At 68.3% G+C, this 454,500-nt stretch carries 422 protein-coding genes, 6 tRNA genes, 3 rRNA genes and 1 riboswitch (2 of these 432 only partly in view); of the genes, 300 read left to right on the forward strand and 131 right to left on the reverse strand.

Features of this window, described 5'->3' with window-relative positions; all coding sequences use genetic code 11:
• Positions 1–1,581: the 3' portion of an nSTAND3 domain-containing NTPase gene (locus tag BLW44_RS06295; RefSeq protein ID WP_060926868.1), read on the forward strand. The gene continues 633 nt to the left of window position 1, outside the view; 1,581 of the gene's 2,214 nt are visible here — the last part of the coding sequence; the start codon falls outside the window, past its left edge; its stop codon occupies positions 1,579–1,581.
• Between the two features lie 51 nt (positions 1,582–1,632).
• Here the strand turns inward: BLW44_RS06295 and pgi are convergent, their stop codons facing one another.
• The gene (gene pgi / locus BLW44_RS06300) at positions 1,633–3,312 is read right to left on the reverse strand and encodes a glucose-6-phosphate isomerase (protein ID WP_060926869.1); all 1,680 of its coding nucleotides are present in this window, start codon (positions 3,310–3,312) and stop codon (positions 1,633–1,635) included.
• Positions 3,313–3,453: 141 nt separating this feature from the next.
• On the opposite strand from pgi, the gene BLW44_RS06305 reads away from it, so the two are divergent.
• Positions 3,454–3,786 carry a DUF7882 family protein gene (locus tag BLW44_RS06305; RefSeq protein ID WP_060926870.1) on the forward strand — a complete coding sequence of 111 codons (333 nt, stop codon included), beginning with the start codon at positions 3,454–3,456 and terminating at the stop codon, positions 3,784–3,786.
• 15 nt (positions 3,787–3,801) lie between these two features.
• Here BLW44_RS06305 and BLW44_RS06310 read toward each other — a convergent pair whose 3' ends face one another.
• The gene (locus tag BLW44_RS06310; RefSeq protein ID WP_060926871.1) at positions 3,802–4,413 is read right to left on the reverse strand and encodes a flavodoxin family protein; all 612 of its coding nucleotides are present in this window, start codon (positions 4,411–4,413) and stop codon (positions 3,802–3,804) included.
• A gap of 105 nt (positions 4,414–4,518) precedes the next feature.
• On the opposite strand from BLW44_RS06310, the gene BLW44_RS06315 reads away from it, so the two are divergent.
• Positions 4,519–4,722, forward strand: coding sequence for a hypothetical protein (locus tag BLW44_RS06315; protein WP_060926872.1), 204 nt, complete (start codon positions 4,519–4,521; stop codon positions 4,720–4,722).
• Here BLW44_RS06315 and BLW44_RS06320 read toward each other — a convergent pair whose 3' ends face one another.
• From BLW44_RS06320 to BLW44_RS06330, 3 genes are read right to left on the reverse strand one after another with little or no spacing between them, the layout of a single operon-like run.
• A complete protein-coding gene (locus BLW44_RS06320; protein WP_060926873.1) occupies positions 4,723–5,325 on the reverse strand; it encodes a GNAT family N-acetyltransferase in 603 nt (200 codons plus the stop codon). It abuts the gene before it with no gap.
• A 4-nt stretch (positions 5,326–5,329) separates the two neighbouring features.
• Entirely contained in the window at positions 5,330–5,800 is a 471-nt protein-coding gene (locus BLW44_RS06325) for an ImmA/IrrE family metallo-endopeptidase (protein ID WP_074731642.1), read from the reverse strand.
• 24 nt (positions 5,801–5,824) lie between these two features.
• The gene (locus BLW44_RS06330) at positions 5,825–6,202 is read right to left on the reverse strand and encodes a helix-turn-helix domain-containing protein (protein WP_245647397.1); all 378 of its coding nucleotides are present in this window, start codon (positions 6,200–6,202) and stop codon (positions 5,825–5,827) included.
• A gap of 93 nt (positions 6,203–6,295) precedes the next feature.
• Here BLW44_RS06330 and BLW44_RS06335 point away from each other — a divergent pair, with 93 nt between their 5' ends.
• Genes BLW44_RS06335 through BLW44_RS06345 form a run of 3 tightly spaced genes read left to right on the forward strand, consistent with a single transcriptional unit; the run spans position 6,296 to position 7,922 of the window.
• A complete protein-coding gene (locus BLW44_RS06335) occupies positions 6,296–6,520 on the forward strand; it encodes a helix-turn-helix domain-containing protein (protein WP_060926874.1) in 225 nt (74 codons plus the stop codon).
• Between the two features lie 39 nt (positions 6,521–6,559).
• Positions 6,560–7,489 carry an aldo/keto reductase gene (locus BLW44_RS06340; protein ID WP_060926875.1) on the forward strand — a complete coding sequence of 310 codons (930 nt, stop codon included), beginning with the start codon at positions 6,560–6,562 and terminating at the stop codon, positions 7,487–7,489.
• Positions 7,490–7,526: 37 nt separating this feature from the next.
• Positions 7,527–7,922 carry a PLDc N-terminal domain-containing protein gene (locus BLW44_RS06345; RefSeq protein ID WP_060926876.1) on the forward strand — a complete coding sequence of 132 codons (396 nt, stop codon included), beginning with the start codon at positions 7,527–7,529 and terminating at the stop codon, positions 7,920–7,922.
• On the opposite strand, the gene BLW44_RS06350 is transcribed toward BLW44_RS06345, so the two are convergent.
• From BLW44_RS06350 to BLW44_RS06360, 3 genes are read right to left on the reverse strand one after another with little or no spacing between them, the layout of a single operon-like run.
• Positions 7,919–8,860 carry an epimerase gene (locus tag BLW44_RS06350; protein WP_082724526.1) on the reverse strand — a complete coding sequence of 314 codons (942 nt, stop codon included), beginning with the start codon at positions 8,858–8,860 and terminating at the stop codon, positions 7,919–7,921. The two genes, BLW44_RS06345 and BLW44_RS06350, sit on opposite strands and share 4 nt — an antisense overlap.
• Before the next feature lie 56 nt (positions 8,861–8,916).
• The gene (locus tag BLW44_RS06355; protein WP_060926878.1) at positions 8,917–9,546 is read right to left on the reverse strand and encodes a DUF4166 domain-containing protein; all 630 of its coding nucleotides are present in this window, start codon (positions 9,544–9,546) and stop codon (positions 8,917–8,919) included.
• Between the two features lie 9 nt (positions 9,547–9,555).
• Positions 9,556–10,167: a TetR/AcrR family transcriptional regulator gene (locus tag BLW44_RS06360; RefSeq protein ID WP_060926879.1), complete on the reverse strand. Its 612-nt coding sequence runs from the start codon at positions 10,165–10,167 to the stop codon at positions 9,556–9,558.
• A 109-nt stretch (positions 10,168–10,276) separates the two neighbouring features.
• Between BLW44_RS06360 and BLW44_RS06365 the strand changes: the two genes are divergently transcribed.
• Positions 10,277–11,083, forward strand: a complete 807-nt coding sequence (locus tag BLW44_RS06365) for a sugar phosphate isomerase/epimerase family protein (RefSeq protein WP_060926880.1) — start codon at positions 10,277–10,279, stop codon at positions 11,081–11,083.
• Positions 11,083–12,222: a Gfo/Idh/MocA family protein gene (locus tag BLW44_RS06370; RefSeq protein WP_060926881.1), complete on the forward strand. Its 1,140-nt coding sequence runs from the start codon at positions 11,083–11,085 to the stop codon at positions 12,220–12,222. The genes BLW44_RS06365 and BLW44_RS06370 overlap by 1 nt, the downstream gene beginning before the upstream one ends.
• A 28-nt stretch (positions 12,223–12,250) precedes the next feature.
• On the opposite strand, the gene BLW44_RS06375 is transcribed toward BLW44_RS06370, so the two are convergent.
• Positions 12,251–13,462, reverse strand: coding sequence for an ROK family transcriptional regulator (locus tag BLW44_RS06375; RefSeq protein ID WP_060926882.1), 1,212 nt, complete (start codon positions 13,460–13,462; stop codon positions 12,251–12,253).
• A gap of 114 nt (positions 13,463–13,576) precedes the next feature.
• Between BLW44_RS06375 and BLW44_RS06380 the strand changes: the two genes are divergently transcribed.
• The 8 genes from BLW44_RS06380 to BLW44_RS06415 all read left to right on the forward strand — a co-directional run bounded on the left by BLW44_RS06380 (position 13,577) and on the right by BLW44_RS06415 (position 21,817).
• Positions 13,577–14,686, forward strand: a complete 1,110-nt coding sequence (locus tag BLW44_RS06380) for a Gfo/Idh/MocA family protein (RefSeq protein ID WP_060926883.1) — start codon at positions 13,577–13,579, stop codon at positions 14,684–14,686.
• Positions 14,683–16,191, forward strand: coding sequence for a sugar ABC transporter ATP-binding protein (locus BLW44_RS06385; RefSeq protein WP_060926901.1), 1,509 nt, complete (start codon positions 14,683–14,685; stop codon positions 16,189–16,191). The genes BLW44_RS06380 and BLW44_RS06385 overlap by 4 nt, the downstream gene beginning before the upstream one ends.
• Positions 16,188–17,270, forward strand: a complete 1,083-nt coding sequence (locus BLW44_RS06390; RefSeq protein ID WP_060926884.1) for an ABC transporter permease — start codon at positions 16,188–16,190, stop codon at positions 17,268–17,270. The genes BLW44_RS06385 and BLW44_RS06390 overlap by 4 nt, the downstream gene beginning before the upstream one ends.
• Complete coding sequence (locus tag BLW44_RS06395) at positions 17,267–18,301, forward strand: ABC transporter permease (RefSeq protein WP_060926885.1); 1,035 nt, start codon at positions 17,267–17,269, stop codon at positions 18,299–18,301. Before BLW44_RS06390 ends, BLW44_RS06395 begins: the two co-directional genes overlap by 4 nt.
• A gap of 14 nt (positions 18,302–18,315) precedes the next feature.
• Positions 18,316–19,512, forward strand: coding sequence for a substrate-binding domain-containing protein (locus BLW44_RS06400; protein WP_420811370.1), 1,197 nt, complete (start codon positions 18,316–18,318; stop codon positions 19,510–19,512).
• Between the two features lie 82 nt (positions 19,513–19,594).
• Positions 19,595–20,446: a sugar phosphate isomerase/epimerase family protein gene (locus tag BLW44_RS06405; RefSeq protein WP_060926887.1), complete on the forward strand. Its 852-nt coding sequence runs from the start codon at positions 19,595–19,597 to the stop codon at positions 20,444–20,446.
• A gap of 40 nt (positions 20,447–20,486) precedes the next feature.
• Positions 20,487–21,512 carry a sugar phosphate isomerase/epimerase family protein gene (locus BLW44_RS06410; protein WP_060926888.1) on the forward strand — a complete coding sequence of 342 codons (1,026 nt, stop codon included), beginning with the start codon at positions 20,487–20,489 and terminating at the stop codon, positions 21,510–21,512.
• A complete protein-coding gene (locus BLW44_RS06415) occupies positions 21,509–21,817 on the forward strand; it encodes a Dabb family protein (protein WP_060926889.1) in 309 nt (102 codons plus the stop codon). The genes BLW44_RS06410 and BLW44_RS06415 overlap by 4 nt, the downstream gene beginning before the upstream one ends.
• 30 nt (positions 21,818–21,847) lie before the next feature.
• On the opposite strand, the gene BLW44_RS06420 is transcribed toward BLW44_RS06415, so the two are convergent.
• The 5 genes from BLW44_RS06420 to BLW44_RS06440 are packed head-to-tail and all read right to left on the reverse strand — an operon-like array spanning position 21,848 to position 26,885.
• Positions 21,848–22,804, reverse strand: a complete 957-nt coding sequence (locus BLW44_RS06420) for an NYN domain-containing protein (protein ID WP_060926890.1) — start codon at positions 22,802–22,804, stop codon at positions 21,848–21,850.
• Positions 22,797–23,792, reverse strand: coding sequence for a Gfo/Idh/MocA family protein (locus tag BLW44_RS06425; RefSeq protein ID WP_060926891.1), 996 nt, complete (start codon positions 23,790–23,792; stop codon positions 22,797–22,799). Before BLW44_RS06425 ends, BLW44_RS06420 begins: the two co-directional genes overlap by 8 nt.
• Positions 23,793–23,830: 38 nt before the next feature.
• Positions 23,831–24,886: an LLM class flavin-dependent oxidoreductase gene (locus tag BLW44_RS06430; protein WP_060926892.1), complete on the reverse strand. Its 1,056-nt coding sequence runs from the start codon at positions 24,884–24,886 to the stop codon at positions 23,831–23,833.
• A gap of 17 nt (positions 24,887–24,903) precedes the next feature.
• On the reverse strand, positions 24,904–26,196 hold the full coding sequence (locus BLW44_RS06435; RefSeq protein ID WP_060926893.1) for an O-acetylhomoserine aminocarboxypropyltransferase/cysteine synthase family protein: 1,293 nt from the start codon (positions 26,194–26,196) through the stop codon (positions 24,904–24,906).
• Positions 26,193–26,885 (reverse strand): alpha/beta hydrolase, encoded by a 693-nt coding sequence (locus tag BLW44_RS06440; RefSeq protein ID WP_060926894.1) that lies wholly within the window; start codon positions 26,883–26,885, stop codon positions 26,193–26,195. The genes BLW44_RS06435 and BLW44_RS06440 overlap by 4 nt, the downstream gene beginning before the upstream one ends.
• Positions 26,886–27,005: 120 nt before the next feature.
• Between BLW44_RS06440 and BLW44_RS06445 the strand changes: the two genes are divergently transcribed.
• The 6 genes from BLW44_RS06445 to BLW44_RS06470 are packed head-to-tail and all read left to right on the forward strand — an operon-like array spanning position 27,006 to position 33,302.
• On the forward strand, positions 27,006–28,526 hold the full coding sequence (locus BLW44_RS06445) for an ABC transporter substrate-binding protein (RefSeq protein ID WP_060926895.1): 1,521 nt from the start codon (positions 27,006–27,008) through the stop codon (positions 28,524–28,526).
• Positions 28,527–28,532: 6 nt separating this feature from the next.
• Complete coding sequence (locus BLW44_RS17725) at positions 28,533–29,555, forward strand: ABC transporter permease (RefSeq protein WP_139305244.1); 1,023 nt, start codon at positions 28,533–28,535, stop codon at positions 29,553–29,555.
• Complete coding sequence (locus tag BLW44_RS06455) at positions 29,552–30,427, forward strand: ABC transporter permease (RefSeq protein WP_060926896.1); 876 nt, start codon at positions 29,552–29,554, stop codon at positions 30,425–30,427. Before BLW44_RS17725 ends, BLW44_RS06455 begins: the two co-directional genes overlap by 4 nt.
• Positions 30,420–31,322, forward strand: coding sequence for an ATP-binding cassette domain-containing protein (locus tag BLW44_RS06460; protein WP_082724524.1), 903 nt, complete (start codon positions 30,420–30,422; stop codon positions 31,320–31,322). The genes BLW44_RS06455 and BLW44_RS06460 overlap by 8 nt, the downstream gene beginning before the upstream one ends.
• On the forward strand, positions 31,319–32,131 hold the full coding sequence (locus BLW44_RS06465) for an ABC transporter ATP-binding protein (RefSeq protein ID WP_074731646.1): 813 nt from the start codon (positions 31,319–31,321) through the stop codon (positions 32,129–32,131). The genes BLW44_RS06460 and BLW44_RS06465 overlap by 4 nt, the downstream gene beginning before the upstream one ends.
• A 4-nt stretch (positions 32,132–32,135) precedes the next feature.
• Positions 32,136–33,302 (forward strand): LLM class flavin-dependent oxidoreductase, encoded by a 1,167-nt coding sequence (locus BLW44_RS06470; protein WP_060928535.1) that lies wholly within the window; start codon positions 32,136–32,138, stop codon positions 33,300–33,302.
• A 4-nt stretch (positions 33,303–33,306) separates the two neighbouring features.
• On the opposite strand, the gene BLW44_RS06475 is transcribed toward BLW44_RS06470, so the two are convergent.
• Together BLW44_RS06475 and hrpA are read right to left on the reverse strand one after the other, a co-directional pair.
• A complete protein-coding gene (locus tag BLW44_RS06475) occupies positions 33,307–34,251 on the reverse strand; it encodes a quinone oxidoreductase family protein (RefSeq protein WP_060928536.1) in 945 nt (314 codons plus the stop codon).
• Between the two features lie 9 nt (positions 34,252–34,260).
• Entirely contained in the window at positions 34,261–38,139 is a 3,879-nt protein-coding gene (gene hrpA, locus BLW44_RS06480) for an ATP-dependent RNA helicase HrpA (protein WP_074731648.1), read from the reverse strand.
• A 25-nt stretch (positions 38,140–38,164) separates the two neighbouring features.
• Here hrpA and BLW44_RS06485 point away from each other — a divergent pair, with 25 nt between their 5' ends.
• The 4 genes from BLW44_RS06485 to BLW44_RS06500 all read left to right on the forward strand — a co-directional run bounded on the left by BLW44_RS06485 (position 38,165) and on the right by BLW44_RS06500 (position 42,725).
• Positions 38,165–39,364, forward strand: coding sequence for a heparan-alpha-glucosaminide N-acetyltransferase domain-containing protein (locus tag BLW44_RS06485; RefSeq protein WP_245647480.1), 1,200 nt, complete (start codon positions 38,165–38,167; stop codon positions 39,362–39,364).
• Complete coding sequence (locus tag BLW44_RS06490; RefSeq protein ID WP_060928539.1) at positions 39,361–40,197, forward strand: aldo/keto reductase; 837 nt, start codon at positions 39,361–39,363, stop codon at positions 40,195–40,197. Before BLW44_RS06485 ends, BLW44_RS06490 begins: the two co-directional genes overlap by 4 nt.
• A gap of 76 nt (positions 40,198–40,273) precedes the next feature.
• Positions 40,274–40,846 (forward strand): FMN reductase, encoded by a 573-nt coding sequence (gene msuE, locus BLW44_RS06495; protein WP_060928547.1) that lies wholly within the window; start codon positions 40,274–40,276, stop codon positions 40,844–40,846.
• A 67-nt stretch (positions 40,847–40,913) separates the two neighbouring features.
• Complete coding sequence (locus tag BLW44_RS06500) at positions 40,914–42,725, forward strand: thioredoxin domain-containing protein (protein WP_060928540.1); 1,812 nt, start codon at positions 40,914–40,916, stop codon at positions 42,723–42,725.
• Between the two features lies 1 nt (position 42,726).
• On the opposite strand, the gene BLW44_RS06505 is transcribed toward BLW44_RS06500, so the two are convergent.
• Positions 42,727–42,945 (reverse strand): hypothetical protein, encoded by a 219-nt coding sequence (locus BLW44_RS06505; RefSeq protein WP_060928541.1) that lies wholly within the window; start codon positions 42,943–42,945, stop codon positions 42,727–42,729.
• Positions 42,946–43,138: 193 nt separating this feature from the next.
• Between BLW44_RS06505 and hisC the strand changes: the two genes are divergently transcribed.
• The 3 genes from hisC to BLW44_RS06520 are packed head-to-tail and all read left to right on the forward strand — an operon-like array spanning position 43,139 to position 46,100.
• Positions 43,139–44,212 (forward strand): histidinol-phosphate transaminase, encoded by a 1,074-nt coding sequence (gene hisC / locus BLW44_RS06510; protein WP_060928542.1) that lies wholly within the window; start codon positions 43,139–43,141, stop codon positions 44,210–44,212.
• A complete protein-coding gene (locus tag BLW44_RS06515) occupies positions 44,209–45,618 on the forward strand; it encodes an amino acid permease (protein WP_060928543.1) in 1,410 nt (469 codons plus the stop codon). Before hisC ends, BLW44_RS06515 begins: the two co-directional genes overlap by 4 nt.
• 2 nt (positions 45,619–45,620) lie before the next feature.
• Positions 45,621–46,100 (forward strand): Lrp/AsnC family transcriptional regulator, encoded by a 480-nt coding sequence (locus tag BLW44_RS06520; RefSeq protein ID WP_060928544.1) that lies wholly within the window; start codon positions 45,621–45,623, stop codon positions 46,098–46,100.
• A 4-nt stretch (positions 46,101–46,104) separates the two neighbouring features.
• Here BLW44_RS06520 and BLW44_RS06525 read toward each other — a convergent pair whose 3' ends face one another.
• Positions 46,105–47,658 (reverse strand): dolichyl-phosphate-mannose--protein mannosyltransferase, encoded by a 1,554-nt coding sequence (locus BLW44_RS06525; protein ID WP_060928545.1) that lies wholly within the window; start codon positions 47,656–47,658, stop codon positions 46,105–46,107.
• A 61-nt stretch (positions 47,659–47,719) separates the two neighbouring features.
• Here BLW44_RS06525 and rsmI point away from each other — a divergent pair, with 61 nt between their 5' ends.
• From rsmI to BLW44_RS06540, 3 genes are all read left to right on the forward strand, one after another.
• Positions 47,720–48,538 (forward strand): 16S rRNA (cytidine(1402)-2'-O)-methyltransferase, encoded by an 819-nt coding sequence (gene rsmI, locus BLW44_RS06530; RefSeq protein WP_060928546.1) that lies wholly within the window; start codon positions 47,720–47,722, stop codon positions 48,536–48,538.
• Positions 48,538–49,155, forward strand: coding sequence for a class I SAM-dependent methyltransferase (locus BLW44_RS06535; protein WP_060928758.1), 618 nt, complete (start codon positions 48,538–48,540; stop codon positions 49,153–49,155). Before rsmI ends, BLW44_RS06535 begins: the two co-directional genes overlap by 1 nt.
• A 179-nt stretch (positions 49,156–49,334) precedes the next feature.
• The gene (locus tag BLW44_RS06540; RefSeq protein ID WP_060928757.1) at positions 49,335–50,447 is read left to right on the forward strand and encodes a LacI family DNA-binding transcriptional regulator; all 1,113 of its coding nucleotides are present in this window, start codon (positions 49,335–49,337) and stop codon (positions 50,445–50,447) included.
• A 3-nt stretch (positions 50,448–50,450) separates the two neighbouring features.
• Here BLW44_RS06540 and BLW44_RS06545 read toward each other — a convergent pair whose 3' ends face one another.
• The gene (locus BLW44_RS06545; RefSeq protein ID WP_060928756.1) at positions 50,451–50,819 is read right to left on the reverse strand and encodes a VOC family protein; all 369 of its coding nucleotides are present in this window, start codon (positions 50,817–50,819) and stop codon (positions 50,451–50,453) included.
• A 63-nt stretch (positions 50,820–50,882) separates the two neighbouring features.
• Here BLW44_RS06545 and BLW44_RS06550 point away from each other — a divergent pair, with 63 nt between their 5' ends.
• The 9 genes from BLW44_RS06550 to BLW44_RS06590 all read left to right on the forward strand — a co-directional run bounded on the left by BLW44_RS06550 (position 50,883) and on the right by BLW44_RS06590 (position 62,018).
• Positions 50,883–51,326 carry a MarR family winged helix-turn-helix transcriptional regulator gene (locus BLW44_RS06550; protein ID WP_060928755.1) on the forward strand — a complete coding sequence of 148 codons (444 nt, stop codon included), beginning with the start codon at positions 50,883–50,885 and terminating at the stop codon, positions 51,324–51,326.
• 143 nt (positions 51,327–51,469) lie between these two features.
• Positions 51,470–53,134, forward strand: coding sequence for an ABC transporter substrate-binding protein (locus tag BLW44_RS06555; protein ID WP_245647495.1), 1,665 nt, complete (start codon positions 51,470–51,472; stop codon positions 53,132–53,134).
• On the forward strand, positions 53,131–54,111 hold the full coding sequence (locus tag BLW44_RS06560) for an ABC transporter permease (RefSeq protein ID WP_060928754.1): 981 nt from the start codon (positions 53,131–53,133) through the stop codon (positions 54,109–54,111). Before BLW44_RS06555 ends, BLW44_RS06560 begins: the two co-directional genes overlap by 4 nt.
• On the forward strand, positions 54,108–55,022 hold the full coding sequence (locus tag BLW44_RS06565) for an ABC transporter permease (RefSeq protein WP_060928753.1): 915 nt from the start codon (positions 54,108–54,110) through the stop codon (positions 55,020–55,022). The genes BLW44_RS06560 and BLW44_RS06565 overlap by 4 nt, the downstream gene beginning before the upstream one ends.
• Positions 55,019–56,746 (forward strand): ABC transporter ATP-binding protein, encoded by a 1,728-nt coding sequence (locus tag BLW44_RS06570; RefSeq protein WP_083389571.1) that lies wholly within the window; start codon positions 55,019–55,021, stop codon positions 56,744–56,746. The genes BLW44_RS06565 and BLW44_RS06570 overlap by 4 nt, the downstream gene beginning before the upstream one ends.
• 12 nt (positions 56,747–56,758) lie before the next feature.
• Complete coding sequence (locus BLW44_RS06575; RefSeq protein ID WP_060928429.1) at positions 56,759–57,928, forward strand: glycoside hydrolase family 1 protein; 1,170 nt, start codon at positions 56,759–56,761, stop codon at positions 57,926–57,928.
• Between the two features lie 45 nt (positions 57,929–57,973).
• Positions 57,974–59,515 (forward strand): molybdopterin-dependent oxidoreductase, encoded by a 1,542-nt coding sequence (locus BLW44_RS06580; RefSeq protein WP_060928428.1) that lies wholly within the window; start codon positions 57,974–57,976, stop codon positions 59,513–59,515.
• 38 nt (positions 59,516–59,553) lie between these two features.
• Positions 59,554–61,146 (forward strand): methionine--tRNA ligase, encoded by a 1,593-nt coding sequence (gene metG, locus BLW44_RS06585; protein WP_060928427.1) that lies wholly within the window; start codon positions 59,554–59,556, stop codon positions 61,144–61,146.
• A gap of 2 nt (positions 61,147–61,148) precedes the next feature.
• A complete protein-coding gene (locus BLW44_RS06590; protein WP_060928426.1) occupies positions 61,149–62,018 on the forward strand; it encodes a TatD family hydrolase in 870 nt (289 codons plus the stop codon).
• Here BLW44_RS06590 and BLW44_RS06595 read toward each other — a convergent pair.
• Complete coding sequence (locus BLW44_RS06595; RefSeq protein WP_060928425.1) at positions 62,000–63,274, reverse strand: MFS transporter; 1,275 nt, start codon at positions 63,272–63,274, stop codon at positions 62,000–62,002. The two genes, BLW44_RS06590 and BLW44_RS06595, sit on opposite strands and share 19 nt — an antisense overlap.
• Before the next feature lie 71 nt (positions 63,275–63,345).
• Here BLW44_RS06595 and rsmA point away from each other — a divergent pair, with 71 nt between their 5' ends.
• The 7 genes from rsmA (at position 63,346) to BLW44_RS06630 (ending at position 71,576) form a co-directional block, all read left to right on the forward strand.
• Entirely contained in the window at positions 63,346–64,215 is an 870-nt protein-coding gene (gene rsmA / locus BLW44_RS06600) for a 16S rRNA (adenine(1518)-N(6)/adenine(1519)-N(6))-dimethyltransferase RsmA (protein WP_060928424.1), read from the forward strand.
• 9 nt (positions 64,216–64,224) lie between these two features.
• Positions 64,225–65,292, forward strand: a complete 1,068-nt coding sequence (mgrA, locus tag BLW44_RS06605) for an L-glyceraldehyde 3-phosphate reductase (protein ID WP_060928423.1) — start codon at positions 64,225–64,227, stop codon at positions 65,290–65,292.
• A gap of 13 nt (positions 65,293–65,305) precedes the next feature.
• On the forward strand, positions 65,306–66,238 hold the full coding sequence (locus BLW44_RS06610; RefSeq protein WP_060928422.1) for a 4-(cytidine 5'-diphospho)-2-C-methyl-D-erythritol kinase: 933 nt from the start codon (positions 65,306–65,308) through the stop codon (positions 66,236–66,238).
• Between the two features lie 112 nt (positions 66,239–66,350).
• On the forward strand, positions 66,351–67,364 hold the full coding sequence (locus tag BLW44_RS06615) for a LacI family DNA-binding transcriptional regulator (RefSeq protein ID WP_060928421.1): 1,014 nt from the start codon (positions 66,351–66,353) through the stop codon (positions 67,362–67,364).
• A gap of 154 nt (positions 67,365–67,518) precedes the next feature.
• On the forward strand, positions 67,519–69,039 hold the full coding sequence (gene mmsA, locus BLW44_RS06620) for a multiple monosaccharide ABC transporter ATP-binding protein (protein ID WP_060928431.1): 1,521 nt from the start codon (positions 67,519–67,521) through the stop codon (positions 69,037–69,039).
• Entirely contained in the window at positions 69,036–70,394 is a 1,359-nt protein-coding gene (gene mmsB / locus BLW44_RS06625) for a multiple monosaccharide ABC transporter permease (RefSeq protein ID WP_060928420.1), read from the forward strand. The genes mmsA and mmsB overlap by 4 nt, the downstream gene beginning before the upstream one ends.
• A 60-nt stretch (positions 70,395–70,454) precedes the next feature.
• Positions 70,455–71,576 (forward strand): substrate-binding domain-containing protein, encoded by a 1,122-nt coding sequence (locus tag BLW44_RS06630; RefSeq protein ID WP_060928419.1) that lies wholly within the window; start codon positions 70,455–70,457, stop codon positions 71,574–71,576.
• Between the two features lie 64 nt (positions 71,577–71,640).
• On the opposite strand, the gene BLW44_RS06635 is transcribed toward BLW44_RS06630, so the two are convergent.
• The 4 genes from BLW44_RS06635 to BLW44_RS06650 all read right to left on the reverse strand — a co-directional run bounded on the left by BLW44_RS06635 (position 71,641) and on the right by BLW44_RS06650 (position 75,222).
• A complete protein-coding gene (locus tag BLW44_RS06635) occupies positions 71,641–72,375 on the reverse strand; it encodes a hypothetical protein (RefSeq protein ID WP_060928418.1) in 735 nt (244 codons plus the stop codon).
• A gap of 104 nt (positions 72,376–72,479) precedes the next feature.
• A complete protein-coding gene (locus tag BLW44_RS06640; protein ID WP_060928417.1) occupies positions 72,480–73,028 on the reverse strand; it encodes a hypothetical protein in 549 nt (182 codons plus the stop codon).
• The gene (locus tag BLW44_RS17730) at positions 73,022–73,723 is read right to left on the reverse strand and encodes a hypothetical protein (RefSeq protein WP_139305245.1); all 702 of its coding nucleotides are present in this window, start codon (positions 73,721–73,723) and stop codon (positions 73,022–73,024) included. Before BLW44_RS17730 ends, BLW44_RS06640 begins: the two co-directional genes overlap by 7 nt.
• Positions 73,724–73,839: 116 nt before the next feature.
• Entirely contained in the window at positions 73,840–75,222 is a 1,383-nt protein-coding gene (locus tag BLW44_RS06650) for an HNH endonuclease signature motif containing protein (RefSeq protein WP_074731652.1), read from the reverse strand.
• A gap of 102 nt (positions 75,223–75,324) precedes the next feature.
• Here BLW44_RS06650 and BLW44_RS06655 point away from each other — a divergent pair, with 102 nt between their 5' ends.
• From BLW44_RS06655 to BLW44_RS06680, 6 genes are all read left to right on the forward strand, one after another.
• Complete coding sequence (locus BLW44_RS06655; protein ID WP_060928686.1) at positions 75,325–76,137, forward strand: alpha/beta fold hydrolase; 813 nt, start codon at positions 75,325–75,327, stop codon at positions 76,135–76,137.
• A gap of 1 nt (position 76,138) precedes the next feature.
• Positions 76,139–77,950: an ABC-F family ATP-binding cassette domain-containing protein gene (locus BLW44_RS06660; RefSeq protein WP_060928687.1), complete on the forward strand. Its 1,812-nt coding sequence runs from the start codon at positions 76,139–76,141 to the stop codon at positions 77,948–77,950.
• A 123-nt stretch (positions 77,951–78,073) separates the two neighbouring features.
• The gene (locus BLW44_RS06665) at positions 78,074–79,918 is read left to right on the forward strand and encodes a Na+/H+ antiporter (RefSeq protein ID WP_060928688.1); all 1,845 of its coding nucleotides are present in this window, start codon (positions 78,074–78,076) and stop codon (positions 79,916–79,918) included.
• Positions 79,919–80,009: 91 nt separating this feature from the next.
• Positions 80,010–80,933 (forward strand): MetQ/NlpA family ABC transporter substrate-binding protein, encoded by a 924-nt coding sequence (locus BLW44_RS06670; protein WP_060928689.1) that lies wholly within the window; start codon positions 80,010–80,012, stop codon positions 80,931–80,933.
• 99 nt (positions 80,934–81,032) lie between these two features.
• Complete coding sequence (locus BLW44_RS06675) at positions 81,033–82,076, forward strand: methionine ABC transporter ATP-binding protein (RefSeq protein ID WP_060928690.1); 1,044 nt, start codon at positions 81,033–81,035, stop codon at positions 82,074–82,076.
• Positions 82,076–82,735, forward strand: coding sequence for a methionine ABC transporter permease (locus BLW44_RS06680; RefSeq protein WP_060928691.1), 660 nt, complete (start codon positions 82,076–82,078; stop codon positions 82,733–82,735). The genes BLW44_RS06675 and BLW44_RS06680 overlap by 1 nt, the downstream gene beginning before the upstream one ends.
• Here BLW44_RS06680 and BLW44_RS06685 read toward each other — a convergent pair.
• Together BLW44_RS06685 and BLW44_RS06690 are read right to left on the reverse strand one after the other, a co-directional pair.
• Positions 82,722–83,645, reverse strand: a complete 924-nt coding sequence (locus BLW44_RS06685; RefSeq protein WP_217632039.1) for a pseudouridine synthase — start codon at positions 83,643–83,645, stop codon at positions 82,722–82,724. The genes BLW44_RS06680 and BLW44_RS06685 overlap by 14 nt on opposite strands.
• Before the next feature lie 18 nt (positions 83,646–83,663).
• Positions 83,664–84,158: a MarR family winged helix-turn-helix transcriptional regulator gene (locus BLW44_RS06690; RefSeq protein WP_074731654.1), complete on the reverse strand. Its 495-nt coding sequence runs from the start codon at positions 84,156–84,158 to the stop codon at positions 83,664–83,666.
• A 72-nt stretch (positions 84,159–84,230) separates the two neighbouring features.
• On the opposite strand from BLW44_RS06690, the gene BLW44_RS06695 reads away from it, so the two are divergent.
• The 6 genes from BLW44_RS06695 to BLW44_RS06720 all read left to right on the forward strand — a co-directional run bounded on the left by BLW44_RS06695 (position 84,231) and on the right by BLW44_RS06720 (position 89,817).
• A tRNA-Gln gene (locus tag BLW44_RS06695) sits at positions 84,231–84,302 on the forward strand.
• 1 nt (position 84,303) lies between these two features.
• A complete protein-coding gene (gene glmU / locus BLW44_RS06700) occupies positions 84,304–85,734 on the forward strand; it encodes a bifunctional UDP-N-acetylglucosamine diphosphorylase/glucosamine-1-phosphate N-acetyltransferase GlmU (RefSeq protein ID WP_060927799.1) in 1,431 nt (476 codons plus the stop codon).
• Positions 85,735–85,741: 7 nt separating this feature from the next.
• Positions 85,742–86,776 carry a ribose-phosphate diphosphokinase gene (locus tag BLW44_RS06705; RefSeq protein ID WP_060927800.1) on the forward strand — a complete coding sequence of 345 codons (1,035 nt, stop codon included), beginning with the start codon at positions 85,742–85,744 and terminating at the stop codon, positions 86,774–86,776.
• A gap of 97 nt (positions 86,777–86,873) precedes the next feature.
• Positions 86,874–87,341 (forward strand): FMN-binding protein, encoded by a 468-nt coding sequence (locus BLW44_RS06710; protein WP_060927801.1) that lies wholly within the window; start codon positions 86,874–86,876, stop codon positions 87,339–87,341.
• Between the two features lie 16 nt (positions 87,342–87,357).
• Positions 87,358–88,215, forward strand: coding sequence for an FAD:protein FMN transferase (locus BLW44_RS06715; protein WP_060927802.1), 858 nt, complete (start codon positions 87,358–87,360; stop codon positions 88,213–88,215).
• A 27-nt stretch (positions 88,216–88,242) separates the two neighbouring features.
• Positions 88,243–89,817 (forward strand): FAD-dependent oxidoreductase, encoded by a 1,575-nt coding sequence (locus BLW44_RS06720; RefSeq protein ID WP_060927803.1) that lies wholly within the window; start codon positions 88,243–88,245, stop codon positions 89,815–89,817.
• A 610-nt stretch (positions 89,818–90,427) separates the two neighbouring features.
• Here the strand turns inward: BLW44_RS06720 and BLW44_RS06725 are convergent.
• From BLW44_RS06725 to BLW44_RS18425, 4 genes are all read right to left on the reverse strand, one after another.
• Positions 90,428–91,888: a sensor histidine kinase gene (locus tag BLW44_RS06725; RefSeq protein WP_082724593.1), complete on the reverse strand. Its 1,461-nt coding sequence runs from the start codon at positions 91,886–91,888 to the stop codon at positions 90,428–90,430.
• 26 nt (positions 91,889–91,914) lie between these two features.
• Positions 91,915–92,643: a response regulator transcription factor gene (locus tag BLW44_RS06730; RefSeq protein WP_060927805.1), complete on the reverse strand. Its 729-nt coding sequence runs from the start codon at positions 92,641–92,643 to the stop codon at positions 91,915–91,917.
• A gap of 138 nt (positions 92,644–92,781) precedes the next feature.
• Entirely contained in the window at positions 92,782–94,230 is a 1,449-nt protein-coding gene (gene gndA / locus BLW44_RS06735; RefSeq protein ID WP_060927806.1) for an NADP-dependent phosphogluconate dehydrogenase, read from the reverse strand.
• A gap of 122 nt (positions 94,231–94,352) precedes the next feature.
• Positions 94,353–94,478 (reverse strand): hypothetical protein, encoded by a 126-nt coding sequence (locus tag BLW44_RS18425; RefSeq protein ID WP_276326184.1) that lies wholly within the window; start codon positions 94,476–94,478, stop codon positions 94,353–94,355.
• 223 nt (positions 94,479–94,701) lie between these two features.
• Here BLW44_RS18425 and BLW44_RS06740 point away from each other — a divergent pair, with 223 nt between their 5' ends.
• Positions 94,702–95,310: a 50S ribosomal protein L25/general stress protein Ctc gene (locus BLW44_RS06740; protein WP_060927807.1), complete on the forward strand. Its 609-nt coding sequence runs from the start codon at positions 94,702–94,704 to the stop codon at positions 95,308–95,310.
• A 119-nt stretch (positions 95,311–95,429) separates the two neighbouring features.
• Positions 95,430–96,011 carry an aminoacyl-tRNA hydrolase gene (gene pth / locus BLW44_RS06745; RefSeq protein ID WP_060927808.1) on the forward strand — a complete coding sequence of 194 codons (582 nt, stop codon included), beginning with the start codon at positions 95,430–95,432 and terminating at the stop codon, positions 96,009–96,011.
• 30 nt (positions 96,012–96,041) lie between these two features.
• Here the strand turns inward: pth and BLW44_RS18215 are convergent, their stop codons facing one another.
• Positions 96,042–96,851: a hypothetical protein gene (locus BLW44_RS18215; protein ID WP_245647447.1), complete on the reverse strand. Its 810-nt coding sequence runs from the start codon at positions 96,849–96,851 to the stop codon at positions 96,042–96,044.
• 20 nt (positions 96,852–96,871) lie between these two features.
• Positions 96,872–97,876 carry a tryptophan--tRNA ligase gene (trpS, locus tag BLW44_RS06755; RefSeq protein WP_074731656.1) on the reverse strand — a complete coding sequence of 335 codons (1,005 nt, stop codon included), beginning with the start codon at positions 97,874–97,876 and terminating at the stop codon, positions 96,872–96,874.
• A 57-nt stretch (positions 97,877–97,933) separates the two neighbouring features.
• On the opposite strand from trpS, the gene BLW44_RS06760 reads away from it, so the two are divergent.
• Positions 97,934–98,266, forward strand: coding sequence for a hypothetical protein (locus tag BLW44_RS06760; protein WP_139305246.1), 333 nt, complete (start codon positions 97,934–97,936; stop codon positions 98,264–98,266).
• 44 nt (positions 98,267–98,310) lie between these two features.
• Here the strand turns inward: BLW44_RS06760 and BLW44_RS06765 are convergent, their stop codons facing one another.
• The 7 genes from BLW44_RS06765 to BLW44_RS06795 form a co-directional block, all read right to left on the reverse strand.
• Positions 98,311–99,153, reverse strand: coding sequence for an exodeoxyribonuclease III (locus BLW44_RS06765; protein ID WP_060927812.1), 843 nt, complete (start codon positions 99,151–99,153; stop codon positions 98,311–98,313).
• Between the two features lie 9 nt (positions 99,154–99,162).
• A complete protein-coding gene (locus tag BLW44_RS06770) occupies positions 99,163–100,371 on the reverse strand; it encodes a YihY/virulence factor BrkB family protein (protein WP_060927813.1) in 1,209 nt (402 codons plus the stop codon).
• A 77-nt stretch (positions 100,372–100,448) separates the two neighbouring features.
• Complete coding sequence (locus tag BLW44_RS06775) at positions 100,449–101,216, reverse strand: succinate dehydrogenase iron-sulfur subunit (RefSeq protein WP_060927814.1); 768 nt, start codon at positions 101,214–101,216, stop codon at positions 100,449–100,451.
• A gap of 2 nt (positions 101,217–101,218) precedes the next feature.
• Positions 101,219–103,045 (reverse strand): succinate dehydrogenase flavoprotein subunit, encoded by a 1,827-nt coding sequence (gene sdhA / locus BLW44_RS06780; RefSeq protein WP_060927815.1) that lies wholly within the window; start codon positions 103,043–103,045, stop codon positions 101,219–101,221.
• A 19-nt stretch (positions 103,046–103,064) separates the two neighbouring features.
• On the reverse strand, positions 103,065–103,508 hold the full coding sequence (locus BLW44_RS06785) for a succinate dehydrogenase hydrophobic membrane anchor subunit (protein ID WP_060927816.1): 444 nt from the start codon (positions 103,506–103,508) through the stop codon (positions 103,065–103,067).
• Positions 103,508–103,942 carry a succinate dehydrogenase, cytochrome b556 subunit gene (sdhC, locus tag BLW44_RS06790; protein ID WP_074731658.1) on the reverse strand — a complete coding sequence of 145 codons (435 nt, stop codon included), beginning with the start codon at positions 103,940–103,942 and terminating at the stop codon, positions 103,508–103,510. Before sdhC ends, BLW44_RS06785 begins: the two co-directional genes overlap by 1 nt.
• A 171-nt stretch (positions 103,943–104,113) precedes the next feature.
• Positions 104,114–105,373: an FG-GAP-like repeat-containing protein gene (locus BLW44_RS06795; protein ID WP_139305247.1), complete on the reverse strand. Its 1,260-nt coding sequence runs from the start codon at positions 105,371–105,373 to the stop codon at positions 104,114–104,116.
• Positions 105,374–105,431: 58 nt separating this feature from the next.
• On the opposite strand from BLW44_RS06795, the gene BLW44_RS06800 reads away from it, so the two are divergent.
• From BLW44_RS06800 to BLW44_RS06840, 9 genes are all read left to right on the forward strand, one after another.
• Entirely contained in the window at positions 105,432–106,547 is a 1,116-nt protein-coding gene (locus BLW44_RS06800; RefSeq protein ID WP_060927818.1) for a mannose-1-phosphate guanylyltransferase, read from the forward strand.
• Between the two features lie 147 nt (positions 106,548–106,694).
• The gene (locus tag BLW44_RS06805) at positions 106,695–107,807 is read left to right on the forward strand and encodes a BMP family lipoprotein (protein WP_060927819.1); all 1,113 of its coding nucleotides are present in this window, start codon (positions 106,695–106,697) and stop codon (positions 107,805–107,807) included.
• A gap of 161 nt (positions 107,808–107,968) precedes the next feature.
• Positions 107,969–109,483 (forward strand): ABC transporter ATP-binding protein, encoded by a 1,515-nt coding sequence (locus tag BLW44_RS06810; RefSeq protein WP_060927820.1) that lies wholly within the window; start codon positions 107,969–107,971, stop codon positions 109,481–109,483.
• On the forward strand, positions 109,480–110,799 hold the full coding sequence (locus BLW44_RS06815; RefSeq protein WP_060927821.1) for an ABC transporter permease: 1,320 nt from the start codon (positions 109,480–109,482) through the stop codon (positions 110,797–110,799). The genes BLW44_RS06810 and BLW44_RS06815 overlap by 4 nt, the downstream gene beginning before the upstream one ends.
• The gene (locus BLW44_RS06820; protein ID WP_060927822.1) at positions 110,796–112,082 is read left to right on the forward strand and encodes an ABC transporter permease; all 1,287 of its coding nucleotides are present in this window, start codon (positions 110,796–110,798) and stop codon (positions 112,080–112,082) included. The genes BLW44_RS06815 and BLW44_RS06820 overlap by 4 nt, the downstream gene beginning before the upstream one ends.
• Positions 112,083–112,089: 7 nt before the next feature.
• Positions 112,090–112,488, forward strand: a complete 399-nt coding sequence (locus tag BLW44_RS06825) for a cytidine deaminase (RefSeq protein ID WP_060927823.1) — start codon at positions 112,090–112,092, stop codon at positions 112,486–112,488.
• Positions 112,485–113,777, forward strand: coding sequence for a thymidine phosphorylase (locus BLW44_RS06830; RefSeq protein ID WP_060927824.1), 1,293 nt, complete (start codon positions 112,485–112,487; stop codon positions 113,775–113,777). The genes BLW44_RS06825 and BLW44_RS06830 overlap by 4 nt, the downstream gene beginning before the upstream one ends.
• Positions 113,778–113,828: 51 nt before the next feature.
• Positions 113,829–114,944, forward strand: coding sequence for an adenosine deaminase (locus tag BLW44_RS06835; protein WP_060927825.1), 1,116 nt, complete (start codon positions 113,829–113,831; stop codon positions 114,942–114,944).
• Positions 114,945–114,969: 25 nt separating this feature from the next.
• Positions 114,970–115,827 (forward strand): carbohydrate kinase family protein, encoded by an 858-nt coding sequence (locus BLW44_RS06840; protein WP_060927826.1) that lies wholly within the window; start codon positions 114,970–114,972, stop codon positions 115,825–115,827.
• 33 nt (positions 115,828–115,860) lie between these two features.
• Here BLW44_RS06840 and BLW44_RS06845 read toward each other — a convergent pair whose 3' ends face one another.
• The 8 genes from BLW44_RS06845 to BLW44_RS06880 all read right to left on the reverse strand — a co-directional run bounded on the left by BLW44_RS06845 (position 115,861) and on the right by BLW44_RS06880 (position 123,594).
• The gene (locus BLW44_RS06845) at positions 115,861–116,610 is read right to left on the reverse strand and encodes an alpha/beta hydrolase (protein WP_060927827.1); all 750 of its coding nucleotides are present in this window, start codon (positions 116,608–116,610) and stop codon (positions 115,861–115,863) included.
• Between the two features lie 59 nt (positions 116,611–116,669).
• Positions 116,670–117,962 (reverse strand): flavin-containing monooxygenase, encoded by a 1,293-nt coding sequence (locus BLW44_RS06850; RefSeq protein WP_060927828.1) that lies wholly within the window; start codon positions 117,960–117,962, stop codon positions 116,670–116,672.
• 88 nt (positions 117,963–118,050) lie between these two features.
• A complete protein-coding gene (locus BLW44_RS06855; protein ID WP_060927829.1) occupies positions 118,051–119,208 on the reverse strand; it encodes a mannitol-1-phosphate 5-dehydrogenase in 1,158 nt (385 codons plus the stop codon).
• Entirely contained in the window at positions 119,208–119,639 is a 432-nt protein-coding gene (locus BLW44_RS06860; RefSeq protein ID WP_060927830.1) for a PTS mannitol transporter subunit IIA, read from the reverse strand. The genes BLW44_RS06855 and BLW44_RS06860 overlap by 1 nt, the downstream gene beginning before the upstream one ends.
• 67 nt (positions 119,640–119,706) lie before the next feature.
• Complete coding sequence (locus tag BLW44_RS06865; RefSeq protein ID WP_060927161.1) at positions 119,707–121,320, reverse strand: PTS mannitol transporter subunit IIBC; 1,614 nt, start codon at positions 121,318–121,320, stop codon at positions 119,707–119,709.
• Positions 121,317–123,002 (reverse strand): phosphoenolpyruvate--protein phosphotransferase, encoded by a 1,686-nt coding sequence (gene ptsP, locus BLW44_RS06870; RefSeq protein ID WP_074731660.1) that lies wholly within the window; start codon positions 123,000–123,002, stop codon positions 121,317–121,319. The genes BLW44_RS06865 and ptsP overlap by 4 nt, the downstream gene beginning before the upstream one ends.
• 2 nt (positions 123,003–123,004) lie before the next feature.
• Positions 123,005–123,280: an HPr family phosphocarrier protein gene (locus BLW44_RS06875; protein ID WP_060927162.1), complete on the reverse strand. Its 276-nt coding sequence runs from the start codon at positions 123,278–123,280 to the stop codon at positions 123,005–123,007.
• A complete protein-coding gene (locus BLW44_RS06880; RefSeq protein WP_060927163.1) occupies positions 123,277–123,594 on the reverse strand; it encodes a PTS sugar transporter subunit IIB in 318 nt (105 codons plus the stop codon). The genes BLW44_RS06875 and BLW44_RS06880 overlap by 4 nt, the downstream gene beginning before the upstream one ends.
• A 167-nt stretch (positions 123,595–123,761) precedes the next feature.
• Here BLW44_RS06880 and BLW44_RS06885 point away from each other — a divergent pair, with 167 nt between their 5' ends.
• The gene (locus tag BLW44_RS06885) at positions 123,762–125,684 is read left to right on the forward strand and encodes a BglG family transcription antiterminator (RefSeq protein WP_060927164.1); all 1,923 of its coding nucleotides are present in this window, start codon (positions 123,762–123,764) and stop codon (positions 125,682–125,684) included.
• 33 nt (positions 125,685–125,717) lie between these two features.
• Here the strand turns inward: BLW44_RS06885 and BLW44_RS06890 are convergent, their stop codons facing one another.
• Genes BLW44_RS06890 through BLW44_RS06900 form a run of 3 tightly spaced genes read right to left on the reverse strand, consistent with a single transcriptional unit; the run spans position 125,718 to position 128,489 of the window.
• Positions 125,718–125,981 carry an HPr family phosphocarrier protein gene (locus BLW44_RS06890; RefSeq protein ID WP_060927165.1) on the reverse strand — a complete coding sequence of 88 codons (264 nt, stop codon included), beginning with the start codon at positions 125,979–125,981 and terminating at the stop codon, positions 125,718–125,720.
• A gap of 7 nt (positions 125,982–125,988) precedes the next feature.
• A complete protein-coding gene (locus BLW44_RS06895; RefSeq protein WP_060927166.1) occupies positions 125,989–127,659 on the reverse strand; it encodes a phospho-sugar mutase in 1,671 nt (556 codons plus the stop codon).
• A complete protein-coding gene (locus BLW44_RS06900; protein WP_060927167.1) occupies positions 127,656–128,489 on the reverse strand; it encodes a purine-nucleoside phosphorylase in 834 nt (277 codons plus the stop codon). Before BLW44_RS06900 ends, BLW44_RS06895 begins: the two co-directional genes overlap by 4 nt.
• Before the next feature lie 49 nt (positions 128,490–128,538).
• On the opposite strand from BLW44_RS06900, the gene BLW44_RS06905 reads away from it, so the two are divergent.
• The gene (locus BLW44_RS06905; RefSeq protein WP_174521361.1) at positions 128,539–129,993 is read left to right on the forward strand and encodes an NAD(P)H-quinone dehydrogenase; all 1,455 of its coding nucleotides are present in this window, start codon (positions 128,539–128,541) and stop codon (positions 129,991–129,993) included.
• 70 nt (positions 129,994–130,063) lie between these two features.
• Here the strand turns inward: BLW44_RS06905 and BLW44_RS06910 are convergent, their stop codons facing one another.
• The gene (locus BLW44_RS06910) at positions 130,064–131,830 is read right to left on the reverse strand and encodes an acetyl/propionyl/methylcrotonyl-CoA carboxylase subunit alpha (protein ID WP_060927168.1); all 1,767 of its coding nucleotides are present in this window, start codon (positions 131,828–131,830) and stop codon (positions 130,064–130,066) included.
• Positions 131,831–131,908: 78 nt separating this feature from the next.
• The gene (locus tag BLW44_RS06915; protein ID WP_060927208.1) at positions 131,909–132,547 is read right to left on the reverse strand and encodes a Maf family protein; all 639 of its coding nucleotides are present in this window, start codon (positions 132,545–132,547) and stop codon (positions 131,909–131,911) included.
• A gap of 23 nt (positions 132,548–132,570) precedes the next feature.
• On the opposite strand from BLW44_RS06915, the gene BLW44_RS06920 reads away from it, so the two are divergent.
• The 5 genes from BLW44_RS06920 (at position 132,571) to BLW44_RS06940 (ending at position 138,243) form a co-directional block, all read left to right on the forward strand.
• Positions 132,571–133,800: a class I SAM-dependent RNA methyltransferase gene (locus BLW44_RS06920; protein ID WP_060927169.1), complete on the forward strand. Its 1,230-nt coding sequence runs from the start codon at positions 132,571–132,573 to the stop codon at positions 133,798–133,800.
• 41 nt (positions 133,801–133,841) lie between these two features.
• A complete protein-coding gene (locus BLW44_RS06925; protein WP_060927170.1) occupies positions 133,842–134,504 on the forward strand; it encodes a response regulator transcription factor in 663 nt (220 codons plus the stop codon).
• Entirely contained in the window at positions 134,494–135,726 is a 1,233-nt protein-coding gene (locus BLW44_RS06930; protein ID WP_060927171.1) for a sensor histidine kinase, read from the forward strand. The genes BLW44_RS06925 and BLW44_RS06930 overlap by 11 nt, the downstream gene beginning before the upstream one ends.
• Positions 135,723–136,727, forward strand: a complete 1,005-nt coding sequence (locus tag BLW44_RS06935; RefSeq protein ID WP_060927209.1) for a hypothetical protein — start codon at positions 135,723–135,725, stop codon at positions 136,725–136,727. The genes BLW44_RS06930 and BLW44_RS06935 overlap by 4 nt, the downstream gene beginning before the upstream one ends.
• 286 nt (positions 136,728–137,013) lie before the next feature.
• The gene (locus BLW44_RS06940; protein WP_245647416.1) at positions 137,014–138,243 is read left to right on the forward strand and encodes an ROK family transcriptional regulator; all 1,230 of its coding nucleotides are present in this window, start codon (positions 137,014–137,016) and stop codon (positions 138,241–138,243) included.
• A 217-nt stretch (positions 138,244–138,460) separates the two neighbouring features.
• On the opposite strand, the gene BLW44_RS06945 is transcribed toward BLW44_RS06940, so the two are convergent.
• The 4 genes from BLW44_RS06945 to BLW44_RS06960 all read right to left on the reverse strand — a co-directional run bounded on the left by BLW44_RS06945 (position 138,461) and on the right by BLW44_RS06960 (position 142,166).
• Entirely contained in the window at positions 138,461–138,706 is a 246-nt protein-coding gene (locus tag BLW44_RS06945) for an acyl-CoA carboxylase subunit epsilon (protein ID WP_074731662.1), read from the reverse strand.
• Positions 138,703–140,292, reverse strand: coding sequence for an acyl-CoA carboxylase subunit beta (locus tag BLW44_RS06950; protein ID WP_420811371.1), 1,590 nt, complete (start codon positions 140,290–140,292; stop codon positions 138,703–138,705). The genes BLW44_RS06945 and BLW44_RS06950 overlap by 4 nt, the downstream gene beginning before the upstream one ends.
• A 117-nt stretch (positions 140,293–140,409) precedes the next feature.
• The gene (locus BLW44_RS06955; RefSeq protein ID WP_245647417.1) at positions 140,410–141,393 is read right to left on the reverse strand and encodes a hypothetical protein; all 984 of its coding nucleotides are present in this window, start codon (positions 141,391–141,393) and stop codon (positions 140,410–140,412) included.
• 80 nt (positions 141,394–141,473) lie between these two features.
• Complete coding sequence (locus BLW44_RS06960; protein ID WP_060927173.1) at positions 141,474–142,166, reverse strand: phosphocholine cytidylyltransferase family protein; 693 nt, start codon at positions 142,164–142,166, stop codon at positions 141,474–141,476.
• Positions 142,167–142,418: 252 nt separating this feature from the next.
• Here BLW44_RS06960 and BLW44_RS18640 point away from each other — a divergent pair, with 252 nt between their 5' ends.
• From BLW44_RS18640 to BLW44_RS06980, 3 genes are read left to right on the forward strand one after another with little or no spacing between them, the layout of a single operon-like run.
• On the forward strand, positions 142,419–144,185 hold the full coding sequence (locus BLW44_RS18640) for an ATP-binding cassette domain-containing protein (RefSeq protein WP_420811372.1): 1,767 nt from the start codon (positions 142,419–142,421) through the stop codon (positions 144,183–144,185).
• Positions 144,161–145,726 (forward strand): hypothetical protein, encoded by a 1,566-nt coding sequence (locus BLW44_RS06975; RefSeq protein ID WP_060927175.1) that lies wholly within the window; start codon positions 144,161–144,163, stop codon positions 145,724–145,726. The genes BLW44_RS18640 and BLW44_RS06975 overlap by 25 nt, the downstream gene beginning before the upstream one ends.
• 40 nt (positions 145,727–145,766) lie before the next feature.
• Positions 145,767–146,033, forward strand: a complete 267-nt coding sequence (locus BLW44_RS06980; protein WP_060927176.1) for a DUF3039 domain-containing protein — start codon at positions 145,767–145,769, stop codon at positions 146,031–146,033.
• 29 nt (positions 146,034–146,062) lie between these two features.
• On the opposite strand, the gene BLW44_RS06985 is transcribed toward BLW44_RS06980, so the two are convergent.
• Positions 146,063–147,388: a nicotinate phosphoribosyltransferase gene (locus BLW44_RS06985; RefSeq protein WP_060927177.1), complete on the reverse strand. Its 1,326-nt coding sequence runs from the start codon at positions 147,386–147,388 to the stop codon at positions 146,063–146,065.
• A 76-nt stretch (positions 147,389–147,464) separates the two neighbouring features.
• Here BLW44_RS06985 and murI point away from each other — a divergent pair, with 76 nt between their 5' ends.
• The 5 genes from murI (at position 147,465) to BLW44_RS07010 (ending at position 151,314) form a co-directional block, all read left to right on the forward strand.
• Complete coding sequence (gene murI / locus BLW44_RS06990; protein WP_060927178.1) at positions 147,465–148,298, forward strand: glutamate racemase; 834 nt, start codon at positions 147,465–147,467, stop codon at positions 148,296–148,298.
• 47 nt (positions 148,299–148,345) lie between these two features.
• Positions 148,346–149,080: a ribonuclease PH gene (gene rph, locus BLW44_RS06995; RefSeq protein ID WP_060927179.1), complete on the forward strand. Its 735-nt coding sequence runs from the start codon at positions 148,346–148,348 to the stop codon at positions 149,078–149,080.
• Positions 149,080–149,673 (forward strand): RdgB/HAM1 family non-canonical purine NTP pyrophosphatase, encoded by a 594-nt coding sequence (gene rdgB / locus BLW44_RS07000; RefSeq protein ID WP_060927180.1) that lies wholly within the window; start codon positions 149,080–149,082, stop codon positions 149,671–149,673. The genes rph and rdgB overlap by 1 nt, the downstream gene beginning before the upstream one ends.
• A gap of 62 nt (positions 149,674–149,735) precedes the next feature.
• Positions 149,736–150,311, forward strand: coding sequence for a dihydrofolate reductase family protein (locus tag BLW44_RS07005; RefSeq protein ID WP_060927181.1), 576 nt, complete (start codon positions 149,736–149,738; stop codon positions 150,309–150,311).
• A gap of 82 nt (positions 150,312–150,393) precedes the next feature.
• Positions 150,394–151,314 (forward strand): cation diffusion facilitator family transporter, encoded by a 921-nt coding sequence (locus BLW44_RS07010; protein ID WP_060927182.1) that lies wholly within the window; start codon positions 150,394–150,396, stop codon positions 151,312–151,314.
• Between the two features lie 4 nt (positions 151,315–151,318).
• On the opposite strand, the gene ligD is transcribed toward BLW44_RS07010, so the two are convergent.
• Positions 151,319–153,313 (reverse strand): non-homologous end-joining DNA ligase, encoded by a 1,995-nt coding sequence (gene ligD / locus BLW44_RS07015; RefSeq protein WP_060927183.1) that lies wholly within the window; start codon positions 153,311–153,313, stop codon positions 151,319–151,321.
• Positions 153,314–153,371: 58 nt separating this feature from the next.
• Between ligD and ku the strand changes: the two genes are divergently transcribed.
• Positions 153,372–154,226: a non-homologous end joining protein Ku gene (ku, locus tag BLW44_RS07020; RefSeq protein ID WP_060927184.1), complete on the forward strand. Its 855-nt coding sequence runs from the start codon at positions 153,372–153,374 to the stop codon at positions 154,224–154,226.
• 34 nt (positions 154,227–154,260) lie between these two features.
• On the opposite strand, the gene BLW44_RS07025 is transcribed toward ku, so the two are convergent.
• Together BLW44_RS07025 and BLW44_RS07030 are read right to left on the reverse strand one after the other, a co-directional pair.
• The gene (locus BLW44_RS07025) at positions 154,261–155,031 is read right to left on the reverse strand and encodes a DedA family protein (RefSeq protein ID WP_060927185.1); all 771 of its coding nucleotides are present in this window, start codon (positions 155,029–155,031) and stop codon (positions 154,261–154,263) included.
• A 66-nt stretch (positions 155,032–155,097) separates the two neighbouring features.
• Positions 155,098–155,179 (reverse strand) — tRNA-Leu (locus BLW44_RS07030).
• Positions 155,180–155,299: 120 nt separating this feature from the next.
• On the opposite strand from BLW44_RS07030, the gene BLW44_RS07035 reads away from it, so the two are divergent.
• The 7 genes from BLW44_RS07035 to BLW44_RS07065 are packed head-to-tail and all read left to right on the forward strand — an operon-like array spanning position 155,300 to position 159,752.
• On the forward strand, positions 155,300–156,487 hold the full coding sequence (locus tag BLW44_RS07035) for a TadA family conjugal transfer-associated ATPase (RefSeq protein WP_338061380.1): 1,188 nt from the start codon (positions 155,300–155,302) through the stop codon (positions 156,485–156,487).
• On the forward strand, positions 156,484–157,341 hold the full coding sequence (locus tag BLW44_RS07040) for a type II secretion system F family protein (RefSeq protein WP_060927186.1): 858 nt from the start codon (positions 156,484–156,486) through the stop codon (positions 157,339–157,341). Before BLW44_RS07035 ends, BLW44_RS07040 begins: the two co-directional genes overlap by 4 nt.
• Positions 157,338–158,276 (forward strand): type II secretion system F family protein, encoded by a 939-nt coding sequence (locus BLW44_RS07045; RefSeq protein WP_060927187.1) that lies wholly within the window; start codon positions 157,338–157,340, stop codon positions 158,274–158,276. Before BLW44_RS07040 ends, BLW44_RS07045 begins: the two co-directional genes overlap by 4 nt.
• A 24-nt stretch (positions 158,277–158,300) precedes the next feature.
• Entirely contained in the window at positions 158,301–158,501 is a 201-nt protein-coding gene (locus BLW44_RS07050; protein ID WP_060927188.1) for a hypothetical protein, read from the forward strand.
• Between the two features lie 12 nt (positions 158,502–158,513).
• Entirely contained in the window at positions 158,514–158,921 is a 408-nt protein-coding gene (locus BLW44_RS07055; protein ID WP_060927189.1) for a TadE/TadG family type IV pilus assembly protein, read from the forward strand.
• Positions 158,911–159,345, forward strand: coding sequence for a TadE family protein (locus tag BLW44_RS07060; RefSeq protein WP_245647418.1), 435 nt, complete (start codon positions 158,911–158,913; stop codon positions 159,343–159,345). Before BLW44_RS07055 ends, BLW44_RS07060 begins: the two co-directional genes overlap by 11 nt.
• The gene (locus tag BLW44_RS07065; protein WP_060927191.1) at positions 159,342–159,752 is read left to right on the forward strand and encodes a hypothetical protein; all 411 of its coding nucleotides are present in this window, start codon (positions 159,342–159,344) and stop codon (positions 159,750–159,752) included. The genes BLW44_RS07060 and BLW44_RS07065 overlap by 4 nt, the downstream gene beginning before the upstream one ends.
• A gap of 20 nt (positions 159,753–159,772) precedes the next feature.
• Here BLW44_RS07065 and BLW44_RS17480 read toward each other — a convergent pair whose 3' ends face one another.
• The gene (locus tag BLW44_RS17480; RefSeq protein WP_060927192.1) at positions 159,773–160,324 is read right to left on the reverse strand and encodes an NUDIX hydrolase; all 552 of its coding nucleotides are present in this window, start codon (positions 160,322–160,324) and stop codon (positions 159,773–159,775) included.
• Complete coding sequence (locus BLW44_RS07075; protein WP_060927193.1) at positions 160,321–161,553, reverse strand: MFS transporter; 1,233 nt, start codon at positions 161,551–161,553, stop codon at positions 160,321–160,323. Before BLW44_RS07075 ends, BLW44_RS17480 begins: the two co-directional genes overlap by 4 nt.
• A 108-nt stretch (positions 161,554–161,661) precedes the next feature.
• Here BLW44_RS07075 and prfB point away from each other — a divergent pair, with 108 nt between their 5' ends.
• Entirely contained in the window at positions 161,662–162,771 is a 1,110-nt protein-coding gene (gene prfB / locus BLW44_RS07080; RefSeq protein WP_060927194.1) for a peptide chain release factor 2, read from the forward strand.
• A gap of 57 nt (positions 162,772–162,828) precedes the next feature.
• Here the strand turns inward: prfB and BLW44_RS07085 are convergent, their stop codons facing one another.
• Together BLW44_RS07085 and BLW44_RS07090 are read right to left on the reverse strand one after the other, a co-directional pair.
• A complete protein-coding gene (locus tag BLW44_RS07085) occupies positions 162,829–163,875 on the reverse strand; it encodes a DUF2510 domain-containing protein (protein ID WP_060927195.1) in 1,047 nt (348 codons plus the stop codon).
• A 22-nt stretch (positions 163,876–163,897) separates the two neighbouring features.
• On the reverse strand, positions 163,898–165,394 hold the full coding sequence (locus tag BLW44_RS07090; protein ID WP_060927196.1) for a DUF2510 domain-containing protein: 1,497 nt from the start codon (positions 165,392–165,394) through the stop codon (positions 163,898–163,900).
• Between the two features lie 85 nt (positions 165,395–165,479).
• On the opposite strand from BLW44_RS07090, the gene ftsE reads away from it, so the two are divergent.
• The 3 genes from ftsE to smpB all read left to right on the forward strand — a co-directional run bounded on the left by ftsE (position 165,480) and on the right by smpB (position 168,048).
• The gene (ftsE, locus tag BLW44_RS07095; RefSeq protein WP_060927197.1) at positions 165,480–166,574 is read left to right on the forward strand and encodes a cell division ATP-binding protein FtsE; all 1,095 of its coding nucleotides are present in this window, start codon (positions 165,480–165,482) and stop codon (positions 166,572–166,574) included.
• On the forward strand, positions 166,571–167,485 hold the full coding sequence (ftsX, locus tag BLW44_RS07100; RefSeq protein ID WP_060927198.1) for a permease-like cell division protein FtsX: 915 nt from the start codon (positions 166,571–166,573) through the stop codon (positions 167,483–167,485). Before ftsE ends, ftsX begins: the two co-directional genes overlap by 4 nt.
• A gap of 86 nt (positions 167,486–167,571) precedes the next feature.
• The gene (gene smpB / locus BLW44_RS07105) at positions 167,572–168,048 is read left to right on the forward strand and encodes an SsrA-binding protein SmpB (protein WP_060927199.1); all 477 of its coding nucleotides are present in this window, start codon (positions 167,572–167,574) and stop codon (positions 168,046–168,048) included.
• Here the strand turns inward: smpB and BLW44_RS07110 are convergent, their stop codons facing one another.
• Together BLW44_RS07110 and lexA are read right to left on the reverse strand one after the other, a co-directional pair.
• Entirely contained in the window at positions 168,049–169,914 is a 1,866-nt protein-coding gene (locus BLW44_RS07110; RefSeq protein ID WP_060927200.1) for a S9 family peptidase, read from the reverse strand.
• A 106-nt stretch (positions 169,915–170,020) separates the two neighbouring features.
• On the reverse strand, positions 170,021–170,707 hold the full coding sequence (lexA, locus tag BLW44_RS07115; protein ID WP_060927201.1) for a transcriptional repressor LexA: 687 nt from the start codon (positions 170,705–170,707) through the stop codon (positions 170,021–170,023).
• Between the two features lie 282 nt (positions 170,708–170,989).
• Here lexA and BLW44_RS07120 point away from each other — a divergent pair, with 282 nt between their 5' ends.
• Genes BLW44_RS07120 through hisH form a run of 4 tightly spaced genes read left to right on the forward strand, consistent with a single transcriptional unit; the run spans position 170,990 to position 173,760 of the window.
• Positions 170,990–171,355 carry a LysM peptidoglycan-binding domain-containing protein gene (locus BLW44_RS07120; protein ID WP_060927202.1) on the forward strand — a complete coding sequence of 122 codons (366 nt, stop codon included), beginning with the start codon at positions 170,990–170,992 and terminating at the stop codon, positions 171,353–171,355.
• 58 nt (positions 171,356–171,413) lie between these two features.
• A complete protein-coding gene (locus BLW44_RS07125) occupies positions 171,414–172,508 on the forward strand; it encodes a histidinol-phosphate transaminase (RefSeq protein WP_174521362.1) in 1,095 nt (364 codons plus the stop codon).
• Positions 172,505–173,122, forward strand: a complete 618-nt coding sequence (gene hisB, locus BLW44_RS07130; protein ID WP_060927203.1) for an imidazoleglycerol-phosphate dehydratase HisB — start codon at positions 172,505–172,507, stop codon at positions 173,120–173,122. The genes BLW44_RS07125 and hisB overlap by 4 nt, the downstream gene beginning before the upstream one ends.
• The gene (gene hisH / locus BLW44_RS07135; protein ID WP_060927204.1) at positions 173,119–173,760 is read left to right on the forward strand and encodes an imidazole glycerol phosphate synthase subunit HisH; all 642 of its coding nucleotides are present in this window, start codon (positions 173,119–173,121) and stop codon (positions 173,758–173,760) included. Before hisB ends, hisH begins: the two co-directional genes overlap by 4 nt.
• 46 nt (positions 173,761–173,806) lie before the next feature.
• Here the strand turns inward: hisH and BLW44_RS07140 are convergent, their stop codons facing one another.
• Complete coding sequence (locus tag BLW44_RS07140) at positions 173,807–174,796, reverse strand: MinD/ParA family ATP-binding protein (protein WP_060927205.1); 990 nt, start codon at positions 174,794–174,796, stop codon at positions 173,807–173,809.
• Between BLW44_RS07140 and BLW44_RS07145 the strand changes: the two genes are divergently transcribed.
• From BLW44_RS07145 to BLW44_RS07165, 5 genes are all read left to right on the forward strand, one after another.
• Entirely contained in the window at positions 174,795–175,043 is a 249-nt protein-coding gene (locus tag BLW44_RS07145; RefSeq protein ID WP_074731668.1) for a hypothetical protein, read from the forward strand. The two genes, BLW44_RS07140 and BLW44_RS07145, sit on opposite strands and share 2 nt — an antisense overlap.
• A gap of 9 nt (positions 175,044–175,052) precedes the next feature.
• Positions 175,053–175,382 carry a hypothetical protein gene (locus BLW44_RS07150; protein WP_074731670.1) on the forward strand — a complete coding sequence of 110 codons (330 nt, stop codon included), beginning with the start codon at positions 175,053–175,055 and terminating at the stop codon, positions 175,380–175,382.
• Between the two features lie 238 nt (positions 175,383–175,620).
• On the forward strand, positions 175,621–176,367 hold the full coding sequence (priA, locus tag BLW44_RS07155) for a bifunctional 1-(5-phosphoribosyl)-5-((5-phosphoribosylamino)methylideneamino)imidazole-4-carboxamide isomerase/phosphoribosylanthranilate isomerase PriA (RefSeq protein WP_060927883.1): 747 nt from the start codon (positions 175,621–175,623) through the stop codon (positions 176,365–176,367).
• Positions 176,351–177,163, forward strand: coding sequence for an SseB family protein (locus tag BLW44_RS07160; protein WP_060927882.1), 813 nt, complete (start codon positions 176,351–176,353; stop codon positions 177,161–177,163). The genes priA and BLW44_RS07160 overlap by 17 nt, the downstream gene beginning before the upstream one ends.
• Before the next feature lie 27 nt (positions 177,164–177,190).
• Positions 177,191–177,592 carry a hypothetical protein gene (locus BLW44_RS07165; protein ID WP_060927881.1) on the forward strand — a complete coding sequence of 134 codons (402 nt, stop codon included), beginning with the start codon at positions 177,191–177,193 and terminating at the stop codon, positions 177,590–177,592.
• On the opposite strand, the gene BLW44_RS07170 is transcribed toward BLW44_RS07165, so the two are convergent.
• A complete protein-coding gene (locus BLW44_RS07170) occupies positions 177,589–177,987 on the reverse strand; it encodes a DUF1844 domain-containing protein (protein WP_060927880.1) in 399 nt (132 codons plus the stop codon). The genes BLW44_RS07165 and BLW44_RS07170 overlap by 4 nt on opposite strands.
• Before the next feature lie 230 nt (positions 177,988–178,217).
• Here BLW44_RS07170 and infC point away from each other — a divergent pair, with 230 nt between their 5' ends.
• From infC to argH, 24 genes are all read left to right on the forward strand, one after another.
• Entirely contained in the window at positions 178,218–178,868 is a 651-nt protein-coding gene (gene infC / locus BLW44_RS07175; RefSeq protein WP_074731673.1) for a translation initiation factor IF-3, read from the forward strand.
• A 71-nt stretch (positions 178,869–178,939) separates the two neighbouring features.
• The gene (rpmI, locus tag BLW44_RS07180; RefSeq protein ID WP_060927878.1) at positions 178,940–179,134 is read left to right on the forward strand and encodes a 50S ribosomal protein L35; all 195 of its coding nucleotides are present in this window, start codon (positions 178,940–178,942) and stop codon (positions 179,132–179,134) included.
• 33 nt (positions 179,135–179,167) lie between these two features.
• Positions 179,168–179,554 (forward strand): 50S ribosomal protein L20, encoded by a 387-nt coding sequence (rplT, locus tag BLW44_RS07185; RefSeq protein WP_060927877.1) that lies wholly within the window; start codon positions 179,168–179,170, stop codon positions 179,552–179,554.
• Positions 179,555–179,656: 102 nt separating this feature from the next.
• Positions 179,657–180,469: a TrmH family RNA methyltransferase gene (locus BLW44_RS07190; RefSeq protein WP_060927876.1), complete on the forward strand. Its 813-nt coding sequence runs from the start codon at positions 179,657–179,659 to the stop codon at positions 180,467–180,469.
• Between the two features lie 76 nt (positions 180,470–180,545).
• Positions 180,546–181,214: a response regulator transcription factor gene (locus BLW44_RS07195; RefSeq protein WP_060927875.1), complete on the forward strand. Its 669-nt coding sequence runs from the start codon at positions 180,546–180,548 to the stop codon at positions 181,212–181,214.
• Positions 181,215–181,220: 6 nt separating this feature from the next.
• Positions 181,221–182,597, forward strand: coding sequence for a sensor histidine kinase (locus BLW44_RS07200; RefSeq protein WP_060927874.1), 1,377 nt, complete (start codon positions 181,221–181,223; stop codon positions 182,595–182,597).
• Positions 182,594–183,574, forward strand: a complete 981-nt coding sequence (locus BLW44_RS07205) for a TAXI family TRAP transporter solute-binding subunit (RefSeq protein ID WP_245647453.1) — start codon at positions 182,594–182,596, stop codon at positions 183,572–183,574. Before BLW44_RS07200 ends, BLW44_RS07205 begins: the two co-directional genes overlap by 4 nt.
• Positions 183,575–183,926: 352 nt before the next feature.
• Positions 183,927–184,676, forward strand: a complete 750-nt coding sequence (locus tag BLW44_RS07210) for an amino acid ABC transporter ATP-binding protein (protein ID WP_420811373.1) — start codon at positions 183,927–183,929, stop codon at positions 184,674–184,676.
• A 44-nt stretch (positions 184,677–184,720) separates the two neighbouring features.
• Positions 184,721–185,629 carry a glutamate ABC transporter substrate-binding protein gene (locus BLW44_RS07215; RefSeq protein WP_060927873.1) on the forward strand — a complete coding sequence of 303 codons (909 nt, stop codon included), beginning with the start codon at positions 184,721–184,723 and terminating at the stop codon, positions 185,627–185,629.
• A gap of 65 nt (positions 185,630–185,694) precedes the next feature.
• Positions 185,695–186,342, forward strand: a complete 648-nt coding sequence (locus tag BLW44_RS07220; protein WP_060927872.1) for an amino acid ABC transporter permease — start codon at positions 185,695–185,697, stop codon at positions 186,340–186,342.
• Entirely contained in the window at positions 186,339–187,265 is a 927-nt protein-coding gene (locus tag BLW44_RS07225; protein ID WP_060927871.1) for an amino acid ABC transporter permease, read from the forward strand. Before BLW44_RS07220 ends, BLW44_RS07225 begins: the two co-directional genes overlap by 4 nt.
• 20 nt (positions 187,266–187,285) lie before the next feature.
• A complete protein-coding gene (locus BLW44_RS07230; RefSeq protein WP_060927870.1) occupies positions 187,286–187,918 on the forward strand; it encodes a TRADD-N-associated membrane domain-containing protein in 633 nt (210 codons plus the stop codon).
• A 74-nt stretch (positions 187,919–187,992) separates the two neighbouring features.
• On the forward strand, positions 187,993–189,033 hold the full coding sequence (pheS, locus tag BLW44_RS07235; protein ID WP_060927869.1) for a phenylalanine--tRNA ligase subunit alpha: 1,041 nt from the start codon (positions 187,993–187,995) through the stop codon (positions 189,031–189,033).
• On the forward strand, positions 189,033–191,537 hold the full coding sequence (gene pheT / locus BLW44_RS07240; RefSeq protein WP_060927868.1) for a phenylalanine--tRNA ligase subunit beta: 2,505 nt from the start codon (positions 189,033–189,035) through the stop codon (positions 191,535–191,537). The genes pheS and pheT overlap by 1 nt, the downstream gene beginning before the upstream one ends.
• A 136-nt stretch (positions 191,538–191,673) precedes the next feature.
• Positions 191,674–192,390: a ribonuclease FAU-1 family protein gene (locus tag BLW44_RS07245; RefSeq protein WP_139305248.1), complete on the forward strand. Its 717-nt coding sequence runs from the start codon at positions 191,674–191,676 to the stop codon at positions 192,388–192,390.
• A gap of 65 nt (positions 192,391–192,455) precedes the next feature.
• Complete coding sequence (locus BLW44_RS07250) at positions 192,456–193,421, forward strand: NAD-dependent epimerase/dehydratase family protein (protein WP_060927866.1); 966 nt, start codon at positions 192,456–192,458, stop codon at positions 193,419–193,421.
• Positions 193,422–193,675: 254 nt separating this feature from the next.
• A riboswitch (TPP riboswitch) is annotated at positions 193,676–193,769 on the forward strand.
• Positions 193,761–194,609, forward strand: a complete 849-nt coding sequence (gene thiM, locus BLW44_RS07255) for a hydroxyethylthiazole kinase (protein WP_060927865.1) — start codon at positions 193,761–193,763, stop codon at positions 194,607–194,609. Its footprint overlaps the riboswitch before it by 9 nt.
• A complete protein-coding gene (locus tag BLW44_RS07260; RefSeq protein WP_060927864.1) occupies positions 194,606–196,756 on the forward strand; it encodes a bifunctional hydroxymethylpyrimidine kinase/phosphomethylpyrimidine kinase in 2,151 nt (716 codons plus the stop codon). The genes thiM and BLW44_RS07260 overlap by 4 nt, the downstream gene beginning before the upstream one ends.
• Before the next feature lie 243 nt (positions 196,757–196,999).
• Positions 197,000–198,052 carry an N-acetyl-gamma-glutamyl-phosphate reductase gene (gene argC, locus BLW44_RS07265; protein WP_060927863.1) on the forward strand — a complete coding sequence of 351 codons (1,053 nt, stop codon included), beginning with the start codon at positions 197,000–197,002 and terminating at the stop codon, positions 198,050–198,052.
• Entirely contained in the window at positions 198,049–199,206 is a 1,158-nt protein-coding gene (gene argJ, locus BLW44_RS07270) for a bifunctional glutamate N-acetyltransferase/amino-acid acetyltransferase ArgJ (RefSeq protein ID WP_060927862.1), read from the forward strand. The genes argC and argJ overlap by 4 nt, the downstream gene beginning before the upstream one ends.
• Positions 199,203–200,120 (forward strand): acetylglutamate kinase, encoded by a 918-nt coding sequence (argB, locus tag BLW44_RS07275; RefSeq protein WP_060927861.1) that lies wholly within the window; start codon positions 199,203–199,205, stop codon positions 200,118–200,120. Before argJ ends, argB begins: the two co-directional genes overlap by 4 nt.
• The gene (locus tag BLW44_RS07280; RefSeq protein WP_060927860.1) at positions 200,117–201,328 is read left to right on the forward strand and encodes an acetylornithine transaminase; all 1,212 of its coding nucleotides are present in this window, start codon (positions 200,117–200,119) and stop codon (positions 201,326–201,328) included. The genes argB and BLW44_RS07280 overlap by 4 nt, the downstream gene beginning before the upstream one ends.
• Positions 201,325–202,254 carry an ornithine carbamoyltransferase gene (gene argF, locus BLW44_RS07285; RefSeq protein ID WP_060927859.1) on the forward strand — a complete coding sequence of 310 codons (930 nt, stop codon included), beginning with the start codon at positions 201,325–201,327 and terminating at the stop codon, positions 202,252–202,254. Before BLW44_RS07280 ends, argF begins: the two co-directional genes overlap by 4 nt.
• Positions 202,254–203,684, forward strand: coding sequence for an argininosuccinate lyase (gene argH / locus BLW44_RS07290; RefSeq protein WP_060927858.1), 1,431 nt, complete (start codon positions 202,254–202,256; stop codon positions 203,682–203,684). Before argF ends, argH begins: the two co-directional genes overlap by 1 nt.
• A gap of 5 nt (positions 203,685–203,689) precedes the next feature.
• Here argH and BLW44_RS07295 read toward each other — a convergent pair whose 3' ends face one another.
• On the reverse strand, positions 203,690–204,277 hold the full coding sequence (locus BLW44_RS07295) for a DUF1349 domain-containing protein (RefSeq protein WP_060927857.1): 588 nt from the start codon (positions 204,275–204,277) through the stop codon (positions 203,690–203,692).
• 59 nt (positions 204,278–204,336) lie between these two features.
• Between BLW44_RS07295 and BLW44_RS07300 the strand changes: the two genes are divergently transcribed.
• From BLW44_RS07300 to BLW44_RS07315, 4 genes are all read left to right on the forward strand, one after another.
• On the forward strand, positions 204,337–204,981 hold the full coding sequence (locus BLW44_RS07300; protein WP_060927856.1) for a SatD family protein: 645 nt from the start codon (positions 204,337–204,339) through the stop codon (positions 204,979–204,981).
• Positions 204,978–205,865: a hypothetical protein gene (locus BLW44_RS07305; RefSeq protein ID WP_060927855.1), complete on the forward strand. Its 888-nt coding sequence runs from the start codon at positions 204,978–204,980 to the stop codon at positions 205,863–205,865. Before BLW44_RS07300 ends, BLW44_RS07305 begins: the two co-directional genes overlap by 4 nt.
• A 46-nt stretch (positions 205,866–205,911) precedes the next feature.
• Positions 205,912–207,240: a tyrosine--tRNA ligase gene (gene tyrS, locus BLW44_RS07310; RefSeq protein WP_060927854.1), complete on the forward strand. Its 1,329-nt coding sequence runs from the start codon at positions 205,912–205,914 to the stop codon at positions 207,238–207,240.
• Between the two features lie 99 nt (positions 207,241–207,339).
• Positions 207,340–208,137 (forward strand): DUF4184 family protein, encoded by a 798-nt coding sequence (locus tag BLW44_RS07315; protein WP_060927853.1) that lies wholly within the window; start codon positions 207,340–207,342, stop codon positions 208,135–208,137.
• On the opposite strand, the gene BLW44_RS07320 is transcribed toward BLW44_RS07315, so the two are convergent.
• Positions 208,122–209,450, reverse strand: a complete 1,329-nt coding sequence (locus tag BLW44_RS07320) for a CoA transferase (RefSeq protein ID WP_245647452.1) — start codon at positions 209,448–209,450, stop codon at positions 208,122–208,124. The two genes, BLW44_RS07315 and BLW44_RS07320, sit on opposite strands and share 16 nt — an antisense overlap.
• A gap of 593 nt (positions 209,451–210,043) precedes the next feature.
• Here BLW44_RS07320 and BLW44_RS07325 point away from each other — a divergent pair.
• From BLW44_RS07325 to BLW44_RS07425, 21 genes are all read left to right on the forward strand, one after another.
• Positions 210,044–211,568: ribosomal RNA gene (locus BLW44_RS07325) — 16S ribosomal RNA — on the forward strand.
• Positions 211,569–211,978: 410 nt separating this feature from the next.
• Positions 211,979–215,081, forward strand: a 23S ribosomal RNA gene (locus tag BLW44_RS07330).
• Between the two features lie 105 nt (positions 215,082–215,186).
• Positions 215,187–215,303: ribosomal RNA gene (rrf, locus tag BLW44_RS07335) — 5S ribosomal RNA — on the forward strand.
• The 16S, 23S and 5S rRNA genes sit together here, the layout of an rRNA operon.
• 72 nt (positions 215,304–215,375) lie before the next feature.
• Positions 215,376–217,730, forward strand: a complete 2,355-nt coding sequence (locus BLW44_RS18220; RefSeq protein WP_254775121.1) for a hypothetical protein — start codon at positions 215,376–215,378, stop codon at positions 217,728–217,730.
• A complete protein-coding gene (locus BLW44_RS07350; protein ID WP_060927566.1) occupies positions 217,730–218,767 on the forward strand; it encodes an HAD-IIA family hydrolase in 1,038 nt (345 codons plus the stop codon). Before BLW44_RS18220 ends, BLW44_RS07350 begins: the two co-directional genes overlap by 1 nt.
• A 164-nt stretch (positions 218,768–218,931) precedes the next feature.
• Positions 218,932–219,108 carry a hypothetical protein gene (locus BLW44_RS17980; protein WP_167347478.1) on the forward strand — a complete coding sequence of 59 codons (177 nt, stop codon included), beginning with the start codon at positions 218,932–218,934 and terminating at the stop codon, positions 219,106–219,108.
• Entirely contained in the window at positions 219,105–219,902 is a 798-nt protein-coding gene (locus BLW44_RS07355) for a TlyA family RNA methyltransferase (protein ID WP_060927567.1), read from the forward strand. Before BLW44_RS17980 ends, BLW44_RS07355 begins: the two co-directional genes overlap by 4 nt.
• A complete protein-coding gene (locus tag BLW44_RS07360; protein ID WP_060927568.1) occupies positions 219,899–220,813 on the forward strand; it encodes an NAD kinase in 915 nt (304 codons plus the stop codon). The genes BLW44_RS07355 and BLW44_RS07360 overlap by 4 nt, the downstream gene beginning before the upstream one ends.
• Entirely contained in the window at positions 220,810–222,501 is a 1,692-nt protein-coding gene (gene recN / locus BLW44_RS07365) for a DNA repair protein RecN (protein WP_060927598.1), read from the forward strand. Before BLW44_RS07360 ends, recN begins: the two co-directional genes overlap by 4 nt.
• Before the next feature lie 17 nt (positions 222,502–222,518).
• Positions 222,519–224,237, forward strand: coding sequence for a CTP synthase (locus BLW44_RS07370; protein WP_060927569.1), 1,719 nt, complete (start codon positions 222,519–222,521; stop codon positions 224,235–224,237).
• A 14-nt stretch (positions 224,238–224,251) separates the two neighbouring features.
• Positions 224,252–224,851 (forward strand): NUDIX domain-containing protein, encoded by a 600-nt coding sequence (locus tag BLW44_RS07375; RefSeq protein ID WP_060927570.1) that lies wholly within the window; start codon positions 224,252–224,254, stop codon positions 224,849–224,851.
• 1 nt (position 224,852) lies between these two features.
• Positions 224,853–225,755, forward strand: a complete 903-nt coding sequence (xerD, locus tag BLW44_RS07380) for a site-specific tyrosine recombinase XerD (protein ID WP_060927571.1) — start codon at positions 224,853–224,855, stop codon at positions 225,753–225,755.
• A gap of 178 nt (positions 225,756–225,933) precedes the next feature.
• On the forward strand, positions 225,934–226,767 hold the full coding sequence (locus BLW44_RS07385) for a ParA family protein (RefSeq protein ID WP_056517281.1): 834 nt from the start codon (positions 225,934–225,936) through the stop codon (positions 226,765–226,767).
• A gap of 31 nt (positions 226,768–226,798) precedes the next feature.
• Positions 226,799–227,647 carry a segregation and condensation protein A gene (locus BLW44_RS07390; protein ID WP_060927599.1) on the forward strand — a complete coding sequence of 283 codons (849 nt, stop codon included), beginning with the start codon at positions 226,799–226,801 and terminating at the stop codon, positions 227,645–227,647.
• Positions 227,637–228,239, forward strand: a complete 603-nt coding sequence (gene scpB / locus BLW44_RS07395; protein ID WP_060927572.1) for an SMC-Scp complex subunit ScpB — start codon at positions 227,637–227,639, stop codon at positions 228,237–228,239. Before BLW44_RS07390 ends, scpB begins: the two co-directional genes overlap by 11 nt.
• A 58-nt stretch (positions 228,240–228,297) precedes the next feature.
• Positions 228,298–229,086 carry a pseudouridine synthase gene (locus BLW44_RS07400; RefSeq protein WP_060927573.1) on the forward strand — a complete coding sequence of 263 codons (789 nt, stop codon included), beginning with the start codon at positions 228,298–228,300 and terminating at the stop codon, positions 229,084–229,086.
• Entirely contained in the window at positions 229,083–230,228 is a 1,146-nt protein-coding gene (locus tag BLW44_RS07405; protein ID WP_082724573.1) for a prephenate dehydrogenase, read from the forward strand. Before BLW44_RS07400 ends, BLW44_RS07405 begins: the two co-directional genes overlap by 4 nt.
• Positions 230,221–230,895 carry a (d)CMP kinase gene (gene cmk / locus BLW44_RS07410; RefSeq protein WP_060927574.1) on the forward strand — a complete coding sequence of 225 codons (675 nt, stop codon included), beginning with the start codon at positions 230,221–230,223 and terminating at the stop codon, positions 230,893–230,895. The genes BLW44_RS07405 and cmk overlap by 8 nt, the downstream gene beginning before the upstream one ends.
• Complete coding sequence (gene der / locus BLW44_RS07415; protein WP_060927575.1) at positions 230,888–232,408, forward strand: ribosome biogenesis GTPase Der; 1,521 nt, start codon at positions 230,888–230,890, stop codon at positions 232,406–232,408. Before cmk ends, der begins: the two co-directional genes overlap by 8 nt.
• 356 nt (positions 232,409–232,764) lie before the next feature.
• Positions 232,765–233,709 carry an NUDIX domain-containing protein gene (locus tag BLW44_RS07420; RefSeq protein WP_060927576.1) on the forward strand — a complete coding sequence of 315 codons (945 nt, stop codon included), beginning with the start codon at positions 232,765–232,767 and terminating at the stop codon, positions 233,707–233,709.
• A gap of 44 nt (positions 233,710–233,753) precedes the next feature.
• A complete protein-coding gene (locus tag BLW44_RS07425; RefSeq protein WP_139305249.1) occupies positions 233,754–234,485 on the forward strand; it encodes a hypothetical protein in 732 nt (243 codons plus the stop codon).
• A 54-nt stretch (positions 234,486–234,539) separates the two neighbouring features.
• Here the strand turns inward: BLW44_RS07425 and BLW44_RS07430 are convergent, their stop codons facing one another.
• The 5 genes from BLW44_RS07430 to BLW44_RS07450 all read right to left on the reverse strand — a co-directional run bounded on the left by BLW44_RS07430 (position 234,540) and on the right by BLW44_RS07450 (position 237,618).
• Positions 234,540–235,166, reverse strand: a complete 627-nt coding sequence (locus BLW44_RS07430; protein ID WP_139305250.1) for an HNH endonuclease signature motif containing protein — start codon at positions 235,164–235,166, stop codon at positions 234,540–234,542.
• Positions 235,163–235,996, reverse strand: coding sequence for a DUF222 domain-containing protein (locus tag BLW44_RS07435; RefSeq protein ID WP_074731679.1), 834 nt, complete (start codon positions 235,994–235,996; stop codon positions 235,163–235,165). Before BLW44_RS07435 ends, BLW44_RS07430 begins: the two co-directional genes overlap by 4 nt.
• A 38-nt stretch (positions 235,997–236,034) precedes the next feature.
• Positions 236,035–236,421, reverse strand: coding sequence for an RNA-binding S4 domain-containing protein (locus tag BLW44_RS07440; protein WP_060927579.1), 387 nt, complete (start codon positions 236,419–236,421; stop codon positions 236,035–236,037).
• A 123-nt stretch (positions 236,422–236,544) separates the two neighbouring features.
• A complete protein-coding gene (locus BLW44_RS07445; protein WP_060927580.1) occupies positions 236,545–236,997 on the reverse strand; it encodes a hypothetical protein in 453 nt (150 codons plus the stop codon).
• 42 nt (positions 236,998–237,039) lie between these two features.
• Entirely contained in the window at positions 237,040–237,618 is a 579-nt protein-coding gene (locus tag BLW44_RS07450; RefSeq protein WP_060927581.1) for a GNAT family N-acetyltransferase, read from the reverse strand.
• A 118-nt stretch (positions 237,619–237,736) separates the two neighbouring features.
• Here BLW44_RS07450 and BLW44_RS07455 point away from each other — a divergent pair.
• A tRNA-Pro gene (locus tag BLW44_RS07455) sits at positions 237,737–237,813 on the forward strand.
• Between the two features lie 260 nt (positions 237,814–238,073).
• On the opposite strand, the gene BLW44_RS07460 is transcribed toward BLW44_RS07455, so the two are convergent.
• The 8 genes from BLW44_RS07460 to BLW44_RS07500 all read right to left on the reverse strand — a co-directional run bounded on the left by BLW44_RS07460 (position 238,074) and on the right by BLW44_RS07500 (position 247,945).
• Positions 238,074–240,002, reverse strand: coding sequence for a hypothetical protein (locus BLW44_RS07460; protein WP_139305251.1), 1,929 nt, complete (start codon positions 240,000–240,002; stop codon positions 238,074–238,076).
• Positions 240,003–240,538: 536 nt separating this feature from the next.
• Positions 240,539–242,035 (reverse strand): aldehyde dehydrogenase family protein, encoded by a 1,497-nt coding sequence (locus BLW44_RS07470; RefSeq protein ID WP_060927583.1) that lies wholly within the window; start codon positions 242,033–242,035, stop codon positions 240,539–240,541.
• Positions 242,036–242,105: 70 nt separating this feature from the next.
• The gene (locus BLW44_RS07475; protein ID WP_060927584.1) at positions 242,106–243,260 is read right to left on the reverse strand and encodes an iron-containing alcohol dehydrogenase; all 1,155 of its coding nucleotides are present in this window, start codon (positions 243,258–243,260) and stop codon (positions 242,106–242,108) included.
• Positions 243,261–243,290: 30 nt separating this feature from the next.
• Entirely contained in the window at positions 243,291–244,232 is a 942-nt protein-coding gene (locus BLW44_RS07480; RefSeq protein WP_060927585.1) for a 3-carboxyethylcatechol 2,3-dioxygenase, read from the reverse strand.
• Between the two features lie 14 nt (positions 244,233–244,246).
• Complete coding sequence (locus tag BLW44_RS07485) at positions 244,247–245,131, reverse strand: alpha/beta fold hydrolase (RefSeq protein WP_060927586.1); 885 nt, start codon at positions 245,129–245,131, stop codon at positions 244,247–244,249.
• Positions 245,128–246,162 carry a 4-hydroxy-2-oxovalerate aldolase gene (gene dmpG, locus BLW44_RS07490; protein ID WP_060927587.1) on the reverse strand — a complete coding sequence of 345 codons (1,035 nt, stop codon included), beginning with the start codon at positions 246,160–246,162 and terminating at the stop codon, positions 245,128–245,130. Before dmpG ends, BLW44_RS07485 begins: the two co-directional genes overlap by 4 nt.
• Entirely contained in the window at positions 246,159–247,100 is a 942-nt protein-coding gene (locus BLW44_RS07495; RefSeq protein ID WP_060927588.1) for an acetaldehyde dehydrogenase (acetylating), read from the reverse strand. Before BLW44_RS07495 ends, dmpG begins: the two co-directional genes overlap by 4 nt.
• On the reverse strand, positions 247,100–247,945 hold the full coding sequence (locus BLW44_RS07500; protein ID WP_082724574.1) for a 2-keto-4-pentenoate hydratase: 846 nt from the start codon (positions 247,943–247,945) through the stop codon (positions 247,100–247,102). The genes BLW44_RS07495 and BLW44_RS07500 overlap by 1 nt, the downstream gene beginning before the upstream one ends.
• A 140-nt stretch (positions 247,946–248,085) precedes the next feature.
• Here BLW44_RS07500 and BLW44_RS07505 point away from each other — a divergent pair, with 140 nt between their 5' ends.
• From BLW44_RS07505 to BLW44_RS07535, 8 genes are all read left to right on the forward strand, one after another.
• Positions 248,086–249,027 (forward strand): LysR family transcriptional regulator, encoded by a 942-nt coding sequence (locus BLW44_RS07505; protein ID WP_060927589.1) that lies wholly within the window; start codon positions 248,086–248,088, stop codon positions 249,025–249,027.
• A gap of 76 nt (positions 249,028–249,103) precedes the next feature.
• Positions 249,104–249,982 carry an amidohydrolase family protein gene (locus tag BLW44_RS07510; protein ID WP_060927590.1) on the forward strand — a complete coding sequence of 293 codons (879 nt, stop codon included), beginning with the start codon at positions 249,104–249,106 and terminating at the stop codon, positions 249,980–249,982.
• A 36-nt stretch (positions 249,983–250,018) separates the two neighbouring features.
• Entirely contained in the window at positions 250,019–251,758 is a 1,740-nt protein-coding gene (locus BLW44_RS07515) for an FAD-dependent monooxygenase (RefSeq protein WP_074731685.1), read from the forward strand.
• Between the two features lie 124 nt (positions 251,759–251,882).
• Entirely contained in the window at positions 251,883–252,050 is a 168-nt protein-coding gene (locus BLW44_RS17985) for a hypothetical protein (RefSeq protein WP_157519596.1), read from the forward strand.
• Between the two features lie 76 nt (positions 252,051–252,126).
• Positions 252,127–253,485: an MFS transporter gene (locus BLW44_RS07520; RefSeq protein WP_060927591.1), complete on the forward strand. Its 1,359-nt coding sequence runs from the start codon at positions 252,127–252,129 to the stop codon at positions 253,483–253,485.
• Entirely contained in the window at positions 253,482–255,203 is a 1,722-nt protein-coding gene (locus BLW44_RS07525) for an AMP-binding protein (protein ID WP_060927592.1), read from the forward strand. The genes BLW44_RS07520 and BLW44_RS07525 overlap by 4 nt, the downstream gene beginning before the upstream one ends.
• The gene (locus BLW44_RS07530) at positions 255,200–255,664 is read left to right on the forward strand and encodes a MaoC family dehydratase (RefSeq protein WP_060927593.1); all 465 of its coding nucleotides are present in this window, start codon (positions 255,200–255,202) and stop codon (positions 255,662–255,664) included. Before BLW44_RS07525 ends, BLW44_RS07530 begins: the two co-directional genes overlap by 4 nt.
• On the forward strand, positions 255,661–256,077 hold the full coding sequence (locus tag BLW44_RS07535) for a PaaI family thioesterase (RefSeq protein ID WP_060927594.1): 417 nt from the start codon (positions 255,661–255,663) through the stop codon (positions 256,075–256,077). The genes BLW44_RS07530 and BLW44_RS07535 overlap by 4 nt, the downstream gene beginning before the upstream one ends.
• Positions 256,078–256,451: 374 nt before the next feature.
• On the opposite strand, the gene BLW44_RS07540 is transcribed toward BLW44_RS07535, so the two are convergent.
• Together BLW44_RS07540 and BLW44_RS07545 are read right to left on the reverse strand one after the other, a co-directional pair.
• Positions 256,452–256,979, reverse strand: a complete 528-nt coding sequence (locus tag BLW44_RS07540) for a hypothetical protein (RefSeq protein WP_060927595.1) — start codon at positions 256,977–256,979, stop codon at positions 256,452–256,454.
• Positions 256,976–257,929, reverse strand: coding sequence for a DUF1214 domain-containing protein (locus BLW44_RS07545; protein WP_060927601.1), 954 nt, complete (start codon positions 257,927–257,929; stop codon positions 256,976–256,978). Before BLW44_RS07545 ends, BLW44_RS07540 begins: the two co-directional genes overlap by 4 nt.
• Positions 257,930–258,088: 159 nt before the next feature.
• Here BLW44_RS07545 and BLW44_RS07550 point away from each other — a divergent pair, with 159 nt between their 5' ends.
• From BLW44_RS07550 to BLW44_RS17995, 3 genes are all read left to right on the forward strand, one after another.
• Positions 258,089–259,177: an ATP-binding protein gene (locus BLW44_RS07550; RefSeq protein WP_060927596.1), complete on the forward strand. Its 1,089-nt coding sequence runs from the start codon at positions 258,089–258,091 to the stop codon at positions 259,175–259,177.
• A 180-nt stretch (positions 259,178–259,357) separates the two neighbouring features.
• Complete coding sequence (locus BLW44_RS17990) at positions 259,358–259,525, forward strand: hypothetical protein (protein WP_167347479.1); 168 nt, start codon at positions 259,358–259,360, stop codon at positions 259,523–259,525.
• Between the two features lie 94 nt (positions 259,526–259,619).
• On the forward strand, positions 259,620–259,796 hold the full coding sequence (locus BLW44_RS17995) for a hypothetical protein (RefSeq protein WP_157519598.1): 177 nt from the start codon (positions 259,620–259,622) through the stop codon (positions 259,794–259,796).
• 1 nt (position 259,797) lies between these two features.
• Here BLW44_RS17995 and BLW44_RS07555 read toward each other — a convergent pair whose 3' ends face one another.
• Both BLW44_RS07555 and BLW44_RS07560 read right to left on the reverse strand, forming a co-directional pair.
• Positions 259,798–260,073, reverse strand: a complete 276-nt coding sequence (locus BLW44_RS07555) for a hypothetical protein (protein ID WP_060927597.1) — start codon at positions 260,071–260,073, stop codon at positions 259,798–259,800.
• Positions 260,074–260,128: 55 nt separating this feature from the next.
• Positions 260,129–260,467: a hypothetical protein gene (locus BLW44_RS07560; protein ID WP_174521367.1), complete on the reverse strand. Its 339-nt coding sequence runs from the start codon at positions 260,465–260,467 to the stop codon at positions 260,129–260,131.
• Between the two features lie 301 nt (positions 260,468–260,768).
• On the opposite strand from BLW44_RS07560, the gene BLW44_RS07565 reads away from it, so the two are divergent.
• Positions 260,769–261,416 (forward strand): UdgX family uracil-DNA binding protein, encoded by a 648-nt coding sequence (locus BLW44_RS07565; RefSeq protein WP_060927471.1) that lies wholly within the window; start codon positions 260,769–260,771, stop codon positions 261,414–261,416.
• On the opposite strand, the gene BLW44_RS07570 is transcribed toward BLW44_RS07565, so the two are convergent.
• Together BLW44_RS07570 and BLW44_RS18000 are read right to left on the reverse strand one after the other, a co-directional pair.
• Positions 261,417–262,283 carry a DUF72 domain-containing protein gene (locus tag BLW44_RS07570; protein WP_060927470.1) on the reverse strand — a complete coding sequence of 289 codons (867 nt, stop codon included), beginning with the start codon at positions 262,281–262,283 and terminating at the stop codon, positions 261,417–261,419.
• 96 nt (positions 262,284–262,379) lie between these two features.
• Positions 262,380–262,610 carry a hypothetical protein gene (locus tag BLW44_RS18000; RefSeq protein WP_060927469.1) on the reverse strand — a complete coding sequence of 77 codons (231 nt, stop codon included), beginning with the start codon at positions 262,608–262,610 and terminating at the stop codon, positions 262,380–262,382.
• 403 nt (positions 262,611–263,013) lie between these two features.
• Here BLW44_RS18000 and BLW44_RS07580 point away from each other — a divergent pair, with 403 nt between their 5' ends.
• Positions 263,014–263,400, forward strand: coding sequence for a hypothetical protein (locus BLW44_RS07580; protein ID WP_060927468.1), 387 nt, complete (start codon positions 263,014–263,016; stop codon positions 263,398–263,400).
• A 3-nt stretch (positions 263,401–263,403) separates the two neighbouring features.
• Here the strand turns inward: BLW44_RS07580 and BLW44_RS07585 are convergent, their stop codons facing one another.
• From BLW44_RS07585 to BLW44_RS07595, 3 genes are read right to left on the reverse strand one after another with little or no spacing between them, the layout of a single operon-like run.
• On the reverse strand, positions 263,404–266,865 hold the full coding sequence (locus BLW44_RS07585) for an error-prone DNA polymerase (RefSeq protein WP_060927467.1): 3,462 nt from the start codon (positions 266,863–266,865) through the stop codon (positions 263,404–263,406).
• On the reverse strand, positions 266,865–268,403 hold the full coding sequence (locus tag BLW44_RS07590; RefSeq protein ID WP_060927466.1) for a DNA polymerase Y family protein: 1,539 nt from the start codon (positions 268,401–268,403) through the stop codon (positions 266,865–266,867). Before BLW44_RS07590 ends, BLW44_RS07585 begins: the two co-directional genes overlap by 1 nt.
• Complete coding sequence (locus BLW44_RS07595; RefSeq protein ID WP_060927465.1) at positions 268,400–269,194, reverse strand: hypothetical protein; 795 nt, start codon at positions 269,192–269,194, stop codon at positions 268,400–268,402. The genes BLW44_RS07590 and BLW44_RS07595 overlap by 4 nt, the downstream gene beginning before the upstream one ends.
• 133 nt (positions 269,195–269,327) lie before the next feature.
• Between BLW44_RS07595 and BLW44_RS07600 the strand changes: the two genes are divergently transcribed.
• Genes BLW44_RS07600 through BLW44_RS07620 form a run of 5 tightly spaced genes read left to right on the forward strand, consistent with a single transcriptional unit; the run spans position 269,328 to position 272,611 of the window.
• A complete protein-coding gene (locus BLW44_RS07600) occupies positions 269,328–269,798 on the forward strand; it encodes a prepilin peptidase (RefSeq protein ID WP_060927464.1) in 471 nt (156 codons plus the stop codon).
• A gap of 35 nt (positions 269,799–269,833) precedes the next feature.
• Entirely contained in the window at positions 269,834–270,046 is a 213-nt protein-coding gene (locus BLW44_RS07605) for a hypothetical protein (protein WP_060927463.1), read from the forward strand.
• Positions 270,039–270,683, forward strand: a complete 645-nt coding sequence (locus BLW44_RS07610; RefSeq protein WP_060927462.1) for a CYTH domain-containing protein — start codon at positions 270,039–270,041, stop codon at positions 270,681–270,683. Before BLW44_RS07605 ends, BLW44_RS07610 begins: the two co-directional genes overlap by 8 nt.
• Before the next feature lie 54 nt (positions 270,684–270,737).
• Entirely contained in the window at positions 270,738–271,892 is a 1,155-nt protein-coding gene (locus BLW44_RS07615) for a type III polyketide synthase (protein WP_060927461.1), read from the forward strand.
• 14 nt (positions 271,893–271,906) lie between these two features.
• On the forward strand, positions 271,907–272,611 hold the full coding sequence (locus tag BLW44_RS07620; protein WP_245647436.1) for a methyltransferase domain-containing protein: 705 nt from the start codon (positions 271,907–271,909) through the stop codon (positions 272,609–272,611).
• Positions 272,612–272,667: 56 nt separating this feature from the next.
• On the opposite strand, the gene lpdA is transcribed toward BLW44_RS07620, so the two are convergent.
• Together lpdA and BLW44_RS07630 are read right to left on the reverse strand one after the other, a co-directional pair.
• Positions 272,668–274,065 (reverse strand): dihydrolipoyl dehydrogenase, encoded by a 1,398-nt coding sequence (gene lpdA, locus BLW44_RS07625; protein ID WP_060927459.1) that lies wholly within the window; start codon positions 274,063–274,065, stop codon positions 272,668–272,670.
• A gap of 9 nt (positions 274,066–274,074) precedes the next feature.
• Positions 274,075–274,725, reverse strand: a complete 651-nt coding sequence (locus tag BLW44_RS07630) for a copper resistance CopC family protein (protein ID WP_060927458.1) — start codon at positions 274,723–274,725, stop codon at positions 274,075–274,077.
• Positions 274,726–274,824: 99 nt separating this feature from the next.
• Between BLW44_RS07630 and BLW44_RS07635 the strand changes: the two genes are divergently transcribed.
• The 3 genes from BLW44_RS07635 to BLW44_RS07645 all read left to right on the forward strand — a co-directional run bounded on the left by BLW44_RS07635 (position 274,825) and on the right by BLW44_RS07645 (position 276,641).
• Entirely contained in the window at positions 274,825–275,310 is a 486-nt protein-coding gene (locus BLW44_RS07635; RefSeq protein ID WP_139305252.1) for an FHA domain-containing protein, read from the forward strand.
• On the forward strand, positions 275,310–275,996 hold the full coding sequence (gene ftsR / locus BLW44_RS07640; protein ID WP_060927457.1) for a transcriptional regulator FtsR: 687 nt from the start codon (positions 275,310–275,312) through the stop codon (positions 275,994–275,996). Before BLW44_RS07635 ends, ftsR begins: the two co-directional genes overlap by 1 nt.
• Before the next feature lie 99 nt (positions 275,997–276,095).
• Positions 276,096–276,641, forward strand: coding sequence for a MerR family transcriptional regulator (locus tag BLW44_RS07645; RefSeq protein ID WP_060927456.1), 546 nt, complete (start codon positions 276,096–276,098; stop codon positions 276,639–276,641).
• An 82-nt stretch (positions 276,642–276,723) separates the two neighbouring features.
• Here the strand turns inward: BLW44_RS07645 and BLW44_RS07650 are convergent, their stop codons facing one another.
• Positions 276,724–277,536, reverse strand: a complete 813-nt coding sequence (locus tag BLW44_RS07650; protein ID WP_060927477.1) for a ParA family protein — start codon at positions 277,534–277,536, stop codon at positions 276,724–276,726.
• 94 nt (positions 277,537–277,630) lie between these two features.
• On the opposite strand from BLW44_RS07650, the gene BLW44_RS07655 reads away from it, so the two are divergent.
• The 3 genes from BLW44_RS07655 (at position 277,631) to def (ending at position 283,367) form a co-directional block, all read left to right on the forward strand.
• Entirely contained in the window at positions 277,631–281,038 is a 3,408-nt protein-coding gene (locus BLW44_RS07655; RefSeq protein ID WP_060927476.1) for a pyruvate carboxylase, read from the forward strand.
• Between the two features lie 638 nt (positions 281,039–281,676).
• On the forward strand, positions 281,677–282,876 hold the full coding sequence (locus BLW44_RS07660; RefSeq protein ID WP_157519592.1) for a MinD/ParA family ATP-binding protein: 1,200 nt from the start codon (positions 281,677–281,679) through the stop codon (positions 282,874–282,876).
• Positions 282,876–283,367, forward strand: a complete 492-nt coding sequence (gene def / locus BLW44_RS07665) for a peptide deformylase (protein WP_060927454.1) — start codon at positions 282,876–282,878, stop codon at positions 283,365–283,367. Before BLW44_RS07660 ends, def begins: the two co-directional genes overlap by 1 nt.
• A 57-nt stretch (positions 283,368–283,424) precedes the next feature.
• Here the strand turns inward: def and BLW44_RS07670 are convergent, their stop codons facing one another.
• Complete coding sequence (locus BLW44_RS07670; RefSeq protein ID WP_060927453.1) at positions 283,425–285,257, reverse strand: AMP-dependent synthetase/ligase; 1,833 nt, start codon at positions 285,255–285,257, stop codon at positions 283,425–283,427.
• 150 nt (positions 285,258–285,407) lie between these two features.
• Between BLW44_RS07670 and BLW44_RS07675 the strand changes: the two genes are divergently transcribed.
• Together BLW44_RS07675 and BLW44_RS07680 are read left to right on the forward strand one after the other, a co-directional pair.
• Entirely contained in the window at positions 285,408–286,106 is a 699-nt protein-coding gene (locus BLW44_RS07675; RefSeq protein ID WP_060927475.1) for a lysophospholipid acyltransferase family protein, read from the forward strand.
• Positions 286,107–286,143: 37 nt separating this feature from the next.
• On the forward strand, positions 286,144–287,484 hold the full coding sequence (locus BLW44_RS07680; protein ID WP_060927452.1) for a class II 3-deoxy-7-phosphoheptulonate synthase: 1,341 nt from the start codon (positions 286,144–286,146) through the stop codon (positions 287,482–287,484).
• A gap of 103 nt (positions 287,485–287,587) precedes the next feature.
• On the opposite strand, the gene pknB is transcribed toward BLW44_RS07680, so the two are convergent.
• Positions 287,588–289,534: a Stk1 family PASTA domain-containing Ser/Thr kinase gene (gene pknB, locus BLW44_RS07685; RefSeq protein WP_060927451.1), complete on the reverse strand. Its 1,947-nt coding sequence runs from the start codon at positions 289,532–289,534 to the stop codon at positions 287,588–287,590.
• A 79-nt stretch (positions 289,535–289,613) separates the two neighbouring features.
• On the reverse strand, positions 289,614–290,756 hold the full coding sequence (locus BLW44_RS07690; protein ID WP_060927450.1) for a LysM peptidoglycan-binding domain-containing protein: 1,143 nt from the start codon (positions 290,754–290,756) through the stop codon (positions 289,614–289,616).
• A 287-nt stretch (positions 290,757–291,043) separates the two neighbouring features.
• Between BLW44_RS07690 and BLW44_RS07695 the strand changes: the two genes are divergently transcribed.
• The gene (locus BLW44_RS07695) at positions 291,044–291,373 is read left to right on the forward strand and encodes an Rv2175c family DNA-binding protein (RefSeq protein WP_338061390.1); all 330 of its coding nucleotides are present in this window, start codon (positions 291,044–291,046) and stop codon (positions 291,371–291,373) included.
• Between the two features lie 21 nt (positions 291,374–291,394).
• Here BLW44_RS07695 and BLW44_RS07700 read toward each other — a convergent pair whose 3' ends face one another.
• Entirely contained in the window at positions 291,395–292,495 is a 1,101-nt protein-coding gene (locus BLW44_RS07700) for a polyprenyl synthetase family protein (RefSeq protein WP_060927449.1), read from the reverse strand.
• Positions 292,496–292,580: 85 nt separating this feature from the next.
• On the opposite strand from BLW44_RS07700, the gene BLW44_RS07705 reads away from it, so the two are divergent.
• The 25 genes from BLW44_RS07705 to BLW44_RS07825 all read left to right on the forward strand — a co-directional run bounded on the left by BLW44_RS07705 (position 292,581) and on the right by BLW44_RS07825 (position 319,494).
• Positions 292,581–292,952: a DUF3040 domain-containing protein gene (locus tag BLW44_RS07705; RefSeq protein ID WP_060927448.1), complete on the forward strand. Its 372-nt coding sequence runs from the start codon at positions 292,581–292,583 to the stop codon at positions 292,950–292,952.
• Positions 292,953–293,235: 283 nt separating this feature from the next.
• Complete coding sequence (mraZ, locus tag BLW44_RS07710; RefSeq protein WP_060927447.1) at positions 293,236–293,667, forward strand: division/cell wall cluster transcriptional repressor MraZ; 432 nt, start codon at positions 293,236–293,238, stop codon at positions 293,665–293,667.
• Between the two features lie 117 nt (positions 293,668–293,784).
• Complete coding sequence (gene rsmH, locus BLW44_RS07715; RefSeq protein WP_060927446.1) at positions 293,785–294,723, forward strand: 16S rRNA (cytosine(1402)-N(4))-methyltransferase RsmH; 939 nt, start codon at positions 293,785–293,787, stop codon at positions 294,721–294,723.
• The gene (gene ftsL, locus BLW44_RS07720) at positions 294,720–295,283 is read left to right on the forward strand and encodes a cell division protein FtsL (protein WP_060927445.1); all 564 of its coding nucleotides are present in this window, start codon (positions 294,720–294,722) and stop codon (positions 295,281–295,283) included. Before rsmH ends, ftsL begins: the two co-directional genes overlap by 4 nt.
• Before the next feature lie 37 nt (positions 295,284–295,320).
• The gene (locus BLW44_RS07725) at positions 295,321–297,102 is read left to right on the forward strand and encodes a peptidoglycan D,D-transpeptidase FtsI family protein (protein WP_060927444.1); all 1,782 of its coding nucleotides are present in this window, start codon (positions 295,321–295,323) and stop codon (positions 297,100–297,102) included.
• Between the two features lie 28 nt (positions 297,103–297,130).
• Positions 297,131–298,543, forward strand: a complete 1,413-nt coding sequence (locus tag BLW44_RS07730; protein WP_060927443.1) for a UDP-N-acetylmuramoyl-tripeptide--D-alanyl-D-alanine ligase — start codon at positions 297,131–297,133, stop codon at positions 298,541–298,543.
• Positions 298,540–299,652, forward strand: coding sequence for a phospho-N-acetylmuramoyl-pentapeptide-transferase (gene mraY, locus BLW44_RS07735; RefSeq protein WP_060927442.1), 1,113 nt, complete (start codon positions 298,540–298,542; stop codon positions 299,650–299,652). Before BLW44_RS07730 ends, mraY begins: the two co-directional genes overlap by 4 nt.
• Positions 299,642–301,180, forward strand: a complete 1,539-nt coding sequence (gene murD, locus BLW44_RS07740) for a UDP-N-acetylmuramoyl-L-alanine--D-glutamate ligase (RefSeq protein WP_060927441.1) — start codon at positions 299,642–299,644, stop codon at positions 301,178–301,180. The genes mraY and murD overlap by 11 nt, the downstream gene beginning before the upstream one ends.
• Entirely contained in the window at positions 301,149–302,387 is a 1,239-nt protein-coding gene (ftsW, locus tag BLW44_RS07745; RefSeq protein ID WP_060927440.1) for a putative lipid II flippase FtsW, read from the forward strand. The genes murD and ftsW overlap by 32 nt, the downstream gene beginning before the upstream one ends.
• Positions 302,384–303,460, forward strand: coding sequence for a UDP-N-acetylglucosamine--N-acetylmuramyl-(pentapeptide) pyrophosphoryl-undecaprenol N-acetylglucosamine transferase (locus BLW44_RS07750; protein WP_060927439.1), 1,077 nt, complete (start codon positions 302,384–302,386; stop codon positions 303,458–303,460). Before ftsW ends, BLW44_RS07750 begins: the two co-directional genes overlap by 4 nt.
• A gap of 62 nt (positions 303,461–303,522) precedes the next feature.
• On the forward strand, positions 303,523–304,920 hold the full coding sequence (murC, locus tag BLW44_RS07755) for a UDP-N-acetylmuramate--L-alanine ligase (RefSeq protein ID WP_060927438.1): 1,398 nt from the start codon (positions 303,523–303,525) through the stop codon (positions 304,918–304,920).
• Between the two features lie 3 nt (positions 304,921–304,923).
• On the forward strand, positions 304,924–305,904 hold the full coding sequence (locus BLW44_RS07760; protein WP_060927437.1) for a cell division protein FtsQ/DivIB: 981 nt from the start codon (positions 304,924–304,926) through the stop codon (positions 305,902–305,904).
• Between the two features lie 176 nt (positions 305,905–306,080).
• A complete protein-coding gene (ftsZ, locus tag BLW44_RS07765) occupies positions 306,081–307,229 on the forward strand; it encodes a cell division protein FtsZ (RefSeq protein WP_060927436.1) in 1,149 nt (382 codons plus the stop codon).
• The gene (locus tag BLW44_RS07770; RefSeq protein WP_174521365.1) at positions 307,226–307,927 is read left to right on the forward strand and encodes a YggS family pyridoxal phosphate-dependent enzyme; all 702 of its coding nucleotides are present in this window, start codon (positions 307,226–307,228) and stop codon (positions 307,925–307,927) included. Before ftsZ ends, BLW44_RS07770 begins: the two co-directional genes overlap by 4 nt.
• Positions 307,928–307,970: 43 nt before the next feature.
• On the forward strand, positions 307,971–308,444 hold the full coding sequence (locus BLW44_RS07775) for a cell division protein SepF (RefSeq protein ID WP_060927435.1): 474 nt from the start codon (positions 307,971–307,973) through the stop codon (positions 308,442–308,444).
• Positions 308,445–308,447: 3 nt separating this feature from the next.
• On the forward strand, positions 308,448–308,747 hold the full coding sequence (locus BLW44_RS07780) for a YggT family protein (RefSeq protein ID WP_245647433.1): 300 nt from the start codon (positions 308,448–308,450) through the stop codon (positions 308,745–308,747).
• Positions 308,748–308,901: 154 nt separating this feature from the next.
• On the forward strand, positions 308,902–309,495 hold the full coding sequence (locus BLW44_RS07785; protein WP_074731690.1) for a DivIVA domain-containing protein: 594 nt from the start codon (positions 308,902–308,904) through the stop codon (positions 309,493–309,495).
• 9 nt (positions 309,496–309,504) lie between these two features.
• Complete coding sequence (lspA, locus tag BLW44_RS07790) at positions 309,505–310,149, forward strand: signal peptidase II (RefSeq protein WP_082724505.1); 645 nt, start codon at positions 309,505–309,507, stop codon at positions 310,147–310,149.
• 2 nt (positions 310,150–310,151) lie between these two features.
• The gene (locus BLW44_RS07795; protein ID WP_060926502.1) at positions 310,152–311,072 is read left to right on the forward strand and encodes an RluA family pseudouridine synthase; all 921 of its coding nucleotides are present in this window, start codon (positions 310,152–310,154) and stop codon (positions 311,070–311,072) included.
• Between the two features lie 39 nt (positions 311,073–311,111).
• A complete protein-coding gene (locus BLW44_RS07800; RefSeq protein ID WP_060926508.1) occupies positions 311,112–311,684 on the forward strand; it encodes a GNAT family N-acetyltransferase in 573 nt (190 codons plus the stop codon).
• Positions 311,685–311,738: 54 nt separating this feature from the next.
• Entirely contained in the window at positions 311,739–315,257 is a 3,519-nt protein-coding gene (dnaE, locus tag BLW44_RS07805; protein ID WP_060926501.1) for a DNA polymerase III subunit alpha, read from the forward strand.
• Positions 315,258–315,371: 114 nt separating this feature from the next.
• The gene (locus tag BLW44_RS07810; RefSeq protein WP_074731692.1) at positions 315,372–316,673 is read left to right on the forward strand and encodes a hypothetical protein; all 1,302 of its coding nucleotides are present in this window, start codon (positions 315,372–315,374) and stop codon (positions 316,671–316,673) included.
• Entirely contained in the window at positions 316,673–317,980 is a 1,308-nt protein-coding gene (hisD, locus tag BLW44_RS07815) for a histidinol dehydrogenase (RefSeq protein WP_060926500.1), read from the forward strand. The genes BLW44_RS07810 and hisD overlap by 1 nt, the downstream gene beginning before the upstream one ends.
• Positions 317,981–317,990: 10 nt before the next feature.
• Positions 317,991–318,461, forward strand: a complete 471-nt coding sequence (gene nrdR / locus BLW44_RS07820; protein ID WP_060926499.1) for a transcriptional regulator NrdR — start codon at positions 317,991–317,993, stop codon at positions 318,459–318,461.
• Positions 318,462–318,471: 10 nt separating this feature from the next.
• Positions 318,472–319,494: a quinone-dependent dihydroorotate dehydrogenase gene (locus BLW44_RS07825; RefSeq protein WP_060926498.1), complete on the forward strand. Its 1,023-nt coding sequence runs from the start codon at positions 318,472–318,474 to the stop codon at positions 319,492–319,494.
• 76 nt (positions 319,495–319,570) lie between these two features.
• Here the strand turns inward: BLW44_RS07825 and BLW44_RS07830 are convergent, their stop codons facing one another.
• On the reverse strand, positions 319,571–320,158 hold the full coding sequence (locus tag BLW44_RS07830) for a DUF3043 domain-containing protein (protein WP_060926497.1): 588 nt from the start codon (positions 320,156–320,158) through the stop codon (positions 319,571–319,573).
• 46 nt (positions 320,159–320,204) lie between these two features.
• On the opposite strand from BLW44_RS07830, the gene BLW44_RS07835 reads away from it, so the two are divergent.
• From BLW44_RS07835 to BLW44_RS07855, 5 genes are all read left to right on the forward strand, one after another.
• Positions 320,205–321,626, forward strand: a complete 1,422-nt coding sequence (locus BLW44_RS07835; protein ID WP_060926496.1) for a dipeptidase — start codon at positions 320,205–320,207, stop codon at positions 321,624–321,626.
• Positions 321,627–321,699: 73 nt separating this feature from the next.
• On the forward strand, positions 321,700–322,065 hold the full coding sequence (gene erpA / locus BLW44_RS07840; protein ID WP_060926495.1) for an iron-sulfur cluster insertion protein ErpA: 366 nt from the start codon (positions 321,700–321,702) through the stop codon (positions 322,063–322,065).
• A 96-nt stretch (positions 322,066–322,161) separates the two neighbouring features.
• Complete coding sequence (gene ctaC / locus BLW44_RS07845; protein ID WP_060926494.1) at positions 322,162–323,064, forward strand: aa3-type cytochrome oxidase subunit II; 903 nt, start codon at positions 322,162–322,164, stop codon at positions 323,062–323,064.
• 3 nt (positions 323,065–323,067) lie between these two features.
• Positions 323,068–324,801: an aa3-type cytochrome oxidase subunit I gene (gene ctaD / locus BLW44_RS07850; protein WP_060926493.1), complete on the forward strand. Its 1,734-nt coding sequence runs from the start codon at positions 323,068–323,070 to the stop codon at positions 324,799–324,801.
• Between the two features lie 3 nt (positions 324,802–324,804).
• Positions 324,805–325,239 (forward strand): cytochrome c oxidase subunit 4, encoded by a 435-nt coding sequence (locus tag BLW44_RS07855; protein WP_060926492.1) that lies wholly within the window; start codon positions 324,805–324,807, stop codon positions 325,237–325,239.
• A 57-nt stretch (positions 325,240–325,296) separates the two neighbouring features.
• On the opposite strand, the gene BLW44_RS07860 is transcribed toward BLW44_RS07855, so the two are convergent.
• The 7 genes from BLW44_RS07860 to ctaE form a co-directional block, all read right to left on the reverse strand.
• Positions 325,297–325,716, reverse strand: a complete 420-nt coding sequence (locus BLW44_RS07860) for a rhodanese-like domain-containing protein (RefSeq protein WP_060926491.1) — start codon at positions 325,714–325,716, stop codon at positions 325,297–325,299.
• Positions 325,717–325,801: 85 nt separating this feature from the next.
• Entirely contained in the window at positions 325,802–326,308 is a 507-nt protein-coding gene (locus BLW44_RS07865) for a GNAT family N-acetyltransferase (protein WP_060926490.1), read from the reverse strand.
• Positions 326,305–326,718: a RidA family protein gene (locus BLW44_RS07870; protein ID WP_060926489.1), complete on the reverse strand. Its 414-nt coding sequence runs from the start codon at positions 326,716–326,718 to the stop codon at positions 326,305–326,307. Before BLW44_RS07870 ends, BLW44_RS07865 begins: the two co-directional genes overlap by 4 nt.
• Before the next feature lie 92 nt (positions 326,719–326,810).
• Complete coding sequence (qcrB, locus tag BLW44_RS07875; protein WP_060926488.1) at positions 326,811–328,625, reverse strand: cytochrome bc1 complex cytochrome b subunit; 1,815 nt, start codon at positions 328,623–328,625, stop codon at positions 326,811–326,813.
• Positions 328,622–329,698 (reverse strand): cytochrome bc1 complex Rieske iron-sulfur subunit, encoded by a 1,077-nt coding sequence (qcrA, locus tag BLW44_RS07880; protein WP_060926487.1) that lies wholly within the window; start codon positions 329,696–329,698, stop codon positions 328,622–328,624. Before qcrA ends, qcrB begins: the two co-directional genes overlap by 4 nt.
• A 36-nt stretch (positions 329,699–329,734) precedes the next feature.
• Positions 329,735–330,538, reverse strand: a complete 804-nt coding sequence (gene qcrC / locus BLW44_RS07885; RefSeq protein WP_060926486.1) for a cytochrome bc1 complex diheme cytochrome c subunit — start codon at positions 330,536–330,538, stop codon at positions 329,735–329,737.
• A 20-nt stretch (positions 330,539–330,558) separates the two neighbouring features.
• The gene (gene ctaE / locus BLW44_RS07890) at positions 330,559–331,212 is read right to left on the reverse strand and encodes an aa3-type cytochrome oxidase subunit III (RefSeq protein ID WP_139305253.1); all 654 of its coding nucleotides are present in this window, start codon (positions 331,210–331,212) and stop codon (positions 330,559–330,561) included.
• A gap of 192 nt (positions 331,213–331,404) precedes the next feature.
• Between ctaE and trpD the strand changes: the two genes are divergently transcribed.
• Both trpD and BLW44_RS07900 read left to right on the forward strand, forming a co-directional pair.
• Positions 331,405–332,469, forward strand: a complete 1,065-nt coding sequence (trpD, locus tag BLW44_RS07895) for an anthranilate phosphoribosyltransferase (RefSeq protein WP_060926485.1) — start codon at positions 331,405–331,407, stop codon at positions 332,467–332,469.
• Between the two features lie 8 nt (positions 332,470–332,477).
• Positions 332,478–333,464: a PHP domain-containing protein gene (locus BLW44_RS07900; RefSeq protein ID WP_060926484.1), complete on the forward strand. Its 987-nt coding sequence runs from the start codon at positions 332,478–332,480 to the stop codon at positions 333,462–333,464.
• A 1-nt stretch (position 333,465) separates the two neighbouring features.
• Here BLW44_RS07900 and BLW44_RS07905 read toward each other — a convergent pair whose 3' ends face one another.
• Positions 333,466–334,401 carry a 5'-3' exonuclease gene (locus BLW44_RS07905; protein WP_060926483.1) on the reverse strand — a complete coding sequence of 312 codons (936 nt, stop codon included), beginning with the start codon at positions 334,399–334,401 and terminating at the stop codon, positions 333,466–333,468.
• 203 nt (positions 334,402–334,604) lie between these two features.
• Between BLW44_RS07905 and rpsA the strand changes: the two genes are divergently transcribed.
• From rpsA to BLW44_RS07950, 9 genes are all read left to right on the forward strand, one after another.
• Positions 334,605–336,059, forward strand: a complete 1,455-nt coding sequence (gene rpsA, locus BLW44_RS07910; RefSeq protein WP_060926482.1) for a 30S ribosomal protein S1 — start codon at positions 334,605–334,607, stop codon at positions 336,057–336,059.
• A 134-nt stretch (positions 336,060–336,193) separates the two neighbouring features.
• The gene (locus tag BLW44_RS07915) at positions 336,194–337,048 is read left to right on the forward strand and encodes an ABC transporter ATP-binding protein (RefSeq protein ID WP_060926481.1); all 855 of its coding nucleotides are present in this window, start codon (positions 336,194–336,196) and stop codon (positions 337,046–337,048) included.
• On the forward strand, positions 337,045–338,088 hold the full coding sequence (locus tag BLW44_RS07920) for an aliphatic sulfonate ABC transporter substrate-binding protein (protein ID WP_060926480.1): 1,044 nt from the start codon (positions 337,045–337,047) through the stop codon (positions 338,086–338,088). Before BLW44_RS07915 ends, BLW44_RS07920 begins: the two co-directional genes overlap by 4 nt.
• Complete coding sequence (locus tag BLW44_RS07925; protein WP_060926479.1) at positions 338,085–338,945, forward strand: ABC transporter permease; 861 nt, start codon at positions 338,085–338,087, stop codon at positions 338,943–338,945. The genes BLW44_RS07920 and BLW44_RS07925 overlap by 4 nt, the downstream gene beginning before the upstream one ends.
• Complete coding sequence (gene acs / locus BLW44_RS07930) at positions 338,936–340,945, forward strand: acetate--CoA ligase (RefSeq protein WP_060926478.1); 2,010 nt, start codon at positions 338,936–338,938, stop codon at positions 340,943–340,945. Before BLW44_RS07925 ends, acs begins: the two co-directional genes overlap by 10 nt.
• The gene (locus BLW44_RS07935; protein ID WP_060926477.1) at positions 340,942–342,246 is read left to right on the forward strand and encodes an O-acetylhomoserine aminocarboxypropyltransferase/cysteine synthase family protein; all 1,305 of its coding nucleotides are present in this window, start codon (positions 340,942–340,944) and stop codon (positions 342,244–342,246) included. The genes acs and BLW44_RS07935 overlap by 4 nt, the downstream gene beginning before the upstream one ends.
• A complete protein-coding gene (locus BLW44_RS07940; RefSeq protein ID WP_082724503.1) occupies positions 342,243–342,827 on the forward strand; it encodes a CoA-binding protein in 585 nt (194 codons plus the stop codon). Before BLW44_RS07935 ends, BLW44_RS07940 begins: the two co-directional genes overlap by 4 nt.
• A 31-nt stretch (positions 342,828–342,858) precedes the next feature.
• Positions 342,859–343,458, forward strand: a complete 600-nt coding sequence (coaE, locus tag BLW44_RS07945; RefSeq protein ID WP_060926476.1) for a dephospho-CoA kinase — start codon at positions 342,859–342,861, stop codon at positions 343,456–343,458.
• Positions 343,434–344,678, forward strand: a complete 1,245-nt coding sequence (locus BLW44_RS07950; RefSeq protein WP_074731694.1) for an MFS transporter — start codon at positions 343,434–343,436, stop codon at positions 344,676–344,678. Before coaE ends, BLW44_RS07950 begins: the two co-directional genes overlap by 25 nt.
• Here the strand turns inward: BLW44_RS07950 and BLW44_RS07955 are convergent.
• Positions 344,675–345,295 carry a DUF4126 domain-containing protein gene (locus BLW44_RS07955; protein ID WP_060926475.1) on the reverse strand — a complete coding sequence of 207 codons (621 nt, stop codon included), beginning with the start codon at positions 345,293–345,295 and terminating at the stop codon, positions 344,675–344,677. The genes BLW44_RS07950 and BLW44_RS07955 overlap by 4 nt on opposite strands.
• A 65-nt stretch (positions 345,296–345,360) precedes the next feature.
• Here BLW44_RS07955 and uvrB point away from each other — a divergent pair, with 65 nt between their 5' ends.
• Complete coding sequence (gene uvrB / locus BLW44_RS07960) at positions 345,361–347,433, forward strand: excinuclease ABC subunit UvrB (RefSeq protein ID WP_060926474.1); 2,073 nt, start codon at positions 345,361–345,363, stop codon at positions 347,431–347,433.
• Positions 347,434–347,446: 13 nt separating this feature from the next.
• Positions 347,447–347,785: a TfoX/Sxy family protein gene (locus BLW44_RS07965; RefSeq protein WP_245647379.1), complete on the forward strand. Its 339-nt coding sequence runs from the start codon at positions 347,447–347,449 to the stop codon at positions 347,783–347,785.
• Positions 347,786–347,796: 11 nt separating this feature from the next.
• On the opposite strand, the gene BLW44_RS07970 is transcribed toward BLW44_RS07965, so the two are convergent.
• The gene (locus tag BLW44_RS07970) at positions 347,797–348,039 is read right to left on the reverse strand and encodes a hypothetical protein (protein WP_060926473.1); all 243 of its coding nucleotides are present in this window, start codon (positions 348,037–348,039) and stop codon (positions 347,797–347,799) included.
• 45 nt (positions 348,040–348,084) lie between these two features.
• Between BLW44_RS07970 and BLW44_RS07975 the strand changes: the two genes are divergently transcribed.
• The 12 genes from BLW44_RS07975 (at position 348,085) to BLW44_RS17760 (ending at position 360,723) form a co-directional block, all read left to right on the forward strand.
• The gene (locus BLW44_RS07975) at positions 348,085–348,528 is read left to right on the forward strand and encodes a MarR family winged helix-turn-helix transcriptional regulator (RefSeq protein ID WP_060926472.1); all 444 of its coding nucleotides are present in this window, start codon (positions 348,085–348,087) and stop codon (positions 348,526–348,528) included.
• A gap of 58 nt (positions 348,529–348,586) precedes the next feature.
• Positions 348,587–351,475, forward strand: a complete 2,889-nt coding sequence (gene uvrA, locus BLW44_RS07980) for an excinuclease ABC subunit UvrA (RefSeq protein WP_060926471.1) — start codon at positions 348,587–348,589, stop codon at positions 351,473–351,475.
• Positions 351,475–353,376, forward strand: a complete 1,902-nt coding sequence (gene uvrC / locus BLW44_RS07985; protein WP_060926470.1) for an excinuclease ABC subunit UvrC — start codon at positions 351,475–351,477, stop codon at positions 353,374–353,376. The genes uvrA and uvrC overlap by 1 nt, the downstream gene beginning before the upstream one ends.
• Positions 353,377–353,406: 30 nt before the next feature.
• Complete coding sequence (rapZ, locus tag BLW44_RS07990) at positions 353,407–354,279, forward strand: RNase adapter RapZ (protein ID WP_060926469.1); 873 nt, start codon at positions 353,407–353,409, stop codon at positions 354,277–354,279.
• 68 nt (positions 354,280–354,347) lie between these two features.
• A complete protein-coding gene (whiA, locus tag BLW44_RS07995) occupies positions 354,348–355,325 on the forward strand; it encodes a DNA-binding protein WhiA (protein WP_060926468.1) in 978 nt (325 codons plus the stop codon).
• 187 nt (positions 355,326–355,512) lie between these two features.
• Positions 355,513–356,139 carry a superoxide dismutase gene (locus tag BLW44_RS08000; protein WP_060926467.1) on the forward strand — a complete coding sequence of 209 codons (627 nt, stop codon included), beginning with the start codon at positions 355,513–355,515 and terminating at the stop codon, positions 356,137–356,139.
• 115 nt (positions 356,140–356,254) lie between these two features.
• On the forward strand, positions 356,255–357,265 hold the full coding sequence (gene gap, locus BLW44_RS08005; protein WP_060926466.1) for a type I glyceraldehyde-3-phosphate dehydrogenase: 1,011 nt from the start codon (positions 356,255–356,257) through the stop codon (positions 357,263–357,265).
• A gap of 9 nt (positions 357,266–357,274) precedes the next feature.
• Positions 357,275–358,489, forward strand: coding sequence for a phosphoglycerate kinase (locus tag BLW44_RS08010; RefSeq protein WP_060926465.1), 1,215 nt, complete (start codon positions 357,275–357,277; stop codon positions 358,487–358,489).
• Positions 358,480–359,271: a triose-phosphate isomerase gene (gene tpiA / locus BLW44_RS08015; RefSeq protein ID WP_060926464.1), complete on the forward strand. Its 792-nt coding sequence runs from the start codon at positions 358,480–358,482 to the stop codon at positions 359,269–359,271. The genes BLW44_RS08010 and tpiA overlap by 10 nt, the downstream gene beginning before the upstream one ends.
• Positions 359,272–359,352: 81 nt before the next feature.
• Positions 359,353–359,601: a preprotein translocase subunit SecG gene (gene secG, locus BLW44_RS08020; RefSeq protein WP_060926463.1), complete on the forward strand. Its 249-nt coding sequence runs from the start codon at positions 359,353–359,355 to the stop codon at positions 359,599–359,601.
• A complete protein-coding gene (locus tag BLW44_RS08025; protein WP_060926462.1) occupies positions 359,601–359,954 on the forward strand; it encodes an RNA polymerase-binding protein RbpA in 354 nt (117 codons plus the stop codon). Before secG ends, BLW44_RS08025 begins: the two co-directional genes overlap by 1 nt.
• A 265-nt stretch (positions 359,955–360,219) precedes the next feature.
• On the forward strand, positions 360,220–360,723 hold the full coding sequence (locus tag BLW44_RS17760) for a hypothetical protein (RefSeq protein WP_139305254.1): 504 nt from the start codon (positions 360,220–360,222) through the stop codon (positions 360,721–360,723).
• 658 nt (positions 360,724–361,381) lie between these two features.
• On the opposite strand, the gene BLW44_RS08040 is transcribed toward BLW44_RS17760, so the two are convergent.
• Positions 361,382–361,452: transfer RNA gene (locus tag BLW44_RS08040), tRNA-Gly, on the reverse strand.
• A 109-nt stretch (positions 361,453–361,561) separates the two neighbouring features.
• Here BLW44_RS08040 and BLW44_RS08045 point away from each other — a divergent pair.
• The 10 genes from BLW44_RS08045 (at position 361,562) to clpX (ending at position 370,942) form a co-directional block, all read left to right on the forward strand.
• Positions 361,562–361,635 (forward strand) — tRNA-Pro (locus tag BLW44_RS08045).
• A 62-nt stretch (positions 361,636–361,697) separates the two neighbouring features.
• Positions 361,698–363,188, forward strand: coding sequence for a trigger factor (tig, locus tag BLW44_RS08050; protein WP_060926460.1), 1,491 nt, complete (start codon positions 361,698–361,700; stop codon positions 363,186–363,188).
• A 70-nt stretch (positions 363,189–363,258) separates the two neighbouring features.
• Positions 363,259–363,765, forward strand: coding sequence for a tetratricopeptide repeat protein (locus BLW44_RS08055; protein WP_060926459.1), 507 nt, complete (start codon positions 363,259–363,261; stop codon positions 363,763–363,765).
• Positions 363,766–363,846: 81 nt separating this feature from the next.
• On the forward strand, positions 363,847–364,443 hold the full coding sequence (locus BLW44_RS08060; RefSeq protein ID WP_060926458.1) for an ATP-dependent Clp protease proteolytic subunit: 597 nt from the start codon (positions 363,847–363,849) through the stop codon (positions 364,441–364,443).
• A gap of 20 nt (positions 364,444–364,463) precedes the next feature.
• Positions 364,464–365,105, forward strand: a complete 642-nt coding sequence (locus tag BLW44_RS08065) for an ATP-dependent Clp protease proteolytic subunit (protein ID WP_060926457.1) — start codon at positions 364,464–364,466, stop codon at positions 365,103–365,105.
• Positions 365,106–365,257: 152 nt separating this feature from the next.
• Positions 365,258–366,193 carry a sugar-binding transcriptional regulator gene (locus BLW44_RS08070; protein ID WP_060926456.1) on the forward strand — a complete coding sequence of 312 codons (936 nt, stop codon included), beginning with the start codon at positions 365,258–365,260 and terminating at the stop codon, positions 366,191–366,193.
• Positions 366,190–367,191, forward strand: coding sequence for a deoxyribose-phosphate aldolase (gene deoC / locus BLW44_RS08075; protein WP_060926455.1), 1,002 nt, complete (start codon positions 366,190–366,192; stop codon positions 367,189–367,191). Before BLW44_RS08070 ends, deoC begins: the two co-directional genes overlap by 4 nt.
• Positions 367,192–367,201: 10 nt before the next feature.
• Positions 367,202–368,644 carry an aldehyde dehydrogenase family protein gene (locus tag BLW44_RS08080; RefSeq protein ID WP_060926454.1) on the forward strand — a complete coding sequence of 481 codons (1,443 nt, stop codon included), beginning with the start codon at positions 367,202–367,204 and terminating at the stop codon, positions 368,642–368,644.
• On the forward strand, positions 368,641–369,510 hold the full coding sequence (locus BLW44_RS08085; RefSeq protein WP_060926453.1) for an aldehyde dehydrogenase family protein: 870 nt from the start codon (positions 368,641–368,643) through the stop codon (positions 369,508–369,510). Before BLW44_RS08080 ends, BLW44_RS08085 begins: the two co-directional genes overlap by 4 nt.
• A gap of 163 nt (positions 369,511–369,673) precedes the next feature.
• On the forward strand, positions 369,674–370,942 hold the full coding sequence (gene clpX / locus BLW44_RS08090) for an ATP-dependent Clp protease ATP-binding subunit ClpX (protein WP_060926452.1): 1,269 nt from the start codon (positions 369,674–369,676) through the stop codon (positions 370,940–370,942).
• Between the two features lie 48 nt (positions 370,943–370,990).
• Here the strand turns inward: clpX and BLW44_RS08095 are convergent, their stop codons facing one another.
• Both BLW44_RS08095 and BLW44_RS08100 read right to left on the reverse strand, forming a co-directional pair.
• Positions 370,991–373,042 (reverse strand): M3 family metallopeptidase, encoded by a 2,052-nt coding sequence (locus BLW44_RS08095; protein WP_060926451.1) that lies wholly within the window; start codon positions 373,040–373,042, stop codon positions 370,991–370,993.
• On the reverse strand, positions 373,039–373,947 hold the full coding sequence (locus BLW44_RS08100) for a LysR family transcriptional regulator (protein WP_060926450.1): 909 nt from the start codon (positions 373,945–373,947) through the stop codon (positions 373,039–373,041). The genes BLW44_RS08095 and BLW44_RS08100 overlap by 4 nt, the downstream gene beginning before the upstream one ends.
• An 81-nt stretch (positions 373,948–374,028) precedes the next feature.
• Between BLW44_RS08100 and tdh the strand changes: the two genes are divergently transcribed.
• The 4 genes from tdh to BLW44_RS08120 all read left to right on the forward strand — a co-directional run bounded on the left by tdh (position 374,029) and on the right by BLW44_RS08120 (position 377,147).
• Complete coding sequence (gene tdh, locus BLW44_RS08105; RefSeq protein WP_060926449.1) at positions 374,029–375,072, forward strand: L-threonine 3-dehydrogenase; 1,044 nt, start codon at positions 374,029–374,031, stop codon at positions 375,070–375,072.
• A complete protein-coding gene (locus BLW44_RS08110) occupies positions 375,072–376,250 on the forward strand; it encodes a glycine C-acetyltransferase (RefSeq protein ID WP_060926448.1) in 1,179 nt (392 codons plus the stop codon). The genes tdh and BLW44_RS08110 overlap by 1 nt, the downstream gene beginning before the upstream one ends.
• A gap of 67 nt (positions 376,251–376,317) precedes the next feature.
• Positions 376,318–376,923: an ArsR/SmtB family transcription factor gene (locus BLW44_RS08115; RefSeq protein WP_060926447.1), complete on the forward strand. Its 606-nt coding sequence runs from the start codon at positions 376,318–376,320 to the stop codon at positions 376,921–376,923.
• 5 nt (positions 376,924–376,928) lie between these two features.
• Positions 376,929–377,147 carry a hypothetical protein gene (locus tag BLW44_RS08120; protein ID WP_139305255.1) on the forward strand — a complete coding sequence of 73 codons (219 nt, stop codon included), beginning with the start codon at positions 376,929–376,931 and terminating at the stop codon, positions 377,145–377,147.
• A gap of 58 nt (positions 377,148–377,205) precedes the next feature.
• Here the strand turns inward: BLW44_RS08120 and BLW44_RS08125 are convergent, their stop codons facing one another.
• Together BLW44_RS08125 and valS are read right to left on the reverse strand one after the other, a co-directional pair.
• On the reverse strand, positions 377,206–377,421 hold the full coding sequence (locus tag BLW44_RS08125) for a hypothetical protein (RefSeq protein WP_060926445.1): 216 nt from the start codon (positions 377,419–377,421) through the stop codon (positions 377,206–377,208).
• Complete coding sequence (valS, locus tag BLW44_RS08130) at positions 377,421–380,030, reverse strand: valine--tRNA ligase (protein ID WP_060926444.1); 2,610 nt, start codon at positions 380,028–380,030, stop codon at positions 377,421–377,423. Before valS ends, BLW44_RS08125 begins: the two co-directional genes overlap by 1 nt.
• A 169-nt stretch (positions 380,031–380,199) precedes the next feature.
• Here valS and BLW44_RS08135 point away from each other — a divergent pair, with 169 nt between their 5' ends.
• The 4 genes from BLW44_RS08135 (at position 380,200) to BLW44_RS08150 (ending at position 385,169) form a co-directional block, all read left to right on the forward strand.
• A complete protein-coding gene (locus tag BLW44_RS08135; RefSeq protein ID WP_060926443.1) occupies positions 380,200–381,810 on the forward strand; it encodes an ABC transporter substrate-binding protein in 1,611 nt (536 codons plus the stop codon).
• A gap of 103 nt (positions 381,811–381,913) precedes the next feature.
• Positions 381,914–382,855 carry an ABC transporter permease gene (locus tag BLW44_RS08140; protein WP_139305256.1) on the forward strand — a complete coding sequence of 314 codons (942 nt, stop codon included), beginning with the start codon at positions 381,914–381,916 and terminating at the stop codon, positions 382,853–382,855.
• Positions 382,852–383,664 (forward strand): ABC transporter permease, encoded by an 813-nt coding sequence (locus tag BLW44_RS08145; protein WP_060926442.1) that lies wholly within the window; start codon positions 382,852–382,854, stop codon positions 383,662–383,664. The genes BLW44_RS08140 and BLW44_RS08145 overlap by 4 nt, the downstream gene beginning before the upstream one ends.
• The gene (locus BLW44_RS08150; protein WP_060926441.1) at positions 383,661–385,169 is read left to right on the forward strand and encodes a dipeptide ABC transporter ATP-binding protein; all 1,509 of its coding nucleotides are present in this window, start codon (positions 383,661–383,663) and stop codon (positions 385,167–385,169) included. The genes BLW44_RS08145 and BLW44_RS08150 overlap by 4 nt, the downstream gene beginning before the upstream one ends.
• On the opposite strand, the gene BLW44_RS08155 is transcribed toward BLW44_RS08150, so the two are convergent.
• The gene (locus tag BLW44_RS08155; RefSeq protein ID WP_060926440.1) at positions 385,159–385,809 is read right to left on the reverse strand and encodes a pentapeptide repeat-containing protein; all 651 of its coding nucleotides are present in this window, start codon (positions 385,807–385,809) and stop codon (positions 385,159–385,161) included. The genes BLW44_RS08150 and BLW44_RS08155 overlap by 11 nt on opposite strands.
• A 227-nt stretch (positions 385,810–386,036) precedes the next feature.
• Here BLW44_RS08155 and BLW44_RS08160 point away from each other — a divergent pair, with 227 nt between their 5' ends.
• The 5 genes from BLW44_RS08160 (at position 386,037) to ndk (ending at position 392,852) form a co-directional block, all read left to right on the forward strand.
• Positions 386,037–386,876 carry an endonuclease domain-containing protein gene (locus BLW44_RS08160; RefSeq protein WP_060926439.1) on the forward strand — a complete coding sequence of 280 codons (840 nt, stop codon included), beginning with the start codon at positions 386,037–386,039 and terminating at the stop codon, positions 386,874–386,876.
• Positions 386,877–387,303: 427 nt separating this feature from the next.
• On the forward strand, positions 387,304–390,669 hold the full coding sequence (gene ileS, locus BLW44_RS08165; protein WP_060926438.1) for an isoleucine--tRNA ligase: 3,366 nt from the start codon (positions 387,304–387,306) through the stop codon (positions 390,667–390,669).
• Complete coding sequence (locus BLW44_RS08170) at positions 390,666–392,018, forward strand: bifunctional folylpolyglutamate synthase/dihydrofolate synthase (RefSeq protein WP_060926437.1); 1,353 nt, start codon at positions 390,666–390,668, stop codon at positions 392,016–392,018. The genes ileS and BLW44_RS08170 overlap by 4 nt, the downstream gene beginning before the upstream one ends.
• The gene (locus tag BLW44_RS08175; protein WP_245647378.1) at positions 392,015–392,434 is read left to right on the forward strand and encodes a DUF4233 domain-containing protein; all 420 of its coding nucleotides are present in this window, start codon (positions 392,015–392,017) and stop codon (positions 392,432–392,434) included. The genes BLW44_RS08170 and BLW44_RS08175 overlap by 4 nt, the downstream gene beginning before the upstream one ends.
• A 1-nt stretch (position 392,435) precedes the next feature.
• Positions 392,436–392,852 carry a nucleoside-diphosphate kinase gene (gene ndk, locus BLW44_RS08180; RefSeq protein ID WP_060926435.1) on the forward strand — a complete coding sequence of 139 codons (417 nt, stop codon included), beginning with the start codon at positions 392,436–392,438 and terminating at the stop codon, positions 392,850–392,852.
• 55 nt (positions 392,853–392,907) lie between these two features.
• Here the strand turns inward: ndk and BLW44_RS08185 are convergent, their stop codons facing one another.
• Positions 392,908–393,525 carry a vitamin K epoxide reductase family protein gene (locus BLW44_RS08185; protein WP_060926434.1) on the reverse strand — a complete coding sequence of 206 codons (618 nt, stop codon included), beginning with the start codon at positions 393,523–393,525 and terminating at the stop codon, positions 392,908–392,910.
• A 118-nt stretch (positions 393,526–393,643) separates the two neighbouring features.
• Here BLW44_RS08185 and BLW44_RS08190 point away from each other — a divergent pair, with 118 nt between their 5' ends.
• Both BLW44_RS08190 and BLW44_RS08195 read left to right on the forward strand, forming a co-directional pair.
• Positions 393,644–394,582, forward strand: coding sequence for a DUF1214 domain-containing protein (locus BLW44_RS08190; protein WP_060926433.1), 939 nt, complete (start codon positions 393,644–393,646; stop codon positions 394,580–394,582).
• Positions 394,583–394,948: 366 nt separating this feature from the next.
• Complete coding sequence (locus BLW44_RS08195; RefSeq protein ID WP_074731701.1) at positions 394,949–397,471, forward strand: Rne/Rng family ribonuclease; 2,523 nt, start codon at positions 394,949–394,951, stop codon at positions 397,469–397,471.
• Here the strand turns inward: BLW44_RS08195 and BLW44_RS08200 are convergent.
• Complete coding sequence (locus BLW44_RS08200) at positions 397,436–397,702, reverse strand: DUF4031 domain-containing protein (protein WP_060927356.1); 267 nt, start codon at positions 397,700–397,702, stop codon at positions 397,436–397,438. The genes BLW44_RS08195 and BLW44_RS08200 overlap by 36 nt on opposite strands.
• Positions 397,703–397,913: 211 nt before the next feature.
• On the opposite strand from BLW44_RS08200, the gene rplU reads away from it, so the two are divergent.
• From rplU to BLW44_RS08255, 11 genes are all read left to right on the forward strand, one after another.
• The gene (gene rplU / locus BLW44_RS08205; RefSeq protein ID WP_028501602.1) at positions 397,914–398,222 is read left to right on the forward strand and encodes a 50S ribosomal protein L21; all 309 of its coding nucleotides are present in this window, start codon (positions 397,914–397,916) and stop codon (positions 398,220–398,222) included.
• Between the two features lie 18 nt (positions 398,223–398,240).
• The gene (gene rpmA, locus BLW44_RS08210) at positions 398,241–398,498 is read left to right on the forward strand and encodes a 50S ribosomal protein L27 (protein ID WP_028501603.1); all 258 of its coding nucleotides are present in this window, start codon (positions 398,241–398,243) and stop codon (positions 398,496–398,498) included.
• A gap of 105 nt (positions 398,499–398,603) precedes the next feature.
• Positions 398,604–400,106: a GTPase ObgE gene (obgE, locus tag BLW44_RS08215; RefSeq protein WP_060927357.1), complete on the forward strand. Its 1,503-nt coding sequence runs from the start codon at positions 398,604–398,606 to the stop codon at positions 400,104–400,106.
• The gene (proB, locus tag BLW44_RS08220) at positions 400,103–400,888 is read left to right on the forward strand and encodes a glutamate 5-kinase (protein WP_060927358.1); all 786 of its coding nucleotides are present in this window, start codon (positions 400,103–400,105) and stop codon (positions 400,886–400,888) included. Before obgE ends, proB begins: the two co-directional genes overlap by 4 nt.
• Before the next feature lie 9 nt (positions 400,889–400,897).
• Positions 400,898–402,151 (forward strand): glutamate-5-semialdehyde dehydrogenase, encoded by a 1,254-nt coding sequence (locus BLW44_RS08225; RefSeq protein WP_060927359.1) that lies wholly within the window; start codon positions 400,898–400,900, stop codon positions 402,149–402,151.
• A 65-nt stretch (positions 402,152–402,216) separates the two neighbouring features.
• Positions 402,217–402,441, forward strand: coding sequence for a hypothetical protein (locus BLW44_RS08230; protein WP_060927360.1), 225 nt, complete (start codon positions 402,217–402,219; stop codon positions 402,439–402,441).
• A 6-nt stretch (positions 402,442–402,447) separates the two neighbouring features.
• Positions 402,448–403,050, forward strand: coding sequence for a nicotinate-nucleotide adenylyltransferase (gene nadD, locus BLW44_RS08235; protein WP_060927361.1), 603 nt, complete (start codon positions 402,448–402,450; stop codon positions 403,048–403,050).
• The gene (locus BLW44_RS08240; RefSeq protein WP_060927362.1) at positions 403,047–404,357 is read left to right on the forward strand and encodes a hypothetical protein; all 1,311 of its coding nucleotides are present in this window, start codon (positions 403,047–403,049) and stop codon (positions 404,355–404,357) included. The genes nadD and BLW44_RS08240 overlap by 4 nt, the downstream gene beginning before the upstream one ends.
• Positions 404,357–404,737 carry a ribosome silencing factor gene (gene rsfS, locus BLW44_RS08245; protein ID WP_060927363.1) on the forward strand — a complete coding sequence of 127 codons (381 nt, stop codon included), beginning with the start codon at positions 404,357–404,359 and terminating at the stop codon, positions 404,735–404,737. The genes BLW44_RS08240 and rsfS overlap by 1 nt, the downstream gene beginning before the upstream one ends.
• A 1-nt stretch (position 404,738) precedes the next feature.
• The gene (locus tag BLW44_RS08250) at positions 404,739–405,428 is read left to right on the forward strand and encodes an SDR family oxidoreductase (RefSeq protein ID WP_060927364.1); all 690 of its coding nucleotides are present in this window, start codon (positions 404,739–404,741) and stop codon (positions 405,426–405,428) included.
• A gap of 102 nt (positions 405,429–405,530) precedes the next feature.
• The gene (locus BLW44_RS08255) at positions 405,531–405,815 is read left to right on the forward strand and encodes a hypothetical protein (protein ID WP_060927365.1); all 285 of its coding nucleotides are present in this window, start codon (positions 405,531–405,533) and stop codon (positions 405,813–405,815) included.
• Between the two features lie 55 nt (positions 405,816–405,870).
• Here the strand turns inward: BLW44_RS08255 and BLW44_RS08260 are convergent, their stop codons facing one another.
• The 5 genes from BLW44_RS08260 to BLW44_RS08280 form a co-directional block, all read right to left on the reverse strand.
• Positions 405,871–406,050, reverse strand: a complete 180-nt coding sequence (locus BLW44_RS08260; protein ID WP_060927366.1) for a hypothetical protein — start codon at positions 406,048–406,050, stop codon at positions 405,871–405,873.
• 99 nt (positions 406,051–406,149) lie between these two features.
• Positions 406,150–407,262, reverse strand: coding sequence for an AI-2E family transporter (locus tag BLW44_RS08265; RefSeq protein ID WP_060927388.1), 1,113 nt, complete (start codon positions 407,260–407,262; stop codon positions 406,150–406,152).
• An 85-nt stretch (positions 407,263–407,347) separates the two neighbouring features.
• A complete protein-coding gene (locus tag BLW44_RS08270; protein WP_082724559.1) occupies positions 407,348–408,607 on the reverse strand; it encodes a low temperature requirement protein A in 1,260 nt (419 codons plus the stop codon).
• Positions 408,604–409,296: an SDR family NAD(P)-dependent oxidoreductase gene (locus tag BLW44_RS08275; RefSeq protein ID WP_060927367.1), complete on the reverse strand. Its 693-nt coding sequence runs from the start codon at positions 409,294–409,296 to the stop codon at positions 408,604–408,606. The genes BLW44_RS08270 and BLW44_RS08275 overlap by 4 nt, the downstream gene beginning before the upstream one ends.
• 160 nt (positions 409,297–409,456) lie before the next feature.
• Positions 409,457–412,210, reverse strand: a complete 2,754-nt coding sequence (locus tag BLW44_RS08280; protein ID WP_060927368.1) for an ATP-binding protein — start codon at positions 412,208–412,210, stop codon at positions 409,457–409,459.
• Between the two features lie 168 nt (positions 412,211–412,378).
• On the opposite strand from BLW44_RS08280, the gene BLW44_RS08285 reads away from it, so the two are divergent.
• The 5 genes from BLW44_RS08285 to BLW44_RS08305 are packed head-to-tail and all read left to right on the forward strand — an operon-like array spanning position 412,379 to position 419,044.
• The gene (locus tag BLW44_RS08285; protein WP_060927369.1) at positions 412,379–413,641 is read left to right on the forward strand and encodes an NAD(P)/FAD-dependent oxidoreductase; all 1,263 of its coding nucleotides are present in this window, start codon (positions 412,379–412,381) and stop codon (positions 413,639–413,641) included.
• Complete coding sequence (locus BLW44_RS08290) at positions 413,638–414,555, forward strand: dihydrodipicolinate synthase family protein (protein ID WP_060927370.1); 918 nt, start codon at positions 413,638–413,640, stop codon at positions 414,553–414,555. The genes BLW44_RS08285 and BLW44_RS08290 overlap by 4 nt, the downstream gene beginning before the upstream one ends.
• Positions 414,552–415,616 carry a proline racemase family protein gene (locus tag BLW44_RS08295; protein ID WP_060927371.1) on the forward strand — a complete coding sequence of 355 codons (1,065 nt, stop codon included), beginning with the start codon at positions 414,552–414,554 and terminating at the stop codon, positions 415,614–415,616. Before BLW44_RS08290 ends, BLW44_RS08295 begins: the two co-directional genes overlap by 4 nt.
• A gap of 14 nt (positions 415,617–415,630) precedes the next feature.
• On the forward strand, positions 415,631–417,097 hold the full coding sequence (locus BLW44_RS08300; RefSeq protein ID WP_060927372.1) for a gamma-aminobutyraldehyde dehydrogenase: 1,467 nt from the start codon (positions 415,631–415,633) through the stop codon (positions 417,095–417,097).
• A gap of 48 nt (positions 417,098–417,145) precedes the next feature.
• Positions 417,146–419,044: a CocE/NonD family hydrolase gene (locus BLW44_RS08305; protein WP_060927373.1), complete on the forward strand. Its 1,899-nt coding sequence runs from the start codon at positions 417,146–417,148 to the stop codon at positions 419,042–419,044.
• Here the strand turns inward: BLW44_RS08305 and BLW44_RS08310 are convergent, their stop codons facing one another.
• Positions 419,045–419,983, reverse strand: coding sequence for a LysR family transcriptional regulator (locus tag BLW44_RS08310; protein WP_074731705.1), 939 nt, complete (start codon positions 419,981–419,983; stop codon positions 419,045–419,047).
• Between the two features lie 118 nt (positions 419,984–420,101).
• Here BLW44_RS08310 and BLW44_RS08315 point away from each other — a divergent pair, with 118 nt between their 5' ends.
• The 5 genes from BLW44_RS08315 to BLW44_RS08335 all read left to right on the forward strand — a co-directional run bounded on the left by BLW44_RS08315 (position 420,102) and on the right by BLW44_RS08335 (position 426,429).
• Positions 420,102–421,052 carry a glycosylasparaginase gene (locus BLW44_RS08315; protein ID WP_082724556.1) on the forward strand — a complete coding sequence of 317 codons (951 nt, stop codon included), beginning with the start codon at positions 420,102–420,104 and terminating at the stop codon, positions 421,050–421,052.
• A complete protein-coding gene (locus BLW44_RS08320) occupies positions 421,049–422,011 on the forward strand; it encodes an ABC transporter permease (RefSeq protein ID WP_060927375.1) in 963 nt (320 codons plus the stop codon). The genes BLW44_RS08315 and BLW44_RS08320 overlap by 4 nt, the downstream gene beginning before the upstream one ends.
• Positions 422,008–422,871 carry an ABC transporter permease gene (locus tag BLW44_RS08325; protein WP_060927376.1) on the forward strand — a complete coding sequence of 288 codons (864 nt, stop codon included), beginning with the start codon at positions 422,008–422,010 and terminating at the stop codon, positions 422,869–422,871. The genes BLW44_RS08320 and BLW44_RS08325 overlap by 4 nt, the downstream gene beginning before the upstream one ends.
• Positions 422,868–424,712, forward strand: coding sequence for a dipeptide ABC transporter ATP-binding protein (locus BLW44_RS08330; RefSeq protein ID WP_060927377.1), 1,845 nt, complete (start codon positions 422,868–422,870; stop codon positions 424,710–424,712). Before BLW44_RS08325 ends, BLW44_RS08330 begins: the two co-directional genes overlap by 4 nt.
• Before the next feature lie 139 nt (positions 424,713–424,851).
• Complete coding sequence (locus BLW44_RS08335; protein WP_060927378.1) at positions 424,852–426,429, forward strand: ABC transporter substrate-binding protein; 1,578 nt, start codon at positions 424,852–424,854, stop codon at positions 426,427–426,429.
• An 80-nt stretch (positions 426,430–426,509) separates the two neighbouring features.
• Here the strand turns inward: BLW44_RS08335 and BLW44_RS08340 are convergent, their stop codons facing one another.
• From BLW44_RS08340 to BLW44_RS08360, 5 genes are all read right to left on the reverse strand, one after another.
• A complete protein-coding gene (locus BLW44_RS08340) occupies positions 426,510–427,337 on the reverse strand; it encodes an alpha/beta fold hydrolase (RefSeq protein WP_060927379.1) in 828 nt (275 codons plus the stop codon).
• 921 nt (positions 427,338–428,258) lie between these two features.
• Positions 428,259–428,804, reverse strand: a complete 546-nt coding sequence (locus BLW44_RS08345) for a hypothetical protein (RefSeq protein ID WP_060927380.1) — start codon at positions 428,802–428,804, stop codon at positions 428,259–428,261.
• Between the two features lie 282 nt (positions 428,805–429,086).
• Positions 429,087–429,572 carry a GNAT family N-acetyltransferase gene (locus BLW44_RS08350; RefSeq protein ID WP_074731708.1) on the reverse strand — a complete coding sequence of 162 codons (486 nt, stop codon included), beginning with the start codon at positions 429,570–429,572 and terminating at the stop codon, positions 429,087–429,089.
• Positions 429,569–432,910, reverse strand: coding sequence for an ATP-binding protein (locus BLW44_RS08355; RefSeq protein ID WP_060927382.1), 3,342 nt, complete (start codon positions 432,908–432,910; stop codon positions 429,569–429,571). Before BLW44_RS08355 ends, BLW44_RS08350 begins: the two co-directional genes overlap by 4 nt.
• Complete coding sequence (locus tag BLW44_RS08360) at positions 432,895–434,103, reverse strand: FAD-dependent monooxygenase (protein WP_060927383.1); 1,209 nt, start codon at positions 434,101–434,103, stop codon at positions 432,895–432,897. Before BLW44_RS08360 ends, BLW44_RS08355 begins: the two co-directional genes overlap by 16 nt.
• Before the next feature lie 66 nt (positions 434,104–434,169).
• On the opposite strand from BLW44_RS08360, the gene BLW44_RS08365 reads away from it, so the two are divergent.
• The 8 genes from BLW44_RS08365 (at position 434,170) to BLW44_RS08400 (ending at position 449,646) form a co-directional block, all read left to right on the forward strand.
• Complete coding sequence (locus BLW44_RS08365) at positions 434,170–434,805, forward strand: TetR/AcrR family transcriptional regulator (RefSeq protein WP_139305259.1); 636 nt, start codon at positions 434,170–434,172, stop codon at positions 434,803–434,805.
• Positions 434,806–434,887: 82 nt separating this feature from the next.
• A complete protein-coding gene (locus BLW44_RS08370; RefSeq protein ID WP_060927385.1) occupies positions 434,888–436,267 on the forward strand; it encodes an FAD-binding oxidoreductase in 1,380 nt (459 codons plus the stop codon).
• A 230-nt stretch (positions 436,268–436,497) separates the two neighbouring features.
• A complete protein-coding gene (locus tag BLW44_RS08375; RefSeq protein WP_060927386.1) occupies positions 436,498–437,154 on the forward strand; it encodes a hypothetical protein in 657 nt (218 codons plus the stop codon).
• Positions 437,151–438,098 (forward strand): NAD-dependent epimerase/dehydratase family protein, encoded by a 948-nt coding sequence (locus tag BLW44_RS08380; RefSeq protein WP_060927387.1) that lies wholly within the window; start codon positions 437,151–437,153, stop codon positions 438,096–438,098. The genes BLW44_RS08375 and BLW44_RS08380 overlap by 4 nt, the downstream gene beginning before the upstream one ends.
• 157 nt (positions 438,099–438,255) lie before the next feature.
• Positions 438,256–445,677, forward strand: a complete 7,422-nt coding sequence (locus tag BLW44_RS08385) for a Calx-beta domain-containing protein (RefSeq protein WP_074731710.1) — start codon at positions 438,256–438,258, stop codon at positions 445,675–445,677.
• A 152-nt stretch (positions 445,678–445,829) separates the two neighbouring features.
• Positions 445,830–447,353 carry a S1C family serine protease gene (locus tag BLW44_RS08390; protein WP_083389575.1) on the forward strand — a complete coding sequence of 508 codons (1,524 nt, stop codon included), beginning with the start codon at positions 445,830–445,832 and terminating at the stop codon, positions 447,351–447,353.
• A 25-nt stretch (positions 447,354–447,378) separates the two neighbouring features.
• Positions 447,379–448,647: an NAD(P)/FAD-dependent oxidoreductase gene (locus BLW44_RS08395; RefSeq protein ID WP_060928739.1), complete on the forward strand. Its 1,269-nt coding sequence runs from the start codon at positions 447,379–447,381 to the stop codon at positions 448,645–448,647.
• 126 nt (positions 448,648–448,773) lie between these two features.
• Positions 448,774–449,646, forward strand: coding sequence for a GNAT family N-acetyltransferase (locus tag BLW44_RS08400; protein ID WP_060928738.1), 873 nt, complete (start codon positions 448,774–448,776; stop codon positions 449,644–449,646).
• A 283-nt stretch (positions 449,647–449,929) separates the two neighbouring features.
• Here BLW44_RS08400 and BLW44_RS08405 read toward each other — a convergent pair whose 3' ends face one another.
• A complete protein-coding gene (locus tag BLW44_RS08405) occupies positions 449,930–450,142 on the reverse strand; it encodes a hypothetical protein (RefSeq protein ID WP_060928737.1) in 213 nt (70 codons plus the stop codon).
• A 57-nt stretch (positions 450,143–450,199) separates the two neighbouring features.
• On the opposite strand from BLW44_RS08405, the gene BLW44_RS18005 reads away from it, so the two are divergent.
• On the forward strand, positions 450,200–450,352 hold the full coding sequence (locus tag BLW44_RS18005; protein WP_157519666.1) for a hypothetical protein: 153 nt from the start codon (positions 450,200–450,202) through the stop codon (positions 450,350–450,352).
• A 357-nt stretch (positions 450,353–450,709) separates the two neighbouring features.
• Positions 450,710–451,171, forward strand: a complete 462-nt coding sequence (locus tag BLW44_RS08410) for a hypothetical protein (protein WP_060928736.1) — start codon at positions 450,710–450,712, stop codon at positions 451,169–451,171.
• 534 nt (positions 451,172–451,705) lie between these two features.
• Here BLW44_RS08410 and BLW44_RS08415 read toward each other — a convergent pair.
• Positions 451,706–451,778 (reverse strand) — tRNA-Ala (locus BLW44_RS08415).
• A gap of 135 nt (positions 451,779–451,913) precedes the next feature.
• On the opposite strand from BLW44_RS08415, the gene BLW44_RS08420 reads away from it, so the two are divergent.
• The 4 genes in view from BLW44_RS08420 to BLW44_RS08435 are tightly spaced (at most 60 nt apart) and all read left to right on the forward strand, a layout consistent with a single transcriptional unit that may run on beyond the window.
• Positions 451,914–452,978 carry an NAD(P)-binding domain-containing protein gene (locus tag BLW44_RS08420; protein WP_074732067.1) on the forward strand — a complete coding sequence of 355 codons (1,065 nt, stop codon included), beginning with the start codon at positions 451,914–451,916 and terminating at the stop codon, positions 452,976–452,978.
• Positions 452,979–453,038: 60 nt separating this feature from the next.
• Positions 453,039–453,830, forward strand: a complete 792-nt coding sequence (locus tag BLW44_RS08425; RefSeq protein ID WP_060926169.1) for a hypothetical protein — start codon at positions 453,039–453,041, stop codon at positions 453,828–453,830.
• Positions 453,827–454,354 (forward strand): hypothetical protein, encoded by a 528-nt coding sequence (locus tag BLW44_RS08430; RefSeq protein WP_060926168.1) that lies wholly within the window; start codon positions 453,827–453,829, stop codon positions 454,352–454,354. The genes BLW44_RS08425 and BLW44_RS08430 overlap by 4 nt, the downstream gene beginning before the upstream one ends.
• Positions 454,355–454,401: 47 nt before the next feature.
• Positions 454,402–454,500, forward strand: the beginning of a protein-coding gene (locus BLW44_RS08435) for an SDR family oxidoreductase (RefSeq protein WP_060926167.1). 558 nt of this gene lie beyond the right edge of the window; 99 of the gene's 657 nt are visible here — the first part of the coding sequence; its start codon is at positions 454,402–454,404; its stop codon lies off the right edge, out of view.

Here is a 454,500-nt window from a genome sequence, read left to right on the forward strand (position 1 = left end):
GTCGCGAGCGACTACGACGTGTTCGACGTTCGGTCCGCCACGGAAGTCGAAGAGGTTTGGCGCCCAGGGCAGAAACAGATATTCCTGTACGACGACTTTCTTGGGCAGACGAGTCTCATGGAGAAGCTGGACAGGGGCGAAGACCACGCGCTGGACATCATGGCTCGTCGCCTTTCCGAGTCAAAGACTCATAAGTTGATATTGACGACTCGTGAATATATTCTTGCATCGGCTCAGATGACCTATAGCAAGCTTCGTCAACCGCATGTCCTCAACTCGAAGATTGTAGTGGACGTAGGGTCGTATTCGGATTTCGAGAAGGGGCAAATATTATTTAATCACGTATATTACTCAATTCTCGGTGAAGCCGCGCGCGCGAGTCTGAAGAAGGGCAAGGCGTACCGGGAGATTGTATTCCACCGGAACTACAATCCTCGTCTAATCGAATCCGTTGTGAGCGCAGCGCTCGCAAGAGGTGGTGTCGCCGCTAACTCCGGCTTCGCTGAATTCATGCTTGATGCATTCGAGCATCCTGGATCGCTCTGGACGAACATATTCGCGGTTGAGCTAAACGCGCCCCAAAGAGTCTTGGCCGCTGTAGCGGGCAGTCGCTCGCGACCGACTGACCGCAAGCGGGCGGTCGATACAGCGCACCGGATCCTCGCCGCTATGGGGGAAACTCGGCGGATTTCGGATCAAGATCTCGACGTGCTTGAGGGCATCTTCATTAATATTGTGCGGGACGATGCGGGAACGGTTAGTCTAGGGCCAAAGAACCCGAGCATACGCGACTTCCTGGTCGGTGCTTTGATCACCTCAAGCGAGATTTTCAGCCGCTACCTATCGGCCGCGTCTCCGTCTGCACTCGCTGAGGTCCTCCCGCTGATATCGTCGAACGACTCGCGGACTTCGAAAGTATGGTCCGAATTGAGCCGCGAGTCACAGGTTCAGGCCATGGACGACTTGTTCCTCTCCGTTCATGAAATTCTCGCCCGAACGGAGGAAGCAGATCTCGGCGCTCGAATCGTGCGGTCTGTTGCAGAAGCTCTTCGTCAAAGGGCGCCTCAGGGGCGACCGCTCCAGATAGTCGGCGCGCTCCATGTGGCGCTGTGCAGATACGCGCCTCGCGTGGGTGACCAGGAAACCCTCACCGCGGCGTTTTGGGCGCTTGAGCCGTTCCTAAACGCTGACGAGAAGGACGCTCTGTTAGATGCGATGCGTGAGTCTTGGGAAGAGACGATGGACATCGCAGCTTTGCCCACAGTGCTCGAGTTCGAACGCGCCGTCGATGGTGAACTGGCCGAGGATATTGAGCAGTGGCTCTTGAATCAGATTGAAGATGCTCTTGAAAACTACGACCGGTACGGCTTCTCTACAGAGTACGAGATGCTCAACTCAGTTGAAGGGTACCTTGGCTACATAGAAGGCGATGTCGGGGATGTCGCCGGTCGCATCGAGGCGAAGATGGCTAGCTTATGGGAGCCAGACGAGGATGATTATCGGGAGAGCCGCTGGAACTCGAGTACGAGAGGTTCCGAAGGCGGGGCCGGTGGACTCGACGGCTTGTTCGCTTTGATTTAAGCATGAAGAAGGGGCGGATGCTGCGGCATCCGCCCCTTCTTGCTGTGCCCCCTACTTCCGGTTCTCGCGGTAGTAGGCGAGCAGCGCCCTGGTCGACGCGTCCTGCGCCTCGATGGCCGACTCGTCGCCGCCGATGGCCGGAGCGATCTGCATCGCGAGCTGCTTGCCGAGCTCCACACCCCACTGGTCGAACGAGTTGATGCCCCAGATGGTGCCCTGGGTGAACGTGATGTGCTCGTACAGCGCGATGAGCTGACCGAGCACGCGCGGGGTCAGCGCCGGCGCGAAGATCGAGGTCGTCGGGCGGTTGCCGGCGAAGGTGCGCGCGGCGACGAGCGCACCCGTCGTGCCCTCGGCCTCGACCTCCTCCGCGGTCTTCCCGAAGGCGAGCGCCTTGGTCTGGGCGAGGAAGTTCGCGAGGAACAGCTCGTGGACGTCCTGACCGCCGTCGGACAGCGGGTACGCGGGGTTGACGAAGGCGATGAAGTCCGCCGGGATCAGCCGCGTGCCCTGGTGGATGAGCTGGTAGAAGGCGTGCTGGCCGTTGGTCCCCGGCTCTCCCCAGAACACCTCGCCCGTGTCGGTGGTGACGGGGGTGCCGTCCCAGCGCACGGACTTGCCGTTGGACTCCATCGTCAGCTGCTGCAGGTACGCGGGGAACCGGCTCAGCTGCTGCGCGTAGGGGAGCACCGCGTGCGACTGCGCCCCGTGGAAGTTGCCGTACCAGACGTTGAGCAGGCCCATCAGCACGGGGACGTTGCGCTCCAGCGGCGTCGTGCGCACGTGCTCGTCGACGTCATGGAAGCCCGCGAGCAGGTCGCGGAACGCCTCCGGTCCCAGCGCGATCGCGAGCGAGAGGCCGATCGCGGAGTCGACCGAGTAGCGTCCACCCACCCAGTCCCAGAAGCCGAACGCGTTGGCGGGATCGATGCCGAAGGCTGCGACCTTGTCGAGCGCCGTCGACACGGCCACGAAATGGTGGGCGACCGCGTCGGCACGGGCGTCGTCCGCGTCGGAGATCGCTCCGGATGCCGTGAGCCCCGCCCACAGCCATTCGCGCGCGAGGCGCGCGTTGGTGAGCGTCTCGAGGGTGGTGAACGTCTTCGAGGCCACGATGAAGAGCGTGTTCTCGGGGTCGAGATCCGCCGTCTTCTGCGCGAGGTCGGTGGGGTCGATGTTCGACACGAAGCGCGCCTCGATGCCGGCATCCGCAAAGGGCTTGAGCGCCTCGTACACCATCACCGGGCCGAGATCGGATCCGCCGATGCCGATGTTCACGACGTGGGTGACCTTCTTGCCCGTGACGCCGAGCCAGTCGCCACCGCGGACCCGGTCCGCGAAGGCGCCCATCGCGTCGAGGACGCTCTGCACATCGGCATCCACGTCCTGCCCGTCGACGACGAGGGCGGGGGAGGCGCCGGCGGGCCGACGCAGCGCCGTGTGCAGCACCGCGCGGTCCTCGGAGGTGTTCAGGTGCGCCCCCTCGAGCATCGCCGCGTACCGCTCGGCGACACCGGTCTGCTCAGCGAGACGCAGGAGAGCTGCGAGGATGTCGTCGGTCACGAGGTTCTTCGACAGATCGACGTGCAGGTCGGCCAACGGAAACGAGAACCGCTCGGCGCGGCTCGCATCAGCGGCGAACCAGCCTCGGAGATCGGCACGGACGGACTCGTGCAGGGCGGTGAGCTCGGACCAGGCGGGAGTGGCTGTCGGATCAACGGGAGCGGTCATGGATCCACGCTACTGCGGTCGGCGACGCCATGGCAGCGTCATGACGTTTCGATCGATCGTGACGAGGTCGTGACCTACCGCCGCGCCGAATCATCTCGCGCGTGTACACGCGGAGGCGCGCGCGGGGGTACGGTTTCCTTCATGGGAAGACTGCGATACGACGGCACCTCGGAGCCGATCCTCATCGACGATGAGACGCTCGCTCACCTGAAGGTGATCGTCGGCACGAAGCTGCGCCGCCAGGAGAGCTTCATGATGACCTGGCATCCGCGCGAGGGCGGGGACACCGGACGGCTCACGGTGTGGATCCACCCGGCGATCCCGCTGCAGTTCCTCTTCACCTCCGCCGACCCGCAGAACATCGAGAAGCACCGCATCGAGGAGATGATGCACGCCCTCAACGCCAGCGGCGAACTCGTCATCGACGACTACGTGCAGTCCAGCGTCGTCGACGGGAGCGCGCGGAAAGGCTGAGCTACCGGGCCCGAGCTACTCCGCCGGGTACCGATCCGCCTTCAGCAATCGGGCGAGGTGTGCCGCGTTGCGAGCGGCCGTCGCCGTCGCCTGCGCGACCGCCTCCGGGGTCTCATCGAGGTCCTTGTAGTCGATGCCCTTCATCGCCTCGCCGTTCCAGTAGACCGAGGTCTGCGCCGGCACGGTGTAGCCGATGTCGTCGAGTGCCTGGAAGACGATCGCGGAGATGTGGTGCGCGCCGTCCTCGTTGCCGACGACGCCGGAGATCGCCACCTTGTCGAACAGGATCGGTCGCCCGCTGTCGTCCGTCTCGCTGAGTTCTGCATCCAGGCGCTCGAGCACACGCTGCGCGACGCTGGAGTGCTGCCCCATCCAGGTCGGGGTGACGAAGACGAGGATGTCGGCGGCGAGCACCCTCTCCCGCAGCGCCGGCCACTGGTCGTCCCCGCCCATGTTGATCTCGACGCCGGGGCTGATCACGTGGTCGACGGCCCTGACCAGGTCGCCGCTGACGCCGTGCTCCGCGAGGGCGGCGAGGATCTGGGAGCCCAGCAGGTCGGAGCTGGATTCCGCGGGAGAGGGCTTCAGCGTGCAGGAGATCGCGAGGGCGGTGAGTGGTGCGTTCATGCCTGGACGAAATCATCGATCGCGCCGATCGCACAGGGGGTTCCGTGGCTGGAGCGTCTGCGCTACGCGGTATCCTTGAGGACGGCCGCTACGACAGGAGATCCCGTGATCCTCAGCTTCATCTTCTTCATGATCCTCTTCCTCGGAGGCATCTGGCTCATGGGGCTGGCGCAGTCGCTCGAGGACTTCCAGGCGATCGTCTTCGTCGCGGGTCTGCTCATCGTCAGCCTGTCGCTGGCCTTCGTGATGCGTCAGCGCGGATCGGCCACGCGTCGCGACGACAACTGGTCGGGCAACGCCACCGAGTAGTCAGCCCCGACGGGCGAGCCGCGCTTCGAGGTTCGCCCTCACCGCTGGCCACTCCGGCTCGATGATCGAGTACTCGACGCTGTCGCGCAGTGCGCCGTTGCGATAGCGGCTCATCGCGCGCATGACGCCGTCCTGCTTCGCGCCCAGACGTTCGATGGCCGCCCTGGACTGGAAGTTGACCCACTGGGTCGTGAGCCCCACCCGGAAGACGCCGAGGTCTTCGAACGCGTGGCGGAGCAGCAGCAGCTTGGACTCGGCGTTCGTCCCGGTGCCGTGCACTGACGGGCGGTTCCACGTGTACCCGATGTGCAGCCGAGGGACCTCCTCGTCGATGTCGTAGAACGAGGTGAGGCCGAGGGTGCGGCCGTCGGCGTCGAACGCCGTGAACGGGATCATCCCGTTCGACTCGATCAGGCCGATGCGTCGATCGATCTCCGCAGCGAGCCCGTCGGGCGAGGGGATCGACGTGTACCACGCGTTCTTCCACAGGTCGCCCTCCGTCAGCGCCTCGAGGAGGCCGTCGTGATGCGACGTCTCCAGCGGTCGGAGCTCGACGAGGCGGCCGGTGAGAGTGGTCGGGCGAGGCGGGGTGCGGAACGTCATGGTGTCATTCAATCAGCGCGACGTCGACATCGCCGGAGTCGCAGACGGCGCGGTGCGCCCATTGGTCGCGCCCCATGCGCGGGTCGACGTAGGTGGCGTCGCCGACCCGACGCAGCAGCCGCTGATAGGCGGTGACGATCTCGACCGTGACGTCGAGGTCGAAGGCGAGGCTCGCCGGGTGGGCGCCGCGCATCGCCTCCGCCTCGGCGTAGGCCGTCGGGGTGATCAGCAGCCGCGCCGCCCATTCGTCGGCACGACGCTCCTGGCGGGCGCGCAGCGCGGGGTCGGCGGCCGGGCGATGACCGAGGATCGCATGCGCGAGCTCGTGCGCGAGGATGCTGCTGGTTGCACGCCGACTGAGCCCGGGCGCGACGCGGATGGTCGCTGTCGTCGGCTCGTAGCCGCCCCACGATCGCCCCGGCCGCTCGACCACGGTGAGCCCGTTCTCGTCGATGAGGCGGAGCAGCCGATCCACGGGCCCTCCTTCGAGCTCTGAGCGTCAGTCGTAGAGATCGTCCGTGTCGCGGGCGTGCGACAGAGAGGAATCGAAGGCGACCTCGGACTCATCTTCGCGGTGGCCGCGGACATCGGTGCGGCGGGGGAGCTCGGTGATGGTCGCCGTGCGTCGCCCGTCCTCGGCGGCGAGCCGCTCCTCCGCGCGTCGGAGGATGAGGTGGGGCTCGACGTCGACCACGTCGCCGACCGCGTAGACGATGGGTACCGGGATCGCTCGTTTGCCGGTGACGTAGTTGTCGAGCGCGCTGCGCGCGATGCCGATCTCGCGCGCCATGGCGGCGACGCTGCTGCCGGCGGCGCCGATCTCCGCTCGCAGCTGTCGACCGACCGCTGCGTTGAACTGCTCGCCCGGTGTCTTCACGTGAGTCACGATAGCACCGGCCCGACGCCAGGATGCCGTCATATCGCCTCGTGAGTGGAGGCGAGCAGGCGGGTGAGGCGGTAGTGTCGTCGCATGACGACACAAGCGCGCCAGGTGGTGGCAGCGGCGGTGATCTCCGCGATCGACCGCGCCGAGCGCACCCCGCAGTGGCTCGCCGCGCGATCGGGCATCGCCCCACGGGCGCTGCAGGAGATGCTGTCGGGGCGGCGCGACTTCACGATCGTCGACCTCGGCGACATCGCCGGGGCTCTCGGCATCCCCGTGTCGGAACTGGTGCCAGCGCGTCCCGCGTGCTGAACCTCGCGCCCTGGTCCCCCCGCGCACTAGCGTGGAGGGATGAAGACCGTTCCCTTCGGATCCGCCACCGCCCCCGCCGTCGTCGCCGGAATGATGCGCATCAATGACAAGGATGACGCCCAGATCCGCGAGCTCTATGACACCGCCCGCACGGCAGGCATCGACTTCTTCGATCACGCCGACATCTACGGCGGCAGCATGCACTTCTGCGAGGGACGCTTCGCGGAGGCGCTCGACCTGAGCGCCGCCGAACGCGACGAGATCGTGCTGCAGACGAAGTGCGGCATCAACCCGGCGGAGGGGACCTTCGACTTCTCGTACGAGCACATCCTCGCGCAGGTCGAGGGGTCGCTGAAGGCGCTGCGCACCGATCGCCTCGACGTCCTGCTGTTGCACCGCCCCGACGCGCTGGTCGAGCCGGAGGAGGTCGCGAGGGCGTTCGACGAGCTCGAGGCGGCCGGCAAGGTCCGCGCCTTCGGCGTCTCGAACCACACCCCGCGCCAGATCGATCTGCTGCGCACCGCGGTCACGCAGCCGCTCGTGGCGAATCAGCTCCAGCTGTCCATCACGCACGCCCCGATCCTCGCGCAGCCGGTCGCCGCCAACATGGCGGGGGAGGACCAGAGCGTCGTGCGTGACGGCGGCGGGATCGTCGAGTACTGCCGTATCAACGGCATCACGGTCCAGGCGTGGTCGCCCTTCCAGGGCGGCTTCTTCACGGGAGTCTTCCTCGGCAACCCGGAGTACGCCGCGCTCAACGAGGTGATCGACCGCCTCGCCGACTCCTACGCCGTGGAGCCGATCGCGATCGCCACCGCCTGGATCACCCGGCATCCCGCGAAGATGCAGGTGGTGCTCGGCACCACGACTCCTGAGCGCGTGCGAGATGCGGCAGCCGGTGCCGACATCGAGCTCACCCGCGCCGAGTGGTACGAGCTGTTCCGCGCGGCGGGTCACCTCCTGCCCTGACCGGGCAGGACTCCCGCTCGTCGTCTACCCTGAACACATGCCGTTCCTGTTCTCCCTCCTGGTCATCGCACTGATGGTCGGCGCACTCGTCGACATCATCCGGCGCGACGACTCCCAGGTGCGGTTCCTGCCGAAGATGGCCTGGATCATCATCGTCATCCTGCTGCCGCTGATCGGCAGCATCCTGTGGTTCGCGATCGGTCGGGAGTACTCCGAGGCCGGTCTGCGGATCCCGCGGATGCGTCCGGCGGCACGGCCGACGGCTCCTCAGCCGGACCTGCGCCCGACCACGCCGGTGGACACCAGGAGCACCGAGCAGCAGATCGCCGACCTCGACCGCGAGATCGAGGAGTGGCGGCTCCGCCAGGAGATCGAGAAGCGCCGTCGTCAGGACGGCGACTCCTCGACCGATGCGGAGCCGACCGCCGGTTAGACGGCTGCTCCGGAGAGCGCGTCCGCGCGCTCGAACGAGTCGCGCACGGCATCCTCGAGCTTCGGATAGGCGAACTCGAATCCCGCGAGTGCGAGCTTCTCGGGGATCACCCACCGGCTCTTCAGGATCAGCTCGGTCTCGGTCCGGATGCCGATGGCGCCGATCTCGAGCATCCAGCGCGGCATCGCCGGGCCGAACCCGACACCGAGCGCCTGGCGCACGATCGACATGAACTCGGCGTTGTCCGAGGGGTTCGGCGACGCGGCGTTCACCGCACCGTCCAGTGACGGAGTGGCCTCGATGAAGTCGATGATGCGGGCGATGTCCTCGATGTGCACCCAGCTGAAGCGCTGCCGCCCGCGGCGGGCTCCGAACTCGTGACCGGTGCCGGCGCTGCGGCGTGCTCGGCTGATCGGCCAGGGGCCGTCGTGCTGGGCTCCGCCGAGTCCGAGGCGCGCCATGCTCCGCAGCGGACCGAGCACGCCGCCGTCTCCGAGGACAATCGCGCTGCGCAGTGCCACCCTGCGGGTGTGCGGCAGCTCGTCGGCGAAGAGCGCGCGCTCCCAGGCCTTGGCGACCTCGACGGAGAAGCCCTTGCCGATCTCGCCGGAGGACTCCGTCATCGGCCGGTCCTCGGCGTGCCGGTAGATGGTCGCGGTCGAGGAGTTGATCCAGAGGGGCGGAGGGGCGGATGCCGCGGCGATCGCCGCGCTCAGCGACGAGGTCGTGTCCAGGCGCGAGCGGAAGATCGCCGCACGGTTGGCCGCGGTGTAGCGGCAGTTCACGCTCTTGCCCGCCAGTCCGATCACCAGCGAGGAGCCGTCGACCGCACGGTCGATCGCACGCTGATCTTCCCAGGCGATGTCGGCGCCGGTGCGAGAGATGGTGATGACCTCACGGCCGGCCGCCCGCAGCCGGGGGATCAGGTACTGCCCCATGAAACCGGTCGATCCGCCGATCACGACCGGTCCGCCGTGCGGCGTCGCGGAATCCGTCACGGGGTCTCGCTCTCGATCGCGTAGTCGAAGAAGCCGGTGTACTCGTAGACGCGGCCGAGCATCGGGGCGTCGATGGTCATGTTCACGTGATGCTGCTCCCGCTCCTCGTCCCACCGCTCGACGAGGGCGATGCGCGGACTCAGTAGACGTGGCACGGTGAGGCGGAGCGGACCCAGCCGCAGCCCGACGCGGCGGATGCCGAGCACGACCGCCCCGTCCCGCACGTCGATGTCGAAGGTGGTGACGACGGTGCGATGCGGCCCGATCTCGTTGCGCAGGATGCCGTTCGGCCCGAGCACCACGATGTCGGGCATCACCCAGGTGCGTCCAGGCAGCTCGAAGTGCCTTACGGCCACGGCTGTGCCGTCGACGGTGCGGTTCTCGATGCGGAACGGGACGTCGCGCTGCCACCCCGCGAAGGCCACACCGAGCGACTCCGCGATGCGGAACATCGGCCAGAGCCACCGATGGCGGGAGCCCGCGGTGGTGAACACGCCGGTACCCACGCCCACCTGTCCGTCGGCGATGGTGCGGAAATACCAGCCCGTCTTCGGGTGGAGCTCCGCGATGCGGTCGCCGAGTGCGCGCTCATAGGGCGAGAGGTGCGCGGGGAGGGGTGCTGTCACCCCCTCACCCTAGCGAGAGCCTGGGCGCAGCAGCCGGTCGAGCAGCGCAAGGGCCTCGTGCTGCGGGGCGGAGTCATCGAGCAGCCACTGGGTCTGCAGTCCGTCGGAGGCCGCCACCACGAGGGCGGCGACGGCGTCGGCATCCACGTCCTGCCGCATCCGCCCTGCCTCCTGCTGCTCGCGCACGGTCGCGGCGATCTCTCGCCGGAGTCGTGAGAAGCGGGTGGTGGCGAACTCGCGGGCGGCGGGGCGTCCCTCCTCCAGCGCGGTCGCGACCAGGGTCGAGTAGAGCTGCACGAGGCCGGGGACCTCGCGGTTGGTGCGGGCGGACTCGATCATCCGCTCCACCGGGCTGGCGTCGGCAGGGAGCGTGTCGGGCTGCTGCCGCTCGGGCACCGTGCTCTCCTGGTAGACCGCGACCAGCAGCTCCTCGAGAGAGCCGAAGTAGTGGGTGAGTGCGGCGTGGGTCACACCCACGGCGCTGGCGATCGAGCGCAGGCTCGTGCGGTCAGCCCCGCGTTCGGCGAAGACCTCGATCGCGCGATCCAGGATCTCCTGGCGTCTGGCGATGCCCTTCGCATATGCGCCCCGCTGGCGGGGGCGATCCGGGTCTTCGGTCATGGGACGAGCATATCGAACGAAAACTTCCGCGCGGAGGTATTCGGTGATAACGTTCTCGGACAGACGGGCGACAGTGCCCGCACGTCACCGATGACCGAAGGAGAACCCCGTGGCGATTCAGACTTCCATCCAGCTGTTCACGATCAAGGACCAGCTGGAGACCGACCTCGAGGGCTCGCTGAAGGAGGTCGCCGCGCGCGGCTTCGCGGCTGTGGAGCCGTACGACTTCGTGCGCCGTGCGCAGCCTCTCGCCGACGCGCTGAGCGCTGCCGGCCTGGTCGCTCCCTCCGGGCACGCGTTCCTCGCCTCGACGTCGTTCGTGAACCCGGACGGCAGCGGCACGACGCTCCCGGTGCCCTCGCCCGCTGAGGTGTTCGCGGCGGCCAAGGTGCTCGGCATGGGCACCGTCATCGATCCGTACACGGAGCCCGCGCGCTGGGAGTCCGTCGAGCAGATCGAGGAGACCGCCCGTCTGCTCAACGAGGCCGCCGAGATCGGCGCGACCGTCGGCGTCCGCGTCGGCTACCACAACCACGCCCACGAGCTGGAGGCCGTGTTCGACGGCGTCACCGGACTCGAGGTGCTGGCCGGCCTCCTCGACGAGCGCGTCGTGCTCGAGGTCGATCTGTACTGGGTCGCCCGCGGCGGCGTCGACCCCGTCGCGCTCCTGCAGCGCCTGGGCGACCGTGTGATCGCGGTGCACGCCAAGGACGGTACGCTCGACCCCGCACTGCTGAGCGCATACCCGCCGGCCGACCAGGTGCCGGCTGGCGAGGGCACCGTCCCGCTCGTGGAGGCCATCGCGGCCGCTCCTGCGCTGGAGCTCGCGATCGTCGAGTTCGACCACTTCGAGGGCGACCTCTGGGATGCGGTCGAGCGCAGCCGCGTCTACCTCGACGAGAAGGTGGCCGGCTGATGGCGATCGGCAGCGGACCCGTCGGTGTAGGCATCATCGGCGCGGGCAACATCAGCGACCAGTACCTGTCGAACCTCACGACCTTCCCCGACGTGCGGGTGATCGCCGTCGGCGACCTGCTCGAGGAGCGCGCGAAGGCCCAGGCCGAGAAGTACGGCGTGCCTCGGGCGGGCGGCGTCGACGTCGTGCTGAACGACCCGGACATCGACATCGTCGTGAACCTCACGATTCCCGCGGTGCACGTCGAGGTCTCGGAGGCGATCATCGCCGCGGGCAAGCACGTGTGGACCGAGAAGCCGATCGGCGTCAGCCGCGAGGAGTCCCAGCGGCTGCTCGCCACGGCTGACGCGGCCGGCCTCCGGGTCGGCGTCGCGCCGGACACGGTGCTCGGACCTGGCGTGCAGACGGCGAAGCGCGCGATCGCGCGCGGCGACATCGGTCGCCCGCTCTTCGCCCAGACGACGTTCCAGTGGCAGGGCCCGGAGATCTTCCACCCGAACCCCGCGTTCCTCTACGCCAAGGGCGCGGGCCCCCTGCTCGACATGGGGCCGTACTACGTCTCGGCTCTCGTGCACGTCTTCGGACCGGTGGCGGCCGTGGCCGCCCTCGGGCTCCAGGGCACGCCGACCCGCACGGTGCAGGTGGGCGAGCTGGCAGGGCAGGAGTTCCCGGTCGAGATCCCCTCGACGCTGAGCGTCCTGATGGACTTCGAGCAGGGCGGGCAGGCGCAGAGCCTGTACAGCACCGACTCTCCGCTGCTGCGTCAGGGTCTCGTCGAGATCACCGGCACCGAGGGCACGATCGTCATCCCCGACCCGAACACCTTCGGCGGGCCGATTACGATCACGCGTCCGCTGTCGCGTCTCTTCGTGCCGCCGGAGCCGATCGAGCAGGAGATCGTCGACGTCGAGCAGGAGGGCGTGCTCTCCGGTCGCGGCGTGGGTCTGCTCGACATGGCCAGGTCGATCGCGGCCGGTCGCCCCCATGTCGCGACGGGCGAGTTCGGATACCACGTGCTCGACACGCTGCTCTCGATCGAGGAGGCCGCCGAGTCGCGCAGCTTCGTGCAGGTCGAGAGCACGCTGAACGAGGTCGGCGCCCTGGATGCCGACTTCGATCCGTTCGCGTCGACTCTCTGACGACTGCAGTCGTGGCGGCGGAGTGCGCTCAGTGCGCCTTCGTCGCCACGTAGCGGTCGACGCTCGCCGGTGACAGCACCTCGCGGGCGACCATGATCGCCGCCCCGAGGACCGCCGCACGGTCGCCGGCCTGCGATTGCACGATCGCGAGATGCTGCGTGGCCAGCGGAATCGATCGGCGGTAGACCACCTCGCGCACCCCGGCGAGCAGGTGCTCGCCTGCACGTGCGATGCTGCCGCCGAGCACGATGATCGAGGGGTTCAGCAGGTTCACGACGGTCGCGAGGACCTCGCCCACGTCGCGGCCGGCCTGCCGCGTCGCCTCGATGGCCGCGGCGTTGCCCGCGCGCACGAGATCGACGACGTCCGCCGGGCTGTGCGCATCCTGTCCGCCGTCACGCAGCGCGGCCGCGAGGGCCGAGCCGCTGGCGAGGGCCTCTAGGTCGCGGTCGTCGCCGGGCTCTCTCGCCGAGCCCGAGCCGTGCGGTACCTGCACGTGGCCCATATCCCCGGCCGAACCCTGGGCGCCGCGCTGCAGCTGACCGCCGGCGATGATGCCCGCGCCGATGCCGGTGGAGACCTTGACGAAGATCAGGTCGTCGACGTGCGGCCAGGTCGTCGCGTGCTCGCCGAGGGCGAGGATGTTCACGTCGTTGTCGACCAGCACCGGCACGTCGAAGGTGCGCTGCACATAGCCGGGCACGTCGAAGCGGTCCCACCCCGGCATGATCGGGGGATTCGTCGGTCGTCCGGTGGTGTGCTCGACCGGACCGGGCACGCCGATCCCGACGCCGAGCAGGGGCGCTCCCGACGCCGCCGACGACTCGACCGCCGCGGAGCCGAGCAGCGCCGCCCCGTCTTCGAGGATCACGTCGAGCAGGTTCTCGGGGCCGTCGCCGATGTCGATCGTGCGGGTGCGGGAGTCGAGGATGACGCCGGCGAGGTCGGCGACAGCGACCGTGGCGTGCGTGGCACCGAGGTCGACGGCGAGCACGACTCCTGCACGGGAGTTGAAGGCGAGACGGGCGGGCGGGCGACCGCCGGTCGACACGGCTTCTCCGGCCGGGCGCAGCAGATCGGCGGCGAGGAGGGCATCCACGCGGAGGGCGACCGTGGATCGCGCGAGGCCGGTGAGGGCTGCGAGCTCCGCCTTCGTGCGTGCGGTGCCGTCGCGGAGGAGCTGGAAGATCTCGCCCGCGCCGGGGTTGGCCACAGCGGCGGGGCGGAGTGCATCGACCATTGCGTCAGTAAACCACAGCACTTGCGTTGGCTCTCGACCGACTTCCGATTCGTTACAAATAACTTTTGACAAAGATCTAGCAAAAGTCGACGAGCCTGTGTCAGACTCACCGGCATGACAACGGATGTCACTGACACCGGTCTCGGGACGATCCGAGTCGGCATCCTCGGCGGAGGATTCATGGCCCGCGTGCATCGCACTGCGGCCCGTGACGCGGGCGGCGAGCTGCGTGCCGTCGCCACCCGCTCCGCATCCGGCAGTCGCCGGGCCGCCGACGAGCTCGGAGCGATCCGTGCCGAGGTGGATGCCGAGACGCTCCTCTCGGCTGAGGACGTCGATGTCGTGCACATCTGCACCCCGAACACGACCCACGCCGATCTCGCGCTGCGCGCCCTCGACGCGGGCAAGCACGTGATCTGCGAGAAGCCGCTCGCGACCTCCGCCGCCGACGCCCGGCGTCTCGCCGACGCCGCAGAGGCAGCCGCGCGCGTGGCCGCCGTGCCCTTCGTCTACCGCTACCACCCGATGGTGCGCGAGGCACGGGCGCGCGTCGCACGCGGTGACATCGGTGATCTGCTGACTCTGGACTGCTCGTACCTGCAGGACTGGATGCTGCTGCCGAGTGACGACGACTGGCGGGTGCGCGCGGCCTCCGGCGGAGCATCCCGTGCGTTCGCCGACATCGGCTCCCACCTGTGCGACCTGGTCGAGTTCGTCATCGGCGAGCGCATCCGCTCCCTCAGCGCCCGCAGTCGCCGGGTCTTCGCCGAACGCGCGGGCCAGCCGGTCGACACCGAGGACATCGTGGCGATCCTCGTCGAGACCGACTCCGGGGCCCTCGGCACGCTGCTGATCTCGCAGATGGCGGCCGGGCGCAAGAACGCCCTCACCCTGGAGCTGCACGGCTCGAGTCAGAGTCTGCGCTTCGAGCAGGAGCGCCCGGAAGAGCTGTGGATCGGCACGCGCGATGAGTCGCGACTGCTCCTGCGCGACCCCGCCACGGCCGCACCCGATTCGGCGCGTCTGCAGCGGGTGCCCTCCGGCCACGCCATGGGGTACCAGGACGCCTTCAACGGCTTCATCGCCGACGTGTACGCGGCGATCGCGGGGGAGACCCCGGAAGGTCTGCCGACCTTCGAGGACGGATACCGGTCGGCGGTGCTGACCGAGGCGGTGCTCGCCTCGGCCGCAGCCGACGGACGATGGACGGAGGTGGCGGCATGACCGCGACGATCACGCAGCCGGTGCTCGAGGTCTCGGGCATCCGCAAGTCCTTCTTCGGCGTGGAGGTGCTCAAGGGCATCGACTTCGACGTGCGACCGGGCGAGGTGCACGGCCTCGTCGGCGAGAACGGAGCCGGCAAGTCCACCCTCATGAAGATCATCGCCGGTGTGCAGCCGGCGGACGAGGGCGCCGTGCACTATCGGGGGGACGAGGTCAGGTACGCGCATCCGCGCCAGGCGATGGATGACGGCATCGTGACGGTCTTCCAGGAGTTCACGCTGCTCCCGGAGCGCACCGTCGCCCAGAACGTGTATCTCGGGCGCGAACCCCGTCGCGGCGGCTTCGTGGATCAGAAGGCGATGATCCGTCGCACCTCGGAGCTGCTCACCGACCTCGGTGTCTCGTTCATCGACCCCCAGTCGCGGGTCGGCTCGCTGACGGTCGCCGAGCAGCAGATCGTCGAGATCGTCAAGGCGCTGTCGTTCGATGCTCAGGTGATCTCGATGGACGAGCCCACCGCCGCCCTCAGCGACCGTGAGGTCGAGCTCCTCTACGCGATCATCCGCCGGCTCACCTCCCGCGGCGTCGCGGTGATCTACGTCTCGCACCGCCTGAAGGAGATCTTCGACCTGTGCGACCGCATCACGATCCTCAAGGACGGCGCCCTCGTCTCGACGGATGAGACCGGCGCTCTGACGACCGACGAGCTCGTGCGCCGCATGGTCGGCCGTTCGATCCAGTCGTACTACCCCGACGCGGTCGAGGGCACGGTCGTGGGAGAGCCACGGCTCGAGCTCGACGGCTGCGGCAACGCCTTCGTCGACGGGGTGTCGTTGACCCTGCGCGCCGGAGAGATCGTCGGGATCGCAGGCCTTCAGGGGTCCGGTCGCACCGAGCTCGTCGAGGGGATCTTCGGGATCGACCCGTTCGTCCGCGGTGAGCTCCGGGTGGACGGCGCGCCGATCCGCATCAGCAGCGCCAGGAGCGCGGTGGCTGCCGGTCTCGCCCTTGTCTCGGAGGACCGCAAGGCGCAGGGCCTCGCGCTCGGCCAGTCGGTGCTCGACAACACCCTGCTCGTCATCCGCAGCGTGTTCAGCATGCGCACTGCGCCCGCGCGACGGGAGGTCCCCGGCGTCCTGAGCTCTCTGGAGGTCAGCTCCCGCGGCCTCGACCAGGAGGTGCGGTTCCTCTCCGGCGGCAACCAGCAGAAGGTCGTCCTGGCGAAATGGCTGCTCACTCAGCCGCAGATCGTTCTCTTCGACGAGCCCACCCGCGGCATCGACGTCGGCGCGAAGTACGCCGTCTACCAGCTGATGCGGGACCTCGCAGCTCAGGGCAAGGCGGTGCTGATGGTGTCCAGCGAACTTCCGGAGGTGATCGGGATGAGCGACCGCATCCTCGTGATGCACGACGGCGAACTCGTCGCCGAGCTTCCGGCAGGAGCTGCCGAGCACGAGATCCTCGGTGCCGCGACCGGCGCCACGATCGAGGGAGGAGCGCGATGAGGCGCATGCGGATCGACTCGACGGTCATCGTCCTCGGCATCCTGATCCTGGCGCTCATCGTCGGGGCGATCCTCGTCGGGACGGTGGGCCGGAACTTCTTCAGCGCGGGCAACATCCGCGACATCCTCACCGGTATGAGCGTGCTGGGCCTCGTCGCGATCGGCCAGACGCTCGTCGTGCTCGGCGCCTCGCTCGATCTCTCCGTCACCTACGTCATCAGCCTCTCGAGCCTGCTCGCGGCGACGATCATGAACGGCAACCCGGGCAACATCCCCGCGGCGGTCGCGGTGACCCTCCTCGTCTGCGCCGGCATCGGGCTCGTCAACGGCCTCGTCGTCACGGTGCTCAAGGTCAACGGCTTCATCGCGACCCTCGGCACAGGGCTCATCCTGCAGGGCATCCTCAACACCAACTTCGAGGGGTCAGCGGGGACGGTGCCGTGGGAGTTCCAGCTCATCGGGGCCACCGGCGTCGGGCCGGTGCCCGTCTCCACCATCATCATGGTGGCGCTGGCCGTGCTCGTCTGGTTCCTGCTGAACCGCACCCGCACCGGAGCCCACCTCTTCGCGGTCGGCGGCGATCCCGAGATCGCCCGTCTGTCGGGCGTCCGCACGCGTCCGCCGCTCATCGCCGCGCACGTGCTGTGCTCGGTCTTCGCGGGACTGGCCGGGCTCCTGCTCGCCAGCCGATTGGGCGTCGGCAGCCCGACCGTCGGGCAGCAGGGCGGGTACGCCCTCCTCTCGATCGCGGCCGTGGTGCTCGGCGGCACGCTGCTGCTGGGCGGACGCGGCTCGATCTGGGGTGCGATCGGGGGCGTGGCGATTCTCGCGGTCGTCGACAACGTGATGAGCGTCATGCAGGTCAACCCGTTCCTGAAGGATGTCGTCCGCGGCGTCGTGATCGTGGCGGCCGTGGCCGTGTACAGCCGCCGGTCGATCGTGCGGCGTCGGCCCCGCTTCGGCCTCGGCGGCACACGCACCGGAGGGGATGACGCGGCCAAGGCGGCCGCACCCGAGATGGCCGCTGCGGCATCCGAGCTCGCGGATACCTCGTCGACGCCCGAAGGAGGACGCGCATGAACGCGCTGCGCACCCTGGTGAGCCCCCGCGGGGCGGTGTTCCTGCTGCTGGTGATCCTGCTGGTCGCCGTCACGATCCTCAACCCGAGCTTCGCCGAGCCCGGCCAGTTCATGCGGTTCATCCAGCGCGTCGCACCGATCGCCATCGTCGCGATCGGCCAGTACTTCGTCATCATCGCCGGCGAGTTCGACCTGTCCCAGGGCTCGCTGATCACGGCACAGGTCATCATCGCGGGCAACCTGGTGGGCGAGGACGATTCCCGCACCGTGCCGGTGCTCCTCCTGATGATCGTCTTCGGGGTGGTGGTCGGTCTCGTCAACGGCGTCATCACCACCCTCCTCAAGGTGCCGTCGTTCATCGTCACCCTCGGAATGATGCTCGCGCTGCTCGGCGGCGTGATGTGGTGGACGGGAGGAGCTGCCACCGGCAACCCCGCCGACAGCTTCCGGGAGATCGGCCGCGGCGGCATCCGCGACGTGCCGCTGCTGGAGTTCATCCCCTGGGCGGTGTTCATCCTCCTGGGTTGGCTCGCGCTGGGCATCTGGATCACCAAGCGGCCGCTCGGCAAGCTCCTCATCGCGGTCGGCGACAACTCCACCGCGGTCGACTTCGCCGGGGCGCGCAGCGCCTGGGTCACCACCCGCGCATTCGTGATCTCGTCGCTCTCGGCCTCGCTCTCCGCGGTGCTGCTGGTCGGCTATGCCGGCGTGCACCCCTCGGTGGGACGTGGATACGAGTTCGTCGCCATCACCGCCGTCGTCCTCGGCGGCGTGGTCCTGGGCGGTGGGCGGGGTTGGATCGTCGCCGCAGCGGCCGGGGCGTTCGCCCTCGAGGCCCTGTTCATGCTGCTCAACATCGCCGGCATCCCCTCGACCCTCCGCGATGCCGTCCAGGGCGTCATCATCATCGCCGCCGTCGCCTACTCCGCCGTCGCGTTCCGTGCGCGACGCAAGCGCGGCCCCCGTGCATCCGATGTGCCAGCAGACCTTGTGACCACCAGCACCAACCACACAGAAACCAGAGGAGATTAGCAATGCGTCGATCGATGAAGATCGCCACCGCAGGGGTGGCCCTCTTCGGCCTCATCGCGCTCGCCGGGTGTACGACAGACCCGTCAGTGGCGCCGGCGGAGTCGGAGAACCCGGAGGAGTCGGCCGAGACCACGGAGTGGTTCGACCAGGAGCTCTTCGACAAGCAGATGGAAGAGCGCGGGGTCGAGCCGGAGGGCCCGGCGGACGAGCCGTACCTGCAGCACATCAACGCCGAGATGGTCGACACCTCGGAGTTCGCGAGCGAGGGGGCCAAGAAGGCCTGCTTCGCCAACGCGTCGATCTCGAACCCGTGGCGTCAGACGGGCTGGATCACGATGAACGAGCAGCTCAAGGCGCTGCAGGAGGCCGGCGCGATCAGCGAGATGGAGACCCGCGACGCGCAGGACTCCGACGACACGCAGATCGCCGACATCGACTACTTCATCGCGGAGGGCGGCTGCGACGTCTTCCTCATCTCGCCGAACAGCACCGCGGCGATGACCCCGGCCGTCGAGCGCGCGTGCGAGACCGGCAAGCCGGTGATCGTGTTCGACCGCGGTGTGAACACCGACTGCCCCGTCACGTTCATCCACCCGATCGGCGGGTTCGCCTGGGGCATCGACACCGCGGAGTTCCTCATCGACAACCTCGAGGAGGGCGACAAGGTCGTGGCGCTGCGCATCCTGCCCGGTGTCGACGTGCTCGAGCACCGCTGGGCCGCCGCGGAGAAGCTCTTCGAGGAGGCCGGCATCGAGGCGGTGGACCACTTCACCGGAGCGGACCCGGCCGAGATCAAGAGCATCATCAGCGACGAGCTCGCCAAGGGCGACGTGCAGGGGATCTGGATGGATGCCGGTGACGGCGCCGTCGCCGCCATCGAGGCGTTCGAGGACGCCGGGGCCGACTACCCGGTCATGACCGGCGAGGACGAGATGAGCTTCCTGCGCAAGTGGAAGGACACGGGTCTCACGGGTCTCGCGCCGGTGTACTCGAACTTCCAGTGGCGGACGCCTCTGCTCGCGGCGCAGATGATCTTCGCCGGCGAAGAGGTGCCGAAGGAATGGGTGCTCCCGCAGAAGCCGATCACCGAGGGAGAGCTCGACGACTACCTCGAGGCGAACGACGGGATGCCTGACGGGCACTACGCGAAGTTCGGCGGGGAGAACCTGCCCGGGTACCCGACGGTCTGGCAGGAGCGTCAGATCCCGTAACCCGCAGTGCCGCTCCCGCTCTTCCGTCCGCCCCGTGCGGATGGGAGGGTGGGAGCGCACGCGTCATCCCCGAAGGAGCAGGATGCCTCGCACGATCGCCGTCAACACGTGGGTGTGGACGTCACCGCTGACCGATGCGACCCTCGAGCCGCTGGCGCGTCGGGCGGCGGAGATGGGCTATCAGGCGCTGGAGCTCCCGCTGGAGAACGTCGGCGACTGGGACCCGGCTCGGACCCGCGACGTGCTCGACCGTCTCGGCCTCGGGGCGATCCTCGTCGGGGCCATGGGGCCTGGCCGCTCGCTGCTGGCGAGCGCCGGAGACGTGGCAGCGACGCAGGACTACCTGCGGTCATGCCTCGCGGCCGCCGCGACCCTGGGCGCCGACACCGTCGCAGGGCCCTTCTACGCCCCCACCGGGGTGACCTGGCGGATGGGCGCGGACGAGCGTGCGGACGCGGTGCGCGAGCTGCGGGAGAACCTCGCGCCTCTGGCCGCCGAGGCCGAGGACGCAGGCATCACGCTCGCCGTCGAACCCCTCAACCGCTACGAGACGAGCCTGCTCAACACGGTGGACCAGGCGCTCGACGCCCTCGCGCCGCTGCTCGGACAGGGCGTCGGGCTCGCGCTGGACACCTACCACCTCAACATCGAGGAGAAGCGGCCGGCCGATGCGATCAGGACGGCCGGGTCGGCGATCGCCCACGTCCAGGTCTGCGGGAGCGATCGAGGCGCGGTCGGCGACGACCACACCGACTGGGTCGGGATCGTGCGCGCCCTCGACGACGCCGGGTATCAGGGTCCGCTCGGACTCGAGAGCTTCACCGGCGAGAACGCGACGATCGCGGTCGCCGCCTCGGTCTGGCGACCGCTGGCCCCCAGCCAGGACGAGCTCGCCCGCCGCAGCATCCAGGCGCTGAGGGCGCTGGGCGTCTGACCCCCCGCCCGTGCGGACGAAGCGAGATGAAGGAGCGTCGATGACCACCCATCCGGTCACCCTGTTCACCGGCCAGTGGGCCGATCTGCCGTTCGAGGAGGTCGCGAGACTCGCGGCCGAGTGGGGCTACGACGGGCTGGAGGTCGCGGCGTCCGGCGATCACCTCGACCTGCGGCGGGCGGACGAGGACGACGCCTATGCGGCGTCGCGTCGGGAGATCCTCGACCGCCACGGACTCGGGCTGTTCGCGATCTCGAACCACCTCGCAGGTCAGGCGGTCTGCGATGCGCCCATCGACTTCCGTCATCAGGCGATCCTCCGGGAGTACGTCTGGGGAGACGGCGAGGCGGAGGGGGTGCGACGACGGGCGGCCGAGGACATGATGCGGGCGGCGCGAGTGGCCCGCAAGCTCGGTGTCGACACGGTCGTCGGGTTCACCGGGTCGTCGATCTGGCCGTACGTGGCGATGTTCCCGCCGGTTCCTGCCGAGGTCATCGAGGGCGGCTTCGAGGACTTCGCCGCGCGGTGGAACCCGATCCTCGACGTGTTCGACGGCGAGGGGGTGCGCTTCGCCCACGAGGTGCACCCGGGAGAGATCGCCTACGACTACTGGTCGAGCGTGCGAGCGCTCGAGGCCATCGAGCACCGGGACACGTTCGGGTTCAACTGGGACCCCTCGCACATGATGTGGCAGAACATCGACCCGGTCGGGTTCATCGTCGACTTCGCGGATCGGATCTACCACGTCGACTGCAAGGACACCCGGATGCGCCCGCACAACGGTCGGGCCGGGGTGCTGGGCTCGCATCTGCCGTGGGGCGACCCGCGCCGCGGGTGGGACTTCGTGTCCACCGGTCACGGCGACGTGCCCTGGGAGGACGCGTTCCGCGCGCTCGAGGGCATCGGCTACACAGGGCCGATCTCGATCGAGTGGGAGGATGCCGGGATGGATCGCCTGCACGGGGCTCCGGAGGCGCTCAGGTACGTGCGGTCGCTGCTCTGGCCCGCCCCCACCGCATCCTTCGATGCCGCGTTCCGCAACCAGGCCACGGAGGGCACCGCATGAGCATCCAGCACACCGTCGTCTTCCGCCTCGTCCACGACACCGGCTCCGCCGAGGAGCGCGAGTTCCTCGCCACGGGTCGAGCGGTGCTCTCGTCGATCCCCGGCGTGGAGGACTTCACGATCCGTCGCCAGGTCAGTCCGAAGAGTGACCTGGAGCACCAGTTCTCGATGGTGTTCCGCGACCGCGAGGCGTACCGCGCGTGCGACGCGCACCCCGCTCACACCGCGTTCGTCGCGGAACGCTGGGTCCCCGAAGTCGTGGCCTTCCAGGAGTTCGACTTCCAGGAGTACGACTTCGAGGACTGAGCGCCTGCTCGCCGTCGGTGCGGGGCCGCGTCAGGCCGCGGAGTCGCGCAGCTTCACGAGCCGCTCGTGCCCCGTCTCCTCGAGCTCGGCGATGTTGTCGCGCGACTTCAGGAAGTCCGAGAACGACCGGTAGCCGAGGGCCTTCTCGCTGAACGACGGGTCCATGCGGCGCATGTGCGTCTTCACCGCCGAGCTGTGCAGCCACTCGTCGGCATCCGCCTTGTCGTGGCCCAGGCGGAGTGCGCGCTGCAGCAGCTCCGTCGCCTCACCCTGCTCGGTGCCGACGCCCTGCTCGTCCGCCTTCGCGGATGCGGCGGCCTTGGTCTTGGCTTTCGCCGGCTGGCGGGTCCTGGTCTTGACGGCGGGTTCGGCGACGACCTCCGGCACCTCCACCACGGGGGCCGGAGCGCTCTTGGTGGGGCGCACGACACCGGGCAGCGAGTCGTAGGCCTCGAACTCGTCGCACGCGGCGGCGAGCGACTTCGCCGTGGAGCCGGCAACCCCGACGCCGATCACGTAGCGGCCGAGCCGCTTGCACCGCTGAGCCAGCGGCACGTAGTCGCTGTCTCCCGCCACGATCACCACGTGGGTGAGGTCGGGAAGGCGGAACATGTCTTCGACGGCATCCACGGCGAGTCGGATGTCGGCGCCGTTCTTGGCGTACGCCGCGGCCGGGAAGAGTTGCACGAGGTCGACCGCCCTGGCCACCAGCTGCGAGCGGTACTCGGCGTTTACGGGCGAGGACCAGTCCGCGTAGGCGCGGGTCAGCACCAGGGTGCCGAACGAGGCGGCGTAGTCGATGATCGCGCCGACCTCGATCATCGCGCGCGACAGGCGCTCGGTGACCTCGGGATCGGAGGGGTTCTCGGTGATGCGCTGGCGGTCCTTGCCGTAGGCGTTGCGTCCGTGGACACGGTCGTACCAGGAGATGACGATGTTGTCGAAGTCCAGGTACACCGCGACGCGCGTGTCGTGTGCCTCAGCCATTGGTTGCTCCTTCACCGGGGTACCGCACGCCGATCTGGGCGCGGATCTCGTCGAGGGTGCCCATGATCGCCACGCTCTCGGCGATGGGCAGGATGTCGCCCTCGAGGATGCCGTCGCGCACGAGCCTCTCGGCAGCCTGCGCCTGGTACTCCATGCCGCGGCCAGCGACATCGGAGGAGTACTCCTCGGCCACGGTGTCGTCTGGCAGTACGACGCGGAACGAGGTGGGGGCGTACCAGACGCGGTCGATGTCGATGCGGGCGTCGGTGCCGATGATGCTGGCCGCGTTCGGGCCGGCGGCGCGCGAGGACGACAGGGTGGTCGAGATCGCGCCGCCCTCGTGGGTCATGAGGGTGGCGACCTCGGCATCCGCTCCGGTCTCGATCAGGCGGGCGGTCGCCTGGATGGCGGTCGGTGCGCCGAGGATGTCCCACACGAACGAGATCGGGTAGATGCCCAGATCCAGCAGCGCGCCGCCGCCGAGCTCGAGGGCGTTCAGGCGGTGCGTCGGGTCGGCGGGGAGCAGCTGCGTGTGGTCGGCGCTGACCGCGCGGATCTCGCCCAGCGTTCCGGCGGCGATGATCTCGCGGATGCGCACCATGTGCGGCAGGTACCGCGTCCACATGGCCTCCATCGCCAGCAGGCCCTTCTCCGCGGCGAGCCGACGGAGGTCCTCCGCCTGGCCCTCGTTGAGGGTGAAGGCCTTCTCGACGAGGACGTGCTTGCCGGCCTCGAGCGCGAGGCGGGCGTTCTCGTGGTGCAGCGGGTGGGGCGTCGAGACGTAGATGATGTCGACATCGGGATCGGCGACGAGCGCCTCGTACGACGGATGCGCGTGGGCGATGTCGAAGCGGGCGGCGAATGCGTCGGCCGACTCCTGCGAGCGTGAGCCGACCGCGACGAGATCGAGCCCGGCGGTGCGCAGATCGGATGCGAACGCGCCGGCGATGCCGCCGGTCGCGAGGATTCCCCAACGTAGACCAGTCATGGTCTCAGCGTAGAGGGTGATGCCGACAGGCGGGACGATCAGGTCAGCGTCGCGAGCGTCCGCTGCGGCACGAGCGGAAACAGCTGCTCGGCGATGCGGTCGAGTTCCTCGTCGAGGGGCGAGGCCTGGATGAGGAGGAGGGTGATGCCGGCATCCGCATAGTCGTGGATGCGCTCGGCGACCTGCTCCGCCGTGCCCACCAGATCCGGACGGAGGCCGCGGGTGCCGACCGAGTACTCGCGCCTGGTGAGTTCGAGCGACAGCTTCGAGTTGCGCTGGAACTCCTCGAACGAGGCGTAGCCGGGCGAGTCGGGGTCGACCGTCGTGATCCGGTCGAGTTCGCGTCTGGCCTCCGCCTCGGTGTCGCGGACGATCACGTAGGCCGGCATGCCGAACTCCGCCACGGGCCGTCCGTGCAGCCGCTCGGAGCGGGCGTTCATGTCGGTCACGTTCGCCCTGACCTCGTCGAGCGTGCCGCCGTGCATGACGTAGGCATCGGCGAAGCCGGCAATCGACTCGCGCCCGGCCTCGCTCTCACCGCCGGCGAAGATCACCGGATGGCTCGACGGCTTCGGCTCGACGATCGTTCCATCGAGGGCGTAATGCGATCCTTCGAACGAGAACGGCGTGTGCTCCCACAGCCCGTTGAGCACCGAGACGAACTCCTCGGCCTGCACGTAGCGCTCGTCATGGGTCGTGAACCGGCCGCCGAACTGTCGGGCCTCCTCGGCCCACCAGGCGGCGACGACGTTGAGGGCGATGCGCCCCGGAGCGACCTGGTCGAGCGTCGAGACGGTCTTCGCGAGCACCGCGGGCAGATGGAATCCAGGGCGCACCGCCGTCATCACCCGCAGCCGCTCGGTGACGGCGAGGATGGCCGCCGACAGCGACCAGGCTTCGAGGCTCGGCGCGTCGATGCCCTTGCGGTCGTTGAGGTAGAGCTCCGGCACCAGCGTGGTGTGGAATCCGAGCCGGTCGGCCTTCACCGACACCTCGCGGATGTACTCCCAGGTGGCGGCCATACGGCCCTCATCGGTGACGTTGCGGAGGAATCCGCCGTAGACCGGGGTCCAGTAGCCGAGGTCGATTGCCATGGTGGTGATGTCTCCTGTCAGGCGAGGGCGAGTGCGCGGTCGAGGTCTGCGATCAGATCGCTCGGGTCCTCGAGCCCGGCCGACAGACGGATCGTCGTGAACGCGATCCCGGCGGCTCGGCGCTGATCGGCCGTGAGGTGCGAATGCGTCATGGACGCGGGATGGTTGACGAGGCTGCGGGCGTCGCCGATGTTCGCGACGAGTCTGATGACCTGCAGCCCGTCGATCACCCTGGCCACCCTCGCCTGCGTCTCGGAGTCGTCGGGCACGGCGAGATCGAACGAGAAGACCGAGGGTCCGCCTCGCGGCAGGTAGCGCTGGGCGAGCGGATGCCAGCGGTTGCCCTCGAGGCCGGGGTGGTGCACGGCGCTGACGGCCGGATGCTGCTGCAGGTGCCGGGCGAGAGCGAGCGCGGTCGCGGTCTGGCGCGACACCCGCAGGTCGAGCGTCTCGATGCCCTGCAGGATCTGCCAGGCGTTGAACGGCGACAGCGAGGGTCCGAGGTCGTGCACGTACTTCGACTTCACGAGGGCCGCGAACGCCTGGCCGGATCCGAAGCGGTCCCAGAGCGCGAAGTCGCCGACGCGCGTGTAGGGCTCGGTGAACTGCGGCCAGCGGCCCGGGTCCTTGCCGAAGTCGAATGTGCCCTGGTCGACGACCACCCCACCGAGTGAGGTGCCGTGGCCGCTGAGGAACTTGGTCGCCGAGTGCACCACGAAGTCCGCCCCATGCTCGCCCGGGCGCACCAGGTACGGGGTCCCGACCGTGTTGTCGATCACGAGCGGGATCCCCGCGTCGTGTGCGATGTCAGCGACGGCGCGGATGTCGAGCACCTGCGCGATCGGGTTCGCGATGGACTCCGCGAACAGCACCCGCGTCTCGGGGCGGATCGCCGCGCGCCAGGCCTCAGGGTCGTCCTGATCGACGAACGTCACCGGGATGCCGAAGTCGTCGAAGGTCTCCTGCAGCAGGTCGACGGTTCCGCCGTAGAGCTGGGTGGCCGCGACGATGTGCCCGCGGCGCCCGACGAGTGCGAGCAGGGTCACCGCGACCGCCGCCTGCCCCGAGGCGACGGCGACGGCGGCGACCCCGCCCTCGAGCGCGGCGACCCGCTCCTCGAGGACCTGCTGGGTGGGGCTGGCGTTGCGGCTGTAGAGGTTGCCGGTCGTGCGCAGGGCGAAGAGGTCGGCGGCCTCGGCGAGAGAGGCGAACTCGTAGGCGGCGGTCTGGTAGATCGGCGGGACGGCGCTGTTCTGCGGCGTTCCCGGCACATACCCCGCCTGGATCTGCCTGGTCGCGAACCCGGTCATGCGCCCACCACCGCGACGCTCTCACGGGCGCGGACGATCGGCGCGCGGGCGTCGCCGCTGCGCAGCCGCTCGAGCCACAGCACCAGGGAGGCGGCGACACTGCGGTGGGACTGGTCGTTCAGGGCGTCGTGGAGTCCGTCGACCGTCTCGACGATCTCGAGGTCGGGGACGGTGCGCAGCGCCGTGATCACCTGCGCCAGCGGCGACACGCTGTCGGCGCCGCCGTGGATCGCCAGCACCGGCACCTCGATCGCCGCGAGGTCGGCCGGCGCCGGGAGCGGCTCCGCTGCGGAGAGCGGCGCGGCCGAGGCCTCGCCGGCGAGGACCCCGAGGTGCAGCGGGCATGCCGTGCGCTGCTCATCGGCCGGCAGATCGAGCTCGGCATCCACCAGCGTGCCCGCGATCACGGCCGCATCGACCGCGGCGCCCTGCACCACCACATGGAGCACGGCGGATGCGCCGGCATCCGAGCCGACCAGGACCCGGGGGCCGTCCGTCGACTGCGCGAGCCACGCGCTCGCCGCCTCGACATCCTCCTCGAAGACGGCGACGAGGTAGCCGTCGGCGCTCAGGCGGCGGCCGAACCGCTCGTACACGCCTGCACGCTCGCCGCGCCCGGTGACGACGGCGAGCGTGCCGCGGATGCGGGCGGGCGGCGCCCAGAGCGCGGGGGAGGAGGTCGTGGTCATGGTTCCCATCCTGTTGTCGGAGTGACGAGCCCGCAGCCGACATTTCGCAGTGTTGCGCTCCGTGACCCTTCGCTTCGCGGGGATTGTGGCCCGTTCCGCGCCGCTCCTACGTTCGCTTGCATGACCTCCCGATCCCGTCTGCCCCTTCTCGCTGCCGCCACCGCCGCGACCCTCGCGCTGGCCGGCTGCGCCGGCGCATCCGCTGCTCCCTCCGACTCGTCCGATGAGACCTCGCTGACCTGGGGCTGGGCGCTGCCCACCAGCTGGGACCCGGTGACCTCGACCGCCGGGTGGGACACGCACGCCCTCGCGCTGGTCTACGACGGCCTCACCCAGCTCGACACCGAGGGAGAGGTCGTGCCCGGCCTCGCCGAGAGCTGGGAGTACAACGAGGACGGCACCGCGATCACGTTCCACCTGCGCGAGGGTGCGGAGTTCACGGACGGCACGCCGGTCACCGCCGACGCGGTGAAGCAGAGCATCGAGCGCGGGCGCGACCAGGAGAACTCGACCCTCGCCGGTCAGCTGCGCATCGTCGTCGGCATCGACGTCGACGACGAGCAGACCGTCACCGTCCATCTCGATCAGGCCGACTACCAGGTGCCGTACCTGTTCGCGGGCAAGACCGGCTTCATCGTGAACCCGGCGGCCTTCGACGACGTCACCACCCTCGCCACCCAGCCGGAGGGTTCCGGCCCGTTCGCGCTCACCGAGTACGTGCCCAACGCCCACGCCGACCTCGAGAAGAACGAGGACTACTGGAACGCCGACCACATCTTCATCGACGACTTCTCGATCGTCCCCGTCACCGACCCTGCGACCGTCGTCGCCGGGGTGAGCTCGGGGCAGTGGGACGTCGCACAGGTCCCGCCGGCCCAGGTCGAAGGTGCAGAGGCCGCGAACCTCGAGGTCGAGACGATCAGGGCCCTCACCGTGCGGGCGCTCGACGTGAACAGCACCGTCGCACCCTTCGACGACCAGCGCGTGCTGCAGGCGATCAGTCATGCCACCGACCGGCAGGCGCTCGTCGACGCCGCCTACTTCGGGCAGGGCACGCCCAACTGGCAGCCGTTCCCCGAGGGGTACGTCGCGCACAGCCCCGAGCTCGATGAGCTGTACCCCCACGACGTGGAGGCCGCCAAGGAGCTCCTCGCGGAAGCCGGTCACCCGGATGGGCTGGAGATCACCCTCTCGCTCACCGAGGACGACACGGCGCTCGCCGAGGTGCTGCAGGCGCAGTGGGCCGAGGCGGGCATCGACGTCACACTGAACGTGCTGCCATCGGCGGCGGTCGCGCAGAACTACGTGCAGCGCACGCTGCCGTTCGTGCTCGACAGCTACTCGGGGCGGCAGTCGCCTCTGCAGGGGCTCGAGGTGCTCTACGGCACCGAAGGGCTGATGAACCTCGGTCGACAGACGCCGCCCGAGCTCACCGCGGCGATCGACGCCGCACGAGCCACGCCGACCGATGCAGACGACTACGCCGAGAAGGTCCAGGATGCGGTCGAGATCGGGGTGGAGCTGCAGCCGAACACGTTCCTGTTCAGCTGGCCGCGCATCCTCGTGCACCCGGAGAAGGTGACCGGCATCCAGCACTGGCTCGACGTGCAGCGCTGGGAAGACGTCAAGGTCGAGGGCTGAGCCGACATGTCGACAGTGACCGCCGAGACGCTCGCCGCACCGGAGCGTCGTGACGAGACCGTCGCTCGCAGTGCGTGGCCCGCGCTGCGAGTGATCGGCGCGACTGTCGTCACGGCGGTCACCGTCTTCCTCCTCGCCACGTTCGCGACCTTCGCACTCGGGGCGGCGAGCGGCTCGAACCCCGCAGCCGTCGCCCTCGGCGAGGTCGCCACGCAGGCCGACGTCGACCGGCTGAACCACCAGTTCGGACTCGACCGCCCGTTCGTCGTGCGCTACATCGATTGGATCTCCGGCGCTGTCACGGGCGACCTCGGCACGTCGTGGTTCACCACGATCCCGGTCGCCGACAGCATCGCCCAGGCCTTCCCGGTGAGCCTGTCGATCGCGGCAGGGGCGACGCTGTTCGCCCTGGTCTTCGGTTTCGCGGGCGGCGTGCTCGCGGCGGTGACCCGCGGCGGCACGGTCGATCGGGTCGTGACCGCCGTCAGCACGATCGCCGCCACCGTCCCCGCCTTCGTCGCGGCGATCGGCCTGATCCTGCTCTTCTCCTATGCGATCCCGCTCTTCCCGGTCGCCGGCTACACGCCGCCGGAGCAGAATCTCGGTGCATGGCTGGTGTGCCTCGTGCTGCCCTCGGTCGCGCTCAGCCTGGATGCCGGTGCCGACATCGCGAGGCAGCTGCGGACGTCGCTCGTCGGCACCCTGGGGGAGAACTTCATCACCGGAGCGAGGGTGCACGGGCTCGGCCCCGCGCGTATCGTGTTCCGGCATGCGCTGCCCATCGCGTCGGGTCCCGCGCTCTCGGCCCTCGGCGTGCATGCCCCACGTCTGGTCGGCGGAGCGGTGATCACCGAGGTGATCTTCGGGATGCCTGGGCTCGGACAGCTCGCCAACCGCGCCGCGCTGCAGGGCGACGTGCCCGTGGTGCAGGGCGTACTGCTCGTGACCATCGCGATGATCGTGATCGTCGGAGCCGTCCTCAACATCGTGATCTCCCGCACCGGCGGGACGGAGAGGAGCGCCGCATGAGCGTCATCGCACCCTCGGCCGCCGTGCGACTGTGGCGCGCGGGCTGGAGCGTCCGGCTCGCGCTGCTCGTCCTGCTCGGAGTGGCGCTGCTCGCCGTCGCCGGCCCCGCGCTCGCTCCGCAGGACCCGCTCGCGCAGAACGCGTCGGCCGCCCTGCAGGAGCCGAGCCTCGCCCACCTCCTCGGCACCGACTACCTCGGCAGGGACGTGCTCTCGAGGCTGTTCGCGGGGGCGCCGGCCTCGCTCGTCAGCGCCGTCGCCGCCGCGCTGATCGGACTGGTGCTCGGTGCGGTCCCCGGAGCCCTCAGCGCCTTCGTGCCGCGGTTCGCCGAGTGGTTCTCGCTGCGCATCGTCGATGCGCTCCTCGCGCTGCCCTTCATCCTGTTCGCGATCGTGTTCGCCGCACTGCTGGGCAACGGGCTCATCCAGGCGACGCTCGCGATCGGCATCCTGGTGGCGCCGGGGTTCTTCCGCATCGCCCGCGCCGCCACCCTGAGGGTGCGCGACTCGCAGTACATCGACGCGGCCGGCTACCTCGGGGCATCCGCGTGGTGGATCCTGCGGCGGCACGTGCGGCGCCAGGTCGCGCCCAACCTCGTGGTGGCCTCCGTCTCGGCCCTCGGCGGCGCGCTCCTCGCGGTCGCCTCGCTCACGTTCCTCGGCATCGGAGTGCAGCCTCCGGCGCCGACCTGGGGAGGGATGCTGTCGAGCGATCTCGGTTATCTCGGACAGCGGCCCTGGGGTCCGCTCGCTCCGGCCCTCGCGATCATCGTCACGGTCGGTGCCCTCAACGTGGTCGCGGACGCGGCCAGGGACGTGCTCGGGGCGGCAGTCGTCGTGCCGGCGAAGCGGAAGGCGGTCGCGCATGTCTGACACCCGGTCGATCATCGAGGCGCCAGGCGCCCTGCCGCAGACGGCGGTCGTGCACGACAGGCCGCTGCTGCCCTCCTTCGACGAGGCCTCCCTCGCGCGCCCGGCCACGGCCGCGGTCACCGATCTCGTGATCGCCGCCGCCGACGGCACCGAGCTCGTGCACGGCGTCTCGGCGTCGGTCCGCCCAGGAGAGGCGCTGGGCATCGTCGGCGAGTCGGGAAGCGGCAAGACCCTCACCTGCCGCGCGCTGCTGGGGATCCTCCCCGCGGGCCTCGAGGTCACCGGCGGAACCGTCGAGGTCGACGGGGTCGACCTCACGGATGCGGATGAGCGCGCCTGGCGGCGAGTGCGCGGCACGCACATCGGCGCGGTCTTCCAGGACCCGGCCTCGTACCTCAATCCCGCCATCCCGGTCGGGGCGCAGCTGGAGGAGACCCTGCGGGTGACCGCCGGGCTTCCGCGTCGTCAGGCCAGGCAGCGAGCGCGTGAGCTGCTCGACGACCTCGGCATCCGCCGGGTCGACCTGGTGCTGCGGCAGCGGGTCGCGCAGCTGTCAGGGGGGATGCTCCAGCGCGTCCTCATCGCGATGGCGCTCGCGGCCGACCCCGCCGTGCTGATCGCGGACGAGGCGACGACGGCGCTCGACGTCACGGTGCAGGCGGAGCTGCTCGAACTGCTCAGCAGACTGCGCAGGGAACGAGATCTCGCGCTCATCCTGGTCTCGCACGACCTGGCCGTCGTCGCCCAGGTGTGCGAGCGCGTGCAGGTCTTCCGCGACGGGCGCGTGGTGGAGGCGGGGGCGACGACCCGCGTCCTGCGCGCTCCCGCCCATGCGTACACGCGGGAGCTGCTCAGCGCGCACGCCGCCTATGGACTCGAGAGGTTCCTCGCATGACCGCGCCCATCCTCGAACTCGACGACCTGTCGGTCGACTACGGGCGCGTGCGCGTGCTCGATCGCCTCTCACTGACGATCCGCCCCGGCGAGGTCGTCGGGGTGGTCGGCGAATCCGGGTCGGGCAAGACGACGCTCGCGAAGGCCGTGCTCCGTGCGGTCGAGGTCGCAGCCGGCTCGCGCCTCGTCGTGGACGGCCGCGATGTCACGCGCCTGCGCGGTCGGGGGCTGCGGGCGTGGCGGCGCGGCGGCGCCGTGCAGTACGTGTTCCAGGATCCGCTGCGGTCTCTGGACCCGGGAATCCGCGTCGCCGACTCGATCGTCGAGGGGCTCCGCATCGCCGGCGTCCCCGCGGCCGATGCCGCGCGGCGTCGCAGCGCGGCCCTCGAGGCCGTCGGCCTCGACGAGGAGCTGATCGCGCGTCTGCCGGCCGGTCTCTCCGGCGGGCAGCGACAGCGTGCGGCGATCGCCCGCGCACTGGTGGTCGAGCCCCGGCTGCTGCTGCTAGACGAGCCGGTCAGCGCTCTCGACGCCGCGAGCCGTGATCGGGTCGTGCAGGCGCTGATCGCACTGCGCGATGCACGCGGGGCCGACCTCGCCATGCTCGTGATCTCGCACGACATCGGCTCGCTCGCCGCTATGAGCGACCGACTCATCGTGCTCGATCACGGCCGCATCGTCGAAGACGGCCCTACCCGCCGGGTGATCTCGCGCCCGGAGCATCCGTATACCGGACTGCTCATCGATTCCGTCCCCCTCATCCATGCGCCACGGGCGAACCGCCCGTCGCCCGTCCCCGTCAGGAGCTGACGCCATGCCCATCGAATTGCTCGGAATGATCGCCACGACCGCAGGATCCGAGGCGAGAGCCGTCGACGGCCCCATCGTCGACGCGGGGTACGTGCGCGAGTTCTCCCGCGCGCACGAGGAGGCCGGTTTCGACCGCGTCCTGATCGGCTACAGCGCGAGCTCGCCGGACGGATTCGCGGTCGCCGCTGCGGCGCTGCACTCGACCGAGCGGCTGAAGGTGCTCATCGCGCACCGGCCGGGATTCGTCGCACCGACAGTCGTCGCCCGCAAGCTCGCCACCCTCGATCACCTCACCGGTGGAGGCAGGGTCGCGATCCACCACATCAGCGGAGGCAGCGAGGCCGATCAGCGCAGGGACGGCGACTTCAGCGACAAGTCCGACCGCTATCGGCGCACCGGCGAGTTCATCGAGGTGCTCCGACGAACTCTCACCTCGGACGAGCCGTTCGACTATCACGGCGACTTCTACCGGGTCGAGGGTGCGTTCTCGGCGGTGAAGCCCGCGACGGATGCGGGGATCCCGGTGTTCTTCGGCGGCCTGTCCGAGGGTGCAGTGGAGGTGGGAGCCCGCGGTGCCGACGTGTACATGCTCTTCGGCGAGCCGCTCGCCGACGTCGCGGAGAACATCCGCACGATCCGGGCCGCGGCGGCGAAGGCGGGCCGCACGGTGGAGTTCAGCCTGTCGACCCGGCCGATCATCGGGGCCACCGAAGCCGAGGCCTGGGAGAAGGCCGAGCGCATCTACGCCGAGACGGAGGCCGTGCTCGCCGGCCGTGCGTCGGGTGACACTCTGTCGTTCGCCCGACCGGCGGAGCGCGAGCAGGCTCCGGTGTCGGCCGACAGGCTGCAGCAGGCGGCCCGGCGCGGCGACGTGCACGACGAGCGGCTCTGGCTCGGGATCACCCGCCTCACCGGGCCCTCCGGCAACTCGACCGCGCCGGTCGGAACACCCGCTCAGGTGGCCGAGGCGCTGCTGAAGTACTACGACCTGGGCGTGACGCGCTTCCTCATCCGCGGGTTCGACCCGCTCGGCGATGTGCGCGACTGGGGCGCCGAGCTCGTGCCGGCGCTCCGCGAGGGAGCCCGACTCCGCGATGAGGCCCGACTCCGCGATGAAGCCCGACTCCGCGATGAAGCCGGCGCCGTGCTGAACGAGGAACGCGTGGCCTGACCCGTTACGGGACGAGGATGATCTTGCCCGAGGCGTCTCCGGACTCCACGAGCTCGTGGGCGCGCACCGCCTCGGTGAGGGGCAGCTCCGGTCCGAGCTCGATCGTGAAGTCGCCTGACGCCAGCAGCTGGACGGTCGCGGCCAGAGCCTCGGCCCGCCAGACGAGCTCCTTCTCGGTGAGAGGCTCCGGCGAGCCGCCCGAGAACGCGCGGATGCCGAACGAGGCGGCATCGGGCCCGCGGACGATGGTGGCGATTCGGTCGCGGTCGGCGACGAGTTCGAGGGAGGTCTGGATGGCCTCGTCGGTGCCGGCGCAGTCCAGCGCGACGGTGACGCCGTCGGGGGCCGCCTCGCGCACACGGTCGAGGAGACCGTCGCCGTAGGCCACGGGCGTCGCGCCCAGCTCACGCAGCTGGTCGTGGCGGGCCGGGCTCGCGGTGGCGATCACAGACGCACCCCACGCGACCGCGAACTGCACGGCGGCCTGGCCGACGGAGCCCGATCCGCCGTGCACCAGCAGCACGTCGCCCTCGGTGAGACCGAGGGAGCGCAGGGCCTGGTACGCGGTTCCGGCGGGGATGCCGATGCCGGCGCCCTCGGAAGCTGTGACCGAGTCGGGCAGCGCGACGAGCTTCTCGACCGGCACCGACAGCAGACTCGAGTAGGTGCCGACCGTGTCGCGGATGGCCACCCGGTCGCCGACCGCGAACTGCGTGACGCCTTCCGCGAGCGACTCGATCACGCCCGCGCCGTCGAAGCCCACGCCGCGCGGCTCGGTGATCGGCGGGGAGGGGCGCTTCGCTGCACGCAGCTTGGCGTCGATCGGATTCACCCCCGCCGCCTCGATGCGCACCACCGCTTCGCCGCTCAGGGCGATCGGATCGGGCGTCTCGATCAGATGCAGGACGTCAGGGGAACCGAACTCTGTGTAGACGATCGCGCGAGCCATGGATTCAGGCTACCCCCGCGAACCCAGCACCTTCATGATCCGCTGCGGCGAGACCGGCTGCGCGGTGCCCAGACGCTGCGCGAACACGCTGACCCGGTACTCCTCGAGCAGCCAGCGCGTCTCGACGAGGGCGGCGGAGGCGTCGGGAGCGAGGGGGATGGTGCCGCCCGCCTCCTCGAACGCCTTCGCCATCCGCTCGAACTCGCTCATGCGCGTGCGATCCTTGCCCGGCTCGTTGCCGAGCACCTTCAGTCGATCCAGCATCGCCTCGAGATATCGAGGGAAGTGCGCGAGACGGTCGACACCCGCCGCCGACACGAAGCCGGGGTGCAGGAGCCCTGAGAGCTGCGTGCGGATGTCGTTCAGCGGCCCGAGCAGTGCGAGCGAGTTCTGCGACTTGATGCCGCGCTCCACGGCCCTGGACTGGGTGAGGATGCGGGCGACCAGCGACACGCAGGCGAACAGCTGGTCCACGAGCGCCGCCGACACGGCATCCCGCACCCGAGCGAACTCGGCCTCGGTGCGCACGATGCCACCGGCGACCGTGCGATCGATGAGGTTCTGCACCACCGCGGCGCGGCAGTCCTCGATCAGCGCGGCGGCCGACTGATAGGGGGAGGCGGCGAGCGCCAGCTTCTCCTGGCTCGTCAGGTGCTCCTGCACGTACGACGACGGTGACGGCACGCCGAGCAGCACGAGGCGACGCACGCCGGCACGCGTGGCGACGAGGGCGGCGTCCGCTGTGGCCTCGACGCGCACTGAGGCGGTCTTGCCCTGATCGACGATCGCCGGGTACCCGCGCACCACACCGCCGGCCACGCGGGTGTCGAGCACCTCGGGCAGGTCTCCGAAGGTCCAGGCGGTGAGGCCGTCGCGTTCGATCGAGGTTGCGACAGCTGCGGGCTGCGGTCCCTTCGAGGGGCCGGGGCGGCGGGGCGGGGCGGCGATCGACCGGGCGACGCTGCTGCGGGCACGGTCGGCGAGGTCGGCCTGCAGCGCGCTGAGGTCGCGGTTCGATCCCGCGACCCTCCCGCGCTCGTCCACGGCGCGGAAGTTCATCCGCAGGTGCGCGGGCACCCGCTCGTCCTCGAAGTCCGAGGCGGAGACGAGCTGGTTCGCGAGCGGCTGGATGAGGCGGGCGAGCGCCTCTTTGAGGGTGCGGGCGGGGAGGCCGCCGTGCGACTCCGGTCCTTCTCCCGCGAGCTCTGCCCCGAACCTGTCCGCCCAGTCGGCGGCCGGCACCACGTGCCGCCGGATCGCCTTGGGCAGCGCGCGCAGCAGCCCGGTGACGAGCTCGGCGCGGAGGCCGGGCACCTGCCAGTCGAAGCCCCTGTCCTCGATCTGGACGAGCAGCGGGAGCGGAATCACGACGCTGACCCCGTCGTCCGCGGCACCCGGCTCGAAGCGGTAGGCGAGTCCGAGCACCTGGTCGCCCTGCGTCCAGCGCGTCGGGAACTCGCTCTGGTCCGCCCTGCCCTCGTCGTCGAGCAGGTCGGCCTCGCGCATCACGAGCAGTTTCGGGGTGGCGGCCAGAGCCTCGCGCCACCACTTCTCGAACGAGCGCACGTCGAAGACGTCCGACGGGATCCGCTCGTCGTAGAACCGGAACACGGCCTCGTCGCCCGCGAGGATGTCGCGACGACGCTCGCGCTCCTCGAGCTTCTCGAGGCGCTTGCGCAGTTCGGCGTTGCTGCGCCAGAACGCGCTGACCCGCTTGTCGATGCGCGTCGGATCCCACTCGCCCTCCACGAGCGCGTGCCGCACGAACATCTCGCGGGATGCGGCCCTGTCGATGCGGGCGAACTGGACGCGTCGGCGCGGGATGATCTCCACCCCGAACAGCGTCACCTTCTCGTAGGCGACGGCGGCGCCGGCATCCTTCGACCAGTGCGGCTCGGTGACCTGGCGCTTGGCGAGGTCACCGGCGAGCGCCTCGGCCCAGGCCGGATCGATCGCAGCGACCGTGCGGGCGTAGGTGCGGGAGGTCTCCACGATCTCGGCGGCCATCACGGCCTGCGGGGCCTTCTTGCGCAGCGCCGAGCCAGGGAAGATCGAGAAGCGGATGCCGCGGGCTCCCCGGTACTCGGCCATCCTCCGCTTCTTGGGATCGAGTCCCTTGCCGGTGTTCCGCTCGTCGAGGATGCCGATCTGCGACAGGAGGCCGGCCAGCAGTGCGCGGTGGATCGCGTCGGGATCGGCCGTACCCGAGCGGGAGGAGTCCTTGTCCTTCACGAGGGACCGCAGCTGACGGTGGACGTCGAACCACTCCCGCACCCGCACGTAGTTCAGGTGCTCCGACCGGCAGAGGCGGCGGAACGCGCTGGATCCGAGCTCGCGCTGCTGCTCCCTGAGGTGGTTCCACAGGTTGAGGATCGAGAGGAAGTCGCTCGTCGGGTCGGCGAAGCGCGCGTGCATCCGGTCGGCCTCGTCGCGCACGCTCTGCGGCGCCTCCTGCGACGGTCGCTCGCGCACGTCCTGGATCGACATGCCGGCCACGATCGCGAGCACGTCTCGGGTGACATCGGTGCCGCCGGGGCGCCCGGCCTCGATCAGCATGCGGGCGAAGCGAGGGTCGATCGGGATGCGCGAGATGTCGCGACCGATGCGGGTCAGGCGCGGGGTGTCCCCGCTGCCGGTGACGGCGCCGAGCTCGGTGAGCAGGTCGACCGCGGCCTTGACGCCCCGGGAGTCCGGAGGGGTGAGGAAGGGGAAGGCGGTGATGTCGCCGAAGCCGAGCGACAGCATCTGCAGGATGACGGAGGCGAGCGAGGTGCGCAGGATCTCTGGCTCGGTGAACTCCGGGCGGCTGTCGAAGTCCTCCTCGCTGTACAGGCGTATCGCGATGCCGTCGCTGGTGCGCCCCGCGCGACCCGAGCGCTGGTTCGCCGAGGCCTGCGAGATCGCCTCGATCGGCAGTCGCTGCACCTTGGAGCGGTTGCTGTAGCGCGAGACGCGCGCGGTGCCGGTGTCGATCACGTAGCGGATGCCGGGAACGGTGAGGCTGGTCTCGGCGACGTTGGTGGCCAGCACGACCCGCCGCCGTACCCCGGCGACGCGGCTCTTCTCGAACACGCGGTGCTGCTCCGCGGCCGACAGGCGGCCGTACAGCGGCAGCACCTCGGTGGGGGAGCGGTCCTTCGAGTACGCGCCGCGCACGGCATCCGCGGCGTCCCTGATCTCGGCCTCACCGGGAAGGAACACGAGCACGTCGCCCGGGTCCTCGCGGTCGAGTTCGCGGAGGGCCGCGACGATCGCGGTGACCTCGTCGGACTCCTCCGTCTCCTCCGTCTGCGCCCGGTAGCGGATCTCGACGGGGAAGGTGCGGCCGGACACCTCGATGACCGGCGCCGGCACGCCCTCCGCCGTCGCGAAGTGGCGGGCGAAGCTCTCGGGATCGATCGTCGCCGAGGTGATGATGACCTTGAGGTCGGGGCGCTCGGGCAGTATGCGCACGAGGTAGCCGAGCAGGAAGTCGACGTTGAGGGAGCGCTCGTGCGCCTCGTCGATGATGATCGTGTCGTACCGCCGCAGCAGCCGGTCGCGGTGGATCTCGTTCAGCAGGATGCCGTCGGTCATCAGCGCGATGCGCGTGTCGTCCGACACCTTGTCGGTGAAGCGCACCTTGTAGCCGACGACGCCGCCGAGCTCGACCTGCAGCTCCTCCGCGACGCGCTCCGCGATCGTCCGCGCGGCGAGACGTCGCGGCTGCGTGTGCGCGATGCGCTCACGTTTGAGGTCGAGGCAGATCTTCGGCAGCTGCGTCGTCTTGCCCGAACCCGTGGCGCCGGCGACGATGACGACCTGGTGGTCGCGGATGGCGTCGGCGATCTCGTCCCTGGCAGCGCTGACGGGCAGCTCGGGAGGATAGAAGATCACGGGGGAGGACATAGAACTCCCATCGTACGATTCATCCGTGAGCACTGTGTCGAAGGTTCCTCCCGCATCGCGGTGGCTGCACGAGTTCGGGCGCGCGCCCCGCATCCTCGGTCTCGATGTCGCCAGGGGGCTCGCGATCCTCGGCATGGCCGGCGCGCACATCGGGGAGACGGTGGCGTTCGACCCGCTCGACCTGTCCACCTGGACCGACCTCGTGCACGGTCGCTCCTCGATCCTGTTCGCCGTGCTCGCCGGGGTCTCGATCGCGCTCATGACGGGGCGCAGCTCCCTGCCCGACCCCGAGCGGATGCCGAGCCTCCGCCTGCAGCTGGTGGGACGAGGAGCCGTGATCTTCGTGATCGGGCTGGCGCTCGAGATGCTGAACACCCCGATCGCGGTGATCCTGACCCTGTACGGCCTGCTCTACGTCGCCGTCATCCCGTTCCTGCGGTGGCAGCCGTGGAAGCTGCTGATCGCAGCCGGCGTCCTCGCCCTCGCGGGGCCCGTCGTGCTTGCGCTCCTGGCGGTGCTCACGCTCAATCCGTACGGCGCGGGAGTGAGCCTGGTGCTCTACGGCTCGTACCCCATCACGGCCTGGCTCGCCTTCGTCTTCGCGGGCATGGCACTGGGACGACTGCGGGTGGAACGCCTCGAGACGGCGGCGATCACCTTCGGGGCGGGGGTCGGTCTCATGATCGTCGGCTACGGGCTCGGTCTGATCGGCGCGGTATCCGGCATCTTCAGCGCCATCGACTCGTCGTCCTTCGAGGCCGGTTCGGGATCGGCCTCCGGATGGGAGACCTATCCGCAGGCGGTCGTCGCCGCGGATCCGGGCGGCGCCGTGCTCCGCGCGATCTTCGGCGTGGATCCGCATTCCGGGGGCACGGCCGAGATCCTCGGCTCCGGCGGATTCGCGCTCGCGGTGATCGCGCTGTGCATCCTGGCGAGCGGACCGCTGCGCATCGTGCTGCTGCCGCTCGGGGCCCTCGGGTCCATGCCGCTGTCGGCATACAGTGCGCACGTGCTCTCCGTCGCCCTCGTCGGCGGGCCGGGAGGCTTCTTCTCCAGCAACGCGTTCTGGGCGGCGACGGCGATCTGTCTGCTCCTGGTCACCACCCTCTGGTCGATCCTGTGGGGGCGTGGCCCCCTGGAACGACTTGTGGGGAAGGCCGCTGCAGCCATGGCGGCGGTGCCCTCCGGCCAGCCTGTCATCACAGGTCGTAGGGTGGAGTCATGACGATTCCTGCACTCGAACTGAACGACGGCCACTCCATCCCGCAGCTCGGCTACGGGGTGTTCAAGGTGCCGGCCGACGAGACCGAGCGCGCCGTGAGCGAGGCGCTCGAGATCGGCTACCGCCACATCGACACGGCCGCCATCTACGGCAACGAAGAGGGCGTCGGCGCGGCGATCGCCGCCTCCGGCATCCCGCGTGACGAGCTGTTCGTCACGACCAAGCTCTGGAACGACCGTCACCACGGCGACGAGCCGCGCGCGGCGATCGGCGAGAGCCTCGACAAGCTCGGACTCGACGCTGTCGACCTCTACCTCGTGCACTGGCCGACCCCCGCGAAGGACGACTACGTGCACGCCTTCGCGAAGCTCATCGAGCTGCGCGATGCCGGTCTCACCCGCAGTATCGGCGTCTCGAACTTCCTGGTGCCGCACCTCGAGCGCGTCGTGAACGAGACCGGGGTGACGCCGGCCGTCAACCAGATCGAGCTGCACCCCGCCTACCAGCAGCGCGACGTCGTCGACTGGGCGACCGCGCACGGAATCCGAATCGAGTCGTGGGGCCCGCTCGGCCAGGGCAAGTACGACCTGTTCGGCACGCCGGCGGTCGCCGAGGCAGCCCAGGCCCACGGGGTCACCCCGGCCCAGGCCGTGCTGCGCTGGCACCTGCAGCGAGGCTTCATCGTGTTCCCGAAGTCGGTGCGCGCGGAGCGTCTGCGCGAGAACCTCGACGTGTTCGGGTTCGAGCTGACCGACGCCGAGGTCGCCGCGATCGATGCACTCGACCCCCAGGACGGCACCGGTCGGGTCGGATCGCACCCGGACGACGTGAACTGAGGCGTTCCGTTTCGACAGATGACGCCCCGTGTCGCACTTCGCGACACGGGGCGTCGTCGTGAGTAGCGTCGACCGCATGACAGCTCCCTACCGCGTCGTCGCCGTGTCCGGCTCGCTGCACGAACCCAGCAAGACCACGGCCCTGGTCCGTGCGATCGCCGGTGCCGTGGCCGAACGCGCCGAGGTCGAGATCGAGGTCATCGAGCTCACCGACATCGGGCCGTCGCTGGCCGGCGCCCTGCGCCGCGACCAGCTGCCGGCGCGAGTCGAGGAGAAGCTCGTCGCGATCGAGAGCGCCGATCTGCTGATCGTCGGCAGTCCCGTCTACCGCGCATCCTTCACCGGGCTCTTCAAGCACCTGTTCGACTTCGTCGGCCAGTACGAGCTCGTCGGCAAGCCGGTGCTGCTGGCGGCGACCGGGGGCGGGGAGCGGCACGCGCTCATCATCGAGCACCAGCTGCGGCCGCTCTTCTCGTTCTTCCAGGCGCTGACGCTGCCGCTCGGCGTGTACGCCAGCGACACCGACTTCGACGGCTACGTCATCGCCTCCGACGTGCTGCACGCCCGCATCTCGCTCGCGGCCGAGCGCGCTCTGCCGCTGGTCGGCTACACGGCCTCACGCCCTGCCGAGCAGCTGCTCGTCTCCTGACTTTCGCGCCTCGTCCCTGGCCCCGCTGCCCTGGCCCCGACGCGGGGGAGCGGCGTAGCGTTGTCATATGACGAACCGGCTCGCCGACACGCTCAGCCCGTATCTCCGGGCGCACGCCGACAACCCGGTCGACTGGTACCCGTGGGGTCCGGACGCCTTCGCGGAGGCGCAGCGCCGTGACGTGCCGCTGCTGATCTCGATCGGCTACTCGACCTGTCACTGGTGCCACGTCATGGCCAGGGAATCGTTCGCCGATCCCGAGACGGCGGCGCTGATCAACCGGGACTTCGTGGCGGTCAAGGTCGACAGGGAGGAGCATCCCGACGTCGACGGCGCCTACATGGCGGCGGCCTCGGCCTTCACGCAGAACCTCGGCTGGCCGCTCACCGTGTTCACCACGCCGCGGGGGCGGACGTTCTACGCCGGCACGTACTGGCCGCCGCAGGCGCGACCCCCGATGCCCGCGTTCCGTGACGTGCTCGCGGCGGTGAACGAGGCGTGGACGGTGCGCCGCGCGCAGGCCGAGGAGTCGGCGGATGCCGTCACAGACGCACTCGCGCGGGCCGCGGCCTCGACGCCGTCCGATCTGCCGGACGCCGGGGCGATCGCCGCTGCCGCTCTGTCGATCGCCGCGCGGGAGGACACGCAGTATGGCGGATTCGGGGGCGCCCCGAAGTTCCCCGTCGCGACCACCCTGGGGTTCCTGCAGTCCCCGCTGGTGCGCCGGGAGGCGCCGGATGCCGCGGCCGCTGCCGCACGGGCGCTCGCCGCGATGGCCGGGTCCGAGCTCCGCGATGCCGATGGCGGGTTCTTCCGCTACGCCACGCAGCGGGATTGGAGCGTGCCGCACTACGAGCGGATGCTGACCGACAACGCGCAGCTGCTCGCCGTCGCGCTCGACGCAGGGGATGAGCAGACCGTGCGCGGCATCGCCTCCTTCCTGCTCGACGTGCTCCGCCGCGAGGGCGGGGGATTCGGCGCCGCGCAGGATTCGGAGTCGTGGATCGAGGGCGAGCGCAGCGAGGGCGGGTACTACCGGCGCCCCGTCGCCGAGCGCGGCGGACTCGAACCGCCGGCGGTGGACGGCAAGGTGATCACGGGGTGGAACGGCCTCGCTGTCGGAGCGCTCGCCAGGGCCGGCGCGGCACTGGACGAGCCCGCCTGGATCGATGCCGCCGCTGCCGCGGCCGAGCACGTGCTGCAGGTCAACACCGACGAGCGCGGCGCTCTGGTGCGGGCGTCGCTCGACGGGGTCGCCTCGGCTGCCGTCGCGACCACCGCGGACATCGCTCTTCTGGCCGAGGGGCTGCTCGAGCTCGCGCTGGCCACGCGGGATTCCCGGTGGGCCGTCCGCGGCCGCGAGCTCTTGGACGCGGCTCTGGCCGGAGTGGACTCCGATCCGCTGCTGACCGCGCACGGCATCGCCGCGGCCCCTGACCAGACCGACGGCGACCTGCCTTCGGGTGCCGCGGCCGTTGCCTCTGCCGCGCTGACGGCCTGGCGCCTCGGCGCTGGCGAGAGGTATCTCGATGCCGCCGCGGACGGGGTGCGCGCGCACGCGACGCAGGCCGTCGGTCAGCCGTTCGCGCACGGGAGCCTGCTGCGGGTCGCGGCGGGGCTGGCCGATCCGCCGCGGCAGATCGTGGTCGTGACGGAGCGTCCGTCCGGGCCACTCGCCGCCGCAGCCAGGGCGAGCGACGCCGACGTGGTCGCGGTCGTCACTCCCGCACAGGCCCGGTTGTTCGCCGACGCGGGCTTCGAGCTGTTCGAGGGCAAGGGCGATGCGGCGACGCCGGACGGCGGCCTCGCCTACGACTGCCGCTCCTTCGTGTGCCGTCTGCCCGTCGAGGATCCGGCCCTGCTGTCGACGGAGCGCTGACTCAGCCCGCGTTGCGCGGGTGCCGGCGTGCGGTGCGCTCGTTCCCCCGCCGATAGTCGCCGGTGAGTCTCGCCATCAGCAGCTGCGGGTCCGAGCGCGCGACCTGGTCGAGGAACTCGCTCGCGCGTGCGCCGCGGAGCACCGTCGCGGTGATCCCGTGGTGACGGATCACCACGTCGTCGCCGCGCACCGCGAACTCGAATCCGGAGGGGGCGCCCATGCGCCGATCCTAGCCTTCACGGCCCCCGCGATCAGTGTGCAGTCTGCTCAGCCCTGAAGGCAATCCACCCGACGGACTGCGCGCGTTGCGCACCGGATGCTGCACCGATTGCCCAACCGCCGGCATCCGTTCTAGTGTTGCGCGACGGCAGGCCGCCCGGCCGCCACCGCATCTCAGCAAGGACGCTCAGACGATGACCCTTCCCTCCCGCCCGGGGCTCGAGGCCGTGCCCGCCTACCGCCAGGGCCGCTCGGCACCAGCCGGTGCCTCCAAGCTCTCCTCCAACGAGTCGCCGCATCCGCCCCTGCCGTCGGTCGTCGAGGCCGTGCAGCAGCGTCTCGCCACGATGCACCGCTATCCCGACATGAGCGCCGCCGCCCTGCGGGGCCGCCTTGCCGAGCGCTACGGCGTGGACCCGGCCGCGGTCACCGTGGGCGCAGGGTCGGTGGAGCTCGCCGCCCAGCTGATCCATGCGGCCGCCGGCCCGGGTGACGAGGTGATGTTCGCGTGGCGGTCGTTCGAGGCCTACCCCTCCCTCGTGCGCATCGCCGGCGCGATCCCGGTGGCGGTGCCGCTGGATGAGCACCACACGCACGATCTGGATGCCATGCTCGCCGCGATCACGCCGCGCACCCGGTTGATCTTCGTCTGCAATCCCAACAACCCGACGGGCACCGTCGTGACGGCGGAGGCTCTCGAGGCGTTCGTGGCCGCCGTGCCGCATGACGTGCTCGTCGTGATCGACGAGGCGTACGTGCACTTCGACCGCACCGGCTCGTTCGGCGCCGGTGTCGAGCTGTTCCGGCGGCATCCGCATGTCGCCGTGCTGCACACGTTCTCCAAGGCGTACGGACTCGCGGGGCTCCGCGTCGGGTACGCGCTCGCGCCGACCGAGGTCGCCGAGAACCAGCGCAAGGTCGCGGTGCCCTTCGGGGTGACCGACCTCGCGCAGGCGGCGGCCGTCGCGTCGCTCGACGCCGAGGACGAGCTGGCCACGCGCATCGACGAGGTGGTCGCGCAGCGCGAGCGTCTGCACGGGCTGCTCACCGAAGCAGGATGGCCGGCCGTCCCCTCCCAGGCGAACTTCGTCTGGGTCCCGGCGGGCGAGCGCACGGGCGCCCTCGACGCCTCCCTCCACGACGGTGGGGTGATCGCCAGGGCCTTCCCCGATGAGGGGATCCGGATCTCATCCGGTTCAATGGAGGACATCGACCGGGTGCAGTCCGCGCTCCAGATCCCGTCCGCACTGCAGGAGGCGCGCGCATGACCGAGGTTCCCACCACCACGACCACCACGAAGGGGCTGCACCCCGGCCTCACCCGTCGACAGATCTCGATGATGGGTCTGGGCGGCGCGATCGGCGCCGGGCTCTTCGTCGGATCCGGCCAGGCGATCAGCATCGCCGGACCCGCCGTGCTCATCTCGTACCTGGTCGCCGGTGGCATCGTGGTGCTGATCATGGCGATGCTCGCCGAGATGGTCGCCGCCCGTCCCAGCTCCGGCGCGTTCAGCTCGTACGCGCAGAAGGCGATGGGGCGCAGCGCCGGCAGCGCGGTCGGCTGGCTCTACTGGATCCAGCTCGTCGTCGTCATCGCGGCCGAGGCGACGGGAGCGGGCGGCATCATCTCCGCCTGGATCCCGGGGATCCCCGCCTGGGTGTGGGTGCTCATCTTCGTCGTCGCCCTCACTGCGGTGAACCTCTTCGGGGTGCGCAACTACGGACGGTTCGAGTTCTGGTTCGCGGCCATCAAGGTCGCCGCGATCATCGTCTTCCTCGTGGTCGGGGTCTGCGCCATCCTCGGACTCATCCCTGCGGTGCCCGCGTCCGGCGTCGGCAACCTGGTCGACCACGGCGGGTTCGCCCCGAACGGCCTCACCGGCATCGCCGCAGCGCTCCTCATCGTCGTGTTCGCGTTCGGCGGCACCGAGGTCGTCGCGATCGCGGCCGCGGAGTCCGACGACCCCTCGCGCAACATCCGCCGCATCGTGCGCGAGGTGCTCGTGCGCATCCTGATCTTCTACGTCGGCTCGATCTTCGTGATCGTCTCGGTGCTGCCGTGGAACGACCCTGCCGTCAAGGACGGGCCGTTCTCCGCCGTGCTCGACACGCTCCAGCTGCCCGGTGTCGGCCTCGTGATGGACCTCATCGTCGTGATCGCGCTGCTCTCGGCGATGAACGCGAACATCTACGGGGCATCCCGCATGGCCTACTCGCTCGGCGAGCGCGGCCTCGCACCCCTCGCGGCGACGCGCACGACGGCGAAGGGCGTACCGGTGGTCGCCGTCCTCGCCTCGGTCTCGTTCGGCTTCATCACCGTCGGGCTGAACTGGGCGTTCCCTGACGTGGTCCTGCCCGCACTGCTGAACGTCGTCGGGTCGACGCTGATCGTGATCTGGACCGCCACCGCGGTGTCGCAGATCATCCTGCGTCGCCGCGCCGACCGCGCAGGAGACGAGATGCCGATGCGGATGTGGGGCTTCCCCTGGCTCAGCTGGCTGTGCCTGGCGCTGCTCCTCGGGGTCGTCGCCCTCACCATGATCGACCCGGCCGCCCGGGTCCAGCTGCTGCTCACGATCGGACTGACCGCCGTGCTGCTGGTCGTCGCGCGGTTGACGCGCGACGTCTCCCGTCCCGGCGTCGCGCGGGATCGCTCCGGAGCGACCAGGGACTGAGCATGCGCATCGACCGGCTGGATGCCGAGCTCATCCGACTCCTCACCGAATCGCCGCAGCTGCCGATCCTCGAGTGCGCACGTCGACTGGGGATCGCCAGGGGCACGGCGACGAGCAGGCTCGCCCGGCTCCACGAGGGCGGGGTGATCGAGGCGATCGTGCCCCGCGTCGACCCTGCGGGGTTCGGCTACGGCGTCGTGGCGTTCTGTCTCGTCGAGATCGACCAGAAGGTCGGTCACGACGAGGTCGCCACGGCGCTGGCGGATGCGGTGCCCGAGATCGTCGACATGCACACCGTGACCGGGGCGAGCGACATGCAGCTGCGTCTCGTGGCGCGCGATGCGACCCAGCTGCAGGAGGTGCTCGACCGGGTCGCCCTGGTGCCGGGCGTCGCACGCACGGCCTCGTCGATCGCGATGCGCACCCACCTGTCGGGTCGGGTGCTGCCGCTCGTCGAGCATGTCGCGGGAGACGCGGACTGAGCGCTCAGATCCAGCCGGGCAGCCAGTTGTGCAGGAGCCAGAAGTCGTACGGCACGCTCATCCCGGTCCACAGTGGGTAGAAGAACGCCGACACCAGCACGACGACGCCCAGGAAGACTGCCACGGTGCGCTCGCCGGACTGGCGTCGATGCAGCGGGTCCTCCCGTCGACCGGCGATCTGCTGCAGCACGACCGCGAGACCGATCACGAGGAACGGCGCCATCGCCATCGTGTAGAACTGGAAGATCGTCCGCTCGGGGAACAGCAGCCACGGCACGTACGTGGCGGCGAGGCCCACCAGGGGGAACGTGAGGGCCGGACCGATCGGCCGCCGTTCGATCCAGCTGCGCACCAGGCGGTAGAGCAGGTAGACGGCCGCGGCGACACCCGCGTACCAGATGAGCGGATTGGGGATCGTCGAGATCACGGCGATGCAGTGGTCGACCCCGCAGGGTGCGGGATCGGTGCCGACCCACACCGCCGTCGGCCGCAGCAGCAGCGGCCACTCCCAGGCCGGGCTCGCATAGGGGTGGCCTTTGCTGAGTCCGACATGGAAGTTCAGGATCGCCTGGTGGTAGTTCCACAGGGCGACCAGCGGGTTCGGATCCGCCTGACGGGCGTATCCGCCTGAGGTCACCAGCCAGCCGGTCCAGCTGACGAGGTACGTGGCGAGCGCGGGGAACACGAGCAGCACGAACGACACGGGTCCCTGCAGGAACGCCGCGGCGCTGGGCCACAGGACGATCCCCGCGCGACGTCTGGCCAGCGCGTCCGTCACGACGACATAGAGCCCGAACGCCGCCAGCGCGTACAGCCCCGACCACTTCACGGCGGAGGCGGCGCCGAGCGCGACGCCCGCGGCGATCAGCCAGGGCCGCCGCCACAGCACCGGTCCCCACATCGGGTCGGGGGAGTCGGGGTCGGGGCGCTCGAGGACCGGGATCGTGCGATCGCGGTCGTACAGGATGAACAGCGCGCCCAGCAGCAGGAAGAACGTCAACGGGCCGTCGAGCAGGGCGATGCGGCTCATCACGATGCCGAGTCCGTCGATGGCGAGCAGCAGAGCGGCCACCGTCGCCACGGCGATGGAGCGGGTCAGTCGACGTGCGACCAGGTAGACCAGCAGGACGGTCGCCGTACCGAGCACCGCCACCGAGATCCTCCAGCCGACCGTGTCGTCCGGGCCGCCGATCGCCATGCCCAGCGCGATCAGCCATTTGCCCAGTGGCGGGTGGACGATGAACGAGCCCGTCTCCGAGAGCGGCAGCTGCTGGAGGGTGATGAACGCCTCGTTGGCGTTCTTGCCCCAAGTGCCCTCGTACCCCAGGGTCCACAGCGACCATGCGTCCTTGACGTAGTAGGTCTCGTCGAACGCGAGCTGGTGCGGGTGGCCGAGGTTCACCAGCCGCAGCACCGCCGCGAGCACGGTCACGAGCAGCGGTGCCACCCAGCGCAGCATCCGATGTGTTCGGGCGTCGGACAGCATCCCCTCGTACAGCTGCCCGAAGCGCGTCGACCGCTCCTCAGGGGGCGGGAGCAGAGGCAGGGGCGCGGTCACCGGTCCAGCCTAGACAACCAGGCAACCCGACCCGCCTTGGGCGTCCGCCTAAGCTGGGCGGGTGATCATCCTCGCTGCGACCCCGATCGGAAATCTCGGGGACGTCTCGCGCCGTCTCGTCGAAGTGCTGGAGAACGCCGAGGTGGTCGTCGCCGAGGACACCCGCACCACGCAGCGGCTGCTGCAGGCGCTGCAGATCGCGAACCGCCCGCGGCTGATCGCGCTGCACGACCACAACGAGAAGCAGAAGGCAGCGGAGCTCGCGGCCCTCGCCGTCGAGACCGACGTCGTCGTCGTGAGCGATGCGGGGATGCCTGCGATCAGCGACCCCGGGTACGGGCTCGTCGCCGAGGCCGTCGCCCAGGGTGTGACGGTGACGGCGATCCCCGGACCCAGCGCCGTCCTGATGGCGCTGTCGATCTCGGGGCTGCCGACCGATCGCTTCACGTTCGAGGGCTTCCTGCCGCGCAAGCCGGGGGACCGGCGTTCGACGCTGCGCGCGCTCGCCGCGGAACCGCGGACCATGGTCTTCTTCGAGTCGCCGGCGCGGCTGGCGTCGTCGCTGGCTGACATGGGTGCGGCCTTCGGAGAGGATCGGCGGATCGCCGTGTGCCGCGAGCTGACGAAGTTCTACGAGGAGGTCCGCCGGGGGACGGCCGCCGAGCTGGTCGAGTGGGCGTCCGCGGGGGTCAAGGGCGAGATCGTCGTCGTCGTCGAGGGCGCGCCCCGACGGGAGGCGTCGGCGGAGGACGCGCTGGCGCAGGTGCAGCACCTGGTGGCATCCGGTCTGCGCCTGAAGGACGCCTGCGCCGAGGTCGCCGCGGCCACGGGACTGTCTTCGCGCGACCTGTATCAGGCGGCGCTCGCGGCTCGCCGCTGATGTCGAGCCACTCCGACGACGGCATCGGCGCCGCGTACGACGCGAGGGCGGCCGAGTACATCGCGCTGGCCGGCACGATCGAGCAGCTCGACCCGCGGGATGCCGAGGTCATCGCGGCGTGGCGCGATGCCACGGACGGACAGCTGCTGGATGCCGGGTGCGGGCCGGGCCTGTGGACCGAGTTCCTCAGCCGCGGCGGACGCCAGGCTCGGGGCATCGATCTGTCGGCCGAGTTCATCGCGAACGCGCGGCAGCGGCATCCCGGCCTGCCATTCGACGTGGGCACGTTCCGCCGGCTGCCGCTCGAGGACGGCTCCGTCGGCGGCATCCTCGCGTGGTACTCGCTCATCCACACGCCGCCGGCCGATCTGCCGGAGGTCCTGCGCGAGTTCGCCCGTGTGCTCGCTCCCGGTGGCACGCTCCTGATCGGCTTCTTCGACGGTGAGCCGCGCACGCCCTTCGCCCATGCGGTCGCCCCTGCGTACTTCTGGTCCGCCGAGGCGCTCGCCGCACTCCTGGTGGACGCCGGCTTCGAGGTCGTGTCGACCGAGACCCGTGGCCGCGAACCCGGCGAGATCAGCACCCGACGGCATGGTTCCGTGGTCGCGCGCCGCTGAACTCGCCTCGCCCCCGAGCAACCCGCCTCGAACCCGAGCGCCTCGCAAGTCCGATTGCGCTTCACAAGTCCGCACTGGCGGCATCCTGACTTCGCAGGCGCACATGGACGTGTGGGGCGCACGGGCGGTGCCGCGCCGACGGGTAGCCTGGTGCACACGCAACCGGAGGAGGACCGAGCGTGAGCAAGAAGGCGACCGTCTACGACGTCGCTGAGCGCGCCGGGGTGTCGATCGCGACGGTCTCGCGAGTGCTGCGGCAGCCGGATGCGGTGCGCCCGGCCACCCGGGAGCGCGTGCTCGACTCGGTGACCGCCCTCGGCTACGTTCCCAGCGGCAGCGCCCGAGGACTCGCCGAGCGCCGCACCGGCGTGCTCGGACTCTACTTCCCCGGATTCGACGCCTCGGAGGATGCGCCCGACCTCGACGTGCTGGCAGACGGGCGGGCCGAGCGGCCGCCGTTCACGATCGAGCAGGCGTCATCGGACGCCGGTGCTCCGCATCCGACCATGCTGTTCCTCGACGAGGTGCTGCGCGGCGCCGAGCTCGAGGCCTGGAAGCAGGGCTTCGTCCTGATGATCGGCGTCGGCCGCGATGATCCCGGCCGCGAGACCGCGCGCGACATCGCGGGTCGTGTCGACGGGCTCATGGTGCTCGCCCAGAGTGTGCCGGATGACGTGCTCGCCCGCCTCGCCCGGCGGATCCCGGTCGTGGTCCTGTCCGGTCCCGCCCGCGGCGACACATACGATCACGTGACCGTCAGCAACGCGGAGGCGATGGCGGAGCTGACCCGGCTGGTGCTCGCGCAGGCGGACGAGGGAACACTGGCCTTCATCGCAGGTCCAGAGGACTCGCCGGACGGCGCGCAGCGCTGGGACGGGTTCGCTGCGGCCATCGCGGATGCCGGCGTCGCGATCGAGGATGTGACGGTGCTGCGCGGTGACTTCACCCGGGCGTCGGGGCGACGCGCCGCCGAGGAGCTGATCGAGCGCGGTGTCCCGACGGCGCTGGTCGCGGCCAACGACCAGATGGCGCTCGGGGCGATCGACGCGTTCCGCTCGGCCGGCATCCGCGTCCCGGATGATGTGCGCGTCACCGGCTTCGACGGGATCGAGGCGGGGGCGCTGTCGCGTCCGGCCCTCACCACGGTGCGTCAGCCGATGATCGACCTTGGCCGTGCGGCGGTCCAGCTCCTCGCGCGTCGCCTGGAGCGACCGGATGCCGCGCCGATGACCGTGCGACTGCCGCTGCAGATCCTCGTGCGCGAGAGCTCGCAGCGCCCCGCCGGAGACTGACGTTCAGACGCGGTCGTGCAGCGTGATGCGGTAGCTGTCGGGGTCGGCGAAGGTGAACGTGCGGCCGAACGGGCCGTCGATCGGCTCGGCGACGATCGTGTGGCCGTCGGCCGCAAGCGCGTCGTGGATCGCCTGGACGTCTGTCGCATGCAGCCAGATCGCCGCACCGATCCCCGGCTGCTCCACGGCGTCGATCTCGGTGCCGGGCGCGAGGTCGCGGAGCGCGAAGGCGATCGGTGTGGTCTCGAAGACCACGGCGTGCGGCGGGCCGGCGGGAGAGCGCACGAGTCCGAGGTACTGCTCGTAGAACGACTGGGCGGAGGGCAGATCGCGGACCTGGAGGGAGACGAAGTCGGGGCCGGTGACGGGCATGATGCTCTTTCCTGTTCGATGTCAGTTATCTGACATGCTGGGATCGTATGTCAGAATACTGACATGAGTCAAGACGGCATCGATCTGGACACGTCGCTGGGGTACCTCGTCAAGGAGGCCTCCAGCGCGCTGCGGTCGGCGATGGAGGAGGTCCTGCGTCCGCTCGGGATGACCATCACGCACTATTCCTGCCTCGAGCTGCTGGCCCAGCGGCCGGGGCTCTCCAATTCGGAGCTCGCACGGGGTGCGTTCGTCACGAGGCAGTCGATGAACGTGCTGCTGCAGGCACTGGAGCGGAACGGGTTCGTCTCCAGGCCCGCCGAGCCGCCCCTGGGCAAGGTGCTTCCGACCAGCCTCACGGCGAAGGGGCGACGGGAGCTCGCGGCCGCCACCGCCGCTGTCCGAGGAGTGGAGCGGCGGATGTTGGAGGGCATGACCCTCGCTGAGCAGGACGCCGCCCGTCGCGCGCTGCGCAGCATGGTCCGGGCCCTACGCCCCGCGCGCTGAGCGGGCGCCGGGCGTGATAACGCGGCCGAGAGGGGGTTGCGGTCGCAAAATGTATGCGCTTACAATTGCAGGAGCGGCTTCGGCCGCGGGGCGCCCCGACCCGCGGGACACCCTTCATGACACAGACGACATGAGGTGGCAGTGTGGCGAAGACGCACATGCTCCGGCGCTGGCGGAGAGCCGCGATCGTGGGACTGGCGGCAGCAGCCGTGGTCCTCAGCGGTTGCAGCATCCAGATCAGTTCGCAGCCCGATCCATCGATCGGCGACGACACGATGCTCATCAATGCGGACAAGGGGAACCCGTTCTTCACGCGAAACTTCAACCCGTACCTGACGAACACGCGTACGGCGTCGCGGTGGATCTACGAGCCGCTGATCCTGGTGAACCCGCTCGACGGAACCCAGAACCCCTGGCTCGCGACGGAGTGGTCGCAGCCGGACGCCCGCACGATCGTGATGACGATCCGCGACGACGTCGAGTGGAGCGACGGCGAGAAGCTGACGCCCGATGACGTGGCGTTCACCTTCCAGCTGCTGAAGGACAACCCCTCGCTCGACATCAAGGGCGCCTGGCAGCACCTCGAGACCGTCGAGACCGACGGGAATGACGTCATCATGCACCTGCAGACCGACGATGCCCCCTCGCTTCCGATCCTCGGCCAGACCATGATCGTGCCGGAGCATCTGTGGTCCGACGTGAAGGACCCCGGCACCTTCCGCAACGAGAACCCGGTCGGCACCGGTCCGTTCGTGCTGGGCAACTACAACGACCAGCAGTACTCGATGGACAAGAACCCCGACTACTGGCAGGCCGACAAGATCGAGATCGAGCACATCATCCTGCCGTCGACCAACTCGCAGCTCGACACCGTCACCCGCGGCTACGACTGGGCGTACTCGTTCATCTCCGACGTCGAGGGCACCTGGGGTGCGGCCAGCGAGCACAACGCCTGGTGGTTCCCGCCCGGCGGCGTGATCGCGCTGATGCCGAACCTCGAGGTCGCGCCGTTCGACGACGTGAACGTGCGCCGAGGCATCGCCCTCTCGCTCGACCGCGAGGAGATCGCCGAGACCGCGTCCGAGGGCTACATGAAGCCCGCGGGCCAGACCGGGCTCATCCTCCCCAACCAGGAGGAGTACCTGGATCCGAGCATCCCCGACCAGGGCATGATCACGCAGGACACGGATGCCGCGCTCGACGCCTTCGCCGAGGCGGGGTACACGCTCGACGGCGACCGGCTCGTGGGCGCCGACGGCGAGCAGCTCGAGTTCGCGCTGACGACGGCCAACGGGTTCTCGGACTGGACCCGCGCCGCGCAGACCGTGCAGAGCCAGCTGTCGAAGGTCGGCGTCAAGGTGACGCTCAAGCTCCCGCAGCCGGCCGGCTACCAGAGCGCCATCAGCAACGGCGACTTCGAGATGGCCATCGGCGGCATGGGCAACGGCGACGTGTACCAGGCATACAACAACCTGCTCTCCAGCCAGTTCTACGTGCCGTCCGGCGAGACGACCGCGAACAACTTCCAGCGGTACCGCTCGGATGAGGCCGACGCGCTGCTCGCCGAGTACCGCGAGACGGTCGACCCCGCCCGTCAGAGCGAGATCGTGCAGGAGCTGCAGGGCATCGTCTACGAGGAGATGCCGGTCATCGGGCTGTACTACGGCGGTATCTGGGGCCTGTTCAGCGACGCCAAGTTCACCGGCTGGCCGTCGGAGGAGGACCCGTACATGATCCCGCAGAACTACGACTCGGCGCCGCTGGGTATCTTCACCCGGCTCGAGCGCGTGAAGGAGGACGACCGATGAAGTACGTCCTGCAGAAGGTCGGCTTGTTCGTGCTCACGCTGTGGGCGGCGATCACCCTGAACTTCTTCCTTCCGCGGCTGATGCCCGGTTCGCCCGCGGATGCCGCGATCGCCAAGCTCTCGCAGAACGGCCCGGTGTCCGATGCGACGCGCGCCGCGATCGAGGCCCAGCTCGGTGTGCCGACCGGCTCGATCTGGGATCAGTACGTCGCCTACCTCGGTCAGGTCGCACGACTCGACTTCGGCGTCTCGTACACGTTCTACCCGCAGACCGTGTCGAGCATGGTCTCGACCGCGCTGCCGTACACGATCGGCCTCGTCGGCATCGTCACGATCCTCGCGTTCGTGATCGGCACCCTGATCGGCACCGCCGCCGCCTGGCGTCGCGGCACGTGGCTGGACTCGCTGCCGACGCTGACCGGCTCCTTCCTCAGCACCTTCCCCTACTTCTGGACAGCGCTGCTGCTGCTGTTCTTCTTCGGGTACGTGCTGCACTGGTTCCCGACCACGGGCGCCTATTCGGCGACGACCACGCCGGGCTTCACCTGGGACTTCATCGTCGATCTCGTGCAGCATGCGATCCTCCCGGCGGTGACGATCCTGTTGACGTCGCTCGGCGGCTGGATCATCGGTATGCGCAACGCGATGATCAACACGCTGGGTGACGACTACGTGACCTTCGCCGAGGCGAACGGCCTGCACGGTCGCACGATCGCGCTCCGCTATGCCGCACGAAACGCGATCCTGCCGAACCTCACCGGCTTCGGGCTCACGCTCGGAGGCGTGGTCGGCGGATCCATCCTCGTGGAGCAGGTGTTCGGCTATCCCGGCATCGGATATCTGCTCTTCAACGCCGTGATCGGGCAGGACTACCCGCTCATGCAGGCGCTCTTCCTGATGATCACCGTCAGCGTGCTCGTCGCCAACTTCCTCGTCGACATCCTGTACGGCGTGCTGGATCCAAGGACCCGCCGATGACCTCCACCATGAATGTCAAGGTTCCCTCCGACCGGATCGCGGCTCCCAGCCCGTGGCGCTCGTTCGCCCGGATGGTGGGCACCCTCTGGTCCAACGGCAAGGCCCGGCTGGGCCTCATCATCCTCGGTCTGTTCGTGGTGGTCGCGGTGTTCGCTCCGCTCCTCGCCCCGTACGGACCGAAGGAGAACACCTTCGAGCGCAACGCCGACGCGTCGGCCGCGCACTGGCTGGGCACCACCGCCGCAGGCGAAGACGTCCTGAGCCAGCTGATCTACGGCTCGCAGATCAGCCTCCTGGTCGGCATGGCCGCCGGCCTCCTCTCGACGATCGTCGCGGTGCTGATCGGGCTCAGCTGGGGCTATATGCGCGGTTTCCTGGGCGAGGTGGTCGGCTTCATCGTCAACCTCTTCCTCGTGATCCCCGGGCTGCCGCTCATGATCGTGATCGCCGCGTACCTGCAGAACGGCGGCATCCTGATGATCATCGCGGTGATCGTCGTCACCGGCTGGGCCTGGGGTGCGCGCGTGCTGCGCAGCCAGACGCAGTCGCTGCGAGGCAACGACTTCGTCACCTCGGCGCAGTTCTCGGGTGACAGCCGGGCGCGCATCGTGTTCCGCGAGATCCTGCCGAACATGACCTCGATCATCGCCGGAACCCTCTTCGGTGCCGCCACTGCGGCGATCCTGGCCGAAGCGGGGCTGGAGTTCCTCGGGCTCGGCGACTCGAGCATCGTCAGCTGGGGCACCATGCTCTACTGGGCGCAGAACTCCAACTCGCTGCTCACCGGGCAGTGGCTGCTGCTGTTCGCCCCCGGTCTCTGCATCGCCCTGCTCGCCCTGAGCCTGACGCTGATCAACTTCGGCGTGGATGGGATCTCCAATCCGCGCCTGCGAGAGGGGAAGGGCCGATGAGCGCCATGGAAGCGAACACCGCCGTCACGGACGATGTCCTCCTGGATGTCCAGGGCCTGTCGGTCGAGTACGCCTCGCCCGGCACCACGCCGGTCACCGCCGTCGAGGACGTCTCGTTCACGCTGCGCCGAGGCGAGTTCGTCGGTCTCGTGGGCGAGTCCGGCTCAGGCAAGTCGACCCTCGGCTTCGCGCTCACCCGCCTGCAGAAGCCGCCGGCTCGCATCAGCGGCGGGCGCATCCTGTTCGACGGTCGCGACATCCGAGAGCTCGACGCCGAGGAGCTGCGACGTCAGCGCCAGGGCGGGTTCGCGATGGTGCTGCAGTCGGGCATGAACGCGCTGAACCCGGTGCGTACGATCGGCAACCACTTCCGCGACATCTTCGCCGCGCACGGGCACGTGGCCCGCGACCATCGGGATGCGAGGGCGCGCGAGCTGATCGGCAAGGTCGGTCTCGACCCTGCAGTGCTGGCCAGGTACCCGAGCGAGCTCTCCGGCGGCATGCGCCAGCGCACCTCGATCGCGCTGGCCCTCTCGCTCGAACCGCAGCTGATGGTGTTCGATGAGCCGACCACGGCGCTCGACGTGCTCGTGCAGCACGCCGTCATGGACACCATCAAGGATCTCCAGCGCACCGAGCACTTCACCGCGATCCTCATCAGCCACGACCTGGGCATCGTGCTCGAGGCGACCGATCGGGTGATGGTGATGCACGAGGGGCGGATCGTCGAAGACGCACCGAGCCTCGACATCCTGCAGCGTCCTCAGGACGAGTACACGCGGATGCTGCTGAGCCACTACGCCGATCCACGGGCCGAGTCGATCTCGATCCCCGGGTTCGTCGACCTCGGCACCCGGCGCCGTGAGGGGCAGTCCCGTACCGACTTGACCGAGACCCTGCCGACGGTGTCGCAGCGCGACACCCGGCGGGCGGATGCTGCGATCGTCGTCGAGGGCGTGTCCAAGCGCTACCCCGCACCTCGTCGCGGCGAGCAGCCGGTCACGGCGGTCGACGACGTGTCGTTCCGACTGGAACCGGGGGAGGCGCTGGCACTCGTCGGCGCTTCGGGGTCGGGCAAGTCCACGCTCGCGAAGCTCATCACCGGAGTCGAGAAGCCGACCGAGGGCACCGTGCGCTTCGGCGACGTAGACGTCGCGACCCTGCGGCGCAAGGGACTCCGTGAGCTCCGCAAGGACGTGCAGATGGTGTTCCAGGATCCGTATGCGGCGCTGAACCCGCTGCACACAGTCGAGTACGCGCTGAGTCGGCCGATCCGCAACTACACGCCGCTGCGCGGTGACGAGGCCAGAGCCCGCGTGCTCGAGCTCCTCGAGACCGTGGGCCTGACTCCGGTCGAGCAGTTCGCCGCGAAGCTGCCGCACCAGCTCTCGGGCGGACAGCGTCAGCGCGTGGTCATCGCCAGGGCCCTGGCGAGCGATCCGCAGGTGCTGATCGCCGACGAGCCGGTGTCGATGCTCGATGTCTCGCTGCGAGCCGGCGTGCTCGCGCTGCTCGAGGACCTGCGCGAGAGGTGGGGCATCAGCATGCTCTACATCACGCACGACCTCTTGAGCGCCCGCCTCGTGACCGAGAACATCCTCGTGCTCAACAGCGGCCGCGTCGTCGAACGCGGCGAGACCTCCCAGGTCCTGCAGCATCCGGAGGACCCGTACACGGTCCAGCTCCTGGATGCCGTGCCGAATCCATCCCGAATCTCGCGATAGAGAGGAGCACTCGTGCTCACATTCCCTGACGGCTTTCTCTGGGGTGCTGCGACCGCAGCCCATCAGGTGGAGGGGAACAACACGACCAGCAACTGGTGGGCCATGGAGCATGCTCCCGGGTCTCCCATGGTGGAGCCGTCGGGCGACGCCGCCGATCACTTCCACCGGTACCCGGAGGACATGAGGCTGCTGGCGGATGCCGGCCTCAACTCCTACCGCTTCTCGATGGAGTGGGCCCGCATCGAGCCGGAGCGCGGGTTCGTCTCGCGCGCGATGCTCGATCACTACCGCCGCATGATCGACACCGCACGCGAGAACGGGCTCGACCCGACGGTGACCCTGATGCACTTCACGGTGCCGCAGTGGTTCCAGAAGGACGGGTTCTGGCGCGCGGACGACGCCGTCGATCTGTTCTCCCGCTACGTCGAGACTGTGCTCCCGATCCTGGAGGGCGTCACGTACGTCTGCACGATCAACGAGCCGAACATCGCGGCGATGCTCGCCGGGGGAGAGGAAGCCTCGAACCTCGTCGCGTACGGTCTGCCGAACCCCGACCTCGCGGTCGCCGACACGCTGCTGGACGCGCATCACCGCGCCTCCGAGATCCTGCACTCCGTCTCGGGTGTGCAGGCCGGGTGGACGATCGCGACGCAGGCCTTCCACTCCACGGGAGAGCCGGGCGCGGACGAGATGCTGGCCGAGTACGGCGATCCTCGCGACCACTGGTACCTCGACCAGTCCGCCGGTGACGACTTCGTCGGCGTGCAGGCCTACACCCGCACGTTCATCGGCCCCGAAGGGCCCCGCCCGGTCGCCGACGACGTCGAGACCACGCTGACCGGCTGGGAGTTCTTCCCCGAGGCGCTCGAGCTCGGCGTCCGCAGCGCCTGGGAGCGCAGCGGCGGGGTGCCGGTGCTCGTGACCGAGAACGGCATCGCGACCGCCGACGACACCCGGCGGATCGCGTACACGCAGGGCGCCCTCGAGGGTCTGCACCGCGCGATCTCCGACGGTATCGAGGTCAAGGCGTACCAGCACTGGAGCGCACTGGACAACTACGAGTGGGCCAGCGGATTCCGTCCGACCTTCGGGCTCATCGGCTTCGACCACGAGACGTTCGAGCGCTCGCCGAAGCCGTCGCTCGCCTGGCTCGGCGAGGTCGCACGGCGCAACGGTCTCTGAGGCGGGAGCGGCCCCGGCACCAGATGCCGGGGCTACTCTCGGTTCATGACCACTGCAGCCACGACGACCAGCGGCGACCGGCTGCGATCGGCCGCAGCCGGGCTGAGCGCGACCGTCGTCGCGGTCGGCCTGGCGGAGCTCGTGGCCGCGGTCGTCGAACCGAGCGCGAGTCCGTTCGCCGTCATCGGCGGGCAGCTCATCGACCTGGCGCCGAGCTGGGCGAAGGATGCCGCGATCGCGCTGTTCGGCACCGGCGACAAGATCGCGCTGATCACCGGCATCGCGGTCGTGCTCGTGGCCGTCGCCGCCCTCGCCGGCATCCTCGAGTCGCGGCGCGCGGGTGTCGGATCCGCGATCCTCGGCGCACTCGGTGCGCTCGCACTCGTCGCGGCCCTGATCCGTCCGGGGGCCGGCCCCTTCGCCTGGCTGCCGGGGCTCGTGGCGGGAGTCGCCGCAGTCGTCGCGCTCCGCCTGCTCATGCGCACGGTGCATCCGGTCCCGTATCTGCGCGCCGAGCACGAGGAGCGGCGCAGGTTCCTGCTCTGGACCACCGGCACCGCGGCCGTCGGAGTCGTGGCGCTGCTGGTCGGCACCGCGGCTCGCGGGGCCACCAGATCGATCGAGTCGGTGCGAGCGCTGCTGCGACTGCCGAAGCCGGTCGTGGGCGCTCCGGCCGTGCCGGTCTGCGCTGAGCTCGACATCCAGGGCCTCGCCGGAGTCGTCACCCCGAACTCCGCGTTCTACCGCATCGACACCGCGCTCATCGTGCCGCGCATCGACCCCGCAGACTGGTCGCTGCGCATCCACGGGATGGTCGAGCGCGAGGTCGTGATCACCTGGGACGAGCTCCTCGCCCTGCCGATGCAGGAGGCCCACGTGACCCTCGCCTGCGTGTCGAACCAGGTCGGCGGCGATCTGATCGGCAACGCTCTCTGGCTCGGATATCCGGTGCGCGAGCTGCTCGCGAGAGCGGGAGTCGACCCCGACGCCGACATGGTGCTGTCGACCTCGTCGGACGGCTTCACGGCCTCCACTCCGATCGAGGCGCTGACAGATGACCGCGACGCCCTGCTCGCCGTCGGGATGAACGGCGACCCGCTGCCCCTCGAGCACGGGTTCCCGGTGCGCATGGTGGTGCCGGGCCTCTACGGCTACGTGTCGGCGACGAAGTGGGTCACGCAGCTGGAGGTCACGCGCTTCGACCGCGCATCCGCCTACTGGACCGACCGCGGCTGGTCGGAGCGCGGACCGGTGAAGCTGCAGTCGCGCATCGACGTGCCCCGTCGGGGGACTCGGATCGACGCAGGGGATGCGGTGATCGCCGGCATGGCGTGGCAGCAGCACGTGGGTGTCGAGGGGGTCGAGGTGCGGATCGACGGCGGTGCATGGCGCCGTGCGGAGCTCGCCACGCCGATCTCCGTCGACACCTGGGTGCAGTGGCGTCTGGACTGGTCGGCGGAGAGTGGATCGCACACGATCGAGTGCCGCGCGCTCAGCGCCGACGGCGAGACGCAGACCTCGGATCCGGCCGACGTCGTGCCCGACGGCGCCCAGGGGTGGCACCGCGTCGAGGTGTCGGTCTCCTGAGCGTAACCACCCCCGGCATCCCACCTAGAATTGTCCCCATGCCCGCAGGCGAATCGTTCTACATCACCACGCCCATCTACTACCCCTCCGATGTGCCGCACATCGGCCACGGGTACACCTCGGTGGCTGTCGACGCGCTCGCGCGCTGGCACCGTCAGGGCGGCGATGACACGTGGATGCTGACAGGTACAGACGAGCACGGGCAGAAGATGCTGCGCGCCGCGGCGGCGAACAACGTCACCCCCCAGGAATGGGTCGACAAGCTCGTCACCGAGTCGTGGTTCCCGCTGCTGGAGACGCTCGACGTCGCCAACGACGACTTCATCCGCACCACGCAGGAACGCCACGAGAAGAACGTGCAGACGTTCTTCCAGCGTCTCTACGACCGTGGTTACATCTACGCGGGTGAGTACGAGGCGCTGTACTGCGTGGGCTGTGAGGAGTTCAAGCCCGAGTCCGAGATCGTCGACGGCACCGGGCCCTTCGAGGGTCTGAAGGTGTGTGCGATCCACTCCAAGCCGCTCGAGCTGCTGCAGGAGAAGAACTACTTCTTCAAGCTCAGCGAGTTCCAGGACCGCCTGCTCGAGCTGTACAGGACCAGGCCCGACTTCGTGCGTCCCGATTCCGCGCGCAACGAGGTTGTCTCCTTCGTGAGCCAGGGCCTCAAGGACCTCTCGATCTCGCGCTCGACGTTCGACTGGGGCATCCCGCTCCCGTGGGACGAGTCGCACGTCATCTACGTGTGGGTCGACGCCCTGCTCAACTACGCGACAGCCGTCGGCTACGGCTCCGATCAGGAGACGTTCGACCGCCGCTGGCCCGCGTATCACGTGGTGGGCAAGGACATCCTGCGCTTCCACGCCGTGATCTGGCCCGCACTGCTCATGGCTGCGGGGCTCGAGGTGCCCCAGGGTGTCTTCGCCCACGGCTGGCTGCTCGTCGGCGGCGAGAAGATGTCGAAGTCGAAGCTCACCGGCATCGCTCCGACGGAGATCACCGACGTGTTCGGCTCCGACGCGTACCGGTACTACTTCCTCTCCGCGATCGCGTTCGGGCAGGACGGCTCCTTCTCGTGGGAGGACCTGTCCGCGCGCTACCAGGCGGAGCTCGCCAACGGGTTCGGCAACCTCGCCTCGCGCACCACGGCGATGATCCAGAAGTACTTCGACGGCGTCGTGCCCGAGCCGGCCGACTACACCGAGAAGGACCTCGAGATCCAGCAGATCGTCGCGGATGCGGCGTCGAAGGCGGATGCCTCGATCGAGCAGTTCCGCATCGACGAGGCCATCTCGTCGATCTGGACGATCGTCGACGCTCTGAACGGCTACATCACGGCAAACGAGCCGTGGGCGCTGGCCAAGCAGTCGAACAGCGGAGACGAGGCTCAGCGCGGGCGCCTCGGCACCGTGCTCTACACGTGTGCCGAGGGCCTGCGGGCGCTCGCGGTGCTGCTCTCGCCGATCATGCCGCAGTCGACCGAGAAGCTCTGGGTCGCGCTCGGCGCCGCCGCGGAGCTGGGTGCTCTGCAGGACCAGCCGATCCGCGAGGCAGGGGCATGGGGCGTGCTGCGCCCCGGAAGCACAGTCACCGCTCTCGCGCCGCTGTTCCCGCGCGTGGAGCAGACCGCCTGAGCATGACGTACGTGCAGCAGCGAGGCGGCGACGGGCGCAAGGACCTCCGGTACCCGGCGACCCCCGAGCCCCTCGCCGTGCCGGTGTACGACAACCACGCGCACCTCGAGATCCTCGACGGCGATGAGCCGCTGTCGCTGACCGAACAGCTCGATCGTGCTGCCGCGGTCGGGATCGCCGGGGTGGTGCAGGCGTCGGGAGACATCGAATCGTCGCGGTGGGCGGTCGAGGCCGCGGCATCCGATCGTCGAGTGCTCGCGGCCGTCGCGATCCATCCGAACGATGCGCCCGCATACGCCGAGGAGGGCCGCCTCGATGAGGCGATCGCGATCATCGACGAGCTTGCCGCGCATCCTCGCACCCGCGCGATCGGCGAGACGGGGCTCGATTTCTTCCGCACCGAGCCGGACCGCCGGGGCCCGCAGTTCGACTCCTTCGAGGCGCACATCGCGCTCGCGAAGAAGCACGGCATCGCGATGCAGATCCACGATCGAGACGCGCATGACGCGGTGCTCGAGATGCTCGACCGCGTCGGCGCGCCGGAGCGAACCGTCTTCCACTGCTTCTCGGGTGACGACGCGATGGCGCGGATCTGCGCGGATGCCGGGTATCACCTGTCCTTCGCCGGCAACGTCACCTTCAAGAACGCGCAGAACCTCCGGGACGCGCTCGCGGTGACGCCGCTCGACCGGATCCTCGTCGAGACCGACGCGCCGTTCCTCACCCCGACGCCCCTGCGCGGACGGCCGAATGCCCCGTACCTGGTGCCGATCACGGTGCGGTTCATGGCGGCGGAACTCGGCATCGAGGTCGACGAGCTGTGCGCCCAGCTCGCCGCGAACACCCTGCGGGTCTACGGCTCGTTCGACTGAGGCTCGTTCACCGACTGATCCACCGGTGCGGCACTGACGATCTGCGAGATCGGCTTCCAGACCAGCAGCAGGGTGAGCGCCGCCCCGACGAAGGCGAACCACCACGGCCCCGTGAGGCCCCACACCTGGGCGATCACGCCGCCCAGCGCCTGGCCGATCACCATGCCGCCGAACACGCCGACCATGTTGACCGAGGCGACGCGTCCCTGCAGCTCCGCGGGCACGAGGCGCTGACGGACGGTGGTCGAGATGGTGCCCCAGATGAACGCGTAGGCGCCGAAGACGAACATGATCACCAGCGCCACCCATCCGGTGGTGGTGAGCGCGAACGCCAGATGCATCAGCACCTCGAGCGACAGCACCACGCGCATCAGGGTGGCGAACGACACATGCCGCTCGAGCCAGCCGAAGCACAGCGTCGCGAGGATGCCGCCGGCTGCCGACGCCGTCGTGAGCGCTCCGTAGCCGACCGCACCCATGTTCAGATACTCGGTGGCGTAGAGGACGAGCACGCCCCAGGGCGCCGCCCACGTGACGTTGAAGACCAGGATGATCAGCACCAGCATCCGCACCGGCGGGTTCTGCCACAGCCAGCGGAGTCCTTCGGCGATGTCGGTGTGCACGTGGGCCCGCTCGCCCTCCACCGCCGAGCGCGGTGGTACAGGGGTGCGCGCCATGCGCGAGATCAGCACGACGGCGAGCAGCACGCAGAGGACCTCGACCAGGAAGGGCCAGGCCGAACCCGCGGCGAACAGGAAGGCGCCCAGCGGCGGGCCCGCGAACTGGTTCGCGACGAGGTATCCGGCCTGCAGGCGCGCATTGCCGATGCCGAGGTCGGCCGGCTTCACCAGCATCGGCAGCAGCGTGCTCCCCGCGGTGTCGACGAACACCTCTGCCGTGCCGTACAGGAAGGCGACGGCCAGCACGATCCAGATGTTCGCGGTGCCGGTGATCAGGAACACGCACAGACCGGCGAGCACGACGGCGCGAGCCGCGTTCGCGAACATCACGAGCCGCCGGCGGTCGAAGCGGTCGGCGATCGCACCCGCGTGCAGACCGAAGAGGAGCCACGGGAGGAACTGCAGGATCGCTCCGGAGGCGACGAGGATCGGCGACGAGGTCATCGACGCGATGAGCAGGGGAGCGGCGGCGAGAGCGACGCCGTCTCCGATGTTGCTCGTCCACGATGACGCGAGCAGCCAGCGGAAATCCCTGCCCATCCGTCGAGGTGCGATCAGTTCACCGAGAGAGGGCATCACAGCAGACTAGTGGGAGGGTCGGACAGCGGCGGCGCTTCGAGGGAGGGGCCGTAGGGGACAATGGACCAATGACAGTCACCCTGCTCGGCGCCACCGAGATCCGCCGCCTCGCCACCGAGCTCGATGTCACCCCGACCAAGAAGCTCGGGCAGAACTTCGTCGTCGACGCGAACACCGTGCGCAAGATCGTCACCGCCGCCAAGGTGCAGCCGGGGGAGCGGGTCGTCGAGGTCGGGCCGGGGCTCGGATCCCTCACGCTCGCGATCCTCGAGGCGGGGGCCGCGGTGACCGCGGTCGAGATCGACCATCGCCTAGCCGCGCGCCTGCCGCAGACCGTCGCAGAGCACGGCGTCGCCGCCGACATGCTCACGGTGGTGGATGCGGATGCGCTGCGCATCACCGAGCTCCCCGGCGAGCCGACGGTGCTGGTCGCCAACCTGCCGTACAACGTCTCGGTGCCGGTGCTGCTGCACTTCCTGGAGAGTTTCTCGTACCTGCAGCGCGGGGTGGTCATGGTGCAGGCCGAGGTCGCGGAACGGCTGGCCGCGAAGCCAGGGTCGAAGATCTACGGCTCGCCGAGCGTCAAGGCGGCCTGGTACGGGGAGTGGAAGCTCTCGGGCACCGTCTCCCGCCAGGTGTTCTGGCCGGTGCCGAACGTCGACAGCCTGCTCGTCGGCTTCGACCGCTCGGTCGGCGAGCGCGGCAGCGAGGAGGAGCGTCGTCGCACCTTCCGGATCGTGGATGCCGCCTTCAACCAGCGACGCAAGATGCTGCGCCAGGCGCTGTCCGGTCTCTTCGGCAGCTCGGCCGCGGCATCCGAGGTCCTGATCGCGGCCGGCGTCGCGCCGACGGCCCGCGGCGAGGACCTCACGGTCGACGACTATCAGCGTGTTGCGCAGCAGGTCGCCTTGATCGAAGACGCCGTCGTCAGCGACTAATCTGGCACCGTGACCGACTCTCCCCGCTTCCGTCCGAACGTCCCCGAGCTGCACCGGCCGTACGCGGCCGACGAGAGCCGCTACCAGCAGTTCGAGTACCGTCAGGTCGGCACCTCAGGTCTGTACCTGCCCCCGATCTCCCTCGGACTGTGGTGGAACTTCGGCGACAACATCCCGCTCGACAACCAGCGCGCCCTGCTGCGTCACGCGTTCGATCGCGGTATCACGCACTTCGACCTGGCGAACAACTACGGACCGCCCTATGGCTCGGCCGAGAAGAACTTCGGCCGGATCTTCGCCGAGGACTTCCGCCCCTACCGCGACGAGCTGATCATCTCGTCCAAGGCCGGGTGGGACATGTGGCCGGGGCCCTACGGAGACTTCGCGAGCCGCAAGTACATCCTCGCCAGCGCCGAGCAGTCGCTGACCCGCATGGGCCTCGACTACGTCGACATCTTCTACTCGCACCGTGCGGACCCGGTGACCCCGGTCGCGGAGACGGTCGGGGCGCTCGACACGCTGGTGCGTCAGGGCAAGGCGCTGTACGTCGGCATCTCGTCGTACAGCGCGGAGCGCACGGCCGAGGCGGTCGCGGTGGCGACAGAGCTCGGGACGCCGCTCGTCATCCACCAGCCCGCGTACTCGATCCTGAACCGGTGGGTCGAAGACGGACTCACCGACACCCTCGAGCAGTCCGGTCTCGGAGCCATCGCCTTCACCCCGCTCGCCCAGGGACTGCTGACCGACAAGTACCTCGGCGACGGCACGGCGGCGCGCGCACAGAAGCGCGGCTCGCTGCCGGACGCTCCGCTGTCGGATGCCGCGGTGCAGACGCTCAGGTCGCTGAACGACATCGCCCGTGAGCGCGGCCAGTCGCTCGCGCAGCTGGCGCTGCAGTGGACGCTGCGCAATCCGGTCGTGGCCTCCGCGCTGATCGGCGCCTCGCGGCCCGAGCAGCTCGACGAGAACATCGCGGCCGTGAACGGGCCCGCCTTGACGACTGAGGAGCTGGCGCGCATCGACGAGCTCTCCGGCTCGATCGACGTCGATCTGTGGGCGACGTCCACGGAGCTGTGACGGGACCCCCGACATGACGTTCGCCACCCCCTCCGACGCCGTGCACGTGCGCGCGCCGGGCAAGATCAACGTCTACCTCGGGGTGGGCGGGCGCCATGACGACGGATACCACGCGCTGGCCACGGTCTTCCAGGCGGTGTCGCTGTACGAGGACGTGATCGCGCGGCATGCCGACGACTTCTCGATCACGGTGTCGGGTGTCGACGACCCGGATTCGGTGCCGCTGGACGACCGCAACCTGGCGATGCGTGCGGCGAAGCTGCTCGCGACCGCGGCCGAGTACGACGGGGGAGTGGCGCTCGAGATCCGCAAGAGCGTGCCGGTCGCCGGCGGCATGGGCGGCGGTTCGGCCGACGCCGCGGCCGCCCTCGTGGCCTGCGACGCGCTGTGGGGCACCGGATTCTCGACCGCGCGACTGCACGAGCTTGGCGCGCGCCTCGGCGCCGATGTCCCGTTCGCTCTGCACGGCGGCACGGCCGTCGGCACCGGGCGCGGCGACCAGCTGAACCCCGCGCTCGCCCGTGGACGATTCGACTGGCTGCTGGTGCCGAGTGACGACGGACTGTCGACCCCGCTCGTCTATGCCAGGCTCGATGCGCTGCGCGAGGCGGAGGGTGCTCTCGCCGATGAGCCTGCGGTGTCCCTCGACGTGCCGGTGCCGGTGCTGCAGGCGCTCCGCTCCGGCGACCCCGTGCTGCTCTCGGAGAGCATCTACAACGACCTCCAGGAGGCCGCTCTCTACGAGCGTCCCGAGCTGGAGACGACGATCCTGCGCGGCATCCACGCCGGTGCACTGCAGGGGATCGTGTCGGGGTCTGGGCCCACGGTCGCGCTGCTCTGTCCGAGCCCAGAGGGCGCTCAGCAGGTGCAGTCGATGCTGCGGGAGCAGGGCATCCACTCCCTGCACGTGCATGGCCCCGTCCAGGGCGCGCGCATCATCGGCTGACGCGCGCACCAGGCACGGCTGACGCGCGCCGCATGCGTGCGAGGTGCGCTTGATCCACCTTGCGTACATAATGTAGTGACGATGTGACCGTGCACATACGAGGAGGTCTGTGATGTCGACCGCCTCCGAACGCGCGCGGATGCCGAGCATCCGCGATGTCGCGCGGCTCGCCGGGGTGTCGCATCAGACGGTCTCGCGGGTGCTGAACGATCATCCGAGCATCCGCCCCGAGACCAAGGCCAAGGTCCTCGACGCGATCGCCGTCCTCGACTACCGGCCCAATCTCGCCGCCCGCGCGCTGGTCACGAGCAAGTCGAACATGCTCGGCATCCTCGCGGCGACCGTCGGTGAGTTCGGCCCCACCTCGTCGATCGTGGGCATCGAGGATGCCGCGCGCGAGGAGGGGTACTCGGTCTCGACGCTGAACCTGTCGGCCACGACGCCCGAGGCGATCGGCAGCGCGCTGCGCCAGCTCGCCCGCGAGCAGGTCGACGGCATCGTGGTGCTCGCGCCGCAGGTGCGGGCCTTCCATGTCCTGCGCGGCATGGCGGTCGAGATCCCGTTCGTCTCGCTGCAGACCGCCTCGGGGTCGGACGGGGTGAGCCTGTCGGCCGATCAGGTCGCCGGGGCGCGCACCGCGACCGAGCACCTGATCGGACTCGGGCACAGCGACATCATCCACATCGCCGGTCCCCAGGACTGGATCGAGGCGGAGTCGCGCATGCGCGGGTATCTGGATGCCCTGCGCGAGGCCGATCTGCCCACCTTCCCGCCGATCCGCGGTGACTGGACGGCCGACTTCGGATACTTCGCCGGGCAGGAGCTCGCCAGGCGCCGCGATTTCACGGCGGTGTTCGTCGCGAACGACCAGATGGCGATCGGGCTGATGCACGGATTCCGCGACGCCGGCATCCGCGTCCCCGAGGACGTGAGCGTCGTCGGCTTCGACGACATCCCCGTGGCGGCGCACGTCGCGCCGACCCTGAGCACGGTGCACCAGGACTTCCCGGAGCTCGGGCGTCGCGCCGTGCGCCTCCTGCTCGCGCAGATCCGAGGGGAGCAGGTTCCGCAGTTCGGACCCCTGCAGACCACCCTGCGCACCAGGGAATCGTCCGCGCCCCGATAGGGCCACAATTTCGCCCGTGGTCTTGACACCGCCTCGGCGAGCGTAGACTATGTAATCCAATGTGAACGGTCACATCGAAGGTGACCGCCCGTCGCGAGGAAGATCCGTGAGCACCACAGCAACGTTGCCGGTCGTGTCAGGCCCGATCCTGGAGATGCGCAGCATCACCAAGGAGTTCCCGGGCGTCAAGGCACTGTCAGACGTCTCCATCACCGTCCGCGCAGGAGAGATCCACGCGATCTGCGGGGAGAACGGCGCCGGGAAGTCGACCCTCATGAAGGTCCTCTCCGGTGTGTACCCCTACGGCACGTACGAGGGGGACATCCTCCTCTACGGCCAGGAGCAGCGCTACCGCGACATCGCGGCCAGCGAGCAGGCGGGCATCGCGATCATCCATCAGGAGCTCGCGCTGATCCCTGAGCTCTCGATCACCGAGAACATCTTCCTGGGCAACGAGATCCGCCGCTTCGGCAAGATCGACTGGCAGGCCCAGCGCCAGCGCACGGTCGAGCTGCTGGCTCGCGTCGGTCTGCGGGAGGACCCCGACGTCGCGATCAAGACGCTCGGTGTCGGCAAGCAGCAGCTGATCGAGATCGCCAAGGCGCTCAACAAGGACGTCCGGCTCCTCATCCTCGACGAGCCGACCGCCGCGCTGAACGAGAACGACTCGCAGCACCTGCTCGACCTGATCCTCGGGCTGAAGGCCAAGGGCATCGCGTCGATCATGATCAGCCACAAGCTCAACGAGATCGAGCAGATCGCCGACGAGATCACGATCATCCGCGACGGACGCACCGTCGAGACCCTCGACATCTCGCGCGGCGAGATCAACGAGGACCGGATCATCCGCGGCATGGTCGGCCGCTCGCTCGAGAGCCGCTACCCCGACCGCACCCCCGAGATCGGCGAGGTGTTCTTCGAGGTCAAGGACTGGTGGGTGCAGCACCCTACGGTGTCCGAGCGCATGGTCGTGAAGGGCTCCAACCTCAACGTCCGCCGCGGCGAGGTCGTCGGCATCGCCGGGCTCATGGGCGCAGGGCGCACCGAGTTCATGATGAGCATCTTCGGTCGCTCGTACGGCAACTTCCAGTCGGGCACGATCATCAAGGACGGTCGGGAGATCGCGATCCCCGACGTCTCGTCGGCGATCAAGCACGGACTCGCGTACGTCAGCGAGGATCGCAAGGTGCTGGGGCTCAATCTGCTCGACACCATCAAGCGGTCGGTCGTGGCGGCGAAGCTGTCGAAGATCTCGAAGCGCGGCGTCGTCGACGAGCGCGAGGAGTACTCGGTCGCCGAGCGCTACCGCAAGGCGCTGCGCATCAAGACCCCCAGCGTCGAAGAGGGCGTCGGCAAGCTCTCCGGAGGCAACCAGCAGAAGGTCGTCCTGGCGAAGTGGATGTTCACAGACCCTGACCTGCTGATCCTCGACGAGCCCACCCGCGGCATCGACGTCGGCGCCAAGTACGAGATCTACGCGATCATCAACGAACTCGCCTCGCAGGGCAAGGGCGTGATCGTCATCTCCAGTGAGCTGCCAGAGCTCCTCGGCATCTCCGACCGCATCTACACCGTCTTCGAAGGTCGGGTCACCGACTGCATCCCGGCCGACCAGGCGACACCCGAGGCTCTCATGCGCAGCATGACCTCCGCGACTCAGAAAGCATCCGCATGACCACCGACCTCACGACAACGAAGCGTGGCTTCCACTTCGGCGACATCCGCAAGATGTTCGGAAGCAACGGCACCTCGTCACTGCGCCAGTTCGGCATCCTGGGCAGTCTCATCGTCATCATCGTCCTGTTCGAGATCCTGACGCTGCTGCGCAACGGTCCGAACGGTGCGACGCTGACGTCGGGCAACCTGATCAACGTCATCAACCAGTACTCGTTCATCCTGATCCTTGCGATCGGCATGGTGATGGTGATCATCATGGGGCACATCGACCTGTCGGTCGGCTCCGTGGCCGCGTTCACCGGCATCGTGGTGGCGAAGTCGATGGCCGACTGGAACCTCCCTTGGCCGCTCGCGATCCTCCTCGGACTCGGAGTCGGCGCCCTCGTCGGTGCCTGGCAGGGCTTCTGGGTCGCCTACGTCGGGGTGCCGGCGTTCATCGTGACGCTCGCCGGCATGCTGTTCTTCCGTGGTGCGCAGCAGTGGATCGGTGACGCGCAGACCATCCCGGTGCCCAAGGGCTTCCAGGTGATCGGCACGGGATACCTGCCGGAGGTCGCCCTTCCGCTCGACTTCAACGTGCCGACGATGCTCCTCGCGCTCGTCGCGGTCGCCTGGCTGGTGTTCTGGGAGATCCGCACCCGTCGCCAGCAGCACAAGATGGGCTCCGACAGTGCACCTCTGTGGGTGAGCGTGGTCAAGGTCGTGCTGCTCTCGGTGGTCGTCCTCGCCGCGGCGTGGATGTTCGCCACCGGCCGCCCCGGCACCAGCTTCCCGGTCCCCGGCCTCATCCTGCTCGCACTGGTCATCATCTACTCCTTCCTCACCCGCAACACGGTTTTCGGCCGTCACATCTACGCCGTGGGTGGCAACCGTCAGGCCGCTCGCCTGTCGGGTGTGAAGGACCGCTGGGTCGACTTCTTCGTCATGATGAACATGTCGATGATGGCCGCACTGGCCGGCATGATCTTCGTCGCCCGTTCGCAGGCCTCCGGCCCGAACGACGGCACCGGCTGGGAGCTGGATGCCATCGCCTCGGTCTTCATCGGTGGCGCCGCCGTCGCCGGCGGCATCGGTACCGTCATCGGATCGATCATCGGTGGTCTCGTCATGGCCTTCCTCAACAACGGCCTGGCTCTGCTCGGTCAGGGATCCGATGTCGTCTCGATGATCAAGGGCCTCGTGCTGCTGCTCGCGGTCGGCATCGACGTCTGGAACAAGCAGCAGGGACGCCCGTCGCTGATCGGCCTCCTCACGCGTCGCTCCGGCCGCAGGGGAGACCCGGAGGCGACTCCGACGTTCGAACCCAACAGGACTTACCAAGCCCCACCCGTCGACAAGACGAGGGCCGAGTAAGCGGACTCTTCGCGCAGTGCTCGCACGCAGAATCCGTCACATCACACAGAAAGAGATCACATGAAGAAGATCATCGTCACAGCGACAGCGCTCGTCGCGACGGCTGCCTTCGCACTCACGGGCTGCTCCGGTGAGCGCGGCGGCGGAACCGACACGGGATCCGGCGAAGAGGCCGCAGAGGGCTTCGCCGCGGACTCCTCCATCGGCGTCGCACTGCCCGACAAGACCAGTGAGAACTGGGTCCTCGCCGGCCAGCTGTTCACGGATGGGCTGAAGGAGGCCGGTTTCAAGGCCGACGTCCAGTACGCTCCCGCGAGCAACACGGTCGCCGAGCAGCAGAACCAGATCCAGGCAATGGTGCAGAACGGCGCCAAGGTCATCATCATCGGTGCGAAGGACGGCAAGCAGCTGGCCACGCAGGTGCAGGCGGCCAAGGATGCCGGCGCCTACGTGATCGCGTACGACCGTCTGATCGAGAACACCGAGGCTGTTGACTACTACGTGGCGTTCGACAACTTCCGCGTCGGCCAGCTTCAGGGCCAGGCTCTGCTCGACGGTCTCGCCGAGCGTGCCGGTCACGACGCCCCGTACAACATCGAGCTGTTCTCCGGTTCGCCCGATGACGCCAACTCGAAGGTCTTCTTCGACGGCGCCATGGACGTGCTGCAGCCGGAGATCGACAACGGCAACCTGATCGTCGTGTCGGGTCAGACCGAGATCGCGCAGACCGCGACCGAGGGCTGGCTGCCGGAGAACGCGCAGAACCGTATGGACACGCTGCTCACCTCGTCGTACAGCGGTGACACCGTGGTCGACGGCGTGCTGTCCCCGAACGACACCCTTGCTCGCGCCATCATCACCTCGGTGCAGCAGGCCGGCAAGCCGGTTCCGGTCGTCACGGGTCAGGACTCCGAGGTCGAGTCGGTGAAGTCGATCATGGAGGGCATCCAGTACTCCACGATCAACAAGGACACCACCCTGCTCGTCGAGCAGTCGATCAAGATGGTCGGCCAGCTGCAGAAGGGCGAGGACGTCGACGTCAACGACGAGGAATCGTACGACAACGGCGCCAAGGTCGTTCCGGCGTACCTGCTCGACCCGATCATCGTCACGAAGGAGAACGCCGCTGAGGCGTACGCCAACGTGCCGAGCCTCCTCGAGATCGTGAAGTCGTACCAGTAAGCGATTCCGCTCGAACAGCGAACGAGCCGTCCGGACCTTCGGGTTCCGGGCGGCTCGTCCGCGTCTAGCAGCCGATTCCGGCCGGATCCTCCTCGCACGTGTGTGCGACGAGCGCGGTGCGGGCGTCGTAGATCCGGATCTCCTGCGGCTGACCGTCGGTCGTGAGCTGACCCGCGATGGGCTCCCACCCGCCGCCGAGGTCGATCTCCGCCGTGTAGCGGACGTCGACGTCGGCGAGAAAGGTGCCGGACGTCCGGTAGATGTGACTCGTCGCCGTGGGAGTGAACTGCGCCTGACCCAGCGCCGCCCAGGTCTGTCCGGCTTCGGCGAGGCTCGCCGAGCTGCCGTCACCGTACGTGTAGTCATAGCCCGCGGGCGTGAACCGCACGCGCAACGGCGCTCCGAACAGCGTCCCGCTCTGCACCTGGACGGATGCTGCCGCCACGAAGTTCGCCGGCATGCCTGCGATGCCCACGTTGCCCGGCTCGGTGGCAGCGAGGGCGGAGTACGGCGCGAACCGTGCGAGGTCGGTGATCGTGATGACGGGCTTCGCCGGTGCAGTCGGAGTGGATGCCGGAGGTGCCGGCTGATTCGCCCGCCGAGCACACCGTGTGGTTCCGGAGTCATCCATGCACGCGGCGAGCTCGATCGCCTCGTCGCTCGGCCCCTGCGGCTCGGTCTGCGTGCCAGGACCAGGACCGCCGCCGCTGCGCGGACCGGGGTCGGAGTTCGAGTCTGTCCCCGGCTGCTGCTGCGTCGCCGTGACCGTGAGGGAGGTGCCGTTGTTCGAGCCGCACACACCGACTCGCGCGGATCCAGATGGGCAGGTACTCGCGGCGGGAACACTCGTCACCGCTGAACCCAGCAGCATAAGCAATCCGACGCATGCGGCGGCACCTTGAATCAACATGCCGAGACATCCGCAACAGATTCATCTGCGATCAGCATCGATTCAGCGGAGCCTGTGAAGACGATGCGCTGCGCGATCTTGTCTCCCCTCTCGGGCGGGGTCACGTTCGCGCCCGACTCATCCAGCAGGACTACGGATGAGACATCGATGCAGGCGACACCGATGACTCTAGATGCGCTTCCGCCCATGTCGGCCGACTCTCCAACAAAGCTCTCAACCATCGCGGCTCCTGTCACCCGCATACCGCTCGATAACAAGAGGGTTTGGGTGTCTATGTCGCCTTCTAGCGCGAGACCCGTCAAGTACTGGTGCGGATCGGCGCCTGAGGTTCCTGCCGACCGCGCATTCAGTGCATCGTTGTATGCCCGGTACACCTCCTCAGCCGCCTCGAACGCCGCTTCCTCGCTGGCGAACGCCGGTGTCGGAGAGGGCGTCGGCGCCGGGGCAGGAGCGCACGCCAGGAGTAAGCACGCCACGAGTGCGACCAGCCCGTTGATCACGGCGATCCTGCGTCGGCACTTCGCTGATTTCTGCATCACCATCCTCCACATATCGTGTGGTCGTCCGGAGACGAGAGGCAGATCTCGCCCTGTTCTCGCGAGGGGGCGTCGGGCATCGGCGTATCAGGGGCGCCTGGCGCAGGGGCGACTGGCGTGGCCGTGCGGTACGCGGCGGGACAATGATCGATCGGATCGACCTTCTGACTGTTGAGGAGCAGTTCGCCGTCGAGCCAGATGAAGTCGACAGCGCTCGCCAAGAAGCGCGACGAGCCTTCCGCGATCAGTGACACACCGTTGCGATCGACGTAGGTGATGTCGGACATGTCGAGGCACGCCGCAGCCGAGACAGCATGATTGAAGCCCACTTCCATCACGCGGAAGTAGGCGACGACTGCCTTTCCGCCGATGACACGCTGGTTCTCGTGACCGTCGGTCCACGATTCCAAGAGACCGGCGTAGAGACCTGCACTCGTGAACTCGGCTACGGCTGTGAACGTCTCGGGGTCGGAGAGGTCAATCGCGTTCGTGGCGTCGATATAGGACTGGTAAACCTCCTCGGCGGTAGCCGGTGATCGCTCCTCTGCGGGGTTCGGCTCAGGAGAGGGGCCTGGAGCCGACGCCGGTGCGCAGCCGGTGGAAGCGCACGCCGCGATGCAGATACCGAGAACGAGGAGCTGCCGGGAACGGGCGGACGCAAAGCGGAAACGAGGAGAAGTCACCGCGCCACCGTAGGTCAAGCGAGGTAGTCCGCGGGTGAGTTATCCACAGCACGGGGCGACAGCTCAGGGTGACAGCATGAGGCGACAGCTCGAGGCGACCGAGCGTGACGAAGCGCAGCAGCACCGCGCGGCGGTCAGAATGGCGCTCGCACCCCGTCTGAGCTCGTGAATGTGACCGTGTTCGGCACGGGTGGCGCGTCGATGTAGGTGCGACCGGTCGGACTGGTCCACTCGAGGACTCCGCCCGGACCCTGAGCGACGTGCCAGGGGGAGTGGTGTTTGAGCACATGGTGGCGTCGACAGAACGACGCCAGATTCGACTCGCAGGTCTCGCCTCCGCTCGACGCCGCATGATTGTGGTCGAGATCGCACTTGCGGGCTGTCACCCCGCATCCGGGGAATCGACATCGCTGATCCCGCGCCCTCAGATGTCGGCGCAGCCGCCGACTCGGTCGGTAGCGATCGACGGCGAGGACCCGACCGTCGATGGGATGCGTCAGCACCCTGTCCCATCCCGAAGCCGCGCCGGCCAATATGCGTGCGGTCGCGGCGTCGATCGGCACCACGCCGTCGAGCTCTGCCGCAGGCGCACGCCCCGTAGTCGAGCCGTCACGGCCCTCAGACCCGGGCACCGGCCCGTCACCGGGCGCATCATCAGCGCCCCCTCCGACGTCCATCAGCGTCGTCACGGGGACCGTGACCTCGATGCGCGCGTCGATCTCGCCGAGCAGGCCGTCTTCGGTGTCATGTCCCGCGGGAGCTCCGGTCAGCACGAGATCGACGAGCAGGTCGGCGCGGATCTCATCGACGGTGCGGTCATCGGTGATGAACTCGCGACCCTCGCGCGCCGCGTCCCGCTGAGCGCGGAGGTTCTCCGTCCGCAGCGCGTGCGCCATCTGCGACAGCCGGTCGAACATGCCGTGGATGAGCGCTGCGGGCACATGGGCGTGCAGCGCCGCCATGCCGTCTTCGCCGTCGGTGATCCAGATCCGCCGCTGCGCTCGCGCCGTGCGGTGGCGCGCCGTCATCGTCGACGGGGCGAGCCGCTGCGCGACGCGCCGGGCCAGCGCGCGCAAGCGGATGGGAGACTCGGCCTCGGCCAGCCGGAGTACGACCGCCGCATACGCCGCACGATCGCTCTCCGACACGAGGTGCGCCCCGGCGTCGACGATGACGCGGGAATGCGCGGCACTGATGCGTCCGGCACCCTGCGCGGCCCACACGCTCGGGAACAGGTCGACCAGCATCCCCGCTGACATCATCCGCCGCTCGACGGTGCGGTCGCTGACGTGCTGGACGGCGGCGATCTCGGCAGCGATGGTCCGGATCGAGTGGTCGCCCTTGTCGGGATGGTCGCCCTGCTTCGCGATGTCGATCGCGAGGCGACCGGCGATCGCGAGCAGCCCGTCACGCGCTGCGGTCATGCTGCTGAGGGTGGATTCGGCAGCCTCGAGCGACGCCACGAGACCGGCGAGAGTCGCCATCTGTGTGTCGGTCGCATCGAGCAGTGCTGTCATGATTCGAGTAGATCACGGACCACCGACATTAGAAGAAAGATTCGAGGTATTCCGAAACGGATATGATCTCGAACGGGTAACGACCTGTGCGACACTGACTCGATGCTCCTTCACGCCGTCGACGTCGGAACCGGCCCCCACACCGCCGTTCTGCTGCACGGGATGATGGGCTCATCGGAGAGCTGGTGGCGCGTCATCCCGCTGCTCGTCGAACAGAGATGGCGTGTGCTCGCCCTCGATCTCCCCGGTCACGGCCTCTCGCCTCGCGACCCGCACCTGACGATCGAGCGGGCGGGGTCCTCCGTCGCGGAGACCATCAGAAGGCTCGCCCCCGAGCATCCCGTCGTCGCCGTCGGCCACTCTTACGGCGCGACCGTCCTCGCCGAGGCGGCGCGGCGATTGCAGCCTGCCCTCGCGGTCTACGTCGACGCGGGTCTCGCGCTCCCCGGCGGCCAGGATCGCGCCACACTGACGGCCCGCTATGAGCGCGACAGAGCGGCCCGCCTCTCGTCCGAATGGCTGCGGCGCTCCCGGCCCTTCTACTCCGCCCAGGATGCCGAGGTCGAAGCCAGAGCCGCCTCCCGGTTCGATCCGGCGACCATGGCGTCGATCTCCTGCGGACCCGATCACTCGTGGCTTCCCGCCGCCGGTTCCATCGTCGTCCGAGCCGACCCGAGCGACTGGGTGAGCGACGACGACGTGCGGCGGTTCGAGGCGAACGGCGTCGAGGTGCGACGCATCCCCGAAGTCGCACACACGATCTGGTACAGCCACTTCGACGAGTTCACCGCCGCGCTCCCCGAGCTGTTCGCTCCCGCACGCGAGAACCACATCAGCAGAGAACCCAGCGGCGTCCATAAGAGCAGAGCCCGACTGAGCGAGCCGTACAGCGCACCCGACTACCCTGAGAGGTGACATGGCACATCTTCTCGGGGCAGAGGCCCTTCATCTCGAATATCCGACGAGGGTCGTCTTCGACTCCGTGACCCTCGGCATCGAAGAAGGTGACCGCATCGGCATCGTCGGCCGCAACGGCGACGGCAAGTCGAGCCTGCTCGGGATGCTCGCCGGCATCAAGGAGCCGAACTCCGGACGTGTCACCGTGCGCGGCGGCACCACGATCGGCGTCCTCTCGCAGGCCGACACGCTCAGCGACGACCTGACGATCAGCGCGGCAGTCGTCGGCGACACCCCTGAGTACGAGTGGGCGGGCGACCCCCGCGTCCGCGACGTGATCGAAGGGCTGCTGAAGGACCTGCCGTGGGATGCCGAGATCGGCTCTCTCAGCGGTGGCCAGCGGCGCCGTGTGTCCCTCGCCAAGCTGCTGACCGGCGACTGGGACGTCATCGCCCTCGACGAGCCCACCAACCACCTCGACGTCGAGGCGATCACCTGGCTCGCCGGACACCTCAAGAAGCGGTGGAGCCCGAACTCCGGAGCGCTCCTGGTCGTGACGCACGACCGGTGGTTCCTCGACGAGATCTGCACCGAGACCTGGGAGGTGCACGACCGCATCGTCGAGCCCTTCGAGGGCGGGTACGCGGCCTACATCCTGCAGCGCGTGGAGCGCGACCGCATGGCGGCCGCCACCGAGGCCAAGCGCCAGAATCTGGCCAAGAAGGAGCTCGCCTGGCTTCGCCGAGGAGCGCCGGCGCGCACGGCGAAGCCCAAGTTCCGCATCGACGCGGCGAACGAGCTGATCGCCGACGTCCCCGAGATCCGCGACAAGGTGTCGCTGCAGTCGCTGGCCGTCTCGCGCCTCGGCAAGGACGTCGTCGACCTCCTGGACGTCGGGGTGACCTATCCGACCGTCGACGGCGGCACGCGGGAAGTGCTGCGCGACGTCGAGTGGCGCATCGCGCCGGGGGAGCGCACCGGCATCCTCGGTGTCAACGGCGCAGGGAAGTCGACCCTGCTCGGACTCATCTCCGGCACCGTCGATCCCACCGTGGGCCGCGTGAAGCGCGGCACGACGGTCAAGGTGAAGACGCTGACCCAGCGCCTGGACGAGCTCGAGGACCTGCGGCGCGAGCCTGTCCGCGTCGTGATCTCGCGGCTGCGCACCTCGTACACGATGGGGTCAGGATCGAAGGCGCAGGAGCTCACCCCGGGGCAGCTGCTCGAACGGCTCGGCTTCGACTCCGCGCAGCTCTCCACCCCGGTGAAGGACCTCTCCGGTGGTCAGCAGCGCCGCCTGCAGCTGCTGCTCGTGCTCCTCGACCAGCCCAACGTGCTGATCCTCGATGAGCCCACCAACGACCTCGACACCGACATGCTCGCGGCGATCGAGGACCTGCTCGACTCCTGGTCGGGCACCCTGCTGGTCGTCAGCCATGACCGCTACTTCCTCGAGCGCGTGACCGACCAGCAGTTCGCGATCCTCGACGGGCACCTGCGGCACCTGCCAGGCGGGGTCGACGAGTACCTGCGACTGCGCCAGCTGCAGACCTCGGCGCCCGGCCGGTCGCAGACGGCCGTCAACACCGAGAAGAAGGCCCCCAGCCTCGACGGCGCAGCCCTCCGCGCTGCGCAGAAGGAGGTCTCGGCTCTGGAGCGCCGCATCCAGAAGCTCACGCAGCAGGTCGACAAGGCGAAGACCGCACTGGCCGACCATGATCAGTCGGACTTCGCGGGCCTCGGCGACAAGATGAAGGCGATCAGCGATCAGCAGGCCGAGATCGAGGAGCTCGAGCTCCGCTGGTTCGAGCTGACCGAAGAGCTCGACTGACGCGAACGCTCGCGATTCTGCCGCCGCGGGAATACGGTGGCAGTCGAATGCGCTGTGCTCTGGGCGGGATTCGATCCGATCCGGGATCGCACAGCCTGATCCTGCGGTACCCGGGAGGTTCGGATGGAAGGACTCGAGGTCACCGTCCTGATCGGACTCACGATCCTCATCGGCACGCTGTTGGCGCCACGGATTCGGCTCGCGCTGCCGCTGGTGCTGGTCATCTTCGGCCTGCTGCTCGGCTTCGTCCCTGAGCTGCGTGAGATCCAGCTGCCGCCGGAGACGGTGCTTCTGCTGTTCCTGCCGGTGATGCTCTTCTGGGAGAGCCTGACCACGTCGTTGCGCTCGATCAGGCGCGACTTCCGCTACATCCTTCCGATGAGCACCCTGCTGGTCGTGGGATCCGCCTTCGCCGTCGCCGGCGTCGGAGTGCTGTTCGGGATGCCGTGGGAGACCGCCCTCATCCTCGGTGCCGCCGTGGCGCCCCCGGATGCGACGGCGGTCGCCGCCCTCGGCAGGCTGCTGCCTCGACGCATGTTCATGAAGCTCAAGGCCGAGAGCCTGACCAATGACGGCACGGCGCTCGTGCTGTACGCGATCGCGGTCTCGCTCGCCCTCGGCGGCAACATCACTCCGCTGTCGGTCACCATGTCGGTGCTCACCTCGTATGTCGGGGGCATCGCCGCCGGCGTCGTGATCGCCGCGCTCGGCTACCTGCTGATGCGGCGGACCTCGTCGACCATCGTCATCAACGTCGCCCTCCTGCTCATCCCGTTCTCCGCGTTCCTCCTCGCCGAGATCGTGCACGCATCCGGTGTGCTCGCGGTGGTCGTCGCCGGTCTCATCGTCGCGTACGTGTCGCCCCGTGTCACGACAGCATCGTCCCGACGTCAGGCGGATGCCGCCTGGCCGTTCGGCGTCTTCCTGCTCAACGGCGCGCTCTTCGTGCTGATCGGCCTCGAGGTGCAGTTCGTCGCGCACGAGATCTCGGCCGCCGCCATCGGACGCCTGGTGCTGATCACGCTCGCAGTCTGGGTGACCTTGCTCGTCGTGCGCTACCTGTTCCAGGTGATGAACGTCCCGTTCCAGCGGCGGGCGGGGACCCGACCGTCGCCGGGCCTCCGGGCACGGTCCATGGCGGTGTCGACGGTCGCCGGCATGAGAGGCGCCGTCTCCCTCGCCATCGCGCTGTCCGTGCCGGTGGCCAGCGCGACCGAGGGCGAGATCGCCGGACGTGACGAGATCGTGTTCGTGACAGCCGGTGTGATCCTGCTCAGCCTGCTCGTGCAGGGCCCGCTGCTGCCCGCCGTGGTGCGGTGGGCACGGTTCCCGGTGGACCACATCGAGGACGAGGAGTACGAACTCGCGGAGCGGACGATCTCGGGTGCGGCACTCGCGGCCCTCGACGACCTCGCCGTCGAGCACGGTGTCGGGCAGGAGATCCGCGACAAGGTGCGCGCCGAGGGCTATCAGATGCTCGAGTTCTCGAACGCCCGCGCCCTCGCACGGGAGCAGGCGATCATCGATGCCGAGGCGCAGGCCCTCGACGTGCTGCTCGACGAGCCGGACCCGCTCGGACGCGGGCAGCAGATCGGCGGGGGAGCGGACGCGGACTCCGCAGACGACGGCTCATCAGAAGGCGGCCCAGGAAGCGAGGGCCCGGATGCCGCGCAGGTGCTGCGGCAGCCGGAGATCGCCGTCATCGGGGGAGACGGGGACGGCACCGAGGGCGAGGTCAGGACCCTGCAGATGCTCGCCACCTCGGCGGACGTCGACGTGATGCAGCGCTCGCCGCTGCTGCGCCACGAGGAGCACACGCGGCTCAAGCTCGCGCTCATCGACCGCAAGCGGGAGGTGCTGCTCGGACTGCGCAGGGACGGCACGGTCGACGACCTCGTCGTGCGCCGGATCTCGGCGCGGCTCGACCTCGAACAGGTGCGTCTGCAGGGCATCGAGGAGTACGACTGAGAGCTGTGACGCTCTGTGACGCTCGATTGTCGTCGACGACGTCGCCCTGCCTAACGTATTCGAGTCCCCCAAGAGAGGAACCCGAACACTCATGTCCATCACCGCATCCCGTCGGACCACATCCGTCATCGCCGCGCTCGCCGCGGTCCCGCTCTTCGTCGCCCTCGCAGGCTGCGCCACCGCATCCTCCGACGCCGGCTCCGGCGGCTCCGGCGCCTCCGAGGACGAGACGGTCAAGATCGGCGTCGTCGGCAAGGGAGACGCACAGTGGGCTCCTTTCGTCGAGGCAGCCGCTGACGAGGGCATCACGGTCGAGCTTGTCGACTTCGGCTCGTACGAGCAGCCCAACCCGGCGCTCACCGAGGGCGAGATCGACCTCAACCAGTTCCAGCACATCGTGTACCTCGCCGAGTACAACACCGCGTCCGGGTCCGACCTGACCCCGATCGGCTCGACCGCGATCTACCCGCTCGGTCTGTACTCGCAGAAGTTCGACGACGTCGACGACATCCCCGAGGGAGAGACCGTCGCGGTTCCGGATGACGCGTCGAACCAGGCCCGCGCCCTGCTCGTGCTGCAGTCGGCCGGCCTGATCGAGCTCAAGAGCGGCGGAACCATCTTCTCCGACCTCTCCGACGTCGACACCGACAAGTCCAAGGTCAAGGTCACCGCGCTCGAGGCCGCACTGATCCCGACCTCGCTGCCGGACGTCGCCGCGGCGATCATCAACAACGACTTCGTCGAGGATGCCGGCCTGACGTTCGAGGACGCGATCGCCCAGGACGACCCGGAGGACCCGAACGCGCTGCCGTACGCGAACATCTTCGCCGCTCGCGCCGAGGACGCCGACAACGAGACGTACCTCAAGCTCGTGGAGATCTTCCAGACGAACGAGGACGTCCAGGCCGGTCTCCTCGAGTCCTCCGGCAACACCGCGGTGCCGCTGCAGACCCCGGTCGAGGATCTGGTCGCCTCGCTGAAGAAGGTTCAGGAAGACACCGAGGCCAACAAGTAAGTCGAGCCGGGGAGAACCACACCCCGTCGATGAGGGAGAATCGGGTGGCGCTTCGTGCGTCACCCGATTCTTCGTTCCCGAAGCAGACCGGAGCAGCCCATGCCGATCGTCACCCTGACGAACGTCTCCAAGTCCTATCCGCCGCGCACCCGTGACGAGTCCGAGGTCGTGGCCGTCGACGACGTCACCCTCTCGATCGAGAAGGGCGACGTGTTCGGCATCATCGGATACTCCGGTGCCGGCAAGTCGACGCTTGTGCGTCTCATCAACGCCCTCGAGCCGGCGACGAGCGGCACCATCACGGTCGACGACGTCGACATCACCGCGCTCAGGGAGAGCGAGCTGCGCAAGGTCCGCGGCGGCATCGGGATGATCTTCCAGCAGTTCAACCTGTTCGCCTCGCGCAGCGTCAAGGCCAACATCGCCTACCCGCTGAAGCTGGCCGGCTGGTCGAAGGCCGACATCGATGCGCGGGTGACTGAGCTGCTCAGCTTCGTCGGCCTCGCCGACAAAGCCAAGGCCTTCCCCGAACAGCTGTCCGGTGGGCAGAAGCAGCGCGTCGGCATCGCACGCGCGCTCGCCACGGGGCCGGCGATCCTGCTCGCCGACGAGGCGACCAGCGCACTGGACCCGCAGACCACCCACGAAGTGCTCGACCTGCTCAAGCGGGTCAACCAGGAGCAGGGCGTGACGATCGTGGTGATCACGCACGAGATGGACGTCATCCAGACCATCGCCACCAAGGTCGCGGTGATGGAGAACGGTCGGGTGATCGAGCAGGGCGACGTGTTCGACGTCTTCTCGGCGCCGCAGAACCCGGCATCCCAGCGCTTCGTCGGCACGGTCGTGAAGGGCGTGCCGACGCCGTCCGAGCGGGCGGTGCTGCGCGAGCGCCACCAGGGACGTCTCGTGACCTTCTCGTTCCGCGACGGCGACACGTCGCAGGCTCAGGTGTTCCTCGACCTCGCCGGTGCCGGGCTCGACTTCGAGCTCGTGTACGGCGGCATCAACGACATCCGCGGGCGGGCCTTCGGGCATCTGACGCTCGCGATCCGCGGTGAGGACGCGGTGATCGACCGGACCCTCGAACAGATCGGCCAGCGCGTCGAAGTGACCGAGATCGCCGAAGAGGAGGCGCGCTGATGGATCGTCTGAACGAACTGTGGCCCGATCTGTGGAAGGCCGCTCTCGAGACGCTGTACATGACGTCGTTCGCCCTCGTGCTCGGCGGCATCCTCGGCCTCGCGATCGGTGTCATCCTGTACGTCACCCGCCCCGGCGGGCTCGCCGAGAACCGCGTCATCGCGGTGATCGCGAACCTGGGCGTCAACTTCTTCCGGCCGATCCCGTTCGTGCTGTTCGTCGCGGTCGCCCAGCCGTTCGCGCGGGTGGTGGTCGGCACGGGTATCGGCACGACAGCCGGTGCGTTCATGATCGGTCTCGCCGCAGCCTTCGCGATCGGCCGCATCGTCGAGCAGCACCTCGTGTCCGTCTCGCCCGGCGTGATCGAGGCGGCGCGCGCGATGGGAGCGGGGCCAGCCCGCATCCTGTTCACCGTGGCGATCCCGGAGTCCCTCGGCCCGCTCATCCTCGGCTACACGTTCATCGTCGTGGCTCTGATCGACATGACGGCGATGGCAGGACTCATCGGCGGCGGCGGCCTCGGCGCGTTCGCCCAGATCTACGGCTTCCGGCAGTTCGAGCCCGTCGTCATGTGGACCGCGATCGTGCTGATCGTCGTCTTCGTGCACCTCGTGCAGCTGCTGGGCACGTGGCTGGCGCGCAGGATCATGCGCCGCTGAGGGGGGCCTCCTGCAGCGTGCGCGTCGTGGTGAAGACCCGCGGCGCGCCGCTGAGCGGATCGACGAAGTGCAGTTCGCGCGCGAGCAGCTGCATCGGGTGGTCGAAGTCATCCGGATGCTCGCCGGTGAGCTGCGGATAGAACGGATCGTTGAGGATGCCGAGCCCGAGCGCTGCGAGGTGCACCCGCAGCTGATGCATCTTGCCGCTGTGCGGACGCAGCAGCGTGTGCACGACGCGCTCGTCTGCGTCGATCACGTCGATGAGCGTCTCGGCGTTGGGCTCGCGTTCGTCGTCGACCTGCACCTTCAGCTCGTTGCGGAGCTTCACGATGTGGTTGCGGTACACGAGGGGGAAGCGCGACGCGTCCCAGTCGGTCGGGCGGGCCGACACCGCCTCGTAGACCTTCTGCACCTGCCGCGTCTCGAACAGCAGCTGGTACCGCCCTCTGGTGGCTGGGCGAGCCGAGAACATCAGGATCCCGGCGGTCGCCCTGTCCAGGCGGTGGATCGGCGCGAGCTCGGGATTGTCGAGCAGATTGCGCAGCCGCACCAGCGCCGAGTTCTGCAGGAACCGGCCGCCGGGGATGGTCGGCAGGAAGTGCGGCTTGTCGATGACGACCAGGTCCTCGTCCTGATGCAGGACCTCGATCTCCACCGGCATCCGGGTCTCGACGGGGGGATCCCGGTAGTACCAGATGAACTCCTCCGCGCCGAGCGGCGTGTCCCTCGCCAGCGGACGACCGTCCCGAGCCACGATCTCGCCGCGGTCGAAGCGCGACAGCAGCCCCTCAGGATCGAGGTGGAAGAAGCGCTCGATCATGTACGCGGCCACGGTCGGCCACTCGCCGCGCAGCGGCACGTGCAGGCGCGTCGCGCCGACGCCGTCGCGCACCGGAAGGGGGGAGAGCATGCCCATCCGCTCAGCCCCTCACGCGTCGAAGCTCAGGCTGAGCTTGCGCAGCAGGCCGGCCAGTCGGTCGCGGTCACCGCGCGAGAGCGCCTGCAGCAGGTCGTCCTCGACATCGACGAGGCGGGTGATGGCGGCATCGACCCGGATGCGCCCGTCGTCGGTGAGAGTGACGAGCACGCTGCGTCCGTCGGCGGGGTCCGCCTCCCGCCGCACGAACCGGCGGGTGACGAGCCGGTCGATGCGATTCGTCATGGTGCCACTGGAGACCAGGGTCTGCTGCAGCAGCTGCTTGGGCGACAGCTGGAACGGTGCGCCGGCGCGGCGCAGGGCCGAGAGCACATCCCACTCCCAGGCCTCGAGGTCGCTGCGCCGGAACACATCACGGCGGGCCCGGTCGAGCAGCCGCGTCAGCCGGTCCATCCGCGACAGCACCTCGAGAGGCGAGAAGTCGAGGTCGGGGCGCTGCGTGTTCCAGGCGCCGACGATCCGATCAACCTCATCAGCCTCTGTCATCCGTCCATTATCGCGGTTCGCACACGGGCGGACGTGGCAGACTTGACCAGCGGCTCCCTCTGGGGGTCGCGGTCCGCCGTGGTGTAATGGCAGCACGACAGCCTTTGGAGCTGTTAGGTCTAGGTTCGAGTCCTGGCGGCGGAGCATGACTGGGAACAATCTCGCCATCATCATCCTCGCCGCCGGCCAAGGCACCCGTATGCGCTCGCGCCTCCCCAAGGTGCTGCACCCGATCGGCGGACGGCCGCTCGTCGGGCACGTCCTCACGACCGCCGGTCGGCTGGAGGCATCTCACGTCGAGGTCGTGGTCAGGCACGAGCGCGACCAGGTCGTCGCCGCGCTCGAGAAGGACTACCCCGACGCGGTGTTCATCGACCAGGACGAGGTGCCAGGCACCGGTCGTGCGGTGCAGGTCGCGGTGGATGCCCTGCCGGACGACTTCGACGGCGACGTGCTCGTCCTCTCCGGTGACTGCCCGCTCGCGGACGCCGACACGCTGCGCTCGTTCCTCGATGCCCACCGTTCGGCAGAGGCGGAGGCGACGCTCATGACCGCGGTCGTCGAGGACCCGACCGGCTACGGACGCGTCATCCGCGACGCGGACGGCGGGGTGGACCGCATCGTCGAGCAGAAGGATGCCAGCGCCGATGAGGCTTCGGTGCGTGAGATCAACGCCGGCATGTACGTCTTCCGCGTCGGGACGCTGCGCAAGTACCTGCCCTCGGTCGGCGTCGATAACGCGCAGGGCGAGATGTACTTGACGGACGTGCCAGGGCTCCTCCGCCGCGACGGCAGCCGTGTCGCGGCATCCGTCGTCTCCGACGTCACCGTCACCTACGGCGTCAACGACCGGGCGCAGCTCGCCGAGGTGGGCCGACTGCTCAACCGCCGCATCGTGCGCCGCTGGCAGCTCGAGGGCGTCACCGTGATCGACCCGGCGACGACGTGGATCGACGACGACGCCACTCTCGCGCCCGACGTCACCGTCCTCCCGAACACCCACATCCTGCGGGCCACCACGATCGCCGAGGGTGCCATCATCGGCCCGGACACGACACTCGTGGACTGCGAGGTCGGGGCGGATGCCATCGTCCGCCGCACGGACGCCACTCTCGCCGTGATCGGCGCCGAGGCCACCGTCGGACCCTTCTCGTTCCTCCGCCCCGGCACCGTGCTGGGCGCCAGGGGCAAGATCGGCGCCTACGTCGAGACGAAGAACGCCGAGATCGGGGAGGGCAGCAAGGTCCCGCACCTCTCGTACGTCGGCGACGCGACCATCGGACGCGGCGTGAACCTCGGCGCGAGCACGATCACCGCGAACTACGACGACGTGAACAAGCATCGCACCGTGGTCGAGGACGAGGTGCACACCGGCTCGCACACGACCCTCGTCGCGCCCGTTAGGCTGGGAGCCGGCGCCAAGACAGGTGCCGGAGCGGTCGTCCGCAAGGACGTCCCCGCCGGATCCCTTGCCATGAGCGTCGCCCCTCAGCGCAACATCGAGGGTTGGGTCGAGAAGAACAGAGCAGGCACGGGCGCGGCAGACGCCGCAGCCCGATCCCGAGTGGCGGAGTAGGCAAACGATGGCGCGCAAGAAGAAGACCGTCGATCTGGACCGGGACAACGGCATCGCTCCGGGTCTCGTCGCCAAGACCAAGAAGCGGCTCGTCGTCGCGGGAGGCCGCTCGCACCCCGAGCTGACCGCCGCCGTCGCGAACGCACTGGGTACGGAGGTCGTGCCGACGGAGCACCGGACCTTCGCCTCCGGAGAGATCTACGCCCGGTTCGAGGTGTCGATCCGAGGCTGCGATCTGTTCCTGATCCAGACCTTCGGCGAGCCGGTCAACGAGTGGCTCATGGAGACGCTCATCATGATCGACGCGGCCAAGCGCGCCTCCGCGAAGCGCATCACGGTCGTCGCCCCGTACTATCCGTATTCGCGTCAGGACAAGAAGGGCCGTGGCCGGGAGCCGATCAGCGCCCGTCTCGTCGCCGACCTGCTGAAGACGGCCGGTGCCGACCGCGTGATGAGCGTCGACCTGCACGCCGCTCAGATCCAGGGCTTCTTCGACGGTCCCGTCGACCACCTCTTCGCGAAGCCCGTCCTGATGGACTACTTTCAGCGCACGCTCAGCCCCGAGGACCGCAAGATCCTCACCGTGGTCTCGCCCGACATGGGCCGGGTCAGGGTCGCAGACACCTGGTCGGACAGCCTCGGCGCCCCGCTCGCCATCATCCACAAGCGTCGCGACCCGAAGGTCGCGAACCAGGTCTCCGTGCACGAGATCGTGGGCACCGTCGAGGGTCGCACCTGCCTCCTGGTCGACGACATGATCGACACCGGCGGCACGATCGTGAAGGCCGCGCAGGCGCTCAAGGCGAACGGCGCGCACCGCGTGATCGTCGCTGCGACCCATGCGATCTTCAGCGACCCGGCATCCGAGCGCCTGCAGGACGCCTCGATCGACGAGGTCGTCATCACCGACACCATTCCGCTCACGGAATCCCGTCGGTGGGACAAGCTGACGATCCTGCCGATCGCTCCGCTCCTCGCACGCGCCATCCACGAGGTCTTCGAGGACGGATCCGTCACGAGCATGTTCGGCGGCGACGCGTAAGCGTTGCGTCGGACAGCCCATATATCGGACACAGCCCGCGCATAGAAGACGTCCCTACGGTCGAGACATCACATCGATCAAGGCCGGAAGGACCATCATGATCCGCACGACTGTTCCGACTTCTGTTCGCAAGGGCGCAGCCCTCGCCGGCGTCGCAGGGCTTCTCGTCCTCGCAGGGTGCTCCGGCACCGCCGACGCCGAAGACCAGTCCACCGACACCGGCACCGATTCGAGCACGGAGTCGACCGACTCCGGTGCGTCGGCCGGCGACTACACCGACGGCACCTACACTGCCGACGGCTCGTACCAGACGCCTGAGACGGTCGAGAAGATCAGCGTCACCCTCACGATCGCCGACGGGCTCGTCGAGGACGTCGAGGTGACAGGCGACCCGCAGGCTCCCGAGACCGAGCGCTACCAGGGCGAGTTCATCGACGGCATCGCCGATGAGGTCGTGGGCAAGTCGCTCGATGAGATCGAGGTCAGCCGGGTCGCAGGTTCGTCGCTCACCAGCGGCGGGTTCAACGACGCCGTCGGGTCGATCAAGGAGCAGGCCGCCGCCTGAGGCGCCTGACACGTGCATGGCGATCTGGCGTTTCGACGCGATCGGCACGGTGTGGGAGATCGAGACGGCGCGGGAGCTCGTGGCCGATGACCGCGACAGGGTCGCCGGCGAGATCGAGCGCTTCGACCGTGAGTGGTCCCGGTTCCGGGCGGATTCGTCGGTGGCCCGGGTCGGCCGCCACGGCGGGTCGCTCGTCTCCTCGGATGCCGGCGCGATGCTCGACGCCTACCGCGAGCTCTCCTCGGCGACCGCCGGTGCGGTCAACCCGCTCGTCGCGGACAGTCTGAACGCGCTCGGGTACGACGCGTCGTACTCGCTCGCCGCATCCGAACCGGTCGCGGCGCCCGACGACTGGACAGATCGGCTCCAGTGGACGGCGGGGGAGGCCGTGGCATCCGCTCCTGCCCTTCTCGACGTCGGAGCCCTCGGCAAGGGACGCCTGGTCGATCTCGTCCTCGCAGCGCTCGCGCACGTCCCCGGCGATCTCGTGGTGGATGCCGGGGGAGACCTCGCGGCACGTGGAGCGCCCGTGCGGGTGGGGCTGGAGCATCCGTACGACACACGCAAGGCGATCGGCGTCGTCGAGCTGCAGGATGCCGCCCTGTGCGCCTCGGCCGTCAACCGCAGGGCTTGGGGCGACGGTCTGCACCACGTCCTGGATGCCCGCACCGGGGTCCCGGTGCGCTCCTGGGCCGCCACCTGGGCGATCGCCCCCGACGCGATGAGAGCGGATGCCGTCGCGACCGCTCTGTTCTTCGACGGAGGTCCGGAGCTCGCAGCCTCCTGGGGCGTCGAGTGGGTGCGCATGACGACCGACGGACGCGCGGAGCGCTCACCCGGCTGTCCTGCTGAACTGTTCACCGCGCGCCCCTAGGGCGGCGAAGTAGGGAAGAGTGGAACCGTGATCACCTCCATCACCGCCCTTCGGCAGCGGGTCCTCGCGCTGCTCGGCAGTCTCTCGATGTATCGCCTGGTGCTGTTCGCGCTGCTCGCGCTCGCCGTCATCGCCATCGTGCTGTCGGCGCTCGGGGTGATCGTCTCGCCAACGCCGCTCGAGATCGTCGCCTCCTTCGTCGTGCTCTCGGTCGTCATCTCGCTCGTGGATGCCGCGGCGCAGCGCATCCTGCGGCTGCCCTGGCGCATCGAGTCGTCACTCGTCACCGCGCTGATCCTGCTGTTCGTGCTGCGTCCGGGCGTCGAGCCGGCCGCGCTGCTGGGGCTCGCCATCGCGGGGGCGATCGCGAGCCTGTCGAAGTACCTCATCGCCTGGCGCGGCCGCCATATCCTGAACCCGGCGGCATTCGGGGCCGCGGTCGTGTCGATTCTCGGCTCCTTCGGGGCACTCGAGTGGCTGGGCACCTCCTCGTCCTGGTGGGTCGGGACGCCCTCGCTCTTCCTCCCCGTCGCCGTGCTCGGCCTCGCGGTGCTCTGGCGCACCGAGAAGGTGCGGATCGTCGTCGTCTTCCTCGTGGTCGCAATCGCGGTGTCGGTGGCTCGGCAGGCGGTGCAGGCGCAGCAGTTCGACATCGATTTCGAACTCGGATCCGCTCTGTCGTTCGCCGTGTTGCAGTCGCCCTTCCTCTTCCTCGGGGCGTTCATGCTGTCGGAGCCGCTGACCCTCCCGCCGCGACGGTGGCAGCAGTTCTCGGTCGCCGCTCTCGTCGGCGTGCTCGCCGGGTGGCCGATCGCGGTCGGCTCCCTGTTCACGCTCGGGCAGGAGCGCGCGCTGCTCATCGGCAACCTGCTCGCGTTCGCCTTCGCGCTGCGCGGCTCGGTGCGCCTCGTGCTCGAGAAGCGGCGCTTCATCACGCCGACCGCACAGGAGCTGACTTTCCGGGCGAAGGGGCCGGTGAAGTTCCTCCCCGGTCAGTACCTCGAGCTCGACGTTCCGCATCGTCGAGCCGACGCCAGGGGCACCAGGCGTGAGTTCAGCATCGTCTCCGCGCCGGCAGATCTGCCGACGCTGCGCATCGCGTACAAGGACGGCGATCAGAAGCATCCGTCGAGCTACAAGCGTGCTCTCGCGGCTGCAGAACCCGGCTCCGCGCTCGCCGTCACCGGCACCTGGGGTGACTTCCTCCTGCCGCGTTCGGATACACCGGTACTCATGGTGGCGGCCGGGATCGGTGTCACGCCGTTCGTGTCGCAGCTCCGGCAACTGCAGCTCACCGGACAGCAGCGCGACGTCGTGCTCGTGTATGTGGCGTCGGACAGCTCGGAGTTGGCGTTCCGCGATGAGCTCGCCGCGACCGGTGCACGGGTGGTCGTGTTCACGCGCGATGAGCCGGAGAACCTTCCCGCGCACTGGACGTGGGCGCAGGGCGCACGACTGGATGCCGCAGGGCTCGAGCGCTATGTGCCGGATCTCGGTGAGCGGCACTCGTACATCTCCGGTCCGCCGCGCCTGATCGCCGACCTCGCTCCCGCGTTGCAGAAGGCCCGCTCGCTGACGACAGACGCCTTCGCCGGGTACTGACGCGGCGCCTTTCGGTGCCGCGGCCGGTGCAGGACGACGGCGCGAATTCAGGACGAGTTCCGTCGATCGGTCCTGAACTCGCGCGGTCGTCCTGCACTCGCGCGGTCGTCCTGCACTCAGGCGGTGGCCTCGCGCATGCAGGGCAGGTCGTCGGCAGGGCCAGGGAGGCAGCAGGCCGCGCCTCCCGCGGCATCCGGGTCGGTCGGCGGAGCCGGGATGGGGTGCGGCCATGAACGTCATAGCCGCCGGCCCTGACTCGAATGCAGGAGGACGGCTCGGAATCAGGACGGAATTTGTCCGTTCGTCCTGAACTCGCGCGGTTGTCCTGCTTTCGTGCCGAGGCCGCGCAGGGGAAGCAGGTGGCGGCCCGCGTGAAGCACCGATCGGCTTCGCCGGCGGCAGGCCGCAGCCCCGAAACGGCTTCCGGGAGTCGATCCGCGGAAGCCGGGATGGGATGCGGGCACTCAGCGTCATGGCCGCTGGCGCGAATGCAGGAGAACAGCTCGGAATCAGGACGGAATTTGTCCGTTCGTCCTGATCTCGCACGGTCGTCCTGCTCTCGCGCCGCGGCCCCGCGGCGAGCAGACCGAGGCCCCGCGGGCGGACGCGATCAGTCCGCGGAAGCGGGGCTGATCGGGATGCGGACGGCGAAGGTCGTGGCCCCCGGCTCGCTGTCGACCGTGATCTGGCCGCCGTGGCCCCCGACGATCGCCTTCACGATCGCGAGGCCCAGGCCGGTGCCACCGGTCTGACGCGCCCGCGAGCTGTCACCCCGAGCGAATCTGCCGAAGAGCTCGTCGCGGACGTCCGGGTCGATCCCGGGACCATCGTCGTGCACCCGCAGCACCGCGTCGTCGCCCTCACGGCTCACGCTGAGCGTGATCGATGTACCCGCAGGGGTGTGGGTGCGGGCATTGGCGAGGAGGTTCGCGACGACCTGATGCATCCGTCCCGCGTCGCCGATGACGACGATCGGCTCGTCAGGGACCTCGATCTTCCAGTGATGATCGGGTCCGGTCGGTCGGGCATCCGACAGCCCCTCGAGCGCGAGCTGCGTGAGGTCGACGGTGCCGTAGACCAGCTCTCGCCCCTCGTCGAGGCGAGCCAGCAGCAGCAGATCCTCCACGAGGCGGGTCATCCGCAGCGACTGGGCCTGGATGCGTTCGAGAGAGGTCGTCGTGCCCTCGATGACCGCCGGTCCCGTCTGCTGCTTGAGGGCGCGCAGCGACAGCTCGGAGTATCCGCGGATCGACGACAGCGGAGTGCGCAGCTCATGGCTCGCGTCGGCGACGAAACGCCGCATCTGCTCCTCGTTCTTCTGCCGCGCGGCCAGGGAGTCATTCACGTGGTCGAGCAGCGTGTTGAGGGAGGCGCCGACGAGCCCGGTCTCCGTGCGCGGATCCGCCTCGAACGCCGGTACGCGCTCGGTGATCTTGACCTCACCTCGATCGAGGGGCTGGTTGGCGACGCGAGTCGCCGTGGCCGCGACGGCACGCAGTGGCCGCAGCCCCACCCTGATCGTGATCGCCGTCGTCAGGGCGAGGAGGATCAGGCCGCCGATGGTGGCGAGCGCGATCACGGTGAGCAACGTCGTCAGTTGATTCTGGATCTCGGTGCGGGGGAGGCCCGTCACCACATTGGCACCGTTGGCGGCTTTCTGCGCGACCAGCATGTACGACCCGAACTCCTTGAGCGAGACCGTCCCGATCGCGCGTCCCGCGAGCGAGTCGTTGATCTGCGCGAGCTCGGCGTCGGTGAGGTCCGCCGTCGCCCCGATGTTCTGCGCCGCGTCGGTGAAGACCGCCCCGCTCGTGCCGCCCTCGACACTCGACACCGCGAACAGCAGTCCCGGCACCGGGTTGAGCCGCGGCCGGATGGTGTCGACGGTCGTGGCCTCCTCTGGATACGACCCGACCAACTGCGTGATCTGCCCGGAGTAGATCTTCAGGCGGTCCTGCAGCTGGAGCTCGAGCGTCGCCCCGAGCGTCGCGCTGGTGATCACGGCGACGATCACGAGGATGAGCGAGACGAATCCGATCACGGCTGTCATCAGCCGCGTCTGCAGGCTCATCGGCCGTCGCGTCATCCTCGCATCGCTCACTGAGGCGCCTTGATCATGTAGCCGACGCCGCGCACCGTGTGCAGCAGGGGAGTGCGGCCGGCGTCGATCTTCTTGCGGAGGTAGGAGATGTACAGTTCCACGACCGACGACTTGCCGCCGAAGTCGTAGCTCCACACGCGGTCGAGGATCTGCGCCTTCGACAGCACACGGCGCTCGTTGCGCATCAGGTAGCGGAGGAGCTCGAACTCGGTCGCCGTGAGCTCGATCTCGGTGCCGTCGCGCATGACCTCATGGCTGTCCTCGTTGAGGGTGAGGTCGGCGACGCGCAGGATCGACTGGCCGTCGTCTGCTGTCGCGTGGCCGGTACGGCGGATGATCGCGCGGAGCCGGGCGATGACCTCCTCGAGGCTGAACGGCTTCGTGACGTAGTCGTCGCCGCCCGCGGTGAGGCCCGCGACGCGGTCGCCCACGGCATCCTTCGCCGTCAGGAAGAGCACGGGGACGAGGCTGCCGGACTCGCGAAGGCGGCGCAGCACCGCCATGCCGTCGAGGTCGGGCATCATGATGTCGAGCACCAGGGCGTCCGGCTCGAACTCGCGCGCGACCTGCAGCGCCTCGAGACCCGATGATGCTGTGCGCACCTCCCAGCCCTCCATGCGGAGCGCCATCGCGAGCAGATCGGTGAGCATCTGCTCATCATCGACGGCGAGGATGCGCAGGGGAGAGCCGTCGGGGCGGCGCAGGTCGGGGAGGTCGGTGCTCATGACTCCATTCTGCGGAATCTCCTATGGGTTTTCTATGGAGACCGCTATGCGTCTGCTGGGAGACATGACGTCGACCACCCCGCGCATGACGAAGGCCCCGGCGTGGACGCCGGGGCCTTCGTCGTGCTGCGGACGCGCTCAGTGCGTGTCTTCGGCCTCGATCTCGGTGCGGTCACCGGACCACTGCGTGTGGAACGTGCCCGGCTTGTCGATGCGCTTGTAGGTGTGCGCGCCGAAGAAGTCGCGCTGGCCCTGCACGAGGGCGGCCGGCAGGCGGTCGGCGCGGATGCCGTCGTAGTACGACAGCGACGACGAGAACGCCGGGGCGGGGATGCCGGCCTGAGCAGCCGTCACGACGACTCGACGCCAGGACGCCTGGCCGCGGGTCAGCGCCTCGGCGAAGTACGGCGCTGTCATGAGGACGGGCAGTTCGGGGTTCTCGGCGTAGGCGTCCGCGATGCGGTTGAGGAACTGCGCGCGGATGATGCATCCACCGCGCCAGATCTTGCTGATCGCGCCGAGGTCGATGTTCCAGCCGTACTCGGCGGCGCCGGCGCGGATCTCGTCGAAGCCCTGCGAGTAGGCGACGATCTTCGACGCGTACAGCGCGAGACGGACGTCTTCGATGAAGGCGGCCTCATCGGTGACGACGAACTCCTCGTCGGGGCCGGGCAGGGCGCGAGCGACCTCACGCTGCTCCGGGTGCGACGACAGCGAGCGGGCGAACGTGGCCTCGGCGATGCCCGAGACCGGGACGCCGAGTGAGAGGGCCGTCTGCACGGTCCAGGCGCCGGTGCCCTTGGCGCCGGCCTGGTCGAGGATGACATCGACGAGCGGCTTGCCGGTCTCGGCATCCACCTGGCGCAGCACCTCTGCGGTGATCTCGATCAGGTAGGACTCGAGCTCGCCCTTGTTCCACTCGGCGAAGATCTCGGCGATCTCGGCGGGGGACTTGCCCGTGCCGCGGCGGATGAGGTCGTATGCCTCGGCGATGAGCTGCATGTCGGCGTACTCGATGCCGTTGTGCACCATCTTCACGAAGTGCCCGGCGCCGTCGTGCCCGACGTGCGTCACGCACGGCTCGCCCTCGGCGATCGCGGCGATGGACTTGAGGATCGGGCCGAGGGTGATCCAGGACTCGTCCGAGCCACCCGGCATGATCGAGGGGCCTGTGAGCGCGCCCTCCTCGCCGCCCGAGATTCCGGCGCCGACGAAGTTGATGCCCGTCTCGCGGACCGCCTTCTCGCGGCGGATCGTGTCGGGGAAGTAGGCGTTTCCGCCGTCGACGATGATGTCACCGGGCTCGAAGACCTCGACGAGCGAGTCGATCACGGCGTCGGTCGGGCCGCCGGCCTTGACCATGATGATCGCGGTGCGCGGCTTCTGCAGCGAGTCGGCGAACTCCCGGTAGGTCTGTGCGGGGATGAAGCCGGCCTCAGGATGCTCGGAGACGAGCGTCTCGGTCTTCTCGTAGCTGCGGTTGAAGATCGCCACCGTGTTGCCCTCGCGGCTGGCGAGGTTGCGGGCGAGGTTCGAACCCATGACGGCGAGTCCGACGACTCCGATGTTCGCTGATGCTTCGGGCACAGATGGCTCCTAGATCGAGAAGAAGGGGATGCGTCCAGATTATCGCGGCGCCGGGGGAGGCGCGCCCGTGTGTCGCCCGATGATCGGGCGAGGCCGCGCTGGACGGCCAGGAGACGCGGGGGTCAGTCCTTGCGGTAGCCCGTGCGGCCGAGCGAGAAGAGCGCGGCGAAGGTGAAGCCGGCGGCGCACACGGTCATCGCGCCGATGACCCAGAGGATCACGTGGGAGAAGAAGGCGCCGTCGAGCATGAGTGAACTCCGTGTTTCTGCAGAGGGGAATCGGTGTCCTCAGCCTATCGGCTCATCCGGTACCATGAGAGGAGTACCTCGGCGAGGGATGCTTCTGCGCGTGCGCTGGCATCCGTTATCGACGCGGCGAAGCAAGCCCGGTGGCTTTCCTCACGTGTCTGCGTTCGAGAACAATTCCAAGACCACCGCGTAGCTGTCGCTGCGTGCCCCGAAGGAGAACCCCATGTCTGAAGACACCAAGGTCAAGGCCGAGCTCCGCGAGAGCTTCGGCAAGGGCTTCGCCCGTCGTCTGCGCGCCGCAGGCAAGATCCCCGCCGTCATCTACGGTCACGGCACCGACCCCGTGCACGTCGCACTGCCGGGCCACCAGGTCTCGCTCATCATCCGCCGTGCGAACGCCCTGCTCGAGCTCGACATCGAGGGCACGCCTCAGCTCGCCCTGGTGAAGGACGTCCAGAAGGACCCCGTGCACCAGATCATCGAGCACATCGATCTCCTGGTCGTCCGCAAGGGTGAGAAGGTCACGATCGACGTTCCCGTCATCGTCACCGGCGAGTCGGCTCCCGGCACCATCGTCAACCAGGACGCGAACACTCTGTCGATCGAGGCAGAGGCCACGCACCTGCCGCAGAACGTCGAGGTCTCGGTCGAGGGACTCGAGGAGGGCGCGCACATCACGGCCGCCGACGTCACGCTCCCCAAGGGCTCGACGCTGCTGACGGACCCCGAGGTCCTCGTCGTAGCGATCTCGATCCCGGCCGAGGAGTCGCTGGGCGAGGACGAGGCCGGCGCCGACGAGGCTGCCGCCGAGGAGGAGCCCGCCGCGGAGTGATCTCCGCAGGCGCAGCTCACAGCTGACTGCATCACAGAGGGGGCGCGATCGCATCGCGCCCCCTCTGTCGTATTCTGACCCGGGCGCTGTACGCAGCCCGCATCCGAGAGGACGACGACATGGCATCCACCTGGCTCGTGGTGGGGCTCGGGAACCCCGGCCCGCGATACGAGGCGACTAGGCACAACATCGGCCAGATGGTGATCGACGAGCTCGCCGCGCGACGAGGAGAGACGTTCCGAGAGCACAAGGGAGGGGCGCGGGTCGTCGAGACCTGGCTGCGCCCCGGAGGCGACAAGCTCGTGCTCGCCAAGCCCAACACGTTCATGAATGTCTCCGGCACGCCCGTCGCTGCGCTCGCGCGGTTTTACTCGGTGCCGCCGGAGCGTGTCGTGGTCGTGCACGACGAGCTCGACATCCCGTTCGACACGGTCAAGCTCAAGATCGGCGGCGGGCACGGCGGCCACAACGGCGTGCGCGACATCGCCCGCGCCCTCACGACAGCCGAGTTCCCTCGGGTGCGCGCCGGGATCGGGAGGCCCATGGGCCGCCAGGACCCCGCGGACTGGGTGCTATCGCCGTTCGGCAAAGAAGAACGCGCCAACCTGCCGATCCTCGTCTCGGATGCGGCGGATGCGGTCGAGATGCTCGTCGACGAGGGACTGCTCGCCGCGCAGCAGAAGCACCACGCACCGCGCTGATCCGACAGCCGGCCCGGTCGGCGGAGACGGTCAGGGCAGGAAGCCTGCGGCGGTGCCCGTCGACACGGAGACGAGCAGGACCACCCAGAAGATGATCGGTCCCAGCACGGCGACGACGAGCGCGGCGATGCCGGCACCGCGAGCCTGCTTCTTGCGGATCGCGAGGATGCCGATCACGATCGCGGCGATCCCGAGCACGGTCCCGGTCCAGAAGGACAGCTCTGCCCAGAGCACCTGGTCGCGCGCGGGGGCCAGGACCGAAAGGAAGTCCCGGTCGCTCGTGTCCAGCCCGCCGGGGATGCGTCGGCCGATCTCGAAGCCGGCGACGCCCACCACGATCGGGGTGACCACTGCGGCGATGAGCGCGAGGATGAGCGCCAGCATCCCGAGCAGGCTCGACTTCTTCGGTGCGCCATCCGGCGCCCGGTACGGTCCCTCGGGTGCGGCGTATCCTCCGACGGGCACCTGGTAAGCGCCGGGAGGGGCGGCAGGGTACGCGGGAGCCCCGGTCGGGGCGGGATAGGAGGGGGATGCGTGTCCGCCGGGTGCCGGGAACGCGGGAGCAGCGGGAGCAGCCGGCGGTGCGGACTGGTAGGCGGGAGGGGCGGGCGGGGCTGCCTGGTACGCGGGAGGTGCCGCCTGATACGCGGGAGGTGCCGCCTGAGGCTCCGCCGAGTACACGGGCGGGGCAGGGGTCGTGGGCTGAGAGCCGTACTGCGGAGCGACAGGAGCCTCGGGTGCGTGGGCGGGCGGCGGTACCGGCGGCTGCCCTGCTGCGGACTCGGGTGCAGGCGGCACAGGGGGAACGGCACCGGACGGGGGCAGCTGCGGATCAGTCACGCCCCCATCCTATGGGGCGCTCAGACGCGACGCAGCAGCCCGACGCGGTCGTAGACCGCGGCGAGTGTGGCGTCGGCGACCTCGTCTGCACGGGCCGCGTTCGCGGCGAGGATGCGGTCGAGCTCGGCCGGGTCGTCGAGGAGCTCGAGCGCGCGAGCGCGGACCGGCTCGAACTCGTTCACGACGACCTCCGCGAGGCCCTTCTTGAAGTCTCCGTAGCCGCGGCGGGCGTACTCGTCCTCGATCGCGCCGATCTGGCGACCGCTGAGAGCGGCGTAGATCGTCAGCAGGTTGGAGACGCCCGGCTTCTGCTCGCGGTCGAACCGCACCGACCCTTCGTTGTCGGTGACCGCGCGCATGATCTTCTTCGCGGACTTCGCGGGATCGTCGAGCATCCAGAGAACTCCGGCGTCGCTCTCGGCGGACTTCGACATCTTCGAGGTCGGATTCTGCAGGTCGTAGATGCGCGCCGTGTCCTTCTGGATGACGGGACGCGGAACGACGAAAGTCTCGCCGAATCGGCTGTTGAACCTCTCGGCCAGGTCGCGCGTGAGCTCCACGTGCTGCTTCTGGTCGTCGCCGACGGGCACGACGTCGGTCTGGTAGAGAAGGATGTCGGCAGCCATCAGCACCGGGTAGGTGAACAGTCCGACGCTCGTCGCGTCGGCGCCGTAGCGCGCCGACTTGTCCTTGAACTGTGTCATTCGACCCGCCTCGCCGAAGCCGGTGATGGTCGACAGGATCCAGGCGAGCTCGGCGTGTGCGCGGACGTGCGACTGCACGTACAGCGTGGAGAGGGACGGCTCGATCCCCGCGGCGATGTACTGCGCCGCAGTGCGACGTGTCTTCTCGCGCAGTTCGGCCGGGTCCTGCGCGACCGTGAGCGCATGCAGGTCGACCACCGAGAAGTAGGCGTCGTAGGAGCTCTGGAGCTCTCGCCACTGCAGGAGCGCCCCGATGTAGTTGCCGATCTGGAGGGAGTCGGCGGAGGGCTGCATTCCTGAGTAGAGGCGAGGTTTCGTCACGGTATCAATCCTATGGGGGCGGTGGCGACCGCAGAGTCCGCACGCAAGACTCGCTCTATGACGAAACCGCCCGAGGTCGCCGGCCTGATGCTCGCCGGGAGCGGGCGGGTGTCGCGCATCATCGGACTCGTGCTCACGGTGATCATCGGAATCTCGTTCGCGTTCCTCGTCTGGGTCGCGTTGAGCAGCCGGTTCGGGCCGGTGTCCGCCGATCCGCATGGATACGGGCTGATCATCGGCACCGTCCTGGCACTCGGGCTCGGTCTCCTGGTGGCAGTGACCGTGCCGCTCGTGTTCTCGCCGGGACGAAGGAGCCGCGCATATCTGTGGAGCGTGCTGGGCTATCTCGTGGTGGCGGCGGGCCTGATCGCCGCGCTGCTCACCGCCTGATCGCCGCTCAGCCCATCGGGGGACCCGACGAGGGTCGACCCGCGTCAGTACGTGTAGTCGACGACGACCGGTGCGTGGTCACTCCAGCGCTGGTCGTATGCGGCCGCACGGGCCACATGGTACGCCGTCACGCGCTCGGCGAGAGCGGGAGTGGCGAGGTGGTAGTCGATCCGCCAGCCCGAGTCGTTGTCGAAGGCCTGCCCTCGCATCGACCACCACGTGTACGGACCCTCGACCTCGCCGTGGAAGGTGCGCCCGACGTCCACCCAGCCGAGGCCGGTGCCGGTGGAGCCGTCGACGCCTTCGACCGTCTGGCCGGCTGCCCCGAGGAAGCGGTCGAAGTAGCCGCGTTCGCGCGGCAGGAACCCGGCCTTCTTGCGGTTGCCGCGCCAGTTCTTGATGTCGAGTTCGCGGTGGCCGACGTTCAGGTCGCCGGTGACGAGCGCGAGGGCTCCGTCATCCTGCCCGAGCTCGGCGAGACGCGCCTCGAACGCGTCGAGGAACTTCCACTTCTCCTCCTGCTTGGGTGTGTCGGCCTCCCCGCTGTGCACGTAGGCGCTCACGACGGTGAGCGGGCGGTCGCCGATCACGAAGTCGGCCTCGATCCAGCGGCCCTTCGAATCGAAGTCGATGGCGCCGAAGTCGGTGCGCGACGCCACGGCAGGCACCCGGCTGGCGATCGCGACACCGGCGCGGCCCTTCGCGGTCGCCTCGTCGTGCACGAAGGTCCACCCTGGCAGCGCGGCCTCGAGATGCTCGTCCTGACCGCGGACCTCCTGGAGCGTGAGGATGTCGACATCCGCGGCGTCGAGCCAGGCTCCCATGCCGTTGCGAGCCGCCGCTCTGATCCCGTTGACGTTGACCGTGGCGATACGCAGATGAGGCATGTCTCCAGCCTAACGATCGCCGCCGACATCCCGAGCCGAGCGCTGCAGCTCGGCGCGGAGCCGCTGCGCGAGGGGCGAAGCGGTCTCTGGTGGCGGGGGAGCGGATGCCTCGAGCGCGGCGAGATCGTCCTCTGCGGCGCGCACGGCCCGAGCGGCCGACCACACCGCATACCAGGGTGCGGCGTCGCGAGTCTCCTGGGCGTCGCGCAGCCGGATGCGGGCAGCGGCGACGAGAGTCCGGTGCTCGGCGATCCGCCGCTCGGCCTCCGTCGGCGACAGCAGCGGAAGGTCTCGGTCCTTCGCCGTCACGGCGATCCACGACGAGGCCACCAGCATGACCACGCCGTTGACCCGGAACCACAGCAGCAGCCCGATGAAGATCGCGAAGGTGGCCAGCAGCGGGTTCGACGGCGTGTAGCTGAGCAGGAAGCCCGCACCGTACTGGAGGATCGTCATCGCTCCGCCGCCGAGCAGCGCACCCGGCCAGATCGTGCGCCAGCGGAGCGAGGTCCCGGTGAGGAAGCGCACCATCGCGGCAAGAGCTCCGGAGAGCAGGACGAACGAGACGACGACGGTGCCGAGGCGGATGCCCAGGTTCAATCCGGCAGAGCCCGCATCCCACCCGAGAAGGCTGAGCAGCCACCGCAGCACCGCGGCGCTGGCAGAGCTGAGCAGAGAGCCGGCGATCAGCGCGACGCCGAAGATCAGCGCCGCCAGCAGATCCCTCGCCTTCAGCATGACGTAGCTGCGCAGGTCAGGCGGCAGGCCGAAGATGTCCCTGGTCGCCCGACGCGAGAACGTCACCCACCCGATCGCCGTCCAGATGACGGTACCGAGAGCGATGAGTCCCGTGACGCTCAGCACTCCGGTCGTGTTGGCCGCGATCTCCTGCACCTGGGCGGGCGTGAAGACGCCTCCGGGGTCCTGGATCAGGTGGGGGACGTAGCTGTTGATGATGTCGATCAGCCCGTCGACGGCCTCCGCGCTGCCTCCGAGCCAGAGGCCGGCGATGGCGAAGGCGAGGTAGATCGCCGCGAAGATCGCGAACAGCGCCTGGTAGCTCACGCCCGCCGCGAGCAGGAATCCGTTGTGCTGCAGGAAGTGGCGCCACACGCGCACCGGGAACAGCCCGAGGGTGCGCCGGGTCAGCGCGGTCGCCCGTTCGACGGCTGCATCCAGCCGGCCGGGCTCGCTCGTCTCGTCACCGGAACCGGACATTTCCTCACCCTATCCACACAGCGAGAGCGGGCGGGCTCCTCAGGAGGAGCCCGCCCGCTCTCGACGGAGTCACCGCGTCAGGGGCGTCCGCGAAGTACGGCCTGCTTGACCTCGGCGATGGCCTTGGTGACCTCGATGCCGCGAGGGCATGCCTCGGAGCAGTTGAAGGTCGTGCGGCAGCGCCACACGCCTTCCTTGTCGTTCAGGATGTCGAGGCGCACCTCGGCGTTGTCATCGCGGGAGTCGAAGATGAAGCGGTGCGCGTTCACGATCGCCGCGGGGCCGAAGTACTGTCCGTCGGTCCAGAACACAGGGCACGAGGAGGTGCACGCGGCGCAGAGGATGCACTTGGTCGTGTCGTCGAAGATCTCGCGGTCGACGATCGACTGCACGCGCTCCTTGCCCTTCTCGGGCACCGAGTTCGCGACCAGGAACGGCTGCACGTCGCGGTACGACGCGAAGAACGGCTCCATGTCGACGATCAGGTCCTTCTCGAGCGGGAGTCCCTTGATCGCCTCGACGTAGATCGGCTTCGAGATGTCGAGGTCCTTGATCAGCGTCTTGCATGCGAGACGGTTGCGCCCGTTGATGCGCATGGCGTCGGATCCGCAGATGCCGTGGGCGCAGGATCGACGGAAGCTCAGCGAGCCGTCGACCTCCCACTTGATCTTGTGCAGGGCGTCGAGCACGCGGTCGGTCGAGTAGAGCTCGACGTCGTAGTCCACCCAGTGCGGCTCGGCGTCGATCTCGGGGTCGAACCGACGGATGTTGAAGGTGACGATGAAGGACTGGATGCCGCTCTCCTCCGTCGTGTCCGCGGGAGCTTCGGCGATGGCGTTCGACATGCTCAGTACTTCCTCTCCATCGGCGGGTAGTTCAACTCGCCCTGCTCGTTCTTGGTGAAGACGACAGGCTTCCAGTCGAGCTTGATGTGGTCGCTCGGCGTGGAGGAGTGCGGGTCGCCGGTCAGGTAGGCCATGGTGTGCTTCATGTACTTCTCGTCATCGCGAGTCGGGAAGTCGTCGCGCATGTGACCGCCGCGGCTCTCTTCACGGTTCTGCGCGGCGTAGACGACGACCTCGGCGATGTCGAGGAGGAAGCCGAGCTCGACGGCCTCGAGCAGATCGGTGTTGAACCGCTTGCCCTTGTCGTCGACGTGCACGTTCTTGTACCGCTCGCGCAGCTCGGCGATCACGCCGAGGACGTGCTCGAGGGACTCGTGCGTGCGGAAGACCTGCGCCCCCTTGTCCATCTCGTCCTGCAGCGCCTTGCGCAGCACGGCGATGCGCTCGGTGCCCTGGTTGTTGCGCAGGCCCTCCAGCATCCCGGAGACGAAGCCGGCGGGGTTCTCGGGAAGAGGGACGAACTCGGCCGTCTTGACGTACTCGACCGCGTTGCGGCCGCTGCGCTTGCCGAAGACGTTGATGTCGAGCAGCGAGTTGGTGCCCAGACGGTTCGCTCCGTGCACCGACACGCACGCGCACTCGCCGGCGGCGTACAGGCCCGGCACCACGGTGTCGTTGTCGGCGAGCACCTCGCCGTTGTTGTTGGTCGGGATGCCGCCCATGGCGTAGTGCGCGGTCGGCATCACCGGGACCGGCTCGACGACCGGGTCGACGCCCAGGTAGGTGCGCGCGAACTCCGTGATGTCGGGGAGCTTGGTCTCGAGGACCTCTGCGCCGAGGTGCGTGCAGTCCAGCAGCACGTAGTCCTTGTGCGGGCCGGCTCCTCGGCCCTCGGCCACCTCCTGGACCATGCAGCGGGCGACGATGTCACGCGGTGCCAGGTCCTTGATGGTCGGCGCGTAGCGCTCCATGAAGCGCTCACCCGAGGCGTTGCGCAGGATCGCTCCCTCGCCTCGTGCTCCCTCGGTCAGGAGGATGCCGAGACCTGCGAGGCCGGTCGGATGGAACTGGAAGAACTCCAGGTCCTCGAGGGGCAGGCCCTTGCGCCAGACGATCCCGACGCCGTCACCGGTGAGGGTGTGCGCGTTGGAGGTCGTCTTGAAGATCTTGCCGAATCCGCCGGTCGCGAAGATCACGGCCTTGGCCTGGAAGACGTGCAGCTCACCGGTGGAGAGGTCGTAGGCGACGACGCCTGACACCTGCGTCTTGCCGTCGGCATCCTTCACCGTCAGCAGGTCGAGCACGTAGAACTCGTTGAAGAAGTTGATGCCGAGCTTGACGCAGTTCTGGAAGAGCGTCTGCAGGATCATGTGACCTGTGCGGTCGGCCGCGTAGCAGGCGCGACGCACCGGGGTCTTGCCGTGCTCGGCGGTGTGACCGCCGAATCGGCGCTGGTCGATCTTGCCCTCGGGGGTGCGGTTGAACGGCAGCCCCATGTTCTCGAGGTCGATGACCGCGTCGATCGCCTCCTTGGCGAGGATCTCCGCGGCATCCTGGTCGACCAGGTAGTCGCCACCCTTGACCGTGTCGAAGGTGTGCCACTCCCAGCTGTCTTCCTCGACGTTCGCGAGGGCCGCCGCCATGCCGCCCTGCGCAGCACCGGTGTGCGAGCGCGTCGGGTAGAGCTTGGAGATCACGGCGGTCTTCGCGCCGGGTCCTGCCTCGATCGCAGCACGCATGCCGGCGCCGCCGGCGCCCACGATGACGATGTCGAACTGGTGGTAGTGCACGCCGTCGCGCACGACGGAATCCTGGGTCTCGGTAGTCACTTCTCGTATGCCTTCTCTTCTACTTGCCCAGCGTCTGGCACTGTTCCCACAGCGTGCTCGACTCGGTCACGCCGAGGCACGGGTCGAAGGTGAAGACGACCAGCGTGCCGAGGATGATGAGCAGGGCGGCAGCCAGGCCCAGGGCCCAGGTCAGCGCCTTGCGAGCGGTGTTGTTCGTGACGTAGTCGTTGACGATCGTGCGCATGCCGTTGGCGCCGTGGATCAGGGCGAGCCAGAGCATGATGACGTCCCACCACTGCCAGAACGGAGTGGCGAACTTGCCGGCGATGAACGCGAAGTCGAGGGCGTGGATGCCCTCGCCGACCATGAGGTTGATGAACAGGTGTCCGAAGATGAGCACGACGAGCACGACCCCGGAGGCGCGCATGAAGAGCCAGCCCCACTTCTCGAGGTTGAATCCGCGCCGACGACGCACGGGCGCTGAGACGGTCTGAGCGGTCATCAGTGTCCTCCTCCGAAGCCGGCGAACGCGAGCATCAGGTGTCGCGGCACGAAGCCGGCCATGATGATTCCCCACACCAGCAGTACGCCCCAGAAGAGCTGGCGCTGGTACTTGGCGCCCTTCGACCAGAAGTCCACGGCGATGATGCGGAGGCCGTTCATCGCGTGGAACACGATCCCGGCCACCAGCACGACCTCGCCGAGCGCCATGACCGGGTTCTTGTAGGTCCCGATGACGGCGTTGTACGCCTCGGGAGACACCCTGATGAGTGCCGTGTCGAGCACGTGCACCAACAGGAAGAAGAAGATGGCGACTCCGGTGATGCGGTGAAGCACCCACGACCACATGCCTTCGCGACCTCGGTAGAGGGTTCCGCGCGGCGTCTTGGAAGTGGTTTCCGAAATCGACGGTGTCAAGCGAGCGCTTGTGGACACGGTCGTCCTCCCTGGATCGATGAGACTCGGTCGCGTGCGATGCGTGTTCCAAGCATGAGCCTGCTGTCGTCAGGCACGGCCGATCGGACACCATCCTATTCCCGTGGGAGGGCAGGGGGCGACGAAGGGGAGCCTAAGTCTCTCGACGTCGAGAGGACGCGGAGCCGCCGATCAGCCGATCTGGGACATCGTGTTCCAGCCGCCGCCGATCGTCTGGCGCGCGAGGAATCCGCCGCGTGCGTTGCCGGGGTAGAGCACGAGTGTGCCGTCGGGCGTCCGAGCGACGACATCCTGCGCGCCGTCACCGGTCAGATCCCCGCCGCCGAAGACCGCGGTGAACGACTGCCAGCCTCTGCCGATCTGCACCGGCTTGCCCCATGTGCTCTTGCCGGTCGTCGGGTACAGCCACAGGGTGCCGTCCGATATCTTCCGAGCGATCACGTCGCCCCGCGAATCGCCGGTGAAGTCTCCGACGTGCGAGAGGGAGTCGTATCCGGACCACCCGCTGCCGATCTGCACGCCGTTTCCTGACAGCCAGCCGCCCTTTCCATTGCCCTTGTAGAGCTTGAGGGTGCCCGTGGCCGTGCGAGCGATGACATCCGGCAGACGGTCTCCGGAGTAGTCGATGCCACCGACGAGCTGCGTGAACCCCGACCAGCCCTTGCCGATCTGCACCGCTGCCCGCAGTCCGCCTCTGCCGTCGCCGGCGTACAGCATCAGCGCACCGGTCGTCTCCACGCGTCCGAGATCGGGGATGCCGTCGCCGGTGAAGTCGCCGAGAGTGGTGAACGGGCGGGAGCCCCATGCGGGTGCCGCCGTGAGCGGGGTGGTGAAGCCTCCGCGCGCGTTGCCGGGATAGATCTTCAGTTCGCCCGCGGTCGTGCGCGCCACGATGTCGGCGTTGCGGTCGCCCGTGAGGTCACCGGCGCCACCGCTCAGCTTCTTGACCGGTGATCCGATGCCGAATATCTGCACCCAGTAGGTGCGATAGCAGGATCCGGTCGCCACGCCGACGCCGAGCCCGGTGTACCGGCTGTCGAGGATGTTCGCCTTATGCCCGGAGGAGTTCATCCACGCCGTCATGACGGACTGCGCATCCGGCTGCCCTGCCGCGATGTTCTCGCCCGTGGCGACCCACCCGTATGCCGCGACACGCGAGCTGCGCCACTGGGAGGTGCTGTGCTCGAACGTGCAGGTGGCCGCGAGATGCCTGGCCCACTCCGCCGCCGCCGCGTCGAGCGCGGGGTCGGAGACCAGCGCCCGCACGCCCGCCTTGTAGCGCTCGGCGTTGGTGAGGGTGAAGACCTCGCCGGCGGTGCCGCTCGCGGCGGATGCGGAGGTGGGGACGAGCGCGGCGGCGGCCAACACAAGCACGAGGGCGGCGGTGGCGCGACGAAGAAGGGCAGGGCGCCGTGTGGGGGAGGGGGCCATGGGACGACCATACTGGCGGTCGGCATAGCCTGCGCAAGACCCCGTTACGCTGGGCAGCATGAGCGAGCCGATCCAGGACTTCTACGCGGTGATCCCGGCCGGAGGCATCGGCAGTAGGCTGTGGCCGCTCTCGCGGGCGGATGCTCCCAAGTTCCTGCACGACCTCACGGGGTCGGGTCATTCCCTGCTCCGTGACACCTGGGATCGCCTGGAGCCGCTCGCCGGTGCCGACCGGATCGCCGTGGTGACCGGGCGCGCGCACCGGGCAGCCGTCGAGTCGGAGCTCCCGGGCATCCCCGATCTCAACGTCTTCCTCGAGTCGGAGCCGCGTGAGTCCGCCGCGGCGATCGGGCTGGCGGCCGCGATCCTGCATCGCCGTGATCCCGACGTGATCATCGGCTCGTTCAGCGCCGACCACGTCATCCGCAGCACTCGCGTGTTCGAGTTCGCTGTCCGCGACGCCGTCGAGGTCGCGCGCGAGGGGTACATCTGCACCATCGGCATCTCGCCCACCGAACCCGCAGTCGGGTTCGGCTACATCCGCAAGGGGCCGGAGCTCGTCGTCGAGGGGGCACGCGAGGCGGCGCTGGTCGAGAGCTTCGTCGAGAAGCCCGACCTCGAGACCGCGAAGGCCTACTTCGCCGATCGCGGCTACCTGTGGAACGCGGGCATGTTCATCGCCAAGGCGAGCGTGCTCCTGGAGGAGCTGGCCGAGAACGAGCCCGCCCTGCACGCCGGACTGATCGAGCTCGCCGAGGCCTGGGACGATCGTGAACGACGCGGTCCTGCGGTCGACCGGATCTGGCCGGGGCTCAAGAAGATCGCGATCGACTACGCCGTCGCCGAGCCGGCCGCCCGCCGGGGGCGCCTCGCCGTGGTGCCGGGTCACTTCGACTGGGACGACGTCGGCGACTTCGCCTCCCTCACGAAGCTCATCAACAACGGGCGCAAGAACGACCTCGCCGTCCTCGGGCCGAAGGCCCGCGTGCTGTCGGATGCGGCAAGCGGCATCCTCGTCAGCCAGACCTCTCGCGTGATCAGCCTCATCGGGGTGAAGGACATCGTGGTCGTCGACACACCGGATGCGCTGCTGGTGACCACGGTCGAGCACGCGCAGCGGGTGAAGGGCGTCGTGGAGTCCCTGAAGCTCACCGGGCGCGGCGACGTGCTCTGATGAGCACCCACGGCCGCTCATCGGCTGTCTTGATTTCAGCTTTGTAACCATTCGTCTACGGCCAGCCCACCGGCATGCGCAAATGTCGAAACAGTAGGTAACTTTGAGCGATCCGCGAGGGCCGCGGCACCGTTCAGGAGGCATGAGTTGACCATCTCCACCACCAAGAAGCTGCTGGGCGCGACCGTCGCCGCTGGCGTCGTCTTCGCACTCGCCGGCTGCGGCCAGGCTCCCACCGAATCGGGCGGCGACGGCGGCACCGACGTCGCATCCGACTTCCTCCCCTGCCTCGTCTCCGACGCCGGCGGATGGAACGACAAGTCGTTCAACCAGTCCGCCAAGGAAGGCATGGACAAGGCAGCGGAAGAACTCGACGTCAAGCCGCTCGAGTTCGAGTCGGCGAACGACAACGACTACGCGCCCAACCTCGAGACCGCGGTCTCCGAGGGATGCTCGCTCATCGTGTCTGTCGGCTTCAAGCTGTCGGCCGCCACGGTCGAGTCCGCTCTCGCGAACCCCGAGATCGACTACGCGATCATCGACGACTACGCCGACACCGACTTCGACGGCACCACGGATGCTCCGAACATCAAGCCCCTCGTCTTCGACACCGCTCAGGCCGCCTACCTCGGCGGATACGCCGCGGCCGGATGGTCGGCGGAGTCCGGCGTGAACAAGGTCGGCACCTTCGGCGGAATGCAGATCCCGTCGGTCGCCGTGTTCATGGACGGCTTCCAGCTCGGTGTCGAGAAGTACAACGAGGACAAGTCCGCCGCCGTCCAGGTCTTCGGCTGGGACAGCGCGACGCAGAAGGGCTCGTTCACGGGCGGCTTCGATGCCAACGACACGGCCAAGCAGACCGCGCAGGGCGTCCTCGACCAGGGTGTCGACGTCATCCTCCCCGTCGGCGGACCGATCTACCAGAGCGCTGCAGCGGCCATCGCCGACAGCGGCAAGGACACGCTGCTGGTCGGCGTCGACAGCGACCTCGCGGTGGCCGACGAGACGGTGGCCGACGTCACCCTCTTCTCGATCATGAAGGCGATCGACGTCGCCGTCCAGGACGCCACGATCGCCGCCTCCAAGGGCGACTTCGACCCGGCGCCGTACGTGGGAACGCTCGAGAACGAGGGCGTGAAGCTCTCGGGCTTCGGCTCGTTCGAGGGCGACCTGCCCGACGGCCTGCTCGACGAGATCGCCGCTCTGCAGGAGCAGATCATCGCGGGCGACATCACGGTGGAGTCCCCGAACTCTCCGTGAGTCATCGATGTCCAGCACGGGGCGAGTGGTGAAAGCTGCCACTCGCCCCGTGCCGTGGACGGACGCTGACGACTGTTGGCGGCGCATCCGGGCGATCCCCGTGCGATGCGTCTGAGATCCTCCGGGCACTGCCGGAGGACTCTTCTGGATAAGGTGCAGATATGAAGCTCGAACTTCGCGGCATCACCAAGCGGTTCGGAACCCTGGTGGCCAACGACCACATCGACCTGGTCGTCGAGCCGGGGCAGATCCACGCTCTGCTCGGCGAGAACGGCGCAGGCAAGTCCACGCTGATGAACGTCCTCTACGGGCTCTATCAGGCAGACGAGGGCGAGATCCTCCTGGACGACGTCGTCCAGCGGTTCCGCGGCCCCGGGGATGCGATGAACGCGGGCATCGGCATGGTGCATCAGCACTTCATGCTCGTCCCGGTCTTCACCGTCGCCGAGAACGTCATGCTCGGTCACGAGCAGACCAAGGGCGTCGGCACCCTCGACATCGGCAAGGCCAGGGAGCACGTGCGCTCCGTCGCCGCGCGGTTCGGCTTCGACATCGACCCGGACGCGATCGTCGGCGATCTGCCGGTGGGCGTGCAGCAGCGTGTCGAGATCATCAAGGCGCTCTCGCGCGACGCGAAGGTGCTCGTCTTCGATGAACCCACCGCCGTGCTCACCCCGCAGGAGACGGATGAGCTGATGGGCATCATGCGCCAGCTCCGTGACGAGGGCACCGCGATCGTCTTCATCACCCACAAGCTTCGTGAGGTCCGCGAGGTCGCGGACACCATCACGATCGTGCGTCTCGGCCGCATCGTCGGCGAGGCGTCTCCCACCGCGACGAACGCCGAACTCGCATCCCTCATGGTGGGTCGTGCCGTCGAGCTCACCGTGCACAAGGATGCTCCGCGCCTCGGCGACGGCGGCCTCGAGGTCAAGGGGCTGCGCGTCCTGACCCCGACCGGTGCGATCGTCGTCGACGGCATCGACTTCTCCGTGCGCCCCGGCGAGGTCCTCGCCGTCGCCGGAGTGCAGGGCAACGGCCAGACCGAGCTCGTCGAGGCCATCGTCGGTCTCGCCGCCCGCGTCGAGGGATCGATCACCCTCGACGGCACCGAGCTGGTCGGCAAGAGCGTGCGTGCCATCCTCGATGCCGGCGTCGGGTTCGTCCCGGAGGACCGCACGGAGGACGGCCTCGTCGCCGGATTCTCGGTGGCGGAGAACCTGATCCTCGACCGTTCGACCGATCCGGAGTTCAGCCGGGGCGGCACGCTCCGCCGCTCGGCTCTCGAGGACTTCGCGCGAGCACGCATCAGCGAGTACGACATCCGGACGCAGGGGCCGCACACACCGGCGGGCACGCTCTCGGGCGGAAACCAGCAGAAGGTCGTGATCGCGCGCGAGATGAGCCGCGAGCTCAAGCTGCTCGTCGCCGCACAGCCCACCCGCGGCGTCGATGTCGGATCGATCGAGTTCATCCACAAGCGGATCATCGAGACGAGGGATGCCGGGATTCCCGTCGTCGTCGTCTCGACCGAGCTCGACGAGGTCGCCGCTCTCGCCGACCGCATCGCCGTGATGTACCGAGGCACGATCGTCGGGATCGTCCCCGGCGACACCCCGCGCGAGACGCTGGGACTGATGATGGCGGGCGCCGCCGAAGGAGAGGTGGCCGCATGAGCGGTACGACGCCACAGGGGAGCAGCGCTGCGGGCGAAGGCTCCGGCGACCAGCTCTCTCTGAACACGACCACGACGCAGCGTGACACGGGTGACGTGCCGCCACCCCCGCGCGGCAACGTGATCCTGAAGGAGATGCTGCGCGGCAGCGCCGTCTCCACGATCCTCGCCATCTTCCTGGCCCTCGTCGTCGGCGGCATCCTGATCGCCTTCACGAACGAAGACGTGCTGGAGGCCTCCGGCTACTTCTTCCAGCGTCCGAGCGACACGTTCGCGGCGATCTGGAACGCCGTCTACAACGGCTACGAGGCGCTCTTCCGCGGCGCGATCTTCAACGCCCGCGGGGCCGACTTCGCCGCGCAGATCCGTCCGCTGACCAACACGCTCGGATTCGCGGCACCGCTGATCGCCGCCGGCCTCGGTGTGGCGCTGGCCTTCCGTGTCGGCCTGTTCAACATCGGTGCACGCGGTCAGATGCTGATCGGCGTGGCGGTCGCCGGCCTCCTCACGTTCCAGCTGGACCTGCCGTTCTGGCTGCACATCCCGGTCACCCTCATCGCCGGCATCGCGGGCGGTGCGCTGTGGGGCGCGATCGCCGGGCTCATCAAGGCCCGCACGGGTGCGCACGAGGTGATCCTCACGATCATGCTCAACTACGTGGCGTACTACCTGCTGCTGTGGATGATCCGCACACCGGGTCTGCTGCAGAAGCCCGGTACGAATCAGGCGCTCGGCTACGCCACTCCCCAGAGCGCGCAGTTCCCCTCGCTCCTCGGACCGCAGTTCCCCCTGCTCGATCTCGGATTCGTCATCGTCATCATCGCGACCCTGTTCGTGTGGTGGCTGATCGAGCGGTCCTCCCTCGGCATGCGGATGCGCGCCGTCGGCGAGAACCCGCACGCCGCGCGCGCGGCCGGGATCAGCGTGTCCCGCGTCTACGTCTACGCCATGCTGCTCGCCGGTGGTCTCGCCGGACTCGCCGGCATGAATCAGATCCAGGGCGCCGTCACCACCGGCATCACCGAGACCATCGACGCGGGCATCGGCTTCGACGCGATCACCGTCGCACTCCTCGGGCGCAGCCGCGCCTGGGGCACGTTCGCCGCCGGCATCCTGTTCGGTGCGCTCAAGGCCGGGTCGTTCTCGATGCAGGCCCAGGACATCCCCGTCGACATCGTGCTCGTCGTGCAGTCGCTCGTCGTGCTGTTCATCGCGGCTCCTCCGCTGCTGCGCACGGTGTTCTTCCTCCCGAAGTCCGACGCCGAGAAGGCGGCCAAGGCGAGAGCCAAGGCAGCGAAGAAGGCGGTGACCGCATGACCTCCCTCGTTCAGAGCCAGGCCGCTGACGGAACGGTGCAGCTCGCGACCGTCCGTGAGCGCCACCTCAAGGGCCCGATCGTCCTCGCTGCGGCCACCGCGCTGCTGGCGCTGCTGTTCCTGCTCGTGCCGCGCAGCGGCACGAGCGCGTTCCGGCTCAGCGATCAGTCCTCCGCGTTCGCCCTCCCCGACATCGCGCTGCCGACCGGACCCACCAGCTGGGTCGTCGTCGTGCTCCTGGCCGCGCTGACCGGTCTGGCCTTCTTCCGCGCCTGGACCTACCGCAAGTCCTCGCTGTGGCTCGTGGCCGTGTTCGGCGTGCTCGCCGTGTTCGGCTTCCTGGTGTGGGCGGGCGCCGGCGGACTCGTCCCGGTCACGAGTCTGCTGTTCGGTGCCGTGTCGCTCTCCGTGCCCCTGGTCTTCGGTGCGCTCGGCGGCGTGATCGGAGAGCGGGCCGGCGTCGTCAACGTCGCGATCGAGGGTCAGCTGCTCCTCGGCGCGTTCTCGGCCGCACTGCTCTCGAGCATCACGGGCAGCCCCTTCGTCGGTCTGCTGGGCGCGATGCTCGGCGGTGTGCTGGTGGCCAGTGTGCTCGCCGCCTTCGCGATCAAGTACCTCGTGGAGCAGGTGATCGTCGGTGTCGTGCTCAACGTGCTCGTCAGCGGACTCACCGGATTCCTCTACGGCGCGCTGCTGGCTCCGAACGAGACCGCGCTCAACACGCCCGTGCGCTTCAGCCGCATCGAGATCCCGCTGCTCAGCGACTTCCCGATCATCGGGCCGGTGCTGTTCAACCAGACCTTCATCGTCTACCTGATGTTCGTCACGGTCGCCGTCGTCGCCTGGGGCCTCTACCGCACCAAGTGGGGACTGCGTCTGCGCGCCGTGGGCGAGCACCCGCAGGCGGCCGACACCGTCGGCATCAAGGTCAACTCGACTCGGTTCTGGAACGTCCTGCTGGCCGGCGCGATCGCCGGAGTGGGCGGTGCATACTTCACTCTCGTCTCGGTGCCGCAGTTCGGGAAGGACATGACAGCGGGCCTCGGCTTCATCGCCCTCGCCGCCGTCATCTTCGGGCGGTGGGATCCGATCAGGGCCACGCTTGCGGCGCTGCTCTTCGGCTTCGCGACGAACCTGCAGAACCTGCTCTCGATCCTCAAGACCCCGATCCCCGGCGAGTTCATGCTCATGCTGCCGTACGTCGTCACACTGCTCGCGGTCGCCGGGTTCGCCGGTCAGATCCGCGGGCCTGCGGCCAGCGGCAAGCCGTACATCAAGTCCTAGGAGAGACATGACCGATATCGACTGGGACGAGCTCCGTCAGGTCGCGACCGATGCGATGACCAAGGCCTACGCGCCGTACTCGCGCTACCGGGTCGGCGCCGCCGCCCTCGTGGCCGACGGCCGCATCGTGGCCGGCTGCAACGTCGAGAACGCCTCGTACGGGGTGACGCTGTGCGCGGAGTGCGCACTGGTCGGCGACCTGCACATGTCGGGCGGCGGACAGCTCGTCGCCTTCGTGTGCGTCAACAACGACGGACAGACGATCATGCCCTGCGGCCGCTGCCGTCAGCTGCTGTACGAGCACGCGATGCCCGGGATGCTGCTGGAGACCGTCTCCGGCATCCGGACGATCGATGAAGTACTGCCGGATGCGTTCGGCCCCCGAGACCTGGAGGACGCCCGATGAGCGTTGAACCCTTCGACGCCGTCGATGTGATCCGAGCCAAGCGCGACGGAGGCGTGGTGCCGGAGGCGGCGCTGCGCTGGATGGTCGACGCCTACACCCGTGGCTACGTCTCGGACGCGCAGATGGCGTCGTTCGCGATGGCCGTGTTCCAGCGCGGCATGGAGCGGGACGAGATCAGGGTGCTCACCGATGCGATGATCGCGTCGGGGGAGCGGATGAGCTTCGCCACGCTCGGCAAGAAGACCGTCGACAAGCACTCCACGGGTGGCGTCGGTGACAAGATCACGCTGCCCCTCGCGCCGCTGGTCGCCGTGTTCGGCGTGGCGGTCCCGCAGCTCTCCGGCCGCGGCCTCGGTCACACCGGAGGCACCCTCGACAAGCTGGAGTCGATCCCCGGCTGGCGCGCCGCCCTCAGCAACGAGGAGATGTTCGCGCAGATGCAGGGTGACGTGGGCGCGGTGATCTGCGCCGCGGGCTCGGGCCTCGCCCCCGCCGACAAGAAGCTCTACGCGCTGCGCGACGTCACCGGGACGGTCGAGGCCATTCCGCTGATCGCCTCGAGCATCATGTCGAAGAAGATCGCCGAGGGGACCGACGCCCTCGTCCTGGACGTCAAGTTCGGCTCAGGGGCGTTCATGCAGGACATCGACCGCGCACGCGAACTCGCGCGGACGATGGTCGCGCTCGGCACGGACTCCGGCGTCGCGACGACCGCGCTGCTGACGGACATGAACGTGCCCCTCGGCCTCGCCATCGGCAACGCGAACGAGGTGCGCGAATCCGTCGAGGTCCTCGCCGGGGGCGGGCCCTCCGACGTGCGCGAGCTGACGATCGCCCTGGCGCGCGAGATGCTGGCCCTGGCCGGGCAGCCCGACGCCGATGTCGAGGCCGCACTCGACGACGGACGGGCCATGGACAGCTGGAAGGCGATGATCCGCGCGCAGGACGGCGACCCGGATGCACCGCTGCCCACCGCACGCGAGACCCATGTCGTCACGGCGCCCGCCGACGGCGTGGTGTCGCAGCTCGACGCCCTTCCGTTCGGAATCGCGGCCTGGCGCCTCGGCGCCGGTCGGGCGCGGGCCGAGGATCCGGTGATCTTCGAGGCCGGCATCGACCTGCACGCCAAGCCCGGCGACCGGGTCGTGGCGGGTCAGCCGCTGTTCACGCTCTCCGCCGCCGACGAGGCACGCTTCCCGCGGGCACTCGAGGCGCTCGAGGGTTCGTGGGCGATCGGCGACTCCGCGCCGGACGCGGGGCCGATCGTGCGGGAGCGCATCACCGCCTGACCGGCTGACCGCTAGCCTGGACTGAGCGAATCCGCGACCGAGAGGAATTCCATGTCGATCGACGCGAACGGCGATGTCACGATCCAGGGGGCATCCCTGCGCAGCCTCCCGAAAGTGTCGCTGCACGACCACCTCGACGGCGCGGTGCGTCCCTCGACGATCATCGAGCTGGCGGATGCCATCGGCCTCGAGCTCCCCGCCTCGAAGCCCGCGGCGCTCGGCAAGTGGTTCGCGACGCAGAGCGACTCCGGCTCCCTCGTCGAGTACCTGAAGACGTTCGATCTCACGGTCGCCGTCATGCAGACGAAGGAGGGCCTGACGCGCGTCGCTCGTGAGTTCGTCCAGGACCTCGCTCGTGACGGTGTGATCTACGGCGAAGTGCGCTGGGCACCCGAGCAGCATCTCGCCGGCGGACTCAGCCTCGAGCAGACCGTCGAGGCCGTGCAGCAGGGCCTCGAAGAGGGCGAGGATGCCGCGGACCGCGCCGGGCACAGCATCCGCGTCGGCCAGCTGATCACCGCGATGCGCCACACCGATCGTTCGCGCGAGATCGCGGAGCTCGCCGTGGGCTTCCGCGGGCGCGGCGCCGTCGGCTTCGACATCGCAGGGCCCGAAGACGGCTTCCCGGCCTCGGGCCATCGTGCGGCATTCGACTTCCTCGCCGAGAACTTCTTCCCGGTGACCGTGCACGCGGGAGAGGCGGCGGGTCCCGCCTCCATCCGCTCCGCCCTCCTCGACGGTCGCGCGCTGCGCCTCGGGCACGGTGTGCGGATCGCGGAGGACCTGCAGGTCATCACTCAGGAGGGTGATGAGGTCCAGGTGCAGTTCGGCGACCTCGCCCGCTGGGTGCGCGACCGGGAGATCCCCCTCGAGCTGTCGCCGTCGTCGAACCTGCAGACCGGCGCCATCGCCGCCTGGGGCAACACGATGGCGGATCACCCGTTCGACCTGCTCTACCAGCTGGGCTTCGCCGTGACCGTGAACGTCGACAACCGCACCATGAGCGCGACCTCCCTCACGCGGGAGCTGTCGCTCCTCGTCGAGGCGTTCGAGTACGACCTCGACGACCTCGAGACGTTCCAGTTCAACGCCGCAGCGGCCGCATTCCTCCCCGTCGAGGAGCGCGAGGAACTCGTCGAGATGATCGCCGAGGGCTTCGACGTCTGAGCGCGCGACTCACGGGACCTCGAGCATGAGCGCATCCGTCTTCATCGCGGGGCCCGCCTCGTGGAACTCGATCGTGCTGGTCGACCGGCTGCCCGAGCCGGTGCCGCACATGCAGTTCGCGGAGGACAGCTGGGAGACGCTGGGCGGAACGAGCGCAGGCAAGGCCCTGAGCCTGACCGCGCTCGGTCGGTCGAGCCTCCTGTACGCCCTGAGCGCGCGGGATGAGCCGGGGACCCTGGTGCGCTCGGCGCTGGAGCGCGCAGGTGTCCGCACGCGGTGGGGCACGGCCGATGCGACCGAGCGGCACCTCAACCTGATGACCCGTCGGGGCGAGCGGGTGTCGCTGTACCTCGCGGCCCCCGCGGAGACCGATGGCGCGGACGATGAGGCCCTGACGGCGGCGATGGCGGATGCCGACGCCATCGTCCTCGACCTCGCCGCCGAGCCGCTGCGACTGCTGCCGTTGGCGCAGAACGTGGGGCGACCGATCTGGGTCGACGTGCACGACTACGACGGCATCGCCGAGTTCCACCGGCCCTTCCTCGCTGCGGCGGACGCGGTCTTCTGCAACGCCGATCGCCTCGACGATCCCGTCGCGTTCCTGCGGTCCTGCATCCGAGCCGGGGCGACCCTCGCGGTCTGCACACTCGGTGCCGACGGCGCGGTCGCCGTGGATGCGGACGGTGCCGAGCATCGGGTGGCCGCCATCCCCGTCGACGTCGTCGACACGAACGGGGCGGGCGACGCATTCCTGGCCGGAGTCCTCGACGCCCGGCTCGCGGGCTCCGACCTTCCCACCGCGCTCACCGCCGGCGCGCGATCGGCGTCATCGGTGCTGCGCACCAGGCACCTGCATCCGGTCCTCGACGAGATACTCGGCTGAGCCGCAGCCCGCCTGACACCGCCCAGCCCGGTTTCAGTCCCGCGCGAGGTCGGCGAGGAAGGGGATCAGCACCTCAGAGACCTCGGCGTGCATCTCGTCGCTCGACAGGGTCGGCTCCCCGTCGCCCGCCTGCGGTCCGTAGTCGCCGAACGACGCGTGGGATGCTCCCGCGATCTCGACCATCTCAGCGTCGGCCGGAAGCTGATCCCGCGCTGCATCGATCTTCTCCGGCGTCGACAGGCCGTCCTCGCTGCCGGAGATGCTCAGCACGGGCAGCTCGGTCGCGGACAGGTCCGTCGAGCAGTAGGAGCCGAACAGCACCAGCGCATCGGCGTCCGATGCGAGCCGGCACGCCCGTACTCCGCCGAGGGAGTGCCCGCCGACGGCCCACTCGTCGATGTCGGGTGCGGCGGAGGTGAATGCGTCGAGACCCCGCAGATCGAAGAACGCGAGGTTCAGCCAGGGGCGGGTGATCACCACGGTCACGCCGTCCTCAGCGAGGCTCTGCAGGATCGGGGCGTACGCCCACGGGTCGACCTTGGCGCCCGGCACGAAGACGAGGCCCACCTCGGACTCTCCGTCGGCCGGGGTCAGAACGACGCCCTGCTCGGTGTCCTCGACGGTGATGGCGGAGTTGTCGCGCACGCTCGCCAGTGGAGCCTTCTCGGCGGGCATGACCCCGACCTGGCTCCAGACGACGATGCCGCCGACTCCGAGGACGAGGACTGCGACGAGTCCCCAGATGATCACCTTGAGGGCACGACGGCCACGCTTCTTCTGCACGTGTCCACCCTAGGAGCAGCGCATGTGAGGTCGCCCGGTGACGCATACGCCGCTCCGCATCACCGGTGCGCGTCGAGGGCCTGCTTCTCTCGCTGCACCGCGCCGCGATAAGCGTCCTTGTTGACGTAGTACGCCATCCGGTCGAGAGCGAGGTATCGGTAGCCCGCGGTGAGGTCCGGCCACGGCTGGGCCGCGACGCGGGTGCGGAAACGGTGCGCGCGCTCGGGATCGTGCTCCACAGCATCCAGATAGGCCGCCAGCAGCTCCGCCTGCTCGTACCGACCCTGCCAGCCGATGCCGGAGGCCTCGATCATCCCCATCACGAACAGGCCGTTGAAGGAGGCGGGGAAGACGTGCAGGAACAGCCGCGGTGCGGCGCCCTGCCAGGGCAGATGCCGACGGTCCACGAACGGGTAGTCGAGGCGGTACCCGGTCGCGAGCAGCACGAGGTCGTACTCGTCGGACGTGCCGTCGCGGAACCGGACCGTCTCGCCGTCGAACCGCTCGACGTCGGCCCTGATGCGCAGATCGCCCTGACCGAGGTGGTTCAGGATCATCGTGTTCACGATCGGATGCGACTCGTAGATCCGGTGATCGGGCTTCGGGAAGCCGAATCGCACCGGGTCGCCGGTGAAGGCCTTGAGCACGCGGCTGTCGACCGCCTGCTTGAGACGCGCGGGCAGCGGGCGGCCCTGGTTGAGGGTGTCGCTCGGCCTGCCGAAGAGATAGCGAGGGACGAAGTGGTAGCCGCGGCGCACGCTCATGTCGACGGAGGCCGCGTGGTGCACGGCATCCACAGCGATGTCGCATCCGGAGTTGCCCGCGCCGATCAGCAGCACTCGACGGCCCGCGAGCTGCGCGGGTGACCGGTACCGACTCGTATGCATGAGCTCGCCGCTGAAGCTGCCCGCGAACGAGGGGATGCGCGGCTCTGCGAGCGTGCCGTTCGCGAGGACGACCCCTGCGTACCACCGGGTGTGCTCGCCGTCTGGGCCGGTGCTGGTGAGGTCCCAGCCTCCGTCTCGAGGGTCGAGGCGGGTCACCCCGGTGCGGAAGCGGAAGAGACCGGTCAGACCGAAGTGCTCGGCGTACTCCTCGAAGTACCGGCGCAGCTCTCGATGGCCCGGGTAGTCGACGGTGGAGCGCATCGGGAACTCGGTGAACTCGGTCGTCGTGCGAGACGAGATCAGATGCGCGGACTCGTACATCGTGCTGCGGGGGTTGTCGATGTCCCACAGGCCGCCGACGCCGGTCGAGGCCTCGTAGCCGTCGACGCCGATCCCGCGTCGGGTCAGCGCCCTGGCTGCGGCGAGTCCTGACGGCCCCGCGCCGATCACGGCGTATCTGTTCATGCTGCTCCTCGCACGTCGCTGTGCTCGCTTCTGCGCCCCGTGCCGATCGTATCGGCACGGGGGCGGCAGGGAGGCGAGGAGCGGACGGCTAGGCGGAGCGCAGCGCCGTCTGCCGCGATTCGACGGCGTCACGGACGGCGGGGAAGAGCGGATGCTCCGGATCCAGCCCCGTCGCGCGCTCGGTGAGGGCGAGCGCATCCTCGGTGCGCAGCAGCGACTGAAGCTCGACCGCCTGCTCGTCCTCGGCGTCCTCGAACTCCAGGGCCGCGGTGACGGCACCCACGAGGGCGATGGTCGGCAGACCGCGCTCGGCGGCCATCGCGGCCGGTCCGATGAAGCGCTCATGGCGCGAGATCTTGCGCAGCGGCTGGCGCCCCACCCGCCGCACGGTGTCGACGAGCGCGGGATTGCGGAACCGATCGAGGATCGTCGCGCGGTACTCGGCGAGGTCGGCGGGGTCGAGTCCGTGCTCGGCGACGAGGACCGCCGACGTCTCCTCGAGGGTCGCCGACACCCGCGCGGCGATGTCCGGGTCGGCCAGGGCATCGGAGATGCGCTCGATGCCGGCGCGCGCACCGAAGTACGCCGTCGCGGCGTGGCCCGTGTTGACCGTGAAGAGCTTGCGCTCGATGAACGGCGCGAGATCTTCGACGAAGTGCGCTCCGGGGATGCGGGGGAGGTCTCCGCCGAACGCTCCGGATTCGATGGCCCACTCGAAGTAGGGCTCCACCGTGACGTCGACGCCGCCGTCGGCGGGCTGCCCGGGGACGATGCGGTCGACGGCGGTGTTCGCGAACACCGCGCGGGCGAGCAGCCGCTCGGCATCCGCTCCCGCGGCCTTCTCGATCTCCTCGCGCAGGGTGTCGGTGGCGCCGATCGCGTTCTCGCAGGCCATGACCTGCAGGGGCGCGGCGTCCGGGGAGCGACGCTCCAGGCCCGCGACGATCGTCGGGGCCACGAACCGCAGCACGGTCGGACCGACGGCCGTCGTCACCACGTCTGCGGACGCGACCTCGTCGGCGACGGCATCCGGGTCGGTCTTGCTGTTGACGGCCCGGAATCCGGTGACGACATGATCGGTGCCGCCGGGGCCCGCTTCATGGACGATGTACGAATCGACGGCGTTGATCGCATCGACCAGCGCATCGGCGACATCGGAGAAGACGACCTCGTAGCCGCCCTCATGCAGCAGCAGGCCGACGAAGCCCCGACCGATGTTGCCCGCACCGAAATGGACGGCCTTCATCAGTCGTTCACCGCCGAGAGCAGCGCATAGAGATCCTCGGGAGTCTGGGCGGCGTTGAGCTTCGCGACGTCATCTTCGTCGGAGAACAGGATCGCGATCTGCGACAGGATCTCGAGGTGCTCGTCGCCGCGTCCGGCGATGCCGACCACGAACGTGGCCTGCTCGCCATCCCAGTCGACGCCGCCGTCGTAGCGGACGACCGACAGGGCGGATCCGAGGATCGCGTCCTTCGCGTCGTTCGTGCCGTGCGGAATCGCCAGACCGTTGCCCATATACGTCGAGACCGTCTGCTCGCGCTGGCGCATCGCGTCGACATACGCCGGGGTGACCGCGCCGGCGGCGACGAGGATGTCGGTCGCCTCCTGGAGGGCGGCCTCCTGCGTGCTGCCTCCGGAGTGGATGCGGACCTGGTCGAGGGAGAGAACGCTCATGGTGATTCCTTCTTTCTGAGGATGTGGAGGCGGGGCGGATGCCGGAGCACCCGCCCCGCCCGGTCTGTCACGCGTCGGAGTCGCGCTGCGCGCGCACCATCTCGACGACCTCTTCGTACTTCGGAGAGTTCATGAAGTTGTCGACGGACACGTGGATCGAGTTCGGCGACTGCGCCTGGGCGCGATCGGTCAGCTGCTGCTGCGTGATCACGAGGTCGGCGCTGCCGTCGAGGTTCGCGATGGCCTGGTTCGTGACGGTGACGCCCTCGACCCCTGCCTTCTTGAACTTGTTGCGCAGCACGCTCGCGCCCATCGCCGAGGAGCCCATCCCGGCGTCGCACGCGAACACGACGTTCGAGATGCGGCGGTCGGTGGCGACTGCGGTCGTTGCGGCTGCGCCGGAGGAGGCGCGGAGAGCATCCATCGCTGCCGAGGACTTGCCCTTGTTCGCCTCGGTCTGCGCGATCGCGTCGCCGAAGCTGTCGCCCTCGGCCTCCAGGTCGCGCTTGCGCGATGCCCGCAGGATGACACCGGTGATGAGGAACGTCACGACGGCGGCGATGATGACCGACAGGTACACGACCAGCAGGTTCGGCACGCCGGGGCCGATGGCTGCCGCGGTGACGGCGATGATGCTTCCCGGCGCTGCGGGGAATGCCAGTCCGCCGCCGAGCAGCATGTTCGTGGTGACGCCGGCGGCTCCACCCGCGATCAGGGCGAGGATGGTGGTCGGCTTGCTGAGCGCGTACGGGAAGTAGATCTCGTGGATGCCACCGAAGAACTGGATGATCGCGGCTCCCGGTGCGGATGCCTTGGCAGCACCGACACCGAAGAAGGTGAAGGCGAGCAGAAGACCGAGACCGGGGCCGGGGTTCGCCTCGATGAGGAACAGGATCGACTTGCCGGTCTCTGTCGCCTGCTCGATGCCGAGAGGGGTGAAGACGCCGTGGTTGATGGCGTTGTTGAGGAACAGCACCTTCGCGGGCTCGACGATGATCGACACGAGGGGGAGCAGGTTGAGCGCGACCAGCCAGTCGACGGCACCGCCGAGGACAGCGCTGATGCCGAGCATCACGGGTCCGAACGCGAAGAATCCGAAGATCGCCAGCAGCATTCCCAGGATGCCGGCAGAGAAGTTGTTGACCAGCATCTCGAATCCGGGGCGGATCTTGCCGTCCCACAGCCTGTCCATCTGCTTGGTGATGTAGGCCGCGAGCGGGCCCATGATCATCGCACCGAGGAACATCGGGATGTTCGTGCCGACGATGACACCCATCGTCGCGATCGTCGCGACGACACCGCCTCGCTCGCCGTAGACCATGCGCCCAGCGGTGTTGGCGATGAGGAGCGGGAGCAGGTAGGTGACCATCGGTCCCACCAGTCCGACGTAGGCGAAGATGTTGCCCCCGTCGCCTTCGGCGAGGCCCGTCATGGCTCCCTGCCATCCGACGATCGCGGAGTCGCCACCGCCGCCGATGAGCTCGGCCACCGGGTACCAGTGCCACTTGAACGGACTGTCCTCACCGAAGAACCCTGCGGGGATGAAGAGCATGGTGATGAATCCCCACGCGATGAACGCGGCGATGTTGGGCATGATCATGCCCGAGAGGAACGTGCCGAAGCGCTGCACGCCCGTTCGGAGGCCGCCTGACTTCGTGGCGGCCGGTGACGTCGTCGTCATGATGTCGTCTCTTTCTGGTGAGGGGGAAGGGGTGCCGCGGCATCGGCCACGGCGAGTCGGGCTCCGGCGGCGTCGTCCGCCGACAGGGCCCGTTCGGCGAGGGTGCGAGCCTCGTCGAGAGTGTGCTGTGCGAGGGTGTGGCGCACATCCGCCAGTGCGGAGGGCGCCATCGAGAGGCTCGTCGCGCCGAGACCGACGAGGACCACGGCGAGCATCGGATCTGCGGCGGCCTCGCCGCAGATGCCGACGGGCTTGCCCAGGCGTGCGCCGGCCGCGCCGACCTCGCGCACGAGTCGGAGCACTGCGGGGTGCCACGGGTCCTGGAATCCCGCGACGGAACCCAGCATGCGATCGGCGGCCATCGTGTACTGCGTGAGGTCGTTCGTGCCGATCGATGCGAAGTCCGCATGCGCGAGGATCCGGTCGGCGAGCAGGGCGCTGGCCGGAATCTCGACCATGACGCCGGCGGTCTTGAGGCCGTACTCCCGCGCGAGCGATGTGAAGTACTGCGTCTCCTCGACGGTTGCGACCATGGGCGCCATGACCCACAGGTCGGAGTCGGTGGCGGCATCCGCCTCGGCCAGCGCGGTCAGCTGCTCGCGCAGGATGTCCTCGCTCGCCCGCAGTGCGCGCAGCCCCCGAAGCCCGAGTGCGGGGTTCTCCTCGTGGGCGTCGTTGAGGAAGGCCAGAGGTTTGTCGGCGCCGGCGTCCAGCATCCGCACGACGACCTTCTTGCCGGGGAAGGCGGCGAGGAGCTCCTGATAGGACTCGCGCTGCTGCTGCACGGTCGGCGCCTGGGCCGACGAGAGGAACAGGAACTCCGTGCGGAACAGCCCGACGCCCTCGGCCCCACGCTCGACGGCATCCGATGCGTCTGCGGGCTTCCCCAGGTTCGCCAGCAGCGGGATCAGCGTGCCGTCGGCGAGGGCGCCGGGAGTGAGTGGTGCGGAATCCGCGGAGCGACGGGCGGCGGCGCGCTGTTCGGCGCGCTGCTTCTCGTCATCCGTCGGATCCAGGGTGACGATGCCGGCAGCGGCGTCTACGATCACGGGCTGGCCGGTGACGAGCTCCGAGGCGGCCGCGGCGCCGACGATCGCGACGATGCCCTTCTCGCGGGCGAGGATCGCCGTGTGCGAGGTCGGCCCGCCGTCGAAGGTGACCAGCGCGAGCACCTGGTCGAGGTTCAGCAGCGCGGTGTCGGCCGGAGCCAGATCGCGGGCGACGAGCACGAACGGATGCCCCGGATCCGGCACTCCCGGCGCATCCACGCCGCGGAGACGGGCGAGCACGCGCTGGGCGATGTCGTCGAGGTCGGCTGCGCGCTCGCCGAGGTACCCGCCGACCGCTTCGAGGGTCGCGCGGAAGCCGGCGAACGCGTCGTGCACCGCCCACTCGGCGGTGGCTCCGTCGTCGATGCGCGCATCGACCTCGTCCTGCAGCGTCGGATCCTCGGCGATCATCGCCTGCGCCTCGAGCACCTCCTGGGCCGAGCCGCCGGCAGTCTCGCCGCGCGCCGTGAGCTCCTGTGCGACGGCAGCGACCGCATCGCGGACTCTTGCGCGCTCGGCATCAGCCCCCTGCGTGCTCGGCGTGCTGTCCGGAGCCGGCAGTGCCTCGGTCATCCGCACGACGATGCCCTGGGCGACGCCGAGGCCGATGCCGACTCCGCGCAGCTCGCTCATGCTCAGGCGTCCTGGTCGTGATCGGTGGTGAGGAGCTCGGTGAGGGTGTCGAGGACGCCCTCGGCGCCGTCACCGTCCGCGGTGAGCGTGACGTAGTCGCCGTGCTCGATCGCGAGCGCGATCACGCCGAGGATGCTGGCCGCGTTGACCGCCTTGCCCGAGTCCTTCGCGATCGTGACGGAGATGCCGGAATCCTTCGCCGCCTGTGCGAACAGCTTCGCGGGGCGCGCGTGGAGTCCGTGCGACGAGCCGATCCGGACGGTGCGGGAGACGGTCATGATGTTCCTTTCGGGAGGGTCCCCGCCTCGGCGAGGATCGAGCGGGCCAGCGCCAGCGTGCGCGTGCCGTCGCGGTCTGCGAAGACGTCGTCGGGGAGCACCGCCACCGGGGCGGGTGCCGCCTGGCGGATCGCCTCGAGACGGTCGGCGAGGTGAGGTCCGACGAGGATCAGATCGTGATCGCCGCCCGCGACGGAATGCTCCATCCCTGCGGCGGCATCCCACTCGAGGCCGGCCTCGGAGGCCGCCCTGCGCAGTCGCTGTGCGACGAACGTGCTCGACGCACCGGCGCCGCACACCACGAGGATCTTCATCGATGCTCACCTTTCCTGAGAACAGTCTGAAAACAGACGGGGTGGTGCCGCCAACAGGTTCCTTTCCGCCCCTGCGGAACATCGGTTTCGGAGCGGCGCCACCGGAGTACTGACATCATGGAAGTCACGTCAGGACAGTGCAGTCGGCACGGAGCAGGGGGAGGATCATGTCGCGTCAGCGCCAGGACCAGCTCCTCTCGACCCTGCTCCGTCAGGGCGACTGGGCGACGGCTGCCAGCCTCGCCGATCAGCTCGGGGTCACTCCCCGCAGCATCCGCTCGTATGTCGCAGCGCTGAACTCGCGCACGCCAGGGTCGGATGCCGTCGAGTCGGGGCCCGCCGGGTACCGCGCCGGGTCAGGGGCGCGCGACGCGCTGCGCACCAGGCAGAGCGGGGAATCGGCCCCGCGCGATCGGCTGCACACGCTCGTGCGCACCCTGCTCGACGTGCCGGAGGGGGTCGACGTCTTCGAGTCGGCCGACAGGCTGCACGTGAGCGAGGCGACCCTCGAGGCCGACCTGGCGCGCGTGCGAGGACTCCTCGGCGGCACGGACCTCACGCTGGAGCGGGACCGGGAGATCGTGCGTCTGCGCGGCGACGAGGCGGCGCAGCGCCGTCTGCTCAGCCGCCTGGCCCATGACGAGATGGATGCGGCATCGTTCCATCCCGAGACGTTTCGCCGAGCTCTGTCGGGGAGCGCCGTCACCGCGCATGCGGTCGCACCGTTCAAGTCGGAACTCGTGCGGGAGTTGGGCGAGCTGGGCTACTACGTCAACGAGCTCGCGATCGCCGACGTCCTGCTGCACATCGCCATCGCGGCCGACAGGGTCGCCGCGGGGCACGCTCTCGAGGATGCGCCGCCCGGGGCGCGCGAGGAGATCCCGCGCGTCGGCGCGGTGATCGCCCGACTCGCCCAGTCGCACTTCTCGGTGGCGCTCGGCGACGGAGACAGCGGGCACCTCGCCTCCCTGGTGCTCACACGCATCGTGGCGCCGGGCGTTGACGCGGCGGGCGACGTCGCTCGCAGCGGCGTCGATCCCGCGGTGGAATCGGCCGTCCGCGCCGAGATCACCAGGGCGGCCGAGGACTTCCAGGTCGATCTCGTCGACGAGCCGTTCGTGCTCCGCCTCGCCCTGCACGTGCAGAATCTGCTGCGCCGCGCCCAGGAGCGCGCGCTGACCCGCAATCCGCTGACGCGGTCGCTGAAGACGACGTACCCGATGATCTTCGAGGTCGCCGTCTCGATCGCCAGCGGTCTGCACGACCGTCTGGGCACTCCCATCCACGATGACGAGATCGCCTACATCGCCATGCACGTCGGCGGGCGTCTCGAACGCAGCCGCAAGGCCGAGTCGATCCTCACGGCGACCATCGTGTGCCCCGGGTACTACGAGCTCCACGAACTGCTCCGCTCCAGCGTGGACCGGTCGCTGGGGTCGGCGATCGAGGTCACGAGCGTCGTCACCAACGTCGACCCGGAGTGGACCTCCTTCGACACCGATCTGGTGCTCAGCACGATCGAGCCGGGCGCGACCGGAGACCGGTTCGTTCGGATCCAGCCGTTCCTCACGGACGCCGACGTCGACCGCATCCAGCAGGCCGCAGCCCGCGTCCGCCGCGGACGACGCCTGATGCGCCTCCGTGCCGAGCTCGCGCGGTACTTCGTCGCCGACGCCTTCGTCTATCCGCTCCCGGACGAGGGGGAGGAGGCGATCATCCGGCGGCTCGGCGGTCTGCTCGTCGATGCAGGGCTGATCGGGGACGACTACGTGGAGAACACCATCGTGCGCGAGCGGATGTCGTCCACAGCCTTCACGGATGCGCTCGCCGTGCCCCACGCGCTGCAGATGACCGCGACGAGGACTGCGATCGCGGTCGGCGTCGCCGACGGATCAGCCGCCTGGGGCGAGGGAAGGGTGCAGGTGGTCGCCCTCGCCGCATTCAGCGAGAGCGACCGTGCCGCGTTCCAAACCGTGTTCGAACAGCTCGTCGAGGTCTTCAGCGAGCGCGACAGCGTGCAGCGTATCGTGCGTCGGGGCACCAGCTTCGAGGCGTTCCTCGACGAGCTCGTCGCCGTCATCGACGGCTGAGACCTGTTTCGGAGCCGGGAGTTCGCGAGCCTCTCAGCCGCGCGGAGCCAGCACGTCGGCCAGCGTGTCGAGCAGCGACTCGGCGTCGACCGACTCCCGCGTCTCGAGCACCACGGCGTCGCCGGGGGCGAGGGCGAGGTCCATCAGCGCGAGGACGCTGCTGAGGTCCACGACCGCCCCCGACGACGTGCGCAAGGTCACGGGATGGGGGTGCGCCTGCACGAGCCGCACGAGTTCTGCGACCGGTCGGGCGTGTACACCGTTATGCGCGGTGATGACGACCTGTCTCCTCGGCATCCGGCACCTAGGAGCGCTCGTCGAGCAGCGAGCGGATCGCCGCCTCGAGCTCGCCGACGATCTCGCCGGCTCTCTCAGCGGACTCGGCCTTGGCGTCGATGTACACCTTGAGCTTCGGCTCCGTGCCGCTCGGACGCACGATGATGCGGGAGCCGTCCGTCAGCCGGTAGCGCAGGACGTCGCCGGAGGGCTGTCCTTCGCCCGCCTGCAGCAGGTCCTCAGCCGAGGCGATGGCATGCCCGCCGAACTGCGTCGGAGGGAGGGTGCGCAGCGACAGCATCACTCTGCCGATCACCGAGAGGTCGTCGACGCGCACCGACACCTGGCCGCTCGCGAAGTGGCCGTAGGTGTCGCCCAGCTCGGCGAGCAGGCCCGTCAGCGACGAACCGCGATCGTGGGCCTCCGCCGCGAGACCCAAGATCGCGACGGCGGCGGAGATGCCGTCCTTGTCGCGCACCGTCTCGGGGTTCACGAGGTAACCGAGCGCCTCCTCGAATCCGAACACGATGCCGGGTGCGCGGGAGATCCACTTGAAGCCGGTGAGCGTCTCGTGGAAGTCGAGTCCGTGATGTGCGGCCACGGCGCCGAGGCCGGGGGAGGACACCAGCGAGCAGGCCAGCGACGCCCCCGGGGTGCCGGCGGCTGCACGCGCTGCGCGAGCTCCGAGCAGCAGCCCGACCTCGTTTCCGGTGAGACGACGCCAGCCGCTCTCCGCCGACGCATCGGGAACAGCCACGGCGAGACGATCGGCATCCGGGTCGTTCGCGAGGATGAAGTCCGCCTGCACACGGCGCGCGCGGGCGAACGCCAGGTCCATCGCCCCCGGCTCCTCAGGGTTGGGGAACGACACGGTGCGGAAGGTGGCGTCGGGCTGAAGCTGCTCGCCGACGACCATCGGCTGCGGATACCCCGCCGCTGCGACCACCTTCGAGACGGTCTCCCAGCCCACGCCGTGCATGGCCGTGTAGACCCAGCGGAGGTCGGAGGCGCCGGCGGGCGCCGGTGCGACGTCGGCGGTGGCCGCGATGTAGGCCTCGACGACCTCCTCGCCCGCGGTCTCGTACTGCGTGGAGCGGGGGAGCGCAGACACGTCGCCGGCGTCGGCGACCTGCTGGATGTGCGCCGCGATCTCGGCATCCGCAGGAGCCACGATCTGAGAGCCCTGGTGGGCCCCTCCGAGGTAGACCTTGTAGCCGTTGTCGTTCGGGGGGTTGTGTGACGCGGTCACCATCACGCCGGCGTCCGCGCCGAGGTGGCGCACCGCGAACGCGAGCACTGGAGTGGGCAGCAGCCGTGGCAGCAGGATCGCTCGCAGACCGGCACCCGCGAACAGCTCGGCCGAGTCGGCGGCGAAGACCCGGGAGTTGCGGCGTCCGTCGTATCCGATCACGACGGTGGGCGTGGACCCCTGCGCGCGTTCGCGCAGGTACGCCGCGAAGCCGGCTGCCGCCTGGGCCACGAGGACGCGGTTCATGCGGTTGCTCCCCGCACCCAGCGCTCCGCGCAGACCCGCGGTGCCGAAGGCGAGCCTGGTGTGGAAACGGTCGTCGAGGTCGGCGGATGCCGCCTCATCGCCGCCTGCCGCGCGAGTGATCACCGCGGCGAGCTCGTCACGGGTCTCGTGATCGGGATCCTGCCGCATCCAGGCCCGCGCCTGGGCGAGGCGCTCGTCGTTCACAGCGCCTCGACCACTCGTGCCAGCAGAGCGGAGATCACCGGCTCGGCCTCTCGACCGGCTTCGATGACCTCGGCGTGGCTGAGCGGGGTCGACTGGATGCCGGCCGCGAGGTTCGTGATGAGCGAGAAGCCGAGGATCTCCATGCCGGCCTCGCGCGCGGCGATCGCCTCGAGGGCCGTCGACATGCCGACGATGTGGCCTCCGATGTGCTTCGCCATCTGCACCTCGGCTGGCGTCTCGTAGTGCGGACCGCGGAACTGCGTGTAGACGCCCTCGTCGAGGCTGGGGTCGACGCCCCGGGCGATGTCGCGCAGGCGCTTCGAGTAGAGGTCGGTGAGGTCGATGAAGGTCGCGCCTTCGAGCGGAGAGTCGGCGGTGAGGTTGATGTGGTCGCTGATGAGAACCGGCTGTCCGGGCGTCCAGGTCTCACGGACGCCGCCTGCGCCGTTGGTGAGCACCATGATCTTGGCGCCCGTCGCCGCGGCGGTGCGGACCGAGTGCACCACGCGGCGCACACCGTGTCCCTCGTAGTAGTGGGTGCGCGCGCCGATGACGAGGACGTTCTTGCCGTCGGGGGTGCGGATGCTGCGCAGAGTGCCCACGTGCCCCTCGAGAGCGGGCTTCGAGAAGCCGGTCACCTCGGTGGCGGGAATCGTCGCTGTGGTCTCGCCGATGATGTCGGCGGCCTTGCCCCAGCCGCTGCCGAGGGTGAGGGCGATGTCGTGCTTCTCGACTCCGGTCAGGCGCGCGATGTCGGCGGCTGCCTCGGCCGCGATCTCGAACGGATTCGCGTTCGGGTCGTCGAGGGGGTTGCTGTGTGTGTCAGACATGGGTTCCACTCTAGGAAGGTGCAGGCTCCGGTGCCAGGATTGCGGAAGAATGGAGATCATGTCTTCCACCCCTTTTGAGCGCACTCAGCGCGTCGCCGTCCTCGGCGGCGGTCCCGGCGGTTACGAGGCGGCCCTCGCGGCCGCTCAGCTCGGAGCGGAGGTGACCCTCGTCGAGCGGGTGGGTGTCGGCGGGTCGGCTGTCCTCACCGACGTCGTGCCGTCCAAGAGCCTGATCGCCACTGCGGATGCCGCCGTGGCCATCTCCGAGGCCTCCGACCTCGGTGTCCAGTTCTACGCGAAGGGTGAGCACGGCAAGCCGCTGAAGCCCGAGATCGCGATCAACCTGGCGGCCGTGAACAAGCGCCTTATCGCACTCGCCGGTCAGCAGTCCGAAGACATGCGCACGACTCTGCTCGAGGCCGGAGTCCGCATCCTGTCGGGTCACGGACGGCTCGAGGGCCCCAACGCGATCATCGTCTCGACCGGTCAGGACGGCACCGACTTCGACCGGGTCGAAGCCGACACCATCATCGTGGCCGTCGGCGCCTCGCCGCGCGAGCTGGATTCGGCGAAGCCCGACGGCAAGCGCATCCTCACCTGGACGCAGCTGTACGACATGAAGGCGCTGCCCGAGCACCTCATCGTCGTCGGCTCGGGTGTGACCGGTGCCGAGTTCGCCTCGGCCTACATGAACCTGGGTGCCAAGGTCACGCTGATCTCCAGCCGCGAGCAGGTGCTCCCCGGCGAGGACCAGGACGCCGCCCACGTGCTCGAGAAGGTCTTCAAGCGCGGCGGCATGACGGTGCTCTCCAAGTCCCGCGCCGAGAAGGTCGAGGTCACGAAGGACGGCGTCACCGCGACGCTCTCCGACGGCCGTACGGTCGACGGCAGCCACTGCCTCCTCGCGGTCGGGTCGATCCCGAACACCGCCGGCATCGGGCTCGAGGACGCCGGGGTCGAGCTCGACGAGACCGGGCACGTCAGGGTCAACCGCGTCGCGCGCACCTCGGTGCCCAACGTCTACGCGGTGGGGGACTGCACGAACTTCTTCCCGCTCGCCTCGGTCGCGTCGATGCAGGGCCGCACCGCGGTCTTCCACGCGCTGGGTGACATCGTGATCCCGCTCGAGCTCATCAAGATCACCTCCAACATCTTCACCGCCCCCGAGATCGCGACGGTCGGATACTCGCAGAAGGACGTCGAGGACGGCGTGGCCGACGGTCTCGTCTACAAGCTGCCGCTGGCCGCCAACCCGCGCGCGAAGATGATGGGCATCAAGGACGGCTTCGTGAAGCTGATCGCCCGCAAGGGCTCCGGCACCGTGATCGGCGGGGTCATCGTCGCGCCGAAGGCCTCGGAGCTGATCTACCCGATCGCCGTCGCCGTCGAGCGCCGACTCACGGTCGACCAGGTCTCGCGCGTTTTCGCGGCCTACCCGTCGCTGTCGAGCAGCATCACCGACGCCAGCCGGGCGATGCATCTCGTCAACGCGAAGATCTCCTGACCCGAGGTCGCACCGACACGACGAAGGCGCCCCGCTCGTGCGGGGCGCCTTCGTCGTGTCGGTGCCAGGGTCAGCTGATCGTGAGCAGCTGGTGTCCGGCCGAGACCGTCGCACCGGCGACGGCGCCGATGTTGCCGATCGTGCCGTCCTTGTGCGCCTGCAGCGGCTGCTCCATCTTCATCGCCTCGAGGACGACGACCAGATCGCCCTTGACGACCTGCTGCCCCTCTTCGACGGCGACCTTGACGACGGTGGCCTGCATCGGCGACTTGACGGCGTCTCCCGAGGCGCCGGCGCTGACCGAGGTCGCGTGACTGCGGCGGGACGGTGGCACGGCAGCCGGGCGGCCGGTGGTGCCGGCGGCGACGGCCACGCGGTCGGGAAGACTGACCTCGAGGCGCTTGCCGCCGACCTCGACGACGACGGTGTGCCGGTTCTCGCCGGCACCAGGGGCCTCGAGCTCGCCGTCCCATGCCGGGATGTCGTTCTCGAACTCGGTCTCGATCCAGCGGGTGAAGACGCCGAACTCGCCGTTCTCGGCGGTGAACGCAGGGTCGTTGACGACCTTGCGGTGGAACGGGAGAACGGTGGGCAGACCTGCGACCTCGAACTCCTCGAGGGCGCGGCGCGAGCGCTCCAGGGCCTCGGCGCGGTCCTTGCCGGTGACGATGATCTTCGCGAGCAGCGAGTCGAACGCTCCCGAGACCGAGTCGCCGGCGGTGACGCCGGAGTCGAGTCGGATGCCGGGGCCGCCGAAGGTCTTGAAGACGTGGATCGGGCCGGGCTGCGGGAGGAACCCCCGACCGGGATCCTCGCCGTTGATGCGGAACTCGATGGAGTGCCCGGTCGGCTGCGGGTCGTCGTAGTCGATCGTGCCGCCCGCGGCGATGCGGAACTGCTCGCGCACCAGATCGATGCCGGTGACCTCTTCGGAGACGGGGTGCTCGACCTGCAGACGGGTGTTCACCTCGAGGAACGACACGGTGCCGTCGGCGCCGATGAGGAACTCGCAGGTGCCAGCTCCGACGTAGCCGACCTCCTTGAGGATCGCCTTCGAGGCGGAGTAGAGCTGGGCGTTCTGCTCATCCGTGAGGAAGGGCGCCGGGGCCTCTTCGACGAGCTTCTGGTGGCGACGCTGCAGCGAGCAGTCGCGCGTGGAGATGACGACGACGTTGCCCTCGGCATCCGCCAGGCACTGCGTCTCGACGTGACGCGGCTTGTCGAGGTACTTCTCGACGAAGCACTCGCCGCGTCCGAAGGCCGTGACGGCCTCGCGGGTCGCCGACTCGAACAGCTCTGCGACCTCGTCGAGCTCGCGCGCGACCTTGAGTCCGCGGCCGCCGCCGCCGTAGGCGGCCTTGATGGCGATGGGCAGGCCGAACTCCTTCGCGAAGGCGATGACCTCGTCGGCTCCGGAGACGGGGCCCGGCGTTCCGGGGGCGAGCGGTGCGCCCACCTTCTCGGCGACGTGGCGGGCGGTGACCTTGTCTCCGAGGGCCTCGATGGCCTCGGGGGAGGGGCCGATCCAGGTCATGCCTGCGCCGATGACGGCGCGGGCGAACTCGGCGTTCTCTGCGAGGAAGCCGTACCCGGGGTGCACGGCGTCGGCGCCGGCACGGCGGGCGACCGAGAGGATCTTCTCGATCTGCAGGTAGGTCTCGGCGCTTGTGGCTCCGCCGAGGGCATACGCCTCGTCGGCGAGGCGGGTGTGCAGAGCGTCGCGATCCTGGTCGGCGTACACGACGACCGAGGCGATCCCCGAGTCACGGGCGGCACGGATGATGCGGACGGCGATCTCGCCGCGGTTGGCGATGAGCACCTTGGCGATATCAGGCATGATTGCCAGCCTAGCGAGTGGGCTCCCGATCCATTTGACGACTCTCCACAAGAAAGAGGGAGAAACGTCGACGGGACTCTACGACCAGAGGTCGGTCCAGGTCACTCCGAGCTCGGCAGCGAGGCGGCGCACGGTCGACAGCGACATGCCGACGACGGTGGAGGGATCACCGTCGACCCGGGTGATGAACGCACCGCCGAGGCTGTCGACGGTGAAGGCCCCCGCGACGAGCAGAGGCTCGCCGGAGACCACGTACGCCTCGATCTCGGCATCGCCGATGTCGTCGGCGAACGTCACAGACGCCTGAGCCGTCGCCGTCGCCTCGACCGGGGCGATTCCCGGGGAGACGCGGAAGACCGAATGCCCCGAATGCAGGATGCCGGTGGCGCCGCGCATCTCGTGCCAGCGCCGCGTCGCCTCCTCCGGCGTGTACGGCTTGCCGTATACGCGGCCGCCCAGCGCGAACATCGAGTCGCCCCCGATCACGATCCCGTCGAAGGCGCCTTCATCGGCGAGCCGTCGGGCGACGTCGGCGGCCTTGGCGCGGGCGAGGAGCAGGACGAGCTCGTCCGGCGCGAGCTCCGAGCCCCGCTCGGCCTCGGCCGCTGCGGCGACGGCATCCTCATCCACGTCAGGGGACTGGGTCAGCGGCTCGATACCGGCCTGCCGCAGCAGCATCAGGCGGGCGGGAGAGGTGGAGGCGAGGCAGACGCGCATGTTCACCACCGTATCCTCGAAGGATGACTTCCTCCCCGAACCTGCTCGATCTGGACATCACCGGCATCGCGCACGGCGGTACCTTCATCGCCCGCCACGAAGGACGCGTCGTGTTCGTCTCCGACGCCGTCCCCGGCGAGCGCGTGCGTGCGCGCCTGACCGAGGACTCGACGGGGGAGTCGAAGAGCTTCTGGCGTGCCGAGACCGTCGAGGTCCTCGAAGCCTCGCCGCACCGACGCCCGCACATCTGGGCCGAGGCCGACGTCTCCCGTTCTCCCGAGGACCGCCCTGGCGGCGCCGACCTCGGCCACATCGACCTCGAGCACCAGCGCGCGCTCAAGCGGCAGGTGCTGACGGAGGCGCTGGACCGCTTCGCCGGTCCCGGCCTCGAGGCGCCCGAGATCGAGGCCGTCGACTCCACAGACGGAACCGGATGGCGGACCAGGGTCACGCTGCACGTCGACGACGCCGGACTCGTGGGTCCCTTCGCCGCTCGCAGCCATCGGGTGATCCCGGTGGGCACGCATCCGCTCGCTCGCCCGGCGATCGCCGAGGCAGCGCGCCGTCTCACCGGAGGCGAGGCGGGCAGCGTCGACCTGATCGAACCGGGGGACGGAGAGGTGCGGGTCGTCCGCCGGGAGCGGATGGACCAACGCCCCGCCCGTGGACAGGCGCGTCGCCCCGCGCCCGAGGTCGTCTACGAGCAGGTCGGCGACCGTCGATTCCAGGTGGATGCCGGAGGCTTCTGGCAGGTGCATCCTCGTGCCGCGTCCGTACTGGATGCCGCCGTCTACGGCGTGCTCGACGATCACGTGAACCCGGATGCGACGCACTTCGACCTCTACGGAGGCGTCGGTCTGTTCGCAGCGACCCTCGCCGATCGAGGAGCGACGGACATCGTCACCGTCGAGTCGAGCCGACGCGCCACGGCGCACGCGCAGCGGAACCTCGCTCCTCTCGACGTCACCGCCGTCACGGCGCGCGTCGACCGCTATCTCGCCGGCGTCCCGGCCAGCACGAAGGCCGGCGCTGTCGTCCTGGACCCGCCGCGCGCGGGTGCAGGGCGCGCGGTCGTCGACGCTCTCGACGCGCTGGCCCCCGAAGCCATCGCCTACGTCGCATGCGACCCCGTCGCGCTGGCACGAGACCTCGGAACCTTCCGCGGTCACGGGTGGAACGTCACCACGATGCGCGGCTTCGATCTGTTCCCGCACTCGCACCACTTCGAGGTCGTGGCGCTGCTCACACGGTGAGCGATGATCGGGTCTTCGCGCGGACTCAGTAGGCTGGGCTGATGAGCAGGGTCGCACTCATCGACGATCACGAATCCGTCCGCCTCGGTCTCGAGGCCGCGTGCGCTCGTGACGGTGCGCAGACCGTCGTCTTCTCCGGCAGCACGGTGGTCTCCTACCTCGACTGGCGTTCGGCGACCTCGTCTCCGCCGGCGGACGTCGTGGTGCTCGATCTCACCCTCGGCGACGGCACGACCGTGACCGAGAACGTCAGGTCGCTCGTGGCAGACGGCGCGAGCGTGGTCATCCACAGCGTCGCCGACCGACCCGCAGCCGTCCGCGAGGCGCTCGTCGCCGGTGCGGCAGGCGTCGTGAGCAAATCCTCGGCCCTCGACGACGTGCTCGACGCCATCCGCACGGTCGCGCAGGGCGAAGCGCTCAACAACGTCGAGTGGGCGAGCGCGGTCGACGGCGACCGCGACTTCGCCGACGCTCAGCTGTCGACCCGCGAGCGCGAGGTCCTGCGCCTGTACGCCACCGGACTGCCGCTGAAGGCCGTCGCCGAGCGACTCGGTGTCGCGTACTCGACGGCGAAGGAGAACATCACCCGAATCCGCGTCAAGTACGTCGAGGTGGGTCGCCCCGCACCGACGAAGGTCGACCTGCTGCGCCGTGCGATGGAGGACGGCATCGTGGCGGCCGACGGGGCGCCGAGTGCCCGCTGACCCGCTCAGCATCCGCGAGGCCTGGAGCAAGATCCCCTCTCCGGGCAGTGTGGAGACCGAGTTCGAGCGCTTCACGGGAAAGCGCATGGAGCGGATCCTCGCGACCGTCGTCGCGATCGGCTCCGGCATCCTCGGTGCGCAGGCGCTGATCGCGGGCATCACGACGATGGCATGGGCGGATGCCGCGCGCATCGCGATGCTGCTCGTCGTCTTCATCCCGCTCGTGGTCATGCTGGTCGCCTGCCTGATCGGCCGTGGGGTGCGCACCGCCTCCGGCGTCTTCGCGGTCGTCTACACGGCCGCGTTGGCGGCCTGGCCGACCTTCGTCGACCCGATGGTGAAGGCCGCCGATCAGCCGTGGATCTTCTTCCTCGTGAACGTCGGCGTCGTCGCGGCGATGCTGGCCTTCCCGCTCTGGCTCCAATTCGCCTGGGCGGTGTGCCTGCCCTTCGTGTACGGGTACGTCCGGCTGGTCGAGGGGGAGTTCTCCCGCGACTACTGGGTGATCACGGCGTTCGACGTGTCATTCACCCTCATCCTCGGCATCGTGATCATCTCGCTGGGCTGGATGTTCCGCTCCGTGGCGGCGGGCGTCGATGAGGCCCGTGCACGCGCAGTGGCCTCCTATGCCGCGGCCGCCGCGGCAGCCGCAGCCGAGGAGGAACGGGCCACGATGTCGGCGCTCATGCACGACAGCGTCCTCGCCGCGCTGATCGCCGCCGAACGGGCGGAGGGCGAGCGCGCCCAGGAGCTCGCCGTCGGCATGGCACGGGAGGCGCTCACCCGCCTCGCCAACACCGAGGCGGCCGTTGCCCAGGAGGGGAGCGACGAGCCGGTCGGCGCGGCGCAGATCGTGATCGAGCTCCGGCGGGCGCTCTCCGAACTCGGTGCGGATGCGATCGTCGAGGAGCGCGGCGGCATCGGCCTGATCCCCGGCCGCGCGGCCAGGGCGCTGGTCCTCGCCGCGAGGCAGGCGCTCGGCAACGCTGTGACCCACGCTCACGGTCGCGGCCTGCACATCATCGCCGAAGGGCGTGGCGACGAGGGCATCACCGTGACCATCTCCGATACGGGGCCCGGGTTCGACATCGAGGCGATCGGGGCCGATCGCCTCGGCATCCGTGCGTCGATCTTCGCCCGCATGGCGGGCGTCGCCGGTACCGCCGACATCGACTCGAGCCAGTACGGTACGACGGTGACGCTGGGGTGGGAGGCGCGGTGAATCGCACGGTACGCAGCGTCGCGACCTCGCTCGCCGTCGGCTTCGCGATGTACTTCGCGGCGCGGGGAGTGTGGTGGATCGAGCAGCCGACCGGCCCGCTGCTCATGGTGGCGGCGATCGCCCTGTACCTGGTCGTCGTGAACGTCGCGATCCTCTGGGACTCGGCCATCGACGTCCGGATGCCGCTGTGGGTCGCGCTCCTGACGCTCGTCGCGAGTGCGATGATCCCGGCGCTCGTGACGCTCTCGCTCGACCCGCTCACGCGCACGGCACCCTTCGCGACCTGGTACATCGGAGCGCTCGGTCTGATCGGCGTCGTGTGCGTCGTGCGGCGGCGTTTCGTCATCGGCTGGCTGGTCGTGCTCGTGCTCGTCGCCGCATCCTCCCTCGCGCTCGGCTTCTTCGTCGCGCTGTCCCTCGGACTCGTCGGCTCGCTCATGTGGGTCGCGGTCGCACACCTCCTGGTCATGTTCTGGGACCGTGCGGTGCGCGACACCGAGCGGCTCGCCGGGATCCAGCAGGCGGTGTCCGCGTGGCACGCCACACAGCAGGTGCGGCAGAAGGAGCGTCGGCTGCGCACCCAGTTCGCGCTGGCGGTCGCGGGACCCGTGCTCAGCAGGGCCGTCGCGACGCAGGGCATGCTGGACGACGAGGAACGACTGCAGGCACGGTTGGCCGAGGGGCGTCTGCGCGACGAGCTGCGCGGCGCGGACCTCCTCAACGATGCAGTGCGCGACGCGATCGAGGACGCCCGTCGTCGCGGGGCGGTCGTCACGGTGTTCGACGAGGGCGGGATGGACGAGGTCGACGAGGAGCGGCGTGCGCAGATCCGGGACGAACTCGCTGGGGTGCTCCGCAACGCGGATGCCGAACGCTGGATCATCCGCGCGGCGAGAGACCCTCGAACGGCCGTGACAGTCGTCGGCCGAGCGGGCGCCGGCGGACAGAGCGACGATGACGCCGTCGACGTCTGGCACGAGATTCCGCGCGACCGCGGCTGACTCCGCGAAGCAGTCGCGTCGCGCGAACCTGCCCTCGGCTCTGATCGGGGGAGGAGATCAGAGTCGAGGCGAAAGAGTGGGCGAGGGGCGGCGAATCCGCCAGCCCCTCGCCATGCGGACCAGTTACCCGAAAACCGTCCGCTGGTGGCCGGTCTGCGTCTATCTACCCTGGGACAGAGAGACCAGCCGAACGCGAAGCGTCTCCCTTAGTCTCACGGGTCTTCGCATCCTTGTCTGTAGGTATTTTGGGGGACACGGAACAGGCCGGTGTGCGAGATGATGAGGCATGGGCATGCGCCGTGGAACCAACCTCCCCCGGATGGGCGACTTCAACCAGTCGGTGATCCTCGAGGCCATCCGGCGCTCGGTCGAGGGGCTCAGTCGTATCGAGCTGGTCGAGGCGACTGGCCTCTCAGCGCAGACGGTCACCAACATCACGCGGCGGCTCCTCGACGAGGGCTTCATCATGGAGGCGGGGCGCACCATCACCGGCCCTGGCAAGCCCCGCGTCACTCTGCGCCTCGTGGCCGAGAGCCGCTACTCGGTGGGCGTGCACCTGGACCCTGCAGTCATCACCGTCGTCCTGCTCGACATGTCGGGCGCCGTCGTGGAACGGCGGACTGAGCGCACCCCCGACAAGGACCCGCGGCGGATCGTCGATCTCATGGCGCACACGATCGCCGAACTCATCGATCATGCGGGGATCGACCGTGCGCTCGTAGCCGGGGTCGGTGTCGCGGCGCCGGGCCCACTCGATGCCGAGCTCGGCGCCGTGATCAATCCGCCGAAGCTCCAGGGATGGGAGCGGGTGCCGCTGCGGTCCGTACTGGCCGAGGCCACGAGCCTGGAGGTGACCCTCGAGAAGGACGCCACGGCCGCAGCGGTCGGCGAGCTGTGGACCGGCAGTGCCAGCCACGGGTCGTTCGTCTTCGTCTACCTCGGGACGGGTCTCGGTGCCGCGGTCGTCCGCGACGGCGAGGCGATCGCCGGCAGCTCCCACAATTTCGGGGAGATCGGACACATCATCGTCGATCCGGACGGGCCTCCGTGCGCATGCGGCCTCAGAGGCTGTGTGGAGGTCGTCTGCACTCCGCAGGCGATCGTCGAGCGAGCGGAGGCCGCGGGTCTCTGGCGCGATTCACCGACAGGCGGCGCCGAGGCGGCGATAGACGAGCGGTTCACCCAGCTCTGCGCGCGGGCGGATGCCGGTGAGCAGCCGGCCCTCGACCTGGTCCGCACAGCGGCCGATCACCTCGCCGTCCTGATCGCGACGCTGACGAACATCCTCGACGTCGATCGCGTCGTGCTCGGCGGTCCCTTCTGGGAGCGCCTCTGCGGGGTCTATCTGCGCGAGCTGCCCGATCTCCTGCACGTCCGAAGCGCGACGCGGGCTGTGCGCACGCTGCCGGTGGAGGGGACCGTGGTCGGAGACGATGTCGGTGCAGTGGGTGCCGCCTGCGTGGTGTTGGATGCGGTCCTGACTCCGCGCGCCTCCGATCTGTACCTGGAGGACTGAATCCTCCTTCAGTGCATACCGGTATATCGGTAGGAGCTTCGAAGTGATAACTCCAATCGATGTACTATTGGAGCGATGCGCAGACTGGGGTGATGCTCGGGACGACGGTCCCGCATCGATCGACGGAGGGTCGGCTGCGTGGCCCGCGAGCTGGGGGGCTCCGCGGGTCTCGCAGACCTTCCGTCTTTCTGCTGCAGAGCCGGTGGGCTTTCGCTGCTCAGCCGGAGAATCGGCCCCAAGGGATGTCGCGTCGCAGCGACCGACGCAGCGGACGCTGCGTCCGCGTCCAGGCTGACACGACGGGCTCCTCGACAACGGCTTCCGCCGCCTCCTGGGCGTACGCATCGCTCACGACGGCGATGAGCGCGGCGAGCTCCTCCTCGCTGGCCGAACCGCGAGTGATCTCGATCGTCGGGGGACGCTGAGCCTCGCCCGATCCCTCCTCTGGCGCGTGCACGCTCACAGCGGGATGTTCCCGTGCTTCTTCGGCGGCAGGTCCTGACGCTTGCCGCGCAGTGCACGCAGCGCCTTCGCGATCGAGACCCGGGTGTTCGCCGGTTCGATGATGCCGTCGATCTCGCCGCGCTCGGCGGCCAGGAAGGGCGAGGTCACGCTGTACGTGTATTCGTTGGCGAGACGCGTGCGCACCGCCGCGACGTCCTCGCCGGCCTCCTCCGCCTTCTTGATCTCGTTGCGATAGAGGATGTTCACGGCGCCCTGCCCGCCCATGACGGCGATCTCGGCCGTCGGCCAGGCGAGGTTCACGTCGGCGCCGAGCTGCTTCGAGCCCATCACGATGTATGCGCCGCCGTAGGCCTTGCGCAGGATGACGGTGACGAGGGGGACGGTGGCCTCGGCGTAGGCGTAGATGAGCTTCGCGCCGCGGCGGATGACGCCGGTCCACTCCTGGTCGGTACCCGGCAGGTAGCCCGGTACGTCGACGAGCGTGACGATCGGGATCGAGAACGCGTCGCAGAAGCGCACGAACCTGCTCGCCTTCTCGCCGGCCTCGATGTTGAGCGTGCCGGCCATCTGCGACGGCTGGTTGGCGATGATGCCGACCGAGCGGCCCTCGACGCGACCGAATCCGATCACGATGTTGGGTGCGAACAGCGGCTGGACCTCGATGAAGTCCCCGGCGTCGACGACGTGCTCGATCACCGTGTGGATGTCGTACGGCTGGTTGGGGGAGTCCGGGATGATCGTGTTCAGCGAGCGATCGGCATCCGTGGTCTCCCACTCGAAGCCGCTCTCGTAGCCGGGGATCTCCGCCATGTTGTTGTCGGGCAGGAAGCCGAGGAGGGTGCGGGCGTAGTCGATCGCGTCGTCCTCGTCCTCGGCGAGGTAGTGCGCCACACCGGAGCGGGTGTTGTGCGTCAGAGCCCCACCGAGCTCCTCCATGCCGACGTCCTCGCCGGTGACCGTCTTGATCACGTCGGGGCCGGTGACGAACATCTGGCTGGTCTTGTCGACCATGATGACGAAGTCCGTCAGCGCCGGTCCGTACACGGCCCCGCCGGCGGCCGGCCCCATGATGATCGAGATCTGCGGGATCACGCCGGACGAGCGGGTGTTGAGACGGAAGATCTCGCCGTACTTGCTGAGGGCGAGCACGCCTTCCTGGATGCGGGCTCCGCCGGAGTCGAGGATGCCGATGATCGGCATGCCTCCGGAGAGAGCGAACTCCATGATCTTGATGATCTTGTCGCCCGAGACCTCGCCCAGCGAGCCGCCGAAGGTGGTGAAGTCCTGCGAGTACACGGCGACCGTGCGTCCGTGGATGGTGCCGACGCCCGTGACGACCGAGTCGCCGTACGGGCGGTTCCGGTCCATTCCGAATGCAGTGGTGCGGTGGCGCACGTACTCGTCGAACTCGACGAAGCTTCCTGGATCGACGAGCAGTTCGATGCGCTCGCGGGCGGTCATCTTGCCCTTGGCGTGCTGCTTGTCGTGCGCGACCTTCTCAGCGTCGACAACGGCTTCGTTGTAGCGAGCGCGGAGGTCTGCGATCCTGCCGGCGGTGGTCGAGAGTTCGGGCTTGTCCGTCACGGATTCCACCCTATCGTCGGCTCGGCCCGCTCCGTTGGATGCTCGCCACAACGGGTCGCCCGATCCTTTGGCGTCTCTCGTGCACGCTCAGGCAACGGGGTCGGTGCGTGTCCGTGGTCAGCGTGTCGGGTCCGGGCGATCGGCGCCGAGCTCGCCGGGGAGGTCGTGCGTGCCCGACTGCTCGAGCTCACCGGCATCCTTGCGGCGGCCCCGCCCGACGGAGGCGATCCGGCGCCCGGCCCAGCCGACGCCTCGTGCGGCGGACCCCGCAGCACCCGCGACGGCACCCCCGACGAACTGCGCGCCGTGCAGCATCCGCAGCTCCAGCTTCTCCGCCCCTTCCACCGGCTCGAGTTCGAGCGGGAAATCCAGAGGGGCGGCACCGAAGGCGTGGTGCGACGTGGTGAGGACGCGGCGTCCCAGGATGTGGTTCCCGGCACCGCCGACGGCCGCGCCGACGCCGAACGGCAGCGCCTTGCCGATGAAGGACGCGCCGCCCTTGGCGGCGAACTGCCTCACGAACATGCTCTTGAGCCGGTCGACGAGCGGACCGACGGCCGCGCGGGGGAGCGACTTCGTGACCATCTCGCCCCAGTAGGAGGAGCGTGTGCCTCCGCGTCCGGTCGCCTGTCCGGCGAGCTGGCCGACGAGTGCGACGCCCTCCTTGCCCAGCATGAGCGTCATGACGAGGGCTCGGGCTCGGTCGGGGTTCGAGACGGCGATGCCGTGCACCTCGGCCACGGACTGGGCGAACAGCGCCGTCGACTCGACGAAGCCCACGGTCTCGACACCGGAGAGGGCGAGGGTGATGCCGGTGCCGATACCCGGCACGACAGCGGTGGCGCCGACGGCGGCGCCGCCCGTGGTCACGGCGGTGAGGTAGCGACGTTCGAGGATCCGGATGATCTGCTCGGGGGAGGCATGCGGGTTGCGCAGACGGATGCTGCGGATGTGCGCGAGCACGAGAGGCCGCTGGATCGCCAGCACGCGGTCGAGGCCGCGGACCATGAACGGATGCTCGGTGGAGCCCACCGGCGGCACGCCCCTGTCCCACGGGGAGTCGTCGGGGAGCGAGTGGATCTTGTGCACCTTGGGGGCCATGGAACGATCCTAGGAAGACAGCCCGCGAAAACGCCGAAAGCCCGGCACCCTTGACGGGGCCGGGCTTTCGTGGAACGAGCTCAGACGAACAGGTTCGCCCGCTCGAGGTCTTCCGCGAAGTCGACCTCCACCGCGTAGAGGTCGGAGACGTCCATCGGCTCGAGGAGCAGGCCGTCTTCGGCGATCGCGAGCTCGAGGCCGCGCTCGAAGTAGTCCTGGTCCTCGACCCGCTGCAGCTGGCGCATGAACGCCTTCTTGTTGGCCGACGAGATGTAGTTGATGCCGACGGCCTCTCCGAGACCGCCCTTGACCGTCTTGGAGAGCTCGTTGATGAATCCCTCGGCGGTCACGGTGTACTTGACCTCTTCGTCGCTCACCTTGGAGGTGTTGACGGTGACGAACGACTGATCGCGCTCGATGTAGGCCGCAGCGCGTCCGAGGATCATCGGGTCGAAGACGACGTCGCCGTTCATCCAGAGCACGCCAGACTTGCCGGTCGCGCCGAGGGCGCGCAGCAGGCTCTTCGACGTGTTCGTCTCGTCGTAGCGCTCGTTGTGGACGTAGTTCACGTTCGGGAACGCCTCGATGATGGTCTCGGCGCGGTAGCCGACGACGGCGGTGATGCGTGCGTCCGATCCGAAGGCGGCGCGGATGTTGTCGTGCTGCTGACGCATGATCGTGCGGCCGTCGCTCAGCTCGGTGAGCGGCTTCGGCAGCGCGCGGCCCAGGCGTGAGCCCATGCCGGCGGCGAGGATGACGGTCTGAAGAGTCACGAGTGCTCCTAAAGGAAGTATGTGTTCACGGTCGGTTCACCGACCAGACACTTCGTCGTGCCGAGGGTCATGCTAGCGATACAGCCTGGGAAGCCCCGGGGCTGGTCGCCCCTGTTGCCAATTCGTGACCCAGTACACACCGAACACTCAGATTCGTCCAGATCCCTGCGACGATCGCGTGAATCCAGGTTTTCCGCGCCCAATTGTTGCGGCGACCCGAAGAATCGGAGCACCCGTTGATACCTTAGGACGGTGACTGCTGCTTCCGACGATTCCACCGATCAGGTGGCTGACGCTGCCCCCTCGACCGTGAAGAAGACGCCGGCGCGGAAGAGTCCGGCGAAGAAGACGACCGGCGGTCGGACCTCGACGAAGTCCGCTGCCGACAGGGCGGCGACGACCATCGAGGTCGTGGCGGAGCCGGCGCTGACGATCGACCGTCCCGTCGGCGGCGCCTCGACGAAGACGCCGGCGAAGAAGACCACGTCGACCGCCGCCCGCACGGCGGCCGCGAAGAACTCGGCACGCGCCTCCGGCGCTCGCTCGACCGGTGCGAAGTCCGCCGCGGCACGTACGACGGCTGCGAAGTCGACGGCCGCGAAGAGCAACCCTGCGACAGCGGCGAAGTCGTCGACTGCGGCACGCGCGACGACGCCCAAGGCGACAGCGGCGAAGAGCGCGACCGCGAAGAGCACAGCCTCCAAGACCGCCGCCGCGAAGGCGGCGGCGGAGAAGAGCGCCGCAGCGAAGTCCTCCGCTCGCACGACGGCGGCTCGCAGCGCAGCCGCCAAGACCGCTGCAGCGAAGGCAGCCGCAGCGAAGGCAGCCGCAGCGAAGGCTGCCGCAGCGGAAGCGGACGAGGCAGAAGCCGCCGCGGCGGATGCTGAAGTCGCGCAGACGTACACGCCATCCCCCGAGGCGGAGTCCGCTACGGCCGCCATCGACTCGCAACCGGCACCGGACTCATCGCTCCATGGTCCCTCCGAGTCGGACGAGGCTCCGGCCGCGAAGGTCGGCATCGCCGAGGCGGCTCCCGAGACGGCAGCTCCGCAGGAGAGGATCGCCGAGGAGCCCCCAGTAGAGGAGACCATCGCTGAGGAACGCCCCGTGGAGGAGGCTCCCGTGGAGGAGGCTCCCGTGGAGGAGACCACTGCGGACGAGGCGACCGATGAGGCCGTGCTTTCGGATCCGGACGTGGTCGGCGTCTCCGATGCAGACGTCTCCGATGAGGCGGTCGGCGACGTCGGCGCGGCATCCGCGACCGAGGCCATCCGCCTCCGGGGTCTCGTGAAGACGTTCGGCGATCACGTCGCCGTCAACGGCATCGATCTGACGGTTCCGGCGGGGTCGTTCTACGGCATCGTGGGGCCCAACGGCGCCGGCAAGACGACAACGCTCTCGATCGTCGCCGGTCTGCTCCGCGCGGACGCCGGGGAGGTCGTCATCTGCGGCATCGACCAGGCGGCCAAGCCGCTCGCCGCGAAGCGGATGATGGGGGTGCTGCCCGATCGTCTGCGGACGTTCGACCGGCTCACCGGGCGCCAGCTCCTCTACTACTACGGTCTGCTGCGCGGCCTCACGTCCGACGTGATCGAGAAGCGCGTCGGCGACCTCGCGCGTGCATTCGACCTCGGTGAGGCGCTCAACCGCGTCGTCTCGGACTACTCGGCCGGCATGACGAAGAAGATCATGCTCGCCGGGGCGATGATCCATTCGCCGCGGGTGCTCGTCCTCGATGAGCCCTTCGAGGCGGTCGACCCGGTGTCCTCCGCGGTCATCCTCGACATCCTGCGCGCGTACGTCGCGCACGGCGGCACCGTCATCCTCTCCAGCCACGGCATGGATCTGGTGGAGCGGGTGTGCTCTCGTGTGGCGATCATCGTCGGCGGAGACGTGCTCGCGGAGGGGACCATCGACGAGGTGCGCGCGGGGCAGACCCTCGAGGCCCGGTTCGTCGAGCTCTCCGGCGGCATCGGAGAGGTGGAGGGGCTCGAGTGGCTGCACACGTTCTCCGACTGAGGGCGGCGCTCCTGATCGGATCGCTCCGCGGCGAACGTCGGGTGCGCACCCTGGTCATGCTCGCTGTCGTCGTCATCCTGACCGCCCTGGTGTGCAGCGCCGTCCTGAGTCTCGATGACGCCCCGGTGGCCGTCGCCCGCACGGTCATCGTGCTCGGCAGCGCCGCACTGCTGCTCGGCTTCCTGGTGGGGCCGATCCTGGTCGGCGCGGTCGACCAGCTCGATCCGCGACGCTTCGCGGTCTTCGGCGTCGACGAGCGGCAGATGCCGTGGATCCTCGCGCTCGCGTCATTCATCAGCGTCCCGAGCCTCGCTCTCATCGCCGTCAACGTCAGCGTCTGCATCGTCGCGATCAGGCTCGGCGCCCCCTGGATGGTGGCCGTACTGACGAGCCTGGTCGGACTCCTCAGCATGGTGCTGTCCGCGCGCATCGGGATGGCCGTGAACGCGCTGCTCCTGCCGGAGCGCCGCTCCCGCGAGCTGACCGCCCTCTTCGCGCTCGCCGTCATCGTCATCGCCTTCCCGGTCGCGGTCTTCCTCGCCTCGCTGAAGTGGGACGGACAGGTGCCGGCCGCGGTCGCCGCGCTGACGGCATCGGTCGGCTTCACCCCGTTCGCAGCCTCGTCGAGGTTCCTCTTCTCCTTCGCCGCCGATGATGTCGCCGGCGCGTGGACGAGCGGCGTCATCGCCCTTCTCACGGTCATCGGCCTCTGGGCGCTGTGGACCTGGCTCGTGCGTCGACTGCTCACCACGACCGAGCGCCCGGCCGCGTCGCGGGAGCGCTCCGGCCTCGGCTGGTTCGGACTGCTGCCCTCGAACGCCTTCGGGGCGATCGCGGCACGCAGCCTCGTCTACTGGCTCCGTGATCGCCGATACATCATGAACCTCATCGTCGTGCCGATCGCCGGTGTGCTGACGGTCTTCCCGCTGCTGATCGCCGGCGTCCCGCTCGAGATCGCCGCGCTGGTGCCCGTGCCGGTGATGGCGCTGTTCTTCGGCTGGCTCCCGCACAACGACGTCGCCTACGACTCGACCGCCCTGTGGACCCATGTGGCCAGTGGCGTCCGCGGCATCCCGGACCGCCTCGGCCGACTCGTGCCCGTCATCCTGGTTGCCCTGCCCGTGCTCGCGATCGCCGTGCCGCTGACCCTGCTGTGGATCGACGACTGGCGTCTGCTGCTGCCGCTCACCGGCCTCGGCGCGAGCCTGCTGCTGTCGGCGCTGGGCTTCTCGAGCATCGTCTCGGTCATCGCGCCGTATGCGGTGTCACGCCCAGGCGACAGTCCCTTCCAGCAGCCGCAGCGGCCGACGTCGCGAGGTGCCTACGGCCCGGCCGCGGCGTTCCTCGGAGCGATTGCGGTGAGCATCCCGACGATCTGGCTGCTCGTGCTCACGATGGTCGACGGATCGCAGTTCGCGCCGGCGACGTTCTGGGCGGGCCTCGCCACGGGGATCATCGTCCTCGCGGCCGGAGTCGCCGTCGGCGGGCGCATCTTCGAGCGCGAAGGCGAGCGGCTGATGGAGTTCGTCGAGACGGCGTGACACCCGCCCGACGGGGCTCCTGCGCGGCTAGACTCTCGGCATGAGTACTCCGCTGGACAGCCCCGATCAGGGCGGCGTGACAACGCTCGATCGCGAACTGGAAGAACTTCTCCGCGAGGAGAATCTGGAGCCGGGCGACCACGAGCGCTTCTCGCACTACGTCAAGAAGGACAAGATCCTCGAGTCCGCCATCACCGGCAAGCCGGTGCGGGCGCTGTGCGGCAAGAAGTGGACGCCGGGTCGCGACCCGGAGAAGTTCCCGATCTGCCCCACCTGCAAGGAGATCTACGAATCGATGATGGGCTGAGCTAGGAGTTCAGCCCTCGTGGACTCGCGTCAGCTTGCGTCGACGTAGACGGTGGGGATCGCCGGGTCCGACTTGCTGAGCGCCAGCGCTCGCACGGGCAGCTCCTCGCGCACGCGCAGGTGGTGCTCGCGAGCGGATGCCGTGCCCTGCGGCCCCTCGAAGGAGGTGTCGATGTCGCCGCGCTCGACGAACGTCGTCTGCAGCGCTCGTCCGTCCGGGTGCTCGCTCGGGGTGTCGAGCTCCTCGAAGCCGTCCGACACGACCACCGTCTCCGTTTCGGCCACGCCGTCGACGAGCGTGCGGAAGGCGGCCTTGCGACCGCCGTGCGACGCCTTGTCGGTCGAAGCCTTGGCGACGCCGATCCAGGCGCCGTCCGGATCCTGTCGCGCGACCAGCTTGTAGACCATGCTCGCCGTGGGGTACCCGGAGCCGGTCACGACCGAGGTGCCGACGCCGTAGGAGTCGACGGGTGACGCGGCCAGAGCGGCGATCGCGTATTCGTCCAGGTCGCTGGTCACGGTGATCCTGGTGCCGGTGGCGCCGAGCTCGTCGAGCTGCGCCCGCACCTCAGCGGCCACGATCGGGAGGTCGCCCGAGTCGATGCGCACGCCTCCCAGCTCCGTTCCCGCGACGCGGATCGCGGTCTCGACGCCCGTGCGGATGTCGTAGGTGTCGACGAGGAGCGTCGTCCCGGTGCCGAGGCTGTCGATCTGCGATCGGAACGCCTCCTCCTCGCTCTCGTGCAGAAGCGTCCAGGAATGGGCGGCGGTGCCCATGGTCGGGATGCCCCAGCGCCGCCCTGCTTCGAGGTTGCTCGTCGCCCGGAACCCGGCGATATACGCGGCGCGGGCAGCGGCGACCGCTGACTGCTCGGCGGCTCGGCGGGAGCCCATCTCGGCCAGGGGGCGCTCACCGGCGGCGATGCTCATCCTGGACGCCGCCGTGGCGACAGCGGAGTCATGATTGAGGACGCTGAGCGCCAGTGTCTCCAGTACGACGGCGTCGGCGAAGCTGCCCTCGACCGTGAGGATGGGGGAGCCGGGGAAGTACAGCTCGCCTTCGCGGTAGCCACGGATGGATCCGGTGAAGCGGTAGTTCTCGAGGTAGATCAGGGACTCGGCATCCACCACGTCGTTGTCGCGAAGGAAGCGCAGCTCGTCGTCTTCGAAGCGGAACTCGCGCAGCAGTGTGAGCAGACGGCCGGTGCCGGCGACGACGCCGAAACGGCGCCCGCCGGAGAGTCGACGCGAGAACAGCTCGAACACGCTGGGGCGTGATGCGGTGCCGTCGCGCAGGGCGGCGGCGAGCATCGTGAGTTCGTAACGGTCGGTCAGCAGCGCCGTGGACGTCGTCATGCGCTTCAGCTTAGTGACGACATCCGTTCGGGTTGCTGAGCGTGACGCGGGGCGTGCGCGGGTAGGCTGAGGAGTCATGAACGACGCCCCGATCGGAATCTTCGACTCCGGTGTCGGCGGACTCACGGTGGCCAGGGCCATCAGAGCCCAGCTGCCGCGGGAATCGTTCGTCTACATCGGCGACACGGCGCATTCGCCGTACGGTCCGAAGCCGATCGCCGATGTGCGCCGCTACAGCCTCGAGGTCCTGGACACGCTGGTCGACCAGGGCGTCAAGATGCTCGTGATCGCCTGCAACACGGCATCCGCCGCCATGCTGCGCGATGCCAGGGAGCGCTATGACGTCCCGGTCGTCGAGGTCATCGGCCCTGCCGTGCGCCGCGCCGTCTCGACGACCCGCAACGGACGGGTCGGTGTGATCGGCACCGTCGGGACGATCGGGTCGCGCGCCTATCAGGACATGCTCGAGGTGAATGAGCGGCTCGAGGTCTTCACGGCCGCCTGCCCTCGCTTCGTCGAGTTCGTCGAGGGAGGCATCACGGGCACACCGGAGGTCCTCGCCACGGCCGAGGAGTACCTGGCACCGCTGCGCGACGCCGATGTCGACACCCTCGTGCTCGGCTGCACGCATTACCCGTTCCTGCGCGGCGCCATCAGCTACGTCATGGGCGAGGGCGTCACCCTCGTCTCCAGCGACGACGAGACCGCGGGCGACGTTTACCGCCAGCTCGTGCGCGGCGACCTGCTCGCCTCGCCGGACGCCACCGCGTCGTACGTCTACGAGGCGACCGGCGACTCCACGATCGAGTTCACGGCGCTCGCCAACCGTCTGATGGGCCGCGAGGTGCGCGACGTCCAGCTCGTGCAGACCGGTGTCATCACGCTTCCTGAACCGGCCCCCGGTTCCTGATCCCTCCCGCAGCATCCGCGTCACCCACCCCCACCCGAAAGAAGCCCATGACCAGCATCGTCCGTGCCGACGGCCGCTCCACCGACCAGCTCCGCGAGATCACCATCGAACGAGGCTGGAGCAGCCATGCCGAGGGATCGGCGCTGATCAGCTTCGGCGGCACCAAGGTGCTGTGCACCGCTTCGTTCACCAACGGCGTGCCGCGCTGGCTGACCGGCAAGGGCAAGGGATGGGTGACCGCCGAGTACTCGATGCTGCCCAGGGCGACGAACAGCCGCAACGACCGCGAGAGCGTGAAGGGTCGCATCGGCGGACGCACGCATGAGATCTCCCGTCTGATCGGTCGCGCACTGCGCGCTGTCGTCGACACCAAGGCCCTGGGCGAGAACACGATCGTGATCGACTGCGATGTTCTGCAGGCCGACGGCGGCACCCGCACTGCCGCGATCACCGGTGCCTACGTCGCGCTGGCGGACGCGATCGAGTGGGGCCGCGAGAAGAAGTTCATCGGCAAGAACGCAACGCCGCTGCTCGATTCGGTCGCCGCGGTCTCGGTCGGCATCATCGACGGCGAACCCATGCTCGATCTCGCATATGTCGAGGACGTCCGGGCGGAGACCGACATGAACGTCGTCGTCACCGGCCGCGGCCTGTTCGTCGAGGTACAGGGCACGGCTGAGGGTGCACCGTTCGACAAGCGCGAACTCGATGCGCTGCTCGACCTGGGAGTCGCCGGCTGCGCCGACCTCAAGGATCAGCAGCTGAAGGCTCTCGCAGGCTGATGAAGGTCGTCCTCGCCACGCACAATCCGCACAAGGTCGCGGAGTTCCAGCAGATCGTCGCGGCGACGCGTCCCGATCTCGAGGTCGTGGGCTATGACGGCCCTGAGCCGGTCGAAGACGGGATCACCTTCGCTGAGAACGCGCTGATCAAGGCGCGGGCAGCGTCGGCGCACACGGGTCTCGCAGCGCTCGCCGACGACTCCGGCATCTGCGTCGATGTGCTCGGCGGGTCGCCCGGCGTCTTCTCCGCCTACTGGGCCGGGCAGAAGAAGGATGCCGCCGCGAACCTCGAGCTGCTGCTCGACCAGCTGCGCGACATCGCGGATCCGCACCGCAGCGCGCATTTCATCTCAACCATCGCGATCGTGACCCCGGAGGGTGCCGAGCACGTGGTCGTGGGGGACTGGCCAGGACGCCTGGCGACCGAGCCGTCGGGAGTCGGCGGCTTCGGCTATGACCCGATCTTCATCCCCGACGGTCAGCCCGCCGGAGTCGAGCGCACCGTGGGGGAGTTCACCGCTGAAGAGAAGCAGGCGCAGTCGCACCGCGCCCGTGCCTTCGAGAAGCTGGCACCGCTGCTCGCGACACTCTGAGGGGTCGTTCTCTTAACCACTACGCTTGACGTACTTCATTCGTAGTGGTTACTCTGGGTGACATGATAGAACTCACCTATTACATCGGCGTGACCCTCGACGGGTTCATCGCGGGACCCGCCGACGAGGTCGACTTCTATCCGGTGACTCCCGCATTCGCCGAGATGATGGGCACCGAGCTGGCCGACATCCAGCCGGCGTTCGTCCGTGCGGATCGCGGAGGAGCCGACGAGCCGCTCACCCGTTTCGACACGGTGCTGATGGGGCGCCGCACGTATGAGCCGGCGTTGCAGATGGGCATCACCGACCCGTACTCGCAGTTGCGGACGGTGGTGTTCAGCACCACACAGGAGGATCCGGGGGAGCCGAACGTCGAGATCGTGCGGACGGACCCGGTCGCTCGGGTGAGAGAGCTCAAGGCCGAGCCCGGCCTCGGCATCTACCTCGCGGGTGGGGCGGTGCTCGCCGGTGTCCTCCTCGACGAAATCGACCGACTGATCGTCAAGAAGTACCCGGTCATCGCCGGGTCCGGCATCCCGATGGTCAGCCACTCGTTCGCTCCGACGCAGTTCAGCCTGGAGCAGGTGCGGTCGTTCGACAACGGCTGCGTCGTGCTCGAATACTCCCGCCTGCGCTGAGCCGAGGCTACTGAGAATCATCACCATTCCCGACTGGGCGGATACCGGCCGGCGACCGGGGAGGCCGGTCTAGCCTGGAGACATGCACGATCACGCGCCCGCCGCCGGCGGCATCCGCTCAGCCGGCCATCGTCGACTTCTGGCGATCTCGCTGACCCTCACCGCGACCGTCATGGTGGTGCAGATCGTCGGAGCGGCGCTCACCGGATCGCTGGCGCTGCTGGCCGATGCCGCGCACATGTTCACCGATGCCTCGGCCCTCGTGATCGCGCTGATCGCCGCGGCGGTCGCGGCGCGACCTGCGGACGACCGTCGTACATTCGGATACCAGCGTGCCGAGGTGTTCGGAGCGCTGATCAATGCGATCATCCTGATCCTGCTCGCCGGCTGGGTCGCGATCGAGGCGATCGGCCGCCTGCTGAACCCGGGCGAGACCGAGGTCGTCGGCGGGCTGATGCTCGTCGTCGCGATCGTCGGCCTCATCGCCAACGCGATCTCGATGTGGCTTCTGAGCCGTGCGCAGCGCACCAGCATCAACGTGCGAGGCGCCTACCTCGAGGTCATGGGCGATCTGATCGGCTCGGCGATGGTGATCATCGCGGCGATCGTGATCGTGACGACCGGGTGGATGCCGGCGGACGCGATCGCGTCCATGCTCATCGCCGTGCTCATCATCCCGCGAGCGATCGCGCTGCTGCGGGAGGTGTTCTCGGTGCTCTCCGAGTCGGCGCCGAAGGGGACGGCGGTGAGCGACATCCGCCAGCACCTCCTCGACTACGACGGGGTCATCGGCGTCCATGACGTGCACGTCTGGCAGCTCACGCGCGGTGCACCGGTGTTCAGCGCGCACGTCAGTGTGGATCCGGCCCTGCTCGCCGACGGTCGATCGGCGACGCTTCTCAACGACCTGCAGTCCTGCCTCGCCGATCACTTCGACGTCGCGCACTCGACGTTCCAGATCGAGCCGGCCGAGCAGTCCGACTGCGAACCGCACCACGCCTGAGGTCTCAGCTCTCGACGACGACCTCGTCGGGTGCCTTGTCGGGCCGCAGACCCCGCCACCGGGAATGACGCAGGATGCCGTCGGGCGTCCAGTTCGCGAACTCGACCTCGCCCACCAGCTCCGGCTCGACCCACAATGCGTCGGAGGCATCCGGAGCAGGGACATCCGCGAGGGGCGCCTTCTCGATGCGCAGCGGCGCGAGGCGGGACAGCAGGTCGCGGAGCATCCGGTCGGTGAAGCCCGTGCCGACGCGGCCGACGTAGCGCAGCCGGCCCGAGTCCGGCACCGCGAGCAGCAGCGAGCCGAACGTGCCCTCGCGATCTCCCTTCCCGGGACGGATGCCGACGATCACCACTTCCTGCATCCGGGTGTGCTTGAGCTTGAGCCAGGCGGGAGACCGCTGACCCGGGCGATACCGGGAACCCGGATCCTTGACGACGACGCCCTCGAGGCCGAACTCGTCACTCGTCGCGAGCGCCGCGTCGACGTCGTCGAACACCGGAGGCACCTGCACCGGGGCGTCGAGCTCGGAGATCACCTCGTCGAGCAGGGTGCGACGCTGCGAGAGCGGCATCGTCGTGAGGTCGTGGCCGTCGAGCCGCAGCAGGTCGAAGACCATGTAGATGATGGGCGTCCGCACGACCTCGCGCTCGATCTCGCGGGGGCGCTCGAGGTGCATGCGGTTCTGCAGTCTCGAGAAGCTCGGTCTGCCCTGCGCGTCGAAGGCGACGATCTCGCCATCGAGGATCGCATCGGAGACGGGGAGGAAGGGCGCCCCGTCGGCGGTGAGCTCGGGGTACCGGGCGGTGATGTCCGTGCCGCTGCGGGCATGCAGGAGCATCCGTCCGTCCGACCAGGTGCCGATCGCCCTGATGCCGTCCCACTTCACCTCGACCCACGAAGGAGTGCTCAGGCCGCGCGCGATCGCCGGGGTCCCGTTCTCGGCGAGCATCGGAGAGAGGGATGCGGCGGTGACGGATGCGGGCGAGGCGGTGCCACCTGCACCGCGGGCATGGCGGCGCGCAGGCTTGCCCCGTTCGCGCGGCTCTTCGGTCTGTGCCGTCGTCTGAACCTCGGCGGTGCCGCGACCGGTGCTGAGCGATTCCGCGGGTGCGATGCGGAGCGGCGCGATCGGATCGACGCCGGATTCCGCGCGCTCCAGCACGGTGGAGAAGTCGAGTTGAGCCAGGTCGGGGTCATCGAGCTCCTCCCACGTGCGGGGTGCCGCGACCCAGGGCTGCGCGCGGCCGCGCAGGGAGTACGGCGAGATCGTCGTCTTCTTGCCGTTGTTCTGGCTCCAGTCGAGGAAGACCTTGCCGCCGCGAGCGGCCTTCGCCATGGTGCTGGTCGCCAGGTCAGGGTGGTCGGTCTCGATGAGCCGGGCGATCTCCTTCACCACGGCCGAGATCTCAGCGCTCGTCTGCTGACCGGGAAGAGCCGCGTACAGGTGGATGCCCTTGCTGCCGCTCGTGACCGGCACAGGGTCGAGGCCGATGTCGGTGAGCAGGCCCCGAGCGATGCGGGCGACCTCCGCGCACTGGGCGAGTCCCACCCCGGGGCCGGGGTCGAGGTCGAGCACGAGACGATCCGGCTTGCCGGGAAGGCCGTCGGGTGCAAAGCGCCACTGCGGCACGTGGAGCTCGATCGCCGCGACCTGCGCGAGCCAGACGAGAGTGGGCACGTCCTCGACGAGCGGATACTCCTTGGGACCGTCGGAATGCTGGATCGGCTGCCGCGGGATCCAGTCCGGCGCTCCCGGTTCGAGCTGTTTCGTGAAGAACGCGTCGGCGGGAGCATCCGCTGTCCCCACTCCCTCGACCCAGCGTTTGCGGGTGACGGGGCGCCCGTCGAGCAGGGGAAGCAGATGCGGCGCGATCGCCGTGTAGTAGGCGATGATCTCGCCCTTGGTGGTGCCGGTCTCGGGATAGACCACCTTGTCGAGGTTCGTGATGCGCAGCCGGCGGCCGTCGATCTGCACGTTCTGCGCCTCCGGAACCATGACGCCCAGCGTAGTCAAGGACTGGCCGTGAACCGGGCGGCTGGTGTTCACTGGGGGCATGAGAACGATCTGGAAGGGCGCGCTGACCTTCGGGCTGGTGAACGTCCCGGTCAAGGTGTATTCCGCGACGGAGGACCACGACGTCCCGCTGCACCAGGTGCACGAGAAGGACGGCGGGCGCATCCGGTATCAGCGCACCTGCGAGGTGTGCGGCGAGACCGTGGCGTATGCCGACATCGACCGCGCGTACGTCGACGAAGGTCAGACGGTCGTGCTCACGAAGGACGACCTCGCGGCGCTCCCGTCGGAGAAGAGCCGCGAGATCGACGTGGTCGAGTTCGTGCCCTCCGACCAGGTCGACCTGCTGACGCTCGACAAGCCGTACTACCTCGAGCCCGACTCGAAGTCGCCGAAGGCGTACGTGCTGCTGCGCAAGACGCTCGAGCAGACCGACCGCACGGCGATCGTCCGGTTCACGCTGCGCCAGAAGACGCGGCTCGCGGCGCTGCGGGTGCGCGGCAAGGTGCTCGTGCTGCAGACGCTGCTCTGGGCCGACGAGGTGCGCGAGGCGGCGTTCCCGTCGCTGGATGAGGACGTGCGGATCTCGAAGAAGGAACTCGACCTGTCGGCATCCCTCGTCGACAGCTATTCGGCCGACTTCGACCCCGAGTCGTTCGTCGACGAGTACCAGAAGGAGCTGCGCACGCTGATCGACGCCAAGATCGACGCCGGCGACACCTTCGACGTCTCCGAGACGTTCGGCGAAGGCGAGGGCGACGCGAAGAGCGGCGAGGTCATCGACCTGATGGAGGCGCTGCGCGCCAGCGTCGCGCGCACGAAGGCCGCGCGGTCGGAGTCGTCGGACGAGAAGAAGACCACGAAGAAGGCTCCGAGCAAGAAGAAGGCCGGCTGAGGTCAGCCGGCCCTGCTCTGAGCGTGCGCGGCGGTCAGTGCTTGCCGTCGCCGTCGAGGTCGGGGGCGCGGTCGAACACCTCGGCGTCGAGCGTGAGCTCCTGCGCCTCGATCGCGTCGGTCTCGCCCTCACCGGCCGCGGCGGCCTTCTTCGCCTTGTGGCGCTCGGAGAGGTAGTGCCAGAGCGTGACGAGCGCGGTGCCGCCGACGGCGGCGAGCAGGATCAGGTCGATGTAGCTCTCGACGAACTCGGCCACCGGGGGGATGAAGCCGATGGCGTAGCCGAACATCGTGAGGCCGAAGCCCCAGAGGATCGCGCCGATCAGGTTGTACAGCGTGTAGCGGCGCCACGGCATGTGACCGACGCCGGCGGCGACCGGGGCGAAGGTGCGGACGATCGGCACGAAGCGGGCGAGGATGACGGTGATGCCGCCGAAGCGCTCGAAGAAGGCGTTCGTGCGCTCGACGTTCTTCTTGCTGAAGAGACCCGACTCCTTGCGCTCGAAGACCGCCGGGCCGCCCTTGTGGCCGATCAGATAGCCGACTTCACCGCCGACGAACGCGGAGAGTCCGATGAGCAGGGCGACGATCCAGACGTTGAGGCCGAAGACACCGTGCTCGGAGCCGGCGATCGGGTGCGACAGAAGTCCGGAGATCACCAGCAGTGTGTCGCCGGGGAGCAGGAAGCCGACGAGGAGTCCGGTCTCGGCGAAGACGATGAAGCACACCACGAGCAGCGCCCACGGGCCGGCCGATCCGATGATGGTGGCGGGGTCGAGCCAGGGGATGAGGGCGGCGTGATGCATGGAGTTCCCGTCGTAGTGCGCAGTGCGGCGGTCAAGTCGTCGGCCGCACGGCATGCGACTGATCGGTGCGGAAGGTGGGACTTGAACCCACACGCCCTAGGGCACAGGAACCTAAATCCTGCGTGTCTGCCAATTTCACCACTCCCGCGCGGTGAAAAACAGTCTACTGATCGGGGGATCGTGCATTGCTGGGGATCCGCCCGCAGCAGCGGTTCGGGGCTGTGGATAACTCCGACGGCGACGGCGGCATTCTTGCGAGGATGCTCGGGTGATCCCTCCTTCCATCGTTGTCGCCGAGCGCGTGCGGCAGCGACTCCGAGGGGAGGGGATGGATCCGACCCTGGATGCGGAGGGCGCGCGAGCCGTCGCGGTGGGGGAGGTGCGGCGGTTCAATGACGTCGCTCTCGCGCGCGGCGAGGCGATGATCGATGATGAGCCGGGGTGCGTGCGCGATGTGCTGGCGGCGGTGACGGGTTTCGGCGCGCTGCAGCCGTTGCTCGACGACCCGGAGGTCGAGGAGATCTGGCTCAACGGTCCGGCCAGCATCCATGTCGCGCGGGCCGGGGTGTCGGAACGGATCGGTCTGCAGCTGAGCGAGTCGATGCTGCGCGACCTCGTCGAGCGGATGCTGCAGTCGACGGGTCGCCGTGTCGACATCGGTCAGCCCTTCGTCGATGCGTCGCTTCCGGACGGTTCGCGGCTGCACGTGGCGATCGCGGACGTCGTGCGCGGCTCGTGGTCGGTCAACATCCGCAAGTTCCTGCCCCGGTATCGGTCGCTCGATGCGCTGGTGGGCCAGGGAGCGCTCAGTCCTGACCTTGCGGCGATGCTGCGGCGCGCGATGGAGGACGGCCGGAGCGTCATCGTCTCCGGCGCGACGCATGCGGGCAAGACCACGTTGCTCGGAGCACTGCTCGACTCGTGTTCCGAGCGTCAGCGCATCGTGACGGTCGAGGAGACCTTCGAGATCGCCGTCGAGGGTCCAGACGTCGTCTCCCTGCAGGGACGACAGGCGAGTCTCGAGGGTACCGGCGAGATCACGCTGCGGCGACTCGTCAAGGAGGCGCTCAGGATGCGTCCGGACCGGATCGTCGTGGGGGAGGTGCGCGACGCAGAGGCACTCGACCTCGTCCTGGCACTGAACACCGGAGTACCCGGGGCGGCGACCGTGCATGCCAACTCCGCAGTGGAGGCGCTCGACAAGCTCACGCTGCTCCCGCTGCTCGCCGGACGCAACATCGATCGCTCCTTCATCGTGCCTGCTCTCGCGGCTTCCATCGACCTGGTGGTGCACTGCGTCCGCGACGACGACGGCGTGCGGCGGGTCCACGAGGTCATCGCGCCGACAGGCGAGATCGATGCCGGGCAGATCGTGACCCGATCCGTGTACGAGCACAGGGTGGCGGCGACCCCCGGTCGGCGCGGCGACCTCCGGCGGATCGGGACGTCGCGATGACCGCTCTGCTGGGTGCGACGTTGGCTGCGGGGCTGCTCTTGTGCGCAGCGCCGTGGCTGTGGCCGCCGCGAGCCGAGGGGGAGGCCACCCGGCGAGCAGGGCTCCTCTCACGGATGCTGGCCGAGGCGGGACTCGCGGCTGTACGGCCGCGCGTGCTGGTCGTGGTCATGGCTGCGCTCGCGCTCGCCGCGGCATCCGTCGTCTGGCTCGCCTCCGCGATACCGGCGCTGGCCGTTCTGGCGGCCATGGCGGCGGCCGCTTCGCCCATCGTGTTTCTCCGCTCGCGGCGCGTACGTCTGCGCCGGCTGCGTCGGCAGCTCTGGCCCGACATCTGCGATCTGCTGATCGCGTCGATCCGGGTCGGACTCTCCCTTCCGGATGCGGTCGCCGGTCTCTCTGAATCCGCGCCGTCGATGATGCGGCCGGCGTTCGCGGTTTTCGCCCAGGACCTGCGTGTGACGGGCCGCTTCGAAGCGAGCCTCGACCGGCTCAAGCGCTCGCTCGCCGATCCCATAGCCGACCGCATCATCGAGACCCTGCGCATGGCTCGCCAGGTCGGCGGCACCGAACTCAGCGGAGTCCTGCGAGCGCTGTCGGTCTCGGTACGCGCGGATGCCGCGTTGCGTGGTGAGGTGGAAGCCAGACAGTCGTGGATTCGCGGGGCGGCCGTGCTCGGGTCGATCGCACCGTGGGCGATCCTCGGGCTGCTCGTGCTCCGTCCGGAGGGGGCGGTGGCGTACGGGACACCGGAGGGCGTGTTGGTGATCTGCGCGGGGGCCGGGGTCTCCCTGGTCGCCTATCGGATCATGATCCGCATCGGGCGGCTGCCCGAGCCCGGGCGGTGGTTCGGATGAACTCTGCCTCCGCAGTCGCCTTCGCGGTGCTCACCGGGGGGACGATGGGCGGCGGGCTGATCTTGTTGCTCGCTGCGCTTCCTCGATGGTCGGCCGTTCCGCTGGCACGCAGGATCGCCCCGTATCTGCGCGACGTCGTGGCGGAGGAGGATCTGCCTGCGGGCGCGCGCCCACGCCAGGGGATTCTGCCGGCGGGTGATCATCGGCTGTGGACGAGAGCTCAAGGGCTGTTCGGGCGAGCTCTCGGCGGAAGCGACGCTCTACGTCTCCGACTCGCCCAGTCCGGGTCGGCCATCGAGCAGAGCGCGTTCCGCGGTCGCCAGCTCGGATGGGTGCTCGCCGGGATCGCGGCGGGCGCCCTCGTCCTGATCGCAGCTGCCGTCTGGGGCCGCATGAGTCCACCGATCGCTCTCGCGCCGGCTCTCCTGGGCGCGGCCGCCGGCGTCGGGTACGACATGCTGCTCACCGCACTTGTGCGGTCTCGACGTCGACGACTCACCGACGAGCTTCCGACCACCCTCGAGTTCCTCGCCCTGTGCTTGTCTGCGGGGGAGGGATTCCTCGATTCGCTCCGACGTGTCGCTGCTGTCGGATCCGGCGAGATGACCTCCGAGTTCCGCCGAGTCGTTCTCGCGGCGGGTACCGGCTCGTCGCTCGCCGATGCGCTCGCCGAGATGTCCCGCCGCCTCGAGCTCCCTGGACTCACCCGAGCCATCGACCAGGTGATCGCGGCGCTGGAGCACGGAGCGCCGCTCGCCTCGGTCCTTCACGCCCAGGCAGGCGACGCCCGAGAAGACGCGAAGCGCGTCCTGATCGAGCAGGCTGGCCGGAAGGAGATCCTGATGCTCCTCCCGCTCGTGTTCCTGATCCTGCCGCTGTCCGTGCTCTTCGCGATCTACCCCGGGCTCTTCATTCTTCGACTCGGCATCGGCTGAGCGCCCACCGAAAGGACGACCGACATGAACACGACTCGAGAGCTCTGCGGAGACCTCCCGGTCCCGGAACCCGACTCGATGCTGCGCGACGAGCGAGGAGACGTACCTGGCTGGGTGCTGGTGACACTCATGACGGCCGGACTCGTGGTGCTCATCTGGGCTGTTGCAGGGCCGGCGCTGAGCACGCTGTTCGAGCAGGCCATCCAGCGCGTGTCCGGTCTCTGACCGGCCCGGACAATGGCCGTCATCCCACGTCGCGGCATCTCGGATGACCGAGGATCGAGCCCCGTCGAGTTCGTCATGGTCGGCACTCTGCTGACGCTCTTGACCCTGGGCGTCCTGCAGCTCGCGCTCGCCGTGTATGTGCGTAACGTCGTGCATGACGCCGCTGTAGAGGGGGCGTACCACGCGGCGCTCGCAGACACCGAGCTCGCCGAGGGGGCCGTCGTCACGCGACGGAGCATCACGCGCGCGGTGGGCGAGGCGTACGCGCAGGATGTGGTCGTCGGACGCGCGACGACGCTCGGACGACCGATGATCGAGGTGCGCGTGCGCACGACGCTGCCGGTCATCGGACTCCTCGGCATCCCCTTCGCGCTCGAGGTCGAGGCGCATGCGCCGGAGGAGTCCTTCGATGACGGATGACGACGGCTCGGCTGCCCTCGAATTCATCACGGTCGGGGTCATCCTGCTCGTGCCGCTCGTGTACCTCATCATCGCGCTCGGAACGATCCAGGAGCAGACCCTCGGCGTCGACGCTGCTGCCCGTCACGTCGCACGGGCGCTGGCCACGGCGCCGGACGCGAAGGTGGCCGCAGCCCAGGGTGATCGAGTGCTCGCGGACATCGCCGAGCAGTACGGCCTCGACGCCGACGTGACCGAGGTGTCGATGTCGTGCGCGCCCGTCGGGGTCGAATGCCCCTCAGCAGGTGCGGTGGTCACCATCACGGTCACCACCAGGGTCACGCTGCCGCTGATCCCGGCCCTGTTCGGAGGGGACGACGCCGCATCGGTCGGGGTCGAGGGGACCGCCGTCCAGAAGATCTCGCGCCTGTGGGGCACAGGATGACGCCTCCTGACGAGGACGGGAGCGTGATCCTGCTCACCCTGGGGTACGCGCTGCTCGCCATCGCGCTGATCCTCGTGAGCGTGTGCGCCACGGACCTCTACATCGCGCAGAAACGCCTGGATGCGCTCGCCGACGCGGCCGCGCTCGCCGGAGCCGACGGATTCACGGTCGTGGTCGAGGGGAACGCAGTGCGCGCCGACCTCACGGATGACGCCGTGCGCACGGAGGCGGAGGCGCTGCTGCGTCAGCTGCCCGGCGACGCGGTACTGGTCTCCGCGGAATCACCGGACGGGTCGTCGGCACGGGTGCGGCTCTCGGCCGACTGGCATCCGCCCCTCGTCTCCCTGTTCGTGCCTGAAGGAGTGCGACTCGACGCGACGGGCACGAGCCGCACCGCGTTGCACTGACATTCGTGCGATGACGCCTCTCAGACCGTAAGGCGATCCCGCAGCCGCCGGACCCGCCCCTCGAACCCCGTGGGCACCTGCGCCGGGAGGGCGTCGATGGGCCACCATCGCACATCCTCCGACTCCGCACTCACCACGAGTGCGGCATCCTCGTCGGCCACGACCGCCATTCCGATGTCGAGGTGTGAGGCGCAGCGACCGAAGGACGAAGACAGCGCATGATGATCGAGGTCGTACACGAGCGGTTCGGTGAGAGCAGGCACCACCACGCCGGTCTCCTCCCGCAGCTCGCGCAGAGCCGCATCCGCGATCGACGCATCGCCGGGCTCGAGATGCCCACCTGGTTGCACCCAGAACCGCCCCTTGCCGTGGAAGACGAGGAGCGTGCGGGTGAGCGACCGGTCGAACACGAGCGCCGACGCCGTCGCATGGTGCGGGCCGTCGTCGCGGGAGACCGGGCCGAGATCGTCGGCGAAGAAAGTCGAGAAGTCAGCACGGGCCGCGCGCTCACGCTCGGTGGTCACGGCGGCGCCGACGACGAGTCGGCGCACGTCCGCGCCGAGCGAGGTCACGAGGAATCCTTCGTGGTGCGCGGCACGAACCGGGGGATCCAGCGGATGAACCCGAGGGCGCCCACCAGGCCGACCACGCCCATCGTGGCCGCCGCGACCGGAAGGGAGGCGATCGCGATGATGCCGGAGACCAGCAGAGGAGCGACCGCGCCGCCGGCATCCGTCAGCGTGCGCCAGGAGCCGAGGAACGCCGCCGGCTCGCTCTTCGGGGCGACGTCGGCGCCGAGAGTGAGCAGGATGCCGCTCGACAACCCATTGCCGACGCCGAGCACCGCCGCGAACATGCCGAACCACAGCACGGCCGCATCGAGATCATGGGTGAACGACAGGGCGAGGAATCCCGCGCCCATCAGCACCATCGCGGGCATCGCCGCCCACAGCCTGCCGAAGCGGTCCATCACCTGGCCGCTCGCGTAGAACAGGGCGAAGTCGATCGCACCCGAGATGCCGACGACGAGGGCGATCGTGGAGGCATCCAGGCCCAGCGACAGGCCCCACAGCGGAAGCACGACCTGACGCGCGGACCGGACGGCCGACAGCGATGCTGCCGCGAGCCCGAGGCGGCCGAGCACACTGCGCTGCTGCCACATCGTGCGGAAGATGCCGGTGCGCTCGACCGTCGGGATCGACCCGGTCACGACCTCACCCGAGTCGTCGGAGAGAGAGGCAGTGCGCACCGCGGTGGTCGGCGGGATCGTCTTCTCGGGATCCGGGCCGAGCAGCACCAGCAGCACCATCACGACGAGGCAGCCGAGGAAGAACCAGATCGCGGCGGACTCCGACCCGAACAGCTGCAGAAGTCCGGCCGCCACGAACGGGCCGATGAAGATGCCGAGACGGAAGCTGCCGCCGAGCAGCGAGAGCGCTCTGGCACGGAACGCGATCGGCACCCGAGTGGTCATGAAGGCGTGGCGCGCGAGCCCGAAGGCGGCCGCGCAGAAGCCCAGCAGGAAGACCGACGCAGCGAGCACGGCCAACGACGGGGCGAGCACCATCCCGACGCCGGCAGCGATCGCGATCACGCCGGCGATCACCATCGTGACCCGCTCGCCGATGCGGGCTACCGCCCAGCCCGCCGGCAGGTTGCCGCACAGCTGACCGACGACCAGTGCGGAGGCCACGAGCGCCGCGAATGCGACATCCGCGCCCATCGCCGACGCGATCACCGGGATCAGCGGGATGACGGCGCCCTCGCCGAGGGAGAAGAGGACCGTGGGGAGATACACCATCGGTCCGAATCGCCTCAGGACCGTGGATGCGCTGCTCACTCGTTTCACGCTACTCCCGTTCCCGGGCCGTCGCCGTCCGCGCAGGCGGCACGGTACGCTGGAGCCGACATGCTCGAACTCGATCTCTCCGCCGACATCCAGGCCCTGCGACTCACCTACGGTGACATCCGCGAGGTGCTCGATGTCGAGACCATCCGCTCCGACATCGCCCGCCTCAGCGAGGAAGCCGGCGCGCCGGACCTCTGGGACGACCCCGAACGCGCCCAGAAGGTGACCAGCGCGCTGAGCCACCGGCAGTCGGCGCTCGCCCGGGTCGAGGGGATCGGTCGTCGGCTCGACGACCTCGAGGTGCTCGTCGACCTCGCGAACGAGATGGGTGACGAGGACTCCGCCGTCGAGGCCCGCGCCGAGCTCAACGCGCTCACCGAGATCATCAACCAGCTCGAAGTGCAGACGCTGATGGACGGCGAGTACGACGAGCGGTCCGCGATCATCACCATCCGCTCCGGTGCCGGCGGCGACGACGCCACCGACTTCGCCGAGATGCTGATGCGCATGTACCTGCGCTGGGCCGAGCGTCACAAGTACCCCGTGAAGGTGCTCGACACCTCCTACGCCGAGGGTGCGGGCATCAAGTCCGCGACCTTCGAGATCGACGCCCCCTATGCCTTCGGCACCGTGTCGGTCGAGGCCGGCACGCACCGTCTGGCCAGGATCAGCCCCTTCGGCTCGGCCGACAAGCGCCAGACCTCGTTCGCCGCGGTCGAGGTCATCCCGCTCATGGAGGAGGCGACCGAGGTCGACATCCCCGAGAGCGACATCCGCGTCGACGTCTTCCGCTCGTCCGGCCCCGGTGGCCAGTCGGTCAACACCACCGACTCCGCCGTGCGCCTCACGCACCTTCCGACCGGCATCGTCGTGTCGATGCAGAACGAGAAGTCGCAGATCCAGAACCGTGCTGCCGCGATGCGCGTGCTGCAGACCCGCCTCCTGCTGCTGCAGAAGGAGGAGGAGGCTGCGAAGAAGAAGGAGCTCGCCGGGAACATCACCGCGAGCTGGGGCGACCAGATGCGCTCGTACTTCCTCTACGGCCAGCAGCTCGTCAAGGACCTGCGCACCGGACACGAGTCCGGCAACCCGGCCGCCGTGTTCGACGGCGACCTCGACGGGTTCATCTCGGCCGGCATCCGCTGGCGCAAGCGCAAGGAAGAGGACTGAGCTCAGCGCTCTGACCTCAGCGCTCTGAGCGCGTTCCGAGTTCGCGCCTCGTTCAGCTCAGCGGGCGGCGCCCTCGAGCGTGCCGGTGATCTCCTCGTAGCTCACCGCGATGCACTGGATCGCCCGGTCGTTCCACCGATTCCACGAGGCCTCGGTCGGCACGAACCAGTAGTTGTCGAGCTCGGACTCCTCGTACGGCACCCCGATGAACGTCGCAAAGCCCGCGTCGCACTTCTCCGTGGCGAGCCTCTGGAGTTCGTCGTCACCCGGGAAATCGCCGTCCGGCGCGTCGAAGATGAGGTAGACCTCGTCGGTGTGCGGCTGGTCGCAGGGCACGATCGGGAGCTCGTAGATCTCGTCATCCCACTCGATCAGCGGCAGGCAGTGCCCGACCTCGAGGTCGCCGATCGGCACCGTCTCGGTGCCTTCGGGAAGCCCGCCGTCCGCGCCCGGATCCTCGGACTCCTCGGCGGAGGCCGACGGCGACGGAGTGGGGGAGGCGAGCCCGGTCATGCCGAGCGAGAGCAGCCCGACGCCGATCGCGAGCACCGAGCCGACGACGCCGACCGCCAGACCCGTGATGCCCGGCCACTTCGTCCCCGGAAGGAAGAGCGAGACGAGCGAGGCGACGAAGCCCGCGCCCAGCAGCACCCAGCCGACGACGGAGATCACCGGGATGCACGACAGGATGACGCCGACGACGACCACCGCGAGTCCGATGATGCCGAGGATCGACGCCCGGGTCTTCGGCTGCGCGGGAGTGAACTGACCAGGGTACGCGCCGGGCTGGCCCGACCATGGATACGGGTTCTGCGCGATCGCCGACGGGGCGTCAGCACGCGGATACGGGTCGGCGCCGGCATCCGCTGCCGGGCTCGGCGCCTGCCACACGTGCGGAGCGACGAAGGGCTGCTCGACCGGCGCGGAGGCGGCTGCGCCCTGTGCTGCCGAGGCCTGCACCGGCGCGGCAGAGGCCGGCACCGGTGCAGACTCGGCCTGCGGGGCGGGAGGGGCGGACTCGACGGTGTGCTGCGTCCACCCCGAGCCGTCCCACCAGCGTTGACGGCCCGAGCCGTCGTCGTACCACCCCGCCGGGGTCGTCATCGCTCCTGCCCGCTGTTCGGGATCAGCCGGCGGACGGCGTGATCGAGATGCGCGCGACCTCTTCGAGGAGCTCGTCGGTGAAGATGATCTCGTACGACTCGCTCTGCGCGACATCGAACGTGATGGTGCCGGTGATGGTGTCGCCGGCCGCGAGCTCCTCGGCGACGATCCCGTCGACGTAGTAGTCGTAGGTGCCCTCTGCGCCCTCGGCGGTCTCGATCGAGAAGTAGAAGGGGTTCACGTAGCTCGTGCCGGAGATGCCCTCGAAGGTGACATCGAGGATGACGTAGCCGCCGTTGGTCGACTCGATGCTCGAGCCGTCGGTGGTCGCCCACTTCGCCGAGTTGATCGTGACCTCGCTCGTGCCCGAGAGCTGCTCGATCGTCACGGGAGCACCGAGCTCGCCTTCGACGACCTCAGGGGTGTCGGTGCCGTCTTCGGTGCCACTGGACGGGGAGTCCGTCGGCAGGTCGTCGACGGCGTCGGCGACGCTCGCGACCGCGAACACGATCGCGACGATGACCGCGATGATCGTGCCAACGACGGACAGGATGAGCCCGGTGATGCCCGGCCACTTCTTGCCCTTCAGGAAGAGCGAGATCAGCGACACGATGAAGCCCGCGGCGAGCAGGATCCAGCCGAACACGAAGGTGACCGGGATGCAGGCGAGCAGCGTGCCGAGGGCGGCGAGACCGAGGCCGACGATGCCGACGATCGAGATGCCGGCCGGGGCTGCGGGTGCCGCAGCGCCGTAGGCGGGCGGGTAGCCGCCGGGCGCGCCGTAGTTCTGCCCGGCGGGAGCGTACGCCGCAGCGCCGGGGTAGCTGGGAGCGGCTGCCGGATATCCGGGAGCCGTCGGGTACGCCCCGGGCTGCGCGGGCGCTGCGCCAGGGTAGGAGGGAGCGGCGCCAGGGTAGGAGGGCGCTGCGGCGGGGTAAGAGGGGGCGGCATTCGCGTAGGGCGGCACGTCGCCGTCGAGCGGCGCCGTCGGACCGGTGCCTCCCGGGGCGACGAAGTCCTGCTGCGGGGCGGACTCGACGGCGGAGTCGGCAGGCGTGGCCGCCGGGGACTCTGAGGCCGCCCACGCGGGTGCGGCGTCGGGGGCTGCGACGTCTTCGGCGGGTGTCTGCGACGCGCTCTGCCCGACCGTGTCGTCTGCGGCATCCGTCGGTGCCGGGGTGTTCCAGGACTGGCTCTCCACCGCGGCCACGGACTGGATCGAATCGGCGGTCTCAGCCTCCGCGGCCGACCCCGTCGACGTCTCGGCCGATGCCCGGTCGTGGGTGGCATCCAGATCGTCCTCGGTGGAGGATGCTTCCGCAGCAGCATCTGCGGCGGTCGCCTCGACGGCGGACTCTGCTGCCGGGGCCTCCGCGACGGGTGCGAAGTGCTCCGTCCACTGCGTGCCGTCCCACCAGCGCTGGCGCCCGGATCCGTCGTCGTACCAGCCTGCAGGCGTCGTCATGGTGTTCCCCTCGAAGTCGTGGTCCACGCAGACGGCATGGATCGGCATCTCCATGTATATCAGTGGAGGCAGACGCTCAGGGAGTGCCCGGGGTGTCGCTCGCGGGCACACGACACGGCGCGCTTAGGCTCGAACAGCCATGATTCGGTTCGAGAACGTCACGAAACGCTACCGCGGGACCGCGAGGCCCGCGCTGTCCGGTGTCGACTTCGAAGTGCAGCGCGGGGAGTTCGTCTTCCTCGTCGGTGCCTCGGGGTCCGGCAAATCGTCCTGCCTGCGGCTCATCCTGAGGGAGGACGTGCCGACGACAGGTCGCGTCGCCGTGCTCGGACGTGATCTTCGCTCGCTCGCGAACCGCAAGGTGCCGTACTTCCGGCGCCACATCGGATCCGTCTTCCAGGACTTCCGCCTGCTCCCGTCGAAGACGGTCTACCAGAACGTGGCGTTCACGCTGCAGGTGACCGGCTCCTCCCGCGGCTTCATCCAGCAGGCGGTGCCGGAGGCTCTCGCCCTCGTCGGACTCGACGGCAAGCAGAAGCGGATGCCGCACGAGCTCTCCGGTGGAGAGCAGCAGCGCGTCGCGATCGCCAGGGCGCTCGTCAACCGCCCCCAGGTGCTGCTCGCCGACGAGCCGACCGGAAACCTCGACCCCGCCACCTCGGTCGACATCATGCAGCTGCTCGCGCGCATTAACGCCGGAGGCACGACTGTGCTCATGGCCACTCACGAGGCGGCGTTCGTCGACCAGATGCAGCGTCGGGTCATCGAGCTCCGTGACGGCGAGATGGTGCGTGACGAGGTGCACGGCGGATACGGCGACACCTCCAACATCCCTCGACTCGTGCCGGAGGAGGTGCGAGGCGCGGCGGCCGCCGCAGCCCTCACCGCGGTCCAGGAGGTGCAGCGCCAGACCTCCGACCTCTCGATCGTCCGGGCGGCCCTCGCCGAGGAGCTGAGTGCCCAGCGCAAGGCCGCAGCGGCGTCGTCCGACGCCGTGCCGACGGCATCCGAGACTCCCGAGGCGCAGGCCGCACCGCTCGAGGAGCCGGTCGTCGAGCAGCCGGTCGTCGAGCAGGTCGCTGCGCGGATGCCCGGTGAGACGACCCCCGTCGCTCCCGCCGGTCCGCGCACGCACCCGATCGTGCTTCCCGAGGTCGACGTCGCCGAACTCGGGGTGGCCGATCGACTCGGCCTCTCTGATGACGGCGCAGAGGAAGTGGGCCCGACCTCATGAGAATCGGACTCATCCTCACCGAGGTCCTCGGCGGCCTGCGGCGCAACATCTCGATGGTGATCTCCGTCGTCCTGGTGACCTTCGTCTCGCTGACCTTCGTCGGCGCAGCCATCCTCATGCAGGCGCAGATCGGCACGATGCGCGGTTACTGGACCGAGCGGGCGCAGGTCGCGGTCTACATGTGCTCGGACATCTCCGAGCAGGACACCTGTGTCGACGGCGGTGCCTCTGAGGACCAGGTGAATGCCGTCCGCGACCAGCTGGAGGGCGAGGCGCTCGCGCCGCTCATCAGCGAAGTCACCTTCGACTCGAAGGAAGACACCTACGCCAAGCTGGTCGACCAGCTGGGCGAGGACCAGGCCAGCGTGATCACGCCGGACCAGGCGTTCGAGGTGTTCTTCGTGACGATGAAGGACCCTGGGCAATCCCAGGTCATCGCGGAGGCGTTCAACGGCGTCGCCGGGGTCGAGCAGGTCCAGGACCAGCTGCAGTACCTCGAACCCCTCTTCTCGGCCCTCACCGTCGCGACGTACATCGCCGTTGGGATCGCCGTGCTCATGCTCATCGCCGCCATCCTGCTGATCGGCACGACCATCCGGCTATCCGCGTATGCGCGGCGCAAGGAGATCGGGATCATGCGTCTGGTCGGCGCCTCGAACCGCTTCATCCAAACGCCGTTCGTGCTGGAGGGCGTCTTCGCCGCATTCCTCGGGTCCGTCCTGGCGAGTGCCGCCGTGGTCGCAGGTGTGCACTTCGGTGTCGACGGCTACCTGCGAGGGCGCGTCCCGTTCATCACGACCTGGGTCTCGATGAGGGACGCCGCGATCGTGGTGCCGGTCCTGATCGGCATCGGCGTGGTGCTCGCCGCGCTCTCGGCAGGCTTCGCGATCCGTCGCTGGCTGCGCACGTGAGCCGCCCGTCGGTATAGACTGACAGGCTGTCGTGCGCCCGCCACCGGGCTCTGGAGCCACTGCACGGCACGGATCAGGAGAGAATCATGCCCAGGGAACGCGGGGAGAAGGTCATCGCGACCAATCGTCGCGCACGTCACGACTACAACATCGAGAAGTCGTACGAGGCGGGGATGGTGCTCACCGGCACCGAGGTGAAGTCGCTGCGCCAGGGGCGCGCGAATCTGAGCGACGGCTACGCGTTCGTCAAGGGCAACGAGGTGTTCCTCGACTCCGTGCACATCCCGGAGTACTCGCAGGGCCACTGGACCAACCACTCGGCCAAGCGCGTCCGCAAGCTGCTGCTGCACCGCGAGGAGATCGCGAAGCTGCAGCATGCCGTCTCGGCCGGTGGCTACACGCTGATCCCGCTCAAGCTGTACTTCTCCGACGGTCGGGCCAAGGTCGAGATCGCTCTCGCCAAGGGCAAGCGCGAGTTCGACAAGCGCCAGACGCTGCGCGAGCGTCAGGACACCCGCGAGGCCGAGCGCGCGATGCGCCTGCGCAACCGCGTCGGCGAGTGATCAGCTCTCGGTAGCGAACCCGAAGACGCGGCCGAGGAACGAGTACTCGCGCTCGAGCGCATCCACGATCGTCTCCTTCGCACGGAACCCGTGTCCCTCACCCGGGTAGAGGACGTACTCGTGATCGATCCCGCGCGCAGCCAGTGCGTCGCGGATGGCCTCCGACTGCGACGGCGGCACCACCCGGTCATCCGCTCCCTGCATCAGCAGCACCGGCACATCGATCCGGTCCGCATGGGTCAGGGGAGAGCGGTCGACGTAGAGATCCTCGGCCTCCGGCAGCGGGCCGACGAGACCGTCGATGTAATGCGCCTCGAAGTCGGGGGAGTGCGCGGTCAGCATCCGCAGGTCGGCCACGCCGTAGCGGCTGATGCCCGCCGCGAACGTGCCGCCTCGGACGAGGGCGGACAGCACCGTCCAGCCGCCGGCAGATCCGCCGCGGATCGCGATGCGGTGAGGATCCGCGAGGCCGGCCTCGGCGAGGCCGCGGGCGGCGGCGATGACATCGTCGACGTCCACGACGCCCCATGCCCCGTCGAGGCGCTCACGATAGGCGCGTCCGTAGCCGGTGGAGCCGCCGTAGTTCACGTCGAGCACGCCGATGCCCCGGCTCGTCCAGAACGCGATGGCGGCCGATGCGGCTCCCGTGACGTGCGCGGTGGGACCGCCGTGCACCCACACGATGTAGGGCGCGAGCTCGCCCTCGGGTGCCGACGTCGTCGGGTTCGCCGGGGAGTACACGAAGGCGTGCACGTCGCCGTGCGCTCCCTTCACGACCAGTGAGGAGGCTGCGGGCATCCAGTCGGGGTCGACGGGCTCGGCACCGGTGATCGCCGTGACCTCACCCGAGTCCACGTCGACGCACCACACGCCAGGCGATGTCGTCGAGCTGTTCCCGGAGAGCAGCACCCGGGTGCCTGAGACGTCGTCGACGCTGACATGTCCGTCGGCGGGGAGCTCGAGCACCCGGGCGGCACCGTCGTGATCGAGGAGGACGACCTCGTCGCGTCCTTCGGTCCGCACGGCGACGAGACGCCCGTCATCGAGCGGCCGGTACCAGCGGTTGCCCAGCACCCAGAGCCCGTATCCGGTGTCGGCGTCGACGTCGTCGTCACCCACGGGCTCCGCCGGCCCGAGCGCTCGGAGATTCTCGATGCGCTGACGGTGCAGCGTCCAGCGACGGGAGGGATCGTCGGCGTAGACGAGTTCCGTGTCATCCAGCCATTCGGGCTGCAGAGCCGCGCGGGCGGGCAGCTCGACGGCGGTCGCACCGTCCGAGAGCTTGAGGGCGGCATGTTGCCACGGCATCCGCCGTCCCGACCACTCGACCCAGGCGATGCGGGTACCGTCGGGGGAGAGGGCGGGATGCGCGTAGAACGACTCGCCCTCGACGACCACGTGCAGTCGAGAGGCGTCGTCGTGCGCCGAACCGTCGGTGGGGATCTCGATGATCGCCCGGCGGTGAGGGTCCTGCGTCAGGTCTTCCCTGACGGCGAACAGGCGGCCCTGCTGCAACCGCAGGCCGCCGTGGGCGGGGCCCGCGGGGGTCAGCGGGGCCGGTGTGCCGCCCCGCGGCATCCGATGCACGCGCTGATCTGAAGCGGCCACGAAGTAGAGAGTGCCGTCGTCGTCGGCTGTCCATGCCCCGCCGCCGTACTCGTGCACCCGCGAGCGAGCGCTCCAGGGGGCGGGAAGGATGTCGGCCCCGGTCGAGCTGCGCACGGTCAGGCGCCCGCCCTCGGAGGGGACGGATTCGCCCCACCAGATCTCCTCGCCGACGAATAGGGCGCCGTCGATCCGTGGTGCGGCGGTGGCGACAGTGGCGGGGGAGAAGGGAGAGGGCCAGGTACCGAACGGCGACGACATGCTCCGAGCCTATGGTGCCGACCGACGGCCCGCATCGGGCGGAGTGCGGACGACGGTGCCGCGCATGACGAAGGCTCCTCCTGTGCAGGAGGAGCCTTCGCGGGAGTCAGACGGCGCGCAGCACGGCCACGATCTTGCCGAGGATGACGGCTTCGTCACCCAGGATCGGCTCGAACGCGGAGTTGCGCGGCAGCAGCCACGTGTGGCCGTCACGGCGACGCAGCACCTTGACCGTGGCCTCGCCGTCGAGCATGGCCGCGACGATCTCGCCGTTCTCCGCGCTGTTCTGCGACCGGACGACGACCCAGTCGCCGTCGCAGATCGCCGCGTCGATCATCGACTCGCCCGAGACGTTGAGCATGAAGAGGTCGCCCTTGCCGACGAGCTGCCGGGGAAGGGGGAAGATCTCCTCGACCTGCTGATCGGCGGTGATCGGAACCCCGGCGGCGATACGCCCGACCAGGGGGACGAGTGCGGCGTCGCCGACAGGCGTCGCGACATCGGCGGGGTTCTCGCCGCTCGTACCGGGCAGGTCGATGAGCACCTCCATGGCACGCGTCTTGCCCGGATCGCGCCGCAGGTAGCCGCTGAGCTCGAGCTGACCGAGCTGATGGGTGACGCTCGACAGCGACTTCAGGCCGACGGCGTCGCCGATCTCGCGCATGCTGGGCGGGTAGCCGTGCCGGCTGATCGAGGTCTGGATGACCTCGAGGATCGCCATCTGCTTGGGACTCAGGCTCTTCCGGCGACGCGTTCGCGGGACGTCGGACTCGGGTGCGGAGTTCTCGCTCATGGTGCTCCTCAGGTATGCGATCCGGCGTCTCAGTTCGAATGTCGGAGGTCCGTGGTGGGGTATCCGTATCGAAACCGTATCCGAGAATCGCGCTGATGTGGAAGATCTGTTCGAGCGTGTCGGCCGAATATCGGATGTGTTTTTCGAAGAACGCTTGACAGATGTTCGAATTCGAAGATACCTTCGGAACGTAGCTTCGCATCAAAGGCTCCCGGCCGAGACGCGGATGCGAACGCTACGCCAACTTCACCGTTTCGGCGGGAGATGCAGAGGAGCCACGACATGAGCACCATCACCTTCAGCACCGCAGCAGTAGTTCTTCCGGTTCGCCCGGCGACGCGGCTCAAGCTGACGGCGCGTGGCCGCCGTGTCGTCCTCGCGATCGCGGCAGTGCCGCTCGCCGTGGGGATCGGCTTCGCCGCTCTCAGCGGCGGCAGCGCGATGGCATCGGGAGAGCAGGTGGCCACCGCGTCGTTCGCCACCGTGACGGTGATGCCGGGCGACACCCTGTGGTCGATCGCCGAGAGCATCGCACCGGCTGCCGATCCGCGCGAGGTCATCGGCGACATCACCCGCTTGAACGTCCTGCACGGCGGCGAGCTGCAGATCGGTCAGGAACTGGCCATCCCCGCGCAGTACTCCGAGTGAGGCCCCGCGCAGTCCTTCTGCGTCATGACGAGAGTCGAGTGGTCTGACGCGGCCTACCATGGGAAGGGTGACTGCATCACTGTCTGACCTCCCGCTTCGCGACGACCTTCGAGGCCTCACGCCGTATGGCGCTCCTCAGGCTCCGCTTCCGATCGCCCTGAACGTCAACGAGAACACGCATCCCGTGCCGGATGCCGTGGCGAGCGACATCCTCGACGACATCGCGGTCGCATTGCGGGATGTGAATCGGTACCCCGACCGTGAGTTCACAACGCTGCGCGAGGGATTCGCGGAGTATCTCGGACATGGACTCCAGCCCGAACAGATCTGGGCGGGCAACGGATCGAACGAGGTGCTCCAGCACATCCTCCAGGCGTTCGGGGGACCGGGGCGCACGGCGTTCAGCTTCGCACCGACGTACTCGATGTACCCGCTCATCGCCCAGGGCACGGGCGCGCGCTGGATCGCAGGCGCCCGCCAGCCCGACTACACGATCACGCCCGATGAGGCGGCCGCGCAGGTCGAGGAGCTCGACCCCGACGTCATCCTGCTGTGTTCCCCGAACAACCCCACGGGCACCCCGCTCGGTCTCGACGTGGTCGAGGCCGTCTACGAGGCGTCGCGCGGCATCGTGATCGTCGATGAGGCGTACCAGGAGTTCGCGCCGCACGAGGCGCCGTCGGCGCTGACTCTGCTCGACGGGCGACCGCGCCTCGCGGTGTCGCGCACGATGAGCAAGGCCTTCGCGTTCGCGGGAGCACGAGTGGGCTATCTTGCCGCCGACCCCGCGTTCATCGACGCTCTCCGCCTCGTGCGTCTGCCGTACCACCTGAGCGCCCTGACACAGGCGGCAGCGATCGCCGCTCTGCGCAACTCCGAGGTCATGCTGGGCATGGTCGAGGAGATCGTGGAACAGCGCGATCGCATCTCCGCCACCCTCGAGGCGCTGGGGTACACGCCCCACGAATCGTGGTCGAACTTCGTCCTGTTCGGCGGCGTCGCCGAACCGCAGCGGGTCTGGCAGCAGCTCTACGACCGAGGCGTCCTCATCCGCGATGTCGGAATCCCTGGACACCTGCGCGTCACCGCCGGCACCGAGGCGGAGACCACCGCGTTCCTCGACGCCCTCGCCTCGATAGGATCGGCTTCATGAGCAGCCCCGTCCAGACCCCGCGCACCGCCTCGCGTGTGCGCAGCACGTCGGAGTCCACCGTCGAGCTCGAACTGAACCTCGACGGCACCGGTGCGAGCCGCATCGACACGTCGGTGCCGTTCTTCGACCACATGCTCACGGCCTTCGCGAAGCACTCGCTCACCGACCTCACGGTGCGCGCCTCCGGTGACACGCAGATCGATGCGCACCACACGGTCGAGGACGTCTCGATCGTGCTCGGACAGGCCATCCTCGAGGCGCTCGGCGACAAGTCGGGCATCTCCCGCTACGGCGATGCGCTGGTGCCTCTCGACGAGGCGCTCGCGCAGGCGGTCGTCGACATCTCGGGGCGTCCCTACCTCGTGCACACCGGGGAGCCCGCAGGATTCGAGCACCACCTGATCGGCGGCCACTTCACGGGATCGCTGGTGCGTCACTCGTTCGAGGCCATCAGCTTCAACGCCGCGCTCACCGTGCACGTCCGGGTCCTCGGCGGCCGCGATCCGCACCACATCGCGGAGGCGGAGTACAAGGCGTTCGCCCGCGCGTTCCGTCAGGCCAAGGCTCTGGATCCGTCTGTGGACGGCATCCCCTCGACCAAGGGCGCACTGTGAGCAGCGCGCCTCGTGTCGCCGTCTTCGACTATGAATCCGGCAACGTCCACTCGGCGGTCAAGGCGCTCGTCGCGGCGGGTGCGGATGCGGTGCTCACCCGCGACCGCAAGGAGGCGCTCGAAGCCGACGGCCTCGTCGTGCCAGGCGTCGGCGCATTCCAGGCCGTCCGTGATGCGCTCTTCGCGCACGGCGGTGACGAGATCATCGATCGACGCCTCGCCGGAGGTCGCCCCGTGCTCGGGATCTGCGTCGGCATGCAGGTGCTCTTCGCGCACGGCGTCGAGCGCGGTCACGACACCGAGGGCCTGGCCGAGTGGCCGGGAGCCGTCACCGAGCTCAACGCTCCCGTGCTTCCGCACATGGGATGGAACACGGTCGAGCCGGGCTCCGACTCGGTGCTCTTCCGGGGTATCGAGAACGAGCGCTTCTACTTCGTGCACTCCTACGCCGCGCAGTCGTGGGAACTCGATGTGATCCCGCCGTTCCCGCAGCCGGTGCTCACCTGGTCGACGTACGGGGACCCGTTCCTCGCCGCTGTCGAGAACGGACCGCTGTCGGCCACCCAGTTCCACCCCGAGAAGTCCGGGGATGCGGGCATCCAGCTCCTCCGCAACTGGGTCGACAGTCTCCGCGGCTGACAGCGCGCGCTGACGGGCGTCGCACGCCCCCGACCGGTCCGCGCTGTCAGAACCCGCGAGCGACCGCGGCGGCAGCAGACAACCACGCCTGCTGCGTCGGCGCCGCGAGACCCCGAAGGCGCAGGTGACCGTCGACCATCTCACGGTCGAACGGGATGCTGACGACCTCACGAGCCAGCGGCTGGTAGCCCGCCACGACCTCAGCGACATCCGCGGACGACGCCTTCGGATCGGCCTGACTGACGACGACGACCGAATCGCGGGCCAGGCGGGCTGACCGCTCGTCGCGATCCTCCAGCGCCTCGAGAAGCAGTGCTCCTGCTTCGGCGTGGTCGTCGCGGGTCGTCGTGGCGACGACGATCTGGTCGGCGAGATCGATCATCCGCAGCCACATCGGGTCGGACTCGTCATTGCCGGAGTCGATGATGATCAGGCGGTAGAACTTCGCTGCCACCGCATGGATCGAGTCGACGTCCGAGGGGCTCAGCCGGTTCTCATGCGCCAGGCGGATGGGTTTCGAACGCAGGACGTCGTACTTCTCCTGCGGCTGGTGGTGCACGAAGTGCGCGAGATCGGCCGACTGGCCCTGCGCGCCGAGGAGGCGCTGCGTCTGGGGCAGGAGCTCGAGCAGGGTGCGGTCGTGGGCGCCAGCCTCGGTGCGCCAGCCGAGCGTCCCTCGGGTCTGGTTGTTGTCCCACGCGAGCACGCCGGCGCCGCCGTACTGGGCGAAGACCGCCGACAGCAGCACGGTGGCCGGGGTCTTCCCCGCGCCGCCCTTGCCGTTCACGACCGCCACGGTCCGGGGGCCGGGCCAGTGGCGACTCACCTCGTGCTCGTCATCGCGCATGGCGCGTTCGCGAGCGTTCGGGCCGATCGAGAAGCCGACCTTGTTGAGGAAACCGCGTCCGCCGCGACGGGCGGGCTCCTCGCGGCGCTCCTCCTGCAGGAACGAGCGTCGTTCGATGCCCTGCTCCCGCTGCTCGCGGCGCGAAGGCGGCGCGACCGGCGACGGAGCGAGGGGCTGCGCCGGTGACATGGATGGCGTGGCCGGGGTCGACGGCAGCGCCGGAGCCGGTGACAGAGACGGCGCGGCGGGCACGGACGGGCTCGTGGGGACGCCCGTGATCGGCACCGGAGGCGCCGCAGGGGCTGCGGGGGTCTGCTGCGCAGGCGCGACCGGCGGCGCCGGCCACGACGGAGCTGTCGGAACGCTCGGAGTGGCGGGGGAGACCGGAGATGCAGGCGCAGCGGCATCGCGCCGGACCGCGGTCGGGGCGGTCTGAGCGGTCGGCGTGGTCTGCGGGGTCGGGACGGCGGGCGCGGACGAGGTCGGGGTCGCGGCCGGTGTTACCGGTGCGGCCGCCGGTGCCGCAGTGGGAGCCGGTGCAGCAGCAGTCGCCGGTGCAGCAGCGGGAGTCGAAACGGCAGCCGCCGCAGCGGCGGCCTCCGCCCGCGTGGCGGGTGCTGCCGTCGCCGGAGTGGCCGCGGTGCTCGCCGCTCTCGGTGCCCTGGGCACCGTCATCTCGGGCACGGAGTCGTCGATGTCTGCGGACGCGGCGGCATCCGCCGGGCGCGGAGGCCGTGCCAGAGGAGCGGCATCCTCAGGGTTCAGCGGGACGTGAGCCACGATGTCCGGGTTCTCCGGCGGCATCGGGTTCCCGCGTCGCAGGGGTCCGCCTCCTCGCGGTTCCGCATCGCGCACCATGCAATATCTCCTCACCGACCGAACAGGGGTGTCATCGAGGCTACCGCCTGATGCCTGATGTTCTCTGCGGTCATCATTTTGGAGCGGGCGGATGCGCGGGCTAGTGTCGATTCTCGTGCCGACGAATCGGCCCTCCCATCTCACCTGAGGACGTCATGAACGACTTCGCGCAGTCTCCTTCGCTCACCCTGCTTCCCGCTGTCGACGTCGCCGGGGGCAAGGCGGTCCGGCTCACCCAGGGCGAGGCCGGCACCGAGACCAGCTACGGCGACCCGCTGGATGCCGCAGGGGAGTGGGTGGCGCAGGGCGCGAAGTGGATCCACCTCGTCGACCTCGACGCCGCGTTCGGTCGTGGCAGCAACGCACCGATCCTCCGCAAGGTCATCAAGCAGTTCAAGAACGTCAACGTCGAGCTCTCCGGCGGCATCCGTGACGACGCGACGCTCGAGGCCGCACTCGAGAGCGGTGCGAGCCGCATCAACCTCGGCACCGCGGCGCTGGAGAACCCGGAGTGGGCGGCCGACGTGATCGGTCGCTTCGGTGAGGCGATCGCCGTCGGACTCGACGTCCGCGGCACGACGCTCGCCGCACGGGGCTGGACGAAGGAGGGCGGCGATCTCTGGGAGGTCCTCGAGCGTCTCGAGGATGCCGGGTGCAGCCGCTACGTCGTCACCGATGTCACCAAGGACGGGACCCTCAAGGGCCCGAACCTCGAGCTCCTCCGTGAGGTCACCGCCCGCACCCCGAAGCCCGTCGTCGCCTCCGGCGGCATCTCCAACCTCGACGACATCGCGGCCCTCCGCGAGCTGGTGCCGCTCGGTGTCGAAGGTGCCATCGTCGGCAAGGCGCTCTATGCCGGCGCGTTCACGCTGGCCGAGGCTCTGGATGTCGCGGGAGACTGACGACACCGGCGCCCACGGGTCGCACGACCACGGTGTCCCGCGCAACGACGGCGACTCTGCCGGCGTGCCGTGGGAGGGCCGCAGCTTCGAGTCGAACCCGCACGCGGGTGACGACGGATCGGCCGACCCCGCTCTGCTCGATGCGCTGCTGAGGTTCCGCGCGGGCGATGGTTCGCAGGCCGAGGTGGTCGACGCGTTCCGCAGTGCCAGGGTGCTCATCCCGCTCATCGCGGAGAAGGGCGAGGAGGGCGTGGCGCCCAGCGGGCTCACCGTCGACAAGACGCAGGAGCTCTCCATCGTCACGGTCGCGGCCCCGGACGGGCGCCGTGTGCAGCCGGTCTTCTCCTCCGTCGAGGCGATGCAGCGGTGGGATGCCACGGCGCGGCCGATTCCCGTCGAGGCGACGCGCGTGGCGCTCGCGGCATCGGCCGAGGACACCGACCTCATCGTGCTCGATCCGACCTCCGACACCGAGTTCGTCATCCGTCGCCCCGCCGTGTGGGCGATCGCTCAGGGGCATCGGTGGGAGCCGAGCTTCCTCTCGCCCGAGGTCTTCCACGCGCTGCAGGAGAGCGTCGCCCATGAACTGGCCGTCATCGATGTCTCGGTCGCGGCGGGGGATCCGGACGCACGCCTGCGCGGACCCGAGCTGGTCGTCGTCCTCGAGCTCGTGGATGGACTGGAGCGAGAGGTTCTCGATGCGGTCCTCGCCCGACTCGCTCAGCGCTGGGCTGCCGATGACCGCATCGCGGTCCTCGCGGACTCGCTCACCGTGAAGCTCCGCCGCTCGCTCTGAGTGCTCGTCGCATCGTAGGGTGACCGCATGCGCCGAACAGCCGTCGTGACCATGGCCTTGACGCTCATGATCGGCCTGGCCGGCTGTGATACGTACTGTCCGGCGATCGGATGGGTCAACAGTCTGAGAGTCGACACCAGCGCGATCGATGGAGTCACCGACCTGCAGTTCTGCATCGATGAGGAATGCTCGCCGCGTGCACACGAGACGCAGCCGACGGGCTCTGTCGCGACGATGTTCTCGGCGCATCAGGACGGCGACGACTGGACGCTGAACCTCGACATGACCGCACCCGAATCCGTCGTCATCCGAGTGTTCGCCGCCGACGGCGCACTCCTGAGGGAGTCCGAGCACAGGATCGACTGGACGCCTCCGACCGGCCAGTGCGGAGGGGCGACGACGGCCCCGCCGATCGTTCTCGTGGGCTAGTTGACCGGCCCTGTCCACTTCTCGCCCGGGCCCTTGCCGATGGGGTCGGGGATGGTCGAGGCCTCGCGGAAAGCGAGCTGCAGAGACCGCAGGCCATCGCGCAGGGAGCGCGCGTGCATGTCGCTGATCTCCGGAGCGCCCGCGGTGATGAGTCCTGCGAGCGTGTTGATCAGCTTGCGGGCCTCGTCGAGGTCGAGCTGGGCGGCGGCATCCGGGTCGTCGGCGAGGCCGAGTTTGACCGCGGCGGCGCTCATCAGGTGCACGGCGGCGGTGGTGATGACCTCCACGGCCGGCACGTCCGCGATGTCCCGTGTGGCGGAGGAGGCCGCCTCCTCCTGCCGGGCCCAGCGCTCTTCGCGCTCGCGTGCGGCCTCGTCCGATGCCTGGTTCGTCACTTCGCCTTGCCTTCTGTTAGACTGTGTCGGGCTCCGGAGCGTCATGCTCCGGCACGAAAGAGGATTCACTTCCCACCCGCGCTTGCCGTTCCAGGCTACCGGGTCTTGCACTCCACCGGCTTCGTCGTCAGACGGATCCGGCAGACAGGGTGCGGAGCCGGCGTCTGAATGCCGGTGGGTGGGGACGATTCTGATTTCGCCCGGGATGCTGACAGCGTTCCGGTGGCCGAATCCCATCGTCTAAGGAGTTCCGCATCAGCGATCCCCGCACCAATGAGCGCATCCGCGTCCCCGAGGTCCGCCTCGTCGGTCCCGCGGGTGAGCAGATCGGCGTCGTCCGCATCGAGGCGGCGCTGCGCCTTGCGCAGGAAGCCGACCTCGACCTCGTCGAGGTCGCACCCAACTCGAAGCCGCCCGTAGTCAAGATCATGGACTACGGCAAGTTCAAGTACGAAGCCGCCCAGAAGGAGAAGGAAGCTCGCCGCAACCAGGCGAACACCATCCTCAAGGAGGTCCGCTTCCGCCTGAAGATCGAAGCGCACGACTACACGACGAAGCTCAAGCGCGCCGAGGGCTTCCTCAAGGCCGGCGACAAGGTGAAGGCCATGATCCTCTTCCGAGGCCGCGAGCAGTCGCGTCCGGAGCAGGGCGTCCGTCTGCTGCGCAAGTTCGCCGAGGATGTCGCGGAGCTCGGAACCGTCGAGTCGAACCCGACCATCGACGGTCGCAACATGGTCATGATCGTGGCTCCGCTCAAGAGCAAGTCCGAGGCCAAGCAGGAGCAGAACGCCGTCCGCGACGCCCAGCGCGCAGCGAACAAGCAGGCTGCCCGCGAGGCCAAGAGCGACACGGACGCTCCTGCCGCAGCCGCGGCGGAGTGACTCCGCCCCAGAACTCCCGCACCGCGGGTTGACACCGTCGCCTGAGAAGGCGCCATACGAAGGAAGAGAAGATGCCGAAGCAGAAGACCCACTCGGGTGCTAAGAAGCGCTTCAAGATCACCGGCAGCGGCAAGCTGAAGAAGCAGCAGGCCGGAATGCGCCACAACCTCGAGCACAAGTCGAGCCGTCGCACCCGTCGCCTCAACCAGGACCAGGTTCTGTCGAAGGCAGACTTCAAGGTCGCCAAGAAGCTTCTCGGCCGCTGACGCGCCCGAACGCACGAATAGGAACACAGGAAAATGGCAAGAGTCAAGCGGGCGGTAAACGCCCACAAGAAGCGTCGCGTCATCCTCGAGCGCGCCTCCGGCTACCGCGGTCAGCGTTCGCGCCTCTACCGCAAGGCCAAGGAGCAGGTCATCCACTCCCTGGTGTACTCGTACCGGGACCGTCGCAAGCGCAAGGGCGACTTCCGTCGCCTCTGGATCCAGCGCATCAACGCCGCTGCACGCCAGAACGGCATCACGTACAACCGCTTCATCCAGGGCCTCGGCCTCGCGGGTGTTACCGTCGACCGTCGTATGCTCGCTGACCTCGCGGTCAACGACGCCGCGACCTTCACGACGCTGGTCGAGACGGCGAAGAAGGCTCTGCCCTCTGACGTCAACGCCCCGAAGACGGCTGCGTAAGCAGGCTCTTCTCACAGAGGACGCTCTCCTTCGGGAGGGCGTCCTCTGTCGTTCTCCCGTCGTTTGCACGGAGGGGCGCCCGCGGTTCTCTAGACTGAGGACGTGCTGGAGAACCCCCGTTCGCCCCGAGTCCGTGCAGTCGCCAAGCTGACCAAGCGCAGTGCGCGTACCGAGACCGGTCTGTACCTGCTCGAAGGCCCTCAGGCGGTGCGCGAAGCGCTGACCTACAGCCCCGAGGCGATCGTCGAGCTGTTCTCGACGCCGACCGGCTGGGAGAAGCACCCGGACATCCGGTCGAAGGCGGCGGATGCCGACATCGAGGTCGAATACGTCACCGAGTACGTGCTGAACGCGATGGCCGACACGGTCACCCCGCAGGGTCTCGTCGCGGTCGTCAGGCAGACCCCGACCTCGGTGAAGGACATCTTCGCCGCCTCGCCTCGCCTGGTGGCCATCTGCGAAGAGGTCAGGGACCCCGGCAACCTCGGCACGATCATCAGGGCAGCGGATGCCGCGGGCGCCGACGCCGTCGTGCTCACCGGTCGCACTGTCGATCCGTACAACCCGAAGGTCGTGCGAGCGACCACCGGCTCTCTGTTCCATCTGCCGGTGTCGGTGGGCGCCGAACTCGCGGACGTCGTCGAGAAGGCTCATGCCGCAGGGCTCCGGATCCTCGCCGCGGATGTGAAGGGCGACGACCTGCTGCGTGCCCGCGCGGACGGCGTGCTCGCCGAGCCGACGGCCTGGCTCTTCGGCAACGAGGCCCGCGGCCTCGAGGACGAGGCGCTGGCACGAGCGGACCAGGTGCTCAAGTTGCCGATCTTCGGCCGCGCCGAGTCGCTGAACCTTGCGACGGCGGCGAGCGTGTGCCTGTACGAGAGCGCCTTCGCGCAGCGCGCCGCCACTGTGGCCTGACCCCCGCCGGTCCGCTCGCTGCCTGCGTGGCTGGTAGGTTTAGGCCTGCTCGAGCGGAGAAGGGGACCCAGAGTCGATGAGGATTCTGATCGTGGAGGATGACGAGCGCGTCGCCGCCGCCCTCGAAGCATTCCTGGCGCGTTCGGGCTATGCGACCGCCCGCGCAGCCGACGGGGCATCCGCTCTGGAGATGCTGGGGGCGGACACCGAAGTGGTGCTGCTCGATCTCGGGCTGCCTGACGTCGACGGCATCGACCTGTGCCGCCGCATCCGTGGCCGATCCGAGGTGCCGATCGTCATCGTGACGGCGCGCAACCAGGTCACGGAGCGCATCAAGGGACTCCGAGCCGGCGCGGATGACTTCGTCGTGAAGCCGTACGACGTGCATGAGCTCCTTGCGCGGATCGAGGCGGTCACGCGCCGCTCGCGGCCGATGCGACCGGAGTCCGAGGCGCGGGTGCAGCTGCAGGGCGGTGTCGTGGAGATCGACCTCGTGGCTCGTCAGGTCACCATCGATCGGTCGCCGGTGGAGCTCACGCGCAAGGAGTTCGACATCGTCGCCGTCCTCGCCCGGTACCCGGGAGTGGCGGTGCCCAAGGAACGCCTGATCCGCGAGGTGTGGAACACCGACTGGCGCGGCTTCGGTCACTCGCTCGAGGTGCATGTCGGCGCGATCCGCCGCAAGGCCGGGCAGCACCGGCTGATCGAGACGGTGCGCGGCGTCGGCTACCGGCTGGCGGGATAGCGGACGATGCGCCGCCGTCTCATCGTCGTCTTCCTGGTGCCTCTCGTGGCGATCCTCCTGTCGCTCGGCGGCACGGCCGCATGGAGCGCGACGCGCAGCATCCAGCAGGCCTTCTACACCGAGCAGCTCGGCGACCTGGGCTATTTCGTCACCAGCGCGCGGCAGGCACTGAGGTCGGGGAGCGCGACGGTGATCGACGCCGAGGTGAAGCGGTTCGAGGTGGTGTACGGCATCCGGGTCCTGGTCTTCGACCTGGCCGGCGGCCTCTGGGCGTCCGGGGGAGAGGGCGACGACGTGCTCGCCGAGGACGAGGCGGCGAGGGTCGACCTCGCGCTCTCCGGGCGTCGCGCCGAGGCGCCTGAGCCGGTGTTCCCCTGGATCGCCGCCGAGTCGTCGCTCGTCGAGCCCGTCTTCGACGACGGCGACGTGATCGGCGCCGTGATGGTGTCTGCAGATGTCGAGACGCCCCGTACACAGATTCTGCAGCAGATCCTGATCCTGACCCTCATCTCGATCGTGCTGATCGGTCTCGGCGTGATCCTTGTGTTCCAGCTGGCGCGGTGGGTGCTCTCGCCTGTGCGGCGGCTCGACGAGGCCATGGTGGCGATCGAGCGCGGCGAGATGGACGCCAGGGTCGCCGAGGACACCGGGCCACCTGAGCTCCGCCGCATGACACGCGTGTTCAACGGCATGGCGGACGAGATAGAGCGCGTCATGACCCGTCAGCAGGAGTTCGCCCTCAACGCCTCGCACGAGCTGCGCAACCCGCTGAACGCGCTGCTGCTGCGCGTCGAGCACCTCTCCACCGGCCTCGACGCGCGCTGGCAGGACGACATCGAGGAGACGCGGGAGGAGGGGCGCCGGATGGCTCGGATCCTCGAGACCCTGCTCGGGCTCGCGCGCGGCGGTCGTGCCGACACCACGATCTCCGCCGTCGACCTGGCCGCGCTGGCCTCACGCCGGGCGGACGCCTGGCGCGAGGTGGCGGCGCAACGAGGCGTCATCATGCGGGCGACGGCCACCGGCCCGATCCTCTGCGTGACGGACCGGACGATCGTGGAGAGCGCCCTGGACGCCGTGATCGACAACGCGGTCAAGTTCTCGCCCGCGGGAGCCGCCGTCGAGATCGACACGCACCTCGACGACGGGGAATGCCGACTCTCGGTGCGGGATCACGGCCCGGGTCTCACCAGTGAGCAGGCCGCGAACGCCGCGGATCGGTTCTGGCGCAGCGACGACAGTGGCGAGACTCCGGGCTCGGGGCTGGGCCTCGCCATCGCCACCGACCTCCTGCGGTCGATCGGGGGCGAGCTCCGCGTCGGATCGGCGGCGGGCGGCGGGCTCCAGGTGACCCTGGTGCTCCCGGACGGAGCAGAGCAGTGAGCGGCGGCGCGCGCAGCGGAGTGATGCTCCGACGGATCGTCGGCGTCGTCCTCGCCGTCACCATGCTCGGTGCGACCAGCGCCTGCAGCACCCGAGCGACCGAGTGGACGGATTCGACCTACGAGATCGCCGGTGGCGGGGCGAACGGCGTCTACTACGCCTACGGCAGCGAGCTGGCGAGCGAACTCGAAGCCGCCTTCGACGTGGAGATCAGCGCCGCGGAGACGGCCGGCTCCGTCGACAATCTGCTGCGCGTGGGATCGGGGGAGGTCCTGCTGGCCTTCGCCCAGGGCGATGCGGCAGCGGATGCCGTGGCCGGCGCCGGAGCGTTCGACGAACCGCTGCCTGTCCAGGCGATCGCGCGGCTCTACGACGAGTACCTCCATGTCGTGGTCAGGGCGGACTCGGACATCGAGGAGCTCGCCGACCTCTCGGGGCGCACCGTGTCGCTGGGCGCGGAGAACTCGGGTGTCAACGTGATCGCCGGGCGGGTGCTGGATGCCGCAGCGGTCGACGTCGCATCGATCACCGACCCTCAACTCGACCTCGGCGAGTCGATCAGCGCGCTGGAGGCCTCGGAGATCGACGGCTTCTTCTGGGTCGGCGGCATCCCCACACCGGGGATCGCCGAACTCGCGGAGACGACCCCCGTCCGGCTGCTCGCGATCGACCAGAGCTGGGTGAACGAGGTCAACGGACGCTATTCCGACGCCTACCGTTCGTCCGACTTCCCGGTCGGGCTGTACGGGCTCGATCGCTCGGAACCGACGATGGCCGTCCCCAACTACCTCGTCACGGGCGCGGATACTCCGGACGCCGTCGTCCGTGACGTCCTCACCGGCCTCTTCGACGCCCGCACCCGCATCGCTCACACCGTCCCGGCGGCGGCGCTGCTCGATCGACGGCAGGCGATCTTCACCGGCCCGGTCGAGCTTCATCCGGGAGCGATCGAGTACTACCGAGCGCAACGGGATTGAGGCCTCAAGAAACCCTCAAGATCCGCTCGGATGAGCGCGACGCTCTGCCACTCTGGTGATCGATCGCGCTCGATTCGACGGAGAATTCAGATGCCACGGAGCCCACGCCATTCATGCAGGCGCGGGCTCGGCCTCTCCTCCGGAGGATCTCGGGATCACATCCGATCGGAGGCTTGCCGTCTCGTTCTACCAGGGGAGGAACGCGGCGGCAGGGACGCCCCCACGGTTCGCGGGGGCGGACCGGGGGGCACTCCGGTGCCCGGCGCGAATCCGTCCCGTCGCGTGGTTACGAACGTGTAAATGTCGAGGTGTCCGTGTGGAGCCCCGTGTTCGACCTGGCTAGTTTGGAGAAATGATGACCTCTGGTAAGCCCCTCGTCGTGGTCGACAACGTCCAGAAGCACTATGGCGACTTCCAGGCGCTCACCGACATCGACCTCACCGTCGACGCCGGCGAGGTCGTGGTCGTGATCGGTCCGTCCGGTTCTGGCAAGTCGACCCTCTGCCGCACGATCAACCGGCTCGAGACCATCACGAGCGGCACGATCAGCATCGACGGCAAGGCGCTCCCCGCCGAGGGCAAGGGCCTCGCGAACCTCCGCGCCGACGTCGGCATGGTGTTCCAGTCGTTCAACCTGTTCGCCCACCTCACGATCCTCGAGAACGTCACGCTCGGCCCCATCAAGGTCCGCGGACTGAAGAAGGCGGATGCCGACAAGGAGGCGATGGCGCTCCTCGAGCGGGTCGGCGTGGCGCAGCAGGCGTCCAAGCTCCCGGCCCAGCTCTCCGGCGGTCAGCAGCAGCGCGTGGCGATCGCCAGGGCGCTCGCCATGCATCCCAAGGTCATGCTCTTCGACGAGCCGACCAGCGCACTCGACCCCGAGATGATCAACGAGGTGCTCGACGTCATGGTCGAGCTCGCGCACGAGGGCATGACGATGATCGTCGTCACGCACGAGATGGGCTTCGCGCGCAAGGCCGCGAACCGGGTCGTCTTCATGGCGGACGGGCGCATCGTCGAAGAGGCGACGCCCGAGGAGTTCTTCACGAACCCGAAGAGCGATCGCGCCAAGGACTTCCTCTCGAAGCTGCTCACGCACTGATCAGCTCACAGACCCTGCACACACAGCACACGAAGGAGACGCACATGCGACGCACACGGACACTGGCAGGAATCGGGATCGCGGCAGCAGCGCTGCTCGCGCTGACCGCCTGCAACAGCGGCAGCCCGTCCAGCCCCGGCGCTGGCACGGGAGGCGACGAGGGCGAGGACTCCACCTGGTTCGAGGTCGCCGACGACGTGCAGCTCGAGGGCAGCCCCACGTTCGACGCCATCAAGGAGCGCGACAAGGTCGTCGTCGGCGTCAAGGAGGACCAGCCAGGGCTCGGCTTCCTCGACGTCACGACGGACGAGCGCACCGGCTTCGACGTCGACATCGCCCGTTGGATCGCCGCTTCGCTCGGCTACGACGAGGACAAGATCGAGTTCAAGCCGATCGCCTCGGCGAACCGCGAGCAGGCGATCACCAACGGTGACATCGACTACTACGTCGGCACCTACTCGATCAACGACAAGCGCAAGGAGCTGATCGACTTCGCCGGCCCCTACTTCATCACCGGGCAGGGCCTGCTCGTCGGCTCCGACAGCGACATCAAGAGCGAGAAGGACCTGAACGCCGACACCACCGTGTGCTCGGCCACCGGATCGACGCCGATCCAGAACATCCGGGACAACTACCCCGAGGTTCCCACCAAGGAGTTCGACCTGTACTCCGCGTGCGTCGAGGCTCTGCTCTCGGGCGAGGTCCAGGCCGTCACCACCGACCAGGCCATCCTGATCGGCTACGCGGCGCAGGACCCCGACAACCTCATGGTCGTCGGCGAGCCGTTCTCCGAGGAGCGCTACGGCGTCGGCCTCACCAAGGGCGACGACGCACTGCGTGGCCACATCAACGAGCTGTTCACCGACGGTGGCGACATCTGGCAGGCGATCTTCGACAAGAACCTCGGCTCCAGCGGCATCGAGGTCGAGCAGCCCGAGGTCGACGCGTACTGATCCCACTCGGGGTGGCTCTTCCGCGGAAGAGCCACCCCGCACGGTCCTAAGAAGGGGAGGGTGGCGTGGACGTCATCTTCGGCAACACCGATCTCTGGGGACGAGCTCTCAGCAATACGCTGACCCTCTTCTTCGGCGGCGGAGTGCTCGCGCTGATTCTCGGCATCATCGTCGGCGCCATGCGCGTCGCTCCGGTGCCGATCGCCCGCGGAGTGGGGACGGTCTACGTCAACCTCATCCGCAACACGCCACTCACCCTGGTCTTCTTCTTCTTCATCTTCGGCTACCCCCAGCTGGGCCTGCCGAAGGTGAGCACGATGGTGCTCGGGATCCTCGCCATCGGCATCTACACCGCGACCTATGTGGCCGAGGTGATCCGCGCCGGCATCAACACGGTGCCCGTCGGGCAGGCTGAGGCCGCGCGAGCGATCGGACTTCCGTTCGGGCAGGTCATGTCGCTCGTCGTGCTTCCCCAGGCGTTCCGGTCCGTGGTGCCCCCGATGATGAGCGTCTTCATCGCTCTCCTCAAGAACACCACCGTCGCTGCCGGCTTCTCCGTGCTCGAGCTCGGAGCCGTGCGGTCGTACCTCAGCGAGCGCGGTGAGAACGCGCTCGTGGTGCTGCTCTGGGTCGCCCTGATCTTCGTCGCCCTGGTCATGCTCCTCAGCTGGCTCCAGCGCTATCTCGAGAACAAGTGGAGGATCGCGCGATGACTTCCGTCCTGTACGACGTCCCCGGTCCGAAGGCCATCCTGAGGAACCGTCTCATCGGCGTGGCCACCGTGGTGGTCATCCTCGCGCTGCTCGGCTTCATCGGCTACCGGTTCTGGGAGAGCGGCCAGTTCGAGGCGTCCCGGTGGTACGTGTTCTCCTTCAGTGCCGTGTGGGCGCAGATCTTCGAAGCGCTCGGCAGCACGCTGGCGGCTTTCGCCGTCGCCGCCGTCCTCAGCATCGTGCTCGGGTTCGTCCTCGCGATCGGGCGTCTCTCCGACCACGCCTGGATCCGCGTCCCGGTCACCGTGGTGACAGAGCTCTTCCGCGCCGTGCCGGTGCTCGTGTTCATGATGCTGCTCTACTACGGACTTCCCGTCATCGGCGTCAAGATGGAGCCGTACTGGGCAGTCGTCCTCGCGCTCATGGCGTACAACGGCTCCGTCCTCGCCGAGGTGATCCGCGCCGGCGTCGAGTCGCTGCCTCGCGGTCAGAAGGAGGCCGGTTACGCGATCGGTCTCCGCAAGAGCGGCGTCATGCGACTCATCCTGCTCCCGCAGGCGATCCGGGCGATGCTGCCCGTCGTCGTCGCCCAGCTCGTGGTGACGATGAAGGACACTGCGCTCGGGTTCATAATCACCTACCCTGAGCTGCTGTACTTCGCCAAGCAGCTGACCTCCCAGCAGGGACGCCCGGTGCTCCAGTCCGCGTTCGTCATCGGCGGGATCTACATCATCATGTGCCTCATCCTCTCCGGTATCGCCCGGTGGATCGAGATCCGCACGCGCCGATCCCCGAAGGTGCAGGCCATCAATGCGGCAGGCAACCCCGCAGCGGACGATGAGTCGACGATGACCCAGGTGATCGCGATGCAGAAGGGCGCAGGCAAGTTCGACGGGACGAACACAGGTTCAGGCGCGCTCTGACCCTCTGGCAGGCTGGTCGGATGCACGTCGAACCGGTCTCGCAGTATCCGCCCGCGTCGAGCCGCACGCTCGCGCAGTGGCTGGATCCGGAGCTGTCCGCCCGTCACGGCTCCGATGCGCGCACGCGACTGCGCGAGATCGCAGACGGAAGGGCGATGCGTCGGGCGATGTGGGCGGCCTTCCTCGCCCTCGGTGCGTCCGCTGTCGTCCTGGGCGCGGCGTTCCTCGTATTCGGCTGGTGGACGGCTGCGGTGGCGACTGCTTCGGCCGGCGGCGTCGTCGCGGCGGCATCCGCTCTCTTCCTGCGACGCGAGCGCCGGAGGATCCCGCGCCCGGGTGAGTCGTACACGACGCGCGGGGCCGGCACTCTGCGCGGGGGCATCGTGGCGGCATCGGGCATGTTCGCTGCAGTGAACGTCTTCTTCGTCCCCGCCATGCTGGCGGGCTCGGATCTGACGCCGATCCTGCTGATCGACGGCGGGCTGGCGCTCCTCCTCGTCTCGGGATTCGTCGTACCGGCAGCCGTCATCGGAGACGGACGTGCAGCGCTGCGACGGGACGCGAACAGGGATCCACATGTGGCCGCCGCGCTGGAACACGAGCGCACCGTGTGGGTGCCGCGCGCCGGGGTCGACATGTTCGGCCCGCTCTGAGGTCCGCCCGCGGCGGGCCTGCCGGGCTGTGACCCGCGAGGCGAGGCCCGCGGCCCCCGGTAGACTCCTATCTCGTGTCTGAGTCTCCCGAAATCACCCCGGAAGCAGTCGAAGCCGCCGTCGCGACAGCTCTCGCAGCGATCGGCGCAGCCGCCGACATCGCCGAGCTGAAGGCGGCCAGGGCTGCTCACGTCGCCGACGGCTCCCCGCTCGCCGTCCTGAACGCCTCGATGCGCCAGGTGGCGCCCGAGAACAAGGCCGCCTTCGGCAAGCTGGTCGGTCAAGGGCGTGGCCAGGTCACGAAGGCGCTCGCCGCGAAGGAAGCCGAGCTCGCCGCGGCAGAGGTCGCCGCCCGCCTCGAGTCGGAGCGCGTCGACATCACCGCCGTGCCGTCGCGCACGCGCGTCGGGGCGCGGCATCCGCTCACGCTGCTCAGCGAGCAGATCTCCGACATCTTCGTCGGGATGGGGTGGGAGATCGCCGAGGGCCCGGAGCTCGAGCACGAGTGGTTCAACTTCGACGCACTCAACTTCGATGTCGACCACCCCGCCCGGCAGGAGCAGGACACGTTCTACGTCGACCCTGCATCGCGTCACCTCGTCATGCGCACGCACACGAGCCCTGTGCAGGTGCGCTCGATGCTCGATCGCGACGTGCCGATCTACGTGCTGTGCCCCGGCCGGGTCTATCGGACCGACGAGTTCGACGCCACGCACCTCCCGGTGTTCACGCAGTTCGAGGGCCTCGTCGTCGACAAGGGCATCTCGATGGCGCACCTCAAGGGCACGCTCGACCATGTCGCACGCCAGCTCTTCGGCCCTGAGGCCAAGACGCGCTTCCGCACGAACTTCTTCCCGTTCACCGAGCCGTCGGCAGAGCTCGACCTGTGGCACCCGACCTTCAAGGGCGGTGCGCGCTGGATCGAATGGGGCGGATGCGGGATGGTCAACCCGAACGTGCTCCGCGCGGCCGGGATAGACCCCGACGTCTACAGCGGGTTCGCCTTCGGGATGGGCGTCGAGCGCGGCCTGATGTTCCGCAGCGACGTGCAGGACATGCGGGACATGGCAGAGGGCGATGTCCGTTTCAGCGAGCAGTACGGGATGGTGGTGTGATGCGCGTCCCGCTTTCGTGGTTGCGTGAGTACGTCGATCTGGCGGCGGAGGCGACTCCCGAAGAGGTCCTGGCGGCGATGGTCACCGTCGGCTTCGAAGAGGAGGACGTGCACCGCTTCGAGATCTCGGGTCCGGTCGTCGTCGGACAGGTCGTCTCGCTCGAGGCGGAGCCGCAGTCGAACGGCAAGACCATCAACTGGTGCCAGGTCGATGTGGGCGAGGCCCACGGCGGCATCCGCGGCATCGTCTGCGGCGCGCACAACTTCGTCGCCGGAGACAAGGTCGTCGTCACCCTGCCCGGTGCCGTGCTGCCGGGGCCGTTCCCGATCGCCGCGCGCAAGACCTACGGCCACGTGTCGGACGGCATGATCGCCTCGGCGCGCGAACTCGGACTCGGAGACGAGCACAACGGCATCCTCGTGCTCGCAGACCTCGGCATCGACGCCCCGGTGGGCACCGACGCCATCAGCCTGCTCGGCCTCGATGACGTCGCCGTCGAGATCAACGTCACGCCCGACCGCGGATACGCGTTCTCGCTGCGTGGTGTCGCCCGTGAGTACTCCCACGCCACGGGGGCGGCCTTCCGCGACCCCGCTGAGCGCGACTTCGCCGAGCTGCAGCCGGGCACCGGTCACACGGCGATCGTCGATGATGCGGCGCCCGTCCGCGGGCGCGTCGGCGCCAGCGAGTTCGTCACGCGCGTCGTCCGAGACGTCGACCCCGCGAAGCCGACACCGCCGTGGATGATCGCGCGGCTCTCCCTCGCGGGCATGCGCTCGCTGGGGATCCTGATCGACATCACGAACTACGTCATGCTCGAGCTGGGGCAGCCGCTGCACGGCTACGACCTCGACAAGCTCGCCGGCGGCATCACCGTGCGTCGCGCGACGCCCGGTGAGAAGATGACGACGCTCGACGGACAGGAGCGCACGCTCCACGCCGAGGATCTCCTCATCACCGACGAGTCGGGGCCCATCGGCCTCGCCGGGGTCATGGGCGGCGGCACCACCGAGATGAGTGACACCACCCGCAACGTGCTGATCGAGGCGGCCACGTTCGACCCGGTGACGATCGCCCGGACCGCGCGGCGGCACAAGCTGCCCAGCGAGGCCTCCAAGCGCTTCGAGCGCGGTGTCGACCCGCTCGTGCCGTTCGTCGCCGCCCGCCGTGCCGCTGACCTGATGGTCGAGTTCGCCGGAGGGACGCTCACCGACGAGGGCGGCGCGCTGTTCGCCGAGGTCTTCGTCGCCGACATCGAGCTGCCGAAGGGATTCGTGCAGGGACTCATCGGCGTCGACTACACCGACGAGGAGATCGTCGGCGCGCTCACGACGATCGGCGGAGAGGTCACGGCGACGGATGCCGGCTGGACCGTCATCCCGCCGACCTGGCGCCCGGACATCACCGACAAGTGGTCGCTCGCCGAAGAGGTCGCCCGCATCCACGGTCTCGACCGCATCCCCTCCGTGCTGCCTACCCCGCCGTCCGGACGCGGTCTCACCGCTCACCAGCAGGGCCGCCGTCGCGTGGCCGACGCGCTGGCTGCTGCGGGCCTCGTCGAGACCCCGTCGTTCCCCTTCACGACCGAGGCGGAGAACGATCAGCACGGATCGGCATCCGGGGCGCATCTGCCCAGCATCCGCCTGGCGAACCCGCTCGACGGCTCCGCACCGTTCCTGCGCCGCTCGCTCATCCCGGGGCTCCTGCAGATCGCGCACCGCAACATCTCGCGCGGTCTCACCGACCTCGCGCTGTTCGAGACCGGTGTTGTGTTCCTTCCCGAGCCCGGTGTCGAGTACGGCACCGATGAGGTCCCGCCGCTCGGCATCCGCCCCTCCGACGAGACGCTCGAGGCGCTGAACGCATCGATCCCGCCGCAGCACCGCCACGTCGCGGCGCTGTTCACCGGGAACGTCGTCGCACGCCAGCCGGGACGCGCCGCCGAGCCCGCCGGGCTGCCCGAAGCCCTCGATGCCGTGCGAGTGATCGCGGCGGCGGCCGGCGTCGACATCGACGTGGCGCAGGGGCAGCGTGCCGCGCTGCACCCTGGACGCACCGGCGTGCTGTCGGTCGGCGGAGTCGAGGTCGGATACGTCGGCGAAGTGCACCCGGAGGTCGCAGCGGCGGCCGATCTTCCGGGACGAGCGACCGTGCTCGAGCTCGATCTCGACGGCATCCTCACGCTCGCGAGGCCTCGGGCCGTGGCGGCATCGCTGTCGACCTACCCCGCGGCGACGCAGGACGTGTCGCTCGTCGTCCGCGCCGACGTCCCCGCAGGCGATGTGCGCGCTGCGCTGTCCGACGGGGCGGGCGCGCTTCTCGAGTCCATCCGACTCGTCGACGACTACCGCGGCGAGGGTGTTGCCGACGGACAGAAGAGCCTGACGTTCGCGCTGCGCTTCCGCGCCGACGACCGTACGCTCACCGCCGCGGAAGCCACCGAGGCGAAGCTCGCCGGAGTCGCCGTCGCCGCCGAGCGCTTCGGAGCCGTCATCCGCGACTGACGCCGGATGCGTGAACTGCATCCCGATTCGGCATGCAGTTCACGCACGGGCGAAGGCCGATCGCCGCGCGCGGGGTGTAGGCGAACCACCGCCGTGCCGTCCTGGGCCCGGCGACGCTGCGAGGTACCGTGGCGAGGTGAGCATCCTTCCCCACAGCACGCCCGCGGCGGTGCCGGATGGTGTCCGCCCGATGGGCGAGGCTCCATTCCTCCGGCCGGGTGATCAGATCTCCTGGCACTACCGCAAACCGGGCTGGCAGCCGGGTGATGCCTCGACGATCACGCCGATGCGCGTCGTCCGGGACGACGAACGCGGGTTGATCGCCTGGCTCGCACCGGGAACGCTGCAGGAGGGGCAGGGCACGCCCGCAGGTGAACGCATTCGGACGGTACCGCTCGAGCGCCGTTGGCTCGACCCGCGCACCCGGATCGTGGAGGAGTGGTGGGGCCATGGCATCCTTCGCATCGCACCGGCGGGAGCCGCCTGGTCGGTGTGGCTGTTCTGGAGCGAAGTCGACGGCACGCGGTGGGAGTTCGCGGGGTGGTACGTGAATCTCGAGAACGCGCATCTGCGGACCGACCATGACACCTACTCGTCCGATCACATCCTCGACGTGGAGATCGAGGCGGACGGCCAGGTGCACCTGAAGGATGAGGACGAGCTGATCGCCGCGATCGAGCAGGGCCGCCTCACCAGTGAGCAGGCCGCGCAGATCGAACGTCACGCCGACGCGGCGATCGCGTCGTTCCGCGCGGGGGAATGGCCCTTCGATCCGGAATGGCAGAACTGGCGCCCCGACCCGACCTGGAAGGTGCCGGTGCTCGACGGGCTCGCGGACCTGCAGAAGGACTGAGTGCCGTCTCTGCCTTGAGCGGAAGCCCCTTCCGCTCAGCCTCGGGCGCGTGGTGGCATGAGGGCATGACGAACGTACTGATCCTCGGCGGCACGGGGTGGCTGTCCGGCCGCATCGCCAGACGACTGCTCGTGAACGGAGCGACGGTGATGTGTCTCGCCCGGGGCGGGCGGCCGTCGCCGGACGGGGCGAGCCTGGTGCTCGCAGACCGGGACGACGATGACGCGTACGACGCGGTCTCCGGTCGGGAGTGGGATCACGTGATCGACGTCTCGTCGACGGCCGCCCATGTCGAGGCTGCGGTGGCGGCGCTCGGGTCTCAAGCCGCACGGTGGACGTACGTCTCGTCGATGTCGGCGTACTCCGACGACAAGACGATCGGGGCGGACGAGACGGCTGCGCTGCACGATGCGGCCGCCCCCGGCGACGAGTACGAGTACGGGCCGCAGAAGGTCGCAGCCGAGAACGCGGTGCGCTCGCTCGACGACCGGGCGCTGATCGTGCGGCCAGGGCTGATCGCGGGGGAGGGGGATCCCAGCGATCGATTCGGATACTGGGCAGCCGCCTTCCTGCGCGCCGAGGGTGGGCCGGTCCTGCTGCCGCCCACGGAGGGGCGCGACCTGCAGATCATCGACGTCGACGACCTGGTGGAGTTCATCATCACCACGGATGCGACGGGAACGGTCAACACGATCGGGGACCGGCATCCGCTTGCCGATGTCCTGAGTGTCGTGCGCGAGCACGCCGGACACGCCGGGGAGGTCGTCTCCGCCACCGAGGAATGGCTCGGCGCGAACGGCGTGGAGTACTGGGCAGGGGAGAGGTCGCTGCCCCTGTGGCTGCCCGCGGAGATGACCGGGTTCATGTCGCGATCGAACGCCCGCTACCGCGCGGCCGGCGGGGAGTTGAGGCGCCTCGAGGACACGATCGCCACGGTGATCCGCGATGAGCAGGAGCGCGGCGTCGACCGGGATCGTCGGGCCGGCCTCACTCGCACCGACGAGCTCGCACTGCTGCGGCTCCTCGCCTGACGAGCGGCCGCGCTCCCGCCCCGTCCCTCCTCGTCCCTCCTCGTCCCGATCCGTCCCTCTCCGTCCCGTCCCTGGCGTGGTCGATAACGCATCCGAAACGGGGCTGAGGGATGCGAAAGTGACCACCGCTGTCTGCGCATGCCAGGCGGGGTCGATAACGCATCCGAAACGGGGCTGAGGGATGCGAAAGTGACCACCGCTGCCCGCATAGACCGGGGAGCGAGGGCCGAGAGGGGGCGCATCGCTAGACTGCCAGCAGTGACACGGGGTGCCGCATCGGCGGCTGAGAACAGACCCGTCGAACCTGATCTAGTTCGTACTAGCGAAGGGATGTCGCCCATGAGCGATCGTCTGCGTCCAGAATCCGATCCGACCCTCGCGGCCTCAGCCGCGGAGCTCCTCTCCGCGCTGCGTGGCGCCCCGCCGCTCACGCACTGCATCACGAACAGCGTCGTCACCGGCTTCACGGCGAACGTTCTGCTGGCCCTCGGCGCCGCGCCCGCGATGGTCGACATCGTCGACGAGGCGGGACTCTTCGCCGGCGTCGCATCCGGGATGCTGATGAACCTCGGGACGCCTACCCCCGAACAGCGCGCGGCGAGCAGAGAGGCGGTCGCCGGAGCCACGGCATCCGGCACGCCCTGGGTGCTCGACCCGGTGGCGATCGGCGTGCTCCCGGTCCGGACCGCACTCGCGCAGGAACTCGCCGCCGCCCGCCCGACGGCGATCCGGGGAAACGCCTCCGAGATCCTCGCCCTGGCCGGCCAGAGTGCGGGCGGACGCGGGGTGGATGCGACCGATGCGACGGATGCGGCCGCCGATGCCGCGATCGCGCTCGCCGCCCGCCATGGTGCGGTCGTCGCGGTGTCGGGACCCGTCGACCTGATCACCGATGGACGCCGTGTCATCCGCCTCGCGAACGGCGATGAACTGCTGACCCGCGTCACCGGTGGCGGGTGCGCCCTGGGAGCTGTGATGGCCGCGTTCCTCGGTGCAGCACGGGTGGGCGGCGTCGACCCGCTCACCGCGGTGGCCGCAGCGACCCTCGTCTACACGGTCGCCGCCGAGCACGCGGCGGCTCAGGCATCCGGTCCGGGCAGCTTCGCCGTCGCATTCCTCGATGCGCTCGCCGCGATCCAGCCGCACGACCTCGCGCCCGCAGCGCGAGTCGAGGAGCGCGCGCTGTGATCGCCGACCTCTCTCTGTACCTCGTCACCGATCCCGACCTGTGCGGCGCGCGCGGCGTCGTCGAGACCGTTCGGCAGGCCGTGGACGGGGGAGTGCGCATCGTGCAGCTGCGAGACAAGGCGGCCACGGATGCCGACACGACCGCACTGCTCATCGAGCTCTCGCGCGTGATCGACGGGCGCGCGCTGCTCGTGGTGAACGATCGGCTCGATGCCGCGCTCGCCGCACGGGAGCAGGGAGCACGCGTCGATGGTGTCCATCTCGGCCAGGGAGACGCATCGGTGCTCCGCGCCAGGGAGGTGCTCGGTCCCGACGCGATCATCGGACTGACGGCGAACACCCCCGAGCACCTGCAGGGGGTGCTCGCCCTCCCGGAGGGGACCGTCGACTACCTCGGGGTCGGGGTCATCCGCCCCACGGCCACCAAGCCGGATCATCCTCCGGCACTCGGCATCGATGGATTCGAGGCGCTCGCCGCTGCCAGCCCGGTCCCCTGCGCGGCCATCGGCGGCGTGCGCATCGACGACACCGAGGCGCTTCGTGCCGCAGGGGCCGCGGGGCTCGCGGTCGTCTCCGCACTCTGCGCGGCCGATGATCCTGCAGCCACCGCACAGGAGTTCGTCCATCGATGGCGGGGAGCCGGCGCGCCGCGGGTGCTGAGCATCGCCGGCAGCGACCCGTCAGGAGGCGCAGGCATCCAAGCCGACCTCAAGTCGATCGCCGCGAACGGCGGATACGGCATGGCGGTGCTCACCGCCCTCACGGCGCAGAACACGTGTGGCGTGCGTGCGGTCCACGTCCCGCCGCCCGAGTTCCTGCGCGCTCAACTCGACGCGATCTCCGACGACATCGTCGTCGATGCGGTGAAGATCGGGATGCTCGCGGATGCCGACGTCATCCGCACCGTCGCCGACTGGCTCGACGAGGTCCGGCCGCCGATCGTCGTGCTCGATCCCGTCATGGTCGCCACCAGCGGCGACCGTCTGCTCGATCCGGATGCCGAATCCGCGCTGCTCGGGCTGCTCGGTCACGCCGATATCGTCACCCCGAATCTCGCAGAGCTCGCGGTCCTCACGGGGCAGGACGTCGATGACTGGGAGGCCGCGCTCGCCGCAGCCGATGTCCTGTCCGAGCGCTTCGGGGTCGCGGTGCTGGTGAAGGGCGGGCACCTCGACGGAGATGAGGTCCCCGACGCTCTGGTCGACTCGGCCGGCGGGCTGCGCCACGGGTATCCGGGTGCCCGGATCGCGACAGCGCACACGCACGGCACGGGATGCTCGCTCTCCTCCGCGCTCGCGACTCAGCTGGCCCGAGGGCTCACCCCCGTCGAGGCGGTGGCGGCCGCCCGTGCGTGGCTGCGGGAGTCTCTCCGAGCGGGCGGGGCGCTCCAGGTCGGACAAGGGAGGGGGCCCGTCAGCCATCTCGCCGGACTCTGGCGACGAGGTGGCCTGGACACGGCCGCGGCCGCTGAGGAGATCCGAGAGGACTGGTGGGAGCGCATCGCCTCCGTGCGAGCGGACATCGACGAGCTGCCGTTCATCACGGCGCTCGCGGACGGCACGCTCGCGCGCGACTTGTTCCTCTTCTACCTCGGCCAGGATGCGCTCTACCTCAGGGACTACGCCAGGGTGCTCGCAGAGGCCGCGCGACTGGCCCCCACCTCGCACGAGCAGGCCTTCTGGGCGCACTCGGCGCACGGGGCGATCGTCGGCGAGCTCGAACTCCACGCGTCCTGGCTCGCACCCGCGGGCGGTGGAGACGCCCGCACCTTCGCCGCGACGCCCGCCCCGGCCACCGTCGCCTACCTCGATCATCTGCGATCCGTGGCCTTCGGCGGCGACTACGACGAGTTGATCGCCGCACTGCTGCCGTGCTTCTGGCTGTACACCGACCTCGGCGGGCGCCTGCATGCGGGGGAGTTGGACGCGTTCGCGCGCGACCCGCGGCATCCGTACGCGTCGTGGCTCGAGACGTATGCCGACCCCGCCTTCGCCGCGGCCACGGAGGAGGCGATCGACCACGTCATGGCCGCAGCACACCGGACGGACGCCGCGGGGCGACAGCGGATGCTGCGCGCCTTCACCGTATCGAGCGAGCACGAGCGGGCGTTCTTCGCGGCCGCGGAATCGCCCGCACCCACCACATGACGCGCCGGATTTGCGCATGCCGCGACGAGCGCGCTATCGTCGCGGCATGCCTTCGGCCGCCACTGCCCCTCTGACGCTCGCTCCGAGCGTCATCGCCGTGCGCCGACGCCGCAGCGACCGCCGACTCTAGGCGACCCTGCGCTTCTGCCTGCTCACGCACGGCTGTCGAGTGCCGGCGTCGCCGCCCCGGTCCCGACACAGCACCCCGCGTTCGACGAGGGGTCCGACCGTTAAGGTAGAAGCATGACGTACTCCGTCGCCGTCTCCGGCGCATCCGGCTACGCGGGCGGCGAGATCCTGCGCCTTCTCGCCTCGCATCCCGACATCGAGATCCGCACCGTCACCGCCCACTCGAACGCCGGGCAGCCGCTCGTGCAGCATCGGCCGCACCTGCGCTCGCTCGCCCATCTGACTCTGCAGGACACCACGCCCGAGACGCTCGCGGGGCACGACATCGTCTTCCTCGCCCTGCCGCACGGGCAGTCGGGGCAGTACACCGATGCCCTCGGCGACACCCCGCTCGTGATCGACGCGGGAGCAGACCACCGCCTCACCTCAGCGGACTCATGGGACGCCTTCTACGGCGGAGACTTCCACGAGCCGTGGGCGTACGGCGTCCCGGAGCTGCTGGTCGGCGGTGCCAAGCAGCGCGAGACGCTCCGCAGCGCGACGCGGATCGCCGCCCCGGGCTGCAACGCGTCGACGGTGAGCCTGAGTCTCGCCCCCGGAGTCGCCGCGGGCGTGATCGATCCGGGAGACATCGTCTCGGTCCTCGCCGTCGGGCCGTCCGGCGCCGGCAAGAGCCTCAAGACCAACCTGCTCGCCAGCGAGATCCTCGGCAGCGCCAACCCGTATGCGGTCGGCGGCACGCATCGGCACATCCCCGAGATCCGCCAGGCCCTCGCCGCCGCATCGGGCACCGCGGGCGACAGCATCCGCATCTCCTTCACCCCGGTCCTCGTCCCGATGTCACGCGGCATCCTCGCCACGTCGACGGCTCCCATCGTCGGCGATGTCAGCGACGCTGAGATCCGGGACGCCTGGGAACATGCGTACGGCGACGAGACCTTCGTGCAGCTTCTCCCCGTCGGGCAGTTCCCTCGGACGGCCGACGTACTGGGCGCCAACACGGCGCTCATCGGTCTCGCCATCGATCGGTCGGCGAACCGCGTCACCGTCGTGACGGCGGTCGACAACCTCGTCAAGGGCACCGCAGGCGCTGCCATCCAGTCCATGAACCTCGCGCTGGGACTGCCAGAGTCCCGCGCCCTCTCAGTGAACGGAGTCGCGCCGTGAGCGTCACCGCACCCGCAGGATTCGAAGCCGCCGGCGTCGCGGCCGGACTCAAGACGACCGGCAAGCCGGATGTCGCCGTCGTCGTGAACCGCGGCCCCCGCAAGGTCGGCGCCGCGGTGTTCACCAGCAACCGCGCGAAGGCCAACCCGATCATCTGGTCGCAGCAGGCCGCCGCCGACCGCGTCGTCGAGGCCGTCGTGCTGAACTCCGGCGGTGCGAACTGCTTCACCGGGAGCTTCGGATTCCAGACCACGCACCAGACCGCTGAGAAGGCGGCTGAGCTGCTCGGAGTGAGTGCGGGAGACATCCTCGTCTGCTCGACCGGGTTGATCGGAGTCGGCGACGAGGTGTTCAGGGGCAAGGTCCTCTCGGGCACCGAACAGGCGATCGCGGCTCTGTCGACCGACGGCGGCCAGGTCGCCGCCGAAGCCATCATGACCACCGACAGCGTGTCGAAGACCGCCGTCGTCACCCGCGACGGCTGGACCATCGGCGGCATGGCCAAGGGCGCCGGCATGCTCGCACCGGGTCTCGCGACGATGCTGGTCGTCATCACGACCGATGCGGTCCTCGAGCCCCTCGAAGCGGATGCCGCGCTGCGCGCCGCGACCGGGAGGACCTTCGACCGCCTCGACTCGGACGGCTGCATGTCGACGAACGACCAGGTCACCCTGCTGGCGAACGGCGCATCCGGCATCGCGCCCGGCGTCGAGGAGTTCACGGCGGCACTCGCCGAGCTGAGCCAGGAGCTCGCGGTGAAGCTCCAGGGCGACGCCGAGGGAGCCAGCCACGACATCACCATCGAGGTGCAGCACGCGGCGACCGAAGCGGAAGCCGTGGAGGTGGGCCGCTCGGTCGCTCGCAACAACCTGTTCAAGGCCGCCATCTTCGGCAACGACCCCAACTGGGGCAGGGTGCTGGCGGCGATCGGCACCACGAGCGCGCAGTTCGACCCCTACGACGTCGACGTCTGGATGAACGGCGTGCGCGTGTGCAGCGAGGGCGGCCCCGATCGCCCCCGCGAGGAGGTCGACCTCACCCCTCGCGCGACCCATCTCGTGATCGACCTCAAGGTCGGCGAGGCCACAGCGACGATCCTCACCAACGACCTGACCCACGACTACGTGCACGAGAACAGCGCCTACGCCTCATGACCGACATCCAGGACACCACGCCCGACGTCGCCGCCGTCAAGGCAGCGACGCTCATCGAGTCGCTCCCGTGGCTGAAGAAGTTCCGTGACCAGATCGTCGTGGTCAAGTACGGCGGCAACGCCATGGTCTCGGACGAGCTGCAGGAGGCGTTCGCGCAGGACATCGCCTACCTCCGCTATGTGGGCGTCCTGCCGGTCGTCGTGCACGGCGGCGGCCCGCAGATCTCCGACATGCTGCAGCGTCTCGAGATCCCGAGCGAGTTCAAGGGCGGCTACCGGGTCACGAACACCGAGGCGATCAGCGTCGTCCGCATGGTCCTGACCGGTCAGGTGAACCCTCAGCTCGTGTCGAAGATCAACTCCCACGGCCCCATCGCGACCGGGCTCAGCGGTGAGGACGCCGGACTGTTCGGTGGACGCCGCCGCGGCGTCGTGATCGACGGCGAGGAGATCGACCTCGGCCGCGTCGGCGACGTCGTGGAGGTGGATCCGACCCCCGTGCTCGACCACCTCGCCGCCGGACGCGTCCCGGTCGTGTCGAGCATCGCGCCCGACCTCGATCACCCCGGTCAGTCGCTCAACGTGAACGCGGATGCCGCAGCCGCCGCCCTCGCGGTGTCGCTCAACGCCCGCAAGCTGGTGATCCTCACGGATGTGCCGGGGCTCTACGCCGACTGGCCGAATCGCGACTCGCTCGTCTCGCACCTCACCTCGGACGCTCTCATCGAGATGCTGCCGACTCTCGAGTCCGGCATGATCCCCAAGATGAAGGCGTGCCTGGATGCGATCGAGGGCGGCGTCGACGCGGCAGCCATCATCGACGGACGCGTGCCGCACTCGGTGCTCGTCGAGCTCTTCACGAGCAAGGGAATCGGAACAGAAGTGGTCTTGGGAACAGCGGGGACGAACGCATGAGCAACTGGCAGGATGACGCCGCGAACCACCTGGTCCTGAACGCGGGCCCGCGACTGGCGATGCTGACCCGCGGGGAGGGCTCCTACCTCTGGGACTCCGAGGGCAAGCGCCACCTCGACTTCCTGGCCGGCATCGCGGTGACCTCGCTCGGTCACGCGCATCCGGTCTTCGTGGAGGCCGTGTCCAGGCAGGCTGCGACCCTCGCTCATGTCTCGAACTACTTCGCGACCCCGTCGCAGCTCGCGCTCGCCGCGAGGCTGAAGCGCCTCGCGGGTGCCGGCATCGACGGCCGCGTGTTCTTCTCGAACTCCGGAGCCGAGGCGAACGAGGCGGCCTTCAAGCTCGCCCGCCTGCACGGCGGGACCGAGAAGCCCCGCATCCTCGCACTGGAGAACGGCTTCCACGGTCGCACGATGGGCTCGCTCGCACTCACGGCGAAGGCCTCGATGCGTGCCCCGTTCGAGCCGATGCCCGGCGGGGTCGAGCACATCCCCGCCACGATCGCCGCCCTCGAGGAGGCGATCGACGACACTGTCGCGGCCGTCATCGTCGAGCCGATCCAGGGCGAGGCCGGTGTCGTCGAGCTGCCGGACGGATACCTGCAGGCGGCGCGCTCGCTGACCCTGAAGCACGGAGCGCTGCTCATCGTCGACGAGATCCAGACCGGCGCCGGACGCACCGGCGCCTGGTTCGGCTTCAGTCACGAGGGCATCACACCCGATGCCATCACGCTCGCGAAGGGCATCGGCGGCGGTTTCCCGATCGGCGCCCTCGTGACCTACGGCGCGGCCAGTGCCCTGTTCACACCCGGGTCGCACGGCTCGACCTTCGGTGGAAATCCGCTGGCGACGGCCGTGGCCGACGCCGTGCTCGCGGAGATCGAGAGCGCGGGCCTCGTCGACAACGCGGCGCGTCGAGGCGAGGAACTCCGTGAGATCATCACCGGTCTGGAGTCGCCTCTCGTCACCGGCGTGCGCGGTCGAGGCCTGCTGATCGGCGTCGCGCTGAGCGCGCCGGTCGCGAACGATGTGGTCGCCGCCGCACAGGAGCGCGGGCTCATCGTGAACGCCGCCAACCCCGAGACCGTGCGCATCGCGCCCGCCCTCACCATCGGAGACGCCGAGCTCGCCGAGTTCCGTGAGCTCTTCGCCGCCTCGCTCGCCGACGTGCAGGCATCCCTCACCGAATCCGGAAAGGCCCTCGCATGACCCGCCACCTGCTGCGCGACGACGATCTGACCCCCTCCGAGCAGGCCGAGATCCTCGATCTCGCCCTCGAGCTGAAGAAGGACCGCTGGGCGAACAAGGCGCTCGCCGGGCCGCAGACCGTGGCGGTCATCTTCGACAAGTCCTCGACCCGCACCCGGGTCTCGTTCGCGGTCGGCATCGCGGACCTCGGCGGCTCGCCCCTGATCATCTCCACCGCCAACAGCCAGCTCGGCGGCAAGGAGACGCCGTCCGACACGGCGCGCGTGCTGGAGCGCCAGGTCGCCGCCATCGTCTGGCGCACCTACGCCCAGGCGGGGCTCGAGGAGATGGCCGAGGGCACCACGGTTCCCGTGGTCAACGCTCTCTCTGACGACTTCCACCCCTGCCAGCTGCTCGCCGACCTGCTCACGATCCGCGAGCACAAGGGCGACCTCAAGGGCCTGACCCTGACCTTCTTCGGCGACGGGCAGAGCAACATGGCGCACTCGTACGCGCTCGCCGGCGTCACCGCCGGGATGCATGTGCGCGTCGCCTCGCCCGCCGACTACTCGCCCCGCGCCGACGTGGTCGAGGCTGCGGATCGCCGCGCCGCCGAGACCGGGGGATCGATCACCCTCTACACCGATGCGGTCGAGGCCGCGGCCGGAGCCGACGTCGTCGTCACCGACACGTGGGTGTCGATGGGCAAGGAGGAGGAGAAGCTCGCCCGCATCCGCGATCTCGGCGGATACAAGGTGACTCCTGAGACCATGTCGATCGCCGATCCGGAGGCGATCTTCATCCACTGCCTCCCGGCCGACCGCGGATACGAGGTCGACTCCGAGGTCATCGACGGCCCGCAGAGCGTCGTCTGGGATGAGGCTGAGAACCGCCTGCACGCGCAGAAGGCCCTGCTGGTCTGGCTGCTCGACAAGAAGGACGCCTGATGGTCGACGCGAAGAACGACGGCACCAACGAGGGCGCGCTGTGGGGCGCCCGGTTCGCCACCGGCCCCTCGCCCGAGCTGGTCGCGCTGAGCCGATCGACCCACTTCGACTGGGTGCTGGCGCCGTACGACATCGCAGGATCGCACGCTCACGCGAAGGCGCTCGAGGCCGCCGGCTATCTCGAGCCCGACGAGGCGGTCAGGATGCACGAGGGGCTGGATGCCGTGGCCCGCCGCATCGCCGACGGCACTCTGCAGCCGGTGCCCTCGGACGAGGATGTGCACGGCGCGCTCGAGCAGGCGCTGATCGCCGAGCTCGGCCCTGAGCTCGGCGGGCGCCTCCGCGCCGGTCGCAGCCGCAACGACCAGATCGCGACGCTCGTGCGGATGTACCTGATCGACCATGCCCGCGTCATCGCGCGCGACCTCCTGCGCGTCATCGATGCGCTCGTGGCCCAGGCCGAGGCGCACCCGGACGCCATCCTTCCCGGTCGCACCCACTTGCAGCATGCGCAGCCGGTGCTGCTCGCTCACCACCTGCAGGCGCACGGCTGGCCGCTGGTGCGCGAGCTCGAGCGTCTCGTCGACTGGCGCCGTCGTGCCGGCGTCTCCCCGTACGGTGGGGGAGCGCTTGCCGGGTCGACCCTGGGGCTCGACCCGGCTCTGGTCGCCTCCGAGCTCGGCCTCGATCGCCCGGCGGAGAACTCGCTCGACGGCACCGCCGCCCGCGACGTCGTCGCGGAGTTCGCGTTCATCGCGGCGATGACCGGTGTCGATCTCTCCCGTCTCAGCGAGGAGATCATCCTCTGGAACACCCGCGAGTTCGGATTCGTCACACTGCACGACGGGTACTCGACGGGGTCGAGCATCATGCCGCAGAAGAAGAACCCCGACATCGCCGAGCTCGCTCGCGGCAAGTCCGGGCGTCTGATCGGCAATCTCTCCGGGCTCATGGCCACGCTCAAGGGACTCCCGCTCGCGTACAACCGCGACCTGCAGGAGGACAAGGAGCCGGTGTTCGATTCGGTGCAGACCCTCGAGGTCGTGCTGCCTGCGTTCGCCGGGATGGTCGCGACTCTGCGCTTCGACACCGAGCGGATGGCGGCGCTGGCGCCGCAGGGGTTCTCGCTGGCGACCGACGTGGCCGAGTGGCTCGTCAAGCGCCGGGTGCCGTTCCGCGATGCGCACGAGATCTCCGGAGCCCTCGTCCGCGCCTGCGAGGAGCAGGGGATCGGTCTCGAGGACGCATCCGATGATCTGCTGCTCTCGGTGTCCCCTCATCTCGTCGCCGAGGTGCGCGAGGTGCTCACGATCGAGGGATCGGTGGCCTCACGCACCGGAGCGGGCGGCACTGCTCCCGTGCGCGTCGCGGAGCAGCGCACCGAGCTGGTGGCGCGCGCACAGGCCGCGGCGCACGCGCTCGGCCTCTGACCGCGTCAGTGCAGTTCGGCGTCCGCGGCCGACCTCGTCCAGCGGGTGAATCGCACGACGAGTCCCGCGCGGGTGGGTGCGGCGAGGAACGGTCCGGCGGATGCGGCGGCATCCCCGTCGAACGGCGCGACGCGGACGAGTCGCCACTCTCCGTCGTCCGCGCGGGCACGAACGATGACGGCATCCTGCCAGCGGCTCACCCGGACCGTGATCTCGCTGCCGTGCCACTCGTCGACGTACCCCACCGACCAGTCAGAGCGGATGTCGGTGACCACTGCCCCGAGCCCGAGATGGCCGTCGGCGTACTCGACCCCCGCCTTGATCCAATGCTCCTCGTCGATCTGCACGAAGATCCCGGCCTGGTCGAACTGGCCGTCCCAGGGAGCGCGGAAGGAGACGTCCATCGCCTCGCCGACCGTCAGGGGAGCGAGCAGGGCGTGCTCGGTGTCGTGCACGAACCCGTAGGCGGTGTGACGCCAGGCGTCGCTGCTCTCGACAGCGGTGACGTCGAGGTGATCCGCGGACGTCGCTACTGCGGCGGGCTCGTGGGTCCAGGCCCCGTCGGTCCAGGAGATGATGTCTGATTCAGGCATATCTCGAGACTATAACCAAATAAGGCATAAAGCCAAGTTATTCATGATACGGTTATGACATGGTCATCGCCGTACTCGCCGACATCGTGGGCTCCCGCCAGCTCGACGATCGCACAGCGGCGCAGCGCGTCCTCGATGAGACCATCGCGCAGGTCGAGGGCGAGCTCCCTCTCGCACAGCAGCCCCTCACCCCGACGGTGGGCGACGAGCAGCAGGGCGTCTACCGCAGCCTCGAGGATGCGATGGTCTCGCTCCTGATGATCCAGCTCCGGCTGCCGGACGGCATCGCGTTCCGGTTCGGCATCGGCGTCGGAGCCGTCAGCGCGGTCGACTCCGTGCACGGCGAGCTGGCGGACGGCCCCGGCTGGTACGCCGCCCGGGCGGCCATCGAGACCGTGCACGCCAGGGAAGGTCGCGCCATACCGCGCACACGGACCTGGATTGTCGGTGCCCCGGGGCAGGATGAGGTCATGGAGAGCACGATCGCGGCATCGAACGCCTACCTCCTCGTCCGTGACGAGCTGGTCGGAGCGATGAACGAGCGCGAGCGCCGCCTGACGTACGGGCGGCTGGTCGGTCGATCCCAGCATGAGCTCGCTGCCGAAGAGGGCATCTCGCAGCCGAGCGTCTCGAAGTCGCTGCGCAATGCCGGCAGCGCGGCCCTCCTCGAAGGACTCGCCGCGCTGAGAGGATCGAACGCATGATCGTCGCCGGCTTCCTCCTCCTCGCGGTCGGCGCTGCCGATCTCGTGCGTCAGTTCGCCCCGCGCCGCTGGGTCGGCTACCTCACGGTCGCGATCATCCTCCTGCTGTTGGGCAGCGTCAGCGACGCGCTGCTGCCGATGCTGCTCGGGCTCGTCGTCGGTGCGCTCTGGGTGTGGTGCATGCCGTCCGAGAAGACCGCGCCGTTGGGCTTCTGGCCCGCAGTCCTCCTCGGGGTGCTCGCGATCGGAGCCGTCGTCTGGCTCGGTGCGCGTACCGATGCCGGACTGATCGGCGGTGTGTGGAACCTGCGCTCCCCGTTCGGGGATGTGCCGTTCGACCTCGCGCTGCTGACCCTGGGCACGGGGGTCTTCCTCCTCGAGTCCGCGAACCTCGTGGTGCGCGCGGCGCTCGACGGCGAGCACACCTGGCGACCCGCCGAGCGGGCCACCGCCGCGCCGGCCGTCGAGAGCCCTGCTGTCGAGAGCCCTGCTGTCGAGAACCCTGTTGCCGAGAGCCCTGGTGCCGAGAGCCCTGGTGCCGAGAGCCCTGGTGCCGAGACTTCTGCCGTGGAGAGCTCTCCCGTCGAGACAGCACCAGGGGACGCGACGTCAGGGGCTGCGACCCCCCGCGACCCCCGTGCCGGATTCCAGGGCGGTCGGCTGATCGGTCCGCTCGAGCGCATCCTCGTGATGATCCTGACACTCGCCGCCGCTTATCCGATCCTCGCGGCGATGCTGGCGGCCAAGGGGATCGTGCGGTTCCCGGAGATCTCGCGCGACGGAGAGACGGGGGCGCGCGCCGAGTACTTCCTCGTCGGCAGCCTCGTCAGCTGGGTGATCGGTCTGGGCGCCGCGTTCCTCGTGTGGTGGGCAGCGCACAGCTGACCTGTCGCGGACGGCGACAGGCCGCCCACGCCGGCGCGAATCGCCGATGCCGACCGCTGATAGCCTGGAGCGCGTGTCGAATCCCGCTCTGACGACCGCCCCGCCGGCGATCGACCCCACGTTCGAGAACGTGTGGGACGAACTGCTGTGGCGCGGCCTCGTCCATGTGTCCACTGACCAGGAGGCGCTGCGCGCCCTTCTCGCCGGGGACCCGATCACGTATTACTGCGGCTTCGACCCGACGGCTCCCAGCCTGCACCTCGGAAACCTGGTGCAGCTGCTGACGCTGCGGCGCATCCAGCTCGCCGGTCACAAGCCGCTCGGACTCGTCGGAGGATCGACCGGTCTGATCGGTGACCCCCGTCCCACGGCCGAGCGCACGCTCAACACGCGAGAGACGGTCGAGGAATGGGTGGGGCGCCTGCGGACGCAGGTCGAGCGCTACCTGAGCTTCGAGGGCGACAACGCCGCCCGCATCGTCAACAACCTCGACTGGACGGCGCCGCTGTCGGCGATCGACTTCCTGCGCGAGATCGGCAAGCACTACCGCGTCGGCACGATGCTGAAGAAGGATGCGGTCGCTGCGCGCCTGAACTCGGACGAGGGCATCAGCTACACCGAGTTCAGCTACCAGATCCTGCAGGGGATGGACTTCCTCGAGCTCTACCGCCAGTACGACTGTGTGCTGCAGACCGGTGGGTCGGACCAGTGGGGAAATCTGACCAGCGGTACGGATCTGATCCGTCGTGCCGAGGGGGTCTCCGCGCATGCGATCGGCACGCCGCTGATCACGAACAGCGATGGCACCAAGTTCGGCAAGAGCGAGGGCAACGCGATCTGGCTCGACGCCGACATGTGCAGCCCGTACCGGATGTACCAGTTCTGGCTGAGCACGACGGATGCCGACGTCATCGACCGGTTGAAGGTCTTCACCTTCCTCACCAGGGCCGAGATCGAGGAGTACGCGGCTTTGGTCGAGGCCGAGCCGTTCCGTCGTGCAGCGCAGAAGCGTCTCGCGCTGGAGGTCGTCGCCACGGTGCACGGCGTCGATGCCGCGGCCGCGGTGATCGCGGCATCCGAGGCGCTGTTCGGACAGGGCGACCTGACCGCGCTCGACGCGGCGACGCTGCGGACGGCCATCGAGGAGCTGCCTCACACGACTGTCGCGGCGGGAGCGCCGGTGGTCGAGGCGCTCGTGACGACCGGCCTCGTGTCCAGTCTGTCCGAAGCGCGCCGTGCGATCAGCCAGGGTGGGGTGTCGCTCGACGGAGAACGCGTCGAAGACGAGACCGCCACTGTCGCGGGCACGCTGCCCGGCGGAGTGTCTGTCCTGCGGCGCGGCAAGAAGACCCTCGCCGGGGTCTTCATCGCCTGAGCGGCGAACGACGTCCGATAGCGAAGCGGCGGCTGACCGAGGCCCACTCGGACAGCCGCCGCCACGCCTCTCGATCGCCCGGTCCGACAGGAGACACCGATGCCGTTCACCCCGAGCCACGCTCTGGTCGCTCTGCCGTTCATCCGCACTCCGCTGGTGCCGTCGGCGATCGCGATCGGAGCGATGACCCCCGACCTTCCACTGTTCGTCCGGGGCCTCGGACTCCAGTACTCGTTCACGCACACCTTCGGAAACGTCGTGTGGACGGCGCTGGTCGCATTCGTGCTCTTCCTCGTCTGGCGGGTCGTGCTGCGTCCGGCGGTCGGAGAACTCACGCCGCTCTGGATCGCGCGGCGTCTGCCCGACGGATGGAAGCGCTCAGGCGTCGCGGCCGCCGGCGAAGCGGTCGGCGTGGGTCTCGGGCGACCGGCCTATCCCGTTCTGCTCGCCGTGTCGCTGATCCTGGGCGTGCTGACGCACATCGTGTGGGATCTCTTCACGCATGAGGGGCGCTGGGGCGTCGAGATCTTCCCGGCGCTCGAGCAGATGTGGGGACCGCTGAGCGGCTACAAGTGGCTGCAGCACGGGTCGAGTGTGATCGGGCTCCTCGGCCTCGGCACCTGGGCGATCCTCCGCTGGAACCGGCAGGAACCCCGAGCCGGCGACGACCGGTTCCTCCCTGCAGCGGTGCGCATCGCCTGGTGGCTCTCGCTGCCTGCGGTGCTGGTGACTGCCTGCATCGTCGGCTACCTGGCGTACGGCCCGTTCACCGCCGAGTTCACGTATCAGCACCTGGCCTATCGGATGCTCCCGCCGGCCTGTGCGCTGTGGGGCGCGCTCACGCTGGTGCTCTGCCTCGCACTTCCCGCCTTCCGGCGGCGTCACCACGCGGGCTGATCAGAGCCCCATCGGTGCGGAGCCGCGAAAGCGAGTCCCGGCAGTGCGGGACCGGCGGTGATGAGCGTCGTCCCGTCGACATCGAAGGACGCGGTGTGCGCCGACGGATCCATCGTCTGCTCCGGCTCGGGCTCGCTCGCGCGCGGCATCCCGAGCAGTTCGGCGGCGATACGCCGGAGCGAGGTGCGGATGATCCAGGTGCCGCCTTCGCGTCGACGACGCCGGAGCAGCCCCGTGATCGCGGCGGCGAGCAGGTAGCCCGCGCTGTGGTCGAGCGCTTGCGCGGGTAGCGTGCCAGGACGATCCCCGTCGGGTGACTCGATCAGCGCGATTCCGGACTCCGCCTGCACGAGACTGTCGAATCCGGCCCGCCCTGGTGCGTCGGCACCCCAGGCGCTCAGCTGTGCGATCACGAGCCCGGGATGCCGGGCGGCGAGGGCATCGGGGGAGATGCCGAGCGTCGCCAGTGACGACGGGCGGTAGCCGAGCACGACGACGTCGGCACGGTCGAGCAGCTCCTGGAACCGGCCGGTGCGTGCATCGAGAAGGATGGAGCGCTTGCCGTGGCCGGTGTCGAGATGCTGCCAGTCGGGTTCGTCCAGGTGGGGAGGATCGACCCGCAGCACGTCCGCCCCCAGGAGGGCGAGGGTCCGGGTGCAGACCGGCCCCGCGATGACGCGAGTGAGATCAAGGACGCGGATACCGGCGAGAGGCCGACTCCCGTGGTCCTGATCCCTCGCCGCTGGGGGAGCGGCGTCCGCTCCGCCGGAGCGGATGACCTCGAGGAGCGGGGTGGCGCGCAGCCTCGCATTCGTGCGTGGGGACTCGGGGAGCACGGGGACCGCGAGCCCGCCGGTCGCGGTGATCGTCGCCACAGCCTCGGAAGTCGTCGTGCCGGCGATGACGGCTGCCACGTCGGCGGCGCCCGAGCCTGCGGCCAGATCGAGCCCGGCCAGCAATCGCGCCGCGTGGTGCGCGTAATTGCCATGCGTGCGCACCCAGCCGTCACGCGAGCGCCAGAATCCGGAGAAGGGCGACCAGACATCGGGCGCGACGCCGTCGACGGTGAGCATACGGTCGCTGCGATAGGCGGCGGCGATGCGGACGGGGTCCGGGGGAGTGCCGATGCCGGCGGCGAGACCCGCGGCGCGCACGCTCGCCCAGGCCAGATCCGAGACGGCGAGGCGAGAGGGCAGTGGCACCGCACGAGGTGACGACGCGGCGATCTCGTCGTCGTCCCAGTCGATGCCGATCTCCGTCCGCACGCGGTCGAGGAGGGCAGCGGCGGGGGAGCAGATCGGAGGCTGGCGCACGCTGCGATCGTACCCGTGCGGCGGATCCCGATGCTTTAGTGGCGCTGGACTGGGTATTCCTGATCGCGGGCCGCCTGCGACACGCCCGGGGTGCCGCCCCGATTCGCCAGATCCCTGGAATCCACGTAACTTATTACTTGTTCGCCCCACAGGGAAGCGGAGAGGCCGAGAGCTTCACCCCCCTCAAGCGGAGAACAACCTCCCACTCCTCTCACTTGTGAGATCAGGCGCGTGCGTCTAGGATGGGAGATCCACCCCATCTGCGGCTGTCACAGGCTGCGCACCGGATCCAAGATCCGCGCGGCGCGCTGATTTGACAAGCGAGACAGGGTGGCTAAGATTGAGAAGTTGCCCTTCGGGCCTGGTTGTGATGACTGGGTCGGGGGAGCGTCCGATCCTTGAGAACTCAACAGCGTGCACTTGTCAAATGCCAAATAACCTCGATTCAGCTTCGGCTGGATGAGATTCCTTTGGATCAAAGACCAACCTCCTTGTGGGGTTGGCATTCGGATGAAGTCAGCAATGAATTTGTCTCTTTGGTCAGCATCAAACTCGCTGCGTCATCGTTTTCCCGGTGTCGTATGCATTTCTTTTTTACGGAGAGTTTGATCCTGGCTCAGGATGAACGCTGGCGGCGTGCTTAACACATGCAAGTCGAACGGTGAACACGGAGCTTGCTCTGTGGGATCAGTGGCGAACGGGTGAGTAACACGTGAGCAACCTGCCCCTGACTCTGGGATAAGCGCTGGAAACGGCGTCTAATACTGGATACGAACCATGAAGGCATCTTCAGTGGTTGGAAAGATTTATTGGTTGGGGATGGGCTCGCGGCCTATCAGCTTGTTGGTGAGGTAATGGCTCACCAAGGCGTCGACGGGTAGCCGGCCTGAGAGGGTGACCGGCCACACTGGGACTGAGACACGGCCCAGACTCCTACGGGAGGCAGCAGTGGGGAATATTGCACAATGGGCGCAAGCCTGATGCAGCAACGCCGCGTGAGGGATGACGGCCTTCGGGTTGTAAACCTCTTTTAGCAGGGAAGAAGCGAAAGTGACGGTACCTGCAGAAAAAGCGCCGGCTAACTACGTGCCAGCAGCCGCGGTAATACGTAGGGCGCAAGCGTTATCCGGAATTATTGGGCGTAAAGAGCTCGTAGGCGGTTTGTCGCGTCTGCTGTGAAATCCGGAGGCTCAACCTCCGGCCTGCAGTGGGTACGGGCAGACTAGAGTGCGGTAGGGGAGATTGGAATTCCTGGTGTAGCGGTGGAATGCGCAGATATCAGGAGGAACACCGATGGCGAAGGCAGATCTCTGGGCCGTAACTGACGCTGAGGAGCGAAAGGGTGGGGAGCAAACAGGCTTAGATACCCTGGTAGTCCACCCCGTAAACGTTGGGAACTAGTTGTGGGGTCCATTCCACGGATTCCGTGACGCAGCTAACGCATTAAGTTCCCCGCCTGGGGAGTACGGCCGCAAGGCTAAAACTCAAAGGAATTGACGGGGACCCGCACAAGCGGCGGAGCATGCGGATTAATTCGATGCAACGCGAAGAACCTTACCAAGGCTTGACATATACGAGAACGGGCCAGAAATGGTCAACTCTTTGGACACTCGTAAACAGGTGGTGCATGGTTGTCGTCAGCTCGTGTCGTGAGATGTTGGGTTAAGTCCCGCAACGAGCGCAACCCTCGTTCTATGTTGCCAGCACGTAATGGTGGGAACTCATGGGATACTGCCGGGGTCAACTCGGAGGAAGGTGGGGATGACGTCAAATCATCATGCCCCTTATGTCTTGGGCTTCACGCATGCTACAATGGCCGGTACAAAGGGCTGCAATACCGCGAGGTGGAGCGAATCCCAAAAAGCCGGTCCCAGTTCGGATTGAGGTCTGCAACTCGACCTCATGAAGTCGGAGTCGCTAGTAATCGCAGATCAGCAACGCTGCGGTGAATACGTTCCCGGGTCTTGTACACACCGCCCGTCAAGTCATGAAAGTCGGTAACACCTGAAGCCGGTGGCCTAACCCTTGTGGAGGGAGCCGTCGAAGGTGGGATCGGTAATTAGGACTAAGTCGTAACAAGGTAGCCGTACCGGAAGGTGCGGCTGGATCACCTCCTTTCTAAGGAGCATCTGACTCTTCGGAGTCCAGAACCCAGTTCGAAGGCACATGTTCTTCGCTGGGAGCTCATGGGTGGAACATTTGACATGGTGCGAAGGATGAAGCTCTCGCTTAGTACACCGCTTGCGGTGGGAACGGGGAGGGTTTCGGATGTCGCACCTGCACGCTGTTGGGTCCTGAGGGACCGGATGCGAGTCTTCGGGCTTGTTTCTGTACCTCTGGGCCTCTTGTTGTTTCCCCTGTGGGGGAGGCGGGAAGGGGTACCGCCCGTACTTTGAGAACTACACAGTGGACGCGAGCATCTTGCAGCCGGCTTCGGTCGGTTGCACAAGATGATCTTAAAGATCATTAGTCAATTTCATGCCAGGCCCTTCGGGGTTTGGTGTCGATTCTGATTCAAACTCATGTGATTTCAAGTCTTTAAGAGCAAACGGTGGATGCCTTGGCATCTGGAGCCGAAGAAGGACGTAGCAATCTGCGATAAGCCTCGGGGAACTGATAAGCAAGTTTTGATCCGAGGGTGTCCGAATGGGGAAACCCCGCTGGGCGGCGTGCCGACCTAGTGACTCCCGCCTGAATATATAGGGCGGGTAGAGGGAACGTGGGGAAGTGAAACATCTCAGTACCCACAGGAAGAGAAAGCAACCGCGATTCCGTTAGTAGTGGCGAGCGAAACCGGAACAGGCTAAACCTAGCGTGTGTGATAGCCGGCAGGCGTTGCACGTTGGGGGTTGTGGGACTTTTCAGTCATCTCTGCCGAGGTGGCGGCGTTACACGATGGTATAGACGAACGGTCTTGAAAGGCCGGTCATAGAGGGTGCCAACCCCGTAGTCGAAATGCCAACCGTGGCGCGAAGAGTATCCCAAGTAGCACGGGGCCCGTGAAATCCCGTGTGAATCTGTCAGGACCACCTGATAAGCCTAAATACTCCCAGATGACCGATAGCGGACAAGTACCGTGAGGGAAAGGTGAAAAGTACCCCGGGAGGGGAGTGAAATAGTACCTGAAACCGTTTGCTTACAAACCGTTGGAGCAGCCTTAGTAGCTGTGACAGCGTGCCTTTTGAAGAATGAGCCTGCGAGTTAGCGATATGTGGCGAGGTTAACCCGTGTGGGGTAGCCGTAGCGAAAGCGAGTCTGAATAGGGCGATTCAGTCGCATGTCCTAGACCCGAAGCGAAGTGATCTATCCATGGCCAGGTTGAAGCGACGGTAAGACGTCGTGGAGGACCGAACCCACTTAGGTTGAAAACTGAGGGGATGAGCTGTGGATAGGGGTGAAAGGCCAATCAAACTTCGTGATAGCTGGTTCTCTCCGAAATGCATTTAGGTGCAGCGTTGCGTGTTTCTTGCCGGAGGTAGAGCTACTGGATGGCCGATGGGCCCTACAAGGTTACTGACGTCAGCCAAACTCCGAATGCCGGTAAGTGAGAGCGCAGCAGTGAGACTGTGGGGGATAAGCTTCATAGTCGAGAGGGAAACAACCCAGACCACCAACTAAGGTCCCAAAGCGCGTGCTAAGTGGGAAAGGATGTGGAGTTGCCTTGACAACCAGGAGGTTGGCTTAGAAGCAGCCACCCTTGAAAGAGTGCGTAATAGCTCACTGGTCAAGTGATTCCGCGCCGACAATGTAACGGGGCTCAAGCACGCCACCGAAGTTGTGGCATTGACATTATTGGTAGGCCTTCGTGGTCCAGCCGTGTTGATGGGTAGGAGAGCGTCGTGTGGCCAGCGAAGCGGCGGTGTAAACCAGCCGTGGAGGCTACACGAGTGAGAATGCAGGCATGAGTAGCGAAAGACGTGTGAGAAACACGTCCTCCGAAAGACCAAGGGTTCCAGGGTCAAGCTAATCTTCCCTGGGTAAGTCGGGACCTAAGGCGAGGCCGACAGGCGTAGTCGATGGACAACGGGTTGATATTCCCGTACCGGCGAAGAACCGCCCAAGCTAATCCAGTAGTGCTAAGTGTCTGAATCCCAGTGACTGATCCCTTCGGGGTGACGCTCTGGGCCTAGCGCACGACCCCATTCTGGTGCGGTTAGCGTATTAACAGGTGTGACGCAGGAAGGTAGCCCAGCCGGGCGATGGTTGTCCCGGTGCAAGTGCGTAGGCCGAGTCGTAGGCAAATCCGCGACTCACATAGGCTGAGACACGATGCGAATAAAAAGTGGGTGATCCTATGCTGCCAAGAAAAGCATCGACGCGAGGTTCTAGCCGCCCGTACCCCAAACCGACTCAGGTGGTCAGGTAGAGAATACCAAGGAGATCGAGAGAATCGTGGTTAAGGAACTCGGCAAAATGCCCCCGTAACTTCGGGAGAAGGGGGGCCTTCGACGTATTAGGACTTGCTCCGAAAGCGTTTGGAGGCCGCAGAGACTAGTGGGTAGCGACTGTTTACTAAAAACACAGGTCCGTGCCAAGTCGCAAGACGATGTATACGGACTGACGCCTGCCCGGTGCTGGAAGGTTAAGAGGACCGGTTAGCCGCAAGGCGAAGCTGAGAATTTAAGCCCCAGTAAACGGCGGTGGTAACTATAACCATCCTAAGGTAGCGAAATTCCTTGTCGGGTAAGTTCCGACCTGCACGAATGGCGTAACGACTTCCCAACTGTCTCAACCGCGAACTCGGCGAAATTGCATTACGAGTAAAGATGCTCGTTACGCGCAGCAGGACGGAAAGACCCCGTGACCTTTACTACAGCTTGGTATTGGTGTTCGGTGTGGCTTGTGTAGGATAGGTGGGAGACTGTGAAGCATGGACGCCAGTTCATGTGGAGTCATTGTTGAAATACCACTCTGGTCACTCTGGATATCTAACTTCGAACCGTAATCCGGTTCAGGGACAGTGCCTGGTGGGTAGTTTAACTGGGGCGGTTGCCTCCCAAAAAGTAACGGAGGCGCCCAAAGGTTCCCTCAACCTGGTTGGCAATCAGGTGTCGAGTGTAAGTGCACAAGGGAGCTTGACTGTGAGACTGACAGGTCGAGCAGGGACGAAAGTCGGGACTAGTGATCCGGCAGTGGCTTGTGGAAGCGCTGTCGCTCAACGGATAAAAGGTACCTCGGGGATAACAGGCTGATCTTGCCCAAGAGTCCATATCGACGGCATGGTTTGGCACCTCGATGTCGGCTCGTCGCATCCTGGGGCTGGAGTAGGTCCCAAGGGTTGGGCTGTTCGCCCATTAAAGCGGTACGCGAGCTGGGTTTAGAACGTCGTGAGACAGTTCGGTCCCTATCCGCTGCGCGCGTAGGAAATTTGAGAGGATCTGACCCTAGTACGAGAGGACCGGGTTGGACGAACCTCTGGTGTGTCAGTTGTTCCGCCAGGAGCACCGCTGATTAGCTACGTTCGGGATGGATAACCGCTGAAAGCATCTAAGCGGGAAGCCGGCCTCAAGATGAGATTTCCATACCTTCGGGTGAGAGGCTCCCAGCCAGACTACTGGGTTGATAGGCCAGATGTGGAAGTGCAGTAATGCATGCAGCTGACTGGTACTAATAAGCCGATGACTTGATAACACACCGTTTGTTGGTGCTACGCGTCCACTGAGTGGTTCTCGATGTACGGTCGAGAACCGCATGACAATGACTTTGTTATGTGTTTGATTGAAACATCAATAGTGTTTCGGCGGCCATAGCGTGAGGGAAACGCCCGGTTACATTCCGAACCCGGAAGCTAAGCCTCACAGCGCCGATGGTACTGCAGGGGGGACCCTGTGGGAGAGTAGGACACCGCCGGACTTCTTTTAAGCAAATGGCCACCCATCGTTGGGTGGCCATTTTGCGTTAACAACATCGAGAACAGGGAGCATCATGCCGGAAGAGGAAGAGCGCCGTCCGCGTCGCAACGACGACAATGGATCGCGCGGTCAGCGCCCCTCCGGAGGACGTCCCGATCAGAACCGCACGGGAGGGCCGCGTCGCGACGGCGGCGCACCCCGTACGGGTGGCTACAACCGTGACAACCGTGATGGTGGCGCTCCGCGTTCGGGTGGTTACAACCGCGACAACCGTGATGGTGGCGCTCCGCGCACTGGCGTCTACAACCGTGATGGTGGCGCTCCGCGCTCGGGTGGTTACAACCGTGATGGTGGCGCTCCGCGCTCGGGTGGTTACAACCGTGACAGCCGTGACGGTGGCGCTCCGCGTTCGGGTGGCTACAACCGTGACAACCGTGATGGTGCCGCACCGCGCACTGGTGGCTACAACCGTGATGGTGGTGCTCCTCGCTCGGGTGGTTACAACCGTGACAACCGTGATGGTGGTGCTCCGCGTTCGGGTGGTTACAACCGTGACAGCCGTGACGGTGGCGCTCCGCGTTCGGGTGGCTACAACCGTGACAACCGTGATGGTGCCGCACCCCGCACTGGTGGCTACAACCGTGACGGTGGCGCTCCGCGCTCGGGTGGCTACAACCGCGACAGCCGTGACGGAGGTGCTCCTCGCTCGGGTGGCTACAACCGCGACAGCCGTGACGGTGGTGCTCCGCGCTCGGGTGGCTACAACCGCGACGGTGGCGCTCCGCGCTCGGGCCGTGACAACCGTGACGGTGGCGCACCCCGCACTGGCGGGTACAACCGTGACAACCGTGACGGTGGCGCACCCCGCACTGGCGGGTACAACCGCGACAACCGCGATGGCGGCGCACCCCGCACTGGCGGGTACAACCGTGACAACCGTGACGGTGGTGCTCCGCGTTCGGGTGGGTACAACCGTGACAACCGTGACGGTGGTGCTCCGCGTTCGGGTGGGTACAACCGTGACAACCGTGACGGTGGTGCTCCGCGCACTGGTGGGTACAACCGCGACAGCCGTGACGGTGGTGCTCCGCGCTCGGGTGGCTACAACCGTGACAGCCGTGACGGTGGTGCTCCGCGCTCGGGTGGCTACAACCGTGACAGCCGTGACGGTGGTGCTCCCCGCACCGGTGGCTACAACCGTGACAGCCGTGATGGTGGCGCTCCCCGCACCGGTGGCTACAACCGCGACAACCGCGATTCCCGTGGTGGCGCTCCGGAACGTGGCTCGTCCCGCTCCTACCCGCAGCGCGGGGGAGAGGGTCGCGAGCGGCCCATTCAGGCATCCGGCGATCGCCCGCGCTTCAATGACCCGCACATCCCTGACGAGGTCACGGCACGCGATCTGCACACGTCTGCGCGTAACGAGCTGAAGACGCTCAGCAAGGAGAACGCCGAACTGGTCGCACGTCATCTCGCGATGGCATCACGTCTGATCGACGAGGATCCCGCACTGGCGCATGAGCACGCCCTCGCAGCATCCCGTCGCGCCGGCCGTATCGCCATCGTGCGCGAGACGCTGGGAATCACCGCTTACGCCACGGAGGACTTCGCACTTGCGCTGCGCGAGCTGCGTACCTACCGTCGCATCTCGGGCAAGGACGACCAGATCGCACTGATGGTCGACAGCGAGCGCGGTATCGGGCGTCCCGACCGTGCCCTGGAGACGGGTCGTGCGGTCGATCGCACAACGCTGCCGACACCGGTCCGTGTGTCCCTCGCGATCGCGATGTCCGGAGCGCGGCTCGACCAGGGCGACCTCGAACTCGCGCTCGGCGAGCTCGAGATCCCCGAGCTCGATCCGGACCGCGCTTTCGAGTGGAGCCCGGCGCTGTTCGCGGCCCGCGCTGCCGTGCTCGAGGATCTCGGACGCACCGACGAGGCCGAGTTCTGGGCACACCGTGCCGAGGTCGCCGCGGAGGCGCTCGGCGTCGACGAGGCAGGCGACGAGGAGATCATCATCGAGGACGGCCTGATCGAGGGCGAGTCCGACGATGAGACCGAGGGCGTTGAGCCGGCCGCGGATGGCAACCGTATCGAGACGCTCGACGCAGATGCCGCAGATGACGCAGACGACGCATCCGATGCCCCCGATGCCGCCGACGCAGACGACGCAGACGACGCCGACGACGCGAGCGACGCCGACGGTGCGCCGGTCGCCGCCGAGGGCGCTGAAGCGGTCGATGCTCCCGAGGACGCAATCGAGGCGGAGCCCTCGATCGAGTCCGAGCCGTCGATCGACGACGAGGTGCGCGAACTGCTGGGCGAAGACGTCTACGAGGCGGCCACCGAGGACAGCGCTGACAGCACCGACAGCACCGACAGCACCGACGGTGACCGTCGCGCTTCGGGTACGTCCGAGGAGGCGTAGTGGGGCTGTTCTCCAAGAAGGCCATGGCGTCGACTCCGCTCGACGGAGTCGACGCCGTCCTGGCCGATCTCGACGGTGTCGTATACGCGGGTCCCGGTGCCCTGCCCCACGCGGTGGAGAGCCTGAATGCGGCCGCCGTCACGGCACGGCTGGGCTACATCACGAACAACGCGTCGCGCACGGATGCCTCCGTCGCCGAGCATCTCACGAGTCTCGGTCTGGACGTCGCACCGGCGGATGTCATCACGAGCCCCCAGGCGGCCATGCGGCTGCTGGCAGACATCGTGCCGCCGCCTGCGACGCTGCTCATCGTCGGTGGCGCCGGCCTCGTCGACGAGGCGGAGAAGGCGGGATACACCGTCACCCGCAGTGCCGATGATGCTCCGGATGCCGTGGTGCAGGGTTTCGCCCCCGAAGTGGCCTGGACCGACCTCGCCGAGGCGGCGTTCGCGCTGAAGGTCCCGGAAGAAGAGGGTGGCATCCCCTGGATCGCGACCAACACCGACTGGACGATCCCTCGCGAGCGTGGCGTCGCGCCGGGCAACGGCACACTCGTCTCCGCTGTGCACACGGCCATCGGCCGACTGGCCACGGTGGCGGGCAAGCCGGAGACGCCGATCTTCGAGGAGGCGACGGAACGCTTCGGCGCTCGGAAGCCGCTCTTCATCGGCGACCGCCTCGACACCGACATCCTCGGCGCCGTGCGGGCGGGGATCGACTCGGCATTGGTGCTCACGGGCATCGACCGGCCGAAGCACGTCCTGGCGGCGCCCGAGGGCTCGCGTCCCACGTACATCCTCAGCGACCTGCGTGAGCTCCATGAGCCATACCCGACGGTCACCGTCAAGGACGGCGTGCATTCGGTCAACGGCGCGGCGGTGCGAGTATCCGGTGCCGATGTCGAGATCGTCGCCGAGGGTGACTCGCAGATCGACCTCCTCCGTGCGGGAGCGGCCGCGATCTGGGCGTCGGGTACGCCGGTTTTCGTGCTGCGCGTCCCCGAACGGCTCTACGACGACCCCTTCCACCGTCCCTGATCCCGCTCTTCCCGGATAACCCGGGGAGCGGTGAACGGGGGGTGCAGGCTGCCTCCCTGGGCAAGTGACGCCGGCTGCGCCGGACCGCGCACCACGCGATGCGAGCACGCGCGCGTGCGCCGTGGCTCCGCCGACGCGTCGGCCCCGCCGCGTACAGTAGAACCGTGAGCGAAGAGACGACGAACGCACCGACCGACGGTCTGTGGAGTCGGCTGCGCCTGATCGAGGGGCAGCCGCTCGCTGCCAGAGCAGGCGCGTACTCCGGACTGCACGACGAGCTCTCCCGCCGCCTCGACAGCGGAGCCAAGCTCGACCAGCGCGACGCGCCGGGCGCCCGATGACACGACTCGATGCCGCCCTCGCCGCGCGAGGACTCGCCCGTTCGCGCACCCATGCGGCCACACTCATCGCCGACGGACTGGTGAGCGTCGACGGGCGACCGGTCGTGAAGGCATCCACCTCCGTCGCCGACACCTCGGAGCTCAGCGTCGCGGGGGCCGATCACTACGTCGGACGAGGCGCGCACAAGCTGATCGCCGCGCTCGACGGTTTCGCCGTCCCGGTCGAGGGGCGCCTCGCCCTGGACATGGGGGCGTCCACCGGCGGCTTCACGCAGGTGCTCCGCGAACGGGGCGCGCGTCGTGTGCTGGCCGTCGACGTGGGTCATGACCAGATGGCACCGGCCGTCGCAGCCGACCCCGCCGTGGTGGTCGTCGAAGGCTTCAATGTCCGCCACATGACGCCCGAGAATCTGCAGAGCGTCACCGGTGAGGCTTCGGCCCCCGAACTCGTGGTCGGCGACCTCTCGTTCATCTCCCTCGAACTCGTGCTCCCCGCCATCGCGAGCGTCGCGGCGCCCGGCGCCGACATCATCCTGCTCGTGAAGCCTCAGTTCGAGGTGGGGCGAACCGCGGTGCGCGGCGGCCTCGTCACCGACCCGGCCACGCGCGCCGACGCCGTCGCCCGCACCGCGTGGAGCGCCTGGGACGCGGGACTCGGGATGCTCGGAATCCTCGCATCGCCGATCCTCGGCACGCACGGCAACTCGGAGTATCTCCTGCACCTCGCGCCGGGACGCGGCAGTGATCCGTCAGAATGGTCGGACCGCATCAACGCACTGGCAGGGAGACGATGAACGAGCGCAACATCCTGGTCGTCGCTCACGCCGGCCGGGACGAGACCGTGGCCGCAGCCAGACGCGTGGTCGACGAACTGCGCAGCGCCGGCGCACGCCCGGTCCTCGCCGCCGACGACAGTCTCGACCTGCAGGCCGTCGATGCGCACTTCGCCGATGTCGACGTGCTCGGCGACACCGTGCAGCAGGAGGAGCTCGAACTCGCGATCGTGCTCGGCGGCGACGGCACGATCCTCCGCGCGGCAGAGCTGGTGCGCGGCTGCGCGGCGCCGGTGCTCGGCATCAACATGGGGCACGTCGGATTCCTCGCCGAGATCGATCGCGATGACATGGATGCCGCTGTGCGCCGGGTCATCGCCCGCGACTACACGGTCGAGGAGCGGCTGGCCCTGTCCGTGCGCGTCAAGGACGTCGACGGCACCGTCGTCTACGAGACCTTCGCGCTGAACGAGGCGACCGTCGAGAAGGCCAGCCGCGAGCGCATGATCGAGATCGTCCTCGAGATCGACGGACTGCCGCTGTCGAGCTTCGGCTGCGACGGCATGGTCGTCTCCACGCCGACCGGCTCCACGGCCTACAACTTCTCGGCGGGCGGACCCGTCATCTGGCCGCGCGTCGAAGCGATCGCCGTCGTCCCGCTGTCGGCCCATGCGCTCTTCGCGAAGCCGCTCGTCGTGAGTCCGGACGCCGCAGTCGCCATCGAGATGCTCGAGGGCACCTCCGGTGCGGGCATCCTCTGGTGCGACGGTCGACGGTCACACGATCTTCCTCCCGGTGCGCGCGTCGTGGTGCGACGCTCGTCGCGCCCGGTGCGGCTCGCACGCCTGCATCCGACCGCCTTCACCAACCGCCTGGTGCGCAAGTTCCAACTGCCGGTCGCCGGGTGGCGCGGGCAGGGGGCGACGTCATGATCGAGGAGATGCGGATGCAGGGCCTCGGCGTCATCGCCGACGCCGTGCTGCCCCTCGGCGCGGGGTTCACCGCCATCACGGGTGAGACCGGCGCCGGCAAGACCATGGTGGTCACGGGACTCGGACTGCTGCTCGGCCAGCGTGCCGATTCGGGCGCGGTGCGAGCCGGTGCGAACCAGGCCTCGGTCGCCGGCGTGTGGATCGTCCCGGAGACGGGGGACGTCGCCGACATCGTCTCCGATGCCGGGGGAGAGCTGGAGCCCGCAGGCTCGGGCTCTGCCGAGCTCTACGTCTCGCGCACGCTCAGCGCCGAAGGCCGCAGCCGCGCCAGCGTCGGTGGCCGCGCTGCTCCCGCCGGCGTGCTGTCCGCCCTCGCTGAGGAGCTCGTCGTCGTGCACGGGCAGTCCGAGCAGCTCCGCCTGCGCTCCTCTGCCGCACAGCGCGACGCCCTCGACCGCTTCGGCGGGGCTCCCATCGCGTCGGCGCTGGAGGCGTACGGAGCGGCGTTCGAGCGGTGGCGTGCGCTGGACGCCGAGATCACCGACATCACCGAGAACCGTGATCGCCGTGCCGAGGAGGCGACCCGGTTGCGCGAGGCATTGGCGCTCATCGAGGCCGCCGCACCGGAGCCCGGCGAAGACGTCGCACTCGCCGCGCGTGCCGAGCGCCTCGCGAACGCCGAGGAGCTACGGCTCGCCGCCTCCCTCGCCCACGGCGCGCTGTCGAACGAAGAGGGCGAACCGGATGCCTCCGTACTCGTCGCCGAGGCCCGCCGCGCGCTCGAGCGCGTCTCGGATGCATCCCTGACCGAGGTCTCGGAGACGCTCGCCGACATCGGCTATCGCATCGCCGACGTCGCGGTGCAGCTGTCGACCTACCTCGCCGACCTCGACGAGTCCGGCCCGCATGAACTCGCAGCAGTCGAGGAGCGCCGGGCGGCGCTCGGCACGCTGATCCGTGCCCACGGCTCGCTGGATGACGCACTGAAGCTCTGGCAGACGGGTTCGACGCGGCTCGCGGAGCTCGACGACGACGATGAGCGGCTCGTGAATCTCGAAGCCGAGCGGGATGCCGCGCGCGCCGAGCTCGACGCGAAGGCCGACGCTCTCACGAGCGAGCGCACGGAGGCCGCCCGCCGGCTGGGCGTGGCCGTGAGCGAGGAGCTGCATGCGCTCGCGATGCCCGATGCCAGGCTCGAGGTCGCCGTCACTCCGGGATCCGAGAGCACGCATGGTCGGGACGACGTCGCGATCCTCCTCGCCCCGCACCCTGGTGCCGAGCCGCGCTCGGTCGGGAAGGGGGCATCCGGCGGAGAGCTCTCCCGGGTGATGCTCGCGATCGAGGTCGTCATCGCGGGCACCGACCCCGTGCCGACGTTCGTGTTCGACGAGGTCGACGCCGGCATCGGCGGCGCCGCTGCGATCGAGGTGGGCCGACGACTCGCCCGGCTCGCAGAGAAGTCGCAGGTCATCGCCGTGACGCATCTCGCGCAGGTCGCCGCGTTCGCCACCAATCATCTTTCGGTCGTCAAATCCAACGACGGCGCGGTCACCGCATCCAGTGTCCGCCGTCTGGACGGCCCCGAACGCGAGGCCGAGATGGCTCGTCTGCTCTCGGGACTCGCCGATTCGGATGCTGCTCTCACCCACGCCAGGGAACTTCTCACCCTCGGCACCTCCGGCGACTGATAGGATCGAAGCCCGTGATGAACTCTTCTTCTGCGGGGCCCAAGAACGACACGACCAAGCACATCTTTGTGACGGGTGGTGTCGTTTCGTCTTTGGGTAAGGGGCTCACTGCCGCAAGCCTCGGCAACCTCCTCACCGCCCGCGGACTCCGCGTCGTGATGCAGAAGCTCGACCCGTATCTGAACGTCGATCCGGGAACGATGAACCCGTTCCAGCACGGTGAGGTGTTCGTCACGGATGACGGAGCCGAGACCGATCTCGACATCGGCCACTACGAGCGCTTCCTCGACATCAACCTGTCCCAGGCCGCGAACGTCACGACCGGCCAGATCTACTCGCAGGTCATCGCCCGCGAACGTCGCGGCGAGTACCTCGGCGACACCGTGCAGGTCATCCCGCACATCACGGACGAGATCAAGCGCCGCATGCGTCTGCAGGCCACCGAGGACCCGCGCCCCGACGTCATCATCACCGAGGTCGGCGGAACCGTCGGTGACATCGAGTCGCAGCCGTTCCTCGAGTCCGCCCGCCAGCTGCGTCACGAGCTCGGCCGTGACAGCGTGTTCTTCGTCCACGTCTCGCTCGTGCCGTTCATGGGCGCGTCCGGCGAGCAGAAGACCAAGCCGACGCAGCACTCGGTCGCAGCTCTCCGCCAGGTCGGCATCCAGCCGGATGCGCTCGTGCTGCGCAGCGATCGCCCGGTCAGCGAGAGCAACCGCAACAAGATCGCCCTGATGTGCGATGTCGACGCCGAGGGCGTCATCAACACGGTCGACCTGCCGAGCATCTACGACATCCCCTCGACGCTCAACGACCAGGGCCTGGACTCGTACATCGTCCGCCGCCTCGGCCTCGACCGAAAGGCCGCGGAAGAGGTCGACTGGTCGCGCTGGAGCAAGGTCCTGCACGCGGTGCACAACCCCAAGCACGAGGTCACGATCGGACTCGTCGGCAAGTACATCGACCTCCCCGACGCCTACCTGTCGGTCACCGAGGCGCTCAAGGCCGGCGGTTTCGCGCAGGAGACCAAGGTCAACATCCGCTGGATCCCCTCTGACCGTTGCGAGACCCCGGAGGGTGCGCGCGAGCAGCTCGCCGCTCTCGACGGCATCTGCGTTCCCGGCGGCTTCGGGATCCGCGGCATCGAAGGCAAGCTGGGCGCACTGAAGTTCGCCCGCGAGCAGGGCATCCCGACCCTCGGACTGTGCCTGGGTCTGCAGTGCATGGTCATCGAGTACGCGCGGGATGTCGCCGGCATCGCCGACGCGTCGTCGAGCGAGTTCGACCCGGAGACCACCGAGCCCGTGATCGCGACGATGGCAGAGCAGATCGAGATCCTCGACGGCGGCGACCTGGGCGGCACGATGCGCCTGGGCCTCTACCAGGCGGCCCTGGCGGAGGGTTCGCTGGCCCGCGAGCTGTACGGCGCGGCCGAGGCATCCGAGCGTCACCGTCACCGTTACGAGGTCAACAACGCCTATCGCACGCGCCTCTCCGACGCAGGGCTGGTCTTCTCGGGCCTGAACCCCGACCTCGATCTCGTCGAGTTCGTCGAGCTGCCGCGCGATGTGCACCCGTACTACATCGCGACCCAGGCCCACCCGGAGCTGCGCTCGCGTCCGACCGACCCGCACCCGCTGTTCCGCGGCCTCGTCGGAGCCGCCATCGAGCGGCACCGTTCGAGCGAGCTGTTCGACGTCGAAGCCGATGCCGACTTCAGCGAAGCCGATGCGTGAGTACGGCGAAGCCGATGTCTGAGTCCGACGAGCGCATGCCCGAGTTCGACGACCTGCGCGACGAGCCCTTCGACCCTGAGGTGCTCAGCAGCGAGGTCGCGTTCGAGGGCGTCGTCTGGAACGTCCGCGACGACCGAGTGCGGTACGGCGACGGAGAGATCCGTCGCCAGTACGTCGCGCACACCGGCGCGGTCGCGATCCTGGCTCTCGACGACGACGGCCGTGTGCTGCTGATCCAGCAGTACCGGCATCCGATCCGCCACCGTGACTGGGAATTGCCGGCCGGCCTGCTCGACGTCGCGGGGGAGGAGCCTGTCATGGCTGCTCAGCGCGAGCTCGCGGAGGAGGCCGACCTCGTCGCCACGCACTGGGAGCCGCTCGTATCGTCCTGGACCACCCCCGGGGGCAACGACGAGGAGATCCACATCTTCCTCGCGACCGGGATCTCCGCGGCCGACTCCGCCCACGCCCGTGAGGACGAAGAAGCCGACATCCGCGTCGAATGGGTGCCCCTGGATGCCGCGGTGCGAGCGGTGCTCGAGGGACGGATGCGCAACGGCATCCTGAGCATCGGCGTCCTGGCGGCCGCGCAGAGGCTGCGCGACCGAGGCTGAGATGCAGCTCGACCGTGCGCTGGACACGTATCTGCGCCACGTCACGATCGAGCGCGGGCTCAGCGAGCACACCATCGCCGCCTACCGTCGCGATCTCGCCGCCTACCGGGAATGGCTCGCGGCCGACGGCATCACGGACACCGCCGAGGTCACCGCGGCGGTGGTCGGTCGCTTCATCGCCGATCGCGCCGGCGCGGAGCCCGCTCCGGCGGCCACGAGCCTGGCGCGGATGCAGTCCTCCGTGCGCGGGTGGCACCGCTTCCTCGCCAGGGAGGGCATCGAGGATGACGACCCCAGCGGCCGGCTGCGCCCGCCCAAAGCGCCGCAGCGCCTGCCCAAGGCGCTGACGATCGACCAGGTCGAGCGGCTGCTCGCCGCGCCCTCGGCGGAGGACCCGCTGGGCATTCGGGACCGGGCCCTGCTGGAGCTGCTGTACGCGACCGGGGCGCGAGTCTCCGAGGCGGTCGGATTGGATGTCGACGACCTCGCCCACGGCGACGTGCTGCGGCTGCGAGGCAAGGGCTCGAAGGAGCGGATCGTGCCGATCGGGTCGTTCGCCCGCTCGGCCGTCGACGCCTATCTCACCCGGGTGCGTCCGGGACTCGCGGCGAAGGGGCGAGCGTCCGCGCGGCTGTTCCTCGGAGCGCGAGGAGCACCCCTGTCGCGGCAGAGCGCGTGGCTCGTGATCCGCGCGGCCGCGGAGGGTGCGCAGATCACCAGCGAGGTCTCGCCGCACACCCTTCGCCATTCGTTCGCGACACATCTGCTGCAGGGCGGCGCCGACGTGCGCGTCGTCCAGGAGCTGCTGGGGCACGCGTCGGTGGCCACCACCCAGATCTACACGCACGTCTCGGTCGACACGCTGCGCGACATCTACGCGACCTCGCATCCGCGCGCTCGCTGAGCGCCGCAGTTCGTCCTGGCACTCAGGCACGGGGCGAAAACCCGGGATCGCCGGGCGTGAGGCGTCGATCCAGGCGGGCGATCGCTAGACTCGATCAAGCACGAAACGAGCAGGAGAATCGGTGGCTGAGAACGCGGCGAAGTCCAGGGCGAAGACGTCGAAGACCGACGACACCCCCATGGGACCCACCGGGCGTCCCTATCACGGCTTCGCGACCCCCGAACCGCTCGCCTCGCACGGGCCGGCCCGCATCATCGCGCTGTGCAACCAGAAGGGCGGGGTCGGGAAGACGACCACCTCGATCAACCTCGCCGCAGCCCTCGCCGAGTACGGCCGCAAGGTGCTGGCCGTCGACTTCGATCCGCAGGGTGCGCTGTCGGCCGGTCTCGGCATCCAGACGCACGACGTGCCGACGATCTACGACCTGCTCCTCGACACCAAGCGCGACGCCCACGACGCGATCGTGCACTCCGGAGTAGAGGGCCTCGACGTGATGCCCGCGAACATCGACCTCTCCGCTGCAGAGGTGCACCTCGTCAACGAGGTCGCAAGGGAGACGATCCTCGCGCGGGTGCTCCGTCAGGTCGCGGGCGAGTACGACGTCATCCTCATCGACTGCCAGCCGTCGCTCGGCCTCCTCACGGTCAACGCGCTCACCGCCGCCCACGGCGTGATCATCCCGCTCGAGTGCGAGTTCTTCGCCCTGCGCGGGGTCGCTCTGCTGATCGAGACCATCGACAAGGTCCGCGACCGACTCAACCCGTCGATCACGATGGACGGCCTGCTCGCCACCATGTACGACCCGCGCACGCTGCACTCGCGCGAGGTGCTGGAACGCGTGGTCGAGGCGTTCGGCGACGACGTGCTCGAGACCGTGATCGGTCGCACCGTCAAGTTCCCCGACGCATCGGTCTCCGGTGTGCCCATCACCGAGTTCGCTCCGGAGCACGCCGCCGCCCAGGCCTACCTGCGGCTGGCGCGGGAGCTGGTAGCCCGTGGCGCTGTCGCCTGACCTCGAGCCGTCAGAGACACCTGCTGCGGCCGTGCCGGCTGCTGAGACCGAGACTGCTGCCGAGCCTGAGACTGCTGCTGAGATCGAGTCCGCGGATGACGCCGGATTCCGGGTCTCGCTGTCGAACTTCGACGGCCCGTTCGATCTGCTGCTGACCCTCATCTCGAAGCACGAGATGGACATCACCGAGGTGTCGCTGAGCGCCGTCACGAATGAGTTCATCGCCTACCTCAAGGAGTTGGACGACGACGAGGAGCTCGATCAGGCGTCGGAGTTCCTCGTGGTCGCAGCGACTCTCCTCGACATGAAGGTCGCCGGCCTCCTGCCGCAGGGCGAGCTGGTGGATGCTGAGGCGGTCGCGCTGCTCGAGGCCCGAGACCTGCTGTTCGCGCGCCTCCTGCAGTACCGCGCCTTCAAGGAGGTCTCGGCCTGGTTCGCCCGGTGCCTGCAGCGTGAGGATCGGCGTCATGTGCGCGCGGTGCGCCTCGACGAGAAGCACCGCCGGAAGACGCCGGAGCTCGTCTGGTCGCTGAGCGTCGACGACTTCGCCGCTCTGGCTCTGCTGGCCTTCGCGCCGAAGGAGATCCCGCACGTCGGGCTCGACCACCTGCACGCACCGCTCGTCAGCATCCGCGAGCAGGCCGCCATCGTCGTGACGCTGCTGCGCACCGCCGAGTCGGTGAGCTTCCGCGAGCTGGTAGCTGGGGTGAGCGAGCCGGGGATCGTCGTGGCCCGCTTCATCTCCGTCCTGGAGCTGTACCGCCACGCGGCGCTCTCCTTCGAACAACTGGAACCCCTCGGCGAGCTGACGCTCCGCTGGGCAGCCGACTCCTGGTCGGACGAGACACTGGCATCCCTGGGAGCCGACTATGACCGATGACATGACAGATGTGGTTGCGGAAGAGGTCGGGCGCGAGACGCCTCTCTCCGAGCGGATCGAAGCGATCCTGCTGATCATCGACGAGCCGATCGGCCTCGTCGCTCTCGCCGCGGCGGTGGGGTCGCCGGTCGCAGCCGTACGACAGACGATCGAGACACTCGTCGACGACTACGACGGCAAGGGGCAGGGGCCGCGCCGCGGATTCGAGCTGCGCGAGGTCGGCGGCGGATGGCGGCTGTACGTCCGTGAGGACCACGACGACGTGGTCGCCGAGTTCGTCGGCGGGCAGGCGCCGGCACGACTGTCGCAGGCCGCTCTCGAGACTCTCGCCGTCATCGCGTACAAGCAGCCGGTGACGCGCAGCCAGGTGGCCTCCATCCGTGCGGTGAACGTGGACTCCGTGGTGCGCACGCTGCTCGCGCGCGGACTCATCACCGAGCTCTTCGCGGATTCCGAGACCGGCGCGATCAACTACGGCACCACCGATGCGCTGCTGCAGCACCTGGGTATCAACTCGCTCGACGAGCTGCCCCCGATCTCTCCGCTGCTCGATGACGGCGCAGACGGCTTCGATGAGGGGACCATCCGGTGAGCGCGACATGCGCGCGTCCGTCCTCTCCACACTCCAGCTTCCATGAAGGGACCATCCGATGAGCGGCTTCGAGGCACCTGAGGGCGTCCGCCTGCAGAAGGTACTGGCGGCGGCGGGCGTGGCTTCACGCCGCGTCGTCGAGCAGTACATCGTCGAAGGGCGCATCCGCGTCAACGGCGAGACCGTGACGGAACTCGGGCGTCGGGTGGATCCGGAGACCGACCTGATCGATGTCGACGGCACTGCCGTGCAGCTCGACGTCTCGAAGCGCTACGTGATCCTGAACAAGCCGACCGGTGTGGTCAGCAGCATGCGGGACGAGAACGGACGGCCCGACCTCCGCGGGTTCACCGAGGACTACGAGGAGCGCCTCTACAACGTCGGCCGACTGGATGCCGAGACGAGCGGCCTGCTGGTGCTGACAAACGACGGGGAGCTCGCGCACGTGCTCGCGCATCCGTCCTTCGGGGTCACCAAGGTCTACATCGCGAAGGTCGAGGGCGCCGTCACGGCACAGACCATCTCGAAGCTCACGAAGGGCATCGAGCTCGACGACGGACCGATCGCGGCTGACAAGGCGCGACTGCTCGACACCTCTCGCGGATCCAGCCTCGTGGAACTCACGCTGCATTCGGGCCGCAATCGCATCGTGCGCCGGATGCTCGCGGCGGTCGGTCACCCGGTCACCGAGCTCGTCCGGCGCCAGTTCGGCCCTCTCCACCTGGGAACCCTCCCGGTTGGGAAGGCCCGCGAACTGACTAAAATCGAACTGGGCGCGCTCTTGACTCTGTCGCGCCGTGATTCCGGTGTCGCCGCGGCGCCAGGCGAGCAGCAGGAGAACGAGTGACCGATACGACGAGTGCGCCTGCGGGCACTCCGAGTTCCGGCGCGCCCCGGATCGCCGCCCGTCTGTCCGGAACAGTCCGCGTCGTCGGCGCCGGCCTGCTGGGCGCGAGCATCGGGCATGCCCTGCGCGCCAAGGGGATCGACGTGGTCCTCGCCGACACCTCGCCCGCCCAGCTGCGTCTCGCGATCGACTACGGCGCCGGTCGCGCCGCGACGGAAGGCGATGCGCCAGCGCTGGTCGTCGTGGCCGTGCCGCCGGATGTCACCGCTGACGTCATCGAGGCGGAACTCGCTCGTTTCCCGGATGCCGTGGTCACCGACGTGGCGAGCGTCAAGCTCGAGCCGTTCCGCACGCTGCAGAGCCGCGGCGTCGACCTCACCCGGTACATCGGCTCGCACCCCCTCGCGGGGCGTGAACGCGGGGGAGCGATCTCGGCACGTGCCGACCTGTTCATCGGACGGCCGTGGGTCGTCTGCCGCGATGCCGAGACCACGGCATCCGATCTCTCGCTCGTCGAAGCGCTGGCGCTCGACGTCGGGGCGATGCCGCTGGAGATGACCCCGGAGGAGCACGACCGATCGGTCGCGCTGACCTCTCACGTGCCGCAGGTCGTCGCGAGCCTGCTCGCCGCACGCCTCGCCGTGGCAGATGAGGGCGCGCTGCGCCTGTCAGGGCAGGGTGTACGCGACACGACGCGCATCGCGGCATCCGCTCCCGAACTGTGGGTGCAGATCCTGGGCGCGAATGCGGAGCCGGTCGTGGAGATCCTCGATGCCCTCGCCGCCGACCTCCGCGAGGTCTCCGAGGCGCTGCGCGCACCGGAGGCGCCCGGCGCCCGGCGCGTGGTGGCCGAGACGATCAGGCAGGGCAACGACGGTGTCGAGCGGCTCCCGGGCAAGCACGGCCAGAACCAGCGGTTCGAATCGCTCGTCGTCATGGTCGACGACACGGCCGGTCAGCTCGGACGACTCTTCGGCGAACTCGGAGAGCTCGGGGTGAACGTGGAGGATCTGCGTCTCGAGCACTCGCCCGGCGCGCAGTTCGGGCTGGCTGAGATCAGCGTCGACCCTGCGGCATTGCACGGGGCGATCACCGGACTCCAGGAACGCGGATGGCGGATTGCAGGTACCACCAATGACTGACTTCATCGCGATCGACGGGCCTGCCGGTTCCGGCAAGTCGAGTGTGTCCAAGGCCGTCGCCCGCAAGCTGGGCTTCGGCTACCTCGACACCGGCTCCGCGTACCGGGCGCTGGCATGGCACGTCCTCGACCGCGGCGCCGACACGGCGGATGCCGATGCGGTGCTCGCCGCCGTCGCCGAGTTCCCCGTGCGCCTCGGCCTCGACCCCGACGACCGCACGGTCACGGTCGGAGAAGTCGACGTCACGGACGCGATCCGTGAGCCGTCGGTCTCCGGCGCCGTCAGCGGTGTCGCCCGTGTGCCCGAGGTGCGCGAGCAGGTCAACACGCTCTTCCGGTCGCTCGTCGCGGAGGCGCCCTACCCGGCCGTCGTCGTCGAGGGCCGCGACATCACCACCGTCGTTGCGCCGGATGCGCCCGTGCGCATCCTGCTCACGGCCGCACCCGAGGTGCGCGCCGCACGACGTGCCGGCGAGCTCGCCGGCGAGAACGCCGAGGCCGTCGCCGCCGCATTGCACAAGCGCGACGCATCCGACAGCGCCGTCGTCGACTTCCTGAACGCCGCGGACGGCGTCGAGGTCGTCGATTCGACGGAGCTCGATTTCACACAGACCATCGACGCCGTCCTCGCGGTGATCGAACGAATCCGAGGAGTACACCATGGCTGACGACGAATACGAAGGCGGCCCCGACCAGCTCGCCGAGAAGATGGAGTCGCTCGACGAGCAGCTCGCCGAGGCGCGCGCGGAGACGCTGCGTGCCGGACTCGCCGACTACGACCTGGACGACGAGGATGCCGCGCTCCTCGCCGGCATCACCATGGGCGAGGACGGGATCCAGTTCTACCCCGCTCTGCCGGTCGTGGCGATCGTCGGACGACCGAACGTCGGCAAGTCCGCCCTCGTGAACCGCATCCTGGGCCGCCGCGAGGCCGTCGTGGAGGACACTCCCGGCGTGACGCGCGACCGCGTGACCTACAAGGCCGAGTGGGCGGACCGCCGGTTCTCGCTCGTCGACACCGGCGGCTGGGAGCCAGACGCCCGCGGCATCGACCGCTCGGTCGCCGCTCAGGCGGAGGTCGCGATCGACCTCGCCGACGTCGTGCTGTTCGTCGTCGACGCGATGGTCGGCGCGACGTCGACCGATGAGCATGTCGTCAAGCTGCTGCGCAAGAGCGGCAAGCCCGTCTTCCTTGTCGCGAACAAGATCGACGACGCCCGCCAGGAGCCCGAGGCCGCTGCACTGTGGAACCTCGGTCTCGGCGAGCCGCACCCGGTCTCCGCGATCCACGGTCGCGGCGTCGCCGACCTGCTCGATGCGCTGCTGAAGACGCTCCCCGATGTGTCTGCTGTGGCCAAGGCCGAGATCGGCGGACCGCGTCGCGTCGCTATCCTCGGGCGTCCGAACGTCGGCAAGTCGTCGCTGCTGAACAAGGCGGCCGGCGAAGAACGCGTCGTCGTCAACGACCTCGCCGGCACCACTCGCGACCCGGTCGATGAGATCGTCGAGCTCGGCGGCAAGCTGTGGCGCCTGGTCGACACCGCCGGCATCCGTCGTCGCGTGCACATGGCGCAGGGGGCCGACTTCTACGCCTCGCTGCGCACATCGGCGGCTCTGGAGAAGGCAGAGGTCGCGGTCGTCGTGCTCGACGTCTCGGAGACCATCAGCGAGCAGGACGTGCGGATCATCGACCTCGTCCTCGAGTCCGGTCGTGCGCTCGTCCTCGCGTTCAACAAGTGGGACCGTCTCAACGACGACGACCTCGAGAACGCCGACCGTCGCCGGTACCTCGAGCGTGAGATCGAGCAGGACCTGGCGCATGTCGCCTGGGCCCCTCGGGTGAACATCTCGGCCAAGACCGGTCGCCACCTCGACAAGCTCGTCCCGGCACTCGAGACCGCCATCGAGAACTGGGATCGTCGTATCCCGACCGGCAAGTTCAACGCCTTCCTGGCCGAACTCGTCGCTGAGCACCCGCATCCGCTGCGTGGAGGCAAGCAGCCGCGCATCCTGTTCGGCACCCAGGCGTCGACCCGACCGCCGACGTTCGTGCTGTTCACGACCGGCTTCCTCGACCCGGGCTACCGCCGCTTCATCCAGCGCCGTCTGCGCGAGCTGTACGAGTTCGACGGCACGCCCATCGTCATCAACATGCGCGTGCGCGAGAAGCGCCAGCGCTGATTCTGAGCTGAGGTGGCTGTGCCCGCGCGGTGATCCGTGCGGGCACAGCCATTTCTGTCTGTGTTGGTGCTGGTGTTGGTGTTGGTGTTGGTGTTGGTGTTGGTGTTGGTGTTGGGGGTGGGGTCGGGGTTGGCGCTGGTGAGGTGTCGGTGTCGGTGTCGGTGTCGGTGTCGGTGTCGGTGGCGGGTGCGGGTGCTGGTGCCCGTGCTGGTCCCGGGCCGAGTGCGGGCGCTGGTGCTGGGGCTGGTCCCGGTCTGGGGCGCGGGTCCTGTTTCCTCCTGTTCGGGGCGGCTCCGCTGTTCCCTCGTGTGTCCCGGTCGGGTGCCGATGCCTCGAGGCTGTGACAGGCTGAGGGGGTGACTGTCGTACCTCCTGCTGCTGGTGAACCGCGTCGTCCGACGGGGCCGCGAAACCCGGGTGATGCCTGGGTGGTGGCGCCGTCGGGGGAGAAGTACTGGGGCCGTTTCGGTGCGGCCGGGCTGCTCGCCGTGGATGCGGAGCGGGGCATCCTGTTGCAGCACCGGGTGTCGTGGAGCCACTTCGGCGGCACGTGGGGTCTGCCCGGGGGCGCGCTGCACGAGGGGGAGACCGCCATCGTCGGCGCTGTGCGCGAGGCACAGGAAGAGGCTGGCGTGCCGGATGGCGCGGTGCGTCCTCGCTTCACGAGCGTCCTCGATCTGGACATCTGGTCGTACACCACGGTGATCGCTGATGTCGTGCAGCCGTTCGAACCGGTGATCAGTGACCCCGAGAGCGTGGCTCTGGCGTGGGTCGCCGTCGACGAGGTCGACTCCCTCCCGCTGCATCCCGGCTTCTGTCGGTCCTGGCCTGTGCTGCGTGATCTTCTCGATGTTCGCCCGACACTCGTCGTGGACGCCGCCAACGTAGTCGGGTCGGTGCCCGACGGCTGGTGGAAGGACCGGGCAGGCGCGGCCTCACGGCTTGCGGCGCGACTGGATGGTGTCGCCGTGCCCGCTGCCGATCTCGAGCTCGGCGGAACCGCGTGGTTCCCCGAAGTCGCGCTCGTGGTCGAGGGGCAGGCACGTGACGTCACCGTGTCCGCGCCCGATGGAGACGCCGGAGCGCTGCCTGCAGGTGGTGTGCGAGTCGTGCGCGCTGCTGCTGCCGGAGACGACGAGATCGTGGCCGAAGTGGCGCGTCGCGTCTCGGCCGGACAACAGGTCGTCGCGGTGACGAGCGATCGGGAACTTCAGGCTCGCGTCGCCTCGGCGGGGGCGACTCCGGTGCGTTCGGCCGGATGGCTGCTGGGCATCCTCGATGGCCATACCCGGGTCACTTGATGCGACGGCCGGTCCGATCTATCGCGACCGATCGCGTCGGTGACGTGGTCGGAGTCGGAGCAGCCATCGTCGGCACGATCGCCATCCATCTCGCGATCTTCGGCGGCGACCAGTACTTCCCGCTTCGCTTCCTGCTCTCTCCCGTTGACAACCCGGTCGCTTTCGGCGCGTTCTGGATCTCGCTCGTCCTGCTCGTCGTCGCCGTGGTCCGGGCTGGTCGGGCGGGTGCGTGGTCAGTGCTGACTCCGAGCAGCGCGCAGAGGGTCAAGCAGTCGAATCTGCATCCTGAGACGCAGACGGATGCGCGGTCGGCCGCATCAGCAGGGGAGCAGCCCGCTGCGCCGTCGGGGACGCAGCCCGGCGCGCAATCGGTATCCAGTCCGGACACGCCGGCGAGCGCGCACGTGCCCACGCTCCGCTTCGATATCGCCACCGGTGCGGTGACGCGGCGGGCCTTGAGGGTTGCTGCCGTCATCGCTGCGCTCAACGCGCTCTTCATGATCGTCTTCCCGATCGCGATCATCGTGGTGTTCGCGGTGATCTTCGCGATCGCCGCGGCACTGATCGGCGGCGTGTACATCGTGCTCCGCGCCGTGGCGCCGGAGCACACTCGTGTGGTCAGGCCGGGCAGCGCTCCCGCGGCTCGACCGGGCGCTGGCCAGAGTGCTCCACCGGGCGAGGGCCAGAGCGGACCACCGGGCGAGGGCCAGAGCGGACCACCGGGCGATGGGCGTGGGCACGAATCGGGAAACGAAAACAGGTCGGACCGGGGCTGACGCTCGACGGGGTCACAAGAATCCGGTCGGACGCATCCGTTCAGACGCATCCGTTCAGACGAACATCACTCGACGCTGCGGTCGGTCGGCGTAGGACCTGCCGAGCGGACTGGTCCAGGTGACGGTCCCATCGGGCAGCTGCCGGGCGGACCATCGGTGACGGTCGTCGATGTCGGGATGTTTGAGCGAGTGATGGGTTCTGCAGAAGTGGCTCAGGTTGTCGACGTGCGTCCGTCCGCCACGAGCATGGTCGTGGTTGTGGTCTATCTCGCAGCGATGCACTGGCATCCTGCACCCGGGGAAGCGGCAATGCTGGTCGCGAGCGCGCAGATACCGGCGCATCGACTCCGACGGGGTGTAGGAGTCTGTCTCGCGCACGAGGCCGGTCGGCGTGAGGAAGAGCCGAGTCCATCCGCCGTTGCAGCCGGCCAGTCGCCGGGCGACCTCGGGATCGAGCGGGCCGTGGCCGTCGAGCTCGGCGGGCCGATCGTCGGCGCCGATGAGCGTGCTGGCCGCGACCGTCACCTGGATGCGGGCCGAGACGTGCTCGAGTCCGGAGCCGTTCACTGCGCTCGGATCGGCAGCGAGCAGCAGATCGCTGAGAAGGTCTGCGCGGATCTGGTCGAACGTGCGCTGATCGCCCGCGAGGTGTTCGATGTCGGGACTCGTCGGATCGGTCATCGGGTCGACGGGCGTGGTGAACGGATCGGTGGTGAACGTGCCGTCCTCGCCGACGATGATGCCGCCATCGAAGTAGGCGTCGTAACGCGGGTCTTCGGGGAGAAGTCGTCGAGGTGGCGGGAGCCCTCCGGAGCATCCGTCGGTTCGAGGACGGGCTCGCGCTCGTCGCGAGTGCGGGCCACCTGCCGCGCCATACGCGTGAGTCGATCGTGGATGGCCACTGCCACCCACTCCGGAAGGATGGCCGTGAGCACGGCGAGTCCATCCTCGACCGACCTGACGGTGACTGAACGCTCATCGGTGGCCTTGCGCTGCTTCTCGACGACGGTCAAACCGACGAGCGCTGCAGCGGCCTTCCGCGCGCGGATCCCCGTCCGCGCGACGGTGTCCTGTTCAGCGATCACGAGAGCGGCCGTCTCATACAGGGTCATCGTGTCCGGCTCCACGCGTCCCGCCCGTACGGCGTCATCGACGATCTCGCCGGCCCGCACGATCTCACGGACGTGGCGAGCGGTGATGGCCCCCGCTTCGAACGCGGCACGCACATTCGGCATGGTCCTGTGCAGCGTTCGAGCGTCGGTGAAGCCATACTCGACGGAGCCTGTCGTCAGATGTCCGGCTGCGGAGTACTCGGCGATCATGGATCGGTAGATCGAATCGCGATGGTGAGGGCTGTCGGACACATCGGCGTCGTGGAGGGCGATCCGCTCGACAAGGAGCCCGTACGCCTCGGCCTCGAGCACGGCGATCTGCCGCCGCTTCTCGAGCCAGTCATCGAGCAGGCGGCGGCGTTCCTCTAGGTCGAGGTCGAGATCGGTGGTCCGCGGCATATCTCGAGTTTAGAACGTATGTTCGATATGTGGGAGGGTTAGTCCAGGTATATACCGTCATCCTCCGGGCGGCGGCCTCGCAGCCTGTCGATGTCCCGGCGTTCGCGCTTGGTCGGTCGGCCGGCCCCGCGGTCACGGAGGCCGAGAGCTGCCTGCGGCTCCCGCTCCGGCGTGCGATCCTCATATGCCAGTGCGGCGAGGGGTGCCCCCACCCTCTTGACGAGCAGCTGGCGCACGATGAGGATCCGATCGAAGCCGGCGATGCGCACGCGAAGCTCGTCGCCGATGCGGATGTGCTGCGCGGCCTTCACCTTGTCGCCGTTCACCCGTACATGCCCGGCGCGGCATGCAGTCGTCGCCGCGGAGCGCGTCTTGTACACGCGGATCGCCCATAGCCAGCTGTCGACACGTGCGGCGTCGGCCATCACAAGGCTCCTCTGCGCGAGTCGCTCACGGGGCCACGCCGGAACGGTCCCGGCGAGGGAGCGATGGACGGGCGGCTGCGTTGCATCCCTCCATCGTATGGCCGCAGCATTCGACAGGGCCGCTCAGGATTCGACGGTGACCTGCGTGATCTGGCCGTCGGCGCCCAGATGCACCGCCGGCCAATAGCCTTCGGGGAAGTGCTCGCCGCAGGTGTCGGAGAAGTGGAGCACGATGGTCCCGTCGTCAGATGCCTCGACCGTGTCAAGGGTCAGATCGGACGCCGCGTCCTCGAGTTCGTGCGGTTCGGGCGTGCCGGTGCTGAACGCTGAGACCACGGCATACGTCGCGAGCCGTCGCAGTGCCGGGAGCGCGGTGATGGTGTCGCGGACGTGGGGGAGGAGTGTGCTCGCGTCATCGGCGTTCGTCCCCTCGATCATGAGCTCGAGCTCGGCGCCGTCGAGCTCGATGCTGCCCGCGTACCAGTCGTGGGTGAGGATCGTGCCGTCAGACAATTCGGTCGTCGCGCGGATCAGCGTGCCGAGTTCGGGGTCGTTGATCGGGTGCTCATCGCTCATGCATCCACGCTAGTGGTCCGCACGTCGGGACAGGCGCGTCGCTCAGAGAGTGAGCGCCACGAGTGTGCGGCCGGGCTTCATCTCGGTCTGCACGTCGAATCCGGCCGAGAGGAAGGTGCTGAGCGTGCCGTGGAACAGATCATTCGTCCGCTTCTTCTCACCGTGGGTGTCGACCGGATAGCCCTCGATGATCCGCGCGCCGGATGAGCGCGCGTAGTCGACAGCTGCTCGCAGCAGCACGGCGTTGAGCCCTGATCCTCGATGCTCCCGACGGACGACGAAGCATGTCACGGCCCAGACCGACTCGTCTTCGAAAGGCTCGGCGGTCGCGGCCGCGATGATGCGCGTGCGGGGGACCCGCGCATGTTTCGCACGCGGGCCGATGCGGATCCACCCCGCCGCTTCGCCGTCGACGTACACGATCAGGCCGGGCGGAGGACCCGCCGCGATCTCATCTCGCAGCATCTCCGTGCGTTGCGGAGTCGTCGTGCCGTTCCAGTCCTTGTTGCTCAGCATCGGCCAGATGCACTGGCAGCTGGCGCCGTCGCCGCCACCGGTGAGGGCATGCTGAACGTCATCCCATCGCGTGACCGTCGCCACTTCCGTCGTGATCGTCACCATGTCTGCGACGCTACGCCGGACCTCCGACAGCCCGCAACGCCCGGCGCCCGCTCGGTTCGCGGAGCGCGGCCGGGTGGGGCTAAGATAGGGGAGTTGCCTGCGCGAGAGTGCAGATCAACGGGCTGTGGCGCAGCTTGGTAGCGCACTTGACTGGGGGTCAAGGGGTCGCAGGTTCAAATCCTGTCAGCCCGACCATTGGGCTGTTGGCATTACTGATTGCAGAACAGCTAGAGAAAAGGGAAGGGCACCTGCTTCGAGCAGGTGCCCTTCCCTTTTGTGCGTCTGTGAGATCGGATTCGAGCTCAGGTAGTCGATTCTGAGAGGCTCTGGGGACGAAAACACGAACGCGCCCGGAAACCGGGCGCGATCGATTGTCCTGGTGTAGCGGGGAGCGTGCCGGGCGTGCCGCCGGCGGGCGTCGGCAGTGAGCGGAGCTGCTCAGGTACGCATCGGTGTCAGCGCGAGCTGGTCCCGTTGGTCCGCCGATGCGGTCGTCGATGACGATGTCTGCGCGCCTCGAGGGATGCTGAGGTTGCCGTTGCCCGTGGTCTTCGTGTAGCGGTTGGCCCAGACGCGGTCACGGCGACGGATGGTGTGGACGCGCGGAGTCGTGCGCGCACGTTCGATCTCCTGGTCGCTGAAGAACGCCGCGATCTTCCGGAGGTTGTGCGCAACGACGAGGAGTGTGACGAGGATCTGTGCAGCGGCGATTCCGCGGACGCGGCGGCGGCTAGCGTCTCGATGTCCGCGTCGCCCGATGTCTTGAGCTGATCGTTCCCGGACTCGACGGCGTTGCGGGCGTGGTCGTGGAAGGTCTCCCACTCTTCGGTGCCGTAGTCGAATGCCTGCTGTGGGGCCTGCATCTCGGTGAGGTCGAACGTGGCGGAATGCTTCTTGCAGATGGTGTCGAGAAACTCTTCCTCGAGGGTCTCGGGCTCGACCTCGGGGCGGGCCTTCTTGGCCGCGCTGAGCATCATCTCGCGGAGAGGGCAGGTGACGGTCGGGCTGGGGCCGAGGGCAGGGCAGCGCAGCATCACCTTTCCATCAGGCGTCTTCGCCTTGTCTTTGACGTGCAGCTGGTACGCCTTCCGCTCTTCGATGCGGGCGCGGTGCGTTTGGACGTCGATCACGTCGCCCAGACGATCCGGTGTGGCGTTCAGGAGGGCCTTCGGCGTACTCGGGCAGTACGCGTCGCCTTCGACGAATAGGGCGCCGTGCTGACCGCCCTTAACTCCCACGCGGTCGGATCGATAGTCCGTGGATGGAGTGAAGCCGGTCTTCAGCGCGGGCTTCAGGAGTCGGAAGGGCTTGGCGTTGGCCCAGTACTGCTTGTCGGCGTCGGCGATCCCGGGCGCAAGGTCGAACATCGCTGCGGCCTCGAGGAGGTGCGCGGCTTCTTCGGCGACCTCCATGTTGGGGATGCTGAGCGATGCTGCGACGACGAGGCTCGGGAATCGCTTGGAGCCGGGCTGTTCGGCGTCGACGCGGACGGCCAGGTTCGCCACCCATCCCCAGTCGTAGTCCGCCGACTTCCCACGTTCGGGCGCGGTCTGGTCGATCTCGCCCTTCTGATTGTCGACGCGCTCAGCTTTGCCGCTCTTGACGTGCCACCCGGCGAAGGCGTCCACGGGACCTGGTGGGAGTTCGCCGAGGTTGGCGCCCTGTTCTGCTTTGACCGTGCTCGCGAGGTGCTTGCGGCTGTACCCCTTGGTGGTGGGTGTGCCGATGTAGGTCTGGTCGAAGGAAACGTCCATCTGCTTCGATGCTCGACGGATAGCCCGAGGCTGCAGCATGAAGGTCATGCGGATGAACAGGCGGGTGTACTCATCCAGGCGCGCCTTGTACTTCTCTGCACGCTCAGCGTCGTGATTGCGGAGGATCTCCTGGGTCTGGGCGTGCGTCTTGGCGGTGTACAGCTCCTGAGGGTACGGGTCCATCAGGGTCTTCATCCGGTGGAATGCGCGGATCGTGTTCGTGTACCAGCGCTTCGTCGTGGCGACGTGGGTGGCGAAGCTCGTCGGGGTCTCGGGGAGGTCGAGGAGCTCGCTCGACTTCGTGGAGAGCCTGTGCTGGAGGACGTACGCGGCTCGCCGGATGTGTAGCGGTGCCCCTTCCTGAGCAAGAAGGAGGAGGGCGGTGAGCACGGCGCGGTAGGAGATCATCGCGGGCCTGCCGCCCATGCCGTCGCGGTTCGCATCCTCCGCGGCCCAGCGGTCGAGTTGCTCGAGGATGCCGGACTGCCGGACGCGGGTTTCCGCCAAGGTCACGGTGGAGTCGTCGAACTGCTGAAGGTTGCGGCCGCGGCCGAGGACCGCACGCTCAGTGATTCCGCACTCATCGTTGTCATCGAAGGCGCGGTAGTGGTCGATGTCGACGGAGGTCATCGTGCGACCTCCGCTCCACCAGCGCATCTACCAGGACCTTTCCATCGACGAGAACCCGGGGACGCTCAAGATCGACTGCATGTGCTGGTCAAAGAGGATGCTGAACATATAGTGCGCAACACCGTGAACTCGCTCTACTCCTGCCCTCACCGACTGTTTTAGTTGGGCAAGCAGACCCGCTGACAGGATTGACTCGTCGATTGAGACCGGCAGCAGCATCCCAGCTGCCCTTCGCAGCTCATCATCAGCGAGCTGGTCAGCGTTGAGTCCATCGGGGAGAACGTTGCGCCTGAATCGGCCTGACTTTCGTTCCTATCGGGAGCCTTGTCCAGCGGGTGCCGGCTGGGCTGATTCCAGGTCAGCGTAGTACCCCTCCTCGACCTCGAGTGGGGTGCGCATGTCGAGCTCGCCGTGGCCTGAACAGGTTAGTCCGAAAACGTATCCGGCGTCAGAAATGACCGGAACAGGCTGCGCGTTCTGGCAGTGGAAACTGGCAACCGCAGACATCGGCGCAAAGCCCCGTGAGTAGCGAGTGTCTAGACAGGCCGGTTGTGCTCGGCGAGGTGGTCCATGGTGACGACAGGGCCCGTGCGAAGGATGAGCGCCTTCTTACGCAGGAATCGAAGAAGCCCGGCAGGTCCCATTCGGGAGCCGCCGAGCCCCGAGCTCTTGAAGGCGACCTTCTCGACGTCGCGCATGATGCCGATCGTCAGCGATGTGTCCTGCAGGCTGATAGCGCCGGCGTCGAGACGGCGGGCCACCGCGTCGGACTCCTCCGCCGAGCCGGAGATGACCGCCCCCGAGAGGCCGAACTCTGAGTCGTTGGCGAGGTCGACGGCCTCGTCGATGCTGTCGTAGGCCATCACAGGCATCACGGGCCCGAAAGTCTCCTCCTTCATCAACCGCATCGTGTGGTCGACGTCGACGATAACGGTGGGGCGCATGTACCGGCCGCCGCCTTGCTCGATGCTCGGCCCGCCGGTCAGCAGTCGCGCGCCGTGCTTGACCGCATCTTCGAGATGGCGATCGACGATCTCGGCTTGCCGCTCGAAGATGAAGGGTCCGACGTGACCGTGCCCGGGGTCGGGGAAGCTGAGCTCGAGCGATTCCGACTGGCGCACGAGCTCCGCGACGAAGGGCTCGTAGATCGTGCGGTCGACGTAGATCCGTTCGGTCGAGAAGCAGAGCTGGCCGGTGTTGTGCACTGAACCTTTGAGGATGGCCGCGGCCGCCGACGGGACGTCCGCCGAACCGGTGACGATGGCGGCGTCCTTGCCGCCGAGCTCGAGAAAAGCCGGGATGAAGCGCGAAGCGCAGGCCGCGGCGATGAGCCTGCCTGTCGCCACGCTCCCGGTGAAGCACAGGGCGTCGACGTTGTTGATGACGGCCTGGCCCACGTCGGCCGCTCCGGGAATGTAGGCGAACACCGCCGCGAGCTCCGGCACGGCCGCAATGGTCGCCATGACGGGCGCGATGAAGCGGGGTGTGATCTCGCTCGGCTTCACCACGACGGCGCAGCCGGCGAGGAGGGCAGGGACGGCGTCGGTCGACGATAGGAGGAAGGGGTGGTTCCAGGGGCTGATGATGCCGAGGAGGGCGTACGGGTCGAGCTGCGTGGTGTAGGTGACGTCGTTCATCACACTGGAGCGGCCCTCCAGTGTCGCGGCTTCGATGATGCCGGGTGCCTTCGCGCACCAGTCGCGGACCGAGGCTGCCACCATGTACGGCACCTCTGCCGAGACGCGCACCCGTGCCGTGTCGGTTCCCTCGGCCTCGGCGATCAGCGCCGCATCCCTCTCGATCGCGTCGGCCCACCGGAGCATGGCGGAGATGCGGCCGTCGAGACCGAGGTCGCGCCAGGCGCGCTGCGCCTCGCGGAGGCAAACGGCGAGGTCGGCCACCTCGGCGGGTGTGGGCGGAACCACCATGTAGTCGACCTCGCCGGTACGCGGGTTACGCGCCCAGAGCCCGTCGGTGCTTGGCGACTCGGTGTCGCCGGGGGCGGAGGGGCGCGTCGTTGCGGAGTTCGTCATGTCTGTCAGCCTAGGAATCGTGAATCGAGAGCACCAGCAGATAGATCGGTGCCATCCGATAGCGAGAGAGCTATCGGATGAGCGCGGCGTGTGGTGTGTACGGCCGCATTGCGGAGCGCGCGATCCGTTCGTAGTCGGCCGCGGTGGCGTCGCCCGGGGCGGTGCGGTTGAACGCGGTGCCGGCGGCGAGCACACTGAACCCATGCAGGCGACCGGGGTCGACTCCAAGCGCCCCGAGCCCCTCCGGGAGGCCGAGCCGGGAGGTGAAAAGGGCGAGCTCTTCGGCGAGGTTCTCGGGCGTGGTGCCGAGCGCCCCGGCGACGGCCGTGATCCGCTCCATCGGCACGGCCTCGGCGAGGAAGTTGACGGTGTGCGGCAGCAGCACACCAACGACGGTGCCGTGGTGCAGGCCCAGGTCGTCGAACGGCATCGAGAGTGCATGGGTGAGCCCGAGACCCTTCCAGGTCGTCATGGCTGCCTCGAGCGCGGCCATCATCACGTTCCACCGCGCGTCGCGATCATGGCCGTCGGCCACGGCCCGGGGCAGCCATCTGTGCATCCGGCGCAGCGCTTCGAGGGCGATGGCGTCGGCCGGCGGATTGACCGCGGGTGAGAGGTACGCCTCGAAGGCGTGGCTGAACGCGTCGACACCGGTCGCCGCGGTCAGTTGCGGCGGCAGCCCGTGGGTCAGCTCGGGGTCGCAGATCGCCACGCGTGGCACGAGGTTCGGGCCGATGAAGACCTCCTTTTCCCCGGTGGCGAGCGTGATGCTCGCTCCGCGCCCGATCTCGCTTCCGGTTCCGGCCGTGGTAGGGATGGCCACGATCGGCGCGATGTCGCGGGTGATCCGCGCCTCCCCGCCTGTGCGGGCGAGATAGGCCTCGAGGGGTCGGTTGTGCGTGGCGAGGAGCGCGACGGCCTTGCCACAGTCCATGGGCGATCCGCCGCCCACGGCGATCACCCCGTCGCATCCGTTCTCGCGGTACACGGCCAAAGCGGCGCGCACGGCGGACTCGGTGGGATTGCTCGGCACGTCGAGGAACGAGGGGGCCTCCTCCCACCCGTCGAGTGACTCCAGCGCCGTCGCCAGCACGCCGTTCGCCTCAAGCCCCCTGTCGGATACGACCAGGGGGCGACGGATGCCAACCCGGAGGAGCTCGTCGGGGAGCGTCCGCCGGGCGCCGTCGTCGAACTGGATGCGGCCGATGTACTGGATGAGAGCCATTCGGACTCCTTCGTCGAGCTGCGGTTCAGGCTAGTCGAGCACGGCCGTCGTTACGGAGAAGCCCGCGATGAACTCCTTGATCGGCCGGTAGAAACGGGTGTCGAGATGGTACGGGCCACTAGCGGCGAGCGCGGAGTACGCAGCGATCCAGGTGCGCACCTCGTGCGAGGAGTTGCCGGCGGTCTCGGTCATCCACCGCGGGGTCCAGTCGTCGAGCCGGTCGAGCTCGCCGCGTTCGATGATGTCGAGGAATGCTTCGTCCCATTCGGGGGCGAGTTCCATGATGTCGGCCTGGCCCGCCGCGAAGGCGTGAGCCGCCGAGATCACGCGCTGCTGCCGGTCGTTGCGCGCCTCCGGGGTCAGATGTCGGCCACCGCCGAGCAGGAACTCGCGTTGCTCGCGGGTGGCGGTCGCGATGCGGGGGACCGGCGGGTCGTGCGAGAGCCCGCCCGAGGCGAGGAAGAGAACACGTTTGTCGGTGCCCTCGAAGTGGGCACCGATGGCCTTGCCGAGCGCCCGCACCCTCGAGAGCGGTGTGAACGGCGGCGCAACCGAGTTGATGAAGACGGGGATCACCGGCTTGGCGGTAATGGAGCCGTAGAGGATCTCGAGCGGCTGCACCGCCCCGTGATCCACCTCCATCCGAAGAGAGACGGCGAGGTCGACCCCGTGGTCGAGCACCGACTCGGCCAGCTCTCGGGCGAGGTTGGTGGGCACATCGAGTGGTCCAGCCTCGCTGCCGTAGTCCCCGATGCTCACCGCTTCGTAACCGAGGCAGAACGGCGGCATCAGCTCGTAGAAGAAGCCGTTGTAGTGATCGGGCCCGAAGCTCACGACGAGCTCGGGGTCGAAGTCCGTCACGAACGCCCGGGCGGCGGCGAACGCCCCTTCGACGGCATCGGTGGTCTCTTGCCCCGGGTCGACGAGGTCGAGCAGGGGGCTGTGCGACATGGCGGCGACAGCGACCGGCATGGTGACTCCTTCGTCTAGTTCTTCGGTTCGGTGTTCCCGAGCAGGAAGCCGAGGTGCAAGCGGTTGAACGTTTCCGTGTCTTCGTACTGCGGCCAGTGACCGCAGTTCTCCATCACCGCGAGTCGCGCATTCGGGATGAGCGAGGCGATCCGGCGGCCCTCGTCGACAGGGCCGGAGGGATCCTTCGTCGTCCACAGCACCATGGTCGGGGCCTGGATGGCCCGCAGGTCATCGTCGGAGATCATGTTGCGGGCCCGGGTCTCCGGATCCTGAAGTGCCATGTTCATCTCGCACGCCATCAGCCAGTTGGGCTGCTCGAAGATCATCTGCCGGGTGCGGATGAGGTCGTGAGTTACCATCGTCGGGTCGGCCATCAACCACTCGAGCCGGGTGCGCACACGCTCCCAGCTCGGGTCGCGCGCCGCATCCATCGACAGGGTGTATAGCCGTTCCATCACTTTCGGGTTCGCCATCGTGCCGCCCATCGTGTTCAGCACGATGCGTTCGACCCGGTCGGGTTGCGTCTGCGCGAGCTTTGCCGTGACCCAGCCGCCGAGCGACTCCCCGGAGAACGACGCCCGCTCGGCGCCGATCGCGTCTAGGAAACCCGTGACCTGGGCGAGGTAGTGCGGTATCTCGAGCGGATGCTCCGGCTTCGCGCTGTACCCGTGCCCGATGAAGTCGATGGCCCACACGTCGAAATGCTCGGCATGTGCCTGCAGGTTGCGCACGTACGCCTCGGCGTGGCCAGTGATGCCGTGCAGCAACACGAGCGGCGGCTTGGAGGAGTCACCGGCGTGCAGGTAGCGCGTGCGGTAACCGCCAGCGTTGATGAACCCCTGGCTGAATTCGACCTGGTTGAGGTCGCTCCAGACGCTGGTGTATGCCTGGTCTGTCATCGTGTCCCTGCCTTCTGTGAGTCGTGTGCGGCGGCCAGGTCGAGCGCGACGTCGACGATCATGTCCTCCTGGCCGCCGATGAGATTGCGGGCCCCGACTTCCACCAGCACGTCGCGCGCGTCGAGGCCGTATGAGGTGGCCGCCCGCTCGGAGTGCCGGAGGAAGCTGGAGTACACGCCGGCGTAGCCGAGCGTGAGGGTCTCGCGGTCGACCTGAACGGGCCTGTCCTGCAGCGGTCGTACGACGTCGTCGGCGAGATCCTGCAGCGCGAAGAGGTCGGCGGCGACCTTCCGGCCCTCAAGCCGCGCCACGGCGACAAGGGGTTCGATGGGCGTGTTGCCCGCCCCCGCCCCGAGACCGGCCAGTGAGGCATCCACCCGCCAGGCTCCCTCCTCGACGGCGGCGAAAGAGTTGGCGACCGCCAGGGAGAGATTCTGATGCGCGTGGATGCCGATCTGGGTGGCTGGGTCGAGCATGTCACGGTAGGCGCGCACCCGCTCGCGCACACCACCCGTCGTGAGTCGCCCGCCGGAGTCGGTGACGTAGACGCAGTGCGCGCCGTATGACTCCATGAGACGCGCCTGCTCGGCGAGCGATGCGGGGTCGCTGAGGTGCGACATCATGAGGAAACCGGAAACATCCATACCCCAGTCACGGGCGGCGGCGATGTGCTGAGCCGATACGTCGGCCTCGGTGCAATGGGTGGCCACACGCACCGACCGCACCCCGAGATCACGGGCGCGCTCGAGGTCGTGCAGGGTTCCGATGCCGGGAAGGATGAGCGTGGTGAGCACGGCGTTCTGCACGGCTCCTGCGGCTGCCTCGAGCCACTCCCAGTCGGTGTTGCTCCCGGCGCCGTACGTGAGGCTGCTTCCGCCGAGGCCGTCGCCGTGAGACACCTCGATGGCGTCGACGCCGGCGCGATCGAGCCCGCCCGCGATCTCGGCGACCTTCGCGGGCGTGATGCGGTGGCGCAGCGCGTGCATCCCGTCGCGGAGCGTGACGTCCTGGAGGTAGAACGCGGCGGTCATGCGGTCACCTCGACCCGGGTGGCGACCATCCGTTCGGCCACCCGGAGCGCCGCGGAGGTCATGATGTCGAGATTGCCGGCATAGGCGGGCAGGTAGTGGGCCGCGCCTTCGACCTCGAGGAAGACCGTCACGCGAGTGTACTCACCGCCCCGGTGCACTTCGTCGAGGAGGCCGTCGAGCTCCGTTCCCTCGTCGCTGAACTGCACGGTCTGCTTGAGGCGGTACCCCGGCACGTACTCCGCCACCGCCGCGATCCGGTCACGTATGGCGTCGACGACGAACTCTTCCGTCTCCTCGTCCAGGCGGTTCACGATCACCTGGACCGTGTCGCGCATGATCATCGGCGGTTCGGCGGGGTTCAACACGATGATGGCCTTGCCGCGCGCCGCGCCCCCGACGGCTTGGAGGGCACTCGCGGTGGTCTCGGTGAATTCATCGATGTTGGCGCGGGTGCCCGGCCCCGCGGAGCGCGACGAGATGGAGGCGACGATCTCCGCATAATGCACCGGCACGACGGAGCTCACCGCGGCCACGACCGGGATCGTCGCCTGACCGCCACAGGTGACCATGTTCAGATCGACGGCCCCCAGGTGCTCGTCGAGGTTGACACACGGCACGACATACGGGCCGATCGCCGCGGGAGTGAGGTCGACGAGTCGCTTCCCGAAGGGCAGCAGCCGACCGGCGTTGCTGCGGTGTGCGGAGGCGCTCGTGGCGTCGAACACCACCTCGATCTCGTCGAACAGCGGATGGGCCACGAGACCCTCCACCCCGTCGGAGGTGATGGAGATGCCCAGTCGCTCGGCGCGGGCGAGGCCGTCCGAAGCCGGGTCGATGCCCACCAGCACGGCCATCTCGAGCGTCTCGCTCAGCCGCATCACCTTGAACATGAGGTCGGTGCCGATGTTGCCCGATCCGATGATCGCTACCTTCGCCATCAGATGTCCTTTCTCTTCGGAGTCGTGGGGTTCGTCAGTGCTGCGGGGTGGCTGGCCGAGGGGGTGGAGGCCGCCGTCGATTCCGCGGCCACCGACACGGTGCCGAGGGTCGTGAGTTCGGCCTCGAAAACGTCGCCCGGCGCGACCGGCACCATCGGGCCCAGTGCGCCGGAGAGTACGATCTCGCCGGCTCTGAGTGGCCGCCCGAGCACCAGGGCGGTCTCCGCTACCCACACCAGCGCCTTCAGGGGCGACCCCAGGCAGTCGACACCCGTGCCCTGCGACACGATGTCGCCGTTCCGCCGGAGTGTCATGACGACGGTGGCCGGATCGACGTCGGCGAGGGCCGTGGCCGGCGAGCCGAGCACGAACATCCCGCTCGAGGCGTTGTCGGCGATGGTGTCGACGATCGAGATGTCCCAGCCGTCGATCCTGCTGTCGACGATCTCGAGCGCGGGGGCGACGAACGCGATCGCCCGTGCGACGGCATCCGGATGCGCGTCGACGATGTCCTCCGCCAGCACGAACGCTACCTCCGCCTCGATGCGAGGCTGCAGCAGTCGCCCGAACGGGATCGTCCCCCCATCGTCGATCCGCATGTCGGCGAGAAGCACACCGAAGTCGGGACGATCGACACCGAGCTGATGCTGCACCACGGGCGAGGTAAGTCCGACCTTGCGCCCGACGCGGGGGTTGCGCTCCGTGGCGAGCCCCGATATTACGAGCTCCTGGATCACGTAGGCGTCGTCGACCGACAGCCCGGCCAGGTGGCGTACGGGAGCGCAGGGCTCTCGGTTCGCCGCAGCGGCTCGCAGCAGATCCGCGGCTTCGTGGGTGTGTACCACGATGGACTCCTTCCGTCGCGAGACGAGGTCGTCAGCGACCCAATCCACGCTACGGCGGAAGGATTGATTGATCTATGACATAGTTTTCAGACGTCCGATAGTCACTCGACTCATGGACGACATCGAAGCGAGGAGGCACCGTGGCACCCGATAACCGGATCTCACTGCAAAAGCTCGAGGTGTTCTGCAAGGTCGCCGAACTCGGCGGCGTGAGGCGCGCGGCCGAAGAGCTCTACATCTCGCAGCCTGTCGTGAGCGCTCACCTGCGCTCTCTGCAGGAGCGGATCGGTGCGCGGCTGTTCCACCCGGAAGGCCGTGGCATCGCACTCACCGAGGCGGGAGAGCGCGCACTGCTCTGGGCCGCTGAGGTGCTGCGCGGGCGGATGGAGCTCGACAAAGACCTGGCCGATCTCTCCGACGGGCTATCGGGTTTCGTGTCGATCGGCGCCAGCATCACCGTCGGCAACAGCATCCTCACACCTGCCGTCATCGCCTTCAAGACCGAGAACCCAAGCGTTTCGGTGCGCTTGGAGATCTCGGCGGTCGAGACAGCCCTCGAGCAGGTCAGACTCGGCCGCCACGACTTCGCCATCGTCGCCACCGACGCCGTGCTCGACTCCAGGGCGTTCGACTCGGAACTGGTGGCGCAACCGCCGTGGGCCGTCATCGCGTCGACCACCAACACCAAGCTCCCCGACACGGTGACGCCGGCCGCGCTGGCGAAGCTGCCGTTCGTCTGCCCGCCGGGCGGGATGGCCATCCGGCGCAGCCAGGACAACGCCCTCGCGTCGATCGGCGTGACCGACCGACGGGTCGAGATCGAGCTTGGCAGTGCGGAGTCGATCAAGCAGGCCGTGGCGGCCGATCTCGGCGTGGCGATGCTTTGGCGGCAGTCTGTACAGGTCGACATCGAGGCCGGGAGTCTGCGGGAGATCACCGTCGAGGCGCCGCCGTTGCGCGACAAGCTCTTCATCGTGCGCCGCATCGGCAACCGCCTCACCCCGGTGCAGCGCCGGATGCTCGACCGCCTGCGCGCCGTCATCGACGAGCGGCTCGGCGAGAAGCATCCGGCTATCGGTTGAGCGTCGGAAAGCTCATGGTGCCGGTCGGGCGCGCTCTTTAGCGTGGGGACGACCGACCTGCGACAGACGAGGGATCATGAGTGAACCACGAACCACCCTGCACACCATCGACACCCATCACCATGTCGGAGAGCTCTCTCTGGGCGTCGGCGACGACGGGGCGGGAGGTGACGGCACCGCCATCAGGCCCGTCGAGGTGCACGCCGAGATGCTCGACAGGTTCGGGTTCACCGCGGCCTGTGTGATCCCAGGGTTCCAGTACGACCGCACGTACGGCATCGCGAACACCCGCCGGGTGAACGATGGCATCGCGGCCTACCGTGACAGCATGCCCTCGCGGTTCCCGGTGGCACTCGGCACCCTGGAACCGCTGCACACCGTCGAGGCCTGCCGCCAGGAGGCGGACCGCCTCGTGGCGGAGCTCGACATCGACGGCCTCGCCTGGCACACCCGCTACCAGGGTGTGTTCCTCTCCGATCGGCGGATGCACGCACTGGTCGACCTCGCCACGGAGCGCGGACTGCCTTGCTACGTGCATCTGTTCGCCGAGTCGGGCATGGAGGCTCCGTGGTCGCTGCTCGACCTGGCGCGAGCGCACCCGGACGCGACGATCGTGGCCCTCGACGGATTCTCGGGATCGACCCAGACTCGGTACCTGATGGACATCGCCGAGCGGTGCCCGAACGTGCTGTTCGACACCGCTATCGCGTTCCCGCTGATGCGGCCGCTCGATGCATTCGTCGATACGTTCGGGTCGGAGCGGCTACTGTTCGGAACCGACTCGTACGCCAGGCCCGTGCCGTACAACACTCCGTCGGTGATGCACGAGCTCCGAGCTTCCACGATGCCGCAGACCGACCTCGAGAACATTCTGTGGCGCAACTTCCTGCGGCTCTTCCCACAGGCGGTAAATCGCTTGGGTTTGGCTATCGATGGCGACGCAACTATCTCATAGTGCTATCAGCCATGCCCGACGTACCGTAACTGCGTGATGACAAGCCAGAACCCTCACCCGCCCATCCGCGAGCTCGACGTCGAGTCCGCCCTATCGGTCTGGGACGTCGTCGTCGTCGGAGCCGGGCCGGTCGGGATGACCCTCGCCACCGAACTCGGTCTCCGCGGCGTGAGGACGCTCGTGGTCGAGAAGGCCACCGAGACCACGACCAACCCCCGATGCAACACCACGAACGCCCGCTCGATGGAGTACTTCCGTCGGCAGGGCAGTGCCGACCGCATCCGCCGGGCGGGTCTGCCGCTCGACCACGCCACCGACGTCGTCTACGTCACGAGCCTCGACTCCTACGAGCTCACGCGGTTCGAGTTCTCATCGAGCCAGGCGGTGCTCGACGGCACGGCGCCGGAATTCGGCGAGTGGCCGACGCCTGAGCCGCAGCACCGCATCTCCCAGATATTCCTCGAACCGCTGCTCGCCGAGCGTCTCGCCGACTTCCCCAGCGTGACTGTACTGCGCGGCTGGGAGGCGGAGTCGGCGGAGCAGGACGACGACGGCGTGTCGGTCACGATCACCGAGACGGCCACCGGAGGCCGCCGTACGGTGCGCGGCCGTTACGCCACAGGATGCGACGGGGGAGCCAGCATGATGCGGCGCGCCATCGGCGCTCGGCTCCAGGGCGACTCCGAGGCCGCCGAGCGGAGGCTCTCCATCTACTTCCGCTCCGACGAGCTGGTCGGCCTCCTGGGTGAGAACCCGGGCTGGATGTACTGGTGGTACGGCCCGGAACTGCGCGGCTCGTTCCTGCAGCTCGACGGCTCGTCGCTGTTCCTCTGTCACGCCCGCGTGCCGGAGGGCATGGAGCCCGACGACCTCGACCCTAATCGTGTGCTCGAGGCGGCCGTGGGCCGGCACATCGAACACGAGAAGCTACAGGTCATCCGATGGACGCCGCGGCGCCTCGTGGCCGACTCATTCCGCGACGGGAGGATCACCCTCGCCGGTGACGCAGCCCACCTCTGGTTGCCGCTCGGCGGGTTCGGCATGAACACCGGGATCGCCGACGCGGTGGGGCTCGGCTGGCGTCTGGCCGCGCTCGTCGCCGGCACCGGCGCAGATGCCCTCCTCGACGACTACGAGGCCGAACGACGATCGGTGGGCGAAGCCACGTCGCGTGCCGCACTGAAGATCGACCGCGACATGGCGGCGATCGGCCGCGACACCGAGCTGCACGCCGACTCGCAGCGCGGGGCCGAGCTGCGCGCCGAAGCCGGCCGGTTGATCCAGATCATCGACCGCCAGCAGTGGCACAGTCAGGGGGTGCAGTTCGGTTCGCGCTACGAGCACTCCTCGGGCATCATCGCGCCCGACGAGGCCGACGCCACCGCGATCGCCGCGATCGACAGCTACACACCCTCGGTGCGAGCCGGGTCGAGGCTGCCGCACCTGTGGCGAGCCGACGGCTCGTCGCTGTTCGACGCGCTCGGGCGCGACTGGACACTGATCACCGTCGGAGAGTCGGGGCGCGCGGGGGCGGACTTCGCCCGTGCCGCGAGCGATCTGGGTCTCGACCTCACCATGGTCGAACTGACCGAGGCGGAGGCGGCGGGGGTGATCGACGAGCCCGCCGTCTTGGTGCGTCCCGACCTCTACATCGCGTTCAGTGGCGTAGCTCCAGACCCGTCGACGAGCGCCGGCTCGGCAAAGGCGATCCTCGGCGAGCTCCTCGGAGCGACAAGATCTCTGGTGGCCGCCACGGCGGGAGCCACCCGTGGCTGACCCGTCGGGCTCGACCCGCCGCCCGACCCTGCTCGTGCGGCGAGCGACGAGCAGCGACCACAGCAAGGCGCCTCAGCTGGCACTGGTCGATCGACCACGCCGACATCGCAGAAGGTTGCCGGGCATGCCCGCCTATGAGCAGGAGCACGCGGTACGGCAACTGCTGCCAAGAACGTCGGGTGATGCATCCTTCGCCGTCGATGCTCTGCGTAGCAAGGCCGGCGTTCCCGACGTCGTGACCGAGCTGCAATTCGACGACGCCGTCCTCACTCGGGAAGTGCGCATGCTCTGACTTCCCACCTTTCTTGTTCCACCCTCACGCACTCCGTGCGCCACTATCACTCATGTAGGTCAAAGGAGATACCACAATGAGCGTCAACAAAGCGAAGATCCCGATGTACGTCGGCAAGGACGGGCGGGAGCTCCGTCGGGTCCTCACCTCGAGCTACGTCGGCAGCATGATCGAGTACTACGACTTCGTGCTCTACGCCGCAGCCTCCGGGCTCATCTTCAACCGTCTGTTCTTCAACGACCTGCCCCCGGCGGTCGCCACCATTGCGGCCTTCGCCACCCTCGCGGTCGGCTTCGTCGTACGCCCGCTCGGCGCGATCATCTTCGGTTACTTCGGCGACCGTGTCGGCCGCAAGTCGGTGCTGGTGATCACCATGACCATGATGGGTGTGGCCACCGCCCTGATGGCCGTGTTGCCCACCCGCGATCAGGCGGGTGTCATCGCTCCGATCCTGCTCATCATCCTGCGGGTGGTGCAGGGCCTCTCGGTCGGTGGCGAGTGGGGCGGTGCCGCGCTGATGGCGTTCGAGCACGCCCACCCGAAGCGGCGCGGCTTCGCGGCGGTGTTCGCCACCGCCGGTCAGCCGAGCGGTTCGCTGCTGGCCGGTGTGGTGCTGGCACTGTTCGCGCTGATGCCGGAGGAGCACTTCCTCAGCTGGGGCTGGCGCGTGCCGTTCGCCCTGAGCGCCGTGCTCGTGATCTTCGGTCTCTGGATCCGCATCCGGGTCTCCGAGTCGCCGCTGTTCCTGGAGGAGAAGCGGCGGCGCGAGCAGAGCACTGAGAAGACGCGCTCGCCTCTCATCGAGGTGCTCCACCGGCCCGGAACCTTGGTTCTGGCGTTCGTAGCCCTGCTCGCTCCCTTCCTCTCGTTCACGCTGTCGGGGGCGTTCGGCATCACCTACGGGGCCACCCACGGGCTGTCGACCTCGAGTGTGCTGTTCATCTCCTCCGCGGGGTCTCTTGTCTGCATCGTGGGTGAGCTGTTCTTCGCCTCGCTTTCCGACAGGGTGGGCCGGCGGCCGGTCATGATCGGTGGTGTCATCGCGGGCGCCCTGCTGGTTTTCCCCTTCTTCCTGCTGTTGCAGACGGGCACTGCCTGGGGAGCGCTGCTCGCGTTCGCGCTCATCAACGGCGTGGCGATCGGTGCGACGTTCGGCCCGCTGGCCGCGTTCATGGGAGAGCGGTTCAGCACGGGGTCGCGGTTCACCGGCCTGTCCCTGGGGTACCAGCTGGCGGCCACCGTCGGCGGCGGCTTCGGCCCGCTCATCCTCACCGCGCTCATCGCGAGCAACCCGGCCGACATCACGCCCATCGTGTGGTTCATCGCCGGCGTGGCAGTGCTCAGCATCGTCGCGCTGTTCTTCTCGAGAGACCGCGCGGTGGAGGCGCCCGTGGTCGACGAGACCACACCGGCCGTCGCCGAGTCCGTCGCGTGACCGCGCTGGTGGAGACCGCGCACCGCGGTCGTTTCGCCTCGGCCGACGTGGAGCTGCTCCGGCTGCCCGGCGGGGTGATCGAGCTCCGGTCCAAGCAACGGCCGACGGATGCACCGGCCACCACCTTGCACTGGCTGCACAGGTGGGCCGCCACCACCCCGTCGGCGATCCTCCTCACCGAGGTCGCCGACGGAGGGCGGCTCGCGCTCGACTACGGGTCGGCGTGGGATCGTGTGGTCCAGGCAGCCCGGGCGCTCATCGCCCGCGGCATCGGCCAGGGAGTCCGGGTCGCCGTCATCGCGCAAAATGGCATCGACGCTTTCGTGGCAGGACACGCCGTGATGCTGGCTGGAGCGGTCTGGGTGCCGATCGCGCCGCAGTACCTCCGCCCCGGTGCCGACCCCGCGCGGATCGCGAGCGTGCTTGAGATGGTCGGTCCGGCACTGGTCGTCGTGCCGGACGAATCCCTCCACGAGGCTGTGCCCGTGGGCTACAGAGTGGAGACAACCGTCGCGGGCGACGGTTCCGGGCGTTCCGCGGGCGACGCAGGGCTCCGTCTGCTCGACCGGTGCCTCGCCGATGACCCCGCCAAACTGCTGCTCACCTCCGGGTCGACCGGCACACCCAAAGCCGTCGTCTACACCCATCGGATGCTCGTGAACAACGTGCGCGCCACCGTCGACGTGTGGCCCTTCGTCGACGATCACCCGCCGGTGCTCGTCGACTGGTTGCCGTGGAATCATGCCTTCGGAGGGAACGCGAACCTCAACATGGTGCTGTTAGGCGGCGGGACCATCCACATCGATGACGCGCACGGACGGCCGGATGCGCTCCATCGCACGATCGCCGCGATCCGGGAGTTCTCACCCACCTTCCACGCCGCTGTGCCGGCCACGTTCCAAGCCCTCGTCCCGGTGCTCGAGGCGGATCGCGGGTTTCGCACCGCACTTTTCGGCCGGTGCGACGCGCTGTTCTCCGCGGGAGCGGGGATGCCCGTCGGTGCCTTCCGGCGTCTGAAGGCGCTGTCGCAGACGGTGCGGGAGTTGCCGGTGCCCGTGCTGACCGGGTGGGGGTCCACCGAGGTGGGCCCCGGCGCCACGATCGTGCACAGCGCCGACAGCGAACCGGGCTGGGTGGGCCCGCCCCTGCCCGGGGTCACCATCCGCCTGGTGCCAGTGGGCGACAAACTCGAGCTCCGCGTGCGGAGTGAGAGTGTGACACCCGGATACTGGCGCGACCCCGACCGCACGGCGGCGGTGTTCGATCACGACGGCTTCTATCGATCGGGTGATGCCGGCCGCCTCGTCGACGATTCGCGACCGGAGCTGGGACTGCGCTTCGACGGGCGGATCGCCGACGATTTCAAGCTGTCGAACGGCTCGTGGGTGAACGTAGACCGGCTCCGCTCGAGTCTGCTCGCACTCGCCGGCAACGGGGTGCGCGACGTGGTCGTCGCGGGCCCGGACAGGGCGCACCTCGTGGCCCTGTTTTGGGTGACGGAAGGTGCGACGGTCGATGTCGGGGCCGTGCTCGCGGCACACAACGCGGGCACGACGGGGCAGACCAACCTCGTCGTCGCCGGTGGGGTGCTCACGGAAGAGCTCGATGCCGAGCTCCTGTCGCCGAAAGGACTCATCAAACCAGCTGCGTTCCGGTCGGCGCACACTGCGCTGATCGACGACCTGTACCGCCAATCAACGAAGGAGAACAAAGGATGATCGCCGTCAACTCTGCACGAGAACTCACCGACAAGGTGGGCCAAGTGCTCGGCCACAGCGAGTGGCTCACGTTGCCGGCAGATCGGATCGCCGCCTTCGGCGCCGTCACCGGCGATGAGCACTGGATCCACGTCGACCGCGAGCGTGCCCGGGCTGAAGGGCCCTTCGGTGATGTGCTCGCCCACGGCTTCCTGCTGCTCGGTCTCGTCACGGGGCTCGCGAACCAGTGTTACTCGGTGGCGGACGCGGTGCGCTGGACGAACTACGGGCTCGATCGCGTGCGATTCACGGCGCCGGTGACTCCGTCGTCCGAGGTCCGGTTGGCGCTCACGCTGAAGTCGCTCGATGTCTCACAGGACGGAGCCCGTCTGGTGCTCGGCTGTGAACTCGAATTGCGGGATTCGTCGCGCCCGGCGATGGTGGCCGATTGGATCGTGCTGATCGCGGAGGGGGAGGAGTGACGAGCTTCAGCGGGATCGGGCAGAAGGGCACGTTCCTCGACCATGTGGGCGGAATCGAGGAGTCACGGGGAGCGGAAGGTTCCGTCATCCGGGTCACGGTGCGGCCCGAGCATGTGAACCCCAACGGCACGGCCCACGGTGGGCTCATCCTCACGTTGCTCGACTTCACGCTCGGCGCGGAGGTAGAGAGCTCACTTGGTGAGGGTCTGGTCGGGCACCCGATCACGATCCAGCTCTCCACCAGCATGATCGGTGCGGCGGCCCTCGGCGAGACGCTGACCGGCACCGCCCGCGTACGATCGCGCACGAAGACGATGAGCTTCGTCGAGGGCGAGATCCTCTGCGGCCAGCGCGTCATCGCCACAGCGACAGCGGTCTTCCGCAACCCCCGCGCAGCCGCCGTATCGCGATAGATCGGGCGCCTACACTTTGAGCCCGGGCCGTCGAAGGAGGACCGGCGACCGTCGGTGTTGACAACCGAAGACGTTGCGCTGGTGAACGCATGGACTCGGGATGGCCAGCTTGGGCGATGGCGGACACGACGGACAATGCTGCTGCCGCGCTAGAGGGCGATTGCCTCCGCTTGGAGTCCGCCGCTCAACGTTGACTGACAAGGGCGGAAGCTAACGTTGCAGGAAATTCGGGCACCTATCGCAGGAAAACCAAGAACGGCTCGCCACCCCGATCCGCACCACGGGTAGTTCTGCCAACAGCCCGACCATTGAGGCTCGGAATCACGCGGAAGTCGCGAGGTTCCGAGCCTCTGTCGTGTCCGGAGTCAACGCACTCAGTGCACGAATGCCTTCAACGCCACGAAGACGACCCCGAAGGAGGCTGTAGCCACGGCACCGAGAACACACGCCCGCAGTCCGCTGCCGCGACGCATGAACGCGACGAATCCGAGAAACGCGAGGATCGCGGTACCGGACCACAGAGCCACGTCGTTCGCGGCCTCATCGGGGATCAGACGGGTCGTGCCCGCGAGAAGGATCAGAGCAGGCACACCCGCCGAGCTGAGCATGCCCAGCGAGTGGCGCACCGAACGGATCAGTGCCGAGCGGATTCCGAGATGCTCCCCGCCTTCCTCGCCCAGACGAGCGACCGTCCCCGCGTAGATGTGCGCTGCCCAGAAGACCAGCACCGTCACGCCGACCGTGAGCAGTACCAGTGCGGAGGTCTCACCGTGTGCTGAGGACACCGCGATCAGGCCGCTGACGAGGATGGTTCCGTAGACCGCCGCCTCCGTCCCGAAACCGGGTCGGAGGACTCGATGCGTACGGAGAATCGGATGGTCGTCGGACGGAATGGACCTCATGACGCCGAGCCTTCGATCGAGGGAAACGTCCACGAGCCGCCGAGGACCTCGGGGCGGGGACGGTAGAGCCGCACCAGGTAGTTCCACCCGTCGCTGAGCGGGAGGGCGTTCGGGGCGGAGGCGTCGCCGCCGAAGCGGACGGTGACGCTTCCGTCCGCGTTGCGGACGCCGGTGACGCTGTTGACGCTGTACCGACCTGCGTCGTTCGGCTCGAAGTACCCCTCGGCGTTATACAACGAGACCGACCAGAATCCGTCGACGGGAACATCGCCGACCGTGAGCTCGTACCGACCGACCGGGAGTCCGGGTTCGACGTTCACGTAGAAGGCCTCCTCCTCCGGGAGACCGCCCCACCCGGAGGCGGTGCCCAGCAGATGACGGATCGGGTCGACTCTGTTCGCCGGGCCGAACGCTCGCTCGTAGTTCGGCAGCCCCTTGGCGAGAGTGAGGACGGCGTCGCGGGTCTGTGTGAACGAGTCGGCGTCGTAGTCGAGAGCGGGGAGCTCGCGGGCGCCGGCCGACGCCAGGGAGAGCTGATCCTGCAGCGCGTTGACGGTCGCCACGTCATCGGGGTCGTCGGAGTCGACGAGGATGCGCGCCGCGGCGAGGACGAAGCCCGAACCCAGCTCATCAGCGCTGAGGCGGTGTTCACCAGGCTCGTGGAGCACGCGGTTGATGTAGTGGTCCTCGCTGACGAGCATGACGGACACATACCGCCCCGCTGTGTCGGGGATCGTGATCGTCGCACCCTCGGCGACGTCGATGATCGCGGCGCTGTAGAGCGTGTCCCGATTCATCCGGATGACGGTCTGCTGGTCGATGGGAGTCGGAATCCGATAGTGGTTCCACCGGTTCGCCCCTCCGGCGGCGGCGCTGATCGCGGCGAACATGCGCAACGTCTCGATGCGTGCGAAGTTCGCGTACGTGACGACGGGGGAGGTCTCAGTCATGGTCGTGCCTCTCAGGATGTGGCGTACGAGGCAATCGTCTCGCACAGCACGGATCGAGCGCATCATCCGAGGCACTCGCAGTTCTCCCTCGATCGAGAAAAAGGTGCCACGTGCGCCGCTTTGCGGCATTCTGGTGCCACACCGCACACGGAGGACGACATGGTCACACTGCAGATCGGCGCTCACCTCGACGCTCCCGGAAGGACGGCGGGGCTCTACGCCCGTCGGTTCAATCGACACACGTTCTGGTGCGGGCAGAGCGGCAGCGGCAAGACCTACGCGTTGGGTGTCGTCCTGGAGCAGCTGCTCCTTCACACGGAACTGCCCCTGCTGATCCTCGATCCGAACGCAGACTTCGTCCGGGTGCAGGAGACCCGTGAGACCGCCGGGCCGCAGGCCGCGGAAAGGATCGCCGAGCTCGACACCAGGGTCTTCCGGTCGGGACCTGGGCGGGACAGCCCCCTTCACGTCCGATACCTGGACCTGTCGCCTGCGACGAAGGCCGCCGTACTGCAGATGGATCCGATTCGCGATGCCGAGGAGTACAACGTCCTCCTGCACAGCGACGCGGACGCACGGGACTTCGAGGCTGCGGAACTCGTGAGAGGGTTTCGCGCGAGTGGCGACCCGGCGCGAGTGCGGCTGGCGAACCGCATGGAGAACCTGCAGGTGCTCGAATGGGACCTGTGGTCGCGAGGGACCAGCTCCGTCGTCGATGCCATCGACGAGCGTCCTCGCGCGACCGTTCTCGACCTCGGCGGTTTCGACCACCCCGCCGAGCCGAAGGTCGCAGCCCTCGCTGTCCTCGAGCATCTCTGGTCCCGGCGGGAGGAACGCCGCCCCATCCTCATCGTCATCGACGAAGCCCACAACCTCTGCTCGCCCGAACCGACGACCGAGGTGGAACGCGCCCTCACCGAGCAACTCGTCCAGATCGCCGCGGAGGGCCGGAAGTTCGGCCTGTGGCTGTTCCTGTCGACACAGCGGCCCACCAAGATCCATCCGAACGTGCTGTCACAGTGCGACAACCTTGGCCTGATGCGGGTGAACGCACCCCGAGACCTCGCCGAGCTGGCGGAGGTGTTCGGCTTCGCGCCGGACGAGGCGATCCGGCGAGCCAAGTCGTTCCAGCAGGGGCAGGCGCTGTTCGCCGGCGCTTTCGTCTCGGAGCCGACGTTCGTGCAGATGGGGGAGCGCCTCACTGAGGAGGCCGGAGGAGATGTGAAGGTGCCCCTGCGCCCTGCATGATGTTCGGCGGGAGCCTCGGGCGTGACACTCGCTCACCGTCCGGACCCTGCCCCCTGATGAGTCTCGCCCCATGCTCGCGGCTGCGCCGCACCGCGCACGGCACCCCCGTCAACCCCCTGCCCCGAATCACTCCACCGCCCTAGCGTCGAACCGACCGACCGACAGGCAGAGGAGATGCAGATGAGCGATCCGCAGAACACGCAGGGAACCCCGGGCGCCGACGAAGAGGCCGACACGGCCTCGGGTGGCGCTCCCGACGAGTCGTCGTCGAAGAGCACGGACGAGATCATCGAGGACGAGACGACCGACGAAGACGGCAAGCCCCTCGAGAACCCTTCGGGCGGCTGACTCCGCCGCGCAATCCTGAAACAGACGGCCCCTGATCGACGCACGCGTCGGTCAGGGGCCGTTCTGCGAGATCAAGGCTCGCTATGGTCGAGGAGTGGACTTCGAAACGCAGGTCGGCCTGCTCATGATCTTGAATATCACCCTCGCTGTGCTCGGCGTGATCGTCGGATTGCTCCTGACGTATCTCGTCATCCGCCAGGGTGTCTTCCACGGACTTCGCGCGCACACGCGCTGGATCGACAGCGGCAAGGACTACAAGAAGATTCGCTGACTCACGCCTGCCGCACGGTGAGCATGCGCCAGCCGTCCGGCACCAGCGCCTCGAGAGAGGTCATGTCGTCCGCCTCGATCTCGCGCACCCCGTCGACTCGCTTGAAGGTGCCCGTCGCCTCCATCTTGGCCTCGCCCTTGAGCATGCGCACGGGGGCCGACACGAGATCGAAGCCCGGCTGCTTATGCTGATCGAGCTCCACGAGCACCTCCGCGAGGGTGGTGCCGATGACCTCGGCGGTACTGGACTCGACAGGGCGGATCAGGGCGTAGAGCATGATCCCAGCCTAGGTCGCGGCTGGCGCGCGGCAGCCTCCCCGCTCCGCATCGCCCTCAACCGGCGGCCGCGTGGGCGCCGGTTGCGGCAGCAGCACTGGCAGACGCGGGGGCACTGGAAGCGGGGGTGATCGGCGGCAGGTGCGGGATGCGGATCGGCGCGGTCGAGCGGCTGGGCGGATTGTGGAACCGCTGCAGATCGCTCAGGACGTCTTCTGCAGACATGTACGAGCTCGCCAGCGGCAGGTTCCGCAGCCACAGCACGTCGACCTCGACGGCGTCGACCTGGTAGATGCAGGCCACCGTCTGACGCGCATCGTGCGCCTCGTACCGGCGGTCGAGGATCAGCCACTCGGTCTCCGTGACCTTGCGGAGCTCGAATCGGGGATCGGGCATCGCGGACATCTCAACACTCCAATCAGTCCGGACCAACATCGACTGACAGAGGAGGCACCGCGTCCTGACGGGATGATGTCCGTCCGGTCGACGGGCGTCCTCTGCCCGCCAGAGTTCATCTGGCGGGCGTCCTCTGCCCGCCAGAGTTCATCTGAATTATAGGAAATCCGGTATATCGGTTCAAGTGTCCCGGGCCGTTTCAGGCACGACTCTCGCGGGGCGCGCACCGAATGAAGGGGAAGATCGGTCCGGAGCGCAAGGGTCTGTGGTCGAATCCCTTCGCCGATCTAGTCTCCCTGTCGTGACGAGACAGCAGGAGCGCCCGGGCGCCGAACGGTGGGTGCCGGAGGACGCAGGCGTGGGCGACCTCCGCGCGGCGTCGGAATCATGCCGCGGTTGCGAGCTCTGGCAGGACGCGACGCAGGTCGTGTTCTCGGCCGGGCATCCCGGCGCACGGCTGATGCTGGTCGGAGAGCAGCCGGGCGAGCACGAGGACCGCGTCGGAGAGCCGTTCGTGGGCCCGGCGGGACAGGTGCTGGAGGATGCCCTGGATGCAGCGGGCATCGGCCGTCGCGACGTCTACCTCACCAACGCCGTGAAGCACTTCCGCTTCGAGCCGCGGGGTAAGCGACGGATCCACATGAAGCCGACCACTGCTCACGTCGTGGCGTGCCACCCCTGGCTGCAGGCCGAGGTCGAGGCGGTGCGGCCCCGGCTGATCGTGGCGATGGGTGCGACCGCCGCCAGGTCGGTGCTCGGACGTCCGGTCACGATCGGCGAGGAACGCGGCGTCCTGCTGGCACCGCAGGGGCTCGCCGTCGATCAGGCGCTGGTCACCGCGCATCCGTCGAGTCTGCTGCGGATGCGGGACGCCGATGAGCGCCGAGCGGCACGCCGGGCCTTCGTGGCCGACCTCCGCGCGGCCGCGGAACTCGCCGGCGTGAGTTGATCAGCCGCCGAAGCGCTGAGCGACCGCCGCGATCAGGGCCTCGGCATCGTGCGGGGCGTGGCCGCGTGCATCGTTGTCGAAGTACACGTACACGTCTCGCGGGCGGGCGTCGGTCGCCCCCGTCCCGTCGGCCCAGGAGGCGATGAGGTCTGCCCATTCGTCGAGCTCTGCGGCGGTGTACGCGCTGTGATAGAGCATCCGGGCACCGTGGAGTCGGATGTAGGCGAGGTCGCCGGTGAGGGCATCGAAGCGCGGCCAGCGGCCGGCGGTGTCTGCGGCGACGAGCGCGACGTCGTGCTGGCGCAGCATCCTCAGAGCGTCGGGATCGTCGAAGGTCGCCGATCGTGGCTCGAGCGCGTACTGCAACGGCGCATCCTGCTCGATCTCCGTCCAGGCGCGGCCTTCCAGGCGCTCGTCGTGGCGCTTCGCGAGCTGCTGCGCCTCGCCGGTGGTGCGGGGGAGGGAGCGGAGGAAGCTCTCCAGGACGACGGGGTCGAACTTCTGCCGCTCCGGCAGCTGCCACAGGATCGGTCCGAGCTGAGACCCGAGGGCGAGCAGGCCCGAGGCGAAGAAGTTGGCCAGAGCCTGCTCGACATCCCGCAGGCGCAGCATGTGGCTGACGTATCGGGAGCCCTTGACCGCGAAGCAGAAATCCTCCGGCACCTCCGCACGCCACCGCCGATAGCTCTCCGGCCGCTGCAGCGAGTAGAACGAGCCGTTGATCTCGAGGGTGGGGAAGTGGGTTCCGATGTGCTCGAGCTCCCGGCGCTGGGGGAGCCCTTGAGGGTAGAAGTCGCCCCGCCAACTGGCGTACCTCCACCCCGAGACGCCGATCCTGACGCGTCTCGACTGCGGTGTCGCGGCCATCGCTCATCCTCGTCCGGGGCTTCGCGGTCAAGCCCCTTCTCGGTGGTCGTCGATGTGGTGATCCTGGAGGTCCACATCGACGAAAGGCACTTCATGTCAATGGGCAACGAGTCGAACGATGATCTCCTCCCCGAGGCTGACGTGCAGGAACAGCAGCGTGCCGAGCAGGAGGACGTCCTCGATCCCGAGGTTCTGATCCGCGAGGGAGCGCCCGTCGACGAGAGCGAGGCCGACCTCGCGGACGTCGCCGATCAGCAGCGCGAGGTTCCCCTCGACGATGAGCGGCGAGACGACTGATCGTCCGCGGCTCGGATGCGAGGTCCGCATCGCGCAGCTCCATGGCCGGCTCCCTTCGTCGGGATCCGACGCTAGGGTCGCGAGAGCGCACACGGACCGGGGTTGACGAGTGTCGCTCGGCTTGGTAGCCGACAGGAGCCGAGCGCAGTGGCCGACAGGAACCAGCCGGGTTGGTTGCCCTCCCGAGTATCCAAACCCCACTTTGGATCGCTCGAGAGGGCTCACCGTCCGTCCCGGACGGTAGGGGAGGCGGCGAAGACTTTCGCTGCTCTCACTCGACTGATATCCCCAGATGTTCAGCCGGTAGCCCCCGCTACTTTCAGCAGAATATCGCTTAACCGTCTTGTCCGCCATTTGGGGGACAAAGAAATCTACGAATGTTTCTTCCGAGATGGGGGCTTGTCGTGAGAACGTCCACTCATAGAGTGGGTTCATGGACAGAAAGCTCGTGCTGAACGCCCAGCTCGCCCTCCCTCGCGGACACCGCATCGAGGTGACCGAGCGTGTCGACGAGCACACCGGTGACACCGCCGTCCTCTCCCTGATCGACCTCGACACAGGGGTGCGGTACCGGCGTGCGGAGGACGCCCGTGGCGACGTCATCCGCTGGTCCGGTCGGGTCGTCGACTGCACGATCACTCTCAGCCCGAGTCTGCGCACTGTCATCACGGTCGATGCGGATGGTGACGGAGGAGCGGGGAAGGGGGCAAGAACGGCATTGCGCGGTGCGGATGCAGCGGCAGAGGCGGCGAAGGCGGAGGCCGACCGGTGGGGTGGCGGAGACCGCGAGCCCGAGCCGGAGCCCGAACGCTTCTGGTGAGATTCACCGGAAGTCCCTCGATCGATGCGTGACACCGGTGCGGAGGTCTTCGAAGCCGTCAGCGAGGATGTTCACGACGCCCTCTGCCGAGCGTTCCAGGATCCCTCGGATGATGAGTGCCGGTGAATCCCTGGCGACCCGGTGATACCTGCTCCACACCCCGGTCGAGCAGATGACGTTGATCAGTCCGCTCTCGTCCTCGAGGTTGAGGAAGGTCACCCCTGCTGCTGTCGCCGGTCGCTGACGGTGCGTCACCAGTCCAGCCACCTCGACGCGCCGACCCGTCTCATGGGTCCGCAGGTCTGCGGAGGAGAGCACTCCTCGCGCTCGGAGGGGGTCACGGAAGTGGGCCATCGGATGGTCGTCGGTCGAGACGCCCGTCGCCCAGAGGTCGGCGGAGAGTCGCTCGTAGCTGGACTGGTCGGTGAACAGGGGCGGCTGCACGGCCACCGTCGTGCCAGGGAGGAATCGCGAGCGGTCTTCGGCGGCCGCCCCTGACAGCCAGATGGCCTCCCGACGCTGCAGGCCCAGACACTCGAAGGCGCCAGCGGTCGCCAGTGCCTCGAGCTGCGCGGCCGTGGCATCCGTCCGTCTCACGAGGTCGTTCAGGTCGCGGAACGGGCCGTCCGCCTCGCGGGCCGCGACGATCCGCTCGGCCAGGGGCAGGCCGATGCCACGGACTCCGCTGAGTCCCATGCGCACGGCGTAGCCGCCATCCCGGCGATGCGCGGACGACTCGTCCGGTGCCGCCCTGTCGAAGCGGGGAACCCTGGGCTGTTCGCGATCGCTGCAGGAGTCCCTCCCCGTCGGCCTTCGCAGTGGCGCGCCTGACAGGGGCTCCAAGGTCTCGGTCGCCCCGGAGGCGTGCAGATCGGGGCGCCGTACCTCCACCCCGTGCCGGCGCGCGTCGGCGGTCAGAGTGGATGCGGAGTAGAAGCCCATCGGCTGAGAACGCAGCAGTCCGGCGAGGAAGGCAGCGGGGTAGTGCAGCTTGAGCCACGAGCTCGCGTAGACGAGCAGGGCGAACGACAGGGAGTGCGACTCGGCGAAACCGAAGTTGGAGAACGCCTGGATCTGCGCGTAGATGCGATCGGACTGCTCATCGGACAGCCCGCGCCTGCTCATGCCCGCGTAGAGCTTGTCGCGGACCTTCTCGATCTTCTCGAGGCCGCGCTTGGACCCCATGGCGCGTCGCAGCAGGTCGGCCTCATCGGCGGTGCAGTCGCCGATCGCCGTCGCCATCTGGATCAGCTGCTCCTGGAAGATGGGAATGCCGAGGGTGCGCTCGAGGATCGGCTTGAGATCGTCGTGAGGGTAGGGGATCTCGAGCAGAACAGGGGCCTCGCCCCGTGCGACCCTGGCGCGGTTCTCCTCGTCGAGGGTGTCCTTGGCCATCTTGCGGCGGACGAAGGGGTGCACGGCCCCACCCTGGATGGGGCCGGGACGGATGAGCGCGATCTGGATGGCGAGGTCGTAGAACGCGCGCGGCTGCAGCCGGGGGAGCAGGCCGATCTGGGCTCGGGACTCGACCTGGAAGACGCCGATGGAGTCAGCGCGGCAGAGCATGTCGTAGACCGCCGGCTCCTCCTTCGGGAGCGTCTCGAGCGTCCACTTCTCGCCCGTGGCGTCGAGGATGAGGTCGAAGCAGTGCTGGAGGGCGGCCAGCATGCCCAGTCCCAGCAGGTCGAACTTCACCAGGCCCATCCATGCCGCGTCGTCCTTGTCCCACTGGATGACCGTCCGGTTCTCCATGCGGGCGTGCTCGACAGGCACGACCTCGCCCACGGGTCTGGCCGTGAGCACCATCCCGCCGGAATGGATGCCGAGGTGACGGGGCGCCTTCAACAGCTCACCCGCGTAGTCGAGGACGTTCTCGGGGATGTCGTGCTCGTCGGCGACCTCGAGGCCGGCGCTCCAGCCGTCGACCTGCCTCGACCAGGCATCCTGCTGTCCAGGGGAGAACCCCAGAGCCCTGGCCATGTCGCGCACCGCGTTCTTCGGCCGGTACTGGATGACGTTCGCCACCTGTGCGGCGCGCTCTCGCCCGTACTGCTGATAGACCCACTGGATGATCTCCTCGCGGCGATCCGAGTCGAAGTCCACGTCGATGTCCGGCTCCTCCTGGCGGGTGGTCGCGAGGAAGCGCTCGAAGGGGAGCCGGTAGAGGATCGGGTCGACGGCGGTGATCCCCAGCAGATAGCAGACGGCGCTCGCCGCAGCAGAACCGCGGCCCTGGCAGAGGATGCCCCGCCGCTTCGCCTCGGCGACGATGCCGTGCACGATGAGGAAGTAGCCGGGGAAGTCCTTCTCGGCGATGACGTCGAGCTCGCGGCCGATCCTGCGGCGACCGTCGTCATCGAGGTCCGGGTACTTGGTCGGAACGGCCTCCCACACCAGGTGGCGCAGCCAGCTCATCGGCGTGTGTCCGTCGGGCACCTCCTGCTTCGGGAGGGCGGGGCGAGCGCGGCGGAGGGGGAAGGCGGAGGCCGCTGCGAGCTCGAGGCCATAGGAGATCGCACCGGGATGACGCCGGAACCGTGCCGCCATCTCGGCACCGCTGCGCAGGTGCGCGCCCCCGTGCGCCGGGAGCCAGCCGTCGAGCTCGTCCATGCTCCGCACGGCCCGTACCGCGGCGACCGCCTCGGCGAGGGCAGCCCGCTCGGGTACTGCGTAGTGCACGTTGTTCGTCGCCACCACGGGCAGCCGCATCCGCCTGGCGAGGTCGGCGAGGGCGTCATTGCGACGCGAGTCCTGCGGATCGCCGTGGTCGAAGAGCTCGACGGCCACGTGGTCCTGGCCGAAGAGATCGACCAGGCGGCGCAGGGGGGTCTGAGCATCGCCCGCCTCGAGACCGCGACGGACGCCGCCCTTGCGGCATCCGGTGAGGATGGTCCAGTGCCCCTCGGCCGTCGCCGCCAGCTCGTCGAGGTCGTAGACCGGGCGTCCTTTCTCGCCTCCCCGCAGATGGGCTGTCGTCATGGCACCGGAGAGCCGGTGGTATCCCTCGAGCCCGTCGGCGATCACGAGCAGGTGGTCGCCGATCGGGTCGGGGGATCCCCGCTGCGGTGCATCGAGGCCGAGCGAGAGCTCGGCGCCGTAGACCGTCTGCACGCCCACCTCCATCAGCTCGGCCACCTCGGCGAAGCGGGCGGCGCCGTAGAAGCCGTCGTGGTCGGTGAGCGCGAGAGCGGTGAGGCCGAGGCGCTCGGCCTCGGCCAGGAGGTCTTCCGGAGACGACGCGCCGTCGAGGAACGAGTACGACGAATGGGCGTGCAGCTCGGCGTAGGGGACGGCATCCTCCGGCCGATGCAGCGACGTCGGAGGGGTCCTCTTGCGTCGAGTGCTGACAGGGCCGGGATCGGGGCGGATGAGCGAGGGCGTTCCTCCGGTGGGATACGGGGACTCCTCGCCGCTGAGCGTGCGCTCCAGCTCGTTCCACGACAGGGGAGGGTTGTGCCAGCCCATCAGCGGTACCTCCCCTCGGCCCACCAGCGCTCGCCGGTGCAGAAGACGAGCCAGGCGCGATCGTGGTCGTCGATGATCTGCAGCCGGTGTCCCTTCTTGCCGCCGGCGGCATCCCACCGGCGTTCGTGGATGGGCCAGGGACCGGCCCAGGCGCGGACCTCGTCGCCGTCGATGCGCGTCGGAGCCGCGGAGAGGGCGCCGCGGTCGTCGACGTGGATCGTCTGCCCATCCGGTGCGAGGACCCCGATCGGTCGAGGAGGACGGAAGACCTCGGCGGGCAGCGGATCGGGCAGGCTCCCCGGCCACGGACGCTCGGGGTCGTGCGTGACCACGGCGCGTTCTCCCCACGGGGTGAGCACCTGGCGGTCGGCGAGCCAGCGCCCGCCCGAGAGCGCGGCGGTGACCACCCCCTCGTGCCCGAGCATGGTCTGCACGCGGGAGATGGCGTGATGCAGCCGCTCATCCGTGCCGGACCCGAAGAGCCCAGGCTGATGGTGGGCGGCGTCGTCGACCGCCACGGGGACGATCCGCACCAGGGCGATGCCGCCGAAGGCACGGGCCTCATCGACCGGCTTCTTGGCGTTCTCCGCGCCGAGCGCCTCGAGCTGCCAGCGCACCCGGTCGACGAGGTCGGCGGCATCGAAGCAGGTGGGATGCAGCCAGGGGCGGGAGAACACCATGCCGTCATCGTCGACCAGGTCGATACGCACCTCTGTGCACACCACCGAGGCCTCTCCGAGAGCCAGCATCACCGCATCCGCCGTCTGCCGCACCGCGAACGCGACCTGATCGGCTCCCGCCAGCGGCGGTTCGAACTCGACCGAGCGCACCAGTTCGGGGTCGGGAGGGCGTGGCACCACGGCGCGTGAATCCGACCCGCCCGCCAGGGCGTGCAGGCGTGCACCGCGCTCGCCGAAGCGATCGCGGACATCGGTCTCATCGAGGGCGGCGAACTCGCCCAGCGTCCGAACCCCGAGCCGGACGAGCAGGTCGGCGAGCTGGTCGTCTTTCAGCACCTGCACGGGGAGCGGGGCGAGGAAGTCCTCGGCCCTCCCCGGAGGGACGACGGTGCAGGGGGTGCGACCTCTCGCGGCGAGCTCGGCGGTGAAGGGGCCGTCGGCGATGCCCACGCGGACCTCGGGGAAGCCCGCCTCGCCGAGGACGTCGATCAGAGCGGCCCCGGCCTCGGCTTCGCCGCCGTGGTAGCGGGAGATGCCGCGGGCGCGCACGGCGGCGAGACCGGGACGCAGGAGGGCAGCACCAGGGGCGTGCTTCTCGATGAGCTGCAGCACGGGCAGGAAGGCCCGCTCGTCGCGAGCGGTGTCGTGCGGGAGCACGCGCAGCGACGAGATGTGGCCCTGTGCGACTCGGCGCCGTTGACCGGCGCGCACCCCGTGCTCTCTCGCCGATGCCGTGCAGGCGATGACGGTGTTCGCGTGCACGAGAGCGGTCGGCGGATGCGGCGGCGCCCCGCCGAGCGCCGCCCGCAGCGGCCAGTCGGGGAACCACAGGGCGACGACGCGGAGGGGAGCGCTCATCCGGCCACCGCCAGCGGGTACTCGCGCGCGCCGGTGCCGTCGCCGCGCAGGCCGGGCAGCGCGGTCAGCTCTGTCACGGTCTCTGCGGGGATGCTCTCGGACGGCAGCTGCTCGACAGCGCCCTGGGCGCCGGGGAGACGCACCCGCACGCTCGATGGCTGCGGACTGTGTCTCGTCCTCGCGGTCACGGTGGCCGTCGATCCCTCGATCAGCCCCCACCCCTCGCCGACGCCGAGCCAGTGCTGGTCGTGCAGGCGGATCGATCCCTCGCTCTGCGGCCACGCGCCGGAGGCGGTGGTCTCGGCGACGAGGAGGGTGCTCCCTCTGTCCCGCAGGCGAGCGCTCAACCGGGACACGTCGGCATCACGCGCCCTACTCCCCGGTTGCACGGCGATCAGGGGCACGACCTCGGCGAGGGCGGAGGTGGCCGCGAGCCAGCGGTCTCCCGGCTCGGGGACGAGAATCAGGCGAGGCAGCTCGATGCCGAACGCCGCTGCCGCCTCGACGCCCAGGGTCGGCATGCCGACGACGGCGCACCAGTGCCCCCGCTGAGAGGCGGCCGCGAGCAGGGCGAGGATGAGGCTCGGCGAGGGGGAGACGGTATAGGCGGTGCCCGTCTGCAGCCCCTGCTCGGGAAGGAGGGAGGAGAATGCCGGATCGAGGGGAAGCAGCTGATGCTCGCTGCGTCGCCGCTGCATACGGCTGATCTCCCGGCGCAGCCGAAGAACCTCTCCGGCGCGGGAGTCGCCAGCCGGAGAGAGCGCGGTCACCGCATCGAGCCCGATCCCCATGCATCCATCCTCGAAGATATGTACTAATAAATCAACTGGAGAAGATGACGCTAGTTCGAACCTCCGACATCGGCGGCAGGGGTTATCCACACGCCCCGCATCCTCGCCCTCCGGCTTCTCCTACCCTTCGGTGATGGACATCCGCTCCCTGCTCGTGGTGGCCGTGCATCTGGTGCTCGTCGGGATCGGCTGCCGACTCCTCGTCATCGACATCCGCACCCACCGATTGCCGGATCGGATCGTGCTGCCCACGCTCGCCGCCCTCCTCGTCCTGGTCGCTGTCGACGCCCTGGTGACCGGCGACAGAGCACCTCTCCTCCGGGCCGGCTGCGGTCTGCTGATCCTCGGCGGCTTCTACGGCGCACTCCGCCTGATCAGCCGGGAGGGCATGGGGGGAGGAGATGTGAAGCTCGGTGCCCTCCTCGGCCTGGTGCTGGGGTGGCACGGCTGGCAGGCGCTCGCCGTCGGTGCGGCGTCGGCCTTCGTCCTGGCCGCCCTGTACGCCGTGACGCTGATGCTGCTCGACAGGGCCGACGGCTCCACGCGCATCGCCTTCGGACCGTGGATGATCGTCGGGGCCGTGCTCGGCATCCTCCTGCGATGAGCTCGGATCGGTCGCGGCGGGGATAGGGTGAGGACATGGCACTCGCACGACTTCACGGCGGCCCGCTCGACGGGCAGATCATTCCTCTGGGCGACGCGGACGACAAGCTGATCGTCCCCTACAGCGAGACCCAGGTGGTGTACAACCGACGCGGTGACGCGCAGAACACCGGCGACGCCGACGGCCCCACCGAGGTGGACTACTGGTACGACGAATCCCTCGAGGACATCAGTCCGTCGGATGACTGAGCACCACCCCGCGCCGCAGGCAGGATCCGAGCCCTCCCGCACTGTCGAGGTCGAGCGCAAGTACGACGTCGACGACGCCACCCCGCTGCCCGACTGGACAGGGCTCCCCGGCGTCGACGAGATCTCCGAGGGCGAGGTGCGCGAGCTCGACGCCCGCTACCTCGACACCGCGGATGCCGATCTCTCCCGTGCCGGTGTGGCCCTTCGGCGCCGCACGGGCGGACCGGATGCCGGCTGGCACATCAAGGGTCCGCGTGAGGGTGACGGCCGGGTCGAGATCGGCTGGCCGCTGGGCGATGACGACAGTGTCCCCGCCGAGGTGACCGAGACCCTGTCGCGGTGGACGACGGGAGAGCTGACGCCGCTCGCCCGCATCGAGAACGCCCGCACCGCGTACCTGCTCACCGGCCAGGACGGCGTGATCGCCGAGTTCGTCGACGACCGGGTCCGTGCGACCGATCTGCGGCACGGCGTCAGCCGGGAATGGCGGGAGTGGGAGTTCGAGCTGGGTCCTGCGGCGCCTGCCGACGCGGCAGGGCGTGAGAGGCTGTTCGCCGCTGTCGAGGCCGCGGTTCACACGGCCGGCGGTCGTACGGCATCATCCGGCTCCAAGCTGGCCCGTGCTCTCGGTTTCTGACCCGCGGCGCAAGCCCCTTTCCTCCTCTCGCGCGCTCGTGCTTGAGTGACAGACATGACCCGCTCTGCCGTTCTCCGCTCGCTGCGCACCATCGTCCCGGACACCGTCCTCGAGCAGGAGGAGATCCACGACATCTTCGCCGCGCAGCCGGAGATCGGACGACTCGCACGACGCATCATCGGAGCCTCATTCAACGGGTCCGGGATCGACACACGCCACACCGTGATCGGCGAGCTCGCCTCCGCCGCATCGGAGAACGAGTCGATCTTCTACGACCGGGACTCCGGCGTCCTGGCCTCGCCGGGGACCAAGACCCGCAACGACATCTACGTGCGGGAGGCGTCGCGGCTCTTCGTCGAGGTCGCCCGCAGCGCCCTGGATGCCGACCCCGACGTCGTCGCGTCCGACGTGACGCATGTCATCACGGCATCCTGCACAGGATTCCACGCCCCAGGACCCGAGTACGAGATCGTCCGCGGGCTCGGCCTGTCCGACAGCGTCCAGCGGTATCACCTCGGCTTCATGGGCTGCTACGCCTCGATGCCGGCCCTGCGTGCCGCGGCCCAGTTCTGCGCAGCGGATCCCGATGCGGTCGTCCTCGTCGTCAGCGTCGAGCTGTGCACGCTGCATCTGCGCTCGTCCGAGGATCCCGACCTCATCGTCGCGAACTCCCTGTTCGCCGACGGCGCGGCCGCCGGGATCGTCACTGCACGCGACCTGCCCACTCCCGTGCCCGCCGTGCGCCTGGACGGCTTCCACACGGCGATCGCCGCCGAGGGGGAGAAGGACATGTCCTGGACCATCGGCGACCACGGCTTCGAGATGATCCTCTCCACAGCGGTGCCGCAGATCATCGGCGAGACCATCATCGGGGCGATCCGACCGCTGTACGCCCGCGAGGGAGAGCTCGCAGCCGCCTTCGACCAGGGGAGGGTGGGCGAGCGCGTGGAGCATTGGGCCATCCATCCCGGAGGCCGCAGCATCCTCGATCGGGTGCAGGAGCGACTGCACCTCAGTGACGCGCAGCTGCATCCGGCACGCGAGACGCTGCGGCAGTACGGCAACATGTCCAGCGCCACGATCCTGTTCGTGATCAAGCGCATCCTGGACGACGGCGCGGCAGACGGGTCGCGGATCGCGGCGATGGCGTTCGGGCCGGGACTCACCGCCGAGAGCGCCCTCATGACCGTCTCGTCCGGCGTCGCATGACCCACGATCTCTCGGTGCGCGCTGTCGATGCCCGCGAGCTGATGGACGATCCGGATGCCGACATCGGCATGCTCGAGCGGACGTATGAGCGCTTCCGGCTCGTGAACGCCCTGGTGTCGCATCCGGGGCGGCTCTATCGGCGCGACGTCCGTCCGCGGGCGCGCCGCGGCCCGATCCGCATCCTCGACATTGGCGCGGGCGGAGGCGACGTGAGCCGGATGATCGCAGCCCGGCTGCGCCGAGACGGGTTGTCGGCGGAGATCACGGCGCTGGATGCCGACGAGCGGGCGATCCGCTGGGCGTCCGACCGCGACGGGGGCGCGGGGGTGACCTACCGCTGCGCGTTCGCGGCCGACCTGGTGGCGGAGGGACAGGAGTACGACGTGGTGTTCTCCAACCACGTCCTGCACCACCTCACAGCACCGGAGCTGCACGGACTGCTCCGGGACTCCGCCGCGCTCGTGCGCGAGGGCGGTGCGGTCGTGCATCGCGACATCGCGCGCGGCAGGGTGGCCTATGCGCTCTACGGCGCGGTGACCTGGCTGCTCGGCGGCACCCTGTTCCGCGGATCGTTCATCCGCGAGGACGGGCTGATCAGCATCCGACGGTCGTACACGACGGAGGAGCTGGCGGACGCCGTCCCGACCGGGTGGAGTGTGCGATTCGGACTGCCGTCGCGGCTCGAGCTGCGCTGGGACGCTCGCACCGCACGGCCCTGACACACGAAGGCCCGGTCACGCGCGAGCGTGCCGGGCCTTCATATGTGCGCGGTCGATCAGAAGTTGATCATGTGGCCGGCGAGGCCGTGGAAGCCCTCCTGCAGCGCCTCCGACAGCGTCGGGTGGGTGTGCACGTTGCGGGCCAGTTCGAGTGCGGTGAGGTCCCACTTCTGCGCGAGCGTCAGCTCGGGCAGGAGTTCGGAGACATCGGGGCCGATCATGTGGGCGCCGATGAGTTCGAGGTGCTCGGCGTCGGCGATGAGCTTGACGAAGCCGACCGGCTCGCCGAGTCCGTGAGCCTTGCCGTTGGCCATGAACGGGAACGTCGCGACCTTGATCTCGCGGCCCTCGTCCTTCGCCTGCTGCTCGGTGAGGCCGAAGGAGGCGACCTGCGGCGAGCAGAACGTCGCGCGGGGCATCATCCGGTAGTCGCCGAGGGTCTGGGTCTCGGCGCCGCCGATCGTCTCGGCCGCCACGACGCCCTGAGCCTCGGCGACGTGGGCGAGCTGCAGCTTGGCGGTGACATCGCCGATGGCGTAGATGCCGTCGACGTTGGTGCGCATGTGGTCGTCGATCGCGATCGCGCCGCGCTCGGTCAGCTGCACACCGGTGGCCTCCAGGCCGAAGCCCTCGACGTTCGGCGCGAAGCCGACAGACATGAGGACCTTATCGGCCTCGATCGACGCCTGCTGTCCGTCCTTGCCGGTGTACGACACCGTGACGGAGGAGCCGTTGTCGACGACGGACTCGACCTTGGTGGAGGTGAGGATGTCGACGCCGTAGTTCTTGTACTGCTTGGTGATCTCCTTCGACACGTCGGCGTCCTCGTTGGGGAGCGCGCGGTCGAGGAACTCGATGATCGTGACCTTGACGCCGTAGTTCGTCATCACGTAGGCGAACTCCATGCCGATGGCGCCGGCGCCGACGATGACGATCGACTTCGGGAGCTCGCGCGAGAGGATCTGCTCCTCGTACGTCACGACGTTGTCGCTGAGCTGGACGCCGGGGAGCAGGCGCACCTTGGAGCCGGTGGCGATGATGGCGTTGTCGAAGGTGACCTCCTCGGTCGACCCGTCCGACTTCGCGACCGAGATGGCCTTAGGGCCGGTGAAGGTGCCGCGGCCGTCGTACTCGGTCACCTTGTTCTTCTTCATCAGGAAGTGGATGCCCTTGACGCGCCCGTCGGCGACGACGCGGCTTCGGTCGAACGCCTTGCCGTAGTCGATCGTGAACTCACCCGAGATGCCGAAGAAGTCGGCCTTGTGGTTGAGCGTGTGCGCGAGCTCCGCGTTCTTCAGAAGAGCCTTGGAGGGGATGCAGCCGACGTTGAGGCACACACCACCCCAGTACTTCTCTTCGATGATGGCGGTGGACAGACCGAGCTGCGCGCTGCGAACCGCAGCGACGTATCCGCCGGGACCTGCACCGAGGATGACGACATCGTAGTGTGGCATGCCTTAAGCCTATCGCTCCGAGGGGTCGTCGGAATCGGTCTCGGCGGCGCCGCGGCGTCCGCGGATCGTGAGCCAGACGACGATGGCGATGACGGCCAGGACGGCGGCGATCGAGATCGCCCAGATCCAGACCGAGGCGGATGCCGATTCGTCGGCCCGCGGTGCCTGGGTGATTCCGGAGTCAGGGGCGGCAGTGGCCGCGGCGGTGGGCTCCGCGGTGTCGGGCGCCGGCGTCGGTGCGGCGGTGGCCACAGCCTCTGTGGCCGTGCTGACGGCGAAGTCGAACTCCCCGGAGGTGGGGTGGCCGTCGCTCGAGACGACCTTCCAGATGACGTGGTACTCGCCGGCGGGTCCCTGCCCGGTGAGCGGCTGTGTCACGATCGCGCCGTCCACGGTGGCCGCGCCGTCGGTGACAGAAGCGCCTGAGGTGTCGGTCACGACCACCTCGGTGGCCCCGTCGCCGTCGATGATCTTCGCGCTGAAGGTCAGAGTGAGCTCGGTGGGGAGCGTCTCGACGGTGCCGTCCGCCTCGGGGGAGGAGGCGAGCAGGCTGTCGTGCGCTGACGCCGACAAGGGCGCCAACAGCACGAGGAAGGCGGTGAGGAGCGCCGCCGCGAGGGCGATCGGGGTCACGGGAAGACGACGGGCTGTGGTTTTCACGTGACCAGCCTATGAACCCCCGGTATGCGATGGCTGAGTGCCGATCCGGCTCACGCTGTCCGCCCCGCATCAGTTAGTCTGGAGGACTAGGAGGGCATAGTGACAGACAGCGAAAGCCGATCGGGCGGAGACGCCGCGATCCATCGTCCCGGCGAGCAGAGGCACGACGTGACGCAGACGTTCGGGCATGACTCGGACCTTTCCTTCGTGCCTTTCGGCGTGGAGCTGACAGATGTGGAGCAGAGCGCGATCGCTGCTCTCCCCTCGGGGTCGGCACTGCTGCTCGTGCGGTCGGGTGCCCTTGCAGGTGCCCGCTACCTGCTCGACACCGATGTGACGACCATCGGACGGCACCCGGAGGCGGACATCTTCTTCGATGACGTGACGGTCTCACGGCGTCACGCCGAGGTCACCCGCAACGGATCGACGTTCGAGATCATCGATCAGCGCTCCCTCAACGGAACCTACGTGAACGGCGAGCGCGTCGACCGCAGCGCGCTGGTCGACGGCACCGAGCTCCGCGTCGGCAAGTTCCGACTGAACTTCTTCGCCTCTCCGGTCGATCGCGTCGCGGCGACCGACTGATGGCGGCTTCCCCCGCCCGCGAACGCTCGGCGTCCGCGGGTCTTCTGAGCATCGGTCAGGTCCTCGCGCGACTCACGCCCGAGTTCCCGGAGCTCACCTCCAGCAAGCTCCGCTTCCTCGAGGTCCAGGGGATCGTCACTCCGTCTCGCACCGAGTCGGGCTACCGCAAGTTCTCGCAGGCCGACATCGAGCGACTGCGGCTCGGGCTCACGCTCCAGCGCGACCACTACCTGCCTCTGAGCGTCATCCGCGAGCAGCTGGACGAGGCCGAGGCCAACGGCGACTCCGCGACCCTCGCGCCGCCGCCCTCGATCACGCCGACCCCGCGTCGGTACCGCCGGGAGGAGCTCCTCTCCGCAGCAGGCGCCGGACCCCAGCTGCTCAACGACGCGATCAGCACCGGAGTCATCGTGGCTCAGGAGAGCTACTCCGAGGGCACCGTCGCGCTGCTGCGCGGTCTTGTCGCCCTCGACCGGCACGGAATCGAACCTCGACACCTGCGCTCGCTGCGTCAGGGTGCCGAGCGCGAGGTCGCGCTCATCGAATCCGCCATGTCGTCGCTGCTGCGCAGGACGGACACCGCATCGCGGGCGAAAGCCAGTGAGATGGCCCCGACCCTCGCCGCGAAGATCGACGAGGTGCGCTCGCTCTTCGTCAAGGACGCGCTGACCAGGTTGCTTTCGTAACGAACTGATTGCGACACACCTTCGGTGTCGCACGGATGTCATTGCCGGTGCCCGAGGGCTGCTCTAGCGTGGAGGTAACAGCTCCAGGGAGGAATTCAGATGAATGCGGATGAGCGTGCAGGCGACCCGCGGTTCGTGACCGAACTCCTCTTCACCGACGGTCTGCCCGCGATGGACGACGAGGTCGGCTACCGCGGCGCTGTCGCAGCGCGTGCCGCAGGCATCACGTACCGCCAGCTCGACTACTGGGCTCGTACCGAGCTCGTCGAGCCCACGGTGCGCGGCGCGAGCGGCTCAGGGTCACAGCGGCTCTACGGCTTCCGCGACATCCTCGTGCTGAAGCTCGTCAAGAGCTTGCTCGACACCGGGATCTCCCTGCAGCAGATCCGCACGGCAGTCGACGAACTGCGCCGCGCCGGCATCCGCGATCTTGCCGGGACGACCCTGATGAGCGACGGAGCCTCGGTCTATCTCTGCACCTCGAACGACGAGGTCATCGACCTGGTCAGCCGTGGTCAGGGTGTGTTCGGCATCGCCGTCGGCAAGGTGCTCCGTGAGGTGGAGTCGACTCTGGTCGAGTTCGATGCCACTGCCCCAGACCCCGTCGACGAGCTCTCCGCACGACGCTCGAAGCGCTCAGCCTGAGCTCTGCGACCGCGAGGTCGCTGACGCCACGAAGAAACGGCCACCCTCGCACGAGGATGGCCGTTCTGCTGTGTGCGGTGTCTCAGGCCTGAGCGCCCGACTCGGCGACCTGGATGCGGCCGGTGCGGATGATCCGGTCGAGCAGCTGGTCGAAGTCCGACGCGAGCTCCTGCGCCGAGTCGCCCGGCCAGATGTGCAGCGGCTTCGCCGCACCCTGAGCCTGCTGCAGCGACGTGCGCTCCGGGAGCTGAGGGGAGAGGACGAGCGGACCGAACATGTCGCGCAGCTCCTTGATGCGGAACTGGTGCTCGATCGACTGGGGGCGCACGCGGTTCACCACGATGCCGAGCGGCTGCAGGCGGGGGGAGAGTCCGCGGCGGATCTCCTCGATGGCGCGCAGCGCGCGGTCGGCTGCGGCGACGGAGAAGAGCCCGGGCTCGGTGACGACCATCACCCGGTCGCTGGCGGCCCAGGCCGTGCGCGTCAGCGCGTTCAGCGACGGGGCGCAGTCGACGAGGACCAGGTCGTAGTCGGACTCGACGGCGGCCAGCGCCTCCTCGAGCTTCCACACGTCGCGGACGCTCGGGTGCGGGCCGTCGAAGTTGATGGCGGACGGGCTGCCGATGAGCACGTCGATGGTTCCGGGGTGCACCTTGGCCCAGCCGCTGGAGGTGATCGCCTGACGGACGACCTTCTCCTTCGGGTTCGCCAGGACATCGGCGATGTTGAGCCGACCAGCCACCTGGATGTCCATGCCGGTGGACACATCGGACTGGGGGTCGAGGTCGACGACGAGCGTCCGGACACCACGGGCGAAGGCCGCTGAGGCCAAGCCGAGGGTCACGGTCGTCTTGCCGACGCCTCCCTTGAGAGAGCTGACGCTGAGTACGTGCACGAACACCACGTTACCTTCCCCTAGGCTGGGTGCACACTCAGCCCCGCCCCATGCATGCCGGATCCGGATGTGCATCGAGCTTCCAGAGGTGTGCATGTTCCAGAAGATCCTTGTGGCGAACCGCGGCGAGATCGCGATCCGCGCCTTCCGAGCGGCGTTCGAGGTGGGGGCGAGGACGGTCGCCGTCTTCCCGCATGAGGACCGCGGGTCGGTGCATCGACTCAAGGCCGACGAGGCGTACGCGATCGGCGAGCGGGGGCATCCGGTCCGCGCCTACCTCGACGTGGATGAGATCATCCGGGTCGCGAAGGATGCCGGCGCCGACGCGATCTACCCGGGCTACGGCTTCCTGTCCGAGAACCCGGAGCTGGCGGAGAAGGCGGCCGCGAACGGCATCGTCTTCATCGGCCCTCCCGCGAATGTCCTGGAGATGGCGGGCAACAAGGTCGAGGCCAAACGCCACGCGATCGAGGCAGGCGTGCCAGTGCTCCGCTCGACCGAGGCCTCCGACGACATCGATGCGCTGGTCGCGCAGGCGCAGGAGATCGGGTTCCCGCTGTTCGCCAAGGCCGTCGCCGGTGGCGGCGGACGCGGGATGCGCCGCGTCGAGTCGGCGGGCGAGCTCGCTCCGGCACTGGCCGAGGCGATGCGCGAGGCCGCCAGCGCCTTCGGCGATCCTCGGATGTTCCTCGAGCAGGCCGTGCTGCGTCCGCGGCACATCGAGGTCCAGATCCTCGCCGACAAGACGGGGGAGACGGTACACCTCTTCGAGCGGGACTGCTCGGTGCAGCGTCGCCACCAGAAGGTGGTGGAGATCGCACCGGCGCCCAACCTCGACGACGGCATCCGCACCGCTCTGCACGGATATGCCGTCGCCTTCGCCCGCTCGATCGGGTACGAGAACGCCGGCACCGTCGAGTTCCTCCTCGAGACTGCAGGAGAGCGCACGGGCGAGGTCGTGTTCATCGAGATGAACCCCCGCATCCAGGTCGAGCACACGGTCACTGAGGAGGTCACCGACGTCGACCTCGTGCAGAGCCAGATGCGCATCGCCGCGGGTCAGACGCTCGCAGAGCTCGGGCTCCAGCAGGAGAACCTGCGCGTCAGGGGCGCCGCGCTGCAGTGCCGCATCACGACGGAGGACCCGACCCAGGGTTTCCGACCAGATACAGGGAAGATCACGACCTACCGCTCGCCCGGCGGTGCCGGCATCCGGCTCGACGGCGGCACAGTGCATCAGGGCGCCCAGATCAGCCCCCACTTCGACTCCATGCTCGCGAAGCTCACCTGCCGCGGTCGCGACTACCCGGCCGCCGTGGCCCGCGCGCGTCGCGCTCTGGCGGAGTTCCGCATCCGCGGCGTCTCGACGAACATCCCCTTCCTGCAGGCGCTGCTCGAGGACGAGGCGTTCATCGCGGGCGACGTGAGCACGTCCTTCATCGACGAGCGACCGGATCTGCTGCGTGGTCGCGAGTCGAAGGACCGCGGCACCCGCATCCTCAACTGGCTGGTCGACGTCACCGTCAACAAGCCGCACGGGGCGCACCCCGGCTCGATCGACCCGCGAGCGAAGCTCCCGGCGGTGGACCTGTCGACGGAGCCGCCGGCGGGATCCCGTCAGCGTCTGCTCGAGCTCGGTCCAGAGGGGTTCGCCGCCAGTCTGCGTGCGCAGACCGCGCTGGCTGTCACCGACACCACCTTCCGCGACGCGCACCAGTCGCTGCTCGCGACGAGGGTCCGCACCCGTGACCTCGTCGCCGCCGCACCTCACATCGCCCGGCTGACGCCGGAGCTGCTGTCCGTCGAGGCCTGGGGAGGGGCGACCTACGACGTCGCCCTACGATTCCTCGGCGAGGACCCCTGGGAGCGGCTGGACAAGCTGCGGGCCGCGCTGCCGAACATCGCCATCCAGATGCTGCTGCGCGGCCGCAACACCGTCGGCTACACGCCGTACCCCACGGCGGTGACCGAGGCCTTCGTGCGCGAGGCGGCGGCCAGCGGCGTCGACATCTTCCGGATCTTCGACGCGCTCAACGACGTCGAGCAGATGCGACCGGCGATCGAGGCGGTACGCGCCACCGGGACTGCCCTCGCCGAGGTCGCGCTCTGCTACACCGGAGACCTCCTGAATCCGGCTGAGGACCTCTACACCCTCGACTACTACCTGAACCTCGCCGACGAGATCGTGGCGGCCGGGGCTCACATCATCGCGATCAAGGACATGGCGGGGCTGCTTCGGCCTGCGGCGGCGGCCAAGCTCGTCACGGCGCTGCGCGAGCGCTTCGACCTGCCAGTGCATCTGCACACCCACGACACCCCCGGTGGTCAGCTCGCGACGCTGCTCGCGGCCAGCGCCGCCGGAGTCGACGCGGTGGATGCCGCATCCGCGCCCCTGTCCGGCACGACGAGTCAGCCGTCGCTGTCGTCGCTCGTCGCGGCGCTCGCGCACACCGAGCGGGACAGTGGCATCGATCTCGCTGCCGTCTCGGATCTCGAGCCCTACTGGGAGGCGGTGCGGCGGGTGTACGCGCCGTTCGAGTCGGGACTGCCGGGGCCGACCGGACGCGTGTACCACCACGAGATCCCCGGCGGTCAGCTGTCGAACCTGCGCCAGCAGGCCAAGGCGCTCGGGCTCGCCGACGACTTCGAGCTCATCGAGGACATGTACGCCGCCGCTGACCGCATCCTCGGCCGCGTGCCGAAGGTGACGCCCTCGTCGAAGGTGGTCGGGGACCTCGCTCTGCACCTCGCAGCGGTGAAGGCGGATCCCGCCGACTTCGAGGCGAACCCCGAGAAGTACGACGTGCCGGACTCCGTGGTCGGGTTCATGGCCGGCGAGCTCGGCGACCTTCCCGGGGGCTGGCCCGAGCCCTTCCGCACCAAGGTCCTCGCAGGGCGTTCGGTCCGTACCGGGCTGACCGAGATCTCCGCCGATGATGAAGCAGCACTCGCCGGAGACAGCGCGACACGGCGCGCGCGTCTGAACGCGCTGCTGTTCCCCGCTCCGACGCGGGAGTTCACGCAGATGCGCGAGAACTTCGGCGACCTCTCGGTGCTCGACACGAGCGACTACCTCTACGGCCTCGTGCAGGGCCAGGAGCACCTCGTCGAGATCGATCGGGGAGTGCAGCTGTATGTGGGTCTCGAGGCCATCGGCGACGCGGATGACAAGGGCATGCGCACCGTCATGACCACCCTCAACGGGCAGCTGCGACCGGTGTTCGTGCGGGACCGGTCAGTCGCTGTCGACGTGCACGAGGTCGAGAAGGCCGACATGTCGGTGCCTGGTCAGGTGGCTGCTCCGTTCTCCGGGGTGGTGACCCTGAAGGCGGAGGTGGGCGATGCGGTCCGCGCCGGCGAGCCGGTCGCCTCGATCGAGGCGATGAAGATGGAGGCGGCGATCACCGCGCCGCTCGACGGCGTCGTCGAACGTCTCGCCATCGGGTCCACACAGCAGGTCGAGGCCGGAGACCTTTTGGTCGTCATCCGCCCGGCGCACTAATCTTGTGCGGGCGAGGCCGCGCTCGATGCAGCGCACCCGAGGCCCGCACAAGCTTGGAGTGACAACGTGACCCCGAAGAATGTGAACGAACCGTCGGACGAGGAATCCAGAGGGGTGCTCGACGACGCCGCTTCGCTGGACACTTCGGGAATCGGCATCCTCGGCAACACCGCACAGGTGAGCGTCGTCCTGCCGACCGACGAGGAAGACGACCTCGATGACGACGGCGTCGTCGACGGCGAGGTCGTCGCCGACCTGATCCTGGACGAGCCCGTGGCAGCAGCGAAGGCCGCAGCCGAGACGAGCGCCGCGCGTCCGATCACGCAACCCGCACTCGGCGGCGCTCCGATGATCATCGAGCTGCCCCTGAGCCGAAGCCCGAGCCTCTTCCGGAGCCGGAGCCTGAACTCGAAGCGCAACCGGAGCCCGCTCCTGAGCCGGAGCTCGAGCCGGAGCCGGAGCCCGAGCCGGAGCCCGAGCCGGAGCCCGAGCCCGAGCCGGAGCCCGAGCCGGAGCCGGAGCCCGAACCCGAGCCGGAGCCCGAACCCGAGCCGGAGCCCGAGCCCGAGCCCGAGCCCAGCCTGGAGCCGGAGCTTGAGCCTGAGCCGGCCGCGGTCACAGAGACCGACTCCGAGCCGATGGCCGCTCCCGCCGCACGCACCGACGTCGCCGCAGAGGCGGCCGCAGCTGCGGCGTTCATCGCCAAGGCGCAGGCCGACCTCGATTCCGGCCGCGGATCCCGCCGTTCGTCGCCCTCGGCATCGCTCGCATCGAAGGAGAGTCCCGCAGTGGACGCATCGAAGGACAAAGCCGTCGCCGCACGGCCGACCCGCGCCAACCGCACCGAGGTGCAGCTCGCGGCGAAGCGACTGGACGATCTCGGCGACTCGTCGCGCGAGAGTGCCGACCTGCTGACGGCCGATCGTCTTCTGGATCCGCATCGTCTGCAGAAGCCCGAACCGGAGGGGGCGTGGAGTCACTTCCTGTACACGATCTCCGGTCGCCGCATCAATATCGGCGACGGGCGTCGCGCGCGTGAGCGGAAGGCTCTCAGCGCCCGGATCGCTGCACCGATCGTGGGCGGCGCACGCTTCGTGCCCGTGCTTTCCCGCAAGGGCGGTGTCGGCAAGACGACGGTGACGACTCTCCTGGGGATGGCGCTGGCGGATGCGCGCGACGATCGCGTGATCGCCGTCGACGCGAACCCCGATCGCGGAACCCTGGCCGAGCGCGTGGTTCGCCCGCACCACAACAAGTCCGTGCGCGACCTCGTGCGCATCCATGACCAGGTGCGCGGATATCACGACATCTCCGCGATCGTCGCGAGAGACGCCACCCGCCTCGACGTCCTCGCCTCTGATTCCGATCCGCGCATCGCTGAGGCCTTCAGCGACAGCGACTACCGCGACGTCGCCGGTGTCGCCGCCCATTACTACTCACTCGTGCTCACCGACACCGGAACCGGCATCGTGCATTCGGTCATGTCGGCCACGCTCGACCTCGCCGACCAGCTCGTGATCGTGTCGGGTCTCAGCGTCGACGAGGCCCGTCTCGCGTCCGAGACCCTCACGTGGCTGGAGAGCAACGGTTACGCCGAGCAGGCGCGGGAGGCGGTGGTCGTGCTCAACCAGTCGACTCCGGGCGCTCCTCTCGTCAGGCTCAACGAGCTCGAGTCGCACTTCCGCACGCGGGCGAAGCACGTGGTGCGGATGCCGTACGACGCCCACATCGCCGGCGGCGGGACGATCGTGTTCGCGAACCTGCAGCCCGAGACGCGCGTGGCCGCCCGCGAGCTCGCGGCGCTGCTCGTCGAGGGACTGCGGGCGAAGGGGGCCTGATGACCGTTCGCGAGATCCGGGTCTTCGGAGACCCCGTGCTCCGCACCGTCTGCGCCCCGATCGACGACATCGACGACGGCGTGCGCGCTCTGGTGGCCGACCTGGTCGACACGGTCGAGCTGCCTGGGCGCGCCGGTGTCGCCGCTCCGCAGATCGGGGTCGCGCTGCGCGCGTTCAGCTACAACATCGACGGCGACATCGGGTACGTGCTGAACCCGGTCCTCACGGAGGTGCGCGGCGAGCCGGTGCCGACCGGTGAGGGCTGCCTGTCGGTCCCCGGCCTCTGGCACGACGCGCTGCGGCATCCGTGGGCCAGGGTCGAGGGCATCGACCTCGACGGCCGACCCGTGGTGCTCGAGGGGGAGGGACTCCTCGCCCAGGCACTCCAGCACGAGACCGACCATCTCGACGGCAGGCTCTACCTCTCGCGTCTCGATGCCGAGACCCGCAAGCGCGCGATGCGCGAGGTTCGCGAGAGCGCCTGGTTCTGACCCGGATGAAGGAAAGGCCCCGCCGAGGCGGGGCCTTTTCTGTGCGAGCGAGTCCGCTCAGCCGCCGATCGCGACGTTGGTCGTCGTGACGGGCTCGTCGTAGATCGCGGCGATCTCATCGGCGAAGTCGCTCATGATCACGTTGCGCTTGATCGACAGCTTCGGGGTCAGATGTCCGGATGCCTCAGTCCATTCGCTCTCCAGCACCGTGAACTTGCGGATCGACTCGGCCCGCGAGACGCGCGCGTTCGCCGCATCCACCGCCCGCTGGATCTCGGCACGCACCGCCTCGTTCTTCGAGGCCTCGGCGAGGGTCATCTCTTTGGGGAGTCCGGCGTTGGCGAGCCAGGTCGGCAGCATCTCGGGGTCGAGGGTGATCAGTGCCGAGATGAACGGACGCTGGTCGCCGACGACGACGACCTGGCCGATGATCGGGTTGGCGCGGATCGGGTCCTCGAGCGCCGCGGGTGCGACGTTCTTGCCGCCGGCCGTGACGATGATCTCCTTCTTACGACCCGTGATGGTCAGGAATCCCTCGGAGTCGAAGTTGCCGATGTCGCCGGTGCGGAACCAGCCGCCCTCGCTGAACGCCTCGGCGGTGGCGTCGGGATTGTTCCAGTACTCCTTGAAGACGTTGATGCCACGCACTTCGATCTCGCCGTCGTCGGCCAGACGCACGCCGACTCCCGGGAGAGCGGGCCCCACGGTGCCGATCTTCGACTTGTCGGCGAGGTTGACCGTCGCCGGGGCGGTCGTCTCGGTCAGGCCGTAGCCCTCGAGGATCACGACGCCGAGGCTGTGGAAGAAGTGCCCGAGGCGGGCGCCGAGGGGTGCCGATCCGGAGACGGCGTAGACGACCCTGCCGCCCATGGCCTCGCGGAGCTTTCCGTAGACGAGCTTGTTGAAGAGCGCGAACTTGAGCTTGGTCCCGAACGGGATGCTCTTGCCCTCTTCCACGAGCTTCGAGTGCTGGATCGCGACGTCGGCAGCGGCACGGAAGATCTTGCCCTTGCCTCCGGCCTCGGCCTTCTGCTCCGCCGAGTTGTAGACCTTCTCGAACACGCGGGGCACGGCCAGCAGGAAGGTGGGCTTGAACGACCCCAGTGCCGGGAGCAGCTGCCGGGTGTCCGGCTGGTGGCCGGTGCGGACACCGGCATGGATGTTCAGGATCGAGATGAAGCGGGCGAACACGTGCGCCGTGGTGATGAACAGCAGCGTCGATGCGCCAGGGGTCTGAACCACGGCATCCAGCGCCTTCGCGGAGTTGCGTGAGAGCTCGACGAAGTTGCTGTGCGTGAGCACGCATCCCTTGGGACGCCCGGTGGACCCGGAGGTGTAGATGAGCGTCGCGATGTCGGAGCCGACCGCGATGTTGCGGAGCCGCTCGATCTCAGCGTCGCTGACGGAGGCGCCCTGCGCCGTGAGCGTGTCGATCGCTCCGAGATGCAGCTGCCACACCTCGCGGAGCAGGGGAAGGTCGCCGCGGACCTCGTCGAGACGCGCGAAGTGCTCGGGGGACTCGACCACGACCGCGATCGCACCGGAGTCCTCGAGGATCCACTGGATCTGAGAGGGGGAGCTGGTCTCGTAGATCGGCACCATCACCGCGCCGGCGTAGAAGAGGGCGAAGTCGACGAGCGTCCACTCGTAGGTGGTGCGCGCCAGGAAGCCGACCTTCTCGCCTGGCTTGATGCCGGCGGCGACGAAACCCTTCGCGAGGGCGATGACGGCCGTCTGGAAGTCGGCGGCGGAGATGTCGCGCCATCCGTCACCGTCGGGCACGGCGAAGAGGGGGCGGTCCGGAGTCGCCTCGACCCGCTTGGCCAGCAGGTCGGCGATGTTCGCTTCGGGGTCGGCGGGGACGACGGCGGGGACTTCAAACTGGACCACGGCAGCTCCTTCGGTACCGGTCGGGCACTGGTTGCACCCGAGTCTAGAGCATGGGACCGGGTCGCACGAAGGGTGACACTCAGTCGCGAACCGACCCGGGTGCGCACGATGCGATGGCGGATGCCGGTCACGGCGCTAGACTTCACCTCGATGTTCTACTGGCTGATGAAGTACGTCGCGATCGGCCCCGTGGTCAAGGCCGTCTTCCGACCATGGGTGGTCGGCCGCGCCAACATCCCCAAGAACGGTGCGGCGATCCTCGCCAGCAACCACCTCTCGTTCGCCGATTCGATCTTCCTCCCGCTGATGATCGACCGGCCGATGTCGTTCCTCGCCAAGAGCGACTACTTCACGGGCCGGGGGATCAAGGGCTGGGCGACCAAATTCTTCATGAAGGCCACCGGTCAGATCCCGATCGACCGATCCGGGGGCAAGGCCTCTGAGGCCTCACTGAACACGGGCCTCCAGGTGCTCGGTCGCGGCGACCTCCTCGGCATCTATCCTGAGGGCACCCGCAGCCCCGACGGACGGCTGTACCGAGGACGTACAGGCATCGCGCGCATGGCGATGGAGGCGAAGGTCCCGGTCATCCCGGTGATCATGGTCGACACCGATACGGCGATGCCCATCGGGCAGCGACTTCCGCGGGTCGTGAGGGTCGGGATCGTCATCGGAGAGCCCCTGGACTTCTCGCGCTACGCGGGCATGGAGAACGACCGCTACATCCTCAGATCCGTCACGGACGAGATCATGGTGGCCCTACAGCGCCTGGGTGAGCAGCAGTACGACGACGTGTACGCGTCGACCGTCAAGGACCGCCTCCCCGCCCGCGTCACACAGCGCTCCTGAGGCATCCGCGCGCTGCCGCGAGCACTAGGCTGGACCCATGCTCCAGCACCACACCGACGCGCTTGATGCGTGGCGCTCGCTCCCGATCAAGCAGCAGCCGCAGTGGCCGGACGCCGAGCGCGTCTCGGAGGTCTCCACGCAGATCGCCGCGCTCCCGCCCCTGGTGTTCGCGGGTGAGGTCGACAACCTCCGCGACCGGCTGGCTCGTGCCGCGTCCGGCCGCGCGTTCCTGCTCCAGGGTGGCGACTGCGCCGAGACGTTCGCCGGCGCGACCGCCGACCAGATCCGCAACCGGATCAAGACCGTGCTGCAGATGGCTGTCGTGCTCACCTATGGCGCGTCGATGCCGGTCGTCAAGATGGGTCGCATGGCGGGTCAGTTCGCCAAGCCGAGATCCAGCGACACCGAGACTCGCGGCGACGTCACGCTTCCCGCCTACCGCGGCGACATCGTCAACGGGTACGACTTCACCGAAGGGTCGCGTCGCGCGGATCCCGGCCGCCTGCTGCAGGGGTACCACACCGCCGCATCGACCCTGAACCTGATCCGTGCCTTCACCCAGGGCGGGTTCGCTGATCTCCGCGAGGTGCACTCGTGGAACAAGGGCTTCGCGCAGAACCCTGCCAACCAGCGTTACGAGCGCATGGCGGCGGAGATCGACCGCGCGATCAAGTTCATGGAGGCCGCGGGAGCGGACTTCGACGAGCTCACCCGTGTGGAGTTCTTCACCGGCCACGAGGGCCTGCTGATGGACTACGAGCGTCCGATGACGCGCATCGACTCCCGCACGGATACGCCGTTCAACACCTCGGCGCACTTCCTCTGGATCGGCGAGCGCACGCGCGACCTCGATGGGGCGCACGTCGACTACTTCTCGAAGATCCGCAACCCCATCGGCGTGAAGCTCGGCCCGTCGACGACTCCGGAGACGGCCCTCGCGCTGATCGACAAGCTCGACCCGAACCGCGAGCCCGGCCGCTTGACGTTCATCACGCGCATGGGCGCAGGCAAGATCCGTGACGCGCTGCCGCCGCTGCTCGAAGCTGTCCGCGACTCCGGTGCGCAGCCGCTGTGGGTCACCGATCCTATGCACGGCAACGGCATCACCACCCCGACCGGCTACAAGACCCGTCGCTTCGACGACGTCGTCGACGAGGTCCGCGGATTCTTCGAGGCGCATCGCGCCGTGGGGACCTTCCCCGGCGGCATCCATGTCGAGCTGACCGGTGACGACGTCACCGAGTGCCTCGGCGGCTCTGAGCACATCGACGAGGCCGCGCTCGCGACCCGCTACGAGAGCCTGTGCGATCCGCGCCTGAACCACATGCAGTCGCTCGAGCTGGCGTTCCTCGTCGCCGAGGAGCTCGAGAAGCGCTGACCGGCACCGCAGTGCAGAAGAACCGCCCTTCCCGATCCGGGGAGGGCGGTTCTTCGTCGTCTGGCGTGCCGTTGAGCGGGTGCCCGGTACCGCGACCCGCCGGTCAGCCGCTGAGCTGGATGGACAGCTGCACCTTGCCGCCGCGGGGGAGCTGCGCGTCGGAACCGGGGTCCTGGGCGGTGACCCTGGCCATCTCCCCGAAGCCCGGCAGGTCGCCCCAGGCCGCGTATCCGGCGGTGAAGCCGGCTTCCTCGAGGATCTGCTTGGCTTCGACGAGCGTCCTGTCGGTGACATCGGGGACGTCGAACAGCTCCGGTCCCTTCGAGACGATGAGCTGCACGGTGTCACCAGGACGCCAGTTGCCCTCGGACGCACGGTCGGCGACGCCGATCACGAGGTCCTTGTCCATCGACTCGCTGAAGTCGTAGATGATGTCGCCGGACACCTCGAGCTTCTTGTCGGTGAGCGTGGTCGTCGCCTGGTCGACGGACAGGCCCGTGACGTCGGGGAAGGCACCCGCAGACACATAGAGCTCGACGGTGTCGTCCTCGAGGAGCTCGCAGCCTTCTGCGCAGCTGTAGGCCTCGCCGCCGTCGCGCGGAGTGACGAAGGCGTTGATGACGCGCCCCTCGTCGGCGTCGGAGAAGAGCACGAGGGGCTGCTCGGTGACATTGACCCTGAGGTCGGCGAGGTAGTCCCTGGCCTCCTGCTCGGTCTTGCCGTTGAGTGTCTCGGCCGTGTGCGACGCGGGCCCGATCGAGACGATCACCGTCACCTCGGCGCCCTTGTCGAGCCGCTCACCCTCACCGGGATCCGAGCGGATGGTCTCGCCGGCGGCCACCTCGACCGAGTTCTCCTCGCCGCGCACGGGGGTGAACCCGTCTGCGACCAGGGCGGCTGCGGCGTCGTCGTACGACAGTCCGGCAACCGACGGCACGGCGATCAGCGATCCGGGACCGGAGCCGAACCACCATCCCACGCCACCGGCCACGGTCGCCAGCAGCAGGACCAGAGTGAGCAGGAACGCGCCGCGCGCACGACGGCGGGAGGATCGTCGACGCAGCAGCGTGGCGTTGTCGACGGCGGCAGGTGCGGGAGCTGTCGGGTCGGCGATGACCATGGTGCTCGGCATGACCTTGGTCAGGTCGGCAGAGTCGGCCTGCGAGCGCTGCGACCCTGTCGCCGCAGCCACCGCCGGGGCGATTCCCAAGCCGCGCTCGATCTCGCGCAGCCGGTCGAGCATCTGCTGGGCGTCGTCCGGTCGCTCGTCGGGGGACTTCTCGGTCGCCCACAGCACGAGCTCGTCGAGCTGCTCCGGTACCCCGGGGTTGCGGACGCTCGGCCGGGGGACCGACTCCGTGGCGTGCTGGAAGGCGATCTGCATCGGCTGCTCGCCCTTGTACGGCTGCTCGCCCACCAGCATCTCGTACAGCATGATGCCGAGCGCGTAGATGTCGCTGCGTGCGTCTGCGGTGCCGCGCGTGACGAGCTCCGGCGCCAGGTAGGCGATCGTGCCGAGGAGCTGCTGTCCCGTCGCCGTGTTGGCGGTGGTTGCTCGCGCGAGGCCGAAGTCGCCGATCTTGATGCGGCCGTCCTCCGCCAGCAGCACGTTCTCGGGCTTGACGTCGCGATGCACGATGCCGGCACGGTGAGCGGCCGCGAGGCCGGCCAGCACGGCATCCATGATGGTGATGGTCTGGGGGATGGTGAGCCGCTTCTGCTCGCGCAGCAGCTCGCGCAGCGTGATGCCGGGGAGGTACTCCATGACGAGGTAGGCGAGCTCGCCGTCCTGGCCCTGGTCGAAGACGTTCACCACGTGCGGATCCGCCAGTCGGGCGGCAGCACGGGCCTCCTGGATGAACCTGCTCTGGAAGGCGGAGTCGTCGCTCAGGTGCGCGTGCATCACCTTCAATGCGATGCGGCGCTCGAGGCGCAGGTCGGTCGCCACGTACACGGTGGCCATGCCTCCGCGGGCGATCCGAGCGCGAACCCGGTACCGACCGTCGACAAGCCGCCCGATGAGGGGGTCGGCCTGCTGATTGGTCGTCACGTCAAGATTCTATGGAGAACTGCCTGAAAGCTCGGGGAGCGGCTCGCCCCTCGACCCTGCGGGTTTGCCGGAAAGGCGCTCATCCGTGCGTGGCGAGCCACTGGTAGGCCTGGGTCTCCCACTGCCCATAACGATCGGGATACGCCGAGATCTGCACGGCCTGGGCGGCGTCGGTGAATCGCATCCGCTCCCACCCCGCGATGTCGAGCAGTCCGCGGGTCGTCTGACCGTTCGGATCGTGGGTGCCGCCGAAGAACACCCGCGTGCTGCGACTGGAGTCCAGTGCCTGCGCAGCGGTGCCCCAGCCCATGCTCGGTCGCTGCTGGAACAGTCCGATCGAGTCCCGGTCACCGGACGGCAGGTTGCGCATGCTCGATTCGACCATCGCCGTCGCCAGGGCGATGGCGATGGCGCGATCGGACACCCCGAGGTCGCGCCCGATGCGGATGATCAGGGCGGCGTTGCCCGCCTGCTCGGCGTCGAGGGAGGCGAACAGCTGCGGAGGCGGTGTCTTCGCCGACACCGACGCCGGCGCAGTGGTGGCGGCGGCGACCGCGATCTTCTGGCCGGGGTAGATGATGGACCCGGCCGACAGCCCGTTCAGCGCATAGAGCTTCGCGACCGTCGTCCCGTACTTCTGTGCAATGGCGAAGAGCGTGTCGCCCGCGGCGACGGCGTGGGTCTTTCCTCCGGCTGTGACCGGGGGAGCAGTGGGCGCGGTGGCAGTCACGGCCGTGGCCGCCGGAACGCCGGAGAGCGCGAGCTTCTGCCCCGGGTAGATGACGGATGCCCGGGTGAGTCCGTTCGCTGCGAGAACCGCGTCGACGGTCGTGCCGTGTTTCGCCGCGATGGCGAAGACGGTGTCGCCGGCCGCGACGACATGCACGGTCGTGGCGGGGGCGACGGGGGCCTTCGGCGTGACGGCAGCGGCTCCGCCGGTGAGCCGGAGCTTCTGACCGGGGTAGATGACCGACCGCCAGCTGAGGCCGTTGCGGGTGAGGACGTCGACCGTGCGCAGGCCGAACCGGTTCGCGATCGACGAGACGGTGTCGCCGGGCTGCACGACGTACGTCGCTGGCGCGCTCTGGGCGGCGGGCGCGCGCAGCGCGGTCGCCTGCAGGTGCTCGAGGGGAGCGGTGACGGCGTCAGCGGTTGTGGGGGCAGCGGATGCCGGGACGACCGCGAGTGCTCCCGACAGAGTGCCGAGAACCGCGGCAGGCATTCCCAGGCTGAGGTAGCGCGTTCGACGCGCGACGGTGTGCGTTCTCACGGAGGGGCCCCCTTGTTCGGCGTCTGCCCACGCTGACACGGATGTATACGGAAGTCAACAGAAGTGACCTCTGTTACCGGTGTGGCAGGAGTGATTAACGAAGGAACAAGGGGGCTGGAAATGCGGCGCGTGCGCGGAGGTGAGATAGTTGCTGTGTGTCTGTGCCGTCTGAGAACCAGCCCTCCGAAAACCCGCAGTCCGAGACTGCGGCAGCCGCGACCGGCGGGAACGCCTCCGGTGTGACCGCCACCGAGTGGCTGACGATGCCTGATCTCGTCGAGGCCCTCGACGAGACGCTCGGTCGGGTTCGTCGACTGATCGACGAGCACTATCTGGTGGGCTCGCGTCGCACCGGCGTCTTCGCCGTCCCGTCGATCTTCCTCGTCGACGGGCACCCGCTGTCGTCGCTGCGCGGAACGATCATCGTGCTGCAGGATGCGGGCTTCACCGATGACGAGGTCATCGACTGGCTCCTGGCCGACGACGAAGAGCTCGGTCGATCGCCCATCGCGGCGCTGCTCGCCGGTCACAAGAGCGCGGTGCGCCGCGTCGCCCGTACTCTCGCCTGACAGCCGGCCGCGCCGGGTCGCTCAGGCTGATCGAACGGTCGCGGCCCGCGCGAGATCGCGCAGGTCGCCGACTGCCGCGTTGTCCAGCCGAGCGCCGGAGAGCGCGCGATCGGCCTCCAAGGCATACTCGCCGATCATGTCCTCGACCCGGGCGAGTGCACCCGAGTCCGCGATCGTGGCCTGCAGGAAGGACACCTGCTGAGCTGTGAGCTCCGGGTCGCCGAGCATCTCGTCGAAGAGGTTCCGCGCTGACGCCTCGAGCGTCTGCCGGGTGAGCGCCACGAGCACGGTGCGCTTGCCCTCGCGGAGGTCGTCACCGGCGGGCTTGCCGGTGACCGCGGCATCCCCGAACACTCCGAGCATGTCGTCGCGGAGCTGGAAGGCCATGCCGACGGGGTGTCCGAAGCGCCGGAGCGCGTCCAGCTGCTCCTCGTCTCCGTCTGCGATCGCCGCGCCCAGGACGAGCGGCTGCTCGATGCTGTAGCGAGCTGACTTGAATGAGACGACCCGCAGCGCCCGCTCGACATGGGAGTCGGTCGCGTGCACACTCCATGCCGATTCCTCGGCGATGTCGAGGAACTGCCCGACGGTCACGTCGCGGCGCATCCGGCCGTACTCCCGTCGCACTGCTGCGGCATGAGGGAGGTCGCGGATCGCGTCCTCGAGCAGGTCGTCGCTCCAGGCCACGAGCAGATCGCCGAGCAAGATGGCCGATGAGCGGCCGAAAGCCGCGGCATCCCCCCGCCAGCCGGAGTTCCGATGCGTGCCCTCCAGCGCGCGGTGAGCGGCGGGACGACCGCGACGCGTGTCGGAGTTGTCGATGATGTCGTCGTGGACCAGAGCGGCGGACTGGAAGATCTCCAGAGCAGCGCAGACATCCCAGAGCGCAGTCGTCTCCTCGGCGCGGCGATCGTCGAACCGGGCCACCGCCTGCCAGCCGGCGTGGCAGAAGCGCGCCCGCAGACGCTTGCCTCCGACCAGGGTGTCGGCGGCCGAGTCGACCAGAGCGGCGGCGTCGGGCCCGTAGTCCTCCGATTCCCTCCGCATCCGGTCGAGGAACAGCCGGAGGCGACCGGCGACGGCGTCGGAGACAAGGGTGGGGGACGGCACGACTCCCAGCATACGTAAAGCCAACCAGGGGTCCGACGGCTAGCCCCGAGCCTCATCCCGCGCGTAGAATGGATGGACGATACCCGAGGGGGACGAAATGCCACTCTCCGAACAGGAGCAGCGTCTGCTCGACGAGATGGAACGCCATCTCCTCCACAACGACGCCGATGTCGTCACTGCGCCGTCAGGTGACCGCGCTCTCAGCTACCGCAATCTCGTGTACGGAGCCCTGCTGCTCCTTGTGGGTGTGGGTGGACTGATCGTCGGCGTGGTGCTCGGAGACGTGTGGGGAGTCGTCGTCGGCGTGATCGGCTTCGCCGCCATGCTCGGCGGAGTCATGCTCGCCGTCACCCCGGTACGCAAGCCGCTCTCCGCCGTTCCGCGTGAGCGTGCCCCCAAGCAGCAGAGTTCCGCGTCCTTCATGGACCGCATGAACGATCGGTGGGATCGTCGCCAAGACGGTCACTGACCAGACACTTCTTCTCAGACCCGGATGCCTCGAGCATCCGGGTCTTCGTCGTTAACCGGGGTCTTCTTCGGTGAAGGGGAGTCCGGCGAGGTGCGCGATTCGCGCGCGCGGCCGGATCCTCCACTCGCGCTCCACCTTCCTCTACCGCGTGATTCCGCGGTTCTTCGGCATGCCTCGGTGCTCGTCAGGAGTTATGGGGCGGATTGACCGTAGGTTTGTGGAGGAAAGTGGAGTAAAGTGGGGCGCACCTCGAGTTGGCCGGACGGAGAGGGGGTGATGGCTGATGTTGCTGGGAACGCATTCTCCGAAGTTGGACGACAAGGGACGGGTCATCCTTCCCGCGAAGTTCCGCGAAGACCTCGGTGGCGGCATCGTCGTCACCCGAGGGCAGGAACGCTGCCTCTACGTCTTCAGCACGGCCGAGTTCGAGACGATGCACGAGCGGATCCGTCAGGCGCCGCTCGCGAACAAGCAGGCGCGTGACTTCATGCGCCTGTTCCTCTCCGGTGCCAGTGCGGAGATGCCTGACAGCCAGAACCGCATCACCATCCCCGTGCACCTTCGTCAGTACGCGGGGCTGCAGAAGGAACTCATCGTCACCGGAGTCGGCGCCCATGCCGAGATCTGGGATGCCGAGAGCTGGAACAGCTACCTCGCAGCCGGCGAGGAGACCTACGCCGATCTCGAGCAGGAGGTGATTCCGGGACTCTTCTGACCACGGCTGTGATGCCCCGCCGCTCCCGCCCCGACACACTTCCCCGGTGCCGGGTCGCGAAGCGGAGGGGGATCAGGGCCCTGGTCTCCGACACACAGAGATCACCCGAGAAAGATCATGAACCTCCGCGACATCCACACCCCCGTCCTGCTCGAGCGCTGCATCGAGCTCCTCGCCCCGGCCCTCACGGCCGACGGGGCGGTGCTCGTGGACGCCACCCTCGGAATGGGCGGGCACTCCGAGGCGCTGCTCGAGCGTTTCCCGAACATCCGCCTGGTGGGACTGGACCGCGACACCGACGCACTGCGCATCGCAGGGGAGCGGCTCGCTCGCTTCAAGGACCGCGTCACGCTGGTGCATACGGTGTACGACGAGATCGGGCTGCACGCACAGGGCGCGGCCGGCATCCTCTTCGACCTGGGCGTCTCGTCGCTGCAGCTCGACGAGGCCGAGCGCGGGTTCGCCTACTCGAAGGACGCTCCGCTGGACATGCGGATGGACCAGACGAAGGGCGTGACGGCCGCCGAGGTGATCGCGACCTACAGCGAGGGCAACCTCCGTCGCATCTTCGAGCGGTACGGCGAGGAGAAGCTCGCCGGACGCTATGCGCGGTTCATCATCGCCGCTCGCGAGAAGAAGCCGATCACGCGGTCAGGGGAGCTCGTGGAGATCCTCATCGCGGCGACCCCGGCGGCCGCGCAGCGGGCCGGCCACCCCGCCAAGCGGGTGTTCCAGGCGCTGCGCATCGAGGTCAACACCGAGCTGAACGTCCTCGCGGACGCCATCCCCTCGGCGATGGACGCCCTCACCGTGGGCGGGCGGATCGTCGTGATGTCGTACCAGTCCCTCGAGGATCGCCTCGTGAAGCAGGCCTTCGCCGCAGGCGCGGCATCCACTGCCCCTCGCGGTCTTCCCGTCGAGCTGCCTGAGCATGCTCCGCGGTTTCGCATCATCACCCGGGGAGCCGAGCTCGCCGACGACGACGAGCGCGCACGCAACCCCCGGGCGATCCCGGTGCGTCTGCGCGCCGCTGAGAAGGTACGGGAGAGCGCATGAGCGTCAACGCCGTCGCACGTGAACCCCGGGTGCTGCCCGAGGCGCCCGCACGCGAGCCCCGCAGGCGTCTGGAGCCGGTGACCGGCACCCCGGCGCGACGCAAGCCGAAGCTGGCGTACGCGCTGATGGCCGTGGCAGGGGCGATGGCGATCGGAGCGGCGCAGATCGGCCTCTCGCTCGCGATCACCCAGGACTCGTTCGTACTGGCTGGGCTCTCGTCGCAGCAGCACGAGCTGGATCTGCGCACTGATGCGCTGCAGGAGGACCTCACCGGCCTCAGCTCGCCGCAGTCGCTCGCCAGCGGCGCGGCGGACCTCGGCATGGTCGTGGCCGGCTCGCCCTCGTACATCCGACTGAGCGACGGAGCGATCTTCGGCGCGGGGTCCGGCGCGAGCGGCGCTTCGACCGTCGACCCGAACGGGGCCGGCGCCGTGAGCAACGCGCTGCTGAACGACGTCCCGGTCAACGCCTCCACCGAGGACGACGCCACGCCGGAGCATCCGACGCAGGAGCTGCCGCCCGCCATCACCGACGGGCTGCCCAGCCCGAGCACCCGCTAGCCGATCCCCGACATACACGATCCGACGGAGAGAGTCCATGACGACACGAGCCACCCGGACGCCCCGGCGACGCACGGTCGTCGCGCTGGCCGTGATCCTGACGATCCTGGCCGCCTTCGTGGTGCGTCTGATCGACATCCAGGTGGTCAAGGCCGACGAGCACGTCGCGCAGTCTCTGGAGTTCATCGCACACGGCACCGCGATCCCCGGACAGCGCGGATCGATCGTCGACGCCGACGGCGCGGTGCTGGCGGAGAGCGTCATGGTCTATGACGCCCAGCTCAGCCCGCAGGTGATCCGGGTCCTCGAGGAGAACACGAAGAACCCGCCCGAGCTGCCGTGGGCGGAGGCCTCCACGCGTATCGCGGAGATCATGGGGCTCGATGCCGAGAAGCTGCGCGCCGATGTCGCCGCGGCGCTGGCAGAGAACCCGGACTCCCAGTACCTGCCGCTCGTCAAGGGGCTCAGCACCGAGAAGTACATCGAGCTGCGCGAGTTGAAGATCGCCTCGTACCTCACGATGAAGCCACGCGAAGTCCGGGTCTACCCGAACGGTGCCGTCGCGGGGAACCTCCTCGGCTTCCTCAACGGGTCCGGTGAGGCGCAGGCTGGTGTCGAGAAGATGGATGCCCAGTGCCTCGCCCCCACGGACGGCGAGGAGTCTTACCGCACCGGCAAGAACGGCGTCATCATCCCGGGCAGTGAGAGCAGGGTGGATGCGGTCGACGGCGGTGCCGTGCAGCTGACCATCAACAGCGACCTGCAGTGGTACATGCAGCAGATGATCGCCGAAGAGGCCCAGCTGCAGGGTGCCAAGGGTGGCACCGTCACCGTCGTGGAGGTCGGCACGGGCAAGATCCGCGCCGCAGCCGAGTGGCCGACCATGGACCCCAACGACCTCGACGCCTCGTCGTCCGACACGTGGGGGAGCAAGCTCTTCACCTACCCGTTCGAGCCGGGGTCGACGTTCAAGCCGGTGACCGCCGCCGCCATCATGGAGAACGCCGGCGTGACCATGACGAGCCCCACCGTGCAGGCCTCCTCCCACGAGAAGTTCCCCAACGGCGCCGTGATCAACGACGCCTTCGTGCACCCCACCTTCACCTACACCCTCGCCGGTGCGCTCATCGACTCCTCGAACGTCGCACTGTCGAAGTTCGGCACGATGGTGAGTCCGGACGTGCGGTACGACTACCTCCAGCGCTTCGGTGTCGGCGAGTCGACGATCCAGTTCCCCGACGAGGCCAGCGGTCTGCTGCACCCGACGAAGGACTGGGACAACCAGTCGCTGTACACGACGACGTTCGGTCAGTACTTCACCGTCACCGCCCCGCAGCTCGCCGGCGCCTATCAGGCGATCGCGAACGGCGGCGAGAAGATCGGGCTGTCGCTGATCGAGTCGTGCACCGCGCCCGACGGTACCGTCATCACTCCGGATGCTCCCGAGAAGGAGCAGATCATCAAACCGCAGACCGCGGCGGACCTGACGCGGATGCTCGAGAACGTCGCCGTCCAGGGCGGGAACGCCGACCGCATCCAGGTCCCCGGCTACCGGGTGACGAGCAAGACGGGTACCGCGCAGATCCCAGACGGCAAGGGCGGATACAAGTCCGGCGTGTACTACACGAGCATGGTCGGCTTCGCACCGGTGGACGATCCGCAGTACGTCGTCGTGGTCACTCTCGACGAGCCGACTAGAGTTACATCGTCTGCTGCTACCGCCTCGGCCTTCCAGAAGGCGATGACCCAGACCATGAAGACCTACCGCGTGATGCCGTCCTCCACACCGATGGACGCACTGCTTCCCAAGTTCGAATAGTCGGCGCCCTGCCGCGCCTGGAGACGTCATGATCGCCCTGTCGCTTGCTGAGATCACCGCCGTCCTCGGTGGTGATCTGCGCCTCGCCGGTACCGCGACGGCCGACACCGTCGTCGACGGGGTGGTCGACACCGACTCCCGGAACATGTCGCCGGGATCGATCTTCGTCGCCAAGCCCGGTGCGGAGACCGACGGACACCGCTTCGTCGGGGCCGCCTTGGCCGCCGGCGCCGTCCTGGCGATCGTCGAGCACCCCGTCGACGACGAGATCACGCAGATCGTCGTGCCCGACGCGATCGCCGCCCTCGCGGACCTCGCGCGCGAGGTCGTGGCGCGCGTGCGTGCCGGCGGCGACCTGAGGATCGTGGGGATCACGGGCTCGAACGGCAAGACGACGACGAAGAACTTCCTCGCGCGCATCCTCACGGACGAAGGGGAGACGATCGCGCCGATCAACTCGTACAACAACGAGGTCGGCGCCCCCGTGACGATGCTGCGCATCACGCACGGCACGCGCTTCCTGGTGAGCGAGTTCGGTGCGGACGCCCCGGGCAGCATCGCCCGTCTCGCAGGGCTCGTGGAACCCGACATCGCCGTGGTGCTGATGGTCGGCATGGCCCATGCAGGAGGATTCGGCGGCATCGAGGCGACGGCGAAGGCCAAGTCCGAGCTCGTCAGCGCAGCGGTCGCCTCCGGCACCGCCGTGCTCAACGTCGACGACTCTCGCGTCGCTGCGATGCGCGAACTCGCCGAATCCCGAGGGATGCAGGTGGTCGGCTTCGGGCAGAGCGACGCGGCCGACGTGCGGGCGCACGACCTCGAGGTCTCCGCCGCCGGCACGACGTGCGTGATCGAGGCTGCAGGAGAGCGCCTGCCGCTCCGTCTGCAGGTGCTCGGCGCGCACCACGTGGGCAACGCCCTCGCGGCCATCGCCGCCGCCCGCGTGCTCGGCGTCTCGACGGCCGACGCGATCTCGCGCCTCGAGACGGTGGAGATCGCCGAACGCTGGCGCATGCAGCCGCTCGGCAACGAGCGCGTACGCATCATCAACGACGCCTACAACGCCAGCCCGGACTCGATGGCAGCAGCCCTTCGCACCCTCGCGCAGATCACCGGACCGGGCGAGCGCACGGTCGCGGTGCTCGGAGCGATGAGCGAGCTCGGCGAGACCGCAGGGGAGGAGCACGACCGGATCGGCCTGCTCGCGGTGCGCCTGAACATCCAGCGCATCGTCGTCGTGGGTCCTGAGGCCCGCCGTCTGTTCATCTCCGCCATCGGCGAGGGCTCCTGGGACAGCGAGGCCGTCTTCTTCGCCGACCAGGACGCCGCATTCGAGTACCTGCGCACCGAGCTGCGCGACGGCGACCGTGTGCTCGTGAAGTCATCCAATTCCGTGGGCCTGCGGCATCTCGGCGATCGTCTGGGAGAATTGTTCTCGTGAGGTCACTCATCATGGCGGCTGCGATATCGCTCGCCTTCACTCTCTTCCTGACTCCCGTCTTCCTCCGGCTCTTCCGCAAGTGGGGATGGGGTCAGGTCATCCGCACCCCCGAGGCGATCGAGAACCCGAACCACGAGGCCAAGCGCGGCACCCCGACCATGGGCGGCGTGATCTTCATCGTCGGCACCATGGTGGGCTACTTCACCGCCACCTTCGTCGGCGGCGGCGTCCCTTCGCAGTCCGCGCTGCTCGTCATCTGGCTGATGATCGGCTTCGGTGCCGTCGGATTCATCGACGACTACATGAAGGTGCGCAGCCAGCGCAGTCTCGGTCTCTCCGGGTGGCGCAAGATCATCGGCCAGCTCCTGGTGATCATCCCGTTCGGCATCGTGGCGCTGAACTTCCCGAACTCCTATGACCAGACCGCCGCGTCAGGGTCGATCTCGCTGTTCCGTGACATCCCCTGGCTCAACCTGTTCGCCTTCGCGGCCGTGGTCGGCTGGGCGCTGTACCTGCTGTGGATCTCGGTGATCGGCGTCGCGACGTCCAACAGCGTGAACCTCACCGACGGCCTCGACGGTCTCGCCGCGGGTGCGGGCGTGATCGTGGTCGGCGCATACAGCCTCATCGCGTTCTTCCAGAACAAGCAGTCGTGCGTCGGCGAGGGTGTCGATTCCGCGGCGATCGGCGGATGCTACGAGGTGCGGGATCCGTTCAGCCTGGCGATCATCGCCGCATCCTTCGCCGCGAGCCTGATCGGGTTCCTGTGGTGGAACGCTCCGAAGGCCAAGGTCTTCATGGGCGACGTGGGCTCGATGGCCATCGGCGGCGTGATCACGGCCATGGCGATCCTGACCCGCACCGAGCTGCTGCTCTTCGTGATCGCCGGCGTGTTCGTCCTCGCCTCCGGCTCCGTGATCCTGCAGCGCGCCTACTTCAAGGTGACCCGCGGCAAGCGGCTCTTCCTCATGAGCCCCTTCCACCACCATCTCGAGATGCGCGGCTGGTCAGAGGTGACGATCGTCGTGCGCATGTGGATCATCGCCGGTCTCCTCGCGGTGTCCGCCGTCGGACTGTTCTACGTCGAATGGCTGACCCGTGTCAGCTGAATCCCGGCTCGCGTCACTGACCAGCTGGCAGGCGGACTGGTCGGGATTGCGCGTCGCGGTGCTGGGTCTGTCGATGACCGGCTTCTCCGTCGCGGACACGCTGACCGAGCTGGGTTCCGATGTCCTCGTCCTCAGCGAGTCGGCCGACGAGGAGTACGCGAAGCTCCTGCCCGTGATCGGTGCTCGCCTCGAGCTCGGATCGCTGGCCGAGGTCCCGCAGGCGCTGGTCGACTTCGCCCCAGAGGTGGTCATCGCCTCGCCCGGCTTCTCGCCGTCGCATCCGGTCATCCGCTGGGCGCAGCAGAGCGGCATCGCGATCTGGGGAGACGTCGAGCTCGCCTGGCGGGTGCGCGACAAGGTCGTCCGTGACGACGGCACGCCCGCGGACTGGATCCTCATCACCGGAACCAACGGCAAGACGACGACCACGCGTCTCACCGCCTCGCTGCTCGTCGAGGGCGGCCGCCGCGCCGCACCGTGCGGCAACATCGGCGTTCCCGTGCTCGATGCCGTGCGAGACCCGGCCGGCTTCGACGTGCTCGTCGTGGAGCTCTCCAGCCACCAGCTCTGGTACCTCGGGCAGTCCCGCGCCGAGGGCGAGCTCTTCCCGTACGCCTCCGTCTGCCTCAACCTCGCCGACGATCACCTGGTGTGGCACGGGAGCGCCGCCGCCTACCGCGATGCGAAGGCGACCGTCTACCGCAACACGCGCGTCGCCTGCGTCTACAACAAGGCCGACGAGGCCACCAGGATCATGGTCGAGGAGGCCGAGGTCGTGGAGGGCGCTCGCGCGATCGGATTCGATCTCGGGATGCCGGGGCCCAGCGACCTCGGTCTCGTCGAGGGACTCATCGTCGATCGCGCGTTCCTCGACGACAGGGCACGCAGCGCGCTCGAGCTGACGACGGTCGCCGATCTGGAGCGGGTCGGCCTCGCGGCTCCTCATATCGTGCAGAACATCCTCGCCGCCAGTGCCCTCGCGCGGTCGCTCGGCGTCGAGCCTGCGGCCATCCACACGGCGCTGCAGTCCTTCCGTCTCGATGAGCACCGCATCCAGGTCGTCGCCCGGCACGACGGGATCACCTGGGTCGACGACTCCAAGGCCACCAACCCGCATGCGGCGGCATCCTCGCTGCGCGCGTACCCGGGAGCGGTGTGGGTCGTCGGCGGCGACCTCAAGGGCGTGGACATCGCCGAGCTGGTCTCGACGGCGGGCGTCACCGCCCGCGCAGCCGTGATCATCGGCGTCGAGCGGGCGTCGGTCGTGGCGGCATTCCAGCGACACGCGCCGGCGGTGCCGGTGTTCGAGGTGGATGCTGGCGAGACTGGTCACGTCATGAATCGCGTGGTGGAGATCGCCGCGGGGATCGTCGACGGCGAGGGCACGGTACTGCTGGCTCCCGCCGCGGCATCCTTCGACCAGTTCTCCAGCTATGCGGATCGCGGACACCGCTTCGCCGAGGCGGTGCGGGACTGGATAGACCGGGGGAGCGCCGATGACACAGGTCGCACGCCCCCCTCGGTCTGAATCCGGCGGGAGCTCTTCGGGCGGACTCGCTGCGAGGGTCTCCCTCGGGCGACGCTTCACGCCGGTCTCCACCGAGTTCCTGATGATCGCGTCGGCGGCGCTGATGCTCACGATCTTCGGACTCGTCATGGTGCTCTCCGCGACCAGCGCCACGGCCGTCTCCTCCGGCAAGAACCCGATGGACGGCGCACTGCGCCAGGGGATCTTCGCCGTCCTCGGCGTGCCGCTGATGTTCCTCATCTCCCGGTTGCCGATCCCCTTCCTCAAGCGCCTGGCCTGGCCCGCGCTGTTCGGCGCCATCGCTCTGCAGCTGCTCGTGTTCACACCGCTCGGCGTCGCCGACGGCGGCAACAGGAACTGGATCATGGTCGCGGGGTTCACCCTGCAGCCGTCGGAGTTCCTGAAGCTCACGCTGGCCATCTGGATCGGCTACGTGCTGATGCGCAAGCAGACGATGCTGGGCACCTGGCATCAGGTCTTCATCCCGGTGGTGCCGGTCGGTGCGCTCGTGATCGGCACCGTGCTCGCCGGCAAGGACCTCGGCACCGCGATGGTCCTCGTGATCGTCCTGCTCGGCTGCCTCTTCTTCTCCGGCGTCAAGCTCCGGCTGTTCATCCTCCCCGTCCTGCTGGGGATCGCCGCGGTGATCGCGCTCGCTGTGACGAGTCCCGACCGCATGCGCCGCATCACGGCCACGTGCTCCGATCTCTCCTCCTATACGGGTGACTGCTACCAGTCGATCCATGGGATCTGGGGCATGGCGTCCGGCGGCATCTTCGGGGTCGGGCTCGGCAACTCGCAGGAGAAGTACGGCTGGCTGCCCGCCGCCGGCAACGACTTCATCTTCGCGATCGTGGGCGAGGAGCTCGGGCTGATCGGCTGCATCGTCGTGCTCGCGCTCTTCACGCTGTTCACGGTCGGCGCCTTCCACATCATCCGCAAGACGCCGGATCCGTTCATCCGCGTCGCCGCCGGTGGCATCACCGTCTGGATCACCGGCCAGGCCGTGTTCAACATCGGCGTCGTCATCGGCCTGTTCCCGGTCATGGGTGTGCCGCTGCCGTTCATGTCGCAGGGCGGGACGGCGCTGCTCGCGGTGCTCATCGCCTGCGGTGTGCTCCTGTCGTTCGCCCGGACCATCCCGGCGGCGGAGACGCGTGCGGCTGAGCGGACGGCTCCAGCAGGGCGGGGTAGGGTCACACGGTGACCTCGTACCTTCTCGCCGGCGGTGGCACCGCCGGCCATGTCAATCCGCTGCTCGCCGTCGCCGACGGGCTGCGCGCTCGCGACACCGAGGCGACCGTCCTGGTGCTCGGCACCGCGGAGGGCCTCGAATCCCGGCTCGTGCCCGCCAGGGGATACGAGCTCCTGATCGTCGACAAGGTGCCCTTCCCCCGTCGCCCGAACCGTCAGGCCGCTGCATTCCCGACGAGGTTCCGTCGCGCGATCGCCCAGGTGCGGGACCACATCCGCACGCACGGCGTCGACGTCGTGGTGGGCTTCGGGGGCTACGCGTCCGCGCCCGCCTACGTCGCGGCTCGCCGTGAGGGCGTGCCCTTCGTCGTGCACGAGGCGAACGCCAAGCCCGGCCTCGCGAACGTCCTGGGAGCGCGTCGCGCCGCAGCCACGGGTGTCGCCTTCGGCGGCACGCGTCTGCGTGGGGGAGAGGTCGTCGGCATGCCGCTCCGCCGCGAGGTGATCGACCTCGACCGCGCCGCGGCGCGCGACGAGGCGGCCGCGCACTTCGGACTCGACGCCGCACGCCCTGTGCTGCTCGTCTTCGGCGGGTCGCTCGGCGCTCAGCGCCTCAACGAGGCACTCGCTGACTCCTGGGGCGACGTTCTCGCCGCGGGCTGGCAGCTGCTCCATGTCACGGGCGAGCGCAGCGACCTGGCAGACCCCGAGGTCCCCGGATACGCACTGCGCCGCTACGTCGACCGCATGGACCTCGCCTTCGCGTTGGCCGACCTCATCGTGTCCCGCTCGGGAGCGGCCACCGTGAGCGAGATCAGTGCGCTCGGCATCCCGGCTCTCTACGTGCCGTACTCCGTCGGCAACGGCGAGCAGCGTCTCAACGCGGCGTCCGCCGTCGCCGCGGGCGCGGCCAGACTCCTCGACGATGCCACCTTCGACGGCGACGCCGTGCGGCGGATCGTCGTCCCGCTCCTGAACGATCCGCAGCGCCTCGCCGAGATGGCCGCCGCCGCGGAGAAGGTCGGCACGCGCAGCGGCACCGAGAACGTCATCGCTCTCGTCGATCGCGCTCTCGCGGCCTCCTGAACGCGCCGCCGACGCCGCGGCACCGCCGAAACGTCCTCACCGAAAAGTAGACTGAATCCGACATGATCAGACCTGACCTCTCCCTCCCGATCCCCGAGTCGATCTCCTCCGCGCACTTCATCGGCATCGGCGGATCCGGCATGAGCGGCCTCGCGAAGATGTTCCTCGACGCGGGGATCCGCGTCTCCGGCAGTGACCGCGCCGACAGCGACAACCTGCGGGCTCTCGCAGCCGCAGGGGCCACGGTGCACGTCGGGCACGACGCCGCACACCTCGGCGATGCCGACACCGTGGTGCACACCGGAGCGATCTGGCCCGAGAACCCCGAGTTCGTCACGGCCAAGGAGCGCGGGCTGCACGTCATCCACCGCTCGCAGGCGCTGCACTGGCTGATCGGATCCCGCCGCCTCGTCTCGGTGGCCGGCGCCCACGGCAAGACCACCTCAACGGGCATGATCGTCACGGCTCTGCAGGAGCTGGGAGCAGACCCGCACTTCGTCAACGGCGGTGTGATCGAGCAGCTCGGCGTCTCCAGTGCCACCGGCACCGGTGAGCTGTTCGTGATCGAGGCCGACGAGTCCGACGGCACGTTCCTGCTCTACGACACCGCGGTGGCGCTCATCACGAACGTCGACCCCGACCACCTCGACCACTACGGGTCAGAGGAGGCGTTCCACGACGCGTTCGTCCGCTTCGCCGACGCCGCGACCGAGGCCGTGGTCATCTCCAGCGACGACCAGGGGGCGCTGCGGGTGGGCGCTGACCTCTCGCACCCGAACGTCATCACCTTCGGCGAGGCGGAGGGTGCCGATGTACGCCTGACGGACATCGTCGCGGCAGGTCCCGTCTCGGCCACGGTCACGCACGGCGACGAGAGCGTCCGACTGCAACTCGCCGTTCCCGGCGCGCACAATGCGATCAATGCGGCGGGTGCCATCGCCGTCCTCCTCTCGGTCGGCTTCGGCCTGGCCGAATCCGCTCGTGCGGTCGAGGGCTTCGCCGGCACCGTGCGTCGGCTCGAGCAGCACGGGGTCGAGCGGGGGGTCACGGTTTACGACGACTACTCCCACCACCCGACCGAGGTGCGTGCCGCTCTCGAGGCCATGCGCTCGATCGCCGGCTCCGGCCGGATCATCGCCATCCAGCAGCCGCACACCTACTCGCGTACCCAGCACATGTTCCGAGAGTTCGCGGACGTGCTCGAGACGTACGCCGACCACACCGTCATGCTCGACGTCTACGGTGCCCGCGAGGACCCGGTTCCCGGGGTCACGGGCGAACTGGTCAGCGGAGCATTCCAGGATCCTTCGCACGTGCACTATGTCGCCGACTGGCAGCAGGCCGCGGACTACACGGCCTCGGTCGCCCGCGACGGGGACTTCGTGGTGACTCTCGGATGCGGCAACGTGTACCAGATCATCCCGCAGGTGCTCGAGTCGCTGCGCACCAGCGAGGTCTAGTCGATGAGACGTCCGCCTCCGCTCCCCACGCCGCCAGCGGGTCGCGCGGAGGAGACGCCCGCGTCCGCCCGGCGGACCGGCGTGCGCGGACGTCCGCGACACGATGAGACCGACGCGCCCCCCGCCGACCCTTCGCCTCGGTCGCTCGGGGCGAGCGATGTCGCCCCGTTGCGCGACACGGCACAGCCCGATACAGCGGAGGCGGCAGGGCCTGGTGTCGAGGGACGCCCCACGACCACGCGCGACGTGTGGCGAGCCGCAAGGGCCCGACGCAAAGCCCTCCGCAGTGAGATCAGACGCTTCACGCAGCGTTCCCGGCGCCGACGCATCGTATGGCTCAGTGCCATCGGTGCCGTCGTCCTGCTGATCGGGGGTACGGCGGCCGCGGCCTACAGCCCGCTGTTCGCCGTCGAGAAGATCACCGTCGTGGGCGCGAGCACGCTCGATGCGGCCACGGTCGAAGCCGCGCTGGCCGACCAGGTCGGCACTCCGCTGGCCCTGGTCGATTCGAGCGAGGTCAAAGCGGCGCTCCTGGCGTTCCCGCTGATCGAGACCTACGCGCTCGAGGCGCGGCCACCGCACGACCTGACGGTGCGGATCGTCGAGCGCACGCCCGTGGGCGTCATCCGCTCCGACGCCGGGTACACGCTCGTCGATGCGGCCGGCGTCGCACTGGCGACCACCACGGACCAGCCGGCCGGGCAGCCGCTGCTCGACATCGAGGGCGGCATCGAGTCGGCGGCCTTCGAGAGCGCAGGACTCGTGGTGCGCTCCGTGCCTGCCGACCTGCGCGCGACGCTGACCGGCGTGCGGGCGACCACCGCGGACGATGTGACCCTCACCCTGAGCAGCGGTCTCACCGTTGTATGGGGAAGCGCCGAGGACTCGCCGCTCAAGGCCAACGTGCTGACGACGACTCTGGCACAGAGGCCGGATGCCGCGACGATCGACGTCACATCTCCTCGCGCCGTCGTCGTGGGCTGAGGTTTCGACGCCAAACGGGCGACACGCCCGTGTCGCTGCGACTGCGCGGGGGCGTGACGCTTACCTTCGAACAAGAGAAACCAATACCGGGAAATACTTTACACCTCTAGTTGAGGTTTAAGGTTCATCCTTCGGATTCTCACCCTTAGACAGGCTCGACTACTCGGAGGCCGGCCATGAGCCAGAACCAGAACTACCTCGCCGTGATCAAGGTCGTCGGCGTCGGCGGTGGCGGCGTCAACGCCGTCAACCGCATGATCGATCTCGGTCTCCGCGGAGTCGAGTTCATCGCGGTGAACACCGACGCGCAGGCGCTGCTGATGAGCGACGCCGACGTCAAGCTCGACGTGGGTCGCGAACTCACCCGCGGACTCGGCGCCGGCGCCGACCCCGAGGTGGGTCGTCGTGCCGCAGAGGACCACGCGGAGGAGATCGAGCAGGCGCTCACGGGCGCCGACATGGTCTTCGTCACGGCAGGAGAGGGTGGCGGAACCGGTACCGGTGGAGCCCCCGTCGTCGCGCGGATCGCGAAGTCGATCGGCGCCCTCACGATCGGTGTCGTCACCAAGCCCTTCTCGTTCGAGGGTCGCCGCCGTCAGAGCCAGGCCGAAGCAGGCGTGGCGAAGCTGAAGGAAGAGGTCGACACCCTCATCGTGGTGCCCAACGACCGTCTCCTCGAGATCAGCGACCGCGGCATCTCGATGATCGAGGCGTTCGCCACGGCCGACCAGGTCCTCCTCGCCGGTGTGCAGGGCATCACCGACCTCATCACGACTCCGGGTCTCATCAACCTCGACTTCGCGGACGTGAAGTCCGTGATGCAGGGTGCGGGATCCGCTCTCATGGGCATCGGCTCCGCCCGCGGTGCCGATCGCGCGATCAAGGCGGCGGAGCTGGCCGTCGAATCGCCGCTGCTCGAGGCGAGCATCGAGGGCGCCCACGGTGTGCTGCTGTCGATCCAGGGTGGGTCGAACCTCGGCATCTTCGAGATCCACGACGCCGCAGACCTCGTCAAGGAGGCCGCGCACCCCGAGGCGAACATCATCTTCGGTACCGTCATCGACGACACCCTCGGCGACGAGGTGCGCGTCACGGTCATCGCGGCGGGCTTCGACGGCGGCGAGCCCTCGCTGCGACTCGACCCGATGGTCGTCTCACGGCCGGCGACGACCACGCTGCCAGAGGTCGCTCTCTCGAACGACGAGGAGAGCAAGCCCGCGGCCGAGACCGTCGAGGCGGAGAAGGCGCCGCAGCGCGTCACCGCGACGAGCATCGAGCCCGCGTTCGCCGATGACGACATCGACATCCCCGAATTCCTGAAGTGACCTCGGAGCAGGACCGCTCACCCGGGCTGGCTGCGCGGCTGTCGACGATCGATGAATCGATCGTCGACGCCGCGCGCCTGGCGGGTCGCGACCCGGGGGAGATCACCCGGATCGTCGTGACGAAGTTCCACCCGGCATCGCTCGTCCGCGACCTCCACGCCCTCGGCGTGCGCGAGGTGGGTGAGAATCGCCAGCAGGAGCTCACGGCCAAGGCCGGCGAGCTCGGAGATCTGGACCTCCGCTGGCACTTCATCGGGCAGGCGCAGACCAACAAGGCCTCAGCGATCCGACGCAGCGCCGACGCGGTGCACTCGGTCGATCGCGACCGGCTCGCCGACGCCCTGCACAGGGCGGCGGACGACGACAGCTTCCTCGACGTGCTCGTCCAGGTGAATCTGACCGACGATCCCGCGCGAGGCGGCGTCGCTCCCGGCGACGCCCGCGCTCTCGCCGAGCACATCATGACGCTGCCGTCGCTGCGCCTGCAGGGCGTGATGGCGGTCGCCCCCCTCGACGAGGAGCCCGCATCGGCTTTCGCGAGGCTCCGCGCGGTGTCTGAGGACGTCCGCGGAATCGAGCCGTCGGCGCGATGGATCTCGGCGGGCATGACCGGAGACTTCGTCGAAGCGATCGCCGCCGGTGCGACACACCTGCGGATCGGCTCCGCAATCACAGGACCGCGCCCCGACCGGGGTTAACCTCTAGACAGACCAACCCGACACGTTCGAACCGGAGGACACGATGGGTAACCCGCTGAAGAAGACCATGGTGTATCTCGGCCTCGCCGACGAGGAAGAGGTCTACGAGGAGCAGTCGCCGGCTCCGGCCCGCGCTCACCGCGAGCGCGACCGTGAGCGCGAAGAGCCCGCTCCCGCGCCCGTCACCCCGCTGCGTCGACCCGTCGCCGTACGTCAGCCCGCAGGAGGGGCAGTGAACGAGATCCTCACCGTGCACCCGAAGCAGTACCGCGATGCCCAGCTCATCGCCGAGAGCTTCCGCGAGGGTGTGCCGGTCATCATCAACCTCTCCCAGATGAGCGACGCAGACGCACGCCGTCTGATCGACTTCGCCTCCGGGCTCTCCCTCGGCCTCTACGGCCGTATCGAGCGGGTCACCTCGAAGGTGTTCCTGCTCTCGCCGGAGAACATCGCGGTGTCCGGTCACGGGGGAATCGCGCACGCGGACGCCGAGTCCGCGGGCTTCGACCAGTCGTAGACCGTGGGGATCGTCGTCTCCATCGTCGCCAGCATCATCCATCTGGCGCTGCTGCTGTATCTGATCGTGCTCTTCGCGCGCCTGATCCTCAGCTACATCCCGCTGTTCAACCGAGAGTGGCGCCCCAAGGGTGCCGGTCTCGTCGCGGCCGAGCTCGTCTACACGATCACCGATCCGCCGGTCCGGTTCTTCCGACGGATCATCCCGCCCCTGCGGATCGGGACGATCTCGCTCGATTTCGGGTTCTCCATCACGATCCTCATCGTCCTGATCCTGATGAGCATCGTCCGGAACTTCATCTGAGCGCCGTCCGACTTCCGCGCCCTGGAGTGTCGCGGCGTCGCGACTGACAGGCTCGGGGACTATGCTTGGCTCCCAGGTGCGCGCCCCGGGTTCGCGCCACATCTCGACCACGCCATTCTCGAAACTGGCAACCGAACTCATCGAAGGAGCCACCATGGCACTTACCCCGGATGACGTCGTCACCAAGCAGTTCCAGCACGTCCGATTCAAGGACGGCTTCGACCCGGACGAGGTCGACGACTTCCTCGACGAGATCGTCATCGAGTGGCGCAAGGCCCTCGAGGAGAACGTCGAGCTCAAGGCCAAGCTGGCCGCATACGAGTCCGGTGACGCGCCGGCTGCCGCTGCGCCGGTCGCCGAGGCTCCGGCCCCGGTCGCCGCCGAGGCCCCGGCGCCGGCCGAGCCCGCACCGTCGGGTTCCGCGACGGCCACGGCCGGCATCATCGAGCTGGCTCAGCGCCTGCACGACGAGCACGTCGCCGAGGGTGAGGCCAAGCGCGCTCAGCTCATCGCCGAAGCCGAGGGCGAGGTGAACCGCATCCGCACCGAGGCCGAGGCCAAGCAGCGTGAGGAGTCGGCTCGTCTCGAGCGCGAGCGCAACACGCTCGAGGCCCGCATCACCGAGCTCCGCAACTTCGAGCGCGACTACCGCTCGCAGCTCCGCGGCTACATCGAGGGTCAGCTGCGCGACCTCGACGAGAAGTCGGCGTCGACGGACTCGACTCCGGTCTCCGCGATCGGACTGTAGGTCGTCCCTTTGCCAGGACGCCCGCCCCTTCGTCGGTCGGCGGCCGGCACGATCGTTGCGATCCTCGCAGCGCTCGTGCTGGCCGCCGATCAGTTTGTGAAGTACCTCACCGTCGAGAACCTGCCCCTTCAGGAGCCGGTCCCCGTACTCGGTGAGTTCCTTCAGCTGTACTACGTGCGCAATCCCGGCGCGGCGTTCTCGCTCGGGTCCGACGTCACGTGGATCTTCACGATCGCCCTGGCGGTCGTCGCCGCAGTCATCATCTGGAAGGCGCTCGGCCTGCGCTCGCGCCTGTGGGCCGTGGTGCTCGGATGCCTGCTCGGCGGTGTCCTCGGAAACCTCACGGATCGTCTCTTCCGCGACCCCGGCTTCCCGATGGGTCACGTCGTCGACATGATCTCCATGCCGTGGATGATGCCCGCGATCTTCAACGTCGCGGACATCTTCATCGTCACCGGCATGATCTCGGTCGCGCTGCTGGTCGTCTTCGGACTGCGCTTCGACGGCACGCGCGAGCGTGACCACGCTCCCGTCGAGACCGACGAGGAGGCCGAGGCCGCCGCGGTGGCCGAGGCACGGGCCGAGGCAGAAGCCCAGGCGGCTGCGGATCGGACCGCACCGGAGGCACCGGCCGGCGCCGCGGACGGACGCTGAGCGTGGAGTTCCGCTCCCTCCCCGTCCCTGACGGACTCGAAGGCACGCGCGTCGACGCCGCCCTGGCCAAGATGCTCGGGTTCTCGCGGACGTTCGCGGCGGATGTCGCCGCGGCCGGCGGCGTGCGCCTCGACGGAGTGACGCTCGACAAGTCGGATCGCCTGCGCGGCGGCGGCTGGCTCGAAGTGGAGTGGCAGCCGAAGGAGGAGCCCCGCATCGTTCCCATCGCCGTGCCCGAGCTCGGGATCGTCTACGACGATGACGACATCGTCGTGGTCGACAAGCCCACCGGGGTGGCGGCCCACCCGTCCGTGGGGTGGGAGGGGCCAACGGTGGTGGGCGCTCTCGCCGCCGCCGGCTTCCGTGTCTCGACGAGCGGTGCTCCCGAGCGTGCGGGGGTCGTGCACCGTCTCGATGTCGGCACCAGCGGGCTGATGGTCGTCGCGAAGAGCGAGACCGCGTACACCGCGCTCAAGCGCGCCTTCAAGGAGCGCACGGTCGAGAAGATCTACCACGCCGTCGTGCAGGGGCATCCCGATCCCTTGACGGGCACCATCGATGCGCCGATCGGTCGGCACCCGAACCACTCCTGGAAGTTCGCGGTCGTCGCCGACGGCAAGCCGTCGGTGACCCACTACGAGACGCTCGAGGCGTTTCCCGGCGCCTCTCTGCTGGAGATCCATCTCGAGACCGGCCGGACCCATCAGATCCGCGTCCACATGGCCGCCCTCCGGCATCCGTGCGTCGGCGACCCGCTCTACGGTGCGGACCCCACCCTCTCGGCCAGGCTCGGCCTGACGCGTCAATGGCTGCACGCGCACAGGCTCGCGTTCACGCATCCGACCACGGGGGAGTGGGTGCAGTTCGAGTCAGGGTACCCGGCGGACTTCGAGCACGCCCTCGAGGTACTGAGGGGCGAATAGCCTCGGCCCGATGTCCGCGGGGTGCGCGAGACTGTGCGCATGAGCATCGAGGTGCGACCGGCGACCGAGTTCGCCGACGTGGCCACGCTCGTCGGGCCGAAGAAGCCGACGTCGAACGTGTGCTTCTGTCTGAGCTATCGGATCGGCAGCAAGGAGAACGTGGCGCTGCGGGGGCAGGAGCGCGCTGATCGCGTGCAAGAGCTCTGCCGTCACGATCCTCCGCCCGGCCTCATCGCGTACCTCGGCGATGAGCCTGTCGGGTGGGCGGCGCTGCATCCTCGACGCGACACGAGCTTCGCTCGCAACCGTCTCATCCCGCATGTCGACGACCTCGACGTGTGGTCGCTGTGGTGCATCCGCGTGCGTCCGGGGCATCGGGGGCAGGGGATCTCGCACGCCCTCGTCGACGGTGCGATCGCCTATGCGACGTCGAGAGGCGCTCCGGCGATCGAGGGGTACCCGGTCGACAACCGTGGCGAGAAGGTCAATCAGACGATGGCGTATGTGGGCACGCGACGCCTCTTCGAGAAGGCCGGCTTCGTCAAGGCAGCAGATACGGGGTCCACGCTCGACGGTTTCCCACGGGTCCTGATGCGGCTCGCGCTGGACTGAGCACGGGGGCTCCGTCGGCGTCCGATGTCGGATGCCGAAAGTAGACTCGAAGGCATGGCATCCGACTCCTTCGTCCACCTGCACGTGCACAGTGAGTACTCGATGCTCGACGGGGCGGCGAAGATCGCGGCGATGACCCAGGCGGCCGCTGACTACGACATGCCGGCCATCGCCGTCACCGATCACGGCAACACCTTCGCGGCGTTCGAGTTCTACAAGGCGGCGAACGCCGCCGGCGTCAAGCCGATCATCGGCCTCGAGGCCTACGTCACCCCCGGCACCCACCGCAGCGACAAGTCGCGCGTGCAGTGGGGCTCACCGGATCAGAAGAGCGACGACGTCTCCGGCTCCGGTGCGTACACCCACATGACGATGTGGAGCGAGAGCACGCAGGGGATGCACAACCTGTTCCGGCTCAGTTCGCTGTCGAGCATGGAGGGCTACTACTTCAAGCCGCGTATGGACCGCGAGCTCCTGCAGACCTACGGCAAGGGGCTGATCGCGACGACCGGATGCCCCTCCGGTGAGATCCAGACCCGACTGCGCCTCGGCCAGTACGACGCCGCGCGTGCGGCGGCGGCGGAGTTCCAGGACCTGTTCGGCAAAGAGAACTACTTCGCCGAGATCATGGACCACGGCCTCTCGATCGAGCGGCGCGTGATGACCGACCTCATCCGGCTGGCCAAGGACCTGAAGATCCCGCTGGTCGGCACGAACGACTCGCACTACACGCACCAGCACGAGGCCGACGCGCACGAGGCGCTGCTGTGCGTGCAGTCCGGCTCGACGCTCGACGACCCCAACCGCTTCAAGTTCGACGGCGACGGCTACTACATCAAGACCGCCGCCGAGATGCGCCAGCTGTTCCGCGATCACCCCGAGGCCTGCGACAACACGCTGCTGATCGCCGAGCGGTGCGAGGTCGAGTTCAACACCGCAGCGAACTACATGCCGCGCTTCCCCGTGCCGGACGGCGAGACCGAAGACAGCTGGCTCATCAAAGAGGTCGAGGCGGGCCTGCACTACCGCTACCCGAGCGGCATCCCCGACAAGGTGCGCAAGCAGGCCGAGTACGAGACCGGCATCATCCTGCAGATGGGCTTCCCCGGCTACTTCCTCGTCGTCGCCGACTTCATCAACTGGGCGAAGGACAACGGCATCCGGGTGGGACCCGGTCGAGGCTCCGGTGCAGGATCGATGGTCGCCTACGCCATGCGGATCACCGACCTCGACCCCCTCGAGCACGGCCTGATCTTCGAGCGCTTCCTCAACCCCGACCGTGTCTCGATGCCCGACTTCGACGTCGACTTCGATGACCGTCGTCGTGGCGAGGTCATCGACTACGTGACCAGGAAGTACGGCTCCGAGCGCGTCGCACAGATCGTCACCTACGGCACGATCAAGTCGAAGCAGGCACTCAAGGACGCCGGCCGCGTGCTGGGCTTCCCGTTCAGCATGGGGGAGCGCCTGACCAAGGCGATGCCGCCGCCCGTGATGGGCAAGGACATGCCTCTGGACGGCATGTTCGACTCGGCGCACCCGCGGTACAAGGAGGCGAGCGAGTTCCGTGCCCTCATCGAGACCGACCCCGAGGCGAAGACGGTCTTCGATCGCGCGCTCGGACTCGAGGGTCTGAAGCGGCAGTGGGGCGTGCACGCCGCCGGCGTCATCATGTCGTCCGAGCCGCTGCTCGACATCATCCCGATCATGCGCCGCGAGCAGGACGGGCAGATCGTCACGCAGTTCGACTACCCGTCGTGCGAGTCGCTCGGACTGATCAAGATGGACTTCCTCGGGCTCCGCAACCTGACGATCATCTCCGATGCGCTCGACAACATCCGCACCAACCGCGGCGAGGAGCTCGACCTCGAGCATCTCGCCCTCGACGACCGCGGCGCCTACGAGCTGCTCGGGCGTGGAGAATCGCTCGGCGTCTTCCAGCTCGACGGTGGGCCGATGCGCGCGCTCATGCGCCTCATGCGCCCCGACAACTTCGGTGACATCTCGGCTCTCATCGCGCTGTACCGCCCTGGTCCCATGGGCGCGAACTCGCACACCAACTACGCGCTGCGCAAGAACGGCCAGCAGCCGATCACGCCGATCCACCCGGAGTTCACGGAGTCGCTCGCCGACATCCTCGACGAGTCCTACGGCCTGATCATCTACCAGGAGCAGGTGATGGCCATCGCGCAGCGGGTGGCCGGGTTCTCGCTCGGCCAGGCCGACATCCTCCGCCGAGCGATGGGCAAGAAGAAGAAGTCCGAGCTCGACAAGCAGTTCGAGGGCTTCCAGGCCGGGATGCACGCGAACGGATACTCCGACGGCGCCGTCAACGCGATCTGGGAGATCCTGCTCCCGTTCTCGGACTACGCCTTCAACAAAGCGCACTCCGCCGCCTACGGGGTGGTCTCGTACTGGACCGCGTACCTCAAGGCGCACTATCCCGCCGAGTACATGGCGGCGCTGCTCACCAGCGTCGGCGACTCGAAGGACAAGATGGCGCTGTACCTCAACGAGTGCCGGCGGATGGGGATCAAGGTGCTCCCGCCGGACGTGTCGGAGTCGATCAACTACTTCGCCGCCGTCGGCGACGACATCCGCTTCGGTCTCGGCGCTGTCCGCAACGTCGGCAGCAACGTCGTCGAGGGCATCGTGCAGGCGCGCAAGGACGAGCGGTTCACCTCGTTCCACCACTTCCTCGACAAGGTGCCGCTGCACGTCGCGAACAAGCGCACCGTCGAGTCGCTGATCAAGGCGGGCGCCTTCGACTCCATGGGCGATTCGCGTCGCGCGCTGCTGGAGGTCCACGAGGATGCCGTCGAGGCGGCCGTCGACCGCAAGCGCAACGAGGCCCAGGGGGCCATCGGGTTCGACTTCGACAGCCTGTACGACGGGATGGAGGAGGCCGCCCCGGCGAAGGTCCCGCCGCGCCCGGAGTGGATCAAGAAGGACAAGCTCGCCTTCGAGCGGGAGATGCTCGGGCTCTACGTCTCCGACCACCCGCTCGCAGGACTCGAGGTGCCGCTTGCGAAGCACGCGTCGATCTCGATCCATGACCTCATCAACTCCGACGACATGCAGGACGGAGACCAGGTCACCGTCGCCGGCCTCGTCACCAGCGTCCAGCACCGTGTCGCGAAGGCCAGCGGCAACCCCTACGGCATGATCACCGTCGAGGACTTCAACGGCGAGGTGACGGTCATGTTCATGGGCAAGACCTACACCGAGTTCCAGCACATCCTGCAGCAGGATTCGATCCTGGCCGTGCGGGGCCGGGTGTCCAAGCGCGATGACGGCATGAACCTGCACGCCCAGTCGGCGTTCGCACCCGACGTCGGCTCCTTCGACGCGGCGGGGCCGCTGGCTCTCGTGCTCGCGGAGCAGCGCGCCACCGAGCGGGTCATGAACGAGCTGGCAGACGTGCTGCGTCGGCACAGCGGAGACACCGAGGTGATCCTGCGGGTGCACCGTGGTGGCACGGCCAAGGTGTTCGACGTGCCGATGCCGGTGAAGGTCTCGGCTGACCTGTTCGGCGACCTCAAGTCGCTCCTCGGACCGACCTGTCTCGGCTGATCGGCGCGGTCACCCGTGACCTCCGATGACGACCTCCCTGGCGCACCGGGTAGGATCAGGACGCGTTGGGTGCAGGGCGTCCGAGCCTTCGCACCGTGACGAAAGGACCTCCCCATGAGCACGGAATCCCCCTTCCCGAGCACTGACGGCCCCGATGCAGAAGATGCTGCCGCGGCATCCGATCCGACCGTCGACGAGGACTTCTCCGACGAGGACGGCGTCCTGTACGACGACGAGGTGACGCCGGAGTTCGGCATCCTCGGCTTCACCCTGCGAGAGCTGCTCATCGTGGGCGTGTGGGCGATCGCCTTCATCGCCTCCTTCTTCCCGTATGCCGGGGGAACCCCCGTCTGGGGCACCGGCCTGCACTGGATCCTCCCGATCGGAGTCCCGACCGTCGCCGTGTTCCTGCTGGTCCTGCGGCGGTTCTCGCCCGACGGGATCCGCCGGGTCGGCTCGCTCGGCATCGATCAGTTCGCATCCGTCGCCTTCTCCGTCGCTGCTGTGTTCTGGCTCGCGGCGCTGTGGGATGCGGTCGCCTTCGCGATCGGGTTCGGCACGTTCGGGCTGTACTGGAACGGCGTGGTGCAGCTGATCGCGATGCTCGCGCTCGTGGTCCTCACCGTCTTCGCCCCGCTCGTGCCCGGCCTGAAAGAGGACTTCCACGGTCGACTGGTCACGCTCGCGCACCGCAACGCGAACCCGGTCCGCCCGGTGATCGCTCGCCCGCGTCCTGAGCCGACGGCAGCTGCGGAACCGGCGCCTGCGGCTTCCGCCGCTGAACAGGACCCGGCAGTCGAGCAGCCCGATGCGCCCTACGAGGCGCCCGCGGCGGCACCCGGCGAGGGCGACACCACCGCGTACGGCGCAGCGTACGGCGCGCCCGCCGGCGTGTACACCGCGCCCGCTGCGGGACTCGACATCGAGCTGTCGGGAGAGCATGCGACCGATGAGGTCGCTCGACTCGACCTGGCCGAGCAGGTGCCGCTGTCCTCGCACGCCTCGGGTGGCGGCACAGGAACGGACGAGGTCACCTCGGACGAGGAGTACACCCCGACCTACTCGCGCCGGTCGTGGGGCCAGGAGCCCGAGATCGTGTCGGACACCGGCAGCATCGAATCGCTGATGGGCGCGCGCGCACAGGACGTCGCCTCACCGGAGACGACGGCTTTCCCCGCGATCGACGATGACCTCGACGCCACGAATCCCCGGGAGCAGGCGCCGACCCCGCAGCCGTTCTGGATCCTCGCGCCCACCGAGCGCGATGTCCACGACGAGCGCGGCGAGGCGATCTTCCGGATCGGGCCGAACGCCTGGGCGCTCGTGATCGAGGATCGCGGCGGGGCGTACGTCGTCCGACACGACGACGGCCGGATCGGCTACCTGCACGACATCGCAGACATCACGAAGGGCTGATCGTGCGCACGATCGATCTGCGAGGGCGCACGCTCTCGCCGGCTGACATGCTGGCCGCCGTCCCCCGGGCCACCCAGGCGCGGGCGGAGGCTCTCGACACCGCGACGCGGATCGTCGAGGACGTCAGGGAGCGCGGAGAGGTGGCGTTGCGCGAGCAGGCGGAACGCTTCGACCACGTGGTCGACCACCGCATCCCTGTGCCGGCCGAGCACATCGCCGACGCGCTGGCCGCGCTCGAGCCCGAAGTGCGTGCTGCCCTCGACGAGGCGATCCGGCGCGTGCGCATCGCGTCGGCGGCCCAGGTGCCCGCGACGCAGGTCACCAGGATCGGCGAGGGAGCGACGATCACGCAGCGCTGGCAGCCCGTGCACCGCGTGGGGGTCTACATCCCCGGCGGTAAGGCTGTCTATCCCTCGAGCGTGATCATGAACGTGGTGCCCGCCCAGATCGCGGGGGTCGAGCAGATCGCCCTCGCCTCGCCGCCGCAGCACGACCAAGGCGGCCGCGTCCACCCGACGATCCTCGCCGCTGCAGCGCTGCTGGGCATCACCGAGGTGTATGCCATGGGCGGCGCCGGTGCCATCGGCGCCTTCGCCCATGGGGTCGCGGACATCGGACTCGACCCGGTCGATGTGCTGTCCGGCCCCGGCAACAACTACGTCGCGTCTGCGAAGCGCGCCGTAGCGGGCGTCGTCGGAACCGATTCCGAAGCGGGGGCGACGGAGATCCTCATCGTGGCCGATTCCGCGGCGGACCCGCGACTGGTCGCAGCCGACCTCATCAGCCAGGCAGAGCACGACGAACAGGCCTCAGCGGTCCTCGTCACCGATTCGCCCGAGCTGGCCGAGCGTGTCGCGGTCGACGTGGCGCGCCTGGCGGCGGCGACCCGGCACTCCGAGCGCGTGGCCGCAGCCCTCGACGGGCCGCAGTCGGCGATCGTGCTGGTCGACGACCGTGCGATGGCCACGGCGTTCAGCAACGCCTATGCCCCGGAGCACTTGGAGCTGCACCTGCAGGATGCCGAGGCGGCGGCGGCGACCTTCACGAGTGCGGGCGCGGTCTTCGTCGGCGATCACACCCCGGTGAGTCTGGGGGACTACATGGCCGGCAGCAACCACGTGCTGCCGACCGGCGGTCAGGCGCGATACGCACCGGGGCTCGGCGCGTACACCTTCCTGCGACCGCAGCAGGTGATCTCCTACGACCGGGCCGCCCTCGCCGAGGTGCGCTCCGGCGTGGTCGCTCTCGCGAACACCGAGGTGCTTCCGGCACACGGCGAGGCGATCGAGGCGCGTTTCACCGCGTAGGATCGGTCAGATGCACTGCCCCTTCTGCCGTCACTCGGACTCCCGGGTCATCGATTCCCGCACCAGCGACGACGGGCTGTCCATCCGCAGACGCCGTCAGTGCCCTGAGTGCGGCGGCCGCTTCACCACGACAGAGACGGCGAGCCTCAACGTCATCAAGCGCTCCGGCGTCATGGAGCCGTTCAGCCGCGAGAAGGTCATCTCGGGCGTGCGCAAGGCATGCCAGGGAAGGCCCGTGACCGAGGCGGACCTCGCCATCCTCGCCCAGCGGGTGGAGGAGGCGGTACGCCAGACCGGTGTCTCGCAGCTCGACACGAACGAGATCGGTCTCGCGATCCTCGGCCCGCTCCGCGACCTCGACGAGGTCGCCTTCCTCCGGTTCGCCAGTGTCTACCAGGCGTTCGAGTCGCTCGAGGACTTCGAGAGCGCGATCACCGACCTCCGGGCCGACCACGCGAAGGCCGCGTCCGCCGACCGGTAATCTGGCAGGGATGTATCCGCTGCTCTTCCGCGCTGTCCTGTCGCGCTTCGATCCCGAGTTCGCCCATCACGCCGGCATGGCGGTGATCCGTGTCCTCGGCGCGCCGCCCTTCTCCTGGGCCACCCGCCGGCTGACGGCTCCCGACCCGTCGCTTAGGGTCGAGGCGCTGGGTCTCACGTTCCCGTCTCCATTCGGCGTCGCCGCCGGGTTCGACAAGAACGCCGTCGGCGTGCGCGGTCTCGCCGCTCTCGGCTTCGGCCACGTCGAGGTGGGCACCGTCACCGCCGTGCCCCAGGAGGGCAACCCGCGACCGCGCCTGTTCCGTCTCATCGCCGATCGCGCCGTCATCAACCGGATGGGCTTCAACAACGAGGGGGCGGATGCTGTCGCCCGTCGCCTCGCGAGACTCCGCCGCGGTGCCCCCGACACGGTGATCGGAGTGAACATCGGAAAGAGCCGCGTCGTGGAGGTGGAGCAGGCCACCGCGGACTACGTCGCCTCGGCCACCCGCCTCGCGCCGCTGGCCGACTATCTCGCCGTCAACGTCTCGTCGCCCAACACCCCGGGCCTCCGCGGACTGCAGGCCGTCGAGACCCTCGCGCCGCTGCTCAGGGCCGTACGCGAGGCGGCCGGCTCCACGCCGCTGCTCGTCAAGATCGCCCCCGACCTCCCCGACGAGGAGATCACGGCGATCGCCGAGCTCGCCGTCCAGGAGGGCCTCGCGGGGATCATCGCGCACAACACGACGGTCAGTCGCGAGGGGCTCACGACGGATGCCGCGACGGTCGAGGCAGCCGGTGCCGGCGGCCTCTCCGGCGCGCCGCTGAAGGCGCGATCCCTGCAGGTCCTGCGACTCGTGCGCGCGGCCGTTCCCGCGGACTTCTGTGTGATCGCGGTCGGGGGAGTCGAGACTCCGGCCGACGTCCAGGAGCGTCTCGCCGCCGGTGCGAATCTGGTCCAGGGATACACCGCGTTCCTGTATCGCGGACCGTTCTGGGGGCGTGAGATCAACCGCGGCCTCATCGCAGGCTGACGCTGCCGTCCGGATGCAGTCGAGGCGTCTCCCGCACGTGTGCAGGAGACGCCTCGCTTCGTTCTGGGGTCGGCGGTCAGGCTGGGCGTTCGCCGCGCTTCACCTGGGGCTTGGGCAGGCGCATGAAGCGCATCTGCAGTGACCGCATCGCCGCGTACCATCCGAGACCGCGCTCCATGCGGTCCTTGCCGAACTTCTCGGCGACCTTGGCCTTGACGCGGATGCCGAGCAGCACCATGCCGCCGATCGCGAGTACGAGGTACGCCATCATCACGAGATAGGCCCAGCCGGCGACGGCGAACCCTCCGATCGCGAGGTTCGCCGGAAGCAGCGACACCAGGATCACGAGCACCATCACACCCATCACGAACTCGGCCGGGTGCCAGCCGGAGTCGACGTAGTCGCGGACCCAGCGACGCTGCGGGCCCTTGTCGCGGGCCGGGAGGTACTTCTCCTCGCCGGCGGCGAGACCGGCCTGCGCACGGTTGCGTCGTTCGTTCAGCTCGGCACGAGCGGCGGCCTTGGCCTCCTTGGTGTTCGCGACGAGGGGGCGCCGGCGCGCAGCCTCCTGCTCCGCCCTGGTCGGCGTCGCACGTCCCTTGCCGGACGCGGGCGTCTCTGGGGCATCGTCGTTCGTCGGAGGGGAGAGCGGGGTAGTGGCCACGAGGTTCCTCGGTTCGGTGAAGGCGGATCACCTTAAGATTACTCGCATGACATCTCCTGCCCAGCCCGGCGACCAGAAACCGTCCAGCGAACGCGAGCCCGCCGTCCTCGAAGCGGCGTCGACGGGTTTCCCCGCCGCGCTGAGCGACCTCGGGCGCCTCGTCCGCATCCCGGGCATGGCCTGGCCCGCGTTCGATCAGACCCAGCTGGAGCGCAGCTCGGAGGCCGTGGCCGCACTGGCCACCGACACGGGGGTCTTCGACGACGTGCGGATCCTCCGTGCGGCGATCCCTGGCACCGACGAGCACGGCCAGCCGGCGGTGCTCGCGACCCGCGCCGCGCGCAACGGCAGGCCGACGATCCTGCTCTATGCCCACCACGACGTGCAGCCTCCTGGCGATGACGCCCTGTGGGAGACGCCGCCGTTCGAGCCGACGGTCAGGGACGGGCGCCTGTACGGGCGCGGTGCCGCCGACGACAAGGCCGGCATCATGGCGCACATCGCCTCGATCCGCGCGGTGGCCGAAGTGCTCGGAGACGACCTCGACCTCGGCATCGCGATGTTCATCGAGGGCGAGGAGGAGTACGGCTCCCGTTCATTCGCGCAGTTCCTCTCCGACAACAAGGAGGCGCTGCGGGCCGACGCCATCGTCGTCGCGGACTCGGGCAACTGGGACTCCGTCACACCCGGCCTCACGGTCTCGCTGCGCGGCAACGCCCGTTTCACGGTGCGTGTGCGCACGCTGGATCACGCCTCCCACTCGGGCATGTTCGGGGGAGCGGTCCCCGACGCCATGCTGGCGACGGTGAAGATGCTCTCGACGCTCTGGGACGACGACGGGTCCGTGGCGGTCGAAGGGATGACCGCCCGCGACGCCGAGACCCCCGAATACTCCGAGGAGACGCTCCGAGACGAGGCGGGACTCCTGCCTGGCACCACGCCGATCGGCGATGGCACGATCCTCGGACGGATCTGGAACAAGCCGTCGGTGACGGTCATCGGCATCGACGCGACGAGCGTCGAAGCGGCCTCGAACACGCTCCTTCCGGAGGTCACCGTCGTCATCAGCGCACGAGTGGCCCCCGGGCAGACCGGGGAGGAGGCGTACGCGGCGCTTGAGGCGCATCTGCGGGCGCATGCGCCGTTCGGCGCCGAGCTGACGTTCTCCGATGTCGACCTCGGCAACGGCTTCCTCGTAGACACCAGCGGCTGGGCGGTCGCGCTGACGCGTGATGCCATGCGCGACGGCTACGGCGTCCCGCCCGTCGACCTCGGCGTGGGCGGATCGATCCCGTTCATCGCAGACCTCGTGCGCGAGTTCCCGGAGGCGCAGATCCTGGTCACGGGCGTCGAGGACCCGCACTCGCGGGCGCACAGCCCGAACGAATCCCTGCATCTGGACACGTTCCGCCACGCCGTCGCGACCGAGGCACTGCTGCTCTCGCGCATGAACGACATCCGCATCTGACCCCGATCGACCGGGTCGAGGGTAAAATCGAAGCACCAGCCGTGTGCGAGCACGGCCCGTCCCAAGGAGTGACATGAGCGACACCACACTGACTGCAGCAGACACCACTCAGGCGCACGGCGTGAAGCTGACCGACGCCGCGGCCACCAAGGTGAAGAACCTCCTCGAGCAGGAGGGCCGCGACGACCTTCGTCTGCGCGTCGCCGTCCAGCCCGGCGGATGCTCCGGCCTCATCTACCAGCTGTACTTCGACGAGCGTTTCCTCGAGGGCGACGAGACCGTCGACTTCGACGGCGTGGAGGTCATCGTCGACAACATGAGCGTGCCGTACCTCGACGGCGCGTCGATCGATTTCAAGGACACGATCTCGGAGCAGGGCTTCACGATCGACAACCCGAATGCCGCCGGCAGCTGCGCCTGCGGAGACAGCTTCCACTGACCAGGACCCCGCTGCCAACCTGCGTGGTTGGCATGAATCAGGTGTGAGGTTGCCCTAGACTTGGGTGTGCCCTGTCCGCAATCTGAAAGGTGCATCGTGCCCTCGAAACGCCGCCTTCGTTGGGCCGCTCTCCCCCTGGGAGTAGCGGCAGCCGTGGCCCTGGCGGGATGTACTGCCACTGAGCTGAACGGTTACCTCCCGGGCTTCGTGGAGGGTGAGCCTGCGGCCACCAACCAGACGGAGCGGGTCTCCTCCCTCTGGGTCAACTCCTGGATCGTCCTGCTCGCCGTCGGCGTGATCACCTGGGGTCTGATGGCCTGGGCTGCGATCGCGTACCGCCGTCGCAAGGGCCAGACCGGCCTGCCTGTGCAGATGCGCTACAACATGCCGATCGAGATCTTCTACACGGTCGTGCCGCTGATCCTCGTCCTGGGCATGTTCTTCTTCACGGCTCGCGACCAGAGCGAGATCGAGGCGAAGTGGGATGACCCCGACGTCGAGATCACGGCGATCGCCAAGCAGTGGGCGTGGGACTTCCAGTACGACGGCGAGGAGGAGGACAACTCCGACGCCGTGTGGACGATGGGCATTCAGGCCCAGCCCGACGCTGCGGGCAACATCGACCAGGCCGAGCTGCCGACGCTGGTGCTGCCGGTCGACAAGAAGGTCACGATCGACCTGCAGTCGCGCGACGTCATCCACTCCTTCTGGATCATCGACTTCCTCTACAAGAAGGACATGTACATCGGGAAGGACAACTCCTGGTCCTTCATCCCGACCCGTGTCGGCGAGTACGCCGGCAAGTGCGCCGAGCTCTGCGGCGAATATCACTCGATGATGCTGTTCAACGTCAAGGTCGTCGAGCAGGACGAGTACGACGCCTACCTCCAGTCGCTCGAGGAGGAAGGCAACACGGGAGACATCACGGACGCGTACGACCGTCTCGCGAACTACCCGGGCACGGACGCCCCCAACGACTCCGAGGAAGGAGAGGAGTAAGCCATGTCGACCACTGAAGCACCCCGCACCGACGAGGCCCCTCGCTCCCGTCCCACCACCCTGCCCGCCCGCCAGGCAGCTCTGATGAGCTCCTCGCGCGTCGAGCAGAAGGGCAACGTGGTCGTCAAGTGGATCACGTCCACCGACCACAAGACGATCGGGTACATGTACCTCATCGCCTCGGTGCTCTTCTTCCTGCTCGGTGGCGTGATGGCGCTCGTCATCCGCGCAGAGCTGTTCGCTCCCGGGATGCAGATCGTCCCGACGAAGGAGCAGTACAACCAGCTGTTCACGATGCACGGCACGATCATGCTGCTGATGTTCGCGACGCCGCTGTTCGCCGGATTCGCCAACGCGATCCTGCCGCTGCAGCTGGGTGCGCCTGACGTGGCGTTCCCGCGACTCAACGCCTTCGCGTTCTGGCTCTTCCTGTTCGGTTCGACGATCGCCGTCGCCGGCTTCCTCACCCCGCAGGGTGCGGCATCGTTCGGCTGGTTCGCGTATCAGCCGTTGGCCAGTGCCTCCTTCTCGCCGGGTGCGGGTGGAAACCTCTGGATGCTGGGCCTCGGCATCTCGGGCTTCGGCACGATCCTCGGCGCGGTGAACTTCATCACCACCGTGATCACCATGCGCGCACCGGGCATGACGATGTGGCGCATGCCGATCTTCTCCTGGAACACGCTCATCACGAGCCTTCTGATCCTGATGGCCTTCCCGGTCCTCGCCGCCGCGATCTTCGCCGCCGGTGCCGACCGTGTGCTGGGCGCACACATCTACGACCCGCAGAACGGCGGCGTCCTGCTCTGGCAGCACCTGTTCTGGTTCTTCGGGCACCCTGAGGTGTACATCATCGCGCTGCCGTTCTTCGGCATCGTCTCGGAGATCTTCCCGGTCTTCAGCCGCAAGCCGATCTTCGGATACAAGACCCTCGTCTACGCGACGATCGCGATCGCTGCGCTGTCCGTGGCGGTGTGGGCGCACCACATGTACGTCACCGGTTCCGTGCTGCTGCCGTTCTTCGCGCTGATGACCATGCTCATCGCCGTCCCGACAGGTGTGAAGATCTTCAACTGGATCGGCACGCTCTGGCGAGGATCCGTGACGTTCGAGACGCCCATGGTGTTCGCACTCGGCTTCCTCGTGTCGTTCGTCTTCGGTGGTCTGACCGGTGTCATCCTCGCGGCCCCGCCGCTGGACTTCCACCTCAGCGACTCGTACTTCGTCGTGGCGCACTTCCACTACGTCGTGTTCGGCACCGTGGTGTTCGCGATGTTCGCGGGCTTCTACTTCTGGTGGCCGAAGTGGACGGGTCGCATGCTCAACGAGCGTCTCGGCTACGTGCACTTCTGGATGCTGTTCATCGGCTTCCACATGACGTTCCTCATCCAGCACTGGCTGGGTGTCGACGGAATGGTGCGACGCTATGCGGACTACTCCGCCGCCGACGGCTGGACCTGGGGCAACCAGGTGTCGACGATCGGTGCGGTCATCCTCGGAGCATCCATGCTGCCGTTCTTCCTCAACGTGTGGATCACGGCACGCAAGGCGCCCAAGGTCACGGTCAACGACCCGTGGGGCTACGGGGCGTCGCTCGAGTGGGCGACCTCGTGCCCGCCGCCGCGACACAACTTCACCTCGATCCCGCGGATCCGCAGCGAGCGTCCCGCGTTCGATCTGAACCACCCCGAGGCAGCCGAGTTCACGCCCGCTGCTCCCGGCGAGCGAGAGGGCCACTGAGCCATGCGCGACAATGTCATTCTCTGGTGGGTCCTGACCGCGTTCTTCGCCCTCGTCGGCGTCGTGTACACGGGCTGGCACATCCTGGCCACGCCGTCGGACAATTTCGCAGAGCGGATCGAATGGGTCGGCACGGTCGCCCTGTTCTTCGCAGCCTTCATGGGTGCCATGATCGCGTTCTACCTCGATCGCACGCACAAGGCGCAGAACGGCGAGCTGCCTGAGGACATCCTCACGAGTGACATCGATGACGGCGACCCCGAACTGGGAGAGTTCAGCCCGTGGTCGTGGTGGCCGATCGTCCTCGCCGGCTCCGCCGGAATCTTCGTCGTGGGTCTGGCCGTCGGCCAATTCCTGCTCCCGATCGGCCTGTCGATCTTCGTCGTCGCGATCATCGGCTGGGTGTACGAGTACTACCGCGGCAACTTCGCCCGCTGATCTGACGCAGAAAGCCCCTGGGATCTTCCTCCCAGGGGCTTTCTGCATCTCTGTTGGCTAAGGGCGGGTACGGACGCGGGCGGTGCCGGTGAGCGGGTCCACGGGGCGTCGGTGCACGCCGTCGGCGTCCTCCACCGGGTAGCCTTCGCGGACCCAGTACTCGAAGCCACCGATCATCTCGCGCACGTCATAGCCGAGCGTGGCGAACTCCCGTGCGCCCTTCGCCCCGGCGTTGCATCCGGGGCTCCAGCAGTACACGACCACGGAGGCGTCCGAGGGGACCTCCTCGGGCGCGCGACGGGCGATCTCGCTGTAGTGCATGTGCACCGCGCCGGCGACGCGGCCCTGCGCCCACGCCTCGTCCGAGCGCACATCGATCACGACGATGTCCTCCCCGGCCTTCAGAGCGGCATGGACGTCGCTGGCGTCGGTCTCGTAGGCGAGCTTGGCTGCGTAGTAGTCGGCACGGTCGATCATGCTCTCAGCATAGAAGCGCACTCGTGGTGGCGCCCTCGCGATACGGACGCAGACGCACGGGAATCCGCCATCGTGGCAGAGCTCGTCAGAGGAGTGCCGTCATCTGCACGCGGCGGCCGTAGTGGTCGAGGCCCAGGGATGCCTCGGTCTCGACCAGGCCGCGTTGGAACGGCGTCTCCGGGATGCTCTCCAGGAACCCGCAGGAGGCGTAGAACGGGGCATTCCAGGGGATCTCCGCGTACGTGCGGAGGGTGACACGAGAGTAGCCGCGTTCGCGTGCCTCGTCGAGGGCTGCAGTGACCAGCTGGCGACCGTACCCCTGGCGACCGGCTGACGGCACCACAGACAGCTGCTCGAGGTGTGCGTGTCCGTCCGCATCCAGGACGTGGACGAAACCGACGGGGGAGGGATCGGCGGTGTCGTCCTCGAGCAGCAGGACGAACCCTGGCTCGCTGAGGCGGGCGAGTCCGTCTTCGGCGCGCGGCCAGTCGGAAGCGCCGAGACCTGCGATCAGGAGAGCATCCGCTTCGGCCTCGATGGCCCCGATGATCTCGGCGTCCTCGATGGTGGCGGGACGGATCGATGCACTCATCGCGACTCCTCGGCGACCGCGGCGATCGCTTCGACCTCGACCAGCTGGTTGTCATACCCCAGCACGGTGACGCCCATGAGGGTGCTCGGTACGTCGTGCTCTGCGAACGCCTCGTGAATGACATCCCATGCCGTGACCAGTTCAGCCTGAGACGACGACGCCACGAGAACGCGCGTGCTGATGACGTCGGCGAGTGTGGCGCCACTGGCGCGCAGCGCGATCTCGAGGGTCTCGAGGCATCGTGACGCTTGCGCGGCGTAGTCGCCGGGGGCGGTCGTGGTGCCGTCGTCCTCGAGCGGGCAGGCTCCGGCGAGGAAGATGAGTCGGGAGCCTGCCGGAGCAGTAGCCGCGTAGGCATAGGGGGCGGCTGCGAGATCGGGGGAGCGGATGAGGGAGACTGCTGAGCTCATGCCTCGATCCTTCCATGTGCGCTTGAGAGCCTCCCGGACACGCAGAAGGCCCTGTCCGCACGGACAGGGCCTTCTGCGTGGGAGCGGCGCGCTTACTCGCCGTCGTCCGACTTCTTCTTGCGAGGCTTCTTCACCGGCTCGGTCGCGATGACCGTGCTGGGGGTGTTCGGCGTCTCGTCGACGTGGGTCTCGCTGACCGTGAGCGGAGCGTCAGGGAAGCCGGCGCGCTCGTGGGCGCCCTGGATCTCTGCGGCTTCGGTCTCGTCGTTCTGAGCCGTGACGTGGTGCTGGTGCGCATCCGCCGCCTCGATCTCCGTCTGCGTGAGCGGAGCGAGCCTGTCTTCGTAGAACCACCGCGAGATGGAGGAGCGCAGGTTCTCGGTCCACGAGATGCGACCCTTCGCATTCGGGCGGACCACGAGGGGCTCGTAGTTGTCGACGTCGATGAGCTTCCAGCGGTCGTACTTGTCGACCGGCTGGTGCACCTCGATGAACTCGCCACCGGGGAGCCGGACGATGCGACCGGACTCGAAACCGTGCAGCACGATCTCGCGATCCTTCTTCTGCAGCGCGATGGCGATGCGCTTGGCGACGAAGTAGCCGAGCACGGGGCCGATGATGAGCAGCGCCTGGAGACTGTGGATCACACCCTCCATCGTGAGCATGAAGTGTGTCGCGATGAGGTCGGACGATGCTGCGGCCCACAGAACCGCGTAGAAGATGACTCCGGCGACGCCGATGGCGGTGCGGGTCGCTGCGTTGCGGGGACGCTGGGCGATGTGGTGCTCGCGCTTGTCGCCCGTGATCCACGCCTCGATGAAGGGGTAGATCGCGACGAGCACGATGAACAGGCCCAGCACGACGAGCGGAAGCAGGATGCCGAACGACCAGGTGCGGTCGAGGAACACGATGTCGAGGTTCGACGGAGCCAGACGCAGCGCACCGTCGGCGAATCCGATGTACCAGTCGGGCTGAGTACCGGCGGAGACGGGGGACGGGTCGTAGGGACCGTAGTTCCAGATCGGGTTGATCTGGAAGAACGTCGCGATCAGCACGATCACGCCGAACACGATGAACAGGTAGCCGCCCATCTTCGACATGTACACGGGCATCATCGGGTAGCCCACGACGTTGTCGTTCGTGCGGCCGGGGCCGGCGAACTGCGTGTGCTTGTTGACGATCATGAGCATCAGGTGCACGACGATGAGGCCGATGACCAGCAGCGGAAGCAGCAGGATGTGCAGGGTGTAGAGGCGACCGACGATCGCTGTGCCGGGGAACTCGCCGCCGAACAGCAGGAAGGAGGTCCACGTTCCGATCAGGGGGATTCCCTTGATCATGCCGTCGATGATGCGCAGGCCGTTGCCCGACAGGAGGTCGTCGGGAAGCGAGTAGCCGGTGAAGCCCTCGGCCATCGCGAGGATGAACAGCACGAAGCCGATCACCCAGTTCAGCTCACGCGGCTTGCGGAAGGCGCCGGTGAAGAAGACGCGCAGCATGTGCACGCCGATGCCGGCGATGAAGACCAGCGCGGCCCAGTGGTGGATCTGGCGGACCAGGAGCCCGCCACGGAGGTCGAACGAGATGTTCAGCGACGACTCGAGGGCGGCCGACATCTCGATGCCACGCATCGGAGCGTAGGCGCCGGTGTAGTGGGTCTCGACCATGGAGGCCTCGAAGAAGAACGTCAGGAAGGTTCCGGAGAGGAACACGACCACGAAGCTCCACAGTGCGATCTCACCCAGCATGAACGACCAGTGGTCGGGGAAGATCTTGCGACCGAGCTCCTTGATGAAGCCGGAGATGCTGGTGCGCTCATCGATGTAGTTCGACGCGGCGCCGACGAAGCGGCCGCCGAGAGGCGCCTTGTTGTCCTTGTCCTCTTTGGACAGCGTTGCGGTGCTCAATGGCGCTCCCAGAAGCTCGGGCCGACGGGCTCGGTGAAGTCACTGCGTGCGATGAGGTAGCCCTCGTCGTCGACGGTGATGGGCAGCTGAGGCAGCGGTCGCGCGGCCGGGCCGAAGATGACCTTGGCGTGATCCGTCACATCGAACTGCGACTGGTGGCAGGGGCAGAGGAGGTGGTGCGTCTGCTGCTCGTACAGCGCCACGGGGCAGCCGACGTGGGTGCAGACCTTCGAGTACGCGACGATGCCGTCGTACGACCAGTCCTTGCGGTCCTCGGCCTCGACGAGCTGCTCGGGACGCAGGCGCATCATCAGGACGATGGCCTTGGCCTTCTCCTCGAGGTAGCCGTCGTGGTGGCTGAGCTCAGCGAGCTCTTCCGGGATGACGTGGAACGCCGAGCCGAGGGTGACATCCGCGGCGCGGATCGGCGTGCCGTCCGGGTCGCGGACGAGGCGAGCGCCCTTCTCCCACATCGTGTGCTTGAGGAGCACGACGGGGTCGCCCGCAGTGGGGTCATCCGGCGTGCTGTGCGGTGCGAGCCCGCGGAACAGCGTGACGCCGGGGATGATCGATGCCACGATCGCTGCGAACAGCGAGTTGCGGATCATCGTGCGCCGTCCGAAGCCGGACTCCTCGTTGGCGGTGGCGAACGACTCGATGACGGCCTCGCGGGTCGAGTCCTTGCCCCGGGTGGGGTGGCGGTGCTCGATGTGCTCCTTGTCGCTCATCAGCGCCTTGGACCAATGGATCGCGCCGATGCCGATGGCGAGCAGCGCGAGCGAGATGCCCAGACCGATGAAGAGGTTGTTCTGTCGGATGTCGATGAGCGCGCCGCTCTCGATGGGGAACAGCATGTAGGCGGCGACCGCCCAGATGCTTCCTGCCAGCGAGAGGTAGAACAGGGTGTAGACCGTGCGCTCCGCAGCCTTCTCAGCGCGCGGGTCCTTGTCGGTCATCCGCGCGCGGTGCGGCGGCAGCCCCGGGTTCTGCACGGGATCGCTGACTGCGACACCCAGCCCCGGAGAGGGCTGGTAGGCCCTGTCAAGAGCCTGCGAGTCGTCGTCGTGTGCCATGGTGCTCCTCGTACGTTCCTCTTCGATGAATAAGCGTCAGTTGGACTTCGCCGTGATCCACACGGTGATCGCGACGAGCGCGCCGATTCCGAAGATCCAGGCGAACAGGCCCTCGGAGACCGGACCGAGCGAACCGAGCGAGAATCCGCCGACCTGCACGGACTGCTGCTGGAACAGCAGCGCCGAGATGATGTCGCGCTTGTCCTCGTCCGACAGGTTCATGTCGCCGAAGACGGGCATGTTCTGGGGGCCGGTGACCATGGCCGCGTAGATGTGCAGCGCACTCGTCTCCGTGATGGCCGGGGCGTACTTGCCCTCCGTGAGCGCTCCACCGGCGGCGGCCACGTTGTGGCACATCGCGCAGTTCACGCGGAAGAGCTCGGCGCCATGCGCCACGTCGCCTTCGCCGTCGAGGGTCTTCTCGTCGGGGAAGGTCGGGCCGGGGGCCTCGGACTGCACATAGGACGCCATCGCGAGGATCTGCTCCTCGGTGAACTGCGGCTCCTTCTGGGGAGCCTGCGGTCCCTGCATCTGCAGCGGCATGCGGCCGGTCGAGACCTGGAACTCCACCGCGAGCTCGCCCACGCCGTAGAGGCTGGGGCCGTTGGGGGTGCCCTGCAGGTCGAGGCCGTGGCAGGTGGCGCAGTTGGCCGTGAACAGCTTCTCGCCGTCCTCGACCGTGAGCGTGCTGGCCGCCGTGGTCTCGGTGTCGCTCGCAGCGAAGGCTGCGGACGTTCCGGCGTACACGGCGCCGGTGATCATGAGGCCTGCTCCGATGAGGGCCGCCGCAGCCAGGGGACTGCGACGCCCGTTCGAACGGCGCTTCTTCTCTCGTGCCATCTCGGGGATCAGCTCCGCTCTTATTTCAGGAAGTAGATAACGACGAACAGCACGATCCAGACGACGTCGACGAAGTGCCAGTAGTAGGACACCACGATCGAGGAGGTCGCCTCCTTGTGCCGGAAATTCTTGACGGCGTATGCGCGGCCGATGACGAGCAGGAACGCGATGAGACCGCCGGTGACGTGCAGGGCGTGGAAGCCGGTCGTCAGGTAGAACGCGGAAGCGTAGGAGTCGGCGCTGATGGGCATGCCCTCTGCGACGAGCTGCGCGTACTCCCAGACCTGGCCGGACACGAAGATCGCGCCGAGTGCGAAGGTGAGGAAGAACCACTCGACCATGCCCCAGCCGAACAGGCGACGGCGACCCGCGCCGTTCTTCTGCCCCTTGGCGATCCGGTACGGCTGCAGGTCCTCCGCTGCGAAGACACCCATCTGGCAGGTGAACGAGGAGAGGACGAGGATCGCGGTGTTCACGAACGCGAACGGGACGTTCAGCAGCTCGGTCCGGGCCTCCCAGAGGTCGGGGGAGGTGCTGCGGAGCGTGAAGTAGATCGCGAAGAGTCCCGCGAAGAACATCACCTCACTGCCGAGCCACACAATGGTGCCGACAGCTACCGGATTGGGGCGCTTGATCGTTCTTGCCGCCGGGGCATACGTCGCTGAGGTCGTCACTCTTCCATTATGGCCGATCCTGGGGCGTGATTCTCGCACCCGGAGGCCTCGAATCGCCGTCGAAGCACTTAGGCGACCCTAAGAAAACGCTGCGAATCATCGGTGAATCCGCGGGAAACGGGGGATGCCGTCCTGCAGGACAGAGGTGCCGAGGAGTCTGCACGTTTTCCCTGCGCCGATAGGATCGCACACATGGCTGATTCCCTGACCTGGTCCGATCTGCTCACCACTCTTCTGGAGCGTCGTGACCTCAGCGTCTGGGAGTCGACGTGGGCGATGCGTCAGATCATGCGCGGTGACGTCTCGGAGGCCCAGCTCGCCGGGTTCCTCGTCGCGCTGCGGGCCAAGGGCGAGACGATCGACGAGATCGTCGGCTTCCGCGACGCGATCCTCGAGGCGGCCGTCCCGCTGCCGGTCTCGCCGAACGTCCTCGACATCGTCGGCACGGGTGGCGACCGGGTCGGCACGGTGAACGTCTCCACCACGGCCGCTGTCATCATCGGCGCGACCGGGGTCCCGGTCGTCAAGCACGGCAACCGAGCGGCGAGCTCGGCATCCGGCTCCTCCGACGTGCTGAGCGCGCTGGGGCTCGAGCTGACCCTCGACCCGGCGGCGGTGTCGACGATCCTCGACCGCACCGGCATCACCTTCGCCTGGGCGGGGGCTTTCCACCCCGGCTTCAAGCACGCAGGAGCCGTGCGCTCCCAGCTCGGGGTGCCGACCGTCTTCAACATGCTCGGCCCGCTCTGCAACCCTGCGCGCGCGGAGGCGAACGCCGTCGGCGTCGCCCAGCTCGAACGCGTGCCCCTGATCACCGGGGTGTTCCGTACCCGCGGTGCGACGGCTCTCGTCTTCCGCGGCGACGACGGGCTCGACGAGCTGACCACCACCGGTCACAGCCGGATCTGGGAGGTCACCCGCGGTGACATCCACGAGCACGACCTGGATCCGCGCGACCTCGACATCCCGATCGCCGACCTCGCCGACCTCCTCGGCGGCACCCCGGAGCACAACGCGGACGTGCTGCGACGCACGCTCGCGGGGGAGACGGGAGCCGTGCGTGACATCGTGCTGCTCAATGCCGCAGCCGGCATCGTCGCCTTCGAGCTCTCGCAGGATGCCACCCAGGTGCAGCGCCCCATCCTCGAGCGCCTGCGCGCCGGGTACGACCGCGCAGCGGCCGCCGTCGACGACGGTCGCGCCGCCGCCAAGCTCGACGAGTGGATCGGCGTGAGCCGAGAGCTCGCCTCTGCATAGGAGATGTGATGGACCCGATCGCCGCGCTGCTCGAGATCGCCTCCCTCCTCGAGCGCGAGCGCGCCTCGCGGTATCGGGCGAAGGCGTTCCGCCAGGCGGCGGCGACGCTCCAGCAGCTTCCTGACGACGTCCGGAGCGACCCCACGCGGCTGCGTGCAGCCAAGGGCATCGGCGAGTCGACCTTCGCGGTGATCCGGCAGGCGCAGGCGGGAGAGGTGCCCGAGTACCTGATCGAGCTCCGCGGCGACGTGGAGCCGGAGCGGGTGTCGGAGCTCCGCGCCAAGCTCCGCGGCGATCTGCATGCCCATACGGACTGGTCGGACGGCACCACCCCGATCGCGGTGATGGCCCAGGCCGCCCGCGCCCTCGGGCATGAGTACCAGGCGATCACCGACCACTCGCCGCGCCTCCGTGTGGCTCGCGGGCTGTCGGCGGAGCGGCTGCGCGAGCAGATGCCGCTCGTCCGCGCCGAGTCGGGGGACGGCTTCACGCTCCTGGCCGGCATCGAGGTCGACATCCTCGAAGACGGCTCGCTCGACCAGGAGGACGCGCTGCTGGGCGAGCTGGACATCGTCGTGGCATCCGTCCATTCCAAACTGCGCATGGACTCACGGCCGATGACGGCGCGGATGCTCGCCGCGGTGTCGAACCCGCGGGTCAATGTGCTCGGACACTGCACCGGGCGCCTGGTGCAGGGGAACCGCGGCACGCGGCCGGAGTCGCAGTTCGATGCCGCGCGGGTGTTCGCGGCCTGTGCCGAGAACGGAGTGGCCGTCGAGATCAACTCGCGTCCTGAGCGTCAGGATCCGCCGGACGAGCTGATCGCCATCGCGCTCGAGGCGGGATGCCTGTTCTCCATCGACTCCGATGCGCATGCGCCGGGCCAGCTGTCGCTCCTGGACCACGGCGCGGAGCGTGCCGAACGGGCGGGAGTCCCCGCTGCGCGGATCATCACCACCTGGGGCCTCGAGCGCCTGCGCGCCTGGGCGAGCTGATTCAGGCGTCGATCGTGGCGATCGCGGCGATCGCCCTCGTCATCGAACCTCCCAGATTCCACTTCTCCGCCAGCGCGGTGGCAGCATCCACCTCGCCCGGGTCGAGCGGGCGGAGAGCATCGCTCGGCGCGACGATGTCGAGATCGGTCGCCACCGCGACGACGGTGGGGGCGACCTCGAGGTAGGGGGCCGCGGCGAGCACCTTCGCGCGGACGCCGGCGCTCATACCCTCGCCCGCTTCGGCCGCCGCGCGGATCCCCTCGAGGTCGCCGTGCGCCTGCAGCAGCGTCGCCGCCGTCTTCTCGCCGACTCCCGCGACGCCGGGGAGTCCGTCGGACGCATCGCCTCGCATGGTGGCGAAGTCGGCATACTGTCCGGGGAGCACTCCGTACTTGGCGACCACGACGGCATCCGTCACGATCTCCAGGTTGCTCATGCCCTTGGCCGTGTAGATGACGCGGACGCCGCGCTCGTCGTCCACGAGCTGGAAAAGGTCGCGGTCGCCGGTGACGATGTCGACCGGCATGGTCGCGTGCGTCGCGAGCGTGCCGATGACATCGTCGGCCTCGTGCTCGGCGACGCCGATGATCGGGATGCCGAGGGCGGCGAGCGTCTGCCGGATGAGCGGGATCTGCGCCTCCAGCGGGTCGGGGACCTCCTCGACGTCCGGGCCTGCGGGAACGACCTCCACGACCCGGTGAGCCTTGTAGCTCGGGATCAGATCGACGCGCCACTGCGGGCGCCAGTCGTCATCCCAGCACGCGATCACGTGGGTCGGCTCGTACAGCGTGACGAGCTTGGCGATGATGTCGAGGAGCCCTCTCGCCGCGTTGATCGGGGAGCCGTCGGGAGCCGTGACCTTGTCAGGGACGCCGTAGAAGGCGCGGAAGTAGAGACTGGCGGTGTCGAGCAGGAGCAGCTTGTCGGCGCGGGGCATGGGACACAGTCTGTCAGCGCGATGCAGCGCGCGATATCGAGTCCGTCATTTCGGTTCCGGATCTGATAACCTTGACTGTCACTCGTGGCGTGCCTATGCATGCCCGGGCGACGAAACCCCATCAATCGCTGTAGAGCTCGTTATCGGCCGTGCGCGGCCGGAGCCCTCAGCCCGAGTCTCCATTCACAAGGACAACCCACTACATGACTACCGCAACGACCGCCCCGGCCACCAAGCAGGTCGCCATCAACGACATCGGATCTGCTGAGGACTTCCTGGCCGCGGTCGAGAAGACCCTGAAGTTCTTCAACGACGGCGACATCATCGAGGGCACGATCGTCAAGATCGACCGCGATGAGGTCCTCCTCGATGTCGGATACAAGACCGAGGGTGTCATCCCCTCGCGCGAGCTCTCGATCAAGCACGACGTCGACCCCAACGAGGTCGTCAAGGTCGGCGACGAGGTCGAGGCCCTGGTTCTCCAGAAGGAGGACAAGGAAGGCCGTCTGATCCTCTCCAAGAAGCGCGCACAGTACGAGCGTGCCTGGGGAGACGTCGAGAAGATCAAGGAGAACGACGGCGTCGTCACCGGTACGGTCATCGAGGTCGTCAAGGGTGGACTCATCGTCGACATCGGCCTCCGTGGCTTCCTGCCGGCCTCGCTCATCGAGCTCCGCCGCGTCCGCGACCTCACGCCGTACCTCGGCCAGGAGATCGAGGCCAAGATCCTCGAGCTCGACAAGAACCGCAACAACGTCGTGCTCAGCCGCCGCGCGCTGCTCGAGCAGACGCAGTCGGAGTCGCGCACCACGTTCCTGAACAACCTGCACAAGGGTCAGGTCCGCAAGGGTGTCGTTTCGTCGATCGTCAACTTCGGTGCGTTCGTCGACCTGGGCGGCGTGGACGGCCTCGTGCACGTCTCCGAGCTGTCCTGGAAGCACATCGAGCACGCCTCCGAGGTCGTCGAGGTTGGCCAGGAGGTCACCGTCGAGATCCTCGAGGTCGACCTCGACCGCGAGCGCGTCTCCCTGTCGCTGAAGGCGACGCAGGAGGACCCGTGGCAGGTCTTCGCCCGTACCCACGCGATCGGTCAGGTCACGCCGGGTAAGGTCACCAAGCTCGTTCCGTTCGGCGCGTTCGTCCGCGTCGCAGACGGCATCGAGGGCCTCGTCCACATCTCCGAGCTCTCCAGCAAGCACGTCGAGCTGGCCGAGCAGGTCGTCTCCGTCGGCGAAGAGGTGTTCGTCAAGGTCATCGACATCGACCTCGAGCGTCGCCGCATCTCGCTGTCGCTGAAGCAGGCCAACGAGTCGGTCGACCCCAACGGCACCGAGTTCGACCCGGCCCTGTACGGCATGGTCGCGGAGTACGACGAGAACGGCGAGTACAAGTACCCGGAGGGCTTCGACGCCGAGACCGGTGCGTGGAAGGAAGGCTTCGACGCCCAGCGCGAGGCATGGGAGCAGGAGTACGCTGCGGCCCAGGCTCGCTGGGAGGCGCACAAGGCTCAGGTCACCAAGGCAGCCGAGGCAGAAGCTGCCGCCGGCGACGACTTCGGCGGCCAGGTCTTCTCGAGCGAGGCCGCAGGCGCGGGCACGCTCGCTGACGACGAGGCACTCGCGGCTCTGCGCGAGAAGCTCTCGGGCGGCAACGCGTAAGCATCACGCTCTGAACGGGCCGTCATCCTTCGGGATGGCGGCCCGTTTCGCGTCTGCGGATGCCGGACAGGCCTGCGTGACCGAACATTACGTCCGTATTCGTCACATTTCACGACCCCCGCCAGCATGGGGACATGACCTCCCTGCTGACCGCTGCGAACGTCGACGCCTCGCGGGCGGATGTCGGCACCGCTCAGGCGGTCCGCCTCCGCGGCGTCGAGCGCAGCTTCCCGCGCTCCCGCGGGAGCCACGACGTCCTCCGGGGCATCGAGCTCGACGTCGGTGCGGGGGAGATCGTCGCCATCGTCGGGCCCTCCGGCTGCGGCAAGTCGACGCTCCTGCGCCTGGTCGGCGGCCTGGACGCGCCGACCGGCGGCAGCATCCAGATCGCCGGGTCCAGCGTCGCCGACGTCGACGAGCGCACCGCAGTGGCATTCCAAGAACCGCGTCTGCTGCCGTGGCGCACGATCGCCCAGAACGTCGAGATCGGGCTTCCCCGGGGGACCTCCCGGCGGGACGGTCGCGCTCGCGTCCGAGAGCTGCTCGCGCTCGTCGGACTCGAGCACGCCGCCGACCAGCATCCCAGCGAGGTGTCCGGCGGCATGGCGCAGCGTGCATCGCTCGCTCGCGCTCTGGCACGCAACCCCGGCGTGCTGCTGCTGGACGAGCCGTTCGGGGCGCTGGACGCGCTGACGCGCCTGCGCATGCACGACCTGCTCCTGAAGATCCACGCGGTGGAGCCGACCACCGTCCTCCTCGTCACCCACGACGTCGAGGAAGCCCTCTACCTCGCAGACAGGGTCTTGCTGCTGCGCACTCTCGCCGACGACACGGACGCGGAGGCGGCGTCGATCGCGCGCACCGTCGCCGTGCCCGGCATCCGCCCCCGCGACCGCGCCGACCGCGGCCCCGCCGACCTGCGTGCCGAGCTCCTCGAAGGACTCGGCGTCGACACCCACCACCGCACCGCCCTCGAGGAGACCCGATGAGCATCATCACCCGCCGTACCGCCCCTGCGTTCGCGATCGCCGGAGTGCTGATGCTTACCGCCACGGGCTGTGTCGCGGGAGAGAACGCCACCGCGTCCGACGACTCCGCCGCAGGCACCGCCTCAGGCGACTGGTCCGCCGACACGCTCTCCATCGATTTCGCGACGTACAACCCGCTCAGCCTCGTGATCCGCGATCAGGGCATCCTCGAGGAGATCCTCGGTGATGACGTCGAGGTCGAGTGGATCCAGTCCGCCGGATCCAACAAGGCCAACGAGCTGCTGCGCTCCGGCTCGATCGACGTCGGCTCCACCGCCGGATCCGCTGCGCTGTTCGCACGCTCGAACGGGTCGCCCATCCAGGTCATCGACATCTTCTCGCAGCCGGAGTGGTCAGCGATCGTCGTCGGTCCGGACAGCGACATCACCTCGGTCGAGGATCTCGCCGGCACCTCCATCGCGGCGACGAAGGGGACCGACCCGTACTTCTTCCTGCTCCAGGCGCTGGAGGAGGCCGGGCTGTCCGCCGACGACGTGGAGATCCAGAACCTCCAGCACGCCGACGGCCGCGCGGCCCTCGACGGGGGATCGGTCGATGCCTGGGCCGGCCTCGACCCGATCATGGCCGCGGCCGAGGTCGAGTCGGATGACCAGCTGATCTACCGCAACGTGGACTTCAACACCTACGGTTTCCTCAACGCCACAGAGGAGTTCATCGACGGCCACCCCGACCTCGCCCAGGCTGTCGTCGACGCGTACGAGCAGGCCCGCGAGTGGGCCCTCGAGAATCCCGAGGAGACCGCCGCACTGCTCGCGGAGGTCGCCGGCATCGACATCGAGGTCGCGACCACGGTGATCGAGGAGCGCTCCAACCTCGACGTGAGTGGCATCCCCGGCGATGCGCAGCTCGCGGTGCTGGAGAAGATCGCCCCCGTGCTCGTCGAGTCCGGCGACGTCGAGGGCGGGGAGGAGTCGGTGCAGAAGGCGCTCGACTCGATCATCGACGCGAGCTTCGCCGAGAAGGCGGTCGAGGACGAGTGAGTGAACTCGACCAGCGCGTGATCGTCCCGGCGGAGTCGCGGGATGCGCTCGACTTCGCTGCGGGACGCCATCGGCGTCCGGCAGCCGGTGCACGGCGCCAGGGGGGTCGAGTCGCGGTACGGATCCTCGCGGGGCTCCTGCTGCCCGCCCTCATCCTGATCGCCTGGCAGGTCGTGACGAGCATGGGACTGGTGCCCGCGTACCGTCTGCCGGCCCCGGCATCCGTGCTCACGGCGGGGGTCGAGCTCGCGGAGCGTGGTGAGCTCTGGACGCACGTCGCCATCTCGGTGCAGCGCGTCGTGCTCGGCTTCGCGATCGGCTCCCTGATCGGACTCGCGGTGGCCGGTGTCGTCGGTCTGTCGCGTCTCGGCGACGTGCTGCTGAGCCCGACGCTCGCCGCTGTCCGCGCCGTGCCCTCGCTCGCCTGGGTGCCCCTGCTCATCCTGTGGATGCAGATCGGCGAGGAGTCCAAGGTCACGCTGATCGCGATCGGCGCGTTCTTCCCGGTCTATACGACCGTCGCCTCAGCGCTGCGTCACGTGGACCCGCAGCTCGTCGAGGCCGGGAGGTCGTTCAGCCTGAGAGGGTGGTCGCTGTTCCGCACCGTGCAGCTGCCTGCCGTCGTGCCCTCGGTGGCCGCCGGGCTCCGGCTCGCGCTCGCACAGGCCTGGCTTTTCCTCGTCGCAGCGGAGCTCATCGCCGCGTCGATGGGTCTCGGCTTCCTGCTCACGGACTCGCAGAACAGCGGCCGCGTCGACAGGATCATCCTCTCGATCGTCCTCCTCGCGCTCCTGGGCACCCTCACCAACGGCGTGCTGGCGCTCGTCGAGAAGTACCTGTTGCGCCGATGGACGTGACGACGGAGGCGCGACTGCACGAGACGCGGACGTATGCCGCGCCCGCCGCGTTCGCCGCGCAGGCGAACGTGACAGAAGAGGCATACGCACGAGCCGCTGCCGATCCCGTCGCCTTCTGGGAGGCTGCAGCGGCGCGTCTCGACTGGGCACGCCCATGGCACACGGCGCACGAGTGGGATGCGCCGGTCGGTGACGCCGTCCCCGCCGCGCGCTGGTTCCTGGGCGGTCGTCTCAACGTTGCGGAGAACTGCGTCGATCGCCATGTCGCCGCAGGCCTCGGAAGCAAGGTCGCGCTGCACTTCGAGGGCGAGCCGGGAGACCGGGAGTCGGTCACCTACGCCGACCTGCAGCGTCGCGTCGCACGCGCCGCGAACGCCCTCACCGCTCTCGGCATCGAGGCGGGGGACCGCGTCGTGATCTACCTGCCTGTGCTGATCGAGACGGTGGTCGTCACCCTCGCCTGCGCCAGGATCGGTGCCGTGCATTCGCTGGTCTTCGGCGGGTTCTCGGCGGAAGCCGTCCGGTTCCGTCTCACCGACACCGGGGCGAAGCTGCTCGTCACGAGCGACGGCCAGTTCCGCCGTGGCACGGCGACGGAGGTCAAGTCCACCGCCGACGCGGCTGCGGCCGACCTTCCCGACCTCGAGCACCTGCTCGTGGTCCGTCGCACCGGGCAGAGCGTGCCCTGGACCGAGGGTCGGGACGTCTGGTGGCACGACGTCGTCGACGGTGCCTCCTCGGAGCACGTCGCGGAGGCCTTCGACTCCGAGCATCCGCTCTTCATCATCTACACCTCGGGAACCACCGGACGCCCCAAGGGGCTGGTGCACACCTCCGGCGGGTACCTGACCCACGCGAGCTGGGCGCACTGGGCGCACTTCGACGCGAAGCCCGACGACGTGCACTGGTGCACGGCCGACCTGGCCTGGGTGACGGCGCACACCTACGAGATCTACGGTCCGCTGTCGAACGGACTGACGCAGGTGATCTACGAGGGGACACCGGACAGCCCGCACACCGCGCGTCATCTCGAGATCATCGAGCGCTACGGGGTGACGGTCTACTACACGGCCCCGACGCTGATCCGCACGTTCATGACCTGGTTCGGAGCCGACCTCCCGCCTGGGCACGACCTCTCGACCCTCCGGCTGCTCGGCACGGTCGGCGAGGCGATCAATCCGGAGGCCTGGATCTGGTTCCGGCGCAACTTCGGACGGGACGAGCTCCCGGTGGTCGACACCTGGTGGCAGTCGGAGACCGGAGCGGCGATGATCGCACCCCTGCCCGGTGTCACGACGCTGAAGCCGGGATCCGCCTCCGTGCCGCTTCCGGGGATCGACGCGACGGTGGTCGACGCGCATGGCGAGGAGGTCGCGCCCGGCCGGTCGGGGACGCTCGTCGTCCGACGACCGTGGCCCGGGATGGCTCGGACCGTGTGGGGCGACCCGCAGCGCTATCGGGACGCGTACTGGTCGACGTTCGCCGGGCACGGCGAGCACGGCGGCTATTACGTCGCCGGAGACGGGGCCACCAGGGACGCCGACGGCTACATCTGGATCCTCGGACGCCTCGACGACGTCGTGAACGTGTCGGGTCACCGGCTCTCGACGATCGAGATCGAGTCGGCGCTCGTCGCGCACGACACGGTCGGCGAGGCCGGAACGGCCGGCGTTGCGGATGCCCTGACCGGGCAGGCGATCATCGCCTTCGTGACGCCGTCCGGACGATCCGAGGTGTCGCCGGCCGCTCTGCGGTCGGAGGTCGCCACCGCGATCGGACCGGTCGCCAAGCCGAAGCACATCGTCGTGGTGGCGGACCTTCCCAAGACCCGCTCGGGCAAGATCATGCGGCGCCTGCTGGCGCAGCTGTGGGAGGCGGAGCAGGCTCGTCGTGCCGGCCGCGAATCCGAGCCTCTCGGTGACACGACATCGCTGCAGAACCCCTGGGCCGTGGATGAGATCGCCGCCGTGCTCGAGAACGCAGAACTGAGGACATCATGACCGACGAACACCGATTCGGATTCCGCACCCGCGCGCTGCATGCGGGCGGCACGCCAGACGCGACCACGGGGGCGAGAGCGGTGCCGATCTACCAGACCACGTCGTTCGTGTTCGACGATGCCGCAGACGCCGGGAACCTCTTCGCGCTGCAGAAGTACGGCAACATCTACTCGCGGATCGGCAACCCCACGGTCGCTGCACTCGAAGAGCGCCTCGCCTCGCTCGAGGGTGGGATCGGAGCGGTGGCCACCGCGTCCGGCATGAGCGCCGAGTTCATCACCTTCGCAGCGCTCGTCGGAGCGGGAGACCACGTGGTGGCTGCCGCGCAGCTGTACGGGGGCACTGTCACCCAGCTCGACGTCACGCTGCGTCGATTCGGTGTGCAGACCACGTTCGTCGCCTCGTCCGACCCTGCCGACTACGCCGCGGCCATCCGTCCGGAGACGAAGGTCGTCTACGTCGAGATGATCGGGAACCCCTCGGGCGAGATCGCCGACATCGAGGGACTCGCCGAGGTCGCGCACGCCGCAGGGGTTCCCCTCGTCGTCGACGCGACACTCGCGACGCCGTACCTCGCGCGTCCTCTGGAGCACGGCGCCGACATCGTCATCCACTCGGTGACGAAGTTCCTCGGCGGCCACGGGACCACTCTCGGCGGCGTCGTCATCGAGAAGGGCACCTTCGACTGGGGCAACGGCCGGTTCCCGCAGATGACGGAGCCCGTGGAGTCCTACGGCGGCATCCGGTGGTGGGACAACTTCGGCGAGTACGGGTTCCTCACCAAGCTCCGCACCGAGCAGCTGCGCGACATCGGCCCCGCCCTCAGCGCGCAGTCGGCGTTCGCTCTCCTGCAGGGCGTCGAGACGCTGCCGCAGCGCATCGACGCGCACCTCGCGAACGCGCGGGTCGTCGCCGATTGGCTGCACTCCGATCCGCGCGTCGAGTACGTCACGTGGGCAGGGCTCGAGGACCACCCGCACCACGAGCGCGCCGCCAAGTACCTCCCGCTCGGGCCCGGCTCGGTGTTCGCCTTCGGAGTGAAGGCCGACGATGGCCGTGCAGCGGGGGAGACGTTCATCGACAGCCTGCAGCTGGCCTCGCACCTCGCGAACATCGGCGATGCGCGCACGCTCGTCATCCACCCGGCGTCCACGACGCACCGTCAGCTCACCGAGGCGCAGCTCGCGGCTGCCGGAGTGCGCCCCGACCTCATTCGGATCTCGGTCGGACTCGAGGATGCGGAGGACATCATCTGGGACCTCGACCAGGCCCTCACGACAGCGACAGGAGCAGGCAGATGAGCGGCATCCCGAGTGCGGCCGGCGACAGCTGCGCGGTCCCTCCGGTGCAGGACCAGGCATCCTGTGCGCTGCCCGGCGTCGCGTCGGCGCCTTCCGATCGGAAGTGGATCGGTCCCGGCCCCCAGCAGAGGTTCGGCATCCTGCGCGGCGCCACCTCGATCGCGATCGTCGGCGCATCCGCCAACCCCGCTCGCGCGTCGTACTTCGTCGCGACCTATCTGCTCTCCAGCACGCGGTACCAGGTCTATCTCGTCAACCCACGGGAGACCGAGATCCTGGGGCAGCCGGTCTACGCCTCTCTGGCCGACCTGCCGGTGGCTCCCGACATCGTGGACGTCTTCCGGCGGCACGACGATCTTCCCGGCGTCGCCCAGGAGGCGGTCGAGGCGGGGGCGCGGACCCTGTGGCTGCAGCTGGGCTCGTGGAACGAGGATGCGGCGGTCATCGCCAAGTCTGCCGGGCTGTCCGTCGTCATGGACCGGTGCGTCAAGATCGAGCATGCCCGGTTCCACGGCGGGCTGCACCTCGCGGGCTTCGACACCGGCGTCATCAGCTCGCGCCGTCAGCTCTCCGCGCGGTGAGCGGTACCGGCGCCGAGCCTAGACTGGCGGCATGCCTCTCATCGCGCTGACCGGCGGCATCGCCTCCGGCAAGTCGACCATCGCACGACGACTCGCGGAGCACGGAGCGGTCGTCGTCGATGCGGATCAGATCGTACGCGACGTGCAGGCTCCCGGCACCCCGGTGCTCGCACGCATTCGGGAGACCTTCGGCGATGAGGTCATCGCGACCGACGGCGGACTCGACCGAGCGGCGCTGGGGGCGAAGGTCTTCGGCGATCCGGAGCAGCTCGCCCGACTGAACGCCATCGTCCACCCCGCGGTGCGTGCGGAGTCGCAGCGTCGCTTCGAGGCGGCCGCATCCGCGGACCCCTCAACCGTCGTCGTCTACGACGTCCCACTGCTCGTGGAGGCGCGGGTCGACGACCCCTGGGATCTCATCGTCGTCGCGCACGCCCCCGCCGAGGAACGCCGACGCCGACTCGTCGAGCTGCGCGGCATGACGGCACAGTCGGCGCAGGAGCGGATCGATGCGCAGGTCTCTGACGATCGGCGCCTCGCGATCGCCGACGAGGTCGTCGACACCTCGGGAACCCTGGAGCAGACGATCCAGCAGACGGATGCGCTGTGGGAGCGGATCCGCTCGTCGTGACCTTCACCGGTCATACCCCCGGTTCTGCGGCCTATCGGCGCCTCATCGTCGGGTTGTTCTTCGCCGGGATCGCCACCTTCGCCCAGCTGTACTCGCCGCAGGCCGTGCTTCCCCAGCTGTCAGCGGACCTCGCCATCCCGCCGGCGACAGCCGCGCTCGCAGTCTCGGCTGCGACTCTCGGTCTCGCCGCCGCGGTCATCCCGTGGTCGATGGTCGCCGACCGTATCGGTCGCGTGCCGGCCATGGCGATCGGGGTGATCGCTGCGACCGTGATGGGGCTGCTCACTCCCTTCAGCGCCGGGATGGAGATGCTGCTGGTGCTGCGGCTTCTGGAAGGGATCGCGCTGGGCGCGGTGCCGGCCGTCGCGCTCGCGTACCTCAGCGAGGAGGTGAGCGCCCGCAGTGCGGCCGCTGCGGCGGGGAGCTACATCGCGGGGACGACGGTGGGCGGCCTGCTCGGCCGTGTCGTGTCGGGGGTCGCCGGCGAGCAGTTCGGGTGGCGCGTGGGGATCTGGGTCGTGGCCGGGGTCTGCGGGCTGGCCGCCGCGCTCTTCCTCTGGCTCACCCCGAGAGCGCAGGGATTCGTGCCCGGACGCTTCCGCGACAGCACGGGACCGGGCATGCTCACCCGGCTCCTGGCGCCGATGCGGTCGCCGCGCCAGCTGGTGCTGTACCTCCAGGGCTTCCTCCTCATGGGGGCGTTCGTCGCCGTGTACAACTACCTCGGCTTCCACCTGGTCGCGCCGCCCTTCGGACTGCCGACATGGCTGGTCACGCTGCTCTTCCTGGCCTATCTCGCCGGCACGGCGTCGTCGCCCTCGGCGGGTCGGCTGGCATCGCGGTTCGGGCGTTATCAGGTGCTCCTGTGCTCTATCGCGGTCATGGCGATCGGTGCGGCGATCATGCTCGCTCCGGTCGCGCCGCTCGTGGTCGTCGGTCTGCTGATCTTCACGGCCGGGTTCTTCGCCGCGCATGCCGTGGCCTCCGGCTGGGCACCCGCCGAGTCACCGCCGGGCAGTCGGGCGCAGGCGTCGTCGCTCTACTACTTCGGCTACTACGCGGGTTCGAGTCTGTTCGGCTGGGCACTGGGGATCGTGTTCGGCGAGGCCGCATGGGCGTGGTTCGTGGCAGCGATCGTCGCGATGTGCGTGGTGTCCGGCGCCGGAGCCGCGATCGCGCTCCGCAGCGCCCCGACCGGGCGCGTGCCGCAGAACGTCTAAGTGCTGACGCGGCCGGCCGAGTGACCGGAGTTGTTCTCCCGACGCCTGCGCGCCAGGCGACGCAGCCCGAGGATGACGACCACCACGAGTCCGACCAGCAGCACGGCGGCCACGACCGGGACGATGATCGCCGCGGCGGCGAGCGCGAACGATGCGCCGTCCTCGGCCGTGCTCAGCACGGGAGCGGCGAGGCCGCCCGTCACGGTGTTCGCCGCCACGTGGGCCGACGCCTTCACGATGTGGACGATCAGGGCGATGACGATGCCCACCACGACCGGCACCCACGTGTTGTCGGTGAAGAAGGCCGCCGGATCGTCCACGGCGATGGTCTGCGCTCCGGAGCCCGCGCCGAAGGCGATACCGCCGGATGCCGGGCGCAGGATGCTCTGGATGACGTCGTTCACGGAGTCGAGTGCCGGGATCTTGTCGGCGACGATCTCGAGAAGCAGCAGCCCGCCGAGGATCCAGAGGGAGAGATCGCTCGACAGCCACGACCAGGACGACGGCAGTTCCATCGCCGGTAGGAGTCGGTCAGCCAGCCCTAGCAGGAAGAGCGGCATCCAGGCGTTGAGGCCCGCGGATGCGGCGAGGCTGGTGCCGATGATGAACTCGATCACGCCCCCACTCTAGGTGTGCTCGCCTCGGCGGCCCGGATGTCGGTGGCCAGGCATACGCTGGAAGCATGCAGACCACCCGCAGTGTCCGTCCCTTCGAGGTCATCAGCGAGTACGCACCCGCCGGCGACCAGCCCAAGGCGATCGCCGAGCTCGCGTCGCGCATCAATGCGGGCGAGACCGACATCGTGCTGCTCGGAGCGACGGGTACCGGAAAGTCCGCCACGACCGCCTGGCTCGTCGAGCAGGTGCAGCGCCCGACCCTCGTGCTCGCGCACAACAAGACCCTCGCCGCGCAGCTCGCCAACGAGTTCCGCGAGCTGATGCCGAACAACGCCGTCGAGTACTTCGTCTCGTACTACGACTACTACCAGCCCGAGGCGTACGTCCCGCAGACGGACACCTTCATCGAGAAGGACTCGTCGATCAACTCCGAGGTGGAGCGTCTGCGTCACTCCACCACGAACTCGCTCCTCAGCCGTCGAGACGTGATCGTGGTCTCGACCGTGTCGTGCATCTACGGTCTCGGCGCCCCGGAAGAGTATCTGCGCGCCATGGTCGCGCTCCAGGTGGGGGAGAGGTACGACAGGGATGCTCTGATCCGCCAGTTCATCTCGATGCAGTACAACCGCAACGACGTCGACTTCTCGCGCGGGAACTTCCGGGTACGCGGCGACACGATCGAGATCATCCCGGTCTATGAGGAGCACGCGATCCGCATCGAGCTGTTCGGTGACGAGATCGAGGCGCTGTACTCCCTGCATCCGCTCACCGGCGAGGTCATCGAGAAGCTCGATTCCGTGCCGATCTTCCCCGCCTCGCACTACGTGGCAGGGACCGATGTGATCCAGCGGTCGATCGGCACGATCGAGCACGAGCTCGAGGAGCGGCTGAAGGAGTTCGAGCGGCAGGGCAAGCTGCTCGAGGCGCAGCGACTGCGTATGCGCACGACGTTCGACCTCGAGATGCTGCAGCAGCTCGGCTTCTGCTCCGGGATCGAGAACTACTCCCGCCACATGGACGGTCGTCAGCCCGGTGAGCCGCCGCACACCCTGCTCGACTTCTTCCCCGACGACTTCATGCTCGTCATCGACGAGTCGCACGTCACCGTGCCGCAGATCGGTGCGATGTACGAGGGCGACGCATCTCGTAAGCGCACGCTCGTCGATCACGGCTTCCGCCTGCCGAGCGCCATGGACAACCGGCCGCTGCGCTGGGACGAGTTCAAGAACCGCATCGGCCAGACCGTGTACCTCTCGGCGACCCCGGGCAAGTATGAGATGGGGATCGCCGACGGCGTGGTCGAGCAGATCATCCGCCCGACCGGTCTCGTCGATCCGCAGATCATCGTGAAGCCGTCGAAGGGCCAGATCGACGATCTCCTCGAGGAGATCCGCCTGCGTGTCGAGCGCGACGAGCGTGTGCTCGTGACGACTCTCACGAAGAAGATGTCCGAGGAGCTCACGGACTTCCTCGGCGAGCACGGTGTGCGCGTGCGGTACCTGCACTCCGACGTCGACACGCTGCGCCGGGTCGAGCTGCTCAGCGAACTCCGCAGCGGCGTCTACGACGTCCTCGTGGGCATCAACCTGCTCCGCGAAGGTCTCGACCTGCCGGAGGTCTCGTTGGTCGCGATCCTCGACGCCGACAAGGAGGGCTTCCTCCGCTCAGGGACGTCGCTCATCCAGACCATCGGGCGTGCGGCGCGAAACGTGTCCGGCGAGGTGCACATGTACGCCGACAGGATCACCGACTCGATGGCGAAGGCCATCGAAGAGACAGACCGCCGTCGAGAGAAGCAGGTCGCCTACAACCTCGAGAACGGGATCGATCCGCAGCCACTGCGGAAGCGGATCGCCGACATCACCGAGGTCCTTGCCCGCGAGGGCGCGGACACGGCCGACATGCTGTCCGGGCGTGGCCGCGCGACGGGCAAGGGCAAGTCGCCCACTCCGAACCTCCGCCGGACGGGTATCGCCGCCGAGGGTGCGCAGCAGCTCGAGGCCATGATCCAGGATCTGTCCGACCAGATGCTCGCGGCTGCTGCCGAGCTCAAGTTCGAGCTCGCCGGACGACTGCGAGACGAGGTGCAGGACCTCAAGAAGGAGCTGCGGGCGATGGAACGGGCCGGGCACGCCTGATCCTCAGGCAGTGATGACCATGGACGTCGCAGGGGAGGAGCTCGCCGACCGGGTGCGGGCACTGCTGACGCTCGATGCGGATGTCGAGGAGAAGCGGATGTTCGGCACTCGGGCGTTCCTCATCGACGGGCACATCCTCGTGGGGGCGCGCTCCGGCGGAGTGCTCCTGGTGAGGGTCGACGAGGAGCACGGCGCGACGCTCGTCGCCAGGCCAGGAGTGGAGACCGCGGTCATGGGGCCGCGCACCATGGGCACGGGGTGGCTCGATGTCGCGCCCGAGGTGCTGGTCGACGATGCCGACCTGGCGTTCTGGCTCGACGCGGCACGTGAGGATGCATCTCGCGACCGGTGACGCCGCGTCTGTCAGGGGCAGTGCACGAGGGTCTTGGCGCCCGAGCGGTCGATCTCGTGTTCGCTCATCGGCGCTCCGCACAGCGGACAGGCGCGTGCGGCGCGCTCCGCGGCGCTGGGGGGCGGAGCCTTCTCGTACGGGCCGACGGAGGCCGGTCCTGCGAGGCGGATCAGGTTCGTGTTGATCCACGCGTAGAGGCCACCGGCCTCGCGGATCCGAGTGCGAAGGGGAGGGCGATCACTGGAGTGTGCCATGATGCTTAGTGTACTAATCATTAGGGTAGATGTATAGTCGATGCCGTGACGGCATCCGATGACCTGCTCAAGCTCGACAACCAGCTCTGCTTCGCTCTGGTGACTGCCGCCCGCAACGTCGTCGCGATATATCGTCCGATCCTCGAGCCATTGGGGCTCACGCATCCCCAGTACCTCGTGATGCTCGCCCTGTGGGAGCGCGCACCCCGGCCGCTCAACGACCTCGCCGCCGATCTCGCGATGGAGCCGGCGACGGCCTCGCCGCTCGTGAAGCGCCTCGAAGCGGACGGCCTCGTCGAGAGACAACGCAGCGCGCAGGATGAGCGGCGCCTCGACATCACGCTCACCGCGGCGGGGCGCGCTCTGCGCGAACGGGCACTCGACGTGCCGCGCCAGGTCATGGCCGCCGTCGAGATGGACCTCGAGCAGATCTCGGCCCTTCGCGACGGGTTGTCGGCGTTCGCGGGGCGCCGTTCCGCCCCGGAGTGAGCGCTTGTCTGGGAGCCCTCACGGAGCCAATGTCCGTGGCCCCTCGTAGACTTGATCAGTGCCTATCGTCCCGGTTGCAACCCCAGGAAAACTCAGTGTTCGCGGTGCCCGCGTCCACAATCTCAAGAACGTCGACATCGACATCCCGCGCGACTCGCTCGTCGTGTTCACCGGGCTGTCCGGGTCGGGAAAGTCGAGTCTCGCGTTCGACACGATCTTCGCCGAAGGTCAGCGTCGCTACGTCGAGTCGCTGAGCGCTTACGCGCGCCAGTTCCTCGGCCAGGTCGACCGGCCTGACGTCGACTTCATCGAGGGGCTGAGCCCCGCGGTGTCGATCGACCAGAAGTCGACGAACCGCAACCCGCGCTCGACCGTCGGCACGATCACCGAGATCTACGACTACATGCGTCTGCTCTGGGCGCGCATCGGCATCCCGCACTGCCCCGAGTGCGGAGCCCGCATCCAGCGGCAGACCGTGCAGCAGATCGCCGATCAGCTCATGGAGCTGCCTGAGCGCACCCGGTACCAGATCGTCGCGCCCATCGTCTCGCAGAAGAAGGGCGAGTTCGTCGACCTGTTCCGCGAGCTCGGCGCCAAGGGATACTCCCGCGCGATCGTCGACGGTGACCTGATCCAGCTCGCCGAGCCGCCCACGCTCAAGAAGAGCTACAAGCACGACATCGCGGTCGTCGTCGACCGTCTCGTCGCGGCAGACGACATCCTCGGGCGCGTCACCGACTCGGTCGAGACCGCGCTGGGACTGGCCGGCGGCGTCGTTCAGGTGAACTTCGTCGACGAAGAGGGCGACGCCGCGTGGCAGTCCTTCTCCGAGAAGCTGGCGTGCCCGAACGGCCACGCGCTCACCCTCACCGAGATCGAGCCGCGGACGTTCTCCTTCAATGCTCCGTTCGGCGCCTGCCCCGCCTGCTCGGGCCTCGGCACCCGCATGTCGGTGGACGTCGACCTGATGCTCGGAGACGAGGAGCTCTCGATCCGCGAGGGCGCCATCATCCCCTGGACGACCCAGGGCAAGGGCCTGTTCCAGTACTACGAGCGACTGCTCGAGGGACTGGCGGCCGACCTCAACTTCTCGCTCGACACCCCCTGGCAGGACCTCAGGGTCGACGTCCAGGACGCGATCCTCCGCGGCGACAACTACAAGGTCACCGTGAAGTTCAAGAACCGGTACGGGCGCGAGATGCGCTACGCGTCCGGCTTCGAAGGCGTGGTCCCGTACATCGAGCGCCAGTACGCGCAGGCGGAATCCGACACGCAGCGCTCTCGGTGGGGCGAGTACCTCCGTGAGGTCCCGTGCCCGGTCTGCGACGGCAACCGGCTCAAGCCCGAGGTGCTGGCCGTGCAGGTGCACGGCCACTCGATCGCCGAGGTGTCGCACCTGAGCCTCGCCGATGCACGCTCGTTCATGGAGACGCTCACGCTCACCGACCGCGAGGCGAAGATCGCCGCCCAGGTCCTGCGCGAGATCCGCCTCCGACTCGACTTCCTGCTGCAGGTGGGTCTCTCGTACCTGAATCTCAGCCGGTCCGCGGGGTCGCTGTCAGGTGGAGAGGCGCAGCGCATCCGTCTGGCCACGCAGATCGGCTCCGGTCTCACCGGAGTGCTCTACGTCCTCGACGAGCCGTCGATCGGTCTCCACCAGCGTGACAACCGGCGACTGATCGACACGCTCCTGAAGCTGCGCGATCTCGGCAACACGCTCATCGTCGTGGAGCACGACGAAGAGACGATCGAGGCGGCCGACTGGGTCGTCGACATCGGACCCGGCGCGGGAGTGAACGGCGGCGAGGTCGTGCATTCCGGGCCGTACTCGGCGCTGCTGAACGAGCCCGACTCCATGACGGGTGAGTACCTCTCCGGTGCGCGCGAGATCCCGACGCCGACCAAGCGCCGCAAGCTCGACAAGAAGCGGATGCTGAGCGTGGTCGGCGCGCGGGAGAACAACCTCAAGAACGTGAGCGTCAACTTCCCGCTGGGCGTCCTGACGGCCGTGACCGGCGTCTCGGGGTCAGGCAAGTCGTCGCTCGTCAACGACATCCTGTACCAGGTGCTCGCATCGCGGCTCAACGGCGCTCGCACGGTGCCGGGCAAGCACACGCGCGTGTCCGGCCTCGACAACCTCGACAAGGTCGTGCACGTCGACCAGGCGCCCATCGGTCGCACCCCGCGATCGAACCCGGCGACCTACACAGGAGTGTTCGACCGGATCCGCTCGCTGTTCAGCGAGACGCCGGAGGCGAAGGTCCGCGGTTACCAGCCCGGCCGATTCAGCTTCAACGTCAAGGGAGGGCGCTGCGAGGCGTGCTCGGGCGACGGCACGATCAAGATCGAGATGAACTTCCTCCCCGACGTGTACGTCGACTGCGAGGTCTGCCATGGCAAGCGCTACAACCGCGACACCCTGGCCGTGCACTACAAGGGCAAGAACATCGCCGAGGTGCTCGAGATGCCGATCGCAGAGGCCGCGGAGTTCTTCGAGCCCATCCAGGCGATCCACCGCTATATGAAGACGCTCGTCGACGTCGGCCTCGGCTACGTCCGACTCGGACAGTCGGCGACGACTCTGTCCGGCGGCGAGGCGCAGCGCGTCAAGCTCGCCACCGAGCTGCAGCGGCGGAGTAACGGCCGCAGCATCTACGTCCTCGACGAGCCGACCACCGGTCTGCACTTCGAAGACGTGCGCAAGCTGCTCGAGGTGCTGAACGGGCTCGTCGACAAGGGCAACACGGTGATCGTCATCGAGCACAACCTCGACGTGATCAAGTCGGCGGACTGGGTCATCGACCTCGGACCCGAGGGCGGATCGGGCGGAGGAGAGATCCTGGCGACCGGAACCCCTGAGCAGATCGCCAGGGTCGAAGAGAGCCACACCGGACAGTTCCTCGCCGAGATCCTGGATGAGGGGCGCTCCGCGCGGAAGGCCAGCTGATGGCCGACGTACTCGCGTACAAGCCGAGAGCGGGGGAGATACCCACGAACCCCGGCGTGTACCGCTTCCGCGACGCCGACGGCCGCGTGCTGTACGTGGGCAAGGCGAAGAACCTCCGGCAGCGTCTGTCGAACTACTTCGCGCCACTGCGGACGCTGCATGAGCGCACGCGTCGCATGGTGACGACGGCGGCGTCGGTCGAATGGACCGTCGTGCCGACAGACGTGGATTCGCTGCAGCTGGAGTACATGTGGATCAAGGAGTTCGATCCGCCCTTCAACGTCCGCTACAAGGACGACAAGTCCTACCCGTTCATGGCGGTCACGCTCGGGGACGAAGCGCCGCGGGTGATCGTCACCCGCAATCGCAAGATCCCGGGCGCGCGGTACTTCGGTCCGTACCCCAAGGTGTGGGCCGTGCACGAGACGATCGACCTGATGGTCAAGGCGTTCCCGATCCGCACCTGCAGCGACTCCAGCTACAAGAGGGCGATGCAGACAGGACGCCCGTGCTTCCCCGGGCAGATCGGCAAATGCGGCGGACCGTGCTCGATGACGGTCACCATCGAGGAGCACCGCGCGATGGTCGACGACTTCGTCGCCTTCATGGCCGGCGGCGACGAGCGCTTCACCCGCGAGCTCACCAAGCGGATGCTGGCGGCATCCGCAGCGATGGATTACGAGGCGGCCGCGAAGTACCGCGACAAGCTCACCGCGATCGAGGCGGTGCTGGGCAAGAGCGCCCTCGTGCTCGCACCCGACGAGGACGCCGACCTGTTCGGCATCGCCGAAGACGAGCTGGCCGCGGCCGTGCAGCACTTCGTGATCCGCGGCGGACGTGTGCGCGGAGTCAGGGCGATGACGATCGAGAAGGAGATCGACATCTCCAGCGCCGATCTCGTCGACCAGGTCCTGCAGCGCGCATACGGCGACTCACAGGACGTGCCTCGCCGCATCCTGGTGCCGTCGCTTCCCGACGATGCGGCTGAGCTCGAGCTCTGGCTGCGCGACCGGCGGGGCAAGAAGGTCGAGATCGCCGTCGCGCAGCGCGGGCAGCGGGCCGATCTCATGCGCACCGCGACGCTGAACGCCCAGCAGGCTCTGATCCGTCACAAGACCAGGCGCACGAGCGATTACGTCGCCCGCACCCAGGCGCTGACAGACCTGCAGGAGGCGCTGGGGATGTCCGAGGCGCCGCTGCGCATCGAGTGCTTCGACATCTCGCACCTCGGCGGCACGAACGTCGTCGCGTCGATGGTGGTGTTCGAAGACGGACTGCCCCGCAAAGACCAGTACCGCTCGTTCAACATCCCCGAGACGACCGACGACACCGACTCGATGTACCAGGTGCTGCGGCGTCGCCTGGCCTATCTCGACCGCCCGGAGGAGCTCGACGAGCCCGCCGTCATCGCGACGGGTGAGATCGGCGACGACGTCACCGTCGAGGTCAAGCGCAAGCCGCGTTTCGCCTACCCGCCTCAGCTGCTGCTCGTCGACGGCGGGCAGCCGCAGGTCGAGGCGGCCGCCCGAGCGCTGCGTGACGCCGGCCACACCGAGATCGCCGTCTGCGGAATCGCGAAGCGACTCGAGGAGATCTGGCTTCCCGGCGAGGACTTCCCCGTCATCCTGCCCCGCACGAGCGAATCGCTCTACCTCCTGCAGCGCCTCCGCGACGAGGCGCACCGGTTCGCCATCACCCACCAGCGCAAGCGGCGTCGGAACGACATCACCACCGTCCTCGCCGAGGTGCCGGGACTCGGGGCGGCGCGCATCAAGGTGCTCCTGAAGCACTTCGGATCCGTTACCGCACTGCGTTCGGCCCCTCCGGAGGAGATCGAGAAGGTCCAGGGCATCGGGCCGGTGCTGGCCCAGAACATCCACACCCATCTCTCCACTCGCTAGGCTGGAGGGGGCGGCGAAGAAGGAGTGACCATGGCTGACGGGGACAAGGGCGAGTTCCTCATCGTCACGGGCATGTCGGGCGCAGGTCGCACGACGGTCGCGAACGCACTCGAGGACCTCGGCTGGTACGTGGTCGACAACCTTCCGCCGCAGATCCTCCGCCCGCTGCTCGACCTCACCGACATGGGCGGCAAGGCCCTGCCGAAGGTCGCAGCCGTCGTCGACGTGCGCGGTCGCAATCTCTTCGACGACTTCCCCGGGGTGGCACGTGCGCTGCGCTCCCGGGGCTCCGTCCGGGTCCTGTTCCTGGATGCGTCCGACGACGTCCTGGTCCGCCGGTTCGAATCGGTGCGGCGCCCGCACCCGCTGCAGGGCGACGGCACGCTCCTCGACGGCATCCGCATCGAGCGCCAGCGCCTCGCACCGATCCGCGAGGCCGCGGATCTCGTCATCGACACCTCGGCGCTGAACATCCATCAGCTCGCCACCCAGGTCTCCGAGCTGTTCTCCGAGGAGGGCGCTGCGCGCCACCGCGTGACGCTGATGAGCTTCGGCTTCAAGTACGGACTCCCCACGGACGTCGACCTCGTGGCGGACATGCGCTTCCTCCCCAACCCGTTCTGGAACGAGGAGCTGCGCGGACTCACCGGCAAGGACGAATCGGTGCGCGACTACGTGCTCTCCCGCGAGGGCGCGGCCGAGTTCCTCGATGCCTACACCGCCGCTCTCACCCCGGTGCTCGAGGGATATCAGCGCGAGAACAAGAGCCACTCGACGGTCGCCGTCGGGTGCACGGGCGGCAAGCACCGGTCGGTCGCGATGGTCGAAGAGCTTGCTCGACGGCTCGCGACGGTGCCGGGAGTCGCCGTGAACGTGCGCCATCGGGACCTCGGCAGGGAATAGCAGAAGCCTCCGTCAGAGTAGGCTGGAGGTTTGCGCCGCGATCCGGCGCGTGAGCGTAGAGGAGTGTCGTGGCACTAACGACCGACGTCAAGGCTGAGCTGGTCAGCATCCGCAATGCACCCCCGACGGTGCGTGTCGCGGAGGTCACATCGATCCTCCGGTTCGCCGGAGGGCTGCACTCGATCGCCGGACGGGTCGCCGTCGAGGCCGAGGTGGATGCCGAGATCCTCGCGCAGCGCGTGGCGCGCGACCTCGCCGAGATCTACGGGGTGCGTCCCGAGATCGCCCAGGTGCAGTCGAGCACGGCGAACGACGGCGCACGCTGGGCCGTGCGTGTCATCGCATCGGGGGAGACCCTCGCTCGTCAGACCGGGCTGCTCGACCAGCGTCGTCGTCCGGTCCGGGGCCTCCCGAACCGCCTCACGACCGGCTCTCGTGCCGAAGTCGCCGGACTCTGGCGCGGTGCCTTCCTCGCCGCCGGAACACTGAGCGAGCCCGGCCGCTCGGCCATGCTCGAAGTCGCGTGCCCGTCGTCCGAGGCGGCGATGGCCCTCGTCGGCGCCGCTCACCGTCTCGGAGTGGCCGCCAAGGCGCGCGAGGTGCGCGGTATGCCGCGCGTCGTCGTGCGCGAGGGCGAGGCCATCCGCACCATCCTCAGCGAGATGGGCGCCCAGAAGACCGCCGTCGCCTGGGAGGAGATGCGTCAGCGCCGTGAGGTCCGCGCCGGCGTGAACCGGCTCGTGAACTTCGACGATGCGAATCTCCGTCGCTCGGCGCAGGCCGCCGTCGCTGCCTGCGCACGCGTCGAGCGCGCACTCGAGATCCTCGCCGACGATGTCCCCGACCACCTGAAGGTCGCCGGTGAGCTGCGTCTCGCGCACCGCGACGCGAGCCTCGATGAGCTCGGACACCATGCAGACCCGCCTATGACCAAGGACGCCGTCGCCGGTCGTATCCGCCGCCTTCTGGCGATGGCCGACAAGCGGGCGCAGCAGGAGGGCATCCCGGGCACCGAGGCCGCCGTGCCCGCCGGACTCGACGTCTGACGACCTGCGCACTTCGACGCGAGGCGACGCCCCTGAGGGTGTCGCCTCGCTTCGTCATACGGAGGAAGGATCCAGCCAGCCCGGGCGTTGTCGTCACTAGGATGAGTAACGTCCGCTCTACGTCGCACATCGGCGGCGCAGAGGATCGGCAAGCGCCGCGGCGCGGCGCGGATTGGATGAAAGCGACATGGCGACCTACACGCTCCCCGACCTTCCCTACGACTTCGCAGCCCTCGAGCCGCACATCAGCGGCAAGATCATGGAGCTGCACCATGACAAGCACCACGCGACCTACGTCGCCGGCGCGAACACCGCCCTCGAGCAGCTCGCCGAGGCTCGCGACAGCGGCAACCTCGCCAACGTGAACAAGCTCGAGAAGGACCTCGCGTTCAACCTCGGCGGACACGTCAACCACTCGATCTTCTGGACGAACCTCTCGCCGACCGGCGGCGGACAGCCCGAGGGTGAGCTCAAGGCCGCGATCGACGAGTTCTTCGGCTCCTTCGAGAAGTTCCAGGCGCACTTCACCGCCAACGCCCTCGGCATCCAGGGCTCCGGCTGGTCGGTGCTCAGCTGGGACTCGATCGGGCAGCGCCTGATCATCCAGCAGCTGTTCGACCAGCAGTCCAACACGGCAGCCGGCACCGTGCCGCTGTTCCAGCTCGACATGTGGGAGCACGCCTTCTACCTCGACTACCTCAACGTCAAGGCCGACTACGTCAAGGCCGCCTGGAACATCGCCAATTGGGAGAACGTCGCCCAGCGCTTCGAGGCAGCCCGCGAGAAGACGAACGGCCTGCTGGTACTGTCGTAATCGGGTCGCGTCCCGACGGGCTCAGTCTCGTCGGGACGCCATCTCAGCCAAAAACCCCCGCGCATCGCGTATGCACTTTTGCTGCGCACAGCGCACGAGAAACAGGGAGACCTGAGTGTCTGTCAAGATCGGTATCAACGGCTTCGGCCGCATCGGACGCAACTACTTCCGCGCGGCTCTCGCGCAGGGAGCGGACATCGAGATCGTCGCGGTCAACGACCTCACCGACAACAAGACCCTTGCCCACCTTCTGAAGTACGACTCCGTGGGCGGCGTGCTCGATGCTGACATCAGCTTCGACGACGAGAGCATCACGGTCAACGGCAAGGCGATCAAGGCTTTCGCCGAGCGCGACCCCGCAAACCTGCCGTGGGGCGAGCTGGGCGTCGACATCGTCATCGAGTCGACCGGCTTCTTCACCAAGGCCGACCTCGCCAAGAAGCACATCGAGGCCGGCGCCAAGAAGGTCCTCATCTCGGCACCGGGCACCGGAGTCGACGGCACGTTCGTCATGGGCGTGAACGAGGACACCTACAACCCGGAGACGCACCACATCATCTCCAACGCCTCGTGCACGACCAACTGCCTCGCGCCGCTGGCCCAGGTCTTCAACGACGCGTTCGGCATCGACCGCGGGTTCATGATGACCGCGCACGCCTACACCGCAGACCAGAACCTGCAGGACGGCCCGCACAGCGACCTTCGTCGCGCACGCGCTGCGGCCATCAACATCACGCCGGCCTCGACCGGTGCCGCCAAGGCGATCGGCGAGGTCCTGCCGGAGCTCCAGGGCAAGCTGAGCGGCTCGTCGTACCGCGTGCCGGTTCCCACCGGCTCGATCGTCGACCTCACCCTCATCACCGACCGTGAGAACCTCACGGTCGACGAGGTCAACGAGGCGTACAAGAAGGCTGCTGCCGATGGGCGCCTCGCAGGCTTCCTGCAGTACAACGAGGACCCGATCGTCTCCAGCGACATCGTGCACAACCCGCACTCGTCGATCTTCGACTCGACGCTGACCAACGTCAGTGGCAACCTGGTCAAGGTCTCCAGCTGGTACGACAACGAGTGGGGCTACTCCAACCGTCTCGTCGACCTGACCGAGTACGTGGCCGAGCGTCTCTGAGACACCGCCATGACTCTGCGCACCCTGGATTCTCTGGGTCCGCTCGAGGGCAAGCGCGTCATCGTCCGTTGTGATCTCAATGTCCCCCTCCGGGACGGGATCATCACGGACGATGGCCGCGTTCGCGCCTCGCTGCCGACTCTCAACGCACTGATCAACGCGGGCGCCCGCGTCGTGGTGTGCTCGCACCTCGGTCGCCCCGACGGTGCGCCCGACCCGCAGTACAGCCTCGGTCCGGTCGCCCAGCGACTCTCGGAGCTGCTCGGCAAGCCGGTCGCGTTCGCACGCGACACCGTCGGCGAGTCGGCGCAGGAGGCCGTGGCCTCACTCGAGGACGGCGGCATCGTCGTCATCGAGAATCTGCGGTTCAACCCGGGGGAGACCTCGAAGGACGACGCCGAGCGCGGCGCCTTCGCGGCTCAGCTCGCAGAGCTCGGGGACGTCATGGTCTCCGATGGGTTCGGCGTGGTGCACCGCAAGCAGGCGAGCGTCTATGACCTCGCCGAGCTGCTGCCCTCCGCCGCCGGACTGCTGATCGCCGCAGAGCTCGACGTGCTCGACCGTCTCACCGAGAGCCCCGAGCGACCGTACGCGGTCGTGCTCGGCGGGTCCAAGGTGAGCGACAAGCTCGGCGTGATCTCGCACCTGCTGCCGCGCGTGGATCGCATCCTCGTCGGCGGAGGGATGCTGTTCACCTTCCTGAAGGCGCAGGGCCACGCCGTGGCATCCAGCCTCCTCGAAGAGGACCAGCTCGAGACCGTCCGCGGCTACATCGCCGAGGCCGAGAAGCGCGGCGTCGAGCTCGTGCTCCCGACCGACGTCATCGTCGCCTCCTCCTTCTCGGCCGACGCCGAGCATGAGGTGACCGCCGCCGACGCGATCGAGGACACCGCGTTCGGCGCGGCCGGCATCGGCCTCGACATCGGCCCGGACACGGCGGCGCGTTTCGCGGAGGTCATCCGCGGCTCGAAGACGGTGTTCTGGAACGGTCCGATGGGCGTGTTCGAGTTCCCGGCCTTCGCGGGCGGGACCAAAGCCGTCGCCCAGGCTCTCACCGAGGTCGACGGACTCAGCGTCGTCGGTGGTGGAGATTCCGCGGCGGCCGTGCGTCAGCTCGGCTTCGCCGACGACCAGTTCGGTCACATCTCGACCGGCGGCGGCGCCAGCCTCGAGTTCCTCGAGGGCAAGAAACTACCCGGCCTGGAGGTGCTCGGATGGGCGTGAAGACCCGTACCCCGCTGATCGCGGGAAACTGGAAGATGAATCTCGACCACCTGCAGGCGGTCGCGTTCGTGCAGAAGCTGCACTGGACGCTCAAGGATGCCAAGCATGAGGACGGATCGGTCGAGGTCGCGGTGTTCCCGCCCTTCACCGACATCCGCAGCGTGCAGACGCTGATCGACGCCGACAAGATCCCGTTCGCCCTCGGCGCGCAGGACCTCTCGGCGCACGATTCCGGCGCATACACCGGTGAGGTGTCCGGCGCGTTCCTCGCCAAGCTCGACGCGAAGTACGTCATCATCGGGCACTCGGAGCGCCGTGAGTACCACTCGGAGTCCGACGAGGTCGTGGCGGCGAAGACGAAGGCCGCGCTCAAGCATGGTCTCTCGCCGGTAATCTGCGTGGGCGAGACCGCAGAGGACCTCGAGAAGTTCGGCGCCAGCGCCGTTCCCGTCGGTCAGCTCGAGGTCGCGCTCCAGGGCCTGCCGAAGGATGCCGACATCGTCGTGGCCTACGAGCCCGTCTGGGCGATCGGCTCCGGCCAGGCGGCGACGCCGCAGCAGGCCCAGGACGTCTGCGCGACACTGCGCACCGTGGTCGCCAAGGTGCTGGGGGACGACGCTGCCGCGCGGACCCGGATCCTGTACGGCGGGTCGGTGAAGGCGGCCAACATCGCCAGCTTCATGCGCGAGCCCGATGTCGACGGCGCACTGGTCGGAGGCGCGAGCCTCGTGGTCGATGAGTTCGCCGCGATCATCCGCTTCGAGAAGCACGTCGGCGTGTGAGTGTGGCGGGGCTCCGGCCCCGCCGCACCGTATACTTGACCGTTACCGGGGCAGTCCTGCCCCAGCGAAAGGCTCTTCCTCGTGGAAATTCTCGAGTTCGTCCTGCAGGTGGTGCTGGGCATAACCAGCGTCCTGCTGACCCTCCTCATCCTCCTCCACAAGGGTCGCGGCGGCGGCCTGTCCGACATGTTCGGCGGAGGCATGTCGTCGGCTGTCGGCTCGTCGGGCCTCGCTGAGCGCAACCTCAACCGCTTCACGGTCATCCTCGCTCTGGCGTGGTTCGTGGCGATCGTCGCGCTCGGTCTCATCACGAAGTTCGAGGTGATCTGATGGCTACTGGCGGTAATGCGATCCGAGGGACCCGTGTCGGTTCCGGCCCCATGGGCGAGCAGGACCACGGCTACCACGCCGACCGCATCGCGGTGTCGTACTGGGACGGGCTCGGCAACGAGACTGTCCGCTACTTCGCGGCGGGTCTGCCCGAAGACGAGATTCCCGAGACGATCGACCACCCTCAGTCGGGGCTCCCGGCCGGACGCGACAAGGCGAACCCGCCTGCGCTCGCGAAGCCCGAGCCCTACAAGACGCACCTCGCCTATGTGAAGGAGCGTCGCACCGACGAGGAGGCCGTGCAGCTGCTCGAGGACGCGCTGACGCAGCTTCGCGAGCGCCGGGGCCAGTGACCTCCGTCTGATCTGACACAAGAAGCCGTCGCGATTCGATCGCGACGGCTTCTTCGCTGTCTGAGCGGATCGGCTCGGCGGCTCGGCGGCGCGGCTCAGCGGCACCCGGCGGCGGCGTCGATGTAGGACTGCGGGGATAGCCGTACGCCCACACGCCGTTGGCGTCGTCGGTGAAGCCCTTGCTGATCGCCCAGGCGGTGGCCCACTTCTCGATGCTGTCCTGGGTGGACGAGTCGTACATCTCCTCGCACTTGACGCTGATCGCGTGTCCCACTTCATGCGCGACGAGGGCTTTGCTCCGATCGCCCGGCCACTGCTCGGCGACGGAGTTCGAGAGCTCGATGAGTGCGCGGTCGGGCTCGTCCCACCACCATGTCGTGAGGCCACCCATACTGCCGTTGTAGCCGGCGCCGTTGACGATGGTGTTCCAGTCGAATTCGAGCAGGACACCCGGTGCGAGCGAACGGGCGAACGCCTCGATCTCCAACCGGGTACCCTGCAGCGGCCCCGCCTTCTCGGCCAGCTCGGTCTTCTCGCCGGCGACGACCTGCCCTGCAGCATCCTGCAGCGCGATGAAGCTGCTCACTGCGGTGTCATCGAGCACGGATGTTCCGGCAGCCGTCGTGGCAGCGTCTCGCAGTGCGATCACGTCATCGTTCTTCGCGGAGAGGTGTACGGCCTCGAAAGCAGAGGCGGCGGTGGCCGCGGACTCCACGAGGGCCAGTCCGTCCGCAGTGACGTCGTCGGTCGCGGACGCGATGCCCGGTGACTCCTCCGACAGCTCGGAGTCGAGCGTGCGGAGGCCCTCGACCTCCACATCCAGCTCTTCGGCGGCCCCGAAAAGCTCCCAGAACACGATCGGCTTCGCCTCGGCCTCCGGCATCGGCTCGGTGAGGAGCTCTTCTGCGGACGCCGCGGTGTCATCGGCCGCAGCGACGGACGCCCGGAGCGTCTCGTTCGCGCCAGGGTCGGCCAGCACGCCGGAATCGCTCTCGACGAGCAGGGTCGCGGTATCGGATGTCGTGCGGAGCTCATCCGTCAGGGCCTCGACGTCGGCGAGGGTGAGCCGAGTGTCGGCGAGGGTGTCGTCGAATCGGCTCAGCGCGTCGTCGTAGCCGAGGTTCGCCATCAGCTGCAGCGCGCCGGCGGTCGCGAGGATCGCAGCGAGCGTGAGCGAGGCGGACACCCACCAGATGAGCGCCCTCCGGGACCTCCGGGGCGTGGCAGGCGAGTGCAAAAGGGGTGGCAGCTCGTGCCCTCCGGGCGACGGACGCTCACTCATCGGGCACACGACAGGGTGCGGGCGAGACGGGCGGGCATTCGGTGGCACCTCCGTGAGCGGAACGCGGACACCTCGACTCTGCCAGAAACCCCGCAGATCAGGGAATGACGAAGGCCCCCGCATCGCTGCGGGGGCCTTCGGAGTGAGGGGCTGACGAGAATCGAACTCGCATCATCTGTTTGGAAGACAGAGGCTTTACCACTAAGCTACAGCCCCGTTGTCGACCTGGACCCTGCGGTCCGTGCCGACTCATCGACTATACCGGACGGACGGAGGTGCTCGCGTCCGTTAGACTCGATGGGGCTGAATCTGCATGCGGATTCCCCGGGGCGTAGCTCAGTTTGGTAGAGCGCCCGCTTTGGGAGCGGGAGGTCGCAGGTTCAACTCCTGTCGCCCCGACACGGCTTCAACGGCCTGACAGCCGCGATTCAGCGCGGAAATCACAAGGAGAGCACACCAGAATGGCGAACAGCACCGTCGAGAAGCTGACCCCGACCCGGGTCAAGCTCAGCATCACGGTCACCCCTGACGACCTCAAGCCCAGCATCGCGCACGCCTACGAGCACATCGCTCAGGATGTCCAGATCCCCGGCTTCCGCAAGGGCAAGGTCCCGGCTCCGATCATCGACCAGCGCATCGGTCGCGGCGCGGTCATCGAGCACGCGGTCAACGAGGGCCTCGACAAGTTCTTCCGCGACGCGACCGTCGAGCACAAGCTCCGCGTCGTCGGGCGTCCGGCCGCCGACATCACGCAGTGGCCGAACGAGAAGGACTTCTCGGGCGACCTGCTCGTCGACATCGAGGTGGACGTCCGTCCCGACATCGAGATCCCGTCGTTCGACGGCATCACCCTGACCGTCGACGCGGTCGAGGCTGATGACGCGGCGCTCGACGCCGAGCTCGAGACGCTGCGCGCCCGCTTCGGCACGCTCGTCCCGGTCGACCGTCCCGCCGCCAAGGGCGACTTCGTCGAGCTCGACCTCGTCGCGACCATCGACGGTGCCGAGATCGACCGTGCGGAGGGCGTCTCCTACGAGGTCGGCTCCGGCGAGCTGCTCGAGGGCATCGATGACGCGATCGAGTCGCTCACCGCCGGTGAGGACACGACCTTCCGCTCCGCCCTCGTCGGCGGCGACCACGCCGGATCCGAGGCCGAGGTCTCCGTCACCGTCAAGGCCGTCAAGGAGCGCGAGCTTCCCGAAGCCGACGACGACTTCGCCCAGATCGCCAGCGAGTTCGACACGATCGCCGAGCTCCGCGAGAGCCTGGCCGAGCGCGTCTCGCAGCAGGGTGTCTTCACGCAGGGCTCCGCGGCACGCGACAAGCTCGTCGAGACGCTGCTCGAGCAGATCGACATCCCGGTCCCGCCGAAGCTCATCGAGGACGAGGTGCACAATCACCTCGAGGGCGAGAACCGCCTCGAGGACGATGTCCACCGCGCCGAGGTGACCGAGGCCAGCGAGAAGCAGTTCCGCACGCAGGTGCTGCTCGACACGATCGCCGAGCAGGCCGACGTGCAGGTCTCGCAGGAAGAGCTCTCGCAGTACCTCATCCAGTCCGCATCGCAGTACGGCATGGCTCCTCAGGAGTTCGTCGAGGCGCTGCAGTCGTCGAACCAGCTTCCGGCGCTCGTCGGCGAGGTCGCGCGTAACAAGGCGCTCGCGATCGCGCTCGGCAAGGTCAAGGTCGTCGACACCAACGGCAAGCCGGTCGACCTGTCCGACTTCGTCGTCACCGACGACGAGGCGGAGGACGCGGGCGAGTCCGAGGCTCCGGCCGAGGAGAAGCCGGCCAAGAAGGCTCCCGCCAAGAAGCCGGCCGCCAAGAAGGCTCCGGCCAAGAAGGCCGACGACGCCGAGGCCGATGAGAAGCCGGCAGAGAAGAAGCCTGCGGCCAAGAAGCCCGCAGCCAAGAAGGCTCCGGCCAAGAAGGCTGCCGACAAGGCCGAGTGATCGGACACGATTGCGATGGGAGGGGCGGATGCTGCGGCATCCGCCCCTTTCTCGTGAAGAGGAGGAATCGATGAGCGAGCAGACGAAGAGCTGGGACGAGCGCATCGACGAGGTCTGGGCGGATGCGTCAGGCGAGGAGGTCGGCGATGACACGATCGCGCGGATCGATGCCCTCGCCGCCGAACGGGGCCGCGACGATGCCCGCGCGGAGTTCGAGCGCGCAGGCGCCAGGGACTCGGCAGGGCGACCCGCGGAGGCGGTCGAGCTCTATCGCAGAGCGCTCGCTCTCGGACTCGACGACGAGCATCGACCGCAGTGCGTGATCCAGATGGCCAGCTCGCTGCGCAACCTGGGGGAGTACGACGAGGCATTGGCCGTGATCCGTGCCGAGGAGGAGATCGCGGCGGACGGGCCGTATCGTGATGCGGTGGCCACCGTCCACGCGCTGATCCTGGCCAGTTCCGGACGCCCCGCACAGGGCTTGTCCGTCGCGCTCCTCGCGCTCGTCCCGCACCTGCCGAGGTACCACCGATCGATGACCGCATACGCGCACGAGATCGCGGATCTCGACGCCTGATATGCCGACGGCGAACACGGCCTGAGCGCTGCGTTGTCGCCGGTAGATTCGAATCACTGAAACACGGAATCAGGAGCTGACATGGCTGCAGAACCCCTCCTCGCTACGAGCGTCTTCGACAGGCTGTTGAAGGACCGCATCATCTGGCTGGGATCGGAGGTGCGCGACGAGAACGCCAATGAGATCTGCGCGAAGATCCTCCTTCTCGCCGCTGAGGACTCCGACAAGGACATCTACCTCTACATCAACTCGCCCGGCGGATCGATCACCGCCGGCATGGCGATCTACGACACGATGCAGTTCGTCCCGAACGACATCGTCACCGTCGGCATCGGCATGGCGGCATCGATGGGTCAGCTGCTGCTGACCGCCGGCACGAAGGGCAAGCGGTACATCACCCCGAACGCCCGCGTGCTGCTGCACCAGCCGCACGGTGGCTTCGGTGGGACGTCGAGCGACATCCAGACCCAGGCGCAGCTCATCACCTCGATGAAGAACCGCCTCGCGGAGATCACCGCGGCGCAGACCGGCAAGTCGGTCGAGCAGATCAACGCCGACGGTGACCGCGACCGCTGGTTCACCGCCGACGAGGCGCTCGAGTACGGCTTCGTCGACCACATCCGCGATTCGGCCACCGACGTCGTCGGCGGCGGCGGTACCGAGCAGGACACCAAGTAACGGAAAGCGAAAGGACTCTCATGTACACACCTACCTTCCGCTCTGCCGGCGACCTGCCCTCCAGCCGCTACGTGCTCCCGCAGTTCGAGGAGCGCACGGCTTACGGCTTCAAGCGTCAGGACCCGTACAACAAGCTGTTCGAAGACCGCGTGATCTTCCTCGGCGTGCAGGTCGACGACGCCTCGGCCGACGACGTGATGGCTCAGCTCCTCGTCCTGGAGAGCCAGGACTCCGAGCGCGACATCACGATGTACATCAACTCGCCCGGTGGATCCTTCACCGCCATGACGGCCATCTACGACACGATGCAGTACGTCGCGCCGCAGATCCAGACGGTGGTGCTCGGTCAGGCGGCGTCGGCGGCATCCGTCCTGCTCGCGGCCGGACACCCCGGCAAGCGCCTCGCACTGCCCAACGCCCGCGTGCTGATGCACCAGCCGGCGATGGGAGAGGCGGGCCACGGCCAGGCATCCGACATCGAGATCCAGGCGGCGGAGATCCTCCGCATGCGCACCTGGCTCGAAGAGGCGATGGCTCGCCACACCGGCAAGCCCGTCGAGCAGGTCAACCGCGACATCGACCGTGACAAGATCCTCTCCGCCGCAGAGGCGCTGGATTACGGCATCGTCGACCAGGTGCTCACCTCGCGCAAGCGCGTCTGATCACCGGTCTCTGAAAGGACGTCGACCTTCGGGTCGGCGTCCTTTCGTCGTCTCCGGCGGATGTGCGACCGCTGTGGCTCGCGCCGCTCATATGAGCAGAGTGATGCGCGAACGGTGCGGCGGACGTAAGCTGGTCGAGGAAGGAGGAGGCCGTGGAAGAAGAACTGATCATGGTCCGCGTCGCGGAGCTGTACTACGACGAGGACAAGACGCAGGACGAGATCGGCGCTCTCCTCAAGCTGTCGCGCTGGAAGGTCGGCCGACTGCTGACCCAGGCGCGCGAACGCGGCATCGTCCGCATCGAGATCGTCCACCCTCGCGCCCGCCGGCTGGGCCTCGAGAGACAGCTCGTCGAGCGGCACGGACTGACCGCCGCCGTCGTGGTCCCATCTCCCGACGGTGACGACGGCACTCTCGAGCGCGTCGCGCAGGCGGCAGCCGACTACCTCACCGCGATGCGTCCGGTGCCCCGCACGCTCGGTGTGAGCTGGGGGCGCACGCTGCGCGCGGTCGCCGAGGCGCTGCCGGACGGATGGGCGACCGGCGTCACGGTCGTCCAGCTCAACGGGGGAGTCAGCCTCAACCGGCGTTCGGGGGGAGCCGCCGGACTGGCCGTGACCATCGCGCAGCGCGCATCCGGACACGTCTCGCTGCTTCCCAGCCCGGCGATCCTCGAACGCGTCGAGACCAAGCAGGCGATCGAGGCCGACCGCACCGTCGCGGCCGTCCTCGTCGAGGCGGCGGAGGCGCAGGCGTTCCTCTTCACGGCAGGACCGTGCGATGCGAGCTCGGCTCATGTCGAGAACGGCTACCTCACGGCATCCGATGTCGAGGAGCTCGCCCGACGCGGTGCTGTCGGCGACGTCCTCGGACGCTACATAGACGCGGACGGCAACATCGTCGACCCGCAGCTGGATGCGAGGACGGTGGGCGTGGAGCTCGGCCGCCTGCGCGCCGCCCAGCGCTCGATCTTCGTCACCGCCGGTGACGCCAAGCATGACATCGCGCGCACAGTCGTCACCAGCGGCCTGTGCAGCGTTCTGGTGACAGATGAGACCACAGCACGAGCATTGTTGGAGGAACGATGACGACCCAAGAACTCAGCCGCAGGACGGCGGTGGACGTTCTCGGCGGTGAGCCGGATGACGCCACGCTCCGCCGGTTCCTGCACGGACTCCCGGGCGTAGACGCCGTCGGGCTCGAGCAGCGCGCGGCCGCACTCGGCACGCGCTCGATCAAGACCACGTCGAAGGCCTGGGCCCTCGACACCATCATCAAGCTGATCGACCTCACCACGCTCGAAGGCTCGGACACCCCCGGCAAGGTGCGCTCGCTGGTCGCGAAGGCGAAGAACCCGGATGCCGCGGATCCGTCCACCCCTCGGGTCGCCGCCGTCTGCGTCTACGGCGACATGGTCGGTGACGCGGTCGAGGCGCTCGGCACCCTGCACGGCGACCCGGATGACGGACTCATCTCGGTCGCGGCGGTCGCCACGGCGTTCCCCAGCGGGCGCTCTTCGCTGGCCATCAAACTCGCCGACACGGCGGAGGCCGTCGCGGCAGGCGCCGACGAGATCGACATGGTCATCGACCGCGGAGCGTTCCTCTCCGGTCGCTACGGGCTCGTGTACGACCAGATCGCCCAGGTGAAAGAGGCATGCCGTCGTGCCGACGGTTCGTACGCGTCGCTCAAGGTGATCCTCGAGACCGGTGAGCTCAACACCTACGACAACATCAAGCGCGCATCGTGGCTCGGCATCCTCGCCGGAGGCGACTTCATCAAGACGTCGACCGGCAAGGTGCAGCCGGCAGCGACATTGCCGACGACCCTCCTCATGCTCGAGACCGTGCGCGACTGGCACCGGGGTACAGGCGAGCGCATCGGCGTCAAGCCCGCCGGCGGCATCCGCGCCTCCAAGGACGCGGTCAAGTACCTCGTCACCGTCGCCGAGACCGTGGGGGAGGAGTGGCTCCAGCCGCACCTGTTCCGTTTCGGCGCCTCGAGCCTGCTGAACGACGTGCTCCTGCAGCGACAGAAGCTCACCACCGGCCACTACTCCGGCCCCGACTACGTCACGATCGACTAGGAGCCCGCATATGTCATTCCTGGAATACGCTCCGGCACCGGAGTCGAAGGCAGTACTCAACCTCAAGGACAGCTACGGGCTCTTCATCGACGGTGAGTTCGTCGACGGATCGGGGTCGAGCTTCGCGACGATCTCACCGGCCGATGAGAGCCACATCGCCGAGATCGCCTCGGCGAGCGACGCGGATGTCGACCGGGCGGTCGCCGCCGCACGCCGCGCCTACGAGAAGACCTGGTCGAAGATGAGCGGCCGCGATCGCGGCAAGTACCTCTTCCGCATCGCACGTCTCGTGCAGGAGCGGGCTCGCGAGCTCGCCGTCGCCGAGAGCCTCGACAACGGGAAGCCGATCAAGGAGAGCCGCGATGTCGACGTGCCTCTCGTCGCCTCCTGGTTCTTCTACTACGCGGGGTGGGCCGACAAGCTCGACTACGCCGGACTCGGCGCCGACCCGCGGGCGCTCGGCGTGGCCGGGCAGATCATCCCCTGGAACTTCCCGCTGCTGATGCTCGCGTGGAAGCTCGCTCCTGCTCTGGCGGCAGGCAACACCGTGGTGCTCAAGCCTGCCGAGACGACGCCGCTGACGGCGCTGATCTTCGCGGAGATCCTGCAGCAGGCGGATCTTCCCGCCGGTGTCGTCAACATCATCACGGGCGCCGGCTCCACGGGTGCCACGCTCGTGCGTCACCCCGACGTCGACAAGGTCGCCTTCACAGGGTCGACCGGTGTCGGCAGGGACATCGCCAAGGCGGTGGCCGGCACCCGGAAGAAGCTCACTCTCGAGCTCGGAGGGAAGGCTGCGAACATCGTGTTCGACGACGCGCCCATCGACCAGGCGGTCGAGGGGATCGTCAACGGGATCTTCTTCAACCAGGGGCACGTCTGCTGCGCCGGAAGTCGACTGCTCGTGCAGGAGTCGATCCATGACGAGGTCATCGATCGGCTGAAGAGCCGCCTGTCGACGCTGCGCCTCGGCGACCCGCTTGACAAGAACACCGACATCGGGGCGATCAACTCGGCTGCGCAGCTCGCGCGCATCCGGGAGCTCAGCGACATCGGCGAGGCCGAGGGCGCTGAGCGGTGGACCGCGGACTGCGCGATCCCCGACAAGGGCTTCTGGTTCGCGCCGACGATCTTCACCGGTGTCGAGGCGTCGCATCGCATCGCACGCGACGAGGTCTTCGGGCCCGTGCTGTCGGTGCTGACCTTCCGCACTCCCGCCGAAGCGATCGCCAAGGCCAACAACACCCCCTACGGCCTCTCCGCGGGCATCTGGTCGGACAAGGGCTCGCGCATCCTGGCGGTCGCCGACCGTCTGCGCGCCGGCGTCATCTGGGCCAACACCTTCAACCGATTCGACCCCTCGAGCCCGTTCGGCGGGTACAAGGAGTCCGGATACGGCCGCGAGGGCGGACGCCAGGGCCTCACCGCATACCTGAAGGGAGCCGGAGAATGAGCAAGCGATTCGGTGCCAATGACCGACTCAGTGTTCCGAAAACCTACAAGCTGGCGATCGGCGGCGCGTTCCCGCGCAGCGAGTCAGGACGCACGTACGAAGTGCTGTCGGCGAAGGGGACGTTCCTCGCGAACGCGGCGAAGGGTTCCCGCAAGGACGCCAGGGATGCCGTCGTCGCCGCTCGCGCCGCGGTGAAGGGGTGGTCGGGAGCGACCGCCTACAACCGCGGACAGGTGCTGTACCGCGTCGCCGAGGTGCTCGAGGGGCGGCGCGCGCAGTTCATCGACGAGATCGCCGCGCAGGAGGGCGTCTCGACGGCCGCCGCCGCCGCGCAGGTCGACGAGGCGATCGACCTCTGGGTCTGGTACGCCGGCTGGTGCGACAAGTACGCGCAGGTCGCGGGCAACGCCAACCCGGTCTCCGGCCCCTACTTCAACATCTCCGTTCCGGAGCCGACCGGTGTCGTCGCGATCGTGGCACCTCAGGATTCGGCACTGCTCGGACTCGTCTCCGTCGTCGCACCGGCACTGGTCGCAGGCAACGCGGTCGTGGTGATCGCGAGCGAGCAGTATCCGCTGTCCGCCATCAGTCTCGCCGAGGTGCTCGCGACGAGCGATCTCCCCGGGGGCGTCGTCAACGTGCTCACCGGGTCGCCGGCCGAGATGGCGCCGTGGCTCGCCTCACACCAGGACGTCAACGCGCTCGATCTGGCAGGTGCCGGGGATCTCGAGTGGATCGACCTGCAGATCGATGCCGCCGAGACGCTGAAGCGGGTGCTGGCACCAGGCGCGGTCACCGCATCGCCGGAGCGGATCGGAGCGTTCACCGAGGTCAAGACGGTCTGGCACACCAAGTCCATGGTCTGAGACCCGTCATCGACAGGCCCGCCCCGCGCATCGCGAGGGGCGGGCCTTTCTCGTGCGAGTCGATATCGACTCGAGATATGCGGTACCGCGCCAATGCGTCCCGGCGTCGGATGCAGCGGTTAGGCTCAGTAGACGATCTCTGGATCCCCCTAGGAGGACGCGCATGGCCCGTATCGGTGAAAGCGCTGACCTGTTCAAGTGCTCGTTCTGCGGAAAGAGCCAGAAGCAGGTGCAGCAGCTCATCGCTGGCCCCGGTGTGTACATCTGCGACGAGTGCGTCGAGCTGTGCAACGAGATCATCGAGGAGCGGATGGCAGAGTCCTCCGCGGAGGGCACGGCAGACTTCGAACTCCCCAAGCCCCGTGAGATCTTCTCGTTCCTCGAGGAGTACGTCGTCGGACAGGAGCCTGCGAAGAAAGCGCTCGCTGTCGCGGTGTACAACCACTACAAGCGGATCCGCGCACACGGCACGCTCCAGACCGCCGAGCAGAAGGCCGAGAGCGTCGAGATCGCCAAGAGCAACATCCTGCTCATCGGCCCGACCGGCTGCGGCAAGACCTACCTTGCGCAGACCCTGGCCAAGCGCCTGAATGTGCCGTTCGCTGTCGCCGACGCGACGGCCCTCACCGAGGCCGGCTATGTCGGCGAGGACGTCGAGAACATCCTCCTCAAGCTGATCCAGGCCGCAGACTACGACGTCAAGCGCGCCGAGCAGGGCATCATCTACATCGACGAGGTCGACAAGATCGCCCGCAAGGCCGAGAACCCCTCGATCACCCGTGACGTCTCCGGCGAGGGCGTGCAGCAGGCGCTGCTGAAGATCATCGAGGGGACTGTGGCCTCGGTGCCGCCGCAGGGCGGGCGCAAGCATCCGCACCAGGAGTTCCTGCAGATCGACACCTCGAACGTGCTGTTCATCGTCGCTGGTGCGTTCGCGGGGCTCGAGGACATCGTCTCCGCGCGCGTCGGCAAGCACGGCATCGGATTCGGTGCGCCGCTGCACGACAAGGGCAAGGACCTCGACCTCTTCAGCGAGGTGCTCCCGGAGGACCTGCACAAGTTCGGTCTCATCCCCGAGTTCATCGGCCGTCTCCCCGTGGTGACCTCGGTCTCCCCGCTCGACCAGGACGCCCTCATCGACATCCTCACCGGACCCCGCAATGCGCTGGTGAAGCAGTACCAGCGCATGTTCGAACTCGACGGAGTCCAGCTCGAGTTCGAAGAGGACGCGCTCCGCTCGATCGCCGACCTCGCGGTCGAGCGCAAGACCGGTGCTCGCGGACTGCGGGCCATTCTCGAAGACGTGCTCGGTCCGATCATGTTCGAGATCCCATCAGCGGAGGATGTCGCCAAGGTCATCGTGACGAGGGCAGCCGTCGACGAGGGCGCTCCTCCCACGATCGTGATGGAGCGCAAGCGCAAGAGCGCGTGACTCTCCTTCGCTAGGCGTCCGTCGGCACTCCGCGTACGGACGGGTTCCTCACGCCTCGAGACCGCGGCGCTTCAGGAGCGGCGCGATCTCGGCATCCCGTCCCCGGAAGTCGCGGTAGGCGACGAGCGGATCCTTCGAGCCGCCGACGCCCAGAAGCCGGCCACGGAATCGGTCGCCGTTCTCTCGGGTGAGTCCGCCATTGTCGCGGAACCACTCGACGGTGTCCGCGTCGAGCACCTCGCTCCAGATGTACGAGTAGTAGCCGGCGCTGTACCCGCCCGAGAACACGTGGGCGAAGTACGTCGACGAGTAGCGGGTCGGCACGACCGGATCGTCGAGTCCGATGTCGGCCAGCGCTGCGGCTTCGAAGGAGGCGACGTCGTCGACCGTCGTAGCCTCATCGACCCGATGCCATGCCTGGTCCAGCCAGGCGGCTGCGAGGTACTCGCTCGTGTCATGGCCCTGGTTGAAGGTCTCCGTCGCGCGCAGTCGTTCGACGATCGTGGGGTCGAGCGGTTCGCCTGTCTCATGGTGCCGCGCGTAGTTGTCGAGCACCTCAGGCCACAGGATCCACATCTCGTTCACCTGGCTGGGGAACTCCACGAAGTCGCGGAAGACGTTCGTTCCCGCGAAGTGCGGGTACGTGACGACGGCGAAGAGCCCGTGCAGCGCATGGCCGAACTCGTGGAAGAGCGTCGTGACCTCGTCGAGGGTGAGGAGAGTCGGCTCTCCGTCGCCGGGAAGCGGCACGTTCAGGTTGTTGACGACCACCGGGAGCGTTCCGCGCAGACGCGATTGGCTCACGATCGGGTTCATCCAGGCGCCGCCGCGCTTCGAATCACGGGTGTACAGGTCGAGGACGTACAGTCCGACCGCGCTCCCGTCGGCGTCGCGCACCTCGAACACGCGCGCGCCCGGGTGGTAGGCGCGGAGGTCCCGGCGCTCTGCGAACGTCACCCCGTAGAGTTTCGTCGCTGCGAAGAAGACGCCGTCCTGCAGCACCCGCTCGGCCTCGAACCACGGGCGGAGCGCGCTCGTGTCGATCGCGTATCGGGCCGTCCGCACCTTCTCCGTATAGAACGCCCAGTCATGCGCCTCGACCGAGAAGGGGGTCGCCTCGGTCTCGTCGACGATCGCCTGCAGGGCTTCCCTCTCCGCTCGCGCGTTGCGCGCAGAGGGGGCCGCGAGATCGCGCAGCATCCGCTCGACCGCGTCCGGGTTGCCGGCTGTCTCGTCCGCCGTCACGTACGCGGCATGCGAGGCATAGCCGAGCAGCGCCGCGCGCTCGGCGCGGAGCCGGACGATCTCAGCGAGCACGGGACGATTGTCGTTCGCGTTGCTGCGGGCAGCGCGCGACTGCGAGGCCGCCATGATGCGGCGGCGCGACTCGCGGTCGCGGAGCTGCGCCAGGTACGGATGCCCGGTGAACAGCGGCAGGGAGATGACGAAGCGTCCGTCGAGGCCGCGATCCGTCGCCGCGCGGGCCGCTGCGGAGAGCTCTCCGCTGCTGAGACCGGCGAGCTCATCGGCCGAATCGAACACGACGGCGAGGTCGTTCGTGTCGTTCAGCAGGTTGCGCTCGAAGGTGTTGTTCAGAGTCGACAGCTGCTGGTTCAGGGCGGTGAGTCTGCTCTTCGCCTCGTCGTCGAGGGCCGCACCCGCGTGGGTCATCTCGCGGTGGTGCCGTTCGACCAGATACCGCTGCTCATCATCGAGCTCGAGATCGTCGAGGTGCGCGTGCACCTGCTGGACGCGCCAATACAGCGCGCCGTCGAGAGTGATGGCATCCTGATGAGCCGCCATGAGGGGAGCGAGCTGTTCGTCGATCTCCTGGATCTCCGGCGTCGCATCGGCTGAGGTCACGGTGTAGAACGCGTGCGCGACGCGGTCGAGCAGCTCTCCTGAGCGTTCCAGCGCCTCGATCGTGTTCTCGAAGGTGGGCATCGAGCGCACCATCGTGATCCGAGCGATCTCTCGGAGGTGCTCGTCGAACGCGTCCTGGAACGCCGGCGGGTAGTGCTCGGGTCTGATGGCGGCGAAGTCGGGAAGACCGTAAGGGAGCGTGGACGGCTGAAGCAGAGGATTCGCGACGTCGGTCATCCTCTGAGCCTAGCCATCACCCGCTGCAGGGCCTCGACCACCAGGCGTACCGACTGCCGCCTCAGGTTCTCGGGCCGGGCGAGCACATCGATCATTCGGTGTGTGCTCACTCCTCGCAGCGGAAGCCGCACGATGTCGCGGTCGTCGACGGTGCGGGACGTATAGCGAGGCAGCATTCCGAGTACCCCGCCTGCGGCGACGACGGCCGCGACCGCGCCATAGTCATTGATCCGGTGGCGGATCTCGACCGGGCGTCCGGCGACGGCCGACACGGCGCGCAGCACGTCGTCAGGGGAGTAACCGATGCGACTGGTGACCCAGGGGCTGTCGACGACATCGAAGGACGTCACCTGCCCGCGAGCGGCGAGCGGATGCGACGCGGCGACGGCGACGTCGAGGGGCTCTCGCACGAGCGCGAGGCTGCGCACCCCGTCGGTCGGCCAGGGCGGTGAATGCTCCATGCGATGCGCGAGCACGAGGTCGTAGCGAGCGGTGAGCGCAGGAAACTCGCTCTGCGCCACATCCTCGTCGGTGAGCTGCACGGTCGGTGGTGCGGGTGAATCGTCGAGCTCACGGATCAGTGACCCGAACAGCGCCTGCCCGACGCTGTGGAACCCGCTGATCGTCACCACGCCGGTGCTGTCGTTCTCGAAGTCATCGAGCGAGCTGCGGGCGGCGGCCATCGCGTCGATCGCTTCGGCGCCTGCAGTCGCGAGAACCTCGCCCGCGGCGGTCAATGTGAGGCGGCGGCCGTCCTTGCGGGTGAGAGGCGTGCGGAAGTCCCGCTGCAAGGCGGCGAGATGCTGCGACACCGCGGACGGGGTGACGTGCAGCGCCTCTGCGACGGCGGTGACGCTGCCCAGCGCCCCGAGCTCTCTGAGCATCTGCAGTTGGTGTAGCTCCACCCAGAAAGATTAGCGTTTACTACATGATCCATGCAGACACTGCCGGTGGTTCTACATGGTCCGGTGCGATGGAATCGACGTATGAAGGCACTGTTCAAGGCAGAACGATCGGCCGGGCTCGAACTCGCCGAGCGCCCCGACCCGGTAGCCGCACCCGACGAGGTCGTGATCCGCGTGATGCGCACGGGGATCTGCGGCACCGACTTGCACATCCGTCGGTGGGACGACTGGGCCGCGTCTGCGATCGACGCCCCGCTCATTCCGGGCCACGAGTTCTACGGCGAGGTCGTGGAGGTCGGACCTCTCGTCCATGACATCGCTGTCGGGGATCGCGTCTCCGGCGAGGGGCACATCGTCTGCGGCACCTGTCGCAACTGTCGAGCCGGACGCCGGCAGATGTGCATCAGGACCATCGGGCTCGGCCTGCAGCGTGACGGCGCGTTCGCGGAGTACCTCGCCCTGCCGGCGACGAACGTCTGGGTGCATCATGCCGACGTCTCGCCCGAACTCGGGGCGATCTTCGACCCGCTGGGCAACGCCGTGCACACCGCTCTCACCTATCCGCTGGTCGGTGAGGACGTGCTGGTGACCGGATGCGGACCCATCGGCCTCATGGCGATCGCCGTGGCGCGGCACGCCGGAGCGCGGTTCATCGCCGCGACGGACGTCAGCGCAGCCCGCCTCGAGATGGCGGGGGAGATGGGCGCCGATGAAGTCGTAGACGTCTCGACGCGCGACATCCGCGACGCCCAGCACGCGTTGGGCCTGCGGGAGGGGTTCGACATCGGCTTCGAGATGAGCGGCGCTCCTGCTGCTCTGCCCGCCATGATCGAGAACATGAACCACGGTGGTCGCATCGCGATGCTCGGACTGCCGAGCGCGGGATTCGAGATCGACTGGGGCAAGCTCGTCACGCACATGCTCACCGTCAAGGGGATCTACGGTCGCGAGATGTTCGAGACCTGGAACGCGATGGGGGCGATGCTGCAGACCAGCGCGACGCTGCGCGATTCGATCGGCAGAGTCATCGCGGACGTGCTGCCGGCTCGTGAGTGGGAGCGGGGTTTCGCCGCGGCGGAGTCCGCCGGCACAGGAAAGATCATCCTCGACTGGACGGAGCTGTGATGTACGGGACTTTTCAGAATCATGTGGCGGGCGAACTCGCAGAGATCGACGCGGCGGGCCTCACCAAGCACGAGCGCGGCATCCGCGGTGCGCAGAGCGCCCTGATCACCGCGGACGGCGCTGAGGTGCTGAACTTCTGCGCCAACAACTATCTCGGGCTCGCCGACGATCCCCGGATTCTGGAGGCCGCGACGGCTGCCTTGCAGGAATGGGGATACGGACTCGCGAGCGTCCGCTTCATCTGCGGCACCCAGGAGCAGCACCTCGAGCTGGAGCGCCGCCTCGCCGACTTCCTCGGCACGGATGACTCCATCCTGTACTCGTCGTGCTTCGATGCGAACGGGGGAGTGTTCGAGACGCTCTTCGGCGCGGACGATGCCATCATCTCGGACGAGCTCAATCACGCGTCGATCATCGACGGCATCCGCCTGTCCAAAGCCCGCAGACTGCGATACCGCAACCGTGACATGGCGGATCTCGAAGCTCAACTGCAGGCCGCATCCGACGCGCGATTCCGGGTGATCGTCACCGACGGCGTCTTCTCGATGGACGGCTACATCGCCCCGCTCGCGGAGATCTGCGACCTGGCCGACACGTACGACGCCCTGGTGTTCGTCGACGATTCGCACGCCGTCGGATTCGTCGGCGACAACGGGCGGGGCACCCCCGAGTTCTGCGGCGTCGCCGATCGGGTGGACATCTACACCGGCACGTTCGGCAAGGCACTGGGTGGAGCATCCGGGGGCTACGTCGCCTCGCACCGCGACATCGTCGCCCTGCTGCGGCAGCGATCGCGGCCGTATCTGTTCTCGAACACCCTCGCCCCCGCGATCGTCGCCGGCACCCTGACGGCGCTCGATCTGGTCGAGAGCTCGGCGGATCTGCGGGCGCGCCTGAGGGACAACGCGGCGCTGTTCCGCGAGCGGATGACGGCGGAGGGCTTCGACCTGCTGCCAGGACAGCATCCGATCGTCCCCGTCATGTTCGGCGATGCGGCGCTGACGGCGCGGATCGCAACGGAGATGCAGGCGCAGGGCGTCTATGTGACCGCGTTCAGCTTCCCCGTCGTGCCTCGCGGTGCCGCCCGGATCCGCGTGCAGCTGTCCGCCGCACACAGTCCGGAGCAGATCGAGCGGTGCGTCCAGGCTTTCGTCGCGGCGCGGGATGCCGTGAGCTGACGCGCCTGGCAAGTGCAATGCAAAGAAATACTTGCAAAGAAAGCTTTGCAGAGGTATCTTTGCATGTATGACCAACGATGAGGGACGCACTCTCGACTCCGGCGCTCTGAAGGCACTGGCCCACCCGCTCCGGGTGCGCATCTACGATCTCCTGAGCGAGCGGGGGCCCCAGACGGCCAGCAGTCTCGCCGCTCTGATCGGCGAGACGTCGGGGGCGACCAGCTATCACCTGCGAGCGCTGGCCGCACACGATCTCATCAGGGAGGTCACCGGACGCGGGACGGCACGCGAGCGGTGGTGGGAGCGCCCGAAGGGCCGGATCAACCTGCCGGGGCCGGACGAGCAGCAGTCGCCGTCGAATCGCGCGGCCGCCCAGATCGTGACCTCGGAGTTCTTCCGCCTGCGCCATCAGACGCTGATGGACTACATGAACCGATCGACGGCGGACGAACCCGAGGAATGGCGCGACTCCGGACTCGTGATGACCACGATGCTCGATCTGACCGCCCCGCAGATGACTGAGCTCGCCGGCGAGCTCAGCGCTGTCGTCGATGCTGCGATCGAGCGATACCGCGGCCAGGAGAACGCCGCCGGGACGCGGCGCGTGACTCTGCGCGCCGAGATCTTCGACCTTCCTGCCGCGCGGACTCGCCGCACGAACCCCGAGGAGTGATGACCATGACGACCGCAACGCTTCGACTCGTCGGCCCCACCGCATTCGAGCGGATGCTCCAGCACCTCGCGCGCACGCTCTCACGGCATGTCGAGAGGCGCATCGCCCATCGTGCACGGCGCAGGGAGATCACCCTGGATCTCCTGCGCGAGCAGCAGACCCGGCGCCACGACCCGTCGGCCGTCGATCACGCCCTGGCGCAGCTCGGCCTGCCTCGACGTTGACTCCGGGTCGGCGTGGGCGCAGCAGCGCGTGGTTGCGTCACTCTCGATGGGCGACGCGTCAGTCCTCGAAGGGGCGGGCGACCACTTCTCCGGCGGCCGTCTGCACGACCTCCCAGCCGGCGTCGAGCTCCGCGATCGCGCGCCCCTCGAGCCAGGTGAGCGTCCAGTGACCGGTCAGGCCGCGCGACTCCACCTCGGCGATCGCCGGACGAAGTGCCGCGGGAACCGAGGCGGGCGCCTCGGACCCCGCCGCCCACCGCGTGCCCAGCTGCATCAGGCGCCCTCGACCGGGGCGAGCTCGATCGCGGTGACCGCGAACGCCTCGGCCTCGGTGAACTCGAGCTCGGCGATACGCCCCACGGCTCTGAGGTCGTCAGCTGCGGCGCGCAGAGCGTCGAGCTTCGTCGCGGGGGCGGCGATCGCTGCGCGGGAGACCGGCGTCTTCTGCGAGGCCTTCGCCTCCGTCTTGGCGCGGCGGATGCCGATCAGCGCCTCGCTCGCGGCCGACAGCACCGCGGTGTCGCCGTCGATGCCGAGAGGCTCCGGCCAGCTGGCCGTGTGGACGGATCCCTCCTCGAACCACGACCACACCTCCTCGGTCGCGAAGGAGATGATCGGCGCCAGGAGACGGAGCAGCGTCGACAGTGCGAGGCGCAGTGCGAGTGCGGCCGAGGCCTGCCCCACATCGTTCTGGTTGTAGGCGCGCTCCTTGACGAGCTCGAGGTAGTCGTCGCAGAACGTCCAGAAGAACGCCTCGGTCACTTCGAGCGCCTTGGCCTGGTCGTAGTTCTCGTAGGCCTTCGTGGCCTCGACGATCACGGCGTCCAGGGCTGTGAGCATCGATGCATCCAGGGCGTGCGTCACCTGCGCGCCCTCTGGCACCGGGAACGACAGCACGAACTTCGCCGCGTTGAGCACCTTGATCGCGAGGCGACGTCCGATCTTCACCTGGGTCGGGTTCTGGGGGTCGAAGGCAGCATCCATGCCCAGGCGGCTGGAGGCGGCCCAGTAGCGCACCGCATCCGAGCCGTGGGTCTCGAGGATGTCGGCCGGGGTGACGACGTTCCCCTTCGACTTCGACATCTTCTTGCGGTCGGGGTCGACGATGAAGCCGGAGATGGCGGCGTTGCGCCAGGGCGTGCGGCCGTCCTCCAGAGTCGAGCGCAGCATGGTCGAGAAGAGCCAGGTGCGGATGATGTCCTGACCCTGTGGACGCAGGTCGAACGGAGCCGTGAGCTCCCACAGCTCCTCGTCGCGCTGCCATCCGCCGGCGAGCTGAGGTGTCAGGGATGACGTGGCCCAGGTGTCGAGGATGTCGGCCTCGGCCACGAAGCCCCCGGCCGCGCCGCGCTGCTCCTCGGTGTAGCCGGCGGGCACGTCGGTCGTCGGGTCGATCGGCAGGCTGGCGTGATCGGGCGTGAGAACCCTGTCGTAGTCGCGCTCGCCGTTCTCGTCGAGCGCGTACCAGAGCGGGATCGGCACACCGAAGAAACGCTGACGCGACACGAGCCAGTCGCCCGTGAGGCCGCCGACCCAGTTCTCGTAGCGGACGCGCATGAAGTCGGGGTGCCAGGCGAGCTCGGAGCCGTGCGCGAGCAGCTCGTCGCGGAGCTTCGCATCACGGGCGCCGTTGCGGATGTACCACTGCCGGGTCGAGACGATCTCGAGGGGACGGTCGCCCTTCTCGAAGAACTTCACCGCGTGGTTGAACGGCTTGCCGACGGCGGTCATGTCGCCGGTCTCCTGCAGCTTCTCGACGATCGCCTTGCGGGCGGAGAACACCGTCTTGCCCGCCAGCTCCGCGGCGTACCAGTCTGTGGCCTCAGCGCTTGCCACGATGGACGGCGCGGTGGGCAGGAATCGTCCGTCGAGGCCGATGGTCGTCATGTTCGGCAGGTCGCCGCCCTCGGTCGTGCGCAGCTCGCGCCACCAGATGATGTCGGTCACATCTCCGAAGGTGCAGACCATCGCCGCCCCCGTGCCCTTGTCGGGCTGGGCGAGGTGGTGGCCGTGGATCTCGATCTCGGCGCCGAAGAACGGCGTGCGCACCTTCGTGCCGATGAGGTGCTTGTGGGGTCCCTCCGGGTGGGTCACGATCGCCACGCATGCGGGAAGGAGCTCGGGGCGGGTGGTCTCGATCGTGATCGAGCCCGATCCGTCCGCGAAGGGGAAGTCGATGGTGTGGTACGCGGCCTGTTGGTCGCGGTCCTCGAGCTCGGCCTGCGCGATGGCGGAGCGGAAGTCGACGTCCCACAGGGTCGGAGCGAGCGACTGGTAGGCCTCGCCGCGCTCGAGGTTGCGCAGGAAGGCGAGCTGGCTCTGACGGATCGTGTCGTCCGAGATCGTCCGGTAGGTCTGGGTCCAGTCGACGGAGAGGCCGAGCTGGCGGAACAGGGCCTCGAACTGCTTCTCGTCCTCGATGGTCAGGCGCTCGCAGAGCTCGATGAAGTTGCGGCGGCTGATCGGCTGCTGGTCGGCGGCGCGGCTCGACTTGTTGTCGCCGCCCTCGAACGGCGGCGTGAAGTCGGCCTGGTACGGCAGTGACGGGTCGCATCGCACGCCGTAGTAGTTCTGCACGCGGCGCTCGGTGGGCAGGCCGTTGTCGTCCCAGCCCATCGGATAGAACACGTTCTTGCCGCGCATGCGCTCGAATCGCGCCTTGACGTCGGTGTGCGTGTACGAGAACACGTGCCCGATGTGCAGGCTTCCCGACGCCGTCGGCGGGGGAGTGTCGATCGAGTACACGCCGTCACGGCCCGACTGCGCGGCGCGGATGCGGTCGAACAGGTAGGTGCCCTGCTCCGACCATGCCTCGCCCCACTTCGCTTCGAGGCCTTCGAGCACGGGCTTGTCAGGAATCTGAGAGTGTGCGGACGCGGCCATGAAGGATCTCCTCGAGCGATGTATGCGGCACTGTGTGAGCGTGCCTGAGTGTGGGTGTTCCCTCCAGTGTACCGAGGGCGGCGTCGGACGGATGCGCTCGCAGATCGACCCAGTCCAAGAATCGGCTCTAGACTTGTCGTATCCCGACCCGTTCTCTCGAGGAATCGCCATGCCCGCACGCATCACCCGCCGTCTGCTTCCTCTCGCTGCGCTCGCAGCGGCGTCTGCCCTCGCGCTCAGCGCCTGTGCGGGACCCTCTTCGGAGTCGGATGGCGGCGAGCTCGTCTGGTCGATCGAGGGAGCCAACCTCTCGGCCGGTCACATGGATCCCCAGGTGAGTCAGCTGGACGTCTCGGGCATGGTGCAGCGCGCGGTGCTCGACTCGCTCGTCTTCCAGGAGGAGGACGGCAGCTTCAGCCCGTGGCTGGCGACGAAGTGGGAGATCTCGGACGACAGCACCGAGTACACGTTCACGCTGCGTGACGACGTCACCTTCACCGACGGCGAGCCGTTCGACGCGGAGGCCGTCAAGGCGAACTTCGACCGCATCGTCGACCCCGAGACCGAGTCCGCTCAGGCGGCGGCGATGCTCGGCGCCGACTTCTACGAGGGCACCGAGGTCGTCGACGAGTTCACCGTCAGGGTGAAGTTCACGCAGCCGTACGCGCCCTTCCTGCAGGCGGCGAGCACACCCCAGCTCGGGTTCTACTCCCCGGCGGTGCTCGCGGAGTCGGCCGATCAGCTGAAGGCCGGCGGCCCCGACGTCACGGTGGGCACCGGCCCGTTCGTGCTCACCGAGTACACGCCCGATCAGGAGCTCGTGTACACGCGCAACGACGACTACGCCTGGGGTCCGCACGGCGAGAAGGCGCCCAAGGTCGAGACGCTGCGGGTCGAGATCCAGCCCGAGGCCTCCGTGCGCACCGGTGTCATCGAGAGCGGTGAGGCCGACCTCGCCAGCAACATCCCGCCGAACCTGGCCGGCGACCTCGGCGACGGGGTCACGGTCGACTCGATCGAGTACCCCGGGCTGCCCTACTCGCTCTACCTCAACGAGAAGAACGGCGTCTTCGCAGACGAGAAGGTGCGCCAGGCCTTCGCCAGAGGGATCGACGTCGACGCAGCCGTCGAGGAGATCTTCTTCGGACAGTTCCCGCGGGCGTGGAGCGTCCTGGGCTCCACGACGCCGGGGTACGACGCCTCCCTCGAGGACAGCCGGCCCTTCGATCAGGATGCAGCCAACGCTCTCCTGGACGAGGCCGGATGGACGGAGCGCGACAGCGACGGCATCCGGATGAAGGACGGTCAGCGTCTCTCGGCTCGCTGGATCGCGTGGACGCCGGTTCCCGACGACCGTGCCGCCCTCGCCAACGCCATCCAGTCCGATCTCAAGGCGATCGGCTTCGAGGTGGTCCGCGAAGAGCTCGAGCCCGGTGCGTACAACGAGCAGTACGGCCCCAAGACCTTCGACCTCACCGACTGGGGCTTCTCCGGGGTGGACGCCGACTTCCTGCGCGCGCACCTGCACACCGAGGGGTTCCAGAACGCCTCGCAGGTGACGGACCCCGAGATCGACGCGCTGCTCGAGCAGGCCGTCGCCTCGAACGACCAGGCCGAGCGCGACGACATCTACACGCAGCTGCAGGAGTGGAACGCCGAGTACACGGCCATCGTGCCGCTCTACAGCCCGTCGGCGATCACGGCCGTCGGAGATCGGGTCGAGGGGCTCACGTACGACCTGTACGGTCGGCCGCTGTTCTATGACGTGAGCGTGGGCTGACGACAGAACCGTCCAGCGGCCGTCGGAACAGCGCTGCGGTATCGTTCGTGAGCGAGTGCCGGGTTCCGAAGGGCGCTCGCGAATCGTCGAGAGGTCGCCACCGGTGAAGGCAGTGCTCATCCGCATCGCCGGCCTCGCGGCATCCGTCGTGGTCGTCCTATGGGGCGCGGCGACGCTGGTATTCCTGGCCTTCCGGCTGATTCCCGGTGACCCGGTGTCCGTGATGCTCGGGCCGCAGGCTCAGGTCAGCGAAGAGGTCAAGGACGGCATTCGAGCGGAGCTCGGGCTCGACCGGCCGCCGCTGGAACAGTACGGTTCGTTCATCGCCCAGCTCGCGAGGGGCGACCTCGGCGAGTCCTATCAGCTGCGGATGCCGGTGACCGAGGTGATCGGTCGTCAGCTCGGCGCCACGCTGCAGCTGTCCGCGCTGGCGCTCGTGATCGCCGCGGTGCTCGCGCTCGCCGTCGCCGTCCTCGTGCGCGGCCGCACCGGTCGCACGGTCGCCGCGGCCGTCGAGCTCGTCATCCTGTCGTCGCCGGTGTTCTGGATCGGTCTCATCCTGCTCAGCGTGTTCGCGTTCGGACTCGGATGGTTCCCGGTCTCCGGAGCCCGCAACCCCGCGACCATCGTGCTGCCAGCCATCACCCTCGCGCTGCCCGTGGCGGCACTGCTCAGTCAGGTGCTGCGCGACGGTCTGGCGCAGGCGGAGCGGATGCCGTTCGCCGACACCGTCCGCGCGCGCGGCGCCGGCGGGTCGTGGTTCACCGTGCGTCACGGTCTGCGGCATGGGGCCGCAAACGCCATCACGCTGGCCGCCTACCTGACCGGTTCGGTACTCGGTGGGGCCGTGCTCGTCGAGACCGTCTTCGCACGGTCGGGGCTCGGTCGCGTCACCCTCGCGGCGATCAGCAACCGCGATCTGCCGGTGATCACCGGCATCATCCTGCTGAGTGCGATCGTGTTCGTCGTCGTGAACCTCGTCGTCGAATTGCTGCATCCGCTGATCGATCCGCGCCTGCGCGCACCCAGGGGAGGTGCCCGATGACGCGCGCGCAGACGGTGCTGCTGTACTGCGCGATCGTCGTGCTCGCGGTGCTCGCGTGCGCGGCGGCGTTCCCCGGTCTCCTCGCCACGCACGACCCCCTCCAGACCGACGTGCGCGCGGCGCTGCTGCCGCCCAGCGCGGACCACCCGTTCGGCACCGACCAGAGCGGCCGCGACGTGTACTCCCGGGTCGTGCACGGCGCAGGCCGATCGATCGGCATCGGTCTGCTCGCCACCGGCGTCGCGCTCGCAGCCGGGCTGCTGGTCGGGGCGCTCGCCGGTCTCGCGCCACGCGCGGTCGACACCACCCTGATGAGGGTGAACGACGTCCTGATGGCATTCCCCGAGTTCCTGGTCGCGCTCGTCGTCGTCGCGCTGCTCGGGCCGGGGCCCGTGAACATCGCGATCGCCGTCACACTCGCCGCCGTTCCGGTCTACATCCGCCTCGCCCGCGTGCAGACCCGTACGCTGCGGAGCGCCGAGCATGTCGAGGCCGCCCGCATCCTCGGCGTGCGTCCGATCCCCGCCTTCCTCCGCCACGTGGTGCCGGGGGTGCTCGGGTCGCTGAGCGTGCTGGCGACGATCGGGATCGGGTCGAGCATCCTCGCGGCCGCCGGGCTCAGCTTCCTCGGCCTCGGCCCCTCCGAGCCCACCCCGGAGTGGGGTCTCATGCTCGCCGGGGGGCGCAATGTCCTCGGACAGGCCTGGTGGATCGCGGTCTTCCCCGGCCTCGCGATCACCCTCACGGTGATCTCCGCCACGATCGTCGGCAGAATCCTGCGCGCTCGTGCCGAAGGGCGCACGACGTGAGGGCCGCGATCGAGCTGCAGGGGCTGCGCATCGATTTCGGGGCGGCGCGCGTCGTCGACGACGTCTCTCTCACCGTGGAACGCGGCGAATGCGTGGCCATCGTCGGCGAATCGGGGGCAGGGAAGACGCTCACCGCCCGAGCGCTGCTGGGTCTGACCCCCGAGGGTGCACGGGTCCACGTCGACAGACTCGTCGTGGACGGGACAGATGTCGCTCGGCTCAGCGAACGCGGATGGCGTGCCGTGCGCGGAGCCCGGATCGGCCTCGTTTCGCAGGACGCGCTGGTGTCCCTCGATCCGCTTCAGCGGGTGGGGTCCGAGATCGCCGAGCCGCTGCGGATCCACCGGATCGCGACGGGGCGTGCCGCACTGCGCGAACGCGTCGGACAGCTGCTCCAGCGCGTCTGGATGCCCGAGCCGGAACGACGAGCGCGCCAGTATCCGCACGAGCTCTCCGGGGGCCTCCGCCAACGGGCGCTGATCGCCTCCGCGCTCGCGGCCGATCCGGCCGTGCTCGTCGCGGACGAACCCACCACCGCTCTCGACGCGACCGTGCAGGCCAGGATCCTGCGGCTGCTGCGCGACATCGTGGATGCCGGCACCGCCGTCGTGTTCATCAGCCACGACTTCGCCGCCGTGCGACGGGTGGCCGACAGAGTGCTGGTCATGCGTGACGGCGTCGTGCTCGAATCCGGGCCGGTGGCCGACGTGCTCGACGCGCCGCAACACGAGTACACGCGTCAGCTCATCGCGGCGACGGTCCACGAGCCTCGCCCTGCACCGACGACCTCCGCGCCGCCCCTGCTGCTTGCGGCAGGGCTGACCAGGACGTTCGGCGACATCGATGCCGTCCGCACCGCGTCGTTCGAGGTGACGGAGGGCCGCACGCTCGGCATCGTGGGGGAGTCGGGATCGGGCAAGACGACCCTCGCGCGGATGCTGATCGGGATCGAGACGCCCGACGCCGGGACGCTGAGCTGGGCGGGGGAGCGGCGAGTGCAGTTCGTGCACCAGAATCCGCTCGGCGCGTTCGACCCGCGATGGACGATCGGAAGGTCGCTGCGCGAGGCGCTCGCGGCCGGCGGCGTGCCGAGGAGCCGGCGGGCCGAGCGCGTGACGGAGCTGCTCGCCGAGGTCGACCTCGACCCCTCGCTCGCTGCACGTCGGCCGATCGCGCTTTCCGGCGGGCAGCGCCAGCGTGCGGCGATCGCCAGAGCGCTGGCCGCCGAGCCGGAGGTCCTCGTGCTGGATGAGCCGGTGTCGGCGCTCGATCCGTCGGTGCGCGAACGGGTGCTGCGTCTGCTGCGGCGTCTCCAGGAGCAGAGGCGGTTGACGATGGTCTTCGTCTCGCACGACCTCGACGTCGTGGGGGCCGTGGCTGACGACGTCCTCGTCATGCAGGACGGCGTGATCGTGGAGCAGGGGTCGGTGTCGCAGGTGTTCGCGGACCCGCGGCATCCGTTCACGCGGGAGCTTCTGGAGGCGAGCCGGCCCGTCAGTCCTTGACGAGGATGCCGATGCCCGCCGCCAGCACCGGAGCGAGCTGCTGCACCTGGAAGCCGCTCAGCGTCGTGCCGCGCAGGCTGTTCGCGTCGAGGAACGCCGCCGCGTCGAGCCCGCGCAGGTCGACGTGGGTCGCACGCAGGCCCCGGGGGTCGACCTCGTCGGAGCGGGTGTCGGTGAAGCGGACGCGGGTGAGCTCGGCCTGGGGAATGTCGAGGGTGCGGATCGTGCAGGCGCTGATCTCGACATCCGTCGCCTTGGCTCCGCCCAGGTTGAGGTAGTCGATCCGCACGTCGGTGAGCTCGAGCTCGTCGATGCGGGCGCTGCTCAGATCGAGCGTCCCGATGCGACCTCCGCTGATCCGCACGCGCCGGAGGCTCGCATCCCGCATCCGTAGTGAGGCGATGCGTGCGCCGACGAGCTCGACGTCGATGAGGGTGCCGCCGGTGAGGTCGACCGTGTCGGCATCCGCCGCGATCGTGCACTGCTCGAGCGACGCGTAGGCGAGGTCGACGGCCCCGTCGAGGTCGAGGTGCGCCGCGAGCAGGTCTGCGCTTCGCCGGGCTGAGGCTGGCGCGAGTACCGGAGGGAGGTCGGGAGGAGAGACCCGCGGAGCTGCGGGTGCGTCGGAGGAGCGGGCCATGCTTCGAGGGTAGGGGGTGGATCCGACAGTCCCGTCCCCTGGCAAGTCCGTGTGCGCCTGGCAAGTCCGCACGTCCCGGATCCTGACTGCGGAGGCGTAAAGGGACTTCCGAGGCGTACAGCCCACGCTTCCTACACGGATGGAACGCCGGCGGTGACTGTCCACCGGTTCCGCGTCAGGGGCGCACGAACACGGATACCAGCGCCGCCCATCCGGAGACTGAGCGGATGAAGACCGTCGATGAGCTGATCCGTCTGCTCACGGACCGTGGAGGCGTGGTGCGCAGCGTCGTCGTCGTCGAGAGCGGGTTCTCACGACGAACCGTGGAGACAGCTCAGCGAGCCGGACTGATCACTCGTCCTCGTCGCGGGTGGCTCGCGGCGAAGGATGCCGAGAAGACGGTGGTGACCGCTGCCAGGCTCGGTGTCGTCCTGACCTGCCGTACTCAAGTGGGTCTGCTCGGCCTCTGGGTGCACGATCGCAGCGGAGCGCCGCACTTCGCGGCCCCGCACAATGCTGCCGTGAGGATCCCGTTCGAGGCTCGGGTGCACAGGGGGAGGCCGATCGTCCCGCGGCATCCGGATTCTCTCGTCGATCCCATCGAGAATGTGCTCGCGTACATCGCGGAGTGCGAGCCGTTCGAACGTGCGCTCGCGACCTGGGAGTCCGCACTCAACAGATCGCTGGTCACGCTCGAAGCACTCCGGGGGTACTCGTGGAAGCCGGCCGCCCGGCGAGTTCTCGACCACGCGGTCCCCTTCTCGGATGCGGGACTGGAGACGTATCTTCGTGCACGTCTGCAATGGTTGAGGCTGTCGATCCGGGTGCAGATCTGGATCGCGGGTCACCGGGTGGACACGCTCCTGGGCGACCGGCTCGTCATCCAGATCGACGGCGCACACCACGTCGGTGCGCAGCGCTCCGAGGACATCCGACATGATGCGGAACTCCGTCTCATGGGCTACCACGTGATGCGGGTGTCGTACACGCAGGTCATGTTCGACTGGCCGCTCGTGCAGGATCTGATCATGCGCGCAGTGGCTCAGGGGCTTCACCGCGCAGACTGACCGTGCGCCAGGCAAGTCCGTGTCCGCTTCGCAAGTCCGAATCCGCGGAAGACGGACTTCGGAAGCGCACATGGACTTCGGAGGCGCACATGGACTGCGGAGGTGCAGACGGACTTCGGAGGCGCACATGGACTTCGGAGGCGCACATGGACTTCGGAAGCGCACGGATGCCGGAAGCGCAGTCCCGCACGCACGCGTACAATGGAGGCACGAGCATTGATCCGGCCATCACCGGGGAGCTCTCGGAAGAACGGTCGGCTCGCAGGGGCGACCCAGTAGAACCGAGCGGGGCAGGCCCGTCACAGCCGCAGTGAGAGTGGCTCCGCCGTGAGGCGCAGCACGCGAGGTGGTACCGCGGTTCCCCGGGACGACATTTCCGGACGGATCGTCCTCGCAGCAGCATCCGCCACGACTCCTGCGAGACGACATGACCTACCCGCGTTCCTCCTTCGGCCCCGCCGCCGACCAGGCTGCCTCCGTCGCCCCGAGCCCTCGGTTCCCCGAGATCGAGCGCGAGGTGCTCGACTTCTGGGAGACCGACCAGACCTTCCGCGCCTCGATCGAGCAGCGCGAGGGCGACGACGAGTGGGTCTTCTACGACGGCCCGCCGTTCGCCAACGGCCTGCCGCATTACGGTCACCTGCTGACCGGCTACGCGAAGGACGTCTTCCCCCGTTTCCAGACCATGATCGGCAAGAAGGTCGACCGTGTGTTCGGCTGGGACACCCACGGTCTGCCCGCCGAGCTCGAGGCCATGAAGCAGCTCGGCATCACCGAGAAGAGCCAGATCGAGGAGATGGGCATCGACGTCTTCAACGCGAAGGCGAAGGACTCGGTGCTCAAGTACACCCACGAGTGGCAGGACTACGTCACGCGTCAGGCGCGGTGGGTCGATTTCGAGCGCGGCTACAAGACACTCGACCTCGGGTACATGGAGAGCGTGCTCTGGGCGTTCAAGACCCTGTTCGACAAGGGCCTCGCCTACGAGGGATACCGGGTGCTGCCGTACTGCTGGCGTGACGAGACCCCGCTGTCCGCGCACGAGCTGCGCATGGACGACGACGTGTACCAGAACCGTCAGGACCCGTCCGTCACCGTCACGTTCCCCCTGACCGGAGCCAAGGCGGAGTCGCTCGGTCTCACGGGTGTCCGGGCGCTGGCGTGGACGACCACGCCCTGGACCCTCCCCACCAACCTCGCGCTCGCGGTCGGACCAGACATCGAGTACGTCGTCCTGCCCGCCGGGCCCGAAGGCGCGGCAGACGTGCACCAGGTGCCCGGAACGACGGATGCGGCGGTCGAGGCATCCGCCCACCGTTACCTCCTCGCCCGCGAACTGCTCGGCGGCTATGCCAAGGACCTCGGTTACGAGAGCCTCGACGACGCGCTCGCCGCGGTCGACGCGACCGTGCGCGGTGCCGAGCTCGCGGACGTCACCTACGACCGGCTGTTCGACTACTACGCCGACGAGGACACGTACGGCACCGAGAACGCGTGGCGGATCCTCGTCGACGACTACGTCACCGTCAGCGACGGCACCGGGATCGTCCACCAGGCTCCGGCCTACGGTGAGGACGACCAGCGCGTGGCCGGTGCGGCCGGCATCCCGACGATCCTCTCGCTCGATGACGGCGGGCGCTTCCTCCCGAACGTCACCGATGTCGCCGGTCAGCTCTGGATGGATGCGAACACGCCGCTCATCCGCCTGCTCCGCGCCGAGGGGCGTCTGCTGCGCGAGCAGAGCTATGTGCACTCCTACCCGCACTGCTGGCGCTGCCGGAATCCTCTGATCTACAAGGCCGTGTCGAGCTGGTTCATCCGCGTCACCGACATCAAGGACGACCTTCTCGCGAACAACGAGCAGATCACCTGGGTGCCCGAGAACGTCAAGCACGGCCAGTTCGGCAAATGGCTCGAGGGCGCGCGCGACTGGTCGATCAGCCGCAACCGGTACTGGGGTTCGCCGATCCCGATCTGGAAGAGCGACGACCCCGAGTACCCCCGCGTCGACGCGTACGGGTCGCTCGAGGAGCTGGAGCGCGACTTCGGCACCCTCCCGCGCAACCCGGAGGGTGAGATCGACCTGCACCGTCCGTACATCGACGACCTCACGCGCCCCAACCCCGACGACCCCACCGGTCGGAGCACCATGCGCCGGATCGAGGACGTGTTCGACGTCTGGTTCGACTCCGGCTCGATGCCGTACGCGCAGGTGCACTACCCGTTCGAGAACCAGGAGTGGTTCGACACGCACGCGCCCGCCGACTTCATCGTCGAGTACATCGGGCAGACGCGCGGCTGGTTCTACGTCATGCACGTGCTGTCGACCGCGCTGTTCGACAGGCCGGCATTCACCGGGGTGAGCTGCCACGGCATCGTGCTCGGCAGCGACGGGTACAAGATGTCGAAGTCGCTGCGCAACTACCCCGACGTCTCCGAGGTGCTCGACCGCGACGGCTCCGACGCGATGCGCTGGTTCCTCATGTCGAGCTCCGTGCTCCGCGGCGGCAACCTGGCCGTCACGGAGGAGGGCATCAGGGCGGGCGTGCGCGAGTTCCTGCTGCCGCTGTGGAGCTCGTGGTACTTCTTCGCGACCTACGCCAATGCTGCGAAGGCCGGGGGCTACGAGGCGACCTGGCGTACGGATTCGACCGATGTGCTCGACCGCTACATCCTCGCCCGTCTCGGCGATCTCGTGCGCGAGGTGCGGGAGGACCTCGAGGGACTCGATTCGACCACGGCATCCGCTCGTCTGCGCGACTTCGCCGAGCTGCTGACCAACTGGTACATCCGGCGTTCTCGCGACCGGTTCTGGGAGGGATCGAGCACCGAGGCCTTCGACACGCTCTACACCGTGCTCGAGACGCTGACCCGGGTGGCGGCGCCGCTCGTGCCGCTGATCAGCGAGCGCATCTGGCAGGGACTCACGGGCGGACGCAGCGTGCACCTGCAGGACTGGCCGGACGAGTCGGCCTTCCCCGCGGCCGACGACATCCGCGATGCGATGGATGCCGTCCGCGAGCTGTCGAGCGTGGGCAACGCGCTGCGCAAGAAGCAGAAGCTGCGCGTGCGGCTGCCGCTGGCGCGCCTCACGGTCGTGTCGCCGAACGCCGCCGGCCTCGGCCAGTTCGAGGAGATCCTCCGCGAGGAGCTCAACGTCAAGTCGGTCGAGCTCGTCCAGGCGGGGGAGACCACGGCGGCGGACTACGGCATCGATCACCGCCTCAGCGTCAACGCCCGCGCCGCCGGACCGCGTCTCGGCAGGGATGTGCAGAAGGCGATCCAGGCGGCCCGCAGCGGCGACTGGTCCGAGGTCGACGGCGTCGTGACGGCCGGGGGAATCCCGCTGGAGCCGAGCGAGTACGACCTGGTCCTCGAGACGACGGGCCGCCCTGAGGGCGAGGCCCTCGCCATCGTGCCGTCTGGCGGGTTCGTGCTGCTCGACACGCAGACCACGCCCGAGCTGGAGGCCGAGGGACTCGCGAGAGACGCCATCCGCGTCGTGCAGGAGGCGCGCAAGAACGCCGATCTCGATGTCAGCGACCGCATCGTCCTCGCGCTCAACGTGAGTCCGGCGGATGCCGAGGCGCTGCAGACGCACGCGGAGCTGATCGCCGGAGAGACCCTCGCGGTCGCCTTCGCGGTGCAGGCCACCGAGGAGATGGGCACGCTCGTGCAGGACGTGACCAGCCCAGGAGACGGAGTGTTCCGCACCGGAGCCACGGCCCTCGGCGCCGACAAGCGCCCGATCATCGTCACGATCGACACGACGTCCACGGAGGTGCGCGCATGAGTGCTCGGGACAGAGCGGATGCGGTCTACGATACTCTGCTGAGCAGGGCGGGCGAGCGCTGGGTGCAGCCACGCAAGGAGCGCACCGCGCGTATCCTCGCGTTCCTCGACGATCCGCAGCGCACGTATCGCGTGGTTCACATCACCGGCACGAACGGCAAGACGTCGACAGCGCGGATGATCGAGACGCTGCTCCGAGCGCACGGACTGCGCACCGGACTCTTCACGAGTCCTCACCTCGAACGCTTCACCGAGCGCATCATGATCGACGGCGAGCCGATCGAGGATGCGGCGTTCGCGGACGCATGGGACGAGATCGAGCCTTTCGTCGAGATCGTCGATGCCGAGCTGCAGGCCGCGGGCGAGGAGCCGCTGACGTTCTTCGAGCTGCTGACGGTGCTCGCTTTCGTCGCGGTGGCCGACGCGCCCGTCGACGTGCTCGTGCTGGAGGTCGGCATGGGCGGCGAGTGGGATTCGACGAACACCGCAGACGGCGACGTCGCGGTCTTCACCCCGATCGACATCGACCACGCCGACCGCCTCGGCGACACGATCGCGAAGATCGCTTCGGTCAAGTCGGGCATCATCAAGCAGGGTGCGGCCGTCGTCTCCGCCCAGCAGCCGGCGGAGGCCGCCGAGGTGCTTCGCCGGGTCGCGGCGGAGAAGGACGCCACCATCGCGTTCGAGGGCGACGAGTTCGGCCTCACGGAGCAGAAGCTCGCGGTGGGAGGGCAGCTCATCTCCATCCGAGGTCTCGCCGGCGAGTACCTGGAGGAGTACCTCCCGCAGTACGGTGCACACCAGGGGCACAACGCGGCACTCGCGGTCGCCGCGGTCGAGTCGCTGATCGGCGGCGGACAGCAGCGCATCGCCCCCGACATCATCTCGGAGGCGCTCCAGGGCGCGACGTCGCCCGGTCGTCTGCAGCTGCTCGGCATCGCTCCGACGGTGATCGTCGATGCCGCGCACAACCCGCACGGCGCTGCGGCGCTCGCGCAGGCCATGGATGACAGCTTCGACTTCGACGAGTGGGGCGTGGTCCTCGGTGTGCTCGCCGACAAGGACGCGGCCGGCATCGTCGCGAAGCTCGCTCCCGCGGCCGCTCACGTGTTCGCGACGGCGCCGGAGTCGGATCGTGCGAGCGATGCCGACACGATCGCCGACCTCGTGGAGGCGGCGGGCCAGCGCGTGACCGTGCATCAGACGCTCGCAGAGGCGGCGGATGCGGCCAGGGAGTGGGCCGCCTCCTCCGATCGTCGCGCCGTGGTGATCGCCGGGTCCGTCGTGCTCGCGGGCGAGGCGATCACCCTGGCGGAGGAAGAGGACTGGAAGTCCGGGTGGCGCGCATGAGCGCCGATCCCGCCGCGCGGACCCCGCGGGCTCCTCGCCCTCCGCGCACCCTCGTGCAGAAGCTCGCCCCGATCGTGCTGGGGTTCGAATCGATCGTCGTGTTCCTCGCCGGGCTCACAGTGTTCGGGCTCAAGACCCTTCCCGACGGCATCCCGCAGTGGTGGGGGATCGTCGGGGGAGCGGTCGTGGGCCTTGCCTGCCTTGCCGTCGCCGGCATGATCACGAAGCCCTGGGCGATCCCTGCGGGGTGGATCCTGCAGATCGTGATCGCGCTGGCCGCGATCCTGGTGCCCGCGATCCTTCTCGTCGTCGTGATTTTCGGCGGCATGTGGGGGTATGCGACGATCATGGGGGCTCGATTGGACGCACGACGTCCCGCCGGACCCGCGACCGAGACTCAGACAGAGAGTGAATGACATGGCCACCGAAGAAACCCTCGTCCTCGTCAAGCCCGATGGTGTCGCCCGCGGCCTCACCGGAGCGATCCTGGCGCGCATCGAGTCGAAGGGCTACGCGCTCGTCGACATCCGCCTCGTGGAGCCCGACCGCGACCTGCTCGCCGAGCACTACGCCGAGCACGAGGGAAAGCCGTTCTACGAGCCGCTCCTCGAGTTCATGCTCTCCGGCCCGTCCGTGGCCATCCGCCTGGCAGGGAACCGCGTGATCGAGGGCTTCCGCTCCCTCGCCGGCACGACGGACCCGACCACCGCAGCGCCCGGCACGATCCGCGGCGACTTCGGACGCGACTGGGGCCTCGCAGTCCAGCAGAACCTGGTGCACGGCTCGGACAGCCCCGAGTCGGCCGCACGCGAGCTCGGCATCTGGTTCGACTGAGCCGCGCCGACCACCACGAAGCCCGCCGCACGATCACGTGCGGCGGGCTTCGTCGTCAGAAGAGGATGCGCGCCATCTCGCCGAGGAAGTCCAGACCCTGCAGCTGAGCCATCATGATGATGACGGCGTACGCGAGGACCGTGGCCAGCGGGACCCACTGCATCAGGGATCCGGCGCGCTCCTGCGCCTTCTCGTTGCGGGTGAACGTGCCGTTGCGGGTGAGGTGGAGCATCGTGGCGAAGAAGGTCGGGATCGTGACGGCCCAGGTGACCATGCACCATGGGCACAGCACGCCGAGGTTCGGTGCGTACAGGCTCTGACCGATCAGCCAGCATACGAGGCCGAACGCGAAGGTGATGCCGGCGCCGAACACCGCCCAGAACCATCGCGGGAAGCGTGCGCCGGCGAGGATCGCGACTCCCAGTACGAGCGGCGCCATCCAGCCGGTGAGACCGAGGAGGGGGTTGGGGAATCCGAAGATCTCTCCCTGCCACGAGCCGAGGTTCTTGCTGCACTGGATGAAGGGGCTGACGTCGCAGGCCAGCGCGTCGGTCGGGTTCTCGAGGAGCACGAACTTCTCGACCGTGAGCTGGAAGGCGGCGAACCAGCCGATGACACTCGCGATGATCAGCCACACGGCATAGACGACGGGGCGGGTTCGCTGCTCGCTCATGTGTGGATTCTCTCAGTGATCGCTATGGATCGGGCGTGAGCGCGCCGGAGAAAACGGCGCGGGGGAGAGCTGGCGACCAGTGCATGCGGATGAGGGGCTCCAGGTGCCATGATCAAGCATGAGCGTTCTGGTCAATGCAGATAATTTCGCACTCGCTGAGACTCACCGGATGATGAGTGATCTCCAGGTCAACGCGGGGGGAATCAATCGGTTTCTTCACAACCGTGAACCCGCGGCCATCGACAAGCAGACAGTCATACGACTGAACAGGGATACCCTGTACAGCTTTGCCGTCGTGGACATCCGCGCCGGTGCTACCTTCACCATTCCCGAGCACGGCGAACGCTACATGTCGGCCATGGTCGTCAACGAGCGCCACTATGTGAATGCCATCTTCCATGATGCTGGCGAGCACCGCCTGTCCGTCGAGCAGTTCGGAACACCGTACGTCGTGCTCGCGATCCGTACCCTCGTGGACCCCGCGAAGGCTTCGGATCTTTCCGACGTCGCCGCACTACAGGACCAGATCCGACTCGACGCCGGTTCGGCGATTCCGTTCGACATGCCCGACTACGACACGGCCAGCCTTGACGAGACGCGCGAGGCATTGCTCTCGCTCGCCCGCAACCTGACCGGCTTTGATCACATGTTCGGCTCGGAGGATGAGGTCGAACACGTCCGTCACCTGATCGGCACGGCAGCAGGATGGGGAGGGTTGCCCACGGCCGAAGCGAGCTACATCGGCGTTGATCCACGCCTCCCAGTCGGTCAGTACGAGCTGACGGTCGGAGACGTGCCAGTCGATGGGTTCTGGTCGATCTCCGTGTACAACGCAGCCGGGTACTTCGAGCCGAACGAACGCGGCGCGTACGCGATCAACAACATCACTGCAGCCCGCAACGACGACGGCACAGTCACCGTCCGCTTCGGCGACTATCCCGACGATGTCCCGAACGCGCTCCCGATCACTGAAGGCTGGAACTACCTCGTCCGGCTGTACCGACCTCGCTCTGAGATCACCGACGGTCGCTGGACGTTCCCTGCCCTCACGCCTTAGGGGCTCCCACGCTCGGTCGCAGGTGCAGTGGACGGGCCAGTCATCCCGTCCATGTCGACGAGCTACGCATTCGAGAGAGCCGTCAGCAAGGGGCTGGCCCGCGGGATTCCGGCCGACCCCTTTGGCCAAGCACCCCGACATGCCATGGCTCGACTGGGAAGTAGGCGGTTGGCGTGCAGCGTGCGATAATGGCCTGTGATGCACCCGTCGACCCTGTCGGTGTGGGCATCGACGCAGACTTCGGGGCCGTATGCCCTCGTGACCAGAGCCATGAGCCGGTCGCACACCGAATGAGTTCGCGGCACCGGCAGGTGCCGCATGAGATTGAGCGGAACACGAAGCGTCCGCACGAGGAGCACGCCAGAGATGGCCGATGAGAACAATGACTACGACGCCCCTACCCTCGACTTCTCTGCGGATGCCGACGCACCCGCAGAGGTAGCCGCGGACGCTCCAGCGGAAGCCGATCCGTCGGCTGCCGAGGAGTCTCCGGCCACGGAGGATGCCGCTCCGGCCGACGAGGCTGCTCCTGCGGAGGATGCTGCTCCTGCGGAGGATGCTGCTCCTGCAGAGGATGCTGCTCCTGCGGAGGATGCTGCTCCTGCAGAGGATGCTGCTCCTGCAGAGGATGCTGCTCCTGCAGAGGATGCTGCTCCTGCAGAGGATGCTGCTCCTGCGGAGGATGCTGCTCCTGCGGAGGATCCCGCTCCAGCGAAGGACGTAGCCGCTGAGAGCGACAAGCCCGCCGACGAGCCGGAGGCTCCGAAGGCGCTCACGGCGGTATCGCTGGGTCTGCTTCCCGAGGTATTCGTGTCGCAGGTGTCGACGCAGCTGCACTTCTACGCACCCGAGGTGGTCCCGCTCCCGGCCCGCCAGGGACGTGAGCGCATCTTCGATCGCATCGCCGACCGCGAGCAGGACGAGCCCGCCTCCGGACGCCGCGGTCGTCGTCGTCGGGGTGGCTCCGACGAGGGCGACGCCCGTGAGCAGCAGCGCGACGAGCCGCGCCAGCCGCGCCAGCGTGTGGTCGAGTACATCACCGAGCCGAAGGCGATCAAGGGCTCCACGCGCCTCGAGGCAAAGAAGCAGCGCCGTCGTGACGGCCGCGATGCCGGACGTCGTCGCCCCGTGGTCACCGAGGCCGAGTTCCTCGCCCGGCGCGAGTCGGTCGACCGCAAGATGGTCGTCCGCTCGAAGAACGGCCGCACCCAGATCGGCGTCCTCGAAGACGGCGTGCTCGTCGAGCACTACGTCGCGCGCAACCAGGACGCATCGCTGATCGGCAACGTGTACCTCGGTCGCGTGCAGAACGTCCTGCCGAGCATGGAAGCCGCCTTCGTCGACATCGGTCGCGGACGCAACGCGGTTCTCTACTCCGGCGAGGTCGACTGGGACGGCGTCGAGACCGGCAACCAGCCGCGTCGCATCGAGCTGGCGCTGAAGGCCGGCGACCGCGTCCTCGTGCAGGTCACGAAGGACCCGGTGGGGCACAAGGGCGCACGCCTCACGAGCCAGATCTCCCTCCCGGGCCGCTACCTCGTGTACGTGCCCGGCGGATCCATGAACGGCATCAGCCGCAAGCTCCCGGACAACGAGCGCACGCGCCTCAAGCGCATCCTGAAGGAGGTCCTGCCGGAGTCGTCCGGAGTGATCGTCCGTACGGCGGCCGAGGGTGCGACCGAAGACCAGCTCACGCGCGACGTGCAGCGTCTGACCACGCAGTGGGAGCACATCCGCACCCAGGTCGAGAACCAGCAGGCTCCCGCGCTCCTGCACGCCGAGCCCGACCTCCTGGTCAAGATCGTCCGTGACGTCTTCAACGAGGACTTCACGAAGATGCTGATCCAGGGCGAGGACGCGCAGCGCACGATCCGCGCCTACCTCGAGAGCGTCGCGCCCGACCTGCTCGAGCGCGTCGAGTCGTACGAGGACGAGGCCGACCCGTTCGACGCGTTCCGCATCACGGAGCAGATCGAGAAGGCCCTCGACCGCAAGGTGTGGCTGCCCTCGGGCGGTTCGCTCGTGATCGACCGCACCGAGGCGATGACCGTCGTCGACGTGAACACCGGCAAGTTCGTCGGCTCCGGCGGCAACCTCGAAGAGACCGTCACCAAGAACAACCTCGAGGCGGCGGAGGAGATCGTCCGCCAGCTGCGTCTGCGCGACATCGGCGGCATCATCGTCGTCGACTTCATCGACATGGTGCTCGAGTCCAACCGCGACCTCGTCCTGCGCCGTCTGATCGAATGCCTCAGCCGTGACCGCACGAAGCACCAGGTCGCCGAGGTCACCTCCCTCGGCCTCGTGCAGATGACCCGCAAGAAGCTGGGCCTCGGCCTGCTCGAGACGTTCAGCGAGGCGTGCGACGTCTGCGCTGGTCGCGGCGTCATCGTGCGGCACGACCCGGTCGTGAAGCACCGCTCGAGCAGCAACGGCAACGGCGGCAACGGCAACGGCAACTCGCAGTCGAACCGTCGCCAGCGCGGCGGCAACGGCCAGTCGCAGAGCCCCGCTCCGGCGTCCGGCACGACTCACAGCATCCCCGAGGGTGCCAAGTCCGCCCTCGCGCAGATCGCTGCCTCCACCCGCGTTCCGAACGCGGAGGAGCCGACGGACACCGCGGCTCCCGCGGCGGAGCAGACGGAGGCCCCTGCCACGCAGGAGCGTGCCAAGAAGCCCCGCAAGAAGCGCGGTTCCGACCGCAGCAAGTCTCCGAAGTCTCCGGCGGAGGCGCTGCTCGATTCGGTGCTCGATGCCCTTCCCGAGCCGAAGGCGCCCGGTCAGGGTCGCGGTCGTCGCCGCGTCTCGACGGCTGCCCTCACCGGCACGCCCGTCTCGGTGAACTCCGAGCCGTCAGCGCCGGTCGCGAGCGGGGATTCGCAGTCCTGAGGCGATCAGTCGCCTGACCAGCTCCTTGCCGCCGACATGCTCTGCCCCGGCGGCGAGGAGCCGGGGGATCATCTCTTCCGGTACGTCGTAGTGATCGAGATCGAACGCGCGCGCAGGCACGTCGTGAGCTCGCGCGAAGGCGTGCAGCTCGTCGAGATTGTCGTCGCTGACGAGGTGCGCCCACAGGCGTCCGTGTGCCGGCCAGCGCGGGTCGTCGACGAGAACGGTCATCTCGTCAGCCTATGGCCGGACACACCGGACGGCACGTTTTGCCACGGGGTCCGGCATCCGGTAAAGTAGTCCCTTGGTGCGTATGCCGCGTCGTCCTGGACGGTCGGAGCGGAGAGTCTTGCGTTCGTACCCGTCGCCCCGCGATGCATGCAAGCAACAGTCTTCCCGTGAGATCTCGGAGCCGCGAGCTCCCCAACGAAACAGGTATGAAGTGGTTTACGCAGTAGTGCGCGCCGGTGGGCGGCAGGAGAAGGTCGAGGTCGGCACGATCGTTCAGCTCGACCGTGTCAAGGCTGCCCAGGGCGAGAAGATCGAGCTGGCCGCCGTGCTGCTCGTCGACGGCGCCACGGTGACCACCGACGCTGACTCGCTCGCGAAGGTCAAGGTCACCGCTGAGGTCATCGGTAACCTCCGCGGCCCGAAGATCATCATCCAGAAGTACAAGAACAAGACCGGCTACAAGAAGCGCCAGGGCCACCGTCAGGAGCTCACGCGCGTCAAGATCACCGGCATCAAGTAAGACCGAGGAGACCAGGACATGGCACATAAAAAGGGCGCAAGCTCCACCCGTAACGGTCGTGACTCCAACGCTCAGCGACTTGGCGTCAAGCGCTTCGGTGGACAGCAGGTTCTCGCCGGCGAGATCATCGTCCGCCAGCGTGGCACGCACTTCCACCCCGGCGTGAACGTCGGCCGTGGTGGCGACGACACGCTGTTCGCTCTGGCCGCCGGTGCGGTCCAGTTCGGCGCGAAGGGCGGCCGCAAGGTCGTCAACATCGTCGCCGCTGCTGAGTGATCACAGCACGACACCAGTCATCCGATTCGGGGCGGGCTTCGGCCCGTCCCGAATCTGCGTTTGGGCCGTGACTCGTCACGGCCGACATCTATTGAGGAGAGAGACATGGTCAGCTTCGTCGACACCGTGACGCTTCATCTGCGTGCGGGCAAGGGCGGCAACGGCTGTGTCTCGGTGCACCGCGAGAAGTTCAAGCCCCTCGGGGGCCCTGATGGCGGAAACGGCGGTGACGGCGGCGACGTCGTGCTCGTCGCCGACACCCAGACCGGGACGCTGCTCTCGTACCACCACTCTCCGCACCGCAGCTCCGGCAACGGCGGGCCCGGCATGGGTGACCACCGTGCGGGCTTCATGGGCGAGGACCTCGAGCTCCCCGTTCCCGTCGGCACCGTGGTGAAGAACGCCGCCGGTGAGGTGCTCATCGACCTGATCGAGCCCGGTGAGCGCTTCGTCGTCGCCAAGGGCGGGCACGGCGGTCTCGGCAACGCCGCACTCGCCACCCCCAAGCGCAAGGCGCCGGGTTTCGCACTCCTCGGCACGCCCGGGGTCGAGACGGATGTCGTCCTCGAGCTGAAGACCGTCGCCGACGTGGCACTGGTCGGCTACCCCTCGGCGGGCAAGTCGAGCCTGATCGGCGCGATCTCCGCGGCTCGACCCAAGATCGCCGACTACCCGTTCACGACGCTCCACCCGAATCTCGGTGTCGTCCAGGCCGGCGACTCCCGGTACACCGTCGCCGACGTGCCTGGCCTCATCGAAGGGGCGAGCGAGGGTCGGGGTCTCGGCCTCGAGTTCCTCCGCCATGTCGAGCGCTGCACCGCACTGCTGCACGTGCTCGACTGCGCCACGCTCGAGCCCGGCCGCGACCCGATCTCCGACCTCGACGTGATCCTCGGCGAGCTGGCCGCCTACGAGGTTCCCGAGGGGCAGACCCCGCTCCTGGAGCGGCCGCAGATCATCGCCCTGAACAAGATCGACGTGCCGGAGGCCCGCGACCTCGCCGACCTCGTGCGTCCTGACCTCGAGGCTCGCGGATTCCGCGTCTTCGACATCTCCACGATCTCGCACGAGGGGCTGCGCCCTCTCACGTACGCGCTCGGGGAGATCGTCGACAAGCACCGCGCCGAGCTCGCCGCCAACGAGGTCCCGCGCGAGCGCGTCGTCCTCCGCCCTCGTGGCCCCAAGAAGGGCTTCGAGATCCGCGTCGAGGGCGGAAGCTACGGCAACATCTACCGCATCCTCGGCGAGAAGCCCGTGCGCTGGGTCCAGCAGACCGACTTCCAGAACGAAGAGGCCGTGGGCTACCTCGCTGACCGACTCGAGAAGCTGGGCGTCGAGGACGAGCTCTTCCGCCTGGGCGCCGTACAGGGCTCGACCGTCGTGATCGGCGAGGGTGACAGCATCGTCTTCGACTGGGAGCCGACCATGACCTCGGCCGCCGAGCTGATGACAGCGCCGCGAGGCACCGACCCGCGTCTGGCGCCGAACAGCCGTCGCACCACCTCCGAGCGTCGTGAGACCTATTACGAGCGCATGGACGCCAAGGCCGAGGCTCGCGCCGAGGTCGAGGCTCAGCGACTCGCGGCGTACCGCGAGGAAGGCGAGTGACCGCGCGCACCAGGGCGGATCTCGCGACCGCCACCCGTATCGTCGTGAAGGTCGGGTCCTCCTCGATCAGCGGCGAGTCCTCCTGGCGCATCCCGGTGCTGGTCGAGGCACTCGCCGGTGCGCACGCACGCGGCGCGGAGGTCATCCTCGTCTCGTCCGGCGCGATCGCGACCGGCATACCGTTCCTGCGCCTCGATGCCAGGCCCACGGACCTCGCCACGCAGCAGGCCGCCGCGGCAGTGGGGCAGAACATCCTCGTGTATCGCTACCAGGAGTCGCTGCGCCCGTACGACATCGTCGCGGGGCAGGTGCTCCTCACCACCGGCGACCTCGAGAACCCGACCTCGCGCAGCAATGCGCGCCGCGCGATGGAGCGCCTGCTCGGTCTGCGCATCCTCCCGATCGTCAACGAGAACGACACCGTGGCGACGCAGGAGATCCGATTCGGCGACAACGACCGTCTCGGAGCGCTCGTCGCACAGCTCATCGAGGCCGACGCGCTCGTGCTGTTGAGTGACATCGAGTCGCTCTACACGAAGCCGCCGTCCGATCCGACAGCCGAGCCGATCGACGTGGTCGCACCGGACGCCGACCTGTCGGGCCTGGAGTTCGGATCGACCGTCGTGAACAGCGTCGGCACCGGGGGAGCGGCCACCAAGGTCTCGGCTGCGCGCCTCGCGGCAGCCTCCGGAATCGGGGTCCTCGTGACGAGTGCCGATCTCGTCGAGCAGGCGCTCTCGGGTGCCGAAATAGGAACCTGGTTCGAGCCGGCGCTCTCCTAGACTGGGCGGATGACCGACCAGACCCCGCAGGTGCGCTTGGAGCGCGCCAAAGAGGCCTCCCGTGCCACCGCCGCGCTCACGAGCGACGACAAGGCCCGCGCCCTCGAGGCGATCGCGGTCGCACTGGAAGAGAATGCGTCAGCGGTGATCGAGGCGAACGGTCGCGACATCGCTCGCGGGCAGGCCGACGGCATCGGCGATTCGCTGATCGACCGGCTGCGACTCGACGAGAAGCGCGTCGCCGCGCTTTCGTCCGCCGTCCGTGAGGTCGCCGCCCTCCCTGACCCCGTCGGACGCGTGGTCGGAGGGCATCGGATGCCCAACGGCGTCGCGCTCGAGCAGGTGCGGGTGCCGTTCGGCGTGGTGGGAGCGATCTACGAAGCACGTCCGAACGTCACGGTCGACATCGCCTCGCTCGCGCTGCGATCGGGCAACGCCGTCGTTTTGCGGGGAGGCAGCGCGGCGCGGGATTCGAACACGATCCTGGTCCAGATCATGCGGGATGCGCTGCAGAGCGCGGGCGTCACGCCCGAGGCTGTGCAGACGGTCGACGACTTCGGACGCGAGGGCGCGAAGGCCCTCATGCACGGACGAGGGTTCGTCGACGTCCTCGTACCGCGCGGAAGCGCCGGGCTGATCGAGACCGTCGTGACGGAATCGACCGTGCCGGTCATCGAGACGGGAGCCGGCAACGTGCACATCGTCCTCGACGAGACCGCGCCGGATGACTGGGCGACCGACATCGTGGTGAACGCCAAGGTGCAGCGTCCGAGCGTCTGCAACGCGGTCGAGACCGTGCTCGTGCTGCGTCAGGCGGCGCCTCGCCTGGTGCCGCTCATCACGAGCGCCCTGCAGAGCGAGGGCGTCGCTATCCACGGAGACGACATGGTCGCGGGCCTCGTCACCAACGTCATCCCCGCGACGGAGGAGGACTGGGCGACGGAGTACCTGAGTCTCGATATCGCGATCAAGGTGGTCGACACCCTCGACGATGCACTCGACCACATCCGCCGCTACAGCACCGGGCACACCGAGTCGATCATCACCACCGACACCCGTAACGCCGAGCGGTTCCTCGCCGAGGTCGACTCCGCGGTCGTCATGGTCAACACGTCCACCCGGTTCACGGACGGGGCCGAGTTCGGCTTCGGCGCTGAGGTCGGCATCTCGACGCAGAAGCTCCACGCACGCGGACCGATGGGGCTTTCCGAGCTGACCAGCACGAAATGGCTGGCGCGTGGGGCAGGGCAGACACGCGGCTGAGCGCTAGACTAGGGGGCGCTGTGGCTCCTCGTGAGTCCGCCCGCCAGCCACGAAACGGAGTCAGGATGAATCTCGTCGCACAGATCGCGATGGCCGCTGCTGAAACCGAGCATCACGGCAACGTGCAGCTCGAGACGCTGATCTTCGGCGTGATCGCCATGATCGTCTTCGCCTTCCTCGCGCTGGTGACGCTGTCGTACAAGAACGTCGCGAACCGCCACTCCGCCAAGGCCGACGCATGGGCGGCGCAGCACGGCAAGGACGGCCACGAGGCAGGGCACGGCCACTAGGCCCCTATGAACGACACGACCTCGCGTCCGGCGCGCATCGGAGTGATGGGCGGTACCTTCGACCCCATCCATCACGGCCACCTGGTCGCCGCCAGCGAAGTCGCGCACTCCTTCGACCTCGATGAAGTCGTGTTCGTCCCCACCGGTCATCCCTGGCAGAAGTCGGATGTCACCCCGAGCGAGCACCGGTATCTCATGACCGTCATCGCGACCGCATCCAACCCGCAGTTCACGGTCAGCCGGGTCGACATCGATCGCGCAGGCCCGACGTACACGATCGACACTCTGCGCGATCTCAAGGAACGGCGGCCCGACGCCGAGCTCTTCTTCATCACCGGTGCTGACGCCGTGGCGCAAATTCTCAGTTGGAGGGACCATGATGAACTGTGGGAGTTGGCCCACTTCGTCGCGGTCTCGCGTCCAGGACACGTTCTGAGCACTGACGGCCTCCCGAGCGACAACGTCAGCCAACTGGAGGTGCCGGCGCTGTCCATCTCGTCGACGGCCTGCCGCGCGCGGGTCCGCGAAGACGAACCGGTGTGGTATCTCGTTCCCGACGGAGTCGTTCAATACATCGCGAAGCATCATCTGTATCGGAGCAAGGCATGAGTACATCGGATCAGCAGGGTCACGGTCCGCTGACGCGAAAGCAGCTGCGTGAGATCAGGCTGACGGGATCCACGCCGGTCATCACGCCCGAAGAGGCCGCAGCGGCTGCCGCGCCTCCCGTGCCGCCGCTTCCGCGCGCAGCGGAACCGGTCGAGATCGCACCGGCCCCGACGCCGGAGCCGCCCGCGTCGAGCGCGCCGGAGTCGGATGCCGGGAACGGCGCCGTTCCCCTGACGCGTCGCCAGGTTCGCGAGCGCGAGCGGGTCACGACCGAGTCGGTTCCCGTGGCCGCCGAGGTACCGGTGGAAGAGGCTCCCACAGAAGAGGCCCCGGTCGAGGAGGCTCCCACAGAAGTGGCCCCGGTCGAGGACGCTCTCACTGAGGAGGCTCCGGCCATCGTGCCGATCCCGACGCTGCCGGAGGCCCCGGCCCTCGTGACTGCCGTCCCCGCTTTCACTCCGCCCGTTCCCGCCGAAGAGCCCGTTCCCGCCGACGAGCCCGTTCCCGCCGAAGACCTCGACGAGGACGCCGAGGCCGAGCCCGCGGAGGACACCGACCTTCCTACGCCCGTGAGCGCCGCGGGCGTCGTGGACTATGACGAGACCACGGTCGATCCGGAGACCTCCGCAGCCGATGCTGCTGCCGAGGAGATCGAATCGGAGCCGATCCAGACCGAGGATGCGGCAGAGGCTGTCGCGGCACTCGGCATCGAGGTCGAACCGCGCGACGATGTCGCGGAGACCGATGACGTCCTCGCGGATGTGCAGGACTCCGACGACCAGGACATCGCCGAAGGGGAGCGCCCCACGGTGAACCCGGCCTTCGGCCAGGAACTGCTCAGCGACCCGGCCGAGGCGAAGAAGCCGTTCGTGCCGTCGTTCGACGAACTGCTTACGGTCGGCGACTCCACGGGCTCGCAGCACCTCGCGCCCAACACCCTGATCTTCACTCCGTCCGCGGGTGACGGTTCGCTGTCCGGCCCCGTCGCGTCGACGGGGGAGATCCTCGTGACCGGCTCGTACGAGCTGCCCAAGGGTCTCGGATCGCAGGGCCACGCGCACGGCACCACCGACGGCAAGGATGTCGACGCCGTCCTGATCGACGGCGAGCTCGCTCCGGCATCCTCGCCCACGCCGATCGCCGCCAGCTCGGCGGTCAGCACAATCAAGCCCGCCGGCGAGATCATCCGCCCGCCTGCGCCCGAAAAGGGCAACAAACTCATGCTCATCCTCGCGATCGTGGCGGGTGGTCTCGCGCTCGCGCTGGGCGTTGCCCTGATCGTCGCCTTCACCACGAATGTGTTCTGATGCAGTCACCTGAAACCGCCGAAGAGATGCTGCAGATCGCTGCAGACGCCGCCGTGTCGAAGGGTGGTGAGGACCTCGTCGCGCTGAACGTCTCGGAGCCCCTGCCGCTCGTCGACATCTTCCTGCTCGTCACCGGGAACAGCGAGCGCAACGTCGCCGCGATCGCCGACGAGGTCGAGGACCGTCTTGTCGAGGCCGGGCACAAGCGAGTCCGTCGCGAGGGTCGAGCGGAGGCCCGCTGGGTGCTCCTCGACTTCGGCGACCTGATCGTGCACGTGTTCCACCAGGAGGAGCGCGTCTACTACGGTCTCGAGCGACTCTGGAAGGACTGTCCGGTCGTTCCCTTCGAGCTCGCAGACGCCGCCGCAGACCGCGGCTGACATGCGCGTCCACCTGATCACCGGTGCCGGATCCGGTATCGGCGCCGCCGTCGCGCGTCGCCTGCTCGACCGGGGTGATCAGGTCGTGGTGCTGGCGCGCGATGTGGGTCGCGCCAGGGAGATCACCGCAGTGCTGCCGGGTGCCACGGCTCTCGTCGGCGACCTCTCACAGCCGGGGCGCCTCTCGTGGGCGCTGTCGAAGCAGCCTCTGCCCGAGCGGATCGACTCGCTGGTGCACGTGGCCGGGGTCGTCGATCTCGGACCCGTGGCCGACCTTCCTGCGAACCTCTGGGAGAGTCAGCTCGCCGTCAACCTCGTGGGCCCAGCCGAGCTCACGAGGCTTCTACTTCCTCTGCTGCGCGTCTCGCGAGCTCGGATCGTCTTCGTCAACTCCGGAGCGGGCCTGCATGCGCACGCCGGCTGGTCGGCCTACGCCGCCTCCAAGCACGGGCTGAAGGCTCTGGCCGACGCGCTGCGCTCCGAGGAGTCCGCGCACGGGGTGCGTGTCACCTCCATCTACCCCGGACGCACGGCGACGCCGATGCAGGAGCGGGTGCACCAGCAGGAGGGCGCCGAGTACCGGCCGGAGCGCTTCATCACGGCGGACTCGGTCGCGACGACGATCCTGACCGCGCTCGATCTGCCCGACGACGCCGCGCTCACCGACCTGACGATCCGTCCCGCCGGCTGAACGGTGATCCTGAAGCCTCTCCCTCTGGCTGTCAAGCCCCTGTGAGCTTTCGCTCCCGAGGCGCATGCTCTGTAGTGGGGAGAGAGTCTTGGAGGGAATCACATGTCCGGAGATCCAGAGCCGAGATACGTGCTGCATCGCGTCACGCCGTCCGAATGGGTGATCAACGATCGGCGCTATGAGGCGAGCGATCCGCGGCACGTGGTCGCTTCCGTCTACGAGTACGCCGACACCGAGGTCGAAGTCGTCTGGCTGCGTGATCTGCCGCTCGCGGTGCGATACACGACGCCGTACGAGGTGCTCGAGGAAGTGACCCGCGTGCAGGATTCCAGCAGGTCGACACGGCCGATCCCGATTCCGCACCTGCCGCCGCTGCTCGCGACCTGACGGTGTGCGGGGGTCGGATCCGTGGACCCGACCCCCGCGAGGGCTCGTCCTGGACTCAGTCCTCCTCGGCAGGGTGCTCGGCGGCCAGGCGGTCGGCAGCGACGCCATCGACCTGGTCGGCATCCGCATCCGTGTCGAGCACAGGCTCGCCGTCGACTTCGCGGTGCGGCACGCTGTCGACCTCTGCGTCGTCGTCGGGTCGGGGGACGAGCGGGGGGATCGGGTTGTTCGTCATCGCTGACTCCTCTCGTATGATGTGCGCGCCACGATAGGACCGACTCCCCAGGCAGGGGAGCGGGTTGACGTGCGCACGGGCGAGGAGTAGCTCCGCGGCTCAGACCGTCTCGGAGCGCTTCTTCCGGAAGGGACGCGCGGGGGTGTGCGGGCCATCCCACACCGTGATGATCCCCCACGCGACCGCAGCGATCGGCACCGACAGCACGGCCCCGACGATCCCGCCGAGGATGGTGCCGGTGGTCAACGCGAGCAGGATCACCAGAGCGTGCAGCTTCAGCGATCGGGCCATCACGACCGGCTGCAGGAAGTTTCCCTCGAGCTGGTTGACGAGCACCACGATGCCGACCACGATCAATGCGGCGACCGGTCCGTGGGTGACCAGAGCGACGAGAGCGGCGAGGATGCCGGCCGCCGTCGCCCCGACGAGAGGGATGAACGCGGTGAGGAAGACGATCACCGCGAGGGGGATGGCCAGCGGGATCTGCAGGATCGCGAGGCCGATGCCGATGCCGAGGGCATCCGCCGCCGCGACGATCGAGGTTCCGCGGACGTAGCCGCCGAAGACGTCGACCGTCTTGTCGCCGATCCGGCGCGCCCTGTCGTAGCTCGCGCCCGTGAACGGCCGGAGCAGGAACTCCCAGATGCGCGGGCCGTCCTTCAGGAAGAAGAACAGCACCACGATCATCAGGGCGAGGCCCGTGAAGAAGCTCGCTGTCGCCGACACTCCCGCCAAGGCGCCGCGACCGAACGAGGCGCTGGTGAGGAAGTCGCCTACACCCGCCCACACGTCGTCGAGGTCGATAGCGGCGATGTCGAAAGGCAGCGTGTCGAGCCACGCGGTGATCTGGGTGATGCCGTCGGTGGCCGAGGTGATGAGGTCGTCCCATTGCGAGCGTACCGTGAGGACGATCACCCAGACGATGCCGCCGAGGATCGCGAGGATGCCGATCAGAGCGATCCAGGTCGCGAGGATCGAGGGCACACCGCGCCGGCGCATGACGGCGACCAGGGGATGGATCGCCGACGCGAGGATCAGCGCGATCGTGACGGGGATGAAGACGAGAGAGAGCTGTGTGATCACCAGGACGCCGACTGCGACGAGAGCGAGCACCGCGAGCGTCTGCAGGCTGCGGGTGGCGGCGAGGCCGAAGCCACGTGACCAGAGTCCGGGTTCGAGCGGCTCGAGTCGAGGAACCGTCTCGTCATACATGGTCTGCGGTCGTCGGAACAGTCCGAGCACTGTGTCTCCCCCTCGTCGAAGACCGCCACGCTGATGCCCGGCGGCCTGGTCCTTCCTACCCGGGATGCCGGGACGATGGCAAGTCCCTGGTGCGGATACGGCGAAGGCCCCGGAGAAGGTGATGACATGAGTCATCGTCCTCGCCACCCGGCGCGGAGTGGGGCGGGAGGCGCCGCGAGCGCTCGTCGAGGAGGACGACGCCGAGAAGCACGGCGACCAGGACGCCGCCGACAGCGAGCGACGGCGTCGATCCGCTGAACAGGGCGATCGCGATGCAGGCGCCGATCGCGGCGAGGCGACCGAAGTCGACTCGCCTGTTCACTCGCAGCCGGAACAGAAGCTGCGCGGACAGGAACACGATGGGCCCGGCGGAGACTGCCATCGTCTGCGCGGGGGCGAGCTGGTCGAGTGGATGCGCGATCACCAGTTCGTCGCCGACCGCCGTGGCGATGATCCCCGCGACGATCAGCACGTGCCCATACGTGTAGACGTCCCGCGCCCGACGAGTGCGGGTGGCCTCTCGGGCGAGTGCCTGCTCGCCCAGCTCGTGCCGCGCGGTGAAATACAGCCACCACAGTGCGGCGGTGCCGACGAACGCCTGAACGAAGGCGAAGAGCGTCGCCGGATCGAGGTCATGGGCCGCCGTCGTGGCACCCGTGAGGATGATCGTCTCACCGAGAGCGGCGATCACGAAAAGCCCGAACCGCTCTGCGAAGTGATCGGTCGCGATGTGCCACGACTGTGCGGTGAGTCGCGGCCGCCCCGGCACGGGGAACAGGATCATCGGCGCGACGTAGTCGAGGACGAGAGCGAACAGCCAGATCCACACTCGCATGTCGCCCTCGACGAGGCCGCCGGCGATCCAGAACACCCCTGCGCACGCGAACCAGGCGAGGATGCGTCCGGCCTGGTCGCGTTCGATGGAGCCTTTCTCGGACGCGGCGAAGACAAGGAAGGCGTGCCGGCCGACCTGTACGGAGACATAGGCGATGGCGAACAGAAGCCCTCTGTCTCCGAACGCGTCGGGTATGGAGATCGCCATCAGCATGCTTCCCAGCATCAATGCGATGAGGAGGAGGCGGACGGCGTTCGTCTCCGGATCGAGCTCGTTGGTCGCCCACGTGGTGTAGTTCCACGACCACCACACCGCCAGGAGCACGATCAGCGACTGCCCGACTCCCGCCCAACTGAGATGGTGGGCGAGCAGGTGCGAGACCTGAGTGATCGAGAACACGAAGACGAGATCGTAGAAGAGCTCGAGCGTGGCGGCCCCCCGCAGGCCGGCGCCTCTCCGACGCCGGAGCTGCCGGTTCACCACGGGATCGGGCCCTGCCGGTCGGTCAGTGTGCCGGTCGGTGTGGCGAGCCCGAGGGTCGCGACGCGGACGGCTGCTTCGGCTCCCTCCTCGACGGTCTGACCGACGTTGCCCGTGAAGTCGGTGGCGGTCTGCCCGGGGTCGACGGCGTTGAAGCGCACCTCCGGAATGGTCTTGGCATACTGCGTGGTCAGCATGCTGACCGCACTCTTGGAAGAACCGTACGCGGCCAACGTGTACTGGGACTCGATTCGGTCGGGGTCCTGGGTCAATCCGAACGATCCCATCCCGCTCGTCACATTGATCACCGATGGGGTCGTTCCCTTCCGCAGGAGGGGAAGGAGGGCGTGGGTGACCCGCACCAGTCCGAACACGTTGGTCTCGTATACGGACTGGAGCTGCGTCGGGGTCATGTATTCAGGAGCCGAGACGTCGCCGAGGATGCCCGCGTTGTTGATCAGGATGTCGAGGTGGCCGACCTCGTCCTGGAGGATCGATGCGGCGTGCTGCACCGAGGCGTCGTCCGTCACGTCGAGCGGGACGAATCGTGCACCGAGCCGGTCCGCGGCCCGCTGGCCCGATGAACTGTCACGGGAGCCGATCCAGACAGTCTGGCCGGCGTGAAGGAGACGTCGGGCCACCTCGTAGCCGATGCCGCGGTTGCCGCCGGTGATGAGTGTCGTGGTCATTCTGTACTTCCCCTAGAAGATGTCGTGGTGAGGGCGATAACGAGGGTTCGCTGGTTCAAGTCTCACTTCCACGACCTCGCTGCAGCGTCCGTCAACTGACGCACATCTCGAGTCCGTCGACGGCGTGCACGACGGTGCTGGGGCGACCGGATGCGGCGGGCTACTGCCCTGGCGCGCTCTCGAGGGCGTCGCGGAGAGCCGCCCGCGAGGTTATCCCGAGCTTGGGGAAGACGCGGTAAAGATGGGTGGAGACGGTTCGGGGTGAGAGCACGAGTCTCGCGGCGATCTGCGGATTGCTCAGTCCCGAAGCCGCCATCCGGGCGATCTCGAGCTCCTGCGGAGTCAGCGCAGTGCCGACAGCGCCGCGTGCCGTTCTCGTCATGCCGGTTGCGCGCAGCTCCGCGGTCGCGCGCAAGGCCCACGTGGCCGCGCCGAGTTCGTGGAAGGTGTCCCGAGCCGCTGCCAGCTGGGCTCGGGCTTCGCGGATCCGCCCCAGTCGGCGCAGGTGCTCGCCGTAGGCGAGGCGTGCTCGCCCCGATTCGAACGGGTGGTCGTCGGCACCCGGAACGGCGAGGGCGTCCTCGAACCGGGCCGCAGCTGTCTGTTCAGGTGACGTCATCGCGGTCGCGGTCGCGGTCATGATTGCGAAACGGGGTGAGATGCGGTGGATCCCTGACTCGTGAAGTGCACCTGCGTGCGATCGGGCCTCGTCTGCGCGTCCGGTGCGGATCGCCGCCTCCACGAGATCCGGTGCCGACCACACCGCCTCAGGGTTGAACGGAGGCAGCTCGCCGGGCGTGCAGATCGCCGAGAGATGAGCGTATGCGTCCTCGAATTCGCCCGCACCGACCAGAGCGCGGCCCGAAGCCTGATGGGCGCAGTACTCGAGCCGCCTGAGCCCTCGCGGAGCAGACCATCGCCGTATCAGGTCGCTGTGCTCGGCGCACGCGTCGAGGTCCCCGAGGTGCGCCGCCGCCATCGCGGAGATGTAATGACCGACCTGTCGGAACACGTGATATCCCGTCCGCTCCGACAGCGTGATCAGCTCGGCGGCGGCAGCGGCGGACTCGCTCCACCTGGCCGAATGGAGCTCGTCGAGGGCGACGAACATCAGGGCAGGCATGCTCGATCCCACCGCGCCGCCGTCACGGCCGTCCTGGATGACGCGCGTGACCGGTCGTCGACAGGCTGATAGCCGGTCGAGATACGATGCGGCCAGAGCCGTGCGGACGACGACGTCGGCGTCGGTCTCGTCCTCGAGACGCCCGAGGGCATCCTCGAGAGCCCCGAGGATGCCCTCGGTGACCGACCCCGGAGCGAAATGGATGCGCGCGAGGGAGGCGGCTTCGTGGGGCGCGGCCTCGGGTAGCGAGTCCACGTACTCCATCAGCGGTCGCCAGTGCTCGGGGCGTCCGGAATACTGACTCGCCAGGGTGAGTGTCAGCAGCGCCCGGTCGTGCTCGTCGGCCGATGCCCCGGTCGCAGGAAGCGATCGCACGGCGTTCGCGGCGAGAGCGTGGGAGGCGTCGGCGTCGCCGTCCGTGATCAGCGCGACGAAGCCCTTGGCGACCGCACCCCCGGGCGTGGTCGACTCCTCGGTGAGCCGCAACTCACGAAGAATCTCCTCGGACGTCTGGAGCTGTCCCTCCACCCAGGCGGCCAAGTAGGCCGCGAGAGACAGACGGCGGCGGAGGGCGGTGCGATCCGGACTCAAGTCGGCCGAGCGTCGCAGCCGAGTGACGGCGCCCGCGGCGTCTCCTCGGCGGAGGCTGCGCTGCGCTGCCTTCTGCAGCAGGGCGGCCACGGCTTCGTCCGGTCGCGTCGTCGCACGAGCGAGGTGGTCGGCGTGTCGCTCGATGTCGTCGGTCAGAGCCCCCGCGAGACGTTGGTGGGCATTGCATCGCTCGAGGCCCGTCGAGGTCTCGACCACCGCCGTCCGCACCAGTGGATGCCGGAATCGGATGGTGCGACCGTCGGCGGTGAGGGAGACCAGATCGTCGCGCTCAGCCGGCGCCAAAGCGAGCAGCGTTCCGGGGCCTGAGGCCGCCTCCACGGTTCGCAGATCACCGCGACCCTCGAGTGCCGCCACGAGGAGAAGATCTCGAGCGCGAGCGGGGAGTGCATGGATGCGCGCAGCGAACAGCGTACGGACATCCTTCGACTGGCTGTCTGTCTGCGGGTTGTCGGCACCGGTCCACGGCACGGAGAGATCGGTCGACCCCGCGAACTCGACGAGGGCCAGCGGATTGCCCTGGGCTTCCCGCGCGAGCTCCAGTCGAACACGTGACGGAAGGTGCGCGAAGCGGTGAGACAGCAGCCGTGCAGCGCCTCGATCATCCAAGGGCTGGATGTGCTCCTCGGGTACACCGATCGACTGCACGGTCGGGCTGGATTCGGAGCGTCGTGCACCCAGCAGGCCGATCCTGCGTCCGCGCAGCCGCCTGCCGACGAATCCCGCAGCAGCCCTGCTCGCCTCGTCGACGAACTGCAGATCGTCGACGACAAGAAGCAGGGGCTGACGTTCAGCGGCGGCGCTGAACAGCGCCAGCGCCGCATTGAACACGGCGATCCGACTCGGCGCCGGGCCGACTCCGAGGCCGAGCGCCACTTCGAGTGCCTCAGCCATGGCTCGGGGAAGCAGCGCGAGGTCATCGACGAGTGGAACGACGAGTTGATGGAGGGTCGCGAATCCGATGTCCGTCTCGTACTCGGATCCGCTCGCAGAGATCACCCGGACAGTGCCGGCGGCACGCGCGACAGCAGCGTCCAGGAGGGACGTCTTGCCGACCCCGGCCTCCCCGGTGAGTACCAGCGCGGCTCCCGTCGTCGTCGCCTCCACCGTGAATGCGGCGAGGCGTGCCAGCTCATCATCCCGGCCGACCAAGCCGGCGTCGTCGCGGATCACATCTGCCATTCTCGTCGATCGGACGGGGTCGGAGCTCCATGAGGCCGCGAGGTCGACCCTGTCTACGCGAAAGTTTTCGTTGGGAACACCAAAGGAATCCCAACCTACCTTGTTGCCTTCCGTCATGAAAGGTTGTGATTGACGGGCTCGGTCGCTCGTCCGGAACAAGAGGCGCACATGCATATCGTCGTGATCGGCGGAGGGATCATCGGGCTCACCACGGCCTATCACCTCGCCCGTGAAGGCGCTCAGGTGACCGTTCTCGATGCGCGAGCCACGGGGCTAGGAGCCAGCGATGTCAACGCAGGGTGGGTCGTTCCGGCCGAAGCCGCGCCGGTCCCGGGACCTGGGGTGGTGCTGACGAGTCTCAAATGGATGCTCAGCCCCGACAGCCCGCTGTACATCCGCCCCTCGCTGCACCCACAGTTCCTCTCCTTCATGTTCGGTCTCTGGCGTGCATCGAATGCCCGCGACCAGCGCGCAGGATTCGCCGCCCATCTCGAACTCGCCGAAGGCACCATCGAGTCGTTCGACGACTACCGCGCCGACGGCATGGAATTCGAGATGCACAGTCAGGGCCTTCTCATGGCATTCCTTCGGCGAGAGAACCTCGACCACCACCTCACGCATCTGGACCTCGTGCGTCGGTACGGCCTCGAGCCCACCGTGCTCGTCGGAGACGACGTGCGCGTGCACGAGCCGCATCTCTCGGACGCAGTGCAAGGGGGCCTTTTCTTCCCGCGAGAACGTCACGTCGATCCACGGGCGCTGGCCGCAGCTCTGCGCGGTCGCCTGCTCGAGATGGGGGTCGAGCTGGTCGAACACTCCGAGGTCGACAGCGTCCACAGAGCCGGCGATCGCGTGACCGCCGTCAGCGCAGGCGGGCGGACCTACCGAGGTGACAGCTTCCTTCTCGCCGCCGGCGCGTGGACAGGGCCGCTCTCGCGTCGGTTCGGAGTGCCGGTGCCGGTGCGACCGGGCAAGGGATACAGCATCGACCTTCCGCCGCTGGCGCTGCGCAGCGCGACGAACCTGTCCGACGCGAAGGTGGCGGTCACGCCCCTGAGTCGCAATCTGCGAGTGGCGGGCACGATGGAGTTCGGTGGACTCGACGAGGACATCAACGCGGTGCGGGTGGAAGCCATCCTCCGTGCTCCTCAGCGATATTTCCGCGACTGGCAGCCGGTCCGCGCGGACATCGCTCCACGAGCAGGCATGCGACCCATGACCCCTGATGGCCTTCCCGTCATGGGACGGCTCGGGGGGATCTCGAATGCCTTCGTTTCCAGCGGTCACGGCATGCTCGGCGTGACACTGGCCCCTGGCGCAGCCGCCGCGATGACCGACCTGATGCTGCGCAGCATCGAATCTCCCCGACTTCGCCCCTTCAGCCCCCGCCGCTTCCGCGCGATCCGCGCCTCCGAAAGGACCATCCGATGAGCCGTCGTTCTGTCGATCTGCGAGGAATACTCGCCGCCGTCTCCACACCGTTCACCCCGGACGGCTCGGCGGTGGACGAACCCGAGATCGCACGCCAGGTCGAGCGGATGCTGGCCGCGGGCGTTCACGGGCTCGTACCCACCGGCACCACCGGCGAGTTCACCACTCTCTCAGTGGACGAGCACAAGCGGGTGACCGACGCGTATGTGCGCGCCGTGGCCGGCCGGGTGCCAGTGGTCTCCGGCGTCGGTGCGCTCTCGACCGGAGGGGCGATCGACCTCGCGCACCACGCCGAACGTGCCGGCGCGGACGCGGTCATGCTGGTGCCGCCGTTCTACGACCCCCTGGACATCACGGCGCTGACCGGTTTCCTGAGCGATGTGGCCGAGAGCATCACCATCCCGATCGTCTACTACAACGTGCCCGGTGCCACGGGCATCCGACTGAACGCTGCGCAATTGGCCGAGATCGGGCGCATCCCGGGCGTCGACTATCTCAAGGACACCTCCGGCGATGCCGTGGAGTTCGCCGCTCTGCTCGCCGGACCGCACCGCGAGCACATCACAGCATTCAACGGCTGGGACACCCTGACCTTCTTCGGCATCGCCTCCGGAGCTCAGGCATCGGTCTGGGGCGTTGCAGGCATCGTTCCCGAACTCGCGGTCGGTCTGTGGGACGCCCTGGCGGTGCGAAAGGATCTGGACGATGCCCGGGAGCGGTGGGGTCATCTGTGGGCCATCAGCGACTTCCTGGAGTCGGTGAACTACGTCGCCGGAGTGAAAGCCGGCCTCGAGCTGATCGGTCAGCCGGTCGGTCCGCCCCGCCAGCCCATCCAGCCCCTCGCCGACGAGGATCGCGAGCGCTTCGCGCGCATCCTGGCCGATGCGGGAGTCCTCGTCGGTGCTCGGCCGTGACAGGCGTCGTCTTCGACACGGTCGAGGTGCACGCGGAAGGCGAACCGGGCAGAGTCGTTCTGAACGCTGACGCTCTCGTGCGGGGAAGCACGATGGCGGAGCGCTTGGCATACTGCCGTGCCCATCTGGACGACCTGCGCCGGACGCTGCTGCACGAACCGCGCGGTTATCCCGGCCTATGCGGAGTGCTCGTGCTCTCGCCGGTCACACCGGGCGCCGACTTCGGCATCGTGGTCCTCGAGCAGGGCGGGTTCACGCCGATGTCCGGCAGCAACACCATGTGCGCTGTGACGGCGGTGCTCGAGACGGGGATGCTGCCCCTCCGGGAGCCGATCACGGAAGTCGCGATCGACACCGCGGTGGGCGTCGTGCGGGCAGTGGCGCGGGTCTCGGGGGGAAAGGTCATCTCCGTGAGCGTGGTGAACGTTCCGGCCTTCGTCGTCGAACTCGATGTGCCGCTCGACGTCCCCGGGGTGGGGGTCGTCCCGACCGACATCGTCTTCGGCGGACAGTTCTTCGCCCAGGTCGCAGCCGCTGACTGCGCAATCGAGCTGCGTCCTGAGAACGGCCGTCAGCTCGCGCGGCTGGGCGCCGCGATCAAGCTCGCCGCTCGGGAACAGGTGGTGGTCGCGCACCCGGACAACCCCGAGATCGATCGCGTGGATCTGGTCATGCTGCATTCCGGTCCTCGGCGGCCCGGCAAGCAGGATCGCAACACCGTCGTGATCACCAACGGACCATTACGCGCCGATGACGCGAGCACGTGGACCGGAGCGCTGGATCGCTCGCCCTGCGGGACGGGTACGAGTGCACGGATGGCGGCTCTGCACAGCAGGGGTGAACTCGCCATCGGCGAGGAATTCCGGCACCACAGCATCATCGGAAGTGAGTTCAAGGGCGTGCTCACGGGCACGACTCTCGTCGGCGGACGACCCGCCGTGCTGCCCACCGTCACCGGGCGCGCCTGGATCACGGGCCGCGCGCAGTGGACTGTCGACGAGACCGATCTGTTCCCCACTGGGTACACCGTGGGCGATATCTGGTCGTCCCAGACGGCATGACAGACGGAGGCGACATGCAGCATTTCATCGACGGTGTGCGATGCGACGGGTCGGGCGATGCCGTGTTCACGGTGTCGGATCCATCAACCGGTCGACCCATCACCGATTATCGGATCGCGGGCGAGGCCGACGTCGAGCGTGCGATGAAGTCAGCTCGCAGGGCCGGTCGCGAATGGGGATCGAGTACCCCTGCCGAACGCGCCTCGGTGATGCTCGCCGCCGCGCGGCTGCTGGGTGAACGTTCCGCGGATTTCGCGCAGATCGAGAGCCGCAATGCCGGTAAGCCGATCCGGCTCGCCCGAGAGTTCGATGTGCCGGGGACGATCGACAACATCGACTTCTTCGCCGGCGCCGCCCGCCAGCTCGAGGGCAGGGCCGCCGAGGAATACGCGTCCGGGACGATGTCGTTCGTGCGGCGGGAGCCTGTCGGCGTCGTCGGGTCGATCTCGCCGTGGAACTACCCCTTGCAGATGGCCGCGTGGAAGATCCTTCCGGCGATCGCTGCGGGCAACGCGATCGTGCTCAAGCCGTCCGAGCTCACGCCCCTCACGAGCGTGCTCTTCGCCGAGCTCCTGACGGAGGCCGGGGTCCCTGCCGGGGGCGTGAACGTCGTGAGTGGCCCTGGGCCGGTGACAGGCGCAGCCCTGCTGCGCAGCGAGTACACCGACATGCTGTCCTTCACCGGGTCGACTGCCGTCGGGCGTCTCGTGCAGCAGGCGGCCGTGGCACGTGCCACCCGCGTGCACCTCGAGCTGGGGGGCAAAGCGCCGCTGGTGGTGTTCGGCGACGCCGACGTGCAGGCCGCCGTCCACGGTGCAGTTGCCGGGAGCTTGATCAACTCCGGTCAGGACTGCACCGCGGCGACTCGCGCGATCGTCCACCGGTCCGTGTACGAGGAGTTCATCACCGGGGTGGCCGACCTGTACTCCTCGGTCGTGCTCGGTCCGACCGATGATCCGAACACAGATCTCGGTCCGCTCATCAGTCACGCCCACCGGGACCGCGTTCATGGATACGTGGAGAGGGCGCGAGGCTCACGGCGGGTGTTCGGCGGCGAGGTTCCGCCGGGGGACGGGGCCTACCTACGCCCTGCCCTGATCGCTGACGTGCGGCCGGACGACGAGGTCTTCCGCGAGGAGATCTTCGGGCCCGTCCTCACCGTCACGCCGTTCGATGATGAGTCGGAGGCGATCGCGCTCGCGAACGACACCGTGTACGGCCTCGCCGCATCCGCATGGACGCGAGACGTCGCGCGCGCCATGCGGATGGCACGGAGCATCCGGGCCGGTTGCGTCTGGATCAACGACCACATCACCATCACCAGCGAGATGCCCCACGGCGGGATGAAGCAGTCCGGTTTCGGCAAGGACATGTCGACGTACTCGCTCGAGGACTACACCGCCCTCAAGCATGTGGCGATCGACACCACCGGCGAGGCGCGCCGCGCCTGGCACAGAACCGTGTTCGCGCTGCGTCCGTGATCGACCGAGCCGTGCGCACGCGAGGATGGAGACGAAAGGATGGTTCGCATGTCGCTGAATGACGCTTACTGGGAGGCGAGGCTCCCCGAGCCCCTGTACACCGATTTCGAGGTGGAGAAGGAGATCTTCGTCCCGATGAGGGACGGCGTGCATCTCTCCACTGACGTCTACCTCCCCCGTGGATCGAGGGGACCTCTCGCGACGATCCTGATCAAGACGCCGTACGACAAGGATGTCGGCGAAGGCGCCGTGCGCACCAAGTGGGTCGACTACTTCGCTCAGCAGGGCTACGCGGTGGTGGTGCAGAACGAGAGGGGATTGCACCTGTCTGAAGGTCGCTTCGAGAACTATCTGCACGGCGCGAGCACTGATGGCTCCGACACGGTGGACTGGATCGTGAGCCGTCCCTGGTCGAACGGTCGTGTGGGCACGATCGGATGCTCCAGTTCAGGCGAGCACCAGTGGCCGATGGCTGCCGGCAACAATCCCGCCCACGCCGCGATGGTCCCAGGCGCCTCCGGCACGGCTGTAGGGAATGTGCCAGGCAATCGAACGCGCGGCGCTTTCTACCGCGGTGGCATCCCCATGCTCGCCAACTGGGTGCTCTGGTACGGACGCCATGTCCCCTCTGAGAGGCCCATTCTTCCCCCGGAGTCGACCCCCGAACAGCGGCAGCGCATCCGCACCTACTTCGCGATGTCGCTGCGGCGCGGATGGCGCCCTGACACCCCCGAGAGGCTGAGGCATCTGCCGACCAAGGACGTCCTGCGGGCGGCCGGCGGACCTCGCACTCCGTTCGACGACTACATCACGCGCACCCCGGCGGACCCTCGATGGGATGAGGTCGAGTTCATCACCGACAGCGATCGCCCGCGGGTGCCGGCGCTGCACATCAACAGCTGGCATGACCTCGCCGCCGGCGAGACCGCACGCCTGTTCGCCTACCTGCAGAGCGTCGACACGCCGGATCAGTACCTGATCATGGGCGGAGGGCCGCACTGCTCGATCTGGCAGGAGCTACCCTTCGAGATCACCAAGACCAGGGCGAAGGAGATGTTCGCCGGGATGACGACCACCGAGATGGAGGCCACCCCCGCCCCGGACATGCGCGACTTCACCTTCGGTGACCTCGAGCTCGGTGACGTGCGGTACCGCGGTGTCGACCACGGGTATCCCAAGCTGTATCTGGCGTGGTTCGACAAGTGGCTGCGGGGCCGAGACAACGGGGTGACGGACATGCCGCGCGTGCAGCTCTTCGTCATGAACCAAGGCTGGATCTCGAGCGATGCGTGGCCGCATCCGAACGTCGTGCCCACCACTTTCCATCTGGTGGACGATGCCCAGGCCTGGCTCCGCAACGAGGCGGGGGCGCTATCGACCACCCCGCCGATCGGGGAGTTCTCCGACAGTTACGTCTACGACCCGCTCAACCCCACGCCCACGCTGGGCGACGAACTCGGATTCCATGCGGCCAAGGACCAGCGGCCGATCTCCATGCGGCGCGACGTGCTCGTCTACAGCACCGCGCCATTGGAGAAGGCGATGACGGTGGTGGGCCCGATCGAGGTGACGTTGCATGTGTCGACGTCGGCCGAGGACACCGACTTCATCGTGCGTCTGATCGACGTGCATCCTGATGGCCGGGCGATCAATCTCGCCCACGACGGGCTCCGCCTCCGCTACCGGGACGGCTTCGACGCACCGCGCCTCGCCGCGCAGGATGAGGTGTATCGGATCACACTGCCCGACATGGTCACCGGCAATCGGTTCCTGGAAGGTCATCGTATCCGGCTCGAGATCTCCTCGAGCAGCTTCCCCGCTTATGAGCGCAATCTCAATACGGGCGGGTCGAACTTCGACGAGACCGACGCCGTCGTCGCGCACAACACCATCCACTACGGGGCTGTGCGCGGGTCCAGCATCACGCTGCCGGTGCTGCCGGACTGATCACTCCTCCTCAGGGTCTGCGGTGGTCCCTCGCCGGATCGGGGTGGCAACAGCTCGCATGTGCCGCACGACGAGTCGTACGAGCTCACGCGTGGCGGGAGACAGACGCACGCCACGGCGCGTGATGATGGCGAACGTGTCGTACATCGGTGGATCGAAGGAGCAGCTAGACAGTCCCTCCGGAAAACCGGGCGACCGTGTCACTGCCCGCGGGACGTAGGTGTTCGCGACTCCGCCCTCGGCCAGCTGCACGGCGGTGTCGAGGTGTTCGACCTCGAAGTGCGGTTCGAGTCGGATGCCCTCAGCTTGGGCGCGCTCGGCGAACTGGCGTCGAGTCGGGTCGTGCTCGCCGTACTGTGCCTCGTACAGGACGAACGGCGAGGCGACGACCCGCGAGATCGGGATGGGGGATCGGGTGAGGGTGGGGTCGGCGCTGACGTAGAGCACCTCGTCGAGCGAGATCGGTTCGACATCCACACCGTCGTCGTCGATCGGAAGCACGACCAGGGCGGCCTCCACATCGCCCGCGCGAACGGCATCGGCGACCTCGGAGGAGTTTCTCCCTTTGAGGCGGAGCCGTACGGCTGGATGGGCCGCCGCGAAATCGCGAACCAACTCGGCGAATCCGTAGTGAGCCGGCGCGCCGAAGGATCCGAATGTCACCGTCCCACCCAGCAGCTGACGCATCCCGGCGACGCTGTTCTGAGCCTCTTCTGCGGCGGCGACCACGCGACGAGCGTGAATGAGGAATTCCTCTCCGGCCGAGGTGAGCCGGACGCCCCGCCCGAGGCGGACGAAGAGGTCGACCTCGAGGAATCGTTCGAGCTGACGGATCTGCTCTGCGACGGCAGGCTGAGTGACGAGCATCCGTGTGGCGACGGCGGTGAACGAGCCCAGTTCGGCTGCGCCGAGGAAGTACAGCAACTGTCGTAGAGTCAAAACTCCTCCTTGGGTTTCAACAAGGAAAACAAAGCTATCATCGATATCACGCGTTGTGCCAGACTCGCCACATCGGATGAGGCCAGACCGGTCGCGCTCGGGTTGGAGGAGTAGTCGAATGTCACAGGAAGCAGTGGTTGCCGGAAGCCACAACGCCGAGATCGGTCTTCCCGCCGCATGGGAGATCCTGAGCGCCGGGGGCCGGGCGGTCGACGCCGTGGAAGCGGCCGTCCGTATGGTGGAGGACAACGAGGCCGACCACTCCGTCGGATACGCCGGGTACCCCAATCTCCTCGGTGACGTGCAGCTCGATGCGGCGATCATGGACGGTGCCAATCGCCGGGTCGGCGCCGTCGGTGCGCTCGAGGGGTACCGGCACCCGATCTCTGTCGCTCGCGAGGTGATGGATCGACTGCCTCACAACCTCCTGGTCGGCGCGGGCGCTGCCCGATTCGCAGAAGAGATCGGGATGATGCCCGAGGAACTTCTCACCGACGAGACGCGCCGCATCTGGCAGGACGGCATCGACGGCCGTCTGCCCGGCAAGCTCGAGCTCTTCCGAGGCCCTCTGGCACAGCTGACTGCGCTCGCCGCCGACCCGGAGCACGTCCAGGGTACGGTGAACGTCGTCGCACGAGACAAGCACGGAGATCTCGCAACCGCGGTCAGCACGAGCGGCTGGGCGTGGAAGTATCCCGGCCGCGTCGGGGACTCGCCGGTGGTCGGCGCCGGCATCTACGCCGACAACCGTTACGGTGCGGCCGGATGCACCGGACTCGGGGAGATCTCGATTCGTGGCGGTCTGGTGCGAGACATGATCTCTCGCCTCGCAGCGGGACGATCGCTCATCGACGCGGGAACGAGCGCGATCCAGGATCTGCTGCCCATCGCTCTCGAGTTCCCTCAGTCCGCCGTCATGAACATGATCGCGATCACCCGCGATGGAGAGGTCGCCTCCTTCACGACCAGCGACGAGCTGGCCTGGGTGCACATGCGCGATGGCGATGGCACCCCTGTCCGTGAGCAGAGCGTGCACGTCGACTGGCCCGGCGTCGAGCTGCGCCGATGAGGGCTCTGCCTGTCCTGGGCTTCATCGGCCGACGTCTGCTGGCGCTCGCCGCGCTGCTGTTCGTCGTCTCGTTCATCGTCTTCTCGCTGGTGTACCTCGCTCCGGGGTCAGCCATCGACGTGCTGCTGGGAGATCAACCCCGTACCCCCGAGACCGTCGCGCTGCTGGAGGCGAAGTACCACCTTGATCAGCCGTTCCTGGTGCAGTTCTGGTACTGGCTGCAGGGAGCGGTGCACCTCGATTTCGGAGAGTCGATCCGATCGACTCTGCCCGTGGCCGACGAGATCTTCGCCAGGCTCCCCGTCACGGTGTTCCTCGCTGTCTACGCCTTCCTGCTCGAGCTCGTGATCGGCCTGACAGTCGGTGTCCTTGCCGCCTATCGTCAGCGGTCCATGCTCGACCGCGGGCTCGTCTCGCTGACGGTGGTGGGGCTCAGCACGCCCGCCTTCGTGAGTGGCGTGGTGGTCCTGTACATCTTCGCCGTCGCTCTCGGACTGTTCCCCGCCTTCGGCGCAGGGGAGGGATTCCTGGATCGGCTGTGGCACCTGACGCTCCCGGCTGTCGCACTCGCCATCGTGGGCTCGGCGTTCATAGTGAAGAACACGCGTGCCGCCGTCATCGCCGTCCTGGACGAGGATTTCGTCACGTTCGCCCGGGCACGAGGGATGGGAAGTGCTCATGTGCTGTTTCGTTACGTGCTCCGCAACGCACTCATACCGATCCTGGGCATCAGTGCGATGCTGCTGTCGCACCTGCTCGTGGGCGCGGTGTTCGTCGAGGTCACCTTCTCGATATCCGGCATCGGCGACCTGATCGTGTCGGCTGCGAACTCGCAGGATCTGCCGATGATCCAGGGCGTGACCCTGTTCGTGGCCATCATCGTCATGGGGTTCAACCTGTTGGCGGACCTCGCGTACATCGCGGTCGATCCGCGCGTCCAGAGGAGGGTGCTCGCATGAGCGTCTCGCTTTCCGCCGCCATGACCGCGCGGATCGAGCGTCCCCGCCGGCGAGCCAACTGGATTGTCGCGCTCAGCTGGGGCGTCGTCGCCGTGATCACCCTGCTCGCGCTGTTCGGAAACATCCTGGCTCCGATCGATCCGTACGCCCAGGACCTCGCCACCGGACCGGCGGGACCGTCGTTCGCGCACCCGCTGGGGACCGACGCGCTCGGACGGGACGTGCTCTCACGCGTCATCGCGGGCACGAGCAGCGCCGTCGTCGGTCCGCTCGTGGTCGCTGTGGGCGCGGCGATCATCGGGAATGCGCTCGGGCTTCTCGCCGGTTACCGGGGCGGGCGCATCGACTCGGCGATCATGCGCTGGGTCGACCTCATGTTCTCGCTCCCGAGCATCCTCGTCATCATCGTCTTCGCCGGCACATTCGGTGGAGGGTACTGGACTTCGGTGCTGTTGCTGACGATCATGTCCGCACCCGCGGACGCACGCATCATCCGAGGAGCGACGCTCGAACAGGCACCGCGACCTTACGTCGAGGCCGCTCGCTCGATCGGCGTCTCGGACTCCCGCATCATGTTCACTCACATCTGGCCGAATGTCGCGCCCATCACCATCGCGAATCTGAGTCTCTCCTTCGCCGGATCGCTGGTCGCGCTGGCGGGTCTCTCGTTCCTCGGTCTCGGCGTCGCCGCAGGGACGGCGGACTGGGGACTCATGGTGAGCGAGAGTCGGAACCTTCTTTTCGTCAATCCCGTCGCCGTCCTGGCACCCGCAGTGCTCATCGTCGCGGCGGCGACAGCCGTGAGCGTGGTGGGCGACTGGCTGCACGAGCGTCTTTCCACCCGAGGAGCAGGACGATGAACACGACCATGGGCCTGAAGGTCTCCGACCTGCGGATCGTCGGCGGACCGGAGATCGGCGATCGGCTGATCGTCGACGATGCGGAGCTCGAGGTCGCGCCGGGGGAATCGGTAGCGATCGTCGGAGAGTCCGGCAGCGGCAAATCGATGACCGTGAAGGCCCTCGTCGGTCTCCTTCCTCGCGGCATCCGCGCCGAGGGGTCCGCGGTCTTCGAAGGGACGGAGCTGCTGTCGCTCACCGAGCGGGGCTGGCGCAACGTCCGCGGTCAGCGCGTGGGGATGATCATGCAGAATCCGTTCACGATGCTGAACCCCGTGTTCCGCTGCGGCCGGATCATCGAGGAGTCGCTACGTCCTGACGAGCGTCGACGGATGTCGCGCGCAGAGCGGCGCGCGGAGGTCGCCCGCCGCCTCGCCGAGGTCGGGATCTTCGACGAGAGCGTCGCCGACCGATACCCGTTCCAACTGTCGGGCGGGATGCGGCAGCGAGTCGCGATCGCCGCGGCGCTCGCTCGGGAGCCCGATCTGCTGATCGCCGACGAGCCGTCCACCGCTCTCGATGTCACGACGCAGAGAGAGATCCTCGCCCTCATCAAGAGGTTGCAGGTCACGCGCGGCATGGGGCTGATCCTCATCACACACGACCTGCGTATCGCCTTCTCGATGTGCGACCGCGTGAAGGTGATGTACGCGGGGGTGGTGGTGGAGGCCTCGTCGGCCGCAAGCCTCGAAGCGGAGCCGCTGCACCCGTATACACAGGGTCTGCTGCTCTCTGAGCCGCCGGCGGATCGCCGCGTGGCGGAGCTGGTCGCCATTCCCGGCTCAGTACCGGCGGCGGCCGACGTCGCTCATGTCTGCCCGTTCTCGACGCGTTGCGCCTGGGTCACCGACGACTGCCGAGCTCGACGCCCGGCGCTCCGGACGGTAGAGGCCGGTCGAGAGACGCGCTGCGTGCGCATCGAGGAGATCCGCGGCGAGATGCGGGAGGTCCGGGCCGCTGCGGAGTCGGAGGCGGTCGCTGTCGTGCCGCGTACGTTCGAGGCTCCGCTCGTCCGAGTGTCGGAGGCGCGGAAGGAGTTCCGCAGCGGTCGCGAGCCGGTGGTCGCGCTGGATTCGGTCTCGATCGAGCTCGGCGCAGGCGAAGGTGTGGGGCTCGTGGGGGAGTCGGGTTCGGGAAAGACCACTCTCGGCCGAGCCGTCGCGGGTCTCGAACCGCTGAGCTCAGGCACGGTGGAGATCGGCGGGGTGGACGCATCCGACTGGGCCCGTCTCAGCCGTCGGGATCGCATGCGCCTGCGCGGCACCGTTCAGATGATCTTCCAGGACGCATATTCGTCGCTGAACCCCACGCGCACGATCGGTTCGACGCTCGCCGAGGCCGTCAGCATCCACGACCCGTCAGCGCGCGACATGACCGGACGCGTGCGTGAGCTGCTGCATTCGGTGGGACTGGACGAGGCCTACGCCCAACGTAAGCCGGCTGCGCTCTCCGGAGGGCAACACCAGAGGGTGGCCATCGCTCGAGCGCTCGCCGTGCGGCCGCAGCTGCTCATCTGCGATGAACCTGTGGCGGCGCTCGATGTCTCGGTCCAGGCCCAGGTGCTCAATCTGTTCTCGAGAATCCGCGACGAGCAGGGCATCGGCTACCTCTTCATCACGCACGATCTGTCGATCGTGCGCCAGGTGGTCGACCGTCTGTACGTGATGCGCCGGGGGGCCGTCGTGGAGTCCGGTGATGTCGAAGCCGTGCTCGGGGCGCCCCGGCACCCGTATACGAAGACCCTCATGGAGTCGGTGCCGCGCCCTTCGGCGACATGGCTCGACGCCGCACTCAGCTCATAGCACAGGAACGGTCTGGGTTGCGAGCCAGAAGTTCTGCTTTTGGTTTTTCAAAGCAGCTCCGGCTACCTCCCCCTCAACGGTCGTGAGACCGTTGCTCAACCAAGCACTCAGGCACTCACAGACCAAAAGGTGGAAAGCAATGAAGCGTACTCGACCCCGATTCCGCGCCCCGCTCATCGCGGGGCTGCTGTCGGTCGCCCTCCTCGCCGGCGGCTGCGCCGGCACCGAGCCCTCGGCGCAGGCGCCCGCCGCGCATCTGCGAGTGGGAGCAGTCAACCTCGACGTCTCCAACATCGACCCGGCGCGCGGGATGGCACTTCAGGTGAACGCCTACATGCAGGAGTTCCTCATGAAGCTCTCTCCGACGGGCGAGGTGGAGCCGAACCTCGCCGAGTCGGTGGAACAGCCCGACGACCTCACCTACGTCTACACGCTGCGCGACGATGTCACCTTCTCCAACGGCGATCCTCTGACCGCAGAAGACGTGGTCGTGTCGCTCGACTACGAGCGCGACCCCGAGTTTCCAGAATCCTGGCGCTACACGGCGATCGCCGACATCGAGGCCACGGACGACCGCACGGTGCAGATCACACTGAACGCCCCTACCGCGAGTTTCCAGTACGTACTCGCGATGAACGGCTACATCTTCAATGCCGCGCATCAGCAGGAAAGCGGCGCGGACTTCGGCAAGCCCGGCATCGGCGTCATCGGCACCGGCCCGTACGTCATCGACGAACTCGACGCCACCAACGGCGTGGTGAAGTTCGGCGCGAACGAAGACTACTGGGGTGGCGAGCCGGAGATCGACACCGTCACGTTGACGTCTTTCGCGGACGAGAACAGCGCAGCGCTCGCGTTCCGCACCTCGGCGCTCGACCTCGTCTTCCCCACCGACGTGCGATCGTTCGAGACCGCCGCGGGGACCGACGTGACGAGCGTGCCCGGAACGCGACAGGGTCTGTTCGTGATGAACAACACCGTCGCCCCCTGGGATGACGTGCATGTGCGCCGCGCGGTCGCCTACGCGATCAACAAGGAGGACATCGTCAACGTCTTGGGAGGCACGGCGGTGCCGGACTTCACCATCATCCCGCCGACCCAGCTGCTCTCGATCGCCTCGCAGGAGGAGGTCGACGCGCTCATGGACTCGCTGCCCGCGTACGAGTTCGACCTCGACAAGGCACAGCAGGAGCTCTCGCAGTCGGCGTACCCCGACGGCTTCACCGCGGAGCTCAAGACGGCGAGCCTCGGCGGCTTCCCGGAGACATCTCAGGCCATCGCCGGGCAGCTGGCGGAGATCGGCATCGATCTCACTGTCTCGGTGATGTCGGAGGCCGAGTACCGCAGCAGCTTCTCGCAGCCGCACACGGACATGCCGCTCTGGTACACGCCCTTCAACAACAACACTCCCGACCCCGGCGGCATGCCGCGGCTGGCGCTCGACAGTGCGGCCACGTCGGTCGGGCAGAACAACTTCGCCGACTACGTCAACCCTGAGGTGGATGCACTGATCAAGGCGGCCGACGCGACGACCGACCCTCAAGAGCGCTTCGCGGCGTACTCCGACCTGCTGCAGATCGTCGCCGAGGACATGCCCTACGTCCCGCTCTATGCCGGTCACATCAACGTCGCCCTGTCAGACGGGTTCGAGTGGCCGGACTTCAACGCATACTCAGTGGGCCACACGCCGTTCATCACGCAGATCTCGCCGAAGTAGGACGCAGAACCGGATGCCGATCGGCCGTGTGTCGATCGGCATCCGTGTGTCCGGGCCGCGCCGGGCGGGGTCCGCTTGCCCTACAGCTCGTGCGCGAAAGCGGCGATCTCCTGCGCGGTTCGGCGAGGGCTCTCCTGCGGAATCGAGTGACGCGCGTCATCGATCACGACGGATCTCCCGCCGGGCGTCAGATGTGCGATGCGCTCGCATTCAGCGATGAGGAGCTCGCGGTCTGCATCGCCGTGCGCATCGCGACTTCCGGCGAGGTACCGGATCGGCACGGGGCACGGTGAAGCCTCGAGATTCTCGAGAAGGGGGCGAGCGGACTCCAGGTCCACCGCCTCGCGTCGAGCCGTTCGCACGTTGCCCTCGGTCAGGAAGTCCGCCGTCGCGACATCGAGCTCTTCCGCGCTCATTCCCCGTGCCCATCTCGCTCGCTGTTCGTTCAGCAGAGACGCGCGCTCCCCGCCCAGTACCCGACGTTCGAGCTCTTCATACATCGCCTGAACGCCTGACACCTGTCCATCGGCGATGACCGCCGACACCGTGGGGTCGATGAGCATGACGCCGCGCACGCGGTGGGGTGAGCGCTGCGCGACCAGACGCACGACCTGTCCTCCCCAGCTGTGGCCGGCGAGGACGACCGGCTCGTCGGCGACGGTCGCGTCGAGGACGGCTTCGAGATCATCGGCCAGGGCGAGCAGTGTACGAGGGGCCTGTGCAGGAGTGCTGTCGCCGTGACCGGCGCGGTCGTAGGCGATCGTGTGGCATGTCAGAGCGAGGAGACGCTGCACCGCTACCCAGGTCGCTGCAGGGTTCCCGAGCCCGGCTTCGAGCACCACCGGCGGTCCGGTGACACCTCCGCGGACGCCGCTGATCGCGCGCCCGTCAGGCAGACTGACAGACATCCTCTCGAGCGCGCTTGCCGGGTGCAGGATGGCGTTTCCTTTCGTCGACGACGGGGAGAGGTATGCCGGTCATCGGCGCCGCTCCTTCCGGCTCTCTCGAGTGTCCCAGTCGATGCGCCCGGCAGGTAGTGACCGTTTCCTTGATCGGGGCCAGGCGCAACCACTGCGTACGACGCGCAGCTCGCTCCGCACGGCCCTAAAACCAAGAAAACCCGCGATCTCTCGCGGGTTTCGTTGTGGACCTGAGGGGACTCGAACCCCTGACCCCCTGGGTGTGGTTTGAGTATCCCGTCAGGTCCCGAAGGCGCCCGGATATGCCCGGAATCAGTAGATCCTCTCCCATAGATGAACCGCAGCCGCGGAACTCATTAGCGGTGAATGCGGGCAGTACCCGCGGTCGACAGATCGAGCACGGCGCGCGGATTGATCCTGCCGCATGGTGTCGGGTGCTGTCAGCGAGCCGCTCAGGCCGTCAACGCTTGGAACACGGAGGAGCCGCCTAGGTAAGACCTAGGCGGCTCCCTGAGTCACTCCGATGTCGTAGTCGTACGTCACACCGCGTCGGAGCTTCTTCCCGAACTCCTCGCGCATGCGTCTCCTGAACGAGATCCAGCGGGAATTCTCGTACAGGACATCGAAGTAGAGACTGGTCGTCCGCCGATTCAGACTATCGTCTCGATCTGCTCAGCTGGGAGCACGCGCCTTCGCCGATTGCCCGTCTTCGTAGAAGTGTTCCGCATCGACACCGGCAAGCGCGCGACGCCGACTCGCTTTTTCTTATTCGACTAGGTTCGAGCCGGGTGAACCGCCCAGGCGTTCGCCGATGCTCTCGATGGTATGACCCCGTTGCCGCGATGACACGCACCGCCTCACCCCGCGGGAGTATCTCAGGCGCTGTGACGAGATGGTCGCCGCAGTCGCCTAGGCCACCGCGAGAACGGTGAGGTGAGGCTCGATGCTCTCTGCGAGCAGCTCCGTGCGCTCGGGCTTCTGGCCCTCTCGCAGCACCTGAAGTCCCATCCGCGCAGTCTCGCGCCCTTCGGAAATCATGCCGCGCTCGAGTAAGGTCACCGCGATGTTGTGTGCGAGTCCGGCGTTCAGTGCTGAGATACGCGGGGAGGATTGCTGACCCAGAAAGAGGTCCGGCATCACGTCCAGGTGACTGAACGCCTCGTCAGTCAACGCCCCGACCAGGGCCAGACCCCGCTCTGCGAAACTCAAGTCTCCCGGCGCCGCGAGGTGCTGCTGCACGTCGTCATACATGGTGCCCGTCATCCGAATGAGGTCACACACGAGGCGGTCGTGCGCCTGGATGTCGGCAGGCGAACTTTGCGCTTCAGAGCGGCGGATGTCGACCCAACGAATGAGGTCGGGCGCGATCAGAGCGCCGAACTGTGGCGGGCGGTGTCGCAGCAGGAAGAACTTCGTGTGAGTGCTATCAACGACGACCGGTCCACGGGTCTGCATGGCACGACAGTACCGCTCGCTGGGAGACGCCGGAGCTGTTTCGGGCACAAAAATCCCTCTGCTGGGGGATAGAGCGGCGATGAAGTACTTCGCCTGGGGCATTGTGACCGTGTCTCTCGCCGCACGCCGACGGTGCGGCCCGGCTCCCTCACTGCTGTCGCCCGGCACCTGTGCGCGAGGACCCAATACGCGCTCCTGAGCCGGATGCCGACAATGTGCGTTCCAGTAGGTCAACCGGGCTGCTGCCGACCTGTCGTTGGAGGAGACCGCCTTGAGCCTTGCTCACATACTGACGGGCTGCCACTGATAGAGGATGTCCGGCTCGCTCTCCTCGTTGTCACCAGGCGTCCGCCGTACTTCGACGAAGCCGTGCTTTGTGTAGAAGGACCGTGCTCGGCTGTTCCGTTGAAAGGTCCACAGCGTGAGTGGCCCTCGTGCCTCGTGCTGAGCGATGCGCACCAGTTGTGATCCGACGCCTCGGTTTTGCTCGCCCGGCGCGACGTACAACTGGTCCAACCATCCGGGACTTGTCGCGAGTACTGCGATGATTCGCGTGGGGTCGCGGTGATCGCAAGCGAGTCGCACCGTGTGCTGCGGCAACAGAACATCGACGATCCATTGCTCGTCCTCCGCCACCGAGTGGGGGACGGCCAACCAGGGCATTGCATCTGCTTTGGCCGATCTGATCACATCTGCAATGCGGGCTGCATCGTGAAGTTGGCCACCTCGGATAATCGGCGTATGTGCGCCGCTCGAAGGGGTGTTCATTCCTCAGATCCTCTCTTAGCGGTAGTGAGGGGCCAGGTTGGGGTCTTCCCCAGCGCACCCCGGACCCGGTCGGCAATCTCGGTGGCGCGCGCGCGGTGCGCGGCAGCGACGTCGGCATGACCCAAACGGTCGGCTAGACGCGCGAGCAGTTCATCGCGGGGTCCGAGGATTGCGACGCCGGTGCCCGCCATGAGGAGAGGTGAGCGGGAACGAGATAGCGTCTCGTACGCGTCTGTCAGCAAGGGGGTTCCGAGATACACGGCCACCTCCGCCGCTTGGGCGATCTCGAACTCTGTCGACCAGGTGCGGGCACGCGGGACCGCCCGCAGATTCCACCTGTTTTGCATCGCTCGCGCTTCTGAGATCCTGTCCGTCTCGGCGAGAGCAAGGACCGCCGTCCAACGCAGTGCGCGGTGTGCATCCACGGAGGCTGTGGCGGTCAAGGCATCGGCGATATCGGTGACGCGGCCTTCGACGCGCGCGAGCATGTATCGCTGGATCCAGGCCACCCACTCGCCGCCCCACATGCTGGTGCGACGCATCGTCGCCGCTGTGCGCTCCATCAGCACCTGCGCCTCGTGCAGTTGCCCCGCCTGGAGCGCTGCCCCTCCGAGCTGGGCAGAGTGCTGCGCGCTGTATTCGGCTCGCCCCGCCCGGGGAAGCAGATCATGAGCCCGCTCGATGTCGACGCTCCACGCGTCGACATCGCCGACCAACAGATGGATGCTCGCTCGATGCAATCGAGCTACGATCTCGCCCGGAACCCCGCCCTCAAGATCGGACGACGTTAGCCAGGCATCCAGAACTTCTCTTCGCCGATCCTCGCTGTCCGGGCGCCAGTGCGCGAAGACGAGTGCGCTGTATGCCCGCGAGCGAAGAACAGGATCACGGAGGCGCTCCGAGGCCTCGACAGCCTTGCCCGCGAGCACAACCGCCTCACTCCGCTGCGGTTCCTCCGCGTAGTACAACTCCATCGCGAGCGCGACGGACAGCTCTGTCCGCTCGGATTCGCTAAGGTCCGGATCGTTGCGGAGGAGGCTGCTGAGCAGAGCGATGGACTCCTGGTCGACCTCGCCATACTGACGCCAGTTCCATAGAGTCACGTCGCCGAGAAGGCTGAGGATCCTGATGACGAGCCGGCGATCGCCCAATCTGTTGGTGGCACGGAGAGCCTGACGCAGCGCGCTTGCCGCGCCGATCACATCCCCCGCGGCGCGGCGCTCCTCGGTGAGGAGTAGAAGGGTCTCTGCCCGACGGGAGCGCTCGGCATCGCCGCCCGGGATCGATGCGAGCGCGCGCTCACGGAAGGAGGCGGCGACGTCGAACGCCAGACCAGTGCGTGCGCGATCGGCAGCAGCGGTGCAGGCGATGAAGGCCTCCTCGTCTGCGCTCCCCGACGCCGCGCGGAACCGGTGATAGGCGAGTGCTTCGAGAACCGGATGGGGGTCGCTCGCGAAGATGCGTTCAATCGCATCGGCGATTCGCGCGTGCGTCTCGGTGATCGTCGCGCGGCGTTGCGTAGCGAGCACAGCGTCGCGTCCGAGGCTGTGGGCGAAGGCATAGCCGTCCCCCTCCAGGCGCAGCAGTCCCGCGGCGCAGAGCGCATCGGCAGCCCTCACGATGTGCAGTGTCGGCACGCCAAGGACTTCGCCGAGCAGCGTGAGGTCGAGCGTGGACCCCGCGACGGCAGCGGTGTCGAGTACGGCGCAGACGTCAGAGGGCAGGGCGTCGCGCCGCGCCTGGATGAGTTCGGTGATGCTGGCGGGCAGTACGTCGTGCACGTTCGCCTGAAGGAGCTCCGTGAGGAAGAAGGCATTACCGCCGGTGCGTTCGCGCAACCGCTCCGCCGCTCCGTCCGAGGGGAGGGAACCGGAAGGGGAATCCTCTTCGATCCGCCTTCGGATCTCGTCGACGGTGAACTCTGTCACCGGGAGGCGCCGCACCGTGTGCTCCCGGGCGAGGGAGGCCAGAGCCGCTCCAGCGGGCGGCCGGTGTCCGTCCGGTTGCCGGACGGTCAGCACGACGACGACGGCTGCGGATCTCAGTGCCGAGGCGAGGTGTCCGATAGCGTGCAGCGTCGGCGCGTCCGCCCAGTGGACGTCATCGAAGACCACGCAGAGCGGTCTCTCGCGGGCCGCGGTCAGCACGCGCGCAACGATCTCATCGGATTGGCGGAACAGCGTCTCATCGGGTTCGTTCCCTTGTGCCAGGGCGCGGATGGCGGCGAGATCTGCGGCGCCGGTCGCGTCAGCGGCGCCGGGAAGAGCGCCGAGCACACGCTGCCAGGGCCACAGCGGCGGTGCACCCGTGCTCTCGACGGTGCGCGTCCACGCGGTTATGAAACCCGATGTGTCGGCGCGCTCGACGGTGATTTCGGCGAGGAAGGTCTTCCCCGCCCCGGCCGCACCCTCCAGCAGGAGCATCGAGCCCCGCCCCCCACGGGCGCGATCGAGGGCGGCGTCGATCTCGTCGAGCTGTGAGTCCCGCCCGATGATCCCCCGCGCGCGCGGCTGCCGTTCGGCCGTGACACCGGCTTTCGGCGTCTCCCGGGAATCACCCATTCGTAGCAGTTCCGCGTGCAGGGCGCGCAGGCCGCCGCTCGGGTCGGTCCCCAGCTGCTCCGCGAGAGCCTGCCGGAAGGCTTCGTACGCCGCCAGCGCCTTTGCGACGTTCCCCGCGTCGCGTTCCGCCTCCATCCACAACGCCAGGTAGTCCTCGCTCAACGGGTCTACCTGGGTGAGGGTGAGAGCGAGCTCGGCGGCCTGTCGTGCATGTCCGGAGCGCAGCAGCACACGGGCGCGAACGTAGGCGAGGCGATCGTGTACGGTGAGCAGGCGCGCCGATTCGCTCACCAGGTCGGGGCTTCGCGCAGCCCCCTGGAAGGGCTCACCCGTCCAAAGTTCTCGCGCGGTCTCGATCTCGCGGTGTGCGCGCTGCAGGTCATCGGCGTCGAATGCGGCCTCGGCTCGAGCGACGGCGCGGGCGAAGGCGATCGCATCGACGGCGGATTCGTCGACCTCGAGGCAGTAGCCCGGCGGCCGTGTGCTGACGCGGATGCCGACCTGCGCGAGCTGCTGTCGCAGACGAGAGACGTACACATATAGCGCTGCGACACCCGACTGGGGGAGTTCGTCCTCCCAGAGCTGTGCCATAAGCCGGTCGGCGGAGACGACGCGACCAGGCTCCACCGCCAGGAGGGCGAGGAGGGTCGCAACTCGCCCGGTCTGCGGGATTACCGGCGGAGCGCCCACCGCGTCGACCCGGAGGCTTCCCAGCACGCGGATGGGCACGTCACCCGCGGCGGCCATGGGGAGGTCGCGAGTCAGCGAGCGGGCCATCGCGATCCGTCGCCGATGCGCGGCGCGACCTCCGTGGCTGGCGGTGCCCACTGCTGTACGGCCGTGGCCTGGCGGCCGAGAGCCGACGCGGGCGTCAGCCGGAGTACGGCGTTGCGTACACCGACGCCGAGCCGACCCTTCACATGTGCGAGAGCCCCGACGCCGCGCGCGCGGCGCGCGATGGGCTGGGTGCGAGCGCGACGAAGTCGGTCGTACTCCGAGAGCGCATGGTCGACTGTGCCGGGATCGGGTGCGGAATCAGCGGCGAGGGGTGCGAGTAGAGCCGCGAGAGTGGCGGCATCCTCCATCGCTTGGTTGGCTCCCTGGCCGAGATCGGGCGTCATCGCGTGCGCGGCGTCACCAAGCAGAACGACTCCGCCGCGGTGGAAGGTCGGGAGGGGCTTTGCAAGATCGTTGATCGGATGGCGGAAGACGGCCGCGGGATCAGTAGCGTCGAGCAGTGCGGGGATCGGGTCGTGCCAATGCTCGAAGAGTCGGCGGACAGCCGCGAACTCGTCAGGTATCCGGTCATCGGCGGGCATCGACGCCACACCGAACCAGTACACGCGTCCGTCGCGGAGCGGCGCCATGCCGAAACGCAGCCCGGTGCCCCAGGTCTCTCCGGCCGCGCCGAGGAGATCCACGGGGCGGCTCGTGACACCGCGCCAGCTGGAGTAGCCGGAGTATCGGAGCCCGGGATCGGCGGGCCACGATCGCCGCACCGCGCTGTTGATGCCGTCCGCCGCGACCACCAGGTCGGCCTCGACGGAGGCGACGTCTCCGCCCTCGAGCTCGACGCGCGGGGTGCCTTCGGCACCTGCGGTGGTCGCGCTGATCCCCAGCTGCAGGGTTCCGGGGTTAAGGGCGTCGACGAGGACTCGATGCAGGTCTGCGCGGTGAACCACGCGCAATCCGTTGACTGCTTCGGGCGGGATGGTCGCCAGCCACGTGCCGTCCGGCTTCCGCTGTCCGGCCCGTAGGTGCGCCGCGCTGTCGGCGGTGATTGAGGCGAATGGGTCGCCTAGGCCAAGAGCGCGGAGTGCGGTGGAGCCGTTCGGGAAGATTGACAGGCCCGACCCGATCGGCGAGAGGATCGGGGCTCTCTCATACACCGTGACATGTGCTCCCGCGCGTTGCAATCCGATGGCGGTGCAGAGACCGCCAATGCCGGCTCCGATTACGGCGACTCGCATGATGAGCTCCAAATCACTACAGGTGCAGAGGGATGTGATGGACTATACACCTGTAGAGTCGGGGCTGTGCAACCCCGAGTTTCTCCCACCCCCACTCGTCCGCAGACAATCGCGGATGCGGCCATCCGCATCATCGCTCGCGAAGGTCTGCGCGCTCTGACGCACCGTTCGACCGATCGTGAGGCCGGGTTGCCCCCGGGGTCGTGCTCTTACTACGCCGGTACGAGAGCCGCGCTGATTCAGCTCGTCGGTCAGCGGCTGGCCGAGCGCAGCATGGCCGACCTGCATCGCTTCTTCGACAACGTCGCTCGCATCGAGCCGATATCCGACCCCGACGGACGACTGCGTCAACTGGCCAGGGTCATCGCCGATTTCGCCGACAGCCTGCTCGCCCGCCCCGCAGACATGCGCGCCCGCTACGCCCTGGCGATGGACTTCCTTGAAGCAGACCCGCTAAGCGACCTGCTCTCGGCGCAGTCACCCCTGCTGGCCGATTCGTTCTCCCGAGCGCCGGACCTGCTTCGGCGCTTCGGCATCGCTGCGACCCCGGCGCATGGGAGGGACATCATGCTCCTCACCGACGCCCTGACCTTCTCACGCACGCTGCACGCGTCTTCCCCGCAACTGCAGTTGGACGTCGAAGGCGTCGTTCTCTCGCATCTCCGATCGCTGCCCACTGGAGCCGTGTCGGATGATGCATGAAAGGTCCACGCCAGCGCGCGAAAGGTGAGCGACAGGTTCACGGAGGAGAACGGTAGTCATACCGATTCCTCAGGAGGAACCCATGTCGACCAACACCGACACCGCCCTGGCCGTCGAACTCCGCGCCGCCGGCGTCACGCACGTCCACACCCTCGTCGACTCCGAGTATGCCGCTGCGCTGCAGGGGTTCAACCTCGACGTTGTGCACGCACCCGAGATCGTCGTCGTGCCCTCGAGCATCGACGAGGTTTCCGAGACCGTGAGCCTGGCCGGGCGCTACGACCTGCCGATCCGCGTCATTGGCAAGGGTCACGGGGTACTGGCCCCTGCGACCGGCGGTATCGTCGTGGCCACCGACGGACTCGCCTTCGTCGAGATCGACGCCGACGCGCGCACGGCCCGCATCGGCGCGGGCGCGACCTGGACCCAGGTGCTCGACGCAGCCGCGCCTTTCGGGCTCGCGCCGCTCTGCGGATCGGCGCCCCACGTCGGTGTCGTCGGGTATCTGCTCGGAGGTGGGATCGGGCCGGTGGCGCGCACATTCGGATTTGCCGCCGACCACGTGCGATCGATCAGCGTGATCACGGCCGAGCAGGGCCTCGTCCGTGCCGACGCACACTTCAACCAGGATCTCTTCTGGGCATTGCGCGGCGGCAAGGGAGGCTTCGGCATCGTTGTGGAGGTCGAGATCGATCTTTTCCCGTTACGGTCGTTCTACGGTGGCGGTCTCTACTTCACTGCGGAGGACACACCGGCGATCCTTCGGGCGTTCGGTGAGTGGTCGCTCCGACTGCCCGACGAGATGACGACCTCGATCGCCATGCTCCGGCTTCCCCCGCTGCCCGAGATCCCGGAGCCGCTGCGCGGGCAGTTTGTGTCGCACCTCCGGGTCGCCTACGTCGGCGATGCTCTCGATGCCGAGGTGCTACTCGCTCCGCTGCGGGCCGTAGCCACCCCGCTCATCGATGCGGTCAGGGAGCTGCCGTACTCGGAGATCGGATCGGTTCACGGTGATCCGGTGAACCCGATGCCGTTCACGGATGCGGGCATGCTGCTCGACGAGTTCGATTCGCAGGCCGCTGACGCGATCCTGCAGATCGTCGGCCCAGCAGCGGAAGTACCCATCGCCGCAGTCGAAATCCGCAGGCTCGGCGGCGCGCTCTCTCGGATGCCGGAGCACCCGAACGCCGTGACCGGCCGTGGGGCCGCATTCGGGCTGCACATCGTCGGGGCCCCGGTTCCCGAGCTGCTGCCCGTCGTCATCCCGGTCATCATCGACGGCGTCTTCGCGTCACTGCATCGATGGGCGAGCGGATCGACGCAGATCAACTTCGTGGGACGCGCCAACGGGGCAGAGGGTTTCATCCAGGCCTGGCCGACCGAGGTCGCGTCCAAGCTCGAAGACATCCGACGTGAGCACGATCCCGCCGGTCGATTCCCGTTCGGGATGGCCCTCTCATGATCCGCCGACTGACGTCGCGATCCGCACGGCTCCGGTCCGGCTCGCCCGAATCCCGGCGCACCTTGGGGTCCCGAGATCGAGAGGCCGAGGTGTTCGAGGCGGATGAGCCGTTCCTACCGAGTGATGGCCTCCGTATCGCTCTGGGAATGGCCATGCTCTACCGGTGATCGTGCGGTGACCGGCACACATACGCAGCATCGCTCACGCTGAGCGAGAAGAAGAGGACGGAAATGAGACGACTGCCCATACCGCAGCCGATCCCCCAGCTGCATCCGCTGAGGGACACGAGCTCGGCGCGGACGACAATTCAGGAGTTCCCTGGGCGTCGCCTGCGGATCACCATCGACCATGCGCCCCTGGAAGGCGTAACGCCGGACATGCTGCTCTGGTGGTTCTCCCACATCGGCGACACGATGACCTACGCGGGCCAGACCTACCCGCGATATCGCGTGTGGCACCCGCTGGATCACATCCACTGGGAGCTGAAACGAGAGGCACCGGGGGGCGGAGCCGCGGAAGGCGCCCGCTTCCGGATCGTCGAAGCCATGGGGCGGAGCGAAGCGCACTACGTCGACTCAATCGACCGGGTCGAGAAGCTCGATCGCACCGGCATCCGTCTCGTCCTCCGCGTCGCCGGCGCCCAGTTATTCCAGCTGGAGCACACCTGGTCAGAAGGGCGCGGGCGCACGCACTACGTGAGCGTCCTCGACCTCGGGTCGCGCTCCCGTTTGGGTTATCCGGTGAACGCCTATCTCCGGAAGCACGTCTTCGGTGCGGGCATGCCGGAGGCCTGGCTGAAGCACAACATCGAGGAGGTTGGACTGTTCGAGCACATCCTCCCGGAACTGTACGAACGAGAGCACGCAGGAAAGAGGAATCGATCATGAAGACAGAGGTGCACGCCGTCATCGGTGCCACCGGAGCCACCGGCCGGGTGATCGTGCGGGAACTCAGCGGGCAGGGGATCCCAGTGCGCGCGGTCAGCCGCCGCGGGGCCCCGTCGAGTCTTCCGGGGGTACAGGCGGTCGCCGCCGACGCGCTCGACTCGGGCAGCCTCACTGCTGCGCTGGAAGGCGTCGATGTCGTCTATCACTGCGTCATGCCGACCTTCGCGAGATGGCAAGCGGACTTCCCGCGCATGACCCGAGCGATCGCCGACGCCGCCGGAAAGGCCGGAGCTCGACTGGTCTTCGCCGACGACACGTGGATGTACGGGAAGGTCGAGGGCCTCATTTCGGAGCGGACCCCAGAGAACCCGGTCAGTCACAAGGGTGTCCTCCGTGCGTGGTTGGCGGAGATGCTCCTCACGTCGCATTTCCGCGGCGATGTGCCTGTCGTGATCGGACGTGCGTCCGAGCTCTACGGCCCGGGGGTGGGGTCTCTCCTAGGAGCCAACTTCCTCGGTGCCATCGCGAAGGGCAAGCGACCTCTCTATATCGGCGACCCTGATCTGCCGATCACCCCGACCTACATCGAGGACTTCGCACGCAGCCTCATCGTCCTCGGCCGTGCACCGGAATCATTCGGTCGGACCTGGATCGTGCCGACGCCGCTGCCGACGACCGGGCGCAAGCTGATGCGCATCGCGAGCAGCCAGGTCGGCGCTGCGCCGCGCCTCCATAAAATCGGCAGCGGCGTCGGCAAGACGTTAGGGCTTGTGTGGCCGCTGGCTCGTGAGGGCGCGGAGATGATTTATCAGTTCGAGCAGCCCTTCGTCGTGGACGGCAGCGACTTCACCGCCACCTTCGGCAGCTCGCCGACGAGCTATGACGCGGCGATCGCGTCGACGATCGCCTGGTATCGGGATGCCGACTCCCGGAGCACCCGCTGACGCGTAGAGAACACTCCTCAACAGCCCCACCGCCGTGCTCGGCGATGGGGCTGTCGCCTTTCACGACGACGAACTCTCTTGAAAGACCGGTGAAAGCGGCCGAGGTGAGACTCGAGAGGTCCGCGATCAGCGGCCGCCATCAACCCGGAAGAACTCCATGCGTACGCAGCTCTCCCGCCACCGCGCCTCCTTCACCGCCATCGCAACGATCGCGGCTCTCCTGCTGTCGCCGCTCGTCGCAGCGATGCCAGCGGCGCCTGCAGCCGCAATTGCGTCGGTGGCTGCCGCCGCGACACCCGAATGGGCCGCCTCCGTGCGATCCGAGCTGGCGTCGCTCTCCGAGTCCGTCGCCGCGGCCGTAGCCTCCGCCGACGAGATGTCGGCTGCGGCGGACGACCTGTGCGGTGTGCGTTGGGTCGGTCCGGAGAGCGGCGGTCGGTGGGACAATGCCGCGAACTGGGCGCCACACGTCCCGACTGACGCCGACGACGTGTGCATCCTCGCCGAGGACGTCACGATCGGCGCCAAGACGATCGTCTCGGTGAAGAGCCTCAACGCAGACGCGGAGATCATCGTCGCGGGAGACCTCGGTCTCGAAGCCCGATCGAGCATCGAGGCGCTCACCCTCACCTCCGAAACGGAAGCATGGGCCGAGCCGCGTCTGTGGCTCACCGAGGACACCATGCTCTCCGTGGTGAAGCTCAAGGTCGTACGCGCGAGTGCGTCCGCTCTGGGACACGGACTGCTTCATGTCACCGATGAGTTCGACGTGGTCAGCGCCGACTTCATCGTGGAGCCAGGCCTCTCGGTCGCGTCCACCGCTGTGACGGATGTCGACGGGGAGGGAGGGCTGCTGCAGATCCGTGCTCTATCGATCCTCCATGGTCAGTGGTGGGCACGCGAGGGCACGCGCATTGAGGTCGTCGGGCCGGTGGGCTTCCTCGAAGGTTCCGTCCTCGAGGGCGCCGGCGAGGTCGTCGTTGCGGACAAGGGTCGGCTCATCCAGGACGGCACGCTCGAAGTCGGCGCTCTGCTGGTCGAGACCGGCGGCGAAGCCGTCATCGACCCTCAAGGCGACGCGACGGTGACCCCGGGGGAGATCCGCGTGCAGGGCGGCGCGCTCTCCACCACGGCGTCGATCTCGCCCGCCCGGATGCGGCTCGGGGCCGGAACCTTCTCGCCCGGTGCCGACGTGCACGTCACAGAGTCGATCGCGTGGGCGGAGGCCCGCGTCGCAGCTCCCGGTGTCACGGTGCACACCCCGGAACTGGTCGCCTTCGGCACCGGGGGAGTGCTCGAGAGCGGCGCCGTCATCGCGGGCTCGATCCGAGTGCCGGACGACTTCGTCACCAACCTGACCATCGCGGCCGACGCGTCAGTGGACGCCGAATCGCTCGCCTCCGCTGTAGGGTCGACGTTCTCTGTGCTCGGGGAGGGCTGGTTCACTCTCAACGGCACTCTTAACGCCGAGCGATCCTCGGTCGAGATCGCGAGCCGCTTCAACCTGACCGAGGAGTCGTACCTGTCCTTCGGGCCTGCGTCCACGTTGCGTCTCGAGGGTGCGGGCACGATCGGGGGCGCGCTCTCGATGGGCGAGGGCAGCGCGATGGAGATCGTCGGCCAGGTCGAGTCGACGCCCCGCAGCACGATGAGCATGGCCGGCGATCTGAAGGTGCGCAAGGGGGCGCACCTGAGCGCGCACGGCTGGCTCTCGTCGACAGCACTCGTCGTGGAGGGCGAACTCTCAATGCACGATGAGGCCGCCGTCATCCCGCAGTCCGCACGCGTCACGGGCTGGCTGCACCTGATGGACGAGTCGCGTCTCGCCGCGGTACAGGTCTCGGTCGGCGACACCGCTGCGCTGACCATCGAGAAGTCCGCGACGGTCGACGTCTCGGGCGACGCCTCCGGACTGGTCGAGATCGACGCCGGTGGTGCGCTCGAAGGGTCAGGAACGGTCGAGGGATCCGTGCGGAACAACGGCACGCTGCGCCCCGGCGGTGACAGCTTCGGCGTGCTCACTGTGCACGGTGACTTGCAGCTGTCAGGCGCCTCGACTCTGCAGGCGCAGTTCGGCGCAGAGGCGGAGGACCGGATCACCGTGGGCGGCACCGCATCGCTCGGCGGCACCGTCGAGGTGATCGCCGACGACGACATCGAGCTTCCCCGCGCTGTCGCTCTCGTGTCGGCCGGTGCGATTCGAGGCGAGTTCGCTCCGCTGGACGGTTGCCGCGAACTCGAACGCGACGGATCCACGATGGTGCTCTACCTGATGCTGTGCGCCTCGATCGCCGACGCCGAAGCGGCCGAGGACGCCGGGCACGTCGAAGTGCCGATCGAGCTGTCGAGCCCATCCGGTACCGAGGTCGTCGTCAGTTGGATGACGGAGGATGGCACCGCCCGGGCGGGAGACGACTACGTCACCTCCTCCGGCGAAGTGCGGTTCGCGAAAGGAGAGACGCAGCAGTCGGTGCGTGTCCCGATCCTCGACGACGAGCGTAAGCAGGGGGATGTCGCCTTCACCGTGCAGCTGAGTGCTGGCGGCGACGTGCGGGTCGATCGCGAATCCGCGACCGTCACCATCCGCGAGAACGAGAAGATGCCGGAGTGGGTGACCCGTCTCATCCTGAACGACACCACTAGCCAGACTCGCATCTCCCATATGGATGAGACTCACGTGTACGCGAGAGCCGGCGACCTGACTTATCAGGTGAGCCTCGCAGACGGTCGCCGGGTGGCGCTCGATGGCGTCGCGCGGGTCGCTGATGCCCTGCCGGACGGTGGCCTGATCGGCTACTGCTGGGATGAGGCGCATGTCGAACAACCGTGCTTCTCGGACACTGGAGACCTCTGGCAATCGATGCCCGCGCCGACCGGAGGACGTGTCGAGCTCGTCGGCATCGATCCGGAAGGGCGCGTGTTCGCGCGCTTTGTGCCGCGCGGAGCGGCGGGTGGCGACGATCCGCTTTCCGCCACGACCCTCATGTGGGAGGACGTCGAAGCCGAGCCTGCGACCTTCGACGCGCCCGGTGCAATCGCCGCGATGAACGACCGCGGCGACATGATCCTCACGCGCGTCAACGGCAGCACTGGGACGAGCTGGTATCGCACAGCCGACGGCACACTCACCGAGCTCCCGGGCACCGGTGACCCGGCGCTCCCTCGTATCGAGGCGACCGCCCTGAGTTCCGACGGCAAAGTCGTGGGCTGGTCCTCCGGCTCGACCCCCGGCATCAGCGATGAGGCCTGGCTGTGGACTCCGGACGAGGGCGGCATCTCCCTCGGTCGCGGCACCCTACGTCCGACGTCCGTGAACGCGTCAGGCGTCGTCGTCGGCGACTCGTGGAACGACACCGCGTTGATCCACCGCGGCTGGATCTGGCGCGACGGAGTGCGCCAGAATCTCAGCGAAGTCGGGGACGGTCCGGACATCGGCATCGGCGAATACACCGGAGCGGTATGGATCACCGACACCGGCATCATCGGAGCCGCTATCGGGGCCATCCCCTTCGACAACCACGCACACGTCGCCCTCTATCCTGTCGGCGCTGCACCCGAACCGGCAAAACTCCAGTTCGAGGGGCATCTCGACGAAGCATCCGCCACCGGTGCCGACGAACCCGTGCTGGTGACGGACGACACCGTCGAAGGCAACACTGTCCGCCTCGTCGCGAACGTCGCCAACAACGACGAAAAGCGCTCAGTCAAGGACCTGAAGGTGCGGTTCTGGGTCGACGGCGAGGTCGTCTCGGAGACCGACTCGTTTGAGCTCGAGCCCGGAGATCGCATTGAGCATCATGCGCGGTGGGAGACCGAGGGGCTGGCATGGGAGGACGGCGTCCCGGCGGGAAAGCACGAGGTGACCATCGAACTTGTCGACGGTGACGGTGTGCGCGACACGCTCGAGGGCGAGGTGACGGTCAATCCCCGCCCGGTCATCGCGGTACCCGGATTCCTGTCCTCCGACGGAGCATGGCAGGAATTCACTGACCGGCTGCAGTCGGCCAACGAGGGCTGGCACGTCGAGATCACCGCGCAGGACGTCGCAACCGAGAACCCCGACGTCGTCGTGGCGAACGCCGCGACGCTCGCAACTACCATCCAGGAAGTACGAGCGCTCACCAACGCGCAGCGAGTCGACCTGGTCGCACACTCCACGGGAGGGATCGCCGCACGGGAGTATCTCGCCCGCGGAATGGAACACGGCGACGGCCGAGAGGTGGAGCGGCTGCTCATGCTCGGCACTCCGAACGCGGGAGCGGCGTGCGCGGATCTCTTCCTCGATCCGATTCATCTGCCCTATCGCAGCGACATCATGTCCCTGTTCAACCTTGCAACCAGCGAGACCGGCGGCGTCGCTGTCTCGGGGGCCGCCGGGACCGCGGAGACAGCGACCTGCGATGTCGAGGAGCCGGGTGACGGATTCTCTGTGGCAGGCTCCGCGCTCTGGAACGTGCGCGACGCCGCGACCTACGACCTGCGTCTTGAAGAGCTCGTAGGAGACGCAGAGGTGACGGAAGACTTCGTGCTTGCGCGCTTGTCGGGACAGGCCGGTGAGGCAGGACTGTTCGACTGGGTCGGCGACCTGTTTGACGGCGCTGGCCGGGCGCTGGGCTTCGTGGCTCCCCCCGAACGTCCTGCGCCGCAGGTTCTAGCCCTCCGCACGGCCACGCTGGCTCCGGGGGAGAAGCGCACCTGGGCCACCGCCGTTCCTGCCGACATCGCAGCGGCTGGCGTCACGATCAGCGCTCCCGCAGAGGTTTCCGCGCAATTCCGCTTCGATCGCGCCGGGGGCGAAGTCTATGACGTGCCGCAAGGCTCCGGAGCAGTGTCCGACCAGACGGTGCGGGTGGCGGGGCCTGCGGTAGGGAATTGGGCCGTCGACTTCACGAATTCTTCCGCCGAGAGGGTGACCGTGACCTACGCCGTTTGGGTGACTGGTGCGGCGACGCGCGTCATCGCCGATCTCGACGCTGTCGACCTCTTCGGAACAGCATCCGTCACCGCTCGTATCGACGGGCCCGGCGCTCGTCCCTCGACGCTCAACGCGTCCGTGACGACCGCAGACGGCGCGTCTCGCGAGGTGACCCTTCGTGACGACGGCACCCGCGGCGATGCGAATGCCGGCGACGGCACCTTCTCGGTTTCCCTCGAAGGCCTCGCGCAGGGCGCTGCCGGTGTGTACGTCTCCGGTCGCGTGGCGGGGGTCATCCGCGGCTCGACGGCTGCGACACTCCTGTCCGGGGGAGAGGACAACCCCGGGAACGATGCGCCCACCGCCCGCGACCTCATCGTCGACACGGTGTACGCGACACCCGTGCGGCTGCAAATGATCGGAGCCGATCCGGAAGCCGACGACTTGACCTACACGATCACCGAGCCCTCCGAGCATGGCACGATCGACGACGGGACCACTCCGCAGAGGATGTTCACCCCCGACCGCGACTTCGTCGGCGAGACCACCCTGCGCTACACCGTGTCGGACGGCCAGACCGAGTCGGCACCCGCCACGATCACGGTGCGGGTTGCGAAGGCGCCCGTCGAAGTATCGACCATCGAGCCACTGGGGCAGGGGGCCCGAGACAACATCCGCTTCTCACTCTCCGGACCCGCAGGATCCATCGCCCCCGACCCCGCCGTGCGGGTGGAATCGACGTGGCAAGGCGACCGAGACGCGGCCAAGATCGACGGTGCGCGGTTCGCGCGGCCGGTCGATCTCGGCACCGACCTGGCCGCCGGCACCTACCCATTCATCGTGCATTTCCCCGGCGACGCCTTCCACGAGGCCGGCGATGTGCGGGCGACAGTCCGCATCACCGCAAACGCCGCACCCCGCATTCTCGCGCTCTACGCCGGAGCCGGTGCGGAGGCTGGACGCGGCACCCGCCTCGACCTGCGTGCCTTCGACGCAGAGGAGGGGATCGTCCGCTACGACCTCGACGTCGACGGCGACGGCGAATGGGACATCTCTCACGACCGATCCGTCGAACCCGCAGTCGGCAGCGGTACTCGAGCGCAGTCTTTCGTGCATGAGTTCGCGACCGAGGGGGCCACCGTCGTCCGGGCACGTGTCACCGATCGTTTCGGCGTCACCGCCGAGCGAGAGCTGCACGTGCAGGTCACTCCGAAGGGACCGGACGGACCGCATCAGCCGATCCGCAACCCGGAAGGCGACATCCTCGCGATCGACCACGGCGTCGGCGACTGGAACTACACCGACCAGGCGCTTCCGGCGATCGGCGACAGCGGGCGCTACCTCGTAACCGGCGCGAGATCGTCGACCGATGCGAACGGTGGTCAGCGAGTCACCCTCACCGTGTCGGACACGGTGACAGGGACGCAGCGCACTTACGAGGCAGCCGTGCAGAACTCACAGAGCGCCGTCGGCCTCTCGTCGAACGCACCGCTCGGCGTCATCGGCTCGACGCTGCTGCACCTTGAGACCGGCGCGACAACGGATCTCGGCGCGCACGTCATCGACCTTCGTCGATCGACCGTGAGCGACGACGGGAACCGGGTCGTCACATGGGATCAGGCCACCCGACAGGTCATCCTCCGGGACCTCGCATCCGGAGAGGTGCGCGAGCTGGAGATCACGGGCGAGCTGGCACCACTGATCAGTGCAGACGGATCCACGGTCATGCGAGCCGGTGCTCGCCCCGGCACGATCACCGTCCTCAACGTGGCAACTAGCGAGTCGCGGGTCGTTGAGGTCTTCGGCCCGCGCGCTCGCGTGGTCGACGTCTCCGACGACGGACGCTTCGCGCTCGTGCGCGCCATCGGCGACCTCGGCTCCGCGCTCGGCGACACAGACGGGATAAATGACGCGTACCGGATCGACACCCGTACAGGTGAGCGCATCGAGGTCACCACGAAACTCGACCCGGGTGCTGCCGGCACTGCGCTGGGCGGACAGGCCGCGCTGAGCGGCGACGGCTCGACGGTCGTGGTCTGGGGCCGATCCAGCGGCGCCGCGCCCGGCCTGTACCGAGTCCTGGTCGAGGACGAGACCATGGTCCGGATCGATGTCACTCGAACCGGGGCGCCCGGGACGACTCTTCGCCGCACCGACGAGGGATGCCTCACTGGCGACATCGATCACTGCCCTCACTTGACCGCCTGGCCGGAGCAGCCGATCCTCGACGTATCGCCGGACGGGCGCAGCGTCCTGTTCGGAACGTTCCTCAACGACCTGTTCCCCGGTGATGTTCATGCGACAGTGGATGGTCCTGTGGGGTCGTCGGCGACAGACCTCGCGCACTCGTTGAACTACATCCGCTGGACCATGCCGGATAACCCCGGAGACCCGGACAACCCCGGAGACCCGGACAACCCCGGAGACCCGGACAACCCCGGAGACCCGGACAACCCCGGAGACCCGAACACCCCGAGCCCCGGAGATCCCCCGACTCCGGCTGACCCGCCGTCGGATACGGACCCCCAACCGCACCCGAGCGGGTCGGGTGGCCTCGCCGATACCGGCGCGGTCGCTCCCGTGATCGCCCTGATGGTCGCGCTCACCCTGCTGTTCGTCGGCGGGACGATGCGTCGTGCTTCCCGGCGGTCTGGCGCAAGCTGACCGCAGGAGGTGATCCCGCGAATCCCCTTTCGGATGCCGCCGCGGCGGCGTTCGGAAGGGGATTCGTGTCCGACAACGACGTGAAAGCGGACTGAAAGGGCGCGGCTGACGAAGGAAAGAGCACTGCAAGAGCCCCTTCCTAACCTCGCAGCATGACGATCAATGAATCCCGGGGACGCTCAGGTCGTCCCGTTCTCCGCATCGGCGCGCTGGCGCTGATCGGCGCCGGTCTCACCGCATGTACGGGACCAGCAGCCACTTCCGACTCCGCTGCTCCCGTCGATTTCGAGGGCGTGCAGTCGGCCACGATCCAGATCGAGGCGCTCGGCACGTTCGTCTCTCCCGAGCACGGGGGGTACGAGGCGGCCGGTCGCGGGTCCGGGTTCCTGGTCTCTTCCGACGGGATCGCGGTGACCAACAACCACGTCGTCGTGGGTGCGGGGACGCTCGACGTCTGGCTGGGAGGCGACACGTCGAAGACGTACAACGCGAAGGTGCTCGGATCCTCGGAGTGCCTCGACCTCGCGGTCATCCAGCTGACCGGTGACGATTTCCCGTTCTTCGGCTGGCGCGAAGGCGAGATCAAGACCGCGACGGATGTCTATGCTGCGGGCTTCCCGCTGGGCGACCCGACTTTTACGATGACACGCGGGATCGTCTCCAAGGCCTCGACCGTCGGGGAGACCCCGTGGGCATCGCTGGACAGCGTCATCGAGCACGATGCTCGGATCCGCGGCGGCAACTCCGGAGGCCCCCTCGTCGACCAGAAGGGCCGGCTCGTTGGTGTGAACTACGCCGGCAACGACACCCACGACATGAACCTTGCGATCCACCGCGACGAGGTCACCGGCGTCCTGGACGACCTCCAGGCTGGAAAGAGCGTGCTCAGCCTCGGCGTCAACGCACAAGCGATCTCCGATGAGGACGGTCAGGGCCTCGGTGTCTGGGTCAGCTCCGTGCAGTCCGGGTCGCCTGCTGACGATGCCGGAGTCGAGCCGGGCGATCTGATTACGAAACTCCAGGGCGTCACGCTGGGTCAGGACGGCACACTCGCCGACTACTGCGACGTGCTGCGCACCCACGGTCAGGAGGCGACCCTCGACGTCGACGTCTATCGTCCGGCCGAGGGCATCTATTACCGCGGACAATTCAACGGCGATGTGCTCGAACCGGTCGAGGTACTCAGTTCCGGCGGCGACCGCCCCGAGGACGCCGACAGTGCGGTGGCCGCCGGCGAGTTCGTCGCAATATCCGACGACTCGGGCACCATCGAAGTCGAAGTCCCGGCCGCCTGGGCTGATGTCGACGGCGCCGGCTACACCAACGACGACGGCACTTGGGTGAGCGTGATCGCCTCTCCCGACATGGCCGGGTTCGAGGAGGGATGGAACACTCCGGGCGTCTGGATCGCGGCCTCGACGGATGCCGCGGCACGAGTGAGCCCCGACGTGCTCCTACAGCGCGCCGACGAGTTCCTGGGCAGAACTGCACACCCGACGATGCCGCCGCGTTCGAGGACGGCGTACACACTGGCAGCTACGCGGTCTACGAGGAGTGCGGCGGAGTCGGCGCGGCCTACATCTTCCTCGCGGCGACCGCGAACGACGGCAGCTACACCATCACCGTCGCGGTCCAGGCGAACTCCGAAGCAGACCTCGCGGCCATCGACCGCGTGATCGGCAGCTTCGTCGCGCGCTTCTGATGCCCGACATGCATACGGGTCTGCGGTCGGCGTCGCCCACCGGACTGATCACCTCCGTGGTGATCGTCGGCGGAGGATACGCGGGAATGATCGCCTCCAACCGTCTATGGGCATCCCTCACCGCTGCTGAGCGCGCGCGCACCCGCGTCACGATCATCAACCCAACCGATCTGTTCGTACACCGGATCCGGCTGCATGAGCACGCCGCAGGAGTCGCGGATGCAACTCTCCCGCTGAGGTCGATGATCCACGGAGAGGTCGATCTCCTCGTGGGCCAGGCGCGACGAATCGACGTGGTGGCGCGGACCGTGCACGTGGAGACTCCAGCAGGAAAGGTCGACCTGCGGTTCGACAAGCTGATCTACGCGGTCGGCTCTCGCTCCTCGACGCACGTACCGGGCGTCGAGGAGCACGCGGAGACCATCGGGGACGTCAAAGGCGCGGAGGCCATCGCGCACCGTATCGCATCGGGACACGTCCGACGGATCTGCGTCGTGGGCGGAGGCCCCACGGGAGTGGAGACCGCCGCCGAACTGGCGGAGGCACACCCCGAGCTCCGGGTGACCCTGCTCGCCGGTGACCGTCTCGTGGGTGGCCTCCGTCCTGCGGCACGCCGATCAATCCGTCGGAGTCTCGAAGGCTTGGGGGTCGAGATCCTCGACGGCACTCGCGTCACCCGAGTCGTTCCCGGAGGGGTCACGACGTCGGACGGCGCGGAACACGCTTTTGACCTCGTCGTCTGGGCGGCGGGCTTCGAGGTTCCCGATCTCGCAGCACGAAGCGGTCTGCCCGTCGACCGGTACGGGCGGATGCTGGTCGACGAGACCCTCGTCTGCCTCACCGAGCCGGCAATCTTAGGCGCCGGCGACGCGGTCAGCCCTCCCGATGCCGTGGCCGCACACCTTCCCATGGGAGCCCGGGTGGCTCTTCCGCTCGGCGGCGCCGCGGCTGACACACTGCTCGCAGCCCTCCGTCGCCGCAACGCGGAGACGATCTCGATCGGCCTCCTCGGACCGTCGATCAGCCTCGGGCGACGGGACGGCTACATCCAACTCGCGCATCCTGACGACTCGCCGACGCCGATCGCCTTCACAGGAAGGCTGGGTGCGCTGATCAAGTCCTGGGTGTGCTGGATGACGATCGACACCCCACGTAAGGAGAGGACCCGCCCGGGAGCGTATCGGGTTCCGCGAGCTCCCCGTAACTCGCGGCCAGGGCGGGCGACCGAGAGAAGCGAGGGCGGGCGGCATGCAACCATTCATTCGTGAACCGATCCCCCGAGAAAGTGTTCCCGTTGGGCTGCGCCGGCAGCGGGCTCCTCCCGGCTGGAACATTCTGGGCCCGTTCAGTAAAACAGACGATTTCGCGTCGCATCACGAGCAGAAAGGACAAGAATGGCTCTCCCTCGCATCAGAGTTCACGGACCGGAACTGATTACTCGCGCGGAGCGGGTGGGGCTGGCGCGCACGCTCGGGCAGACTGAGCAGAGCCTCGATCTCTCCGAACCAGCCCACGTTTCAGGCTGGAAGGCGATCGGCACCGACGGAACCTTGCAGGGCTTGATCGTCGATGACGCGCTGCGCCCCGCCATGGTAGGACAGGGCGCCTGGGCCGCGTCGACATCGGAAGTTTTCGCCGCCCTCTACACCTCGGCTGCCAGCGCCTGGACCGCTCGAGGCATCTGGACGCACCAGATTACTGTGCGAGATGGTGATCCGATCGAGACCGCGGTCGCTTCGCTCGGATTCGGTCATCAACAGGCCTACGGAGCGATCCGGACCCAGGCTGCAGGGCACAAGGACGCGGGTGGTGCGCGATTGCTAGCCAGGCACGAGCTCCGCCGAGTGTTGCCACTCGTACCATTGATTTCGACTCATCAGGCTAAGAGCCCGGTGTTCGCTCCGCGGTCGGACCGGTTTCTCCGTGAACTCGACGCTTCTTTCCTCGACTGGGCCGCCACCGACGAAGTAGTCGTGTTCGGTCACGTCGAGGGCGATGAAGGAGACTTGGTGGGTTTCCTAGCCATCGATACCGCGGAATCGGTGCCGGAGATCGTGCTCGCCGCTGTCGCTCCGATCGCGCGCGGCCGCGGAATCGGTGGCGCGTTGATGCAAGCGGCAAACGCCTGGGCCGCCGCGCGAGGAATCCCGAAGCTGCGGGTCGACTGGCGCACGACCAACCCGGACGCGCAACGATTCTGGATGCGCGCGGGAGTGGTTGTGTCTGCCCGCCGCTGGAGCAGAACGATCGACCCGGAGCCGATGTGACCGCTCCTCGCCGCGCATTGCCTAGCAAGAGGTGAAGCTACCGCGGGCGCCCTGAACAGCAGTCGCGCATCGCCGAAGCGCGATCTCGCAACCTGATCCGCGGGCGGCGTCCACCCGCACACCTTCGATTCGCAGGTCCCCGACCCAGCATCCGTCGCCATGATTGCGGGAAAATCTCGTCTCACCAAATGACCGGTTTCTCATTGGTGATCTTGCCATTCCATGTCATCAAGCTTTGTTTTCCGCGGTATGTCATGACAGCACTGCAAGAGCGTCGGGTTGTTCACAACTTGAAAGTGGCTGCGGGGCGGTCGATCCGGCCGTACGCCGACTGCATCTCTGCGGTGACGTCGTTGCCGAGCCTCCGCACCTGGGTCTGGCGGGGGCGGCTGTACGGGATCGCCTCGCGGAGCACGAGGACATCGAGGGCGTACGTCTCTTCGACGAGGAGGCGGGCGATGGGTACGTCATCGTCCAGTTCGTTCGGCGAACCCACAAGGGAAAGCTGCGGCCGTTCTCCTTAGAGTTGTTCTGGGACGACGACGGCCGGCGAATGAAGTTCGTGAAAGCCGAGGCATTCGACTCGGGGAAAGTGCTCAATCAGGCGCGGATACCGGGGGACACGGTATTCCCGTGGGTGAACGCTGCGACCGAAATGTTCTCCCAGCTCGAACTCGTCGAGGAGAACCGCGCGCGGGCCGTGTGACCGTCGACCTGCGCTGGAAGCTCGTGTTCCCCGCCGGGGGAGGGCTGGACAGTGCAGCAGAACTTGTACTCCGACCTCGCCAGCGCTGACGACCATCTCGCCCGCGTTCGCTTCTAGGCCATGTCATTGTGACCGGTGCGCCGGAAGCGAGCAGACCCGTGTCTTCTGGCTTGCATCGTTCGAGCTGGAGGCCAGTCCCGACCTGAACGACGAGCAGCATGCGATGAAATTCGCTTCCGCGATGCTGCGCGTGCGACCGGTGCCTGCCACGGTGAGCCGGCGACACGAGTTCACGGGGACGACGGGGCCCTCCCCGATGAAGTCCTCGCTCACGAGTCATACACGCACGCGAGCCAGGTGCGCGGACGGATTGAGGCACTGGTCATCGCCAGTCTCACCGAGAGCGTCGGCGCCGCCGACGCCCTGGTTGCTGCCTTCGAGTACGACTGGGCCGCCGCGATCTTCGCATTCTTGGTAGCCGAACCGGGCTGGGCGGAGAGGCTACCCCGGATCGCTGAACAGTACTCGACGATGTGGGTTGTCCCGAACTTTGTTTATGGGCCTGCGCGGATGGCGTACGAGCATCAACATCTCGAGCAGGCAGACCAAGACTCAATCGAGGAATTCTTCAGAACGTTCTTCACGAATTATCACGTCTTCGAGAACGGTCGGCATCGGCGGATGTGGATTGGGGAGGAGATGGAGAGGCTCAAGAAGGCACGCAAGATGACCCGTCAGCGACTCCAGGAAGGTCAGCGAGCAATCGAAGGGTTGATCAGCGGTCTCGCGGAACAAGAGGGGACCGGAGATGATGACTAGAGATATTGGTGAAGCTGGGCCGCACCGGAGCAAGTATCTGGCTCAACCCTCCCCACTCCGATGAGCGAGAGCCCAGTGCTGCCATGGAGCAGTCAACGCAGATATAGAGAGATCATCCATGGTGCCCTTGCAGACGCTCTCGTGGCGTCGTTGTTCTCGCTCGATCTTCGATGCCGCGAGACAATGGACAGCGACCGGACACGACTCGACGCGGCGGTAGTCGACGAGGTGCGCTCGCTTGGAGACGTAGGTGGTTACGGCGCATCTGCGTCCAGGCAACCTGTAGCGGCGGCCCTCGCCAGTCAGACAGATACTAGACAGAGCCGGACTTCGGGCTTTGCTGCAGGGCCACCTTTGGTCTGACTATCCAGAAGAAGCCCGTCGGAGCCCGCGACGACCCGCTGTGTCCCGGGAACGCCAGCGCGGCGGCGGCGACGACAAATGAGGGCAAGAACTAGGCTGATTGCCCGCATTCGATACATCGCCAGCAAGTCGGGAAACACAAAAACCCGCGATCTCTCGCGGGTTTCGTTGTGGACCTGAGGGGACTCGAACCCCTGACCCCCTGCATGCCATGCAGGTGCGCTACCAGCTGCGCCACAGGCCCAGAATCGCTTCCTTACTGCTCGAAGCAACTTGAACAGAGTACTACACGCATCGCGCGGAGCACCAATCGAGGCGATGCTCCCGGGCGCGTCGGGGCGAGGGGAACAACGGCGGCGATGGTGGCGTTGTGATGAGCGTGAACATCCTGGACAGTGTCGTGATCGGCGCGGGTCAGGCCGGTCTCTCGACCTCCTACCATCTGCGCCGCCTCGGCATCGAGCATGTCGTGCTCGACGCCGACGACGAGCCGGGGGGAGCCTGGCGGCACCGCTGGGATGCGCTCACGATGCGCGACGTGCACGGGGTCGCCGAACTGCCGGACGACGAGCCACCGCCGCGCGACGGCCAGCGGGCGAACCAGGCGGTGCCGGCGTACTTCGCGGCGTACGAGACGGCGCACGACCTGCCCGTGGTGCGTCCGGTTCGCGTGGACAGGGTCGAGGACGACGGCGGAGTCCTGGTAGTGCATGCGGGGGAGCGGCAGTGGCAGACCCGCACGATCGTGAACGCGACCGGTACGTGGACGAAGCCGTTCCTCCCGCACTATCCCGGGATGGAGACCTTCGTCGGCGAGCAGCTGCACACGGTCGACTACCCGGGGCCCGAGCATTTCCTCGGCAAGCGCGTTCTCGTCGTCGGAGGCGGAGCATCGGCAGTGCAGTTCCTCGGAGCGCTCGCCCCGATCACCGACACCCTCTGGGTCACGCGTCGGGAGCCGGTCTGGCGCAGCGATGACTTCACGCCCGAGGCCGGCGCCGCGGCCGTCGCCCTGGTCGAGCAGCGCGTCGCGCAGGGCCTGCCGCCCGAGAGCGTGGTGAGTGTGACGGGGCTCATGCTCCGCCCGCAAGAGCGCGAAGCCGAGCGCCTGGGGGCCTACGCCGCACGACGGCCGATGTTCGCGCGCATCGAGCCGGATGGGGTGCGCTGGGCCGACGGCTCATTCGAGCAGGTCGACGTCATCCTCTGGGCCACGGGATTCCGCCCGGCGATCGCGCACCTCGCGCCGCTGCATCTGCGCAGCGCGGCGGGCGGCATCCAGCTCGACCGTCACGGGCGAGGGACGACCGCGGTGCAGGACCCTCGTGTGCAGCTGGTCGGATACGGACCCTCGGCGAGCACGATCGGTGCGAATCGCGCCGGTCGCTCTGCGGCGAAAGGCGTTCAGCGCGCCCTGGCGACCGCATCCGTCCGCACCTCGTGAGGGCCGCCCCATCGGCGCCGCCGTGGTGCCCCGGAGGGCCGCCGTCGCTACGCTGGGGGCATGATCCGCATCGCGCTCCTGGTCATCTGGCTGCTCCTGTCGGCGTGGCTCGTGATCTGGACCGGCGAGGGCCTGTTCGGCGTCGACCAGCGCCGGTCGATCCTCCCCTTCGTCGGAGAGGACACTCTCGGCGCTCCGATCCTGATCGGCGTGGCGTGGGGGCTGATCCTCACCTTCGGCGGCCTCCTCACCGGCCTCGGACGGCGGAGCCGGATCACGGGAGAAGCGGAGATCGGCGTCGGCCGCATCGTCGAGGTCTCCCGCACCGGGCTGAGCGTGAACGACGTGCCCCAGTACGACCTGTTCGTGCGCGTCACCCCACGGGCCGGGGACGACTTCATCGGGCAGCTGCGGATGCTGGTTCCACCGACCGACATCGCCGCACTGCAGGTGGGTCAGCCCGTGCCCGTCAGGTACAGCACGACGCACCAGGACGCGGTCGAGCTCGCCGACGTGAGCGATCCCGTCGTCCGTGAGGCGATGCTGCAGTGGCGCATCGACAGAGGTCTCATCGATCCGCGCCTCGTGAAGGCGCGCACGACCGGCATCCAGGTTCCCGCCTCGGTGCTCGAGGTGCGCCCCACCGGACGCCGCCGCGACGGCCAGAGCGAGCTCGCGCTCAAGGTGCTGCTGGCACCGGAGGGCGCATCGACGTGGGAGGCCGACACCACGGTGTTCGCCTTCCCCGAAGCGATCTCGCACTTCCAGGTGGGGTCGCCGATCTGGGCGTTCTACCGTCGCGAGGATCCGCAGACCGTCGCGGTCACGATCGAACAGGAGGCCGGACGATGAACGTCCTCGACACCCTGATCTGGCTGGTCAACTTCCCGGCCGCGCACGGCTACGCCATGGTCTTCATCGCCGGATTCTCGATCCTCGGGCTCTTCGCGATGTCGGCCTCCGCTGCGACGCCCGACGCGGCCCTGCGGCGCATCAGAGAACGCGAGGGGCTGCTTCCCGTCGGTGAGTCGGCCCGCCGCCCGATCGGGGGAACGGTGCGTCGGATCGGGTTCCGCATCCTCGCGTTCGTGATGCTGGCGAACCTCGTGATCGGCATTCTGAGCCTGACCGGGGTGCCGCTGACGCGCGCCTACATCCACGAACACGGCCAGCCGACGACGGGGACCCTGGACGGCGACTGGGTCACGTTCACGACCTCGACGGGGGTGACGTACACGGTGGAAAGCAACTTCTTCACGCCTGCCGTCTACCCGGACCGGGATGCGTATCTCCCCTCTGATCAACCGGTCGTCGTCCGCTACCTGCCTGGACATCCTCAGGCGTTCGTCATCGACAGCTCTCAGGGCCCCCGCTGAGTGCCCACAGCTGAGCCGGTGTCGGTGCAGGCGCGTAGGGTGAAGGCATGTCGCGAATCATCGTCTTCGGCGGCCACGGCCGCATCGCCCTGCTTCTCGCCCCGCTGCTCGTCGCCCGCGGAGATGAGGTCACCTCGGTCATCCGC

The organism is Microbacterium hydrocarbonoxydans, from assembly GCF_900105205.1.
Lineage (GTDB): Bacteria > Actinomycetota > Actinomycetes > Actinomycetales > Microbacteriaceae > Microbacterium > Microbacterium hydrocarbonoxydans.

Excerpts from the sequence above, each read along its gene's own strand:
- BLW44_RS08095 (WP_060926451.1), bottom strand. The coding sequence starts at position 373,042 with ATGACCGACGTCGCGAATCCTCTGCTTCAGCCGTCCACGCTCCCTTAC.
- BLW44_RS07225 (WP_060927871.1), top strand. The coding sequence starts at position 186,339 with ATGACTTCCGTCCTGTACGACGTCCCCGGTCCGAAGGCCATCCTGAGG.
- BLW44_RS07160 (WP_060927882.1), top strand. The coding sequence starts at position 176,351 with ATGTCGCGGGAGACTGACGACACCGGCGCCCACGGGTCGCACGACCAC.
- BLW44_RS07570 (WP_060927470.1), bottom strand. The coding sequence starts at position 262,283 with ATGGCCGCGACACCGCAGTCGAGACGCGTCAGGATCGGCGTCTCGGGG.
- BLW44_RS08320 (WP_060927375.1), top strand. The coding sequence starts at position 421,049 with ATGAGGGCTCTGCCTGTCCTGGGCTTCATCGGCCGACGTCTGCTGGCG.
- tyrS (WP_060927854.1), top strand. The coding sequence starts at position 205,912 with ATGCCGACCGCTGATAGCCTGGAGCGCGTGTCGAATCCCGCTCTGACG.
- rph (WP_060927179.1), top strand. The coding sequence starts at position 148,346 with ATGACCAGCATCGTCCGTGCCGACGGCCGCTCCACCGACCAGCTCCGC.
- nadD (WP_060927361.1), top strand. The coding sequence starts at position 402,448 with ATGAACGACACGACCTCGCGTCCGGCGCGCATCGGAGTGATGGGCGGT.
- BLW44_RS06940 (WP_245647416.1), top strand. The coding sequence starts at position 137,014 with ATGGGCATGCGCCGTGGAACCAACCTCCCCCGGATGGGCGACTTCAAC.
- BLW44_RS06900 (WP_060927167.1), bottom strand. The coding sequence starts at position 128,489 with ATGTCTGACACACACAGCAACCCCCTCGACGACCCGAACGCGAATCCG.
- prfB (WP_060927194.1), top strand. The coding sequence starts at position 161,662 with ATGCTCGAACTCGATCTCTCCGCCGACATCCAGGCCCTGCGACTCACC.
- ftsE (WP_060927197.1), top strand. The coding sequence starts at position 165,480 with ATGATTCGGTTCGAGAACGTCACGAAACGCTACCGCGGGACCGCGAGG.
- scpB (WP_060927572.1), top strand. The coding sequence starts at position 227,637 with ATGACCGATGACATGACAGATGTGGTTGCGGAAGAGGTCGGGCGCGAG.
- BLW44_RS08115 (WP_060926447.1), top strand. The coding sequence starts at position 376,318 with ATGACCAACGATGAGGGACGCACTCTCGACTCCGGCGCTCTGAAGGCA.
- deoC (WP_060926455.1), top strand. The coding sequence starts at position 366,190 with ATGACGACCCAAGAACTCAGCCGCAGGACGGCGGTGGACGTTCTCGGC.
- BLW44_RS07800 (WP_060926508.1), top strand. The coding sequence starts at position 311,112 with ATGAGCATCGAGGTGCGACCGGCGACCGAGTTCGCCGACGTGGCCACG.
- BLW44_RS07785 (WP_074731690.1), top strand. The coding sequence starts at position 308,902 with ATGGCACTTACCCCGGATGACGTCGTCACCAAGCAGTTCCAGCACGTC.
- BLW44_RS17725 (WP_139305244.1), top strand. The coding sequence starts at position 28,533 with ATGTCGACAGTGACCGCCGAGACGCTCGCCGCACCGGAGCGTCGTGAC.
- thiM (WP_060927865.1), top strand. The coding sequence starts at position 193,761 with ATGAGCGATCGTCTGCGTCCAGAATCCGATCCGACCCTCGCGGCCTCA.
- BLW44_RS07125 (WP_174521362.1), top strand. The coding sequence starts at position 171,414 with ATGGGAAGGGTGACTGCATCACTGTCTGACCTCCCGCTTCGCGACGAC.
- BLW44_RS08225 (WP_060927359.1), top strand. The coding sequence starts at position 400,898 with ATGACCGACCAGACCCCGCAGGTGCGCTTGGAGCGCGCCAAAGAGGCC.
- BLW44_RS06470 (WP_060928535.1), top strand. The coding sequence starts at position 32,136 with ATGCCCATCGAATTGCTCGGAATGATCGCCACGACCGCAGGATCCGAG.
- ligD (WP_060927183.1), bottom strand. The coding sequence starts at position 153,313 with ATGGTTCCGGAGGCGCAGAACGTGCAGATCGACGGCCGCCGGCTGCGC.
- BLW44_RS06775 (WP_060927814.1), bottom strand. The coding sequence starts at position 101,216 with ATGTCGAACGCCATCGCCGAAGCTCCCGCGGACACGACGGAGGAGAGC.
- BLW44_RS07600 (WP_060927464.1), top strand. The coding sequence starts at position 269,328 with ATGGACATCCGCTCCCTGCTCGTGGTGGCCGTGCATCTGGTGCTCGTC.
- BLW44_RS08385 (WP_074731710.1), top strand. The coding sequence starts at position 438,256 with ATGCGTACGCAGCTCTCCCGCCACCGCGCCTCCTTCACCGCCATCGCA.
- BLW44_RS07540 (WP_060927595.1), bottom strand. The coding sequence starts at position 256,979 with ATGAGGTCCATTCCGTCCGACGACCATCCGATTCTCCGTACGCATCGA.
- BLW44_RS07385 (WP_056517281.1), top strand. The coding sequence starts at position 225,934 with ATGGGACCCACCGGGCGTCCCTATCACGGCTTCGCGACCCCCGAACCG.
- BLW44_RS07250 (WP_060927866.1), top strand. The coding sequence starts at position 192,456 with ATGACGAACGTACTGATCCTCGGCGGCACGGGGTGGCTGTCCGGCCGC.
- BLW44_RS06630 (WP_060928419.1), top strand. The coding sequence starts at position 70,455 with ATGAAGAAGATCATCGTCACAGCGACAGCGCTCGTCGCGACGGCTGCC.
- BLW44_RS07010 (WP_060927182.1), top strand. The coding sequence starts at position 150,394 with ATGCACGATCACGCGCCCGCCGCCGGCGGCATCCGCTCAGCCGGCCAT.
- BLW44_RS07680 (WP_060927452.1), top strand. The coding sequence starts at position 286,144 with ATGCTCCAGCACCACACCGACGCGCTTGATGCGTGGCGCTCGCTCCCG.
- BLW44_RS06615 (WP_060928421.1), top strand. The coding sequence starts at position 66,351 with ATGTCGACCGCCTCCGAACGCGCGCGGATGCCGAGCATCCGCGATGTC.
- coaE (WP_060926476.1), top strand. The coding sequence starts at position 342,859 with ATGCCTCTCATCGCGCTGACCGGCGGCATCGCCTCCGGCAAGTCGACC.
- BLW44_RS07730 (WP_060927443.1), top strand. The coding sequence starts at position 297,131 with ATGATCGCCCTGTCGCTTGCTGAGATCACCGCCGTCCTCGGTGGTGAT.
- BLW44_RS07370 (WP_060927569.1), top strand. The coding sequence starts at position 222,519 with ATGAACTCTTCTTCTGCGGGGCCCAAGAACGACACGACCAAGCACATC.
- BLW44_RS07280 (WP_060927860.1), top strand. The coding sequence starts at position 200,117 with ATGAGCAACTGGCAGGATGACGCCGCGAACCACCTGGTCCTGAACGCG.
- BLW44_RS06515 (WP_060928543.1), top strand. The coding sequence starts at position 44,209 with ATGACCGAGGTTCCCACCACCACGACCACCACGAAGGGGCTGCACCCC.
- BLW44_RS07645 (WP_060927456.1), top strand. The coding sequence starts at position 276,096 with ATGAATGCGGATGAGCGTGCAGGCGACCCGCGGTTCGTGACCGAACTC.
- mmsA (WP_060928431.1), top strand. The coding sequence starts at position 67,519 with ATGCGCAGCATCACCAAGGAGTTCCCGGGCGTCAAGGCACTGTCAGAC.
- BLW44_RS07860 (WP_060926491.1), bottom strand. The coding sequence starts at position 325,716 with ATGATCGACCGTGCCGACTACTACGCAGCCAAGCTCGCCTACGAGACC.
- BLW44_RS06370 (WP_060926881.1), top strand. The coding sequence starts at position 11,083 with ATGGCGATCGGCAGCGGACCCGTCGGTGTAGGCATCATCGGCGCGGGC.
- tpiA (WP_060926464.1), top strand. The coding sequence starts at position 358,480 with ATGGGCGTGAAGACCCGTACCCCGCTGATCGCGGGAAACTGGAAGATG.
- BLW44_RS07520 (WP_060927591.1), top strand. The coding sequence starts at position 252,127 with ATGAGCGTCAACAAAGCGAAGATCCCGATGTACGTCGGCAAGGACGGG.
- BLW44_RS06655 (WP_060928686.1), top strand. The coding sequence starts at position 75,325 with ATGCTCCTTCACGCCGTCGACGTCGGAACCGGCCCCCACACCGCCGTT.
- dmpG (WP_060927587.1), bottom strand. The coding sequence starts at position 246,162 with ATGACCGCCGCGTTCTACCTCCAGGACGTCACGCTCCGCGACGGGATG.
- tdh (WP_060926449.1), top strand. The coding sequence starts at position 374,029 with ATGAAGGCACTGTTCAAGGCAGAACGATCGGCCGGGCTCGAACTCGCC.
- ku (WP_060927184.1), top strand. The coding sequence starts at position 153,372 with ATGAGAACGATCTGGAAGGGCGCGCTGACCTTCGGGCTGGTGAACGTC.
- BLW44_RS08155 (WP_060926440.1), bottom strand. The coding sequence starts at position 385,809 with ATGGCCCGCTCCTCCGACGCACCCGCAGCTCCGCGGGTCTCTCCTCCC.
- BLW44_RS07215 (WP_060927873.1), top strand. The coding sequence starts at position 184,721 with ATGCGACGCACACGGACACTGGCAGGAATCGGGATCGCGGCAGCAGCG.
- BLW44_RS07550 (WP_060927596.1), top strand. The coding sequence starts at position 258,089 with ATGGTCACACTGCAGATCGGCGCTCACCTCGACGCTCCCGGAAGGACG.
- pheT (WP_060927868.1), top strand. The coding sequence starts at position 189,033 with ATGCGCGTCCCGCTTTCGTGGTTGCGTGAGTACGTCGATCTGGCGGCG.
- BLW44_RS07090 (WP_060927196.1), bottom strand. The coding sequence starts at position 165,394 with ATGGAGATGCCGATCCATGCCGTCTGCGTGGACCACGACTTCGAGGGG.
- BLW44_RS08350 (WP_074731708.1), bottom strand. The coding sequence starts at position 429,572 with ATGAACACCCCTTCGAGCGGCGCACATACGCCGATTATCCGAGGTGGC.
- BLW44_RS06545 (WP_060928756.1), bottom strand. The coding sequence starts at position 50,819 with ATGCCCGTCACCGGCCCCGACTTCGTCTCCCTCCAGGTCCGCGATCTG.
- BLW44_RS07775 (WP_060927435.1), top strand. The coding sequence starts at position 307,971 with ATGGGTAACCCGCTGAAGAAGACCATGGTGTATCTCGGCCTCGCCGAC.
- uvrB (WP_060926474.1), top strand. The coding sequence starts at position 345,361 with ATGCAGACCACCCGCAGTGTCCGTCCCTTCGAGGTCATCAGCGAGTAC.
- BLW44_RS06665 (WP_060928688.1), top strand. The coding sequence starts at position 78,074 with ATGGAAGGACTCGAGGTCACCGTCCTGATCGGACTCACGATCCTCATC.
- BLW44_RS07940 (WP_082724503.1), top strand. The coding sequence starts at position 342,243 with ATGAGCGGCATCCCGAGTGCGGCCGGCGACAGCTGCGCGGTCCCTCCG.
- BLW44_RS07075 (WP_060927193.1), bottom strand. The coding sequence starts at position 161,553 with ATGGTGTATCTCCCCACGGTCCTCTTCTCCCTCGGCGAGGGCGCCGTC.
- BLW44_RS06310 (WP_060926871.1), bottom strand. The coding sequence starts at position 4,413 with ATGAACGCACCACTCACCGCCCTCGCGATCTCCTGCACGCTGAAGCCC.
- argB (WP_060927861.1), top strand. The coding sequence starts at position 199,203 with ATGACCGACATCCAGGACACCACGCCCGACGTCGCCGCCGTCAAGGCA.
- BLW44_RS07375 (WP_060927570.1), top strand. The coding sequence starts at position 224,252 with ATGTCTGAGTCCGACGAGCGCATGCCCGAGTTCGACGACCTGCGCGAC.
- argF (WP_060927859.1), top strand. The coding sequence starts at position 201,325 with ATGACCCGCCACCTGCTGCGCGACGACGATCTGACCCCCTCCGAGCAG.
- BLW44_RS08250 (WP_060927364.1), top strand. The coding sequence starts at position 404,739 with ATGCGCGTCCACCTGATCACCGGTGCCGGATCCGGTATCGGCGCCGCC.
- BLW44_RS06810 (WP_060927820.1), top strand. The coding sequence starts at position 107,969 with ATGAAGCTCGAACTTCGCGGCATCACCAAGCGGTTCGGAACCCTGGTG.
- BLW44_RS08380 (WP_060927387.1), top strand. The coding sequence starts at position 437,151 with ATGAAGACAGAGGTGCACGCCGTCATCGGTGCCACCGGAGCCACCGGC.
- BLW44_RS06595 (WP_060928425.1), bottom strand. The coding sequence starts at position 63,274 with ATGCCCTCTCTCGGTGAACTGATCGCACCTCGACGGATGGGCAGGGAT.
- recN (WP_060927598.1), top strand. The coding sequence starts at position 220,810 with ATGATCGAGGAGATGCGGATGCAGGGCCTCGGCGTCATCGCCGACGCC.
- BLW44_RS08300 (WP_060927372.1), top strand. The coding sequence starts at position 415,631 with ATGCAGCATTTCATCGACGGTGTGCGATGCGACGGGTCGGGCGATGCC.
- BLW44_RS06390 (WP_060926884.1), top strand. The coding sequence starts at position 16,188 with ATGAGGCGCATGCGGATCGACTCGACGGTCATCGTCCTCGGCATCCTG.
- hisC (WP_060928542.1), top strand. The coding sequence starts at position 43,139 with ATGACCCTTCCCTCCCGCCCGGGGCTCGAGGCCGTGCCCGCCTACCGC.
- BLW44_RS08430 (WP_060926168.1), top strand. The coding sequence starts at position 453,827 with ATGAACGTCCTCGACACCCTGATCTGGCTGGTCAACTTCCCGGCCGCG.
- BLW44_RS07935 (WP_060926477.1), top strand. The coding sequence starts at position 340,942 with ATGACCGACGAACACCGATTCGGATTCCGCACCCGCGCGCTGCATGCG.
- ftsX (WP_060927198.1), top strand. The coding sequence starts at position 166,571 with ATGAGAATCGGACTCATCCTCACCGAGGTCCTCGGCGGCCTGCGGCGC.
- BLW44_RS08395 (WP_060928739.1), top strand. The coding sequence starts at position 447,379 with ATGCCCGACATGCATACGGGTCTGCGGTCGGCGTCGCCCACCGGACTG.
- BLW44_RS07475 (WP_060927584.1), bottom strand. The coding sequence starts at position 243,260 with ATGGCTCTCATCCAGTACATCGGCCGCATCCAGTTCGACGACGGCGCC.
- BLW44_RS08340 (WP_060927379.1), bottom strand. The coding sequence starts at position 427,337 with ATGTCTGTCAGTCTGCCTGACGGGCGCGCGATCAGCGGCGTCCGCGGA.
- BLW44_RS07760 (WP_060927437.1), top strand. The coding sequence starts at position 304,924 with ATGAGACGTCCGCCTCCGCTCCCCACGCCGCCAGCGGGTCGCGCGGAG.
- BLW44_RS07870 (WP_060926489.1), bottom strand. The coding sequence starts at position 326,718 with ATGAGCTCAGCAGTCTCCCTCATCCGCTCCCCCGATCTCGCAGCCGCC.
- BLW44_RS08065 (WP_060926457.1), top strand. The coding sequence starts at position 364,464 with ATGTACACACCTACCTTCCGCTCTGCCGGCGACCTGCCCTCCAGCCGC.
- BLW44_RS06915 (WP_060927208.1), bottom strand. The coding sequence starts at position 132,547 with ATGCGCGTCTGCCTCGCCTCCACCTCTCCCGCCCGCCTGATGCTGCTG.
- BLW44_RS08275 (WP_060927367.1), bottom strand. The coding sequence starts at position 409,296 with ATGACCACGACACTCATCACCGGCGGCAACCGCGGCATCGGCTACGAG.
- BLW44_RS06865 (WP_060927161.1), bottom strand. The coding sequence starts at position 121,320 with ATGACGACGACGTCACCGGCCGCCACGAAGTCAGGCGGCCTCCGAACG.
- smpB (WP_060927199.1), top strand. The coding sequence starts at position 167,572 with ATGCCCAGGGAACGCGGGGAGAAGGTCATCGCGACCAATCGTCGCGCA.
- BLW44_RS07025 (WP_060927185.1), bottom strand. The coding sequence starts at position 155,031 with ATGCATCACGCCGCCCTCATCCCCTGGCTCGACCCCGCCACCATCATC.
- BLW44_RS06425 (WP_060926891.1), bottom strand. The coding sequence starts at position 23,792 with ATGACTGGTCTACGTTGGGGAATCCTCGCGACCGGCGGCATCGCCGGC.
- BLW44_RS07555 (WP_060927597.1), bottom strand. The coding sequence starts at position 260,073 with ATGCTCTACGCCCTGATCCGCCCTGTCGAGTCCAGTACCGCCGAGGTC.
- ctaD (WP_060926493.1), top strand. The coding sequence starts at position 323,068 with ATGTCGACCACTGAAGCACCCCGCACCGACGAGGCCCCTCGCTCCCGT.
- BLW44_RS07430 (WP_139305250.1), bottom strand. The coding sequence starts at position 235,166 with ATGACCGATCCGACGAGTCCCGACATCGAACACCTCGCGGGCGATCAG.
- BLW44_RS07865 (WP_060926490.1), bottom strand. The coding sequence starts at position 326,308 with ATGAGTGCATCGATCCGTCCCGCCACCATCGAGGACGCCGAGATCATC.
- BLW44_RS06740 (WP_060927807.1), top strand. The coding sequence starts at position 94,702 with ATGTCTGAAGACACCAAGGTCAAGGCCGAGCTCCGCGAGAGCTTCGGC.
- BLW44_RS18220 (WP_254775121.1), top strand. The coding sequence starts at position 215,376 with ATGCCGGAAGAGGAAGAGCGCCGTCCGCGTCGCAACGACGACAATGGA.
- BLW44_RS08175 (WP_245647378.1), top strand. The coding sequence starts at position 392,015 with ATGAGCGCCGATCCCGCCGCGCGGACCCCGCGGGCTCCTCGCCCTCCG.
- BLW44_RS07440 (WP_060927579.1), bottom strand. The coding sequence starts at position 236,421 with ATGGCCGACGCCGCACGTGTCGACAGCTGGCTATGGGCGATCCGCGTG.
- lexA (WP_060927201.1), bottom strand. The coding sequence starts at position 170,707 with ATGAGCGAGAACTCCGCACCCGAGTCCGACGTCCCGCGAACGCGTCGC.
- BLW44_RS08400 (WP_060928738.1), top strand. The coding sequence starts at position 448,774 with ATGGCTCTCCCTCGCATCAGAGTTCACGGACCGGAACTGATTACTCGC.
- BLW44_RS06345 (WP_060926876.1), top strand. The coding sequence starts at position 7,527 with ATGCCGTTCCTGTTCTCCCTCCTGGTCATCGCACTGATGGTCGGCGCA.
- BLW44_RS07615 (WP_060927461.1), top strand. The coding sequence starts at position 270,738 with ATGACCCGCTCTGCCGTTCTCCGCTCGCTGCGCACCATCGTCCCGGAC.
- BLW44_RS08360 (WP_060927383.1), bottom strand. The coding sequence starts at position 434,103 with ATGCGAGTCGCCGTAATCGGAGCCGGCATTGGCGGTCTCTGCACCGCC.
- BLW44_RS08085 (WP_060926453.1), top strand. The coding sequence starts at position 368,641 with ATGAGCAAGCGATTCGGTGCCAATGACCGACTCAGTGTTCCGAAAACC.
- BLW44_RS07900 (WP_060926484.1), top strand. The coding sequence starts at position 332,478 with ATGGACCCGATCGCCGCGCTGCTCGAGATCGCCTCCCTCCTCGAGCGC.
- BLW44_RS06670 (WP_060928689.1), top strand. The coding sequence starts at position 80,010 with ATGTCCATCACCGCATCCCGTCGGACCACATCCGTCATCGCCGCGCTC.
- BLW44_RS07295 (WP_060927857.1), bottom strand. The coding sequence starts at position 204,277 with ATGCCTGAATCAGACATCATCTCCTGGACCGACGGGGCCTGGACCCAC.
- ftsW (WP_060927440.1), top strand. The coding sequence starts at position 301,149 with ATGACACAGGTCGCACGCCCCCCTCGGTCTGAATCCGGCGGGAGCTCT.
- BLW44_RS07495 (WP_060927588.1), bottom strand. The coding sequence starts at position 247,100 with ATGGCGAAGGTAGCGATCATCGGATCGGGCAACATCGGCACCGACCTC.
- BLW44_RS08315 (WP_082724556.1), top strand. The coding sequence starts at position 420,102 with ATGTCACAGGAAGCAGTGGTTGCCGGAAGCCACAACGCCGAGATCGGT.
- BLW44_RS08125 (WP_060926445.1), bottom strand. The coding sequence starts at position 377,421 with ATGCAGCTGGGCACGCGGTGGGCGGCGGGGTCCGAGGCGCCCGCCTCG.
- rsfS (WP_060927363.1), top strand. The coding sequence starts at position 404,357 with ATGCAGTCACCTGAAACCGCCGAAGAGATGCTGCAGATCGCTGCAGAC.
- BLW44_RS08145 (WP_060926442.1), top strand. The coding sequence starts at position 382,852 with ATGACGCGCGCGCAGACGGTGCTGCTGTACTGCGCGATCGTCGTGCTC.
- BLW44_RS07485 (WP_060927586.1), bottom strand. The coding sequence starts at position 245,131 with ATGACAGACCAGGCATACACCAGCGTCTGGAGCGACCTCAACCAGGTC.
- BLW44_RS07360 (WP_060927568.1), top strand. The coding sequence starts at position 219,899 with ATGAACGAGCGCAACATCCTGGTCGTCGCTCACGCCGGCCGGGACGAG.
- BLW44_RS06440 (WP_060926894.1), bottom strand. The coding sequence starts at position 26,885 with ATGACCACGACCTCCTCCCCCGCGCTCTGGGCGCCGCCCGCCCGCATC.
- BLW44_RS07355 (WP_060927567.1), top strand. The coding sequence starts at position 219,105 with ATGACACGACTCGATGCCGCCCTCGCCGCGCGAGGACTCGCCCGTTCG.
- BLW44_RS06770 (WP_060927813.1), bottom strand. The coding sequence starts at position 100,371 with ATGTCCGGTTCCGGTGACGAGACGAGCGAGCCCGGCCGGCTGGATGCA.
- BLW44_RS07195 (WP_060927875.1), top strand. The coding sequence starts at position 180,546 with ATGAGGATTCTGATCGTGGAGGATGACGAGCGCGTCGCCGCCGCCCTC.
- BLW44_RS07300 (WP_060927856.1), top strand. The coding sequence starts at position 204,337 with ATGGTCATCGCCGTACTCGCCGACATCGTGGGCTCCCGCCAGCTCGAC.
- BLW44_RS06360 (WP_060926879.1), bottom strand. The coding sequence starts at position 10,167 with ATGACCGAAGACCCGGATCGCCCCCGCCAGCGGGGCGCATATGCGAAG.
- BLW44_RS07040 (WP_060927186.1), top strand. The coding sequence starts at position 156,484 with ATGACCGCTCTGCTGGGTGCGACGTTGGCTGCGGGGCTGCTCTTGTGC.
- BLW44_RS07045 (WP_060927187.1), top strand. The coding sequence starts at position 157,338 with ATGAACTCTGCCTCCGCAGTCGCCTTCGCGGTGCTCACCGGGGGGACG.
- BLW44_RS07655 (WP_060927476.1), top strand. The coding sequence starts at position 277,631 with ATGTTCCAGAAGATCCTTGTGGCGAACCGCGGCGAGATCGCGATCCGC.
- BLW44_RS08120 (WP_139305255.1), top strand. The coding sequence starts at position 376,929 with ATGACGACCGCAACGCTTCGACTCGTCGGCCCCACCGCATTCGAGCGG.
- BLW44_RS07660 (WP_157519592.1), top strand. The coding sequence starts at position 281,677 with ATGGCCGCTCCCGCCGCACGCACCGACGTCGCCGCAGAGGCGGCCGCA.
- BLW44_RS06955 (WP_245647417.1), bottom strand. The coding sequence starts at position 141,393 with ATGGCCCCCAAGGTGCACAAGATCCACTCGCTCCCCGACGACTCCCCG.
- BLW44_RS06925 (WP_060927170.1), top strand. The coding sequence starts at position 133,842 with ATGAGCAGGGTCGCACTCATCGACGATCACGAATCCGTCCGCCTCGGT.
- rplT (WP_060927877.1), top strand. The coding sequence starts at position 179,168 with ATGGCAAGAGTCAAGCGGGCGGTAAACGCCCACAAGAAGCGTCGCGTC.
- BLW44_RS06875 (WP_060927162.1), bottom strand. The coding sequence starts at position 123,280 with ATGACCGTCTCCCGCACCGTCCGGATCGGCTCGTCGCACGGACTCCAC.
- BLW44_RS06415 (WP_060926889.1), top strand. The coding sequence starts at position 21,509 with ATGAGCATCCAGCACACCGTCGTCTTCCGCCTCGTCCACGACACCGGC.
- BLW44_RS07595 (WP_060927465.1), bottom strand. The coding sequence starts at position 269,194 with ATGGGGATCGGGCTCGATGCGGTGACCGCGCTCTCTCCGGCTGGCGAC.
- ftsL (WP_060927445.1), top strand. The coding sequence starts at position 294,720 with ATGAGCGTCAACGCCGTCGCACGTGAACCCCGGGTGCTGCCCGAGGCG.
- BLW44_RS08190 (WP_060926433.1), top strand. The coding sequence starts at position 393,644 with ATGAGCGTTCTGGTCAATGCAGATAATTTCGCACTCGCTGAGACTCAC.
- mmsB (WP_060928420.1), top strand. The coding sequence starts at position 69,036 with ATGACCACCGACCTCACGACAACGAAGCGTGGCTTCCACTTCGGCGAC.
- tig (WP_060926460.1), top strand. The coding sequence starts at position 361,698 with ATGGCGAACAGCACCGTCGAGAAGCTGACCCCGACCCGGGTCAAGCTC.
- BLW44_RS06715 (WP_060927802.1), top strand. The coding sequence starts at position 87,358 with ATGGCGATCTGGCGTTTCGACGCGATCGGCACGGTGTGGGAGATCGAG.
- BLW44_RS06445 (WP_060926895.1), top strand. The coding sequence starts at position 27,006 with ATGACCTCCCGATCCCGTCTGCCCCTTCTCGCTGCCGCCACCGCCGCG.
- BLW44_RS07580 (WP_060927468.1), top strand. The coding sequence starts at position 263,014 with ATGGACAGAAAGCTCGTGCTGAACGCCCAGCTCGCCCTCCCTCGCGGA.
- BLW44_RS08345 (WP_060927380.1), bottom strand. The coding sequence starts at position 428,804 with ATGCAGACCCGTGGACCGGTCGTCGTTGATAGCACTCACACGAAGTTC.
- BLW44_RS07515 (WP_074731685.1), top strand. The coding sequence starts at position 250,019 with ATGACAAGCCAGAACCCTCACCCGCCCATCCGCGAGCTCGACGTCGAG.
- BLW44_RS06885 (WP_060927164.1), top strand. The coding sequence starts at position 123,762 with ATGTCGCGTCAGCGCCAGGACCAGCTCCTCTCGACCCTGCTCCGTCAG.
- BLW44_RS06590 (WP_060928426.1), top strand. The coding sequence starts at position 61,149 with ATGACGTACGTGCAGCAGCGAGGCGGCGACGGGCGCAAGGACCTCCGG.
- nrdR (WP_060926499.1), top strand. The coding sequence starts at position 317,991 with ATGCACTGCCCCTTCTGCCGTCACTCGGACTCCCGGGTCATCGATTCC.
- BLW44_RS06855 (WP_060927829.1), bottom strand. The coding sequence starts at position 119,208 with ATGAAGGCCGTCCATTTCGGTGCGGGCAACATCGGTCGGGGCTTCGTC.
- BLW44_RS07530 (WP_060927593.1), top strand. The coding sequence starts at position 255,200 with ATGATCGCCGTCAACTCTGCACGAGAACTCACCGACAAGGTGGGCCAA.
- rpmA (WP_028501603.1), top strand. The coding sequence starts at position 398,241 with ATGGCACATAAAAAGGGCGCAAGCTCCACCCGTAACGGTCGTGACTCC.
- BLW44_RS06430 (WP_060926892.1), bottom strand. The coding sequence starts at position 24,886 with ATGGCAATCGACCTCGGCTACTGGACCCCGGTCTACGGCGGATTCCTC.
- BLW44_RS07970 (WP_060926473.1), bottom strand. The coding sequence starts at position 348,039 with ATGGCACACTCCAGTGATCGCCCTCCCCTTCGCACTCGGATCCGCGAG.
- BLW44_RS07825 (WP_060926498.1), top strand. The coding sequence starts at position 318,472 with ATGTATCCGCTGCTCTTCCGCGCTGTCCTGTCGCGCTTCGATCCCGAG.
- BLW44_RS07700 (WP_060927449.1), bottom strand. The coding sequence starts at position 292,495 with ATGCTGGGAGTCGTGCCGTCCCCCACCCTTGTCTCCGACGCCGTCGCC.
- BLW44_RS08325 (WP_060927376.1), top strand. The coding sequence starts at position 422,008 with ATGAGCGTCTCGCTTTCCGCCGCCATGACCGCGCGGATCGAGCGTCCC.
- BLW44_RS06490 (WP_060928539.1), top strand. The coding sequence starts at position 39,361 with ATGACGATTCCTGCACTCGAACTGAACGACGGCCACTCCATCCCGCAG.
- glmU (WP_060927799.1), top strand. The coding sequence starts at position 84,304 with ATGACTGGGAACAATCTCGCCATCATCATCCTCGCCGCCGGCCAAGGC.
- BLW44_RS07545 (WP_060927601.1), bottom strand. The coding sequence starts at position 257,929 with ATGACTGAGACCTCCCCCGTCGTCACGTACGCGAACTTCGCACGCATC.
- BLW44_RS06455 (WP_060926896.1), top strand. The coding sequence starts at position 29,552 with ATGAGCGTCATCGCACCCTCGGCCGCCGTGCGACTGTGGCGCGCGGGC.
- BLW44_RS07085 (WP_060927195.1), bottom strand. The coding sequence starts at position 163,875 with ATGACGACCCCGGCGGGGTGGTACGACGACGGCTCGGGCCGTCAACGC.
- BLW44_RS07835 (WP_060926496.1), top strand. The coding sequence starts at position 320,205 with ATGACATCTCCTGCCCAGCCCGGCGACCAGAAACCGTCCAGCGAACGC.
- BLW44_RS07065 (WP_060927191.1), top strand. The coding sequence starts at position 159,342 with ATGACGCCTCCTGACGAGGACGGGAGCGTGATCCTGCTCACCCTGGGG.
- qcrA (WP_060926487.1), bottom strand. The coding sequence starts at position 329,698 with ATGGCACACGACGACGACTCGCAGGCTCTTGACAGGGCCTACCAGCCC.
- BLW44_RS08060 (WP_060926458.1), top strand. The coding sequence starts at position 363,847 with ATGGCTGCAGAACCCCTCCTCGCTACGAGCGTCTTCGACAGGCTGTTG.
- BLW44_RS06910 (WP_060927168.1), bottom strand. The coding sequence starts at position 131,830 with ATGCCTGATATCGCCAAGGTGCTCATCGCCAACCGCGGCGAGATCGCC.
- uvrC (WP_060926470.1), top strand. The coding sequence starts at position 351,475 with ATGGCCGACGTACTCGCGTACAAGCCGAGAGCGGGGGAGATACCCACG.
- rpsA (WP_060926482.1), top strand. The coding sequence starts at position 334,605 with ATGACTACCGCAACGACCGCCCCGGCCACCAAGCAGGTCGCCATCAAC.
- BLW44_RS06640 (WP_060928417.1), bottom strand. The coding sequence starts at position 73,028 with ATGGTGATGCAGAAATCAGCGAAGTGCCGACGCAGGATCGCCGTGATC.
- BLW44_RS08355 (WP_060927382.1), bottom strand. The coding sequence starts at position 432,910 with ATGGCCCGCTCGCTGACTCGCGACCTCCCCATGGCCGCCGCGGGTGAC.
- BLW44_RS08305 (WP_060927373.1), top strand. The coding sequence starts at position 417,146 with ATGTCGCTGAATGACGCTTACTGGGAGGCGAGGCTCCCCGAGCCCCTG.
- hrpA (WP_074731648.1), bottom strand. The coding sequence starts at position 38,139 with ATGTCCTCCCCCGTGATCTTCTATCCTCCCGAGCTGCCCGTCAGCGCT.
- ftsR (WP_060927457.1), top strand. The coding sequence starts at position 275,310 with ATGGCGGCTTCCCCCGCCCGCGAACGCTCGGCGTCCGCGGGTCTTCTG.
- BLW44_RS06765 (WP_060927812.1), bottom strand. The coding sequence starts at position 99,153 with ATGCCTCATCTGCGTATCGCCACGGTCAACGTCAACGGGATCAGAGCG.
- BLW44_RS07480 (WP_060927585.1), bottom strand. The coding sequence starts at position 244,232 with ATGCCGGTCGCTGTCGCCGCCATGTCGCACAGCCCCCTGCTCGACCTC.
- BLW44_RS06475 (WP_060928536.1), bottom strand. The coding sequence starts at position 34,251 with ATGGCTCGCGCGATCGTCTACACAGAGTTCGGTTCCCCTGACGTCCTG.
- BLW44_RS06725 (WP_082724593.1), bottom strand. The coding sequence starts at position 91,888 with ATGAGCCTGCAGACGCGGCTGATGACAGCCGTGATCGGATTCGTCTCG.
- BLW44_RS07460 (WP_139305251.1), bottom strand. The coding sequence starts at position 240,002 with ATGACCTCCGTCGACATCGACCACTACCGCGCCTTCGATGACAACGAT.
- BLW44_RS06795 (WP_139305247.1), bottom strand. The coding sequence starts at position 105,373 with ATGGCCCCCTCCCCCACACGGCGCCCTGCCCTTCTTCGTCGCGCCACC.
- BLW44_RS18000 (WP_060927469.1), bottom strand. The coding sequence starts at position 262,610 with ATGCGGACCTCGCATCCGAGCCGCGGACGATCAGTCGTCTCGCCGCTC.
- BLW44_RS08110 (WP_060926448.1), top strand. The coding sequence starts at position 375,072 with ATGTACGGGACTTTTCAGAATCATGTGGCGGGCGAACTCGCAGAGATC.
- BLW44_RS17985 (WP_157519596.1), top strand. The coding sequence starts at position 251,883 with ATGCCCGCCTATGAGCAGGAGCACGCGGTACGGCAACTGCTGCCAAGA.
- BLW44_RS06400 (WP_420811370.1), top strand. The coding sequence starts at position 18,316 with ATGAAGATCGCCACCGCAGGGGTGGCCCTCTTCGGCCTCATCGCGCTC.
- BLW44_RS07400 (WP_060927573.1), top strand. The coding sequence starts at position 228,298 with ATGAGCGGCTTCGAGGCACCTGAGGGCGTCCGCCTGCAGAAGGTACTG.
- BLW44_RS06760 (WP_139305246.1), top strand. The coding sequence starts at position 97,934 with ATGACGAAACCGCCCGAGGTCGCCGGCCTGATGCTCGCCGGGAGCGGG.
- BLW44_RS08200 (WP_060927356.1), bottom strand. The coding sequence starts at position 397,702 with ATGACCGTTCTCGTCGACGACCCGCGCTGGCCGGCACACGGACGCCTG.
- BLW44_RS08335 (WP_060927378.1), top strand. The coding sequence starts at position 424,852 with ATGAAGCGTACTCGACCCCGATTCCGCGCCCCGCTCATCGCGGGGCTG.
- BLW44_RS06660 (WP_060928687.1), top strand. The coding sequence starts at position 76,139 with ATGGCACATCTTCTCGGGGCAGAGGCCCTTCATCTCGAATATCCGACG.
- BLW44_RS07060 (WP_245647418.1), top strand. The coding sequence starts at position 158,911 with ATGACGGATGACGACGGCTCGGCTGCCCTCGAATTCATCACGGTCGGG.
- BLW44_RS07120 (WP_060927202.1), top strand. The coding sequence starts at position 170,990 with ATGAGCACCATCACCTTCAGCACCGCAGCAGTAGTTCTTCCGGTTCGC.
- BLW44_RS06560 (WP_060928754.1), top strand. The coding sequence starts at position 53,131 with ATGAAGTACGTCCTGCAGAAGGTCGGCTTGTTCGTGCTCACGCTGTGG.
- BLW44_RS08000 (WP_060926467.1), top strand. The coding sequence starts at position 355,513 with ATGGCGACCTACACGCTCCCCGACCTTCCCTACGACTTCGCAGCCCTC.
- BLW44_RS06340 (WP_060926875.1), top strand. The coding sequence starts at position 6,560 with ATGAAGACCGTTCCCTTCGGATCCGCCACCGCCCCCGCCGTCGTCGCC.
- qcrC (WP_060926486.1), bottom strand. The coding sequence starts at position 330,538 with ATGGCACGAGAGAAGAAGCGCCGTTCGAACGGGCGTCGCAGTCCCCTG.
- BLW44_RS07920 (WP_060926480.1), top strand. The coding sequence starts at position 337,045 with ATGAGCATCATCACCCGCCGTACCGCCCCTGCGTTCGCGATCGCCGGA.
- ftsZ (WP_060927436.1), top strand. The coding sequence starts at position 306,081 with ATGAGCCAGAACCAGAACTACCTCGCCGTGATCAAGGTCGTCGGCGTC.
- BLW44_RS06800 (WP_060927818.1), top strand. The coding sequence starts at position 105,432 with ATGAGCGAGCCGATCCAGGACTTCTACGCGGTGATCCCGGCCGGAGGC.
- BLW44_RS06820 (WP_060927822.1), top strand. The coding sequence starts at position 110,796 with ATGACCTCCCTCGTTCAGAGCCAGGCCGCTGACGGAACGGTGCAGCTC.
- BLW44_RS08370 (WP_060927385.1), top strand. The coding sequence starts at position 434,888 with ATGTCGACCAACACCGACACCGCCCTGGCCGTCGAACTCCGCGCCGCC.
- BLW44_RS08285 (WP_060927369.1), top strand. The coding sequence starts at position 412,379 with ATGCATATCGTCGTGATCGGCGGAGGGATCATCGGGCTCACCACGGCC.
- BLW44_RS07510 (WP_060927590.1), top strand. The coding sequence starts at position 249,104 with ATGAGTGAACCACGAACCACCCTGCACACCATCGACACCCATCACCAT.
- BLW44_RS06840 (WP_060927826.1), top strand. The coding sequence starts at position 114,970 with ATGAGCGCATCCGTCTTCATCGCGGGGCCCGCCTCGTGGAACTCGATC.
- BLW44_RS06705 (WP_060927800.1), top strand. The coding sequence starts at position 85,742 with ATGGCGCGCAAGAAGAAGACCGTCGATCTGGACCGGGACAACGGCATC.
- BLW44_RS08055 (WP_060926459.1), top strand. The coding sequence starts at position 363,259 with ATGAGCGAGCAGACGAAGAGCTGGGACGAGCGCATCGACGAGGTCTGG.
- dnaE (WP_060926501.1), top strand. The coding sequence starts at position 311,739 with ATGGCATCCGACTCCTTCGTCCACCTGCACGTGCACAGTGAGTACTCG.
- BLW44_RS06825 (WP_060927823.1), top strand. The coding sequence starts at position 112,090 with ATGACCGATATCGACTGGGACGAGCTCCGTCAGGTCGCGACCGATGCG.
- rsmA (WP_060928424.1), top strand. The coding sequence starts at position 63,346 with ATGACAGTCACCCTGCTCGGCGCCACCGAGATCCGCCGCCTCGCCACC.
- BLW44_RS07305 (WP_060927855.1), top strand. The coding sequence starts at position 204,978 with ATGATCGTCGCCGGCTTCCTCCTCCTCGCGGTCGGCGCTGCCGATCTC.
- BLW44_RS06395 (WP_060926885.1), top strand. The coding sequence starts at position 17,267 with ATGAACGCGCTGCGCACCCTGGTGAGCCCCCGCGGGGCGGTGTTCCTG.
- BLW44_RS08010 (WP_060926465.1), top strand. The coding sequence starts at position 357,275 with ATGACTCTGCGCACCCTGGATTCTCTGGGTCCGCTCGAGGGCAAGCGC.
- BLW44_RS07470 (WP_060927583.1), bottom strand. The coding sequence starts at position 242,035 with ATGACGAACTCCGCAACGACGCGCCCCTCCGCCCCCGGCGACACCGAG.
- BLW44_RS07110 (WP_060927200.1), bottom strand. The coding sequence starts at position 169,914 with ATGTCGTCGCCGTTCGGTACCTGGCCCTCTCCCTTCTCCCCCGCCACT.
- BLW44_RS07560 (WP_174521367.1), bottom strand. The coding sequence starts at position 260,467 with ATGCCCGATCCCCGATTCGAGCTCCGCAAGGTCACGGAGACCGAGTGG.
- BLW44_RS08240 (WP_060927362.1), top strand. The coding sequence starts at position 403,047 with ATGAGTACATCGGATCAGCAGGGTCACGGTCCGCTGACGCGAAAGCAG.
- rsmH (WP_060927446.1), top strand. The coding sequence starts at position 293,785 with ATGAACCTCCGCGACATCCACACCCCCGTCCTGCTCGAGCGCTGCATC.
- BLW44_RS18005 (WP_157519666.1), top strand. The coding sequence starts at position 450,200 with ATGAAGTTCGTGAAAGCCGAGGCATTCGACTCGGGGAAAGTGCTCAAT.
- BLW44_RS07965 (WP_245647379.1), top strand. The coding sequence starts at position 347,447 with ATGACCATGGACGTCGCAGGGGAGGAGCTCGCCGACCGGGTGCGGGCA.
- BLW44_RS07005 (WP_060927181.1), top strand. The coding sequence starts at position 149,736 with ATGATAGAACTCACCTATTACATCGGCGTGACCCTCGACGGGTTCATC.
- BLW44_RS06305 (WP_060926870.1), top strand. The coding sequence starts at position 3,454 with ATGGGAAGACTGCGATACGACGGCACCTCGGAGCCGATCCTCATCGAC.
- BLW44_RS06375 (WP_060926882.1), bottom strand. The coding sequence starts at position 13,462 with ATGGTCGATGCACTCCGCCCCGCCGCTGTGGCCAACCCCGGCGCGGGC.
- BLW44_RS06730 (WP_060927805.1), bottom strand. The coding sequence starts at position 92,643 with ATGAGCACCGACCTCCCCGACCTGCGCCGCCCCGACGGCTCTCCCCTG.
- BLW44_RS08290 (WP_060927370.1), top strand. The coding sequence starts at position 413,638 with ATGAGCCGTCGTTCTGTCGATCTGCGAGGAATACTCGCCGCCGTCTCC.
- BLW44_RS06835 (WP_060927825.1), top strand. The coding sequence starts at position 113,829 with ATGTCGATCGACGCGAACGGCGATGTCACGATCCAGGGGGCATCCCTG.
- BLW44_RS06685 (WP_217632039.1), bottom strand. The coding sequence starts at position 83,645 with ATGCTCTCCCCCCTTCCGGTGCGCGACGGCGTCGGCGCGACGCGCCTG.
- BLW44_RS08390 (WP_083389575.1), top strand. The coding sequence starts at position 445,830 with ATGACGATCAATGAATCCCGGGGACGCTCAGGTCGTCCCGTTCTCCGC.
- BLW44_RS06905 (WP_174521361.1), top strand. The coding sequence starts at position 128,539 with ATGGAGATCATGTCTTCCACCCCTTTTGAGCGCACTCAGCGCGTCGCC.
- BLW44_RS06535 (WP_060928758.1), top strand. The coding sequence starts at position 48,538 with ATGTCGAGCCACTCCGACGACGGCATCGGCGCCGCGTACGACGCGAGG.
- murC (WP_060927438.1), top strand. The coding sequence starts at position 303,523 with ATGATCAGACCTGACCTCTCCCTCCCGATCCCCGAGTCGATCTCCTCC.
- BLW44_RS07200 (WP_060927874.1), top strand. The coding sequence starts at position 181,221 with ATGCGCCGCCGTCTCATCGTCGTCTTCCTGGTGCCTCTCGTGGCGATC.
- BLW44_RS06710 (WP_060927801.1), top strand. The coding sequence starts at position 86,874 with ATGATCCGCACGACTGTTCCGACTTCTGTTCGCAAGGGCGCAGCCCTC.
- BLW44_RS06520 (WP_060928544.1), top strand. The coding sequence starts at position 45,621 with ATGCGCATCGACCGGCTGGATGCCGAGCTCATCCGACTCCTCACCGAA.
- ndk (WP_060926435.1), top strand. The coding sequence starts at position 392,436 with ATGGCCACCGAAGAAACCCTCGTCCTCGTCAAGCCCGATGGTGTCGCC.
- BLW44_RS18425 (WP_276326184.1), bottom strand. The coding sequence starts at position 94,478 with ATGCTCGACGGCGCCTTCTTCTCCCACGTGATCCTCTGGGTCATCGGC.
- clpX (WP_060926452.1), top strand. The coding sequence starts at position 369,674 with ATGGCCCGTATCGGTGAAAGCGCTGACCTGTTCAAGTGCTCGTTCTGC.
- argC (WP_060927863.1), top strand. The coding sequence starts at position 197,000 with ATGACGTACTCCGTCGCCGTCTCCGGCGCATCCGGCTACGCGGGCGGC.
- BLW44_RS06880 (WP_060927163.1), bottom strand. The coding sequence starts at position 123,594 with ATGAAGATCCTCGTGGTGTGCGGCGCCGGTGCGTCGAGCACGTTCGTC.
- BLW44_RS07055 (WP_060927189.1), top strand. The coding sequence starts at position 158,514 with ATGGCCGTCATCCCACGTCGCGGCATCTCGGATGACCGAGGATCGAGC.
- BLW44_RS06610 (WP_060928422.1), top strand. The coding sequence starts at position 65,306 with ATGACGTTCGCCACCCCCTCCGACGCCGTGCACGTGCGCGCGCCGGGC.
- BLW44_RS06385 (WP_060926901.1), top strand. The coding sequence starts at position 14,683 with ATGACCGCGACGATCACGCAGCCGGTGCTCGAGGTCTCGGGCATCCGC.
- xerD (WP_060927571.1), top strand. The coding sequence starts at position 224,853 with ATGCAGCTCGACCGTGCGCTGGACACGTATCTGCGCCACGTCACGATC.
- BLW44_RS06565 (WP_060928753.1), top strand. The coding sequence starts at position 54,108 with ATGACCTCCACCATGAATGTCAAGGTTCCCTCCGACCGGATCGCGGCT.
- rdgB (WP_060927180.1), top strand. The coding sequence starts at position 149,080 with ATGAAGGTCGTCCTCGCCACGCACAATCCGCACAAGGTCGCGGAGTTC.
- BLW44_RS07145 (WP_074731668.1), top strand. The coding sequence starts at position 174,795 with ATGGATGGCGTGGCCGGGGTCGACGGCAGCGCCGGAGCCGGTGACAGA.
- BLW44_RS08025 (WP_060926462.1), top strand. The coding sequence starts at position 359,601 with ATGGCTACTGGCGGTAATGCGATCCGAGGGACCCGTGTCGGTTCCGGC.
- BLW44_RS08185 (WP_060926434.1), bottom strand. The coding sequence starts at position 393,525 with ATGAGCGAGCAGCGAACCCGCCCCGTCGTCTATGCCGTGTGGCTGATC.
- pgi (WP_060926869.1), bottom strand. The coding sequence starts at position 3,312 with ATGACCGCTCCCGTTGATCCGACAGCCACTCCCGCCTGGTCCGAGCTC.
- BLW44_RS07230 (WP_060927870.1), top strand. The coding sequence starts at position 187,286 with ATGCACGTCGAACCGGTCTCGCAGTATCCGCCCGCGTCGAGCCGCACG.
- BLW44_RS06410 (WP_060926888.1), top strand. The coding sequence starts at position 20,487 with ATGACCACCCATCCGGTCACCCTGTTCACCGGCCAGTGGGCCGATCTG.
- BLW44_RS06335 (WP_060926874.1), top strand. The coding sequence starts at position 6,296 with ATGACGACACAAGCGCGCCAGGTGGTGGCAGCGGCGGTGATCTCCGCG.
- ileS (WP_060926438.1), top strand. The coding sequence starts at position 387,304 with ATGACCTACCCGCGTTCCTCCTTCGGCCCCGCCGCCGACCAGGCTGCC.
- BLW44_RS06920 (WP_060927169.1), top strand. The coding sequence starts at position 132,571 with ATGACTTCCTCCCCGAACCTGCTCGATCTGGACATCACCGGCATCGCG.
- BLW44_RS07315 (WP_060927853.1), top strand. The coding sequence starts at position 207,340 with ATGCCGTTCACCCCGAGCCACGCTCTGGTCGCTCTGCCGTTCATCCGC.
- BLW44_RS06650 (WP_074731652.1), bottom strand. The coding sequence starts at position 75,222 with ATGACAGCACTGCTCGATGCGACCGACACACAGATGGCGACTCTCGCC.
- murI (WP_060927178.1), top strand. The coding sequence starts at position 147,465 with ATGAACGACGCCCCGATCGGAATCTTCGACTCCGGTGTCGGCGGACTC.
- BLW44_RS08330 (WP_060927377.1), top strand. The coding sequence starts at position 422,868 with ATGAACACGACCATGGGCCTGAAGGTCTCCGACCTGCGGATCGTCGGC.
- BLW44_RS06465 (WP_074731646.1), top strand. The coding sequence starts at position 31,319 with ATGACCGCGCCCATCCTCGAACTCGACGACCTGTCGGTCGACTACGGG.
- BLW44_RS07590 (WP_060927466.1), bottom strand. The coding sequence starts at position 268,403 with ATGAGCGCTCCCCTCCGCGTCGTCGCCCTGTGGTTCCCCGACTGGCCG.
- der (WP_060927575.1), top strand. The coding sequence starts at position 230,888 with ATGGCTGACGACGAATACGAAGGCGGCCCCGACCAGCTCGCCGAGAAG.
- BLW44_RS06850 (WP_060927828.1), bottom strand. The coding sequence starts at position 117,962 with ATGAACAGATACGCCGTGATCGGCGCGGGGCCGTCAGGACTCGCCGCA.
- BLW44_RS08170 (WP_060926437.1), top strand. The coding sequence starts at position 390,666 with ATGAGTGCTCGGGACAGAGCGGATGCGGTCTACGATACTCTGCTGAGC.
- BLW44_RS07705 (WP_060927448.1), top strand. The coding sequence starts at position 292,581 with ATGCCACTCTCCGAACAGGAGCAGCGTCTGCTCGACGAGATGGAACGC.
- BLW44_RS07050 (WP_060927188.1), top strand. The coding sequence starts at position 158,301 with ATGAACACGACTCGAGAGCTCTGCGGAGACCTCCCGGTCCCGGAACCC.
- BLW44_RS06350 (WP_082724526.1), bottom strand. The coding sequence starts at position 8,860 with ATGGGGCAGTACCTGATCCCCCGGCTGCGGGCGGCCGGCCGTGAGGTC.
- BLW44_RS07675 (WP_060927475.1), top strand. The coding sequence starts at position 285,408 with ATGTTCTACTGGCTGATGAAGTACGTCGCGATCGGCCCCGTGGTCAAG.
- BLW44_RS06570 (WP_083389571.1), top strand. The coding sequence starts at position 55,019 with ATGAGCGCCATGGAAGCGAACACCGCCGTCACGGACGATGTCCTCCTG.
- BLW44_RS06830 (WP_060927824.1), top strand. The coding sequence starts at position 112,485 with ATGAGCGTTGAACCCTTCGACGCCGTCGATGTGATCCGAGCCAAGCGC.
- BLW44_RS06815 (WP_060927821.1), top strand. The coding sequence starts at position 109,480 with ATGAGCGGTACGACGCCACAGGGGAGCAGCGCTGCGGGCGAAGGCTCC.
- BLW44_RS08160 (WP_060926439.1), top strand. The coding sequence starts at position 386,037 with ATGAAGACCGTCGATGAGCTGATCCGTCTGCTCACGGACCGTGGAGGC.
- BLW44_RS06320 (WP_060926873.1), bottom strand. The coding sequence starts at position 5,325 with ATGACGTTCCGCACCCCGCCTCGCCCGACCACTCTCACCGGCCGCCTC.
- BLW44_RS06435 (WP_060926893.1), bottom strand. The coding sequence starts at position 26,196 with ATGACCGGGTTCGCGACCAGGCAGATCCAGGCGGGGTATGTGCCGGGA.
- valS (WP_060926444.1), bottom strand. The coding sequence starts at position 380,030 with ATGGCCGCGTCCGCACACTCTCAGATTCCTGACAAGCCCGTGCTCGAA.
- BLW44_RS06785 (WP_060927816.1), bottom strand. The coding sequence starts at position 103,508 with ATGACCGCTCAGACCGTCTCAGCGCCCGTGCGTCGTCGGCGCGGATTC.
- BLW44_RS08375 (WP_060927386.1), top strand. The coding sequence starts at position 436,498 with ATGAGACGACTGCCCATACCGCAGCCGATCCCCCAGCTGCATCCGCTG.
- BLW44_RS06550 (WP_060928755.1), top strand. The coding sequence starts at position 50,883 with ATGAGTCAAGACGGCATCGATCTGGACACGTCGCTGGGGTACCTCGTC.
- BLW44_RS06460 (WP_082724524.1), top strand. The coding sequence starts at position 30,420 with ATGTCTGACACCCGGTCGATCATCGAGGCGCCAGGCGCCCTGCCGCAG.
- hisB (WP_060927203.1), top strand. The coding sequence starts at position 172,505 with ATGAGCAGCCCCGTCCAGACCCCGCGCACCGCCTCGCGTGTGCGCAGC.
- BLW44_RS06405 (WP_060926887.1), top strand. The coding sequence starts at position 19,595 with ATGCCTCGCACGATCGCCGTCAACACGTGGGTGTGGACGTCACCGCTG.
- BLW44_RS08255 (WP_060927365.1), top strand. The coding sequence starts at position 405,531 with ATGTCCGGAGATCCAGAGCCGAGATACGTGCTGCATCGCGTCACGCCG.
- BLW44_RS07435 (WP_074731679.1), bottom strand. The coding sequence starts at position 235,996 with ATGCCGCGGACCACCGATCTCGACCTCGACCTAGAGGAACGCCGCCGC.
- lpdA (WP_060927459.1), bottom strand. The coding sequence starts at position 274,065 with ATGCCACACTACGATGTCGTCATCCTCGGTGCAGGTCCCGGCGGATAC.
- BLW44_RS17990 (WP_167347479.1), top strand. The coding sequence starts at position 259,358 with ATGAGCGATCCGCAGAACACGCAGGGAACCCCGGGCGCCGACGAAGAG.
- BLW44_RS07610 (WP_060927462.1), top strand. The coding sequence starts at position 270,039 with ATGACTGAGCACCACCCCGCGCCGCAGGCAGGATCCGAGCCCTCCCGC.
- BLW44_RS07450 (WP_060927581.1), bottom strand. The coding sequence starts at position 237,618 with ATGGTGACGATCACGACGGAAGTGGCGACGGTCACGCGATGGGATGAC.
- trpD (WP_060926485.1), top strand. The coding sequence starts at position 331,405 with ATGGCTGATTCCCTGACCTGGTCCGATCTGCTCACCACTCTTCTGGAG.
- priA (WP_060927883.1), top strand. The coding sequence starts at position 175,621 with ATGAACGACTTCGCGCAGTCTCCTTCGCTCACCCTGCTTCCCGCTGTC.
- BLW44_RS06675 (WP_060928690.1), top strand. The coding sequence starts at position 81,033 with ATGCCGATCGTCACCCTGACGAACGTCTCCAAGTCCTATCCGCCGCGC.
- BLW44_RS06505 (WP_060928541.1), bottom strand. The coding sequence starts at position 42,945 with ATGGGCGCCCCCTCCGGATTCGAGTTCGCGGTGCGCGGCGACGACGTG.
- BLW44_RS07165 (WP_060927881.1), top strand. The coding sequence starts at position 177,191 with ATGCGCCGAACAGCCGTCGTGACCATGGCCTTGACGCTCATGATCGGC.
- BLW44_RS07810 (WP_074731692.1), top strand. The coding sequence starts at position 315,372 with ATGAGCACGGAATCCCCCTTCCCGAGCACTGACGGCCCCGATGCAGAA.
- msuE (WP_060928547.1), top strand. The coding sequence starts at position 40,274 with ATGACAGCTCCCTACCGCGTCGTCGCCGTGTCCGGCTCGCTGCACGAA.
- BLW44_RS07690 (WP_060927450.1), bottom strand. The coding sequence starts at position 290,756 with ATGCCTGCCGCGGTTCTCGGCACTCTGTCGGGAGCACTCGCGGTCGTC.
- BLW44_RS07140 (WP_060927205.1), bottom strand. The coding sequence starts at position 174,796 with ATGTCACCGGCGCAGCCCCTCGCTCCGTCGCCGGTCGCGCCGCCTTCG.
- pth (WP_060927808.1), top strand. The coding sequence starts at position 95,430 with ATGGCATCCACCTGGCTCGTGGTGGGGCTCGGGAACCCCGGCCCGCGA.
- BLW44_RS08230 (WP_060927360.1), top strand. The coding sequence starts at position 402,217 with ATGAATCTCGTCGCACAGATCGCGATGGCCGCTGCTGAAACCGAGCAT.
- mraZ (WP_060927447.1), top strand. The coding sequence starts at position 293,236 with ATGTTGCTGGGAACGCATTCTCCGAAGTTGGACGACAAGGGACGGGTC.
- rpmI (WP_060927878.1), top strand. The coding sequence starts at position 178,940 with ATGCCGAAGCAGAAGACCCACTCGGGTGCTAAGAAGCGCTTCAAGATC.
- BLW44_RS06680 (WP_060928691.1), top strand. The coding sequence starts at position 82,076 with ATGGATCGTCTGAACGAACTGTGGCCCGATCTGTGGAAGGCCGCTCTC.
- BLW44_RS07855 (WP_060926492.1), top strand. The coding sequence starts at position 324,805 with ATGCGCGACAATGTCATTCTCTGGTGGGTCCTGACCGCGTTCTTCGCC.
- BLW44_RS06890 (WP_060927165.1), bottom strand. The coding sequence starts at position 125,981 with ATGCCGAGGAGACAGGTCGTCATCACCGCGCATAACGGTGTACACGCC.
- BLW44_RS08195 (WP_074731701.1), top strand. The coding sequence starts at position 394,949 with ATGGCCGATGAGAACAATGACTACGACGCCCCTACCCTCGACTTCTCT.
- BLW44_RS06420 (WP_060926890.1), bottom strand. The coding sequence starts at position 22,804 with ATGGCTGAGGCACACGACACGCGCGTCGCGGTGTACCTGGACTTCGAC.
- BLW44_RS08080 (WP_060926454.1), top strand. The coding sequence starts at position 367,202 with ATGTCATTCCTGGAATACGCTCCGGCACCGGAGTCGAAGGCAGTACTC.
- BLW44_RS08260 (WP_060927366.1), bottom strand. The coding sequence starts at position 406,050 with ATGACGAACAACCCGATCCCCCCGCTCGTCCCCCGACCCGACGACGAC.
- BLW44_RS06580 (WP_060928428.1), top strand. The coding sequence starts at position 57,974 with ATGACCACTGCAGCCACGACGACCAGCGGCGACCGGCTGCGATCGGCC.
- metG (WP_060928427.1), top strand. The coding sequence starts at position 59,554 with ATGCCCGCAGGCGAATCGTTCTACATCACCACGCCCATCTACTACCCC.
- cmk (WP_060927574.1), top strand. The coding sequence starts at position 230,221 with ATGACTGACTTCATCGCGATCGACGGGCCTGCCGGTTCCGGCAAGTCG.
- BLW44_RS07905 (WP_060926483.1), bottom strand. The coding sequence starts at position 334,401 with ATGCCCCGCGCCGACAAGCTGCTCCTGCTCGACACCGCCAGTCTCTAC.
- BLW44_RS06980 (WP_060927176.1), top strand. The coding sequence starts at position 145,767 with ATGAGTACTCCGCTGGACAGCCCCGATCAGGGCGGCGTGACAACGCTC.
- BLW44_RS08280 (WP_060927368.1), bottom strand. The coding sequence starts at position 412,210 with ATGGCAGATGTGATCCGCGACGACGCCGGCTTGGTCGGCCGGGATGAT.
- erpA (WP_060926495.1), top strand. The coding sequence starts at position 321,700 with ATGAGCGACACCACACTGACTGCAGCAGACACCACTCAGGCGCACGGC.
- def (WP_060927454.1), top strand. The coding sequence starts at position 282,876 with ATGACCGTTCGCGAGATCCGGGTCTTCGGAGACCCCGTGCTCCGCACC.
- BLW44_RS07915 (WP_060926481.1), top strand. The coding sequence starts at position 336,194 with ATGACCTCCCTGCTGACCGCTGCGAACGTCGACGCCTCGCGGGCGGAT.
- ptsP (WP_074731660.1), bottom strand. The coding sequence starts at position 123,002 with ATGAGCGAGCTGCGCGGAGTCGGCATCGGCCTCGGCGTCGCCCAGGGC.
- acs (WP_060926478.1), top strand. The coding sequence starts at position 338,936 with ATGGACGTGACGACGGAGGCGCGACTGCACGAGACGCGGACGTATGCC.
- BLW44_RS07585 (WP_060927467.1), bottom strand. The coding sequence starts at position 266,865 with ATGGGCTGGCACAACCCTCCCCTGTCGTGGAACGAGCTGGAGCGCACG.
- BLW44_RS07445 (WP_060927580.1), bottom strand. The coding sequence starts at position 236,997 with ATGAGCGATGAGCACCCGATCAACGACCCCGAACTCGGCACGCTGATC.
- BLW44_RS07725 (WP_060927444.1), top strand. The coding sequence starts at position 295,321 with ATGACGACACGAGCCACCCGGACGCCCCGGCGACGCACGGTCGTCGCG.
- BLW44_RS08265 (WP_060927388.1), bottom strand. The coding sequence starts at position 407,262 with ATGTATGACGAGACGGTTCCTCGACTCGAGCCGCTCGAACCCGGACTC.
- BLW44_RS06985 (WP_060927177.1), bottom strand. The coding sequence starts at position 147,388 with ATGACGACGTCCACGGCGCTGCTGACCGACCGTTACGAACTCACGATG.
- BLW44_RS07605 (WP_060927463.1), top strand. The coding sequence starts at position 269,834 with ATGGCACTCGCACGACTTCACGGCGGCCCGCTCGACGGGCAGATCATT.
- BLW44_RS06690 (WP_074731654.1), bottom strand. The coding sequence starts at position 84,158 with ATGACAGAGGCTGATGAGGTTGATCGGATCGTCGGCGCCTGGAACACG.
- argH (WP_060927858.1), top strand. The coding sequence starts at position 202,254 with ATGGTCGACGCGAAGAACGACGGCACCAACGAGGGCGCGCTGTGGGGC.
- BLW44_RS06500 (WP_060928540.1), top strand. The coding sequence starts at position 40,914 with ATGACGAACCGGCTCGCCGACACGCTCAGCCCGTATCTCCGGGCGCAC.
- BLW44_RS06380 (WP_060926883.1), top strand. The coding sequence starts at position 13,577 with ATGACAACGGATGTCACTGACACCGGTCTCGGGACGATCCGAGTCGGC.
- rapZ (WP_060926469.1), top strand. The coding sequence starts at position 353,407 with ATGGCTGACGGGGACAAGGGCGAGTTCCTCATCGTCACGGGCATGTCG.
- BLW44_RS08135 (WP_060926443.1), top strand. The coding sequence starts at position 380,200 with ATGCCCGCACGCATCACCCGCCGTCTGCTTCCTCTCGCTGCGCTCGCA.
- BLW44_RS07210 (WP_420811373.1), top strand. The coding sequence starts at position 183,927 with ATGATGACCTCTGGTAAGCCCCTCGTCGTGGTCGACAACGTCCAGAAG.
- BLW44_RS06860 (WP_060927830.1), bottom strand. The coding sequence starts at position 119,639 with ATGAGCGTTCTCTCCCTCGACCAGGTCCGCATCCACTCCGGAGGCAGC.
- obgE (WP_060927357.1), top strand. The coding sequence starts at position 398,604 with ATGGTCAGCTTCGTCGACACCGTGACGCTTCATCTGCGTGCGGGCAAG.
- BLW44_RS08425 (WP_060926169.1), top strand. The coding sequence starts at position 453,039 with ATGATCCGCATCGCGCTCCTGGTCATCTGGCTGCTCCTGTCGGCGTGG.